We start from the raw sequence: 452,974 nt of genomic DNA, 5'->3' as shown, positions 1-452,974 counted from the left end.
TTTCCGCCGGACAACTTCCCGCTCTACTTCTACCGGTTCCCGAAGGCACCGGACCTGGTGATCAACCCGTCCGAGCTCGACCTGGACGCGATCCGGGACGCGTCGATCTACTGGTCGACGGTGACCGGGCTGTCGGCCGAGCCGAGCCGGACCGCGCACTTCACCGCGTGGGAGGCGCGCGAGCGGCGACCGCTGACGGTGCTCGACCTGGACTACCGGCCGATGTTCTGGGCGGATCCGAGCGAGGCGCACGAGCAGGTCAACCGCGCGCTGCAGCACTGCACGGTTGCTGTCGGCAACCGTGAGGAGTGTGAGGTCGCGGTCGGCGAGACCGACCCGGACAAGGCGGCGCAGGCGCTGCTCGACCGAGGCCTGGACCTGGCGGTGGTGAAGCAGGGCCCGAAGGGCACCCTCGCCCGAACTCGCGACGAGCGAGTCGAGGTGCCGCCCTTCCCGGTCGAGGTGGTCAACGGTCTGGGCGCGGGCGACGGCTTCGGCGGCGCCCTTTGCCACGGGTTGCTGGCCGGTTGGCCGCTGGAAAAGGTCATCCGCTTCGCGAACATCGCCGGCGCCATCGTCGCCTCCCGACTGGAGTGCTCGACCGCTATGCCTACCGAAGCCGAAGTACTGGCCTTGCTGGAGGAATCCGCATGAGCGTCGACGACGACCTCGGCAACGCCGGCCTCTACGCCGGCAAGCCGCCAAGCACCCGCAAGTCCGGCGATGGCGAACCGCGTGAAAGCAACGGCGACGAGTCGGGCGGAGCTGCTAGCGGCGAGTCGAGTGAGCTGGACCGCGGGGCAGCGAACCGAACTGGTGAAGGCGAGCTGCGTGGGGTCGCCGGTGGGGAGTTGCTTGGTGGTAGCGGTGGCGAGTTGCGTGAAGCTGGCGAGGGTGGATCGCGTGAACTGGGTGATGGGGTGGTGAGCGGCGTCAGCGACGGCGAGTTGCGAGCTGCTGCTGATGGCGACTCGCGTGGAAGCAGTGGTGGCGGGCTGCGCGGGGTCGCCGGTGACGAGTCGCGTGAAGCTGACGGGGGTGGATCGCGTGAGCTGGGTGATGGGGTGGTGAGCGGCGTCAGCGACGGCGAGTTGCGAGCTGCTGTTGATGGCGACTCGCGTGGAAGCAGTGGTGGCGAGCTGCTCGGTGCCACCGGTGGGGACTTGAGTGGTGGCGCCGGCGATGAGATGCGTGGGGTCGCCGGTGGGGAGTTGCTTGGTGGTCGCGGTGGCGGGCTGCGTGGAGCTGGAGTTGGCGATGGTGGTGCGGCGGGTGCTGGTGTGGTTTTGCGGGGTGGGGTGGAAGGGCAGTTGCGGGGTGAGGTGAATCCGACGGAGATTCGGGTGCGGTATCCGGAGCGGATCGCCGAGGCTTGGCAGCAGCGGCGGCGGCGGGAACTGGTGGGGGAGGACGGCCGGCTGTTGATTGTTGCGGCCGATCATCCGGCGCGAGGGGCGCTGGGGGTGCGGGACGATCCGATGGCGATGGCCAGCCGGCCGGCGTTGATCGATCGGCTCTGTACCGCGCTGCGGCGGCCGGGGGTCGACGGCGTCCTGGCGACGCCCGACATCCTCGAGGATCTGCTGCTGCTCGGGGCGCTCGAGGGCAAGGTCGTGATCGGGTCGATGAACCGCGGCGGACTGCAGGGCGCCTCCTTCGAACTGGACGACCGGTTCACCGCCTACGGTACGGCGGACGACATCGCCGGACGCAGGCTGGACGGCGGCAAGATGCTGACCAGGATCTGCCTCGACGACCCCGGCACGGTCGCCACCCTGGAGAGCAGCGCCAAGGCGGTCACCGAACTCGCCGAACGCAAACTGATGGCGATGGTCGAGCCGTTCTGGTCGGTCCGCCGCGACGGCCGGGTGACCAGCCTGCTGGATCCAGACTCGGTCATCAAGTCGATCCACATCGCCGCCGGTCTCGGTGCCACCAGCGCCTACACCTGGCTCAAACTTCCGGTGGTCGACGAGCTGGAAAGGGTAATGGAGGCAACTACCCTCCCGACCCTGCTCCTCGGCGGCGACCCGACCGTAGCCCCCGAGGAGACCTATGCCTCCTGGGGCAAGGCGCTGAGCCTTCCCTCGGTCCGCGGCCTGGTGGTCGGCCGAGCCCTGCTCTTCCCACCCGACGGTGACGTGGCCGCCGCCGTCGACCAGGCTTCGTCCCTGGTCCACGGAGGTGCGGCGTGACGTCACCTGAGTCTTGGACAGCACCAGTTGCAGCAGTCGCAATCGCCGACGGAGGTGTCGTATGACCGAGTGGTTCCGGCCGGCCGGAACGACCGCGCGCGATGGCTTCGACGTCGCCGTCAGTCCAGGCGAGAAGGACTGGGAGTACACCGGCCTGTACGTCGCCACCCTCCAGCCCGGGCAGTCGATCGAGATCGAGACCGGTGACTCCGAGTGGCTCGTCCTGCCGCTGTCCGGTTCCGCCGAAGTGATCGTCGACGGCGAGACCATCACTCTCGCCGGCCGCGCGAACGTGTTCGCCGGAGCAACCGACCTCGGCTACGTCCCGCGCGGCACCACGATGGCAGTCCGGAGCGCGAGCGGTGCCCGGATCGCCTTCCCGCATGCGAGGGCGTCCTCCGACTATCCGTTCCGGCGACTCGGAGCCGAGCAGGTCGAGACCGAGCTGCGTGGTGCGGGCGTCGCCTCCCGGCAGGTGCGCAACTTCGGTACGCCGGCAGTGCTCGAGGCCGACTCGATCATCGCCTGCGAGGTACTCACCCCGGCCGGGAACTGGTCGTCGTACCCGCCGCACAAGCACGACGAGCACAAGCCTGGCAAGGAAAGTGAACTCGAGGAGATCTACTATTTCGAGCTCCAGCTCTCCGACGCCGCCCCTGAGGTGGCCAGGGGCGGCGACCCGATCGGTTACCAGCGGGTCTACGGCACCGGGGACCGCCCCATCGACGTACTGGCTGAAGTGCGCAGTGGGGATCTGGTGCTGGTGCCACACGGTTGGCATGGTCCTGCGATGGCGCCTCCTGGATATGACATGTACTACCTGAACGTGATGGCCGGGCCCGGCGCCGAGCGGGAGTGGCTGATCAGCGACGACCCGCAGCACGGCTGGGTCCGCGAACTGTGGAAGACCGAGCAGCTCGACCCCCGCCTTCCTTTCGGGGACAGTTGATGCCGGCCGGGAACCGGATCGGAGCGGCGACGGTGCTCGCGAGTGAGACCGTTGCCCGACGGATGGTGGAAGTGACGACGACAGGTTTCGGAGGAGAGCTATGACAGTGCGTCTTACGGTCTCGCAGGCGCTGGTGCGATTCCTGAGCGTTCAGTACTCGGAGCGTGACGGGCAACGGCAGAAGCTGTTCGCGGGTTGCTTCGGCATCTTCGGGCACGGCAACGTCGCCGGTCTCGGCCAGGCGCTCCTGCAGTCCGAACTGGAGGACCCCGAGGCACTGCCCTACATCCTCGCCCGCAACGAGCAGGCGATGGTGCACAGCGCCTCCGCCTTCGCCCGGACGCGCGACCGCCTGCAGACCTACGCCTGCACCGCGAGCGTGGGCCCTGGCTCGACCAACATGATCACCGGCGCGGCCCTGGCCACGGTGAATCGCCTACCGGTCCTTCTCCTCCCGTCGGACGTGTTCAGCACCAGAGTGGCAACCCCGGTGTTGCAGGAACTCGAGAGCACGACTGCGGGTGACGTCTCGGTGAACGACGCCTTCCGCCCGGTCTCGAAGTACTTCGACCGGATCTGGCGCCCGGAGCAGTTGCCTTCGGCGCTGCTGCACGCGATGCGGGTGCTGACCGACCCGGTGGAGACCGGGGCAGTCACGATCGCCCTGCCGCAGGACGTGCAGGCCGAGGCCTTCGACTGGCCGGAGGAACTCTTCGCCGAGCGCACCTGGTACGTCGCCCGCCCGTTGCCCGAAGCATCCATTGTCGACAAAGCGGCACAACTCGTCCGGTCTTCGCGCCGGCCGCTGATCGTGGCCGGTGGCGGCGTCGCCTACTCGCGGGCTCAGGACGCGCTGCGCGAGTTCGCCGAGCAGACCGGGATCCCGGTGGCGGAAAGCCAAGCAGGCAAGGGATCGCTGCGCTACGACCATCCGCAGTCGGTCGGTGCCGTCGGGTCCACGGGCACGACGGCGGCGAACGCGCTGGCTCGTGAGGCCGACCTCGTGATCGGCGTCGGCACCCGCTTCGCCGACTTCACGACGGCGTCGCGAACGGCCTTCCAGAACCCGGACGTCCGGTTCGTCAACATCAACGTGGCGCGCTTCGACGGTGGCAAACATGCTGGTCTCCCTGTCGTTGCCGATGCCAGGGAAGCCCTTGTTTCCTTGGCGTCTGCGGTGGATGGCTGGTCTGTGGAGGACCATTACAGAGCGTTGACCGCCGAACTCGCAACTCAGTGGGACGAGGTTGTGGACAACACCTACAACCCGCCCGCGGAGGTGACCGGGAAACTCGCCGAAGGACTCCTCACCCAGGGCGAGGTCCTCGGTGCCGTCAACGAATTGTCGGCGGCGTCTGATGTGGTGGTGTGTGCGGCCGGTTCGATGCCGGGCGACCTGCACAAACTCTGGCGGACCCGCGACCCGAAGGGATACCACGTCGAATATGGCTTCTCCTGCATGGGATACGAGATCGCCGGCGGCCTGGGCGTGCGCCTCGGCGCACCCGAGCGTGACGTCTTCGTCCTGGTCGGCGACGGGTCGTATCTGATGATGTCGAGCGAGCTGGTCACCGCCGTCCAGGAGAACATCAAGATCATCGTCGTGCTGGTGCAGAACCACGGCTTCGCCTCGATCGGGGCTCTGTCGGAGTCGCTCGGCTCGCAGAGATTCGGTACGGCGTACCGGCGGCGTGGTGGTGACGGACGGCTCGACGGGGACTACCTGCCAATCGACCTGGCCGCCAACGTGCGCAGTCTCGGCGTCGAGGTGCTCGACGTGCACAGCCGGGCGGAGCTGGAGAAGGCGATCGGTACGGCGAAGTCCGCCGACGGCCCGATCGCGATCCACGTCAGGACCGATCCGCTGATCGGCGCGCCCGACAGCGACTCGTGGTGGGACGTTCCGGTCAGCCAGGTGTCCGGCCTCGACTCGACCCGCGCCGCCTCGGCGCAGTACGAGGAGTTCAAGCAGGCCCAGCGGCCGTATCTGGTCCCAGCCGAGGGAGAGCACCATGGGTAGGGTCAAGGTCGGCAGCGCGCCCGACTCCTGGGGCGTCTGGTTCGCGAACGACGAACAGCAGACGCCGTGGCAGCGGTTCCTCGACGAGGTCGCCGACGCGGGCTACACCCGGATCGAGCTGGGTCCGTACGGCTACCTTCCGACCGACCCGGTGCAACTGAAGGACGAACTCGACCAGCGGGGACTCGAGGTTAGTGCCGGCACCATCTTCGAACACCTGCACCGGCCCGACTCGTGGGACTCGACCTGGGCCGAGGTATCGGCCGCGGCCGAGCTGGCCGCGGCGGTGGGAGCCGGGCACCTGGTCGTGATCCCGTCGATGTGGCGCGGTGACAACGGTGAGGTGGTCGAGGCCCGGCTGGATCACGAGGGCCAGGCCCGGCACGGCCGGCAGGTGACCGAGCTCGGCCGGCGGATCGCCGCGGAGTACGGGCTGAAGACGCAGTTCCATCCGCACGCGGACGGGCATGTGGACAACCAGGAGACGGTCGAGCGGTTCCTCGCCGAGACCGACGGTGAGCACGTCAACCTCTGCCTGGACACCGGCCACATCAGCTACTGCGGTGGCGACAACCTCGAACTGATCCGCAAGTACCCGGAGCGGATCGGGTATGTGCATTTGAAACAGGTCGATCCGGTGGTGCTGGCGCAGGCCGAGGCCGACGGGATCAGCTTCGACGAGGCGGTCCGGCGAGGCGTGATGTGCGAGCCGCCGCTCGGCGTGCCCGAGCTGCCACCGGTGCTCGAGGCGCTGGCCGGCCTGGACGCGGAACTGTTCGCGATCGTCGAGCAGGACATGTATCCGTGCCCGCCCGACGTGCCGCTGCCGATCGCGGAGCGGACCCTGGCTTACTTGAGGACCCACGGGGGTGGTGTATCCGTAGGAGGACCAGCAGAGTAAAGCTCTCTGGTCACACCCGTACGCCGCGGCGTTACCGCGGAACGTCTGAAAGGCTGGTTGGTTTTCATGGTTCGGTGGCAGAAGAAGGCGGTGGCCACGGGGGCGGCGCTCGTGCTGGTCACGGCGCTGGGTGCCTGTAGTTCCTCCGGCGGCAAGCAGGAGGAGGAGAAGGCGGCCGGCGCAGCCGGCAACGTCGCGGACACGCCGAGGATGAAGGTTGCCTTCATCACCCACGCGGCGCCCGGTGACACGTTCTGGGACCTGGTCCGCAAGGGAGCCGAGGCGGCCGCGGCGAAGGACAACGTCGAGTTGCAGTACTCCGGCGCGCCGGAGGGTGCGGACCAGGCCAACCTGGTGCAGACCGCGATCGACCAGAAGGTCGACGGCATCGCCGTCACGCTGGCCAAGCCCGACGCGATGCAGGCGAACGTCAAGAAGGCGGCCGACGGTGGCATCCCGGTGGTCGCGCTGAACGGCGGGATCGAGTCCTGGAAGCAGGCCGGGGCGCTCGGGTACTTCGGGCAGGACGAGCGGATCGCCGGCCAGGCCGCGGGCGCGAAGCTGACCGAGGTCGGCGCGAAGAAGGCCGTCTGTGTCATCCAGGAGCAGGGCCACGTCGGCCTGGAGGCCCGCTGCCAGGGCGTCAAGGACAAGTTCCCGAACGTCGAGAAGCTCTACATCACCGGGACCGACATGCCCGGCAGCCAGACCACGATGACCTCGAAGCTCCAGCAGGACAAGAGCATCGACTACGTCGTCACGCTGGGCGCGCCGTTCGCGCTGGCCGCGGTCAAGTCGGTCAAGGACGCCGGTTCGGCGGCCAAGATCGGCACCTTCGACACCAACAAGGACCTGATCGGCTCGATCAAGTCCGGTGGCGTGCAGTGGGCCGTGGACCAGCAGCCGTACCTGCAGGGCTACCTCGCGGTCGACAGCCTGTGGCTCTACAAGACGAACGGCAACACGATCGGTGGTGGCCAGGCCACGCTGACCGGACCGGCGTTCATCGACAAGTCGAACGCCGAAGCGGTGGAGAAGTTCTCCGCCAACGGGTCTCGCTGAGGATCGTCATGGCATCCACGCTGACGGCGCCGTCGACTGTCGACGACCGCGTCTCGTCCCGTTCGCTGGGCGCCCGGCTGCTGAGCCGGCCCGAGGTGGGCTCGCTGGTCGGAGCGGTCGTCGTACTGGTCTTCTTCCTGATCACGGCACCGCCGTTCCGGGATCTGGCCACCACCGGCACGATCCTCTACCAAGCCGCGCTGATCGGCATGATGGCCGTCCCGGTCGCGCTGCTGATGGTCGGTGGCGAGTTCGACCTGTCGGCAGGCGTCGCGGTGACGACGGCAGGTCTGACCGGCGGCCTGTTCTCCTACCAGTTCAGTACCAACGTGTGGGTCGGTGTCCTGGTGGCACTGGTCGTCGCGGTGGCCGTCGGCGCCTTCAACGGCTGGCTGCTGATGCGCACGGGGCTGCCGAGCTTCCTGGTCACGCTCGGCACCTTCTTCATCCTGCAAGGCCTCAACCTGGGCGTCACCCGGGTGCTGTCCGGGACCGTCTCGTCGAACTCGATCAGCGACATGGACGGCTTCGAGTCGGCCAAGGCGGTGTTCGCCTCGGAGTTCAAACTGGGACCGATCAACGTCAAGATCCTGATCGTCTGGTGGATCGTGTTCGTCGCGATCGCCACCTGGGTGCTGCTGAAGACGAAGGTCGGCAACTGGGTCTTCGCCGTCGGCGGCGACGCGGCGGCCGCGCGGGCGGTCGGCGTACCGGTGAAGCGGGTGAAGATCGGCCTGTTCGTCACGGTCGGCTTCTTCGCCTGGTTCTCGGGGATGCACCTGCTCTTCAACCAGGCGGTGGTGCAGTCCGGTGAGGGCGTCGGCAAGGAGTTCATCTACATCATCGCCGCGGTGGTCGGCGGCTGTCTGCTGACCGGCGGCTACGGCTCCGTGGTGGGCTCGGCGATCGGTGCGCTGATCTTCGGGATGACCCAGCTCGGTGTCGTCTACGCCGGCTGGAACGCCGACTGGTTCAAGGCGTTCCTGGGCGTGATGTTGCTGTTGGCCACCATCGTCAACCTCGTCGTCAAGAAGCGGGCGGATCTGCGATGAGCATCACTGAGAAGTTCGCGGAAGAGGCGGGCAGCGGCCCGACCACGCCGGTCGTTCACCTCGAGGACGTCGGCAAGAGTTACGGCAACGTGCACGCGCTGCGTGGCGTCTCGCTGGCGGTCAGGCAGGGTGAGATCACCTGTGTGCTGGGCGACAACGGCGCGGGCAAGTCGACGCTGATCAAGATCATCGCCGGCCTGCACGCGCACACCGACGGGATCCTCTCGGTGAACGGCGAGCAACGCACGTTCAGCTCGCCGCGGGAGTCGCTGGACAGCGGGATCGCGACCGTCTACCAGGACCTCGCGCTCGCGCCGCTGATGTCGGTCTGGCGGAACTTCTTCCTCGGCAACGAGGTGACCAGATCGTTCGGCCGGCTCGACATCGCGGCGATGAAGAAGACCGCCCAGGAGGAGCTGACCAAGATGGGGATCTCGATCCCCAACCTGGAGCAGCCGGTCGGGATGCTGTCCGGCGGTCAGCGCCAGTGCATCGCGATCGCCCGGGCGATCTACTTCGGGGCCAAGGTGCTGATCCTGGACGAGCCGACCGCCGCGCTCGGCGTCAAGCAGTCCGGTGTGGTGCTGAAGTACATCGTGAAGGCGCGCGACGCCGGTCTCGGCGTCGTCTTCATCACCCACAACCCGCACCACGCCTACCTGGTCGGCAACCACTTCGTCGTCCTCAAGCTGGGCCGGGTGGCACTCGACACCCATCGTGCCGACATCACCCTGGAGCAGCTCACCAACGAGATGGCGGGCGGCTCCGAGCTTGAGGCGCTCAGCCACGAGCTCCGCGGGATCGACGCCGGGGCGGTGGGAGTGCGTCCGGGCGACGGGCCGGTCAAGATCGAGTCCCCTCTGGAGAACAGATGACCCAAGACCTGAGGATCGGCATCATCGGCGTCGGGATGATGGGCGCCGATCATGCCGAGCGGGTCGCCCGGCAGATCTCCGGCGCCCGGCTGGTCGCCGTGTCCGACCCGGACACGGCGAGAGCGGACGCGCTGGCCGCCGCCCTGAACGAGACCCAGGGCAGGCTGGCGACGGGAGCATCGGAGGTGGCCGCGAGAGCGGCCGGCTCCGGTGGCGCCGTGGGCGAGGGGGTCGGCGGAGTTGCGAGTGCGGCTGATGCTGGTGGAACGCCACAAGCGGGTGGCGTGCGGGTGATCGGGGACCCGTTGGCTTTGATCGGCGACGCCGAGGTGGACGCGGTGATCATCGCCTCGCCGGGATTCGCTCATGCGGAGCAGCTGATGGCTTGCCTCGAGCACGGCAAGCCGGTGCTCTGTGAGAAGCCGCTGACGATGGATGCCGAGTCGTCGTTGCGGGTGGTCGAGGCCGAGCACAAGACCGGCCGGTCGTTGATCCAGGTGGGCTTCATGCGCCGCTTCGACCCGGAGTACGCGCGGCTGAAGCAGTTGCTGGACTCCGGGGAGCTCGGCCGGACCCTGCTGCTGCACAACGTGCACCGGAACAAGACCGTCCCGGAGACGTTCCGCAGCGAGATGATCGTGCGCGACTCGCTGGTGCACGAGGTCGACGTGGCTCGCTGGCTGTTCGACGACGAGATCACCCGGATCACCGTGCACGCCCCGAGGCCGACCAGCCTGGTCGGCGAGGGGGTGCTCGATCCACAGCTGGCGCTGTTCGAGATGGCGAGCGGTGCGCTGGCCGATGTGGAGGTCTTCGTGAACTTCCAGGTCGGCTACGAGGTGCGCTGCGAAGCTGTCGGCGAGCTGGGCAGCGCGACGATCGGCCTCGGGGTCGACGTCCTGACGAAGAAGGCCGGACACTGGGGTGGTGCGGTGCCGGACGACTTCCGGGTCCGCTTCGGGGCGGCGTACGACCTCGAGGTCCAGCGCTGGGTCAACGCCGCGGCGCGAGGCGGGATCGACGGTCCGACGGCCTGGGACGGGTACGCCGCTGCCGCGGTCTGTGCGGCCGGCGTGCAGTCCCTGCAGGAAGGCCGCCCGGTGGAGGTGGAGATGGTGAGCCGCAGCGAGGTCTTCGGATGAAGCTCAGCCTCGACCCCTACATGTTCCGCGCCGTTCCGCTGCTGGAGCTGCCCGGTCTCGTCGCCGACCTCGGCTACGAGTGGCTGGAACTGTCGCCCCGCAGTGACTTCCTGCCGTTCTTCGTCCACCCGCGGGTGGACGACGCGGGGGTGGCTGCGTTCCGCAAGGCGCTGGCGGCAGCAGGGGTCGGGGTCTCGTCGGTGCTACCGCTCTACAAGTGGTCGGGCCCTGACGAGGACGAGCGGCAGGCAGCGGTCAGGTACTGGAAGCGCGCGATCCGGATCACCGCCCTGCTCGGCGTGGACGTGATGAACACCGAGTTCAACGGCCGCCCCGAGCAGGCGGCCCGGAGCGAGGCGCAGTTCTGGCGGTCGCTCGAAGAGTTGCTGCCGGTGTTCGAGAGCGAAGGCGTCCGGCTCGTGCTCGAACCGCATCCGGACGACTTCGAGGAGGACGGCAAGGCAGCCGTCGACCTGATCCGCGGGATCAACAGCCCTCTGGTCAGCTTCCTGTACTGCGCCCCGCACACCTTCCACCTGGGCAACGACGCCCCCGGCATCATCGAGTACGCCGGCGACCTGCTCACCAACGTGCACGTCGCCGACTCGTTCGACCACACCGGGTCGTCCGGGCTGCGCTACATCGTCAACCCGCCCGGCTCGACCGTCCGGGTGCACCAGCACCTCGACATCGGTCAGGGTGAGGTCGACTTCGACGAGCTGTTCGCGAGCCTGGCCGCGGCCGGTTTCGACGGCACCGTCACCGCCTGCGTCTTCGCCTGGGAGGAGCGCGCCCGGGAATCGAGCACGTTCATGCGAGCGAAGATCACCGATCTACTGACGAAGCAAGGGATGCAGCTGTGAGCATTGAGCGAATCACCCACCTGGTCGGCGGCGCCCCGTGGACGGGAGTCTCCGAACGCACCAGCAAGGTCTACAACCCGGCCACCGGCGAGGTGACCGGTGAGCTCGACCTGGCCTCGGCGGCGACCGTCGACGAGATCGTGAAGGTCGCCCACGACGCGTCCCGGGCCTGGGGCCGGATCTCGCTCACCAAGCGCGCGCAGGTGCTCTTCGGCTTCCGTGAACTGCTGAACGAGCGCAAGGAGGAGATCGCCGCGCTGATCACCGCCGAGCACGGCAAGGTGCTCTCGGACGCGCTCGGCGAGGTGACCCGCGGTCTCGAGGTGGTCGAGTTCGCCTGCGGCATCCCGCACCTGCTGAAGGGCGGCTTCAGCGAGAACGTCTCCACCAACGTCGACGTCTACTCGATCCGCCAGTCGCTCGGCGTGGTCGCGGTGATCTCGCCGTTCAACTTCCCGGCGATGGTGCCGCTGTGGTTCGTGCCGATCGCGATCGCCTGCGGCAACAGCGTGGTGATCAAGCCGTCGGAGAAGGACCCGTCCGCGGTGAACGCGGTCGCTGCTCTGTGGAAGGAGGCCGGCTTGCCCGACGGCGTGCTGAACGTCGTCCACGGTGACAAGGAGGCCGTCGACCGGCTGCTCGAGCACCCTGACATCAAGGCCGTCTCGTTCGTCGGCTCGACGCCGATCGCGCGCTACGTCTACGAGACCGGCACCAGGAACGGCAAGCGCGTGCAGGCTCTCGGCGGCGCCAAGAACCACATGGTCGTGCTGCCCGATGCCGACCTGGACCTGGCAGCCGACGCCGCCGTCAACGCCGGCTTCGGTTCCGCGGGAGAGCGCTGCATGGCGATCTCCGCGCTGGTCGCGGTCGAGCCCGTCGCGGACGCGCTGATCGCCAAGATCCGCGAGCGGATGGCGACGCTGACGACCGGTGACGGCACCCGCGGCTCCGACATGGGCCCGCTCGTCACCGGACCGCACCGCGACAAGGTCGTCGGGTACGTCGAGGCGGGGGTCGAGGCCGGCGCGGAGCTGGCCGTCGACGGCCGCGAAGGTCCCTTCGACGGCGGCGACGACGGCTTCTGGCTCGGCCCGACGCTGTTCGACAAGGTGACGCCGGAGATGTCGATCTACACCGACGAGATCTTCGGGCCGGTGCTCTCGGTGCTCCGCGTCCCGTCGTACGACGCGGCGCTGGAGCTGGTGAACTCCAACCCGTACGGCAACGGCACCGCCATCTTCACCAACGACGGCGGCGCCGCCCGCCGCTACCAGACCGAGGTCGAGGTCGGCATGGTCGGCGTCAACGTGCCGATCCCGGTCCCGATGGCCTACTACTCGTTCGGCGGCTGGAAGAACTCGCTGTTCGGTGACACCCACGCGCACGGCACCGAGGGCGTGCACTTCTTCACCCGCGGCAAGGTGATCACCTCCCGCTGGCTGGACCCGTCTCACGGCGGGCTCAACCTCGGCTTCCCTACCCACGACTGAGCCCACGCACGATTCAGCCGGTGCTTTCGAGTGGTGGCTACCCCAGTCGAGTCACCACCCGGAAACCAAAGCTATCCGCCGATCGACTACTCCCAGTGAGCTGAGATCGAGTCTGGACGGAGTTGCAACATCGACTGGGGTGGCGCCGCGGCCCTACTGAATTGTGGCGCCGCGCCCCTATTGGATCGTGGAGATCGGCCGTGGCTGGAGGCCGGCCGCGCGATAGCAGGCGTCGACGAGCTCCATCGTCGCGTGCGCGTCGTCGGCGTCGGTGAGAAGTGGTGCGCCGTCGCGGAGATGGGCGGCGAAGGCCTCCAGCTGGTACGCGTAGGAGGACTTGGTGCCCAGTCGCTCGACCCAGGTGTCCTCCTTGGTCTTCACCATCACGCGATCGTCCAGATGCGGCAGCACGAAGCTCGGCGCGAAGGCCTCGCCGCGCGTACCGGTGATCCGCAGGCTGAAGTCGACGTTCTCACCCGCCATGCTGGTCCGCACCGCACCGGTCGCGCCGTTGGGGAACACCAGGTCGGCGTTGAGCCACTCGTCCACACCAGGCAGACGCTTGCGCTCACCCGCCCGGGCGCTCGCCAGCGTCGGTGCGCCGCCGCCCCAGGGAGCCAGCACGCGTTGCGCGTGCAGCGCGTAGCAGCCGACATCCATCAAAGCGCCACCCGCCAGCGCCAGCGACCAGCGTGGATCGTCGTCGTCGGGCGGCGGCATCACCATCGTCGATTCGACGTGCTGCAGTTCGCCGAGCTCACCCTTCGTGAGCAGCTCCTGCAGCCGCCGGGTGACCGGGTGGAAGAGGTAGTGAAAACCCTCCATCAGTACGACGCCCCGCGCCCGCGCCGCGTCCCGCACCTCCGCGGCCTCGGTCGCGTTGCTGGCCGAGGGCTTCTCCGTCAGCACATGCTTGCCGGCGGCAATCGCTCGCAGGTTCCACGGCCCGTGCAGGCCGTTGGCGAGCGGGTTGTAGATCGCCTCGACCTCGGGGTCGTCGATCACGTCCTGGTAGCTCGCGAGCACCCGCTCCACACCGTGTTCGGCCGCGAACGCCTCCGCGCGACCCGCGTCCCGGGCCGCGACGGCGACCAGCCGGGCACCGGTCAGACGGGCCGGTTCGGCGATCGCCCTGCCCGCGATCCGGGCGGCACCGAGGATTCCGATGCGAAGCGGTTCCATACGCACTCCCTTGTTCAGATGTCATCCGTACGGCGGCGTACGGCGTGCTCGTCGAGGGCCTGCCGCAGCAGATCGTCGGGCCAGTCCTCGGCGAGGGCTTGGCGGACCAGGTCGGCCTGGGTCTGGGGAGCGAGCCCGCCGATCGGCTGGTCCCGGTCCAGGTTGGTCGGGAAAGCGTATCCTTCGGCGCTCGCGGCGATGACGTTGTCCAGATCGAAGGCGTCATCGTGCCGCAGAGTACGCAGTACGGGATAGAGGGTGACCGCCATCCGGACCCGGTCGACGCTTTCCATCGCCCGGCCGAACGCGGAGGAGATCTGCAACAGGTTCGCCATCCGGAGGATGTCGGGGGAGTGGTTGCTGCCGGCCGCGTGGAAGAGCGCCGGGTTGAAGAACACCGCGTCGCCCTTGCTCAGCGGTAGCTGCACGTGATGAGCGACGAAGTGCTCACCGAACTCGGGTCGCCGCCAGGCGAGGTAGCCGAGCCCGTACTTGTGCGAGTGCGGCAGGTAGAGCGTCGGACCGCTCTGCACCGGCATGTCACAGTGCGCGACCGCCCCCTGCAGCGTCAGCACGCTGGACAACTGGTGCACATGAGCAGGGTAGGCAGCCGCGACCTCGTCGGACTGGAATCCGAGGTGGTAGTCGCGATGTACCGTCTGACCTTCACCTCCTGGATTCACCACGTTCACCTGGGAGGTCACCTGGTACGCCGGACCGAGCCACGCCTTCGCGACCAGGGCGAGCAGATCGTTGGAGTAGTAGGCGGCGAACACCTCGGGCGCTCTGATCGCCAGCTTCTCCAGCGCGTTCCAGACCCGGTCGTTCGCCCCCGGCTTGGCGAAGTGGTCACCGGCCGCGGTGCCGGCCCGGTGCTGGTCGTCGATCATCGCCCGGAACTCGGCGGTCGCGGCGTCCACAGCTTCCTTGCTGAAGGCCCCTTTCAGGACGACGATGCCGGGACCGTCGCCGAGCGCCTTGGCGAACTCGGCCTGAACCTCCCGCGGATTCTCCTTGCGAATCCGCGGAGCGTCGTACAGCGGGACCTGCTGCTCGATCGTCTCCGCGAACGGGTAGTCGGCGGGATCGGTCTCGGTTCGCAGTACTGCGAGCAGGTCGTCCAGGCGGACGTCTTGGGGCTTGAGCCAGGTCATTGAGGTGCTCCTCTCAAGTACGGCAACTCGGCGGTGCGGTGGTGGAGCGGAGTACGAGGGTGGGGGCAATGGGCGGTGTGGGCCTGGTCGGAGCGTTCGTCAGCCGGGTGTGGGCGGTGGAGATGGTTTCGGCTGCCAGGGCCGCGGTGTTCTGCGCGACTGTGGTCAGGCTGATGTGCGAGAGACCTGCGATGGTGGTGTTGTCGTAGCCGACCACTGACAGATCGTGCGGGACCCGTAGTGAGGACTGGCGAATCGTGTCGAGGAAGCCGGTGGCCATGCGATCGTTGAACAGGGTGACCGCCGTGACAGGCGGAGCGTCGTTCAGGAAGGTCTTGGCCGCGTCGGCACCGTCCGCCTCGGTCCGGCCGCCCTCCTGAACCCGTGCGGGAAGGTCGGCGTGACGCATCGCCGTGCGATAGCCGGTACGCCGTTCCGCCGCGCCGGAGGCCCTGACTCCGTCGACGTGCAGGATCTGGCGATGTCCCAACGACAGCAGGTGTTCCACGGCCAGTCGCGAGCCGGCCGCGTCGTCGGTGCGCACCACGTCGACACCGGTCGCGCGGACCTTGCGGCCGACCACGATGACCGGCTGCGACTCGGCCAGCGTCGACAGTGCCGAGCCGGACAGTTGCGGGCCCAGCAGGATCAACGCCTCGCAGCGATAGTCGAGCAGCGACTGCACCGCACGGCACTCTTGCCGCGACGGGGCAACGGCACTGAGCGTCAGGTCGTAGCCGGCGGCCTCCGCAGCGGAGTACAGGGCTTCGACCAGGTCGCCGTGAAAAGGAGCCTGCACGTCGAACGTCACGCCCAGCAACCGGGTGCGGGAGCGTCCGAGCAGGCGGGCCCGGTGGTCGGGGCGATAGCCGAGTTCACTACCCGCAGCGAGCACCCGTGCGCGGGTCGCAGCACTCGCGCCGGGAGCGTCGCGGTACACGATCGACACCAGGGCACGCGATACCCCGGCCATCCGGGCGACGTCCTCCATCGTGGCCGGCCGATCTCGTCCTGACACTCAGCTACCTCCGGGTGGAACAGAAGTGATTACCTGACAGAAGGCTTGACGGGTCCATCGAACCAGTGTTCGCTAGCTCGTGACTAGAGCGCTCTAGTAATTGTTGCTACGAATAGTAGTTGCTCGTCACAACGGGGAATCAGACGTCCTGAGGGGATCGACGACATGCGCACCGATCATGGACTGCAAGTCATCCGCATCGCACTGGTCGGCGCCGGCCGGATCGGCACCATGCACGCGGGCAACATCGCGCGCCGGGTGCCGGCCGCCGAGCTGGCCGCCGTGGTGGACCCGCGGCTCGACGCCGCCGAGAGCCTCGCGGCCCGGTACGACGCCAGACCGTACGGCGACCTCGACGACGTGCTGAAGGATCCCGAGATCGACGCCGTGGCGATCACCTCGATCGCCAAGGTGCACAGCGAGCTGGTGGTTCGCGCCGCCGAGGCCGGCAAGGCGGTCTTCTGCGAGAAGCCGGCCTCCCTCGAGCTGGCCGAGATGGATCGCGCGATCGCGGCCGCCGAGCAGGCCGGGATCGTCTTCCAGGTCGGCTTCAACCGCCGGTTCTCGGCCGACTTCGCCGCCGCCCGGGCCGCGGTGGTCAACGGCGAGATCGGTACGCCGCAGCTGATGCGCTCGGTCACCCGCGACCCCGGCCGGCCCGGCGGCATGCCGCATGCGGCCGGCATCAAGCCGTGGACGATCTTCCGCGAGACGCTGATCCACGACTTCGACACGCTGCTGTGGCTCAACCCCGGCGCGGAGCCGGTCGAGGTCTACACGCGGGCCGACGCGCTGGTCGCCCCGCAGTACAAGCAGGACGGGCTGATCGACACGGCGGCGGTGATGCTGAGTTTCGACAACGGCGCGATCGCGACCGCCGAGGCGAACTTCTCCGCTCTCTACGGGTACGACGTGCGCGGCGAGGTGTTCGGCTCGAAGGGCATGGTGACGGCCGGCCGGCATGCGACCAGCCCGATGCTCCAGTACGGCGAGCAGGGGATCAGCCAGCACACGCTCAGGAGCGACGAGGAGATGTTCGCCGACGCCTACGTCGCCGAGGTCTCGCAGTTCGCCGACGCGATCCGGACCGGCTCGGCCCCGCCGGTCACCGGCACGGACGCCCGCAACGCGCTGCGGGTGGCCCTGGCAGCGATGAAGTCGCACGAGGAACGCCGGCCGGTGCAGTTGCGGGAGCTCGGATGAGGCTTGCCGTCTGCGCGGAGATGGTCTTCACCGACCTGCCGTTCGTCGAGCGGGTCGAACGGATCCACGAGCGCGGCTTCGACGTCGAGATCTGGGATCACAGCGGCAAGGACCTCGACGCGTTGATCGCGACCGGAGCGACGTTCTCCTCGATGACCGGCTATCTCAGCGGCTCGCTCACCCATGATCAGGACGAGTTGCTGAAGACGGCTGAACAGTCGATCGAGGTGGCGCGCAGGCTGGGCTGCCCGCGGCTCAACCTGCACGGCACCGAACTGGGACCGGGCGGGCTGCCGGTTCGTCCGCAGTACGGGGTGACCGGGGAGATGTGGCTGGCGGCAGCGAAGACGCTGGCGAGGCTGGCCGAACTGGGCGCCGCTCACGACGTGATGTTCGTGCTCGAGAACCTCAACACCGAGGTCGATCATCCGGGCGTCCCGTTCGCGCGGGCCGCCGACACGCTCGCGCTGGTCGAGGCGGTCGACCACCCGCACCTGCGGCTGATGCTGGACCTCTACCACGCCCAGATCGGCGAGGGGAACCTGATCGCGCTGCTCCGGAAAGCGGCTCCCTTCCTCGGCGAGATCCAGGTCGCCGACGTACCGGGGCGCTGCGAGCCGGGCACCGGTGAGATCAACTACCAAGCCGTCGCGACCGCGCTGCAGGAGCTCGAATACACCGGGACGGTAGGCCTGGAAGCCTTTGCCCACAGCGATAGCGAGCTTGCCCTCCGCCGGTTCGCCACGGTGTTCGGCGGTCCGTCCAGATTGGAAGAGATCTGATCAAATCCGCTCTCCGACTCGACGGTGCGCCCCGGACACCCCAAGATGTGCCCATGAGCACCGTCCAGGTCAGCGTAGATCGCACCAGCCGCACCCCGCTCCACGTTCAACTCGCGCAGCAGCTCGAGGCGGCGATCCAGGGCGGCGACCTCCCGGTCGGTTCCCGGCTCAGCAACGAGGTGGACCTGGCGGAGGCCTACGGCCTCAGCCGTCCCACTGTCCGCCAGGCGATCGCCCGGCTGGTCGACCAGGGCCTGCTGGTCCGCAAGCGCGGCGTGGGCACTCAGGTCGTCGGGAACTCGGGGCAGGTCCGCCGCAGCCTCGAGCTCACCAGCCTGTACGACGACCTGTCCGCGGCCCACCGCAAGCCCCAGACCGAAGTACTGCGCTTCGGTATCGCCCCCGCGAGCCCAGACGTCGCTGCAGCTCTCCAGTGCGAGCTGGGCGATCGCGTACTGCGCCTGGAGCGGCTCCGCCGTGCTGACGGCGAGCCGCTGGCCCTGATGCGCAACTGGTTGCCGCCGGAGGTGCTGGACACAGACCCGAACACTCTGGCCGAGCGTGGCCTCTACGAGCTGCTGCGGGCGGAGGGAGTTCGGCTGAAGGTGGCGCACCAGACCATCTCGGCCCAGCCCGCCACCACCGAACAAGCCCGGCTCCTGATGGAGGAGCCGGGCCATCCGTTGCTGGCCACCACCCGGATCACCTACGACGACCACGGGCGGGCGGTGGAGTTCGGCTCGCACCTGTTCCGTGCGTCCCGCTACGCCTTCGAACACACCCTCGTCCACCGCTGATCCACCCCTCAGAGGAACAGCGGCGGACGAGAGAGCCTGTTACTTCTTGCCGCCGGGGAACTTCCAGGCCTTGTTCCCGGCCATCGCCAGGAGCTGCTCGGCGGTGACGGCCGGCTTCGGGCGGGTGTGCCTGGATCCCTTCTGCTCAACGGCGTTGTAGCTCGTCAGCGTGATGAAGCGACCGTCCGGGTAGTGGATCTCCGCCGTGTTCGCCAGCACGCCGTCCTTCTTCTGCCGCGCGTCGCCGTACTCGGGGGAGTTCTTGCTCCAGCCGACCACGGCGCCGTCGGGCCGGACTTTGCAGAAGGTCGTGGCCCGCTCGTCAGTGCACTTCTTGGCAACCGGCACCTCGTACGACACGAAGGCCTCGACCCGGGACAGGCCCTTGCCGTCGTTCACCAGGTAGTAGGCGCCGTTGAAGTCGTCGGGCGCACCTCCCCAGGTCCCCGGCTGCGAGACCTGCAGGCTCTTCGGCAGTACCTGCTTGAGGGTCTGAAGCGTCTCCTGCACAGGTACTGGTGGCTTGCTGGTGCCGGGGCTCGTCGGCTCGGGCTTGACCGGGCCGGACGGCTCCGGCAACGGCTTGGGCAGGAAGCGCCACAGCTTGCTGTCCGCCATCGCCGTCAGCTCGGCAATGGTCAGGGCCGGCTTGGCGCGGGTCTTCTCGGTCTGCTTCTCCTGCACGGCGTTGAAGTTGTACAGGCTGACGGACTCGGTCCCGCGGCGGATGACGCCGACCGCGTTGGCGAGGACCCCGCCCGGGTTGTTGTCGGGCTGGTAGGTGGGCTCTTCCTTGCGGATCAGAACGCGGGATCCGTCCGGGCGGGGGAGACATGTGCCCGGCTCCGGGTCGAAGCAGTTGCCGTCGACACCGGGTGCGCTGACCGAGACCTGCAACCTGGACAGGCCCTTGCCGTCGTTGATCAGCACGGATGCGCCTTGCCCCCAGTCGTCGCCCCAGGTCTCCGGCTTGGTCACCTTGAAACGGGCGGGGACCAGCTCGATGAGCGTGTTCAGCGTCTCCTGCCTCGTGGGGGGCTTGGCCGCGACGCCGGAGGTCTTCCTGATCGTCTGCTTGTCCGTGGTACCGGCTGCCGGGGGCTGGGTGTCCTTGGCGAAGAGCTGGCTGCCGCTGACGATGATGCCGGCGGTGGCCAGTACCGCGGCCGCGCCGCTCACGCTGACCAGGGCGGTACGGCGGCGGCGCAGGGTCGCGCCGCGGGCCATCCCGCGTTCGACCAGGTCGGTGGACTCGGGCTCGAGGTTCTCGGTGGCCCGGCGCATCAGCTCGGGCAGGCTGTCGTTCAGGTTCTTCATCGGGGTTCCTTCTTCGGTCAGAGAGCGATCAGGTGGTCGGCGTCCGCGCCCAGGACGGCGCGGAGCCGTTCCAGGGCGCGCGACGTTCGGGTCCTGATCGCACCGGCGTTCTTGCCGAGATCGAGCGCGACCTGTTCGACGCTGCGATCTTCGAAGAACCGCAGCACCAGCACCGCACGGTCGAGGGGTGTCAGCTCGGCGAGCGCGTTCTGCAGGGAGACCCGCAAGGCCGGATCACCCGCCCGGTCGGCCCGCTCCGGCATCGACGCGACCGGCTGCTCGCTCCAGCTGCGCCTGCGCCGTTGGGAGATGAACGTCCTGGCCAGCACGGTCTGCGCGTAGGCCGGCGGGTTGTCGATCCGCTGCAGGCCCCGCCACGCGCGGAACATCTTCGCCAGCGTCTCCTGGACCAGGTCCTCGGCGTGGTGCTTGTCCCCGGTCAGCAACCATGCCGTCCGGTACAACTGCGGTGTCCGCGCTCGGGCGAACTCCTCGAAGTCGTCCGTCGTAGCTTTCATCGCGGCCCCTCCGTCGTGGTCTCACCCTGTACGACGCCCCACCTCGCCACCGGCGTTACACCTGAGTCTGGCCGCGGAGAAGGTCGTTCGGCGGGGTCCCGGACGGTTGCAACAAGGTGCAACTGGCTGGACCTGGTCGTGAGCAGCTGGATACGGTCGGTGAACCTCTGGCGTGTCAGGGTTATCCACAGGCAGCCGGGATCGGGTTGGCGCCGGTGGGCTCCGAGTTGAAAGGATGTTGCTCAGGGTGACCGCCAGGGTCGCCGGCCGAGAGCTCACGGGGAGACGATGACAGCCGACAGACTTGCCCCGCGCCGGTCCGGCTGGAGCGACGCGGTCGAGTTGATCGACGCCCAGGTCCGCGACCTGGTCCGGCGCGAGGGCATCGACCCGCTGCGCAATCCCGGCGCGGTGAACGCGATCGTCGCCACGGTCGTCAAGGAGTACGACGAGCGCAGCCTGACCGGGATCGTGCCGCCGATCGGCGACGTGGAGGCGGTCAGACGCGAGGTGCACGACCGGGTGGCGGGCTTCGGCCCCCTGCAGCGCTACCTGGACGACCCCGCGGTGGAGGAGATCTGGATCAACGAGCCGAGCCGGGTCTTCATCGCCCGCGACGGGCGCCACGAGCTGACCACCACGGTGCTGACCGAGGAGGAGGTCAGCGACCTGGTCGAGCGGATGCTGAAGACGACCGGCCGGCGGATCGACGTCTCCCAGCCCTTCACCGACGCGCGGCTGCCCGACGGCAGCCGGGTGCACATCGTGCTCGGCGGGATCACTCAGCGCTACGCCGCGATCAACATCCGCAAGTTCACCGTCCGTGCCACCCGGCTGGCCGACCTGGTCGGTCTCGGCTCGCTCACCCAGCACGCCGCGGCGGTCCTGGACGCGTCCGTCGCCTGCGGGCTCAACATCCTCGTCTCCGGCGGCACCCAGGCAGGCAAGACGACGATGCTGAACGCCTTGTCCGGCTCGATTCCCGGCAGCGAGCGGGTGATCAGCTGCGAGGAGGTCTTCGAGATCAAGCTGCCGATCCCCGACTGGGTCTCGATGCAGACCCGGCAGGCCGGTCTCGAAGGGACCGGTGAGGTCCGTCTGCGCGACCTGGTCAAGGAGTCGCTGCGGATGCGGCCCAGCCGGATCATCGTCGGCGAGGTCCGGGGCGAGGAGTGCCTCGACCTGCTGCTGGCTCTGAACAGCGGGCTGCCGGAGTTGAGCTAGTCACGCTACACGGTTCGGGGCGCTCGCGGCGGCGTGACGCGGGGGTCGCGGCGGGGCGGGGAAGCAGGGAGCAGGGGGGGTGACCCCTTTTCCTACCTCTCTCCAATGCGAGGGCGCAGAGTAAGAGGTAGGAAAAGGGGTCACCCCGCCTGCTCCCTGCTTCCCTTCGGAGCCGGTTCGGCGCCGATTCTGACCGCCCGCGACGCCGCGGCCACTCCCCGCGTTATTGCGTCATAGTGGGCCTAGCTCGGCGTGAGAGGACAGCGCGTCCACGATGCCGCCGTGGAGGGCCGCCAGCTCGTTGACCATGGCCGCCGGAACGTCGCGGTACCAACCATCCGCGCCGAGGTGGTCGGCCCATGGCCCAGCCGAGGTCGGCGGGCCTGACAACTGCGAGAGATCCACGCACAGGCCGTCGGTGCCGAGGACGCCGTTGGCGGTGAGGCGTTGGAGCCAGCCGTAGCCGTCCGCGCAGAACACCCAACCTTGCTGAAGTGCATTCATCGGCGGGTGATGGCGTGCGCAAGCTCGCGGACAGCGGGGCGGGCGCGCTCCCGCTCCGGAACCGCGGCGTGGACCCTCTGGGCTAGGCCGCGAATCACGGTGCTCGGTTCGGCGGTGAGGAGGTGGAGGGCCTCTTCGGCGCCGGTGTCGATGCTGTCGCGCTGGACCTTGCCCCATGCGCGATGCATCTTGACCTGCGCGTGCCAGCGCTTCGCGGCCTCCGGGAGGTGCCGGGCTTCGGCCTGAGCGGCCTCGGCCTGTTCGATCTCGCCTAGGGCGGTGTGCGCCCAGCTCGCCGCGATGGCGAGTCGCCACGAGGGCATAGAGAAGATCGACACGTCATCCTGCCCGCCGGCCGCGTCCAGGGCGGCGTACGCGCGGCCTAGCGCCTGCTTGGTCGCCTTCTTGTCCGCTCGGTGGGCGTGGACATGCGCCCTTGCGGCGTGTGCCTCAACGAGCGCCGGAGACGGCTTGGCGCGGGCTATGGCTAGCTCGGTGGCCTTCAGGACCTCGTCATCCGTCCCGCCCTCGTAGAAGATCCGGTAGGCGAGGCGGGCGCGGCTCCACGCTCGGAGGTCGGCGTCCCCGGTGTGGTCCGCGAGCGCCACCGCGGTCCCATACCAACGGCGCGCGGCTGCCGAGTCGCCGAGGCTCGCCACCGACGATCCGTAGACCATGGCGATACGGACGCCGTGGCGACCATGGGCCTCCGGGGCGGTAGAGACGACCATGAGGTCCCCGACGGCGCGCTGAGCCAGCCGCCGGAGCGGCTCGGTCATGAAACCTCGGCCGTAGTCCGCGACGATGCCGTCCCAGTCGCAATCTGGCTGAAGGCCGGCGGCGGTATCGAGCGAGCGGCGGACGCTCTCCGCGACAGCGGCAGGGGCGACGACGCCCACGCCGGACAGGGTTCCGAGTGCTCGAATGAGTGTGCGGCGGTACACGGTGTCGGCAGCTCCAATCCGGGCGAGTTCCACGAATAGGCCGGAGGCTTGGAGGGCCTCGTCTACGCAACGCGCGAACTCCGGTGTCGGCTGTCGTAGCCCGGTTTCGACGTGACCGACGAAGCTCGCTGAGTACGGGATGCGCCTTGCCAGCTTAGCCAGGCTGAGGCCGTGGGCCACCCTGACCGATCTCAGTGCGGCGCCGAAACTCGCGTCCATTCGCATGCGCTCCCCGGTTACCCCGCTGGTTCCGGCGGGGCGATTTTGTAGACGCCGTGTAGACGTGGCGACGTTGTTTCCCACGTTCCGTAGGTACCACGCTACTCGCTATGGCAGTCGAAGAGCGGGGAACCGGCGCGGAGGTAAAAACCGACGCGCGCGGGTGGCCGATCCTCCGGTCAGCGCAGGACGTCGCGCGGGAGACGGGACAGGCGTCGGCCGGTAGCGCGTGGGAGCGCCACGACGACATAAGGGCCGACCGGTGAGCGACGCGCGCGGGGGCGATGTTGACGTCAGTCGGGCGCCCTCGCTAGACGAACTCGCTAGTCGCATTGCGCCCGAGCTAGAGGACCTCGCTCGGGCGCGCGCGGGCGACCCCTGCGACGGGGTCAATCCGATGACACAGAGAGCGTGCATTCGGCAGTACCACCACGGCTATCACGAGGACGAGGTTGGCGCCCAATGGGTGGACGACGAGTGACCACGGTCGCGATGCCGAGGCATCGGGCGCCCGGCGTGCGGCGTGCCTTCCGCCGGGCCGGGCTCGCTGTCCGGCGTCTGTGGTTGCACGGCTACGAACGCGGCTGGGATGAGGCGATGGGCATGGCCGCCGACAACCTTGAAGCGGCTCTCCGCCAGGCCGACGGGCCGTACCTCGCCAAGGCCGACGTGAAGGCGCTCGCACTGCGACTCCGGCGCGAGGCCGAACACTGAGCGGCGGGATGCGTGTGTGAGGCCCCGAGACCGCGCGCGTCCCGCCTTCCAACACAGAGAGGCCCGGTCCCCGAGATGGGGGACCGGGCCTCTTCGCGGTCGGCTACGGCGCCGTGCGGCGGAAGACCGGGTACGCCTGAGGCTTGCCCTTGTTGTCCGACGCCGCCGTCCAGTTGGCGAGGAACCATCCCTCGGCCTCCACGGCGGCGATCATCTGCGACCAGTCCTCAACCTCGCTCGATATGCCGCCGTGTGTCGCCGGGCTGTTGAGCATCGCGGCGAAGATCGGTCGGCCCTCGTCGCGGGCCTTGGCGGCGGCCTGTCCTAGCGCGGTCGCCTTGGCGTCTTTCATCCATCCCATGGTTCGGTTCCCCCTCGTGTTGTGTGCTCGGCGAGGCTATCGGCCGTTGGGTGCTCGGCGTTACGGCTACCCGCCGGCCACGTTGGCGACGCGGACCGAGCCGTCGGGGAGCTGCTCCAGGCGGACGACGCCGGACGGGTAGCGGGCGGCGTGCTCGCGGGCGGCCTGCCATGCGGCGGGGTGAGGGGCGCGGATCTCGACGGGTGCGGCCTGACGTCGGGGCTTGCGCGTGGAAGTCATCCCGTCACCCTATGCGGATCGCGTTACTCGAACAGGTGTTCTATCGTGGAGGCATGGGTGGAAACAAGAGATACCCGCGGCCTCCGGCGCCGGACGCGACGCGGCGTCACTGTTGGGTCCTCGCCACGGCGACCGAGCGCGGGCCGTGGCCGGGCCTGATCTTGGAGTGGCGCCGGACCAACTCCGATGACTGGATGGCGCGTGTGGTCTACGTGCCGGACCCGAAGCGGACGCGGACGGTTGAGGATTGGTTCGCGTCGGGGTTGCTCCGCCCGCTCGATCCGCCGGCGCCGTCGCAGGCAACGCAGGCCGCCGCCCGGTACGAATCCGCGGGAGGCGTGTAAACGCACAACGCCCCGGACACCTCCAAGAGGAGGGCCGGGGCGAGGGTGTGTAAACGCAGGGGCTAGCCGAGGCGCTCGGCGACGTACGCTGCAACCTCCGCGTTGGTGCCGTTCGGGAGAACCATGCGGTGGTGCTCAACGAACGCCTCGGGCTTGTGCCATGCGTCGCCAGTGATGTGCTTCAGCTCGACGTCGCCCGCGGCGAAGCCGAAGCGGTCCGAGCCCTCGGGCCAGCGGATAGCAACGACGCGCTCGCCGGTGAGGCTCTTCGTCTTGTAGGCAATGAGCTGTTCGCCGCGCGCTCCGCACCATTCGCCGGTGGAGGTCTTGGTCTTGTGTGCGGTGTCGATGTGCATAGCTATCCCCTTGCAGGCTTGTGGAGTGAGAGGTTGGCCGGGCGGCCGATGGGCCGGACCTTCGAGAGGCCCGGCCGACTGCGGCCCGATCAGGCGGCGTCTACGGGGACGACGCGGGCGACGCGGCCCGCGCGGTTGAACGAGGCGAGGGCGGCGACGGCGGAGCGCTCGGTCTGACTCCAGCGAACGACGCCGTAGGAGGTCTGCGGTCCGGCGGCCAGCTTGGCGGCCTGCTTGCGGAGGCGGGCGGCGTCGGCGGTCAGGCTCTCGATGGTGTGGGCGGCGGAGGAAGGGACGTCCGCTTCCTTGGAGTTCGTGGCGAGGACGCCCTCGTCGGTGACGATGTGCGCTCCGGCGTACAGCTCGGCGTCGGTTGCGGTGTCGATCAGGGCGAACTTCAGGCGACGGCCACCGAAGGCCCACCGCTCGGCGCGGATCACAACGTGACCCTCGGCCAGCGCCCGGCTGTACTGCTCGGCCTCGGCTTCGCGGCGCTCCGCGAGGCGGGCCAGCTCGGCGGCCTCCATGTGGTTGTCGTCGGCAACTTCGATCGCGTGGGTGTAAACCTTCGAAACGCTGTTCCGCTTCGAGACGGTGCCGTCGGGGTGGGTGACTGTCGTGGTGGCCTTGCGCGTCGTCGTCATGTGTAAACAGTACCACTCGGAGGTTCAGAGTGGCAAATCGGCCGAGCCGCCCCGTGACGGCCCGGCCGACTGCCGGTCATTCGGAGGGGACCTCGGCCTCCATCTCGGTTCCACAGGGGCAGGTCGGGACGCCGACGGCCAACCACTTGGCGGTTGTGCGGAGCTGGTAGCCGTCCTCCGGGCAAGTCACCTTGAGCATCCGCGTCCCCTGCTTTTTCACGCCGGAGAGGGCGGGGGTGAGGGCGGCGTGCGGGTAGTCGCCGAGGAGGGTGGAGGTGGCGGCGAGGTTGGCGGCGAGGGTCTCGCCTGCCGTGGTGGCGGTCATCTTGCCGACGAGGCCGAGCGGCTTGGCGATCGCGGAGAACTCTTTGCCGTGGCCGCTGTCGCCGTTCGCGTGGTTGACGGCGTGAACCAACTCGTGAACCAACGTGGAGAGGACGGTCGGCGCGTCGCCGAGGATGGGGGAGACGAAGATTTGTCCGATGCCGTCCGCCGAGGCGGCGGGCTGCCAGCACTGCCCGATGACGGAGGTCTTGTTACCCCGGCCGCCGGGGAAGCCGACCGAGACGCGGACCGCGGGGAGCTGGTGGCCGTTGGCAACGAAGAGCGGGGCGACGGCGGCGATTGCGGCGGTGAGCCACTCTTCGCGGGTGTTGTGCTTGGCGGTCATGAGGCCCTCCGGGCGGTCCGAGGGCCGGTCGTTCCGGCCCAACGTGTAAACAATATCACTCGGAGGTTTCGAGTGGCAAACGAGAAAGCCAGTCGTCCTCGTCCTCGTCTAGGCAAGCGGCGTCCTCGCAGTAGCACTCGCCGCACTCCTCGCAGTGTGCGTCCAGGGCGAGGAGGCAGTCCGCGCAGAGATCGGACTCGCACGGCTCGCACCGACAGTTAGGCGCTCGGCCGTTCGACTCGCCCCACGAGGCGATGACCTCGGGGTGGTTGCGGAAGTACACGGCCCACTCAGGCGAGCGGGGGTTCGAGCGGCTCACGCGGCCACCTCGGCGGCCGGGCGGCGGTAGTCGCGGTTCTCCAGGACGGCGCCGGACTTCGACACGAGGTAGGCCACGTTGTCGGCGACGGCCCAGACGCAACCGGCGCCAAGGGCCGGACCCCACACCTCGGCGAGAACCTCGGCGCCGTCAATGCCGGTGATCTCCAGGCGGTCACCGGCGGCGCGCGGCTTCGGCTCGAAGGGCTTGCCGGCATTCGTGAGCTTCGGGCCGCGGAAGGGCTTGCAGTCGAAGGGGAGCGGGATGCCGTCGCGGAGGGTGGCGAGGGTGCGGGTGGCCATGGTGGTGGGTCCTCTCGGTTGGTGAAGGCGGCCGGGCGGCCGATGGGCGGCGCCTGCTAGAGGCGCCGCCGACTGTCGCCCGATCAGGCGGTGATGAAGCGCACGACGCGGCGCATGTCCTTTGCGGCTTCGCGCGTCGCGGCGGCCTCCATCGCGTAGGTCGCGTGCGCGTCGGCCAGGCGGTACCGGCCGTCTCCGCGGTGGTCGAAGACGCCGAACACGCCGGACTCCACGAGGAGAGCGCCGCCGCATTCCGCGCACTTCTGACGCTTCGGCTTGCCGTTGCCGCGAGTGCAACGGGGAGTCACGCCGTGGATGCAGCGGTGGCGGTTGGCGGTGCGGGTCATGGTGGCCTCCCGGGGCCTCGGGGCGGTGGTTCCGCCCGATGTGTAAACAGTACCACTCGGAACCTCCGAGTGGCAAAACGACGAAAGCCCCCGACTCCCAGGGGCGGCCGGGAGGCGGGGGCGGTTGGTCAGAAGGGCGAGACGGTGCGACTCATGCGGTGGAAGTTCCGGGTGAGGTAGCCGGGCTTCAGGTCGCCCGTTCGCAGGTGTACGAACGACGCGGTGCCGTGGGCGGTCTGGTCAGAGACGACGGTGTAGCTGTCTTGCGTACGGTTCCCGTAGACGCGCTCTCCGGCCTTGAAGGGGGCGGCGAGCCGGGTGGCCTCGGCGGCGAGCTTCTCGGCCTCGGCGACGTCGGCGGCCTGGACGAGGTCGGTCAGGGCTTCGATCACGCGGACCGTGCCCTCCCGGTCGAGCGGGCACGCGGTCGCGTCGATTTCGGCGATGGAGACGCCGTCGTTGTAGATAGTGCTGCCGGGCGTGATGGTGATGGTGTCGCCGTCCAGGGCGGTAAAGCGGGTGAGGGTCACGAGGTGGTCCCTTCTGTGTCGGTGGTCTCGCAGAGGAAGGCGGCCATGCGGAGGATCAGCTCGCCGCGGGCGGCCAGCGGTGCGACACCGTCCGCGTAGCCGCGGGAGTTGGCGGGCGGGGAGATCTCGTTGACGGTCTTTGTAGCGAGGGCGAGCGCCTCGGCGCGGTTCACGCGGGAACCGCCTTCGCCTTGGTCAGCGAGGACACGTGAATCTGCTCGGTGTACTGGTGGTTGCCGTACTCGGCCGACCGGTAGGTGACCGGGACACAGCCGGGCCGCCGCATATCGCCTGACACGAAGCCAGGGCGGCCGGCGGCCGACGGCCGGACGTAGCCGCCGTTGCGGTGGGTGCCGGGCTTGTCCCCAATCAGGACGATATCGCCCGCCTTGAAGGTCAGGGCGTGCGCGGCGTCGGCCTGCTTCTGCGCGGCGACCATGCGGAGGTTGCGTTGCTGCGCCTCCAGCTCGCGGGCCTTGCGGGCGGCCTCGCTCTGCGCGTCCTCGCGGCCGTCGTACGCCTCCACGGCGTCCGTGAGTGCTGTGATGATGCGGACGGCGTCCTCGCGGTCGAGGAAGGCTTCGTGTACTCGCAGGCCGCCGGTACCTGCGCCGAGGACGCCGACACAGTCCGCCGGAATGGCGTTCGTCCGGTAGGCGTCGGGCGACGCGGGGTTGACGTGGACGTTGACGCCGTCGCGGTCGAGCTTGGTTTGCGTGAGAGTCACTTCGTATTCCCCTTGCTGGTGGTCGGTTTGGTGGTCGTTCGCTTGCGAGGTGCGGTGGTCTTCTTTGCTGCGGGGGTGGGCGGAGTCGGTGGCGCGGGCGGGGGAATGGGGACGGTCCGTAGGGCGTCGGTGAGGTCGGCTTGTACGCGGATCTCGTGGCGCCATTCGGGTTGGTCGTTGCCGAGGGCAAGGGTGGCGTTGATCTGCGCCTGAGCGAGGGCGTCGGCGCGGAGCGGGTGGCCGACTCCGTAGGTCTGGGCCTCGGCGAGGAGGCGCGTGGCCTCCTCGCGGTACTCCTGCGGAGTCATGAGAGCTTGGCCTCCCGAGCCTGTTCGATGAACATTTGTAGCCACTCGGCTTGACGCTCGGCGGCCTCCAGGTCCAGGACGACGCCGTCCGGAGTGGTGGCGAAGTGGAAGCCTGCGGTGATGGGCGAGCCGTCGCAGTTGTCGCGGACGTAGTAGGCAACCTTCAGCTCGTCGCCGTCGCCGTCGGTGTGGTACATGAGGTCGTCGGGGTGGACGTCGTGGATGGGGCCGGCGGTCAGGGCTTCGAGATCCTCGGCACCCTCGCCGACGATCTCGGCGAACTTGCCCATCAGAGCGCCTGCAAGTAGGCGACCAGCTCGTCCCGCTCGGCGGGCGTGCGGAGGTAGACGTCAACGGGGTTGGCGCCACTCCCGTCGGAGGTGCGGATCGTCGCGAGGACGCGGGACGAGTGGCGGCCGAAATCGCCGCGCGTGACGGTCAACCTGTCGCCGTGGTTGTCGGTGATGTGGAGGCGCCGCGAGGTGTCCGGCCTCGCCACTGCGGCGGCGACGGTCGCGGTCGGGTCCGAGGTCGCGTTGACGTTGACGACGACGGCGTCCTGTACTGCCTCTCCGGCGATGATGAACTCCGCGAGCCGGACGACGTCCTCGGCGAGGGCGTGCTCGTGGCCGCCGAGCACGACGGACGCGGCGTAGAGAGCTTGTGCGCGGGCCTGATCGATCAGGACGGGCGCCTCGGGCTCGGGTGCCGGGGTCGGCTCCGCTACCGGAACGACCTCATAAGCCGAGTGGATAAAGCCGGTGCCTTCCGAACGGACGCCGTAGACGACGCTCTCGCGCCGGTTGACGGATGGATCGATGCTCTCGATGCGGCCGACGACGCCGCCGCCGTCGGTGCGCGCCCGGCTCTCGCCGACGGCCCGAGTGATGCGGACGCGGTCGTTGATGGCAGTCATGGGGAGGTGGTCTCCGTTCGTTGCTATTCGGTGGTCTGGCAGGGAGGTAGGTCAGCGGAGGCCGCTTTGCTCACCGGGGCGGATGCGGGTTTCGACAAACCCACCGGATCGGCAGGCCGGCCGCCCAAACGAGAACCGCCCCGCACTCGGGACAGTGAGTCCGTTGTGCGGGGCGGGGGAGGGAGACAGGGCGTGTAAACGTCACGGAGTCGGGGCCTCCGGTGTCTTCCAAGGGACGGCCGGATAGGTCGTCTCGTAGTAGCCGTCGAAGTCGCAGACCGAACAGACGTCGTCGTTTTCGTGGCGGCATTCGGGCGGCCGGCGCCAGGCGCGCAGGCCGTTGCCAACGACAACGAATCGCGGTGCGGCCACTAGCGCGCCCTCGCTCTCTTCAAGATGGCCGAGGTGTCGGCGTGGTGGTCGCAGTCGGGATCGGGCTTCGGCTCGGCGTCGGGCTGGTCAGGGCCGGGCACGAAGCAAGAGCAAGGGAGCGGGCGGCCGGGCTGTTGGAAGACCTCGGCCACCCATGACTTCGGGTACCACCGGACGGCGGCGGTCTCGTCGTCGCTGACGAAGGGATCGCCGGTGGCGGACCAGACGAGGACGACGCCGAACCACTCGCGGCCGGAGGTGGACGAGACGATCCGAACGCGGTCGCCGAGGCCGGGAGAGGACTCCCCGCGGATGCGACGGGCGCTCACGATGACCTCTTGCCCAGGGCAACCACCGGGCGAGGTTGTGCGGCGGCGCCGGGGAGGACGCCGGCGACCCAACGACTGACCGGAAGCTCCAGGACGAGGACGGGCGCCTTGTAGGGCGTCTCTTCGATCGTGTCGGCGACGTCATCGCAGGCGTTGCAGAAGGACGAGTCCGCCCACGTCCGGTGACGGCACGCCGCGCGGACGTGCGCGGCGGCGGCCTCTAGAGCCTCGTCCCAGCCGGTTCGGTGGTCGAGCGTCACGGCCGGGCCTCCAAGCTCTTGAGAGCGTCCAGGGCGTTGGTCAGCTCGCGGTAGGCGGCGGCGACGCGGGTGTGGGCGTGGTCCATCTCCTTCGCGTTCCGGCGCTCGGGCGTGCGGCTGGTGGCCGAGGTTCCGCCCGCTCCGCCCCAGGCGAAGAGCGCGCCCTCGGTCGCCGTGCCGACGTGGCGCCACGAGGAGAAGCCGCCACCCCCGCCGCCTCCGCCGTTCCCGTAGGCGACGGTGACGCCCGGCCGGGAAGCGGGGATACCGAGGGCCGCAAGGGCGGAGGCGCGCTCGGCCTCGGTCGGCACTAGCTCCAGGTTGTTCGCGCTGGTCGCCGCCGCCCGGCGGCCGGGCTCGCCTGCGATGGTGACGCGCCGGAAACCGACGCTCTGGTTGGGGGTGCCGCCGAAGCTCGGCGCCGGGCGGACGTCCATCACGCGGACGATCTCGCCCGCTTCGTACTGCGTGTGGCCGTCGTTGCGGGCGCGGACGTCCTCCAGGACGCGGGCCTCGCGGTTGATGTGCTCCGGGCCGGTGGGGATGGTAGTCACGCGGGGACTCCGTTCGGGAAGGCGTCGTCAAAGGCTTCGGTGGCGGCGCGGACGGTGGCCTCCAGGACGGGGCCGAGGCCCTCGCGGAGGGAGAAGGTTGCCCAGGACAACCGCTCCGAGCCGGTGCGGGTGGAGATCTCGCGGACCTCCACTCGGACGACGTGGTCCGAGTGCGGGTCCTGCTTGATCCGGTAGAAGTGGTGGGCGGGCAGCTCCGGCGCTCCGGCGGCGGTGAGCATGTCGTAGGCCGAGTGGCCGCGTCCGAGACGATCGCTCATCAGAAGCCCTCTTCGGTGTCGTTGAGGATGGTCAGGGCGGCGGCGGTGTCCTGCGCGTCGATCACGTCGCGGGACTCGAAGTCCAGCTCGTCGTAGGTGGGAGAGAAGTTCACGGTGGCGTTCCTTTGCTTGCGCTTTCGCATGTGCAGTTGGGGTGTTCGTCTTGCGTGCATAGGAGGTGGGTCAGCGGTGGCCGCTTTGCTCAGTAGCCGTTGATTTCTTCGGTCCAGGCGTCGCGCATGGTGGCGAGGGCGGCGGTCCGCTCGCGCTGGACCTTCTGCCGGGAGACCTGCGGGAGGGCGGGGAAGGTCGCGTTGAGGATCGGGACGAGGTCCACGTCCGGGATCTGCGAGCCGAGCTTGTGTTCGTGGCGCTCGCGGAGGGCCTCGGTGTCGTTGTCGTCAAAGCCGAAGCGGAGACGGAGGGCGGTCTCCTGCCGGGGCGTGACGAGGGACAGCAGGTAGGCGGCGTCGGGCTGGTTGCCGTCGGCAACGTCTGTGACGTCCAGGCCGTCAACGTCCTTTACGCCGGACATGACGCGGTGGACGGCGAGGAAGCCAGCCTTGGAGAGGCGGGTCGTGTCGTCGCGGTCGGCGCCTGCGGCTTCGTAGGCGGCCTTGACGTCGCCGTCGTGGTCGTTCACGAGGCGCCAATAGCGCTTGACGGGCGTTGCCGGGATGGCGACTACGTCCGAGATCTGGTCGGCGCGCTTCACGGCGCGGACGAGGATTGCGGAGATGGAGTGGTGGAGCGCGGACTCAGTCGTCAGGTCGAAGGCGCGGATGGCGAGGAAGAACGCCTCCGTGGCGACCATGAGGGCGTCGTCGGTGCCGTTGGCCTGCGAGGTCTGCCGGGCGGCGTTGCGGATGGCCGGGAGAAACGCGGTGTAGAGCTGGGTCAGGGCGGCCTCGGAGGCGACGGTCTGGCCGTAGACGGTGCGGGTGGTTCCGTCCTCGTCGGTGACGGTCTCGGTGGGGACGTTCTGCGCGTCGGTGATGAGGCGGAACTGGTCGGCCACTGAGAGGTTTAGAGTGGCGACAGCGGAGAAAGCGGACATGGCGAAGTGCCTCCGGGGGAGTTGGGGATTGGTGGCCGCGAGGGCCGGGAGGGGGTCGCGAGTGACCCGCTCTCACTCGAAACCTCCGAGTGGTCAGGAACCTAAGTCAGTCGGGTGCTTAAAGCAAATATCACTCAGAGGTCCCGAGTGGTGACGCAAAAAGCCGCCGCCTCCCGAGTGGGAGACGGCGGCGTGAAAACGGGGTCAGTTGCGAGAGGGTAGAACCGGCGGCGGACCGCCCGCCACGAGGGCCGCCGTGTAGGCGTCCGCATCTCGCATCATCGCGGCGTAGAGATCGCGTGCGCCGGCGGAGTCAGTGGCGGCTGGTGCGGTCGTGTCGGCGGTCATCTGGTGGTTTCCCCCTCGTGGCCTTCCCACCGCGTGAGGGCGGCGGAAAGGGCTTCGGTCTCTTGGTTGAGCAGACGCGAGGACTCCCGAAGGGTGGCCGCGCACGCCTTCACGGCGTCCGACAGGGCCATCCTGCGGGGGTCAATCACTGTGTCCAGAGTCGGGTTTGGGATGCCGTTAGGTGCGAGTTCACCTGTCCCACCCGGCGGCGGCGAGTACTGGGCTGCCGTCGCCGGTCCGAGGACCTTTTCGAGGTCACGGAGGCTACTGATGAGTTCGGAATATGAGTTACGGAGCGTGCTGGGCATGCGTTCTCCAGGGAGCTTAGATGGTGCGGGGGACAGTTTTTGATCACGGAGCGGAGTCAATGGAACGTTCGAAAGTGGGATAGATCACGTAACGCTTTTGGTTGAGCGTGCATCCATGTAGCGGGCGGCGGTCGGCCCGATCGTCAAGGGCTGACCGCCTGCAAGTTGCTGCAAAAGTCAGGCGGCGTGCGGGACGTTCCACATGTGCGGGTGGTCGCCGGGGGTGACGCAATGGCCACCCTCTGTCTTGCAGCCGTAGCCGTTGCCCCAGCTCTCGCCGTAGACGTCGGGGTCCGAGGTGATCTCGACTCCGTGGAAGGTGGAGTCCATGAGTCGGCCGATCTCGCGGACCAGCTCCTCGGCGTCGGCGGCGTCGGCCTGCGCAACTAGCTCGTCGTGGACCGGGAGCAAGATGTGATCGGACAGGCCGGCGTCGTCAATGTCCACGAGGGCCTTTGCGAGGAGGTCGCGGGCCGTGGACTGGACGACGTAGTTGGTTGCCGCGTACGCCCGGTCGCGGTCTAGCGGGAGGTGGCGGCCGAACGGCGTAACGACCTCGTGGCCGCCGTACTCGGCCGACCGCTGGAGGCGCCGCCCGTATGCCTTGATGCCGGGGAAGGTGGCGTCGTAGGCGTCGGCGGCGGCCTTCGCCTCGGCGTACGTGATGCCTGTTTGCTTCGCGAGGGTGGCGGCGCCGCCCCCGTAGACCTTGCCGAAGCCAACGGCCTTGAAGAGCTTTCGGGCGCGCTTCTTCTGAGCGTCCGTCATGGTCGACCACTTGGCGCCCATCACGAGACGGGCCGTGAAGAGGTGGAGGTCCTCGCCGGACGCGATAGCGGCGATGAGTGCGGGGTCGCCGGAGAGCGCGGCGAGCACGCGCATTTCAACTTGCGAGTAGTCGCACGCAACGATCAGCTTGCCGGGGTCGGCGATGATCGCCCGGCGGATCTTCCAGTCGCCCGAGGGGAGCTGCTGGAGCGGCGGGTTGCTGACGGACATTCGGGCCGTCCTCGCGGCCAGAGAGGAAACGTTCGGGTGGATGCGGTCGTCCTCGTCGCGGAGTTCTAGGAACGCCTGCGCGTAGGTCTTCCCCCACTTACCGGCGCGCTTCGATCGGATGACCGCGTCGGCGACGGGGTTCGGGTCGCGGGCGTCGATACGTGCCCAGTCGCGGTCAAGATCAGCCATCGGGAGGAGGACGTCCTTGCCGACCGAGGCGTTGCCGGTGGCGGTCTTGTCCTCCCAGGTCTCGCCCATCCCTTCGAGCGCGGCGATGACCTGCGCGGTGGAGTTGACGTTTTCGACGCCGTAGCGGGCCGCAATGTCCTTGTAGGTAAGGGCTTCGGCGGCGAGGTCGGCGACGAGGTTCTCTGTGTAAACGGTGTCAACGCGGAGACCGCGCTTGACCTGCGCCGTGGTGATGAGTTGTACGCGGTGCTCGAAGTGCGCGAGCTTGGAGAGGCCGTTGCCCTTGACGAGGGTTCCCAGCTCGGCCAGGAGACGGACGGCGTAGATGACGTCGAGTCCGGCGTACGTGACGTAGAGCGGGTGGTCAATGTCGATCAGTGCCCAGCCAGTTTCTTTGGTGGCCTTGTACTCCGAGCGGAAGACGGCGTAAAGGCCCTTCTGTGTGTCCTCGGCGTCGGGGTCTACGTAGATGGCCGAGAGCGGCTTCAGGGAAAGGCCGGTGCCGCCCTCGTGCTCCATCCGCGGGTCGCAGAGGTGAGCGAGGATCTTCGTGTCGAAGACGCGCGGGCCGAGGTCCTTCAGGTCGGCGAGGCCGCAACGGTCCAAGACCAGCAGGTCGAAGGGCGCGTTGTGCGCGACCCATCGGCGGTCGGGCCGGGCGAGGACTCGGCGGATGATGCCGGCGAACCGCTCGCGGTTGATCACCCATGCCTCGGTCGCGCTGCCGAACTGGACGAGGCGGCAACCGAACAGGCGGCCGAAGATGTGAAGGCCGGTGGTCTCGGTGTCTAGGCCGAGGACGCGGCCGACGTTGCGGAGTAGGAAGTCCTCAAAGCCGCGGAGGTCCTTCTCTGTCTCCGGGAAGTAGATGGTGGTCTCATCGCCGGAGACGCGGCGGGTGAAGGTCTTCACAGAAAGCCCCCTTTCAGAGGACGGCGGAGAGGATGGCGAGAGCGAGGCGCGGCGGGATGGCGTTGCCGACTTGCTGGTATTGCTTGGTTCGCGAGCCCTGCCACGGATAGGCGTCGGGGAAGGACTGAAGGACGGCGGCCTCTTGCACGGTCACGCGCATGCCGGACGCCTTGGCGTTGTCGGCCGGGCCTTCGCCCATGGCGTCGGGGAAGCGTGTCCAGCTCCGCGCCTTCTCGGTGACCACGAATGACGGCTCGTCGGCCTGCCGGAGGTCGCGAGCGCGGTAGTCAACTCCGTCCAGGGTGAGGACGTCTTCGGTGTCGGCGCGGCGGGGGAAGCCCACGAGGTCGGTCGGTAGCCACTCGATCCAGCGGCCCTCGTCCCGCTCGGCGGCGATCGCGGCACGTGCGCCGGACCCGCCGATCATCTGCGGGTCAGCGCCGCCCGAGGCGGTACCTGCGGCGACCGTGGGATAAGGCCGATGAGTCATTCCCCAGGAGAGGGCGTCCGACATGGACAGCCACTTCTCGACGCCCTCGTCCAGGCGCTCGGGCGCCCGGTTGTGGAAGCGTGAGTGAGTCGGCTCGGGGAGGTGCGCCTCGCCGTGTAAACGGGCTACAAGGATCGCGCGCTTGCGTGTCTGCGGTACGCCGTACTGCTCCGAGTGGAGGTTGCCGGTGGCAACCGAGTAGCCGAGTGAGGCGAGGACCTCGGCCACGGCCTCCCATACGGGAAGCACGGTCGGCACTTGCTCGAAGGCGAGCCACTCGAACGGGCGGCCGAGGCGGTGCGCCTCCAGCACCCACCGGAGCGGCTCTAGGACGAGGGTGGTTCGCTCGTCTTCGATCGCGGACGTATCGATCGGAAGACCAGCGGCCATCCGAACAACCAGCATGAGGACGGCGTCCAGCGCGGCGCGGCCTGAGCCCTTGCCCGCCATGGAGAACGTCTGGCACGGCGGCGAGGCGATGAGACCGCGGGCGTTGGGGAAGTCGGCCGGGCCGTACTCCCGGACGTCGCCCTCAATGGTGGGCAGCTCGGCGGCGCGGCGCGTGTCGCATGCGTCGTGGTCGATCTCAATTCCGATGGTCTTGCGCTTCAGGGACCGCGCGGCGACGTCCCAGCCGCCAGGCCCGGCGAAGAGGTCTAGGTCTTCGTACTCGGCGTATTCGGTGGCGTCCACGTGAGGTCCCTTCTGGGCATGCGAAAAGCCCCCGGCGCCGTCGCGATGACGGGCCGGGGGCCGGTGGGGTGGAGCGGGGCGGGGCCTAGAAGGTGAAGGTGTTCCGGATCTTCGCCGCGCGGTCGCGGTTGACGTGAGATGCGAGCTGCGCCTCGTCCGAGACCGTCTTCAGGCGGTCGGCCTCCGCGAAGGCGTCGTCCGCGATGGCCTCCAGCTCTGCGGCGGCGGCGTCCAGGTCGTCGGCCGCGTTGGCGAAGACGACGAGAGCGGCCTCGGTGGTGGCGGCGGCCGAGGCGGCCCGCTGCTCCATCGTCGGCGCGGGCTTGGTCTTGCGGGTGGTCAGTGCCATGTGCGGTGGTCTCCTACGGGTTGAAAGAGTCGAGCGACGGCGCGGACGTGTCGGTCTCATCAGGGAGGTGGGTCAGCGCCTCCCCGTTTGCTCGCTCGGAGTCGAGCGAATCTGTGGGGCGCCGGAGACGGAGGGCTTTGAAGCCGCGAACGCCCTTGCGCATGGTCTGCTCAACGCCGCGGTTGCCGATCTCCTGGTAGACGGTGACGTTGCGCCAAGGGCGCTCGTTGCCCTCGGCATCGGACCATTCCTTGTACGCGGCGTAGAGATCCTTGCGAGAGATCCACGCCTCCGGGTCGCGGACGATGACGCCGGGGAAGAACTCCAAGAGCTTGTCCGCCTCGGCCTGGTGGCTGTTGACGGTGTCGGTGACGGCCGACGGCTCTCCCAGGCCGGCGCGGTACCACTCGGCGGCGCCGCGGACGGCCCACGCGAGGATGCCCTCCCGCTCGGCGTGGAGCTTCTGGCCGAGGGCGGGGTCCTTACGGGCGCCCTTGAACTGCTGCTTCCACTCCACGATCTTGACCCGCCGCCAGATGCCGTCCGAGTTGTCGCGGACCTCCGGGATTGCGTTCGTGGAGAGCATCAGCAGGAACGACGGAAAGAACGTGAACGGCTCTTTGTAGAGGTGGCGGGCAGTCACCGGGTCGCCGCCGGTAAGCCGCTTGATCTTGGCCTCCGCCATGCGGGCGCCGGACTCGGCCTCGGAGGTGAGGACGAGGCGCGACCCGCGCAGGGCGGCGACGTCGGGGGACGAGGCGCCGCCGTCTCCGGCGTTGCCGTTGGTGAGGAAGGTCTCGATACCGACGTTGGCCGTGATGGGTGCGAAGACGTCGTACAGGGCCGAGGTGAAGACGCTCTTACCGTTGCCGCCTTGGCCGTGCAGCATGACGTAACACTGTTCGGTCGCGTAGCCGGTGGCGCCGTAGCCGACGAGGCGCCGGAGATAGCCCGGCATGTCCGCGTCATCGGGGAAGCACTGGTCCAGGAACGACAGCCACCGCGGCGCCTCGGCGCCGGGGACGAAGTCCACGTCCAGAGCCTTGGTCAGCAGGTCCGCCGGGTCGGCGGGCTTGAGCTGCCCGGTCTTCAGGTTGACAGTTCCGTTGCTACAGGCAAGTAGGTCCGGGTGGGCGTCCAGGTCTCCGGCGTCTACCGCGATTCCTGGCAGGGCCTTGACCTCGGACATGACGGCTTCGATGCCGCGTGACCTCTGCGAGTCGTGAGCCCAGCGGATAGCGGCCTTGCGGCGCTTGTCCTCGGGCGAGCCCTCCTCGGCACGCGGGAGCGCGAGCGCCTCGCTCATGAGGTCGAGAGCCGATTGCTGCGCGGCGGCCCGGACGGAGGACCGCTTGTCCACGGTCCACGCTGCGCCGTTCCACACGAGGAAGCCGAGGGCGGGCGTGTAGCGCAGTAGCCCTTTCATCCGCCGGGCAAGCCGGATCGCGTTGGCAAGCTCGGTCGCGGGGAGGTGGTCCTCCTCGGCCGCCGGGGTCGGCGCGGGGTTCGGGATATCGGGCGTTTCCGGTGGCGGCGGAGTCCACGCATTGGCCGAACTGACGGCCTCGGTGAGCGCCGGGTAGAACGTGGCCGGGTCGGCCTCGCGCCATGCGGAGAGGTCGCCGACGGCGGCGGGGACGTCCAGGACGACGGCGGACAGGCCGACGCTGGTCAGGCGCTCGCCGACGATCTCGTTGAAGGTCTTGCCGCCGGTGTCGTTGTCTCCGGCGATTACGAAGGTGCGGTCGGAGAAGCGGGCGACCAGCTCGGCGAGGATCTCGTCCGTGAGGCCCATGGCGGCGCCGCGGATGAGGAGGGTGTCGTACCCTGCGCCGACGGTGGTCAGGCCGTCGCCGGGGCCTTCGGTCACGAAGATTTCGGACCAGCCGAGGTCACCGGGGAACCATCCGAACCGCCCCCACGCGGCGCCGTCGGGGTTGGCCGGGCCGGACCACTTCGCGCGGCCGGCGTACTGCGGGTCGAGCGCGCGGGCCTGGAGGTAGTGGGCTACGCCGTCGAAGTCGTGGAAGGGGACGACGAGGCGCGAGGTGTCGCGGTAGAGCGCGAGGGACAGCGAGACGATGCCGGACGGGGTCGAGCCGTCGTCGTGGCCGAGGCCGAGGGAGGCGGCCAGTTCGCGGCCGATACCGAAGCGACGCTCGGCGTAGGCGAGCGACTCGGCGCTGTCCGGGAGCTGTGAGGCGGCCTTGTCCAGGTACATGCGGAGCGCGGCCTTGTGGGCGATGCCCACCGGCTCGGGGACGGCGCCCGCGCTCTTGACGTTGGTCAGGTCGCCCGGCTCGACGTTGAAGAGGTCGGCCATGGTGAGGCCGAGGTCCTTCACGACGGCGCCGGTACGGCAACCCACGCGGCATTTCAGAACGAGGGTCTTGCGGTCGGCGTTGTAGGCAACGCGAAGCGAGGGAGTCGTGTCGGGGTGAGACGGGCAGATGACGGCGTAACCGTTGGCCTCGTCGTCAACCTCGGAGAACCGGCCGAGGAACGATTCGAGAGTCAGGCGAGCGGCGGGGGCGGCCGGAGCGCCCGGCGGGGCGAAGTCGTCCATAGGTGGGGTCCTCCAAGGTGGCGTGTAAACAGGGCAACGCCCTCTCCCCGGTCGGAATGGGGGAGAGGGCGCGTTCGTTAGGTAGGTGGGTCAGCGGGTGGCCGTCTGCTCACCCGGTCGGCGTTCCACACGCGGCGCAGTACTCCTGACGCTCAACGTTGCCGTCGGGGTCGGAGCGGGTGACGGTGTGGAGGTCGCCTCGGCAAAGGGGCCGAGAGCAACGACCGGGGGCGGCCGGGCGAGGTTGCCTCACCGGAGCGGGGACACTTCGTCCAGGTCCGTCCAGGTGACGTGACCGACCTGGACCGTGTGGATGCGGCGGAACACCCCGCCGTCGTGTCGGGTGCCCTCTTCCACCTTGCGGGACTGGCCTCGGCCGGTACCGGCGGCGGCGCGAGCCGGGCCGATGGTTGCGTACGGCCCGTAGGTCCGCTCGTCGGCGTACGGCTGGAGACCGCGGTCCTCCTGGTGTTGGGTGCGGTACCAAGGCTTCATCTCGTACGCCGGGCGGCCGGGGTTGGCCTTGCGCCATGCTTCCTTGCGGGCCGCGTACTCCTCTTCGGTCTCGTCGTAGACCGTCTCGGACGTCATCCGCATGCCGGTCTCAACGACGCGGCCTCGGTACTCCGTGTCGCCGTGAATGTAGTTGCGTCCTCGCGAGCCCATCAGCGGTGAGCCTTGCGGGCCGTGCGCTGCGCCTTGCCGGTCTTGCGCCGGGCGGCCTTGTCCTTCGCGGAGATGGTGCGGGTGTGAATGTGCTTGCCGAGGCGGACCATGGCAAGGGAGTACTGAAGGCGCAGGCGACGGCCGGCGGTCATTATCTCGTCCAGCTCGACCACGGCGGCGCGGTCCACGCCGGGCAGCTCGATACGCGGGACGCGGAGGGACTGGTGAGCGAAGTTGGCAGAGGCGTTGGGGTTCACGGTGGGTGGTCTCCCTAGGTGGTCAGCGGTTGAGCGAGCGGTAGCGGTTGGCGTCCTCGGCGAGGTCGTGCAGGTACTTGACGAGGTCGCGGAAGGTACGGCCGGACATGACGACGTAGGCGTCCTCGGCGCTCTTGCCGCGTTGCTTCACGACGGCGGCGCCGAACAACTCCTCGGCGGCGGCGGCCTGCTTCTCGGCGTCGCGGACGTAGCTCGCGAAGTTGTGGCGGGCTTCGTCCTTTAGCTGCAAGGCGAACGGGGAGAGGTGGAGATCGCCGACGTCGATAAAGCCCTCTTGGTGCGGGTGGCGGACGAGGCGGCCGAAGGTCAGCGCGAGAAACTTGCGGAAGGCAAGCTCCCAGCGCTTCCCCTTGGCCGCGTTGGCGGAGGTCACGCGATGACCTCCCGAGGCGGCGGAGGCTCGGGCAGTTCTACGGCCGGAGGCTCATGCTCCGGGCCGTTCCGCTCCAGCACGGCGGGGTAGTACTCGTCAGGCGTGCCGCCCTTCACGGCGGCGAGCCACGTTGCGTCCGCCCAGCAACGTTCGCAGGCGGGCATCAGTGCTCGATCCGTTCGCGGGCTTCGGCGTACGCGGCGTTGAGAGCCTTCAGGGCCTCGGCATGCTGCCCGGCGGCGTAGTTGACCGAGACGACGGCCTCGGTCTCGCCACCGGTGAACGGCGTACCCGAGACAGCTACGGTCTTCAGCTCGACGTAGGGACTCACGCGGCTACCGCCTTCAGGTGTCGGCCGGCGAGCGCGGACTGACGGGCGGTGTGGGCGAGGATGATCTCCGTACACTTCCCGGACCTGCGCGAGCCGAGCCACGGAAGCAACGCCCGCATGATGGAGGCGGCGCGGTCGCCGGTGATCTGAGCAACCATCAGCGGCTTGTGATGCTCGAAGCGCGCGGCCTCCATGTGGGTGGAGGCGCCCATCAGGTCGGCGGCGCGGAGGATCACGTCAAGGTCGCTCATCTTGACGCGGATACGCGGGTTGCCGCGCGGGCTGTCGAAGCAACCCTCGCCGTCCAGCAGGCCGGACAGCCATGCCGCCTCCTCGCGCGTCATCGGGGCGGCCGGAGGGATGCTCACGCCGGGGCCTCCGTGGCGGAGATGATCGTTGGGAAGCTCGACAGGAAGCCGTTCCGGTAGCCGAACGAGACGACGACGTACCGGTGTCCTTCGTGCATGGCGCCGAAGAGATCCGCCGAGCGCCACCGGCCCTTGACCACAGAGTCGGAGATCTCGAAGGTTCCGCAGTCGGACGTGTAAACGCGCATGTCCGAACCGCTTCCCTTGGCGTGCCGGGTGCGGTCCTTACCGGTGACGGTGCAGGTCTGCGTTTCCTCGGCGTAGTAGTTCCGGCATGAGACCGCGCCGCCGAAGAGGATGCCCGCGGCAACCACCGCGGACACGGCGGCCTTGGTGATGGTGGAGGCGTTCACAGCGGGTTCTCGCATTCGGGGCAGGCGCCGAGCGGCGCGTGATAGGTGAGGTTGTGGACCGGGCAGACGGTTTCGTTGGGGGCGAGGTCGGTGTCCGGGTCGATCAGGGCGAAGGTGTCGGGGTTGATCACGGCGTCTGCTCCTGAATCGGGCCGTAGGCGGCGCGGACGTCGGCGAGGGATTCCCGAAGGCCGTCGAAGGTGTATTCGTCGGTGCCGGTGCGGAGCCACACGTCGCCGTCGGCGTCGCGGACGGCCTGCGGACGGGCGCCCTCGGGGTCGATGTGGTTGGCGGCGGCAACAATCGCGGCGGCGAAGGTGCGGGCCTGCTCCGGCGTGAAGTCGAGCGGGCCGCCGTCGTACGGCGCGTCGATCGCGAAGACCTGGACGACGTCGGCCGGAGGCTTGCTACCGGACGTGGCCTTGTCTACGCCGACGCTTCCCCAGTCGTTCCAGTAGTCCGTGACTCTGACGGTTTCGAAGGTGTTCACGCGCGCCTCGCAGAGGTGTAGCCGTCGCGGATCTGAGCGCGGGTGAGCTGGGCGCCGCGAGGAGAGAAGCGGTAGAGGGCCTTGCCGGCGTCGTTGCGGCCACAGAAGGTCCAGCGGTCGCCCTCGCCGTCGATCAGCGGGCCGGGGTCGGTCTTGCCCTCGGCAACCTTCGCGGCTGCCGTGAGGGCCTTGGCGAGCTTCCGAGCGTCGGCGGGCTTGAGATACGTGGTGATCTCGGTGGCGTCGCTCTCGATCACGTCGGCGCGTACCTGCTTGAAGGCGGTGGGCGCGATCACATAGCGGTCTTGGTGTTCTACGCGAATGGTTGTCTCAGTCATCGGGTGGTCTCCCTTGCAGAGAAGGCGAAACGCCCCGCTCGCCGGTGAGGGCGAGCGGGGCGTGTGGCTCGGAGGTTGCGAGTGGTGCGATCGGTCAGAACGGAGTCGGGCTCTTCTCCTGGAGGTAGGCGCGCGCGACGACCGCGTCCGCCTCGGTGGCCTCGTTGAAGGTCCACGGCGCCGACTGGGACGGCTTCGCGACGCCCTGGCCGACGCGGCCGAGCACCATCCCGCCGACCTGGCTCTTGACCTGCGACTGAAGGACCTTCGGGAAGATCAGCGTGTCGATGTACTCCGTTCCAGCCTTGGCGTCGGCGCCCTTGTCGTCCAGGACGATGACGTCCGCGCGGACGGCCGAGCCCTCGCCGTGAACGGTCTTCATGGCCGCGATGACCTCGTGGACCTTGACGATGACGAGGCTGCCGAGAAGGTTCTTCCACTCGATGCCGGCGGACGAGGACGGCTTACCAAAGTTGTCGCTCATGTGGTGGTGATCTCCTGTTGCATTGGCTTGTTGGCGGCCGGGCGGCCGGTTACGTAAGGGAGGTGGGTCAGCGAGGGCGCGTCTGCTCAGTCCCGCCGGACGAATCCGGGGGACTGAGCAGACGCGGGGTAAGGGCTAGGAAGCCGCCAGCTCGGCCGTGCGGGCCTTGGCGAGCGTGGTCAGGCCGGGCGTCCACTTCTCGGCGTTGGCCTGGTAGATCGACTCCAGGGCCTTGTACGACGGCGCCGCGTTGATCTGCTCGACCAGCGACGGGCCGAGGTCGGCGTGAACCTGGACGGAGGCGAAGGGGAAGGACAAGTCCTTCCGCTTGCGCCATGCGTGGACGCCGACCGCGAGGACGTACGCGGTGTCGAAACCCGCGGCGACGTCAACGAAGATCAGCCGGGCGGCGCCGGTGCCCGCCGGGAGGTGGACGATGACGCCCCACTTCTTCGACGGGTTGCCGACCAGCGGCGTACGCGCGCCTAGGGTGTGGTCGTAATCGACCGAGTTGGCGTAGGTGCCGAGTTGCATGGCGATTTTGCCGATGCCGAAGTCCACGTTGCCGGTCTTCAGGTCGCCGATCATCGTGTCTCCGGGCTGGACCTCGTCGCCGAGTCCCGCGCGAATGTTGCCGTCGGCATCGGGTCCGGGGTAGCACAGACGCTCGCCGTGCTCGCGCTCGTACTGGTCCAGGCCCTCGGCGGTGAACTGGACGATGCGGTCGTAAGAGCCGCCGACGCGCAAGTCATCGCGGACACAGAAGCCTTCGATTGCCAGGGTGGCGAAGTACTTCGTCACCCGCCTGTATGCCTCCAGGTCGGGCAGGTAGGCCGCGGGAACGGTGCCGACGTCCTCGCCCCGGTCGATCTTCTCGGAGAGCGTGTGGAGGGCCGTTCCGGTCGTTGCAGCGGCACCGGCACCGGCGGCCTCGCGGGCCGACTTGGCAATGTCGTTGAGGGTCCGCTTCGCGTACTGGTCCGTGGGGTCGGTGATGGCAGACGCGGCGAGCTGGAGGTCTGGCCGGTTGGCCATGCCGAGCGCGACCATGCGCTGAGACCAGAGGCTCAGGTGGTAGGTGTCCTCCAGGGCGCCGACGAAGGTCGTCACGCGCTGGTAGGCGACGGTCTCGCCGCCGTCCGGCGGGGTGATCAACGGGCGTCCCCAACGGTCGCGGGGAAGCTCAGTCTTGATGATCGAAAAGGGGTCGGTCATGAGGTGGTCGTGCTCCCTTGATCCTTGAGTGTGGTCAAGGGGGAGGTGGGTCAGCCGGGGCCGATCTGCTCATGACGCGGGCATGCGAAAGCCCCCGGTCTCCGAGGTGGAGGCCGGGGGCAACGAGTGGAGTCAGTGGCGGGGCGGACGCGGGGGGTCCGGCGGGGCGGGGAAGCAGGAAGCAGGCGGGGTGTACCTATTTCGTACCTCTCTCCAATGCGAGAGCGCAGAGTAAGAGGTAGGAAAAGGGGTCACCCCGCCTGCTCCCTGCTTCCCCGCGTCAGCCCGCGAGCGCCTTGCTCAGGGATGCCGCGTGCTTTTCGATGGCGGCGAGTGCGATACGGCAGACCTCGCGCTCCTGCTCCGTCATCTCGGCCAGCCCGTCGCCGGAGTCGGCCCGCTTGAGGAGAGAGTTGGCGTGAACGATGAGGACGGCCGGCGTCACCGACGGTGCGACTGTCGCCGCAAGAGCCGCCGCTGTCGTACGGCGCGCGTTCTGTCGGATCTTCGGGTCCTCCGCCTTGAATCCCGCCGCCTCCAGTTCGTCGGCGGAGATGCGGGCGCCGAGAGCCTGCCGGACGTGGTAGCCGAGCTTGCCGGGGAGCTTCGAGACCTGGTCCTGGGAGAGGTGGGCGCGCGTGTAAACGTCGCGGATCGCGTCGCGGTAGTCCTGCGAACGGCCGGCCCAGTCGGTCGAGCCGTCCTTTTGTTGGAAGCGGGAGCGCAGCTCGACCACGGCGGCGCCCGCCGAGCGGAGGAGGTCGATGTTGTTCTCACCCTCGGTGAAGTACTTCTCCAGCGCGGTAGCGGCGTCGGCCTTGACGCGCTCCAGGGATTTCTTGCCCACGGTGAGCCTCCGAGTGGTCGGTGAGTTACCGGCCGGTTCGGGCCGAAGCTCCAGTGTGCCCGGCTGAGGGGCCACTAGCAACCTCGGAGTGGCAGAACGCAAAACGGCCCGCCCCCTGGTATGGGGACGGGCCGTGAGGGCTACTGCCAGGTGTCGGAGCGGCCGATCAGCTCGGCGTCGCCGTTGTTGCGGAGGACGCGGACGCACTCATCGGCCTTCGCGTGGAGGGCCGAGATGCTCGAGTTATTGGAGTAGCCGAGGTTGACCGCGGCGTCGTCAAGGGCGGTCTCCGAGATGTGGAGGTCGCCGTCGTCAGGCAGGCCGGAGCGGGTGACGCGGACTGACCAGCCGTCGGCGTCGTGGACGGCCTCCAGCTCGTTGGGGAAGCGGACGTCCGTGATGACGGCCGGGCCGTCGTGGTTGCCGATGGCGTGCATTACGGGCCTGACCCAAATCCCTGGGTCCAGCTCGCGGGCCGTGACGCCGACGCGCTGGAGGGTGCGGCGGACCTCGGCGTCGTAGGGGGAATCCTTTACGCCCTCCCAGCCGTGGGCAGCGATGACCTCGGAGAGGCGGACGAACAAGTCCACGTCCTCGGAGTAGCGCCCACACTCCACGCCGACGATCGGGTCAATCGCGAGGGCGGCCTTGCGGAGGTTGTCCGCGAAGGCAAACCGCTTGAAGCCGTGCTCAGTCACGAGGCGCTCGGCGAAGGTGTCTTTGCCGGACCGCTTGCGGCCGGTGATTCCGATGAGATGGGTTGCCATGTGGCGTGCTCCTAGGGTGGTGGTCTCCCTTGGAGGTAGGTCAGCGAGTGGCCGTTTGCTCAGGCTTCGGGATAGCGGCGGTGGAAGGCTTCGACCTCGTGGAGGACGGCGCGGACCTTGGCCTCTAGCGTCGAGATCTCGCCGCGCATCTCCGCCTTCTCGCGCGCCCACTCGGCGCGGTCCTCGGCGTGACGGACGCGGTCCTCGGTGATGATGACGCGGAGGCGGCGGTTGTCCTCGGCCAGCTCGTCGCGGGCTTCGGCCACGACGCGGACGTTCGCCGACTCGCGAGCCTCGGGGGACTCTGCGAGTCGGCGTGCGCGCCGAGCCTTGACGGCGTCCCTGATGTAGACGAGGACGCCGCCGGAGAGCATCGCCACCGCGACGTTAGTAACGGCGGTGGTTGTGTCCATGGGGTCAGCTACCCGCCATGTGCTTGGCGTCGGGGAGCTTGGCGTTGGGGACCTTGTAGACCACGCCCGCGCCGGTGAGGAAGGCGCCGATGACGAGGCCGGCCTCCGCGTGGCTCAGGTGGCCGTCACCCATTACCTGCCAGGCGACCGGGGCCGCCATCAGGACGCCGGACAGGATCGCCTTGCGGTACGGGGCGAGGAACTTCAGAACGCTGTTCACGGTGGAGCCTTTCGGAGAGAAGAGACGGTTGCGTCAGGCAACGACGCGGTAGGTACTGCGCGGCATCAGGGCGGCGATCTTGGCCTGAGTACGCGGGCCGACGACGCCGTCCGGGGTGAGGCCGTGGCGGATCTGGAATCGGACGATGGCCGCGCGGTACTCGCTGCGGGCGCCAACCCAGTTGGCTTGACGGATCGCCCGCGCCCAGACGTCGGCGTTGCGCTGCGAGATGACGCCGGTTCGCAGAAGCCAAGCGTGGAAGTTCTGCGCCGAGTTGAGGGCGACAACCTGACCGCTGCGGAAGTGAGCGGCGCCGTTCGCGGCGTAGGCGACCGCGGCGAGGGAGACGCGGTAGGCACCGACGGGCAGCGGCGGCGCGGTCGCGGCCTCGTAGTTGAAGGTGGGGACGCCTTGGTTGCTCGTGTCAACCTTGTTCGACTTCAGGCCGTTTCGGCCGTTGTTCGCGGCGTAGACCTGACGCTCGGCCGACGGGGACATGTCGCGGTCACCCTTGGCGATGATGTGGAGGTGAGGGGTGAAGCCCTGTAGGACCGTCCGGTACCACACGATGAATCCGACCGCGCGAGCTGCGGCGGTCCACCGGTTGCGCTGCGCGGCGGTGAGGTTCCACGTCCGAAGGTCCAGGACGCCGCCGCCGTCGTGAGTGCCGGCGGAGGCCGAAGCGCCGTTCGCGCCGCGGTAGGACCCCTGGACGATGGTCGGGGTGACGCCGGACGCCTTGGCGGTCAGCTCAAGCATGAGCTTGGTCCGGCGATTGACGGTGACGGCCCGGCCGGACGAGTCCTTACCGAGGGAGACGCGGTCGTAGGCGTTGGTCATGAGGAGGTTTCTCCTTGTAGAGAAGGGGAAGTCAGGAACCGGTCGCGATGATGGAGTTGGGCGAGACGCGGATATAGTCGGAGGTCGTTCCGGCCGTGCGGGAGACGAGAATCTCCAGGCCGAGGACGGTCCCGAGGGAGCCGCCGGACAGGGCCTTACCGTCAAGCACCCAGTCGTAGTGGTTGAAGCTGTTGGTGGGAACGGACTTCACGCCCTGAGAGGTGCCGTTTACACGCAGGTCCACTGCGCCGGAACCGGAGGCCGGGCAACTCACGGCGACGCTGACGCGGTAGCGCGGGTGGAAGACGGGAACTTCCGCTGTCATGACCTGAAACAGGCCGGTGCCGTTGTGGCCGGGCATCGTCTCGGGGTTCGTGCTGTAGAAGACGCCGCCGGTGACGTTGGGGGCCGCGAGTCCGAAGCCGCTGTTGGCGTCGTTGGACATGATGATGTGGCCCTGCGGGTCACTCATCGCAACGAACTGCTTCAGTCCGGTTGTGCCGCCGTCGGGATCGTCCACGGTGAAGGCGACCGACCCGTCCGAGCGCCGGAGGATGAATCCCGACTGAGGCTTTCCGCCGGGGCCGGGGTTGAGATCCTCGCGGATGCCGAGCCTGCCGATTTCGTTGCCGTCGGCATCCTTCAGGACGATTGCGCCGCCCTGAATGGTGATGCCTCCGCCGCCGATGGTCGCGGCCTCCAGGCGGCGGGCAGCCCGCATCTCGCGGACCTCGCCGCGGAGGGCCTCCAGCTCGCGCATGATGGTTTCCATGTTGGGCGGGAGGCGGTCTGAGAACTTGGTCACGAGTCGGCGTCCTGCTCTTCTAGGAGGGGCGTAACGGTGGCGAGGCCGACGACGTCCAGCTCCCAGCCGATCGCGCGGGCGATGATGTTTACGCCGTTCGGATGCCGGGGTGACGTGGCGACGTCTAGTGCGACGTCGTGGCCGAGTGCCCAGTCCTTCCCGAGGATCGGGCCGGTGGAGGCGTTTGCGGTGACGGTGAAGATTTGGGCGCCGGTGGCCTTCCAGGACAGCTCTTCGAGCGCATGTGAGTAGAGCGTCGAAGGCTTGACGACGCCGGAACGAGTCGAGCGCTGTTCGAAGCGCGGCCAGCCGTTGTCCAGCAGGTCGTAGGCGATTGCCGGCGTTCCGGTCGGCCGGGTCTCGCCCTCGCCGTCGCCGAACATACTGATGTGGTTCGCGCCTCGGCGCGAGGTGAAGTCCTCGGTGAAGGTGTAACTGATCACCGACCCCGGCATGTCGAAGACGGCCGAGGGGATGGAGCTTGCGACGCCGATTCGCGCCGCGGTGGTGAAGGTCTTCTTGAAGGACGTCTTGGCGGCGTCCTTCCAGTCCACTCGGATGGTCCACTCCGGGCCGTCCTGGACGCGCATTAGCTCGGTGAGCTGGGAGTACGCGGTCTGGTCGGAGAGGCTGGAGTACGTACGATCGAACTTGAAGGGCGTCGTGGTACCGGCGTACTGGAGGCCGATGCCCTGGACGTGATCCGCGTCGTACGCGAGGTCTAGAGCGATCTGTGCGCCGTCGCGCTGTAGCTCGATGCGGTCGCTGACGTAGCGGCGGTCGAAGTACGCCTCCAGCGTTGCGAGGGAGAGCTCTACGGTCGCGGAGGACCCGCCGGAGCGGGTGAGCACCATGCCGGCCCACATGACGGCCTCGTCGTGGTCGCGGACGCAAACAAGCATCGTCCGGCCGGGGTCGGTCGCGGAGGACCAGTTAGGCGGGCAGTCGGGAAGGGCGATCGATCCGGAAACGGAGGTGTAGGTGCCGAGGATGCTTTGAAGGGGGCCGGAGGCAACGAAGGGCAGCTCCTCCACGATGACGCCGGAGACGAGATCCGCGCCGTACCACGTGTAGGCCGCGGGGGCCGACGCGGCCGGCGCAGTGGGCACCGGCCGCGCGGAGAAAGAGCTACGGGCGAGGGAGGACACGAGTAGCTCCGATCAGAAGCGCGTAGTAATGAGGATCTTTCCGACGGCGCCGTTGCCTCCGTTGAGGACTCCGGTGGTCGCGCCGAAGGCGCCGGAACCACCCGCGCCGGGGACCTTGCCGGGCGCTCCAGCCGCGGCGCTGCCGGGAGTCTGGGACCGGCCGCCGCCGAACGGGGCCGCGCCGCCGTAGCTCGCGAGGATGGCCTTGCCCGCCAGGACGCGGCCCTTACCGCCGTCGTCGCCCTGGACGTTGTAGTCGCCGCCCGAGCCGACGCCGCCGCTACCTCCGGTCGTCGCGCTGTCGCCCGCAGTCGATGCCATGGCAAGGCCGCCGGTGCCTCCGGTGGCACTCATGCCCTTGAAGGTGGTGGTGCCACCGGTCGGGCCGGTTGCGCCGCCGCCGGTCGTGCCCGCGCCGACGGTGAACGCCTCGTTGGCGTTGAGATCGGTTGCGGCGTAGGTCTTGCGGCTGTATCCGCCGCCGCCCCCTCCGCCGCCCTCGCCCTGACCCGTAGTGCCGCCGGCGCCGCCGCCAGCTCCGCCGCCGCCCCAGATTTCAACGGTGACGTCCTTGGCGTTGGCGGGCTTCGTCCAGGTGCCGGCGCCCGCGGTGGTCTGAGTGAAGGTCACCGGGGTTCCGCCGGACAGCGCGAGCCACCCGGAACCGTCGTGGTACTCCATGACGCCGGTTGAGGTGTTGTAGATCGTCTGGCCGAGGTGCGGCGAGGTCGGCCGTGTGCCGGTCGGCAGGATGCCGCCGGAGGCCACGGTGTACTTCGTGTTGAGGACGACCGACGGCGAGCCGGTCGTTGCCTTCGGCACCGTGATAGTGCCGAGGAGGAGAGACTTGCTCGGTACGGCCGGGGTGGACGGGGTGGCGGACGGAGTACCGATCAGGTACTCAACCTTCGCCTCGCGGGTCGCGTCGCCGTTCTCAGCGTCGTACACGCGGAGGACCACAATGTCCTTGCGGCCAAAGGTTCCGTCCGCGGCGTTGAGCGGCCCGGACTCGGCGGCGGTCACCGGAACGATGTAGTGGCCGAGGGCGCCGGCGAGGATGCCGGAGACCGAGGCGATGCCGGTAGCGACGTTCCAGTTGCTTCCTGCGATCGTGACGGCGAGCGGGTTGCCACCCGGCCGGACACCTTCGCGGGCGCCGAGGACGGCGCCGTCAAAGGTCGCGTACATGGAGTCGATGACGCGAAGCTCAGTTGCGTCGTAGGCGGGGAGTCCGCCGGACGAGGCGAGCCACGCGGGGGTTCCGACGGTCATAGTGAGGTCCTCACTTCCACGCATCCCGCCAGACGATCTGGGCGGACGCGGTGGCGGAGTAGGTGGGTGAGTTGAAGGCGATCTCGGTTACGCCGGGCTGGAGGGTGAACCAAGCGCCGGAGATGTAGCCGCGTCGAGAAGCGGTGCCGTTGAGATAGGCGGTGTGGGTGGCGAAATCCAGGTCCACGTATTCGCCCTCTTCGATCGTCAGATTGATGAGGAGGGTTTCTCCGGTGGCGACGTTCGTTAGGCGGGCGTCGGTGACGGGGCCGTAGACGATGACGCGAGGCGGAGAAGGGAGGTTGCCGTTGTTCTCGCCGGTTGCAGTGCCCGAGATGGTGACGGAGTCAACCGACAGGGGAACGGTGAAGGGAGCCGTGAGGCCGCCGGTCGAGCTGGGAAGGTTGGTCGAGGCAACCTTCTCGATCGCGCCATACTTCAGCGGGTCCGGGGCGACGAGGCCGATGGAGTAGAGCGCCTCGTAGGGACTGACGATGGAGACGTCCGGGGTTCCCTCTTGCCGGACGAACATCAGACGGTCGTCGGCGTTGACGCCGTAGACGGTGAGAGGTTCGGGGACGTCGAGCGGGATGGCGGCGGCGAGCTGGTCGATAACGTCGCCGACGTTCGGGAGGGTCGTGATGACGGACCCCCGAAGGGTGAGGCCCTTGGGCGCGTAGTGCGCCCGGTTCCGCCAACCGCCGTTTCGGGCGGTTCGCGGAGTGACCTCACCCGTCGAGGCGAGAGAGTGCCAACCGTCGATTCCGTAGAGAATCCACAGCGAGCCCTTGTCGTCGTCCTGTCCGAAGTTGACCCCGCCGAGCGAAGCTCGGTAGGTGCTGAGCACGAATCACACTCCGGCGTTAGCGAGCTTGCGGCCGACGATCCGGGCAGTAGCCTCGGGGTCGGTCGTGCCCTGGACGAAAATGTCTACGTCGTTGCCCGCGGCACCGAAGCCGACAGGGCGGGGGACGTTGCCGCTGTTGGAAGCGGACTTGATGGGCAGGGAGGAAACGCCGCGGACGGCGGCCTTGGCCATGCCGGCCGAGGACTGACCGACGGCCTTCTCCATACCGGCAATGCCGTTGGCGAAGCCCTGCCCGAAGTACCGGCCGAGGTCGTCGGCCACTCGCGAGGGTGAGTTGATATCGAGGATTCCGATGATGGCGTTCTTTGCGGCCGAGGCCAGCTCGCGCGCCTTGTCGGCGGCCTTGCCGACCATGTCCCCGATACCGTTGATGAATCCCTGCGCGAAGTTCAGGCCCGCGCTCTTCAGCGATGACCCGAGGTTGCCCAGCTTGGCGGCGACGTTGCCGGGGAGATCGCGGAAGTAGGACAGCAGAGCGGCGGCCTTCTCGGATGCTCCGGCGGTGAGGCCAGAGACCAAGTCGCGGCCCTTGTTCCCGAGGTAGGAACCGAGAGCGCCGAGCTTGCCCGCGATGACGCCGGGGAGCTTCGTCCAAAACGAGTACAGGTTGACGGCGTAGGCCACGATGCCGTTCAAGAGGCCCGAGACGAAGTCGCGTCCCTTGCTGACAAGGAATGTCGCCGCCGTGGACAGCGCGGCGAAGATCTTGCCGGGCAGGTCCGCGAAGAACTTCGTCACGGCCTTGTAGGCGTTGACGATGGCCGCGAGGACCTTGCCAGCGGCGGCCTTGATCGTGTCGAAGTTCTTCACGACCGCGAGGACGGCGAGGCCGATCGGTCCGGTGATGATTGCCAGAAGCAACGGCCAGTTTGCCTTCACCCAGTTGAAGACGGCCGAGGCTGTCTTCTGGATCGCACCCCACGCGGCGGACCAAAGGTCCTGAAACCAAGTGGTCTTGGTCGCGATGAGCACGACGCCCGCGACGAGCGCGGCAATCCCGAGGACGATCAGGCCAATCGGGTTGAGCATCATCACGAGGTTTAGGGCGGCCTGCGCGATGGCGTAGGCCCTCGTTGCCTTGGCCAGGGTGACGAGGTTCTTCACCATGTCAGCGAGCGCGAGGGCGGTCGTGACGGTCTTGAACGCCACGTAGGCCGTCGCGAGGACGCCCATGGTGATGGCCAGCGCCTTGGCAGTGGTCTCGTGCTCGCCGAGGAACTTGACGACCGAGGCGACCACGCCGACCGCCGTAGCGATCGCGGGGACGAGGTTGCCGATGATTACCGTAGCAATCGCGAGCGCGGCCGGAGCGGCGTCCTTCAGCTTGGCTGAGAGGTCGGAGAGCGCGGGACCAAACTCGGTCTTGAACTCGCCCGCGGCCTTGGTGAGGGCCGGGAGGACCTGACCGCCGAGAACCTCTACAAAGCCCTGCTTCAGGTTGCGTGTAAACGCGGTGATCTGCGCGGTGGGCGTCGAGCCGAGGGCCTTGTTGGCGCGCTCGGTGGCGCCGGCGACTTCGCCGAGGCCCTTGGCCGCCGTCCTCGGATCCATTGCGAAGAGCGCGTCGCCGAGGTCCTCGGCCTGAGTGCCGAAGAGACCGACGGCGGCAGCCGACTGCGCGGCCGGGTCCTTGACGGCCTTCAGCTTGTCGAAGACGAGGGAGAGGGCCTCGGCAGCCTTCGGGCCACCTTGCGCAAACGTGGCAGTCATGGCCTTGCCGTCCAGGCCGATCGCCTTGAACGAGTCAGCCGACAGCTTCGAGCCGTCCACGGCGCGAATAGAGAATTCCTTGAAGGCGTCCGCGGCAATGTCGCTGTCGCGGGCGCCGCCCTGGATCGCCTGATTCATGAGGCCGAGGGCGCGCGGCCCGTCCAGACCGAGCTTGCGAAACTGAGTGGAGTACTCGTTGAAGGTGTCGAGCAGGTCTTCTGACTTGTTGATGCCGAGCTGCTGACCGCGGGTCAGAAGGTCGAACGCCTCGGTGGCGTCCTTCGCGATGCCGGTCTTGATCATCTGGGCTACGGCCCTGGTCGCGCTGACGGCGTCCTCACCAGAGACCTTCGCGTAGGTCTCAACCTGCGCGACGACTCCGGCGATCGCTTCCTTGGAGTCCTTCGTTGCGACCAAGCCACTTTGGAAGGCCGCCTTGATCGTGTCGCCGATCTGCGCGACGGACTCGCCGTAGTTCTGCTTGTAGGCAAGCCCCGCCGCCTCTCCGAACTTGCCGGAGTCGGCAGCCGAGAGGCCGAGTGACGCCTGTAGGCCGGCGCCGACGTCGGCGCTGCCCATTGCAGACAGCAGGCCGCCGACGATCGCGGCGCCCGCGACGGCTGCGCCGCCCTTAGCAAACGCGCCGAGCTTGGCGAGCGCGCCCTTGGAGAAGGTCTCCCCGTACTCCTGCCCGCCAGCCTCGCCCTGGGCCTTGAGGCCGGGGGAGGTTTCCTTTGCGAGGTTCTTCGTGAAGTCCTTCGCGGTGGGGATGATGCCGAGGGTTGCGTAACCGACGTTGCTCACTTCTGCTGCCCTCCTAGGCGTCGCTTCTGTTCGAGAAGGCGCTCGCGGTGGGCGCGCACTACGGCCGGAGTAGCCGCGTTCTTCTTCGGGAGTGCGGGGTGCGGCTGACCCGCCCACACGGCGTAGAGGTCAGCGATGAGTACGGCCTCGTTCGTCCAGCCCGCGTAAGGTCCGGCTTCGATCAGGGACACCGCGGATTCGCGGGGGAGATGCCGAACGAGCACGGAGAGGCGCCGGAGGTCGAGCTTCCCTCGCCACAAGTCGAGTAGATCGACTTGGTAGTAGCGGAGAAGGTCGGCCTCCAGGGCGTCGCCGTGCTCGCGGATGAGGGCGAAGAGGCCGGTCAGTTTCCCGAGATGCCAACGGCCGCCGCGATGGCGGCGAGCATCTCGCCGAGGCCGGGGCCGCCCGGCTTCGTGGCCTTGAAGTCGGCCCACTGCTTCGGCGCGAGGATCTCGCGGCAAGCGGTGACGACCTTGCCGTCTTCGAACGCCTCCAGGGCGTCGAGCGACCACTTGTCGGCCGGGTCGATCGTGTACTCCGTGCCGTTGTGCTCAAAGGTCACGGTGCCCGCCTTCGCGGCGGTCCGGCGGGGAGTCGTCTTGCGTGCGGTCATGAGGCGCGGGTCTCCTGTGATTGGGGTGTGTGGCACGGCGCGCGGGTCAGAGAAGGCGTTGCCGAGGGCAACGGACGAGGACCCCGGACCCGCGCGGTACGGGGTCCTCGTCGGTTGGATCAGGGGGCGGTGACGTCGTCCGCGGGGTTACCGGAAAGCTCGGTGTAGAGCTCTCCGTTGGACTCCGGGTAGATGTTCACCGTGAGGTCGTAGACGGTCAGCTCGGCCTCGGAGTCGGTGATATCGGCGACCTCGCCAATGTCGCTCCGCTTGACCACCCGGCGCCGGACCTTGAAGCCCTCGCGGGTCTCGAAGCCGATCGCCCATTCCTTCGACGTCGGAACGACGATGGTGGACTTGACGACGCCGTTCGCGTCGGCCACGGCGCGAGTCGAGCCGGGGTTGACGAGGCCGAAGGTGACGGCGTTGTCCTCCAGGGCTACGAAACGGATCGTCCGCTTGTGCTTGCTCTTGGTGGACTTGACCAGAAGGCCGCCCCACGCGAAGTGCTCCGTGGTCTCTTCGTCGCGGGACTCGGTCATACCCTCGTCACCGTTGAGCAGGCCGACGGCCTTCCAGCCGGCATCCCAGGGGGTCGCGACGTTGGTCGGCCACACCGGCGTACCGCCGGACAGGTCGTGAATGTAAACGTCAGCGTTCGTCCAGAGCGCGGCGTTGGTTGCATCTCCACTCATGGTGGGTTTCTCCTAGGAGGTAAGGGGGATCGGGCGAAGGTGCATCGCCGCGGTGAAGTAGGCGAGCGGCGTCCCGCTGTCCGGGTCGGTCGTCGGCAGAGGGCCGACGCCTTCGCGGAATCCGCGGGTGTTCGCGTCGCCGAGGTAGGACAGAAGGACCGCCTTGCAGACCTCGGCGAGGTCCTCGGTGGCGATCTCGGTGTCCGCCCAGACCTGGACTCGGAGAGCTGCGGTCGCGGTGACGGGGTAGAAGCCGGTCCGGTTGTCGATGGAGAGCCGGACGTAGGGCAGGCCCTGCTTGTCGGCCGGGCGGTCGTCCGGGTCGATCGTGCCGACCTGGACGGTGTCCGGGAGCGCCTCGCGAAGGATGCCCGCGGCAACGATGCGGGGGTTAGGGAAGCGGACGGAGAGGCGCGTCATACGGTGCCGCCCGTTGACCGGGAAATGACGCCGTACTTGGCTTCCATGCCGAGGGCGCCGGCGTGCGCGAGCCGGACGGCCGAGGCGGCCCGGTCGGTCACGTAGTCCTCAACCTCCACGTCGTCGGCCATCTCGTGACTGACTACGTCGGGGTTAGATCGGACAGCGGAGGCGATGCGCTCGGCCTCGGCGTGGACGAGAGCGGCGACCTCTTGGCTCTTGAGCATCGCCGCGATTCCCTTGTGGTCAAGGGTGATCTTCGACTTGGCCACGGTCAGTCCTCCACTCGTGCTAGCCGAACTTGGTAGAGCTTCAGGGCCGATGGGCTGGAGATGGCTTGTACTTCGCCGCCGTAGGTCTCGTCTCCGATCCGGAACCGGTCGCCCTGGAGGACGTCCGCGGTCTTCGGTAGGAGGAGGAGAGCGCCGGGCACGACTTCGAAGCCCTTGGTGGGTAGCTCGGTCGGGTCGGTGAAGTTGGTGCCGTAGTTGCCGTAGGCATCTACCGCGGTCGAGCGGAGCACGACGATGGAGTGGGGGAAGTTCACTGATACCCACCCCACGGCGGATAGATCAGGCCGGTATCGCCCTCTTGGGGCGTGTACGCGGAAGGCGTGTAAACACTGCCTGTGCCGGTCCACGCGTCGGGGGGTCCGCTGTCGGCGACGGCCTGACGAACGAGCTTGACCTCGTCTTCGGTGAGCCAGATTGAAGCCTGACCGGGGGCGTAGGCGTAGGCGTACGCGCCCTGTCCGAGGGCTTCGTTGTTGACGCCGTCGGGGTTGCGGTAGTCGCGGATGGCCGCGCGAGTGGTGACCATGGCGACGTCCTCGGGGGCGGTGACTGCGCCGGAGGTGTCGAGCCAGAGCGTCCGGCCGATTGACCGGACGAAGGCGGAGGCGTCCGCGAGGGAAGCCTCCGCCCTTGCGAGGTCGGCACCGGTGAGAGTGCCGACCTCCAGTCCTAGGCGGACCTCCATGGAAGCGACCGTTGCGAGTGCGGGGAGTGCCACGGTTGCCCTCCTAGGGCTTGTGGAGAAGGGGATCAGGCCGCGGCGGTGCCGGTGTCGATGCGGTACGCGGAGGGAACCTCCACGATCGTCGCCTCCGCGCCGGAGCGGTCGATCTTGCGAGCGGGCAGGTACGAGACGCCGGTGAAGGTCTGCACGAGGGAGGTGTGCTGACCGATGCTGGAGTCGTAGTCCTGAATGTGCTGGAGCGAGAATCCGTTCGCAGACAGCGAAGCCGCGAAGACGATGCCGTCGGCCGGGGCCTCGGGCGAACGGACGGCGAGGGTGAACGCATCGCGGTGGTAGAAGACAATGTCCTCTTCGCCGATACGGTTCGTCTCGAAGGCGTCGAAGCCGCCGACGTTCTTCGAGGTCGGGACGGCCGGGTTGGTCGCGTTGGCGCCGAGGTCCGAGAAGACCTTCGCGTCCACCATGTCCTTCCACACCTTCGTTCCGACGGCGGCGCGAAGGCCGGTCATCGGCATACCGTTGTCCCGCAGGGCCTTGCGGATTGCGGAGAACGTGAGGGTGGGGTTGGTCGGGCTGTACGCGCCGAGGGTGAGGCTGTTGGTCTCCGGCAGCGCGAGGAACTCCGTTGCAACGCTGTCTTCGATCTCTTCGACCATCGAAGCGACCTGCGGGGCGAGGACCTGCTCGCCGAAGTTCTCCAGGTCGAAGGTCCGCTCGCGCTGGTTGAGGGCAACCTTCTGGTAGGGGTTGCTGTCCAGCTCGATTGCGAAGGTCGTCTCGTTCAGCGCGCTCACGACGAACGCGGAGAGCTGACCGGTCGTGGCCGAGTTGGTGAGGTCGCGCTTCTTCGCCTTCAGGACGGCCGGAACGCGCACGTTCACGGTCGTACCGTGGCCGCCGCCGTAGTTGTCCTCGTAGTCGCGGTTGATGGACGCGGCCAGCACGAGGTCAGCGGTCAGCAGGGCGCTGCCCAGCTTCACTACCTCGGCGGCGGTGTAGAGGCTGTTAGCCATGGTGTGTGTCTCCTAGGAGGGTGGTGGGGTGTCAGCGCCGACGGATGCGGGCAGCGATGCCGTCAATGTCGGGTGAGTTGGGGGATTCGCCGCCGGAACCGGGCGTGAGAACGGCCTTCGGCTTGGTGCCGGGTGCGGCGGGCTTCTCCGCGGGCTTCTTGCCGGCGAAGTCGGCGAGGGCCTTGGCCTGAGCGATGAGGGTCTCTTCGTCATCGCCGGTCAGCAGGGCGGCCGGTACTTCGTGCTCGGCGGCGATGGTGTCGCGGAGCTTGGTCTTGGTGTGCTCGGCAAGGTCGGCTTCGGCCTTCTCGGCGCGAGCTACGGCCTTCTGCAGGTCGGACATTTCGGCCGTCTGCCGGTCGTTCTCGGCCTTCTCGAAGGCGGCGAGCTTCTCGCGGGCCTTGTCCAAGTCGGCCTTCTGCGCGTCAATCTTGCGCTTGGCGCGGGCCGCGTCGTACTCGCCTTCGAACTCGGTCTCGGCGGGCTTGGTGCCCTCGGCAACTTCCGCGGGCTTCTCGCCCTCGGTGCCGGGGGTTCCTTCAGGGCCTGTGGAGCTGGTGGCCTCGGCCATGGGTGTCTCCTCCTGGGAAACGTCAAGGGGCGCTCGGACCTGCCGAGCGCGGATGAGGTGTTGCCGTGGTTAGCGGCGTTGCGCGTCGAGCGCGCGGCGGAAGGCGTTCGCCTTGTCCGCGGTAGGCACGCCCTTCGTGGAGTCGGCCCAGAGGGCCGCGTACTCCTCGCCGGGGCCGGGGACGGTGTCGTCCTCGGAGTAGATGGCGACGATGGAGCATCCGCACCCATCGTGGAACTTGGCGCCGACCGGGCGACCGTCCTTCTTTCGGCTCTTGGCCTGCTTGGCGCCGGCCGCCGAGGCGGTCTTGTAGTCGGCGCCGCGGGACGCGAGCATCGCGCAGAACGAACAGGGGGAACCGTCGGTCACACGCGCGTATCCGAGAGCGAGCCTGTCGCTCTGAGCGGTGTTGAAGATGGTTCCGCGTCCGGCGTTGGCGGCGTGGCGGAAGACGGAGCGCGAGGTGATTCCCTCGGCGAAGGTGAGGGCAAACTTCATATCGTTGCCCTTGGCAAGCTGCTGCCTGATCGACACCGGGCCGGAGAACAACAGGGACGATGCGGTCTGAGCGAGGGTCAGCGGATCGGGGGCGACAATGGTGGGTTCCTGACCCTCCACGCCCGACGCGAGCCGGTGAGCTTCGTAGTACGCGCCTGCCAGGACGGAGGCGTCAGAGCGGGCGCCGCCAAGGATCGGGTGCATGGCGGCGACGAGGGCCGGGAAGCTGTTGTCCAGGTCCGACGGGTTGAGCAACGCCCGAAAGGCGATCACTGCGAGCGCGGCTGCGCGGGCGGCGATCGTGCCCTGACCGATCCGGTAGGCGTCGGTCAGGGCGGCGGCCTCGGCTAGAGTTGCCATCACGCGGCCTGAGCAGGCTCAGGAGGCGAGTCGGGCGGCGTGATGGTGGATTGCGTCTGCCGGTCGATTGCGGCGGCTAGAGCGGCCGTTCCGTCCTGCGCGGCGGCCTTCATGCGGTGCCACTCGGCAAGCTCGGTGTCAGTGACACCGGGAACGCGCGACCACGCGCCTTCAGCCGGCACGCCCAGCAAGGTCACCATCTTGCCGAGAGCGTCCACGGTCTGAGCCATGGAGCGGGCCTCGGAGTCACGCCAGCGGACGCGGGCGTCAACGGACGGAACCTCTTCCCCGGCGGCGATCGCGGCGAGGGCGAGGACTTGCTCCCAGCTCTCGCCGAAGAGGACTTCGTACTCCTCCGCCTTGCGTTGTGTGGTCGCCTCGGCGGCGGCCATTGCATCGGCGGAGAGGTTGATCAGGTCGCCGACCAGCACGTGAGGCGAGGTCTGCGCGATGGCCGCGAGAGTGCGGACGGTCATCTCGTAGGTGTTGATGTGGCCAGAGACCTCGGTCTGAGCGAAGTCTCCGAACTTGGCCTCGGGGTTGTCGGTCACCCACAGCCTGTCAATCGCGGCTTGGAAGGGCTCTACGGGCTTGCCGTCTTCCCCGGTGGGGATGACGAGGCCGGTAGCCCAACGCTGACGGAAGCTCGCGTATTGCAGGGCGATCATGAGGGCGAAGACGGCCTCGTTGATGCGGTCCTGAATCGGCAGTAGCGGGGCGATGATGCCGACGTTCTCGCCGTCCAGCCGGTCGCGGAAGCGGACTAGCGGAACCGCGGGCATGCCGTGAGCCTCTTGGTCAACGATGACCGGCGAGGACGACTGCGGGTGAAGGATCGTGTAAACGTAGGTCTCGTCGTACAGCTCGAAGATGACGGAGCCGTCAACGTCCTTTCCCTTGCGGATAAGGGCGCGCTGCGGGTACTCGTCGTCGTCGTCCTCGTACTCGGCCCATACGCGGGTCGGGTGCAAGGGCTTGATCAGCGGGGAGGCGCTGTCACTCGGCAGAACCAGCACGTAGCTGACGCCGTACTCCAGGGCGCCGCGGTGGGCGATGCTCTGCCGGGCGTCGAGCTTGTTGGCCTGCCAGTGCTTCCACGCCGAGTCGTTGTCCTTCTGCTTCGCGGCGCGGTAGCCCTCCACGAAGAGGACCTTGGCGAAGGTGTCCGAGATCAGCGGTAGCCAGTTGGTGATACTCCGCTTGGCCATCTCGCGGTACTCGGCCTTCGCACCGCGCGGCATGTACGGGAGGTCGTGGTGACCTTTCAAGTACCGCCGCGTCTTGCCGAGGTGTCCCCGGCCGGGCTCGTTGGCGTTCCGAAGGTCCGAAATCATGCTCTCGGCAACCTTTGCCGGGCGGTCGAGAGTTGCCACGTTGTCGTTCCTTTCTAGAAGCCGTAGAGGGTGCCGGTTCGCTTGCGTCGCTTACCGAGGACGCCTTCGCCGAGGACGCGGGTACGCGCCATGCGGGCGAGGAGGAGGGCGGCGAGCGCGTCCACCTTTTGGGGGGACTCGCGGGATTCCTTGCCGAACGAAACGCCGAAGCGGTTCTCGCGCCGGCGGGCGTTGAGGACGTGGCGGCGCAGGGCGGCCGATCCGTCGCGTTCGCCGTCCAGCTCGTGAGGGCCGAACGGGATCTCTTCGTCAGTGATGGCGCGGTGAAGGGCCTCGGTCGCGCGGACGGTCTCGGCCTGGTGGCCGCGCATGTCCCACGCGACGGCGTGACGGGTTGTGGCCTTGAGTAGCAGGTTTTCGCCGTACTCATCGCGCCATGCGTCAACGTCCGTCTCCCAGTAGGCGACGTCGGAGAAGAACGCGACGACGTCCAGGTGAGCGAAGGCGTGATCCACCTTGTCGCGGACAACCGACTTGTCGATTGTCCAGCCGACCGCGGCCGGGCCGTCGGGCTTCTCCCACAAGCCGAGTAGGAACGGGGCGCCGTCGGAGACGCGGACCGCCACGAGGGCGGAGGCGTCATCGGTGAGGCCACCGTCGAAGCCGAGGCAGACCGGTTGGTCCGGGCCGAGCGGCACTAGGTCTAGGCGGGCGTTCGCATCCCAGAGGGACGGAGCGATCCAAGAGTTGGCCGCGGCGACAATCTGATTCAGGTAGAACCGCCGCGCGTCCTCGGGGGACGTGTCGGGGTCGTAGATCTCCTCAATCAGGCGGTCGAAATCGACCCATGTAGCGTCACCGTAGGTGGCGCGGAGCGCGGCGAGGAGGTGGCCTTCGTCGGCCATCTGCTTCGCAGACAGCGAAGGCGCCTCGCGGCTGTCGTACAGGATGCCCTTCGACTTCGAACGGCCTTCTGTGACAGCGATGTGGGCGCGGTAGGAGAACTCGGCGACCGATTCCTGATCGGGCTCGTGCGCGTTGGTCGTCTCGATTGCGCGGGCGGCGCCGTCGCGGGACTTGGCGAGGTTCCGCCGGATCACGCGGGCGAGCTTGTGGCCGCCGTTGCTCTTCGTCCAGTGGTGGGTTTCGTCCATCACGGCGAAGCTCGGGCGGGCGCCTTCCTGCGATGAGGAGGACGCGGTGATCGGGACGAGCTTTCCGCCGCCGGGCAACAGGATTCGCGTCATGCCGACGTCGAGGCCCTCGGTCTCCACGAGGTCGGAGTCCTCGCACATTGCGCGGATGGCGCCGAGGGTGTTCTCCGTCTGAGTCTCGGAGACGCCCGCGACGACTACCCACGGCATCGCGTGGCGCTTGCCGATGGGCTTGCCGTCGTCGGTGAAGTGGGAGAAGCGGACGGGGCCGACCAGCTCGGCGAGACAGAGGGCGCCGAGGAAGGGCGACTTACCCCAACCCTTGGAGCGGCGGAGGACGGCGCGGCGGTAGGTGAACCGGCCGGTGGCGTCCACGGCGTAGAACCACAGGACGAAGTTCCGTTGCTCGGCCGTGAGGCGGAACGGCTCGCCGGCGTCGTCGCCGTCGGGCTGGAGGAGGTGGGAGTGAATCCAGCGGATGACGCCGAAGCCGAGAGTCTTGACCGAGCCGTCCTTCGGGAAGGGCGTCATGGTCGTTTGCGCGGTGATGCTCGGCGCGGCTACTTCGCGGCTTGTGACGGCGTCATCAGCGAGGCTCAAAGCCCTTCGAGGAGGTCCTCGTCGGACTCCTCGCCGTCGTGGAGCGTGAGTACGGTGGCGCCTTCGCCGTCCTCGGAGAGGATCGTCATGCGGGCGCGCATCCGGTCTGTGATCGTGGCGCCGAGGCGCTCTTCGTTGAGCCGGATCTCGGACATGGTCGCGGCCTTCGGGGACGCAAAGTGAGACTCGACCAGCGGGGCGAGCATGACGAGGCGCTGCCAGTCAGTCGCGGCGAAGAGCTGCGCCTGCGGGGACTTGCGCCACACGTCGTACCACCCGAGGACGTCGGCGTCCCACGCGCGGCCGGTGGCCTCTGCGAGGTCGGGGCCGCGGGTCTGGCCGTCGTCGGTGAGCTTGTGGGTCGCGGCGCTGAGGCCGGACGCATTGCGGTTAACGCTGTTGGGCTTCTTCTGGTGGAGCGTGCCTCGGGCCATCTGCGGCCTCCTGAGGTCGCTCGGGTGGCCGCCACCTGGACGGCCGAGAGGATTCGGGTTAATGCGGGTTTCCGGTGGCAGCGGAATCGGCCATTTACCGGAATGTGCGCGTGGCAAAGAGCCAGGGAGTCGAACCCTGCTGCCCGGTTTTGGAGACCAGACGGCGCCCGGCGCGCTCAATACGGGGGCGTTTACACGCCCAGTTGGGCCGCTACTGAGAGTGAAGGAAGTTTGCAGCGGGCGACCTGGCTGCCTGTACGTAGCGCGAGGCGCTATGACATACGGTGACGGGGCGACGGGGGAGGGGGGAGTCCCCCGCCACCCTCGGGCCGCGGAGAGTCACGAAGACGAACGCGGCTCGATCATTCCGGGATGAGGCTCGGTGTAGCGGCCTCGTCGGGCCTTCTCGGCGCGCGCTTCGCGTGCTTCGTTCGTCGTCTTCGCCTTGTGGCAAGGGACGCAGAGGGACTGAAGGTTGGTCATCGCGTGGTCGTCGTTCGGGATGACGTGGTCAACGTCCCTCGCGGGCGCGTTGCACTTCAGGCCGGCGGAGTCGCGGGCCTGACACAGGTACCGATCGCGGCGCAGTACGCGGAGGCGCAGGGTCTGCCAGTTACTAGGCAGACGAGAGCGCCTGTCGCTGGTGTGCCAACCACTCATGAGCCTTGCTCCTCGTGGTGGGCGGGGGAGTGTTCGATGCGAGGGGGCGGCCCTTGCCAGACAGGCAGGGCGGGGTGTTCGTGAGCTACCCGAGCAGGGGTCGAACCTGCAACCAGTGGAGCAACAATCCACGGCTCTGCCAGTTGAGCTATCGGGCATGGCGAGCGCCGCACGATGGCTACCCATCCGGATAGGCCCTGTCGTGAACCGCTCTGTGAAGCGCATAGGGCGCCCTCAACCTCGGGAGGGAGGGCAAGGCGGCGGACCACCTCGCTACCTGCCGACCTCAGACCGAGGGAAGACGCCCTATGCGGTTGGCTACCCGGACGACCGCCCTGCAAGGGCGACGCCGGGAAGTCATCCCCGCCGTGTCCGTGTAGCTAGCCAATGGGAGTAGGCATCGCGAGGAGGACACAGCGGGGGAAATAGGAGGGCGGTAGGTCCACCGGGCGCGAAGGCCCGGCCGTACCGCCTTTGTCCCCCGCCACGGACTCGAACCGCGGACCCCCCGATTAAGAGTCGGGTGCTCTAGGCCATCTGAGCTAGCGAGGGAGAGAGTGTTGCGAGGCGCGGGGGCCGGACTCGAACCGGCGCGTTCCCCATGATGAGTAGGAGGCTCTAACCAACTGAGCTACCCCGCGTGGAGGCGCGCGCCACCGGCCGCTAAGGGCTACACCGGTGGGCGCGCTCGTCGGCTTCGTGGGATTCGAACCCACACCTCCACCCTCCACGGATGGCGCTCTGCCGTTGAGCTATAAGCCGTCATGAGGTCTCTTCCGACGCATCCCTAGGGGCACACGCGCGCGCGAAGCGGCCTCAATATAGAGGTAGGTCAGCGAGGGCCGATCTGCTCAGAATCGCCTGTGTAAACGGTGTGGTCCGGGTCACACGGCCTCGGCGTAGACGCGGCCCTCGGGGGTGCGCCATGCGTCGCCGTAGTGCGCGGGCTGAAAGAGCAACGCGACGCGGGCGCCGAAGTCGATGGGTCCTTTGCCGACCTTCCTTCCCTTGGCAACGGACAGCGTGGCGATGTTGGCCGCGAGAAGCGCGTTGCGTAGGCCGACGTCGTTGGCGGCCTCCCAGTACTCGGCGAACGTGAAGCCTTTACCCACGAGCTTCACCACTCGCTCGGCCGGGCGGGACTTCAGCTCGGTCCGGCGAACCTTCAGGTTGGCGAGCTGAGCCGCGAGGGTGACGACGTCGGCGTCATCGTCGGCCATCTTGGCGGCGGTCGCCGAGATGGCCTGCTCCACGTCCGCGAGGGCGGCGATATCCGGCAGCTCCTCCACGCGCTCGAAGACCTCCAGGTGACCGACGGCGGACAGGAACCGGCCGGTGACGTACTCCTCCAGTTGGTCGGCCACGATGGCCACGCCGGGGCAGGGCTGACCGTTGTTTCGGGCCGAGCATCCGTAGGACGTCTGGCCTTGCCCGTTGTACTTCACGTACAGCGGCCGGCCGCATCCACCGCACTTGACGATGCCGGAGAGAAGGCGCGCACGGCGGCGGCGTTGGGTGCGCTCTGAGCCGGGCTTGTCGGCGTCCAGGCGCGCCCTCAGGCGGTGCCAGGTCTCCAAGTCCAGGACAGGCGGCCAAACCTCCACAGGGAGGCCGTCAGGGCCGCGGAGCAACTCCCCATCGTGGGTGACCCGGCCGACGATGGCGTCTGAGACGAGGATCTGCCGGAGGGCCGTAACGGTCCAGTGCTTCGCCCGGCGCGTGGGGACGCCGCGGGTGTTGAAGTCCGTGGTGATGCGGTAGACCGACTCTCCGCGGAGTACGCGGGACGCGGCCTCACGGACGATGGCGGACTCCGAGGGACTGAGCACGAGGACGCGGCCCGCGGAGTTGGGGTCCTTCGCGGATTCGTAGCCGTAGGCGAGGGTGCCGCCGGAGAACCGGCCGCCCTTCTTCAGGGCGGCGATGCTCGACCGAACGCGGGTCTGAATGTTCTCGCGCTCCATACGGGCGACCTCGGCGAGGACGGACGCGATGATCCGCCAAGCGGGTTGGGAGGATCGAAGGCCGTCGCGCTCGGCCACGAAGAGGCCAGTCTTGCTCTCGTCCAAGGCTTCGATCAGCGCGGCGAGGGCGGTCAGGCCCTGCCGGGACCAGCGGTCAAACTTCCACACGGCGAGGACGTGGCTTTGCCCGGTGCGGAGGCGCTCCAGGGCCTCTACGGCCTTGGCGCGGGTGTAGCCACCCGAGAGGCCGTCGTCAATCAGGACCTCGCCCACGGTCCAGCCCTCGCGCTCGCAGAGGAGACGGAGGTCGGCCTCTTGCCGGGCGATGGAGGTAGAAGCGTCGTCCGACTCGGACAGGCGGAGGTAGAGGTCGGCCACGGTCACGGGCGTGCCTTTCGATCGGTTGCCCTAGAGGTGGGTCGGCGGATGGCCGTCTGCTCACTTCAAGGGCAACTAGTCCGATTCCGGCTTCCCGGAACTGACCTAGTGGCGCTACGTGACTAGGTCAGTTCTGGCCTGCCCGGGATGTGCACCATCCATGCGAACTCGGCCCGCGAGGCGCTGACCAAGATGTGCACGCTGCCGCTGCTGGCGGGGGAGAACATCGGCTCGCGGTTCGTGCTGCCGACCGTCGCGGGCTCGGTCGACCTGGTCGTCCACCTCGGGATCGGCCACGACGGTCAGCGCCGGGTGCGGGAGATCCTCGCGGTCAGCGGCCGGATCGAGGGCGAGGCGATCGAGACCGAGCATCTGTTCAGCACCGTCGACGGCCAGTTGCGCCGAGCCGAAGGGCAGTTGCCGCACCCCGAGCGATTCAGCCTCCGGGGATACTCACCGGCTGGGCTGTTGACCGAGCTGCCGCGAGGAGTGGGCTGATGGGGCTGCTGCTCGGCCTCTTCTTCGGAATCGGCCTGCTGCTGATCATCTGGACCTTCGTCTCGCCGCGCGAGACCAGGACCGGTACCGATGGGCGCCTGACCACGCGAAGCCGCGACCTGCTCGCCGCGGCCGGCGTCGACGGGGTGACTCCGGCCGCCTTCATCGGCGCTTGTGCGATCACGGGTTTCATCGGGTTCGTCGTGATGTTCCTGGTGTCGGCCGCGTTGCCGATCGGGCTGGTCTTCGGGGTAATGGCGGGCAGCCTGCCGGTCGCGGTGCTGAAGAGCCGCGCGCGCAAGCGGCTGGCCGAGTTCCGCGAGCTGTGGCCTGACGTGGTCGACAACATCGCGTCCGCAGTACGGGCCGGGTTGTCGTTGTCGGAGGCGCTGGCCCAGGTCGGAGAGCGGGGTCCGTTGCCGCTGCGCGAGCCGTTCCGCCGGTTCGGAGCCGACTATGCCTCGACCGGCCGCTTCGCGGACTCACTTGACCGGCTCAAAGCCAGACTGGCCGACCCGGTTGGCGACCGGGTGATCGAGGCGCTGCGAATCGCCCGCGAAGTCGGCGGCGGCGACCTCGGCCGGCTGCTGCGCTCCCTCTCGAGCTTCCTCCGCGACGACGCTCGCACCAGATCCGAACTGGAGGCCCGCCAATCCTGGTCGGTCAACGGCGCCCGCGTTGCCGTAGCCGCCCCCTGGCTGGTGCTCGCGATGCTTTCGTTCCAGGGCGACGTGATCCAGCGCTACAACTCCCCGGTCGGCGCGCTGATCATCGGCATCGGCGCCGTCGTCTGCGTCATCGCCTACCGCCTCATGCTCCGCATCGGCCGTCTCCCCGAACCGGAACGGGTCCTGCGATGAGCCCGACGGTGCTGGGTGCCTTCCTCGGCGCGCTGCTCGGCGGCGGCCTGCTGCTGGTACTGCGTCGCCTGCCGTTCCTGCGCAAGCCGTCGGTCGACGACCGCATCGGTCCCTACCTCCGCGACATCGCCGGCTCCGACGTCTTCCTCGGCGTGGTCGACTCGGGCTCGCCGTTCTACGCGATCGTCCGGCTGTTCGGTCCTCTGCTCCGCTCCGGCGCAACCCGGCTGGAGCGCATCCTCGGCGGATCGATTTCCATCCGGCGCCGACTCGCCCGCGCCGGAATCGACCGTACCGTCGAAGAGTTCCGCATCGAGCAGGTGCTGTGGGGCGCGGCCGGTTTCGGCGCCGGCCTGCTGACCGCGCTGATCGCTCTCTCCCTGGGCTTGGGCAATCCGATCGGGTTGCTCGTCCTCTGCTGCTTCCTCGCCGTCCTCGGCGTACTGTCCCGCGACACCTATCTGAGCAGCCAAGTGAGCCGCCGCGAGCGCCGCCTGCTGGCCGAGTTGCCGACGGTCGCCGAGTTGCTCGCCCTGTCAGTAGCCGCAGGCGAAGGCCCCGCCGCCGCGCTCGATCGAGTCGCACGGTCCTGCCGCGGTGAACTGGCCGACGAGCTGCAACGGGTGCTGGCCGAGACCCGCGCAGGTGACCCGTTGGTGCGCGCGCTTGATGCACTGGCCGACCGCAGCGGCCTGGTCGCTCTGTCGCGATTCGCCGATGGTCTCGCCGTCGCGCTCGAGCGCGGGACGCCGCTGGCCGACGTACTGCGAGCTCAGGCGGGTGACATCCGGGAAGCGAGCCGTCGCGAGCTGATCGAGTCGGGCGCCCGCCGTGAGGTCGCCATGATGATTCCGGTGGTGTTTCTCGTGCTCCCGGTGACCATTGCCTTCGCCTTCTACCCAGGCGCCGTCGGGATCCGGCTGATCGCCGGATGAATTGAGGAGATGCCATGTCCCTGCTGATGACCAGACTGTTCGTAGCCCTGGTGACCAGGCCCAGACCAGCCACCAAGGAACGCGGCGACGTCCCCGGCTGGGTGCTGATCACCGTGATGACCGCCGGCCTGGTGGTAGCCATCTGGGCCCTGGCCGCCGAACAACTCGAAGCGATGCTCAAGAAGGCCTTGGACTCGGTCGCCAACAAGAAGTGATCCCGTCCACCCCGCGTTCGCCCACCTGGCGAGATCCCCGGGTGGCGCTGCGACCTGCCCTGTCGCGCCGGATCGGCGGTGAGCCGGTACTGCGCGCCGGCTCAGGTTGTGCGGCCGGTGGGAGCGGATCGCTGAAGCTCGATGGGAGCGCATCGCGGCACTCCGGCGAGGGCGGATCGCGGCAACTTGGTGGGGGCGGCGAGCGGCAACTTGGCGAGAGTGGATTGCAGCAACGGCTGCGTCGTTCGAGGTGTGCGGGTGAGCGGCACTGTCGTCGTCCTCGGCGCCTGCTTCGGTGGCGTGGGGATGAGCGTGGGTCCGCGGTGGTGGACTTCGTGATGGTGTCGATGCTGGTCGTGCCGGTGTTTCTCGGAGTGCTGCAGGTGGGGTTGTTTCTCTACGTGCGAAACACGATCACGGCGGCGGCCTCGGAGGGCGCCCACTACGCGGCGCTGCTGAACCGTGGGCCCGGGGATGGTGAGGCGCGTACGCGGGAGTTGGTGACCGGGGTGGTGCGCAACGAGTTGATCGACTCGGTTGAGGCGCAGGAAACCGATGTGGAGGGGCAACCCGGAGTACTGGTCGTGGTGAAGGCGCATATGCCGCCGCTGGGTCTGTGGGGTCCGGGAATCGACTTCACCGTAGAGGGTCACGCGGTCAAGGAGACGGGCGAATGATCAGCCGGCGGACGTACGGAGCGCTTAGTGTGGGGGCCGCGCGGTTGCGGGGGAAAGTGCAGCGGCGGGGGGAGCGGGGTAGTGCGGTGGTGGAGTTTTCGTGGTTGGCGTTGTTGCTGTTGGTGCCGCTGATCTACGTGATGCTCGGGGTGTTCGACGTGCAGCGGGCGTCGTACGGGGCGACCGCGGCTACCCGGGCGGCGGGGCGGGCGTTCATCATCGTGCCGGCTGGGTTGACGGAGGACGATGCGCGGTCGCGGGCGTTCGAGGCGGCGCGGCTGGCGATGAAGGACCAGGGGATGGAGTTGTCGTCGGATCAGTTGAAGATCAGTTGCAGTCCCGCGTGCCTGGAGCCGGGGTCGACGGTGACCGTCGAGCTGGACGCCGACGTGCCGTTGCCGCTCATCCCCGATGCGCTCGGTGGTGAGCGTCCGGCCATTCACATCAGTGCGTCGCACACCGAGCCGTACGGCGACTATCGGGAAGCCAAAGGCGACGGATGAGGGCTCGCCGGAGGAAGGCTCGGCCGAGGAGAGCTCGGGGGCGGGGTGAAGAAGGGCAGATGACGGTGCTCATCATCGGCTTCACCGCGGTGGTGTTGATGATGATCGTGGTGGTGACCGACATCTCGAAGGTGTTCCTGGTCCGGCGGGATCTCGATGCGACTGCCGATGGTGCGGTGCTGGCCGCGGCCAACGGGCTGGCGGCGATCTACACCCAGCCCAACACCAAGGAGAACGCGCAACTCGATCCTGACGAGGCGCGCCGGCTGACGGCGGAGTATCTGGACTCCGTTGACGCAAGCAACCGTTTCGGCGGGCTCGACTGGTCGGCCGACGTTGCGGGTACGACGGTGACGGTGACCTTGAGCTCCACGGTCGAGCTTCCGTTCGAGCCGCCCGGGTGGCAGGGAGCGGTCGACGTCGAGGCCGACGCGTCGGCGATCGTCCCGGTTCGCTGAGCGCGGGCTGCCGCCGTCGGGCGTCCAACCGAGCACGGCACGCGGCGTCGTCGTTCAGGTGGCACAGGGTGTTGCGGTCGCGGTTCGGAAGGCGTGGATTGCTGCTTGAGCCCGAGGGCATCGGGCACAGTGGGTGCCATGGACATCGATCTGACCGGGCGACGGGCATTGGTATCGGGTTCCAGCCAAGGGATCGGGCTGGCGATCGCAGTCGAGTTGGCGCGGTCGGGCGCTTCGGTGGTGGTGAACGGGCGTGGCCGGGAGAAGACCGAGCAAGCCGCGGGCGAGGTACGGCGGGAGGTTCCGGGCGCGGACGTGACCGCCGTGGCGGCCGATCTGGCCTCGGGTGACGGCGCTGAGGAGCTGTTCGCCGAGGTGGGCGACCTCGACATCCTGGTTAACAACCTCGGCATCTTCGGCGCGAAGCCGGTGCTGGAGATCGATGACGACGAGTGGCGACGGTACTTCGAGGTGAACGTGCTGTCGGCGGTTCGGCTGATCCGGCACTATCTGCCGGGGATGATGGAGCGTGGGTTCGGGCGGGTGATGAACATCGCGAGTGACTCGGCGGTGGTGACGCCGCTCGAGATGGTCCACTACGGCGTGACGAAGACCGCGCTGCTCGCGGTGACGCGGGGATTCGCGAAAGCGGCGGCCGGCACCGGTGTGACGGTGAACTCGGTGATGGCGGGCCCGACGCACACTCCCGGCGTGGAGGAGTTCGTCGGCGAACTGGTCGGGGACGATCTGCCCTGGGACGAGGCACAGCGTCAGTTCATGAAGGAGCACCGGCCGTACTCGCTGATCCAGCGCCTGATCGAGCCGCCGGAGATCGGCAACATGGTCGTCTACCTGAGCTCCGGCCTGGCCTCGGCCACCACCGGTGGCGCCATTCGCGTCGACGGGGGCTACATCGACTCGATTCTCCCGTAGCCCTCCAGGCTCCGTCGCGGCGCGTGGATCGGCTCCAGTAGCGGAGTGACTACAAGTGGTCTTCCGCGTACTGAAGCGCGGTCCGGGCCTCCGGACACCAGGCGGTGAGCAGGGCCGCGAGGACGCGGCTGGAGAGTTGGATTCCCGGGGTGCCACGGTGAGCAGGTACGCTCCTTGGTTGTGGCTGGACCTGATTTCGACGCTGACCTGAAGCAACTCGACGCGACCCTGACCTCGATCGAGAAAGTTCTCGATCTGGAGGGCATGCGCCGAGAGATTGCCGACCTCGGAGAGCAGGTCGCGGCACCCGACCTGTGGAACGACCAGGCGAACGCCCAGAAGGTGACCTCGAAGCTGTCGCGGCTGGAGGCCGACCTCGACCGGGTCACCACCCTGCGCGGCCGGATCGACGACCTGGACATCATGGTCGAGATGGGCCGCGAGGAGAACGACGCGGACACCCTGGCAGAGGCGGAGAAGGAGATCGGCTCGCTGGCCAAGGCGGTCCAGTCCCTCGAGGTCCGCACCCTGCTGTCCGGCGAGTACGACGTACGCGAGGCGCTCGTCACGATCCGCTCCGGCGCGGGGGGCGTCGACGCCGCCGACTTCGCCGAGATGCTGCAGCGGATGTACCTGCGCTGGGCCGAGCGGCACGGCTACGGCACGGAGGTCTACGACACGTCGTACGCCGAAGAGGCCGGGCTCAAGTCGACCACGTTCGGCATCAAGGCGCCGTACGCGTACGGCACGCTGAGCATCGAGACCGGTACCCACCGGCTGGTCCGGATCTCGCCGTTCGACAACCAGGGCCGCCGGCAGACCTCGTTCGCCGCCGTCGAGGTGGTCCCGGTGCTGGAGCAGACCGACGAGATCGAGATCCCGGACGAGGAACTGCGGATCGACGTCTACCGGTCGTCCGGTCCGGGTGGTCAGAGCGTCAACACCACCGACTCGGCGGTCCGGCTGACCCACATTCCGACCGGCACCGTGGTCTCCTGCCAGAACGAGAAGTCGCAGCTGCAGAACAAGGCCTCCGCGATGGTGATCCTGAAGGCCAAGCTGCTGGCACTGAAGAAGGCCGAGGAGCGGGCCGAGATCGACTCGCTGCGTGGCGACGTGCAGGGCTCGTGGGGCGACCAGATGCGCTCCTACGTCCTGCACCCGTACCAGATGGTCAAGGACCTCCGGACCCTGTACGAGTCCGGGAACACCAGTGGTGTCTTCGACGGCGAGATCGACGAGTTCATCGAGGCCGGCATCCGCTGGCGCCGGACCGGCCAGACCGCCGCCGAGCAGAACTGACGGTGTGCTGAGAGCCGATCTCAGAGCGGACTGCGGCAGCTGCTTCGGCCTGTGCTGCGTCGCCCTGACCTTCGCGAAGTCGGCCGACTTCGCGATCGACAAGGCCGCGGGCGAGCCCTGCCCGAACCTGGACGAAGGCTTCCGCTGCGGCATCCACCAGAAGCTCCGGACCAGCGGCTTCCAGGGCTGCACGGTCTACGACTGTTTCGGTGCCGGCCAGAAGATCTCCCGAGCGGCGGGCAAGAGTTGGCGGGAGCAGCCCGGCCGGCAGATGTTCGAGGCGCTGCCGATCATGCGGCAGCTGCACGAGCTGCTCTGGTACCTCGCCGAAGCGTTGGAGCTCGAGCAGACCAGCGCCATCCATCCGCAGTTGCGGGCGGCGAGCGACCGGATCGAGAAGCTGACCGGCCAGCCGGACATCACCTCCGTCGACCTGCCCGGCGAGCGAGCCAAGGTGAACGAGCTGCTGCTGCGAACCAGCGCATTGGTCCGCGGCAAGCAGAGCAGGAACAAGGAACGCCGCGGAGCTGACCTTTTCGGGGCCAAACTCCGCGGCGCGGACCTCAGTGCCGCGAATCTTCGGGGCGCTTACCTGATCGCCGCAGACCTCCGCGGCTCCGACCTGCGGCGAGCGGATCTGATCGGTGCCGACCTTCGTGACGCCCGGCTGGAAGGGGCCGACCTCACCGGCGCGCTCTTCCTGACCCAGTCGCAGGTCAACGCGGCCCGAGGTGACGCCAAGACCAAGCTCCCTTCGTCGGTCACGCGTCCTCCGCACTGGGCGGCCGGCTCCAAATAGTTGCCCTTGGCAAAGAGGCGGGTCAGCGGATCTCGGACCGCAGCAGCCGGTCGTTGGTGGTGTTGGAGGTGCTGATCCAGATGGTGTTGGCGCCGGGGACCTTGACGATCGAGCGGAGCCTTCCGTAGGTGTTGGTGAAGTAGGCCTGGGTCGCGCCGGCGCTGGTGCCGTTGAGCTCCACGCGCCACAGCCGCTGGCCACGCAGGGCCGCGACGTACGCGGTGTCGTTGACGATGGCCAGGCTGCTCGGCGAGGCTTCGGCCGTCGTCCAGGTGCGCTTCGGGTTGTCCATGCCAGGCGTGCTGCAGTTGCCCTGGCAGGTCGGCCAGCCGTAGTTGTGGCCGCTGATGATCAGGTTCAGCTCGTCCACCTGGGTGTCACCGAGCTCGGCCGACCACATCCGCCCGGCCGAGTCCCACGCGAGACCCTGCGGGTTGCGGTGGCCCTTGGAGAAGACCAGCGTGCCGAACGGGTTGCCCGGAGCGGCCGCGCCGCTGGTGGTGAAGCGGAGGATCTTGCCGTTGAGCGAGTTGTTGTTCTGCGAGGTGGAGGTGTCCTGGGCGTCACCGGTTCCGGCGTACAGGTAGCCGTCGGGGCCGAACTTGAGCTGGCCGCCGTTGTGGAAGGTGTTGCTGCGGATGCCCGAGACGATGACGGTCCGGTTCGACAGCGCGGTGCCGTTGAAGTTCATCCGGACGATCCGGTTCTGGGTCTGGCCGCCGTCGTTGGAGGTATGGAAGAAGTAGACGGCCTGGTCGCTGGTGCCGTTCCAGGTCGGTGACACCGCGACGCCCATCAGGCCGCCCTCACCGTTGGTGGTGACGCTGTTCGGGACCGTACCGACCGTGGTCCGGGTGCCGTTCAGGGTGACCCGGGAGACCCGGAAGCTGTTCCGCTCGGTCAGCAGGGCGGACTGTCCGTCGGGCAGGAAAGAAGTTGCCCAGGGCAACGCGAGGCCGGTGGTGACGTCCGTCGGGGTCTGCGGCGTACCGCGGACCGGGGCGGGCGCGGTGTCCACGTCCAGGGCGTCCAGGTTGGGCAGGCCGGCGGCGGTGGTGGAGGTGGCCCGGATCGTGTTGGTGCCGGCGGCGAGGTTCACCGTGATGACACGGTCCTGCCAGGTGGTCCAGGCACCGGTGCCGTTGAAGGCGAGTTCGTCGGAGACCAGGGCGCCGTTGACGGTGATGTCACCGGACCGGTTGGCCGTCGTACCGTTCGCGAACCGGAACGTGAGGGTGGCCTGACCGGCTGCCGAGGCGGGGACGCTCCACTGGACGTAGCTGCCGACCACGTTGTCGGCGTTGACGAAGCCGGTGCCGGTGAAGCCCGCGTGGTTGGACTCGACCAGGCCTTGGGAGATGGTGGCCGACTCTGCCTGGTAGCGGACCGGGGCCGCCGCGGCGGGGGAGGCCGTGGTCGCGGGAAGCAGACCCGCGATCAGGACGGCGGGCAGGAAGAACTTCGTGAGTCCCATGAGCTGGGGCCTTTCGGGTGGACGACGGAGGGGGCGGTGCGTCGTACACAGGGGAAACAGGTCCAGCATAGAGCAGGCCGGGCCGGCGCTGGGGCGGTAGCGCCGGCCCGGGGAACCGCTAGCTGGTCGGGAAGTCGTCCGGGGTGCGGATCCGGTCGCGGATCCAGACTCCGGCCGGCTTCAGGACCGACGTACCGGTGAAGTTGTTCCCGGCGCAGGTGCCTTCCTTGAAGACCGCGCCGGAGCGGAAGTCGTCGGAGAAGTTCCAGTTGGTCCAGCCGATCTTCTTGGCGGCCAGGAAGTCCAGGTACTTCTGCGAGTTGGTGAAGTCGTTGGTGCCGTCACCGCTGGCGGTCTGGGTGCCGAACTCGGTGATGAACAGCGGAATCTTGTCGGCGGCGCGGGACAGGGCGTTGAAGTACTCCGTCTTGTGCGACGCGGCGTAGAAGTGGAACGTGTACATGAAGTTGGTGGCGTTGATCGGGTTGTTGATCACGTCGGCCTCGGTCCGGCCGTCGGAGATGCCGAGCGAGCCCCAGCCGTGGGTGCCGACGAAGACGACGGCGTCGGAGTCCTTGGCCCGGATCACCGGGATCATCTGCTCGGCGTACGACTTGATCGCGGCCCAGGAGACGTTGTTCGGCTCGTTGGCGATGTCGTAGATGATGTTCTTCTTGTCCTTGTGCCGCTCGGCGATCTCGGTGAAGAACGTCTTCGCGTTGGCCAGGTTCGCGTTCGGGTCACCGGGAGTGAGCTGGTGCCAGTCGACCAGCGCGTACATCCCGCGCTTGGTGGCCTCCTCGATGTAGCCGTGCACCAGGTCGGTGAACTTGCGCGGGTTGGTCTCGTAGCCACCCTCCTGGATGTACATCGCGATCCGCAGGATGTCGGCGTTCCAGTCGGTGGCGAGCGCGTCCAGCGAAGCGGTCTTGACGCAGTTGGCGTACCACTGGATGCCGTGCGTGCTCATCCCGCGCAGCTGGATCGGCTTGTTGTACTGGTTGCACAGCTTGACGCCGCAGACCTTCAGTTGGCCGTTGATCGAGACCGGGGTGGCGCCGGGGCCGGGGCCCTGGACGGCGTCCACGGTCAGCGAGTCGGCGTTCGGGCCGCCGTTCGCGGTGACCGCGGTGGTCTTGATCTTGTTGGTGCCGGCCACGAGGGTCGCGGTGGTGGTGACGGTCTGGTACGCCGTCCACGCGCCGGTGCCCTGGAAGCCCAGGTCGTCGGCGGCGAGAGCGTTGTTCACGGTGACGTCGACCGGGCGGTTGACCGTCGTTCCGTTGGCGTAGCGGAAGGTCAGTGCGTACTGACCGGCGGCCGGGGCGGTCACGGTGTACTCCACCGAACTGCCGGCGACGTTGTCGAAGTTGACGAACCCGGAGCCGGTGAAGCCGGCGTGGTTCGACTCGACGAGTCCTTGGGAGATGGCGGCCGATTCGGACTCGTAGCGAACCGGGGCGGCGGTACTGGTACTGGCGCTGGTGGTGACCAGGGCGGTCGCGGCGAGCGCGACGCCCGGAACCAGGGCGAACCAACGGGGGCGGATCATGCGAAGCCTCCTACTGCGTCAGGGGCGGGACGAGAAGGGGTCCTATTAGGAAAGTTTCCTAATAGAGTTCCGGGGAATTTAGCCTCGATGCAGGACGCTGTCAATCGGTCGCCAAGGGTGACCGGGATAAGTCCCGTGGGGTGGAACGCGTTGCAGTCTCAAGCCGTGTCGCGGGAGGGCCAAGCGGCTTTGATGGCGCTGAGAGTGACCGCGATGGCAGGGCGACGGGAGCTGGCGGTGCGCCAGACGGCGTACAGGCGGCGGCTGGGGGCGGGGTGGAGCGGGATCGCGATCACGCCGTCGGGCAGCGGGCCGCGGCCGAGGCGGGGCAGCAGGCCGATTCCGATGCCTTGGGCAAGTAGTGCGAGATGGGTCTGGTACTCCGCGATCGAGTAGGCGACCTCTGGTTCGACCTCGGCCTTGCGCATCGTGCGGATCAGCCACTCGTAGCACAGCGACCCGGCCGGCTGGCAGATCCAGCGCTCGCCGACCAGGTCTTCGGCGCGCACGACCTCCTTGCCGGCCAGGCGGTGCGAGGCGGGCACCAGTACGTCGGCGGGATCGGTGCCGAGCTTCACCCGGGACAGCTCCTCAGGGATCGCCAGTGGGGTGTTGTGCCAGTCGTGCACGATGGCGATCTGGATCTCGCCGCGGGCGACGGCGACGACGGCGTCGAACGGGTCCGCTTCGGTCACGCTCACGTCGAGTGCGGGGTGGTCGGCCAGGAGTTGGGGAAGCATCGCGGGGATGAGGCCACGCGCCGCGGTCGGGAACGCGGCGATGGCCAGTGAGCCGATCGCCTGGCCACGTTGGTGTTCCAGGGTCACCTCGGCGTTCTCGACGAGTTCCAGGACCTGGGACGCAGTGGCCGCGAGCTGCTGGGCGGCATCGGTGAGCACGATGCCCCGGCCGCGCTTCTCGATCAGTACCGTCCGCGTCTCGCGCTCCAGCTTGGCGAGCTGCTGCGAGACGGCCGACGGGGTGTAGCCGAGGGCTTCCGCCGCGCCACCGACCGATCCGTACGTCGCGACGGCGTGCAGGGCGCGCAGGCGGCCAAGATCGATCATGTAGCACTCCTACAGTGTCAGCGGTAGTGATCCGTGCTGGTTCTTAACTGTATCCGCGCCCAGACTGAAGCCCATGAACCCTCGCCACGTCCTGCTCGCGCTTGCCGTCGTGACCGTCTGGGGCGTGAACTTCGTCGTCATCGAGGTCGGTCTGGAAGGCTTTCCGCCGTTGCTGTTCTCCGCGTTGCGCTTCTTCTTCGCCGCCGTACCGGCCTTGTTCATCCTGGGTGGGCCACGGGTGGCCTGGCGCTACGTGATCGGTGTCGGGCTGGCGCTCGGAGTGGCCAAGTTCGGCCTGCTGTTCGTCGGGATGGACCGCGGCGTGCCCGCCGGCCTGGCATCCCTGGTGCTGCAGTGCCAGGTGATCTTCACGCTGCTGTTCGCCATTCTGGTACTGCGTGAGCGGCCGCGGTGGACGCAGTTGCTCGGCATCGCGATCGCCTGCGCCGGGATGGGACTCATCATGGTCGACCGGGGACTCGCGGCGCCGGTGGGCGCGCTCGCACTGGTGATCGTGGCCGGTGCGAGCTGGGGTGTCTCCAACGTCATCACCCGGCATGCGAAGCCGCAGGACACCTTGCGCTTCATGGTGTGGGTGAGCGCTGTCGCAGTACTGCCGCTGCTGTCGCTGTCTCTACTTACCGAGGGCGTGACCAGGGACCTCGAAGCCCTGCGCGCCATCGACCTCACCGGAGCGGCTGCGATCGCCTTCCTCTCCCTGGTGGCGACTCTCTTCGGCTTCGGAATCTGGGGCTTCCTGCTCCGCCAGTACGACGCCAGCACGGTCGCCCCGTTCTCCCTGCTCGTGCCGGTCGTCGGAATGGCCGCAGCCTGGCTGCTCCGCGGCGAACACGTCGGCCTGCAACAGGGCATCGCAGCCACCCTGATCATCGGCGGCATGGCTTGCACCTTCATCCGCCGGCGCGCGGTGGCCGAGCGGGCCGGCGTACCGGAGGCTACTCGTACTGGTTCGCTGGTGGGGTGACGTTCTGTACGCCGGTCACGGTCAGCGCGGCGACGTCGCCGTCGGAGCGTTTGGTCGGCTCGGCCCATTCGCCGGTCACGGTGACCCACTGGTTCTTCGGTGGTGCGGCCTGGCCGCGGGCTTCGACCATGAACGCGGTGCCGTCGGCGACACAGCAGGTCAGGCCGATGCGGGAGACGTACCAGGTGCCGTTCTTGCCCGGCGTGACGAAGCCGGTGAGGCTGAAGTTCCGGCCCTTCATGCTCTCCTTCTCCCAGACCGCCCAGACGGCGTAGTCACGCACTGCCAGCGGTACCGGGGCTGTGCTGCCGGCGCTCGCGGAGAGGAAGGAGTTGCCCTTCGGTGCGAGCGGTTTGGAGGCCACGGGCGACTGGCGCTGGGCAGCGTCGGCACCGAGGGCGGGCGGGTCGACGACGAGCAGCGCGAAGATCGGGACGACGAGCAGCCAGGCGGCGCGGGGCAGCAGATGGCCGTGACCGTGGCCGTCGTCGGCGTGCTGGTGTTCTTCCCCGGCGGGCTTCTTGCGGGTGTCCGCCAGTACGTCGGCGACCGCTAGCACGATCAGGATGATGCCGGCCGCCAGCAGCATCCAGCGCATGCCGGGCTTCACATAGCGCAGATAGGTGTTGGAGGTGGCGAGCTGCACCACCGCGGCACCGACGAAGACGACGACAAGACCCGCGACATTGCGCCTCACAGCAGCCACCACCCGACGAGAAGACTGGACAGGATCGCGACCACGAAGGTGGCCGGTGCGAATCTGAGGGCGAACTTCGGCCCGAACGTACCGGCCTGCAGCGCGATCAGCTTCACGTCGACGACCGGACCGACCACCATGAACGCGAGCCGCGCGGTGAGCGAGAACTGCGTCAGGCTGGCCGCGACGAACGCGTCGGCCTCCGAGCAGATCGCCAGCAGGACGGCGAGCAGACCGAGCACCAGGACCGACAGCAGCAGGTTGCTGGCGACGTGGTCGAGCCACTCCCGCGGTACGACGACGTTGAGGGTGGCCGCCGCGGCGGCGCCGACGACCAGGAACCCACCGGCGTGCAGGAAGTCGTGCAGCATCGACGAGCGGAACACCTCGAGCTTGGCAGTGCCTTCGGCGTGACGGTTCTTCGGAATCTTCAGCCAGGAGCTGCCCTTGCCGGTCAGCAGCCACAGCCAGCCGAGGATCATCGAGACGCCGAGCGAGCAGATCAGCCGCGCGACCACCACCTTGGGCTGCCCGGGGAAGGCGACCGCGGTGGAGGCGAGCACGACCGGGTTGATCGCGGGTGCGGAGAGCAGGAACGCGATCGCCGCGGCCGGTGTGACGCCACGGTTCATCAGCGCTGCCGAGACCGGCACCGAGGCGCATTCGCAGCCCGGCAGGACGACACCGGACATGCTGGCGACCGGTACCGCGAGCGCCGGGTGCTTGGGCAGCGCCTTGGCGAAGAAGGTCGCGGGGATGAAGGCGGTGAGCGCGGCCGACAGCAGTACGCCGAGGACCAGGAAGGGCATCGCCTGAACGGTGACACCGACGAACATGGTGGCCCAGGTGCGGACGCCGTCGTCGGTGAACAAGCCGGCGAAGATCTTCCGGCCGAAGAGCGCGAGGGCGACCAGCACGACCAGCGTCACGGTGAACGCGATCGAGGAACTGGCGGGATCCTTCTCCTCGGGGTCCGGCGCCGGCGGGGCTGGGTCGGCGGAGGACGGTGGGGGAGGTCCGGCCGGCGCGACGGGATCTGCCGTCGTCGCGGCGGAATCCCGCTCTTCGGTGGCCTCGGGCGTGCTCATGGGCGGCATCCTGACACAGCGGAACGCATCTGGACGAGCACTCGCTGCGCTACTGAAATGAAAATCAGCGTCATTCCGCCGAATAGTCGTGACGCGCTCGCGCGACCGCTGCTCGACAGGCCGGATGCCCGGATGCGTGGCAGGGTGGGAGGTATGGATGCCGACGTCGTACAGGCCGTCAACAACCTCACCTCGCGCTGGGCCCGGGAGCTCCCGTCCGGCGGTAACACCGTCGTGTCCGGCCTCGGGCTCTGGCCACTGCTGGCGCTCCTGGCGACCGCGGCTGACGAGCCTGGACGCGGCGAGCTGGCGGAGGCGGCGGGGGTGGAGGCCGGTCTCGGAGCGGCCAAGGCGGTCGAGTTGATGGAGTCCGTGGACCGATCGGATGACCTGCACGCGGCGCTCGGGGTCTGGGTGCACGAGCAGTTGAAGCTGAGCGAGTCGTTCGACTCCGTCGTACCGGCTGCGTTGACCGGGACGCTCACGGGAGACCTGGCTGGTGACAAGGCGAAGCTCGACGCCTGGGCCGCGGAGCACACCGACAACCTGATTCGCGAGATGCCGCTGGAGGTGACGGCGGATCTGGCCGTGGTGCTGGCGTCGGCGTTGTCGCTGCGGACTACCTGGGAGCAGGAGTTCACGGAGCAGGTCAGGCAGCTTCACGAGGGGCCGTGGGCGGGTCGCGCGTGGCATTGGTTGGAGCGGACCGATCGTGATCTCGGCACCGTACGCCGGTGCGAGGGGCTCACGGTCGTGACCGTGCAGGGCGACGCCGACGTGGATGTGCTGCTGGGGATCGGGGCGGCTGATGCGCGGCAGGCCGACGTACTGACTGGATTGCTGGCTGCATCGAGTGCCGCTGAGGGCATGAGCGGCGCGGAACTGGTCGAGCTGGGCGAACCAGGTGACGACGTGGCGCCGGGGGTGCGAATCGGTCAGACGACCTCGCCGGCGCCTGATGTGAAGCTCTCACTGCCGTCGTTCAGTGTGGAGGTCGAGCACGATCTGCTGGAGCTTCGCGGAGTCTTCGGGCTGGCGGCGGTGACTTCGCCGCCGCCGCGCAGTGGCGGGCACTTCAGCGCGATCAGTCCTGATCCGCTGGTGGTCGGCCAGGCGAAGCAGACGGTGCTGGCGCGGTTCTTCGCGACCGGGTTCGAGGCGGCCGCCGTCACCGCGATGGGACTGATGCGGACCTCGATGCCGACCCAGCAGGCGCGGCGGCTCGAGGTGTCGCTGAACCGGCCGTTCGGGTTCGTCGCCGTTCACCGTTCGTCCCGGCTGCCCGTGGTGGCGGGGTGGATCGCCGAACCGACCGAGCCGGCTGTCTAGGGCGCGAACAGTCTGTTGAGCAGAGCCGAGGCCTCGTCGACCTTCTCGCGGTCTCCGGTCAGCAGGAGGTCGAAGAGCAGGCCGCGGGCGGCCGCCAGGCCCAGTCGCGCGTACGCCGGCGCCTGGTCGGCGGGGATGCCGGCCCGGATGCAGAGGTCGGTCAGCGGCGGGAGCCAGACGTTGATCAGGTCTGCCCTGAGGGCTTCGGTGTGCGGCTGACCCTGCATCGCGTGGGCGGACAGCTCGAAGAACAGCGGGCCGTAGATCAGCGCGGCCTCGGTCACTCTGCGCCAGAACTGCTCGGACTGCTCCGCCATCGACAGGTCTGCTTGGCTCAGCGTGGTGAGCAGGTCGCGCTGCTGGGCTTCAACCGTACGCACCACCTCGGCGAGCAGGCCTTCGCGAGAACCGAAGTGATAGATCAGCATCCGGTGGCTGGTCCTGAGGCTGGTCGCGATCGAGCGCAGGCTGGCGTCGCCGATGCCGTGCTTCGCGAAGTGGTCGACGGCGCCGGCGAGCAGGGTCTCGCGGCTCACGCCTCGCTGACCTTCTTCAGGCTCTCGCCTTCGAGCGCGATGTACTCCCGGGTGAGCTTCGCGAACAACCTGCCGAACAACCAGCCGAGCGGCCCCTGCTGGATGATCGTCGCCGTCGCGACGGTCCCCTCGGGAGTGCTGGTGACCCGGTGGCCGCCAGTGGTCCTGATGCCGGGCGCCCGCGAGACCCATTCGAAGTACTCGCCCTCGACCAGTTCGGTGACCTCCCAGACGGCGACCGGAAGCCTGGGCTGACGAACCCTCGTCCTCGCGCCGACGTGGAGGGGTCCCGCGTCGAGCCGCTCGACCTCGGTGACGGTCGGCGTCCACTCGGGCCAGCGGGCGACGTCGCTGAAGATCGCCCAGACGCGGTCGGTCGGAGCCTGGACGGTGACGGAGTGATCGAAGCGCATGTACCAAATGGTACACGGAGCTGGGTCGCAGACCAACGTCCCGGCCGACCGGCTTCCGGCCGCCGGTCGAGCGTAAGAAGCGGATCAGAACGCCGGTTGGTCAGTGCTGGCGGTCCGGCGGCCGGGTAGGGTCTGCCGCATGGCTGACCACAACGTCCCGGACAACGAGCAGGACCCGGGCGCGAGCACGCAGATGTTCCGCGCCTTCGTGAACGAGGCCCAGGCCGAGCCGACGGTGGAGCCGAAGGTCAACGGCCGCACCCTGGCGATCGCCGGCGCGGTCGTCGTGGTGCTCGCCATCGTCGCCGCGATCCTCGTCCTCTGAGCTGACCCGAGCCGGGTGGTAGCCGTCGACCTCGCCGTCGCACGGTTCCCGGCCGACCCCTGCTGACTTGCCCTGCCGCCGCTGATTCCCCAGGATCGTTGACTCCTGCGGTCGGCGGATGGAGCATGGGGTCTCGGCTAGGGAGGTCTGGGATGGCGGACGTAGTCAGGGCGGCGTTGGTGCAGGCGGCGTGGACCGGGGATCAGGAGTCCATGACGAAGGCGCACGAGGAGTATGCGCGCCAGGCGGCGGCCGCGGGGGCGAAGGTGATCTGCTTCCAGGAGCTGTTCTACGGGCCCTACTTCTGCCAGTTGCAGGATCCCAAGTTCTACGAGTACGCCGAGTCGGTGCCTGGGCCTACGACCGAGCGGTTTCAGGCGCTCGCCGCGGAGCTCGGCATGGTGATGGTGCTGCCGATGTACGAGCAGGAGCAGCCGGGGGTGCTGTACAACACCGCGGCCGTGATCGATGCTGACGGCAAGTACCTGGGGAAGTACCGGAAGAACCACATCCCGCAGGTGAACGGGTTCTGGGAGAAGTTCTACTTCCGCCCGGGCAACCTGGGGTACCCCGTGTTCGACACCGCGGTCGGGCGGATCGGGGTCTACATCTGCTACGACCGGCACTTCCCGGAGGGCTGGCGGGCGCTCGGGCTGGCCGGCGCCAAGATCGTGTTCAACCCGTCGGCCACCAGCCGCGGGTTGTCGTCGTACCTGTGGAAGCTGGAGCAGCCGGCCAGCGCGGTGGCCAACGAGTACTTCATCGGGGCGATCAACCGGGTCGGGGTCGAGTCCGAGTACGGCGACAACGACTTCTACGGTACGTCGTACTTCGTGGACCCCGAGGGAAAGTTCGTGGGGGAGGTCGGGCACGACCACGACCCCGAGCTGATCGTCAGGGACCTGGATCTCGGCCTGCTCGACACGGTGCGCGACAGGTGGCAGTTCTATCGGGACCGGCGGCCGGACGCGTACGGCGATCTGACCAAGCCGTAACCCGAAGGAGCGCCGAAGATGTCGTTGCTGGTCAAAGGTGGAACCGTCGTCGGGCCGACCGGGGCCCAGGTGGCCGACGTGCTGGTGGACGGGGAGAAGATCGTCGCCCTGTTCGATCCGGCGTACCGGCAACCGGTGCAGGCCGACGAGGTGATCGATGCCGCTGGCAAGTACGTGATCCCGGGCGGGATCGACGCGCACACGCACATGGAGCTGCCGTTCGGCGGTACCGCGGCCAGTGACACCTTCGACACCGGTACGAGGGCCGCGGCCTGGGGTGGCACGACCACCATCATCGACTTCGCCGTCCAGCGCACCGGCGAGGTGGTGCAGGAAGGGCTCGCCGCCTGGCATGCGAAGGCCGAGGGCAACTGCCACATCGACTACGCGTTCCACATGATTCTCGGTGGGGTCGACGGTGACGCGCTGAAGGCGATGGATCAGCTGGTCGACGCCGAGGGGATCTCCAGCTTCAAGCTGTTCATGGCGTACCCGGGGGTCTTCTACTCCGACGACGGGCAGATCCTCCGGGCGATGCAGACCGCGCGCGAGAACGGCGCGATGATCATGATGCACGCGGAGAACGGGATCGCCATCGACGTTCTCGTGCAGCAGGCGCTGGCGCGAGGCGAGACCGATCCGATCTACCACGGCATCACCCGGCCGGCCGCGCTGGAGACCGAGGCGACCAGCCGGGCGATCACCCTGGCCGAGGTCGCGCAGGACTGCCCGCTGTACATCGTGCACCTGTCCGCGAGCGGTGCGCTGGAAGCGGTCGCGGCGGCCCGCAACGACGGCCGCAACGTGTTCGCGGAGACCTGCCCGCAGTACCTGTACCTGACGTTGGAGGACCAGCTCGGCGCACCCGGTTTCGAGGGCGCGAAGTACGTCTGCTCGACGCCGCTGCGGAGCAAGCACGAGAACCACGCCAAGGATCTGTGGAAAGGTCTGCGGAGCAACGATCTCGCGGTCGTCTCCACCGACCACTGCCCGTTCTGCTTCAAGGACCAGAAGGAGCTCGGCGTCGGCGACTTCTCGAAGATCCCGAACGGTATCGGCGGCGTCGAGCACCGTGTCGACCTGCTGTACCAAGGGGTCGTCGACGGTCAGCTGAGTCTGGAGCGCTGGGTCGAGACGATCGCGACGACGCCGGCGCGGATGTTCGGGCTGTACCCGCGGAAGGGGATCGTCGCGCCCGGCTCGGACGCCGACCTCGTGATCTACGACCCGAACGGGACCACCCGGCTCGGGGTCGGGACGCACCACATGAACATGGACTACTCGGCCTACGAAGGGGTCGAGATCGCGGGCCGGGTCGGCACGGTGATCTCGCGCGGCGAGGTGATCGTGGCCGGTGGCAACTACCATGGCCGCAAGGGCCGTGGCCGGTACCTCAAGCGCGGCCTGTCGTCGTACCTGGTCTAGGGGGAGCTATGGACTTCGGAGTCGTGTTCCAGCTGGATCCGCCCGCGTCCGCGGTGGTGGAGCTCGCGCGCAGGGCGGAGGAGGCCGGGTTCGACTACGTCTGGACGTTCGACTCGCACCTGCTGTGGCAGGAGCCGTTCGTGGTGTACAGCCAGATCCTGGCCGCGACCGACCGCGTCGTCGTCGGGCCGATGGTGACCAACCCGGGCACCCGCGACTGGACCGTGATCGCGTCCCAGTTCGCCACCCTGAACGAGATGTTCGGCAACCGCACGGTCTGCGGGATCGGGCGCGGGGACTCGGCGCTGCGCACCCTCGGGTCCAAACCTGGAACGATCGGCGAGCTGAAGCAGTGCGTCGAGGTGGTGCGCGAACTCGCCGCCGGGCGCGTGGTCGAGTACCGCGGGCAGCAGCTCAAGTTCAACTGGGTGGAGGACGGCAAGCTCGAGGTCTGGGTGGCGGCGTACGGGCCCAAGGCTCTGCAGGCGACGGGTGAGGTCGGCGACGGCTACATCCTGCAGCTCGCCGATCCCGACATCGCCGCCTGGATGATCTCCGTCGTACGCCGGTCCGCCGAGGAGGCCGGTCGCGATCCGGAGCGGATCACCTTCTGCGTGGCGGCGCCCGCGTACGTCGGGGACGATCTCGCGCACCAACGCGACCAGACCCGGTGGTTCGGCGGGATGGTCGGCAACCACGTGGCGGACATCGTCGCGCGCTACGGCGCCGACGGTGGCGTGCCGAAGGCCTTGACCGACTACATCGCCGGGCGCCAGGGCTACGACTACGCTGAGCACGGACGGGCCGGAAACAGCCACACCGCGTTCGTGCCTGACGAGGTGGTCGACCGGTTCTGCATCCTCGGTCCGGTCGAGAACCACCTGGCCCGGCTGGAGGAACTCAGGGCGATCGGTGTCGACCAGTTCGCCCTGTACCTCCAGCACGACGCCAAGGAGGAGACATTGGGTGCCTACGGCAAGAGCATCATTCCTGTCGTCAACGGCTGACGGGTGACCCGGGCCGGCGTACGAACCGTCACGCCGGTCCGTACGGGAACAGAGTCTTCGGGTCGTACGCCGCGCGTACTTCGGCGAGGCGAGCGAAGGTCTCGGCCGGCCAGGCTGATTCGTAGGCACCCGGGACGGTCAGACCGCCGGCGTAGTTGATGGTGGTCTCGGGTGAGATCCACGGGCGGATCGGGGTCAGCACTGCGTCGGCCGCCGCGGGAAGGACGGTGGCGAAGAGGCTCGGGTCGGGAACGCCCGCCATGAAGTACGTGTAGACGCCGCCGCGGCCACCGACAGCACTGCCCTCCGGTACGTCGCGCTGGGTCGCGCCGCCGAGATGGCGGATCTCCATCGCGATGAACGGGACCTGCTGGTCAGGACCGGCGACCTCGAGGAAGGTCTGGACGAACTCGGCGTCGAGATCGGTGAGCAGACCACCGCGATCCCAGGACGGGCCCGGATCCCGAGGGTCGTTGTGGATCGTCGCGATCGCGGCTGCCGGCATCGGGGCGACCGCGTCGATGATGGTCGGCCCGACGTCGCGGATCGGCTGGAAGAGGCGCTCGCCCTCAGCCGGGTCACCGACGAAGGCGAACCGCACGGTCAGCACGGTCTTGCCTCGCAGCGGCTCCGGGATGAACTCCAGTGGGGGCAGCCGCAGCATGGCCACTGACGAGGTCGCTGTCTCGGGCAGCGTGTGGGTCCACTCGACCCAGGTGGACAGCGCTTCGGCGAAGTGCGGAGCGTCGAAGAACACCGATCCGCCGTACAGGGTGGAGAGCTCGACCAGTTCGAAGTCCATCGAGGTGATGATGCCGAAGCCGCCCTTGCCGCCGCGGAGGGCCCAGAACAGGTCCGGATTCTCGGTCGCGCTCGCAGTGACGACCTCGCCCGCGGCCGTGACGACGCGGAAGCCGCGGGCCCAGTCGGAGGAGAAGCCGTAGGTCCGGGCGAGCGGGCCCAGACCGCCTCCGAGCGTGTAGCCGATACAGCCGACGTTGTCCGAAGCGCCGGCCACCGGTGCCAGGCCGTGCTCGGCGGCGGCCGCGATCACGTCGGCCCAGCGGCAACCCGCGTTGATGTGCGCGATCCGCGTCTCGGGATCGACGGTGACGCCGGTGAGCCGGGACGTGGTGGCGAGGATGCCGTCGGTGACCGCGATCGCAGAGCCGTGGCCGCTGGCGAGCACGCGGACCGGCGTACCGGTGGCGGCCGCGATCCGGACGACGGCCGCCGCGTCTTCCTCGGAGGTGAGGCCGACAGCGACCTCGGGAGTGTGCTGGGTCGCGAGGTTCCAGGCGGCGACCTCCGCGGCGAAGTCGCCGTCGGCAGGACCGAGCACGGGGCCCGCGACGGACGCTCGGAGTTGGTCGATCAGGGTCATGAGTTCTCTTTCTGTGCAGGGGATTTCATTCGCTGATTCCGGAGCGCTCGACACCTTCGACGATCCAGCGCTGCAGGAAGACGAACATCACCACCAGCGGCAGGATCGCGATGGTGGCGGCGATGAACAGTTGCGGAAGATCGATGGTCTGCGCGGTGAGGAAGGTGGAGAGCGCGATCTGTACCGTCCACGCGGACTGGTCGGGAGCGATCACCAGCGGCCACAGGAACGCGTTCCAGGAGCCGATGAAGGTGATCGTGGCGATGGCGGCGATGAAGCCCTTGGAGTTCGGGACGACGATCCGCCAGAAGGTCCCCCAGTACGCCGTACCGTCGAGCGCCGCGGCCTCTTCCAGTTCCCGGGGGAAGTTGAGGAAGTACTGCCGGAACAGGAAGGTCGCGAAGGCCTGGAAGAGCCCTGGAATGATCAGGCCGCGCAACGTGCTGACCCAGCCGAGTGACGAGACCAGGACGAAACTGGGCACGAAGGTCACCGCCGCCGGGATCAGCAGGGTGGCGACGATGAAGTAGAACACCGCGTCGGCGTAGCGGAACGGGATCCGGGCCAAGCCGTAGCCGGCCAGCCCGGAGATGATCAGGACGCCGATGGTCTGCACGACGGCGATCACCAGTGAGTTGACCAGCGAGCGGAGCATCGGGACCGCCGGGTCGCTGAACAGGTCGGTGATGTTGCTCCACTGCAGCGACGTGGGGAACAGCTTCCAGGTCGGTGAGGTGATGTCCTGTTCGGTCGACAACCCGTTGCGCACCAGCAGGTAGAACGGCAGCAGGAAGAAGAGCGCGCCGATCCCCAGTACGACGTACCGGAGCACGCTGCCGGTCTTGTCGGCGCGGGATCGCTGGACCACTGCCATCTCAGTCCTCCTTCCGGCCGAGGCCGAGGAATCGTCCCTGGCCGAGGGCGACCAGCGCGATCAGCAGCGTGAGGATGACGGCGCCCGCGCTGCCGTGGCCGAAGTCCTGGCCCTGGCCGAGCGCCGCGTAGTACAGGTAGACCAGCGGTGGTCTCGCGTACGGCGGGTACTGCCCGGAGCTGGACAGCAGGTTGTAGAACTCGTCGAACGCCTGGAACGCGTTGATCAGAAGCAGCAGCAGTACGGCGGTCGAGGTCGCGCGCAGCTGTGGCAGCGAGATGAAGCGCAGCACCTTCCACCCCGTCGCGCCGTCGATCGCGGCCGCCTCGTAGAGCGACGGCGCGATCCGCTGCAGCCCGGCCAGGAACAGGATCATGTAGAAGCCTGCCTGCAGCCACATCCGCGCGGTCACGATCACCAGCCAGTACCACGGTGGCTGCGTCACCGAGAGCCAGGCGACCGGCTCGATCCCGAACCAGCCGAGCACCGTGTTCATCAGGCCGAAACGCACGCCGGAGAAGATCGAGAGTTTCCAGATCAGCGAGGCCACGACGTACGAGCAGGCCGTCGGCAGGAAGAAGACCGAGCGGAAGAAGGTCTTCGCGAAACGGGCCCGGTTGACCAGCAGGGCCAGGCCGAGGGACGCGACGAACGTGGTCGGCACGATGAACAGCGCGAAGACGACGAAGGTGAGCAGGCTGGAGCGGAACGAGGAGTCCCTCAGCATGTCCAGGTAGTTGCTCAGGCCAACGAAGTTCGTCGGCGTCACCGTGTTGTACGCGTCGAAGAAGCTCAGCCAGATCGACCACAGGATCGGGACGTAGACGAACACCACCAGCCCGAGCACGAACGGGCCGACGAAGATCAGGAACCAGAGGTTGCGGTCGTGGCGGCCGCGAAGCCTGGTGGAGATCGTCGACATCAGCCGGCGACGCGCTTGAGCTCTGCCTCCACGACCGCCTTGACCGCCTTGATCTCGGTGGCCGGATCGGAGCCGCTCTTGATGATCCGGTTGAGCGCGTCCGAGTACGCCGTACCGGACTTCGGCGTCCACAGCAACGGCGTCTGGGCGTGCCCGTTCTCGTTCACGAACCGTACCGCGTCGGCGGCCGGCCCCGACTTCAGCTTCTCCGCCTTCTCGGCCAGGCTCTTGCGGGCCGGGATGTGGAAGCCGTAGGACTGGGCCCAGTCGAGCTGCTTGTCGGTCTGGTCGACCCACAGCCACTTGACGAACTTCTTGGCCGCGTCGACGTTCTTCGACTTGGCACTGACCGCCGAGCCGTAGGCGCCGACGGTCACGCTCGGCGCGCCGGTCGAACTGTCCAGCTTGGGCCAGGGGAGGACCCCGAAGTCGTCGCCGAACGCCTTCTGGATCTGCGGGAACGTCCACAGGCCGGTGAACTGCATCGCGGTCAGCCCCTGGGTGAACGCGGACGGGTCGGACCAGTCGGTCGGGGCTCCGAGCAACAAAGCCTTCGAGGTGAACAACTCGCGCAGCTTGCGCAGCGACTCGACCGCGGCCGGGTCGTCGAAGCCGAAGGTGTTGTCCTCCTTGAGGTAGTCGACGCCGGCCGACCAGAGCGCCGGGCCGCCGAGGATGCCGACGCCTCCGTCGTTGCCGACGAACAGACCCTTCACCTTGTCGGTGGTCAGCTTCTTGGCCGCCGCGATCAACTCGTCCACGGTCGTCGGCGGCTGCACACCCGCGGCCGACAGCAGGCTCTTGCGGTAGACGAGCAGTTGCATGTCCGTCACCTGCGGAATCGCGTACAGCTTGCCCTGATAGGTGTTGCGGGCGATCAGCGACGGGGTGAAGTCGGACTTGGTGTCGCCGAGCAACTCGGTGAGATCGACGACCTGGCCGCCCTTGATCATGTCGATGCTCGGGCCGTTGCCGTACTCGAAGACGTCCGGTCCGCCGTCGGTGAGCAGCGCCGAGGCGGTCTTCTTGTCGTAGTCACCCGGCGACCACTGCACGGTCACGGTGGCGTCGGCGTACTCCTTGGCGTACTTCTCGACCGCCTGCTGCGTGCCGGGCTCGCCGTACTGGTGGTACCACTGCGACAACGCCGGTCTGCCACCCGAAGACCCCGAGCCGCCCTCGGGCGCCCGGCCGGTGTTGGACCCACAGCCCGTGACCGCCAGCGCCGCCAGCCCGCCGCCCACGGCCAGAAACCTCCGCCGGTTGAATCCGTTGCCAGCACCCGACATCTCGACGTACCTCCGCAGTCCCGGCGCGGTCCCACACACCGCGCACCGATCCCCCGACCCTACGACCGCCAAGCCCCGCCGTCGCGCCTTTTCTCGTCAGGCGTCGGAGAGTCGGGCGATGGTGGCGCCGGCCCGGCGGACGATCGGGACCGGGCCGGCTGGGAGGACGTCGCCGACGAAGGTGTAGTGGCGCAGGATGGCGGGGTCGACGTCGCCGGGGTGGCTGCGGCTGTGGTCGCGGACCCAGTCGATGATGTCGCCCCAGCCGGGGGCGGCGAGGGAGCCGCCGAAGTGCTGGACGGAGAGGCCGGCGCAGAGGTTGCCGAAGGCGAGGCGGTGGGCGAGGGGCCAGCCGCGGAGCGTGCCCAGGACCAGGGAGGCGAGGAAGACGTCGCCGGCGCCGGTGGGGTCGTAGGAGCGGACCGGCAGGGCGGGAATGTGTTCCTCTTCGCCGGTCAGTGAGTCGATCGCGAGTACGCCGCCCGAGCCGTTCGTCACCACGGCGAGCGGGACCCGGTCGGCCAGTTTGTGCAGCGCGGCCTTGGGGCTGTCGGTCCGTGTGTAGGCCATTGCCTCACCCGCGTTGGGGGTGAAGGCGTGGAAGCCGTCCAGTACGTCGAGGACCGCGGGGGACCAGACGTCGGTCGGATCCCAGCCCACGTCACCGAACAGCAGTGCGCCGGACTCGCGCGCCTCGGCCGTCCAGCTGGGGAGTTCCTCGGCGACCGGCACGATCGCGGAACGGGTCCGCAGACCCGGGCCGACCAGTTTGCTCGGGTCGCCGGGCGCCTCGTGCGCATGGGTGACCATCGCCCGGTCCCGGTCGATCGACATCGAGACCGTCACGGGGGAGTGCCAGTGGCCGATCCGGCGCGAGTGGGACAGGTCGACGCCCTCCTGGTCGGCGAGCGTGCGCCAGCAGAAGTCGGCGTACACGTCGTCGCCGAAGACGGCGGCCAGGCCGCTGTTCAGCCCGAGCCGGCTGGCGGCGATGGCGAAGTTGGCGACGCCGCCTGGGCAGGAGCCCATCCCCTCGGCGAAGATCTCGGTCCCGGTGGTGGGGGCGGTCTCGAGACCGGTCAGCACGATGTCGAGGAACACGGTCCCCTGCACGAACACGTCGTAGCAGTCCGGCTCGTCCATCAAGGTGACACTGCTCCTTCGGTCGGTGACACTGCGTCGTACCAGATTGTCGGTGGCAGCTGGTGTGCTGTCCTTCGTAGCATCATCGACCGGCCATCACCATGGATTTGGGAGGAACACGATGAGTTCCGCGGTGTCTTCGTGATCCCGACCTGGATCGGGGTGATCGGCGTGATCGCCACCGTGCTGAGCCCGTTCATCGCGCTCGGCGGTGTCGCGCTCGGGGCCTACCTGACCCGCAAGTCCGATCGCGAGCTGGACGTCTGGCGGCATCGCGAGGAGACCATGCGGATGGTCCGCTGGGCGGTCGAGCAGATCCTGGACGGCGACGAGGCCGGCACGGACGCCGGGGTGGTGACGCTGCGCTCACTGATGCGCTCGGAGCTGTTACAGGCCGAGGACTACGACCTGGTCGCCGCGCTGACGGCCGCCGTAGCCATCGACCGGGTCGGCTCCGCCGCGTACGCTGATATTGCCGAACAGGGCGCCGACGTGGTCGAGGGAGACAGTGCCGATGGGTGAGAAGAAGACCGTCAGGGTCTCCCGCCAGGCAGTGGAGCTGGCCCGCCTGCACGTGGAGGCCGCGCGCAAGGCCGGGCGTAAACCCGAGCCCGGACTGGCCCGCATCGCGACCGCCCGGCCCGAGCACGGTCCCGGAGCGCCGGCACCGGCCTGACCCGTACTGCGCGGCACTGTGCCGGCCGTACCGCGCCCTGCCCGTACCGCGTACGCCGGGTATCGGACGAGGCGGCACGCCTAGTCGGAGCAGCCTGCCGCAGCACCTACACTGATCGACGGCCGCAACCGGTGGCGTACGGTGCCCTTGTGGTGACCTGTGCGCTGCTCCCTGTTCCCGACCACGGCCGGAATCTCACGTGATCCGCTTCGAGAATGTTTCCAAGACGTACGAGGGTCAGTCCAAGGCTGCCCTCCTCAACGTCGACGTCGAGATCGAAAAAGGCGAGTTCGTCTTCCTGGTCGGCACCTCCGGTTCCGGCAAGTCGACGTTCCTGCGCCTCGTCCTGCGCGAGCACCGGACCACCAAGGGACACATCATGGTGGCCGGCAAGGACCTGAACCGGCTGGCCAGCTGGCGGATCCCGCAGATGCGCCGGCAGATCGGCACCGTCTTCCAGGACTTCCGGCTGCTGCCGAACAAGACGGTCTCCGAGAACGTCGCGTTCGCCCTGCAGGTGATCGGCAAGCCGCGCTCGCACATCCGCAAGACGGTGCCCGAGGTGCTCGAGCTGGTCGGTCTGGACGGCAAGGAGGACCGGCTGCCGGACGAGCTGTCCGGTGGTGAGCAGCAGCGGGTCGCGATCGCCCGCGCGTTCGTCAACCGGCCGATGATCCTGATCGCCGACGAGCCGACCGGAAACCTGGACCCCGGTACCTCGGTCGGCATCATGAAGCTGCTGGACCGGATCAACCGGACCGGGACGACCGTGGTGATGGCCACCCACGACGTCTCGATCGTCGACCAGATGCGCAAGCGCGTGATCGAGCTGGAGAACGGCCATGTCGTCCGCGACGAGTCGCGGGGCGTCTACGGCTACCAGCACTGACCGCCGCCTGACCGCTGCCTTTCATCCGGGCTGATACAGGGACTGACTGACTGATGCGCTTGAACTACATCCTCTCCGACCTGGGCATCGGCCTGCGCCGGAACCTCTCGATGACGATCGCCGTCGTCGTCACCATCTGGGTCTCGCTGTCGCTGTTCGGCAGCGCGCTGCTCGCCCGCGAGCAGGTCGACCTGATGAAGGGGAACTGGTACGACAAGATCCAGATCTCGATCTTCCTCTGCACCAAGGACTCCGGCGGCCGCGGCTGCGCGGGCACCGAGGTGACCACCGAGCAGAAGAACCGGATCAAGCAGGCGATCGAGACCAACCCCGACACCGCGCCCGAGGGTGTTTACGGGGAGTCCAAGAAGGAAGCGTTCGAGCAGTTCAAGAAGCTCTACAAGGACTCGCCGATCGTCAGCACGGTGACCGAGGACCAGATGCAGGAGTCCTTCCGGGTCAAGCTGAAGGATCCACAGCGCTACCAGAACCTGATCAGTGCCGTGTCGGGTCTGCCCGGCGTCGACACCGTGCAGGACCTCAGACAGTATCTGGATCCACTCTTCAACGCGCTGAACAAGCTGAGATGGGGTGCGCTACTGGCGGCCGGTCTGCTGCTGGTGGCGGCGCTGATGCAGATCTCCAACACGATCCGGCTGGCGGCGTACGCCCGGAGAAGGGAGATCGGGATCATGCGTCTGGTGGGCGCCTCGAACTTCTACATCCAGCTGCCGTTCCTGCTGGAGGCGATCCTGGCGGCCCTGATCGGGGCGGTCCTTGCCTGCGGCACCTTGTGGCTGGGGGTCTACTTCCTGGTCAAGAAGCAGGCCGAGGAGACGTTCCGGGTCTGGCAGTGGGTCGGCGCCACCGAAACCTTCCGGGCCACCCTGATCATGGTGGTGGTCGGACTGGTGCTGGCGGTCGTCCCGACATTCCTGACAACCCGGAAATACCTCAAAGTCTGACCTGGGTGACCTATCGTGCAGTAGCACGTCACTTTCACCCATAGCAAGGGGTCGACTGTGGTCCCGCACTTCCCCGGTGCGAACCCGCGCAAGCGGGGGAGCATCAAGCGAGACGACAGCATCGGCGCCGCCGCCGGACCGAGTGCACGCTCCGCCAGGCAACGCCTGCGCGGTTCGCCGCATCGGCAGACGGTCATCGCCGCTTGCTGCGTTGTCCTGTCCATGGCCGCCGGAGCACTGGCGGTGGTTGCGCCTGCCCAGGCGGACCCACCGGATCCGGCCGCGAAGAAGAAGCAGCTCGACTCGCAGATCACCGAGCAGAAGACCGAGCTGCAGCAGTCCTACGACCAGGTCGCCAAGTCCGTCGCCGCCTACACCCAGGCGGAGACGCGGTACAAGGCCGTCTCGGTCCGGTACGCCGTTGCGCAGGGCAAGCTCGCTGCCGCGAAGGCGGCCGATGCCGTTGCCGCCGGCAAGCTCAGGCGGGCCGAGAAGGCGCTGCGGGAGGCGGTCTCGGACGTCGCCGAGGGCGAGCGGGTGATCCTGAAGCAGAAGCAGCTGGCCGGCCGCGCCGCGCAGTCGGCGTACCAGCAGCAGAACAGTCTGGTCGGGCTCTCGATCGTGCTCAACGGCGCCTCCCCGGCCGATGTCGCCAACGGCATCCAGGTGCAGCGGAACGTGTTCGGGATCCAGAGCAACACGATCACCCGGCTGAACAACTCCCAGGCGCAGCTCGCGAACAAGCGGGTCAAGGTCGCCGCCGCGGAGAAGATCGTCTCGGCCCAGCGCGCCGAGGCTGCTCGCACGGTCAAGGAGGTCGCCGCGCTGACCCGGCAGGTCGCCGCCGACAAGGCTGAGGCGGCCACGTTGGCCGCGGCCAAGCAGACGACGCTGAAGGCCGCTGAGCGGGACAGGAACTCCGAGCAGGCGCAGTACAACGCGCTGCTGGCAGAGCGAGGCAGGGTCGAGCAGATCCTGATCGCCCGGGCCAAGGCCGAGAAGGCCGCGGCAGCAGCGGCGGCCGCCAAGCGCAAGGCCGCGCGGGAGAAGGCTGAGCGGGAGCGCGCCAAGAAGGAGAACCGGCCACCGCGGGACGTCCCGGACGACCCGCCGCCGAGCAACTCGTCCGGGCTGAGCTACCCGATCAAGACCTACATCACCTCACCGTTCGGGATGCGGTTCCACCCGGTCCTGCACTACTGGAAGCTGCACGACGGCACCGACTTCGGCGCCGGCTGCGGTACGCCGATCCGCGCGGCGGCCGGCGGGCGGGTGACCGACAAGTACTACAACGGTGGCTACGGCAACCGCCTGTTCGTGTCACACGGCGTGATCGACGGGTCGTCGGTCACGACGGTCTACAACCACCTGTCGAAGTACAACGTGAGCAGCGGTCAGCGGGTCCGCAAGGGCCAGGTGATCGGGTACGTCGGAACGACGGGCTACTCGACCGGCTGCCACCTGCACTTCATGGTGTACCAGGACGGCCGGGTGGTTAATCCGATGAAGTGGCTCTGACCTGTCTGGGATACTGGTCGGATGGTGAAACAGACCGGTCACAAACCGATCGCGCAGAATCGCAAGGCGCGACACGACTACCACATCGACGACGTGGTGGAGGCCGGACTCGTGCTGACCGGGACCGAGGTGAAGTCCCTGCGGCTGGGTCGGGCCTCGCTCGTCGACGCCTTCGCGTCCGTGCGGGGCAACGAGCTCTGGCTGCAGAACATGCACATCCCGGAGTACACGCACGGCACGTGGACCAATCACGAGCCCCGGCGGACCCGCAAGCTGCTGCTGCACAAGGACGAGATGCAGAAGCTGATCAAGGCCGTGGAGCAGCAGGGGGTGTCGCTGATCCCGCTGTCGCTGTACTTCAAGGACGGCTACGCCAAGGTCGAGCTGGCCACCGGACGCGGTAAGAAGGACTACGACAAGCGGCACGCGCTGGCTGAGCGCCAGGCTGACCGCGAGGCGCAGCGGGCGCTGAGCGACCGGCGGCGGTAGGCGGCGTACTGGGTGCTGCCTGGCTGGGGTCGGACGAGCAGGGGCTGAGGTCGCGGCGGGGGTCGGGTCAGGGGACGGTCCGGGGCTCACCCCATGGGGCGAGCGGGTTTCGGCGGGCACGCTGGGTGCATGTCCACTTCAGACCTGCTGGTGACGCCGGCCCAACGGGACCGTGCCGTCGAGATCATCCAAGAAATGTACGCCGACGGCCGCCTGGACCGCCTGGAGTTCGACACCAGGCTGGAACTGGCGCTGAAGGCCCGGACCCGCGCCGAGCTCAACGGCACCTTCGACGGCCTGGTCGCGCGCCCGGTCCCGACCTTCGCCCCGGCCGCCTTCACCCGGCCACTGCCGGCCCGGCAGTCCCAGGGACGCGGGATGGGCCTGGTCACGCACTGGCTCGGCGTCCCGACGTTCTTCGTCGGCCCGGCGCTGGTCGCGGCGGGCGCGGGCAAGCAGAACCCGGTCGTCCGCAAGCACGCGATCGAGGCGCTGAACTTCCAGCTGAGCGCCTTCGGCCTCTTCGGGCTGCTGGGAGTGATGGCCGCCGTGACCGACGGCTTCACCGGCTTCCTGTTCCCGCTGGTCGGCCTGGTCTGGTTCGTCCTGACCGGCATCGGCGGCCTGGCGGCGCTGGTCGGCTCGGAGTTCAGGTACCCGTTCACGCTGCGGCTGATCAAGTAGCGGGAATCAGAGGTGCGGGTGGCTGGTTGTACTTGGTAGTGTGAGAGACCTGCGGTCAGTCAGAGTGCTACCGGGCCGCGGGTGTTTGACAACTCAACAGGGGGTGAACGGTTTCGACTTTGGCTGTACGTTTCGAGGGAAGCGGGCCGAGGATCCAGGGTTATCTCGTAAACGATCTCTGGAAAACAATAACTGCCAATTCACCGCGCAGTAGCTTCGCTCTCGCCGCCTGACGGCCTGAGCTAAAAGAAGCGGTCAGCCCGGGGTTGCTTCCGACCCGGTTCCTGGCCTCAGCTAGGAAGCTTGCTTCGTCAACTCGGTCACGGGGTTGACGCGGGACATTCACAGTGACTGAGCTCGTCAGCAACCTTGTCTGTGGGAGTGCTGGAGCTGAGAAAAGCGACTAACAGACTGCGCCCGGAGAAGTCTCGAGTCGGCACTGAAGGACGCGGGTTCGATTCCCGCCACCTCCACCCCTGAAAAGTTGGACGAAGCCCCGGCCTGCTGGCCGGGGCTTCGTCATGTCCGGAGCAACCCTCGGGGAAAGCGGTGTCCGGAGGGTGACAACGCAGTCACTTGGCGTGTTGGTGCCAGCGGCATTTCCGCGTCTTGCCGGGGAAATTCGGTGGGCATAGTGTCCGTCCGCGCGCTCCACCCGGCGGGTGGACGAGGGGAGGATCGCAGGGCGTCAGGTGGGGAGCCGGAGCGTTCCAGGCGGAGTTGGTGCTGCCGTCTGCAGGCCTGGCGTTTGCGCGACCCGCCCAGCACCACTTCGCGAAGGGACCATACCGATGGTCTTGTTTCAGCGTCCCCGTAAGTCCGTCACCGTTCTCGCGATCGCCAGCCTCACGGTAGCCGCCGCTGCCGGGCTGGGAACCACGGCCTCCAGCGCCGGACCGAGTGCGGCACCACCGCCGCGGCCCACGCCGGCTGAGGCCAAGACGTTCGCGGCCCGGTCGGCGTCGTCGCTGGTCGACGCCCGTCCGGCTGCCCTCCATGCAGGCAAGGGCGACAGCTTCGTCGCCAAGCCCGTCATCTCCGAACCGTCCGGCTTGCAGTACGTGCCGTACGAGCGGACCTTCAAGGGCCTGCCGGTCATCGGCGGCGACTTCGTCGTCGTCACCGATGCGACCGGCGCAGTGAAGGCCACCTCGGTCGCGCAGACCGCGGCGATCCCCGAGCTGGCCATGAAGGCCGGCGTCACTGCCGCGGCCGCCAAGGCAGTCGCCACCAAACAGGTCAAGAACGTCACCTCCAGCACCCAGCCGACGCTCGCCGTGTACGCGCTCGGCAGCATCCCACGGCTGGCGTGGCAGTCCCGTGTCAGCGGCACGGACGGCAAGAAGCCGTCGAGCCTGTCCGTGTACGTCGATGCGTCCACCGGCAAGGTGCTCGGTACCCAGGAGCACGTGCTGGCCGGCAGCGGTACGGCGTACTTCAGCGGTCCCAGCCCTCTCACCCTGGCCACCACTCAGTCAGGTAGCACCTTCTCGATGAAAGACCCGGTCACCACCAACCTGTCCTGCCAGGACTCGGCGAACAACCAGACGTTCACCGGGCCGGACGACAACTGGGGCAACGGCAACGGGACCAGCCGGGAGACCGGCTGCGTCGACGCGCTCTTCGCGGCGCAGACCCAGAAGAAGATGCTGGCCGAGTGGCTCGGCCGCAACGGTATGGACGGCAACGGCGGCGCCTGGCCGATCCGGGTCGGCCTGAACGACCAGAACGCGTACTACGACGGCACCCAGGTGCAGATCGGCAAGAACACGGCCGGTGCCTGGATCAGCTCGCTCGATGTGGTGGGCCACGAGATGGGTCACGGCATCGACGACCGTACGCCGGGTGGCATCTCCAAGGCCGGCACGCAGGAGTTCGTCGCGGACACGCTCGGCACGGCCACGGAGTACTACAGCAACCAGGCGTCGGCGTACGACCCGCCGGACTTCCTGATCGGTGAAGAGGTGAACCTGGTCGGTAGCGGCCCGATCCGGAACATGTACAACCCGTCGGCGGTCGGCCACCCGAACTGCTACTCGAGCGCGATCCCCGGCATGGGTGTGCACGCGGCGGCCGGACCCGGTAACCACTGGTTCTACCTGCTGTCCCAGGGCAGCAACGGTTCGCCGGCGAGCCCGACCTGCAACAGTTCGACGGTGACCGGTATCGGCATCCAGAAGGCCATGAAGATCATGTACAACGCGATGCTGATGAAGACGAGCACCAGCTCGTACCTGAAGTACCGCACCTGGACCCTGACCGCGGCCAAGAACCTCTACCCGGGTAGCTGCGCCGAGTTCAACACCGTCAAGGCCGCGTGGGACGCGGTCAGCGTTCCGGCCCAAGCAGCTGACCCGACCTGTACGGCGGGCGGCAGCGTCACCGTCGGCAACCCGGGCAACAAGACCGGCGTCGTCGGTACGGCGATTGCCTCGTTCACGCTGAGCGCCTCGGGCGGCACCGCGCCGTACACCTGGTCGGCCTCGGGCCTGCCGGGCGGCGTCACGATCGGCGCCTCCACCGGCACCGTCTCCGGTACGCCGACCGCCGCGGGCACCTTCAACGTCACCGCTACGGCCACTGCGACCGCCGGCGGCTCGGGCAGCACGTCCTTCACCATCACCGTGACCGGTGGTGGCGGAGGTTGCTCGGGGCAACTGTTCGGCAACCCGGGCTTCGAGTCCGGTACGGCGACTCCCTGGACGGCCAGCTCCGGAGTCGTCACCAACCAGTCCGGCCAGGTACCCCGCACCGGCACCTGGAAGGCCTGGCTGGCCGGCTACGGCTCGACCCACACCGACAACCTGAGCCAGACCATCACCATCCCGGCCGGGTGCACCGCGACCCTGTCGTTCTGGCTGCACATCGACTCGGCCGAAACCACCGCCACGGTCCAGTACGACAAGCTGACGGTCAAGGCAGGCGCGACCACGCTGGCGACGTACTCGAACCTGAACAAGGCCGCCGGCTACCAGCTGCGGTCCCTCAACGTCTCGTCCCTCGCGGGCACGACGTCCACCATCACCTTCACCGGCACTGAGGACAGCTCGCTGCAGACCTCGTTCGTCATCGACGACACAGGGCTGAACCTGAGCTGAGTCTCTGACCAGGGCCTCCTGGCCACCAGTTCGGTGGCCAGGAGGCCTTGTCACGTTGGATCGAAGACCTATCCGGGGTCCGGGTCTCCGGCGAGGCCGCGCGCCAGGCCGGTTTGGTAGGCGATGGCGACGAGTTGCGCGCGGTCCCGTGCCTCCAGTTTCGTCATGGCACGCTGCACGTGGGCGCGGACGGTGAAAGGGCTGACGTACATCCGGTCGGCGATCTCGAGGTTCGACAGTCCCGTCGCTACGAGAGCGACCATCTCGCGTTCGCGGGGGGTGAGCGCGACTAGCCGCTCGACGTCGCGCGGCGCGGTGTCGACGGGGGTGGCGAGGAAACGGGTGACCAGCGATCGGGTGGCGGCCGGGGACAGGAGGGCGTCGCCGTCGGCGATCGTGCGGACCGCGTCGATCAGTCCGTCAGCGTCGATTCCCTTGCCGATGAATCCGCTCGCCCCCGCCCGCAGAGCTTGTGCGACGTACTCGTCGGTCTCGTAGGTGGTGAGGATCAGCACGCGGCTGGCGCGCAGGTCCGGGTCGGCGCAGATCTGCGAGGTGGCGGTGAGTCCGTCCATGCCGGGCATCTGGATGTCCATGACAACCACGTCCGGGTGCGTGCGGCGGGTCAGCTCCACGGCCTCTTCGCCATCGCCTGCCTCACCGACGACGGTGATGTCGTCGGTGCTGTCCAGCAGAGTACGGAAGGCATCCCGCAGCAAGGCCTGGTCGTCGGCGAGGACCACTCGCAGCGGGCGTTCGGCCTCTCGGTCGTCGTGCTGTCCGTGGTCGGCCACGTCTCGGGTCATCGGTCCTCCCGGTCAGGTGCGCCGCCGGTCGTTCGTGCTGTGGACTCGGTGACGGGCAGAGGTAGTTGGGCGGTGACGATGAAGCCCCCTTCGGGTCGAGGGCCCGCTGTGAGGGTGCCGCCGACGGCGGTGGTGCGTTCGCGCAACCCGATCAGACCGTAGCCGGGCGAGTGCTCCAGCGGCGGGTGAGAACTGGCGCCGTCGTCGATGATGTCGATGCCGACCCACTCATTGTCCCAAGTGAGGCGGACGTCGGCGCTACGAGCTTTCGCGTGCTTCGTCACGTTGGTGAGAGCCTCTTGGATGACGCGGTAGGCGGTGAGATCCACTGCCGGCGGCAGCGGTGTGGCAGTGCCGTCGTGGTGCACCGACACTTCCAGCCCCGCCAGGCGGAAGGACTCCAGGAGCGTCGGTACGAATGCGAGCCCGGGCGCCGGCTCACGTGGCGCAGACGAGTCGTCGTGCTGACGCAGGAGCCCGACGGTGGCTCGCAGTTCGCCGAGGGCGTGGCGCGTGGTCTCGACTACTTCGTCCAGGCTGGTACGGGCCTTGTCCGGCTTCGTGGTGAAGAGGCGCGCTGCCACGTTCGCCTGGGCGTTCGCCAGTGTGATCTGGTGGGCGACCAGATCGTGCAGTTCGCGCGCGATGCGAATTCGTTCCTCGGCGACCTTGCGGCGTGCTTCGCTGTCCCGGCTGATCTCGGCTCGCAGTGCCCGCTCCTCGACGTACGCCAGATGGGCCTGCCGGTGCTTCGCCAAACGCCCGAGCATGGCCGCCACGAGTGGCGCGGCAGCCACGGTCACCAACCTGCTCGTGTCCTTCAAGGAGAGGTCGTCCTCGAAGAACAGTGTCGAGACGACGAGCAGCGCCGACGACGTGAAGAGGGCCACGACGGCGGTACGCCGCTCGGTGCGCATCGCCAGCGTGTAGGCGCTGATGACCGCGGGGGCCATGGTGAGTGGAGTCGGCAGCAGTCCGAGCGGCGCGACGAGCATGCCGAACGCGGTCGTGGCCGCCAGGGTGGCGACCGGCGCCCGGTTGCGCGCGAGCGTCACCGCCGACGACGTTGCCGCCAGCAAGTAAGCCGCTGCGGACGGCGGTGCCAACGTGTCGTCGACCTGCAGCACGCTGCCCAGCAGGCACAGCACAAATGCCGCGGTGACGATGGCGCCGCCCTTGATGTTCAGCCACGGCAGCATCTCTTCAGGGTAGGGCATAGCAGCCCTCGGCCGAGGGCGTAGTGCGTAGTGCATCTGCACCAGCTGCGGCCGGCGCTGGTCCGATGGCACCAGCACGAGGTTGGTGTCGACGAACGATGTGTACGAAGCGTTTCGGCGACAGGGTTGGTGAGAACCGTCCGGCACGGGCCGGACAGCAATCGCAAGGACATCTCTGATGAACACAGGCGACGCCATGGATGCGGTCGGGCTGACGAACGTGCGCAAGGTCTACGGCAAACGGGACAACGAGGTGGTCGCCCTCGATGGTGTGACGACGCAGTTCCGGCGGGGCACCTTCACCGCGATCATGGGCCCGTCGGGGTCCGGCAAGAGCACTTTGATGCAGTGCGCGGCAGGACTCGATCAGCCGACGTCAGGGTCGGTCCTGCTGGAGGGGCAGGAGATCAGCGAGCTGGACGAGACCGAGCTGACGAAGCTGCGGCGCGACCGGATCGGGTTCGTCTTCCAGTCGTTCAACCTGCTGCCGGTGCTGACGGTCCGTCAGAACGTCACCCTGCCGCTCCGGCTCGCCGGGCGACCGCCGTCCCGGAGCAGGGTGTCGGCCGTGCTGGATCAGGTCGGTCTGGCTCAGCGCAGCCACCACCGTCCGTCGGAACTGTCCGGCGGTCAGCAGCAGCGGGTCGCGATCGCTCGAGCGCTGATCAGCGAACCCGCCGTCCTCTTCGCCGACGAACCGACCGGGGCGCTGGACACCAGAACGGCGCAGGACATCCTTTCTCTGCTGCGGCACTCGGCGCAGACGGCCCACCAGACGATCGTGATGGTGACTCACGACCCGGTCGCGGCGTCGTACGCCGATCGCGTCCTGTTCCTCGCCGATGGCCGGCTGGCGGGGGCACTCGACTCGCCGACCGCCGAGTCCGTCGCCGAGCGCATGACCCACCTGGGCGCCTTCGCCGACGAGCGGCCGCTGCCGCTGCCGCGCCTGGAAAAGACCCGGGGAGGGGAGCGTCGATGATGCAGCTCGCGCTCCGCACCCTGCGCTTCCGGGCGGGGATGTTCGCTGCCGCCTTCCTGGCCATGTTCTTCGCGGCGGCCATGATGATGGCCACTGGTGGCCTCGTCGAGACCGGGACCCGCTCGGCGGTGGCCCCGCGGGAGCTGGCGTCAGCAGACGTCGTCGTCGCCGGTGACCAGGAGTACCACGACTCCGGTGGCGATCCGGACGAACCACCCATCCTCCCCGAGCGCGTCCGCGTCGACGCCGGCCTGGAAGCCAGGCTCTCGGCGCTGGCGGGAGTGCGAGACACCACGAGCTACGTCTTCGAGGGCGAGGCGCCGACCGGGACGGTCGATGCGATCGGGGTAGTGGCCGCGCCGGGAACAGACGTGGACGAGCTGCGGAAGCGGATCGCCGCTGCACTGGACGACCGGACGGTGACCCTCGTCGGAGATCAACGGGGGCAGGCGGAGCTGCGCGAGGCCAAGTCGAGCGCGGTCACCGTGATGGCCCTTGCCGGGCTCTTCACCGCCTTCGCGCTCCTGGTCTCGATCTTCGGGGTGTCGTCCATGCTGGCCCTGTCGATCACCCAACGGCACCGGGACCTGGCCCTGCTACGGGCTATCGGCGCGACGTCTCGCCAGCTGCGCCGGCTCATCTTCCGCGAAACACTGATGCTCTCGCTGATCGCCACCGCACTGGCAGTCCTGCCCGGTCAGCTCCTCGGCCGGTTCATGTTCGATCTGCTGGTCGATCGCGGTATCGCCGCTGAGGGTGTCGTCTTCCACCAGGGGTGGGTTCCCACAGCGGCCGCCATAGCGGTAGCGGTCGTCGCCGCTCTGGCCGGAGCGTTGGCCGCGGGGCGGCGGGTATCTCGCATCAAGCCGACGCAAGCGCTGGCGGAGGTCTCCGTTGACGGCAGACTGATCGGTGGCGGACGCCTACTGCTCGCGCTCGTCGTGCTCGGCGGCGGCCTCGCACTGACCATCGTCACCATCGCCGTGATGAGCGGGCCGCTCACTCCCGCGACTGGCGCGCCGGCCGTGATTCTGCTCGCCATCGGAGCAGCCCTGCTGGCTCCGGTCCTGACCAAGATCACCACCTTCGTCTGGCAGTGGCCTGTCCGTGCGATCGGCGGGGTGACCGGCCAGCTCGCCGTCCTCAACGCCAGGGGCCGAAGCGGCCGCCTGGCAGCCGTGATGGGCCCGGTCATCCTGCTGACCGCGGTGTCGACCGGGTTGCTGTACTTGCAGACGACCAGTGACGAGGCGGACCGACGGACTTTCGCGGAGAACCTGGTGGCGGACGCCGTGCTGACCACCGAGGCGGGATTCGACCCAGGCGTGGTCGAACAGGTCAACAACCTGCCCGGTGTCGCCGGCGCCTCGGAGTACCTCGACAGCTTGGGGTTCATCGAGAATCCGAAAGACAGCTCGCCGTTGAACGAAGGGTGGAACCTGCAGGGCGTGTCGCCCGTAGGCGCTGAGGCCACCACACCCGTGAAGATCACGGCGGGCTCGTTCGCGGACCTGCGGGACGACACCATCGCGATCGACGAACAGCATGCCCGGAAGCTGGGCGTCGGCCTCGGCGACGCGATCACCCTCAGGATGGGAGACAACACGGCTCTCGACGTCCAGGTGGCGGCGTTGTTCTCCGCTCCCGACGGCTACGACACGCTGTTGCTGCCCGCGGACACCCTCGCTGCCCACACCACTGCGGGCGCCGCGACCCGAATGCTCGTCTCGTTCGACGAGGACACCGACCCGGCGCGGGTGAAGACCGAGCTGACCGACTGGGCTTCTGCCCGGGACGGCTTTGCTGTCAGCGACCGCGACGTTCTGCTCGGCGAGTTCGACGAGCAGAAGAGGACCGCGAACTTCGCGATCTACATCATGGTGGTGATGATCGCCGGGTACTCGGCCATCACGGTGATCAACACCCTGGCGTCGAGCATGACAGCCCGACGGCGGGAGTTCGGCCTGCAGCGGCTCGCGGGCTCCACCCGTCGCCAGGTGATGCAGATGGTGGGGCTGGAGGGCGTGATCGTGGCTCTCAGCGGCGTGGTCCTGGGCACTGCTGCGGCTGTAGCGATCTTGGTGCCCGTCAGTCTCAAGCGGCTCGACACTCTTCTCCCTGTCGGATCGCCGTGGATCTACGTGACGACGGTCGGCCTGACCATGTTGCTGACTTTGCTGGCGATGCTCTTGCCTGCATGGCGTGCGACGCGGGGCCGGCCGGCGGAAGCCGCGCTCGCCGTCGAGTAGCCGGTACCACGCTTCGGGCGGCCTGTCGGTGGGACGGGCCGCCCGGGCTCAGCGGGGTGGAAAGCAGTCCGCGCAGCCGCGTCTTACCTACTCCGCGCGGCGAATCTCTTGGATGCCCAGGTCTCGAACGTCGTGGTCGGGATGCCCAACGCCGCGGCTAGCGCCGGATGCGCGGGATTCTGATAGGTGTTCAACCGCTCCTGGTTGTCGATCAGTTCCGGCATCATGCCGCGCGTCTTCGCCTCGTCCGCCGCGACGACCTCCACTCGCGCGGGTGCTCCGGCCGCAGTCAGTATCGCCGCCAGTTCCGGCAGGGTACGGATGTCGCCGGCCAGGTCGAGCGCGATCCCGTTGAAGCGAACCGGGTCGGCGAACGCCGCGGCCGCCGCCGTACCGACGTCCTGGACAGCGATCAGAGGCAATCGGCTCTGTGCGCTGACGACCGTCACGATCGACTCGCCCGTCATCCCTTCGAACCAGATCGACGGCCGGACCAGGTTCTCCATGAAGAACGCCGGACGCAGTTCGGTCCAGGACTCGAAGCCACTCTCCGGGAGAAGCTGCCCGACCCGCGACTTGCTGCCCCAGTAGTGCGTGCTCCACTCTGCCGCGCGACCCATGGCCGCCTGCCGGACGTAGTCGCCGACACCCGCCACCGAGGAGTGCACGTACTGCGCGACGCCCGCCTCTCGCGCGGCCGCGACCAGGTTCTCGCCCTGGATCCACTCCGTGTCCGAGCTGAGGTCGGCGAGGTCCGGCGTCTGCACCGAGAAGACGGCTCGGGCGCCGCGCAATGCTGGTCCCAATGAGGCGGGGTCCGTCAGATCCGCCGTGACCAGCTCGGCCCCCGCGGCCGCGATCGCCTTTGCTGCTTCGCTTTCCGGGCGGCGTACCAACGCCCGCACCGGTACGCCGGCCGCCAGCAACCGTCGTGCCACCGCTCCGCCCTGCTGCCCGGTCGCGCCGGTCACCACCACTACGTCACTCATCAGCTCTCCTGTACCCGATTAAACGGGGGATGCCCCCAGTTATCTGTTGCTACGATATGGGGGACCACCCCAGATAGCAATCGGGAGACGTGATGGCGCCGGCCAGACCACTGCGCGCGGACGCCCGGCGCAGCCGCGAGCAGATCCTGGTGGCCGCCGAGGTCGCGTTCGCGCGGGACGGGATCGAGGCGTCCCTCGAAGCGATCGCCAAGGACGCCGGCGTCGGCTCCGCGACGCTGCACCGGCACTTCCGCTCCCGGCGCCAACTGGTCGAAGCGGTCTTCGCCGAGCGCACCGAAGCAGTCATCGCCGAAGCGACCGAACTCGCCACCACCAACCCGCCAGGACCGGCTCTCTTCTACTGGCTGCGATCGGTGCTCCGCGTCATCGTCGACAACCGCGGTCTGGCGGTGGCGCTGCTGCCGGTTCCCGACGGCGCCGCCACCGATTCCAGCTGCCACGCCAGGCTGACCGAAGCCGCCGACCGCCTGCTCGAGTCGGCCCGCGAAACCGGCGACATCCGTGCCGACATCACCACGTCCGACGTACTCTCCCTCGTCAACGCGATCGCCCTCCTGGCCGAGCAACCTGGGCCCGTCGACCTGGACGCCGAGCGCCTACTCGGCCTGACCATCACCGGCATCGGGCCAGCAGCCTGCGCCGACCACTCCAGCCTCGCGGGTGCGACGGAGGAGCAGTCGGCGGAGTGAGCGCGGGGGACTAGTTGAGGGTCATGCGGGGTTCGCCGTTGAGCAGGCCGGTTCCGGCGATCGCGCAGGTACCGCCTCGGTTCTGGGTGTAGCTCTGGCGGACGCAGGAGCGGACGGCGAGTTGGCCCCAGTAGTTGGGGTGGATGGATTCCTGGAGGAAGTAGTTCGAGCCGACGGTGGTGACGGTGCGGATCTGGTTGATCCACTCGGTCTTGTCGACGGCGGTGGGCTGGGTCCAGGAGGAGAGGCCGACTTCTTCGTACAGGCCGACGGTCTTCTCGCAGAGGCGGCGGCCGTTGAAGGTGGACTGGAGTTCGAGCAGGCGGGTGTTGGTGAGACCGGACTGGCCGATGGCGGCGCGAACCGTGCTGTTGATGGTCGGCAGTGCGGTCGCGTTGGCCCAGTCTGCGTCGCCGTTCCAGAAGCCGCAGCCGCCTACGCTCTGGCGGGTGAAGCCGCTTTGGCCGTAGCGGAAGCCGCTGGCAGCCGGGATGGGGGAGGGGTAGGTCTGTACGAGCAGCGTCCACGCGTTGTCGCCGTACCCAGCGTTGCGCATTGCCGTCCGGACGTTCTGGAAGGCGGTGGAGACTCGTCCGCGAACGGCGGTGACGTTGGCAGCGGTGAAGTTGGCGACCACGGACGAGTCGTCGCGGCAGTAGTCCGGGTTCCACGACGGTGACAGCAGGAAGTTGGTGACGCAGGACTGCACCACCGAGGCGAAGTTGAAGTCGTTGCCGCCGATCGAGACGACCACCTGCTTGACGTTGTGGGTGGTCGCGAACTGCTGCAGGAGCTTGGCCTGGCCGAGCTTGCCGGCGCCGTTGTCGTAGAAGTCCAGGCCGGGCTTGAAGTCGTCACCGGCGGAGGTGGCGGTGCGGGCGCCGGAACAGGCCAGATTGAGGCCGCCGACACCGCCACCGATGTAGGCCTCTGCCGACTTGCTGCGGTGGCACTTCGGGATCGTCTCCGCGGTCCCGGCCGCGTTGTCGTGGTAGGCGTGGGCGCCGAGCGCGTCGGCCGGCACCTCCGAGTTGTTGGAGCTGCCGGCCCAGCGACCCGCCTCACCGGAGATGTAGGAGTCGCCGACGGTCACCACGTACGGCGTACCGGAGCCGGGGCCGTCCGCCTGGGCGGCCGAGGTGGTGACGACGAGACTGCCGGCCGTCAGGGTGAGAGCGGTGATGGTCAGGGACAAACGACGCCAGTTGACTTTTGCCGAGCGCGGACCGGGCAACCGAGGGCCTCCTCGCCGAAGGGCGGTGACCGTAGGACCCCGTGGTGGTCACCGTGCAGCGAGAATGTACTCCCGGGTAACAGCCATTGATAGACCGAGAGTGCTGGCACGTTTGCGCCCTGTCACCATCCGGTCAGGCTTCAGGTGACTTCTGCTCGGGATAGCGAGGTGCCCACCAGTCCTGCCAGCGCTTGTCGATCGCCTCCCGATCGGCGTCGCTGACGCCGTAGAGGGTCAGCACGGCCATCGCGGCGCCAGTCGGTTTCTGGTCCGACGGTCCGACGTAGCTGAGCACCAGCAGCCCGTCGCCCCACTGGTCGACGGTCAGCCCGACCTGGTGCTCGGACCGGAACCACACCTGCCCGGTCAGCACCTCACCGACCACTTCGGCCTCGTACGCCGTACCGACCGCCGCGTCGAGCCCCAACTGCACAGCCGGCCCCGTACTGCGATCGCCCGCGCCTGCGTAGAACAGTGTCCGGCGCGCATCATCCGGGTGCCGCTCCAACGCGAAGCGCAGTTGCTGAACGAACGTGATCCAGCCCTCGGTGATGTCGTCGTAGTACGCGTCCCACTCGGGATCGTCACCGTGTGGCGCGCGAGTCAGGGTGACCTTCGACCCGCCTTCGTGCGGCTCGACCGTGAACTGGTCGTGACCCTGGATCACCAGCGTGTGCGTCTCGCTGTCCTCGGTGAACGCGGTGAAGAAGATCAGGTCGATCTCGGCGTCCAGCCCCTCGTACTCCCAGCCGTGCCAGTGCTGGATCTTCTCCTTGTTCCGCAGGGCGTCCCAGACCGCCTCGACCGGCGCGGCCACGGTCACCACGATCCGCGGCGTCTCCTCGCTCATGACTTCTCTCCTTCTGTGTCAGTGGATTCCGTACGACGCGGCGCGGGGTGCCCGCCGGCGATCACGCGATAGGGCCGGCCACCGGAGCTGTCGAACGCCTCGACCACCTGGCGAACGGCCTCGGTGAGCGCGTCGGTGAAGCGATGCACGTCGCCCGGCTGATCGAACCGCACCTCGGTCTCGAGCGTGAAGGTCAGCAGGCGCTTGCCATCGGCATCGGCCTTGTTCTGCATCCGGGCCACGTCGCGAACGGTGCCGGCGGCAACTTCCACCAGATGCTCGGCCGCGTACTGGTCACCGAGCGCGCTGAAGGCCCGCCCCATCACGGACGGGTCGACGACGAAGGAGCCGGAGGTCGCCCGCAGGATCCGCTCGACGCAGCCACGTCGCTGACGCTCCTCGACCAACTCGACCAGGCCGGCCTTCTCGAGCTCGCGCAGGTGGTAGTTGACCCGCTGCCGCGGCAGCTCCAGCGCGGCTGCCAGCTGAGTCCCGGAGGCAGGCTCCTGCAGCAGATCGAGCAACTGCCGCCGCAACGGAGACAGCGCCGCACGCACCTTCTCGGGCTCTTCCAGCAGCTTCATGACGTCCACTGTCGTATTGACAGTTTCATTTGTCAATACGCCTAGCACGGACCCACTTCTGCTGGTGCTATTTACTTAACGAAGTGAAGCTATTGACACCCGCTCGGATTGGGTAAATAGTTTCGTCCTGAAAACAATCAGAAAGCAGAGTGAATCAACAGTGTCGAACATCAAGGTGCTGCAGCTCCGCTCGGCGGGTGTCAGCCTCGTGCTGGATTGTTCCGGTCCGGCTCTCCCGTCCGTCCTGCACTGGGGCGCTGATCTCGGGCCGCTGGACGAGGCGGCTCTGGTTGGGCTCAGACGAGGTGCCGGCTCGGTCCAGGAGGGCAACGGGCTCGACGACAACCTGCCGGTCGCGATCGTGCCGGAGTACTCCGCCGGCTGGTTCGGCCTGCCGGGACTCAACGGGCATCGCGATGGTCAGGACTTCTCCGCGTCGTTCCAGCTCACCGAGGTGGCGCGGACCGGCAACACGGTGCAGGTCACCGCGGCCGACGCGCAAGCCGGCCTCGGGCTCGCCCTGGTGATCGAGCTGACCGACTCAGGTCTGGTCCGGGCCAAGGCGGAGCTGACGAACACGGGCGCTTCGGCGTACACGGTCGACGGGTTGGTGCTCGCGCTGCCGGTTCCGACCGAGGCGACCGAGCTGCTGGACCTGACCGGCCGGCACATCGGCGAGCGGCACCCGCAGCGGCACGCTTTCACGCAGGGCGCGCACCTCCGCGACAACCGTCGCGGCCGCACCGGCGCCGACGCCACTCTGCTGCTGGTCGCGGGCACCCGCGGTTTCGACTTCGGCACCGGCGAGGTCTGGGGCGTCCACACCGCCTGGAGCGGCAACCACCGTTCGTACGCCGAGCGCGGCATGAGCGGGTACGCCGTGATCGGCGGCGGCGAGCTGTTGCTGTCCGGCGAAGTACGTTTGCAGCCGTCAGGCTCCTACAGCACCCCGTGGATCTACGGGTCCTACGGTGTCGGTCTCGACCAGCTGTCGACGCGCTTCCACGAGTACCTGCGAGCGCGCGAGACGCACCCGAAGACGGACCGCCCGGTGGTGCTGAACACCTGGGAAGCCGTGTACTTCGACCTGGATCTCGACAAGCTGAAGGCGCTCGCCGACGCGGCCGCCGAGGTCGGCGCCGAGCGGTTCGTGCTCGACGACGGCTGGTTCCGCGGCCGCCGCGACGACCACGCGGGTCTGGGCGACTGGTACGTCGACGAGGGCATCTGGCCGAAGGGCCTGCATCCGCTGGTCGACCACGTCACCGGGCTGGGCCTGCAGTTCGGTCTCTGGGTCGAGCCGGAGATGGTCAACCCCGACTCCGATCTGGCCCGCGAGCACCCGAACTGGATTCTTGCCACCGGCAACCGGCTGCCCCCGACCGCGCGGCACCAGCACGGCCTCAACCTGGGCGTTCCGGCGGCGTACGACTACCTGCTGGAGCGCCTCGACTCGCTGCTCAGCGAGTACGACATCAGCTACCTCAAATGGGACCACAACCGTGACTTCGTTGACGGCGGCAACCAGCAGACCGGTACCGCGGGCATTCACGCGCAGACCCTGGCCGTCTACCGGCTGCTCGACGAGCTGAAGCGCCGCCACCCCGGCCTGGAGATCGAGTCCTGCTCGTCCGGTGGTGCCCGGGTCGACCTCGGCATCCTGGAGCGGACCGACCGGGTCTGGGGCAGCGACAGCAACGACGCGCTCGAGCGGCAGAAGATCCAGCGCTACACCCAGCTGCTGCTGCCGCCGGAGCTGATCGGCTGCCACGTCGGCCCGCCGAAGGCGCACACCACCGGCCGGACGCAGACCCTCGCCTTCCGCGCCACCACCGCCCTGTTCGGCCACTTCGGCATCGAATGGGACATCAGCGCGGCGTCCGCCGAGGAGCGCGAGGAGCTGGCAGGGTGGGTCGCGTTGCACAAGACGCTGCGGCCGCTGCTGCACACCGGACGGGTGGTTCGCGCCGATCGCGGCTCGGACGACTTCCTGCTGCACGGTGTGGTCGCTCAGGACGGTTCCCGCGCGGTGTACGCCGCGGTGCAGCTGGCTCAGTCGATCACCTCCGACACGGGCCGGGTCCGCCTGCCGGGTCTCACCAAGGACCGGGTCTACCGGATCAGCAAGGTCGCCGCGCCCGGCCCGGAGCCGCGCCACTCGGCGAAGTGGTGGGCCGACGGCGGCACGGTCGAGCTGAACGGCGCCGCGCTGGCGGCGGTCGGCGTCCAGGTACCGGCGCAGTGGCCCGAGACCGCGATCCTGCTGGACGTGCAAGCGATCGACTGAAGCCGTCTGCCGGACGGCACCGAAGGAGGAGATCGTCCCCGTGACCACGACGACGAGTACGCCGGACGGCGTACGACCGAAACGACGAAGGTACGGGGATCTGAAGGTCGCGATGATCTTCCTCGCCCCCGCGACGCTGGGTTTCGTGGTGTTCTACATCTGGCCCACGTTGCGGGGTGCCTACCTCAGCTTCACCGAGTACAGCCTGCTGTCCGCGCCCGAGTTCAACGGGCTGGACAACTACGACCGGATGCTGCACGACAGCTTCTTCTGGAACGCGCTGCTGGTCACCGTCGAGTACGTGGTGATCAACATCGGGCTGCAGACCGTGCTGGCGGTCGGCATCGCGATGCTGATGTACCGGCTGACCCAGTCGATCACGGTCCGGGCGGTGATCCTGGCGCCGTACCTGGTGGCGAACGTCGTGGTCGCGCTGGTCTGGTACTGGATGCTCGACTTCCAGATCGGCATCGTGAACCAGGGCCTGACCTGGATCGGGATCGACCCGGTGGCCTTCTTCGGCGACTCGCACTGGGCCATCCCGACCGTTGCCGGGATCAACGTCTGGCGGCACATGGGGTACACCGCGCTGCTCGTCTTCGCCGGCCTGCAGACGATCCCGAAGTACGTCTACGAAGCCGCCGAGGTGGACGGCGCGTCGGAGATGAAGACGTTCTGGCGGATCACGTTGCCGTTGCTGCGGCCGGTGATGGTGATGGTCCTGGTGGTCACCATGATCGGCTCGTTCCAGATCTTCGACACCGTCGCGGTGACCACGCAGGGCGGTCCGGTCAACGCGACCCGGGTGATCTACTACTACATCTACGAGCGCGCGTTCACCCGGTTCGACTTCGGCTACGCCTCCGCGATGGCGATGGTGCTGTTCGCCATCCTCGCGATCGTGTCGCTGCTGCAGTTGCGGCTGCTGCGAGCCAAGGAGAGTGACCTGTCATGAGGACCCGTGTGAATCCGGGCCGCGTGGTCGCCTGGGCCTGCCTGATCGTGTTGATGCTTCTCACCCTCTTCCCGTTCTACTGGATGATCCGTACGGCGCTGTCGAACAACACCCAGCTCGCCGGGCACCCCGGCTCGTTGCTCCCGGTCGAGACGACGCTCGGCGCCTTCAAGCGGGTGCTCGGCCTGTCCACCGTCGCCGAGGCGCAGGCGCAGGGCGGCTCCGGTGCCTCGGTCAACTTCTGGCTGTACCTGCGCAACTCGTTGGTGGTGGCAACCGTCACGACGGTCTGCCAGGTGTTTTTCAGCGCCATGGCGGCCTACGCGTTCGCCCGGCTGCGCTGGCCCGGCCGGGACAAGGTGTTCGCGCTGTTCCTGGCCGCGCTGATGGTGCCGCCGATCTTCACCACGCTGCCGAACTTCGTTCTGATCAAGAACCTCGGGCTGCTGAACAGCTTCGCCGGCATCATCCTGCCGAGCGCGTTCATGACCCCGTTCGCGATCTTCTTCCTGCGCCAGTTCTTCCTCGGCATCAGCCGGGAGCTGGAGGAGGCGGCGATGATCGACGGTGCCGGCCACCGGCGGATCTTCTTCGGGATGATCATCCCGATGAGCGCGGCGCCGATCACGACGCTCGCGATCCTGACCTACATCAACTCCTGGAACGACTACTTCTGGCCGTTGCTGGTCGGTCAGCAGGAGCAGGTCCGGGTACTCACGGTTGCCCTGGGCATCTTCCGATCGCAGACCCCGCAAGGCAGTCCGGACTGGGCCGGCCTGATGGCCGCGACGCTGATCGCCGCGCTGCCGATGATCCTGCTCTTCCTGGCGTTCGCCAGGCGGATCACCAACTCCATCGGTTTCTCCGGGATCAAGTGAGGTGGCTTCGATGAACCTGTCACGACGGACCTTGCTGAAGGCCGGACTCGCGGGCCTGGCCGCCTCGGCGGTGGCCGGCTGCAACAACGGCGCGGCCGACCGGCCCGACGGGGAGATCTCCTACTGGCTCTGGGACGCCGCCCAGCTGCCGATGTACCTGGAGTGCGCCAAGTTGTTCGAGCGGCAGCACCCGCAGTACTCGGTCAAGATCGAGCAGAACGGCTGGAACGACTACTGGAACAAGCTGGTCACCGGCTTCATCTCCGGTACGGCGCCCGACGTGTTCACGTCGCACTCGGCGAAGTACCCGCTGTTCGCGGCCAAGGACCAGGTGCTCGCGATCGACGACTACGTCGCCAAGGACAACGTCGATCTGGGCATCTACCAGCAGGGTCTGGCGGACCGCTGGGTCGGTGCCGACGGCAAGCGGTACGGATTGCCGAAGGACTTCGACACCGAGGTCTACTTCTACAACTCCGCGCTGACCGAAGCGGCCGGGATCAGCACCGAGCAGCTGAACTCGATGACCTGGAACCCCAACGACGGCGGCACGTTCGAGCAGATCGTCGCCCGGCTCACCGTGGACGGCAAGGGCCGTCGTGGTGATCAGCCCGGCTTCGACAAGGACGACATCAAGGTCTACGGCCTCGGCTTCGGCGACGCGGGTGGTGCGGACGGGCAGACCAGCTGGAGCTGGTACGCCGCGTCCAACGGCTGGAAGTACTCCGAGGGCGAACCGTGGGGCACCAAGTTCTTCTACGGCGATCCGAAGTTCACCGAGACGATCAGCTGGTGGCGTGGACTGATCACCAAGGGCTACATGCCGACGCTCGCGCAGGCGAAGTCGGGAATCGACATCACCGCCACCTTCGGCGCGGGCAAGTACGGGATCACCCCGAACGGCTCGTGGATGCTCGGCACCTACGGTCAGCTCAAGCAGGTGAAGACGAAGCTGGCGCGGCTGCCGCAGGGACCGAACGGCAAGCGGATGTCGATGATGAACGGACTGGCCGACAGCATCTGGGCGGGCACCAGCCGCAAGGAGGCGTCCTGGGCGTGGGTGAAGTTCCTCGGCTCGCAACAGGCTCAGGACGTCGTCGCCGAGGCCGGAGTCGTCTTCCCCGCGGTCAGTGCCAGCATGCCGGCGGCGACGGCTGCCTTCGCCAAGGCGGGCTGGGACATCGCGCCCTTCCTCGAACCGGTCACGGCGGGCGACGTCTTCCCGTATCCGGCCAATCCGAACGCGGCCGACGTCACCGCGGTGATGACGCCGGCGATGGAGTCGGTGCTCGGCTTCGAGTCCGATCCCAGCTCGCTGGTCCAGGCCAATGAGGACGTCAACCAGATCCTGTCCGCGAACTCCTAACCAGCGCTGCTGTAGCGGCGGCTGGCGAGTTGCCAGTGCAGGACGGTGAGCACGAAGCCGGCCGTCAGCAGCAGGAGACCTGTGGAGAGGGCAGCGGCGGTGCCGGTCAGTACTCCGACCGGGACCGCCGCGATCCGGCCGTCTCGTTCGGGCAACTGACCAATGGGAGCGCTCAGGCCGAGTTGGTTGCTCTTAGCAACAGCTGGCGGCCGCGGTGGCATCAGCGGACCAGAACGGTGATCCGCTGCGCCGAGTTGTTGGCGAAGCCGCCGCGGTTCCAGGGGGCCTCGACGGGCTGCACCCGGCCGCTGCGGTCGTGGGCGCGGACGGTCAGCACGTGCTCGCCCGGTACGGCGTCCCAGTCGAACGAGAATCCGCGCCAGGCCAGGTCATTGCTGTCGGCCTCCAGTTTGGCGTCGTGCCAGCTGACTCCGGCGTCGACGCTGACCTCGACCCGCTCGATCGGTGCCCAGCCGGACCAGGCCCGGCCCTGCAGGACGACCGGCCCGGCGTCCACGAACCGGTGCCGGCTCTGGAAGTCGGGGTGCCCGGGCGGGATCAGCAGGGCGCGCGGCTCGATCCGGGTGACCGCGACGCCGACCTCGTCGGCCTGGTGGCGGAGCCGGTACGCGACGGCGTTCTGGTAGCCGGTGAACTCGTGGTCGATCAGCTCGATCGAGCGCAGCCACTTCACGCTGGCCATCCCGTACCACCCCGGCACGATCAGCCGCAGCGGATAGCCGTGCTGCGGCGGGAGCGGAGCGCCGTTCATCTCCCAGGCCACGATCGCCCCGGAGTCGAGGGCGTCGGCGAGCGAGAGCCCACGCTGGAAGTCCTGCTCGACACCTCGCTCGAACCCGTGGTCCGCGCCGGTGAAGACCACGTCGATCGCGTCCTTGCCGATCCCGGCCGACCGGAGCAGCTCCGCCAGCGGTACGCCGGTCCACTCCGCGGTGCCGACCGCCTCCATCAACCACGGCTGACTGATCGGCCGCGGCTGCAGTGCGGCCCGGCCGTTGCCCGCGCACTCCAGGGTGACCCGGATCGTCCGCCGGGCCATCGCCCGCAGCTCGGTCAGCCCGAACGACAACGGTTGCTCGACGCAACCATCGACGGTCAGTCGCCAGGTCGCGGCGTTGGTCGCCGGGATGTCGTAGTGCACCAGCACGTAGTGCAGTCCGGGCGGCGTCAGCTCGTACCGCAGCGCCTCCAGCGGAATCCCGTGGTTGCGAGCCGCCAGCTGCAGCTCGTCCCCGGTGATTCCCTCGCCTGTGTCCGCCAACCTCGCCTTGACGCTGAACTGCTCAACCGACATGTGCCGACCCCTTTCCCCCCGAACCGCCAGCCTAAATCACCGGCCCGGACGAGTCACCAGAGGCGGCTGCCTGCCGAGCACGGCGAAGGACTGACTACGGACGGTACCGAACAGCCCGGGAGGCTCCGTGATGGATGGAGACCTCCCGGGCCGGCTCAGCTCGAGGCCGAGCACTTCGGGTCGAGCAGCTCAGGACGGACGGCTGGTTCAGGCCGGCAGGGTCCAGAGCTGGTTGGCGCTGGTGCCACAGGTCCAGATCTGCAGCCGGGTGCCGTCGGCCGAGCTCTGGCCGGTGGCATCCAGGCACTTGCCGGACGCCGGGTTGCGCAGGTTGCCGTTCGACTGCGGCTGCCACGACTGGGCGCCGGTGCCGTTGCAGTCGTAGAGCTGGACGAGCGAGCCGTTCGCCGTACCGGCGGCGTTGACGTCGAGGCACTTGCCCAACGCCCGCACGGTACCGTCGCTGCCGACCGTCCAGGTCTGCGCGGTGCTGCTGTTGCAGGTCCACAGCTGGACCGCGGTGCCGTTGGCGCTGTTGCCGCCGGCCACGTCGACGCACTTGCCGCCGATGCCCTTGATCGCTCCGGTCCTACCGGTCGGCGGGACGGTGGTGCCACCCGCCGCGTCGAAGATCGCGCTCACCAGCGAGGTGCTGCCGGTGGTGTCCTGGGACAGCTCCCAGTTCATGATGCCGCCCGCGTTGGCCACGGCCCACTGGGTCTTGCGCTTGATGGTCGGGATGCCGTTGTAGCACTGCTGACCGCCGCTGTTGATGCAGTCGACGTTCGCGTTGTTCGGGTTCATCGCGACGATCTGCGCGTAGGTCAGGTAGCCCGGACGGCTGTAGAACGGGACACCGAGGACGGTCTTGGCCTTCGGCAGACCGCGGTTCTTCCAGAAGTTCGCCGCCGCGATGGACCAGTCGTAGTTGGCGTGCGGGCTGCCGCCGTCGTACGCCATGATGTTCAGCCAGTCGACGTAGCCGAAGACGGCCGGCTGGACGCCGTTCGCGGTGCCACCCTCGGAGACCACCGCGGCGGTGAGCAGCTTGCCGTTGGCTCGCAGCGTGTTGCTCAGCTGCTGCATCAGCGCGGTGTAGTTGTTGCCGGAGGTGCCCGGGTCCGGGTACTCCCAGTCGATGTCGACGCCGTCCAGGTTGTACTGGTTGATCGCGCCCATCACGGCGTTCACGAAGGTGGTCCGGGAGCCGGCGTTGGCGGCGAGCGCCTCGAAGTTCGAGTCGTTGCCGTCGTTCCAGCCACCGATGGCCAGCGAGACCTTGACGCCGTTCTGGTGGCCGAGGCTGACCAGCTGGCTCAGCTTGCCCGGGTCCGGGATGCCCTGCAGGCTGCCGTTCGCGTTCGGCAGCGCGAAGGAGTAGTTGATGTGCGTCAGCTTGCTGTATTGGATCGAGTTGACGCTGCCGGACCACGACGGCATGTAGCCGACGCTCTTGAAGCCCGCGGGCAGCGCGGCGGCGGCATTGGCCGCCGCGGGGGCGGCTGCGGCGGTCGGGGCCGCGTCGGCGGGCGGCGCAGGCGCGAAGGTCGCGATCAGGCCGGTGGCGCCGGTGGCCAATGCGAGGGCCGCGACGGCCACTCGACTTCGGAGCTTCATCCTTGACGACTTCATGGGGGCGGTGTCCTTTCGGAGGGACCTTCGCACCGCACCCGTCCAGCTCGGGACGATCGACGAACCCCGACCGGTCGCAGGGGGCGGCGAACGGACGGTACGTCTTCTCGAACACCTTCCGGGGGCGGCTGTTGCGAAGGTGAATATAGAAGAGATCTGACCGAAGTCATGGCAAGTTTGCTGGGATGTCTCACCCGCGTCAAGACGTGGGCAGCGATAAGAATGCGCATTCTCAGCGCGGAGATCCGATGACTTCCGGTGAGTCAGATCTCCGGGGCCTCGGTTCGCGCGGTGCGGGTGATGGTGATCGAGGCGGCGACCACGCAGGCCATACCGGCGAACTGGACGGCCGCGAGGCGCTGACCGAGGACCAGATAGCCGGCCGTCGCGCCCACCGCGGGCTCGATGCTCATCAGGATCCCGAAGACCACCGGCTTCATCCGGCGCAGCGCCAGTGTCTCGAGCGAGTAGGGCAGGACCGACGAGAGAATCGCGATCGCCAGGCCGATCGCGAGTGAGTGCCAGTGGAGCAGTTCGCCGCCCGCGGTGACGAGTCCCAGGGGAGCGGTGATGAAGGTGCTGACCACCATCGCGAGTGCGAGACCGTCGAGCTGGGCGAAGCGGCGGCCGGTTTCCGCGCTGAGCAGGATGTAGCAGGCCCAGAGCAGACCGGCGAACGCGGCGAAGCCGACGCCGAGCCAGTCGACCTTCGACAACTCGTGACCGTTCACCAGGACGACGCCGAGGGCAGCGCCGGCCACGGCGATCAGGTCCCGCCGCTTGCGTGACAGTGCCGCGGCCAGGCCGAGCGGGCCGATGAACTCGATGGTGACCGCTACGCCGAGCGGCAGTCTCTCCAGAGAGAGGTAGAAGGAGAGGTTCATCAGGCCGAGCACGGTGCCGAAGGCAACTACCGCCAGGAGGTCGCCTTTGCTGCGGTTGCGCAGGTTGGGGCGGGCGACCAGCAACAGAATCGGGACCGCAAGAGCGAGTCGCAGCGCAACGGTGCCCGCGGCCCCCAGGTCCTCGATCAGCCGGGCGGCCAGAGCTCCACCGAACTGCACGGAAACCACGCCGCCCAGCACCATCGCCGTCGGCGGCATCCGCACTGTACGCACGAACTGAATGAGATCACGGCCTCAGCGGCGGAGTGAGTCCAGGCCTTGCCAGAGGAGTTGCTGGAGCGTGGTGGCGACCTTCTCGGCGGACGGGGTGCCGCCGTTACGGGTGCGCCAGACGGCCAGCCGTTCGGTGGCGCCGGAGACGGTCTGGGCCACGATCTGGATCTCTTCCTCATCCGCCGGGCGGCCGGCGGGCAGGTTGAGCCGGACCATGGTGGCGATCAGGGCGACGAACTCCGCCCGGACTTCGTCGGCTGCCTGTGCGGCCGGGCCGGCTGCCAGCATGCCTTCGTCGACCAGCACTGCCCAGGCACGGGGGTGATCGTCCAGGAAGGTGAACCAGGCAAGGAAACCGGCGTACATGGCCTGCTCGGGGTCGGCGGCGCCGAGGACCGCGTCGGACACCGCGTCCAGGAGTTGCGCGCGGAGCCGGGACAGGCAGGCGAGGAACAGGCCGTCCTTCGAGCCGTAGTACTGGTAGATCAGCGGTTTGGAGACGCCCACCTCTGCTGCGACGTCGTCCATCGAGGTGCCCTGGTAGCCCCGTTCGCCGAAGATCCGCTCGGCGGCGTCCAGGATCTCCAGTTCCCGTGCCGCGCGGTCCCGTCGGCGCTTCACCGGTACTGCGCCGTCCGTGGTCGAGGTCACTTGCACACTCTAACTGACCCGGAGTAACTTACTCGGAGTAAGTTCTCTCCCGATCCCTCCGGAGGCACCCATTGACTGCTCAGTCCGCGACCGCTCAGCGGCACCGGATCGTGGTGATCGGCACCGGGTTCGCCGGGATCGGGATGGCGGTCCGGCTGAAGCAGGCCGGCTACCACGACTTCGTCGTTCTGGAGCGGGCGGAGGACGTCGGCGGGACCTGGCGGGACAACACCTATCCGGGGTGCCGCTGTGACGTCCCGTCGCACCTGTACTCGTTCTCCTTCGCGCCCAACCCGGAGTGGTCGAGGACCTTCTCGCCGCAGCCGGAGATCGAGGCGTACCTGCAGAAGGTGACCGACGGCTTCCGGGTCCGGCCGCACATCCGGTTCGGGCACGCGGTCGAGTCGGCGCACTGGCAGGGCGATCACTGGCTCGTGCACACCAGTCAGGGTGATTTCACCGCCGAGGTGGTGCTGTCCGGGATGGGACCGCTGGCCGAGCCGGCGGTGCCGAAGCTGCCCGGGATCGAGTCGTTCGAGGGAGAGGTCTTCCACTCCGCGCAGTGGAACCATGATCTGGATCTGAGTGGCCGCAAGGTCGCCGTCATCGGCACCGGCGCGTCGGCGATCCAGTTCGTCCCGGCGATCCAGCCCGACGTCGAGGAGTTGCATCTCTTCCAGCGGACGCCGCCGTGGGTCATGCCGCGACCGGACCGCAGGATCAGTGCGGCGGAGCGACGGATCTACCGAGCGTTTCCCCTGGCGCAGAAGGCCGCGCGAGCCGGCGTCTACTGGACCCGTGAGTCGACCGTGCTCGCCTTCGCCAAGATTCCGGCCCTGATGAAACTCGGCCAGCGGGTCGCCGAGCGGCACCTGCAGGAGCAGGTCCGGGATCCTGAACTGCGCGCCAAGCTGACGCCGGACTTCACTCTCGGCTGCAAGCGGGTGCTGCTCTCCGCCGACTACTACCCGGCCCTTGCCCAGCCGAACGTCGAGGTCGTCACCGACTCGATCCACGAGGTCACCCCGACCGGGATCGTCACCGATGACGGGGTGAAGCACGAGGTCGACACGATCATCTACGGCACCGGCTTCCGGGTCACCGACCTGCCGGTGATGGACATGCTGCACGGTCGCGACGGCCGGACGCTGCGGGAGGCGTGGGCCGACGGGATGGAAGCGCACCTGGGCACGGCGGTCGCCGGCTTCCCCAACTTCTTCCTGCTGATCGGGCCGAACACCGGCCTCGGCCACAGCTCGATGGTGTTCATGATCGAGTCCCAGATCGCCTACATCCTGGACGCGCTCAAGACGATGGACGCGACCGGGGTACGAGAGGTGGAGGTCCGGCCGGAGGTGCAGCGCGAGTTCGTCGACCGGGTCCGGTCGTCGATGCGCAACACGATCTGGACCCGCGGCGGCTGCAGCAGTTGGTACCTGGACGCCAAGGGTCGCAACACCACGCTCTGGCCCTCGTTCACCTTCCGCTTCCGGCAGTTGACCAAACGCTTCGACGCCGCGCAGTACCGCACCCGTTGACGAACTCTCGCTACGTGACATCGAGCGTGTTACATTCGATCGGTCAGATAGCGAGCTGATCGGAGGGCGCCGTGGTCCTGCTGCTTCCGCTGCACGGCATCGGTGGCCGGGGCGACCTGCCGGTTCCGCTGTGGCTCGCGATCTACTCGGCCGCTGCCGCGGTGGCCGTCTCGTTCTTCGCGCTGGCCGCCTTCTGGTCGAAGCCGCGATTCGAGATCCCCGCCGGTACGCCGCTGCGCCGGCTGCGGCGGGTCACCGACGCCCGGCCGACACGGTGGTTGCTCAAGGCAACCGGGCTGCTCGCCCTCGCGCTGCTGCTGGGCGCCTCCTGGTTCGGCAGCAGTTCGCCAAGCCTCAATCCCGCCCCGACCTGGCTCTACGTCTGGATCTGGGTCGGCATCATTCCGCTCTCCCTGCTCTTCGGGCCGATCTGGCGGCTCGCCAATCCGCTCCGCACCCTCGCCGGCTGGGTGCCGCGTACGTCGCACCGGGCGTTGCCGGACGGGATCGCCTACTGGCCGGCGGTGGCGGGACTGTTCGGCTTCCTGTGGCTCGAGCTGGCCTACCCCGAAGGCTCGCGGCCGGTTGTCGTCGCGGTCTTCGTCACGGCGTACGCGCTGGTGAATGTTGCTGCAGGCATCATCTACGGACCGCGCTGGTTCGCGATCGGTGACAGCTTCGAGGTGTACGCCGAGGTGCTCACCAAGCTCAGCCCGCTCGGCCGTGACGACCAGCGCCGTCTCGTGCTCCGCAACCCGCTCGCGGGCCTGGCGACGGTCCCGCAGGAGCCGGGTGTGGTCGGTCTGCTCTGCCTGTTGCTCGGCTCGACGGCTTTCGACGGCATCAGCCGCTGGTCGTTCTGGACCGGCCTCACCGCTGAGTTGGATTCGGCCGCGCAGATCCTGGTCAGCACTCTCGGTCTGCTGGCCGCGGTTGCTGTTGTCACCGCCCTGTTCCTGATCGCCGCGCGGGCGACCGGATCAGCGAGGATCCGGCCGGGGGCGCTCGGCCGGGCTGGTCTGCCGGGAGCCTTCGTGCACTCGCTGGTACCGATCGCCATCGGGTACGCCGTCGCGCACTACTTCTCGTTCGCGATGTTCCAAGGCCAGGAAGGGTTGCTGCTGGCAACGGATCCGTTCGGCCGTGGCTGGGACCTGTTCGGCGTCGGGGCCGCTCGTGTCGACTACGGGTTCCTGGGCACCGGACTGATCGCGGCGGTCCAGCTCAGCGCGATCGTGCTCGGGCATGTAGTCGGGGTGGTGTCGGCGCACGATCGCGCCACGCAGCTGTTCAGACGGCGTCAGCTCCGGCGGGCGCAGTACCCGATGCTGGCGGCGATGATCGCCTTCACCGCCGGTGGGATCGCGCTGGTGACAGCCTCGTGACCGCCCAGTTGATCGCGCTGCACCTGGGCGGCGTCCCGGAGGTCGCGATGTTCCTCGGTCCGATCCTGCTGATCGTCGCCTTCGTCCGGATCGCCCGCCGCAACGACGAGGCCGCGGCCGACGACGAGGACGACTGGGACGCCGACCTCGGTGACCTGCCGACCACCGGCCGGCAGATCAGCGAATCTTCACCGGGGTCGCGGCACCGCTCTTGACGTTGCGGCCGTCGCTGACCTGGACGCGGTAGCTGAAGGTCTTGCCGCTCTGCACCGCGCTGTCGGTGAAGGTGGTGACGGTCGGCTTCACCCAGGAGTAGGAGCTGAGCTTCCAGCTCGCGAGCTTGGTGGTGCCGCGGAACAGGGTGTAGGTCAGGGCGATGTTGTCCGCGTCGACCACGGTCGGGAAGCTGATCGCGGCCATGCCGACCCGGGTGCTGGACGCCTTCGGCGCGGCCGGGAGGGCCGGCTGGGCGCCGCCCGGGGTGTTGGTGAAGCGGCCGAGGCCCTGCTGGATCGCGCCGTTGACCCGGAGGAAGTCGCCACCGACCCACAGGTCGTTGCCGCCCGACGCGAACGCCAGCGGGCCGACCTCCGTCGTACCGCCCGAGTCCGTGTTCGGGTGCCACGGGCCGAGGCGGCCGTTGATCGCGCTCTCGACCAGCAGGTGGTGGGTTCCGCTGCCGTCCTTGAAGCCGCCGTCCTTGCTGCAGTCGTGCGCGTGCGAACCCTTGTAGAGCCAGTTGCCGATGGCCTGGATCGCCTCGGTCGCGCCGAGGCACTTGTTCTGCCAGAGCAGCTTGCCGGTGGTCGAGTCGGCAGCCAGTACGCCGTCGTAGCAGCCGAGGCCGTCGCCCGCGTTGGCGACGAAGACCTTGCCGCCCAGGGTGTCGATGTCCCTGACCTGGCTGGTGCAGTCGAACGACGGCTGCGGGATCGCCGCGGCGGCGGGCATCGCGAGCGCGGTGCCGTCCGTGGTGTTCACCATCGCGAGTGCGTAGTGGTCGGTGTTCCCGAGCTCGCTGAAGGCGCCGCCGACGAAGACCCGGGTGCCCTGGTCGTTCAGGTCGATGGCGTACACCTCGGCGTCCGCGTTCGGGTTCCACGGCAGCAGGACACCGGTGGTCAGCGCGACGGCGGCCAGATAGTTGCGTTCCTTGTTGTCCACCCGGCCGAAGGAGCCGCCGAAGTAGACACTGTTGCCGGAGATGGCGACCGCCTTGACCCGGGTCGCGACCGAGGGGTCCCAGCCGGCCACCAGCTTGCCGGTGGCCACGCTGAACATGGCGAGGCGGTTGCGCTTGATCCCGTCGACCATGGTGAAGTCACCGCCGATCACGACCCACTTGCCGTCAGGGCTGGTCGCGATCGACCAGACGGCCCCGTTGAGCTTCGGCGCGAACCGCGTCGGCGCGCCGGTGGAGCGGTTGAAGGCGGCGACATAGCTGCGCGCCGCGTCACCCTGCCCGGCGGGCTTGCCCGGCTGGCGGATCCTGCTGAAGAGGCCGCCGGCGTACACGGTGTTGCCCGCCACCGCGAGCGCGTTGACGCTGGCATTGGTCTGCCAGGCCGGCTGTTTGACCGCGGACAGCGCCGAGCCGAAGCCCGGAGGCGTGGTCGAGGCTGAGGTCGAGGCCACCACTGGACGGCTCGATGGGATCAGCGCCGCGCCGGCCACGGCCGCGGCGGTGACGAGTACCAGTACTGCCTTCTTCATGACCGTCCCCCAGGACTGAGCCGCGCTCGTGACATTCTGCTACCGAACGATAACTGTCAGGTGCTGCAGAAGTTACGGCGGTTCGGGAAACCGGACGCGACGAAGGTCAGCCGGTGGAGGGGAGGGAGTCGGGGGCGAGGCCCAGTTCCTCGTAGGCGACTACCTCGATCTCGCGGCCCATGGCCTCGCGGAAGGCGGCGACCAGGGCCTGGCCGGCGAGCGGGATGATGTTCTCCAGGGTGCGCTGGATCTCGGGCCAGCCGTCGGCGGGGAGGCCGGCGTCGGCGAACTCGCGCCAGACGGTGCCGCGGAACAGCTCGACGTAGACCTTGGCGACCGCGTCGGCGTGGCTGAACAGCTTGGGCAGCATCTCGAAGATCGCCTCCAGCGGGACGCCGAGCTTGATCACCTCGAGGCCGGTGCGGAGCAGGTCGGGGTTCGGGATCCGCAGCCGGCCGTCGTCCTGGCGCTCGGCGATACCCAGCTCGACCAGTTTGGCGATCGTCTCGGCGTTGTGCGGGATGCCCGCGCGGTCGGCCAGCTGCTGCTCGGTGATGACCTCGGGCTCGGTCGGCGTCCAGGGGCTGACCAGCGTCTCGAACACGCCCAGGGCCAGTGCGCCGTCGGGCAGTTCGCTCATCATCCGCTCGACCGCCGCCAGCGTGTAGCCCTTGTCGAGCAGTTCGCGGACCAGGGTCAGACGCGCGACGTGGTCGGCGCCGTAGTACCCGGTGCGGCCGGCCAGCCGGGGTGGCGGGATCAGGCCGCGGCCGGCGTACGCGCGCACGTTCCGCACCGTCATGCCGACCTTCGCGGCCAGCTGGTCGACGGTGAACTCCGCTTCTGGGCCCGACTCGGCCGGTGTCTGTCCTCCCACCCTTGACAGTCTTCCAGACTGCACGTTACATATCTTATGTAACATCACCCGTGGCATATGGTGCGACCGAAGGAGTGCCGAATGACCGTCCCCTTGGCGGCCTCGACCGGAACCGCGACGTTCGGCCAGATCGCGATCGTCACCGGGCTGGTCGCACTGCTGTACCTCGCACTCGCCGTGCTGCTGTGGCGGGAACGGACCGGGCGGGTGACGCTGGTAGGGCGCCTCGCGGACACCATCGGGAGACTGGACGGAGTCCCCCGATGGGCCGCGTTGACGCCGTACCTGCATGCGGTCTCACTGCTGTCCTGCGCCTTCGGGGTCTGGTGGGACATCGCCGTGCACATCGACCAGGGTCGCGACACCGGCCCTTTCGGTACGCCGGCGCACTACCCGATCTTCTTCGGCATCCTCGGCGTGATCGTCTCCGGCGTGCTGCCGATCGCGCTGGCCCGCAAACCGCTGCCGGCCCGGACGATCAAGCTGACCAAGGGCTGGCGGATCCCGTGCAGCGCGGCACTGGTGACGGTCTGCGGCACCTTCGCGCTGGTCGGCTTCCCGCTCGACGACGTCTGGCACCGGCTGTTCGGTGAGGACGTCACGCTCTGGGGGCCGACCCACCTGCTGATGATCGGCGGCGTCGTCTTCTCGATCTTCGCCCGGCTGCTCGCCTCGGCGGAGGTCGAGCAACTGGTCGGCCTCAACCTGCGCCGGCGGGCCCAGGAGATCATCGCCGTCGGTGCGCTGCTGATCGCCTGGGACCTGTTCAGCACCGAGTTCAACTACGGCGTGCCGCAGTTCCCGCTGATCCTGCAGCCGATCCTGATCGTCTTCGGGTCGACGCTCGCCTTCACCCTGCTGCGCTCGCGCCGCGGTCCCGGTACGACGTTCGGCGCGCTCGCCGTCTACCTGGTGATTCGCGGCGGGATCGCCTGGGCGGTCGACCAGCCGCTCGGCGAGATCCTCGGCCACTTCCCGCTGCTGATCGTCGAGGCGGTCCTGGTCGAGCTGACAGCACTTGTCCTGGGCAACAAAAACCGCTTCCGGCTGGGCCTGGTCGCCGGCGCGCTGATCGGCACGGTCGGCGTACTCGCGGAGTACGGCTGGTCGCAGGTCTGGATGCCGATCCACTGGCCGGCCTCGATGCTGCCGTCGGCGCTGGGCTTCGGGTTGGTGACCGGTCTGGGCGCGGGCCTCGTCGGTGCCTGGCTTGCCACCCGGTACGCCGAGGTCGCGGGCGAGGTCCGCGACACCCCGCCGGTCCGCTTGACCCACCAGCTCGGCGCGATCGGGTTGACCGCGGTACTGGCCACGCTCTTCTTCTCCGTACCGCGGTCCGCCGACCCGGGCGTGACGGCGACCGTGTCGCTGGAGCCGGTGGCCACCGGGTCGCAGCCGACGGCGTACGTGACGGTCAAGCTGCAACCGGCCGACGCGGCCGAGGACGCGCGCTGGTTCGAGGCGCTGGCCTGGCAGGGTGGCGGGCAGCTGACCCATCCGATGGAGAAGGTTGCAGATGGCATCTATCGGTCGGCCGAGCCGCTGCCGATGTACGGCAGGTGGAAGTCGATGATCCGGCTGCACCAGGGCTCGCGGGATCTGGTCGCGATGTGGGTCTACGCACCGGAGGACGTGGCGATCGAGAAGCCGGCCGAGCAGGTCTCCAACGGCCAGACGGTCGACTTCGTCGGTGAGCAGCAGACGCTGCGGCGCGAGGAGCGGACCGACGTACCGCGGTGGATGTGGAACGGTGGCTATGCCCTGCTCGCGGTGGTCGGGTCGCTGGAGCTGGTCGGTATCGCCTGGCTGGTCGGCCGTGGCGCTCGCGGTGGCCGGCTGCGGGCCGCGCATCTCGAGCAGTCCGAGCGTGAAAGGGAGACGGCATGACCGGCCGGGCCGGGCTGCGGAAGCGGCGCGACTGGGACCTGCGAGGCAAGAAGGCGCTGATCACGGGAGCCGCCGGCGCTTTCGGTACGGCGGCTGCCGAGCAACTGCGGGCCCGGGGTGCCGACGTGGTCGGGCTCGATCTGCAGAAGGCAGATGACGTCATCGAATGCGACCTGAGCCAGGCCGACCAGATCCCCGGAGCTGTCGACGAGGCGATCGCGCGGCTCGGCGGGCTGGACCTGCTGATCAACAACGCAGGCATCGGCGTACCGGCACCGGCTGGGGAGGCGCCGGATGCCGTGGCTCGCAAGGTGATCGAGGTGAACCTCTTCGCCGGCTGGGGAGTCACGGCCGCGGCCCTCCCTGTACTGCGGGCCGCCCGCGGGCGGGTGATCTTCGTGTCCTCCGGGCTCGCGTACGTCACGCTGCCGCTGGCGGCGTCGTACCTGGTCTCCAAGCGCGCGATCGACACCTATGCCGACGCGTTGCGGATCGAGAACGGCCGGGCGATCGACGTGAGCGTGATCTACCCCGGCTACGTGCCCACACCGATCCACGACGCTTCGCTGGCCCGTGGCGTCGACCTGGGACTGTTGGTGCCGGCCGAAACGGTGGCGCAGGTTGTTGGGACGATCGTCGAGGTAGCCGGTGCCAAGCGGCCGCCGCGGAACCGGGCCTCCACCCGTTCGACCGGCGTGGCCGTCGCGGTCGCGCGGCACCTGCCGTCGGTGGCCGACAGGCTGGTCAGGTTGCGGACGAACCAGCAGCGCCGTCAGGGTGGTTTGGGCGAGTGGACGGACAGACTGGGGAAGTTATGACGATGCAGGCTGAACGATCCGGTGTGGTCACCCCGGACGGAGTGCGGCTCGAGGTCGAGACGACAGGTTCGCCCGACGCGCCGGTCACAGTGGTGCTCGCGCACGGCTGGACCTGCTCGACGCGCAGTTGGCATCACCAGTTGGCTGGCCTGCCGCGGGTACTGGGCGCCGATTCGGTGCGAGTGGTGGCGTACGACCATCGTGGGCATGGTCGTTCGGCGGCGGCGCCGGAAGGATCTACGCGGATCGAGCAACTGGCGGACGATCTGGCGTTCGTGCTCGACGAGGTGGTCGGAGAAGGGCCGGTGGTCTACGCCGGGCACTCCATGGGCGGGATGACGCTGATGGCGCTGGCCGACCAGCGGCCGGACCTGATCGGGTCGCGGATCAAGGCCGCGGCGCTGGTCGCGACGTCGTCGGGGCAGCTCACCTCGCGCGCCTTCGGTCTGCCGGCCCGGCTGGACGGGACCGCGGCGGTGCTCGCGCCGCGCGCGATCAACCTCGCAGGGCAGCGAATGGAGCGCCGAGCGGCTCGCTTGGCCGAGGAAGCGGCGCCGGTCGGCCGAGCGGCAGGACTGCGCGCGGCGGCCGCAGTACCGGCTGCTTGGGTACGGCGACCGGCCCTACGGCAGTTGGTGTTCGGCAAGAACGCGGATCCGGCCGAGGTGGACATCCTGATGGCGGATCTGCAGCGGTTGCCCGGACGGTCCTTCGGTGGCTTCTTCGAGGCGATCACGCGGCACGACCTGGCGCACGCGCTGGCGGTGCTGGACGGGATCCCGGTCGAGATCATGCACGGCACCCGGGATCGGCTGATCCCGCCGCGGCACGGCAACCGGATGGCGCAACTCGTACCGTCTGCCCGGCTGTGGATGTATCCGGGGGCCGGGCACATGCTGATGCAGGAGCGGCCGCGGGACGTGACGCAGCGGCTGGCCTCGCTGGTGCGCAAGGTCCGCGCCTGAGTTCAGCGGTGGTGCTGGTGCGGTGAACGCCATCACAACCCCCGCCTTCCGCCGGCCGCAGTGCCTAGGGTGGCCGGGTGCAGAACCTTTTGTCGGACCTGGTGGTAGTCGATCTGACCCGGGCGTTGTCGGGTCCTCACGCGGCGATGATGCTGGGGGATCTCGGCGCGCGGGTGATCAAGGTGGAGACGCCCGCGGGTGGTGACGACAGTCGCGGCTGGGGGCCGCCGTTCGTCGAGGGGGAGTCGACCTACTTCCTGTCGGCCAACCGGAACAAGGAGTCCGTGACCGCGGACCTCAAGTCCCCCGAGGGCAAGGACTTCCTGACCCGGCTGGTGCGCAAGGCCGACGTGCTGCTGGAGAACTTCCGGCCCGGGGTACTGGATCGGCTGGGCTTCTCGGCCGAGCAGTTGCACGAGCTCAACCCCCGGCTGGTGATCCTGTCGATCACCGGGTTCGGGCACGACGGTCCGGAAGGGCAGCGCGCCGGGTACGACCAGATCGCGCAGGGCGAGGGCGGGCTGATGAGCATCACGGGCGCGGTCGAGCCGACCAAGACCGGCGTACCGATCGCTGATCTGCTGGCCGGAATGTACGGCGCGTACGGCGTACTGGCCGCGTTGCACGAGCGCAGCATCACGGGACGCGGGCGAGTGGTCCGGACGAGTCTGCTCGCGTCGGTGGTCGGGGTGCACGCGTTCCACGGCACGAAGTGGACGGTGGCGGGAGAGTTGCCCGAGCGCGTGGGCAACCATCACGCACAGATCGCGCCGTACGGGATGTACCGGACGCAGGACGACATCGTGCAGGTCGCGGTCGGCAGCGAAGGTCAATGGCGGACGTTCGCACCGCTGGTCGGGCTGAATGCCGCTGACGAGCGGTTCGCCGGGAACGCCGACCGGGTGGCGCATCGAGACGAACTGACCGCGGCGATCGAGAGCGCCTTCAGCACGCAACCCGCCGACGAGTGGCTGCGCCGCCTCGCCGCGGCCGGCATCCCGTCCGGGAAGGTGCGTGATTTCCAGCAGGTGTACGAGTGGGAGCAGACGCGGTCGCAGGGCCTGCTGATCGACGTCGACCACCCGACCCTCGGCCGGATCCAGTTGCCCGGCCCGCCACTCCGCTTCGACGACCAGCCGTACGCCGGCGCGCGCGAGACGAACCTGCCGCCACCGCGGCTTGGTGAGCACGATGAGTCGGTGCGGGCTTGGCTGGAGGAGTAACTGCCCGCACCGCACTACTCATTCCTACAAAGGCAGCGAGGGCGGCGAAGGAGCCGCGTGGGCGGCTCGACCCCGTCCGCAGTGCACTTTACGAACAGAACCTCCGGGCCCTACCAGTGACGTGAGAGGATCACCCGCGTGACTGCCTTGCCGAGCGTTTCCTACTCCATCACCGTCCGCCTCGAGGTGCCCGCCGGTGGCTCCACGGTGAGCAAACTGACGACCGCGGTCGAGCAGGCCGGTGGCCTGGTCACCGCACTCGACGTGACCGCCTCCGGTCACGAGCGGCTGCGGATCGACGTGACCTGTGCCGCCGCCGACACCGAGCACGCCGGCCGGCTGGTCGAGGCGATGCGCGCCGTACCGGGCGTGGAGATCGGCCGGGTCTCCGACCGGACCTTCCTGATGCACCTCGGTGGCAAGATCTCGATGGAGGCCAAGCACCCGATCCGCAACCGTGACGACCTCTCGATGATCTACACCCCGGGAGTCGCGCGGGTCTGCCTGGCGATCGCCGCGAACCCCGAGGACGCCCGCCGGCTGACGATCAAGCGCAACACGGTCGCGGTCGTCACCGACGGCTCCGCGGTGCTGGGCCTGGGCAACATCGGCCCGGAGGCCGCGCTGCCGGTGATGGAGGGCAAGGCCGCGCTGTTCAAGCGTTTCGCCGGGATCGACGCCTGGCCGCTGTGCCTGGACACCCAGGACACCGAGGAGATCATCGCCGTGGTCAAGGCGATCGCGCCGGGCTTCGCCGGGATCAACCTGGAGGACATCTCCGCGCCGCGCTGCTTCGAGATCGAGGCCCGGCTGCGCGAGGAGCTCGACATTCCGGTCTTCCACGACGACCAGCACGGGACGGCGGTGGTCGTCCTGGCCGCGCTGTTCAACGCGCTGCGAGTGGTCAACAAGGACATCAGCCAGGTGCGCGTCGTGCTGTCGGGCGCGGGCGCGGCCGGTACGGCGATCCTCAAGCTGCTGATCGAGGCCGGGGTGAAGGACACCTGCGTCGCCGACATCGCCGGGGTCATCCACACCGAGCGCGAGGGGCTGTCCCCGGAGCTGCGCTGGATCGCGGAGAACACCAACGCCGCGCAGTACAGCGGGGACCTGAAGGGCGCGCTGGCCGGGGCCGACGTGTTCATCGGCGTCTCGGCGCCGAACATCCTGAACGGCGACGACATCGCCACCATGAACGACGACGCGATCGTCTTCGCGCTGGCCAACCCCGACCCCGAGGTCGACCCGGCGGCGGCGCACGAGCACGCGGCGGTCGTCGCCACCGGCCGCAGCGACTTCCCGAACCAGATCAACAACGTGCTGGTCTTCCCCGGCGTCTTCCGTGGTCTGCTCGACGCGCAGTCCTCGACGGTGTCGATCCAGACGGAGCTGGCGGCCGCGAAGGCACTGGCCGGCGTCGTCACCGACGACGAGCTGAACGCCGACTACATCGTGCCCAGCGTCTTCCACCCGGAGGTGCACACGCGGGTGGCGCACGCCGTTCGCGACGCCGCCGGTGGCAAGGCCCCGGCCGCGGAGATGTTCCCGGACGACTCACCAGGCGCGCTCGTTTGAGTCGTCTGCTCTGATGGACGAATCTTGACCGGGACCGACTCCCGTACAGCCTGGTTCTGGCGGGCCGCCTTCGTGGCGGCCTGCCTGATCCACCTGTACGGCGTGTACGCGCCGCAGCAGGCCGGGTCCGGCGTCCAGTTCCCGTACGCCGACAAGCTGGCGCACCTGCTCCTGTTCGGCTCCGTCGCGTATCTCGGCCTGCGCAGCGGCGTACCGGCGCGGTGGTTGCTGCCGATCGTCGCCGCGAACGCGGTGGTCAGCGAGGTCGTCCAGCACTACTGGCTGCCGTCCCGCAGCGGGGACGTCTTCGACACGCTCGCCGACCTGTGCGGGCTGACACTCGGCGCCTGGCTCGGGTTTCGCGCACTCCACGCGCAGCCCCGGACCCAAAAAGACGCTGGGCACGACATGATGGGGACATGACGGCCCGCACCTTGACCGGCTCACTGCTGGTGGCAACCCCGTTGCTCGACGAGCCGCCGTTCCGGCGGTCGGTGATCCTGCTGCTGGATCACGACGAGGACGGTGCGCTGGGGGTCGTCGTGAACCGCGCCGCCGACCTCGAGGTCGACCGGGTGCTGTCCGACTGGACCGACACCGTCAGCGAGCCCGGCGTGCTGTTCATGGGCGGCCCGGTGGGCACCGACAGCGCCCTCGCGGTCGCCGAGGTGATCGAGTCGGCCGACCCGCCGGGCTGGCGCGAGTGCTTCGGCCGGATCGGGCTGATCGATCTCGACGTACCGCCGGCGCTGCTGGAGGGCGCCATCCAGCGGATGCGCATCTTCGCCGGCTACGCGGGCTGGTCGAGCGGTCAGCTGGAAGGCGAGATCACCGAAGGCGCCTGGTACGTCGTACCGTCCGAGCCCGACGACGTGTTCAGCCTCCGGCCGGAGGGTCTGTGGCGCCGCGTGTTGCGGCGCCAGCACGACGAGCTGGCCTACCTGGCGACCTATCCGGACGACCCGACCCAGAACTAGGGCTACTCCTTGTCGTTGTCGTCGTCACCGGGGTTGAGCGACTCCCAGATCTCCTTGCACTCCGGGCAGACCGGGAACTTCTGCGGGTCGCGACTCGGCACCCACACCTTCCCGCACAACGCCACCACCGGGGTGCCCATCACCATCGCCTCGGTGAGCTTGTCCTTCGGCACGTAGTGCGAGAACCGCTCGTGATCGCCCTCGTCCAGCGACGGCATGGTCCGCTCGTCGATGACCGTCTCTGCGCCCGGGCTCAGCTGAGTACTCATAGCCACGAGTGTAGGTCGCCACCCCCTCGAACTCCCACCCCTTCTCCACAGCCACCCGACACGCCGCCGTCCGGATGCCGGAGAGATGCGGCGCGGGGCATATGCGCAGGTCGCGAAGGTGGCGGCGGGTCCCCGGAGGCGTACGGCGGGAGTGTCGAGGCCGCCGATCTGACCTTGCCGGGGATGTCGGGTAACGTTCCTGCACGGCCGACAGTCGACTTAACGGGGGAGTATGCCGTCCGTGGATTCGCACGTGCCAGCAGCACCAGCCGTGCTTCCTCCGGCCTATCCGGACCGCGCCGCGTGGGGAACTGCGAGCAAGCTGCGGGCCTGGCAGGCGGAAGCACTCCAGCTCTACTTCGAGAAGCAGCAGAAGGACTTCCTGGCGGTCGCGACGCCGGGCGCGGGCAAGACCACGTTCGCGCTGACCGTCGCCGCCGAGCTGCTGCACCGCCGGATGATCGAGCGGATCACGGTGGTGACCCCGACCGAGCACCTGAAGGTCCAGTGGGCCGACGCCGCCGACCGGGCCGGGATCGCGATCGACCCGACCTTCGCCGGTGGCAAGGGACGGACCAACAAGGACTTCCAGGGCGTCGCGGTCACCTATGCCGGCGTCGCGGTGAACCCACTGGCCTTCCGGGTCCGGACCGAGCGGTTCCGCACGCTGGTGATCCTCGACGAGGTGCACCACGGTGGCGACGCGCTGTCATGGGGTGAAGGTGTGCGGGAGGCGTTCGACCCCGCGACCCGCCGGCTCGCCCTGACCGGTACGCCGTTCCGCAGCGACGACAACCCGATCCCGTTCGTCACCTACGAGTACGGCAACGACGGCTCTCAGCGCAGCCGTGCCGACTACACCTACGGCTACGGTCACGCGCTGCGCGACCACGTCGTCCGGCCGGTCATCTTCATGTCGTACTCCGGTGAGATGCGCTGGCGCACCAAGGCCGGTGACGAGGTCGCGGCCCGGCTCGGCGAGCCGCTGACGAAGGACCTGACCGCTCAGGCGTTGCGGACCGCGCTCTCGCCGGAAGGCGAGTGGATGCCCGCTGTGCTGTCGGCCGCCGACAAGCGGCTGACCGAAGTACGGCGGCACATGCCCGACGCGGGTGGGCTGGTGATCTCGGGCGACCAGAACACGGCCCGGGCGTATGCGAAGGTGCTGCGCGAGCTGACCGGCGAGGCGCCGACCGTCGTGCTGTCCGACGAGAAGGCGGCGAGCAAGAAGATCCAGAAGTTCTCCGACGGGGAGCAGCGCTGGATGGTCGCGGTGCGGATGGTGAGCGAAGGCGTCGACGTACCGCGGCTGGCGGTCGGGGTCTACGCGACGCCGACCTCGACGCCGCTGTTCTTCGCCCAGGCCGTCGGGCGGTTCGTGCGGGCCCGCAAGCGGGGTGAGACGGCGTCGGTGTTCGTACCGTCGGTGACCCGGCTGCTCAGCTTCGCGGCCGAGATGGAGGTCGAGCGGGACCACGTGCTCGGCCGGAAGAACTCCGCCGAGGACGGCGATCTCTTCGCCCTCGAGGACGATCTGCTGAAGAAGGCGAACGAGGCCGAGGGCGCGAGCGACGACCTGGAGGCGAAGTTCGAGGCGCTCGGTTCGGACGCCAGCTTCGACCGGGTGGTCTTCGACGGTGGCGACTACGGCACCGGTGGCGACCTCGGCTCGGACGAGGAACTCGACTTCCTCGGTCTCCCGGGTCTGCTCGAGCCCGATCAGGTGCGCGAACTGCTCCGCAAGCGGCAGGCGAAGTCGCTGGCCCAGCAGAAGAAGTCTCAGCGCGACACCTCGGCCGACCGCGAGGACCCGACCCCGGTCGAGCTGGCGACGCACGAGCAGGTCGCTCTGCTGCGCCGCGAGCTCAACGGCCTGGTCGCCGCCTGGCACCACCGGACCGGGCAGCCGCACGGCGTCATCCACAACGATCTGCGCCGCAAACTCGGTGGCCCGGCGGCGGCGCACGCGTCTTCCAACCAACTCCGCGAGCGGATCGAACTGATCAGGGACTGGGCGACCCAACGCCGAGCCTGAGCACGGACGCCGTTGAGGGCCCGGCTAGGAGGGCGTGGTGAGGGACTGGGTGCCGACGACCTCCAGCAGCCGGATCGCCTGGTCGGACGGCGAACCGGGGTCGGCGGTGTAGAGGATGACGCGCTGGTCGCGGTCGGGGATGAGCAGCACCTCGCAGACGACGTCGATGCGGCCGACGGCCGGGTGCAGGATCGTCTGGCACATGCTCTGCTGGGTCGCGACCTCGTGAAGGGTCCAGATGCGGGCGAACTCCTCGCTGCCCTCGACCAGGTCCGTCACCAGCGCGGCGATCGACGAGTCGTCGGGGTAGCGGCCGGTGGCGGCTCGCAGGTCGGCCGCCGACTCGCGGGCGAACTGGGCGGTCTGGCGCTCTCCGAAGCGGTCCACCTGGCGTGAACCCGAAAGGAAGCGCAGGCGGAGCAGGTTTCGCTCGCGCGGCGGTACGGCGGAGAAGTCGGTGATCAGGGCCGCGGCCAGCGGGTTCCACGCCAGTACGTCGTACTTCGCGTCCAGCACCAGCCCAGGTACGTCGAGTCGCGCCAGCATCCGCAGTACGCCGGTGCGCACGTCCGCCGGCGGTCCCGGCTGAGGCGCAGGTTGCTCGCCGGCCAGCCGGAACAGGTGACCTCGCTCGTCCTCGGAGAGCCGCAGCGCTCGCGCCAAGCCGCTCAGTACCGGGCGGGACGGTCGCGGGCCACGTCCCTGTTCGAGGCGGGTGTAGTAGTCGGTCGACATCGTGGCCAGCCCGGCGACCTCCTCGCGCCGCAGGCCCGGCGTACGGCGTCGCAGGCCGGCCGGCAGCCCGACGTCGTCAGGGCGCAACCGCTCCCGCCGGATGCGGAGGAACTCCGCCAGCTGTGCCCTGTCCATGAGGCCAGCATCTCAAGCCGTGCGACGGCCAGCCAGGGACCGCCGATCCCAGGCTCGGCCCGCTCTGCCGCCGACCGTGAAACAAGCCAAAGCTCTGGCCATGAACAAAGTCGCATTCATCACAGGTGCCAACAAGGGAATCGGCAAGGAGATCGCCCGGCAACTCGGCGCGGCGGGCCAGCTGGTCCTGATCGGCGCGCGAGATCTGGCGCGCGGTGAAGCCGCCGCGAAGAAACTGGTTGCTGAGGGCATCGAAGCCCGGGCGGTCCAGCTCGAGGTGACCGACCCCGCTTCGATCCGGGCCGCCACGGCGCGGATCGCGGCCGAGCACGGCAAGCTCGACGTCCTGGTGAACAACGCCGCGATCATCCCCACCGGCGACGCGGGCGTGACCGAGGTCGCCGCGGCGACTCTGCGCGCGGCGTACGAGACCAACGTGATCGGCCTGGTCGAGGTCACCACCGCGCTGCTCCCGCTCCTGCGGAAGGCCGGCGCCGCCCGGATCGTCAACCTGTCCACCTCCCTCGCGTCGTTCACCCAGGTCGGTGACGTCGCCTCGCCGATGTCGACCGTCCGGACGCTCGGTTACAACTCGTCCAAGGCGGCCGTCAACATGGTCACGGTGATGCTGGCCAACGAGCTGCGCGGCACCGGGATCCTGGTCAACGCCGCCGACCCGGGTCACTGCGCGACCGACATGGGCGGCGAGGACGCGGACCGTACGCCGGCACAGGGCGCGGCCGTCGCCGTACGGCTGGCGACCCTTGGCCCAGACGGGCACACCGGCGAGGTCCACGCGGAGTCGGGGCGGCTGCCCTGGTGACATCAGCGACCACACTGATGACAGCTGACCGGCCCTGGTGTCGGGGCGGCCAAGTCGTGACATAAGTTCAGCCGTGTGGCCCGCTTGCTGACCGACATCCGCCCACTCCGGGAGTCGGCCGACTTCCGCCGGCTGTGGATCGGGTCGTCGGTCTCCCAGCTCGGCCAGCAGATGACCGCGGTGACCGTCTCGATCCAGGTCTACGCGATGACCCACTCGACCTTCTCGGTGGGGCTGGTCGGCCTCAGCTCGCTGGTCCCACTGATCGTCTTCGGCCTGTACGGCGGCGCGATGGCCGACGCCGTCGACCGCCGTACGCTCGCGCTCGTCTCGTCCGGCGGCCTGTGGTTGCTGTCGATGGTGCTGGTCGCCCAGTCCGTCCTGCACTGGAACCAGGTCTGGGTCCTGTACGCCGTCGTCGCGGCCCAGTCGGCCTGTTTCGCGGTCAACAATCCGGCGCGGTCCGCGATCATCCCGCGCCTCGTCCGGCCCGAGCTTCTGCCGGCCGCCAACACGCTCAGCCAGGCCGCCTTCAACCTGGGCTTCACGGCCGGGCCGCTGCTGGGCGCGGTGGTGATCGCCTGGCAGGGGTTCGGCGCGGCGTACCTGGTGGACGTCTTGACCTTCACCGCCGCGCTCTACGCGCTGTTCCGGTTGCCTCCGGTGCCGCCGACAGGTCTCGTACGCCGGGCCGGCCTGCGTTCGGTCCTGGAGGGTTTCAGCTTCCTCCGGGCCGCTCCGGCGTTGCTGGCGACCTTCGTCGCGGACATCCTCGCGATGGTGTTCGCGCAGCCGCGGGCGTTGTTTCCCGCCGTGGCCGGTTCGTTCTTCGCCGGGGGCGTGAAGACGGTCGGGTTGCTGCAGGCCGCGCCGGCGATCGGGGCGCTCGTGGGCGTGCTCTTCTCCGGCTGGGTGGGCCGGGTGCGGCGGCAGGGGGTGGCGATCGTGGTCGCGATCAGCGTCTACGCGGCCGCGGTCGGTTTGTTCGGGTTGTCGCGCACGATCTGGCTCGGCGTCGCGCTGCTGGCCTTGTCGGGGGCCGCGGACATGGTCAGTTCGGCGTACCGGAACACGGTCTTGCAGTCGGCCGCCCCGGACGCGATGCGCGGGCGGCTGCAGGGTGTCTTCATCGTGGTGGTGGCCGGTGGGCCGCGGCTCGGCGACTTCGTGGCCGGTACGACGGCTTCGATCAGTACTCCGACGATCGCGCTGCTCGGCGGAGCCAGCGTGTGCATCGTCGGGCTGCTGGTGCTGCTCGCGTGGAACAAGCCGTTTCGCCGCTACGACTCGGAGGTCCGGGCACTGCGATGAGCTGACCGAGGCTGCGCCTGCCTTGTGCCGGGGTCAGCCGCCGGTGGCGAGCTCTTTCAGCACCTTGCCCCAGGACGGCATCTCCGGGTCGATCCGGTTGATCTGCTGGTCGCCGACGGTGACCACCGGACGGTCGCCGAGCGGCTTCTTGAGCTTGATCGGGATCAGCTCGATCTGGTCGTCCGGCGGGCACGGCTCGGTGGTGTCGATCACGGCGGTGATCTTGGTTTCCTCTTCGGTCACCTTCAGGTCGATGGTGCAGTTGAAGCCGAGGCCGAACAGCAGGTTCGCCTCGTCGTGCTTCGGCGGGTTCTGGACCCAGTTCAGGTACTTCGGCCGGTTGCCCCTGATCAGCTGGTAGCTCGGCACCGGCTGCTGGGTCTTCTCGGTCGTCACGCCTTTGCCGCTGCTGATGAACGCGCCGAAGATCTTGTCGACGCACGGGTCGGCGTCCTTGTCCGGCGAGTCGGTGGCGCCCCAGGCCTTCGCGGCCAGGTAGCAGCCGTTCGCCTCCCGGTTGAGCGAGACGTTGAAGCCGACCAGCGCGAGCGCACCGATCACCAGCACACCGGCGAGCATCCGGCGGGACCGGAGTTGGCGGGGGCCGAGGGCAGCCGGCTCCTCGGTCTGGGCGCCGCCGGGAAGCTGCTTGAACAGGCCGAGGACGCTGCTCGTCCACTGCGGATTGACCAGCGTCGGGACGGCGTACAGCAGGATCAGACCGACGCAGATGGCGATCGCGGGGAGGAGCGCCCAGTAATTTCGCACGGCAGCAAGATACGGGGACATCGGGCCGCGGGCCGAAAAAGGTTACGCTTCGACTGTGCCCGCTGAGACGTCCCAGACTCTCGATCGGGGACTCACCGTCCTCGAGTTGCTCGCGGACGCCCCGGACGGCCTGTCGATCACCGAACTGGCCGCGTCGCTGAGCGTCAGCCGGACCGTCGTCTACCGACTGGTCAACACCCTCGAACTCCACCGGCTGGTCCGCCGCGACAGCGAAGGCCGGGCGCGACTCGGCCTCGCGGTGCTGCACTACTCCCGCCGCGTGCAGCCGACTCTGCGTGACGCCGCCCTCCCCGTACTGCGCTCGCTCGCCGAAGACACCGGCGCCACGGCGCACCTCACCGTGGCCGACGGTGACGAGGCGCTGGCCATCGCGGTGATCGAACCGAGCTGGACCGACTTCCACGTCTCGTACCGGATGGGCTCCCGGCATGCGCTCGACCAGGGCGCGGCCGGCAAAGCGATCTTGGCGGGACGCCGCAAGCCGGATCCTGCCGGCCGGCCTTTCGTCATCACGGCTGGTGAACTGCAGGCCGGTGCGCAGGGCGTGTCGTCCCCGGTCCTCGGCGTACCGGGGGTGGAGGCGTCGATCGGCGTAGTCGTGCTGGGCAAACTCGACCGAGACTTCGTCGGCCCCCGCGTAGCCCGCGCCGCGGTAGAGGTCGCCAAACGCCTCGCCTGACCCCACCCCGCCGGGACTTACCCCCGCCGCCGGATGGTTACCCCGTGTACGAACCTGGGGTGACCATCCAGAGTCGGGGGTAGGTCCCGGGGTCAGGGACGCGTGGCGGCATGGAGCAGGGGGAGGACGCGGTGGGGGACCTGTTCCGCGAGGGCGATCACCGTCGAGGCGCGCTGGATGCCGTGGACGATGACCACCTGGTCGATGACCCGTTGCAGGTCGGCGTTCGAGCGGGCGACTATCCGGCACCAGAGGTCTTCGGCGCCGGTGATGGTGTAGACCTCCAGGACCTCGGGGATCGCGGCCAGGGCGGCGGCCACGGTTTTGTGGCCTGAGCCTTGTTCGATCTGGAGCGTGGCGAAGGCGGTGACGGGGTAGCCGATCTCGGTGGTGTCGACGTCGGGACCCCAGCCGCGGACGACGCCGTCGCGGGTCAGGCGGTCCAGCCGGGCCTGGATGGTGCCTCTGGCGACGCCGAGGCGGCGGGAGGCTTCGAGTACGCCGACGCGGGGTTCGGCGGCGAACAGGTCGAGGATGCGGGCGTCCAGCGCGTCCACTCCGGCCATGGGTCCTCCAGGTGGTCAGGGTGACCAAATAGTCCAATAGAGGCCTGAGAATACTAGACAGAGTGTGCAGCGAAGTTTGGTTCTGTTGCGCAACCTGTCGAGGGGCGGCAAAGCTCGGGCAAGCCAGCTGAAACCGACCGGGAGGACCCCGATGACCAGCACCGACCTCACCCCCGCAGAGCTCGACGCCGATCTCGACCTCGACCAGTTGAAGCAGCTCGTCGGCCTGGTGCCGTACGACGAGAGCACCGATCCGTTCCCCGTCACGGCGATGGACGCGGTGGTGTTCGTGGTCGGCAACGCGAACCAGACCGCCAAGTACTACCAGCTCGCCTTCGGGATGGACCTGGTCGCGTACTCCGGACCGGAGCACGGCAACAAGGACCACAAGGCGTTCGTGCTGAAGGCCGGCTCGGCGCGGTTCGTCATCACCGGTGGCGTGACCCCGAGCAGCCCGCTGAACGAGCACCACCGCAAGCACGGTGACGGGGTCGCCGACATCGCCCTCGAGGTTCCGGACGTCGACAAGTGCATCGCGCACGCCCGCGCTCAGGGCGCCATCGTGCTCGAGGAACCGAACGACGTCAGTGACGAGCACGGCACGGTCCGCCGCGCCGCCATCGCGGCGTACGGGGACACCCGGCACACGTTGATCGACCGGAGCAAGTACGACGGCCCGTACCTGCCGGGCTTCGTCGAGGCGACGACCCAGGTGGTGCGGCCCGAGGGGCACCCGAAGCGGCTGTTCCAGGCCGTCGACCACGTGGTCGGCAACGTCGAGCTCGGCCTGATGGACGAGTGGGTCGGCTTCTACAACAAGGTGATGGGCTTCGTGAACATGGCGGAGTTCGTCGGCGACGACATCGCCACCGACTACTCCGCGCTGATGAGCAAGGTGGTGGCCAACGGCAACCACCGGGTCAAGTTCCCGCTGAACGAGCCGGCCATCGCGAAGAAGAAGTCGCAGATCGACGAGTTCCTGGAGTTCTACGACGGCGCCGGCGCCCAGCACATCGCGCTGGCCACCAACGACATCCTGCGCACCGTCGACATCATGCGCGCCAACGGCGTCGAGTTCCTGAACACGCCCGACTCGTACTACGAGGACCCGGAGCTGCGGGAGCGGATCGGCAACGTCCGGGCGCCGATCGAGGAGCTGCAGAAGCGCAAGATCCTGGTCGACCGCGACGAGGACGGCTACCTGCTGCAGATCTTCACCAAGCCGATCGGCGACCGGCCGACGGTGTTCTACGAGTTGATCGAGCGGCACGGTTCGCTCGGCTTCGGCAAGGGCAACTTCAAGGCGCTGTTCGAGGCGATCGAGCGCGAGCAGGAGCGCCGCGGCAACCTGTAGGTCACCGGGCCCGTTCGCGGCGCGAGCCGCGGCCCGATGCCGACCGCTCGGTATACCCATCGTGACACGCCCGCGACACACCGTCGTGGGCGTGTCGACACGTCCGATTACCGGATTGACTGTCAGGTCAGGTGAGGTTGGGCTACTGTGCCCAATGAGTGTGCGTCGGGGCGTACGCTCAGGAAGGGTTTTCCGATGAAGACACTGGGCATTCTGCTCAGCACCGCGGGTCTGGCCGGCGTAGGCGTGTTCGCCTTGGCCACATCAGCTCAGGCGGCACCTGCCGCGAGTTGCCGGGGTGCCACATCCATCAAGTCCGCGCCGATCCTGCGGGACGGCCGACCACCAACCTGGGGCAGCGTCCGGCTGGTCCGGGACAACTGTTCGCAGTACTGGGCCGAGATCACCATGAATCCGCGGCTGACCAGTAACCAGAAGGCCAACGCCTATCTGGTCCAGTACGGCGGCTCCAACGCCGGCCGCACGCTGTCGTGTGACAGCAGCGGGGGCAACGGCGCCGTGACGGCCGGGCAACGAACCTGCCGCACGCCGAAGGTGAAGTCCACCGACGGCAGCGTCACGTTCGCGGCGGTCGCCCGCGAGTTCCACAACTACGGCAGCGGCTACACCGAGATCTCGGAGAACGCGACCGCGCGGGATCGCTGAAGCTCTGCCGTGCAACACCAGAACCGCCTAAGCTCGAGATTATGAACGATCTAGTCGAGCGTCTCCGGCAGGTGCTGCCGCCGGAGGCGCTGATCACCGATCAGGACCGGATCCAGAGCTACCGCTACGACCGGGCGATGTTCTGCCCGGCCGGTGAGCCGGTCGCGGTGGTGCTTGCGCGGGAGACCGCTCATGTCCAGGCGGCGATGAAGCTCGCCAACGACGCGGGCGTTCCCGTCGTGCCCCAAGGTGCCCGCTCCGGGCTCTCCGGCGCGGCGAACGCGATCGACGGTTGCCTGGTCGTCTCACTGGAGAAGATGGACCGGATCCTCGCGATCGAGCCCGTCGACCGGTACGTCGTCACCCAGCCGGGCGTCTACAACGCGGTACTGTCGCGCGCGGTGGCCGAGCAGGGCCTGTTCTATCCGCCGGATCCGTCCAGCTGGGAGTTCTGCTCGATCGGCGGGAACCTGTCGACCAACTCGGGCGGCCTGTGCTGCGTGAAGTACGGCGTGACGACCGACTACGTGCTCGCGCTGGAGGTGGTGCTCGCCGACGGTCAGGTACTGCGAACCGGCCGGCGTACCGTCAAGGGCGTCGCCGGCTACGACCTGACCAAGCTGATCGTCGGCAGCGAAGGCACCTTGGGGATCATCACCGAGGCGACGCTCGCGCTGCGCCCGCAAGCGGCCCGGCCACGCACGATGGCGGCGCTGTTCGGCTCCGGTGTCGCGGCCGGTGAGGCGATCGTCGAGATCATCCGCAGCGGCGTTTCGCTGTCCCTGCTGGAGATCATGGACCGCACCACCATCAAGGCGGTCAACGACCATCTGCGGATGGACCTGCCGACCGAGGCTGCCGCGATGCTGATCGCCCAGTCGGACGCAGGTGGCGAGGCCGGTGCCGCCGACGTGGCGACCGTGGCGAAGCTCTGCCGGCAGTACGGCGCGATCGAGTGCATCGAGGCCGACGACCCGGCCGAGGGTGAACTCCTGCTGGAGGCCCGCCGGGCGGCGCTGGTCGCGCTCGAGCAGCTCGGCACGACGATGATCGACGACGTCTGCGTACCGCGCTCCCGGCTGGCCGACTTCATCGGCGCGATCGAGCGGCTCTCGGCCGACCTGGACATCACCATCGGCGTCCTCGGGCATGCCGGTGACGGCAACATGCACCCGACCGTCGTGTTCGACGCGGCCGATCCGGACCAGGCCGCGCGGGCCCAGGTGGCCTTCGGCAAGGTGATGGAGATCGGGCTGGAGCTCGGCGGCACCATCACCGGCGAGCACGGCGTCGGGGTGCTCAAGCGCGAGTGGCTGGCCGAGGAGATCGGTCCGGTCGGCCTCTCGGTGCACCGCGCGATCAAGGCCGCGCTGGACCCGAAGAACCTGCTGAATCCGGGCAAGGTGGTTTCGTGAGGGTTGTTTCATCTTCTGTGATCCAACCGCAACGGAACTGCCGGGGCCATTCGACCTCCGCGGCCGTCGAATGTGACGTGCCGGCCGCACTATGGAAGGCAGTTGTCTGAAAACGGGGGAAATCGTGAGGCGAGGCTGGAGGTCACCCATGCGAGCTAGGCAATTGCTGCCGGCCGCGCTGGCGCTGACTGCCTCCGTCGTGCTGTCCGCCTGCGGGAACGGCGGTGGCCTGCGGGTCGAGGGCGCCGAGCCGCCGGAGAGCTCACCCACTCCCACGGTCTCGACCAACCGCGGCTTCGGTACTCCGCCCACGCCGGGCCGGCCGGCCGTGGCTCCTCCGGCGGCGTTCACGCTGCCTCAGGTCCGCGACAGTCTGCAGGTCGACAAGCAACTGGACCCGTACTTCCGCAAGATCGTCGGCCGGTGCTCGGTGGTGGATCGCTGCCTGACCCAGGGCCCGGCCGTCGACGTGATGAAGACCGGCAGCTCGCAGCTGATCGTGCTGATCCACACGAACGAGAAGTTCGTGATCGGGGCCGTTCTGATGGCCGACTCGCCGACCGGGCCACGCCGGGTTTGGAGTTTGAAGGCCGAGCAGTTGAAGATCGTTCCCAGCCAGCAAGGCGATCTGGTGGCCGAGTCGCAGAAATTCACTCTGGACGACGCGCCTTGCTGTCCGTCCGGACGCCTGGTCGAGGTCTACCGTTGGGCCGGCGGGCAGATGACCAAGGTGAGCTCGAAGGACCCCAAGGGAGACTGAACTTCAGTGGTACCGGAAGAACCGGCAGCGCGCATCCTGATGGTCGAGGACGACGCGGTGATCCGTGAGGCGACCCAGTTGACCCTGGAACGTCATGGCTACGACGTCACAACGGCCGAGGACGGCCTCGAGGCGATCGAGATTTTCGAGAAGATCCATCCGGACGCGGTGATGCTCGACATCATGCTGCCGGGTCTGGACGGCATCTCCGTGTGCCGGCGGATCCGGGAGACCAGCACCGTTCCGATCGTGATGGTGTCCGCCCGCGGTGACGCGCTGGACGTCGTACTCGGGCTGGAGGCCGGCGCCGACGACTACGTCACCAAGCCGTTCGACACCCAGGTGCTGGTGGCCCGGCTGCGGGCCGTGCTGCGGCGGGCAGTGTCCGACCCGGAGCGGCCGGCCCCGGCGAGCGGGGCGACGGTCGAGTCGTTCGGCGACCTGGAGCTCGACCGGGAGGCGCTCGAGGTACGGCGGGCCGGTGCGACCGTCCAGCTCACCCCGACCGAGCTCAAGTTGCTGATCGAGTTCGCCAACAACCCCGGTGTGGTGCTGAGCAGGTCGACCCTGCTGCAACGCGTCTGGGACTACGAGTGGGGCGGCGACGGCCGGCTGGTCGACGTCCACCTGCAGCGGCTGCGGACCAAGATCGGGGCCGACCGGATCGAAACCGTGCGCGGATTCGGATACAAGCTGCGGGCCTAGGTGTCCACCTACCTGTACGCCGGAGCTGACGCACTGCCGCCGGACGGAGGACACCCGTGGGCCTTCGCAGCAAGCTAGGTCTGATCTTCGTCCTGGTTTCCTCGCTGGCGATCCTGGTGCTCTGCGTAGCGGTCTACACCCAGGCCCAGTCGGCCCGGCTGGACCGCACGCGGAGCTTCGCCGACGAACGGATCCAGGCCGCGGCGCAGAGCTACGAGCGGACCGAGATCCCGGTCTTCGGCGCCCGGCTGGACGACCCGGAGTTGCCACCGCAACTCCGGGCGGCCGTCCTGGACGGCAAGCGGGCCACGTTCAAGACCGCTTCGCCGGATGCCCGGATGTGGGCGGCCGTCAGCGTCAAGGACGGCCAGATCCTGTCGATCCAGCAGGAGTACGACGCCAACGACCCGTCGATGAACGCGTTGCGCCGGGCCCTGATCCTGGGCGGTATCGGCACCGTGGCCCTGGTTGCCCTGGGCAGCGTGATCGCGGCCGGCAGCCTGTCCCGCCGGATCGTCGCCGTCGCCGGTACGGCGCGCCGGATCGCTTCGGGAGATCTCGACGCCTCGGCCGCCGCCGCGGCGGGCAAGGGCAAGGACGAGGTCCAGGCGCTCGCCACGGCACTGGACACGATGGCCAGTTCGCTGCGCGGACAACTCGAGGCCGAGCGAAGATTCACCGCGGACGTCGCCCACGACCTCCGGACGCCGGTCACCGGCCTGCTGACGGCCGCCGAGTTGCTGCCACCGGGCCGGCCCAGCGAGCTGGTCCGCGACCGCGCCAAGGTACTGCGCCGGCTGGTCGAGGACCTGCTCGAGATCGCCCGGTTCGACTCGGGGGTGGAGCAGGTCGATCTGGAGCACGTCGGGATCGGTGCCTTCGTCGGATCGGCCGTCGGCCGCCTGCGGATGCAGCAGTCGCTCGCGCCGGACAGTGTGGTCGTGCACCGGATCGGCCGGGAGGAGACGATCTCCACCGACTCGCGCCGGATCGAGCGGATCCTGGCCAACCTGATCGTCAACGGACTGCGGCACGGCCGGCCGCCGATCGAGGTGACCGTGCAGGGCCGGACCATCGAGGTGGTCGACCACGGCACCGGCTATCCCGAGGAACTGATTGCCGAAGGCCCCCGTCGGTTCCGTTCGGGAATGGCGGAGCGCGGCGTCGGCCACGGACTCGGCCTGACCATCGCGGCCGGTCACGCGAAGGTGCTCGGCGCCGAGCTGACCTTCGGTACCGCCCCCGGCGGCGGTGCCTGCGCCCGGTTGGTGCTGCCCAACCGTCCTGACACGGAGCCGTAACACAACCTTTCGCGAAGACGCGGCGTCTCCAGTTACGTCGGGTTCACCAGAACCCCTACGTACGAGGGGAAACCACGAAATGCGCATTCGCTCTGAGGTTGTTCGCCGGTCCGCCGCTGTCGTCGCCGGGATCGCGCTGGCCGCGGCCGGGATCGGCGTCGCCGGTGCTCTGCAGGCCAACGCGACGCCGGACAGCACCCGGATCACCAACGCGGCGGCCGGTTCCGTCGCAGCCAAGCCGGCGATCACCATCAAGTCCGACCAGGCCACCGCCAAGGCTTGGGCCAAGGTTGCCTTCACCGGCAGGACAACCGGCATCGCCACCAACTCGGTCGTCCAGGTGCAGCGCCTGCAGAGCGGCAAGTGGGTCAACTTCCCGGCCACCACCAAGGTGACCGGCAAGGCGACGTACTCGGTCTGGGTGCAGAGCGGCCGGGTCGGCGTGAACAAGTTCCGGGTGGTCACCGCCAAGGCCACCAGCGCCGCCGTGTCGGTCAGCATCACCAAGTGAGGACAACGGAGAGCGGCGCCATGCTCGGGGGAGATGGCGCCGCTCTCCCTGCTGCACCAGGGCTATCGGGTCCCGTAGACGTTCAGCTCGGCGGCGGAGCCGAAGACGGCGCCGTTCAGCGAGCTGGTGCCGACGAACTTGAGATAGCGACCGGGTTTCGCGGTGAAGTCGACCCGCTGCGCGGCGATCGAGTTGGGGAAGGCGCCGGTCTTCACCGGCTCACCCCAGCTCTGCCCGTCCGCGCTGACGTACAACTCGTAGCCCTTGACCATCCCGTTCGTCCCACTCTGCCGCGGCAGGTAGCTGAACCCGTTCACCTGGTACGTCGTCCCGAGATCCAGCGTGACGTGATGCGGGTAGGTGGCCGGAGTCGGCACCTGTGACCAGGCGGAGTGCCACAGCGTGCTCGGGTTTCCATCGAGGGCTGCGATAGCCGCCCCGTCGGTGGCGACATCCTCGCTGCTGACGTCGGCCACCTTGATCCGCGACTGCGGCACGATGCCCGGCGGCAGCAGAGTCGCCTCGGCCGTCGTCGTCGCCCGACCACCAGTTGCCGTCAGCCCGTACTTGCCCTCGGGTGTCCCGGCAGGCGGCGTCACCGACCAACTCGTGCTGACGCTGGTACCGGCGGCCACCGCCGCGTGAGTTGCCGGAGTAGCCGCGGTGACCGTCCAGCCCGCCGGAGCGGTGAGTGCCAGCGTGATGTTGTTGACGGCAACCACATCGTTGTTGGTGAAGGTGCTGACGACTGTGTTCTCCTCACCGGACACCATGCCGTTCAGGCCGGCGCCCGCCAGGCTCAGCGAAGTACAGTCCGCGGTCTCGCTCGATGCACCGAGATCGGTCACGGCGAAGTTGTCGAGGACGAAGTCCGCCTGGTCACCGCCGGCCGACAACTTGCGCAGGCCGACCCAGTAGTCGCCACCACAGCCGGCCACGAATTCCTGGCTGAACTTCGCCTTGGTGCGCTGGGCACCGATCGGGGTCGCCTTCACCTCGACCGACTTGGGCCGATCCACGCCCTGGACCCAGGCGTACTGGCCCGCCACGCCGTTCTCGTAGTCGAAGCTGACCTGGTACTTGTGGCCGGGCGTGAACGGCACGGTCGCCGGTGTCGTGCGATAAACCAAGCCTTGGTTCTCCTCGTGTGACTTGAGGGACCAGTCACCCTCGAGTACGTCGTCGACGAGCTTCCCGTTCCAGCCGGCCTGCGTGTAGGGCGCGTGCTTCTTCGCCAGGACCGTCCGTGGATCGGTCGTGCCACCCGCATCGCCCTTCACGAACGGGCCCCAGCCCTGGTCGACGTTCTCGAAGTCGTCGACGAGCCCGGCGGCCGGACGCTTGGTCTCCACCACCCGGACATCGTCGACCCGGACCTTGGCGGCACCGCTGACGGCACCGATGGTCAGGTCGGCCGTCGTACCGGCGGCCTCGAAGACCACCTTGGCGCGCTGGTAGTACAGGCCTTGCTTGTCGTCCGAGGCGACCCGGTTCTGTGCGGTCGAGCGGTCCACGACCACCGCGGTGCCGTTGACGTCGAGCGTGGTCCTGCGGGACTTGCCCGGCTCGACCTCGATCCAGGCCGAGGCGCTGTAGGTGCGGCCGGGAGTGAGGCCACGAATCCGCTGCTCGAGCTTGCTCGCCCCGGCGCCGAGTTCGGCGACGTGCTGGCCGTTGGCGAGGGTGCCGATGGAGGCATTGCCGACCGGCTTCCAGGCGCGCAGATCGCCGGCGTTGAAGCCGGGGTCCTGCAGGTGGCTGCCCTCACCCCATTGCGGGTCCGCGAGCCGCGGCGCCTGCTCGGGGTACAGGACGTAGGGCTGGCCTGCGACCGAAGTCAGCGAAACGACGCCGTCGCGGACCGGTGCGGTACCGATCCGGACGCGGCCGGTGTCGGTCAGTTTGTAGACGGTGAAGCGGTCGGTGCGGAAGGCCGACGGGACCTGCCAGGTGGTCGTGCCACCAGCCGGATTGTAGTGGTAGAGCTTGGTGTTGCCGTCCCACGGCAGCAGGTACTTGTCGCCGTCGAGCACCTTCGCCGTCCCGACGCTCAGGCTGCGCTTGCCGTTGGCAACGGTGCCGCTGACGTCACCGGTGAAGTCGATCCGGCCGGCGTTCCAGTCGATGATCTTCTGCTGCTGCAGGAACTTGGTCGGCAGGTTGCGCTGCCAGATGTTGGCGTAGAAGGCGTTCCAGTCGGTCTCGCCGGTCCAGCCCTCGAACTCGACCAGGGAGGTCTGGCCGAGGATCGGGTCCGCGTTCCAGACGTCCTTCTCGTGGTTGCGGACGAACCGGATGATCCGGGAGTTCAGGCCCTTGTTGGTGGCGCCGCCGTAGTCCAGGTCGTTGGCCCAGTGCGACCACAGCGACGTGCGCTCGTGCCGGTCGGCCCACTCGGTGGAGATCTGCCAGCCCTGGTCGGCGAGCTGCCGGCTCAGACCGTCCGCCAGCCAGCCGGACTGGTAGTACACGTCGATGTAGAGCTGCTGCAGGTTCTGGTCGGTCTCGTTCCGTAGCTGCTGGAAGCGCTCGATGATGTTGCCCGAGGCAAGATCAGGACGCTGCTTGATGTAGTAGCTCTGGTTCAGCCAGTTCCAGCCCTTGCTGGTCTTGTCGACCAGGCTCTCGCTGAAGGCGTTGGCCTCCGGATAGGACTCGGTGGCGTTCACGTGGACGCCGAACGCGGCGTTGTAGTCCTTGCCCTTCTTGAGCAGGGTGTTCAGGTCGGTCAGCCCACCGGCCCGGAGGTTGTAGTTGCCGCCGTAGTCGGGGTGGGCCGAGTCGTGTCCCTCCGAGCCGTAGCCCTTCAGCACTGCCAGCTGCCCGAGACCGTCGGTCGCCAGCGAGATCCGCTTGACGTCGTCCAGGGTGCGCAGGAACGGATGCGTCGCCTGACTGGCGAAGTTGAAGGGGATGTGCGTGACGACCCGGTCCTTCACCTGGTCGCCACCCAGCGGCTCGGTCATGATCGAGCGGAACGCGATCGCGCCGTCCTGCCAGTCGACGGTCTGGTCGTTGTTCGCATCCGGGGTCACGACCACCTTGGCCCACGGCAACGGCTCCGGGTACGGCGAGGTGTCGGCGCGATAGGTCCACTGCCCGCTCCAGACGCCGACGCGGCTGGTGCCGTCGGCACCCTTGCGAGCCCGGTGCCAGAAACGGGCGCCGTCGTCCACGGACTGCCCGGACGGCTTGTCGTAGACCGAGTTCGACTCGATCCCAGCGGCCAAACCACTGGTGTTCACGAACGCGTACGCCGCTCCGGTGGCGGCCGGTTCGGCCGCGGTGGCGGAGGTGACCGCGGTGATCTTGTCCGCGGTCCGGGTCGAGTCGGGGTCGAGCGTGGTGAAGGCGGTGGTCGCGCCGGGGTCGGTGCTCGCCACGGAGACCAGGTCGTGGTCCGGGATGTCGATCGTCCCGACCCGAGCGGCCTCGGTGTCGCGGACCGCGTCGATGCTGAAGGTGGTCACCCGGCCGGTGACCGCGAGGCTGGCGTCCAGCTCCACGCCGGGCAGCGCGTCGAAGGCCAGCTTGTACTGCGCCTTGTGGCCGGTGACCGTCGGTGGTCCGGTCAGCCGGGCCGCGCGGACGACACCGTTGACGGTGATGGTCGAGATCGCGTCGGGCTGACCGCCGAGCGTCCGGCCGGACGCGTTGTCGGCGTACCGGATGACGCGCGGGAAGTCGGCGGCGACGGTGACGGTCAGTTCCGGTGAGCTGAGGGTCAGATCGGCTGCTGCGGCGTCGGCGGACAGGCCGGCGGTGGCCGCCGGGGGCGGGACGGCGACGAGCAAACCGGCAGCCAGGGTGGCTGCCGTGAGGGCTGGGAGGACGGGTCGAGGCACGGGACGACTCCTGACGGGCGGGTCACTGTGCCACGGATTCTGCGTACGTAACCGCCAAGAAGTCAATAGAAACGAACACTAATGAACAGATTTAGTGAACGATTAAGTAGATCCCGACGACCCCTTGACAGGCCGCCGGGGGAGAACCCTGCTCTGCTGCTCGGCCGACTCAGCGGGCCGGAAGGATCCGGCCGGTGACCGACCCGAGACCGATCGAGCTCCCGTCGGCAGCGGTCGCCGAGGCGGTGATGGTGACCTCGTCGCCGTCGAGCAGGAACGTCCGCTCCTCACCCTTCACCGAGATCGGCTCCCGCCCACCCCAGCTGAGCTCGAGGAACGAGCCGCGCTGGTCCTTCTCCGCTCCCGAGACGGTGCCGGAGGCGAACAGATCGCCGGTCCGCACCGACGCGCCGTTCACCGAGAGATGGGCCAGCATCTGCGCCGCCGACCAGTACATCTCCCGGTACGGCGGGCTGCTCACCAGCTCGCCGTTCCAGTACACCTCGAAGGTGATGTCGAGGTTCGTCAACCGCTCACTCGCCAAGTACGGCAGGACGGCGGGCTCTTGTGGGCTCAGGGCAACTTCTGCACCCTCGAGCGCCTCCAGCGACACCACCCAGGGTGAGATGGAGGTGGCGAAAGACTTGCCCAGGAACGGGCCGAGCGGCACGTACTCCCAGGCCTGGATATCGCGCGCCGACCAGTCGTTCAGCACCACTACGCCGTACACGTGATCCCTGAAACCCTCGACCGCGACCCGGCTGCCGAGTGAGGACGGAGTGCCCACCACGTAGCCGAGCTCCACCTCGATGTCGAGCCGCTGGGACGGCCCGTACGTCGGCTGGTCGTCGCCGGGCGCCTTGCGCTGACCGCTCGGGCGGACAATGTCGGTGCCACTGGCAACGACCGTGCCGGCCCGGCCGTGGTAGCCGACGGGGAGGTGCTTCCAGTTCGGCAGCAGCGGCTCGGCATCGGGGCGGAACAGCCTGCCGACGTTGGTCGCGTGGTTCTCCGAGGCGTAAAAATCGACGTAGTCGGCCACCTCGAACGGCAGTTGCAGCGTGACGGCCGACCGCGGGATCAGGTACGGCTCGACCGCGTCCCGGTTCGCCTCGTTGCGCACCAGGTCGAGCAGCCACTCGCGGGTCGCGTGCCAGGCCGGCCGGCCGAGCGCGAGGAACGCGTTCAGGGTCGGCTCGGCGAACACCTGCGCGCCGTCCAGCATCTGGGCGGAGGCAACCGGGGCCAGGTCGATCACCTGGTCACCGATCGCCGCACCGACCCTCGGCTCCTCGTCGCCGGTCCGGAAGATGCCGAGCGGCAGGTTCTCCGGCCCGAACGGGGAGTTCGTGGGGATGTCGATCCAGCTCACTGGTCCTCCAGCAGGTTCAGTGCGGTCAGGTCGTGACGGGGTTCGTCGATACTGCAGGAGCCGAACGACGTGAACCACTTCCGGGTGCCGGTGGCCTGCTCGCCGGACAGTTCGGCGGCCTTGGCGGCGAGGCTCTCGCCGTCTCTGTTCTCCAGCACCGCAGCGACTTCGTCCTGATCGGCGCCGTCGAGCGAGGCGCGGGTCGCGAGCAGCATGTTCAGGAAACCGTGATGCTCGAAGCCGGTGTCCTCGGCGGTGTGCCGGACGGCGTTGTGCAGGCCGGCCGTGCACTTGAAGGCCACCTCGCGATCCAGGCAGCCGGTGATGAAAGCCGCGATCTGGGTGGCCGTCGGGAAGAGCGTGGCATCCAGGCCGCCGGTGCGCAGTTTCGCGGCGTACCCGGCGTCGGCGACGACGTCCAGCGCTCGCTCCCAGCCGCCGTCCAGGCCGATCTCGACGAACGCGGTCTCCTCGTCCAGGCAGTCGTCGCAGGCGCGGACCACGCGCAGCGCGTTGCGGGACAGGTCGTCCTCGTCACGCAGGCGCACCTCGATCGCCTTCACGACGACATCGGCCGAGCGGTCGCCGTACCGGACGGCGGGCTCGATACCGCCGGCACCGCCGGTGATCACGACGGCGACCTCCAGCGGTGATCCGGTCCGGGCGGCTTCGGCGGCGACCTTCATCAGGTTGTCGTCAGTGCAGATCAGCGGACCGACCAGCTCGGCGTACGGCGCCTGCCGGTGCGCCCGGTGGGCGGCGACGGCTTCGGCCAGGGGCAGGTCGCCGGGCGGGAACATGGCCGCGTCGTCGACCAGGTGCCGGAACAGCGCAGGGATGGTTGACATGGCTCCGAGCCTATCGGATGCTTTCGGTAAGCGGACACATGTGTTCGGATACCGTACAGGTTGGAAGTTGGGGTCATGGCGTTCTACCGGCAGGCAGGGCAGGTTCCGCCGAAGCGGCACACGCAGTTCCGCAAACCGGACGGCGGGCTGTACTACGAGGAACTGATGGGCGAGGAGGGGTTCTCGTCGGACTCGTCGCTGCTGTACCACGCGGGCGTGCCGTCGGCGATCGTGGATTCGCAGATCTGGGAGCTGCCTGATCTGTCGACGACCGCGAACCACCCGCTGACGCCGCGACACCTGAAGCTGCACGATCTGTTCGCCTCGGGTGCGGGCAACAACGTGGTCGAGCAGCGCCGGCTGGTGCTCGGCAACGGCGATGTCCGGATCTCGTACGTGATCGCGGCCGAGGTCTCGCCGTACTACCGCAACGCGATCGGCGACGAGTGCGTCTACATCGAGCGCGGATCGGCGACGGTCGAGACGGTGTTCGGCGTACTGGAGGCGGCCGAGGGCGACTACGTGATCATCCCGCGCGCCACCACGCATCGCTGGCTGCCGGGGGCGGACGGCGTACAGGCCTACTGCATCGAGGCGAACAGTCACATCGCGCCGCCGAAGCGGTATCTGAGCCGGTTCGGGCAGTTCCTCGAACATGCGCCGTACTGCGAACGCGACCTGCACGCGCCGGCGTCGGTGTTCGTTGTGGAGGGCAATGACGTCGAGGTGCTGGTGAAGCACCGGGGCCAGGGCGCGAACGGGATCGTCGGCAGCCGGATGACCTATGCGACCCACCCCTTCGACGTGGTCGGCTGGGACGGTTGCCTCTACCCGTACACCTTCAACGTGAGCGACTTCGAGCCGATCACCGGGCGGATTCACCAGCCGCCACCGGTGCACCAGGTCTTCGAGGCGCACAACTTCGTGATCTGCAACTTCGTGCCCCGCAAGGTCGACTACCACCCGCTCTCGGTGCCGGTGCCGTACTACCACTCGAACGTCGACTCCGACGAGGTGATGTTCTACTGCGGCGGCGACTACGAGGCGCGCAAGGGATCGGGCATCGGACTCGGCTCGATCTCGCTGCACCCCGGCGGCTACGCCCACGGCCCGCAGCCCTCGGCGATCGAGGCGTCGCTGGGCGCGGAGTCGTTCGAGGAGCTCGCGGTGATGGTCGACACCTTCCGGCCGCTGGAGGTCGGTGAGGGTGGCGCGGCCGTTGACGACGGGGTGTACGCGTGGACTTGGGCGGGGCGGCGGTTGTAGTTCTTCCCCACGCGGCTGCTGCGACGCCGCTTGAAAGACAGCGGCGGTGGGGTGGGCTGTTGGGTTTTCCCACGCGGCTCCTTCGTCGCAGCTCCCGCCCGCCCCGGTGCGCGGCTCCTTCGTCGCCGCTTGAAATACGCGGTGGTGGAGGCAGTGCGCCGGGGCGAGTAGCGCGCTGCTGGTAATGCGCCGGGTGGCGTGGCGCCTGCTGGTAACGCGTCTCTTGCGTTGCTGCTTCGTAGCTCGCCCTTGGCTGAGCGGGCTGCTGGACTTCCACCACGCTTGGCCCGTACCGCAAGTCCGTTCCAGCCACTTGGCAGTCCACCTCCACCCACCCGCCCACCCGCCCCACAGACCACTCCAAGCGGCGACGCAGGAGCCGCGCGCCCGGGTGGGTGGGAGCTGCGACGGAGGAGCTGCGTGGGAAGCAAGTACGTGTCGCAGAGCAGCCGGACCTCTCGCCTGAGAGGGTTGGGGGATGAGCGATCAAGTTCCGGTGCAGACGTTTGTCGTCAGCATCGATCGGGATGCTGTGGTGCAGCGTCGGGCCGTGGTCAGCAAGGGGCAGCGGCGGGGGGCCTGGGGGACGTTGGCGATCGGGGCCCTGGGCATCGGGGTGGCGCTCTACGCGCTGGTCGCGTTCCAGGGGGCCGGGATGTGGCCGTTCTCGTTGTTGTTGATCGCGGCAATGGTTCCGCTGGTGGCGAGCACGGTGCTGGCGCTCAGGCTCGACCGGGAGCGGCAGCGCTGGTACGCCGCCAACGAGTTGCCGCCGGTGGGGATGCGGATGTCGCCGAAGGGGCTCGAGCTGGCGTGTGAGGGGGCGGCGTACCCGGTGATCCTGCCGTGGACCGCGGTTCAGGGCTTCAAACAAGTCAAGATTTTCGGCCAGTTCGTCCTCGAGCTGAAGTTGAAGCCGGGGATCGGCGCGACCACGGCCGGCGTACGGGGGCTGGATCAGCCCGCGGTGCGCTCCATCGTCAGGCCGAGCCCGCTGCTCAAACCGACCGGTCTCTATCTGGTCAAGTCGCTCGATCAGCCGGTTCACGTCATAGACCAAGCCTTGAAACACTTCTCCGGCGGAAAAGCCTCGATCGTCAGCTAGCAGGGCAGGGCGCGGAAGGTGTAGCCGCGGGCTCTGAGCTGGGGCAGGGCCCGGTTCAGGGCCGCTACAGTCTCGGTGCGGTTGCCGCCGCCGTCGTGCATCAGGACGACCGCGCCGGGGTAGGCGCCGTGGAGGATCGCGCGCTCGATCCGGGCCGCGCCCGGCTTCTCCCAGTCCTTGGTGTCGACGTCCCAGAGCACTTGGCGCTGGTGGTTCGCCGCTGCCACCTTCGCCACCGCCGCGTTGGTGTCGCGGTACGGCGGGCGGAAGCACTTCGACTTCACGCCGTTGAAGATCTCCTCGTGCATCCGCCGCGGGATCAGTCTGGTCAGCATCTGGTGGTCCCAGGTGTGGTTGCCGACGGTGTGACCCTGGGCGCGAGTCGCCCCGACCAGTTCCGGGTGCGCCGCTGCTTCCTTGCCCAGTACGAAGAAGGTCGCCTTCGCGCGGTGCCGGGCCAGCACGGCCAGCACCTTCGGCGTGAAGACCGGCTGTGGCCCATCGTCGAAGGTCAGATAGATCACCTTGCCGTCGTTGCCCAGCGTCCAGTCGTCGGTCGCCGGCGCGCCGGTCCGCTGGTTCTTCTGAACGGCCGCGATGGCCCGATGACCAGGCTTCGCCGATCCCGGCTTCGGCTTCGAGAACTTCGACTGGATCGGTTTGGCCGGGGTGCGTCCGGCCGGCCCGGCAGCGAGCTGGCGGTTGCCCGAAGGCGAGGGCCCGGAGGGGTTGGCCGCCTGGACGAGCGCGGCTCCGAACAAGAGGGCGGCAACGAGAAAAAGTTTGCCGGGCGGCAAGGTCATTGCGGCATCCTCTCCCGGTGACCGGGCCATCCCCGGCACCGGCCCCCGGCGTTTCGGACGTATCGTGCCTTCCTGGGGCAGGTCGCGCGGGCCCACAGGGGCTTCCGGCCGCCCTGCCAGTCAGCCAGAACCCGACGACGTGTGAGGCGTGAACAATGACGGACAGCGACCAGACGACGGCCGGCACGACGGCCGGCACGACGGCCGGTACGCCGGCCGGCCCGGCAGGTGGAGCGGAGAACCGTGGCATGGGCAGGCGCACGGTGATCGGCGGTGCCGCCGCCACGGCGCTGGCCGCGGCCGGCTTCCAGGCGGCCCCGGCGTACGCCGGTGGTCAGCACGGCGGCGGTCAGCACCGCAAGACGGTCCGGCTGAGCGTGATGGGCACCACCGACCTGCACGGCAACGTCTTCAACTGGGACTACTTCAAGAACGCCGAGTACGACGACTCCGCGCACAACGACATCGGCCTGGCCAAGATCTCCACCCTGGTCACCGCGGTCCGGCAGCGGATCGCCGCCGACCGGCGTGCCCCGAAACCGCTGATGCTGGACGCCGGCGACACCATCCAGGGCACCCCGCTGGCCTACTACTTCGCCAAGATCCAGCCCATCACCGGCGGCGACAGGACCGGCGGCGACAGGACCGGCGGCGACGGGACCGGCGGCCACCTGCACCCGATGGCCGCGGCGATGAACGCGATCGGGTACGACGCCGCCGCGCTCGGCAACCACGAGTTCAACTACGGTCTCGACATCCTGCGCAAGTTCCAGCGCCAGTTGCGCTTCCCGCTGCTCGGCGCCAACGCGCAGGACTGGAGCACCGGGCTGCCGGTCTTCCCGCCGTACGTGCTGAAGCGGGTGCACGTACCCGGCCAGGGCGTGATCACGGTCGGGATCCTCGGCCTGACCAACCCCGGCATCGCGATCTGGGACCGGGCCAACGTCGAGAACAAGATCAAGTTCGGCGGCATCGTCGAGCTCGCCAGGCACTGGGTGCCGCGGGTCCGCCGGGCCGGTGCCGACGTGGTGATCGTGTCGGCGCACTCCGGGATGGACCTGTCCTCGTCGTACGGCGACGCGCTGCCGGTGCCGGAGAACGCCTCCGTGCTGATGGCCGAGACGGTCCCCGGCATCGACGCCGTACTGGTCGGCCACGCGCACCTGGAGATCCCCGAGCGGATCGTCACCAACAAGACCACCGGTGAGCAGGTGCTGCTGACCGAGCCGCTGAAGTGGGGCATGCGGCTCTCGCTGATCGACCTGGACCTGCAGAAGGTCCGCGGCCGGTGGAAGGTCGTCGCCCGGCACAGCCAGGTGCTCAACGCCAACACGGTCGCCGCCGACCCGAAGGTGACCGAGTTGCTGCAGGCGGACCACGACAAGGTGGTCGGCTACGTCAACTCCAAGATCGGCACCAGCACCGAGGCGATGTCCGCCGCGACCGCGCCTTGGGAGGACACCGCCGCGCTCGACTTCGTGAACTTCGTCCAGGCGGACGCGGTCAGCAAGGCCCTCGCCGGTACGCCGCAAGCCGCGCTGCCGGTGCTCGCGATCGCGGCCCCGTTCAACCGCGCCGCGGCGATCCCGGCGGGTGACGTCTCGGTGCGCGACGTCGCCGGGCTCTACATCTTCGACAACACGCTGGTCGGTGTGACGATGACCGGCGCTCAGGTGAAGGAGTACCTGGAGTTCTCCGCGCAGTACTTCCGGCAGGTCAGCGGTCCCGGCCCGTTCACCCCGGACCAGGTCACCAACGCCCCGACCCCGACCGCGCCGAACGGTACGCCGGACTACAACTACGACATCCTGGGCGGCCTGACCGAGCCGATGGCTTACCAGATCGACATCGCCAAGCCGGCCGGCTCGCGAATCACCGACCTGCGGTACGGCGGCGCGCCGGTGACCGCCGACCAGCAGTTCGTTGTCGCGGTCAACAACTACCGCCAGTCGGGCGGCGGCAACTTCCCGCACGTCAAGACCGCTCCGGTCGTCTACAACCGCCAGGTCGAGATCCGCCAGTTGATGATCGACTACGTCACCGCCACCGGCGAGGTCGACCCGAACACCTTCCACACCACCGACTGGTCCCTGACCGCCAACGGCACCGCCGTGGTGGTCAGCTCCTGACTCAAGGCCGGTACAGGCTCCCCGTCACCTGATGGGGAGCCTGTACTACGTCAGCGGGTACCGGTGACGACCAGCATCTCGCAGGGACCCGCGAAGCCGTCCGGACCTTCGAACTGGGTCAACTGCTCGGTGATCTCCTGCCAGGCCGCGGCCTTGGCATCGTCGTCCAGGCGGGAGAGCATCTGGTGCAGGGCGCCGAAGGACTCGCGTTCGAAGCGGACACACTCCGCGGCGCTCGGCAGGCGGACCGCGGACGGGACGGTCGCCACTGTGATGTCACGGAAGCCCGCGGCCTCGAAGGCCTTCTCGGCGACGCCCGGGCCGCCGAGGCTGAAGGGTCCGGGCTGCCCCGGGAGAGGCGGCGGCAACTCGGCCCGGCGGCGGATGATGCCGACCGGGATCGAGAAGAAGCCGTTGCGGTCCGGCGTCGAGTAGACGACCGCGGAGAACTTCCCGCCCGGCCGCAACGCCCGGTGGATTCCGGTCAGGGCGGCCTGCTGGTCGGGGAAGTAGATCAGACCCACCCGGGAGATCGCCGCGTCGAACTCCCGGCCGGCCAGCACGGACAGGTTCTCGCCGTCGGCCTCCAGGGTTTCGACTGTTTCGATCCCGGCCTCGGTCGCGGCGCGGGCGGCGTACCGGAGGATCTCGGGAGAGATGTCGGTGGCCACCACGGTGCCGCGCGGCCCGGCCAGCCGCGCGGCGGCGAGCGTCTGTCCGCCGGCCCCCGCGGCGATGTCGAGAACGCGGTCGTCCTTGCCGATCCCTGCTGCCCGGAGCATCACCTCGGTCGCGTCGCCCAGCCAGTCGTCGATGGTGGGACCCCAGCGGTTCCACGCCTCCGCGGCGTCCTCCCACTGGGCGCGGGTGGTCTGCTTGAACGCGATCGGATCGAAGGTGGTGGTCATGAGTTCCCCCTTGGTGTGATGAGGGTTTCAGCGCACCACCGGCGCGGAGCGATTACCAGTACAAGTTCTGGACCGCTCTGGTACGAAAGCTGGACCGGGCGCAGAATGAACGGGTGCGAGACTACGGTCAGTACTGCCCCGTGGCGCTGGCCAGCGAGGTGCTCGCCGACCGGTGGACGCCGCTGATCGTGCGCGAACTGGTGCTCGGCAGCCGGCGCTTCAACGACATCGACCGCGGCTTGCCGGGGATCTCCCGGACGCTGCTGAAGCAACGCCTGCACCACCTGGAACGCAAGGGCGTGCTGGAGCGGGTGCCGGTCGCTCGCGGGCACGAGTACCGGCTCACCGCGGCCGGGCGGGACCTCGAGGGCGTCATCATGGCGATCGGCGAGTGGGCGGTGCGCTGGATGTTCTCCGAGCCGCAACCGCGCGAGGTCGACCCGATCACCCTGACGTGGTGGATGTCGCGGCGGATCGACCACGGTGAACTGCCGCCGCAACGGGTCACGGTCGAGTTCGACTACCGAGGTGACGACCCGACCCGGATCTGGCTGGTCCTCGACCGGGACGAGGCGTCGGTCTGCACCAGCCATCCCGGCTTCGACTGCGATGTCGTGGTCACCACCCGGCCGGTCGACCTGATGCGGGTGTTCTCCGGCATCGTCACCCTGGCTCAGGCGCGCGTCGACGGCTCCGTCGTACTGGCCGGACCGCCCCGGCTGCTGCGAATACTGCCCACCTGGTTCCTGTGGAGCCCGTTCGTGCCCGCGGTCCAGGAGCGGCTGAGCTGATCTACGCCGAACTCTTGACCTGAGAAGAGAGCAAGTGATTTAGTCACTTTGTGACTTACTCAACGGTGGGAGCGGCTCCGAGCCTGTCGGATCGGCTGACCGAGGCGATCCTCGGCATCATCCGGGAGGCCGACCTGGGCCCGGGCGACGCCATTCCGTCGGCTCGCGAGCTGGCCAAGCGCTTCGACATCACCACTCCGACCATCCGCGAGGCGCTTCGCAAGCTGGAGGCGACCGGCGCTGTCGAGTTCCGCCACGGCTCGGGCACGTACGTCGGGCCGACCATCAACAACGTGGTGCTGGCCAACCCGCATCGCCCGCCGATCACCAAGGAATCGGTTCTCCAGCTGATCGGTGCGCGGTTGCTGATCGAGCCGGCGGTGGCCGCGCAGGCTGCCGCCGTACGAGCTGGAGTGGCTGGGACGCGGTCGCTGGAGCGGTTGGAGGCTGCCGTGACCAATGCCCTCACGCCGCCTGGTGGCCCTGCGTTCGCGCTCAACTTCCATGTCGAGCTGGCCGCGGCGAGCGGCAATCCTGTGGTCGAGGAGCTGATCGGCTCGCTGCTGAAGGTGCGGTTGCGCGAGCAGCAGCAGATCCGGCAGCTCTACGACAACCGCAAGCGCGACTACGAGGAACACCGGGCCATCTTCGAGGCCGTCCAGGCCGGTGACGCCGCTGCCGCCGAGCAGCTGACGCGGGCGCACCTGGACCACATCCGGCTGGCCGTCGAGGCCGCAGAGTTCTTGGAGTTGCCGTGAGCAACAAACTGGCAGAGATGACGACCGACCAGGCGCGCGACGCCGTCCGGCTGGCGCCGCTGGTGATCATCCCCGTGGGCGCGCAGGAACAACACGGTGGCGGAATGGCGATGTCCACCGACACCGTCCGCGCCGAAGGACTCGCCGACCTGGTGGCCGGCCGGCTCGGCGGCCGCGCGGTGATCGCGCCACCGCTCAACTACGGCGTATCTCCGCACCACATGGCTTTCGCGGGCACCGTCACGTTGTCCCCGGCAACCTTCCAGTCCGTACTGCGGGACCTGGTCGCGAGCCTGCGGCAGCACGGATGGAGCCGGTTCCTGGTGATCACCGGCCACGGCGGCAACAACGCGGCCCTCAGCGTGCTCGCCCAGGAGTACCTCCTGCAACCCGATCTCACCTTCTCCTGGACACCGATCACACCGCTCGTCTCCGACGTGATCGCCGGCATGGAGGTCAGCCAGGTGCACGGTCACGCAGGCGAGGCCGAGACCGCCCAGATGCTCTATCTCGCGCCCGAGCTCGTGCACGCCGACCTGCTGGAGCCCGGCGCGCTGCTGCTCGACGAACTGTCTCCGAAAGCCCGGCTGTCCCGGCAGGCTCAAGGTCCACGCCTGTCCGTCGGGTTCGACGCGTACCACAAGCGTGGCGTCCTGGGTGATCCCCGACGAGCCACAGCCGAGGACGGCCGACTTCTGGTCGAGACCGCCGCAGACCGGATCGCCGCCTTCGCCGACGAGTTGCTCTCGGCCTGACCTCCGCCGGCCCGCGGCCGGCGCTTCGTCGTACCACTTCACTGTCACTGGACCGCCCAACGCGTTCCAGGCGCGAGCCTGCCCGCCCGCAGGCCGCCGGCCCAAGGAGGCACCCTGATGAACCTCGCACGCCCGAAAACCCTGGTGACCATCCTGGTCGCGGCCGGCCTGGTGACCGCCGCGACTGTGTTGCCAACAGCAACAGTCGCGCAAGCGTCCGCTCGTACGGCGGGCTGCGGCAAGCAGGCCGCTCCTACCGGCGACTACTCGCTGGTGAGTGGCGGCCTGACGCGGACCTACCGTCTGCATCTGCCGGAGAAGTACCAAGCAGGGAAGGCTTATCCGTTGGTCGTCGTGTACCACGGGCGAGGAAAGACCGGCGCTTTCACCGAGGCGTTCACAGACCTGTCGAAGCTGGACGCGATCGTTGCCTATCCCAACGGTGTGCTCGGCGAAGAGGACAAGCAGGCCTGGCAGGGCGCGCCGTACGCAGCCAAGGGGGTCGACGATGTGAAGTTCACCGCCGACCTGCTGGACCGGTTGCAGGCGGCGTACTGTGTCGACACTCGCGCGGTCCACGCGACCGGCAAGTCCAACGGCGCCGGGTTCACCGGGATTCTGGCCTGTGTGATGGCGGACCGGTTCGCCGCGATCGCTCCTGTTGCCGGCGCTTTCTATCAGCAGGGCAAGCGTTGCCGGCCGAGCCGCCCTGTCCCGGTCCTGGCCATCCACGGCACCGGCGACACGACGATCCCGTACGACGGTGACGGTCAGCGTGACCTGCCGAGTGTGCAGACCTGGGTCCGCGACTGGTCCGTGCGTGATCACTGCACCCCGGATCCGCGCGGCAAGCAACTCGGTGACGACGTGCTGGTCACCACCTACAAGGGATGCAGGGCGGACGTGGTACACGTCGCTGTGACCGATGGTGGGCACTCCTGGCCAGGGTCCGATGCTGCTTCCGGTCCCGGGTACGTGACGCAGACCTTCGAGGCGCACGAACTGATCGGTGACTTCTTCGCGGCTCACAAGTTGAGGAGCTGAGATGACCACAACGACCGAGCCGAAGAAGGACCTGCCCCGCCTGGTGCGCGGCATGGCGGTGATCGAGCGGGCCGGCAACGCGTTGCCGCATCCGTTCTGGCTGTTCTGGATCCTTTCCGCGATCCTCGCCGTGGCCAGCGCGATCCTGGCCGCGCTGGACGTGTCGGTGGTCTCGCCGAAGGACGGCAAGACCGTCGCGGTGCAGAACCTGCTGTCCGGCGAAGGTTTGCAGATGGCCGTCTCGACGGCGGTCTCGAACTTCGCCGAGTTCCCGCCGATGGCCACCATCGTGGTGGTGATCATGGGCGTCGCGCTGGCCGAGCGGACCGGCTTCCTGCAGTCGCTGATGAAGATCAGCGTCTCCCGGGTGCCGACCTCGATGGTGGTCTTCGCGGTCGCCTTCGCCGGAACCATGTCGCACGTCGCGTCGGCGGCGGCGTACATCATCCTGGTCCCGCTCGGTGGGCTCGCCTTCCGCGCGGTCGGCAAGTCGCCGATCCTCGGCATCGTGGTCGCCTACACCGCGATCGCGTCGGGGTACGACGCCAGCCCGATCCCGACGCCGAACGACGCGATCTTCGCCGGCATCACCGAGGCGGCGGCCAGGACGGTCGATCCCGACGCGTCGATCTCGCCGCTGTCGAACTGGTTCTTCAACATCGCCTCGTCGGTGCTGCTCGCGCTCGTCATCACGCTGGTCACCCGGCTGGTGCTGAGCAAGCGCGACGATCTCGACGCCGATCCGGATGCCCCCGGTGACGATCCGGATGCGCTGACGCTGTCTTCCCGGGAGCGGACCGGGCTGCGGCGTGCGGGGATCGTCTTCGTGCTCAGCGCGCTCGCGATCGTCGCCGTACTGATCCCGCCTGACTCACCGTTGCGGGGGGAGAACGGCAGCATCGTCGAGTCGCCCTTCCTGGACGGGATCGCGATGGTCGTCGCGGTGCTCTTCGGTCTGGTCGGGATCACCTACGGCGTCACGGTGGGGGTGATCAGGACCGGCGGCGACGTACCGAAGCTGATGGCCGAGGGGATCAAGCAGATGGCGCCGGTCCTGGTGCTGTTCTTCGCGATCGCGCAGTTCCTGGCGTACTTCAGCTGGAGCCGGATCGGCGACCTGCTGTCGGCCGAATCGGCCCGCTGGCTGGGCGATCTCGGGGCGCCGACGGTGGTGATCTTCCTCGGCATCCTGGTGCTGCTGACGCTGATCAACATCCTGGTCACCAGCGGCTCGGCGATGTGGTCGCTGACCGCGCCGATCCTGGTACCGATGATGCTGCTGCTCGACGTGCCGGCCGAGACCACCCAGGCGCTGTTCCGGATCGCCGACTCGGGCTCGACCGCGATCACGCCGATGAGCCCGTACTTCGTGATGGCGCTCGGCTTCCTGCAGCGGTATCGCAAGGACGCGGGGGTCGGCACGCTGGCGTCGTACACGGTGCCGCTGGCTGTTGCGATGACGATCGCGTGGACGCTGCTCTTCCTGGCTTGGTGGGCCCTGGGCATCCCCCTCGGCCCCGGCGCACCCGTCCGCTAACCCCAGACTCGCAGACCTCCCCCCGCGGCTGGAGAGTTACCCCCTGTACGAACCGGGGGTAACCATCCGGACGCTGGGGGAAGTCTCGGTGAACGGGGCGGGGCGGGGCGGGGCGGTCAGATGAGGGTGATGCCGGTGGTGCGGAGGTCGGTGAGGGTTTGGGTGGTGCTGGCTGGGGCTACTCCGGCGGTGAGGCTGGTCAGGACTGTTGTGGTGAAGCCTTCGCGGTGGGCGTCCAGGGCGGTGGCGCGGACGCAGTAGTCGGTGGCGATGCCGCACACGTCGACCGCGGTGATGTCCTTCTCGCGGAGCCAGTCGGCCAGGGACTTGCCGTTCTCGTGGCACTTGCCTTCGAAGCCGGAGTACGCCGCGGCGTACTCGCCTTTGTCGAAGATCGCGTCGAAGGGCTGCGGGTCCAGGTTGGGGTGGAAGCCGACGCCGTCGGTGCCGGCGACGCAGTGCACCGGCCAGGAGTTGACGAAGTCGGGGGTCTCGGAGAAGTGGTCGCCTGGATCGATGTGGTGGTCGCGGGTCGCGACGACGTACGCGTAGGTCTGGTCGGCCGGTTCGGCCTCCTGCCGGCGGTGCAGCAGTTCGCCGATCCGGAAGGCGACGTCGGCGCCGCCGCTGACCGCCAGGCTGCCGCCTTCGCAGAAATCGTTCTGTACGTCGACCACGATCAGCGCCCGGCTCATCACAACACTCCTTCGTGGGTGTCCTCGGACTCCCACGGTACTCGACACGCGGCCGCTGTCGCGGAGCTGGATAGGTCAGGCTAGCCTAAGCCGGAGCCTCTCTCCTTGGGTGCCTGACGGTGTGGTCTTCACCCTCGCGGTCCTCGCCACCGGCTGGATCAGGGTTATTATTTAGGTTAGCCTCACCTAACCGGATCGCGACGAGAGGACTGGCATGGTGGGGTTGGCTGCACAGGCTGGAGATCCGGTGTACGACGTCATCGGGGTCGGGTTCGGCCCGTCGAACCTCGCGCTGGCGATCGCGGCCGGTGAGCGTGGCGCGGCGTCGCCCCGGGCGCTGTTCCTGGAACGGCAGGCGAAGTTCGGCTGGCACCGGGGGATGCTGATCGAGGACGCGACGATGCAGGTGTCGTTCCTCAAGGACCTGGTGACGCTGCGGAACCCGGCCAGCGAGTTCAGCTTCCTGACCTACCTGCACGGCAACGGCCGGTTGATCGACTTCATCAACCACAAGACGCTGTTCCCGCTGCGGATCGAGTTCCACGACTACCTCGAGTGGGCCGCGAGCAAGGTCGCCGACGTGGTCCGCTACGACCGTGAGGTCCAGGCCGTCCGGCCGGTCCGCACCAACGGCGTGATCGACGCCTTCGAGGTCACCTCGGCCGGCCAGGGCGGTACGTCGGTCGACGTGACCCGCAACCTGGTGCTGGGCGTCGGCCTCAAGCCGTACCTGCCGGCCGGGGTCGACCGGTCCGACCGGGTCTGGCACAACCAGGAACTCCTGACCCGGGTCCGCGAGCTCGACGGCCGGACGCCGCGCCGGTTCGTGGTGGTCGGTGCGGGGCAGAGCGCGGCCGAGGTGACCGCCTACCTGCACGAGACCTTCCCGAAGTCGGAGGTCTGCGCGGTCTTCTCCCGGTTCGGCTACAGCCCGGCCGACGACAGCCCGTTCGCCAACCGGGTCTTCGATCCCGACGCGGTCGACGAGTTCTACTCCGCGCCCGAGGACGTCAAGCAGATGGTGCTCGACTACCACGGCAACACCAACTACTCGGTCGTCGACGGCGAACTGATCGAGGCGCTCTACAGCCGGCAGTACCGCGAGCGCGTGCTCGGCACCCAGCGGCTGCGTACCTTCAACGTCTCCCGCGTGGCCGACGTGGTCGAAACCGGCGAGGAGGCGACCGTCACGATCGAGTCGCTCAGCACCGGTCAGAAGACCGAACTGGCCGCCGACGTGGTGGTCTACTGCACCGGCTACCGGCCGGCCGACCCGGTGTTGCTGCTCGGCGAGATGGGCGAGCTGTGCCGGCGGGATCAGGAGGGCCGGGTCAAGGTCGGCCGCGACTACCGGGTGCAGACCACGAGCGAGCTGCAGGCGGGTATCTACCTGCAGGGCGGTGGTACGGAGCACACCCACGGCCTGGCGTCGTCGCTGCTGTCCAACACAGCCATCCGGGCGGGTGAGATCGTCGAGTCGATCGTGATCGCCAAGGCCACGCTGGAGACCGACGCCGACGTACCGACGGTGGTCCCGGACTTCGCTGATTCGCTCTGAGCTCAGTCGCGAGCACGGGCCTCAGCTCGCCAGCCGCTTCCTGAGCGCCGTGAGTTCGGCGGCGACGTCAGCAGCACGATCGCGGTCACGACCCCGGTACGCCGCGAGCTGCGCGGCGGCCTCGGTCGACTCTGCGCGCAGCCTGGTGATCCGGGTGACCGCGTCTGCCTGCTCGGCGGCACGCTTCTGGTGAGCGGTCCAGAAGCTGAAGCCGGCGAAGCCGACGACCGCCAGCCCGATCGCGATCCAGAGCGGATGCGTCAGCCCGAGCCCCACTGCCACCACCAGCCCGGCGACGGCCGTCGCCACCGCGCCGCGCACATCGCGGACGCCCAATGGCTGCACTGTCCCGGCAATCGCTGCCTCAGCGGCTGCCAGCGAAAGGCGGTCAGGGCCGTCCGGCAGCAACGTGACCGGCCGCCACTCGATCTCGGCGGTCACCTGGAGGGGGCTGGCCGCAGTCGCGGTCTGGGCGAGCATCTCGGCATCGGCCAGTACGCCGGGGTAGACCACCCGCAAGGCCGCCGCCGCGAGATGTGGCTCCTCGGTGTTGGCGAGATCCACTTCCAGCAGCTTGTCGATCGTCCCGGCCTGGTCGCCGAGTGTGCCGCCACCAGCGGCAGCGCCGTCGGTGAGCTGGACGCGCAGTTCGGCGACGCGGGCTAGCGCCGCTCGCTCCGGCTCACTTCCCTCGGAGATCAGCAGGCGCAGTACGGCGGAAGTGCTGTCCGGGTCGGGCTTATCGCCCGCTGCGTAGGCGAGTGCGGTGTCCGGTTCGAGCACGCTGGTGTCGCCGGTGATGAGCTCGACGGCCGCTCGCAGCCTGATCAGGTCGGCATGAGCCTTGGCCGGCGCGACCAGCTCCTTGAAGGCGGGACCGGTGACGGGCACCCGGTCGGCCCCCTCCTGGATCTTGACTGCCCATCGCCCGGCCCCGGCCGTGCTCGGCACCTGCAGCTTGCCGATGATCGCGTTCTGTCCCTCGATGCCGAAGCCGCCACGGGCAGCGGTGGTCCAGAGCGCGCGCTGCACGCGGGTGACCGTGCCGTCGGCGGACACCTGGCCGAACGCGGTCTCCAGCCACTGCGCCCGGACCTCGTTCCGCCGACCCAGCGCGGCGAGCCCGAGGCAGAGGAAGACCGACGTACGCAACTCGTCCCGCTTCAGGGCCTCGGTCAGCGCCGCCTCGTCCGGATCACCGGCGGCGAGACCCCGGATCGCCTCCACCGCAGGCCCCAGCCAGTACGCCGGTACGTCGCGTTCCGACGCCACGGGAGTCTCACCGGAAGCCAGCGCGGCGAGCACCTGCCCCGCGTGCCGGCGTACCTCGGCGGCGTTCGCGAAGCCGATCAGGTCGTACCGGATGTCCGAGAGCTCGACGAACGCGTTGAACGCCGTGGTGAGCCGCTCCAGCCGGGTCTCCATGCTGCCCTGGACCTGGGACAGCCGGAACCGCAGTGTCGAGGCCTCTGAGGCGGCCGCCGACATCTGCTCCCGCAGCTCTTCCAGCTCCCGGTTCTGACGACTCTCGGTGAAATAGTCGTTCATGGCCCTCTGCTCCCGTTGGATCGGCTCGTGCGCGGACCAGCATCGCGGGTGACCGGGGTCACGCGGAACTCAGGGGGCGGCAAGGGTGGCACCGGATGAGCCGGTGATGCGTCAGAACCTACGCTCGGGTCAACTACGTCAGAGGGGGAAACATGCGGAGCGAACTTTTCGCCGCGGCCAACCAGGAGCAGGAGTCGGCCCAGGCAGGGCTGCGGCTGCAGAACTCGAAGCTGCTCAAGGTGGAGCTGCGAGGTGAGGTCTTCGCCCGGCAGGGCTCGATGGTCGCCTACCAGGGCAATGTCCAGTTCGAGGCCCAGGGCGCCGGCGGGATCGGCAAGTTCCTGAAGCAGAAGCTCACCGGGGAAGGGATCCCGCTGATGAAGCTGCGCGGGCAGGGCGACGTGTTCCTGGCCGACCGGGCGTCCGACATCTACCTGATCGACCTCGACGGGCCGCACGACGGGCTGAGTATCAACGGTGCCAACGTGCTGGCCTTCGAGTCGACGCTGAACTGGGACATCAAGATGGTGCAGGGCACCGGGATGATGTCGAACGCGGGCCTGTTCAACTGCAACTTCTCCGGCCAGGGCCGGATCGCGATCACCTGCAAGGGCACGCCGGTCGTCCTGAACGTCGACCAGCCGACCTTCGCCGACCCGCAGGCCGCGGTGTGCTGGTCGACCAACCTGCAGACCGGCTACCAGCGGGCCGACCAGCTGGGTCTGGGCACCTTGCTCGGCCGCAGTACCGGGGAGAGCTTCACGATGAGCTTCGCCGGCCAGGGCTTCGTCGTCGTCCAGCCTTCGGAGGAACCGCCGGGCGGCGCCCTGGCCGGCACCGGATCCGGTCAGCAGTCCGGCCAGGAAGGCGGCGTGGCCGGAGTCATCGGCGGCCTCCTCGGCGGTCGCTGACACCTGGCACTCGGGTCGGGCCCAGCCGGTCGTAGTACAGGCCGGCTGGGCCCGTTCGTCTGGTTAACGAATGCCCGGGGCAACCATGTCGAGGACTGCCCAGTAGGCGTTGCCGAAGTCGTGGTCGGGTTGCAGCGTGGTCGGGTTGACGCTGGTGGAGGTCTCTACGCCGACCCAGCCCTGCAGCTTGCGGTCGTCGTCGATGATCTGCAGCAGCGACTGCACGTGGTTGTTGGCCCGGTAGCAGGGCTTGCCCTGCGCCAGGCACTCGCACCAGTAGGTGTAGGCGTTGTTGCGGGCCGGAGCGAGGTTGGCCAGGTAGCGGATCCGGTCCACGTTGGGCGAAGTGCCGCATCTGCAGCCGGTGTTCTTCTGCCGCAGGCCGACGCAGTCACTGCCCTCGCACTTCAGCCAGCTTCCGTACCCGGTGGCGACCCCGCTGCCCTCTCGTCTCACACCGCCGTTGTTCGCGGTGACGAAGGTCCCCGTGAACGGTGTCTGCCCGTACGACGACCGCAGGGTGGGGATGTCGACCTTGTTGCCCGCCGAGATCGGCGCGTTGCTGCCGTAGCCGATCCCGAAGGTCGCCGAGTAGTTGGAGAAGCCGGTCGGCACGGTGACCGGCCCGTAGTCACCGAAGTACCCGTCGCTGCTGATCCGCGCCAGCTTGCCGCCGTCGACCGGGTCGACCTTCCAGTTCTCGGTCAGTGCCGACGGCCGGGGGTTCCCGTTGCCGTCCGCGGTCCAGTCGATCACGAGGCGGCCACCGGCGGCGTACCGGTAGGTGCCGCGGAATCCGCCGGCCGGCGCCTGCTTGAACGACGCCAGCGTCTGGATCCCGCAGTTCGGCACGTCCCCACCGCAGTCACCGGTGACGCCGCTGTCCACCCGCATCGGCTCGTCCTTCAGGTTCCAGCTCCACCACCTGGTCTCGACGGTGCCGTCGGTGGCGAAGATGTACCAGCCGAGCCGGGTCCAGTTCGCGTAGTTGTTGGTCTGGGCGGTGTTCAGTCCACCGACCGACACCATCCAGTTGGCCTTGCCCCCAGGGAGCTCGGTGGTCCGCGCGTTCGCGGGCACCACCGAACCCGTACCTGCCATCAGTCCGATCACGACCCAGAGCATCAAACGTCTCATCGGTCCAGGATGAGTGACGGTGGGGTCACGATGAGTGATTTCAACCATACGGTCGATTGCCGTTTGTTTTCCGCCGGCCGCCGGCGCGGGCTTTCATGGGGGCCGCCGAAGTGAATCTGGGTGGTGATTACCTATTGACGCCCATTTACCTCAGTGGGCGGCTGCTTCAGGCGGGGAGTGCGCCTGCCGGCAGTGATTCGTTTGTTTTAAAAAATGCCTTGGGAACGGCCGGAAAAGCAATTCGGCGAATGTATTGGAATTAGTTGCCGCGGGTGCTCTAATGATCGCGTTGCGGTGTTGCCGCAACGCGATGGCAACCAAATTCCTGGAGGAAGTCATGGAGCAGGTAGAAACCCGCGAGCCGAGGAAGCTTCTCGTCCGCAAGCTGGAGAACCTCGAGACGACCCTGATCATCGACCCGATGGACCCGGGCTGCCGGGACGACACCTGCGGCTGATCGGTCAGGAACCAGGCCGGGGCGCGGTCACGACCGCGTCCCGGCTTTTCAGTGCGAGAGGCTCGGAGGGGAACCGATGCAGAAGCCACGGATCAAGGGCATCCACAAACCCGTCCGGCTGACGCCGACGCTGATCAACATCGGCGGCCGGCAGCTCGGCATCGGCGCCGAGATCGACGACGAGGACGGCGACCGCTGGCAGTTGCTCGGCCTGATGGACGGCACCCGCACCCGGGACGAGATCGTCACCGCGTTGCTCGCCGACCGGCCGCAGCTCCCGGCCGGCGAGGTGGCCGACACGATCCAGTCGCTGATCGACGCCGGGTACGTCGAGGATGCCGCCGCGCCGATCCCGGGCAACCTCAGCCCGGAGGAGATCGACCGGTACGACCGGGCGACGACGTACTACTCGTGGGTGGATCTGACCCCACGTCCCAGCCGGTACGACGTACAGTCCCGCCTGAAAGCCGGCAGTGTCGTGGTGCTCGGCCTCGGTGGCACCGGATCGGCAGTGGCCTCCTCGCTCGTGGCAGCCGGCGTCGGCACCGTGCACTGCGTCGACTTCGACACCGTCGAGGCAGGCAACCTCACCCGCCAGCTGCTCTACACCGAAGACGACCTGGGGAAGCCCAAGGTCCCGGTGGCCGTCGAGCGGCTCGGCAAGATGAACTCCCACGCCACTGTCACCGGGGAGGAGAAGCAGGTCTTCTCCACCGACGACGTGGCCGCCCTGATGCAGAACCGCGATCTGCTGGTGCTGTGCGCCGACCAGCCGCAGAAGCTGATCCGCCAGTGGACCAACGAGGCCGCGCTGCGCACCGGCACCCCCTGGATGCTCGCCCAGTACGCCGGTCCGATGGCGGTCGTCGGCCTGTTCGTCCCCGGCACCACCTGCTGTCAGGCCTGCCTGGCCAGCATGAACGACGTCGTGCGGGAGCGGTACGGCCAGGAGCCCGAGAGCCTGTTCCCCTTCGACGGCCACGCCGTGATCGCGCCGACGGCGAACCTCACCGGCCACCTCGCGGCGATGGACGCGGTCTACCACCTGGCCGGCATCCCGACCAGCACGTCCGGGCGGATGTTCCACCTGAGCCTGACCGACCTGACCTACCACTACGTCGTCACTCCGCGGACCGGGGAGAAGTGCGAGACCTGCGGCTGGGTGGGTCGATGACGATCGCTGCCCTCGACGCGACCAGCCGGCCGAGTGTCGGGCACCTCCTGGTCCGCAAGGAGGACGAGGACGAGTTCGTGCTGGGCAATCCGGAGACCGCCCGCTTCGTCGTCGTACCGGAGGCAGGTGCCCGGCTGATCGAGCTGCTCTCCGCCGGTCACACCGTCGCCGAGGTCGCCGACCTGATGGAGCAGGAACTCGGCGAACCCGTCGACGTCGTCGACTTCGTCGAGATGCTGGTCGAGGCCGGCCTCCTCGACGAGCGCGAGGCGGCCGGACAGACGCCGGCCGAGGGCGCCGAAGGAGCGGCCGAGCCGGGCCGGAAGGTCAAGTACTGGGCCGTTTCGAAGATCCCGCCGTGGGTGGTCAAACCCCTGTTCGGCAAGGCCGCCTGGACGTTCTACGTCGGCTGCCTGGTCGCCACCCTGGTGATGTTCGCCGCCGACCGCTCGCTGCTGCCCAGCTACGAGGACGCCTTCGTCCTGACCGACATCGTCCTCAGTCTGCTGATCACCAACGTCGTCGTGCTGGGCCTGGCCATCGTGCACGAGATCTGGCACGCCTTCGCGGGCGCGGCAGCCGGCGTCCGGTCGCAGCTGCGGCTCGAACGGCGCGGCATCTTCCTGGTGCTGGAGACCGATCTGACCGGTCTGTGGGCACTGCCGCCGGCCAAGCGCTACAGCCCCTTCCTCGCCGGGATGGCGTTCGACTCGTTCATCCTGTTCGCCGCCGTCGCGCCGCGGTTCGCCTACTCGCGGGGCTGGCTCGACCTCAATCCGAACGTGGTCCGCTTCCTCGCGATGCTGGTGCTCAGCCAGGTCGGCAAGCTGGCCTTCCAGACGATGGCCTACCTGCGGACCGACATGTACCTGGTGATGGCCACGGCGACCGGCTGCAAGAACCTGCACCAGGTCACCCGGCTCGGCCTCAAGCGCCGGATCCGCAAGCTCACCCCGCAGGAGCAGACGATCCTGCGCGACGCCGACGCCAAGGACCTCCAGGTGGCGCGCTGGTACCGGCTGCTCTACCTGGCCGGGATCGTCTGGATGGGCTGGTTCGCCCTGAACTTCCTGCTGCCCGCCGTCAAGGTGACGCTCGGCTGGGCCGGCGGCGTGGTGATCGGTGCGCCGATCTTCAGCCTCTACTGGTGGGAGGGCGTCCTGCTGGTGGTCCTGGCGTTGCTGAGCCTGACCGCGCCACTGTTCATCGTCCTGCGCAACCGTCTCCGCGCCCGCCGGGCAGCGGCGGCGTTCGCGCGGGTGGCGGCATGAAGACCGCGCGGCGCTGGGGCCGGCTGGTCAGCGTCCTCGTCACCAGCCTGAGCGTGCTGACCATGTCGGGGATGGCGGTCGGCGTGCTGCTCGGGTCCTTCGCGGACAAGGCGGCGCTGGCCTGCGACCAGGTCCCCGGCACACCGCAGCCGTTCGAGGGCAAACGCCATATCGCTTACAGCGGTGAGGAACACGAGCCGTACCGCTCGATGCCGCCGACCTCCGGGCCGCACTCACCCCGGGTGGTCCCGCCGGGGATCTACCGCAAACCGATCACCGAAGAGCTGCAGGTGCACGTGCTCGAACACGGCCACGTGATGCTGCAGTACGCCCCCGACGTACCGGCCGACGTGGTGAAGGAGATCGAGCGGCTCGGACGGCAGTATCCGCGGGACGTGGTGGTCGCGCCGTACCCGAAGCTCGGACGCGGGATCGCGCTCAGTGGCTGGCAGCGCTCGCAGCGGCTGGACACACTGGACGAGGCGGCCATCCTTGCCTTCGTCAAGGCGGTGCCCGGGCGGTACGACCACCAATGGCGCAACGGCGCGACCGACTGCCTGCCGCCGCATCCGCCGGCCGAGGGCGAGAACTGACGACACTCGGTAATCTCGTGTGAGCTGTCCGCGCATGGCAGGATCTGCGTCGACGACGAACCACGGGGGGTGGGGATGGGCCGCGAGGAGTTCTCTTTTCCCGGCCGGCAGGCCGTGCTGGACGCTTCTCTGCGGCTGCAGCTGGTCCGCGCCGCGCGCTGCGACGACTGGGCGGCCGGACGGCCGGCCCAGATCGAGGTGCAGTTGTTCGGCCAGGACGAGCTGGAGTTGCGGGACTGGCTGCACGACAGGTGCTCGGCCGCCGAGGAACTGGTGGCGGTCACCTCGACCCGCCACCAGACGGTGGAGTCGTTCGTCCCGAGTCACCGGCTGAACGTCGAGCTGGTCGAGGCCGGCCTGCGGATGACCAGCTTCTTCGATCCCAGTGGTGGCTCGTCGGCCGTCACCGACTTCATCGTCAGCGCCGAGGAGATGCCGTACTACGTCGCCTGCGGCCCGATCCAGATGAAGCTGATCGACGGCGAGCGGGTGCTGGTCGAGGGGCCGGTCACCGACGACGGGCAGCGCGGCCTGATGCTGATCGGTGGCGCCGAGGCGGTCAACGCGGCCCGGCAGTATCTGAAGGCGGTCCGGGGGACCGCGATCCGGGCGGCCGAGCTGCGCCACAGTGAGGTCGAGCTGACCGCCCGTCAGCACCTGATCGCCCACCAGCTGAGCGAGGGGTGCACCGACGACCAGATCGCGGAGCGGCTCACCCTGAGCGTCCGGACGGTCCGCTACGAGGTGTCCCGGCTGCTCGAGGTGCTGGAGGTCAGGACCAGGTTCGCGGCCGGCGTCCGGTACGCCCGGAGGAAGCCGTCGGCCGGGTGAGCCACGGCAAGCTGCACCGCAGGGCCCGCCCAGTACCCGGACTCGGTAAGCCCGCGCGGAGACTCCTGATCCCCGGGTGGTTCGGCGAACTGTACTCCCCGACTCAGCCGGTGAGGCGAGCCGCGCATTCGGCGGCAAGCGCCCGGCTGAGCGACTCGGCGGTGTCGCCGGGTGGTTCGGGGACGATGTGATGGACGGTGCCGTCGGCGCGGAGTGCGGTCGAGGTGATGTGCTGGGCCGCGGCCAGGGTGGCGGCCTGTGTGGTGTCGCCGTGCATGATCGCGCTCGCGCCTTCGGGCGGCAGAGGTGCGAGCCAGGCATGTTCGGCGGCGATCACAGTAGTTGCCGGAAGCAACGCCAAGGCGCCGCCTCCGGTGCCCTGGCCGAGCAGGATCGAGATGGTCGGCACCTGGAGGGTCGCGAGGGTGGCGATGCACTGGGCGATCTCGGCGCCGATACCGCCCTCCTCGGCGGCCGCGGAGAGTTCGGCGCCCGGGGTGTCGATCACGGTCACGAGTGGCAGACCGAGGTCTTCGGCCAGGTGCATGCCCCGACGCGCCTGGCGGAGGGCGGTCGGGCCCATCGGCTTGTCCTGCGAGCGATCCTGGCCGACCAGGACGCAAGGCTGTCCGTCCAGCCGGGTCAGCGCGACGAGCATGCTCGCGTCCGGTTCGGTCAGCCGGACTGTGCTGGTCGCGGCGTACCGCAGCAGCTCCCGTACGCCGGCGCGGTCGGGGCGGCGGGTCCGCAGTACAGAGTCCCAGCCGTCAGCAGGCCCGATCTCCCCGGTACGCCGCTCCAGCGTCGGCTCGTCCGGCGGATCGACCAGCACGGCCAGCGCCCGGTCGAGCAGGACGGGCAGGTCGGCGGCCTCGACCACACCGTCGACCACGCCGTACGCGGCGAGGTGCTCGGAGGTCTGCACACCGGATGGGAAAGGCTGGTCGTACAGGGCTTCGTAGACCTTCGGCCCGAGGAAGCCGACCAGCGCACCGGGCTCGGCGACCGTGATGTGCCCGAGCGAACCCCATGACGCGAAGACCCCGCCAGTGGTGGGATGCCGCAGATGCACCAGATACGGAAGGCCGGCCGCCTTGTGAGCCATCAGGGCGCGGGAGATCCGCACCATCTCGACGAAGGCGGGCGCGCCTTCCTGCATGCGTGTGCCGCCCGAGGCGGTCGACGCGAGGATGGGCAGCTGCTCGGCCGTCGCCCGGAGTACGGCGTCGGTGATCCGCGTGGCCGCGGCGCGACCGATCGAGCCGCCCAGGAAGGCGAATTCGCTGACCACCACCGCAACGGGCCGTCCGCGCATCAGACCTCGGCCGGTGACCACAGCCTCGTCGGTCCCGGCCCGCCGCTCCGCCGCCTCGAGCTGGGCCCGGTACGACGCGCCGCCCGCCGTGCTCCCGTCCCACGGCTTGCCGGTGGCCGGGTCGAGCTGGATCGGCTGGTCCCACGACTCGAACGAACCGGCGTCCAGGACGACCTCGATCAGCTCGCGGGCGCTCATCCCAACCACTCCCGGATCGCTGCTCCGTGCTGATCCAGCGTCGGGGGAGCGGAGTGCTCGCCCGGCGTCGTCTCCGCGGCACCCTGGAAGAACCGCAGCGGCGGTCCGGGCAGCCGGAGCGGCCCGAGGGTCTCGTGGTCGACGTCGATCAGCAGTCCCTGACTCGCGGTCTGGTCCCAGGCGTAGACCTCGTCCAGCCGGCGGACCTTTCCCGCCGGGATGCCGGCCGCGCTCAATCGCTCGAGCAGCGGCTCCGCGTCGTACGCCGAGAAGGCTGCCTGCACCACCTCGATCACCCGGTCCCGGGCGGCAACCCGCTCGGCGTTCGTCCCGAGGCCTTCCTCGTCGACGCCGAACGCCGTACAGAACCGTTGCCACAGGCCCTCGCTGCCGATCGCGATCTGCACCGCGCCGTTCGCGCACCGGAACAGTCCGTACGGCGCGATCGACGGATGGTGGTTGCCTTGGGCAACACCTACCTCGCCGGCCACCGTGTAACGCGTGCCCTGGAAGGCGTGGACTCCGACGACTGCTGCCAGCAGCGAGGTCCGCACCACGCTGCCGGTGCCCGTCCGATCGCGTTCGTGCAGCGCGGCGACCACGCCGTACGCGCCGTACATGCCGGCCAGCAGGTCGGCGATCGGCGTACCGACGCGTTGTGGGTCGTCCGGTCCGGATCCGGTCAGTGACATCAGGCCCGCCTCGCCCTGGGCGATCTGGTCGTAGCCGGCCCGTCCACCTTCCGGTCCGTCGTGGCCGAAGCCGGTGATCGACAGGACGACCAGCCGGGGATTCCGCTCGCGCAGCTCATCGATGCCGAGCCCGAGCCGGTCGAGGACGCCGGTGCGGAAGTTCTCCACCAGGACGTCGGCACGGTCCACCAGCCGGAGCAGCAGTTCGTGGTCGGCCGGAGCCTTCAGGTCGAGTGCGATCGACTCCTTGTTGCGGTTGGCCGACAGGAAGTACGTCGACTCGCCCTGCACGAACGGCGGTCCCCAGCCGCGGGTGTCGTCGCCGGAGCCGGGAGCCTCGACCTTGATCACCCGGGCGCCCAGGTCGCCGAGCATCATCGTCGCGTGCGGACCGGCCAGCGCGCGGGACAGGTCGACCACGAGGACTCCGTCGAGCGGCCCGCTCATCAGTGGCCCCAGCCGGGCAGCACGAGCGCGGCCCAGACCAGCAGTGGACCGACGACGACCACCACGGTGCTGTAGACCAGGATCTGCTGGTAGTAGACGGGTTCGGAGATGGTGTCCGGTTTGTTGGCCAGCATCAGTGCGCCATTGGTGGAGAACGGGCTGACGTCCACGATCGTGGACGCGACCGCCAGCGCGGCGACGAAGAAGCCGGCGCTGATCCCGCCGTTGGCGATCAGTGGCACCGCGATCGGGATGATCACCGGGAGCAGTGCGGTCGAGGACGCGAACGCCGACACCACTCCGCCGACGTAGCAAAGGATCAGCGCGCCGATCGCCGCGGCACCGAGCCCGGCCGCCCACTTCCCGACGAACTCCGGCGATCCGGCCTTGGTCAGGATCGCGGCGTAGGTGCTGACGCCGGCCACCAGCAGCACGGTCGGCCAGGCGATCTGCTTGACGGCGTCCTTGTGCTCCTTGGGCGCGAGGGTCGCCAGCAGGACCGCGGCGGTGATGGAGACGAAGCCGATGTTCTTGTCGAAGACCAGCGCGACCAGGGCGACGCCGACGAAGGCGACCAGCGTCAGGACCTGGTCGCGCCGTACGCCGAGGGCCTGGGTGCCGGTCGGCGCCGAGGCGCCCATCCCGCGCGCCGGGACGGTCGCGCCGCCGCGGTGCAGGTCGTCGGCCAGCGTGTCCGGTTCGTTCGGGTCGGCCCGCAGTGCGATCAGTTTGCGTCCGCCGAGCAGCACGAACAGGATCGCCGCCATCACCAGGTTGACGGCGAGGCTGGCCAGGAAGACGGTCAGCTCGCTGGAGGGCAGGTTGTTCTGCTCCATCACCGAGTTGGTGATCGTGCCGTAGATGCTGATCGGCGAGAAGCCACCGCCCTGGGCGCCGTGCACGACGAACATGCCCATCATCAGCGGGTTGATCTTGTACCGGCCGGCGAAGCCCAGCGCGATCGGCCCGATGATCGCGCAGGCGGCCGGGCTGGCCGCGCCGATCGCGGTCAGCAGCGCGGTGACGGCGAACATCACCCACGGGATCAGCGCGACCCGGCCGCGGACCGCCTTCACCGCGCTACTGACTATCAGGTCGACGGTGCCGTTGTTCTTCGCTATCGCGAACAGGTACGTGACGCCGATCAGGGTCAGGACCAGGTCGCCGCTGACCCCGGCGAGGATCTCCCGCTCGCTCAGTTTCAGCGAGTACATCCCGACGAGCCACGCCGCGACGTACGCGAGCGCGCCCATGTTGATCGGTAGCAGCGTGCCCATCACGAACAGCGCGACAAGGGCGAGGATCGCTACCCACTCTGGTCCCATGGTGAGTTTCCTAACTCCGGGGGCGGAAGGACGGCGTGCGCCGCGTGGCTCACTGGCCTAGCCAATAGCTCAATGACCCACTTGTCAATAAGCTCTCCCGTATGGCAGACGACCGCTTCCCCCGTCCGGTACTGCGCACGCGGCTCTACGAACAGGTCGCCGAGCAGATCACCGGCTGGATCGCGGAGAACGGTCTGGGGGCGGGCGACCGGCTGCCGCCCGAGCGTGAACTGGCCGTCCGGCTGGGGGTCAGCCGGGCCACGCTGAGCCAGGCGCTGGTGGCCCTGGAGGTGATCGGCGTCGTCGTGGTCCGGCACGGTGACGGGACCGTGCTGACCGACCGCGCCGGCGCCGGCGCGGTGATCGACGCGATCCGCGCGCACGCGGATCGGCTGCCCGAGATCATCGAGGCGCGGGACGCGCTGGAGTCGAAACTCGCGGCGCTGGCCGCGGTCCGGCGTACGGATGCCGACCTTGCCGCGATCCGGGCCGCGCTGGAGGAGATGGAGCGGGACATCGCCGCCGGCGGCCGCGGCGTCGAAGGGGACGAGTTGTTCCACGGCGCGGTCACGCGGGCGGCGCGGTCGGAGCTGCTGGCACAGATGATGGCGGCGCTGGAAGACCTGATCAAGGAGACCCGGCTCGAGTCGCTGTCGCAGCCCGGCCGGCCCCGCGAGTCCCTCGCCGGACACCGGCGCGTCGCCGACGCCATCGTGGCCGCCGATCCTCGCGCCGCGGCGCAGGCGATGCACGAACACGTCATGCTGGTCAGCGACGTGGCGCTGCTCCGCGAGACCGGCGCGGCGCCGGGTGGTGAGCGAGGCGATGCGGTGTCAGGACGTGTACCTGGTGATCCATCGCGCGAGCAGTCGTGACGGGACTCGAGCAGCTTGCGATCGTCGCCGCCGGGCTCGGGGCCGGCCTGCTGACCTCGACCGTGGGGGTCGCTTCGTTGCTGAGCTTCCCGGTGCTGATCGCGCTGGGGATTCCGCCGGTGGTGGCCAACGCGTCGAACACCGTCGGGCTGATCCCGGCCGGGCTCGGCGGGTCGCTGGGGTATCGGCGGGAACTGCGCGAGCAGCCGAAGGTGACCTGGTTCGTGGTGATCACCTGTGCCGTCGGCTCGGTCGGCGGCGCCGTACTCCTGCTGGCGTTGCCGTCGAGCGTGTTCGAGTCGATCGTGCCGTGGCTGATCCTCTTCACCTGCCTGCTGGTCGGTGCGCAGCCGTGGATTTCCCGCTGGCTGCGATCCCGCAAACCCGACGACCACGGCCCGCGTACTGCGCTGTCGCCCGCGACCACCGTCTTCGCCGCGCTCACCGGGGTCTACGGCGGCTACTTCGGTGCCGGCTCCGGGGTGATGATGATGGCGGTCCTGAGCCTCGGCCTCGACCTGGAGCTCCGGATCGTCAACGCCCTGAAAACCCTGGCCATCCTGGCGGCGAACCTCGTCGCCGGCCTGATCTTCGTCTTCGCTGCCGACCTCGACTACGCCGCCGTCGGGTTGCTCGCGGCGGGCTCAGTCGTCGGCGGCTACGCCGGCAGCCACATCGGCCGGTTGCTGCCACCCACCCTGCTGCGCGTCCTGATCGTGCTGGCCGGCATCACCGCCGCCGTCACGATGCTCTGACCCGGGACGGCGTCAGAAGACCAGCCGGCCCAGACCGCTGAGCGCGATCAGGCCGAGGACGCCACCGTTGATCCACTTGTGATCGGCGAGCACGGCGACGAACTCGCGGATGGTGGCGCTCGGCCAGAAGTAGGCGGCCGTCGGGGCACCGAGGACCTGACCGTTGACCTTCGCCTTGCGGGCGGTGAAGGCGGCGCGCAGAGCGTGGTAGTTGTTCGTGACGATCAGGCAGCGGTACTTCGGATTCAGCCCGGCCATCAGCCGGCCACTGAAGGTGAGGTTCTGGAAGGTCGACCTGGACTCGTCCTCGAGCAGGATCTGGTCGGCCGGTACGCCGCGCTCGACCAGGTAGACCGCCATCGCGTGCGACTCGGGGACGTCCTCGCCCGGACCCTGGCCACCGGAGGTGATCAGCAGCGGGGTCCGGCCCTTCGAATGCTCCTTCTGCCAGGCGGTTCTGGCCCGGTCGAGGCGGCTCGCCAGCAGCGGCGGTACGCGGGACCCACGGAGGCCGGAGCCGAGCACGACGATGAAGTCGACCTTGCGGAGCAGCCGGACCCGGGCGTAGACGAACGAGTACGCCAGAAAGCAGACGAACAGGAACGAGACGTAGGTGAGCATCCCGATCAGCGTCGCCCGGATCGTCTCCAGCGCCGGCGACGAGAGCTGCTGGACGATCACGTTGAACCCGACGAACGCGATGATGCCGGTACCGGCCAGCAGGGACAGCAGGTTGGCCGGCCGGTGGCCCTCGCGCTTCCACATCGTCACGCCGTTGGCGGTCAGGAAGATCGCCAGCACGAAGATGGTCAGCGGGATCGCGACCAGTACCGCGAACACCACGAAGTTGGCCGCGGGCTCGTAGACCGAGTCGATCAGGAACACCGTGCCGATACCGGCGAACATCAGCGCCAGCACCAGGAAGACGCCGTTGCGCAGCACCCGCCGGTCCCGGATCCAGGTGATCAGGAAGAGCAGGAACCAGAACCCGGAGATTCCGAACGGAATGACCAGACCGCTGTCGATCACTTCGGGTAGCTCCAAGGTCGCCGAGGGCACGGAGTCGTCATCAAATCATGCCCTCGGCAAGCAAGGGGGGATCCGCGCCCCTGGGTCGTCAGGCCAGCTTGGTGAGCGAGGAGATTGTTGCCTTGTGCAAGTGGGAGATCACGTTCAGGGTCCTGGAGTCGCCGCGGTACAGGTGCGCACCGGACTCGAACAGCAGGTACGCCCGGCCACCGAACTCGGTGATGCCCTCGGACATGCTCGGCGCCCGGAAGCAGCTCAGCCTGGCCTTGTCCAGATCGGGCTGGCCGCGGCGGACGACGTACAGGTTGCTGCGCTTGTCGCGGCCGTACGACGTGCTGAAGACGAAGTGCGTGCCGGTGACCAGCAGGCCCTGGGTCTTGGTGGGGATCTCCCAGGCCTTCTTCACCGTGGTCAGCGAGCCGTTGCTGTTGATCTTGTACTGGTACATCTTGTCGCGGCCCTTGTCGTTGAACTTGCCCGACCAGACGTAGCCGCCGTAGCTGGTCAGGAAGGACGCGCCGTAGACCTTGCGCTCGGCACCGACCGGCTTGATGTACGGCGTACCGGCGGCCTTCATCGCGGTCTTGAGCGTGGACAGCTTGTACTTACGGATGCCGTTGGTGCTGCCCTGGACGAAGGCCCAGCCGTTGCTGGTGGTGATTCCGCCGCCGTGGGTGGCGTCGATCGCGACGACGCCGGCCGTCTTGTTGGTGGCCGGGTCGATGCCGATGATCTGCGACCGCGCGCCCTTGCGGTAGGAGACGACGAGCAACAGGTTCTTCTTGCCGTCCCAGTTGAACCAGGTGCCGAGACCCTGCGGCGTGTGCGTGCCGAGGCTCGCCACGGCGGCGCTCTTGCCGAAGCGGGCGTCGTAAACCTTCGACGCGGAAGGCCCGTCGTAGAAGGGCTTTCCGCCGGTCGCGGTGCTGCAAGTGATCGCCCTCGCCGCGACCTGCGCTGCCTGGGCGGCGGGTGCGGCGGTGCTCTGGGTGGCGGCCTGCGAACTGTCGGACCCGTTGACCGCGACGATCGCGGCGGCTCCGCCGGCCAGTACCGCGGCCAGTCCCAGTGCGGTGGTCTTGGTGAGACGCAAGATGTGTTCCTCTCGAAAGGGCTTGCGGCCGACCTTAACTACTTCTGGAGGTCAGTCAGGAAGCGATTCAGCGCGGTGGGCTCGAGGTCCGGGCTGTAGGCGGCGTAGTTCGGCTGGTTCCAGCCCGGTTCGCCACCGAAGGCCAGATAGCTGGCGCCGGCCTGCTGGACCAGCAGCTCACCGGCGCAGATGTCCCAGGCGTTGTTCGAGAAGCCGACCGTCGCGTCGACCCAGCCGGCCGCGACGTGGGCGAGGCTGAGAGCGGAGCTGCCCGGCCGGCGCAGCGTTCCGTACGCCGACACCAGTTCCCCGAAGGAAGCCAGGCCTTCGGCTCCGTCGGCCGCGATGTCGCGGGCACTCGGATAGCTGGTCAGGATGGTCGCCTCGGCCTCCTCGCGGGGGCCGGACGAGCGCAGTGGACTGGCGTTGAGCCAGGCGCCGGTCAGGTCGGCGGTGAAGAGGTTGCCCGCCATCGGGTCGAGGATCGCGCCGGCCACGATCCGGCCGTCGAGGACGGCGCCGATCGAGGTACAGAAGAAGGACAGGCCGCGGGCGAAGTTCGCCGTGCCGTCGATCGGGTCGACGTACCAGGTGATCTCGCCCCGGCCTTGGTGCTCACCGTCCTCCTCGCCGACGATGGTGCTGCCGGGGAAACGCTCGGTGAGCAGCGCGGAGATGGTCTCCTCGGCCCGCCGGTCGTGCACCGTCACCGGGTCGTGCTTGTCGCGCTTGAACTCGACGTCCATCCCCGCGCGGAAGGCGGTCCGCAGATCGTCGGCGACGAGCCGGGCGGCCTCGGAGGCGGTGGCGGACAGGTCCTGGGAGAGCGCGAGCAGCTCGGCATCGGAGGGCATGCACTCAAAGTATCCGAGACGATATGCAAAGCTGCACGGGACCAACGAAGGGTGTGGGGCAGATGACGAAGAACTGGGCCGGCAACATCACCTTCTCGGCAGACGTCCGGACGCCCCGGACGGTGCCCGAGCTCCAGGAGCTGGTGCGGCTGTCGGAGAACGTCAGAGTGCTGGGCAGCGGGCATTCGTTCAACCGGATCGCGGACACGACCGGCACGCTGCTGTCGGTCGCGGGGCTGCCGAGGATCGCCTCGATCGACCTCTCCGACGACTCGGTCAGCATCTCGGCCGGCCTGCGGTACGGCGAAGTAACGGCCGCCCTGCAGGACGAGGGCCGGGCGTTGCACAACCTCGGTTCGCTGCCCCACATCTCCGTCGCGGGTGCGTGCGCGACCGGAACACACGGCTCCGGCGACACCAACCGGCCGCTGGCCGCCGCGGTCCGCGCGATCACCTTCGTCGCCGCGGACGGCGAGCTGGTCACGCTCGCCCGCGGCGACGCCGACTTCCCCGGCTCGGTCATCTCGCTCGGCGCCCTGGGGGTGACCGTCCTGCTCCAGCTCGACACGCAACCGTCGTACGAGCTCAGCCAGGTCGTGTACGACGGACTGCCGGTGGCGCGCCTCGGCACGGACTTCGAGGAGATCTTCGCCAGCGCCTACAGCGTCAGTGCCTTCACCGACTGGGTCGACCCGGACGTGATGGTCTGGCGCAAGATGCACGCCGGTACGCCGTACGAGCCGACCTGGCTGGGGGCCCGGCAGGCCGACGGCTCCCGGCACCCGATCAAGTCGATGCCCGCGGACTTCGCGACCCAGCAGCACGGGGTCGTCGGGGCCTGGAACGAACGGCTGCCGCACTTCAGGTTGGAGTTCACCCCGAGCAACGGCGAGGAGCTCCAGTCGGAGTACTTCGTCCCGCGCGCCGCGGCGCCGCAGGCCTTCGAGGAGCTCCAGCGGCTCGGCGAGCGGATGGCTCCGGTCATCCAGATCTCCGAGGTTCGCACGATCGCCGCCGACGAGCAGTGGCTGAGCCCGAGCCAGGGCCGCGACACGGTCGCTCTGCACTTCACCTGGATCCAGGACGAGGCAGCGGTCCGGCCTGTCGTCGCCGATCTCGAAGAGGCGTTGCTGCCGCTGGGTGCGCGGCCGCACTGGGGGAAGGTCTTCACCGCCGACGCGGCGACTCTGCGGGAATGCTATCCGATGGTGCCGGAGTTTGTTGCGCTGGCTGGGCGGTACGACCCTGCGGGTAAGTTTCGCAACGACTACCTCAATACTTACTTGCCTTCTTGAGTATTTGCCCCGCCCGTACTCGCGTTGCAGCTTGAGCGTCGTGCCCACCCGGGGTCGGTGAGAGGCCGAGTGGGCGTGGATGGTGCGGTTCGCTGTGGGCTGGCGTTGTAGCAATCGCCGCAGCCGCAGCCGCAGCCGCAGCAGCCGCAGCAGCCGGGGGTGTCAGCTGGTGTGGTCGTGATGCCTGGTGCGTGGTAAGCGGGGTTGTCGCCGATGCCTGGTGCGTGGTAAGCGGGGTTGTCGCCGATGCCTGGTGCGTGCGGAGCGGGTTGTCGCCGGCGCCGGCGTCCTGCGCTACCCGTCCGAGTGCCGACTGACGGCATCACCGCCTTCCCGCCTGACAGTGAAGTGTTGACGACTCTCAGGTCCTGACCTACCTTTTGTCGAAACGCTTCGACGAAGCGTTTCGATGAGGAGGGTGCCGTGGCGACGATGACTGATGTCGCCCAGCGTGCCGGGGTGTCGGTCAGCACCGTTTCCTATGTGCTGACCGGGACGCGGCCGATCTCGGAGGCGACCCGGGAGCGGGTGCTGACGGCGATGGCCGAGCTCGGGTACCAGCCCAACGCGATGGCGCGTGGACTGGCCAGCCGGCGTAGCAACATTCTTGGGTTGTTGCTGCCGTTGACCGGCCGGTCCCTCGGGGCGACCGAGACCGCGTTCGTCACCGGCGCCACCGAGGCGGCTCGGCAGGCTGGTTACCACTTGATGCTGTGCCCGGTCGGTGCCGACGACAGTGAGGAACTGCGGACGCTGGCGACCCAGCGGTTGCTCGACGGGTTCCTGGTGATGGAGGTACAGCTGGCCGATCGACGGGTCGAACTGCTGCGGGAGCTGGAGGCTCAGTTCGTGCTGATCGGCCGCACCGACGACCAGGACGGGCTGGCCTGTGTCGACATCGACTTCGATCAGACCGTCGACGACGCGGTCGCGCACCTGGTCGGGCTGGGGCACCGGACAGTTGCCTATGTCAACCATTCCGCGGCTAGCCTGGCCAGCGGGTACGGCCCGGCGCGCCGAACGGCGGCCGCCTTCGAGGCCGCGCTGCGGCGGCACGAGATCGACGGCGTGATGGTGCCGACGGAGGACACCGCCACCGGTGGCCGCCAAGCGATCCGGGAGGCGCGGGAGCGACGTCCGCAAGTGACCGGCGTGCTGGTGATGAACGAGAACGCCGCGCTCGGCATCCTGGCCGAACTGCGCGAAGCCGGCCTGGACGTGCCGTGGGACATCTCGGTGGTGTCGATGGTGACGTCGGAGGTGGTTGCCGACTTGGCCAGCCCGACTCTGACGGCGATGACGTCACCAGGCGCCGACCTGGCGGCAGCGGCCACCCGGGTCCTGCTGCGACGGCTGGCCGACGGCGACTGTACGACGTACGAGGAGTTGCTGCCGTGTGTGCTGGAGGTCCGGGGAACCAGTGCCAGACCACGAAAGCTGAAGTAGGAGGCGTCCGCCGCCGCGCTGCAACGCGACGACGGACCGAGGAACCACCGGACAGACACCCGTTCAAAGGAGTACACCCATGCGGTCTCCCCGCACCATGATCTCAATGGGGGCGGCGATGGTCTCGCTCGCCCTCGTCCTGGCCGGCTGCAGTGGCGGCGACGACGGTGCCGCCGGCGACGGTGGCCAGGGCGGAACGCTGAAGCTGTGGCACTACGAGAGCGCGAACGGCGCGATGGGCAAGGCCTGGGACCGGGCCATCGAGGTGTTCGAGAGCGAGCATCCCGGGGTGACCGTGCAGTTCGAGCGCAAGGCGTTCGAGCAGATCCAGCAGAACGCCTCGATGATCCTCGCCTCCGACCAGGCGCCCGACCTGATGGAGTACAACAAGGGCAACGCCACCGCCGGACTGCTCAGCTCCAAGGGCCTGCTGACCGACCTGAGTGACGAGGTCGCGAGCCGCGGCTGGGACAAGGCGCTCAGCCCGAGCCTGCAGACCACCGCCCGGTACGACGAGAAGGGCGTGATGGGGTCGGGCAACTGGTTCGGCGTCCCGAACTACGGCGAGTACGTGATGGTCTACTACAACAAGGCGCTCTTCCAGCAGTACGGCGTCGCCGTACCGAAGACGCTCGACGAGCTGACCGCCGCGATGGACACCTTCGTGGCGAAGAAGGTCACGCCGCTCGGGATGGCCGGCGCGGAGTACCCGGCCGGGCAGCTGTACTACCAGCTCGCGCTCTCCAAGGCCGACCGCTCGTTCGTCGACAACTACCAGCTCTACAAGGGCAGCGTCGACTTCCAGGCCGATCCGCTCAGGTACGGCGCCGAGACCTTCCGGCAGTGGGTCGGCAAGGGCTACGTCTCCAAGCAGTCGGCCAGCCTGAAGGCCGAGGACATGGGCACCGCGTTCATCGCGGGCCGGACGCCGATGATCGTCAGCGGCTCCTGGTGGCACGGCCGGTTCGCCAGCGAGATCAAGAAGTTCGAGTGGGGCACGTTCCTGTTCCCGGGCAACAAGCTGAACGCCGGATCGTCCGGCAACCTCTGGGTCGTCCCTGAGCAGTCGAAGAACAAGAAGCTGGCCTACGACTTCATCGACATCACCATGCGGCCGGAGATCCAGACCATCATGGCCAACAACGGCGGCGTACCGGTCAAGGCCGACCTGTCCCAGGTGACGGATCCGAGGAACAAGGAGCTGATCGCCAACTTCGCCGCGATCACCAAGGACGACGGCCTGGCCTTCTACCCGGACTGGCCGGTGCCGGGGTACTACGACGTGCTGGTGGCCGGCGGACAGTCGCTGATCAACGGCTCGAAGAACCCCGATCAGGTGCTCGTCGATCTCGGCAAGGCCTATCACCGGGGTGTCGAAGAAATCAAGAACGGATGACCCGCGGGAAGGCAGGCTACTGGTGGTACCTGCTGCCCGGAGCCGTCGCCTTCACCGCCGTCGTCGCCGTCCCGTTCGGCGCCAACCTGTACCTGTCGCTGACGAAGTGGTCCGGGATCGGCGACCCGCGCTGGATCGGCCTGGACAACTACAGCCGGCTGCTGCGCGACGAGGTCTTCTGGACGTCGTTCCGCAACACCGCGGCGATGGTGATCGCGATGGTGGTGGTGCCGACCCTGATCGGGCTGCTGCTGTCGGCCGCGTTGTTCGACGTGATCGGCCGGCGGTTCGGGCCGCGGACGGCCTCGTTCCTGCGGGCCACCTTCTACCTGCCGCAGGTGCTGCCGGTGGTCGTGGCCGGCATCCTGTGGGGCTGGCTGCTGCGGCCCGACGGCGCGGTCAACGCGGTCGGCCGGGCGATCGGCCTCGGCGAGCACGACTGGCTGGGTGATCCGAAGACGGCGCTGCCGATGGTGATGCTGGTGATGATCTGGGTCCAGATCGGCTATCCGGTGGTGATCTTCCTGGCCGCGCTGCAACGGGTCGACCCCGACCTGTACGAGGCGGCCGAGATCGACGGGGCCGGCTGGTTCGCCCGGTTCCGGGCGATCACGCTGCCGCAGATCCGGCCGGAGACGTTCGTCGTCACGCTGACCTGCACGATCGCCGCGCTGAAGGTGTTCGGCCCGATCTGGGCGCTCACCCGCGGTGGCCCCGACAACGCCACCACCGTGCCGTCGTACTTCGCCTACAACGCGTTCTTCAACAAGCTCCAGGTCGGGTACGGCGCCGCCGTGGCGACCGCGCTCACTCTGGTGATCGTTGCCGTGAGCATCGGCTTTCTGAAGGTTCAGAGGAGGGCCGAGGAGTGAGCCGCGCGGACCCCGATCGTTTCCGGCAGGGCAAGGCCCGCTGGGTGGTTCTGGTGCTGGTCGCCCTGACCGCGGCACTGGTCCTGGTGCCGTTCGCCGTCATGGTGATGAACGCCTTCAAGTCGCCTGCCGACTACTCCGGCAACGGGCCGTTGGCGTGGCCCGAGTCGTTCCAGCTCGACGGGCTGAAAACCTACTGGCGGCAGGTGCAGTTCGAGGGCAAGCTGCTCAACTCGGTCGTCATCGCGGGCTCCGTCGCGGTGCTGGGTGTCGTCCTGTCACTGCTGAACGCCTACGCGCTCGGCATCGGCCGGGTCCGCGGCCGGCTGTGGATCGTCGCGTTGTTCCTGCTGGCGAACATGATTCCGCAGGAGGCACTGGTCTATCCGCTCTACGCGATGGCGAAGTGGACCGGTCTGTACAACAGCCGGCTGAGCGTGATCATCATCTTCACCGTCATCCAGAGCGCGTTCGGGACGTACCTGCTCGCCTCCGTGCTCGGGACCTTCCCCAAGGCGCTGCTCGAAGCGGCCGCGCTGGACGGCGCCGGGCGCTGGACCACGCTGTGGCGGGTGGTCGTGCCGACCGTCCGGCCGACGCTGTCGGTGCTGCTGATCTTCTTCTTCATCTGGACCTGGAACGAGTTCTTCATCCCGCTGGTGATGCTGATCGACAACAGCACCCAGACCGTCCCGCTCGCCCTGGCGTCCCTGCAGGGCGACCGGCTGATGGACGCCACCACCACGAACGCCGGAGCGCTGATCAGTCTGCTCCCGACGGTCGTGTTCTTCCTGATCTTCCAGCGCACCCTGACCCGCGGCGTCACCGTCGGCGCGGTCAAGTAGAGAGGCAGTCGATGAAGTTCACAGACGGCTACTGGCAGCTTCGCCCCGGCCTGACCAGATTGCGTCCGGCGGCGGTCGAGAGCGTCGAGACCACCGAACGGACCCTGGTCGCGTACGCGCCGGCCAAACAGATCGTCGGGCGTGGGGACACCCTCAACCAGCCGCTGTTCACGATCACCGTGAGCTCACCGGCGCCCGGCGTGATCGGGGTCCGGATCGAGCACCACAGCGGCGGAGTACCACCGCGGCCGGCGTACCGGCTGACGACCGAGCAGGACCACCCGGTCAAGATCGAGGTGGACGACGAGGTGGCCCGGCTGACCAGTGGCGACCTCACCGCGGTCCTCGAGCTCGACGGCCCGTGGAACCTGCGCTTCGAGCGGGACGGCCGGGTGCTGACCGGTTCGTCGGCCCGCAGCATCGGACTCGTCACCGACGCCGACGGCAGGCACCACCTGCACGAGCAGTTGGCGCTCGGCGTCGGCGAGACCGTCTACGGCCTCGGCGAGCGGTTCGGTCCGCTGGTGAAAAACGGCCAGGTGATCGACATCTGGAACGCCGACGGCGGTACGTCCAGCGAGCAGGCCTACAAGAACGTCCCGTTCTACCTGACCAGCGCCGGGTACGGCGTCCTGGTGGACACGCCGGCGAAGGTCTCCTTCGAGGTGGGGTCGGAGGTGGTCTCGCGCAACCAGTTCAGCGTCGAGGGACAGGAGCTGAGCTACTACGTCATCAGCGGTCCCACCCCGAAGGACGTGCTGCGTCGCTACACCGCGCTGACCGGACGGCCCGCCCGGGTACCGGCCTGGTCGATGGGGCTCTGGCTGTCCACCTCCTTCACCACCGACTACACCGAGGAGACGACGAACAGCTTCGTCGCGGGGATGGCGTCGCGCGACCTGCCGCTCAGCGTCTTCCACTTCGACTGTTTCTGGATGCGCCAGTTCCACTGGTGCGACTTCCTCTGGGACCCGGCGGCGTTCCCCGATCCGGCCGGGATGCTGCGCCGGCTGAAGGAGCGGGGGCTGCGGATCAGCTTGTGGATCAACCCCTACATCGCCCAGCGGTCGTCGCTGTTCGAGGAGGGACGGCGGCTCGGCTTCCTGCTGAAGCGGCCCGACGGCTCGGTCTGGCAGTGGGACATGTGGCAGGCCGGGATGGCCATCGTCGACTTCACCAATCCGGCCGCGACCCAGTGGTTCCGGTCGAAGCTGCAGGGGCTGATCGACCTCGGGGTGGACTGTTTCAAGACCGACTTCGGCGAGCGGATCCCGACCGAGGACGTGGTCTGGTTCGACGGCTCCGATCCGGAGCGGATGCACAACTACTACCCGCACCTCTACAACGAGGCCGTGTTCGAACTGCTGGAGGAGAACCGGGGCAAGGGCGACGCCGTCCTGTTCGCGAGGTCGGCGACGGTCGGTGGGCAGCAGTTCCCGGTGCACTGGGGTGGTGACTGCGAGTCGACCTTCGAGGCGATGGCCGAGTCGCTGCGGGGCGGGCTCTCGCTGGCGTCGTCCGGCTTCGGCTACTGGAGTCACGACATCGGCGGCTTCGAGGGCACGCCCGACGCGGCGGTCTTCAAACGCTGGGTCCCGTTCGGACTGCTCTCGTCGCACTCGCGGCTGCACGGCTCAGGGTCCTACCGGGTGCCGTGGGCCTTCGACGAGGAAGCGGTCGAGGTACTGCGGCGCTTCACCAAGCTGAAGATGTCGCTGATGCCCTACCTGGCCACAGTCGCCGAACAAGCCCACACCGACGGTACGCCGATGATGCGGCCGATGATCCTGGAGTTCCCCACCGATCCCGGCGTCGCCTACCTCGAACGGCAGTACATGCTCGGCCCCGACCTGCTGGTCGCGCCGGTGATGAGCAAGGAGGGTGAGGTCCGGTTCTACCTGCCGGAGGGCACCTGGACCGACCTGCTGACCGGCGAGCAGTTGGCCGGCAGCCGCTGGGTCTCCCAGACCCACGGCTTCGAGAGCCTGCCGGTCCTGGTCCGCCAGGGTGCGGTGATCGCAGTCGGCGCCGTCGACGACCGCCCGGACTACGACTGGGCCGACGGGGTCGAACTGCGCTGGTTCGCGCCCACCGAAGGTCAGGTGGCGCGCGTCCGTCTCCCCGGGCCGAACGGGGAGACCGTCGCGGTCGTCGAGCTCACGCTGACCGACGGCGATGCAGGCGCCCGCGTGGTCGAGGGCGCCTGCGAGCGGTTCACCGTCAGCGTTCGAAAGTAAGACTCTCCAGCGCGATCGACGCGCCGGAGAAGACCGCATAGAGAGCGTGCACCCCGCGAGCAGCAGCGAGCGGGGTGCCGCTCTCCACCCATGTGTGCCGGTGACCGGTCGGCGGGACCTGCACGGTGCCGAGGAGAGGACCGTGCAGCGGATCGTCCAGGCGCAGTTGGATCGTGCCGCTCTCGAGCTGCTCAGAGGCCACCCGGGCGACACAGTGGGTGGCGCCGTTGTCCAGATCCACGTCCTCGAAAGCCAGCCAGGCGCCGGGCTCCAGCGCGCGGACTGCGTCCCCGTACTCGGGGGTGGTGTCGGTCATCGTCGTCGCGCAGTACTCGTCGAACGAGGTCGCGGCCAGGGGTGCGGCGAAGATCTCCCGCGGCGGGATCCACTCGCCGGCCACGTCGAACGATGCGGTCAGCCGGGTGTCCGTGCTGGACCTTCCGATCAGCAGGCTGTGCCGGGCGGTCTCCACGCAGCGCCGGTCGCGGGTGACGTCCCAGAACCCGAGATCGGCCGCCGCGATCCGTAGCTGGACCTCGACGCTCTCGCCGGCGGCCAGTGAGACCTGCTGGAAGTCGCGCAGTTGCCGCAGCGGCTGCTTGGCTCGCGAGCGTTGCTGATGCGTGTAGAGCTGAACGACCTCGCGGCCTGGCCGGGCGCCGGAGTTCGTGACGGTGAGGCTCACCAGGAGCTCACCGTCGGCCTGCACGGAGGTCGAGCTCAGCCGCAGACCGGAGTACGAGAAGGTGGTGTAGCTCAGGCCGTGGCCGAAGGGGTAGAGCGGCGTACCGCGGAAGTAGAGATAGGTCGAGTCGGTGGCGACGATGTCGTAGTCGAGCAGGTCCGGTAGATCGGCGGCCGACCGGTACCACGTCTGCGGCAGCCGGCCGGCCGGATCGGCGTCGCCGAACAGCACGTCCGCGAGCGCCCGGCCGTACTCCTGGCCGCCATGGGCCGACCAGAGCAGGGCGGGCAGATTCTGGTCGGCCCACTCGACCGCGAACGGATAGCTGCTCGACATCACCAGGACGGTCCGTGAGTTGGCGCCGTGCACCGCGCGGACCAGCCGGTCCTGCGCGGCCGGCAGTTCCAGTTCGGTCCGGTCCTCGGTCTCCCGGCCGTTCACCAACGGGTGGTTGCCCACGACAACGATTGCGACCTCCGCGGCGGCCGCCAGCGCGGTCGCCGCGGCCACGCCGTCGATGAGCGTGACGAGTTCGAACGCGGTGGCCGTCTCCGCGGTGGTGGCCGACGCGGTCACCGACCCGTCGGTGGCGACCGTGACGAAGCGGCCGGTGTTGCGATGCCGCAGTACGGAGGATGTCTCGCCGACGGCCAGCAGCTCGAAGGTCTCGTTGACCTCCCAGGTGCTCGGGCCGGGGTGGTCGGCCACGAGGGCGCCGGTGCCGGTCACCGTGACGTACGAACCGGTCTCGACCGAACGCAGGGTCCAGGCGCCGCCACCCCAGTCGAACAGGTCGAACGCTCCGGTGGCGCCGAGTCCGACCACCTTGTCCGCACCGGCGCCGAGGCAGCCGGCATCGGTCCGGAACTCGACCCGGTCCACGCCCTCGCAGTAGTCGACCGCGTCGGCGCCGAGTCGTTCGACCAAGCCGTCGCGAGCCGTGATCCGGTAGGGCAGGGTGCCTGAGTACCAGTCCTCGAGCAACGTGTCCGCGAGTGGTCCGACGACGGCGACTCGCTTGGTCGTTCCGGCACTCAGCGGCAGTACGTGGCATTCGTGCTTCAGCAGCACGATCGACTGCCGGGCTGCGTCCTGAGCCAACTGCCGATGTGCCGGGCAACCGACGATGTCGGCCGCGGGGGAGCGGTAGGGGTCCAGCTCGGCCGGATCGAACTCGCCCAGCCGGATCCGGATGGCCAGCGCGTGCCGCACGGCCTGATCGACATCGGCCGCGCTCAGTTTGCCTTGCTTCAGTGCTTCCGTCACGTGCCGGATCGTCGGGCCGCCGTCGCTGTCGTCCTGCGTGACGCTGTCCACGCCCGCCTTCAGCATCGCCGCGTACGCCGAGACCGTGTCGTCGAAGTAGCCCTGTACGCCGGCCAGGTTGCCCGGGGCACCGGCATCGCTGACCACCAGCAGGTCGTCCTCGGTCCAGGTCCGGACCACTTCGTTGATCAGCGGGCTGAGGTGGGCGGGCCGGCCGTTCACCAGGTTGTACGACGGCATCATCGCCACCGCCGCGCCGGCCTCGATCGGCGCGCGGAACGCGGGCAGCTCGTAGTCGTGCAGGACCCGCGGCGGCAGGTTGCTGGACGTCGTACAGCGGTCGGTCTCGTTGTTGTAGGCAAGGAAGTGCTTGAGCGTCGGCGCGGTCTTCAGGGTGCCCTCGACATCGCCGATCAGCCCGCGGCCGTAGGCGATCGCCAGCAGGCCGGTGAGCCACGGGTCCTCGGAGTAGCCCTCCTCGTTGCGTCCCCAGCGTGGATCGCGCAGCGGGTTCACGACCGGCGCCCACACGTTCAGGCCGACTCCGGCCGGATCGTCGTGGTGAAACCTGCGGACCTCGTCGCCGACGGCCGAGCCGACCGCGCGGACCAGTTCGGGATTCCAGCTGGTGGCCAGCCCGACGGCTTGCGGGAAGACCGTCGCCGGGCCCAGCCAGGAAACTCCGTGCAGGGCCTCGGTGCCGGTCCGGAACGAGGCGATGCCGAGGCGGGGGACGGCTGCCTGGTGCTGGTGGAGCAGCCCGAGCTTCTCGTCCGGGGTGAGCCGGTCGAGCAGGTCACCGAGCCGCTCCGGCAACTTCCTGGCCGGGTCGCGGAACGGCGGAAGGGGAGGGAGCGGCGGATTGCTCATCGGATCGAACTCCGGGTGCGGTTCGGCCGTCTGCCGACGGGGAGCGGAGTCGAAGCGCTTCGACAGTAGAGCGAACCGAGTCGGCGGAGAGTCGACTGGATATCGAAGCGCTTCGATCAGGATTGACACAGAGGGTCGCACCCTCCGCGCGGACGGTCAAGATGTCAGCGCTAACAGCCCGCCACCCGCAGCCCGCCGAGGCGGACCGCGGGCGGCCGGGTCAGGGCTTCCTGGCGGCGGGGAGGCGGCCGGAGTCGAGTTGGTCCAGGGATCGGGCGACGGCGCCGATCGAGGTCGCGTCGTGACCGAAGGTCGAGGCGACGACCTGGCAGCCGCCCGCCTCCGGCGCCAGTGTGCCGTCGATCAGCTCCTTCTCGACGGCCGGCAGCAGCCAGCGGCCGAGGGCGGCGTACGAGCCGCCGAGGACGATGAACTCCGGGTTGAGGACATTGGCCAGCACGCAGACACTCTGGCCGAGCAGCGTTCCGGCCTCGGTCAGAACCTCGACGGTCTCCGTCTCGCCGGCCTCGGCCCGCCTGACCAACTGCTCCATCCGGACCTGCGGATCGGTGTCCGGCAGATCGGCCGCATCGAGCCGAGCGAGCAGTGCGGGGATCCCGGCGACCGCCTCGAGGCAGCCCTGTCGCCCGCAGCCGCACAGCGGACCGTCCGGCCTGACGCGCAGGTGGCCGATCTCGCCGACGTACCCGAGGTTTCCCCGCAATGGCCGCCCATCGCAGATCACCCCAGCTCCCACTCCGGTCTCGCCGGACAACCGGACGAGGTTGGCGCTGCCCGCGTGCGGCCCGTACCGGTACTCCGCCAGCGCCCCGAGGTTCGAGTCGTTGTCGACCAGCACCGGGAAGGCGGGCCGTCCCAGGGTCTCGATCAGATCGCCGCGCAGGTCGACCTCGCGCCAGCCGAGGCCGGCCGCCAGGACGACGGCGCCGTCGCGATTGACCAGGCCCGGCACGCCGACGGTGAGGCCGAGGACATCTCGGCCGGACGCGTGCACCGCGGCGATCGCGCGCCGGGCCAGCGCCGCCAGCGCCGCGACGGCCTTCGCCGGACCGGCATCCGCGCCGGGGCCGGCCCGATGCCAGCGAAGCAGCTGGCCACCGGCGGAGTCGAACGCGATCGCGGTCAGCCCGCGGGCGCTGATCTCCATCCCGATCGCCGCGTACGCCGAGCCGTCGAGCACCAGCAGGGTGGCAGGGCGGCCGACGTGGTTCTGCGTCTGCTGGGTCTCGCGAGTCAGCCGCCGGTCGATCAGCTCGCCGACGATGCTCGTCACGGTCGCCTTGTTCAGGCCCGTCCCGGCGGCGATGGCCGCGCGCGAACAGGGTGCGTTGGCGCGCAGGAATCCGAGCACGGCGGCCAGGTTGGTGGCGCGGACGTCGGAGTGGTCCGCGGTGTGATTGGTCAAGGTCCGTCCCGTTCGGCTCGGCTGGGCGTCTTCGCCCTGGCTCAGTTCTACACCTTGTGGCGTGATCCGTCGTGAGCTAATTTGTTTGGCTACTAGCCCAACTAATCCTACTCCGGGACGGCATCCCGTTCCCAGCGTGAAAGGGAATTCATCGTGATCGGACCTGGAGGCGGCTCCACCAACCGCCGGACTTTCCTGTCCCTGCTCGGCGCCGGCGCGGCCGTGACCGCGGGTGGCGTGACGCTGTCGGGCTGCTCGTCCGGCGACTCCGGGAGCTCGGTGAACGGCCGGGCCGAGACCGAGGACAAGCTCGGCGGACTGCTGCCGAAGTACATCGCCTACGACGGGGTCAAGCCCGACCTGCCGGGGGAGAACGGCGGAGCGCCCGGGTTCACGAAGTACCCGGCGACGCTGCAGCGCGCCGTACCGGACAAGCCGGTCAAGAGCGGCAAGGAGGTGACGGCGATGACCCCGTTGTGGGCGCCGCTGCCGCCGGGACTGGGCAGCAACACCTACTTCGACGCGAACAACGAGCGGATCGGGGCGCCGGTCCGGTTCAACATCCTGAGCGGCAACGACTACGGCGACAAGCTCGGCCCGTTGCTGGCGTCGGGCAACGTGCCCGACCTGCTGTGCGTACCGGGCTGGAACATCTCCGGCCTGACCCGCTTCGGGCAGGCGGCGGACAAGCTGTTCGAGGACCTGACTCCCTACCTTGCCGGTGACAAGGTCGCGGCGTACCCGTTGCTGGCGAACCTGCCGACCAGGGCCTGGGCGTACGGCGTGTGGAACTCGCAACTGAAGGCGGTCCCGTTCCCCTCGACCGGATTCCCGTGGGCGCTGTTCTACCGCAAGGACATCTTCGACCAGGTCGGCGCCGCGCCGCCGAAGACGGCCGACGAACTGCTGGCCCTGGGCAAGCAACTGACCGATGCCCGGGCCAACCGCTGGGCCTTCGGCGGCATCACCGACGAGATCCAGCGCGCCTTCGGAGTGCCGTCGGGCTGGCGCAAGGACTCCAGCGGCAAGCTCGTGCACAAGGTCGAGACGCCGGAGTTCGAGGAGGCGATCGCCTTTGTCCGCAAGGTGTTCCAGAACGGCTACGTGCACCCGACCGTGGTCGGCAACAAGGCGACCGACGAGAAGCCGCTGTTCGAGGGTGGCCAGCTGGTGATCCGGCAGGACGGCCTCGGTGCCTGGCCCGAGTCGCTGCAGCGCCAGTCGTCGATCAACCCGAAGTTCGATATGCAGCCGATCGCGCCGTTCGCGCACGACGGCGGGACGCCGATCACCTGGGGCGGCGACCCGGCCGGCATCTTCACCTTCGTCAAGAAGGGGCTGGGCAAGGACCGGATCGCGGAACTGCTCGGCGTCCTCAACTACACGGCAGCGCCGTTCGGGACCGAGGAGAACCAGCTCTACAGCTACGGGGTCGAGGGCAAGCACTACACCCGGCAGAGCTCCGGCGCGCCCAAGCTGACCGCGCTGGGCCAGAAGGAGGTGGCCACCACCTACACGTTCCTCGGCGGCAGGCCGGAGGCGATCACCCAGAGCGAGTACCCGGGGTACGTCGAGGCGATGAACGCCTGGGGCAACAACGCCGCCAAGCTCCGCGAGCCGAACCTGTTCGAGGGCATCCGGGTCGAGCAGCCGTCCAAGATGGCCGCGCTGGCCCAGCCGTTCGACGACAAGCTGCAGGACATCTACCGCGGCCGGCGGCCGGTCAGCGAGCTCAAGGTGGCCGTGAAGGAGTGGCAGACCAACGGCGGCAACGAGGGCCGCGACTTCTACGCCAAGGTTCTCAGTGACAACGGTCGGTAGCTCGCTGCGCCCGAAGGCCTCGCGGGCCCGCGGCTCCGCGAAGGCGGGCGGAGCGAGCTGGCGGCACCGGCTGCGCCGGGACTGGCCGCTGCTGGCGATGGTGGCACCGGTGATCGTGCTGCTCGGCGTCTTCCACTACTTCCCGACGCTCGGCAACGTGATCGCCTTCCAGGACTACTCGCCGTACGCCGGGATCCGGGGCAGCGACTTCATCGGGTTCGCCAACTTCGAGCGGATGTTCTCCGAGCCGGCGTTCTGGTCGGCGCTGCTGAACACCTTGGCGATCACGGCCTTTCAGCTGGTGTTCTACTTCCCGGTGCCGATCTTCCTGGCCCTGCTGCTGAACAGCGTGCTGTCGGTCCGGCTGCGCACGCTGGTCCAAGGGGTGGTCTACCTGCCGCACTTCTTCTCCTGGGTGCTGGTCGTCTCGCTGTTCCAGCAGATGATCGGTGGCGCCGGGCTGCTCGCGCAGACCCTTCGGTCGAACGGCTACCAGGCGGTCGACCTGATGACGAAGCCCGACAGCTTCATCCTGCTGGTGACCGCGCAGTCGATCTGGAAGGACGCCGGCTGGGGCATGATCGTCTTCCTGGCCGCGCTGAGCACGATCAATCCGGCGCTGTACGAGGCGGCTGCCGCCGACGGCGCCAACCGCTGGCGCCGGCTCTGGCACATCACGCTGCCCGGGCTTCGGCCGGTGATCGTGCTGCTGCTCATCCTTCGTCTCGGTGACGCGCTGACAGTCGGCTTCGAGCAGTTCATCCTGCAACGCAGCGCGGTCGGCGGCGGTGCGGCCGAAGTGCTCGACACCTACGTCTACTACCAGGGTCTGCTCGTCGGCGACTTCGGCTACGGCGCCGCCGCCGGCCTGTTCAAGGGCGTGGTCGGGCTCGTCCTGGTCCTGCTGGCCAACCGATTCGCCCACCTGGTGGGCGAGCAGGGGGTGTATTCCCGATCATGACCACCCAACCCGTCACCTTGCCCCGCCGGCTCACCCGGCGCCGCTCGGAGGAGGAGACCGGCCGTCCGGTCTGGGAGGAGGAGCCCAGCTTCCTCGGCCGGCTGAGCAAACCGGTCGTCCTCGGCCTGGTGATCCTGCTCGTCACGTTCCCCCTGTACGTCGTCGTGGTGACCAGCCTGTCGAGCACCGAAGCGGTGACCCGGGCCGGCGGCCTGGTCGTCGTACCGCGGGAACTCACCGTCGCGGCCTACGTGCAACTGCTCTCCGGCGGCGTGGTCACCCGGGCGCTGCTGATCAGCGTCGTGATCACGGCGATCGGCACCTTCTTCAGCCTGGCGATCACCGTGCTCGCGGCGTACGGGCTGTCGCGGCCGGGGTCGCTGCTGCACCGGCCGCTGCTGTTCGTCGTGTTGCTGACCTTCCTGTTCGGGCCGGGCATCATCCCCAGCTACCTGGTGGTCAACTCGCTCGGCCTGATCAACAGCTACGGCTCGCTGATCCTGCCGACCGCGGTCTCGGCGTTCAACCTGATCGTGATGCGGTCCTTCTTCATGGGGATCCCCGGTGAGCTGATCGACAGCGCCCGGATCGACGGCGCCGGTGAGTTCGCGGTGCTGAGCCGGATCGTGATGCCGCTGTCCAAGGCGGTGGTCGCCGTGGTCGGCCTGTTCTACGCGGTCGGCTACTGGAACGCCTTCTTCAACGCGATGCTCTACCTGAACGACAACAACAAGTGGCCACTGCAGATGGTGCTCCGCACCTACATCGTGCAGGAGCAGGTGCTGCCGACCGGAGCGGGCGGCGTCACCTCGACCGGGATCGGCCTGGCGCCGGCCCCGAGCCTGGCGATCAAGATGGCGATCGTGGTGATCGCGATCGTGCCGGTACTGGTCATCTACCCGTTCATCCAGAAGCACTTCACCAAGGGCGTCATCATCGGCGCGGTCAAGGGCTGAAGCCCGTCAAGAAGGAGTGAGATGACGCTTGTCCGCAGGCATTTCCTGGGGCTGGGCGCGGGTGCGGCCGTGGCCGCCGCCGCGTTCCCGCAGCCGGCCACGGCCGGCCCGCACCACCCTTCCCGCCGGTACCGCTGGCGCAACGTCGAGATCGTCGGCGGCGGTTTCGTCACCGGCATCATCCATCACCCGGCCCGGCGAGGCCTGGTCTACGCCCGCACCGACATCGGCGGCGCGGCCCGGCTGGACCAACGCACCCAGCGCTGGGTCCAGTTGCTGGAATGGGTCGGCTTCGAGGACTGGAGCCTGACCGGGGTCGAGAGTCTCGCTCTCGACCCGCGGGACCCGTCCCGGCTCTACCTTGCCGTCGGCACCTATACGAACGACTGGTCGCCGATCAACGGCGCGATCCTGCGCTCGTCGGACCAGGGCCGCACCTTCCAGCGCACGGATCTGCCGTTCAAGCTCGGCGGTAACGAGCCGGGCCGGTCGATGGGCGAGCGGCTTGCGGTCGATCCGCACGACGGCCGCATCCTGTACTTCGGCACTCGCAACCAAGGGTTGTGGCGCAGTGCTGACCGCGGGAAGACCTGGGCGCGGGTGGAGAGTTTTCCGACCACCGGTGAGGCCGGGCTGGGGCTCGGATTCGTCTTCTTCGATCCGCGCGGTGGGCGGCGAGGGCGGCGTACCGGGACGATCTACGTCGGCACGACCGATCGGGCGAATCCCTTGTGGCGCAGTACGGACGGCGGCGCGAGCTGGTCGGCCGTTGCTGGTCAGCCGACCGGCCTGTTGCCGCACCACGGCGAGCTCGGACCCGACGGGTGTCTCTACCTGACCTACGGCGACCTGCCCGGGCCGTACGAGATGTACGACGGCGCGGTCCACAAGGTCGACACGGCGACCGGTGTCTGGACCGACATCACCCCGTTGCGGCCGAACACCGGCGGCGAGGCCGGCTTCGGCTATGCCGGGCTGGCGATCGACCCTCGCCGGCCCGGCACCCTGATGGTCGCGACGATGAGCCGTTGGGGTCCGGTGGACGACGTCTTCCGGTCGGTCGACGGGGGAGCGACCTGGCACTCGATCGGCGCGAAGATCGTCCTCGACACGTCAGGTGCTCCGTTCCTCGACTTCCACGGCACGGCCAAGCTGGGCTGGATGATCGGGGACATCTCGATCGACCCGTTCGACTCCGGCAAGGTCATGTACGTCACCGGCGCGACGATCTTCGGCACCGACGACGTGACGAACGCCGAGGCGGGCCGCAGTACGCACTGGTCGGTCCGGGCGCAGGGGCTGGAGGAGACGGCCGTGCTCGACCTGATCAGCCCGCCCTGGGGACCTCCGCTGATCAGCGCGCTCGGCGACATCGGGGTCTACCGGCACGCGCGGCTGGACGTCGTACCGCCGGACGGGCAGGCGGCCAACCCGGTCAGCGGGAGCTCGCCGAGTGTCGACTACGCGGCGAAGGCCGAGGGGTTCGTGGTCCGGGTCGCGTACGGCGGAAGCCTGGAACGTGGGGCCTACTCCACCGACGCGGGGATCAGCTGGCAGCCGTTCGCGGGGGAGCCGAGCGGTTCGGCGCAGCCTGGCAAGATCGTCGTCAGCACGGACGCCCGCACGATCGTGTGGGTGCCGGGCGACGTTGCCCCGCACTACTCGCGCGACCGTGGGGCGACCTGGACACCGATCAGTGGGCTGCCCAACCAGGTGGCGATGGTCGCCGACCGGGTCAGCCCGAGTCTGTTCTACGCCTTCGACGCTGCCACCGGTACGGCGTACCGGAGTCTTGACGGCGGTGTGACTTTCTTGCCGACGGCAACTGGCCTGCCGGCCGGCGGCGGCAAGCTCGAGACCGTGCTGAACCGGAGCGGGCACTGCTGGCTGGCCGCTGGCGCCGGTGGAATGTATCGCTCGGTCGACCAGGGCCTGACCTATCAGCGGCTCGCGACCATCGAGCAGGCGCTGACGGTGGGCTTCGGCAAGGCCGCGCCCGGGAGGACCGAGATGGCCGTCTACACCTCCGGCAAGGTCGACGGGGTGTGGGGGATCTTCCGGTCCGACGACAGCGGCGCCGGATGGATCCGGGTGAACGACGACCGGCACCAGTACGCGTCCACCAACGACGCGATCTCCGGGGACCCACGGGTGTTCGGACGGGTCTACGTCTCCACGAACGGCCTCGGAATCCCTTACGGGGAACCGGTATGACGAAGCTCTACTTCGGTGGTGACTACAACCCCGAGCAGTGGTCGCCGGAGGTCTGGAAGGAAGACGTCGCCCTGATGCGCCAGGCCGGCGTGAACCTGGTGACGGTCGGCGTCTTCGCCTGGTCCAGCCTCGAACCCGAGCCCGGGCGGTACGAGTTCGGCTGGCTCGACCAGGTGATGGACCTGCTGCACGAGGGGGGTGTGCAGGTCGACCTGGCGACTCCGACGGCATCGCCGCCACCGTGGTTCGGCCTGCGCCATCCCGACGCGCTGCCGGTGAACGCGAGCGGAGTACGGCTGACGCACGGGAGCCGGGACACGTACTGCGCCTGCGCACCGGCGTACCGGGAGGCGGCGGTGGGGATCGCCAAGGCGCTGGGTGAGCGGTACGCCGAGCACCCGGCGCTGGCGATGTGGCACGTCCACAACGAGTACGGCACGACCTGCCACTGCGACCACGCCGCGGCGGCGTTCCGGCGGTGGCTCCAGCATCGGTACGGCGAACTCGATCGCCTGAACGCCGCGTGGACCACGGCGTTCTGGAGTCAGGGGTACGCCGACTGGGAGGAGATCCAGCCGCCGCGTACGACGCAGTACCTGGTGAATCCGACGCAGGCGCTGGACTTCCGCCGGTTCTGGTCCGACGAACTGCTCGAGGCGTTCCGGGAGCAGAAGGCGGTTCTGCGCGGCCTCACCCCGAAGTTGCCGATCACGACCAACTTCGTCTTCGGCGGCTGGGTGCCGGTCGACCACTCCCGCTGGGGGAGCGAGGTCGACCTGGTCGCGATCGACCACTACCCCGGCAGTGCGGGCCGGGGCGCCGAGGAACAGACGGCTTTCGGCGCCGATCTGGCCCGATCATGGGCGGGTGGCAAGTCGTGGCTGCTGATGGAGCAGGCGGCCGGCTCGGTGAACGACGGCCATCGGCTGCACACCAAGGAGCCTGGCCGGATGGCGCGGCACAGTCTGTCCCATCTCGCTCGCGGATCGCGGGGAGCGCTGTTCTTCCAGTGGCGCGCTTCGCGGGGTGGAGCGGAGATGTTCCACTCCGCGATGGTGCCGCACGCCGGTCCGGACTCGCGGAGGTTCCGCGAGATCGCCGAGTTCGGTACGGCGCTGCCGCGGCTGGCCGAGCTGGACGGCAGCGAGGTGGAGGCCGAGGTCGCGATCCTGTGGGACGCCGAGGCCTGGTGGGTGATGCAGGCGACTCATCTGCCGTCGGAGGACCTCGATTACCTGACGGCGGTGCAGGCCGCTCACCGGCAGTTCTGGACCGCCGGGATCGGCGTTGATCTGGCCGGCCCTGGCGCCGACCTCTCGGCGTACCGGGTGGTGGTCGTGCCGAGTCTGTACCTCGTCTCGGATGCGGCTGCCGAGTCGATCGCCCGCTATGTCGAAGGCGGTGGACATCTGCTGGTCACGTATTTCAGCGGGATCGTGGATCAGGACGCGCAGGTGCGGCTCGGTGGCTATCCCGGAGCGTTCCGCGACGTGCTGGGGATCAGGGTCGAGGAGTTTCATCCGGTCGCGGAGGTCGAGCTGGCCTCCGGTGGTCGAGGTGGTCTGTGGAGCGAGCACGTCCACCTGGCTGGGGCCGAGGCAGTCGACCGGTACGCCGGTGGGGTGCTCGACGGCTCGCCTGCGATCACCAGGCACGAGTACGGCGAGGGCGTGGCCTGGTACGTGTCGACGCAGCTCGACGACGCGGGGTACGGAGAGTTGGTGGGGCAGGTGGTTCGCGGTGCGGGCGTCGCGCAGCCCGGCCTGCCCGCCGGAGTGGAAGTGGTCCGTCGAAAGGCCGAGCAGGTCACCTGGACCGTGCTGATCAACCACTCGGAGGAGGACGTGGCAATCCCCGTCACGGGCTTCGAGCTGCTGTCCGGTGTGGAGGTCGTGAGTCCGTTGAGGCTGGCGGCCGGTGCTCAGGCGGTGGTGCGGGCCTGAGTGCCCGGGGCTGCGCTGGTACTGGCGCGGGGCACCAGTTGCGCCGGTACCAGCGTCACGGCGGCCGGCTGGCTGCCTTCGAGCTTGGCGATCAGCATCTCGACCGCCTGCTGGCCGATCTCGTCGGCCGGCAGCGTGACGGAGGAAAGGTTGGGAACATGCCGCTCGGCCACGTCGTCGGCGCAGATCGCCAGCAGCGACATGTCCTCCGGCACCCGCCGGCCGAGCTTGCGCAGGACGTCCAGCAGCGGGCCGATGATCGGCTCGTTCTGGACCACCAGGCCGGTGATCCGGGGATGTTCGCGCAGCAGCTGCTCGACCGTGCCGAGGACCGCGTCGAAGGTCGGCTCGCAGGGCGTCTCGATGCCGGTCACGCCGTGCCGCTCGGCCGCTGCCCGGAAGCCTGCCAGGGTACGGGCGGCGAAGCCGGTCTGCCGCTCGTAGACGGCCGAAGGCGTTCCCAGCAAGGCGATCTCACGGTGGCCGAGCCCGGTCAGGTGATCGACACAGTGCTCGGCGGCGGCGAAGAAGTCGAGATCGATACAGGTCAGGCCCTCGGTGTCGGCGGGGATACCGATCAGCACCGACGGCATCGGCAGCTCCCGCAGCAACGGGACGCGCTCGTCGTGCAGCTCCACGTCCATCACCACCAGGGCGTCGACCAGCGCGCTCTGCGAGACCCGCTCGAGACCCGAACGGCCCTCGTCGGCGGTCAGCAGCAGGACGTCGTGGTCGTAGCGGCGGGCCGTCGTGACCACCGCCGTGGCGAACTGCATCAGCACCGGGACGTGCATGCCGGCCCGCAACGGGATCACCAGGGCGAGCACGTTGGACCGGTTCGAGGCGAGCGCGCGGGCGCTCGCGTTCGGCCGGTAGCCCAGGGCGCGGACGCTGTCCTGCACCCGGTCGCGGGTCTCGCTGGAGATCGACCGCTTGCCACTGAGGACGTACGACACGGTGCTGGCCGCGACGCCTGCGTGCCGGGCGACGTCGGCGATCGTGACGATGGCTGCCTCCAAAGTCCGGGCTTCGCGGATCGAAGCGCTTCGATTTCTCAGGCTCCAGGGTCGAGTGAATCGCTGCCCTTGTCAAGAGCGAAATGCTTGTTGATTGTTCGGATATGCCCTGGGATAGTTCTCGCAATCGCCGCTGTAAAAGCGATGAACGAATTCGTCGAATTCGATTCGAATTCGACGACCGGTATTGTTCGAATCATTTCCCCTGCCTTTCGGAAAGGGATGCACATGAGAATCGGAACCTTGCGGCCGGTGGTGGCGCTGGTGGCGCTGCTCGCCGCCACCGCGGCGTCGGTGCTGCCGGCCAGCGCGGCCACCTGGGAGTCCAGCGACAAGTGGGGAACGTGGTCGACCGGCGGCTACACCGTCCGCAACAACGTCTGGGGCGGTGGTGCCGGGGCGCAGTCGATCTGGGCCAACTCCGCCTCCAACTTCGGTGTCTGGGCGAACCACCCGAACACCGGCGGGGTGAAGTCCTACCCGCACTCGGCCAAGGCGATCGGCAAGCGGATCAGCGCGCTCGGCACGCTGACCAGCAGCTTCAACGTCTCCCGGCCGGGCAGCGGCGCGTACGCGACGGCGTACGACATCTGGGCCGACGGGCACGCCTACGAGATCATGTTGTGGATGAACAAGCAGGGCCCGGTCGGGGCGATCGGCAGCCGGCAGACGACCGCCACCGTGGGCGGCCACACCTGGGACGTCTACAAGGGCAGCAACGGGTCCAACGAGGTGTTCTCGTTCCTGCGGACCAGCAACACCAATGCCGGCACGGTGGACATCAAAGCGGTGATGAACTGGATCCGTAACCGGGGCTGGATCGGCGACGCGGTGATGAACGACGTGCAATTCGGTTTCGAGATCACCTCGTCCAGCGGTGGCCTGAATTTCAGCACCAACTCCTATTCGGTCACCTCTTCCTGATCGATTGGCCGGCTCGCTCCCCGGGGCGCTCAGATTGCGCTGCGGGGAGCGAACGGGTTGCGGGCCCGGATGTCGCCGATGTACTCGGTCGGGATGGCGGGCTCGCCGCGGCTCAGCTGGCTGGCGCTGCGGGGGAGTTCGTCGCGGACCTTGAGGTGGTGGGCCTGGGATTCGGCCGGGGTGGTGCGGCCGATGATCTTGCCGGCCTCGACCAGCGGCCGCAGCAGTTCGCGGTCGTCGCCGTCGTCCACGGGCCGCTCACCGACCCCGATCAGCTCCAGCTCGGCGACACCCGCGGCCGAGCGCCGGCGCAGCGCGTACTTGCGGCCGCCGATCGAGGTCTTGTCCGGGCTCTTCTTCGCCACCGGGATCATCGTGCCGGTGGCGTCCTCGCGAGCGACCAGCTTGTAGACGAAACCGCAGGTCGGGTAGCCGCTGCCGGTGACCAGCGAGGTGCCCACGCCGTACCCGTCCACCGAGGCCGGTGCCAGCGCCGCGATCTGGAACTCGTCCAGGTCGCTCGTCACGATCACCCGGGTCCTGGTCGCGCCGAGCGCGTCGAGCTGCTCGCGGACCTGGCCGGCCAGTGACGGCAGGTCGCCGGAGTCCAGCCGGACGGCTCCGAGCTCGGTACCGGTCACCTCGATCGCGGTCCTGACCGCTTCGGTCAGGTCGTAGGTGTCCACCAGCAGCGTCGTTCCCTTGCCGAGGGCATCGACCTGGGAGACGAAGGCGTCCCGCTCGCTGTCGTGCAGGAGCGTGAACGAGTGCGCCGCCGTACCGGCGCTCGGGATGCCGAACCGGCGGGCGGCCTCCAGGTTGGAGGTGGTGGCGAAGCCCGCGATGTACGCCGCCAGCGCGGACGCGACCGCAGCCTCCTCATGGGTGCGCCGCGACCCCATCTCGATACACGGCCGGCCACCGGCCCACCAGGTCATCCGCGAGGCGGCCGAGGCGACCGCGGAGTCGTGGTTGAGGATGGACAGGAAGACCGTCTCCAGCAGCACCGCCTCGGCGAAGCTCGACTCCACCACCAGCACCGGGGAGCCGGGGAAGAAGATCTCGCCGTCGGCGTACCCGGCGATGTCACCGGAGAAGCGGTAGTCCGCCAGCCAGTCGCGGGTAGCCTGGTCGACGATGCCGCGATCGGCCAGGAACGCGATCGTCTGTTCGTCGAACCGGAACCGCTCCAGCGCGTCCAGGAGCCGGTTGATGCCCGCGACCACGCCGAAGCGGCGTCCGTCGGGCAGCCGGCGGGCGAAGAGTTCGAAGACCGAACGGCGGTGCGCCGTACCGTCGGCCAGGCTGGCCTGCAGCATGGTCAGCTCGTAGTGGTCGGTCAGCAGCGCTGTCGAGGCGTTCACAAGGGGCAGCCTATTGCGCGCCCGGATCGGAACATGGAGAGAATGGCCCAGTGACCACCGCACCGAGTGAACTCGCGAGCCCCGACATCGACGAGGCGATCGAGTTGAGTCCACCCTGGGTGACCATCGTCTGGAACGATCCGGTCAACCTGATGGACTACGTCACGTTCGTCTTCCAGACCCATTTCGGCTACTCCAAGGCGAAGGCGGAGAAGCTGATGATGCAGGTGCACGAAGAGGGCAAGTCGGCCGTCTCGAACGGCAACCGCGAGGCGATGGAACGCGACGTCGAGGCGATGCACCAGTACGGCCTGTGGGCCACCTGCGAGAAGTCATGACCAGGTTCCGCAAGCGCAAGAAGACCGTGATCGTCAGCTTCGCCGACCACGAGGCCGACATCCTCGCGAACCTGCTCCGCAACCTGGTCGAGCTCCTGTACGACGGGATGCCACCGCGCGCCTCGACCTCGAGTGACCCGCTGGCCGCGCTGCTGGACAACGACGGGCCGACCTCGCCGCCGGAGGACGTCGTACTGCAGCGGCTGCTGCCGGACGCGTACCGGTCCGACGACCACGCGTCGTCGGAGTTCCGCCGGTTCACCGAGCGCGGCCTGCGCGACAGCAAGGCCGCCGACGCGAAGCTGGTGCTCGCCGCCCTGGAGAAGCCCTCCGGGGACGGCATCCCGCTGGAAGGCGACGACCAGCTCGCCTGGCTCCGCGCGCTGAACGACCTGCGGCTCGCGATCGGCACCCGGCTCGACATCAAGGAAGAGGACGACCACGCCGTCTGGGAGAAGCTCCCCGACGACGACCCCCGCCGCCTAACCTACGACCTCTACGACTGGCTCGGCTACCTGCAGTCAGCACTTCTTCACAACATCAAATAAAAGCAAGGGCGGTGGGGAAGGGGCTCGGCTACCTGCAGTCAGCCCTTCTTCACAACATCAAGTAGTCGCCCACCGCGGGCGGGCGGGCCCGCATACCATCGGCGAATGAGCTACCCGAAGGCTGGATCCGGCGGACTGACCCCGAGCCCGGTGTTCCCGGCGATCGAGGAGCGAGTGCTCGCGTACTGGGAGGCGGATCAGACGTTCCTGGCCTCCGTGGCGGACCGCGCGGCCGGTGTGGACGGGGAGAACGAGTTCGTCTTCTACGACGGGCCGCCGTTCGCGAACGGGCTGCCGCACTACGGGCACCTGCTGACCGGCTACGTGAAGGACGTCGTACCGCGGTACCAGACGATGCGGGGGCACCGGGTCGAGCGGCGGTTCGGGTGGGACACGCACGGGCTGCCGGCCGAGTTGGAGGCGCAGCGGGTGCTGGGGCTGAAGACCAAGGCCGAGATCCTCGAGCTGGGGATCGAGAAGTTCAACGAGGTGTGCCGGTCGTCGGTGCTCAAGTACACCGACGACTGGCAGGCCTACGTCACCCGGCAGGCGCGCTGGGTCGACTTCGGCAACGACTACAAGACGCTCAACCGCGATTACATGGAGTCGGTGATCTGGGCGTTCAAGACGTTGTACGACAAGGGTCTGGTGTACGAAGGCCTGCGGGTCCTGCCGTACTGCTGGAACGACGAGACGCCACTGTCGAACCACGAGCTGCGGATGGACGACGACGTCTACCAGCCGCGGCAGGACCCGTCGGTGACGGTGGCGGTCGTGCTGGAGACGGGCGAGCGGCTGCTGGCCTGGACGACGACGCCCTGGACGCTGCCGAGCAACCTGGCGATGGCCGTCGGCCCTGACCTCGACTACGTGGTGGTGAACGACGCCGAGGGGCGGCCGACGATCCTGGCCGAGGCGCGGCAGGCGGCGTACGGGTACGACGAGGTGATCCGGCGGCTCAAGGGTTCTGAGCTGATCGGGCTGCGGTACACGCCGCTGTTCGGGTTCTTCACCGACGCCGAGCGCTGGGGTACCGAGCAGGCGTTCCAGGTGATCGCGGCCGACCACGTGACCACGGAGAACGGCACCGGCGTGGTGCACCTGGCCCCGGCGTACGGCGAGGAGGACCAGCTCGCCTGCGACGCGGCCGGGATCCCGACCCTGCTGACGGTGGACGACGGGGCCCGCTTCACCACCGTCGTTCCGCCGTACGCCGGGCAGCACGTCTTCGACGCCAACCGGCCGATCATCCGCGATCTCCAAGCCGCGGGAGCGCTGGTTCGCGAGGACAGCTACGTGCACAGCTACCCGCATTGCTGGCGGTGCCGCAATCCGCTGATCTACAAGGCGGTTTCGAGCTGGTTCGTCGAGGTGACCCGGGTCCGCGACCGGATGGTCGAGCTGAACGAGCAGATCACCTGGGTGCCGGAGCACGTCAAGCACGGGCAGTTCGGCAAGTGGCTGGCGAACGCGCGGGACTGGTCGATCAGCCGGAACCGGTTCTGGGGTTCGCCGATCCCGGTCTGGCGCTCGGACGACCCGGCGTACCCGCGGATCGACGTGTACGGGTCGGTGGCGGAGCTGGAGCGGGACTTCGGCGTCGCCGTACCGGATCTGCACCGGCCGTTCATCGACGAGCTGACCCGGCCGAACCCGGACGACCCGACCGGGAGGTCGACGATGCGGCGGGTCTCCGACGTGCTCGACGTGTGGTTCGACTCGGGGTCGATGAGCTTCGCGCAGGTGCACTACCCGTTCGAGAACACCGACTGGTTCGAGCACCACTTCCCGGGCGACTTCATCGTCGAGTACCTCGGCCAGACCCGCGGCTGGTTCTACACCATGCACGTGCTCGCGACGGCGTTGTTCGACCGGCCGGCCTTCTCCTCGTGTCTGTCGCACGGCATCGTGCTGGGCAGCGACGGGCAGAAGATGAGCAAGTCGCTGCGGAACTACCCCGACGTCCGCGAGGTGTTCGACCGCGACGGCGCGGACGCGATGCGCTGGTTCCTGATGTCGTCGCCGATCCTTCGGGGTGGCAACCTGGTCGTCACCGAGCAGGGGATCCGCGACGGCGTACGGCAGGTGCTGATCCCGCTGTGGAACGCCTGGTACTTCTTCGGGCTCTACGCGAACGCCGCCTCGGCCACGGCCTCCTGGTCGGTCTCGTCCGAGGTGGAGCTCGACCGGTACCTGCTGGCGCGGCTGCGGATCTTCGTCGGTGAGGTCGAGGAGCGGCTCGATCGCTACGACCTCGCCTCGGCGTGCGAGTCGGTGGCCGGCTACCTGGACGTGCTGACGAACTGGTACATCCGGCGGTCGCGGGAGCGGTTCTGGGACGAGCAGGGCGAATCGTTCCAGGCTGCGCTGAACACTCTCTACACGGCGCTGGAGGTGGTCACCCGGACGGTGGCACCGCTGCTGCCGTTGACGGCCGAGGAGATCTGGCGCGGGCTGACCGGCGGGCGTTCGGTGCACCTGGCCGACTGGCCGTCGGTGCACGACCTGCCGTCGGACGACGACCTGGTGACCCGGATGGAGCGGATCCGCGAGATCTGCTCGGTCGCCTCGGCGATCCGGAAGGCGGAGGGGATCCGGGGCCGGCAGCCGCTCCGGACGCTGACGGTCGCCACGCCTGACGCCGAGGCGCTGCAGGGGTTGATCCCGATCCTGCGTGCCGAGGTCAACGTGCGCGACGTCGTACTGGCCGGGGTCGACGACGTGGATGCGCCGGTCTCGCAGAAGCTGACCGTCAACGCGCGAGCTGCCGGGCCGCGGCTGGGACGCGAGGTCCAGGCGGTCATCAAGGCGTCGAAGTCGGGCGACTGGTCGGTCTCGCCGTCCGGTGAGGTAGTTGCCGGCGGCATCACTCTGGTCGAGGGGGAGTACACGCTGGAAACCACCTTGATCGACGGGCACTCGGCGAGCGGGCTGCTGGCCGACGGCGGTTTCGTCGTACTCGACCTGGTCCTCACACCGGAGCTGGAGCGCGAAGGTATCGCCCGCGACGTGATCCGCGCGGTACAGCAAGCTCGCCGGGACGCGCGGCTGGACGTCACCGACCGCATCGACCTTCGCCTGACCGCGGATGCCACCACCCGGGCGGCGCTCGAAGCTCACCGCGACACCCTGCTGGCGGAAACGCTGGCTGCCACCTTGGCGCTCACCGACGGCGATGAGCTGCTCATCGCCGTCGAGAAGTCCGCATAGGGTGGGAGGCATGGAAAAGCGGACGCTGGGACGTACTGGGCGGGATGTCGGCGTGGTCGGGCTGGGGGCCTGGCAGCTGGGAGCCGACTGGGGTGAGGTCGACGAGAGCGACGCGCTGGCGGTGCTGAACTCGGCGATCGAGGGTGGCGTCACCTTCATCGACACCGCCGACGTGTACGGCGACGGCCGCAGCGAGCGGCTGGTCGGGCAGGTCCTGAAGGACCACCCGGAGCTGACCGTGGCGACCAAGATGGGCCGCCGGGTCGAGCAGCTCCCCGAGAACTACACCCTGGACGCCTTCCGCGCCTGGAACGACCGCTCCCGCGAGAACCTCGGCGTCGACACGATCGACCTGGTCCAGCTGCACTGCCCGCCGACCGCGGTCTACTCGACCGACGCCGTCTTCGACGCGCTCGACACCCTGGTCGGTGAGGGCCGGATCGCGGCGTACGGCGTGAGCGTGGAGACCTGCGACGAAGCACTCACCGCGATCGCCCGCCCGAACGTGGCCTCGGTCCAGATCATCCTCAACGCCCTCCGGCTCAAGCCGCTCGACCGGGTGCTGCCCGCCGCCGAGCGGGCCGGCGTCGGCATCATCGCCCGGGTCCCGCTCGCCAGCGGCCTGCTGTCGGGCAAGTACGACGAGAACACCACCTTCGGCGCGGACGACCACCGCAACTACAACCGCAAGGGCGAGGCCTTCGACGTCGGCGAGACGTTCTCCGGTGTCGACTTCGGAACCGGCCTGGAGGCGGTCAAGCGGCTGATCCCGCTCGTCCCGGACGGCGCGACGATGGCCCAGTTCGCGCTCCGCTGGATCCTCGACCAGCCCGGCGTCAGCGTGGTCATCCCCGGCGCCCGCAACCCCGAGCAGGTGGCCGGCAACATCGGCGCCGCCGCCCTGGCCCCGCTCAGCACCGGTGAGCTGAAGGTCGTCCAGACCGTGTACGACGAGCTGATCCGCCCGCAGGTCCACGACCGCTGGTAGCGGCACCCGGGCGGAAGTTAGGCCGCGACGACCGCGAGAACCGTACTGACGATCCCGGAAATGATGCCGACGATGGTGGTGATGGTGGCGAGAGCTTTGGTGCCGTTCACCCAGAGACCCTTGTTGAGTTCACGCCATCGCTTCGGCACCACCGCGAGCTTCAGTTTCTGCCACTTGTGTTGACGCAGCTTGCATCCCATCAGGATGCCCGAGGCGTTGTTGCGGCACGGTCCTTGCCGGCCATCGGCAGCGCACCAAACCGGGGTCTGGAACAAGAAGTAGCCGGTGACCACCAGCCAGCCGGCGACCAGCACCCCTGGCCCTAGGCGCCAGGTCCAGGCGGTGGTGATCAGCGCGAAGAACAGCAGCCATCCCCAGTACTTCCGTAATCCCCTCATGGTTACCGATTATGCACCGATGACTACTCTCCGAAACCATCCATCATGTGGACAGAGGGTTCTGGTGGAGGGGTCGGGTTTGCCGGGCCATTACCGTGGAGTCGTGCTCACCATCGACCAGGCCACGTACGACGCGATCGTGGCGCACGCGCGCCGTGATCATCCGGACGAGGCCTGCGGCGTGGTCGCCGGCCCGGCCGGGTCCGACCGGCCGGAGCGGTTCATCCCGATGCTGAACGCGGCGATGTCGCCGACGTTCTACGAGTTCGACTCGGGGGACCTGTTCCGTCTCTACCAGGAGATGGACGAGCGCGACGAGGAGCCGGTGGTGATCTACCACTCGCACACCGCGACCGAGGCGCACCCGTCCCGGACGGATATCAACCTGGCCTCCGAGCCCGGCGCGCACTACGTGCTGGTCTCCACCCGCGACGGCGCGGACTCGCCGTCGTACGACGGGCCGGTGGAGTTCCGGTCGTACCGGATCGTCGACGGCGTGGTCACCGAAGAAGAGGTCAAGGTCGTGGCGGACCACAGCAACCAAGGAGACAACTGACATGGCGATCGAGCTTCGCGTCCCGACCATCCTGCGCACCTACACCGGCGGCGAGAAGGCCGTGAACGGTGACGGCAGCACGCTGGCCGAGTTCATCGACAACGTGAACGGCACCCACCCGGGCCTGAAGGAGCGGATCGTGGAGGGGGAGCCGGAGGAACTGCGCCGGTTCGTCAACGTCTACGTGAACGACGAGGACGTCCGGTTCACCGGCGGCCTGCAGACCGGCGTCAAGGACGGCGACGTGGTCGTCGTACTGCCCGCGGTCGCCGGCGGCTGACCGTGCGTTTCGACAGCCTGCTCGACTCGATCGGCGGTACGCCGCTGGTCGGTCTGCCGAAGCTCTCACCCTCGGGCGACGTGCGGCTGTGGGCCAAGCTGGAGGACCACAACCCGACCGGTTCGATCAAGGACCGGGCGGCGCTGCGGATGCTGCTGGACGCCGAGAAGGACGGCCGGCTGCGGCCGGGCAACACGATCCTCGAGCCGACGTCCGGCAACACCGGCATCTCGCTGGCGATGGCCGCCAAGCTGCGCGGCTACCGGATGGTCTGCGTGATGCCGGAGAACACCTCCGCGGAGCGCCGGCAGATCCTGCGGATGTGGGGTGCGGAGATCATCTCCTCACCCGCCGCGGGCGGGTCGAACGAGGCGGTCCGGGTGGCCAAGCAGGTCGCGGAGGAGCACCCGGACTGGGTCATGCTCTACCAGTACGGCAACCCCTCGAACGCCGCCGCGCACTACGACGGCACCGCTCGGGAGATCCTCACCGACCTGCCGTCGGTGACGCACTTCGTCGCCGGCCTCGGGACCACCGGCACGCTGATGGGCGCCGGCCGGTTCTTCCGCGAGCACAAGCCCGAGGTGCGGATCGTGGCGGCGGAGCCGCGGTACGGCGAACTGGTCTACGGCCTGCGCAACCTGGACGAGGGGTTCGTGCCCGAGCTGTACGACCCGACCCTGATCGACGGCCGGTTCTCGGTCGGTCCGCGCGACGCGGTCCGCCGGGTCCGTGAGCTGCTCGACAACGAAGGCGTCTTCGCCGGGATCTCCACCGGCGCGATCCTGCACGCCGCGCTCGGCCAGGCGGCCAAGTGCGTCCGTGACGGCGAGCCGGCCGACATCGCCTTCGTAGTCGCCGACGGCGGCTGGAAGTACCTGTCCACCGGCGCCTACGAGGGCACGATCGACGAGGCGGAGGACCGCCTCGAGGGTCAGCTCTGGGCCTAGAACTCCTGGGCGAACTTGAAGTACCACAGCCCGTTCGCGGTGTAGCAGCTCTGCACGATGCCCGAACCCTCGAGTTCGGCCCGGTAGAAGTTGCACTGTGCCTGGCTGGAGAACGGGCCTTGCACGATGAACGGTCCACGCCCCGCGGTGGCGGGTGCCACCTGGAGGGCGATGCCGAGGGCGGCAGTGGTCAGCACGACGGCGGTGGTACGGCGGATGAAGTGGAGCGGCACTCGCATCGTCTTACTCCGATTCGGTGGGCGAAAGTCAGCCGACCGTAGGCGGGTTGCGCCCACGCTACAAGACCTCGCGGCCGCCCTGGTCGGTACCCGCGGAAGTTCAAGTATTTGCTTGCCGGTCAGGGGGATCCGTTACGTCTTGAAAAGCACCTTGCGTCCTAGTCGAGGGTGGACGCCACGGCCCTTGCAGCTGCTGCAGGGGCGTTGGGCGTAGCTGAAGAACGTGCCGTGATGCCGGCCCGCCCCCTTGCAGCGATTGCACTTGGCATTCGGGTGCAGGGACAGCGAGACGAGATACGCGGCGAAGACGGCGAGCGCGAGCAGCAGCAGCATGCCCGTGGGACCGAGCGTCGACGCGACGTCGGCGCTGGTACTGCTCGTGTTCGTCTCCACGGCCGGACCGGTGGCAGAGCCTGCCACCGCGGCGTTGCTGGGGTGCGGATTCGGTGCACCGGTGGTGCTGAGAACCACCGCTATCTGGGCCACCAGGTTCATGGCGTCGCGGGGGGCGGGAGAAAATGCATCCGCTAAGAGTGGCCTGCGTCACGTGACATTGCAATTCCTGAGAGTAAAGATGTGGATAACTCCGGCGTGTCGTTCTGCGGGGTGAGGTAAGCCTTACCGCCGGCTCTGCCCGGTACCGGTCCTGTCGGTGCCGCGAGCTAGGCTTCCCAGCGTGACAGACGCGCCGATCGGCATCTTCGACTCAGGGTTCGGCGGACTCACGGTGACCCGCTCGGTGCTCGACCAGCTGCCGCACGAGCCGATCCTGTACCTGGGCGACACGGCCCGCCAGCCGTACGGTCCGAAGCCGATCGCCGAGGTCCGCGAGTACGCGCTGGAGTGCCTGGACCACCTGGTCGAGGCCGGGGTCAAGATGCTCGTCATCGCCTGCAACTCGGCCAGCGCCGCGATGCTCAGGGACGCCCGCGAGCGGTACGACGTACCGGTGGTCGAGGTGATCCTCCCGGCGGCCCGCCGCGCCGTCGCGGCAACGCGCAGCCAGCGGGTCGGCGTGATCTGCACGCAGGCGACGGCCACCTCACTGGCCTACGAGGACGCGTTCGCCGCCGCGCCGCAGGTCCAGCTGCTCACCCAGGCCTGCCCGAGCTTCGTGGACTTCGTCGAGGCCGGGGTGACGTCCGGCCCGGAGTTGCTGGCCGCCGCCCACAAGTACCTCGATCCGCTGGTCGAGGCAGGCGTCGACACCTTGATCCTCGGTTGCACGCACTATCCGTTGCTGACCGGCGTGATCTCCTACGTGATGGGTGACAACGTCTCCCTCGTCAGCAGTGCGGAGGAGTGCGCGAAGGACGTCTACGGCGTGCTCACCAAGCGTGAGCTGTTGCGAGCCGACGAACTGCCGGCGCCGCGACACCGCTTCGTCACCACCGGTAGCCCGGAGGAGTTCGCCGCGATCGGCACCCGCTTCCTCGGCCCGGTGATCGCCGGGGTGGACCAGTTCGCCTGGGTTCGCTGACGATGCGGCCGGCCGACAGGGATTTGGTTGCCCTCGGCGACGCTCTGGTCGCTCTGCGAAGTCGGCAACCCGCCGGTAATCTTCAAATATGAAGCTCACTGTGCTCGGCTGCTCCGGGTCCGTCCCCGGTCCAGACTCGCCTGCCTCGAGCTATCTGGTCACCGCCGACGGATTCCATCTGATTCTCGACCTCGGCAGCGGCGCGCTGGGCGCGCTGCAACGCCACCTCTCCGTGCCGGAGATCGGCGCGATCGCCTTGTCCCACCTGCATCCCGACCACTGCATGGACCTGTGCGGCCTCTATGTCGCGGCGAAGTACTCGCCGTGTTCCCCCTTGCCCAAGATCCCCGTCTACGGCCCACCCGGCTCGGCCGAGCGGATGGCGCTGGCCTACGACCTGCCGATCGACCCCGGGATGGAAGAGGAGCTGGACTTCCACACCTGGAAGGACGAACAGCGGATCGGGCCGTTCACCGTGCGCACCACCGCGATGGTGCACCCGGTCCCGGCGTACGCGATCCGCGTTGAGTACGGCAACAAATCGCTCGTCTACTCCGGCGACACCGGCCCGAACGACGGGCTGATCGAGCTGGCCCGCGGCGCCGATCTGCTGCTCTGCGAGGCCGCGCTGCGTGACGACGACCCGAACAACCCACCCGATCTCCACCTGACCCCGGCCGACGCGGGCGAACACGCCAAGCGGGCCGGCGTGAAACGCCTCGTCATCACCCATGTCCCGCCCTGGTTCGACCGCGAGACCCAGGCGATAGGGGCCCGCCGCACCTACCCGGGCGAGGTCCTGGTCGCCACCCCGAACGCCACCTTCGACCTCTGATGCCCCTGATTCCCCTGTCCGACGGGATTCGCCTGCGCAGCTGGACCACCGGTACGCCGACCGCGGCGCCACCGGTGGTCCTTCTGCACGGCGGCCCCGGGCTGTGGGACTACCTGGAACCCGTCGCGTCGATGCTGGCCGATCAGACCGTCGTCCATCGCTTCGACCAGCGTGGTTGCGGCGGCTCGGACCCGTCGGCCACGCAGACGATGCAGCGCCTGCAGGACGACATCGAGGAGCTCCGGCAGCACTGGGGACACGAGCGGGTGGTTGTCCTCGGTCATTCCTTCGGGGCAAAGCTCGCGCTGACGTATGCGGCCGCCTGTCCGGACCATGTCGTCAAGGTCGGTCACTGCAGTGGGCTCGGCCTCGGCGACTGGCGCACGGCGTACTACGAGGAACGTGACCGGCGGGCGACTCCTGCTCAGGTGGAGCGGCTGACCGCCTTGCAGGCAAGCCGATCCCCGGCGGAGGAGACCGAGTTCCGGGCGCTGTCGTGGTTCACGGATCATGCTGATCGTGATCGTGCCTGGCAGTGGGCGCTGGAGGATGCGGCGGTCCCGCATCCGATCAACTTCGCGGCCAACCGCGCGCTGAGCGGCGAGGTCGATGCCTGGTCCGACGCCGAGTTCGCCGCTTTGGCGGCGAGCCTGACCATGCCGGTCTGGTTCGTCCACGGGACGGGTGACCCACGCCCCGCGAGCGCAGTACAGGAGCTTGCGAAGCAGGTGCCCGACCACCAGGTCCGCCTGATCGAAGGCGCCGGCCACTCGCCCTGGCGGGAGCGGCCGGACGCGTTTCGTCAGGTCCTGAAGGAGCTTCTCGCGGGCTAGCGGGACTGGCCGCGCTCGAAGTACTCGATCAGGGCTGGGTCGAGCGGCGGGATGTCGATCGGGGCGCCACCGGTGCGGAGCGAAGTGGTGGCCGCATAGCCGGCCGCGACGGCTGCCCGGGCGGCGATCGGCGAGGTGAGAGTGGCTCCGCCGTCCCGGACGAAAGCGACGAACTCCGCCACCAGGCGGGGATCGGCGCCACCGTGGCCGCCTTCCGCGTCGGGGATCTCGACGATCTGGTCGGCGTCCTCGCGGTAGCCGGAGCGCTTGCTGTTCCAGACCTTCACCACGTCGCCGGGGCCGTCGCCGAAGTTCTCCAGCCGGCCGGCGGTGCCGATCACGGTGTAGTTGCGCCAGTAGTCGGGCGTGTAGTGGCACTGCTGGTAGGTGAGGAAAACCCCGTTGTCCAGTTGGAGATTCGCCATCGAGAGGTCCTCGACGTCCATCACCGGTGCCATCCCGGTCTGGGACAGCGGCGGCCAGTTGTCCTCGGAGACGAAGTCGGCGAAGCGCTGCCCGGAACGGTCCTGGCGATCCTCGATCCCGCCGTACACGGTGAGCCCGCCGAGCGCGTTCGCCCGGGTGGTGTAGCCGCCGGCCAGCCAGTGCATCACGTCGATGTCGTGAGCACCCTTCTGCAGCAGCAGGCTGGTACTGCGGCGGCGGTCGGCGTGCCAGTCCTTGAAGTAGAAGTCACCGCCGTGCCCGACGAAGTGGCGGCACCAGATCGCCTTCACCTCGCCGATCGCGCCGGCCTCGATCAGCTCGCGCATCGTCAGCACGACCGGCATGTGACGCATGTTGTGCCCGACGTACAGGCGGATTCCGGTCTCGTACGCCGCCTGCAGCACCCGGTCGCAGCCCGGCGTGGTGATCGCCAGCGGCTTCTCGACGAAGACGGCGATCCCGGCCCGGAGGAAGTCGATCGCCGGATCCTCGTGCAGATCGTCCGGCGTGGTGATGAACACGCCGTCGAGCCGGAGGTCGAGCAGTTCGGTGTGGTCGGCGAAGGCCTGTGCCTCCGGGTACTCCGCGAGCGCCGCCTGCCGTTGCGCCTCGACGGGGTCGCAGACCGCGACGATCCGGGATCCTGCGCCGGGCGCGTGGGCATGCTGGGCGAGCCGGCTCCGGGCGCCGAGCCCCACCACACCGAATCGGAGGTCTTCTGTACTCATGCCAGCAACTCCTGCACATAGATGATTGCTAGAGCCTATGTCCGAACACTTCCGCCCTTCAACACCCCTCTGATCCCGAGGTGTCCACCGAGCCGTCATCTCGGGCACACGCAGACCTCGAACGGCTCCTGCACCATGACGGAGTGTGAGCCTCCACTACGTGGCACTGGGCGACTCGACGACCGTGGGTGTCGGGGACCCGATGAAAGGCAGTACGACCGACCTGGCCGGTGCCGGCGCTCGACCGGGGGAGGGATGGCGGGGCTGGGCCTCGCTGCTCGCCGACTCCCTGGGCAGCTCCCACCGGGTGACGTTCACCAACCTCGCGACCAGCGGCGCCACCGCACCGGTGGTGGCCGCCGAGCAGCTCCCGTCGACGGGCACCGGCCCGATCGACCTCGCCTCCCTGATCGTCGGCGTCAACGACACCATGCGCTCCGGCTTCGACGCCGCGCAGATCCGCGAGTGCCTCCTGTGCTGCGCCGAGCAGTTGACCGCCCGCGGCGCGTTGTTGCTGACCGTCCGCTTCCACGACCACGGCCACGTCTTCGGCCTCCCGTCCTGGCTCCGCGGTCCGCTCTGGCAGCGCATCGAGCAGGTCAACGCGGTGTACGACGAACTGTCCTCGCGGTACGGCGGAATCCGGATCGACCTGGCCGCCTGCCCCGAGGTCTACCGGCGCGAGTACTGGAGCGTCGACCGACTCCACCCCGGCGAACGCGGTCACCGCCACCTGGCCCGAGCCTTCGCCGACGCCCTCGCTCTGCAAGGCCTCCCCATCGCCACACCCCCGGCGCTCGACTGCGCCGTCCACACCCCATCGCAGTGGGCAGACGCCGTCTGGATGCTCCGCGAGGGAGTTCCCTGGCTGGCCCGCCGAGCCAACGACCTCACCCCATGGGCCGCCCGCCTGGCCCTTTCCCAGCTACGCCCACCCCCGGCGGGCGTCCGCATCACCAGCAGCTAGCAGCCCACCCACCGCAGAGCGCTTGCGCCGTCCCCGCCCCTCCGGGGCACCTGCCCCTCCCCTCCGGGGCACCTACCTCCCCGCCACCTTCGAGGCGCTGGCGCCGCCTTCACCGCCGCCGCGCGCAGCGCGGTGGCGGTTCCATCCGTCGATGCGGAGGTGCAGGGGCTTCGGGCATAGGGTTTCACCCATGGCTCGTATCGATGGACGCACTCCTGACCAGCTCCGCCCGGTGACCCTGACGCGCAAGTGGCTCGACCACGCCGAGGGGTCGGTGCTGGTGGAGTTCGGGAAGACCCGGGTGCTCTGCGCGGCCAGCGTCACCGAGGGCGTGCCGCGCTGGCGCAAGGGGTCCGGCCTGGGCTGGGTCAGCGCGGAGTACGCGATGCTCCCGCGCTCCACCAACACCCGCTCGGACCGCGAGTCGGTGAAGGGCCGGATCGGCGGCCGGACGCACGAGATCTCCCGCCTGATCGGTCGCTCCCTGCGGGCAGTGATCGACTACAAGGCGCTGGGGGAGAACACCATCCTGCTGGACTGCGACGTGCTCCAGGCCGACGGCGGCACCCGGACCGCCGCGATCACCGGCGCGTACGTCGCGCTGGCCGACGCGGTCTCCTACCTGCGCGACCGCAAGGCGCTGAAGGGCGAGCCGCTGACCGGCTCGGTCTCCGCCGTCTCGGTCGGCATCATCGACGGCGCCCCGATGCTCGACCTCTGCTACGAGGAGGACGTCCGGGCCGAGACCGACATGAACCTGGTGCTCACCGGCGACGGCAAGTTCATCGAGGTCCAGGGCACCGCCGAGGGCGCGCCGTTCGACCGCGACGAGCTGAACGGCCTGCTCGACCTCGGGATCGCCGGCTGTGCCGACCTGACGAAGCTGCAGCTGGAGGCCCTCGCGTGACCAAGGTGCTGCTGGCGTCGAACAACCAGAAGAAGCTCGAGGAACTGCGCCGCATCCTCAGCCCGATCGTGCCCGGCATCGAGGTGCTAGGGCTCGGCGACGTCCCGGCGTACGACGAGCCGGCCGAGACCGAGCCGACCTTCGAGGGCAACGCCCTGTTGAAGGCGCACGCCGCGCTGGCCGCGACCGGCCTGCCGTCGATCGCCGACGACAGCGGTATCTGCGTCGACGCGCTGAACGGGATGCCCGGCGTACTGTCGGCCCGCTGGTCGGGCCCGGCCAAGGACAACCACGCCAACAACGTGCTGCTCCTCGGCCAGCTGGAGGACGTGCCGGACGAGCGGCGGGGCGGCTCGTTCGTGGCCGCCGTCGCGTTCGTCCGCGAAGGAGCCGAGGACGTCGTCGTCCGCGGCGAGATGCCCGGCTCGGTGATCCGCGAACTGCGCGGTACCGGCGGGTTCGGGTACGACGTGCTCTTCCAGGCGGAGGGGTACGACCGCACCACGGCCGAGCTGTCGGTCGAGGAGAAGGACGCGATCAGCCACCGTGGCAAGGCGCTGCGCGAACTGGCTCCGATCGTGGCGAAAGCACTGGAGGCCTGACATGTTGTTCACGGGACCTGATCGAGACGGCGTCGCCGCGGGACGCATCACCGCGGCGTACCGGCGGTGGGCGGAGGCCCGCGTGGCCGAGGGCCGGATCTACCGGACCAACGCCGGCCGGATCGAGATCGACAGCGTCCGGGAGGTCAACCCGGAGCTGATCTCCGACTACGACGACGACATCTTCGCCGCGGACCGGCAGAACGCCCGTGACGTCCGCCGCCGCCTGCGGGGCAATGAGGACTGGCCGACCTTCCTGATCAAGTTCCACCTGGTCGAAGGCGCCGACCCCCGCGAGGAGCTGGCCGCCACGGCCGAGCTGACCCCCGAAGACCTGGCGGACCTCCGCGCCCGGCTGGCCAAACTCGACGAGCTGAGCCGGCACGGCGCCTGGACCACCGCGATCCTGCAGCAGATCCAGGCAAGCCCGGGCACCCGTGCCGGCGACCTGGCCGCCGACCTCGGCCGCGACCCGGCCGGCTTCAAACTCGACGTCCGCAAACTCAAGAACCTCGGCCTCACCTACAGCCTCGAAACCGGCTACGAACTCTCCCCCCGCGGCGCGGCCTACCTCAAGTCCCTCTGACCCGTCCTGAACGGGCCGTGACGGCGCGGGACGAGGTGCCTGGCAGTCCGTCGACCGCCAGGGACCTCGTCCTGAGGATCTACCGGCAGGTTCGCACGTTGTACGACGCGGTGCGGAGCGGCCCGTCCGCGTGGTCCCAGAACTGGTGGACACCCGAGGCGGTACGCCGGATCGGGAAGTAGGACCGCGAGCCCTCGTAGTAGCCGATGCGGTAACTGCCGTCCATACCGTTCTCGCGGATCCGGTCATCCGCCTTGGCCCAGGTCGCTCTTCCGGCCGACCCGTCGGGGGTCAGACCCCGGTCGCGCTGCCAGCGAACGGTGGCGGCGTGGGTGTCGTCGCCGAAGATTCCGTCCTTCTCGGTCCACGGCAGATAGCCGTCCGCCACCAGGATCTTCTGCCACAGGCAGGTGACGTCGGAATTGCGATGGGTGCGCACGTTGATGACGCCTTCGTCCTCCCAGTCTCCGGCCAGCAGGCCGGAGCCCCAGATGGTCGGGCGCCCGGAGTACGAGCCGTCCGCGGCGGCCGGAGCAGCGGCGGTGACAGTCAAACCGGCGGTGGCCACGGTGAACGCGATCGCGGCGGCAACGCGCCTGGATCGTTTCCTGATCTGCATCTTCATCCTTTTGACGATCGGGTCTGGAGGGAAACCGGCTGCACCGGCGTTCTCCAACAGACGGCGTGGCGTCGACGCTAGAGGTCGCCGCGTTCGCCGTGCTGCCCGTACTGCGCCCGTACCAGCGCGTGGAGCCGAGGCGCGACAGGTACGACCGGCCGCGGCCGGTCTCGTTCACCAGCCAGGTGGAGCTACTCGACGAGCTTGCCAATGGTGGAGACGTCCTGCATGAGGGCGGCGATCTCCTCGGGGATCGGCGGAATCTGCTCGTGCTCGATTCGGCCGGGACCGGACCAGACGAGGTTGACCTGCAGAGACTGGTCCGATGCCGGGTGGTCCGAGCGGTTGTGACAGCCTCGGGTCTCGCGGCGTTCGACCGCGGCCTCCAGGGTGGCCCGGGCAGCGAGGGTCGCGGCCTTGAGGTCGAAGGCGTGCGCGAGGCCCTGGAAGCCGGCGATGTCGGGGTGGACGCCGACGTCCTTCATCCGGCCTTCCAGGGTGTCGAGCTCCGCCAGGCCGGTGAGCAGCCCTTGTTCGTCGCGCACCACCCCGGCGTGCTCGGTCATGGTGTTGCGAAGCGCGCGTTGCAGGGCTCGGACGTTCTCGGGGCCGTCGGCGGCGAGCAGGTCGTCCACCTCCGCCCGGGCCTGCGCCAACGCGCCGGCCGAGCGTGGCTGGGCAGCGAGCTGTGCGGAGTACCGCGCCGCGGCCGTGCCGACGATCCGGCCGAAGACCAGCAGCTCGATCAGCGAGTTGCCACCGAGCCGGTTGGCCCCGTGCAGACCGCTGGCCGCTTCGCCGATCGCGTAGAGACCTTCGACATCGGTGCTGTGGTCCTCGGAGCGCACCCAGACCCCGCCCATCGAGTAGTGCGCGGTCGGCGCGATCTCGATCGGGGTCGTGGTGATGTCGAGCATCTGCAGCTCGAGCAGGGTCTGGTAGACGCGTGGAAGCCGCCGCATGATCGTCTCGCGGGGCAGGTGGGAGACGTCGAGCCAGACGCCGCCGTTGGGGGTGCCACGGCCTTCCTTGATCTCCGTGTACGCCGCGAGCGCGACCCGGTCCCGGGTCGACAGCTCCATCCGGTCCGGGTCGTAGGCCGCCATGAACCGCTCACCGAGCTCGTTGCGCAGGATGCCGCCCTCGCCGCGGGCGGCCTCCGAGACCAGTGTGCCGGCGGCGTTCTCGGGCTCGATCAGGCCGGACGGGTGGAACTGCACCAGTTCGGGATCGCGGAGCCGCCCGCCCGCCTCGACTGCCAGCCGGAACGAGTCTCCGGTGTTCTCGTCGCGTCGCGACGACGTCCGTCGCCAGATCCGATTGTGCCCTCCGGCGGCCAGGATGACCGCGTCGGCATGGATGACGTAGCGGGTCCCGTCGGTCAGGTCGAAGCCGTAGGCGCCGAAGACCACGTTGTCCCGCACCAGCAGCCTGGTGATGTAGACCGTGTCCAGGATCGGAACCTGCAGTTGCGCGGCGCGGTTCACCAGCGTGCGCTGGATCTCCAGCCCGGTGTAGTCGCCGGCGAAGGCGGTCCGGCGGAAGGTGTGCGCGCCGAAGAACCGTTGCGCGATCCGCCCGTCGGCGTCCCGGGCGAACGGCATGCCGTAGCGCTCCAGGTCCGCGATACCTCGCGCCGCCCCCTGAGTGACGATCTGCACGGTGTGCGGGTTGGCCAGCAGATAGCTCTCCCGCAACGTGTCGGCCGCATGCTGCTGCCAGATGTCATCGGGGTCGGTGGTGGCCAGCGCCGCGTTGATGCCGCCGGCGGCCAGCGAGGTGTGGGTGTCCAGCTTGGCGCGCTTGCCCACTGCGCAGACGTCCACGCCCTGCCCGGCCAGCTCGATGGCTGCGCGCAGACCGGACCCGCCGGTCCCGATGACGAGCACCCCGGTGGCGATCCGGCGTTCGAGCGACTGCATGACAAGGCTCCGATCGGCCGAAGGGTTCGGCCTCCACACAGAAGACCTCGCAGGGCCCGGTTCTGTGACAACAGGGGTGTGGAAGATCAGCCACAGCTGAGCCGGCCGGTCACAGATCGCCCCGGTGCCCTGTCTGTGCTGGTGAAGACCGACTAGCTCAGGAGCCCGAACCATGCAGGCAGCACCGATCTCGGCGCGCATGCGTCCGCGCGGACCCGACGAACAGCACCGCTCGGCCAGTCCGCTCGAACTGCTCTTCGACCTCACCTTCGTGGTCGCCGTCGCGGCCGCCGCGGCCGAACTCGCCCACAGCCTGGCGGACGGGCACTACGCCGCGACCGGGTTCTTGCAGGTGTTCTTCGCGATCTGGTGGGCGTGGATGAACTTCACCTGGTTCGCCACCGCCTACGACACCGACGACGTGGCCTATCGGCTGCTCACCATGGTGCAGATGGGCGGCGTGCTGGTCCTGGCAGCCGGCGTACCGGCCGCCGCGGCCGACGCCGACTTCCGGGTCGTCACGCTCGGGTACCTGCTGATGCGTGGCGGCCAGATCGTCCAGTGGCTGCGGGCGGCGGTCGAGGACCGCGAGGGACGCCGTACGGCACTGCGGAACGCAGCCGGGATCAGTGTGCTGCAGGCCGGCTGGCTGATCCGGCTGGCGACCGGTGAAACGACCACGCTCACCTTCGTGTGTCTGGCGGTGCTTGAACTGACTGTGCCGTGGTGGGCACAGCGCAAGGGCGACACCGGCTGGCATCCCCATCACGTTGCGGAGCGGTACGGGCTGTTCACCATCATCCTGCTGGGCGAGAGCGTGCTTGCCGTCAGCAACGCTGTTCGCGCCACTGAGGTCAGCCTCGCGATGGTGGTGGTCGCCGCGGGCGGTCTGCTGCTCCTGTTCTCGCTGTGGTGGCTGTACTTCGTCCAGCCGGCCGGCGCTGGGCTGGCGGCGAATCGCGACAAGTCGTTCGTCTGGGGCTACGGCCACTACGGCCTGTTCGCGACGCTGGCCGCGCTCGGCGCCGGACTGGAGGTTGCGGTCGAGCAGACCAGCCACTCACTGCCGATCTCGCCCACTGCCGCGGGCTTCGCGATCGCAGTCCCGGTCGCGCTGTTCGTCGGCCTGCTCTGGGTCGTGAACCGGACGATCGCCGCGTCGCTGCTCCGGCTGAGCACGAGTGTGGCGGCGATGATGCTGATCGGGCTGGCGCCACTGCTCGCCCCGTACGGCGGTGTGCCACTGGTCGTCGTACTGGTCGCCGTGGTGTGTGTACTGGTGGTGGCGGTGACCCTCGTGCAGCAGACGTCTCCCGGCCGTCGGTCCGACCGACCCGAAAGTGACGCGGGATGACAGCCGCCGCGATGGTGGCCGAGTTCGACGACGTCGCCGGCTGGACCGCCGATGCCGTCGAGCAACTGGGCGACGGGTACGCGATACCGGCCGCCTGCCGGGGTAGTGCGAGCCCGGCCGCCCTTGCCTGGCTGGCTGAAGCCTGCGAGCTCTCCGCCGGTACGACGCTGCTCGACGTCGGGGCGGGAGTCGGCGGCCCGGCGGCCTGGGCGGCACGGCGGTTCGGCGTACGGGCTGTACTGCTCGAGCCGATGCAGACGGCGTGCCGGGCTGCCACGCGGCTGTTCGGACTCCCGGTTCTCGCTGCCGACGGCGCCCGGATCCCGCTGCGAACGAACTCGATCGACACTGCCTGGTGCCTCGGAGTGCTGTGCACCGTGGAGGACAAAGCTGCCCTCCTCGGTGAAATCCATCGCGTTCTGCGTCCGGGCGCCCCGCTGGGACTTCTGGTCGTCGTCGCCAGTGGCCGACGCAGTCAGCCGCTGCCCGAGGGCAACCACTTCCCTGTCCAGTACGAGCTCGACCGTCTGCTGGACGGTGCCGGATTCTCGCTGGTCGAGCAGACGACGCGGCCCGATATCGCACCGCTGTCGTGGTCGCGACGGCTCGAGGAGGTGACCGCGGCTGTCGCTGCGCAGCACCGTGCCGACCCCGCGTACCGGTTGGCCGCCCGGCAGAGCGAGCGGCTGAGCCGGCTGTTCAGTTCCGGCCACCTCTCGATGCAGTTGATCCACGCCGCACGCCGTCCGTGACGCGGCCGAGGCAGGCGAGGCGCCGGCCCGCTGGTCGATGCACCACGCGAACGTCGACGAACTGTTCGCTCTGGTCGGGTCGTCGAACGCGCGCGCCGCGGCGACAGCCACACGTACCGGGATGGAATGGATCGGCCGGACGAACCGGTACCATCACCGGCCGCTGGAGCTGTATCGCCTGCGCCACGACGATCTGGCGTACTGCGAGACCTGCGAGACGGGTAGTGCCTAGCTCGGGCGGCACGGAGCGCCGCAGGCGAGGTCGGCCGTCAGCACCTCCTCGAGATCGGTGAGGTCGCCGCTCCGGGCCGCCTTGAGGAAGGCCTCGACGAACTGCCGGTGCGCGAGCGCGGCCACCGGCGTACTGGGGCCTGCGGTGAGGTGGCCGCGAGCACGGCAGACCAGTTGCCGGGTGTTGGCCGCGCGGAGGTGCAGCATCTCGGAGATTCGCCCGTACGGGTAGTCGAACGCCTCCCGCAGCACGTAGGCGGCGCGTTCCCTGGCAGGCAGCGATCCCAGCAGCACGAGAACAGCCCGCTCGACCTCGTCGCCGCGCTCCGCTTCGATCGCCGGATCGTCGTCGGGGCAGCCGAGGTGGTCCTGGAACCACTCGTCGACGGGCGTTTCGTGACGCCGCTGGGCCGAGTGGCCCGCGTTGATGGCGAGGCGGACGGTCACCGTCACCAGGAATGCCTGAGGGTTCGCGATGACACTGCGGTCGGTGCGCTGCCAGCGCGACCACACCTCCTGGACGACGTCTTCCGCGTCGCTCGAGCCGGCCAGGACGCGGCCCGCGATCCGCACCAAGCGGGGCCGGACGCTGAGGAAGATCGCGACGGCGGCGTCCAGGCCGGGTCGGTCGTCCTCGGGCGGCGGTGTCAGCGCCGTACTCTCTGCGGGCGCTGTCAACGATTCTTCAGCCACGGTCCCGACTCCTTTCGCTGCGATCGGGCCGGCACTTCCTGAGTGCCGCTGCTCTCACCACCGTCGCTTTCCGGGCCGGTCCACCGCGCCCTGGAGGGTCCGTGGTCACCACGTGGTCCCACCACGGACATCACGTGGCCCCGGGCAACCGTCGCGTAGGAGTACTCGGCAGGCGGCAAAGTGCGCCGGACCAGGAGCAGGTCCGGCGCACGGTCGGTGCTGGTCGTGCGATCGCTCAGCGCGCGGCCTTCGCTGCCCTCTCGACGACCCGGGTGACGGTGCCGGGGTGGGTCATCAGGCCCACATGCCCGGCGTCGTACGTCGTCGTGGTGGCGTTCGCCCGGTTCGCCATGGCGCGTTGCGCGCTCAGGGGGATGATCCGGTCCCCGCTGCCCAGCAGCGCCCAGGACGGGATCGTCCGCCAGGCCGGTGCAGAGGAGGGTTCGTTCAGGGCGCCCAGCGTGGCCGGCCGCTGGGTGGCGGCCACGAGTGCCTTGCCGTCGTTGCTCAGACCTGTCGCGAACGACGCGAAGACCGTTGACCGCTTGAGATACAGCTCGGTGTTCGGCGTCGGCGCGGCGGCCGGCACGAAGTCGAAGATCGTGGTCGGGTCGGCCGAGAGGGCGGAGTCCGGCCCGGCGAGCTGGGTGGCGCTCTCGCCGGCGTCCGGCAGGAAAGCGTTCACATAGACGAGGGCTTCGACTCCAGGGTGACCGGCGGCCGCGTTGGTGATCACCGCGCCGCCGTACGAGTGGCCCACCAGCACGATCGGGCCGGCGATGGTGTCCAGGTAGGCCCGGACGGAGGCCGCGTCGCCGGACAGCGATCGCAACGGGTTGGCGAGGGCGACGACCCGGTAGCCGTCGTCCTGGAGTCTGCTGATGACCGCGCTCCAGCTCGACGCGTCGGCCCAGGCTCCGTGCACGAGCACGATGGTCGGTTTGGCCGTCCGGGGGCCGGAAGCGGCGCTCTGCGTCGCACCCAGGTTGATCGCGAGCAGCGCGAGGACGGCGAGGATCGTGGCGATGAGCGGTGGGCGCGTCCGGTGGGTGGTGCTGATGAAGAGCCTCATGGTGCCGATGTCCTGTTCTGTGCGGTGGGCGGCGGAGTCGCACGACTCTTCGGGATGGACCGGGTGGCGTCCGGCTCTGTGACAGCGGCCCGGTTCCATTCAGATGCCTTGAGCAAGGAAATGTCCGTTGTCCCGCGTGGTCCGTAGTGAGAGCGCACGATCGCGATGACGGTGTCGGTGGTGCGGGCGAGGTGTGTGCGGCCGTCGGGCAGCAGCGCCGTGGGGCTGATGTAGCTGGCCGGTCCTACGTGCGTGGCGGGGTCCTGCGAGTGAGTGGTGACCCGGCCGGCCCGAACGGCCCGGTTCCAACGGGTCCAGCGGAACAACCGCCAGCGCTGGGGAAAGAGCAAGGCGCCGACCCGTTCGATCCAGTCACTGGCACTGGTGAGCTGGTGCAGATGCTCGGCCCTGGTCAGGTCGTTGGCGCCGTTGTGGAAACCACCGATCGAGATCAAGGACAGCGGCGCGTCGAGCTGACTGTGCAGTTCCTCGACCGCACCGGACGCGACCTGGGCGCCACCGCTGTAGCTGAGCAGGACGACGGGCATGCCGCTGCCGGGCTGGTAGCCGGCGAGTCGGAGCTGCGTCGCGATCTGGGAACCCACGGCTCGGTTGTAGAGCGGCCGGTACCGGTGGTCGGCGGCGACGAAGGTCTGCATCACGTTGTGCAGGAACAGCAGAAGTCCAACGTGGCTACGCAACCACGCCCACACCGGCCGATCGGCCAGCGGCGAGGCGAGTGGCGAGTACGGCTGGACCTGGCCCAGTATCCGTAGCTCGGGTGCGCCTTCGATCAGCGCCTTGACCAGCTGGCCACCGTCGCGGGTATCGCGCGCACGGCGCTTGCCGATGCCGTCCAGGTAGACCAGGTAGGCGTTCGGCGGCCGGTCCGGAGCAGCGCCCCGGGCGTACGGCACTCCGTCCGGCATGACGTCGTTCGGTCTTCGCCAGCCGACGCCGTAGACGAGTACCTCGTACCGGGCCAGCAGGCCTTCGGCGAGGAGCACGGGTCCCAGCAGGACGACCCAGAACAGAAAGTCGTTCATGCGCCCGGCTCCCTCGGCATCGGCACACTGATCGTCACGACCAGACGCCGTACCAGCTCGACGGCGAGGCCGAGGCCGACCCCGGCGACGAGTACGCAGGTGGCCGCGGAGGTCCAGCCGATCCCAACCGCGAGGGCACCTGCGAGCCCGGAGCCCACTCCGAGGAAGAGCACGAAGTGCAGCAGGGGACCGAGTAGCGGAAAGGCGAGGACAGCGGCGAACACCATCGGGACGGCCAGGCTCGGCGTCCACTCCAGTCCGGTCCCAGGCGGCGGCGTGGCCAGCACGAGTTCGGCGAGGGTCCAGGCGGTCAGCGGCCAGAGGGCGAATACCACCGCCTCGACGACGGCGCCTGCCAGAAGCAATCCGACAACGGACAACCGTGACAGGGCGGGCCCGCGGATGACCAGGGGAAGGATCCGCCCGGCGGCCTCCGACAACCCCGCGAGCAACAGAAGGGCACCGAGCAGAGGGCTCATCGCTCGGCCTTGCGGTGACGACCCGGCAGCAAGGGAGCGATGACGGGATTGGCGGCTCGCAGGTAGCGCTCGAGCTCGTCGGCAGCGCGGTGATACCCACCGGCCCGGTGCTGCTCCGTCCGTATCCTGGCCGCGGCTGCAGGGAACAGCGGATCCTCGAGGAGGCGGCGAGCCATGGTGCCGACAGCGTGCTCGGTGACATCGCGCGTCGGTATGGACAGGCCGGCGCCCAGTTCGGCGACCCGGCGGGCAACCAGCGGTTGGTCGGCGCCCTGCGGAATCACGAGCATCGGTACGCCGGCGTACAGGGCCTCGTTGACGCTGTTCATCCCGCCGTGGGTGATGAACAGCGCGGAGCGGGCGAGTACGGCCGGCTGTGGCACGAAGCGACGGGCGAGCACGTTGTGCGGCAACGCACCCAGCTCAGCCGGATCCGTTTGTCCGGTGGCGATGACCACGCTCCCGCCGAGTGGCGCGAGCGCGGTCGCGAACGTGCGCAGTAGCCGGGGATCGGCGCTGAACACGGTGCCGAGCGAGGCGTAGAGCACCGGGTCGCGCAGTTGGTCGACCGGAAAGGACCGATCGTCGGGACGAGCGCCGATGCTCGGGCCGACGAAGTGATACGACCGGCCGAGTTGCTCGGCGCCCGGCTGGAAGGCCGGGGAAGTGTAAACCAGGTTGAGTGGCTGGCTGATGTTCCCCAGATCGACCGCCGGCACCGCGGACGCGTCGTAGCCACGGCTGAGCTGACGGCGCAGGCGCAGGTACTTCCGGGCGATCCCGGGCCGGGCTGCCGCCGCGGCCAGCAGTCCCCAGGAGACGGCGGTGGGGCTCGGCACTCGGCGGTTGAACGCGAACGTGGTGAACGACGATGCCGCCGGTACGTCGAGTTCACGCGCGGCGACTGCTCCCCACGGGCAGGCAGCGTCGTGCACGACGAGGTCGGGACCGATGCGGTGCAGGTCGGCCAGTACCTCGGGCAGAACCTGCAAAGAGGTCTGCGCGAGACCTGCCAGCAGTGCGAGTGGCGTGGGCGGATCGGGCAGCGGCTGGTCGCCTCCGGCGTAGAGCCGGACGCTCGCTCCAGCTGCCTCGATCTCCGCCTGGAACGCGGGCGAGGTGTGGTAGCTGACCCGGTGGCCCCGCCGTACGAGCTCGGCCACCACGGGCAGGGTGGGATTGACCCGTCCGTGCATGGCGATGTTGAGAAAGGCGATCGTGCTCACTGTCCGAACCTCCGCTGGCTGAGGGAAGGTGTTGCCTCGGCCGGGCCGGTCGAGACCGCTGTCATCAGTTGGGACCGGGTGCGGGGCCGATCTGTGACACCTCCGCCGGGTTGTCACACAGCACCGCGCGCCGCTGTCCACTGAGAGTCCGCACACTAAAAGTCAACGCAAGTTGATTTTTGCTCCGGTGGGATCCTACGGTAGAAGTCAACAGTCATTGACAAATTTTCGAGGTGGCCATGACGCAGATTCCGACCCGGGACGGGGTGAGTGACCAGCCCCCGCGGGCCACCCAGGAAGGGCTCCGCCGGTTCGTCGAGCGATTCGCCGAGGACCATCCACCGCTGTCACTGGCTGCCGCGGACCTGACCGTCAACGACGCCGGAGAGGTGCGCCGCCGGTTCGGCGCGGTGTTCGGCTACCTGACCCGGGTCGAGTTCGAGGTCGAGCGGAACGTGCTGGAACTGCGCGCCCTGATGCCGGACGCCACCGAGACCGATCGATTCTTCTACCAGGAGGTCTGGTCGCCTCAAGAACTGCAGCACGGAGTGCTGCTCGATGCCGTGCAGCAGAACCTGGGACTGACGCCGGTACCGGCCGACCTGAGCAAGGTGAGCGCCAAGATCCGGCTGGCGGGGGTGCTTTCGCAGCTACCAGGCATGCTCGGTGTCATCCGGCTGCTCTACTACTTGACTGGCGCCGCCACCGAGCGGTCGGCCGTCATCGCGTACTCGCGTCTGGTCGACGGACTGCGCGCGATGGACGAGCGAGCGTTGGCCGAGACGGTCATCGCTCCGATCCGGCGTCAGGAGCCAGGCCACTTCGCCTTCTACCGTTTGTCGGCCCAGGCGCTGATGGTGGAGGAAGGACTCAAGGCCTGGCAGCTCCAGCTGGCCCGGATCCTGCGTCGCCGGTCGTTCCGGCTCGTAGGTGCGAACAGTCATCGGCAGCAGGCCGACTTCGGTGACGTCGCCCGCTCCATCGGCCTCGACCGGGACCTGATGGACGTCGCCCGCCAGGTCAGTCTGGTCGAGCGCGAGCTGCTGTGGGCTCAGCGGCGAGGTATGGAGATCCCTGACTACATCCTCGCGGCGCTGCGGGAAGCGATCGAACTGAGTGTTGCGCGTGAGGCCGGCCTGCCAGTGCTCAGTGCGTGACGGAGTCGAGAGTGCCGCAGAGGTAGCGCTGCACGGAAGGCGCCAAGTCCGCGACCAGGCCGTCGGGGTCGCGGTCGGCCACGTCGGGCAGGCGCAGAAGGTACCGCGTCAGAGCGACGCCCAGCAGGTGGCTGCTGATCAGCCCAGCCCGCCGTGCGGCCTCGGCGTCGGGGGCGACCGTCGCGACCATGGCGCGCAGTTGCTGTACATACACCTCTCTGAGGCGTGCCGCCGCGGTCTCGTGCGTCGCGGCGGATCTGAGCAGAATCGGCAGTGCTGTCTGCCTTCCCTCCCCTTCCCACAGCTCGAGGAAGTGCCGCAGCAGGATCTCGCCGCGACGGTCGGCGGCGACCGTGCGCAGGTCGGGCAGGTGCAGATCGAGGTCGACGACCGTCGCGAACAGCGTCTCCTTGTTCGTGAAGTACCGCAGCACCATGGCGGGGTCGATCCGCGCCTGGGTGGCGACGGCGCGAACGCTCACCCGGTCGTACGGGTGCAGGGCGAACTGCTCGCGGGCGGCCGCGAGGATCGCCGTCCGGGTGCGCTCGGACTTCTTCATCCAGTCACTCTAACAAGAGAAGTCAACAACAGTTGACTTCAGTCCTCGGCGTGGAGTTGGGACGCGCCGCTTCGCGTGACCGAACTCGTTGCGCATGGCACGGAACCGGCGGTGACGAGAAGCGGTTGCCACCCGGTACGGCGATCGGTTGGTGCTATCGCGAACCACCTGTCCAGGGCTAGCCTCTGACAGGGGTGATGCGAGCGATGGCAGCCGGCCGGTCGGAGCACGGACTCCTGGGGCGACGTGCCGAGTGCCGGGCGCTCGACCAGTTGGTGGCCGATGTAGCGGCCGGACGAAGCGCCGCCCTGGTACTGCGTGGAGAGACCGGGATCGGCAAGACCGCACTGCTGAGGTATCTCGCCGAACGCGCTGCCGGCTGCCGGGTCGTCAGGGTGACCGGCGTCGAGTCCGAGATGGAGCTCGCCTTCGCCGGCCTGCACCAGTTGTGTGCTCAGCTGCCGGGTGGCCTGACCGGACCACGGCACGCTGTGCTGGCCAGTGCCCTCGGCCCCGACGTCGGTCCGTCCCCCGATCGGTTCCGGGTCGGCATCGCGTTGCTCGATCTGCTCGCGGAGGCCGCCGAGGACCGGCCGCTGATCTGCCTGATCGACGACGCCGAGTGGCTCGACCAGGTCTCCACCCAGGCCCTCGCCTTCGTGGCGCGGCGGCTCGGGGCGGAACGGCTCGCTCTGGTGTTCGCAGCAGGCGAATCCGACGAGGCCCAAGACCTGGCGGGACTGCCCGTACTTCCCGTTGCAGGGCTCGGCTACGCCGACGCCCGGGCGATGCTGGACTCGGCGACGACCGGTGTGGTCGACGTCCACGTGCGCGAGCGGTTCCTGACCGAGGCGCGGGGGAATCCTCTCGCCCTGCTCGAACTGTCGCATGTCCTGTCCGGACAGTTGGCCGGCGGATTCGGGCTGTACGGCACCCGTCCGCTCCCGCAACAGCTCGAGGCAGAGTTCTTGCGCCGCTTCTGGCCGCTGCCGCCCGGCACCCGGCTGGTGGTGTTGCTGGCCGCAGCCGAACCGGTCGGCGATGCGGGCCTGTTGTGGCTGGCGGCCGAACGGCTCGGCATCGAGGCCGAGGCCGCCGTGCGCGCCGAGTCGGCGGGACTGATCGAGATCGGGGCCGGCGTCAGGTTCCGGCATCCGCTCCTGCGTTCCGCGATCTACCGCGCGTCGTCGGCCGAGGACCGGCGCCGGGTCCACGGTGCGCTCGCCGAGGTCACGGATGCGGATCGTGATCCCGATCGCCGGGCCTGGCATCGCGCGTACGCCGTAGTAGGACCGGACGAGGCGGTCGCCGCAGAGCTGGAGAACGCCGCCCAGCGAGCCCAGGCACGAGGTGGTGTCGCTGCGGCCGCGGCCTTCCTCGAGCGTGCGGTGGAACTGACTCCGAAGCCAGGACGGCGCGCCGAGCGGTCGCTGGCCGCTGCCGGCAGCAAGTTCGCGGCAGGCGAGTCCGATGCCGCGCACAACCTCCTTGCGGTTGCCGACCTCGGGCCGCTGGACCCGCTGCAGCGTGCGCACCTCGCACGTCTGCGGGCACGGCTCGTGTTCGCCCGGGAACGGAGCAGCGCCGCGGTTCCGTTGCTGCTCGCCGCGGCAGACCAGCTCAAGGCGCTCGGTGATCCGTCCACCCGGGAGACATACCTGGAAGCGCTCGGAGCGGCGATCTTCGCCGGTCGTCTCGAGGTGGTCGAGCAGGCCGCTGCCGCGGCTCGCGCGGCCGGACCGGCGCCCTCGCCGGCAGGGCCGATGGACCTCCTGCTGGATGGCGTGGCGATGCGGTTCACCGATGGCTACGAGGCCGCGATCCCGTTGCTGCGCGCGGCATTGCGCGCGTTCCGCGAAGATTCCGTCGAGGTGACCGACGGCGTCGTCCGATGGTTGTGGCTGGCGTGCCCGGTAGCCCCGGAGCCGGTTGCCTCGGAGCTGTGGGACGACGACGTCTGGCACGAGCTGGCCACCCGAGCCGTCGAGTTCGCTCGCGAAGTAGGGGCCCTGGGCATCCTCCCGGTGGCGCTGTCCTACCGCGCCGCCGTTCAGGTACACGCCGGTGAGTTCGCTGCCGCCTCGACGTCGATCAGCGAGTCGGACTCACTCGCTGCCGCGACCGGCAACGCGCCGCTGCGCTACGCCCGTCTGCTGCTGGCCGGCTGGCGCGGTGAGGAGACCGCGGGCCTGGCGGCGATCAGGGCCGGTCTGGAAGACGCTGCCGCCCGGGGCGAGGGGCGAGCGACGGCTCTGGCCAGCCACGTGAAGGCGGTGCTCTACAACGGCCTGTCACGCTACGACGAGGCGCTCGACGCCGCTACCAAAGCCTGCCGTCAGCAGGACCTGGGCTTCGTCGGATGGTCGCTCGCGGAGCTCGTCGAGGCTGCCGCCCGAGCCGGCGTTCACGGACCGGCGGCCGAGGCTCTGAAGCAGCTTGAACAACGGACTCTCCCAGCCGGTACCGATTGGGCGCTGGGCATCCTCGCTCGCTCGCGGGCACTGCTCACCGAAGGGCCGGCAGCCGAAGCCCTTTACCGGGAGGCGATCCAGCGACTCGGACGTACGCGGGTCGTCGTACACCTGGCTCGTGCCCATCTCGTGTACGGCGAGTGGCTGCGCCGCGAGCAGCGGCGCCAGGACGCCCGGCTGCAGCTTCGGCTCGCCTACGACCGGCTGAGCGAGATGGGTGCCCTGGCCTTCGCCGAGCGGGCTCGTCAGGAGCTGGCGGCCACCGGCGAGGCCTCGCGCAGACCGGCCTCCGACGGGCCGGTGCTCACCGCACAGGAAGCCCAGATCGCACAGCTGGCGGCGGCCGGACTCACCAACCAGGAGATCGGCGGCCGGTTGTTCCTCAGCCACCACACCGTGGAGTGGCATCTGCGGAAGGTCTTCAACAAGCTCGGAGTGAGCTCGCGCCGGCAGCTCGATCCCGCTCGGGTCGGGTCCCTGAGCCCGGTCGCGGTCGGCTGAACAGCCACGTCGTAACCGCGAGGACCCCGAACTGTTCTTCCCGACCGGAACGGCGGCGCCGGCCCCGCGGCAGATCGAGGAAGCCAAGACGGTCGCCCACAACGGACCTCCCCGAACTGAAGGCGACCGGGACATTGGGTGCTGGTTGCTCAGGCGGCGTGGTGTCGATGGAGGCATCCTCGATCTGCTGATGCTGCCCGACCAAGGAGAAGCGGGTGGTGCCGCTCTGGTTCCACTGGACCGGGGAACTGCTGGTTTTCGGAACGCAGCCGCACGCGCCGAAGGTGGAGGTGCTGCGGGAGCGATCCGAGGTGGCTGTGACCATCGACGACTCGTCGGCGTGGCCGTACCGCGCGTTACTGCTCCGCGGCCGGGTCATGGTCGAGATGCTCGACGACATCGCTCCGGAGTACGTCGAGGCCGCGCGAAAACACTTCGGTCCGGAGGGAGGCGAGGCCTGGACGGCAGGTTCGTGAGTGGCCATTACTCAAATCCGCTGTTTCGTAAGGGAAAAGAGTGAGCGGCCCTTGTCCGGCCCAGGTGGCTGCACCGAAGGTTCTCGGCAGACAGATCAGTGAGGCGGTGGACAGGTTGTGGTCCGCTCTCGAGATGAGGAGATCCCTTGAGGAGAACGAGTTTTCGGCGCGACGCACTCGCCGGTGGGCTGCTCGGTGCGATTGCGCTGGCCGGAGTCGGGGTCAGTGCCCCGGCTCAGGCTCAGGCCGCGGAGGTCGGCGTACAACGGGAGGTCGCGCCGCGGTCCACGGTCGGCGGAATCCAGCAGGAGATTGCGCGTCAGCTGGCCATGTCGCTCAACGACGGCAGTTGGCGGGCCCAGGTCCGTACCGCGGTCGTCGGTGGTGAGGGCGACCTGCAGGCGCTGGCGTCCCGGTCGACCGCGGCTGCAGCGCGTCAGTTGGCGGCTGATGTCAAGGAGGCCGACCGGCGACTGAGCGCGGCCAAGGGCCTCCCCGGTGACGCCGGATCGCTGCTCCGGCTACGCCTCGGCGCACCGGAGACGGCCCAGCGGCTGGACGGGGTGACGATGCCGTGGATTGCAGTTGCCTCCGGCAATGAGCGGGCAGGCACGGTGGTCGCCTTCGACCATCGCGGCCGGACGCACCGGCTGGACCCGATGGTGGCGCCACAGCATCCCGTTTACGTCGTCGATGTCGATGTCGCGAAGTCCCAGCAGCTGGGGCTGCGGGCGATCGAGCAGGAGCTGGCCGCCAAGGGACTGACCGCGCCGAAGAAGGCCCAGGCGGCAGGCGGTTTCTGGACCTCCAAGATCACCGCGGTCCGGGTCTCGGACGACGAGGAGCCGTGGGCCAAGGGGGACGCGGAGATGTTCACCCTCGTGACCGGGTTCGGCCTGGACGGCAAGCCGGTGGTGAACACGGTGACGATGCCCTATCTGGACACCGACGGGAAGATCTACCGGCCCAACCAGCTCCTGGTGAACTGGTCGACCTACAAGTACAACCTCGCCGACGCCGTGATGATGGAGGACGACGGCGACACCAACTACCGGGCGCTCGCGCAGGCACTCACCACCGCGTTGCTGACCATCACCGATCAGGGCGCCTACAAGCCGCTGGTGGACGCGGTCATCGCCGCGATCCCGGACAGCTGGTGGACCGACGACCCGGATTTCGTGGACGCCTGGTACACGCTGGCGAGGAACGACAACGGGGTGCGCTACGGGTCGAGGCGCAACGGCTGGATGGGTGTCACGCCGTACTACGTCCCCGCGTTCTGACCGGCATCACCTGACCGAATTGACCAGCAGGCACATCGGGCGGCCCCTCACCGCTCGGTGTGCCTGTGTTCGTTGTCCCCCCAAGAGGAAAGACTTCCATGACCGAAAGACCTGTCGCAGTCCGCAGATTCGCGCTGGCCCTGTCGCTGAGCGTGGCGCTGACCGTCTCCACAGGAATTGCGAGCAAGCTGCTGCCCAGCGACGCGGACACCAAATCCGGCGGCCCCGACCGGATCGCGCAGCCGGCCTCAGCTCCGGCCAGGTCGCCGGAGCTGCCTTCGGAGCCACCGCCGGCCGAATGCCCGCCGGCCGTCGCCATCAGGGCCAGGAGCGCGCGGGCCAGTTCGGCACAAGCCGGTCATCCTGGGCGGCACGCGATCGACGGCGACCTTGGAACACGCTGGGCCGGCACCGGCTCGCGAGCGAGCCTCACGCTGGATCTCGGGACCGTCCAACCACTCTGCGGCGCCGTGATCACCTGGTATCGCGGTCAGAGCCGGCACAACACCTTCATCGTGCTGGTCTCCACCGACAACCGGTCGTTCCGGCGAGCCATCGCGGGGCGCATCACGGCCGGCGGCCCGCAGACGTATGCCTTCAGCGAGGTCGCGACCGCGCGATACGTCCGGTTCGGTGTCACCCGGGCGCCGAACCAGCCCGGATCCGGTGTGGCCGAAGCCACCCTCGTCACTCTCAGCGCCCCGCCCACGCTGCCGCCCCCGATGCCCGTCCCGACCGGGACGCCGCCCCCCGCCCCGACCCCGCCGCCGAGCTCGACCCCGACCACGCCACGGCCGCCCAAGCCGAGTTCGCCTGGAACACCGTCGGCCGAGCTCAAGCCGGCTTCGTACTGGATCGCCGAGTACGACCGGGCCGCGCCCGGGAAAATAGCCGAGGGCAACAGGTTGACCAGCTCCGCGGACTCCTACGACCACTACAACGGCGCGTACTACGTCGATGCGGCAGCCGCGATCTTCGAGGCGAGCGGGCGCCGGGCCGATGCCGAGCGGTTCCTGCAACTGGCCGAGAACATGGTGAGATCCTCCAGCCGACGTCCTGACGGCTTCCGCGGCTGGATCTCGCAACGTCCGGACGTGAAGGGACAGGAGGTGCCGTTGTTCGAGAGCTATGCGTGGCGGTATGTCGCCCATGGGCTGGGAGTCGTCCGCGCCGGTCCGCTGTACTCCGACCCCGCGATCAGGGGCCGGTACGCCGCGCTGGCCTCGTTCCTGGACACGAACCTGTTCGACAAGTGGACCAGGCGAGGCACGAACGCCTATGTCTACCGGGTGAACACCCATATGGCCGCGCACTGGGCCTTCATCGCGATGGAGGTCGCGAGGCAGACCCCGGACCCGCAGCGGCGGGCCGAAGCGCTCGAGATCAAAGGCAACATCGACCACAACCTGCCCAATCGGGGCGGCCAGGGAATCAAGGACCAGCTGAAACTGGGCGTGGTGGACGCGGATTCCTACTTCTTCAACGACACCTTCGGTCAGCAGGCCCGTCCCGGCTCTGACGTCGCTCATGCGAACGGCGTGATCAGCTACGTCGCGGCCGCCGCCGAGGACCGCGAAGGCTGGACCGAGGCCGAGATGCGTCACTTCGGCCACCTGCTCACCGACGTCGTGCTGCCGAAGAAGGCGGTGTACGTCGACGGCAGTGGGGCGGGCAAGGGTACCGGCTGGATCGCGGACGGGTTCGTCAAGCTCGGCCGGTTCGACAGCCGGGTGCAGCAGGCACTGGAGAACCACTCGGTCAAGAGCCAACCGCAGTACCTGGCCCAGATGGCGGTGAACGCCAAGCTCCTCCGGGCCGGCTGACCTCTGCGCACCATGACGGGCGCCTGCCTCACAGGCGCCCGTCATTTCGTTGGTCAAGGCAAGAACACTCTTGCCGCCGACAACGGCCGGGACTGCACCCGGTACGCCGTCGACGAGTTCACGCTCCAGCGGTAGCCGGCGAACAGCCCGGTGCTCCGAGCGCCGTAGATCACCAGGTGTCCGTACCCGGCACCGGTCCCGTGTTGCACCTGCACCACGTTGCCGCTCGCGTCGCGGGTCGGCTGGAACCGGCTGTCGGGGTAGGCCTCGTAGTTCGCCAGATTGCCGCCGTTCGGATCGCCGTGCGGCGCGCTGGTGCAGTCGATGATCTCGAACAGGTACGGATCGGCCGGCTGACCGAGCGTGCTGTCGGCCGGGTGAGCGAATAGCCCCTTGGCTTCGCGGATCATCACCACGTGGCCGCTGTTCCCGGCGGCCGACGTGCCGTAGTCGATCGCGACCAGGTCACCGGGTTTCAGGTTGACCGGTCTGGTGACCTGCGTCAGGTGCTGGAACTGTGCCGCTCGGAGAAAACCTCGCTGGAACTCCTTCGCCGTCGGGGCCCACTTGCCGGAGCCGGCCGATTCGGTCGGGAAGAAGTTCTGCCGGAAGTACTCCGGCGTCGCCCACCCGTACGCCGTACCCGCTCCGTAGCCGCGGAGCAGCGTGCTGGTGACGAACGTGCCGCATTGCGCCAGCGCCCGGTACGACGCCGGCCGGCCCGGCGTACCCCAGGTCAGCACTGTCTGCCGGGAGTCGGCAGCGACCTTGTACTGGTTCCGGGACTGGTCGAGTGGGTCGGCCATCCGGAGATAGTCGACCAACTGCTCGGCCTCGATCAGATGGGGAAGGGATCGAGGGTACGGCGCCGCCGGGGGTGCGGCCGCTGCCGAGGCGGTCTCACGCGTGCTCGCGGTCAGCGCCACGGCAGCGCTTGCTGCGAGCAGACTTCGTCTTCTGAGAGTTGTCATGAGTCAGTTGCACTTCGCAGAGCCGGAATCGAGTTCTGCCCCGGCGGCGGTGACGAACTTCCACGAGTAGTTGTCGGAGGCAAGCTCCAGCCGCAGTACGCCGTGCTGCTGCGCGATGCGCACTTCACTGTTCTTCACCTTCGCCTTGAACGGGCGCAGGGCGCTGCCACCGGTGCCGACGACGAACTGCCGCGGACCTGCCGGGTTCGCGGCCCCGTCCGGGGTCTGCGGGGCGAACCGCTCGTAGTCGTGATCGTGCCCGTTCAGGATCAGCTCGGCGCGGGCGGCGTACAACGTGTCCCAGAACGGCTTCATGTTGGGGAAATTGCCGTGTTCGGAACCGGAGCTGAACTTGGGCCGGTGCCAATAGGCCAGCACGCACCGCTTGTTGCTGGCGGCCAGGTCGCTCTTCAGCCACTCGAGCTGGCTGCTGCCGGCCCGGCGCTGGTCCTCGGAGTTGAGCGAGACGATGTGCCAGTCGCCGAGGTCGAAGCTGTACCAACTGGTGCCGTTCGGCTTGGCGGCGCTGCCGAAGTACCGGAAGTAGCCGGCCGCGGCCGAGTCGTCGTACTCGTGATTGCCCGGGGTCGGCTTGACCTTGTCCTTCAGCGGTCCCCACGACGGGGCGAAGTAGTTGGTGAACTGCGAATAGGCACCGTTGGCCTGGTCGCCGAGGGTGAGGATGCTGTCGGGCGAGATCGCCTTGACCCGAGCGGCGGTCTTCGCCTGCGGGCAGGAGCTGCCGGTGCAGGAGTTCGCGATGTCCCCGACCGCTGCGACCACCTTGGTCTGGCCGGCCGGCGGTGGCTCGGTGCTGCCCGCCGTCAGCGCCCGTGCCTCCGAGATGCTGCCCCACAGGCCTTGGGCGCTCTGCCAGAACGAGATCCGGACATAGCGGGCGGAAACGGCTTCGGCGAACGGGTAGGACTCGTGGTCAGCGGTGCCGCCCGAGCTGCGTCCGGCCCACACCTTCGTGTAGGTCGTACCGTCGGTCGAGGTGTAGATCGTGTGGTCGTTCCAGCGCTGATCGCCCTTGTACCAGGCGATCTTCACGCCACACAGGGACTGTGCTGTCCCCAGGTCGAGGGTCAGGGCGGCACCCTCGCCGTACCCCGACCAACGGGTCGAGAGGCTGCCGTCGACGGCATGGGCGGCGGGGTTGATGTCCTCTGCGGTGCTGGCGACGGCGCGGGCGACGGAGGGAGCAGTGGTGCAGCCGGGGATCGAGGGCACGACGTCCGACGGCACTGCTGCCTGTGCCGCCGTCGCGATCAAACCCGTGGACGCGACGGCGGTAGCCGCCGCGATCCAGAGTGCTTTGCGCATAGGGGATCTCCTGTTCTGAGGGCCGTTGTGCAGGCTTGTTCAGAGCATGAGTTCGGACCGGCCCCTTCCGCGTGAGCAGTCCGTGCCCAATCCGGGATCGTTCAGCCGTGGGGAAGGCGCAGCCCGAGTGCGTTCGCCAATTCCAGGCGGCCACGGATCCGCAGCTTCTCGTACGCCCGGTGCAGGTGGTTGTCGACGGTGCGGACCGAGACCGTGAGCCGCTCGGCTACGACGGTGTTCTCCAATCCACTGGCCGCCAGCTCGCAGACCTCCCGCTCCCGCCAGGTCAATTGGCCCACGGCAGGCGGGAGCGCAGCCCACAAGGGCGGTTCGCCGGTCGTCGAGTCGAGAAGGCGCTGTACGGCTGCTTGGTGCCTGCTGCCCGTGCGCAGCTTCGTGACCACTGAGGCGGCCTCCCTGGCCATGCCGATGAACCCCCGCGCCTCGAACTCCGCCATCACCGACGCGAGCATCTCGGCGTCCTGCCGGGCAAGTCCCGACGCATGTGCCGCCAGTAACGGGAACAGCTCGCCGTCGCATCCTGCGCTCGCGACCGCCAACTGGTCGGCGGTTCCGGTGGACGGCTTCAGCCGGGCGAGGTAGTACAGACACTCGACCGCGTTGGTACGCCGCCCGGTGGCCAGGTAGCGGTCGACCAGCGCCGGAATCTGCGCGGCCGCCGTGGCCACCTTGCCGCTGCAGGCCAGTTTGCGGACCTTCGCCATCGCGAGGTGGTCCTGCAGGCCGGCCCCGGCCGGCATCCGGAGTACGGCTTCGGCCAGGCCTGCCTCTGCCTTGCCGAAGTCTCCGATCGCTGCGGCTGCGGCCGCGTACTCCGCGAAGATGTATGCCTGGATGGGGAACGGCAGCCGGTCGTCGGCGAGTGCGCGCGCTTCGCCGAGTCTGGTCATCGCCTGCTGCCGGTCGCCGGCCCAGGCGGCGGTGACGCCCAGCTCGAGACACACGGTAGCGACGTCGGAGCGGTCACCGCGTTCGATGGCCGCGAGGTAGTAGTCCTCACCAACGACCTGAGCGGTCTTCAGATCGCCGGACAGCATCAGGGCGTGCAGATGACATGCGGCCATCGCGCCGTGCATGGTCGGCCACAAACCCGGCATCCTGACCTGGCCGCGCTGGAACCCGTCGGCCACCCGCTGTGGATACCCGGCGAAGGTCAACGCGTAGGCGCGCAGGGTCCCCTCGACGCCGGTGAGCACCGGGCACGGCGGAGACACCCCGGTGAGCAGGTCGGTGTCCAGTTCCGGGTCGGGGCCGAAGACCGCGAGAGCCAGCCGAGCGATCCGCAGCTCGGGGGAGGACGAGCCGTCAGGGTGTTCTCGGGCCGCAAGCAGTGCGCGTGCGTCCTCGGGACGGCGCAGGCCCCAGAAGAGGTTGAGTACGCGCAGCGCCGCCCGCCAGTCACCCAGACCGGGATCCGCGCCGGCGCCGGCCTGGTCGGCTCGCAGCAGTGCGGCCTCGACCTCCTCCACCTTGTTCTGCGCGACCAGCGCCTGGCAGAGCACGGTCAGTGGCTCGTTCGGCGCTGCCGCCCGGGCCAGGTGTTCGGCCAGGATCGGGTCCGACCGGTCCAGCGCCTCCATTCCGGCGCGCTCCAGGTCGTCCCGGGTGACCTGCAGACCCGACCGAAGTCTCCAGGTGGTGACCCGCAACCTCTGCTCCGAATCGTTCTCCTGTCCGGCCGCGTCTGCGAGATCCCGGAGCAGCCGGCGAGACCTGAGCGCTCCACTTGCGGCCCGTGCGACCTCGCCGTACAGGGGGTGCCCGAGGCGGACCGTGCCGCGTTCGTCGACGGTGACGAGCAGCCGGTTCCGGAGCGAGTCGATGGTCGACCGGTCCACCAGCCGGGTCAGCAGCGAAACGCTGACCACCTCGCCGTGTGCGACGTACCCGAGGGCGCAGCGTTCGGCCGGCTCCAGTACTCCGATCACGTCGCCGACCAGGTCACGGAGCGCGGCAGGCGCGGTCGGGCCATCCCGCCAGGTCCAGATCCCGGTGGTGTCATCCAGTACGCCGGACTGCAGCCCTAGCTCGACCAGATGGCGCACGAACAGCGGATTGCCGTTGCTGAGCCGCCACAACTGGTCCGCGCTCATCCCGTCCAGCCGGCCTCCCAGCACACTCGCGGCCAAGTCGGCGGTCATGGACCGGGTCAGGGCGGTGACCTGTTGGACCCGCAGTCCGCGGCGGCGAGTGACCCGCTCGGTGAGTGCGGCGGGCGCTGTCTCCGCGCGGGTGGTGAGCAGGATCCTGGTCCGCGGTACGGAGGCCAGCAACGCCAGCAGCTCGGTGGAGGCCTGGTCGATGTGGTCGACGTCGTCGATACAGATCAGCGTGGGACGCAGGGCCGCCTGAGCGGTCAGATGTTCGCGCAAGGCTGCGAAACCACCGCCGGGTCCGGACGGCAGCGAATCGGGCAGGAAGTCGGCGATGGCCGCGAGTGGCAGGGCAACGTTCCCGGGCAGGCCGACCGCGTGCAGTCTGGCCATTCCGGCGGCCTCACAGTCCTTGGCCACAGCACGCAGCAGGGAGGTCTTTCCGATCCCCGCCTCGCCGACCAGCAGGACGGCCGGTGCGTCGGCCGGTCGGAGGATCGACCGGATCTCGGCCAGCTCGCCGTCCCGGCCGACAAGGCGGCCGGAACCGCTGCGCGAGACGGCTTCGAGGTCCAGCATCAGGTCTCCCAGGTAGGCAGCGGCCCACTGCACGGACCGCCCGGTTCGCCAGCGTGCCACGCGGACGGATGCTTGTCATGAGCAACCGTTACTCATCGGCGGCCGGTTCGGTCCCGGACGGGTCCGGAACGGGCGGGCCGGGGGTGGCGCGACTTACCATGCCAAGAACCGGTCGAGAGGGGGCCAGCGGGTGGAGGCGAGTGAGGCGCTCAATCGGCGGCTGACGGCGCGGTGGCCGCTGGTCGGCCGGACGGACCAGCGACAGCTGGCGGGTGAGCTGCTGCGGAGTACCGCTGGTGGCGTACTGATGACAGGCGGGGCCGGGGTCGGGAAATCCGCTCTGGCCGAGACCGTCCTGGAGGACTGCGCCGCCGCAGGGTGGCACGTGGTCAGGACCCAGGCGCGGGAGGAACAGCGTCACGTGCCGTACTCCGTGATCGCGCAACTGCTCGTGCACCGGCCGCCGCAGCGTCAACCCGCCGGCGTGATCGGGGCGGTGATCCGGCAACTACGCGCCGCCGCGGGCGGACGGGCGATCGTGATCGGTATCGATGACGTGCACCAGTTGGACGACGCCTCGGTCGGGCTGGTTCAGCATCTGACCGCAACGGTCGGGGCGAAGGTGCTGCTGACGGCGCGGTCCGAGGCAGGTGAGGCGGAGCCGGTGAAGGCCTTCCAACGACGTGGGCTGGTGCACCGGCTGGAACTGCCCAGCCTGGACCGGACCGAGTTCACCGGGCTGCTCACCGAGGTGCTGGGCGGGGTGATGGACGGGGTGAGTGCCGAGCAGCTCTGGCACCTGACCCAGGGGAACCCGCTGCACCTTCGTCATCTGCTGCAGAACAGTGCACGGTCCGGTGCGCTGCAGCGCGAGGACGAGCTGTGGCGCTGGTCGTCGTCACCGGACGACCAGCCGCTGCTGAGGCAGGCGGTGCAGCAGGCATTCGCCGAGCTGCCGGACGACCAGGCGTTCGCCATGACCGTGGTGGCGCTCGCCGAGCCGCTGGTCCTCGACCTGGCCGAGCAGGTGGCCGACCTGAACGCTCTCGAAGCCCTTGAAGAGCGTCGCCTGATCAGCGTCCAGCCCGCGGGAGCGACGCTGACCGCCAGCACCGCTCACCCCCTGTACGGCGAACTGGCGCGGGCGGCCGTTTCGATCGAAGAGCGGGCCCAGGTGCTCGGCCGGCTCGCCAAGGAGGCCAGCGGCCGTCGAGTCAACGGCGTCGACTTCGCGGACGGCCTGCTGATCGCGCAATGGCGGCTGGCAGCGGGAGAGGACCTGACGACGGAGGAGATCCTCGATGCTGCCCGGCTTGCCCTGGCTCGTAGCGACGCCGCGGTCGCCGAGGACCTGGTGCGAAAGCTGTGGCCGCGTCACGGGGTCGCCGAGCTGATCAGGGCACTGGTTGCCCAGGGCAAAGCCGCGGCGGCCGAGGAGCTGCTGGCCGGGCTGACCGACGATGCGCTCAGCCGGGAGCTGGCGCCTCTTCGCGCGCTGAACCTGCTCTGGGGACTGGGGGAGCCGGCCGCCGCGCAGGCTGTGGTCGACACCAGTGCTGACCTGTCGGAGCAGGCAGTCGCTCAGCTGGGCATCCTGCTGTTCAGCAAGGCCGAGGACGGCCACCGGCCCGACCAGCGGGAACTGGCCGAACTGCTGCGGATGGCGCCCGAGAACCTGACCTCCGACCCCGTCATCGCCTGCTGCGCCCTGGTGCTGCGGGCCTACCTGCTGACCTTCACGGGCCGACCGGTGCAGCTGGTCGAGGAGGTTGCCGATGGCAAGATCAGTCCGCCGGACGGCTGGGCCACGATCCGGGGCGCGACCGAGATCTGCCACGTGCACGCGCTCGGGCTGGCGGGCCGGCTGACCGACGCGCGGTCGACTGCGCGTCGGTACTACGACGAGGCGATCCGTCGCGGCGACTCGGCCCAGATCGGCGTTCTGGCGTTCGAGGCGGCCGTGGTGGAGATGTGGGCCGGCAACCACCGGGAGGCTTGGCCCCACCTGGTCGAGTCTCGCGGGCATCTCGGTGCCCGGACGCCGTTCCCGATGCAGGCGTACCTGGCAAGCGAGCAGGCCGCCTGCCTGGCCGCGACCGGCCGGGTCGAGGAGGGGCGTTCGGTGCTGCTCGAGGCTCGGGAGATGTTCCCGGCCGACTCCGGGCTGCGGGACCACCTGGCGTGGGGTGAGGTCAGAGTGGCGGCGTACGCGGGTGCCGAGAACCTGGCTGAGCTGCTCCAGCGATTGACCACCCGGCAGATCGCGGACCACCGCTTCTCCAACGCCGTCGAGACCGCCTACCTGTGGGCGCGGATCCTGCCGGACCGGGCAGCGGCCGTACGGGTTCGCGAGCTGGCGGTCCGCTGTGACAGCGACCTGTTCCGGATCTATGCGGCACACGCGGCCGCGCTGGCAGGGCAGGATCCGAATCAGTTGCTCGAGGTCGCGACCACGCTGGAGTCTCTCGGATACCACGGGTTGGCACTCGAAGCGGCCGCTGCCGGTCACGAGCTCGCAGCCGCCGCCGACCAGCGCCGACTGGCGACCGAGCTGGCCCATCGAGCTGCCCGGCTCGCCGAGCGCTGCCGCGGCTCGAGTACGCCGTGGCTGCGCCCGTTCGCCCAGCCCGGGCGGTTGAGCGCACGCGAACTGGAGATCTGCCGGCACGCGGCCGCGGGGCTGGACAACGGCGCGATCGCGGCCGCCCTCGGGCTCAGCACGCGGACCGTCTCGAACCATCTGCAGCGGTCCTACGACAAGCTCGGCGTCCAGGGCCGGCGCGACCTGGCCGCGGCCCTGTCCGATCCGGAGCTTCCGGCCTAGCGCCGGTCCACTGGGCATCGTTTGCTCATGCGGCGCAGTGGGCGGCTCTGCACAGTGAAGTGATCGATTGTTCGCGATCACGAGAGGAACCCGCCCATGTCCAGAGCGCTCACCCTGAGGCGCGGCATCGTCCTCGGCACGCTGGCAAGTTTGTTGCTCGGTGCAGCTGCGGTGTCCGGATCGCTCAGTCTGCGATCCAGTTCGGCGTCCGGTACAGCCCCCGCCGCTACTGCCGAGTGCGGCGGCACCAAGGTCAGGCCGCCGCGTGCTGTCGCCAGTACCCAGGAGGCGATCAACCCGGCGGCCCACGCGATCGACAACCTGCTCAGCACCCGCTGGTCGGGGCTGGGCAGCGGAGCGCACCTGACGCTCGACCTGGGCCGGAGTCACCAGGTCTGTCAGGCCGGCATCGCCTGGCATCGCGGTAACGCACGCTGGAACGACTTCAGCATCTCGCTGTCCGCCGACGGCGTCAGCTACCGCAAGGCCTGGGAGGGCCGCAGTTCGGGCCGGACCGCTGACATCGAGTTCACCGCACTGACCAGCCCGGGCGCGGCCCGGTACGTCCGGATCACCTTCCAGCAGAACCCTGAGAACGCCTGGGCGAGCATCAGTGAGGCGCTCGTGATGGTCGGCGGGACGGATCCGCAGCCGGTCCCCGACGTCAAGCCGGTGAAGTACTGGATCGACCGCTATGACAACGCGGCCGCGGGCGAGGATGCGAAGTACCAGTCGCTGACCAGATCTGCCGACTCGTGGAGCCACTACGACGGTGCCTACGGCATCGAAGCCGCGGTGGCCGCCTTCGCCGCGACCGGCCGCACCGCCGATCTCAACCGGTTCCTGAACTACTCGGAGAACATGGTCAAGTCGTCGAGCATCCGCAGTGACGGCAAGCGCGGCTGGATCTCCCAGCGGTCCGACGTGCGCGGACAGGAGGTGCCCCTGTTCGAGAGCTACGCCTGGCGGTACGTCGCGCACGGGCTGGACGTGGTCAAGAACAGCTCCGCCTACGCCACCCCGGCCACCCGCAAACGGTACGACGGCCTGCTGGCCTTCCTCGAGGTCAACATCTTCGACAAGTGGGTCGGCCGGAACGTGAACTCCTACGTGTACCGCGTGAACACCCATATGGCCGCACACTGGGGTTTCATCGCGATGGAGGTGTCTCGCCTGACCAGCAGCACCGCCCGGCGGGACAAGGCGATCAAGATCCGCGACGACGTCAACGACCACATGCCCAACAACAAGGGCCTCGGCATCCGTGACCAGCTCCGGCTCGGCGTGGTGGATTCCGACTCGTACTTCTTCAACCACAACTTCGGCAGCACCGCCCGGCCCGGTTCCGATGTTGCCCATGGCAACGGCGTGGTCAGCTACCTGGCGGAGGCCGCGACCCTCGGTGGACAGGGCTGGAGCCGCGCGGAGATGAACGGCTTCAACCACTTGCTCACCGACTTGGTGATTCCGCGCGGCTCGGAGTACGTCGACGGCACCGGTGCGGGCAACGGCTGGCTGGCCGACGGCTTCGTCAAGCTGGGCCGATTCGATGTCGGGGTGCAGAAGGCGCTGGAGACCCACAAGGTTCAGGGGCAGCAGCTGTACATGGCTCAGATGGCCTACAACGCCAAGGTTCTGCTGGGTGCAGGGCAACCACTCGCCAAGACGGCTCCGGCGGCCGCGGCCGCTCCGCGCCTGGACGGCAACGATCCGGTCGACGGCGTGGCGATGCTCTACCCGACCAAGGCGAACGGGCAGGTCTGGCATCTGTCCGGTACCCCGGCTCAGGACGGCCAGTTGGACGGACCCGCGCTCAGCCGGAACGCCGACGGCACCTTCAAGGTCCGGAACGCCGCGACCCGGCTGAGCGTCTCGACCAGCACGTTCGTCCAGCGCCGCGACGAACCGAACCTGGAGTGGCGACAGCCGGCCCTGCGGCAGCGGGGTTTCATGAACGACGTCAACGACTGGCGCGACGTGGAGATCAGCGGCTACGTCCGCTACAACGCGGGAACCGACACCACCGACGCCTTCACCTGGTACGCCCGCGGTTCCCGGCATACCGGGGCGGGAGCGGCACCAGCGGCCTGCTGGGGTACGGCGTACAAGGGGAACCTGCGGTTCAGTGACGGCGCGGTGCGGTTCGAGAAGGAGATCTTCCACGACGGCGGCGCGGGCTACGTGGCGGACAAGTACGCCAACGGCGGCGCAACCCTCAAGCAGCGGCTGATCGGCTTCAAGACGGTGATGTACAACATTCCGGGCGGGGTCCGGATGGAGATGTACCTGGATCGCGCCAACACCAACACCTGGACGAAGGTGGCCGGCCGCGACGACACCGGTAGCTGGAAGGTGCCGAACGCCAATCGGTGCCAGGGCAGCCAGACCGAGGTGATCAACTGGGGCGGTCCGAAGGCCGTCTTCCGATGGGACGCCGCCACCGACGTCGACGTCACCAAGCTCAGCGTGCGGGAGATCGCCCCGGGTGGCGGTCAGCCGCCGGCGTGCGGGACGGCGGCGCCGGCTGCCTCGGCGGCGGCATCGACCTCGGAAGCGGTGAACCCGCCGGCCCAGGCGATCGACGGTGATCTGCTCACTCGATGGTCGGGCCAGGGCTCCGGCGCTTCGCTGGTTCTCGACCTGGGCGCGGTGCAGGCCTTGTGCGGGACGAAGGTCGCGTGGCACAAGGGAAGTACCCGGTGGAACGACTACACCGTCTACACCTCCACCGACGGTACGACGTACACGAAGGCGTGGGAAGGTCGGAGCAGCGGGACCACGAACGCACTGGAGACGCGACTGTTCCAGGCACCGCGAACCGGCCGGTTCGTGAAGATCTCGTTCTGGGGCAATCCGGAGAACGACTGGGCCAGCATCACCGAGGCGGTCGTCCTGCGGAGCTGACCCGCTCCGGAGCCGGGCCCAGTACGTCGCGCAACTGGTCCCGGCCCCGGACTCCCAGCTTCTTGTACGCGCGGTGCAAGTGGTTCGCGATCGTCTTGCGGGTCAGGCCGAGCCGCTCGGCGATCAGGTCGTTGTCGACTCCCCGGGCGGCCAGCTCGCAGACCTCGCGTTCGCGGGCCGACAGCGGTACCGACGGGCTGTCGTCGTACACCAGCCAGGGCGTCCGCGGCTCGTCGCACAGCTGCCGGAGCCGAGCCGCGTGCACCCGGAATCGGGTCGCGTCTCGCTCCTCGCCGGCAGCCGCTGCCAAGCGAGCGGCCTGGACGGCCGCCTCCAGCGCCATCCCGTAGTACCCCTGACCCTCGAACGCGATCGCCACGGCGAACACCTCGCCGTACCGGTTCGTTGCTGCGGCGTCCGCATGATCGGCCATCAGCCGGAAGAGGTCGCTGTCACAGTGCTGCACGCAGGACCGCAACGCCGTTGCCACTGGCAACGTAGGGCGCAGCCGGGTCGCGTAGTAGAAGGCCTCGACGGCGTTCGTGTACCGGCCGGCCGACTGATAACGCATGGCCAGCGCCTCGGCCCGGGCGGCCGACCGCTCGACGTCGCCCGTCTGGGCGTCCAGCCTGATCGCGGTGAACTCCAGATGCGGTTGCAGTGCCAGCCCCGCGGGTAAGAGTTCGGACAGCTCTTCGAGCACGGTTCGCGCCTCGGCGGGCCGGCCGAGCGACGCCAGGCAGCCGGCCAGCTCGGTGCCGATGTAGAGCAGGATCGGGAACGGCACATGGTCGTCCACCAACGCCTTCGCCTCCCGGAAGTGCGGCAAGGCACGGCCCAGCCGCCCGGACCAGGCTTCACACGTGCCCCGTTCGAACGCCAGCAGAGCGGCTTCGGTCGGTCCATCGCCATCGGCCGGGACACTGTCCCGGCCGGCGACGAGCTCGGACGCCTCGTGCAGGCGTCCCGCCATCACCAGTCCCTGGATCCGGCAGGCCGCGAGCGCGGCGCTCATCGATGCCCAACTGCGCGGAGCGCTGAAGCGGCCGTCCGCGATGGCATCGGCCACCAGCTTCGGCCGGCCCTGGAACAACGCAAGGTAGGCACGCAGCGGGTCAGCCGCTCCGGCGATGACGGCGTCCTGGATCACCAACGGCGGGTGTGGCGCGTCGAGGTCGTGCCAGGACGCGTCCCGGCTACCGAAGGCGCGTACTGCGGTTGCTGCCAACTGCAGCGCCGCCGCGTCCGCTCCATCCGTACTTCGTGCGTACGCGATAACCTCTGCAGCTTCCTGGGGCCGGCGCAGGTTCCAGAACAGGTTGAGTGCGCGCAGCGCGGCCGTTTCCTGGGACGGGTCGCCGATGATCGGGTTGCTCAGCAACCCCTCTGCTTCGACGGCCTTGTCCTGGGCGACCAGAGCACGAGCGAGGACAAGGCGAACAGCTGGATCCGAAGGCAGGTGCCGGGCGAGCTGTTCGGCGACTGGAGCTTCGCAGCGATCGAGCGCCTCGGTGGCCGCGCTGACGATCTCGGCGGGTGCGAGCCGGTCACCTGCAGCCAGTCGCCAGCGAACCGTCTGCAGGTGGGTGGCCGAGGCGCTGCCGGCGGTGGCCAGAACCAGACTGCGATAGATGGACGACCGGTCAGCCGGCCGGGTCGCGGCGCGCACGACCTCGCCGTACAGGGGGTGGTTGGCGGAGGCGGTCAGCCGGCCACGGAACCGCTCGATCTGGATCAGGCGTTCCTGTTCGAGGAATTCCAGGTCCGCGAGATCGGCGACCACCTCGAGAGTGTCGAGTGCCACCGGCTCGGCGTGGGCGACGTAGGCGAGGGCGAGGTGTTGCGCCGGGGTCAGCGAAGCCAGCCTGCGGGTGACCAGGTCGCCCACCTTGCTCTGTCCCGCCAGCGCCGGTCCACGCCACCGCCAGATGCCGTCGGACAGGTCGAGGTTGGTACCGGTCTCGACCAGCTGCCGAAGGAACAGCGGATTGCCTCGGGTCAACCGCCACAACCGATCGACCGACAACGCGTCCACGGGACCGGCCAGTACCGCGCTGAGCAACTCGGCCACCGCGGATCGGTCGAGCCCGTCGAGGCGTCTCGCCTCCACCAGCCGCTGACGATAGAAGCCGACGACGACAGGAGACGTGACTGCCTCGCTGCGGCAGGTGGCCAGGATGCGGGGCCGGGTGGTGGCGCAGAGGCGATGAGCGAGCGCCGCGGCCGTGGGGCCGAGTTGGTCCAGATCGTCGATGACCAGGACAGTGTCCCGGCCGGCGGTGCCGGGCAGTGCCTGTGCCAGTTCGACGACGTTCATCCCTTCGGCGCGGCACCGCCGGGCGAGTGAACCGAGCAGTCTGGTCTTACCGACGCCCGCCTCACCGACCAGCAGGACACCGGGCTCGTCGGCACGTTCGAGCCGGCAGCTGATCTGCAGGTGGTCGTTCGAGCGGCCGACCAGCGGCCAGCCGTGCCCATCGGCTGGCAGCCGTACCGCGTACGACGTCGTCATCTCGTCTCCGTCCGGCCGATCGGGACCGCTGAGGCGGCCAGCCTGGCCCTGGTGCGAACGCTTGACATGAGTGATGGATGCTCAATTCCCGGCTGGACAGGTCACGGTTGTGGTAACACCGCCCGCGGCTGTCGGCCTCGCCTCTGGCGAGGCCTTGCCAGCCGATCGGCCGACGATGATGCTGTCAGCCGGGACGATGTTGTTGCCTAAGGCATCAGGTGGTCGGAATGGACAGAGCGGAACCGGTTGCGCGGCCGGTCGAACCCGGCCGGTGGCCGCTGATCGGCCGGGCGGCCGAACTCGAGCGCGTGCATCGAGCAGTGAGCGGCCCAGAGCCGACCGCAGTACTGATCAGTGGTGAAGCAGGGATCGGTAAGTCCCGGCTGGCCGCCGAAGTGTGCGGCACGGCAACGGCCGGCGGCCGGTACGTCGTGGTCGGCCGGGCGAATCGCGCCACCCAGCACCTCGCGGGGATCGGGATCTCGCGGTTGACAGATCCGCCATCGATCGCGCATGCGACTGTGAGTGTTCGGTCGATCGCGGACCGGCTGCGGGACCGCGCGGAGGCCCGTCCGATCGTCGTGGTGATAGACGAGGTCGATCACCTGGACGACACCTCGGCCCGGATCCTGCGTCAGTTGTCCGGCCTGGTGGACCTGCGGCTCGTGCTCCTCAGCCAGCAGGCAACGCTGGCTGATGGGCCGCTGGCCGGCCTGGTCGACGAGGTCCGACTCGACTCGATCCGGTTGCCCGGCCTGGCGCGGACGGCCGTGCGCGACCTGCTGACCTCGGTGCTGGGGCAGTCGATCGACGAGCTCAGCGCACGGCGGATCTGGAGCGCGACGGCCGGATCCCCTTTCCTGATAGGGCGACTGGTCAGCTTCGGCCTGGAACAGCACCGACTGGTCGAGCGCCGTGGAATGTGGCAGTGGCAAGGAGAAGTCATTGCTGACAGCATCTTTCTCGGGGACCTGTTCGCCGGTGAGCTCAACCGGCTCGACCCGGCGGAGTCGCAGGTGCTCGCTTGGCTGGCGCTGACCGACGAGCTGCCGGTGGAGGTACTGGAGAAACTCGCCGGTCCACTGGTTCTTGCCGGCCTGGCCAAGCGTGGTCTGACAGCTGTCGTCGAGGATCGAGTGCGGGCGACGCGGCCGCTCCAGCAAGCCGCACTTCAGGCGGGCCTGGGGGCGCTGCGGAGGCGCCGGTTGTTCCGGGAGTTGATCGCGGCGTCGGCGGCTGTCGGCGTACCGGCGCGGCTTGGTCTGCAGTACGGCTGGTGGGAGCACGAGGCAGATCTGCCGACCGAGCCAGAACGGGCCGCGCGGCTGGCGGCGGCCGCGCTGGGCGAGGGCCTGCCGGGGCTCGCTGAGCGGCTTGCGAGCCATCGCAGCGACGAGACGACTGTGGTCAGGGCACAGGCGCAGATCGCGCTCGGCACGCCGACCGCGGCGGAGCAAACGCTGGCCACGATGAGAGGCCCGGATCTGACGGCTGACTCGGTCGGGCTGCGAGCCCTCAACCTCGCCTGGGGCCTGGGCCGGATCGCCGATGCGACGGCCGTGCTCCGGCGGGGGAGAGCTGCCTTCGAGCCCGGCCAAGCAGCAGCCCTTGCCGTTGCCCAGGCCGGCGTCGACCTCTGTTCGGTCGGCAGTGGCGTCTTCGTACCTCCGCAGGCTCGCGGTGATGTCCAGCCGTTGTTCGACGCGGCGGCCGATCTCATCGCCGTACAGGGCGATCTGTCGCTGGCCCGGCCACTGCGGGTCCGGGAGCGACTGGCACGGAAGGATCTGCGTGCGCGAGCGCCCTGGCCGGCGGTTCGCGGTGCGCTGCAGGCCTTCGAGGTCCGCGCTCTGATCCAGACGGGTGACTTGATCGCGGCAGAGGCCCTGAGTGACCAGTACTACGCTGACGCGCTGTCCGCCGACGACCAGGCCGGCGTCACGGTACTCGGCCATGCCGTTGCCGCCTGTGCGAGCTGGGCCGGTGATCACGAGCGGGCCTGGCCGGTATTGCGGGAGGCCCGAGCGCTGTTGGACGACGCTGTGCCGTTTCCGCTGCGGGTGGAAATTCGCAGCGACTACGCGGCAGCGGCTGCCGCGGTCGGACGACTGGACCTGGCGGTGGCGGAGCTCGACGAGCTGCAGCGGCTGGAGGTGGCGGGCGCGTTGTGCGACCGGATCGACTTCGCCCGCATCCGGATGCTTTGTCACTCGGGCCGTCGCGCGTACGCCGCCGACCTGGCAGACCAGCTGGCCGATCGCTGCCTCACTGCCTGCCGGTGGGCTTCAGCGATCGAAGCGGGCTACTACCAGGTGAGGCTCAACCCGAGTCTGCACGGCGCACGCAGACTGCTGCGGGCGGTTGGCGAGACCGACAGCGATCTGTTCAGGATGTTCGCCGACCATGCAACGGCTCTGGTCGGCCGGAACGGCCGGACGCTGCTGCGGCTGGCTGACGAGTTCGGAGATCGCGGATATCTCGGTCTGGCGCTCGTGATGGGCGAGTCGGCGCTGCAGGCACCGGCCACCTACACGGTACGGACAGCGAGGAAGCGGGAAGTCGCTGAGTCGAGGGCGCGGTGGGGCGGCGGTACGCAGTACTCGGCGATCGGGGGTCCGGCGACGGGAGGTGGTCCGCTGACCAGCCGTGAACGAGAGGCCTGTGAGCTGGCGGCCTCCGGGCTGCGAAACGAGGCGATCGCGACCAGTCTGGGAATCTCGGTGCGGACGGTCACGAACCTCCTAGCCAGGGCCTACCAGAAGCTCGGCGTCTCCAGCCGCCGGCAGCTCCAGACCGCGATGTCGCTGTCCGCGATGCCCGACGGCCGTTGATCGGCAATTGGGCATCTGCTGCTCATGCGCCGGTACCCGGTCCGCAGCATCCTCCAGGGGTCAGAGTCCCCTGCAGAGAGGAGAAGACCATGCCGCGTCGCACGGACTGACCTACGGCAAGGCATGGGAGGGACGAAGCAGCGGCACCACGGCGGCCGCCGAGTCGCAGAAGTTCACGGTCAGGGACGCCCGGCACGTGAAGATCCCGTTCTGGGGCAACCCGACCAACGACTGGGCCAGCATCACCGAGGCCGCGGTGGTGAGCAAGCCGTACGGTTGCGCGCTCACCGGTGCGGTCAAGGCGATCGACGCTTCGACCGCGGAGCCGGTCAACCCACCGGCGAACGCGGTGGACGGCAATCTGGCCACCCGCTGGTCGGGGCAGGGCTACGGCGCCTCCCTCGTTCTCGACCTGGGGACGCCGCAGTTGCTCTGCGGGACCAAGCTGGCGTGGCACCAGGGCAACACCCGCTGGAACGATTTCACGGTCTACACCTCGGTCGACGGTACGTCGTACCTGAAGGCGTGGGAGGGGCGCAGCAGCGGCACCACGACCGCGCCTGAGATCCAGGCCTTCCCCGGAGCGCCCCGCAGCGGCCGCTTCGTGAAGATCACCTTCTGGACCAACCCGGTCGACAACTGGGGCAGCATCGCCGAAGCAGCGGTCCGAGTCTCCACCTGATCCATCTGTCCCACCCTGGCCGCCGGCCCCCGACCCGTCCCGGGGTCAGGGGCCGGCGGTTCGCTTGATGCTGCTCAGTGGAAGGGGCTGCCAGGAAGTCAGGAGGAGGTGACGACGGTGACCGTCGTGGATCCGGGACCGTTCGGCTGGACGTGAGTGGCGGCACCGGCGCCGTAGACTCTCGGCTGCCCGTCGGGTCCGACGGCGAGCACGGTCCCTTCGTCGATTGCCCAGCCCTCGAGTCCGGTCCGGAGTACGGCATGAACGAGGCGGTACAGGGTGCCCCATTGAGCGGCATGGACATCGACCAGGAACGGGACCAGGCCAAGGCCCGGTAGCAGGGTGAGCGACCCAAGGTCCTCGGCCAGGTCGGAGTCGCAGACGTCGAGGGTCCGGCCGTCGTACTCGGTCTGCCAGCCGCCGACGAGGGCCTGGTCCGAGGCGATGGCGGCCCCCGCCGAGAACCCGGCGTACACCAGTCCCGCCGTCCGAGCGGCATCGAGCCACTCGGCGCCGGCGCCGACGAGTACATCGCGATAGCCGGGCGTCAGCCCGCCCGCGACATAGATGCCCGCGGCATCGATCAGGTCGGTGGCCTGAGGCGGCCTGCCCTCCGACACCGGTACCACGGTCACGGCGGTGGCGCCGGCCTCCTCGAGGACGGTCTCCCACCGCGCGGTGTCGAGGTCATCGTCATCAAGGACGAAGACCACGATCGGGCCACCGGCACAGGCCTCGACGAACGGTACGTGCGCGGCCCGGGCGGCTCGTCCGCCGCCGATCAGAAAGATCTCCATGGCGGCAAGATAGCCGCACCATAGTGGCACTACCGCCGTGGTGGGTGATCAGACCTTTCCGTGAAGAAGCACAACCGTGCAGCGAAGTATCCGGAGTGGCCGGTGCCGGATTGCTTGATGCGTTCGTGTTGCAGCTATGCACGGTTCGTGTGCCAGAGGCGGGACTTGAACCCGCACGCCCGAGGGCACCGGCACCTAAAGCCGGCGTGTCTGCCGTTCCACCACTCTGGCTGGGAGAGAACGGTGTCCCCCCAGGAAGCACATCCTAGAGGGACACCGATCTGTCAGCGGCTCTGCAGGGCCTCGATGAAGACGTCGCGCAGGTCCGCGGGGTTCTTTGCCACGTAGGCCTTGCCGCCGGTGGCCGCGGCGAGCTGATTGAGCTCGTTGACGTCGGCGTCCGGGCCCATGCCCAGGGCGATGATCCGGACCGGCTGGGCCGGGTTCTTCAAACCTTCGAGCTTCTGCAGCGTCTGCGGCAGGCTCGGGCCGTTCGGGTCGTCGTTCTTACCGTCCGTGAAGAGCAGGATGGTGTTCACGGCGAGCGGGTCGTAGCTGCTGCGGACCGCCTGAACCGCGGCGATCGCGGTGGCGTACAGACCGGTACCGCCGCCCTTGATCGGCTGCTGCTTCAGCAGCGTGGTGGTGATCTTCTGCCGCTGGGCGGGGTTCAGCCGGCCGATCGGGACCAGGTCGCGGAAGTCGGCGCCCAAGGGGCCGATGTTCGTCGAGAAGGTCCACAGGCCGAGTTGCGCGTTGTCCGGGAAGAGCGCGAGCCCGCCCACCGCCGCCTCGAGGGTGATCTGCCAGCGGGTCTTCTTGCCGACCGTCTCGGCCATCGAACCCGACACGTCGATCACTGCCAGCGAGTGGGCCGACAGCGACAGCCGGGTCCAGTCCAGCAGCGTCTTCTCGATCACTGCCGCCGAGGGTGCGGCCAGCCGCACGATCGTGCCGGAGCCCCGCCCACTGCCCAGTTCGCTCACCAGCGGGTCGCGGAACCCCGCTTCGTCGCGGGAGGTGGACAACTCGCGGGACATCAGCTCCGCCGCCAGCGCCTTGCCGGCGTCGGAGTAGGTCTGGTCGTTCGTCTGGGCGGTCACCACGACGGGGTAGTCGAGCAGTACGGTGCCGGTCTTCGGCACGACCGACTTCAGCTCCGAGTCGGGGTGCTCTTCCTGGTACGTGACGAAGCTCTGCTCGGACACCGGTACGACGATCTTGCTGTTCGCCTGCCCGGCGCGACTCATCAGGCCGCCCGGGTCGGTGTAGGGCTTGGCCATCGATCCCAGCCGCTGGGCGGTCGGGACGATCACGCTGCCGATGTCCTTGTCGCTGGCCGAGGTCGCTCGCCGCTCCGCCTGCAGCGCCAGCAGGGCCAGTGCGCCGGGCGACTGGCCCAGCGGGTCGAGCAGCGCGGGCTGAGCCTTCGAGAACACCCCTAGCCACGACGACGTGTCGGCGAAGTTGGCCGACAGGCCGGCCAGCACCAGCGGTGAGGTCGCGATCGAGGGGACCGCGATGGTCGGCACCTTCTGGCCGTCATCGGCTTGGGACACCCACAGCGACGAGTCCGGGATCCACAGATCCGGCCGGCTCTCGGTGCTGTTCGCGACGTCCCTGGCCACCTTGGCCGAAGGGGCCGAGGTGATGGTGAAGTTCAGGCAGGCCGAGCTGTCGTCCTTCTTGGCGGCCAGCGACTTGGCCGCGGTCTCCAGCAGCGGCTGGATCTCGGGCGAGGTACTGAGCCGGACCTGCGTCGGGTTGTCACACGACTTGCCGCCGAGAAAACCGTCGGCACCCGATTCCGATCCGAAGGAGCGGACCACAAAGACGGCGCCCAAGGACAGCACCAGTAGGCCAACGACGGTCAGATACAGCGGACGCCGGTTGGTGTTGTTACTTTTCGTCACCGCAGAGGAGTGTTTTCCCATCGCGGCAGGTCCCTCCCTCCCAGAGGCAGACTGCGCGCGCAGATTACCCGGTTTGCACTGGTCAGGGCGAAGAGCGACGCCGATGGTCACGCCCTGGACGGAGGGCCGCAACGGAACTGCGGTGGTTCCGGCAGTACTACTCGTCCCTCAACGGGACGAAAATATGACGGAACGTGGTGTTTCCGCTGCTGACAGGTGAGAAGTTGGTGTGATCCAAATCACAGTGACTTCGGTGCTCAAACGACCGTTCCATGCGCCGGAGGCATGAAACGGTTGCGGGTTTACCTTCGGGACTTGTCCTGACAATCAGGTGAGGCCGAGATCGCGGCGGAGCTTGGCGACATGGCCGGTGGCCTTCACGTTGTACTGCGCGACCGCGATCCTGCCGTCACCGTCGACCACGAAGGTCGACCGGATCACCCCGGTCACCTTCTTGCCGTACATCGTCTTCTCACCGAAGGCGCCGTACGCCGTCAGGACCTCCTTGTCCGGGTCGCTGAGCAGCGGGAACGTCACGCCGTCGCGCTCGCGGAACTTCGCCAGCTTGGCCGGCTGGTCGGGCGAGATGCCGAGCACGGCGTAGCCCTGGGCCTGCAGCGAGTCGAGCGAGTCGCGGAAGTCGCAGGCCTGCTTGGTGCAGCCCGCCGTCATCGCGGCCGGGTAGAAGTACACGATCACGTTGCGGCCGCGCAGCGACTCCAGCGAGACGTCGTTGCCGTCGGCGTCGGGCAGGGTGAACTCGGGCGCGGCATCGCCGACGGACAGACGTTCGGACATTCTTGGGCCCCCCACGCAACGGATCCGGTGATTGTCCGACATTCTGCCGTACGCCGCCGGCAGACATTCAAGTGGCTCCTGGGGCTGCTGGGACATCGGCCGGCAGTTGACCGCGTCGAGCGGCGCGGATGGGGCACAGTGGTCTCATGCGGGCGATGACGGTGGTGCCGGGCATGGCGGACTCTGCGTCGATCGGCGAGGTGCCGGAGCCGCCGGCGTCCGACGGCTCGGTTCTGGTCGAGGGACTGCTCGCGGGCATCTGCGGCACCGACGTCGAGCTGTGCAGCGGTCTGTTCGGCACCGGCCGGCCGGGCGTCGACAAGCTCGTGATCGGCCATGAGTCGCTCGGTCGCGTCCTGGAGGCGCCGGCGGGCTCAGGCTTCGCCACTGGCGATCTGGTAGCCGGCATAGTCCGGCGTCCGGACCCGGAGCCGTGCCCCGCCTGCGCTCGCGGCGAGTGGGACTTCTGCCGCAACGGTCTCTATACGGAACGCGGCATCAAGGCCATGGACGGGTACGGCGCCGAGCGCTGGCGAGTCGACCCGTACTACGCCGTACCGGTGCCTGCGCAGCTCGGGCACCTCGGAGTGCTGGTCGAGCCGGCCAGCATCCTTACCAAGGCCTGGGACCAGATCGACCAGGTAGGAGCGCGCTCCTGGTACGGCCCGGAGCACGTGCTGGTGACCGGAGCCGGCCCGATCGGGTTGCTGGCCGCGCTGATCGCCCAGCAGCGCGGCCATACCGTCCACGTGCTCGACCTCGCCACCGACGGGCCGAAGCCGCAGTTGGTGCGCGACCTCGGCGCGGAGTACCTGAACGATCTCTCCGACCTGGCCGTGGCTCCTGACGTCGTGATCGAGGCGACCGGCGCGGGCCGGGTGGTCTACGAGTGCGCCAAGCTGCTGCCACCGGCCGGAGTGATGTGCTTGACCGGGATTTCACCGGGCCCGGCGTCCATCGATATCCAGCTCGACGCGCTGACGCGGCAACTAGTCGTGCGGAACGCGGTACTGGTCGGGTCGGTGAACGCGGCCAAGCGGCACTATCCGCAGGCAGTGGAGGTGCTGCTGGCCGCCGACCCGGCGTGGCTGGAGCGGCTGATCACGCGCTCGGTGCCACTGTCGGACTGGCCCGCCGCGCTGATCAAGCAGCGTGGCGACATCAAGGTGGTCGTGGATCTCCAGGCCTGACCTGCAAAGATGTGATCAAACACTGTGAAGGGAGCCCTGGTGTCGGACACGCAGGCTCGGACCACCGAGCAGATCGAGGCGGACATCGCCGCCACCCGTGCGCGACTGGCCTCGACCGTCGACGAGCTGGTCGACCGGGCCCACCCGAAGAACGTCGCCAAGCGGCAGGTCGAACAGGCCAAGGCTCAGGTCTTCGACGAGCGCGGCGACCTGCGCACCCAGAAGCTGGTGGCCGTCGGCGCCGCGGCGGTCGGGGTGATCGGGATGCTGATCATGATCCGCAAGCTGGTGGGCCGCCGGTGACCGCTCGCAAGAAGCTGTCCGACGACAAGCTGCCGATCCGGATGCTGCACGACCGGGTCCTGGTCTCGATCGAGACCGAAGGCGAGCGCAAGTCGTCGGCCGGCATCCTGATCCCCGCGACCGCGCAGCTGGGCCGCCGGCTGGCCTGGGCGAAGGTGGTCGCGATCGGCGCCAACGTGCGCACGGTCGAGGTGGGGGACCGGGTGCTGTTCGACCCGGAGGACCGGGCCGAGGTCGAGGTACGCGGCGACGACTACGTGCTGCTGCGCGAGCGTGACCTGCATGCCGTCGCGTCCGGCCGCCTCGCGGACGGCCAGACCGGCCTCTACCTGTAGTTCTGTCCCGTCCCCTTCCGGCCGGCCCGCCGGAAGGGGACGGTGGAACTCAGAAGCTGTTCGGGCCGAAGCGGAAGATCGCCACCACCGCGGCCAGCACCAGGACGACGGCGTTGATCCCGATCACCTGGAACTCCTTGCGCCGCGCGTGGACGACGATCGCGCCGGCCATCGTGAGCGCCAGCCCGGTCGCGGCGAGCGGGACCAGGATCGGCGCGATGTCGAGGACGGCGGGCAGGATCAGCCCGAGCGCGCCGAGCACCTCCACCGCGCCGATCAGCTTGAGGGTGCCGGCCGAGAAGTCCCTGCTCCACGCCATGTTCTCGTTCTGGCCGAGCTTCTCCTTGGACTGGGCCAGCTTGTTCGCGCCCGCGGCGAGGAAGAAGGCGGCCAGGACGCCGGCCAGGATCCACAGGAAGACATTCATCAGTGACGTTCCGCTCTCGAGGTACCGCTGGGAGTTAGTTGATGTATCAACACAACGGTAACCCTCTTGACTTGAAGCGTCAACCAAGTCGGCTAGGGTGGAGTCATGACCGGGGACGATGAGGTGCGCTGGCTCGAGCCTGATGAGCTGGCTGCCTGGATGTCGCTGGCCGCGCTGCTGTTCAAGCTGCCCGGGGTGCTCGACTACCAGCTGCAGCGCGACTCGGGACTGACCCATTTCGAGTATCTGGTGATGGCCGGGCTGTCCGAGTCGCCCGACCGGTCCCGGCGGATGAGTGACCTGGCCGGCTTCTCCAACGGCTCGCTGTCGCGGTTGTCGCACGTGGTGAAGCGGCTCGAGCGGCGCGGTTTCGTCGTACGGCGTGCCGACGCGGAGGACGGCCGGATCACCGTCGCCGAGCTGACCGAGGCCGGCTGGGAGCAGGTCGTCGCGGCGGCGCCAGGGCATGTCGCGGCCGTCCGGCAGTTCGTGATCGATGCGCTCGACGCCGAGCAGCTGGGGCAGCTCAAGGCGATCGGGGACCAGATCCATCGGCAGGTGGATCCGGGCCGTCCCTGCTGATCGGCTTGCCGGTGGGCGAACGGTCGTGCTTTTATGGACGACGTGAGCAAAGGTGAGGAGACGCGCGCCGCGGTGCTGGACGAGGCGGCTCGCCAGGTCAGCCTGGTCGGGCTCGGCGGCCTCACCATCGGGCTGCTCGCCGAGAGGACCGGGCTGTCGAAGAGTGGGTTGTTCGGGCACTTCCGGTCCAAGGAGCAGTTGCAGGTCGCGGTGATCGACCGGGCGAGCGAACTGTTCGCCGAGCGGGTGATCCGGCCCGCGCTGAAGACTCCGCGGGGCGAGCCGCGACTGCGGGCGTTGTTCGACCGCAAGCTGCGCTGGGACAACGGGGACCTGGCTTTGCCCGGGGGCTGCTTCTTCGCCAGTATCTCGGCCGAACTGGACGACGCTCCGCCCGGCCCGGTGCGTGATCGCCTGGTGCGGATCGAGCGCGACTACGCCGACACGCTGGCCACCGTCTTCCGGACCGGAATCAGCGAAGGGCAGTTCCGCGCCGACGCCGATCCGGAGCAGTACGCCTTCGACATCCGCGGTGTGCTGATGTCCTACCACCTGGCCGGCCGGTTGCTGGCCGACCCCCAGGCCGAGAATCGGGCCCGCGCCGCCTTCGAGGCGCTGCTCCGGGCGGCCAGGATCTGAGTTTCCCCTGTGAGGAGCAGTGATGGCGGCAAAGAAAAGCACGAACGATCGCATTATTAATAGGACCCGGGTCTTGTTCCGGCTGAGTGAGTGGGTGGCGCCGGCCGTCGGGGCGCGCATGCTGGATTCGATCTGGTTCCGGTTGCCGGAGGTGGCGGAGAAGGCGAAGCGACTGCGGGTGGAGCTGCCCCAAGCGACCGAGCTCGAGCTGCCCTTCGAGGACGGGCTGATCAGTGGCCGCTGCTGGGGCGGTGACGCTGCCGGGCCAACGGTGTACCTCGTCCACGGGTGGGGTGGCTGGGGGCTGCAACTCGCCGCGTTCGTTCCGCCGCTGCTCGACGCGGGCTTCCGGGTGATCGCCTTCGATGCGCCGAGTCACGGTGACTCCGCGCCGGGGCGGGAGGGACCGAAGCGGTCGTCGTTGCCGGAGCTTGCCGATGCTTTCCAGGCTGTGGTGGCGGCCTACGGACCGGCGTACGGGGTGATCGCGCACTCGCTGGGAGCCGCCGCGGTGATGCTCGCACTGCGGGACGGGCTCAGCGCACGCAAGATCGTGTTCCTCGCGACCGCGACCGACTTCCGCGACGGGCTGGCGCAGTACCGGCAGCATCTCGGCTTCGGGCCGCGGGTCCAGAAGGGGTTCCTGCGGTTGTTCACCCGTAAGTTCGGGCCGATGGAGGGCTACGCGGCGGTGCCGATGATCGACGCCCTGGCGGAGGAGCGCGAACTCCCGGCGCTGCTTGCCGTCCACGACCGCTCGGACCGCGAGACGTCCGCCGAGGGCAGCGCGAACGTGGTCGCGGTCTGGCCGGGCGCCCGGCTCCACCTCACCGACGGTCTGGGCCACAACCGCATCCTGCGAGACCCGATGGTCGTCGGGACTGCGATCACCCACTTATCCACAGAGCGGGCGGCCGCCGAGCAGTCGCCCGCGGTCCAGGAGACAATGCGGGGGTGACCTTCGCACCCACCTCCAGTCGTCTGCCGGACTTTCCCTGGGACAAGCTCGCCCCCTTCAAGCAGAAGGCGGCCGCGCATCCCGACGGGATCGTCGACCTGTCGATCGGCAGCCCGGTCGACCCGGTGCCCGAGCTGGTGAAGAAGGCACTCGCGGCCGCGGCCGACGCACCGGCGTACCCGACGACCCTCGGTACGACGTCCGCGCGGCAGGCCGCCGTCGACTGGCTGGCCCGCCGGCTGGACGTTGCCGGGGTGGATCCGCAGGCCGGGATCCTCCCCGTGATCGGCACCAAGGAGCTGATCATGCTGCTGCCGACGCTGCTCGGCATCGGAGCCGGCGACACCGTGCTGATCCCCGACCTGGCCTACCCGACGTACGAGGCGGGCGCCGCGCTGGCCCGGGCGACGAGCATCCCGGTCGCCGACCCCACGCAGTACGACGGTCCCGTGCGGGTCGCCTACCTCAACTCCCCGCGCAACCCGTCCGGCCAGATCACCTCGGCCGACGAGCTGCGCGCGGCGGTCGAGTGGGCCCGGGCGAACGACGTTCTGCTGGTGAGCGACGAGTGCTACCTGGAGTTCGGCTGGGACGAGACGCCGTTCTCCGTGCTCCACCCGGAGATCCGCGGCGGCAGCTTCGACAACCTGCTGGCCGTGCACTCGCTGTCCAAGCGGTCCAACCTCGCGGGCTACCGCGCCGGGTTCGTCGCGGGCGACGAGGCGGTCGTCGCCGAACTGCTCGCGGTCCGCAAGCACGCCGGTCTGATGGTGCCGTCCCCGATCCAGGCAGCGATGGCTGCCGCCTTCGCCGACGACGCCCACGTCGACGAGCAACGCACCCGCTACCTCCGGCGCCGATCCGTACTGCGCGAGGCGCTGACCGCCGCCGGCTGGGAGATCACCCTGTCGAACGGCGGCCTCTACCTGTGGGCCTCGCACCCGTCCTACGACGCCTACGAATCCGTGGCGGCGCTGGCGGATCACGGCATCCTCGTCGCTCCCGGTGCCTTCTACGGCACGGCGGGTGAGCGGCACGTCCGCGTCGCCCTGACCGGCACCGACGAGCGGATCGACGCGGCCGTCAAAAGATTGCAGTAATTGCCGAACTTTTCAGGTCCGGTGTGACGTCTTCCTGGGTAGAAGCCTCTTAGTAGGTGAGAGGGGAGCTGGGGTGGCTCTCCCGAAGTGGGGAGGACTGACCCGTGAAGCCTCGTGCTCTGGGTTCGGCTGCCGTGGTGGCAGCCCTGTGTCTCGGACTGGTTCCGACGATCGCGACCGCGGCCGGGGAAGATCCGGCGACGCCGACTGCCTCGCCGGCCAGTACGCCGGCGCCGCAGCCAGCCGAGCCTCCGGCCACGCCGGCCGTCACGCCTCCGGCCGCACCGGCTTCAACCCCGGCTGCGACCCCGGCTCCGGCGCAGACGCCGGCGATCACGGCGGACCTGCTGCCGATCACGCTCAACCAGCCGGTGCCGACCTGGGAGGACCGCCCGATCACGTTCACCGGCCGCCTCGAGACCGGCCTGGTGAACTCCTACCTGACCTTGTGGCAGAAGCTGGGCACCGGCTGGGTCCTGCGCGGCTCCACCCGCACGATCGCCAACGGTGCCTACAAGTTCCTCTACACCTCGCCGGATCCCGGCGCCGCGACCTTCCGCGTCGTGATCGGGGTCAAGTTCCCGAGCGCGGTCGGCAACACCCCGGACCGGGCCGTCAGCGTCCTCGACCGCAAGCTGGTGATGAACCGGCCGGCCGCGTCGTACATCGTGCTGACCAACGTCCGGATGACCGGCAAGCTCACCCCGCCGGAGCCCGGCAAGAAACTGGTCGGCCTGCAGGACCGGTTCGGCGGCAAGTGGCGGACGCTGACCAGTGCGTGGATCGCGCCGAACGGGACGTTCGCCGTACCGGTGCCGGACAATCTGCCCGCCACCAAGACCGTCCGGGTCGTCACGCTCGGCGGCGCCTCCACCGCGGTCGAGGCCTCGGCGTACGGCGTGGTCACGATCAAGGCGCTGCTGAACGCCAAGGTCTCCAACATCTCGGCGGCCTCGATCAACAAGACCTACCGGGCCGGCTGCCCGGTGAAACCGTCACAGCTGCGCTACCTCACTTTGAACTACTGGGGTTTCGACGGTCTGGTGCATCGCGGTGAGCTGGTCGTCCGGGACGCCGCGGTGGCGAAGATGATCGCCGTCTGGACCGCGAGCTTCAACGCGAAGTTCCCGATCCGGCGGATGCAGCGCGTGGATGTCTTCGGTGGCAGTGACCTCAAGGCGATGGCGGCCGACAACACCTCGGTCTTCAACTGCCGCCAGGTCACCGGCAACCCGTACGCGCTGTCCCCGCACTCCTACGGCTTCGCGATCGACATCAACACCGTGGAGAATCCGTACCTCGCGGCGAACGGTGTCTGGTACCCGTCGAACGGCCTGGCCTACCGCAACCGGAGTGTCGCCCGGAAGGGCATGCTGTTCAGCAGCAGCGCGCCGACCCGCGCACTGGTGAACGCAGGGTTCTTCTGGGGCGCCGGCTGGCGTCAGCCCGACTACCAGCACTTCCAGCCGAAGTGAGAGCCGTACTGGCGGCCGTTGCCGCTGCTGTCCTGCTCTGTGGTTGCAGCTCGGAGCCGGCCGCCAACTCCGCCGCGACCCCATCGCCGAGTGGCGGCACTGTGCCCATCCCCACCAACACCCTGAACACAGTCCCGCCGACCGACGCTGCTCAGCCTCCAGAGCTGCCGGAGCAGGCCACGGCGCCGCCACCGGCAGCAGCCGGCCCTGTCTCGTCCAAGAACCTCCCGGCTCCCGCCAAGCTCGGCACGGGCTGGAAGACCTACGCGGACCCCGGCGGTGCCGAGGCCGGCTTCCTCGGCAATGAGACCTGGACCCGCAGCCGTGAGCCCCACCAAGCCGCCTTCGAAGCTCTGCCGGTCGGCTGTGGCAAGCCGCTGCCGACCGATTCGCTGCCAGTGCCGAAGCATGCTTTGCAGGGCTCGTATCGCACAGGCGCCGGCCAACCGGCCACAGTCCTCGTACTGCGCTTCACGGATGCAGGCCAAGCCGCCGGGTACTACGGCGGCTACCAGACCCGCATGACTGCCTGCGGCACCAAGGGCAGTCTTCAGGTGAAGCAGCTGTGGTCCACGCCTGACGCGGTCGCTTCGATTCGGGCCTATGAAGGCGCGGAGGCTTTTGTGGAGCTTTCCACCGTCAAGGGCTCTACCGTGGCCTTGTTGGCTCAGGCGTCCGCCACGCCGGACGCTCAGGCGGCTTGGGCGCGGAGCGTCGTACCGGCACTGCGGGCTGTGATCGATTCGCCGTAAAGATGTACTACCTTTCAGTATTGATCGGCTCTAAACTCCGGACATGGGTGACTTCGACAGGTACGAGCGGCTGACGGCCGAGCTGGAACCGCCGTACGCGGTGATCGACCTGGCCGCGTTCCGCCGCAACGCCGACGACCTGGTCCGGCGCGCCGCCGGTACGCCGATCCGGGTGGCCTCCAAGTCGGTCCGTTGCCGCGCGCTGATCAGAGCCGCACTCGACCTGCCCGGATTTCACGGCGTGATGAGCTATTCGCTGCCGGAGGCAATCTGGCTGGCGCGCAACGGCGTCGACGACATCCTGATGGGCTATCCGACCGTGCACCGGGCGGCGCTGAAGGAGCTGGCCGGCGACGGCGAGCTCGCGTCCCGGATCACGCTGATGATCGACGACTTCGAGCAGCTCGCCTTCGTCAAGGCCGCCACCGGCGGCGGTGAGCGGATCCAGGTCTGCCTGGACATCGACGCGTCGCTGCGGATCCTCGGTCAGCATCTCGGCGTCCGCCGGTCACCGCTGCGGACGCCGGAGCAGGTGATGGATCTGGCCCGCCGGGTGGTCGCCGACGACGCCTTCGAGCTGGTCGGCGTGATGTTCTACGAGGCGCAGATCGCCGGCCTGCCCGACACCTCGCCCGCGGTCCGGCTGGTCAAGAAGCTGTCGGCCGACGAACTGTCCGAGCGGCGCGGCCTGGTCGTCGACGCGGTCAAGCAGGTCGCGCCGCTGCGACTGGTGAACTCTGGTGGCACTGGCAGTATCGAGGTCAGCAGTGCCGACCCGGCGGTGACCGAAGTCACCGCGGGCTCCGGGCTCTACGGCCCGACTCTCTTCGACAAGTACGACGTCTTCCAGCCGGAGCCGGCGGTCGCCTACGCGCTCGGCGTCGTCCGTCGTCCGACGCCGCGGATCGCGACGCTGTTCGGTGGCGGGTACGTCGCCTCCGGACCGGCCAAGAAGTCCCGGCTGCCGTTGCCGAGCTGGCCGTTCGGGCTCAAGTTGCTCGGCACCGAAGGCGCGGGTGAGGTTCAGACGCCTGTCTCGGGTGAGGCCGCACGCGGGCTCAAGATCGGTGACCGGGTCTGGATGCGCTATGCGAAGGCAGGCGAGATGCTGGAGCGGTTCGACGTGCTGCACGGCATCGACGGCAACGAGCTGACCGAGCTCGTCAGCTACCGGGGTGAGGGGAAGAACTTCGGATGAGCACCTGGCGCAACTGGGCCGGTACCGAGTCGGCGACCGGCGTGGAGATCCTCCGGCCGTCCTCGGTCGACGAGGTCGCGACGGCGGTGAAGACGGCGGCCGAGCAGGGTAAGCAGCTGAAGGCGGTCGGCTCCGGCCACTCGTTCACCGGCTGCTCGGTGCCCGAGCAGGTGATGGTCCGGCTCGACGGGCTGTCCTCGATCACCAACGCCGACCAGGCCTCCGGCCGGGTGACGCTGGGCGCGGGCACCGGTCTGGCCAAGCTGAACGCCGGCCTGGCGTCGTTCGACCTGGCGATGGCGAACCTCGGCGACATCGACAAGCAGACCATTTCCGGCGCGATCTCCACCGGGACGCACGGCACCGGCGCGAAACTGGGCGGGATCGCCACCCAGGTCGTCGGGCTCGAGCTGGTGACCGCCGACGGCTCGGTGCTGAACTGCTCGGCCGAGGAGAACCCGGACGTCTTCGCCGCCGCCCGGGTCTCGGTCGGCGCGCTCGGCGTGATCACCGCGCTGACCCTGCAGACCGTGCCGGCCTTCCTGCTCCGGGCCCAGGAGATGCCGCTGCCGCTGGGCGACGTACTGGACGGCTTCGATGAATTTGCCGACGGCAACGATCATTTCGAGTTCTACTGGTTCCCGCACACCGAGGTCGCGCTGACCAAGCGGAACAACCGGGTCGCGCCCGGGGTGGGGGCGTCTCCGGTCGGCAAGCTGCGCGGCTGGGTGGACGACGAGTTGCTGTCCAACCGGGTGTTCGAGCTGACCAACCGGCTGTCGGTACGCCGTCCCGCGCTGGTGCCGCGGATCAACCAGTTGGCGACGCGGGCGCTGTCGGCGCGCGAGTACGTCGACTCGTCGTACAAGGTGTTCTGTTCGGAGCGGAACGTGGTGTTCCGCGAGTCGGAGTACGCCGTACCGCGGGAGCATGTGGTCGAGGTCGTGCGTGAACTGCAGGCGTGGATCGACCGGTCGGGGGAGCGGCTGCCGTTCCCGATCGAGGTTCGGGTGGCGGCCGCCGACGACGTCTGGCTGTCGACGGCGTACGGGCGAGACACCGGGTACATCGCGATCCACCAGTACCACCGGCTCGCGCACGGCAAGTACTTCGACGCGTTCGAGCAGATCGTCGGGGCCTTCGGCGGCCGGCCGCACTGGGGGAAGCTGCATTCCCTGGGCGCCGCCGACCTCCGGGCCAGGTATCCCCGGTTCGACGACTTCCTGGCCGTCCGTGACCGGCTGGATCCGCGTCGTGCGTTCGCGAATCCCTATACCCGGCAGGTGTTCGGGGCCTGAAGTTTTTCGTAGCCTTCTCCCATGACCGCACCGGAGCCGTTGGAAGCGTTGCCCGAAGACTGGACCAAGGCACTGGCGGTCGTCGCGCACCCCGACGACCTGGAGTTCGGCGCGGCCGCGGCGATCGCCCGCTGGACCGGTCAGGGCAAGGAGATCGTCTACGTCCTGCTGACCTCCGGCGAGGCCGGGATCGACGGGATCGCGCCGGCCGAGAGCGGGCCGCTGCGTGAGGCCGAGCAGATCGAGTCGGCGCGGATCGTCGGCGTCTCCGCGGTCGAGTTCCTCGGTCAGCCCGACGGCACGATCGAGTACGGCGTCGCGCTGCGCCGGCTGATCGCGGGCCTCATCCGGCGGCACCAGCCGGAGATCGTGATCACCAACAACTTCCGCGACACCTGGGACGGTGACGTGCTGCTCAACCAGGCCGACCACATCAACACCGGCAGGGCGACGCTCGATGCCGTGCGCGACGCGGCGAACCGGTGGATCTTCCCCGACGACGGCGAGCGCTGGGCCGGCGTACGGCAGGTGTGGGCGGCCGGCTCGCCCGACAGCAGGCATGCCGTCGACACGACCGAGACGTTCGAGGTCGGCGTCGAGTCCCTGAAAGCACATAAGGCCTATATCGACGGGCTGAACTGGCCGGACTTCGACGCCGGGGAGTTCCTCGAAGGTTTGGGGCGCGCCGCCGGCACCCGCCTCGGGGCGACCTACGCGGCGCCGTTCGAGGTGTTCACTCCCTGAGTCGCTGATCCCCGTACGCCGAGCTCGCCCGGCGGCGTATCGGCGTACGGGGGTGTGAACCGGCCGTCCCGCTGACAAGTACCGCGGGGGGAGGCTGGCGCGCTCTGATCGAGCGAGAGTGTCGTCCTTCCTCAGTGGTCGGGAAGATCGAGCGACGCGTTCAAGCGCGGCGGAGTGGGCAGCGGATTGCGGGGTTCACGGTCACCGCTGAAACCGGGACCGGGCGGGTTGCCGGGGCCGGACCAGGAGCGGACCAGGGTGCGCCCCTTACGGGTGAGCCGGTGCAGGTCGAGCCGGAGAACCTGGGTGGCCGGGATGCCGAGCTGAGCGAGGGTGCGGTTGGCCATCAGCGCCGCCTCGTCCTGCTTCCGCGGACTGAGCTTGTGCTGCAGGACGAGCGCGACCTTCCCATCGGGAAGGTCCTCGACGCGCCGCAGGTGCATGCCCTTGTCGAGCCGGCCCGACCGCAGGGCCGAGGAATAGTAGGCGGAGGTGGACTGACGCCGATCGACGTCGGCGCGGACGATCACTTCATAGCGGGCCATGCCCCGATCATCCGTCGACGACGGTCCCTTTTCCAGCGTTGTCCATGGCTGGTGCCGAACTCGGGGGTGCAGGCTGACCGGTCAGAGCGCCAGGGCGCGATTGGCGTCGGCCAGTACCGCGGGGGAGGCGAGTGACTGCCAGCGCGGAATCTGCTCCTGCAGGAAGGCGTGCAGCTTCGGCTTGAGATCCGGCGCGTGATCCAGAACGTCGAGCTCGTTGACGATGGTGAGGTCGACGAACTCCCGCAGCTCCTCGGTCGGCAACTCCTCCGACGTACCGGTGAAGCGATCAGTGATCGTGGTGTGCTCGGCCAGGTCACGCCAGCTGGTCTCGCGTTCGCACGCGCCGTACCGGTAGACCAGCAACTCCGCCTCCGGCCCGATCACGGCCTCCAGCACAGAGCGCTCGTGCTGCCAGTCGAACAGATGCGTCGGGAACCCATCCGTCCCGTACGCCGCATGCGCCAGCCCGGCCAGCACCAGTGTCTCCGACGCCCCGAGCGACCTGAGCCGCTTGGCGACCCGATGCAGGTGCACGTACAACGTGCCTCCCGCATGGTCCAGCTCATCGGCACCACGGACGAGCAACAACGATCCCAGGTCTTGGAAAGCGCTCATCTGACCTCTTCTGTTCGGAGCGGTCAGGGCCCAACCGGACCGGCCCAGGCAATCAAGGTACGACGCAATTCCCCGCTTCGCCCAGCACTCCGGCGTGCCGAAATCGGTCACATGCCGTCCAGCCGCGCTTCACCTGTTCGCCACCACGAAGCTCACTGCCGCCGGAACGTATCGGAGCCTGATCTTGTTGCAGGGTGCGGCGACGGGAGGTGGCCTGCTGTTACAGTCGCGTCACCCGCTGATACGGCATGCTTGCGACATGCATCCGCCTCATCGGCTCGGGACCTCGGCCGCAGCCGCGCTGTCCCAGATGTGGCCGGATGGCGGTGGCCCCGATCACGTCGAACTGGACGCTCTGTTTCGCTCGGTCGGCATCGATCCGTCGACCATCACCGGCTCGAGGGCGGGCCGCATCGTCGCCGCACTCTCAGTTGCTCCGGACCCGGTAGCTGTCCGGATCATCGAGCAACTTCTTGCGCGCCTTCGGGACGAGCGAGCCTTCGACGCGGAAGGCTACTTCAACCGTCAACGGGTCAGTCGTCTTCAGGAGGCGCTCCGCCGCGCCGGCGTTCTGCTCGACGACCGTGGGTGCGCCCAGTGGAGTTCCTCGCCGGCGACCGCTGCCCCGACTCAGCAACCGCTCGACCGGGGCCAGGTTGCCGCTCAGCAGAACCCTCCGCACCCGGGATGGCTACCACCGCTGCTGGCCATCGCGATCCCGGTCGCCACCACCTTGCCCGCGATCGTGCAGGCAACGGCCGCGATCTGGGCCCAAGTCGTAGCCAGCGCGCTTCTGTTGGTGATGGCCGGCGTCGTTGGCCTGACCTGGTTTCACTGGTACCGCCACCCCAAGACCCGCATCCCGTCCTGCCTGGCGGCCGTCGGGATCTACTTGCTGGTCATCGCCGTGCTGATCGTCGGCAACCTCTCGGCGAGAAGCGCGGACGGCGCCGGTGGAGGCAAACCGGGCACCACCCCATCTGATACACAATGGCCGCCCTCGAAGCCGGGCACTGTGAAAACCCTCAAGGTCGGTGACCTGGGTCAGTTGCTCGGTGCCTGGCACATCGCCTGGGACGTGAACGGCAGATTCGAGGCAATCGATCACGACACCGTGGATCTGTGGCTGTTGTACCCCGGACGCCAGACCTGCAGCATCCGTCTCGATCTGAACCAGTGGGTCGTGCTCAGCGACACGACCGATCCCACCACTCCACTCTGGTACAAGGTGACACTGACGGAGTGGGACATCAAAGCAGGCGAGGCGACCTTCCTGACCGAGACAGGAAGAGGGCTCCGTCCGCGCGAACGCTGCTGACGTTCACCGGCTGAGGCCTCGCAAGTTAGCACTTCTTCGTCGGGCAGAAGTCGTCGAGTAGGTCGGTCGGTGCGCCGGATCGGTGGGGCCGCGGATCGACCACGGGCCACCGATCCGGCGCCACCTCACCACCTTCCCCGGACCACCGCACCGGACGCCTCGGGTGCGGTACTTCGGGGAAACCACCCATCGATCACCAAAGGGAAGTTGCCGATCGTCGGGCGTGCTTGGGATTCGTGCAGGACAACCGCACGATCACACTTCACAACTGCAGAACCACACTCCACAACTGCAGAACCACACTTCCCCGCCGCATCACCGGAGGGCCAACCGCTTCGTTTCACGAAGCAGGCTACGAAGGGGCTGAACCGCGTCGATCTGCAAGTCGGACTCGGGGGCTCCAGCGAGAGCGAGAGCGAGCGCGAAGGCGCAGGCGTGAAGCAACTGCCAGTACCCAGCGCACCCCCCGGGGGCGAGCCCGGGGGTGCGCGGGGTGGTGCTGCCGGGGATGAGCCGGCAGCAGGCTGGTGGGACTAGTCGTCGAGCTCGGCGAGGGCCTTGCGGGCTGCTTCGAGCTCGGCCTCGAGGGCGGCGACCTTCGCGGCTTGCTGCTCGCGGGCGGCGTCGATGACCTCGTCGATCGGGCCGGAGAGGTCCTCGTGCAGCTCTTTGGCGGCGCGGGAGACAGCGGCCGCGGCGACCAGGAGGTTCTTCGCGATGTAGCTGTTGCCTTGCTTGAGCTCGGCTTTCCACTCGCCGTCGGCGGTGCCGGTGACGGTCAGGGTGAGCTCGAGCGTCTTGGTCTTCTTCGGCGCGGCCTTCTTGGCGGGAGCCTTCTTCGGCTTCTCGGCCACCGGGGCGGCGTCAGCGGAAGCGTCGTCGGAGGCGTCGGCAGCCGGGCCGTCGACCGGCGCGTCGGTCACCGGCGCGGAGGTGTTTGCCGCCTCGGCGGTGTCCGTGCCGGTCCGGAGCGCGGCCGGAGAGTCGATCGCCGCTTCGGGAGTGTCGGCGGCGTCGGTCTGAGCTTCTGCTGCAAAAGTGTCTACAGTCATCGTTGCGGCGATCTCCCTGGGTGACGTGTCCCCGCCGGAGCGGGCTGGCGCTGAGAGCCTATTGGAACATACGTTCGACCCCCAGCGCCAATCGCGCCGCAGCTCAGCAGATCGGAGCCGTCACGCAGAGTGCTCCTTGCGATCTCCCGACCAGTCGAGGTGGAAGGAACCCTCGCGGTCCGTCCGCTGGTACGTGTGCGCCCCGAACAAGTCCCGCAGTCCCTGGATCAACGAAGCCGGCAGCCGCTCCGCCCGCAGCCCGTCGTAGTACGACAGCGCGGCAGAGAACCCAGGAGCCGGTACGCCGGCCGTGGCCGCCGTCGCGACCACGCGACGCCAGGCGTCCTGGCCGTTCACGACGGCCTCCTTGAAGTAGTCGTCGACCAGCAGCGACGGCAGCGCGGCGTCACGGTCGTACGCCTCCTTGATGCGATCCAGGAAGCGCGCCCGGATGATGCATCCGCCGCGCCAGATCGTCGCCATCGCGCCCAGGTCGATGTTCCACCCGTACTGGTCGCTGGCGGCCCGGATCGCGTCGAAGCCCTGCGCGTAGGCGACCAGCTTCGACGAGTAGAGCGCGTGCCGCACGTCCTCGATGAACGCGTCCCGGTCGACCGAGACCTTCCCCTCGGAGGGCCCGGCCAGTACGCCGGCCGCAGCCTTCCGCCGCACCGAGTCGCCCGACAGGGACCGCGCGAACACGGCCTCGGCCATCCCGCTCACCGGGATGCCCAGGTCGAGCGCGACCTGCACGGTCCAGCGGCCGGTGCCCTTCTGCTCCGCCTGGTCGAGCACGATGTCCACGAACGGCCCGCCGGTCGACTCGTCGACCTGGCTCAGCACCTCCGCGGTGATCTCGATCAGGAACGACTCCAGGTCGCCGGTGTTCCACTCCCGGAACACCTCGGCGATCTCCGGCGCGCTCAGCCCCAGCACGCTGCGCAGCAGGTCGTAGGCCTCGGCGATCAGCTGCATGTCGGCGTACTCGATGCCGTTGTGCAGCATCTTCACGAAGTGACCGGCGCCGTCCGGACCGACGTGCACGCAGCACGGCTCGCCGTTCACGTGCGCGGAGATCTTGGTCAGGATCGGGCCGAGCGACTCGTACGACTCCGCCGAACCGCCCGGCATGATGCTCGGACCGTTCAGCGCGCCCTCCTCGCCGCCCGAGACGCCGGCGCCGACGAAGTGCAGGCCCTTGGCCTTCAGCGCGTCCTCGCGGCGGCGGGTGTCGGCGAAGTGCGCGTTGCCGGCGTCGATGACGATGTCGCCCTCGTCCAGCAGCGGGACCAGTTCGTCGATCACGGCGTCGGTCGGCTCACCGGCCTTGACCATCACGATGATCTTGCGCGGCTGCTCCAGCGCGGCGACCAGCTCGGCCAGCTCGGTGGCCGGGGTGAACTCGCCCTCGTGGCCGAACTCCTTGATCAGCGCGTCGGTGCGGCCCTGGGACCGGTTGTGGACGGCGACCCGGAAACCGTTGCGAGCGAGGTTGCGGGCCAGGTTGCGGCCCATCACCGCGAGTCCGGTGACGGCGATCTGGGCTGGAGCAGAACTCATGAATTTCTCCTGCGGGTGAGTGCTCGAAGTCTGAGTACGGGACCAGTCTGCGGCCAGCGGCCCCCGGACCGCTCATCGGGTGACCAACTGCTGGAACGCGTTTGCCATTCCCGCCGATCCGCCTTGGTGCCGTAGGGTCCGAAGCCGTGACCCTTCTTGCTCTGGACCCTCGTACGACGGCCTTGGTGCTGATCGACCTGATGCCGAGGATCATCGCGCTGGACACAGCACCGCTGGCCGGCCCCGCGGTGCTGGAGCGATGTGTCGCGCTGGCGGGGAGCACCAGAACAGCCGGTGGGCTGGTCGTCAACGTCCGGGTCGAGCGCCCAGGCGTCGACGTCCAGCCCGAGGGCAGCGGCCTGGCTCCGGAGCTCGGCCCGCGGCCGGGCGATGTGGAGATCGTCAAGCAGACGGTCGGCGCGTTCCATCGCACCGGTCTCGACGACGTACTGCGAACTCGCGGGATCAGGACCGTCGCCCTGGCCGGCATCGCCACCAACTTCGGCGTCGAGTCCACCGGCCGGGTCGCCGACGAACACGGCTACGACACGCTCTACCTCACCGACGCCATGACCGGCCTCGACGGCGCCGCCCACGACTTCGCGGTCTCCTACATCTTCCCGAAGTTCGGCACGGTCTGTACCGCGGCGGAGTACGCCGCCGCCCTCACCCCTGCCTAGCGCTGCCCTTCGCCCAGGCGACCAGTTCCCCGTTCCCGGCGACGGTTTCGCCGGATGGCCCGGTCAGCATGTCCTCCAGCCCCGCTCGTAATCCATGCCGCTTCGAGCGAGCCCACTCGAGCACCGGCCAGGCCCACTCGTTCTCTCCGTGCACCACCAGCTCGAAGCCACCCGGAAGCACCTCGAGCACGGCCGAAGCCGCGGCCACACCGTCGGCGCCCGGCGAGATCCCGGGCAGTGCCTCCACCAGCACCCGCACGACCGGGCCACTCCAGGTCAGGAACTTCCGCGCCGCGTCCGGAGTGAAGAGCCCCGCCTCGATCCCGATCCCACGCTCGATCAGCAACCCGGCGACCTGCTCGGCACCTTCCTCGTGCCAGTTGACGCTCGCGAAATCCGGTCCGGCCGACCACCCGCTGAGAAGCGCGAGCCGCTGGTCCAGCTCCGGCTCGATCTCCTCTCGGGTCGCCACACCGAGTGCCAACTCAGGACACCGCGCCCGTACTGCGCTGACGGCCGGCTCCACGTCGGACCAGCGCAGGCTCTCCCGCCCATCCGCCCCGCGCGGGTGAAAGTGCACCGCAACCGCGCCGGCCAGGGCAGCATCGTACGCCGACTGCGCCAGCTCTGCCGGAGTGATCGGTACGCCGGGGTGGTCGGCGCGCGAGCGATCGCCGTTCAGGCAGGCCTTCAGGACGGCGACCTCACCGGCCGGCTCCGGCCCGGACGATGCGGTGGTAGGTGCGGGAGCCGGAGCGGAGGGTGAGTGGGGCCGAGAGTGGAACGGGTCGGTCATGGCTGAACACTTTCTGGTTGTCGATCGAGACGGCGCCCTGGCGGATCAGGCGGCGGAGCTCGGAGTTGCTGAGCTCCGGGCGGGCCGCCTGGAGCAACTCCAGAATCGTCGGTCGTTCGGCCTGCACTGTCACCTCCGGCACGTCGGCGGGCACCTTGCGCCGGCTGAACTGCTCCAGGAACGCCGCTCGCTCGTCCTTGGCGACGTTCGCTCCGTGGTACCGCGTCACGACGGCGGCCGCCAGCGTCAGTTTCGCGTCGCGAGCCGCCGGACCGCCCTGAGCGGCCGCGTCGCCGAGTCCCGTTACAACGTCCGGCGGCAGCTCCGTGTAGACGTGCGCGTAGGTCCGGACCAGCGTGTCGGGCAGGCTCATCAACTTGCCGAACTTGTCCTTGGGCGTGGCGGTCAGCGCGATGTAGTTGTTCAGCGACTTGGACTGCTTGGGTCCGCCGTCGATCCCGGGGGTGATCGTGGTGACGACGACCGCCTGCGCCGGGGCTCCGAGCCGTTGCTGGAAGTGCCGCCCGAGCTGCTCGTTGAAGAGCTGGTCGGAGCCGACGATGGTCAGATCGCTGCCGAGCGCGAAGCTGTCGTATCCCTGCAGCACCGGGTAGATCAGTTCGTGCAGGGCGATCTCGCGTCCGGCGGCGACCCGTTCGCGGAACATGTCCCGGGCCATCAGCTGGGCGTGCGTGACCTGACTGAACAACTCCAGCAGGGTGGCCACCTCCATCGAGCCGAACCACTCGGAGTTCCGGCGTACCTCGAAGACCTCGGGGTCGGTCCGCAGGACCAGCGACACCTGGTCGAGGAACGAGGCGGCGTTCCGGTCGATCTCGGCCGGCGTCAGCACCGGGCGGGTCTCCGAGCGGCCGGTCGGGTCGCCGATCCGGGTGGTCAGATCGCCCAGCAGGAAGACCACCTGGTGTCCGAGATCCTGCAGTTGCCGCATCATCCACAGGTTGACCGCGTGGCCCAGATGCAGATCGGGCGCGGTGCAGTCGACGCCGTACTTGATCCGCAGTCTGCGTCCCGACGCGAGCCGCTCGATCAGATCGGACTCGCCGACGACGGTGTCGGTGGTCCGTCGCAGCCGTTCGAGCACAGCCGGTACTTCGGTCATGGGGGTTCCTCTCGGCGAGAACGCCGGAGGCACCCCTGATCAGCACCTCCGGCAACGGAAAGAGGCAGGAACCGTGACGGTTCCTGCCTCGGAGGCTCTGGGGTGAAGCGAACTACAGCGGCAGGCCGGCTCGTCCCAGAGCCGGTCGATACTGCGCGAGTCGCTTGATCACCCGTTCAGGCTAACAGTCGGCAGGCCGGGCGGGAACCGGGTTGTTAGGCTCGACGGGTGCAGACGGAGATGGTGGTTCTGGTCGACGAGGACGGTCGCGCGATCGGCACCGAGGACAAGGCGACGGTGCATCACACGGCGACGCCGCTGCATCTCGCGTTCTCCAGTTACGTCTTCGACCGGCACGGGCGGGTGCTGCTGACCCAGCGGGCTTTCAGCAAGCGCACCTGGCCGGGCGTCTGGACCAACAGTTGTTGCGGGCACCCGCTGCCGGGGGAGTCGCTCGAGTCCGCCGTACGCCGACGGCTGGCCGACGAGCTCGGTCTGGTGGCCGACACGGTCGAGCTGATGCTGCCGGCGTTCCGCTATCGCGCGGAGATGCCCAGCGGCGTGGTCGAGAACGAGTTGTGTCCGGTGTTCCGCGTCGGTTGCAGCGGGGAGCCGGAGCCCGACCCCGCCGAGGTCGCGGCGTACGAGTGGGTGGAGTGGAGCGACCTCGCGTCCCGGCCGGAGTTGTCGCCGTGGTGCGTCCTGCAGTTGGCTGAACTCAGCGAGCTCGGCAACCACGCGCTGGACTGGCCGGTGGCGGATCCCGGCCGCCTGCCGGAGGCAGCACGTCTCGGCACTGCTGCCGGTTCGTGAAAAATGCCGCGCCGATTTCTGTCGGCTGCGGCAAGCTGAACGCATGACCATGACCATCCGGACGGCGATCACCGACGCGGACTACGAGGCCTGGCGCGCCGTACGGATCGCCGTACTGCCCTACGAGCGCTGCCCGAGTGTCGCCGAGATGCGCGAGTTCGAGCGTCCGGACCGGCTGATGCTGCTGGCGGAGCTCGACGGTGAGGTCGTCGGCAGCGGCCTGGCGGTTCGTTCGGACGACGGCAAACGGGCGTCGCTGGCGCCGCGGGTTCGCCCCGAGGCGCGCCGCAGAGGGGTCGGGACGGCCTTGCTGTTCGCGCTCGCCGACCATGCTGTTGCCCATGGCTACGACCTGGCGGGTGCCGGGGTCGACGACGAGGAATCAGGGTTGTTCGCCGAGCGGTTCGGCTTCGTGGAAACGAACCGGCAGGTCGAGCAGGTACGCCGGATCAGTGCCGAGCCGGCGCCGGCACCTTCGGCGGAGTACGAGATCGTCTCGGTCGCCGACCGTCCGGAGCTCTGGGAGGCCGCGTACCACCAGGTCGCGCTGCCGACCCTGCCCGACCTGGACGTGCCGAGTCCGCTCAAGGTGACGGCTGAGGAGTGGGCCACGGGATGGATCAACGATCCGGCGGCGATGTTCGTCGCGGTGGCCGGCGACCAGGTGATCGGCGTTGCCGGGCTCCTGCTCGACACCGACCAGCCGGAGCGCGCCGAGGTCGCCTACACCGCCGTACGCCGGGATTGGCGCGGCAAGTCGGTCGCCGCCACGCTCAAACGCACCAGTATGGCGTGGGCGGCCGACCACGGCATCACCGAGATCTACACCTGGACCCAGCGCGGCAACGAGGCGATGCGCCGCCTCAACGAGCACCTCGGCTTCACCTACGGCATGACCAGCGTCAGCTTGCAGGCGCCGCTGCCGCTGACCGGAGGGCCCGCAGAAGGGTAGACCCGGGGACGGCGACGGACCGGCCGGCTTCGGCCGCGCGGATCAGCTCGATCAGCTGGGCGTTCACCGGAGCGGTCCGGCCGAGGGATTCGGCCAGCCGGACGACCTCGCCGTTGAGGTAGTCGATCTCGGTCCGGCGACCGGCCCGCAGGTCTTCCCACATCGAGCTCCGCGCCAGCGGATCGATGGCGAGCATCCTGGCCGCGAGGCGCTTGAAGAGGAAGTCCGGCAGGCGCAGTACCGCGGGCAGGCGGTGCGCCGGCAGAGCGGTCAGCTGGGCCGGGGTGATGCCGGCGGCTTGCAGGAGCTCGAGTGTCTCGGCCTGCGCGGCGGCCAGGCAACGGCGGTAGTCGCGCTGAGCCAGCTCGTCCCGCAACGGCAGGTCGGAGAGCGCGTTGACCGCGTTGTTCAAGTTGAGCAGCAGCTTCGCCCACTGCACCGGCAGGATCTCGTCGTGCTGCGTGAGAGGCAGACCGGCGGCGGTGAAAGCAGCCTCGTAGGGCCGCAACGAGGGATGCCGCTGGACGTCGAGCGCGCCTTCCGTCCCTTGGTGGAAGGCGCCCGCGCCCCGGTTGAGCACGTTGAACGGAACCATGCCGGTCAGCACGGTGTGGGCCGGCAACCGCTCCTGCAGCACCTCGCCGTTGCGGATGCCGTTCTGGAAGCTGACCACCGTGGCGCCGGGCTTCAGCACCGACGCCAGTTCGCCGGCGGCCGCCGCAGTACCGGCGGACTTGACCGTGACGAGCACGAGATCAGCCTCACCGGCCGCTGCGGGCGTGGTCGCGTAGCGAATCTCCTCAGCCGGTACGACGAGGTCTGCGCCGCGGTAGTCGGTCAGCCGCAACCCGTGCTCCGCCAGCTCCCCGGCGAGCCGCGGCCGGCCGACGAAGACGACGTCCGCGCCGGCCGCGGCCAGCCGCCCACCGACATAGCAGCCGATCCCACCCGCGCCGTACACCGCGATCGTCACAACAGCCTCCCGAGCCAGCTTGGAGGCAACTATGTCAGGCAGTGGGACCGGCTGGTGACCAAGGCATGACCGGGGTCACGTGTGAGCAGGCCTTCGGCGAGCCACACTGAGGAGGTGGCACACAGCTTGTTGTTGGTCGACGACGAACCGCGGATCCGGCGGGTCCTGCGGCTTGCCCTGGAGGACGAGGGCTATCAGATCTCCGAGGCGGCGAACGGGCAGGACGCCCTGACCGCGCTCCGGCGGGAGCCTCCCGACATCGTCCTGCTCGACATCATGCTGCCCGACCGGGACGGGTTCGCCGTCTGCCGGGAGATCCGCCGCACCAGCGACGTCCCGGTGATCATGGTGACCGCGCGGACCGGCAGTCACGACGTCGTCACCGGGCTCGAGGCCGGCGCCGACGACTACGTCACGAAACCACTGGTGGCCAAGGAACTGTCGGCCCGCATCCGGGCGTTGCTGCGCCGGGTCGAGCCGAACGGTACGCCGGTGCTGGAGCAGTTCGTGGTCGGCGAACTGGCGATCGACGTCCCGGCGGCCGAGGTGGTGCGCGACGGCGCGGTGTTGCCGCTGACCCGGACCGAGTTCAAGCTGCTGGTCGAACTGGCCTACCTGCAGGGCAAGGTGTGCAGCCGCGAGCACCTGCTCTCCAAGGTCTGGGGCTACGGGTACTTCGGGGACAGCCGGATCGTCGACGTGCACATCCGCCGGCTGCGGCTGAAGATCGAGCGCGACCCGGCCAATCCGCAGTACCTCGTCACCGCCCGGGGTCTCGGCTATCGACTGGTGAGCTGACCTTGCGGCGAAGGTTCGGTCTGCGCGACCGGGTGATGCTGGCCTACGGGCTGCTCGCGCTGCTGCTGTCCGGCGTACTGGCCGTGGTCACCTGGACCGTGGTCTCCAACTACCTCACCGACCAGCGGACCGCGTCGGCGATCGTGGAGACCTCCGACAACGCGGCGACCCTGCACTACGGGCTCTACGGCCTGACCCCGGCCTGTACGCCGATCCGCCGCGCCGACATCGAGTGCTCGACCTCCGTCGCGGTGGCGCCGGCGAAGGTGGCCGATCTGGTCAGCGCGCTGCCGACCAACGACTCCGCCTCGATGCTGCTGCGCTACAACGGGCGGTGGTACACCGGCACCTCCGTGGTGGACCCGGCCAGCGTGCCGGACGACATGATGCGCACCGCGCGCAGTGGGATCGAGGTGCATCGGCGGCTCGAGATCGCGGGGGAGCCGGTGCTCGCGGTCGGGGTGGCGATGGGCAGCCCGGGGGAGGTGTTCTTCGAGCTGCACCCGATGAGCCGGCTCGACAACGCGCTGCGAACGCTGAAGTTCACGCTGGTCCTGGCGGCGATCGTGACGGCGTTGCTGGGGCTGGCCGTGGGCCGCCTGGCGAGCACCGTGGCGTTGCGGCCGCTGGCGGAGCTGACCCAGGTCGCGGCGGCGGTCGCGCGGGGCCGGCTGGACGCGCGGCTGGAGGCGGAGAACGATCCGGACCTCGGCGGACTGGCGCGATCGTTCAACCAGACCGCGGGAGCGCTGGAGAAACGGGTGGCCGCCGACGCGCGGTTCGCGGGTGACATCAGTCATGAGCTGCGCACCCCGCTGATGACGATGATGAACTCGATGCAGCTGATCCAGAACCATCGCGCCGAGCTGCCCGGGAGTGTGCGGGAGCCGGTGGAACTGCTCGGCGACGATCTCGAACGGTTCCGCCGGCTGGTGATCGACCTGCTGGAGATCTCCCGCGACGACGGCGGTGACCAGGGCACCCGGGAGACGGTCCGGATCGCCGACCTGGTCCGTGCCGCGGCCGATGCGACGGCCGGCCGGGAGATCACCGAGGTGGACCCGGCCGCCGCCGAGCTCACGATGGAGGCCGACAAGCGCCGGCTCGAACGGGTGATCGCCAACCTGGTCGACAACGCCGAGCAGCACGCCGGTGGGTGCAAGGGCGTGTCGGTCAAGGCGGGCGGCCCGGGCGTGATCATCTACGTCGACGACTCGGGTCCGGGGATCCCCGAGGCCGACCGGGAGCGCATCTTCGAACGCTTCGGCCGCGGCGACGCACAGCCCGACAGCCGCACCGACGCGCAACGCGGCGGGATCGGGCTGGGCCTGGCCATCGTCGCCCGCCACGTCGAGTGGCACCACGGCAGCATCCAGGTCAAAACCCGCCCCGAAGGCGGCGCCCGGTTCGTCATCGAGCTCCCCGCCACCGCTCCCGAGCAGTAAATCGGGTGACGGCCGTGGCGGCCGGATCTACCCTGAAGCCATGGCTACTCGCCTCTGTGTCTAGCTGCGGACCCCGCTTCCGTACCTGAAGTGCGTCCAGCAGACATCACAGAGAGTAGTTGTCATGATCACCGTCCGCGGTGTAGACCTTCGCGTCGGCGCGCAGTTGCTGCTGTCCGACCTCACGTTCCACATCAGCCCCGGCGACCGGATCGGACTGGTCGGCCGCAACGGCGCCGGCAAGACCACCCTGATGAAGACACTGGCCGGCGAAGACCGTCCGGCGAGCGGCACGATCGCGTCCACCGGCTCCGTCGGCTACCTGCCGCAGGATCCGCGCGCGGCCGATCCCGGCGTCACCGTCACGGCCCGCATTCTGTCCGCCCGCGGCCTCGACCTCGCAGTACGACGGCTGCGGAAGGCCGAGGCCGAGATGAGCAGCGCCACCGGTGAGGCTCAGGAGCGCGCGATGGCCGCCTATGCCCGCGCCGAGACACAGTTTCAGGCCGGTGGAGGCTACGCGGCCGAAGCCGAGGCAGCTCGTCTCGCCGCCGGTGTCGGCCTGCCCGCTCGCGCTCTCGACCAGCCGGTCGGCCACCTGTCGGGCGGTCAGCGGCGCCGGGTCGAGCTCGCGCGCATCCTCTTCGCCGAGCACGACACCCTGCTGCTGGACGAGCCGACCAACCACCTCGACGCCGATTCGGTCGGCTGGCTGCGCTCGTTCCTGCTCGGCTACCCCGGCGGCCTGGTGGTGATCAGCCATGACCGCGACCTGCTCGCGGCCACGGTCAACCGCGTCTTCCACCTGGACCCGCTGCGGACCACGATCGACGTCCACAACACGGGCTGGCGCAAGTACCTCGAACAGCTTGAACTCGACGACCGCCGCCGGGCCCGGGAACGCCACATCGCCGAGCGCAAAGCCGCCGTGCTCAACGCCCAAGCCGACAAGATGCGGGCCGGTGCCTCGACCGCGATGGCGGCCAAGAACATGGCGCGACGAGCCGGCAAGCTGCTCAGCGACCTAGAGCCGGTACGCCGGACCGCCCGCGTCGCCAAGATCCGCCTGCCCGACCCGGCTCCGTCCGGCCGCACCCCGCTGACTGCCACCGGCTTGACCAAGTCGTACGGCGGGCTACAGGTGCTCAACGGGGTCGACCTGGCCGTGGATCGTGGCAGCAGACTGGTCATCCTGGGCCTCAACGGCGCGGGCAAGACCACACTGCTCCGCATCCTCGCCGGTCGCGAACAGCCGGACGCCGGTCAGGTCGTCCCCGGCCACGGCCTGCGCCTCGGCTACTTCGCCCAGGAGCACGACACCCTGGACCTGGCCGGGACGGTTCGGCAGAACCTGGCGTCGGTCGCCCCCGGTCTGACCGACGGCGAGGTCCGCAACGTGCTCGGTTCGTTCCTCTTCTCCGGAGACGACGTGGACAAGCCCGCCGCGGTGCTCTCCGGTGGCGAGAAGACCAGGCTGGCGCTGGCCGGCCTGGTGCACTCGGGTGCGAACGTGCTGCTGCTCGACGAACCGACCAACAACCTCGACCCGGCTTCCCGGGACGAAGTACTCGGTGCGGTGGGCAACTATCCGGGAGCGATCATCATGGTCACCCACGACGAGGGCGCGATCGAGGCGCTCCGCCCGGACCGGGTGCTGATCCTGCCGGACGCCACCGAGGATCTCTGGACCGACGACTACCTGGAGCTGGTCTCGCTCGCCTGATCCGGCGAGGGCGACAGTCAGCTGAGCGCCCTCACCGCCAGCGCGGTGAGGGCATCGGCGTAGGCCCGGTCCAGCGGCTGGGTCTGCAGCAGCCACCGGTGGTAGACCGGGCCGTTGAACATCTCCGTCGCGAGTTCCAGGTCGAGCCCTTCACGCACCTGCCCGGCGCGCTGGGCGGATTCCAGCCGCCGCTTGGTCGCCTCGAGGTGCGGCCTGAGCATCCGCGTCATCACCGCGTCGCTGAGGGCCGGATCGCTCTGCATGTCGATCATCACCGCGCGCAGCGTCGCCGATCGGGCCGGGTCGGCGAACTCCTCGATCGTTGCCCGCAGCACCAGCCTCAGATCGGCCGCGAAGTCGCCGGTGTCCGGCCACTCCGCCGCGGGCTCCTCGGCCACCAAGGCGTCCAGGACGACGGCGCCCTTCGAGGGCCACCAGCGGTAGATCGTCTGCTTGCCGACGCCGGCCCGGGTCGCGATGCCTTCGATCGTGGTCCGGGTGTAGCCGAGCTCGGCGACGGCGGCGCCCGCGGCCTCGAGGATCGCGGTCCGGGCTCGGTCACTGCGGCGACTGCTGTCTGGACTTCTCACAAACGAGACGATACGGTTCGTCTCGTTGAGAAGCAAGCGAGTGAGGGGCAGACGATGACGCGACGACTGTGGTTCGTGACCGGCGCAGGGCGGGGGCTCGGGCGTGCTTTCGCCGAAGCGGCGCTGGAGCAGGGTGATCGTGTGGTGGCGACGATCCGTCGCGAGGGGGTTCTGGACGACCTGACCGAGAAGTACGGCGATCGCCTGGTCCCGTGGCGTCTCGACGTCACTGATCGAGCTGACGTCTTCCGGGTGATCGACGAGGTGGCCGCGACGGTCGGCGTACCGGATGTGGTGGTGAACAACGCGGGCTACGGCCTGGTCGGCGCGATCGAGGAGCTGTCCGAGCAGGAGGTCCGGGCGCAGTTCGAGGTCAACCTGTACGGCGCACTGTGGGTTTCCCAAGCGGTGCTGCCTCACCTGCGCCAGCGCGGTTCGGGAAAGATCGTGCAGGTGTCGACGGTCGGCGCGGTCGGGCATCTGCCGCTCTTCGGCGCCTACAACGCCAGCAAGTGGGCGCTCGAAGGGTTCAGTTCGGCGCTCGCCGCGGAGGTGGCGCCACTGGGGATCGGGGTGCACCTGCTGCAGTTGGGAGGGTTCGCCACCGACTGGTTCGGGTCGAGCATGGCCTACGCCACCGCGCTCCCGGCGTACGACGAGACTCGTGGTGGCATCTTCGGGATGCCCGGCTACCCGACGCCTGAAGACGTGCAAGCGGCCGGCCCGTCGACCGACGAGTCGCCGCGGGTCGCGGCGGAGGCGTTGCTGGCGTTGCTCGACGAGCCCGAAGCGCCGCTGCGCAAGGTGATCGGCACGGGTGCGCACGAGATGGTCCGGATGGCCCTGGAGTGGCGGCGTGACGACTATCGGCATGATCCCGAGTTCGTCTGGCCGGCGCCGGCCTGAAGACCGTGCTGCGAGGATGACGGGGTGACTTCTCCTCTGACGATCCGGCACGGTGGGCTCGACGACGTACCGGCTGTGCTGGCGTTGCTCGACCGGGCGACCGAGTGGCTGGTCGCCCGGGGCCGGACCGATCAATGGGGGACCGAGCCGCATTCCACCAATCCGCGGCGGGTCGAGCAGATCAGGGAGTTCGCGACCGGCGGCGGGTTGTGGGTCGGCGAGACCGGTGGGCGGCTGGTGGGCGCGCTCGCCGTCGGCGACGCCATGTCCTACATCCCGCCCGCGACCGAGCCGGAGTTGTACGTCCGCCTGCTGGTGACCGATCGCGCTTCCAAGGGCAGCGGGATCGGCACCGACCTGCTGGACCACGCCCGCGCGTTGGCCCGCGGGCTGGGTGTCGGGCTGCTCCGGGTGGACTGCTTCGGCGGTGGAGACGGCGAGCTGATCCGGTACTACGAGAAGCAGGGCTTCACGCGCGGCGAGCCTTTCGGCGTACCGATCAGTGATTCGGTCTGGCCGGGTCAGGTCCTGTTCCAGCGGCTGTGACCTCGACCGGCCGGTGCACCGCGCCGTGCGCGTCACTGCAGTGAGCTGCCTCGACATCGCTTGACGCATGGTCGACCTGAAGCGTCGAGTGGGTCAGGTGATGCCGCTCCGCCAGCAGTGTCTCGATCTCACTGCGGATCTGGTGGCAGTCGAGTCCTTCGCTGACCAGGATGTGCGCCGACGCGGCCGGTTCACCCGAGGTGATCTCCCAGACGTGCAGGTCGTGCACCTCGACGACGCCCGGTACCGCGCACAGTTCCGCGCCGACGGCGGCCGGATCGAGCCCGGCGGGGGCCGCCTCCATGAAGATCCGGCCCGAGTCGCGGACCAGGCCGATCCCTGCCTTCAGCATCAGCGCGGCGACGATCAGCGCGGCGATCGAGTCGGCGCGGGTGAAGCCGGTGAGCAGGACGACCAGGCCGGCCAGCGCGGTCGCGATGAAGGCGAACAGGTCGTTGAGAATGTGCTGGAAGGCGCCCTCGATGTTCAGGCTGGAACGGTTCGCCTTGCTGATCAGCCAGGTGGCGATCAGGTTGACCACGATGCCGACGACGCCGGTGACCAGCACCAGCAGGCCCTCGACCTCGGGCGGGTGGATCATCCGGTTGATCGACTCGTAGACGAAGAACGCCGCCAGCAGCAGCAGGGTGATGCCGTTGGCCTGGGCGGAGAGGATCTCGACCCGCTTCAGTCCGTACGTGAAGCCGCCGGCCGGCGGACGGGCCGACAGCCGGATCGCGATCAGCGCCAGCGCGATCGCGGCGGCGTCGGTGAGCATGTGCGCCGCATCGGTGATCAGGGCCAGCGATCCGGCCGCGAACCCGACCACCACCTCGGCGGCCATGAAGGCCAGGATCAGCACCAGCGCGCCGCTGAGCAGCTTCTTGTCCGAGTCGGCGCTGACCCCGTGGCCGTGCCCATGCCCATGCCCGTTCGCCTTACTGGGCGCCGGCCCGGTCACGGCCGCGTGCGCCGCGACGACACCATCCCCGACGGACGGGCCCGGCGCAGTGCCGTGATCGGCGCTCACTGGTTCCGCTCCGGGTGGATGGCGTCGGTGTGCTCGGTGTGGGCGACGGCAAGGTCGACGAGCATCCGGACGTGCGCGTCGTCGAGCCGGTAGTAGGCCATCCGGCCGTCACGGCGGACCGAGACCACCCGGTGGGCCCGCAGCAACCTGAGCGCGTGCGAGGTCGAGGACTCCGTCATCCCGGCCACCGCCGCAAGATCGCAGACGCACAGCTCGCCGTCCAGCAGCGCGACCAGCAGCTTCAGCCGGCGCGGATCGCCGAGCAGACCGAACACGTCGGCCGTGTCGACGACGTCCTCCTCGGAAGGCATCCTGGCATGGACGGCCGCCACCCGCTCGGGATCGACCAGCTTGATGTTGCAACTGTCGATCACGGCCGGAGAGTGCACATCTGCAGAACTCTTCATATGTGCACTGTAGGCCATTTCCGTCCCGGCTGCTCACCGGACGGTTACTGCAACGTTCGAGGCCGGGCGGTGGAGGAGCGCGGAACGAGCCGCGGGCGCTGGGTCGGGTGGGACGGGTGCTCGATCCCGTTCATCACGTCGAACAGGGCCGCGGTGACCTCGGCGCCGAAGGCGTGGATGTCGTGACTCATCGCGGACAGCGCGGGGCGGGTGAGCTGGCAGAGCTGGGAGTCGTCCCAGGCCAGCAGGGAGAGGTCCTCCGGTACCGAGAGCCCGAACTCGTCGGCCACGCCCAGGGCCGCCACGGCCATGATGTCGTTGTCGAACATGATCGCGGTGGGGCGGTCGGCGGCAAGCAGCAGGTTGCGGCAGGCCCGGCTGCCGGAGTCGGGGGAGAAGTCGGCCTCCTCGGTGCGGCCTTCGAGTCCCAGTTCGCTGATCGCCCGGTCGAAGGCCGCCGCCCGGATCATCGAGTGGCCGAGGTCGGGCGGTCCGCCGACGCGGCCGATCCGGCGGTGTCCCAAGGCGGCCAGGTACCGGACGGCCTCGTCGATCGCCGCCTCGTCGTCGGTCCAGACAGCGGTGAAGGGGCCGGCCAGCGTGGGCATGCCGACGACGACCGCGGGGAGCCCGATCTGTGCCAGGGCAGGGATCCGAGGGTCGTCCACCTTCAAGTCGACCAGGATGCTGCCGTTGACCCGGCCGCCCTGCCACCACTGCTGATGGACCTCGATCTCCTGCTCGGCGTCGGTGATCCGCAGCAGCAGCGAGCACGAGTGCCGGCTGAGCACGCTCTCCACGCCGGAGATGAACTCCATGTAGAACGGCTCGAGCCCGAGCAGGCGAGCCGGCCGGGCGATCACCAGGCCGACCGTGTGCAGTGATCGGCCCGACAGGGTGGCCGCGGCGAGGTTCGGCCGCCAGCCCAGGTCCTTGGCGGCGGTGAGGATCCGCTCGCGGGTGGCCGCGGAGACGCCGGGGCGATCGTGCAGCGCCAGCGTGACCGCGGAGTTGGAGACGCCTGCCCGTGCCGCCACGTCCCTGATCGTGGCCCGCCGTTGCCGGCCTTCGGTGCCCGAACCCGCCACGGCGGTGCCCACCTCACTCGTCGAGTACTGCGCTCTGTGCCGCCGCAAATCTATCAAGGCCCGGCGGTTCTGCTTTAACGATCTATAAAACTCGACCAAGCCTGTCGTTCAATACGCCCAGAAACTTTACTAAAACGTTCTATGGACAGCGGTCGAAGTGGCGTCTAGGTTGAGCAGCCATCAGCTCGTCGACGAGGAGAGACGGACATGCGAAAGACACGCTTGCTGGCTGCGGGGATCGCCCTGGTGATGGCCCCCGTGATGGCACTGACCGCTTGTGGCGGCGGGAGCGACAGCGGGACCGAGGATGCCGGGGTGGTGGAGGTCCCGGCCGATCCGGCCGCGGTGACCGGATCGATCACGGTGCTGACCAATCGCACCGACCAAGTGCAGGACGGGACCACGAAGGCGTACGCGGCGGAGTTCGGCAAGCTGTATCCGCAGGTGAAGGTCGAGTTCCAGGGCATCACCGACTACGAGGGCGACGTCAAGATCCGGATGAACAGCGAGGACTACGGCGACGTGCTGGCGATTCCGGGGTCGGTCCCGACCGGCGAGTACCCGACCTTCTTCGCCGCGCTGGGAACGACGGACGAGCTGGCGAAGAAGTTCGACTTCACCGAGCGCGGTGCCGTCGACGGCAAGGTCTACGGCCTGGCCAACATCGGGGTGGCGAACGGCTTCGTCTACAACAAGGCGGTCTGGAAACAGGCCGGGATCACCGAGTGGCCCAGGACGCCGGCGGAGTTCCTGGAGGCGCTGAAGGCGATCAAGGCCAGGACCGGCGCGACGGCGTACTACACCAACTACAAGGACGCCTGGCCGTTGACCAACTGGGGCAACGCGGTCGGTTCCCCGAGCTGCGACGGGAGTGCCGGCGACAAGCTGGCGAGCACCAAGGAGCCGTGGGCGCCGGGGCAGGACCTCAACGTCGCGGACACGCTGCTGTACGACATCGTGCGTGGCGGGCTGTCCGAACCGGACCCGAACACCACCAACTGGGAGAACTCCAAGAACCTGATCGGCACCGGCAAGGTTGCCACCATGTGGCTCGGCTCGTGGGCCGTGGTCCAGATGCAGGAGGCGGCGAAGAAGGCCGGCAGGAGCCCGGACGACATCGGCTTCATGCCGTTCCCGGCCCAGGTCGACGGCAAGTGGTGCACCGCGGTACGGCCCGACTACCAGTACGCCGTCAACGTGCACAGCAAGAACAAGCCGGCCGCCCGCGCCTGGATCGACTGGTTCATCACCAGGTCCGGTGACGCGCAGAAAGCCAAGTCGTTGTCCGCGGTCAAGGGTGCGCCGCTGCCCGCGACCCTGCAGCCGTTCCAGGACGCGGGCGTGCGGTTCGTCAACATGACGTTCGCCGACAACGCGAAGGTGGCCGACATCGATCAGGCCTCCGAGGTCGGCCTCAGCGCACCGGAGTACCGCCAGCGGATCGTCGACGTGGCCCGCGGCGCCGCCAAGGGCGATCTGGCCGGCATCTTCGGTGATCTCAACCAGAAGTGGTCCGAAGCACAGAGCACCATCGGCTGATGCGGGCGACCCGTAGCGCCGGCCGAGCGCCGGCCCGCCGGCGCTGGTACACGCCCTGGCTGTACCTGCTCGCGCCGATGGCGTTGCTGGTGGTGTTCACCTACGTCCCGGTGGTGAGCATGATCTCCTACAGCTTCACCAGCTGGAACGGTCTCAGCCCGGCCAAGCAGTACGTCGGCCTGGACAACTACGTCGACCTGTTCACCCGGCCGCAGCTGTTCCAGGTGTTCGCGGTCAGCCTGTTCTACCTGGCCGGCGCGGTCGTCCAGATCGCCGTGGCGCTGTACTTCGCGACGATCCTGAGTTTCAGCACCCGGTTCCGGAACCTGTTCAAGGGGATCCTGTTCTTCCCCTACCTGATCAACGGCGTCGCGATCGGGTTCGTGTTCCTGTACTTCTTCCAGCCGGGCGGCACGCTGGACACCGTGCTGCAGCCACTCGGGATCACGCCGCGGAGCTGGCTCGGTGATCCGGCGCTGGTGAACCCTTCGCTGGCGGGAGTGTCGGTCTGGCGGTTCATGGGCCTCAACCTGGTGCTGTTCCTCGGCGCGATCCAGTCGATCCCGCCGCACCTGTACGAGGCGGCGGCGCTGGACGGGGCGAGCCGGTGGCAGCAGTTCCGGCACATCATCGCGCCGGGGATCAAGCCGATCCTCAGCCTGAGCGCGATCCTGGCGGTCTCCGGCGCGCTGGCGGTGTTCGAGATCCCGTTCATCATGACCGGCGGCTCGAACAACAGCGAGACGTTCGTGATCCAGACCATCAAGCTCGCCTTCAACTTCAACAAGGTCGGGCTGGCCTCCGCGGCCGCGGTGGTACTGCTGGCGATCGTGCTGCTGGTGACGATGATCCAGCGCTGGCTGGTTCCCGACGAGAGGGTCGAGATGTCATGACCCGGCTGCTCAAGTACGGATCGTTGCTGCTGGCAAGCGCTGTGGTGGTGGTACCGCTGCTGGCGATCTTCCTGACCTCCTTGCGCACCGAGCAGGAGATGGCGGCCAACAGCAGTCCGCTGGCGCTGCCGGAGAACTGGTTCAACCTGGACAACTACCTGACCGCCTTCACCCAGGGCCACATGCTGCGAGCGTTGTGGAACACGTCGTTCATCCTGTTCTTCGCGCTGATCGGCACGGTGTTCATCGGATCCATGACGGCGTACGCCGTGGACCGGCACCGGTTCCGCGGCAAGAAGATCGTGATGGCGCTGTTCCTGATCGCGGCGCTGGTGCCGGGCGTGACGACCCAGGTCGCCACCTACCAGGTCGTCGACGGGCTGGGCGTGATGGGCAGCCGGTGGGCGCCGATCCTGCTCTACATGGGCACCGACATCGTGTCGATCTACATCTTCCTGCAGTTCATCCGGTCGATCCCGATCGCGCTGGACGAGGCCGCAAGGATCGACGGCGCGGGATCGCTGACCATCTACTGGCGGGTCATCCTGCCGTTGCTGCGGCCCGCGATCGCGACCGTGGTGATCGTGAAGGGAGTCGCCATCTACAACGACTTCTACATCCCGTTCCTCTACATGCCCTCGGAGGGACTAGGCACGGTCTCGACGTCCCTGTTCCGGTTCAAGGGGCCGTTCGGAGCGCACTGGGAGGTGATCTCGGCGGGTGCTGCCCTGGTGATTGTGCCGACACTCGTCGTCTTCCTGGCGCTGCAACGCTTCATCTACAACGGATTCGCGGCGGGAGCCACCAAGTGAAGAAACAGATCACACCACTGGACTCGGAGTGGACCGTCTGGCTGGCCGGCGGTTCGGTCCCCGCCGAGGCCGCCCGGCTCCGGGACCTGATCGTGCCCGCGCAGGTTCCCGGCTGCTGTCACCAGGACCTGCTGGCTGCCGGACACATCCCCGACCCGTACGTCGATCGCAATGAACTGGAGGTCGCCTGGATCGGCCGGGCCGACTGGCGCTACGACACCACCGTGCCCGCGATCCCGGTCGAGTGCGAGCGGATCGACCTGGTCTTCGAAGGACTCGACACGGTCGCCACCGTAACCCTGGACGGAGCCGAGATCGGCAGCACCCGGAACATGCACCGGACGTACCGCTTCGACGTCACCAGGCGGGTGGCGACCGGCTCCCATCTGTCGGTGCTGTTCACCTCGGCCTACACGGAGGCCGAGGCGGTCAAGGCCGAGTTGGGCGAGCGGCCGAACGCCTACCCCGAACCCTTCAACTACCTCCGGAAGATGGCCTGCAGCTTCGGCTGGGACTGGGGCCCGACCTTGGTGACGGCAGGGATCTGGCGTCCGGTCCGGCTGGAAGGCTGGAGTACTGCGCGGCTGGCCGCCGTCCGGCCGCTGGTCACCGTTGTCGACGGCATCGGACGGGTCCAGGTGCACCTCGACGTCGAGAGAACCGTGGCGGGACAGAGCAAGGAACTGCAGGCCACCCTCCAGGTGGGAGGAGAGATCTTGGAGGTGCAGCTACCGGCGGGCGCCCAGACGGCGGTAGTGGAGTTGGAGATGCCGGACGTGGCGTTGTGGTGGCCACGCGGCTACGGCGAGCAGAACCTGTACGAGTGCAAGGTGACTCTTACGGATGCTGATGCCGAGCTGGACACCTGGCAGCGGCGGATCGGCTTTCGTAGCCTGAAGCTGGACCGGTCGGCCGACCAGCACGGCACCGCGTTCGGGTTCGAGCTCAACGGGGTGGCGACGTTCGCGCGGGGCGTCAACTGGATCCCCGACGACGTACTGCCGGCCAGGGTCGGTGCCGAGCGCTACCGTCACCGACTGACCCAGGCCGCGGAGGCGGGGGTCAATCTGGTCCGGGTGTGGGGCGGCGGCATCTACGAGGACGACGCCTTCTACGACCTGTGCGACGAGCTCGGCCTGATGGTCTGGCAGGACTTCCTGTTCGCCTGCGCGGCGTACCCGGAGGAGGAGCCGCTGGCCGGTGAGGTGGAGGCCGAGGCGCGCGACAACGTCGTACGGCTGATGTCCCATCCGAGTCTGGTGCTGTGGAACGGCAACAACGAGAACCTCTGGGGGTTTCGTGACTGGGACTGGGAGGAACCACTGGCCGGCCGGACGTGGGGCGAGGGCTACTACGTCGACCTGTTGCCGCGCGTCGTCGCCGAACTCGACCCCACTCGCCCGTACTGCGCCGGCAGCCCTTGGTCCGGCTCCTGGGACCACCATCCCAACGACCCGGCGCACGGCCCGTCCCATTTCTGGGAGGTGTGGAACCGCCGCGACTACACCGACTACCTCAACGACGTCCCGCGGTTCGCGGCCGAGTTCGGCTGGCAGGCTCCGGCCGCCTACACGACGCTGCGGGCAGCGCTGCCCGGCCAGGAACTCTCCGCCGACTCGCCCGGCATGCGTCACCACCAACGCGCCGAGGACGGTCTCGGCAAGCTCGACCGGGGCCTGGCACACCACTTCCGGCCTCCCGAGAACTTCGATCGCTGGCACTACCTGACCCAGGTCAACCAGGCCCGCGCGATCGCGACTGCCGTCGGGCACTGGCGATCCCACTGGCCGGTCTGCGCAGGCACCGTCCTGTGGCAGCTCAACGACTGCTGGCCGGTCACGTCCTGGTCGGCGATCGACGGCGCCGGCCGCCCCAAACCCCTGTACTACGAGCTTCGCCGCCTGTACGCCGATCGACTGCTCACCCTCCAGGTCCGCGACGGAGTCCGCTGTGTTGCCGTGGACAACCAATCGGGCCAGGAGTGGACCGGCGTCACCTCGGTACGCCGGATGCTGGCCGACGGCGGCGTCCTGGCCGAAGACGTGCTGCCGTTCGCGGTACCGGCGTACTCCGTGGCTCTGTTGCCGCTGTCCGACGAGGTGAGCAGCTTCAAGGACACCGGACGGGAGCTCCTCGTGGCCGACGCCGGCGACCTGCGCGACGTCGTACTCGGCTCGGAGGACCGCGAGTTCTGCTATCCACCGGCCGACCTGCTGCTCGCCGTCGAGCCCGCGCCCGGCGGTCTCGTCGTGACGATCACGGCGCGGACCTTCGTGCGGGATCTCCTCGTCCAGGCCGACCGGCTCGCGCCGGAGGCCCAGGCCGACCGGGGGCTCGTCACCCTTCTGCCCGGCGAGAGCTGTGCGGTCGGTATCACCGGCCTCGATCCGGCCGGCCTCGATCCAGCGCTGCTCCGTGCAGCGGTGTTCTGTATCAACCCCTAGGAGGAAAAGGTGTACTTCCGCCCCAAAGTCGTCGCCGCCCTGGCCGTACTGGCCCTGGTGCCGCTCGGCACACCCCAGGCGCAGGCGTTTCCGGCCACTCCCAAACAGACCGTCCTCAACTACCTGAAGTCGATCACCGGTCAGGGCATCGTGTCCGGCCAGCACAACAAGGAACCGGCCGCCCAGCCGGCGCAGTACACCCAGCAGGTCAAGGACGTCACCGGCCTGTACCCCGGGCTGTGGGGCGGGGACATGATGTTCCGCGCGGACGACGTCGACAACCGGCAGCGCGTGATCGACCAGGCCAGGACCGAGTGGAACAACGGATCCCTGGTAGCACTGACCTGGCACGCCTGCTCCCCGACGGTGGCGCGCACCTGTGAGTTCGAGGGTGGCGTGAAGCGGCAGATCACGCCCGATCAGTTCCGTGAGATCGTCACCGGCGGCACCACCTTGAACAACGTCTGGCGGAGCCGGATGGCGGAGGTCGTTCCCTACCTGCGCCAGCTCAAGGACGCCAGGATCCCAGTGCTGTGGCGGCCGTTCCACGAGATGAACGAGAGCTGGAACTGGTGGGGCAACCAGCCGGGCGCCAACGGTGGCGCGAAGATCTACCAGCAGATGAAGGACTACTTCGACAGCCAGGGTCTGGACAACCTGATCTGGGTCTGGAACGTGCAGGACAACCCGGCCGGTGGCTGGGCGAACTACTACCCGGGTGCAGGCTACGTCGACGTCGTCTCGCTGGACGTCTGGTACAAGGGACTGCCCAGCGCGAGCGACTACCAGCAGTTGCAGAACATCGCCGGTACCAAGCCGATCGCGCTCGCCGAGCTGGGCAAGGTACCCACCGCCTCGCTGCTCGGCAGCCAGCCACGCTGGTCCTACTTCATGCTCTGGTCGGAGCAGTTGCGCGGCAGCAACACCGACGCGGAGATCCGTACGGCGTACGCCCTGCCCCGGGTCCTGAACCAGGGTGAGGTCGTCCTGCCCGGCGGATCGAACCCGCCGCAGTCCCGGACCGGGCAGATCACCGGAGTCGGCGGCAAGTGCGTCGACGTCGCGGGGGCGAGCACGGCCAACGGCACCGCGGTCCAGTTGTGGGACTGCAACGGCGGTACCGCGCAGCGCTGGACCGTCGGGACCGACAACACGATCCGTGCCCTGGGCAAGTGTCTCGATGTGACCAGCGGCGGAACCGCCAACGGCACCAGGATCCAGCTCTGGGACTGCAACGGCAGCGGGGCCCAGCAGTGGCAGCGGACCGGCTCCCAGCTGCGTAATCCGCAGTCCGGCCGCAACCTCGACGCCCCTGGTGGAAACACTGCCAACGGCACCCGGCTGCAGATCTGGGACGCCAACGCCAACCCCTGGCAGCAGTGGACGTTGCCGAGCTGAGCAACTGACTCAGCTCGACCTGCACGAGTGGGGTGCCATCGCCGACTTGACGCCCGGCGATGGCACCCGGCCCGATCAGCCGGCCAGTGCCTTGAGCGACAGCGCGAGACGGTCGGTCATCCAGTCGAGGTCGTCGGTGGTGATCACCAGCGGCGGTGACAGCCGGATGGTCGAGCCGTGCGTGTCCTTCGCCAGTACGCCGTGCTGCGCGAGTTGCTCGCACAACGCGCGGCCCGATCCGAGCGCGGGGTCGAGGTCGAGTCCGGCCCACAGGCCGTGCACTCGCAGTCCGGCGAGGCCATGCGCCTGCAGCGGCTCCAGCCGGTCGCGTAGTTCCTGCTCCATCGCCAATGCGTGCGCCTGCAGTTCACCCGGTTCGAGCAGCTTGACCACGGCCCGACCGATCGCCACCGCGAGCGGGTTGCCGCCGAACGTGCTGCCGTGCGTGCCCGGGGTGATGACATCCATCACCGCGCGGTCGGCGACGACAGCCGACAGCGGCATGATTCCGCCGCCGAGCGCCTTGCCGAGCACGTACACATCCGGTACGACGCCTGCCCGCGCGCTGGCGAAGGTGGCGCCGGCCCGGCCCAGCCCGGACTGGATCTCGTCGGCCATCATCAGCACCTGGTTCCTGCTGCAGAGCTCGCGCACCGCGGCCAGGTAGCCGGCCGGCGGTACGACGACACCTGCCTCGCCCTGGACCGGCTCGACCAGGACGGCGACGGTGGTCTCGTCGATCGCGGCCTCCAGCGCGGCGGCGTCGCCGTACGGGACGGAACGGAAGCCGGGGGTGTAGGGGCCGTAGTTGTCGTGCGCCTCGGCGTCACCGGAGAAGCTGATGATGCTGATGGTCCGGCCGTGGAAGTTGCCGTCAGCAACGATGATGGTGGCCTGGCCGTCCGGGACGCCCTTGACCAGGTAGCCCCAGCGGCGAGCCAGCTTGAGTGCCGTCTCGACCGCTTCGGCGCCGGAGTTCATCGGCAGCACGGCGTCCTTGCCCGACAGTGCGGCGAGCTCGGCACAGAACGGGCCGAGCTGGTCGTGGTGGAAGGCGCGGCTGGTGAGCGTGACGCGGCCGAGCTGCTCGGTCGCGGCGGCGATCAGTGCCGGGTGCCGGTGGCCGAAGTTGAGCGCGGAGTAGCCGGCCAGGCAGTCCAGGTAGCGCCGGCCCGAGGTGTCGGTGACCCAGACGCCTTCCGCGGTCGCCACCGTGACCGGCAGCGGGTGGTAGTTGTGCGCGCCATAGGTCTCTTCCAGCACGATCGGATCGGTCACGGATACGCCTTTCGGTCACGAAGCTCGGTCCGGCCGAGCTTAGAGGGCCGCCGCGCGGCTGCGGTGGCCGAGGTGCAGATTGTCCGACATTCGGGCAATCAGACTGGCTGAGGGAGGCGAGGCCAGGCCCCGGGCTCGACCTCGCGTGGGTCGCCGACTTGCCAGGAAGGCTGATCCGAACGGCGCCGAACTCTTGTCGGACGCAGCGGAGTGTGCAGCAATGTGACTGGGAGTAGTGGATCTGTGGCCGGGGGGCGAGTGGGCGATGGTGGGGGATACGGCGGCAACCGAAACGGCGGTGACCGACGAGGCGACCAGCGACGCGCTGGGAGCCGGCGTAGTGGTGGCCGAGGCCGCGCCGACGGAAGCGGGCGGCCCGGCGCCTGCCGACTTTCGCTGGGTGGGGGCGATGCTGGCCGCGCTGATGGCGGTCGGGCTGGCGATGAACGAGGTCAGCTTGCTGGCGGCGGGGTTCCTGGCCGAGGGCGGCTCGTCGTGGTCCTTCAGCGGAATGAGCGGACCGCTCGCCGCTCAGGAGTACGGCGGCTGGCACGCGAAGCTGACCGGCGAGCAACTCGCCGACTGGCTGCCGCTGCTCACGATCTTCCTGATCCTCGACTTCGTCTTCATCGCGCTCTACGTCCCGGCCCTGCGGCGGTTCGTCCCGACGACGCCGGTCCTGCTGCTGGCAGGGCTCGACGTGGTCGAAAATCTCGGCACCCACCTGCTCGGCCGGCAGCGGTGTGGCGGCGGTGACTGTGTGGCCCACTCCCAGGTGATCGGCCTCACGGTGGTCACCATGCTGAAGTGGGTGGCGTTCGCCTCCGTCCTCGTGCTCCTGTTCAGCTACCACTGGCCGACGATCAAGGCCGCCGTACCGCGAATCCGTCGCGCTCTGTGGATCCAGCGCTTCAGCATGCTCGCCTTCCTGCCGCTGGCGCTGCTGACGGTTGTGCCGGGCACCGATGTGCTCGACCAACTGCCGGACGTGCAACGGCGATGGCTCGACGACGGCACCGGCATCTGGCACGCGATCGCCGCCGCGCTTCTGTACTACGCCGTGCTGCTGCCCGTGGTCTTCCTGCTGGGCAGGATCCGGAGCGACTGGGCTGTGCGCCGAGTGCGTGGCGACAGCTACGGCTGGCCGTTCTACGCCAGCGACGGCGAGCCACGCCGCCAGAACCTCAAGCTCTGGCTGGTCGGCCCGGTCCTGATGCCGCTGGTCGCTTTGCTGATCGCCGTCTCCGGTCAGGGGGAGGTCTTCAAACGGCGGCTGTTCGTCTTCTGCCTGATCCCCTTGCTGGTCCTCGGCCTGTCGCGGCTCCTACGCGGCAAGCCGGACGTGCAGCCGAAGGAGCTGCGCAAGGTCGGGCCGTGGTTCCCGCGAGACGTGATGATCGCCGGCGACATGCTTGCAGTGACCGCGGTCTCCCTGGGTGGTCTGGGCATGGTTCGGGCGTTCACCGGTCTCGCCGCCGGTGACGCGGTCGGGCTGTTCGACTCGTCGTACGTCGTGCATCCGACCATCGCAGTGCTGATCGGTGTCGCCCTCGGGGTCGGCGTGTGGCTCGCTTCCTGGCCGGTGCTGACGGCGATCCAGCGGTGGGGGCGGCCGGAAGCCACCGGGCTGCTCGGCTGGTACGGCCACCTCGCCAGTCCTGGCGTCAACCGCGACGGGCAGACCACGGTGGTCACGCCGCCTCGGAGCAAAGTGCGGGCCGGGTTCGTCCTCGGCGCGAGTGCCGGGATCCTGCTGCTGGGGTCCTTCCCGCGGCGGATCGCCGAAGTGCTCGGCGTACTGGGAGCGACGATGCTCGCGTTGACCACCTTGGTGGTGCTGGCCGGAGTCGTGGTGGCCTATGCCCAGGAGCGTCAGCCGCCGGAGATCTTCCAGACCAGCCGGCTGCGGCTGCGCGCGACGCCCGTTATCGGGTTGCTGCTGCTCGCGATGCTGCTGACGAGCTTGATCGGTGACAAGACCGAGGTCCATCCGTTGACGGCCGGCCCCGCGCCCGCGCTGCCCGATCGGCCGCAACTGCGAGAGGCGTTCGATGCCTGGGAAGCTCAGGCGACGCGGTGCACTGTCCCGTTGGACGGTGGACTCAGCCTGCGGCCGATGATCATGGTCGCCGCGGAGGGCGGCGGTATCCGGGCGACGTACTGGACTACTTCCGCCCTGCAGAGGATCAGTACTGCGGGCAACGGGTGTGCGAAGCACTCGGTGCTGTTCTCGGGTGGTGCCAGTGGCGGAGCTTTCGGCCTGACCCTGGCCCGCTTCACCGATGAGCCGCTCGCGGCCGTCAAGGCGATCGCGGGACACGAGGCGCTCGGCGCGGCGACGATCTCGACGCTGTCGAGCGATCTGCTGGCCAGCGTCGCCGGGCTGCGGTTCGACGCGGCAGCGGAGTACCGGACGCCTGCGCGACAGCCGCTCGATCGGGCCGGGCTGATGGAGACGGCTTGGGAGCGTCAGGTGCCCGCCCTACGTACGTTGTTCCTGCCGGCGGATGGCAAGGCCGAGAACGCGATGACCGGGCAACTGATTCTGACCACGACAGCGGTGCGCGACGGGTGCCGCGCGCTGGTGAGCCAAGTCGATCTGAGCGAAGGAGCCCGCGCGGCGGACGGCTCGCCGGTGTGTGGCGCCGGAGTCGCGGGAGCGCACAACTACGACCTCTTCGGTGCCTTCGGATGCTCGGGCAACGTGCCGGCATTGACCGCGGGTTTGCTGGCCAGTCGCTTCCCGTATGTGACGCCGTCAGGTGTGGTCGACCGCTGTGGTGACTTGAAGGCGGCGCAATTGGTCGACGGAGGCTACACCGACAACACCGGGGTCGGCACGATCGTGGACCTCGCGCCGCTCTGGGGGCCTGCTGTCCGCGAGCACAACGACAAGGTCCTTGCCGCAGGCACCGGTGAGGTGTTGGTGCCGTTGGTCGTCTACATCGAGAACGGCACCGGCAAGGACTACAGCGTGGGCAACGACGATCCGGTCGACGGCATCGGCAACACCTTCACGCCCGGGACGAACCTGCCTGCTGTTCCCGAGTTGTTGGTGCCGCCGCTGACAAAGCTGGTCAGCGCCAAGGAGGACGGCACCAACGACCGGGCCCTGCTCCGGGAGGCTCGGGCGGCCGCGGTCGGCCAGCTGTGCTCGACCTCCACAGCCTGCGCCGAACTTCGCGGCAAGCTACCCAACCCCGTCTACGTCATCAGTCAGAGCACCCAGCCGTCGCTGTCCGCACCGCTCGGCTGGACGCTGTCCCGCTCGAGCCAGCACGACCTCGACAACGATCTGCTGCTGCAGGCCGACAAGCAGTGCGCGCCGGATTGCCGTGGCTACGGGACCCTGCACGACCTGCTTGCCGCCCTTGGTCAAGGGACCTAGCTGAACATCGGAGCCAGGTCGGGCCAGCGCTCGGCCTTGCAGTAGACGGGCACCAGGTCGAGGGGCACGTCGCGAGTGACCAGACCGTTGGCGACCGGCTGCCCCGTCCACGCGTCGACCCAGTCACCTGCCGGGAGGTACGTCGTCCAGGTACTGGCGGCAGGTTCGAGGACCGGGTTGATCAACAGGTCGTTGCCGAGCAGGTACTGATGGGGGTGGTTCCAGATCTCCTCGTCGGCCGGGTGGTCGAAGAAGAGCGGCCGCATGAGGGGCCGGTCGGTGGAGATCGTCAGGGCGGCCTGCTCGGTCAGGTAGGGGACCAGGCGCTCGCGCAGTTCGGCGTACCGGCGGAAGAGGGGGACGACCCGTTCGTCTCCGGTGGTCTCGGCGACGTGCCAGGGAGTCCGGTCGCGCAGCGGAAGCTGGTGATGGTTGAACTCCGAGTGGTACTGCATGATCGGCATGAAGACCGAGGCCGCGGCCGCGCGAAGGTAGAGCTCGGCGTCCGGGACCGGCCCGGAGAAGCCGGCCAGATCCCAGCCCCAGTAGACGATCCCGCAGGACGCGGCGGTCAGACCGGCCGTCACCGACGCGCGAAACGCCTCCCAGGTGGAGTCCTCGTCACCGGCCCAGAAGATGCCGTGCGCCTGCGAACCGGTGAAGCCGGCCCGCGAGAAGGTGACCGGTGCCTTGCCCACGCTGCGAAGCAGATCGCCGAAGGCCCGCGCGTAGTGGACGGGGAAGAGGTTGTTGCCCTCGGCCCCTCGCTTGCCGTCGGCGTACTGGAGGTCGTGGCCCCAGGCGTGCTCGCCGCCGTCGGTCTTGAAGCCGTCCACGTCGAGCTCGTCGACCAGATACCGCCGCTTCTCGGTCCACCAGTCCCGGGTGCGCTGGGTGGACAGGTCGGGCATCAGCGCCTGCGGGAACCACCAGCCGCGATTGTGGTACGCCGTACCGTCGGCCTCCAGTACCGCGTGGCCGTCGCGGACCATCGCCTCGGCATCGGCCGCGACCTGCCCGGTGGCGAACTCCGTCTTCTGCAGCGGGATCTGCCACAGGATCACCTTGATGCCGCGTGCGTGGAGCTCGTCGATCATCGCCTTCGGATCCGGCCAGGCGCCGTCGGCTCTGTACTCGAAGTCGTCGGCCGCATGAGCGCTGCCGCCGGCGGTCACCTCGTACCGGGCGTCCCGCCAGATCGTGATGCCCTCCTCGTCGCTCCAGGCCTCGATCACGATCGCGCCGACCGGGATGGCGAGATCGCGATGCGCGTCCATCCGCGCCATCACCAGCTCCTGCGTGTTCCACTCGTTGCCCGAAGCCCATAACCGGAAGACCCACGACGGCAGCTCCTCCGCCCGGCCGGCCTCGTCCAGGAACTGCTTCAGTACGTCGTTCGCCGAGCCTTCGTAGATGCCGAGGTCGACCACCGCTTCGTCGCCGAGAGCCACCTCCACGACCAGCCGGTCGCCCTCCGACGAGTACCACGTCCGCCGCGAGGTCCTGACGTGGAAGCCCCAGCCGGCGCCACCGGTCACGTGCGCGAACGGCATCGGCAGGTAGGTCCGGCCGTGCGCGCCCTGCGACTTGTACTGCTCGAACACCACGGCGTCGAGCTTCTTCCCGCGTTGGTCCAGGGCGTCGTACCGCTCGCCGAACCCGACCAGCTTCTCGCCCTCGGCCAGCGGCAGCACGAACCGCGCCCGGTGCACACCGGCGGCCGAAACCAACCATTCGACCTCCCGGACGCGCTCGCCGCCACCCCGGACCTCACCGTGGCCGGCGACCCAAGCGGCAGGGGCGACCTCGAACCAGTCCGTCGACTCCACCGCGTCGAGTTCAGCGGTGCCCGCGTCGCCGCGGTACGAGTGGAAGCGGTACTTCACCGGCTCGGTGAGCGGCGGGGTCACCACCGACCAACCGCCGTCACCGCCCAGCGCGGTCGCCTGTGCCTCCGCGAGGTGGCCCTCGCCTCCTGCCAACGCCGCGGCATCGGCGGCATTCGTCTCGGCAGGGGACAGGACCAGTTCGGTCGAACCCCACTCGCAGACGACGCGGGTCACGTCCGGTGAGACGACGACACCTAACCGCACCTGCTGGCCGGTCAGCGGCTGGACCGGGATGCGCTGGTCGGGAGAGGTCGCATACGGGTGTTCGATGCCGTACGGCCGGTGGGTGAGCATCAAGCGTCCTTGGTGATGAGGCCGAGTTCGTCGGCGAGGATCAGGTACATGCCGTGGGACCACAGCAGTGGGCTGGCGACCGTGCCCCAACGGGCGATCCACTCCTTACGGGCACCGGGGTGAAGCAGGTGGTGGGGCACCTGCTCGGGAAGATCCCCGTGCTCGTCCACCTGGTCGGCGATCCACCGCAGGCTCCGTAGCGCGCCGGCCGTGTCACCGGCTGCCGCCAGGTTCCAGCCCAGCAGAGCCGACAGCAGGATCCACTGGCCGCCTCCGTAGAACACGTCGGCCGTGAAGCGGTGCACCCCGCCGTCGTGGTCCAGATCCTTGGCGACCGCCGCCCGGGTCATCGCCGCCAGCGAGTCGCCGGGATCGACCAACCCGAACGGCACGATACAAGCAGGCAACGAGCCGTCCACCGCCGAGCTGCCGAGCCACTTGACCAGGTGCCCGTCCACGATGCCTTCCGCTGTCACCAGCGAGCGGATGCTGGCGGCAACCTTCAGCGCCGCCGCCGACCAAGGTGCCGACCGCAGCGCCTCACAGGTGCCGACGGCAACCAGCCCGCCGTGGATCGCGCCGAGCGTCGACACGTGCCGATGCTCGACGTGCTCCTCCCACCAGTCGTAACAGGGCCGGTCCCAGAACGCGACCAGGTAGTCGACCGCGACGTCGATCCCCTCCCGCCACTGCGACAGGTCGAGCCCGTGCCGTGCGGCGTGCGTGACCACTGCCCACAGCCACATCCCGTAGCCGTCGGTCTGGAAGTCCCACCACGGATCCGACCCGTTCTCGCCGTCGAAGGTGAACCGCGTCGGCAGCATCGCCTCGTTCGACGGCACCTCACCCCGGGCCAGCGCCGCCCGCAACTCGTCCACCTGCCCGCGCCGGCGACGCAGTACGCCGTCGACCCAGTCGTGGTACCGCCCGGCCGAGGCGACGTCGCCGTACCGCGAGATGCCTTCGGCGGTGAACGATCCGTCGCGCAGCCACGCGTACCCCTGGTACGCCGAGAAGGTCGGCGAGGCGGGATAGGCACCACCGGTGTGCTGGTGCTCGGTGATCACGGCGTGGCTGTGCTCGGCCAGCGCGCGCAGCCGGGTGAGTTCCTGCAGGTCCAGGGCGGAGCTCATCTCGTCCTTCACTTCTTCAGCAGGGCGTTGACCTTGGTCTGGGCATCGGCGAGCGCCTTCTCGACCGGCTTGCGGCCGGCGGCAGCGGCGGTCAGCTCAGCGGTGACCAGGTCCTGCATCTCCTGCTGACGCTCGATCACCGGCGGCAGCACGGTCTCCTCCAGCGCGGTGAAGACGGCCTTGCGGTTGGCGGGCTTCTGCTGGTCCAGGTACGGCGCGAGCTTGGCTTCGTCACCGACCGGCGGCAGCTCCCAGGAACTGGCGAGCCGGGTCTTGGTGGTCTCGTCGGACGAAGCCAGGAAGGTGATCCACTTCTGCGCGGCCTCGGCGTTCTTGGTGGCGGCCGAGACGACCAGACCGTTCACGAACATCGCCGACGCCTTCTTGGTGTTGCCCGGCTCGACCACGACGTCCCAGTCGAACGGCGCGTCGGCCATCGCGCTGAACATCCAGATCCCGGTGTGCCACATCGCGAGCTTGCCGGACTTGAACAGCTTCGAGTCGAAGTCGGGCGTCCCGGCGCCGTCGGCCTCGGTCGGCATCGACTTGCCGACCTTCTCGACCAGGAACTTCGCTGCCTCGACGCCCTGCGGGGAGTTGAAGGTGGCCTCGGACCGGTCCGCGTTCAGGAACTCGCCGCCGTTCTGCGCGAGCACCTTGTAGAACTCGTTGTACGAGACCGGCTGGAAGTCGCCCCAAACCTTCGCACCCTTGTCGGTCAGCTTGGCCGCGGCGGCCTGCTCGTCCTTCCAGGTCCACGCGTCGGTCGGCTCGGCCACGCCGGCCTTCTTGAACAGCGCCTTGTTGTAGAACAGCACGACGTTGGAGAACGACTCCGGTACGCCGTACTGCTTGCCGCCGTCGTTGAAGGCCTCGACCAGCGACTTCTTGTAGACGCCGGTGTCGACGTCCTTCAGCTCGGCCAGCGAGCCGTTCTTCGCGTACGTCACGAAGTTCTCGTAGTTCAGCTCGAACGCGTCGGCCGCGGTGCCACCGGCCACCGAGGTCTGCAGCTTGGTGAAGTAGTCCGCGTAGGGCACGGTCTCCACCTGGACGGTGATGTTCGGGTTGGCGGTCTGGAAGGCGTTGACGATCGCCGTCAAGTCCTTCTCGTGACCGTCGTTGGAGGAGAAGTTCATGTAGCGCACGACGGACTTGCCCTCCGGCGCGGCGGCTTCCTTGGTGGCCGAACCCTGCCCGCAGGCGGTCAGCGTGAGGGCGAGCGCGGCGGTCAGTCCGAGGCCCACGGTCTTGAGATGGCGCATGGCGGTCTTCCTTCTCTCTTACTTGATGCCGGTGTGGGCGACACCGGCGATGATGTGGCGCTGCGCGAGCAGGTACACGAGGGCGATCGGCACGATCGAGACGACGGAGCCCGCCATCACGACGTCCCACTGGGTGGTGAACTGGCCCTGCAGGGTGGACAGGCCGAGCGGGAGCGTCATGAACTCCGGCGACCTGATCACCACCAGCGGCCAGAGGAAGCTGTTCCAGCTGCCCATGAAGGCGAAGACGGCGACGGTGGCGAGCGCCGGCCGGATCAGGGGCAACACGATGGTGGTGAAGATGCGGAGGTGGCCGGCGCCGTCGATGGTGGCGGCCTCGTCCAGCTCCAGCGGTACGGCGGTGACGGCCTGGCGGAGCAGGAACACTCCGAACGCCGACGCGATCGTCGGCGCCAGCAGGGCGAAGTACGTGTCCTGCAGGTTCAACATCTTCATCTCGATGAACAGCGGCACGACCAGCACCTGCAGCGGCACCATCAAGGTGGCCAGGTAGAAGCCGAAGACGACGTTCTTGAGCGGGAAGTGCAGCCGCGCGAACCCGTACGCCGCCATCGAGCCGGTGACCAGCTGGAGCAGCGTGGAGGCGATCGCGATACCGAGCGAGTTGAGGATGATCCGCCACATCGGGATCGCGTCGAGCAGCGTCCGGTAGGCGTCCAGGGTGGGGTTGTCGACGACGAGTTTCGGGCCGTCGGCCAGCGAGCCCTCCGGGGTGATCGAGGTGATCACGGTCCAGAGGAACGGGAACAGCATGATCGCGGCGCCGGCCAGCACGGCGGCGTACAGGGCGAGGCGAGCGGGCAGGGACCTGGTGTCACGCATAGTGCACCCACCGGCGCTGGCCGCGGATCTGGAAGACGGTGATCAGCAGGATGACGGCGAACAGGATCCAGGACAGCGCGGACGCCTCACCGGCGCGGCCGTAGCGGAAGGTCAGGTCGTAGATCTGGCCGACGACCACCTGGCTGGAGCCCTGCGGGCCGCCGCCGGTCATCACGTAGACCTGGTCGAAGACCTGGAAACCGTTGATCAGCGAGATCACCACCACGAAGAAGGTCGACGGGGACAGCAGCGGGAGGGTGACGCGCCAGAACCGTTGCCAGGCGCTGGAGCCGTCCACCTTGGCGGCCTCGTAGATGTCGGACGGGATGGACTGCAGCCCGGCCAGCAGGATCACCATCACGAAGCCGAGGTCCTTCCAGGCCGAGGACAGGATCACCGCGGGCAGGGCCCACTGTGGATCGGTCCACCAGCCCGGTTCCGGCAGGCCGACGGCGCCGAGTACCTGGTTGACCAGGCCGTTGCTGGGGTTGAGCAGCCACTTCCAGACCAGCGCGACGACCACCCAGCTGGTGACGACGGGCAGGAAGTAGGTGGCTCGCAGGAACGCGCGGCCCTTGAGCTTCTGGTTCAGCGCGAGCGCCAGGCCGAGGCCACCGGCGTACACGATCGGGAGGTAGCCGGCCACGTAGATCAGCGTGTGCAGGAAGACCCGGCGGGTGGTCTCGTCGGTGAGCAGGTTCTGGTAGTTGCGCAGCCCGACCCACTCCATCGGGGAGATCAGGTTCCACTTGTGCAGGCTGACCCAGAGCGAGGAGACCATCGGCACCACCGTGAAGACGAACAGCGGGATCGCGCTCGGCAGCAGGAAGAACAGCACCCAGCCGAGGTTCTTGCGCTTCATCTGGTTTCCAGCCGGGCCCGGACGAGGCGGCTCTGTTCGCCGCCGTTGCCGGCCGAATCGAAGGGGGAGGAGAGCACCAGCGATGCGGCGCCGCGGGCCCACTGGTCCTCCGTCCACGGCTCCACCACCACCGGTACCGCGCTGCGCGCCGGGAGCAACGACCGCCGGAACGACGGCTCGAACCCGGTCTGCCAGAACTCCCATCCGTCCACTCCCTCACCCATCAGTACGACGACCTCGGGGTCGACCGTGTGGATCACCCCGGCGAGCGCGCGACCGAGCATGCCGCCGGCTTCCTCGAAGACCTGTCGCGCGGCGACGTCACCAGTGGTTGCTGCACGCAACAAAGTGGCGAGGGTGCCGCGGGGGCCGATCACCTTGCCGGCCCGAGCGGTCCGGGCGATCCCGGCGGCGCCGATGTGGGCCTCCAGGCAACCGGTCGAGCCGCAGGTGCAGGGCGGCTGTTCGGTCCCGGGCGACCAGACCGGGATGTGCCCGATCTCGCCGGCACCACCGTTGGCGCCGCGGTAGATGCCGCCGTCGACGACGATGCCGCAGCCGATCCCGCGCCCGATCGTGACGACCAGGTACGACGAGTGGTCGCGGCCGATCCCGTAGAGCCGCTCGGCAGCGGCCAGGGTGTTGACGTCGTTGTCGACCAGGACCGGCGTACCGATCGCGCCGCGCAGTACCGGACCGACGGGAGCAGCCCGCCACCCGAGGGTCGGAGCGTCGACGATTCCCGAGGCCTGCGAATCGACAGCTCCCGGTACGCCGACGCCGACGCCGAGCAGCCGGTCGTCGAGCTCCGCCACCTGCTTGGCCAGAATCTGACCCAGCCGCCCGATCGCGTCATCGGCCCCCGGGTCGTACTCCAGCTCGACGGACGACCTGACCGTCCCGTCCAGCTCCACCGTCACCACGGCCACGTGATCGGCGGTCACCTTGGCTCCCAGTGCCACGCCCGCATCGCGGACCAGCCCGAGCAACCGCGCCGGCCGCCCGCCCTTCGACGGCACCGACTCCAGCTCCTCGACCAGCCCGCGGGCGATCAGGTCCTTGGTCACCTGGGTCACCGTCGCCGGACTCAACCCCAGCCCCCTGGCGATCTCGGTCCGCGAGGTGGGCCCTTGCGTGCCGAGCAACCCGACGATGCCCGAAGGCACCAGATCGCCCCGAGGCACCGGACCCTGACCACTCACCACGTGAACTCCCGACTTACTTCGCCACTAAATTTAGTGAGAAACTAAGCCTGCTGCCAGGAGCTGTCAAGAGGCTGCGAACACGACGACAGGCAGTGGTCGCCCGGCTGCCCAAAGTGGTGCGCAAGCTGAGCGGGAGTCCGGCGGTCAGTGGGGGACTACTGCCTGTCGCTGGGTCCGAACTGTTGACCTGGGGTGGGGTGCGGGGTTAGCTTCCGGGGACTTCCTTCGGTGACCTTAGTAAGGCGGTGGGGTGGGTGCAGCCGGTTCGGGTGGGTAGCAAGGAGCTGATCCGCGAGATCAACTCGTCGTTGGTGCTGGGGGAGCTGCGCGGTGGGCTGGTGTCGCGAACGGAGCTGGCCAAGCGGACCGGGCTGAGTCTGCCGACGGTGTCCGAGATCGTCGGGGAGCTGATCGGCTCCGGGGTGATCGAGGAGCGGGAGACGGCGTCGTCCGGCGGGGGCCGGCGGCCGGTGTTGCTGGGGTTGAAGCCGGATGCCGGCTACGTGATCGGGATCAAGCTGACCGAGACCCGGGTGATCGCCGTGCTCACCGATCTCAACGCGCGGATCGTCGAGCGGGCCACGGCGGTGGTCGGGCAGGACGACGTCGCCACCGCCGTACGGACGGTTGCTGCCGTGGTGAAGAAGCTGAAAGCCGGTTCGAGCCCCGTGTACGGCGTGGGGGTCGGGCTGGCCGGGGTGATCGACCGCGCCAACGGTGTGGTCCGGCACGGGACCTACTCCGACTGGCACGACATCGACCTGGCCGCGTTGCTCGAGAAGCGCACCGGCCTGCCCGTGGTGGTCGACAACGACGTGAACACCCTGGTCGCCAACGAACAGTGGTTCGGGGCCGGGCGGGGTGTCTCCGACGTGGCCGTCGTCAGTATCGGGCGCGGTATCGGCCTCGGCATGGTGCTCGACGGACGCCTGTACCGCGGTGCCGGTGGTGGCGCCGGTGAGTTCGGGCACACCAAGGTCGTTGCTGATGGCCCGTTGTGTGACTGCGGCGGGAGAGGCTGTCTGGAAGCGCTGATCGGGGAGCCCGCCATCCTCGCCGCCACCGGCGCCGGCACCATCGAGGAGGCCGCCGGGCGTGCTCGCGCGGGCGACGCGGCGGTGCAGGACGTGTTCGCTCAAGTCGGCCGGACCCTCGGGACGGCCGTCGGCAATCTGGTCAACCTGCTGAACCCGAAGCTGATCGTCCTCGCCGGTGAGGGCACCCGGGCCGCCGACCTGTTCCGGCCCTGCTTCGACGAGGCGCTGCGGCAAGCCGTCTTCGACGGTCTGCAGCGCGAGCTCGAGGTCGTCGTCGACGACTGGGACGACGAGGCCTGGGCGCAGGGCGCCGCGGGCCTGTTCCTGGGCGAGCTCTTCCAGCCCAACCTCCGCCCGGACGAGGCAGACCGCCCGTCGCTGACCAAGCGTTCCGCCTGAACCCCGCGGTCCGCCCTCACACCTCTCTATTCCTTCTCCTGAGTGAGGTCCGCCCTCACCCTCCCCTTCTCCTCCTTCCTTGAGTGAGGCCCGCCCTCACCCCCTCCTTTCTTTCCTTCCCTTAAGTGAGGCCGTAGATGAGGTATGCCCTGACTCCGCCGCGAAGGCGGTGGGTCGCTGCGCTCCTGGTGCTCGCAGCGGTCGTCTTCCAGTTCACCCCTGCCCCCGCGTACGCCGGCACGCTGACCGGTGTCTTCCACGCCCCCCACGGCGCCGACGAGCTCTACAACACCACCCCGACCGAGCGCTCGCCGCGCGATCCGATGGCCGGTCAGGCCGTCGAGGTGAAGGCGAGCACCTGGCCGGTCTCACCGGGCCAGACGGTCTGGATCACCTGGACGAAGAACGGCGTCAACCAGACCCCGGTCGGTGCCGCCTTCGACTACAACAGCGGCAACAACACCTACTGGAAGGTCCCGCTGGGCACCTTCGCCCGCGGTGACAAGATCAGCTACACGGTCAACGCCGACGTGGACGGCGCGAACCAGAAGACCACCGGCCCGTTCGCGTTCGCGGTGACCTCGTTCTCCGGCACGGGCAACGTCTCGGGCTTCGTCAACAACGGCACCAGCGTGGACGTCACCACCGGCGACACCGCGGGCAGCTTCACCCCGAAGGTCCGGTTCGCGTTCCCCGGCAACGACCGGTTCCACGTCCAGGTCGCGCCGACCGGCAGCGGGCTGAACATCACCGGCTCGTCGTCGTACACGGTGACCGACAGCGTCTCGACGCTGCAGGTCGCCACCACCAAGGTGGTGCTGAAGATCCAGAAGTCGCCGTACCGGGTCGCGGTCTACAAGGGCGACGGCACGACGCTCATCGCCCGGCAGTACGACCCGGCGGCCTTCCGCAACACCGGCTGGGCGAGCGACGGCAGCACGACGGTGACCAAGGTCGAGGACCACTGGCTCTCCCCGGCGGGCGAACGCTTCGAAGGACTCGGCGAGCGGTACGACGCCCTGAACCAGCGCGGCAAGGACGTCCACAACTACGTCTACAACCAGTACCAGGACCAGGGCCCGACCGCTCGGACCTACCTGAGCGTCCCGTTCTTCACCAACTCGGCCGGCTACGGCATCTACGTGCCCAGCACCCGGTACTCCGTGTTCAACCTCGGCACGCATCTCAGCGACATGGCCGGTTTCACCGTCGACACCAGCGGCGCGCTGAACTCGACGGTGGACTACTACTTCTTCACCGGCACCCGGGCCGAGATGCTGGACCAGTACACCGCCACCACCGCCCGCCCGAAGCTGCCGCCGAAGTGGTCCTTCGGACTGTGGATGTCGGCGAACGAGTGGAACACCCAGGCCGAGGTGAACGCCGAACTGGCCAACGTCACCTCGAACAACATCCCGCACAGCGCGATGGTGCTGGAGCAGTGGGCTGACGAGGCCACCTTCTACCTGTGGCACGGCGCGACGTACACGCCGAAGCCGGGCAGTCAAGCGCTGGCCTACAGCGACCTGACCTTCCCCGCGGGCAGCGCCTGGACCAATCCGAAGGCGATGGTCACGGCCGCGCACAACCAGAACATCAAGATGGTCCTGTGGCAGATTCCCGTGCTGAAACAGGACTTCGACAGCAATCCACCGACAGCACCACAGCAGCACGTCAACGACCGGGACTACGCGGTGGCGCAGGGCTACGTCCTCGGTGACGGTGCCGGTGGGCCCTACCGGGTGCCGTCCGGTCAGTGGTTCGGCAACAGCACGGTGCCGGACTTCACCAAGACCGCCGCGACCAACTGGTGGATGAGCAAGCGTTCCTACCTGTTCGACGACGTCGGCATCGACGGGCTGAAGACCGACGGCAGCGAGGCTGTCTTCGGCCGCAACGTGACCAGTGGCTCCGGCCGCAAGGGGGACGAGCTGCACAACGCCTACCCGAACGAGTACACCCGCGCCTACAACGACTTCGTCACCACGAAGAAGGGTGCCCAGGGCACCTTGTTCAGCCGGGGCGGTACGTCGGGCGCGCAGGCCAACTCGATCTTCTGGGCCGGCGACCAGGCTTCGACCTTCGACGCCTTCCAGCAGGCCGTTCGTGCCGGGCAGAGCGCCGGCCAGTCCGGGATTCCGTTCTGGTCCTGGGACCTGGCCGGTTTCACCGGGACGTTCCCGAGCAGCGAGCTCTACCTTCGGTCGACCGCGCAGGCGACCTTCTCGCCGATCATGCAGTACCACTCGGAGAAGTCGAACCCCGGTGTGTCGGAGGCACGGACGCCATGGAACGTGCAGGCGCGTTCAGGTGACACGACGGTGATCCCGAAGTTCCGCAAGTTCGCCAACACCCGGATGAACCTGATCCCGTATCTCTACACGGAGGCCAAGAACGCTTCCACCACGGGCCTTCCGATGATGCAGGCGATGAGCGTCGCGTACCCCAACGACGCGACGGCGGCGGCGCAGGAGCAGCAGTACATGTTCGGCCGGCAGTTGCTGGTGGCACCGATCACCAGCCAGGGCGCGACCAGCAAGAACGTCTACCTGCCGGCCGGGGAGTGGTACGACTTCTGGAACGGCGGCCGCGCGCAGGGCGCCGGTACTAAGGTCTACAACGCCGACACCGGCTCGATCCCCGTCTTCGCCAAGGCAGGCGCGATCGTGCCGCTCAACCTGAACGCCAACTACGAGCTCGGCGGCAACATCGGCAACAGCGTCGACAACTACACGAACCTCGCCTTCCGCGTGTACCCGGCCGGGACGACCAGCTACGGGTACTTCGAGGACTCGGCGAACCAGACCCGGACCGTCACGTCGACGGAGAACTTCGCCGCTCACCAGGTCACCGTGAGCGTTCCGCCGCTCGCCACCAAGAGCACGCTCCAGGTGGCGTCCAGCAAGCCGGCCTCGGTGACCAAGGACGGCTCGACGATGACCGCGCACGCGACTCTCGCCGCACTGCAAGGTGCCACCGAGGGCTGGTACTGGGATCCGGTCCAGCAGCTCACGCTGGTCAAGACGGCGTCCAGCGCGGCGGCGCGCAGCGTCGTACTGAACGGTGTCGACAAGGCTGCCTACGAGGCCGAGTTCGGCAGCAACACCGGGACGACGACCAACACCGATCACCCCGGCTTCACCGGGACCGGGTTCGTCGACGGTTTCGAAACCGCGGGCGACGCGGTTTCGGTCGATGCCAACGCCACTGTCACCGGGAGCCACGTGATCAAGCTCCGGTACTCCAACGGCGCCGCGACTACGGCGACCCGGACCGTGCAGGTGGATGGGGTCAGCGTCGGCTCGGTCAACCTGCCGAGTACCGGGAACTGGGACACCTGGGGGACTGCCACGCTCACGACCAATCTGACCGCGGGTAAACGCGTGGTCAAGGTTGTCTACGGGAGTGGCGGGGTCAACCTCGACAACATCGGGGTGGTGCGGCCATGAGGCGCTTGGCGGGCATGTTGCTGCTGCTGCCGATGCTGGTGGCGTTGCCTGCAGCAACTGCTGAGGCTGCGGTCCAGCGGGTGCAGTTCGCTGCTGGGGGCAACTACCTGGTGGTGGAGTTCCTCGACAACGATCTGGTGCACTTCGAGCTGGGCGCCGGCTCGGGACCTGGAACCGGATCACCGCTGTTCACCACCACGCAGATCGCCAAGACCAACTATCCCGGTCCGACCAGCCTCAACCAGGCCGGCGGCGTACTGACGACACCGGGGATCAAGGTCGACGTCAACACGACCACGCTGTGCGCGACGGTCTACGACACCACCCGTACGCCGCAGCTGCTGCTCAACACCACTTGTCCGCGCAACCTCGGCCAGGCGTGGAAGGGGCTGAGCTTCACCAAGTCCTCGATGCAGAACGCCTACGGGCTCGGTGAGCAGTTCTTCATGGGCGGCAGCGCCGACGGCGACTGGGTCGGCCGGCAGCGCACCGGCGGTACGTACGGCAACGCGATGCTCTACGACACGGACAACGGACCGGTCGGCAACGCGCAGATCCCGGTGCTGTTCGCGGTCGGCGCCAACACCACCAACTACGGGATGTTCGTCGACCAGGTCTACAAGCAGCAATGGGACCTGACCGGTGATCCGTGGACGATGGACACCTTCGGCGACCAGCTCCGGTGGTACGTGATGAGCGGGCCCGACCTGCCCGACCTGCGCAAGGACTATCTGGAGCTGACCGGCCGGCCGCCGGTCCCGCCGAAGAAGGCGTTCGGGCTGTGGATGTCGGAGTACGGCTACGACAACTGGAACGAGATCGACACCACGCTGGCCGGGCTGCGCGCGAACAAGTTCCCCACCGACGGCGTGATGCTCGACGTGAACTGGTTCGGCGGCGTGACGGCCGGCTCGGACAACACCCGGATGGGCACGCTGGAGTGGGACCCGGTGAACTTCCCCAGCCCGGCGACCAAGCTGGCGGCGTACAAGAACACCAACGGCGTCGGCGTGATGACGATCGAGGAGTCGTACGTCGGCAAGAACCTGCCGGAGCACTCGTCGATGGCGTCGGCGGGCCACCTGATCAGGGCGGGCTGCTCGAGCTGCAGCCCGGCGTACCTGACCGGGAACGACTGGTGGGGGCGCGGCGGCATGATCGACTGGACCCAGCCGGCTGCCAGTACGCAGTGGCACAACGGCCAGCGTCAGCCGCTGGTCAACGACGGCGTGATGGGTCACTGGCTCGACCTCGGTGAGCCGGAGATGTACGACGCCAACGACTGGACCGCCGGACTCCTGCCCGGCAAGCACGCTCACTCGGACTACCACAACCTCTACAACCTGGAGTGGGCCCGCGGCATCGCGAAGGGGTACACCGACAACGCGGTCCAGCAGCGGCCGTTCATGCTCGCCAGGTCGGCGGCCGGTGGCATCCAGCGCACCGGTGCGGCGATGTGGTCGGGTGACATCGGCTCCAAGCTGACGGCGCTCGCGGCGCAGCAGAACGTCCAGCTGCACATGTCGATGTCGGGGATCGACTACTTCGGCTCCGACATCGGTGGGTTCCGCCGGGAGATGCTGAACACCGACCTGAACGAGCTCTACACCCAGTGGTTCGCGAACTCGTCGTGGTTCGACGTACCGATCCGGCCGCACACGGAGAACCTGTGCAACTGCGCGGAGACCTCGCCCGACTCGATCGGCGACGTGCCGAGCAACCTGGCCAACCTGCGGCAGCGGTACGAGCTCACGCCGTACTACTACTCGCTGGCGCACCGCGCCCACACCACCGGCGAACCGCTGATCCCGCCGCTGGTCTACCAGTACCAGAACGACCCGAACGTGCGGGAGGTCGGGCACGAGAAGCTGATCGGCAAGGACCTGCTGGTCGGCGTCGCGGCCGGGGCCAACCAGCGCAAGCGGGACGTCTATCTGCCGGCCGGTACCTGGTTCGACTACTACACCAACACCAAGACGGTCAGCACCGGCCAGACCCTGACCGACGTACCGCTGTGGCGCAACGGCAAGTTCCAGCTGCCGGCCTACGCGCGGGCCGGGGCGATCATCCCGAAGATGACCGTCGACGACCAGACCATGAACGTGATGGGCAAGCGTGCCGACGGTACGACGCGGAACGAGCTGGTCACCCGGGTCTACTCCGACACCACGGCCTCGTCGTTCACGCTGGCCGAGGACGACGGGTCGACGGTCGGCTACCAGACCGGCGCCAAGCGGACCACCGACCTGAGCCAGTCCCGGTCGGGGAGCACCGCGACGGTCGGTATCGCCGCGTCGTCCGGCACCTACACCGGAGCGCCCTCGGCCCGGCAGAACGTGGTCGAGCTGGTCGCTGACACGCAGGCCTCGGGCGTCACGCTCAACGGGTCGGCGCTGACGCAGTACGCGAACAAGGCGGCCTTCGACGCGGCGGCCAGCGGCTGGTACAACGCCGGCGGCAACCTGGTCGTCGCCAAGTCGGCCTCGCTGGCGACCGGTACGGCGAAGTCGTTCGTCTTCACGCTCGGCCAGACGGTCGTGTCGAAGACGTTCAGCTGCTCCGGCGGGACCACGACGGCCGGGCAGTCGGTGTACGTCGTCGGCAGCGCGCCGCAGCTCGGTGCGTGGTCGGTGGCGAGCGCGGTGAAGCTGGCGCCGACGAGCTACCCGACATGGACGGGGACGATCAGTAACCTGCCCCCGGGCACGACCGTTGAATGGAAGTGCATCAAACGCCAGGAAGCGAACTATCCGGCGGCCGCCGACCAGTGGGGCCCCAACCCGAACCTCTCGTTCACGACCCCCGCGACGGGCAGTGGAGGGACCACCTCGGGCGGCTTCTGAGCCGGCCGCGGCTCCACTCGACGACCTCTCAGCCGGTGGCACTGTAATGCCAGTGTCACCGGCTGTCGCGCGCTCTGCGATCATCATCACGTGCAGGTATGTCCTGAGTAAGGACTGTGTGAAGAATCGCTGCTGACGGCTTTCTGGACGTGGTTCGCCGGTCCCGGGACCGTAGGTTCGGAGAGGTGTCGGTCGAAGTCAGGAGTGAGCGAAGTGCAACGGGGCAGTCGGGTCGTGCCGTCGGCGCGTCCGCTGGAGTTGGCGTCGGCATGACGGCGCTCAACAAGATTCTCATCATCGCCGGAGTGGCCCTGCTACTCGGCGGACTGGCGCTCGGCTTCCATTCGGTCTCCGCCACCGGCGCCAACTGCGGCTCGGTCTTCCAGCCGGCCGGCGGCATCACGCCGATGGCCTGCGACGGCCGCCTGAACAGCTCAGGCACCCTGGTCACGCTGGTACTGGTCGCCGGCGGCCTCTGCCTGGCCGCCGCACTGACCGTAAAGGTAGTCCGAGACCGCGTTAACGCCTGACCACCCGCGACGCCCGCCGCCTGCCTGGCAAGCCTTACTGTTCTGGTCGTGCCCAGGCCCGCGGTGAAGCTTCTGTTGCTGGATGAAGACGACTGTCTGCTGCTGATTCACGCCGAGGATCCGCGAACGCGAACCAGGTGCTGGTATCCCGTAGGCGGCGGCATCGAGGCCGGGGAGACCCCGCAGCAGGCCGCGGCCCGGGAGACCTACGAAGAGACCGGTCTGGCCGACCTGCCTGGAGGCCGTCTCGTCTGGGAGCGCGAGCACACCTACCAGTACGACGGCCGCGTCGTCGAGGTCCACGAGAAGTGGCTGGTCTGCCGGGTCGGGCACTTCCGTCCCGCGCCGGCCAGGCTGTCGGAGTACGAGGCCCGCAGTGTCCTGGGGTTCCGGTGGTGGCGCGCGAACGACCTGATCGAGACGACCGACACGATCTTCCCGCCGCGACTCGGCCACTTGCTGAAGGGTCTGCTCACTGACGGCACACCCGGCGACGTCCTCGATATCAGCGACTAAGCGCGCCTCCGGCTGGATCTTCCTCTTGTCGTTCTCCGCGCGGTGCAATATATTGCATATCGAACATGGCATTCGCCGTGTTGGATACCGCAGCCGCTCCGGGCTCCCGGTGCGGGAGGAGAGGAACGGTTATGAGCACCGATCAGGGGATCAAGAACGTCGTACTCGTGCATGGGGCGTTTGCTGACGGGTCGGGGTGGCGGGGTGTGTACGACAACCTGACGGCCCGTGGGTACCGGGTGACGATCGTGCAGAACCCGTTGACCTCGTTGGAGGACGACGTTGCCGCGACGAATCGGGTGCTGAGCCGGCAGGACGGTCCGGCGATCCTCGTGGGGCACTCGTGGGGCGGCACGGTCATCACCGAGGCCGGTGTCCACGAGAACGTGGCCGGCCTGGTCTACGTCTCCGCTCTGGCGCCGGACGCGGGGCAGACCACGGGGCAGCAGTACGAGGGGTTCGCGGCGACGCCGGAGTTCGTCATCGATGTGGTCGAGGACGGGTTCGGGTTCCTCAACCACGAGAAGTTCAAGGCCGGGTTCGCGCACGACGCCAGCGACGCGGACGCCGCCTTCCTGCGGGACACACAGATCCCGATCAGCATGTCGGTCTTCGACACCCCGGTGAAGAACGCCGCCTGGCGGGACAAGCCGACCTGGGCCGTCATCGCCACCGAGGACAAGTCGTTCGACCAGGCCATGCTGCAGCACATGGCGACGCGGGCCGGCGCGAAGATCACCAACGTGTCCGCCAGCCACGCCTTGTTCATCACGCAGGCCGGTGTCGTCGCGGACGTCATCGACGAGGCCGCGAAGGGCGCTTCGAGCGCAGAACGCTGAGGTTGCCGGGCGCAAGTTGCCGGCGACCACCAGCTGCTCCGACATCGCGAAAGATGCCCCAGGGCCGGCCCGCTCAGCGTGCGGGCCGGCCCAGCTTCCCGGAGGGATCACATGTCGATCACCCCGTTCCAGGTGACGCTCTGGATCGAACTCCTGGCCGCCGGACTCGGCGGTCTGCAAGGCGCGCTCTTCGCCGCGGGCGTCCGGTCGCGCCGCATCGACGTACTCGGCGTCATCGTGATCGGGCTGGCCGTCTCGCTCGGGGGCAGCCTGCTGCGCGACGTCGTACTCAACCAGCCACCGGTAGTTGTCTGGAGCAACTGGTACTTGATCGTCGCCGGCGCCTCGGCCATCCTCGGCATGGTGCTGCAGCCCTTGCTGGCCAGGGCGGACGGGCTGATCACCGTGCTCGACGCCGTCGTGATGGGACTCTTCGGCGCGATCGGAGCCACCAAGGCGCTCTCTCTCGGAGTAGGCGTGGCGGGGGCGCTGGTGGTCGGCGTCATCGGAGCCATCGGCGGCGGAATGCTCCGTGACGTCATGCTCAGCCTGCCGTTCTCCTTCCTCCACGTCAGCACCCTGTACGCCGTCGCGGCCGGCGCCGGAACCGGAGTCTTGATCCTCCTCGCCGAGTTCGGCACTCCCATCCCGATCGCAGGCATCGCCTGCGTGGCGGTGACCACGCTCGTCCGCCTGGCCGCCGTCCACTTCCACTGGACCTTCCCCGAGCAGTTCGTCGTACGCCCACGACGCCCGTAGCCGGAAGGCAAACGGTTGGTGCTCGGGTGGTTGGCCGGGGGAGAGTGTTGCTGTGAGCATCGAAGAGTTCCGGGTGGAAATCCCGCAGGCCGAGCTGGATGATCTGCATGCGCGCCTGGAGCTGACCCGCTGGCCTGATGAGCTGGCTGGGGTCGGGTGGGAGTACGGCGTACCGCGGGACTATCTGCGAGAGCTGGCGCGCTACTGGCGTCACGAGTTCGACTGGCGCAAGGCCGAGGCAAGGCTCAATGAGTGGGAGCAGTTCACCACCACGATCGACGGTGCGCGGGTGCATTTCGCGCACCTGCGATCGCCCGAGCCGGCAGCGACTCCGCTGCTCATCACGCACGGCTGGCCAGGATCCATCGTCGAGTTCCAGCGCATCGCCGGGCCGCTAACCGACCCGCGTGCGTACGGCGGGGATCCGGCGGACGCGTTTCACCTGGTCCTTCCCAGCATCCCCGGTTTCACCCTCTCGGGGCCGACGCGCAGGACCGGGTGGGAAGGCAAGCGGGTCGCGCGGGCGTTTGCCGAGCTCATGCAGCGGCTCGGCTACGACCGGTACGGCGTACAGGGTGGTGACTGGGGTGCCTGGATCTCACGGGAGCTCGGCCGGATCCACCCGGAGCGGGTGACCGGCGTACACCTCAATCTGATCCCGGGGTCCGGCGCGACCACTGAGCCGACCGAAGAGGAGCTCGCGCCGCTGGAGCCCGCGGAGCGTGAACGCACGTGGGCTTCGTGGCGGCGGTTCCAGACGTGGAGCAAGGACCGACAGGGGTACGCCGACCTGCAGAGCACCCGGCCGCAGACCCTTGCCTACGCGTTGACGGATTCGCCGGTCGGTCAGCTGGCCTGGATCGCGGAGAAGTTCGAGGAGTGGTCGGACGGCCCGATCGGCCGCGATCACCTGCTGACCAACGTGTCGCTCTACTGGTTCACCAAGACGGCGGGTTCGGCCGGCCGGATCTACTACGAGCGCGCCCACGCCCCGTACTACGGGCAGCCGATCGAACCGTCGCGTACGCCGACCGCACTCGCCGACTTCGCCCAGGAGAACTTCGTCCCGCTGCGGCATCTGGCGGAGGCGGCCAACAACATCGTTCGCTGGACGTCCTACCCGCGAGGCGGTCACTTCGCCGCCCTGGAGCAGCCCGAGCTACTGGTCGCCGATATCCAGGCGTTCTTTCGCGACCTTCGGCAGGCCTGACTTCTCCCACCGGTAGGACCGCCTGGTCGCGGTCCAGGCGGTCCTACGGGCGGAGTACGAGTTTGCCGGTGGTCCGGCGGGCGAGCAGATCTTCGTGCGCCGCGCGGGCGTTGATCAGCGAGTACTCCGTGGCCAGCGGCTGAAGCTTGCCGGTGGCAACCAGGGCGAAGAGTTCGGCGAGCGGCTCGTGGTAGTTGCCGGGCAGCTCCAGGGCGGGGCGGAGCCAGAAGCCGGCGACCGTGAGGTTGTGGTCGGCCAGCAAAGCCGGGTCGAGCAGCGGGCGACGTCCTTCGCGCGCGGCGTTTCCGTAGGTGACGAGCCGGCCGAATCCGGCCAGCGCGCCGAGGGCCGCGTTGAAGGTCCCGCCGCCGGTCGACTCCAGTACGACGTCCACGGGGCGATCGTGGTTTGCGGCAACTACCCTCGCTGCGTACCCGTGCGGGTCGCTGTCGATGGCGACGTCCGCGCCGAGCGAGAGGGCGAGCTTGCGCTTCTCTTCGGTCGACGCGACGGCGATCACCCGGCCCGCCCCGAAGTGCCGGGCGAGTTGCACGGCCAAGGAGCCGACGCCACCGGCGGCAGCGTTCACCACGACAGATTCACCGCGTGAGAGGCGAGCGCTGTTGCGCAGCAGGTGCCACGCGGTGAGTCCTTGCACCAGCAGCGCGAGGGCCTCGCCGTCACCGACCCGGTCAGGGACGGCGACCGCGTCGGCGGCCGCGACCACCGCGAGTTCGGCGTACCCGCCGCCTTGGAAGGTGGGGGCCAGGACACGACGACCGTCCGCGGTCCGGCCGACCACCTCGGAGCCGGGCACGAAGGGCAGTTCGGTGGTGGCAACGGAGGAACCGTCGGTGTGGTGGGTGTCGGCATAGTTCACGCCTGCGGCGTCGACCTCGATCAGCAACTGGTCCGGGGCCGGAGCCGGCGCCGCGACTTCGGTCGGGACGAGGACCTCGGGCCCGCCGTACCGGCTGACCTGGATGGCGCGCATGGGGTGTTTCCGTTCTCTGGTGGGGTTCCACCGTAGGGCCGGAAATCGCTCCCGTCGCAAAGTTGCAGCTTGTTGCAAAAGGTCTTGCTCAGCTCGCCGGGGTGATGGTCAGCTTCTTGTGGTCGACGAGCCAGCCGAGGGCGTCGAGGGCGGCGCCGAGCGCGGAGTACGCGGGACGGAAGCCGAGCAGGCGAGCGGCCTTCTCCATCGAGCAGTGCGGGCTGTGGCTGATGTGGTCGAAGGTGATCTCGGCATCCCGGGCGGAAACGGTCCGGCGCCACTCCTCCCAGGGCAGGTAGGCAAGCCGCGGCTGCCGGCCGAACCAGCGGGACACCGCTTCGGCGTAGCCGCGCAGGGTCATCGCGCCGGCGGCGACCGCGTGGAAGCTCTCGCCGATCGCGACCGACCGATTGGCCATCGCTGCCAGGAAGACGCCGGCGACGTCGGCCGCGTGCACGTGCTGCACCGTCTCCAGCCCGAGATCGGGCAGCGTGAGCTCGTTGCCGTTGGCAAGGGTTTCGAAGACGCCGAGATCCAGGTGGCCGGCCGGGTTGACCGGTGCCCAGCCCGGTCCGCTGATGTGCCCGGGGTGGATCACGGTGGCGGGCAAGCCGTCGCGGCCTAGCAGATACCGCGCGATCGCCGCCTTGGCGATCCCGTAGTCCCCGAACGGCTCGGTCACCGCCTCTTCCGGCGTCGGCACCAGAGCGCTGGGGCCGTGCACCCAGATCGTCCCGCAGTGCAGCAGCTGCCGAACCTGGCCGCGCAGTGCCTCGCCGAGTTGCCGGGCGCTCGGCTCGGTGAAGCAGATGAGGTCGATCACCACCTCGGCGTCGAGCGCGCGGACCCGGTCCCCGAAGGTGCCGGCGGCGTCCTCGGCCTCCCGGTCGACGGTGAGCTGCTCGACTCGCTGCCAGGCCGCGCTTGCCCGGTACGGCGTACGCTCGCCGCGGCTGAGCACGACGACCTGGTGACCGGCCTGTACCAGCTCCGGAACCAGATAGCTGCCGATGTGTCCGGTGCCCCCGATGACGACTGTCCGCATGGCTCCACCCTAGGCGGCGGTGCTGCTGGAGCGGCGAACTATCGTGGCGGTATGAGTTTCACCGGTTTCCCGGCGGCTGCGCTGGACTTCTACGACGATCTCGAGCTGGACAACAGCAAGACCTTCTGGACCGCGAACAAGCACGTGTACGAGGAGTCGGTGAAGGCGCCGATGGTCGCGTTGCTGGCCGAGCTGGAGCCGGAGTTCGGGGCGGCGAAGATCTTCCGGCCGTACCGTGACGTCCGGTTCGCGAAGGACAAGACGCCGTACAAGACGGCCCAGGGCGCGTTCGTCGACCTCGGGCCCTCGACCGGGTACTACGTGCAGGTGTCGGCGCCCGGCGTACGGGTCGGCGCGGGGTTCTACGAGGCGTCGAGCGAACGGCTGGGCCGGATCAGGACGGCGATCGACGAGGACCGCCGCGGCAAGCAACTGGAGAAGCTGTTGCTCGCTCTGCAGGCGGAGGGCTGGGAGCTCGGGGGCGAGAAGCTGAAGACCAGCCCGCGGGGGTACGACGCCGATCACCCGCGGATCGACCTGCTTCGGCACAAGTCGATGAGCGTGAACAAGTCCTACGGCTTCGAGCCGATCATCCACACCGCCGACCTGGTCGACCAGATCCGGCGGGACTGGCGAGCCGCCGCTCCGCTGCTCGACTGGATCGCCACCAACGCCTGACGGCTGGAGCGGTTCAGCGGTCGTAGTCGTGCAGGATCGCTGCCAGCCGGTCGCGGGTCTTGCTGGGTGGCGGTGCCGCGACGCAGAGCGCTTCCATGGTCGCGGTGTACTGGTCCAGGTCCTCGAGCTTGTCCAGGTAGAGGGCGCTGGTCAGGTGCTCGATGTAGACGATGTCCGGCAGGTCCTGCTCGGGGAAACGCAGGATGCTGTACGCGCCGCCGGTGGCCGCGTGGCCGCCGGAGTCGAAAGGCATCACCTGCAGCGTGACGTTGGGCAGGTGGGACGCCTCGATCAGGTACTCGAGCTGGATCCGCATCGCCTTCAGGCCGCCGATCGGGCGACGGAGTACCGACTCGTCGACCACTGCCCACAGGCGCACCGGGCTCGGGCGCTGCAGGATCTCCTGGCGGTTGACCCGCAGGGTGACGCGGCGCTCGACCTCCTCGGGCGGGATCAGGCCGCGGCCGAGCTGGACGACGGCGCGCACGTACTCCTGGGTCTGCAGCAGACCAGGGACGAACTGCAGCTCGTAGGTACGGATCAGCTGGGCCGCGGACTCCAGGCCCAGGTAGGAGTGGAACCAGCTGGGAAGTACGTCGCCGAAGCGGTGCCACCAGCCGGGGTTGTTCGCGTCGCGGGCCAGGGCGAGCAGCCGCTCGCGCTCCTCGCCGTCGTCGATGCCGTAGAGGGAGAGCAGGTCACGGACGTCGCGCTCCTTGAAGCCGACCCGGCCGAGCTCCATCCGGCTGACCTTCGACTCCGACGAGCGGATCTCCCAGCCGGCGTCGGACCGGGTGATCCCGGCCGCCTCGCGCATCCTGCGCAGGTGCGCGCCGAGAATGATCCGCAGTGCGGTCGGCCCGCCCGAAGCGCCCGACTCCGTCACACCCACCTCCGACGCCCCAGCACGAGATCCCACACGGCGGCCTGTCCCACCCCGATGAATCATCTCATGACCGGACGGTGATCTGTCGAAGTTCTTACATAAGAGTCGGGGTCCCCGCCGCGAACCGGCATCGATGCCAGCCGGCGTCACGGTAAGTCACCTTTTCGGCAACCGCTGAGAGAGGCCGGCGATCGCGCGCAGCTCCGGCAACCCCGGCCCGAGATGCTCGGCCGGCCCGTTCAGGGCTCGATCGAGCGCTTCCGGGGCCCTGACCGAGCCTTCAGTTGGTCACAACTCGAAAACGTGCGGATGCACGTGCATCGGGCGCTTGCATTCGTTCTGTGCGACCGCCATGATTGGTTCATGCACAGAAGGTGAGCTGAATCTCGCAAAACGTGACATCGCGTGATTCAGCAGGCCGGTCCTACAGACCCGTCGGCGGTGCGCCGGCATGACTGGTTGGGGAACCCGAGTCGATGAGCGACGACGACACAGAAGCTGTCAGGTTTGCCGCCCGCCCCTCCGGCGAGCGCGCGCCCGGTGAGCTCACTGAGCGGGAGATCCAGGATCTGGTGGCGCGCTGCCCCGAGCAGCAGCGCTGGGCCTTCGAAGGCTGGCTCCGCGGCGAGCGCCTGCTGGACGGCGACCCGATCGTGAGCCTGGGATGAAGAACACCGAACGAGCGGGAGGCTGGAAAATGGTGCGGATCTGGTTGGGCGACCACCTGATCGCCGAGTACGTCGCGGAGCCCGACCGGGCCTCGCGGTACCAGCGGGTGATGACGCCCAAGTTCACCGGTCTGCGAATCACCGTGGACGGCGCGGCCACCGCCGGTGCCTCCGAGCTGCCGAGCGAGCAGCTCTGGCCGCTCACTGTTCAGTAGGTCAAGAACCAGTCGCTCCCCCTGTTCCGCAGGAGAACTCCGCGGTCCAGCGAAGAAAGGCCGGCCTCCTAGCGGAAGGCCGGCCTTCGTCGTTTCCGGCCGGAGCGGCTCGGCCGCCCCAAAGAAAGAGGCCCCCACACCACTCGCCTGGTGAAGGGGCCTCTTGCTGTTGGGGCTCGGTCAGACGAGATATCCGAACTCGCCGTCCTCGACGCCGCCGAGAAACGCTTCCATCTCGGCCTTGGTGAAGACCAGTGCCGGACCGTCCGCGTGACGCGAGTTCCGCATCGCCACGCCGCCGCCGGGAAGCTTCGCCACCTCGACGCAGTTGCCGTTCGGGCCGCTGCGCTGGCTCTTCTTCCAGATCAGCTCGCTGTTCGCGTCGCCAGGCATGCCGTTGTAGATAGCAGTCATCAGCTGCACCTTCCGTACGTCTTTGGCATATGCACGTGCATTTGGGCTTGCATTTGCATCGTACACGTTGGGAGGCCTCGTGTCCGGCCCAATACGCTGCGTGGTTCCGGGGCCGCCGTGGGAGGGCTCGATCTCGCCGTCGGTGACCGGTTTCGCCGTCCCCGGAAGCCGTCGATCGCGGTTCGTGGGGTGAACGGAGGACGTGCCGTCGGCCGTTCGGCGTAACCCGGCAAGGGCTTGCTCAGTTGAAAGCTCGGACAGGGTTTCCGGGCAGTGTTAAATCGCCGCACGGAACGCTCGCGCGCACGCCGGACCAGGCTGCGGGTGGTATGCAGATGCACTACGATCACGGCATCGATTCCCTACGACACAAAGGCTGCGCCGATGGCGACTCCCGACGGCCCGGAGGCTTCTCCGGGGTTGGACACCTCCCAACCGACCATCGCTCGCGTCTATGACGCACTGCTCGGCGGCAAGGACAACTTCGCCGCCGACCGCGAGGGCGCGGCGACGTACCTGAAGTACGTTCCGGACGCCGGCCGGTGCGCGATCGACAACCGCGACGCGCTGGTCAAGGGCGTGCAGTACCTGGTTCGTACGGCGGGGATCGACCAGTTCCTCGACATCGGCAGCGGCCTGCCGACACAGAAGAACACTCACCAGGCGGCGCAGGAGATCAACCCCGCCGCCAAGGTCGCGTACGTCGACAAGGACCCGATCGTGCTGGCCCACGGCCGCGCGCTGCTGGCGACCAACGACAGCACCATCGTCGTCACCGCCGACCTGCGGCAGCCCGAGGAGATCCTCAAGAACGAGGAGATCCTGGCGCTCATCGACTTCAGCCGCCCGGTCGCGCTGCTGATCGTCGGCATCCACATGCACTTCCACGACGACGAGCAGCCGGACGAGTGGGTCCGCACGATCATGGATCAGCTGGCCCCGGGCAGCTACCTGTTCATCACCGACTTCGTCGACACCGGTGAGCCGCTGCAGAAGGCGATCGAGCAGGCCGGTCTGGAGAGCCTGGGCAACGGCTGGATCCGGACCCCGGAGCGGATCACCGAGCACTTCCTCGGTCTGCCGCTGGTGCCGCCGGGCCTGGACTTCCTGGCCCGCTGGTTCCCCGGAGACCCCGACGCCGACATCCCGGAGGTCGAGGACCTGCAGCCCTACCAGCGCATCCTGATGGCAGGAATCGCCAAGAAGGGCTGACCCGCACCGGTCAGCAGTGGACAGCTGAGAGGCGCGTACTCCGTCGAGGAGTGCGCGCCTCTCGCGTTTCCGGCGGAGCGAACCGCGGCACCGCCGGCCGAAAGGTTGCCAACTCACCGCTTCCGTGAGTGACTCCGGGTGCTGGGTACCGGCACAATGAGGAATGTTCAACCCCCGAAGTACGGAGTACTGACGTTTCTGCGTTCCGGATGATCAGGACGGTGTCTGCCGACGCGGTGGCCATCGTGCGGTTCTACCCGCCGATGGTGATCTGCTTCGCGGCGGCACTGGCCGGTACCGCGCTCGTCTTCGACATCTTCTACCTGGTCGCGAGCCCTGGGCTCACACTGGCGATGGTCTACACCGTGCCCGTGCTGGCCGGGTTGATCGCCGGGCTGGTGGCCGCGGCCGACGACGTCGAGCTGGAGCGGCGGGTCCTGGTCTGGACGATCCTCGCGACAGTTGCCGCCGGCATCACGAACGTCGTGGTGGTGGCGATGATCGCGGCGATGCGCCGGACCGGACCGTCCGACTGGAAGTCCGGCTGGCATTCGGTCCTGTTCGCCGGTTGCTCGGTGATCGCCGTCGCGGTGATGGTGGTGGTGTTCGGCGGGCTGATCCGCACGCTCGGCCTCGAACTCAAGACCGTGCTGCCGAAGAAGAAGGTCGCACCGCCGCCGGCCGCTCCCGCGAAAGCCAGGCCGGCGAAGGCGAAGTCCGCGGTGAGCAAGGAGGCCGCGGCCCGGGCGAAGCCGGCCGAGGAGCCGGGCGACCTGCTGGGCGGATCGGTCGACACGATGTTCGACGACAGCGACGAGCGGACGGTCGAGGAGGTACCAGGTGAGGCGGGGCGCCGGGTCGAGCCGGTTCCCGCACTGACCCCGCCGTCCTATCTGCCTCCGCTTCCGACGGCGATCGATCTCGACGAAGCGCGGCCGGTGATGCCCTCCGAAGGGAGCGGGCACGCGGATCGGCGGACGCCACGCTCTCGCCGGATCCCGGCGGTTCCACCGTCTCGGCGGCCCGGTCGCCGCGGTAACCGTTGAGCAGGACCCAAACTGCGCGGAGAAGTAGCCTGCCAAGGTGACTTGGGACATGGTGGTGGTGGGTGCCGGGCCGGGCGGCGCGGCGGCAGCGTTGGGAGCGCTGGCTGCTGAGCCAGGGCTGTCGGTGTTGCTGCTCGATCGCCAGGAGTTCCCGCGGGACAAGGTGTGTGGGGACGGGATCGCGCCGGAGGTCTTCGATCTGCTGGCCGGAGCCGGGGTCGACGGCGTGGTCGACGACCGTACGCCGGTACGCCGGCTTTCGTTGCGCCGGGGAAGGCTCGGCGTCGAGCGGTTGATGGCCCGGCCTGCCTACGTGGTGCCGCGGTTGGTGTTCGACGCGCGGCTGGTCGAGGCGGCCCAAGCGGCAGGCGCCGTACTGCGGAAGCAGCGGGTGGCTCGCGTCGAAGTACAGGGTTCGTCGGTGATGGTCGACGACGAGGAAGCCCGGATGGTGGTGGGGGCCGACGGGGCGCATTCGCTGGTGCGGAAGACGCTGGGCGTTGCGAGTGGGCCGGTGGCGCTGGCGTTGCGGGGATATGCGCCCACGCCCGCGGACAGGGCCGAGCGGCAGGTCATCGTGTTCGGGACGGCGCGGCAACCGTCGTACGCGTGGTCGTTCGATCGGGGCGACGGCTGGTCGAACATCGGGTACGGCGAACAGTTGCGCGACGGTCAGGAGCATCCGACCCGTGCCGGGCTGCTGCGGAGTCTCGAGGAATTGTTGCCGGGAGCAAGTGCTGACGCGACGGACTGGCGAGGGCACCAGTTGCCGTTGTCGAGCTGGGCGTGGCGGCCGCAGGCCGGCCGGGTGATGCTCGTGGGCGATGCCGCCGGGCTGATCAACCCGATGACGGGGGAGGGCATCTACTACGCGATCGCGACGGGGATGCTCGCCGGAAAGGCGGCGGCCGAGGCGATCGGGCGTGGTTCCGGCGATGCGGGCACGGCGTACCGGCGGGGTGTCGAGGGGTTGCTGGGGAAGCATCTCCGGCACACCGCGTTGCTCGCGCGGCTCACTCGCTCCGGGAGGGTGCTGGATGCGGGCATCAGGGCCTCGGCGGCCGACCAGCGGGTCTTCGACAATCTGGTCGAGATCGGTCTGGCCGACGGCGTACTGCGGGCCGCGTCGCTTCGGCAGACCGTTCGACGGTTCATCCGGTGAGTGCGTGGCGCTGGGCCTCGGTGAGTCGGGTGACCGTCACGACGTAGGTGTCGGGGGCGACTGTCCTGACGGTGAGTGGATCGGTGAACAGTTCGTAGCTCTTGGCGGTGCTTAAGGCGGTCGTGGTTCGGTCTGCGGGCCAGTCGAGGGCGGTGGCGAGTTGGGCCGAGGTGAGCGGGCGTGCCGCGTGGACCAGCGCCGCGAGGATCACCGCGACGTCCTGGGCCACCTCGGGATCGGGACCTTCGCCTGACATGTCGTCGCTGAGCTGCTGGAAGAACCGACTCATCCGCTCCAGGCGCCGGCCGGCCGGAGTGGCCGGGTCGAACAGCTCGGCGCCCTTGCGGGCAGTCCCGGCCCAGTTCGCGTTGGCGCGGGCGCTCGTGCGCCAGGCCTGGATCCAGATGTCCTCGGCGATCAGGTAGTGCTCGTGGCGCTGCGCGGGAGCCGGCTCGCGGCGTACCAGTTCGAGGCTCTCCAGATAGTTGACGGCCTTGGAGATCGAGGCAGGGCTCACGGCCAGCTCGCGGACGAGTTCGGCGGCGGTGAGACTGGCGGCGTCGGCGGTGTAGAGACAGGAGAGCACCCGCGATGCCATCCGCGGCAGGCCGGTTTCGACCATCGTCTCGGCGAAGTGCTCGGCGTACTGCCGGACCGCTGCCCGGTCTCGACCGTAGGCGTCGATCGCCGGGCCTGACTCTGCAGCCGGGGAGTCACGGCGTCGGCGAGCCCGGGAGCCGGTCGCGAGCTGGGCGTGCTCGGCGCGATAGCCGGTGCGACCGCCGTTGCGGGTGACCTCCCGGCTGATCGTGGACGTGGGCCGGTCCAGTTCGCGCGCGATCTCGGCATAGCCGTGTCCCGCGGCCAGCCGGTCGGCGATCAGCAGACGGTCCTGCCTGGTCAGCCGGCCGCCTGGCATCGGAGCCTCCAAGGACTTGCGTTTGCGGTCAATGTCATTGCAACAATAGCGCCAGATCTGCGAAATAGTGGAGAAAATCGGCTGGAAGAGCGTTGCCGATTCCTGAAACGCAACTTAGCTTCCGGATATGACGAAGACTGGGGAAGTCGCCCTGGAGGTCGACGGACTGCGGATGCGGTACGGCGCGACCGATGTCCTGCGGGACGTGTCGCTGCGGGCGCGACGGGGCGAAGTGCTGGCGTTGCTCGGCCCGAACGGCGCGGGCAAGACGACCACGATCGAGATCCTGGAGGGCTTCCGGCTGCGCTCCGCGGGCCGGGTGGAGGTGCTTGGGGTCGACCCGGCCGAGGGTGGCGAGCAGTGGCGCGCGCGGCTGGGCGTTGTCCTGCAATCGTGGCGTGACCACGGCAAGTGGCGGGTCCGGGAACTGCTGACCCACCTCGGCGAGTACTACGCGACGTACGCCACCGCCGCGCTCCGCCGACCGTGGCCGGCCGGCGAGTTGATCGAGGCGGTCGGGCTGACGGCGCAGGCGAACCAGAAGATCAAGACCCTGTCCGGTGGTCAGCGCCGGCGGCTCGACGTCGCGATCGGCCTCGTCGGGAGACCGGAGTTGCTGTTCCTGGACGAACCGACCGTCGGCTTCGACCCGGCGGCGCGGTACGAGTTCCACCAGCTGGTACGCCGTCTCGCGGCCGACGAGGGGATGACGGTGTTGCTGACCACCCACGATCTCGGCGAGGCGGGCCGGCTCGCCGATCGGATCGTCGTACTGAACGCCGGCCGAATCGTTGCCTCCGGCACCGAAGCTGAACTGACCCGGCAGATCGCGGGCCCCGACGAGGTCCGCTGGAGCGTCGACGGCCGGCGGTTCACCGAGTCCACCGAGGAGTCGACGGCCTTCGTTCGCGGTCTCTTCACGCAGTACGGCGAAGCGCTGGCCGAGCTGGAGGTCCGCCGGGCCACCCTGGAGGACACCTATCTGACGCTGGTCCGCCAGAGCGAGGTGGCGCGATGAACCCGCGCCTGGCGGCGGTCCGGATCGGCTGGCGGCGCGGCCTGGTCGAGTTGCGCCAGTCGTTCACGAACCCCGGAGAGCTGGTCAGCCACTTCCTCTGGCCGGTGCTGATGCTGGTCGCGCTGTATTTCCTGCGGGACAGGTCGTTCGGGACGACCGGCTTCGGGCTGGGCGCGCTCGCCCTGCCGAGCATGCTCGGGATGAACGCGGCAATGGGCATGGTCAGCATGAGTCAGCAGCTCACCGCGGATCGTGAGGACGGCACCTTGTTGCGGGCCAAGGCGACGCCGAACGGAATGATCGGCTACCTGACCGGCAAGGTCGTCTCGGTCGCGGGTGGGTTGCTCGCCGATCTGGTGATCCTGCTGGTTCCGGGCCTGCTGCTCATCGGCGGCCTGGCGGTCGATCGGCCGGGTGCGTGGCTGACCCTGCTCTGGGTGTTGCTGCTCGGGCTGCTGGCGACGCTGCCGATCGGCGCGATCCTCGGGTCGGTGTTCACCAGCGCGCGATCCCAGGGACTGCTCCAGTTGCCGATCCTCGCGCTGATTGCGATCTCGGGGATCTTCTACCCGGTCACCGCGCTGCCGGGATGGCTCGAGTGGCTCGCGCAGGTGACCCCGATCTACTGGCTCGGCCTCGGGATGCGGTCCGCGTTGCTACCGGGCGATGCGGTGGCTGTCGAGGTGGGGGAGTCGTGGCGGCACCTCGAGACGGTCGGGGTGCTGGGGGCGTGGGGTGTGCTGGGGTTGCTGGTGGCTCCCGTCGTACTGCGGAGGATGGCGCGCCGTGAGTCGGGCTCGAGCGTGGCCGGCCGTCGGGAGAAGGCGCTGCAACGGCTGGGGTGAGCCCACGTGGTGATACCGGTCAGTGCACCGGCGGCAATCCGAAGAGAGGGAAGTGCTCGGCGCCGATGAACGAGGTGACGGCAGCGATCTTTCCCTCGCGAAAGGTGAGGACGTTGATCGACCAGGCGGTGTGCTCGCTGTCGGGGCTCATGCCCAGGTAGCAGGCGACGGCGGGCTGGCCGTTGGCCGTGGTGACGAGGCTGTGCCAGCTCGGGCATCTGGTCAGCGGGATCTCGGTCGCGAAGTCCATCACCGCAGTGATGCCGGAGTACCAGTGACCCAGTGGCGGCATCGACCAGGTGACGTCCTCGGTGAGCAACGCGACCAGGCGGTCGGCGTCACCCTGCTCCAGGGCGGTCGAGTAGTCCGCGACGAGCTGCTGGATGCGGTCGTTGCCCAGCTCGCGGACGGTCTGTTGCTGGCTGACGGCGGGCACCTTGTCGGCCACGATCCGGCGGGCGCGCTGGAGCGCGCTGTTCACCGAGGCGGTCGAGGTGTCCATCATCGTGGCGATCTCGGCGGTGCTGAAGCCGAGTACTTCGAAGAGCAGCAGCGCGGCGCGCTGGTTGCCGGGAAGATGTTGCAGGGCGGCGACGAAGGCGAGCTCGACCGCTTCGCGCTGCTCGTAGCGGGCGACGGGGGCGCCGCCGAGATCGCTCACGGAGTACGGGCCGAGCCAGGCGATCTCGGTGAGCGGCGGGTCGTCCAGTACCGCGCGCTCACTCGACGGGCCGAGGTCCATCGGGAGCGCGCGCCGGCCGCGGCTCTCGACCAGGTCGAGGCAGGTGCGGGTGGCGACGGTGTAGAGCCAGGAGCGGAGCGTACTGCGTCCCTCGAACCGGGCGATGGCCTTCCAGGCGCGCAGGAGAGCGTCCTGCAGAGCATCGTCGGCGTCGTGCGACGAGCCCAGCATCCGGTAGCAGTGGGCATGGAGTTCGCGACGCAGCGGCGCGACCAGCCGGGTGAAGGCGGCGTCGTCGCCCTGCCGGGCTCGGGTGAGGTCGGCCGCCGGGTCGAGAGAAGTTTCGCTCACACCGATGAGTGTGCCTCATCGCGGGAGTCCTACCGGTAGAACTGAACTCCAAGGAGGCGGCACGATGAACGAGATCATGGGCTGGGTGGAGGCCGAGCGGTTGTCCTTCGCGGACCTGCTGGACGACCTGCGCGACGACGAGTGGACGGTGGACTCGCTCTGCGCCGGATGGACGGTGCAGGACGTGGCGGCGCATCTGACGCTGTCGACCCGGCTGACGCTGGGGATGGCGATCTGGGGCGCGATCAAGGCGCGCGGCAGCTTCGACCGGATGGAGGCCGACCTGGCCCGTAAGCGCGCGACCCGGTTCGGCCGCGCCGAGCTGATCGAGCAGATCCGCTCCACTGCCGGATCGGAGCGGCACGCCCCGGGCTCCAGCCCGATCGACTGCCTGCTCGACGCGCTCGTCCACGGTCAGGACATCGCCCGCCCACTCGGCCGCCCGCGCCCGATGCCGGTCGAGCCGACCATCGCGGCGCTCGAACACGTCCGGACCAGCGCCTTCTACGGCGCCCGCAAACGCCTCCGCGGCGTGAAGCTGGTGGCGACCGACGTCGACTGGTCAGGCGGCGAAGGCCCCGACGAACTCCACGCCCCGCTCGCGGACCTGATCCTGCTCGCCTCCGGCCGCCCGGCCGGCCTGACCAACGCCACCGGCCCGGGCCGCGCGCGGATCGCCCTCTGAGCTTGATCGAGCATCGACCGGTTGAAGTCGGCCGGTCGCCCCGGAGATCGGGCCGGTCAGGACTTGAAGAGGGCCGAGTAGGCGTTGAGGGCCAGTTGGCCGCCGAGGTGGGCGTAGAGGACGGTGGAGTCGCGGGGGATCTCGGTACTGCGGACCAGGTCGATCAGGCCCGCCATCGACTTGCCTTCGTAGACCGGGTCGAGGATGACGCCTTCGAGGGAGCCGGTGAGGCGGATGGCGTCCAGGGTGGAGCGGACCGGGATGCCGTAGTAGTCGCCGGCCCAGCCCTCCAGGACGGTGATCTCGTCGTCGCGCAGGTCGCGGCCGAGGCCGATCAGGCCGGCGGTGTTGCGGGCGATCTTCTCGACCTGGGCGCGGGTCTCGCCGAGCTTGGCGGAGGCGTCGATGCCGATCACCCGGCGGGGCCGGTCCTGGCCGGCGAAGCCCGCGATCATGCCGGCGTGGGTAGAGCCGGTCACCGAGCAGACCACGATGGTGTCGAAGAAGACGCCCAGCGCCTCCTCCTGAGCCTGTACCTCGTCTGCCCAGTTCGCGAAACCGAGGCCGCCGAGCGGGTGGTCGGAGGCGCCGGCGGGGATCGCGTACGGTACGCCGCCCTCGCGCCGGATCTCCGTCAGCGCGTTCTCCCAGCTCTCCTTGAAGCCGATGCCGAAACCGGCGTCGACCAGCTCGACCTCGGCGCCCATGATGCGCGAGAGCAGGATGTTGCCGACCCGGTCGTTCACCGCGTCCGGCCAGTCGACCCAGCTCTCCTGCACCAGCCGGGCGCGCAGTCCGAGTGAGGCGGCGACGGCCGCCACCTGCCGGGTGTGGTTGGACTGGACGCCCCCGATCGTGACCAGGTGCGTCGCGCCCTGAGCGAGCGCGTCGGGGACGAGGTACTCGAGTTTGCGGGTCTTGTTGCCGCCGAAGGCGAGACCGGAGTTGCAGTCCTCCCGCTTGGCCCAGATCGCGGCTCCGCCCAGGTGCTCGGACAGCCGCCTGAGCGGGTGAACAGGGCTCGGCCCGAAGGTGAGGGGATGACGCGGGAAGTCGCTCAGGCTCATGGGTGGCTCCTGATCTGGAAGTCCGGAATGCAATATATTGCACGGTGAACTTCAGAGTATGTCAACTTTCGGCCGGCCGGCAGGCGGCGCGGTCACCCGCGGCCGGTACAAGCCGACCAGCAGACCGACGATCACCAACGCCACTCCAGCGAGCTCGCCGGACGCCGGCAGACCGAAGCCGAGCACCAGGGAGGTGGTGATCGTGCCGACCGGGATGATCCCCGCGAACAGCCCGGCCCGATCGGCCCCGAGCATCGGCAGCGCGCGGTACCAGAGCAGGAAGGCGACGCCACTCACCAGTACGGCGAGATAGGCCAAGCCGCCCAACTCGGCCAGGCTGGGAGTTCGCAGAAAGCCGGACCCGTCGGTCAGCAGTCCAAGGCCGAGCAGCATCGGCACCGAGGTGGCCGCGGTGTAGGCCGACACTCGCACCGGGCCGAGCCGGACCAGCAGCGGCAGGGCCAGCAAGGAGAAGCAGGCCTCGCAGGCGAGCGCGCCCACGGAGTACAGGATGCCCTGCGGATCCGACGTTCCGAACCCGGACACCAGAACCGTGCCGGCCACCACGATCGACGCGGCGAGAATGATTCGCCCAGAGGGCCGGGTACGCCGCATCAACGGTCCCGCGAGCGCGAGGACGATCGGCACCGTGCCGACGATCGTCCCGACGACGGCCGGGTTCGCGTGCCGCGTGCCCTCGATCACGAACAGGTTGAACAGCACCAGTCCGGTCGCGGCGAGCGCGACCAGCAGCAGGGTCTCGCGGCCGGTGGGCCGGATCAGCGGGATGCGCCGCGCCGCGGCGACGGCGAACAGCAGGGCCGCCGAGACCACGTAGCGCGCTGCCTGCCCGCCGTAGAAGGGATAGTCGTTCACGAGACCGGAGACGGCCGCGAGGCTGCCGACCAGGAACATCGCGCCGCCCGCACGGCTGTACGCAGGCCAGGAATGGTTGCTCATAGCCTCAACGTACGGACGCTCTGGCCCGCCGTGGAGGTCCATAACCAGGCTGTCTCAGTGGTCCATAAAACTGCCTCTTGCTGCCGGCCGGGACCGCCGCCATAGTCGCACAGTGTCTGCGCAGCTCGAGCCGAACCTCGTCGCCGGTGACCCGCGCAGCAACCGCTCGCTGGTGGTCGGCGCGCTCGCCGTCACCCAGACCGTCGGCTACGGAGTTCTGTACTACGTCTTCGGCGTGTTCCTCGGCCCGATGAGCTCGGACCTGCGAATCTCCACGGCCACCTCGGCCGGCGCGCTCACCTTCGCGATCCTGGTCAGCTGCGTGATGTCGGTCCCGGTCGGCCGCTGGCTCGACCGGCGAGGTGCGCAGCTGCTGATGACAACAGGCTCGCTGCTCGGTAGCGTCGCGGTCCTTGGCTGGTCGCAGGTGCAGAACGTCGTCCAGTTGTACGCCGTGTTCGGGCTGATCGGAGTCGCGTCGGCGATGGTCCTCTACGGTCCGGCCATCGCGGTCCTGGTCGCGGTACTGGAACCGAAACGGCGGGCCACCGCGCTGCTGGTCGTGACCATGGTCGCCGGGCTGGCGAGCACGATCTTCATCCCGCTGGCGGGTCAGTTGATCCGCGCGCACGGCTGGCGGCATGCGCTCCTGATCCTCGGGCTGCTCCACAACCTGGTGACGGTTCCGCTGCACGGCCTCGCACTCCGCCACACCCGGCCGGCGCCGGCGAGGTCGGGGGACGACCGGGTGCAGCGCGGTCGTGCGATCCGGGCCGCCTTTCGCGACGGCGGTTTCTGGCTGATCACGGTCGGATTCGTCCTGCACAGCGGTGCGATCGCCATCGTCTCGGTCCATCTGGTGCTGTTCCTGGTGGACCTCGGCTACCAGCCGGCCGTCGCGGCCGGCCTGACCGGACTGCTCGGCGTGTACTCCGTCACCGGCCGGATCGTCACCTCTGTGCTGCAACGGTGGCTCGACATGTCGACGATCGCCGCCCGGACCTTCCTGATCCAGTGTTTCGCGATCGGCGTGCTGCCGCTGCTCGGCCGGCATCCGCTCGGCGCGGCCGTCTGCATCCTGCTGTTCGGCCTCGGTTTCGGCGTCTCGACCCTGGCTACGCCCGCCATCCTGCTCGAACGGTACGGCGCGGCCGGCTACGGCACGATCTCGGGAGCACTCGCCACTCCGGTGCTGGCGGCCAGAGCAATCGGCCCGCTCGGCGCCGCGCTGCTGGCCGGTACCGCGGGCTACCGGTTCACGATGATCCCGGTGGCGCTGGCGTGCGTGGTCGCCGGCCTCTGCCTGACCTTCAGCCGCTATATTCCCAAGCCGGCCTGAGTCGGCGGGCCGATTCTCGGAAGGCGGGTCGCTACCCGATCGGCGGGCGCGGACTGCGAACATGGACGGTATGGGAACTACGGAGTACGACGTCATCGTGCTGGGTGCCGGCGCGGTCGGAGAGAACGTTGCGGACCGGGCGATCCAGGGCGGTCTGACAGCGGTGATCGTGGAGAGCGAACTCGTCGGCGGCGAGTGCTCCTACTGGGCCTGTATGCCGTCGAAGGCGCTGCTGCGCTCCGCCCAGGTACTGCGCGCCGCGCGGCACGTCCGCGGTGCGGCGCAGGCGGTGACCGGTGAGGTGGACGTCCAGGCGGTGCTCGACCGGCGCGACGACTTCACCAGCCACTGGAAGGACGACGGGCAGGTCGCGTGGCTGAACAGTGCCGGGATCTCGCTGGTCCGCGGCCACGGCCGGATCACCGGGGAGAAGACGGTGACCGTCGGGGACACGGTGCTCACCGCCCGGCACGCCGTCGTCGTGTCGACCGGATCCGACGCGCTGGTGCCCGGCATCCCGGGGCTGCGCGACGCCGATCCGTGGACCAGCCGCGACGCGACCAGCGTGAAGGTGGTGCCGCACAGCCTGGCGATCATCGGGGGTGGGGTGGTCGCCGTCGAGATGGCGACGGCGTACGCCGGCTTCGGTACGACGGTGACCGTGATCGCGCGCAGCAAGTTGCTCGAGGCAATGGAACCGTTCGCGGGCGAGATGGTGACCGAGGGGCTGCGCGGACTGGGCGCCACCGTGCTGCTGGACACCGAGACCAAGAGCGTGCAGCGAGTGGACGGCGAGGTCGTGCTGGAGCTCGGTGACGGCTCGACCGTCAGGGCGCAGGAGGTGCTGGTGGCCACCGGCCGGACTCCGCGCACCGGCGACATCGGGCTGGAGACCATCGGTTTGAAGCCGGGCAGCTGGCTGGACGTGGACGACACGTTGCAGGTCCGGGGCTTCGACTGGCTGTACGCCGCCGGCGACGCCAACCACCGCGCGCTGCTGACTCATCAAGGCAAGTACCAGGCTCGTGCCGCCGGCGACGTGATCGCCGCCCGCGCGAACGGCAAGCCGGTCTCCGACGCGCAGTGGGGCACCCATGTCGCGACGGCCGACAAGCAGGCCGTGCCGCAGGTGACCTTCAGCGAACCCGAGGTGGCCTCGATCGGCCTCACCGCCGCCGGGGCGCAGGCCGCGGGGTACCAGACCCGGGTCGTCGACTACGAGATCGGCAACGTCGCCGGGGCGAGTGTGTTCGCCGACGGCTACAAGGGCACCGCCCGGATGGTGGTCGACGAGCAGCGCAAGGTGATTCTCGGCGTCACCTTCGTCGGTCCGGACGTCGCGGATCTGTTGCATGCGGCAACCATCGCGATGGTCGGCGAGGTGCCGATCGACCGGCTGTGGCACGCCGTACCGGCGTACCCGACGGTCAACGAGATCTGGTTGCGGCTGCTGGAGACCTACGGGCGACCGTAGACCGGACGAGAACTGCACAGACCAGCCCGGCCGCGGCAAAGCGCGGCCGGGCTGGTCGTCTGTTCGGCAGCTTCGCCCTGGACTGCGGAGCCCGAGGCAAGTGGGCCATTGACGATGGGTTATCTGTTAGGTAACTTTCCTAACAATTCTCATCACCCGCCCCTGGGAGTTCAGCCCATGAAGAAACGCACGAAGATTTCCGCAGTGTTGTTACCGGTATTACTGGTGGTCGGCCTCGGTGCCGCGCAGGCCACCGCCGGAACGACGGCAGATTCCCTGCTGTCGCGGCAGAAGCCGGTGCTCACCTCCAGCAACGAGGACGGTGTCCTGACCGGCGAGAAGGCTGTCGACGGCAGTACTTCGACCCGCTGGGGCAGCCTGGAAGGCGTCGATCCGCAGTGGATCAGCGTCGATCTCGGTCAGCCGGCCGCGATCAACCGGGTGAAACTGCTCTGGGAGGCCGCCTACGGCAAGGCCTACCGGATCGAGGTCTCCAACGACGGGACCAACTTCACCACCGTGAAGTCGGTGACCAGCGGCAACGGTGGCACCGACGACCTGACCGGTCTCGGCGCCCGTGGCCGGTACGTCCGCCTGGTCGGGACCCAGCGAGCCACCAGCTACGGCTACTCGCTGTACGAACTGGAGGTCTACGGCACCGTCGACTCCAGCGGTGACACCCAGGCGCCGAGCGTGCCGTCCGGCCTCGCGGCCAGCGGCATCACGGCCACCTCGGCGAACCTGTCGTGGACCGCTTCGACCGACAACGTCGGCGTGAGCGGGTACGACGTACTGCGCAACGGCACCGTGGTGGGGTCGAGTGCCACCACGCAGTTCAACGACACCGGCCTGACCGCCGACACGTCGTACCAGTACACGGTGCGGGCCAAGGACCTGGCCGGCAACGTCTCGGGTGCGAGTACCGCGATCACGGTCAAGACCAGTGTGGGCGGAGGCACCGGGAGCTTCGTCCTGGCCGCCGCCGGCGACATCGCCGACCAGTGCACCGCGTCCAGCTCCAGCTGCATCCACCCGAAGACCGCCAACGTGGTCGACTTCATCAAGCCGGCCAACGTGATCACGATGGGAGACAACCAGTACGACGACGCCCACCTGTCGGACTTCCGGAACTACTACGACAAGAGCTGGGGCCGGTTCAAGTCCATCACCAAGCCGATCCCCGGCAACCACGAGACCTACAGCTCGCCGGCGTTCGCCGGGTACGAGCAGTACTTCGGCAGTGCGATCGCGAAGCCGCAGGGCAAGCGGTACTACAGCTGGGACAAGGGGAACTGGCACTTCGTCGCCATCGACTCCAACGACTTCAGCGGTGAGAACGGTCTGGCCGAGCCGGCGCAGCTGACCTGGCTGAAGGCCGACCTGGCGGCGAACACCAAGGGCTGCATCGCGGTCTACTACCACCACCCGCGGTTCAGCTCCGGTGACCACGGCGACAACGAAGCCGTCGTCCCGCTGTGGGAGACCGTGGTCAACGCCAAGGCCGATCTGGTCCTGAACGGCCACGACCACCACTACGAACGCTTCCTGCCGCAGGACAAGAACGGCAACGTCAACTCCAACGGTCCGGTCCAGATCATCGGTGGTACCGGTGGCAAGACGCTCTATCCGGTCACCTCGGGCCACCCGTCGACCGCCAAGCTCCTCGAGACCTTCGGGGTGCTGAAGCTGTCGATGACCGACAACACCTTCCAGAGCACGCTGCTGGGTCTCAACAACCAGGTGCTCGACGCCAGCCCGACCTACACCTGCCACTGACAGGCACAGCTCATGTATCTCGCCGAGACTCGCGGTAGTACCTCGACCAAGGTCGATCGTAAGTGGCGCCGGGTGCCTGCCAACGTGGTAGCACTTGGGGTGGTCAGTCTGGTCACCGACATCTCCTCGGAGATGGTGACGGCGATTCTGCCGCTCTATCTGGTGATCGGGCTCGGCCTCAACCCCCTGCAGTTCGGTCTGCTGGACGGGCTGTACGCCGGAGCGACCGCGGTACTGCGACTTGTCGGCGGGCACGTGGCCGATCGCTGGCGGCGGCTCAAAGCCGTCGCCGGCATCGGCTACGGGTTGTCAGCGGTCAGCAAGCTGGGACTGCTGGCGGCCGGCTCCTCGGTCGCCGCGATCGGGGGAGTCCTGGCGCTGGACCGGGCGGGCAAAGGGATCCGTACGGCGCCCCGCGACGCGCTCATCTCGCTGAGTACCAAGCCCGAGAACCTGGGAAGGGCGTTCGGTATCCATCGAGCGATGGACACCGTCGGGGCCCTGCTGGGCCCGCTGGTGGCAGCAGCGGTGCTGTGGGCGAGCTTCGGCGATTTCGATGCTGTCTTCGTCGGCAGTTTCTGCATCGCCGGGTGCGGCGTACTGCTCTTGGTGTTGCTGGTGAAGGATCGGCCCCGAACCGGTCCTGCCGTGGCCGTCCCGCTCCGGGGCATGCTCAGCCTGCTGGGGATCAAATCCTTTCGCCGGTGCTGCGGCTGGGCGGCGATGCTCGGCCTCGTGACGATCACCGACTCCTTCGTCTACCTCGCCTTGCAGCGTCGGTGGGATGTCAGTACGGCGTTGTTCCCACTGTTGCCGATCGGCACGGCCGGAACCTTCCTGCTGCTGGCCGTTCCGTTCGGCCGGCTGGCCGACAAGATCGGTCGCTGGAAGCTCTTCCTGGCCGGGCATGCGGCGCTGGTTCTCGCGCTCGTTCTGCTTTGTGGTCCGGTGACGAGTCCCTGGCTGGCCGTTGCCGCACTGGCCCTGCACGGTGCCTTCTACGCCGCGACCGACGGCGTACTGCCGGCCGCGGCCGGTCCTCTACTCCCTGAACATCTGCGGGCGAGTGGGCTCGCGTTGCTCCAGACAGGTCAAGCGCTGGCCCGGATGGTGTCGGCCGTGCTCGTGGGCCTGGTGTGGACACTGTGGGACCTGCGTCCTGCCCTGCTGCTGACGACTGCCGCGCTGCTGGTGGTCGTGATCGCCGCCGCCGTCGTGCGGCCATGGAAGGAAGCATGATGAAGAAGTTCCTGGTGGGTGCGCTCGGCATGACGCTGCTGATCGGCGCAGGCGTCCTGTACGTCGTCCAGGCCCGCACCGGCGGTCCAGCGGTCAATGCCAGGCCGGTGGTGGCCGGCCGGCTGACGCTTGCCTCTGGCAACTTGTATGTCTCGAACCTTGCCGAGGGCCCCGATCAGGGCAAGCTCGCCGCGGCGTCGGTCTCCGATCCGGAGGGACCCCGGCAGGTCGGCGGCCTCGACTGCGACCGGTTCGCCACGGCCCGCGGTACGAGCATCTGTTTGCGGGTCAAGCCCGGCTCCTTGCCGCCGTTGACCGAGATGCTGGTGCTCGGGCCGGACCTCGAGATCAAGCACCAGCAGACCCTGCCCGGTACGCCGAGCCGCGCCCGCGTCTCGCCCGACGGCACCATCGTCAACTGGACGTTGTTCGTCACCGGCGACTCCTACGCGGCGACCGGGTTCTCCACCCGGACGGGACTCTACGACCTGAAGCAGCGCCGTCTGCTCAAGAGCATCGAGGAACTCCCCGTCTTCGTGGACGGGCGCCGCTACTTCGCCTCGGACATCAACTACTGGGGCATCACCTTCGCTGCCGATGGCAACCGTTTCTACGTCACCCTGGGCAGCAAGGGGAAGACGTACCTGATCGAGGGGGACCGACGCCGCTTCCGGGGCGAGGCGATCGCGGAGAACGTCGAATGCCCGTCGCTGTCGCCGGACGGCAAGCGGATCGCGTACAAGCAGAAGAAGTCCGACGGCAGCTGGCAGCTCGCAGTACTGGACCTCGCCACGAAGCGCGTCACGCACCCCGCCGAAGACCGCGCGGTCGACGACCAGCCCCTGTGGCGCGGCAACGACACCCTGCTCTACGCCCTCCGCCGAGGCACCTCCTCCGACGTCTGGTCGACACCGATCACCCCCACCGGCACCCCCCGCCTACTGGTCCCGGACGCCGCCTCACCAGCCCTGAGGTGACCTGACCCCCGACCCTCTACCGCCCGCTTTCAGGTCTGGGGAACCTATTCGGGGTGCCATCGTGTCTAGAGGGTGAAGGTAGGTGGGCATGAGTGAGGACGACTTCAGTGACTATGTGGCCGCGCGCTGGGCGGGGCTGGTGCGGTCGGCTGTGCTGCTGGGGTGTGGGCAGGCTGAGGCCGAGGATCTGGTGCAGAGCGCGCTGGAGCGGTGCCTGCTGAAGTGGGAGCGGGTGCGGGTGGCCGAGGACCGGCATGCCTATGTGCATCGGATCCTGATCAACCTCTTCCTCTCGTCGCGACGGAGGCGGTGGACGGGTGAGAAGCCGGCGGCTGTGCTGCCCGATCGACCAGGGATCGACCAGACGGCAGGCGTCGACGACTACGACGCGGTGATGCGGGCGCTCGATCGGTTGACCGAAGAGCAGCGCACGGCCGTCGTACTGCGGTACTACGCGCATCTGAGCGAGGAGCAGATGGCATCCGTGCTCGGAGTCGCCTCCGGCACCGTGAAGAGCCGGCTGGCAAGGGCGCTGAAAACGCTGGCCAGGGATCCGAATCTGGCAGAACTGCGAGGCATCTGATGAACGAATCCGAGCTGACCGACCTGCTCGAGCGAGCGGGCGAGCAGACCCCGGTCGGGCCGCCACCGCTCGAGGCGCTGCACGCGGGTGCGCGGCGGCGCCGGCGTCGTCGTACGGCGGCGGTCTCTTCGGCAGCTGCGGCAGCCGTTCTGATCGCAGCCGGCGGGACAGCGCTGCTCGTTGCCCCCGGCACCAACCCGAAGATCCCCGCGGCATCTACACCTCCGTCCGCGCTTCCGGCGGAGATGCGGCTGGTCGGCCTCGGCCACGTGGGCGTGACGGTCCCGAAGGAATGGGGGACGGGGCAGGTGAGGTGCATGACGCCGCAGCAGGACACCGTCCTCGTCGGCCCTCGCCCCGCCCACTTCTGCGCGACCAGCCGGCCGGCCGGCGTCGAGAGCGTCGAGCTGGGGGCGGGCGATCCTGGGCCGCACTACCGCTTCGGCTTCCGGCCCGACGTGAGGTTCGAGCTCGACGGCGTCCGGGCCGAGCGCCAGCGGACGTCCTGCGCCGCCGGCGGGTTCGGCGGAGGTGACGTGTGCTCGGGGATGGTGTACTTCCCGACGTTGAAGATCTGGTTCCGGGCGGAGTCGTCCACGAACGCGGGTGAGGTGGACCGCATCCTCGAGCGGATCAGAGTGGTTCCCGACCGGGTCGGCGTCCCGGAGCACGAGCAGCTCTTGCCGAACGGGAGCGATGTGACCGGCCAGCGCTATGCCGACCTGATCACCAGCCTCGGTCTGCGTCCGGTGATCATCACCGCCAAGTCCCCGAACTACCCGGCGGGCGAGCTTCTCCGGGTCTCGCCTGTTCCCGGCACGATGGTCACACCGGGCACGAAGATCACGCTGACCGTGACGGCCAGGCGCTGACTGCGGGAAAGGCAGAAGCCCAGGTCGGTGACCTGGGCTTCTGGTGGTGCTGTGGTGGTGCTCAGTTCATGCGGTGAGAGTTACTCGCCGACGAGCTGCGGGCCGCCGCTACCGGTGTAGAGGAAGTGGGTGTTCGCGTCCTGCGGTGCTGCGAAGCTACCGATGGTGTTGATGACGGTCTTCGAGCCGTTCGCCTTGCTCATGGCGAACACGGCGGCGGTGTTGGTGGTGTTGTTGAAGCCGGTGAGTAGCGTGCTGCTCGCGCCGCAGCGCTGCGCGATGATCTGGTCGTAGGCCGCGAAGCCGGTCGTACGGACCGCCTTCAAGGTGCCCTTCATCGGCGACACGGTGGGAATGCGGATCGTCCAGAGAGCGCCCTGCTTGGTGGTCGCCAGCAGGGTGTCGTACGTCGCCGTCGAAGCGATCGCGGTGATCGCCTTGAAGGACTTGTACCCCGGAGCGCTGCCGTAGCTGGCGACTGGGCCGGTCGGGCCCTTGACGCTGTAGCGGTACAGCGAGCCGTTGGCGTGCAGGCCGTACAGGTTCAGGTGGCCGGCGCCGGTCAACTCGTTGTAGTAGTTGGCGCTCGCGAGGGCGGAGAAGCCGGTCCAGCCCGTGCCGAGCTTCCTCGAGCTGGCGACCGGGATGTCCGAGCCGTTCTTGTACGTCTCGGCGGCGGCGTACAGGTTGCCGCTCTGCAATACGAAGCCGGCCAGGTAGTTGACGGTGGAGGACGGCTCGTAGTAGTACCAGCTCGAGCTGGCGCGGATACCGAAGAGCTTGTACTGCTGGAACGGCTTCGCGGTCACCGGCTTGGTCGCGGTGATGTCGTAGCCACCGTTCAGACCGGCGGCGGTGACACCACCGACCTGAACGCCACAGGCGGCGGCAGCGGCCTGGGCCTTGGTCATCGGAATCTGCTTCAGCGCCTTGGCGATGTCGCGGTGGGGCGGCTGGGGCTTGCCCTGCACGGCCGCGGTGGCCTGGCCGGTCATCGCGGCCCCGGTGACCAGGCTCAGCCCGGCCACTGCGAGAGCAAGTTGACGAATTCGCATCTGCTGATCTCCCTAAGTACTCGATGCCCCCCGAGGGCCTGTCGCACCGACGATTGTGCGGCCACCCTATCGAGCAGGAGGTCCATACCAGAAAAGCTTTTGCACGTTGTGGCAACGACGGCGTGTCGAGCGGTCACTCGCAGAGGGCGCGGACCGCTTCGAGTTCTGTCTCGACGACGACCAACTGCTGAACGATGGCCTCCTCGGGGGTGTCCGGCGGGAAGAGCAGCGTGAACTGGAACTCGCTGCCGGTGCCGTTCGGGAGGACCCGGGTGAAGGCGCCGGGGCTGGGGGCGTCCGCGGGGCCGAGGTCGACGGTGCCCTGGTCGCGGGAGGTCTCGAAGCGGATCCGGGCTTCTCCCTGAGCGTTCTCGACTACCCAGTGGTTGCCGTCGGGGCGGACGGTACGGGCGAAGCCGGGCGCCCAGTCGGGCAGGGTCACGGGGTTGGAGACGAGGTCGAAGACGGTCTCGGGCGGGGCTGCGATCGTGATGGACCGGGTGTGGGCGATCAGATAATTAGTATGCATCTGCACATCATATGCATCTGCGTATCATTGTCCAGCGCCTATCATCCGAGACATGCAGCGCGAAGACCTGGGATCGCTGTTCGGGCGGATCGCCCGGCGGCTGATGCTCGCCGAGGAACCCTTGCTGCGCCGGTACGGCCTCTCGATGTGGGGGTACGGCGTACTGGCGCACCTGGCGAAGCAGCCGGCCGCCAACCAGCTCGCGCTGGCGACCGCGATCGGCTACGACAAGTCGCGGCTGATCACGCTGCTCGACGAACTTGCGCGGGACGGCCTGGTGATTCGCGAGCAGGACCCGGCCGACCGGCGCAACCGGCAGGTCCGGCTGACCCCGGCGGGGGAGAGCCGGCTGGCCGAAGTGCGGGCCGCGGTCCACGCGATGGAGGACGAGTTGCTCGCCGAACTCTCCCCGGCGGACCGACGGTCGCTGATCAGGATGCTGACCGACCTCGCCGACGGCTGAAGACCACGGAGACGTCAGCGGGTGATTTCGGCGACCAGCTTGTCGGCGTCGTCCTTCGTGAACTCGGACCTGGTGATCTGGACCTTGCCACCGGTGATCGGCTCCATCACCACCGGAGCGCTGACGACCTTGCCGCGGACGACGATCGCGATCTGGTTCAGCGGCGGCCTCTTCGCCGCAAGGTCCGCGGTCAGCCTGGTGAAGGCCGCCTCGCCCTCGGAGTCCAGTGTCAGGTTGACCATCCAGCTAGGGCCGCCGCCCTCGTTCTGGCCGGCTCGTACCTCGGTGACGCGAGCACCGTCCAGCTCGACGGGACCCAAGGTGTAGAGGGTCTTGTCCTCGTCGCAAGCATCGTTGGCCGACACGGGGGCCGTCGTGCCGCATCCGTTCGGCTCCGCTTTGAGCACCGGGCGGAACTGCACCGACTCCGGCGACGACGCCCGCCCCGCCGACTTGCCTTCCGTGGAACCGCCGTCGCCAGCTCCGGAATCGTCCCTGCCGAGCAAGACCACCACACCCACCACGACCGTCGCGATCAGCACCAGTCCAAGCACGATGACCAGCACCAGTGGTCCTGAGCTGCGCTTCGGTGGCCCGTACTGCGGAGTGCCCCCGTACTGCGGAGGGCCCCCGTAGGGTGATTGCGGCTGCGACATACTGCCAAATGCTACGGGTGTCCGAGGCGCCTCGCGCTGGTTCCCGCCCGTCGGAGTCAGCAGGTCCGGCGGACGTAGGCCCGGTTGTCCGGGGTGGTGACGTCGAGGTCGCGACGGACGATGCTGAGGCGGGTGCCGAAGGTCCGGCACGCCTTGCGGAGACCCTCGGCGGTGTACTCGATCACCAGAACATTGTTGCCGAAGGCATCGGCGTACGTGGCACACTCGTCGTACTGTCCGCATTCCTCGGAGACGGCGAAGTCCAGGCCGACCGTCGCGCGGTCGCCGACGAGTTCGGCGGTGTTCTTCTGGCCGATGGCGAGCCGGCGAGAGTGCGCATGCTTGGCCAGCAGTGACAGATACTGTTTGGCCTGGTCGGCGGTCAGCAGGTTCTTCGAACGGGTGTAGCTGTCGTAGTTGTCCGGTTCGATCGCCTGGTAGCCGTTATCGGCGCAGCCGTCGATCCAGGTGTTGACCTTGGCGGCGATCCGCTCGCGCTTGCCGGCGGTGCGAAGGTCGAGGAGCGGTTCGTCCCAGTCCTCGTCGATCACGAGGTTGCCCGCGTTGTCGCGCAACAGCAGGTCCTGGTCCCACTGGCCGTCCTCGTCGGGCTGGGTCTGAAAGGCATTGACGTAACAGATGTTGTAGAGACCCTTGACTGCCGGAGCGGTGCGATCGCGGATCACGATCCTGACCCCGGCGGCAGGCGGATACGGACCGCCCAGTTGGTAGTCGAAGCCGGCATGCAGCGGCGGCAGTTCGAGTTCGGCCGGCGCGACTGCCGGGACCGGCGTCGGCGGAGTAGCAGGATTGTCACCTCCTGCCGAGCGATCAGCGCAGGCGATCAGCGATGCGCTGACGGCCAGTCCGACGAGCAGGTGGCGAACGCGGAGAGTCACTCGCACAGGCCACCACGACCGTTTGGTTCCGGAACCGCGACTCGCCGCAGGAGGGATGTGCTCGACGCCTCACAACATTAGAGTCCCGACGAAGCAAACGCTTTCCAGGACAGTTTTCAGGAGGAACCGTGAGGCGTTCCATCAGTGCGGCGGTCGTCATCGCCCTGGCGGCCGGGAGTGTGATCGCGGCGGCCGGACTGCCCGCGACCGCGAGCCGGCCCGACCGTGGGGCGGCCGTCACCGGCACCTACTCCAGCGGTCCCACCCAGGCCTGGCAACCGCTGCCGACCAGTTACCTCGGCCGCGACCAGGGCGGTGCCACCGACGCCACGGTCGTGATCGATCCCAGCATCCTGCGGCAGAAGTACAGCGGCGTCGGCTTCTCGCTGGACGAGACCAGCGTCTCCAACCTCTGGAAGCTGACCCCGGCCGAGCGGGACCGGGCGATCCGGCTGCTGGTCGATCCGAAGACCGGCGCCGGGCTGGACCGCTTCCGGTTGACCATCGGCAGCCCGGACCTGATCGAGCACCTGCCGTTCTGGTCGTACGACGAACTGCCCGCCGGCGTCACCGAGGACTTCGGGCTGAAGTACTTCTCGATCAAGCGTGACCTCGACGCGCACATCGTCGACACCGTCAAGCTGATCCAGCGCTACAACCCGAAGGCCACCTTCTTCGCCTCCGCCTGGAGCGCCCCGGCCTGGATGAAGACCAACAACCGGTTCACCGGCGAGGTCGCGCTGCGCCCCGGCAGTACGTCGTACTACCAGGTCGGCAAGCTCCGCGACGACTGCATCGACGTCTTCGCCCGGTACTACGTGAAGTTCCTGCAGGCCTACGCCAGGCACGGCGTGCACGTCGACGCGCTGACCCTGCTGAACGAGCCCGGCATCGACGTGGTCTACCCGGCGATGGACATCAGCATCGAGCAGCAGCAGAAGCTGGCGGTCGCGATCAAGCGGGAGGTCAAGCGCGCGGGCCTGGACACCGAGCTCTACGTGCACGACTTCAACTTCTGGGACTGGCGCGACCCGAACAGCACCGAGACGAAGAACTACCACCGGATCCTCAACGATCCCAGCACCCGCCGGGCCACCGACGCGATCGCGTTCCACCCGTACTGGGGTGATCCGGCCGTCATGCGGGACGCCTACGAGCAGACCGGCAAGCCGGTGCACATGACCGAGACCAGCGATCTGTCGCCGGCCACGATCCTGAACTACTTCCGGCTGGACGCGTCGTCGTACGTGATGTGGGCGCAGGCCACCGACCAGGACGGCGGGACGCTGCACTGGACGCCTTCGCGGGACAACGACGTCGACTGGGCCGAGGTCGGCCGCACCAGCAAGTGGCCGAACCGGCTGGTCAAGGTCGACACCACCAGCAAGACCTTCACCGTGCGCGACGAGCTCTACGCGATGGGGCAGTTCGCCAAGTACCTCGGTCCGGAGCACACCCGGGTGGAGTCGAGTGCGACCGCGAACGGCGTCAGCAACGTGATCTACCGGGACCGTCGCGACAACTTCGTCGCGATCGTCGGCAACTCCAACCCGGCACCGGCCAGCGTGCGGGTCGTGCTCGGCGGGAAGTCCTTCACGGCGACCGTGCCCGCGAACTCCTATGCGACCTATCGCTGGCACGGCGAGGCCCCGTCGCCGCACCGCAACCACGCGCCGGTGCTCGGCGCAGTACCGGAGATCGTCGCCGACCAGTACGCCACCACACAGCTGCAGCTGAAGGCGACCGACCGGGATCGTGACCGGCTCTCGTACTACGCCAAGGACCTGCCGGCCGGCGTGAGTGTCGACGGGCGGACCGGCCTGGTGACGTTGCATCCGACAGTCGCGGGCAAACAGGACTTCAAGGTCCGGGTCACCGACGGCGCCGCGCACGACGAGGTGACCGTGAAGGTGACGGTGACTCCGCGCGGTACGCCGATCGGCGAGCGCGTCGAGGCCGAGTCGTACGTCGCCCAGTTCGGCTGGACCGACGGTGGCGCCAACTTCGTCGAGAGCAACCCCTCGGCGAGCGGCGGCAAGAACATCGGCTGGACCGCGGCCGGCAACTGGCTGCAGTACCGGGTGGATGTCGCGGCGGCCGGCACCTACAACGTCGAGTTCCGGGTCGCCAACGGCACCGGTGCGGTGGCTACCGACGCGATCTCGCTGCGGGACGCTTCGGGCGCCGTACTGGCCAAGGTGTCGGTGCCACTCACCGGCGGCTGGGCGACGTACGAGTCGGTGAACGCGCAGGTGACTCTGCCGGCGGGCGATCAGCTGGTCACGGTCTTCTGCGAAGCCGGCGGCTTCAACCTCGACTACCTCCGCCTCACCGTCTAGCGAACTCCGGAAAGGGGCCGGCCGGCCAGCGGCTTCAGGGGCGCTGTCCCCCGTGCGAGCTACCGCAAGTGTCCACCGGGAGGTGACGACCCGGAGGTCGCTGAATTCATAACCTTCGAGGTGTCCGCGGCGCTCGGTTCGCGGGTCGTCTCGGAGGAGTGAACATGCGATTGCTGAAGCAGCTCGGGACCGCTGGGCTGGTCGCCCTGGCCGGTACGTTCGTCGTCGGTCTGGTGGACTGGAACCCGCCGCTCACGCTGGTGGTCGGCCTCGCGACCGCGGTGCTGTCGCTGCTGACCTATGCCTGGGTGGTGCGCCGGACCGAGCGCCGTACGCCGGTGGAGGTGGCCCTGCAAGGCGCCGCCGGCGGGATCGGCAGAGGGATCCTGATCGGGTTGGCGATGTTCGCGGCGGTGATCGCCACCATCGCCTTCCAGGGCGGCTACGAGGTGATCGGCTGGGGTTCGGCGACGGGTGCGCTGGCGCTGTTCGGGTTCATGGCCGCGGCGTCGGTGACCGAGGAGGTGATCTTCCGGGGCATCCTGTTCCGGATCATCGAGGGGCGGGTCGGCACCTGGGGAGCGCTGGCGCTGACCAGTGCGCTGTTCGGTGCGATGCACCTGTTCAATCCGCACGCCACGGTGTGGAGTTCGCTGGCGATCGGGATCCAGGCCGGCGCGATGCTGGCCGCGGCGTACGCCGCCACCCGCACGCTGTGGGTCCCGATCGGCGTGCACTTCGGCTGGAACTTCGCCGGGGCCGGCATCTTCGGTACCGCGGTCTCGGGCCAGAGCGCTCCCGACGGGCTGCTGGACGGCGCGATGTCCGGCCCGGCCGCGATCAGCGGCGGCGAGTTCGGGCCGGAGGCCAGCCTGTACTCCGTGGCGGCCGGTGTCGCGCTGACGATCGTGTTCCTGTGGCTGGCGCACCGCCGCGGCCGCCTGGTGGCACCCCGGAAGCGGGCCGCTGCGGCCGCTACGCTCGTGCCGTGATCGAACTCGGGCGGGTCCCGGACCTGTGGCGCCGACTCGATGTCACGGTCCGGGACCTTCCACTGGCTCTCCTGCTCGCGCTCGCTCCGCTGATGCCGGCGCTCAGCAGCAAAGGCACTCAGGTCGGCGACCTACCTACTCGCCCGATGGACGCGCTCGCGCTCGGCGTCGTCGTCCTCCAGAGCCTCCCGCTGGTACTGCGGCGGCGGTTGCCGCTGGTCTGCCTGACGCTGGTGTCGATCGGTTTCGCCATCGACCAGTTGCGCGGCTACCACACGGTCTCCGGCACGGCCCTGCCGATCGCGCTGTTCACTGCCGGGTCCTACCTGGAGCGCTACCGGCGTACGACGGTAGTGCTGGTCTCCGCTGCCTACGTTCCGCTCGCGTTCGGTCTCGACCGGAGCGGATCGGGCGAGGGAGTCGCCGGATTCGTGACCTTCTACCTGGTACTCGCCTTCGCGTGGGGAATCGGAGCGTGGATGCGGCTCACCAGGCAAGCCGAGGTCGAGCGCCGCCGCCAGATCGCCGAGACGACGCTGATCACCGAACGCACCAGGGTGGCCCGCGAACTCCACGACGTGGTGACCCACCATGTGACGGCGATGGTGGTGCAGGCCGAGGCAGCGCGCTACCTGACCGCTGCCCCCGACCGGCTCGAACAGACTCTGACGGCGATCACCGACACCGGACGCTCGGCGATCAGCGACCTCAGGCAACTGCTCGACCTGCTCAATCCCGAGCACGGCGCCGAGCCGCGCATCCCGTCGGCCGGTGACCTGAAAGTCCTGGTGGAGCAGACGCGACGGGCCGGGCAGCCGGTCGAGTTCACCGAGGAGGGCGAAGCGGCCGCGACGGCCGGCAGCGCCGAGGTGACGGCGTACCGGGTGGTGCAGGAGGCGTTGACGAACGCGCTCAAACACGCTCGTGGCAGCAGGACCACCGTTGACGTGCGGTACGGCGAAAGGGAGATCACTGTGGAGATCGGCACCGAAGGGCCGGGGGCGCGGACCGTGTCACCGGGTGGGAGCGGCCGAGGGCTGGTCGGGCTGCGCGAGCGGGTCGGTCTGCTCGGTGGAGAGTTCAGCGCGGAACGGCGGGACGGTGGCGGTTTCGTCGTACGGGCGAGGATTCCCGCCGGTGGCACGTCGTGAGGACCCTTGCCGGGAGGGTGGCATGACGGCGCCGGTACGGGTGCTGGTCTGTGACGACCAGGCCCTGATCAGGACCGGCTTCGCCACCATCATCGACGCGCAGCCGGATCTCGAGGTGGTGGGGGAGTGTGGCGACGGCCGCGCCGCGGTGGAGCTGGCGGGCCGGTTGCAGCCCGACGTGGTCGTGATGGACGTCCGGATGCCGGTCCTCGACGGCATCGAGGCGACGCGGCTGCTGGCCGGTGCCGGTGTCGCGCGGCCGGCCAAGGTCTTGGTGGTGACGACCTTCAACCTGGACGAGTACGTGTACGAGGCCTTGCGCGCCGGCGCCAGCGGATTCCTGCTCAAGGACGCACCCGCGGCGCAGCTCCTCAACGGCATTCGGACGGTCGCCGGCGGTGCCGCCCTGCTGGCCCCGGAGGTGACCCGCCAACTCGTCGGCCGGTACGCCGCCCGCATCCGGCCCGTCGAGGACCCCTCCGCCGACATCACGCTGACCCCACGCGAACTCGAGGTCCTCCACCTGATCGCGGACGGTCTGTCCAACAGCGAGATCGCCACGGCCCTGGTGATCAGCCAGGAGACGGTCAAGACCTACGTCTCCCGCATCCTCACCAAACTCGGCCTCCGCGACCGCGTGCAGGCCGTCGTCTACGCCTACCGCCACGGATTGGTCACCTGAGCAGACGAGCGCGGGCCACCCTCTAGACTGGCGTCAGACGAGCTTGTGAACTGAGTCTCAAGCGTTAGGTTCGCGGGAAGCAATCCTCTAGTGTGGTTAGGTAAGCCTTACCTATATACATTGGGGAGACCTGTGAGGGACCTCCGAGTTGCCGTCGTCGGCGCCGGGCCCGCCGGTATCTACGCGGCCGATATTCTGACCAAGGAACACGACGGCGCCCACGTCGACCTGATCGAGCGGCTGCCTGCTCCGTTCGGCCTGGTGCGGTACGGCGTCGCGCCGGACCACCCGCGGATCAAGGAGATCATCAAGGCGCTGCACCGCGTCGTCGGCCGGGACCGGATCCGGTTCCTCGGCAACGTCGAGTTCGGTGTCGATCTCAAGCTCGAGGACCTGCGGCGGCACTACGACGCGGTGATCTTCGCGACCGGCGCGATCACCGACCGCGAGCTGGCCGTCCCGGGCGTCGACCTGCCCGGCAGCCACGGCGCCGCGGACTTCGTCAGCTGGTACGCCGGCCACCCCGACGTACCGCGGGAGTGGCCGCTGGAGGCTCGTCACGTCGCGGTGATCGGCGCCGGCAACGTCGCGCTGGACGTGGCCCGGATGCTGGCCAAGCCGGCCGACGAGCAGCTCACCACCGAGATCGCGGATAACGTCTACCAGGGGCTGAAGGCGAATCAGGCCACGGATGTGCACGTCTTCGCGCGCCGCGGCCCGGCGCAGATCAAGTTCACCCCGATGGAGCTGCGCGAGCTGTCGCACTCGCCGTCGGTGGACGTGATCGTGCACCCCGAGGGTTTCGAGATCGACGAGGCGAGCCAGCAGGCGATCAACTCCAGCAAGGGCACCCGGCTGATGGTCGACACCCTGCTGAAGTACCTCGAGGCCGAGCCGACGGGCGCGGCGCACCGGATCCACATCCACCTGTGCCATGCGCCGGTCGAGATTCTGGGCACCGACCGGGTCGAGGCGCTGCGTACCGAGCGCACCGAGCTGCAGGGTGACGGCACCGTCAAGGGCACCGGCGAGTACGTCGACACACCGGTGCAGGCGGTCTACCGCGCGGTCGGGTACCTCTCCTCGCATCTGCCCGGTCTGCCGTTCGACCACCAGGCGGGCGTGATGACGAACGATCGCGGCCGGGTGCTGGACATGGACGACGTGCCGCTGACCGGGACCTACGTCACGGGCTGGATCAAGCGGGGGCCGATCGGCCTGATCGGGCACACCAAGTCGGACGCGGCCGAGACGATCGCCTGCCTGCTCGAGGACCTCGACGGCCTGCCGCGGCCCGAGGTGTCCGACCCGGACGCGATTCTCCGGCACCTGGCCGACCGCGGCGCGACCGTGGTCGACGCCGAAGGCTGGACCCGGCTGGACGCTCACGAGATCGCGCTCGGCCAGGACCAGGGCCGCGAGCGGGTCAAGGTCGTCCCGCGGGACGACATGATCCGGGCAGCCGTCCAGGCTGACCTGACCTGACCTGACCTGCAACGGCAGCTCTCGGCATCGGCGAACCCGCTGACGCCGAGAGCTTTCGTCGTTCAGGCCGCGGTGATGGTGACCGGTACGGCGCTGCTCAGGGTGTGGCCGACCGGCGACGATGCCTGCACGCGCTGGTGCAACGCGGCGAGCTGCTCCGGGGCGGCGGCCGACTTCAGCCGCACCGTCGCGGTGATCGAGTCGAAGCCGGCATGCCCCTCGGCCAGGCCGAGGAAGACCTTCAGGTCGAGGTCGCCCTTCAGGTCGATGGTCAGCTCGTCGATCGCGATCCCGGCGACGCTGGCGTTGGCCGCGTAGCCGACTGCCAGGCAGTTGCCCAGCGCACCGAGCAGTTGCTCGACCGGGTTGGGTGCCTGGTCACCGCCGCCGAGGCCGGCCGGTTCGTCGGACGGCACCGGCGGGAAGCTCCGCACCCGCGACTCGGAGGCGAACCCGCCCTTCCAGCTGACGTGCGCCGCCCAGGTCGTGCCGGCCTTGGCGGGGTCCGCCTGGATCGCCTCGGCCAGCGCTCCGACGGCGGCGAGGTTCACGTCGTTGAGCTGGGCCTGCGCTTCGGCAGTAGTCATCTATTCCACCTGACTTACTAGACAATTGGACGGTTCCACTGTCCCGGATCGGCGACCGCTGCGGAGGCCGTATCGCCTGCCGAGACAATCCGTTGCCAGTAGCAGACATTGTCCGTTTCCGGACGGCTGTCCGTGGCTATGGTGAGCGCGCTGCTGCGGCTGAGAGCTGACGGACGAGGGGAGCTGTATTCGGGTCGCCGGCGAGATGCCGCAGCAGCCTCGAACCGGGAGGAGGCGGCGGTGGGTTCCGCGCAGCGTGTGTCCGTGGTCCGTCCGATGACCCGCAGCCATCTGGCCGGTGTGGTCGACCTGATCACTGCGGACGGGCTGCCGGGCCTGCCGCCCTGCCATCCGGGTGAGCTGCTCAGAGCCACCGGGCTGAGCGGTACGCCGTCGTGCCCCGGCCCCACGGCGCCACGATCCTTCGTGGCGATCGGGGACCGCGTGCTCGGTGCCGCCGAGATCGCTCGCGACAGCACGGGTGACGTCGGCTCGATCAGGTGGCTGCACGCGCGCGAGGAACCGGCTGTGGTCGGCGAGTTGCTGGACCATGCGATCGCCCGCTTGACCGGTTGCGAGGTCATCGAGGCCTTCACCTCCGGAGGAGTCGGGCCGGTGGCCGCGGGGTTGCCGACGGTTCGCCGTACGACGGAAGAAGCGTTGCTGGCCAGGGGGTTTGCCGCGATCCCGGCCGGGCGGTACCTCTTCCGGTCGCTGCCCTCGGCGCCCATGGCGCTGCCGGATCCGCCGCGGATCGAGGTGACGGCCAATGCCCGTCGTCATCGGCTCACCATCCCCCGGCTGGCCGCGGCGACGGTGTCGGTGCTCACTCCCGGGCACGGGATGGTGCACTGGATCGAGGTGCATCCCGACCATCGCGGGCAGGGTCTTGGCGCCCAGCTGCTGAACGCCTGCCTGCGGCATCTGCACCGCCTGGGGGTGCGTCAGGTGATCGGCTTCCTCGACGATCACAACCTCACGGCCGACGACGGCCACGGCCGCGTGGGCGCCCACATGATCTGCACCCGAGCAGGCTTCGTGACCGGCGCCCAGCTCGCGACGTACAGCAAACTGGCCGGAGCCGGCGGAGGTTAGTGTCAGCGGATGGGGTTCCTGTTAGAGCCGGTCGGGTTGTCGGAGACGGACAGCCGGGTGTTCCTGGCGATCGCCGACGCGCCGAGGATCACACCGGGCGAACTGGCCGACCAGCTGGACATCTCGCCGTCCGGAGTACGCCGTGCGCTGGCGAACCTGGTGGCGGCCGGACTGGTGACGAAGCTGGTCGCGCGACCGCCGCGGTACGTTCCCGCTCCGCCCGATGTCGCCGTGGATGCGCTGGTCGCTCGCAGGCAGGAGCAACTCGAACGGCTGCGGGCCGACGCGCGTGAGCTGGCATCGCGGGTGCGGCAGGCGCCAGGGCGGAGTTCCGTCGATCTGCTGGAGGTCATCGAGGGCAGTGAGGCGATCCAGCAACAGCTGGCCCAGTTGCAGCTGGGGGCTCGCGAAGAGGTGCTGATGGTCGACTCCCCGCCGTACATCCACGGGCGTCCGGTGCCGAACCTCGAAGAGATGCAGGCGCTCGGGCGCGGAGTGTCGTACCGCTGTGTCTACGACGGACCGGCGCTCGAACTGCCCGGACACTTCGAGCAACTGGTCGGCTATGTGCGGGCCGGGGAGCAGGCCAGGACCCTGCCGGTGACCGCGATGAAGATGCAGATCATCGACCGCCGGGTCGCGATCCTGCCGCTGTCGCTGGACCCCGCCGAGAACGGCATGCGGCTGCTGGTGCACGCGTCGCCGCTGCTCGAGGCGCTGGTGATCTGCTTCGAGTCGATGTGGCAGCAGGCGACGCCGGTGGCGGTGCTGACGGACGGCGTACTGGATGCCGTTGGCAACGAATCGGGTCCGGGGCAGCGCCGTGCCGCCCGGGGCCGGGGCGGGCCGTCCGAGCAGGACCGGCAGTTGCTGTCGCTGATGTCGTCCGGCATGAAGGACAGCGCCATCGCCCGCACGCTCGGCGTGACCCAGCGGACCGTCGGCCGCCGGGTCGCGGAGCTGATGGCCGAGCTCGGCGCCGCCACCCGCTTCCAGGCGGGCATCCAGGCCGGCCGCCGGGGATGGCTGTAGAACCTGGGGAATGTTGTGTCCTGAGGGGGTACGCGCGCCTCGCGCGGTCTCGGCCCGACACCTTCCACCATGCCCGCAGCCCAGCGAAGTGGCACGCTGGAGCTGTGAATGCCAAGGGCGAGTTCAACCGCGACAGCGACTACATCTCCACCCGGATCACCGCCGACGGCCGGGACGGCTTCCCGGTCGAGCCGGGCCGGTACCGGCTGGTGGTCGCGCGTGCCTGCCCGTGGGCGAACCGGGCGATCATCGTCCGCAGCCTGCTCGGGTTGCAGGACGTACTGTCGATCGGGTACTGCGGTCCCACCCACGACGAGCGCAGCTGGACCTTCGACCTCGACCCGGGCGGCGTCGACCCGGTGCTGAAGATCCCGCGCCTGCAGGACGCGTACTTCAAGCGTGATCCCGACTATGCCAAGGGCATCACGGTGCCCGCGATCGTCGACGTGACCACCGGTGCCGTGGTGACCAACGACTTCGCCCAGCTGACGCTCGACCTGTCGACCGAGTGGACGGCCTACCACCGCGAGGGTGCTCCGCAGCTGTACCCCGAACCGCTCCGGGCCGAGATCGACGAAGTTGCCCAGCGCATCTACACCGAGGTCAACAACGGGGTCTACCGCTGTGGGTTCGCCGGCTCGCAGGACGCCTACGACGCGGCGTACGACCGGCTGTTCGTGGCCCTCGACTGGCTGTCGGAAAGACTGACGGACCGGCGGTACCTGGTGGGCGACAGCATCACCGAGGCCGATGTCCGGCTCTTCACCACGCTGGCCCGCTTCGACGCCGTCTATCACGGGCACTTCAAGTGCAACCGGGACAAGCTCACCGAACTGCCGGTTCTGTGGGCCTATGCCCGCGACCTCTTCCAGACCCCGGGGTTCGGCGACACGATCGACTTCGACCAGATCAAGACGCATTACTACGTGGTTCACACCGGCATCAACCCCACCCAGATCGTGCCCAAGGGTCCGGACCTCTCCGGTTGGCACACTCCGCACGGACGCGAGGCCCTCAGCAGCCGGGCGAGTTGACAGCGGGCGCCGTGCGGCGTGCAATATTCCGCATGCCGGTGCCCAAAGAACGTGGAGTCGTTTCCCGCTCGCTGCTGCGGGAGGACGCCTACCGGGCGATCCGCGACGCCATCGTCAAAGGCGAGTTCGCGCCGGGTGAGCGCCTCAACGACGCCGACCTCTCGGACTGGCTCGGCGTCAGCCGTACGCCGGTCCGGGAGGCGCTCGCCCGCCTCGAGCAGGCCGGCCTGGTGCAGACCAAGCCGGGGCGCTACACGATGGTCAGCCCGCTCGACGCCCGCGCGCTGCGGGAGGCGCAGGCGGTCACGGCGGCGATGCACGAGCTCGCCGTCCGCGAAGCGGTTCCGCAACTGATCCAGTCCGACCTGGCCGAGATGCGGGCCGCGAACGAACGCTTCGGCGCCGCGCTGAGCAAAGGGCGGATCGACGCCGCGCTGCAGGCCGACGACGACTTCCACGCCGTACCGGTCCGGGTCAGTGCCAATGCGGCCGTCGCCGCCGTCCTCGAGCAGTACACGCCCGTACTGCGCCGCCTTGAACGCCTTCGTTTCGGCTCCCTGAACGGCCGCGAGTCGGTGGCCCAGCACGAACAGATCGTCGCCCACTGCGAAGCAGCCGATGCCGAGGCCGCCGCCGAGGCAACCCGGGCCAACTGGCACACGCTCGTCCCGCTGCTCGCCACGCTCTGACCCGGCAGGTGGAAGGAACGCCTCGAACAGGGCATGATTACACCCAGGACCGCTCCAGGGACGTGGGCGCCCGCTGAGGCGTCTGCGAGCAGGAGTTCGATGTGGTGAGGTTCAGTCCCGGGGAGCCGTTCGCGGCGGATGCCTTCGCGCGGCTCGCGCTCGAGCTGCACGACGCGGGCGGGATGGAAGAGACGGTCGAGGCAGTGGTGCAGTTCGCGCTGCAGGCCGAGAGTTGTGCGTACGCGGGGGTCGCGCTGCGCGGCCGGGGCGGACGGATCGAGATCGCCGCAGTGACCGACCCGGTGGTCGACGCGATCTACCGGGCACAGATCGAGGCTCAGGACGGGCCGATGGTGGAGGCGATCGGCGGCCGTACCGTCTACGTCTGCGATATCACGGCGACCGACCAATGGCCGTGGTGGCGGGCGATCGCCCTGGAGCGAGGCGTCGGCAGCGTGCTGCATGTGCCGATGCTCGCCGCCGGCCAGCCGGTCGGCGTGCTGTCGCTGTACAGCTTGGAGCCGCGCGCGTTCAGCGCCGACGACGAGGCGATCGCGCACATCCTGGCCCGGCACGCGTCCGTCGCGGTCGCCACCGCCCGGCGCGACGCGACGATGGTCCAGGCCGTCGACGCCCGCAAGCTGGTCGGTCAGGCGATGGGAATCCTGATGGAGCGGTTCGATCTGGACGCCGATCAGGCGTTCGCCGTACTGCGGCGCTACTCCCAGGCCCACAACCGCAAGCTGCGCGACGTCGCGCAGGAGCTGATCGGCACTCGCCGGCTGCCCGGGAATTTGCCGCAACGGCAGTAGCCGGGCGAGCCGGCGGTCCGGTTCGCACAAGTTCTGATAACTCGCGATCCGCGGGGTACCGGGGGCGCTCCATCGCCTCTGGGAAGGAAGCAGCTCGATGCTTCGTCGACTCGTTTTTCGTCCGCTGTCGGTCATCGCGGCCGTCGGTTTGATCGCCTGTGGAACCGTGGCCGGTGCCTCCGCGACGCCGACCGCGCTGAACGCCCAGGATCGGGCCTATCTGCAAGGGGCACACCAGTCCAACCTGGCGGAGATCGCCACCGGCAAGCTGGCCCAGTCGAAGGGTTCCAGTGAAGCGGTGAAGGAGCTCGGTGCCTTGCTGGTAAGAGATCACACCAAGCTGGACGCCGCCGTGCGCCAAGTGGCCGCGGCCAAGAAGGTTTCGTTGCCCGCGGCACCGAACGCTGAGCAGCGCGCGCTGCAGGCGAAGCTGGCGGCCGCGCCGGCTGGTGAGTTCGACGCGTTGTTCGTGGCGGGCCAGATCGCCGGCCACGCCAAGACCTTGCAGCTCGGCAAGAAGGAACTTCAGGCCGGTCAGGACGCGGCGGTGAAGAAGAACGCCGCCGCGGCGGCACCGGTGGTGGCGGAGCACCACCACAAGTTCATGGCTCAGGCCGAGGCCATGGGGATGCCGGGGGCTGTGGATGCCGGCCGGACCGGAGCGGACGCCGTACCCGCGCGCTCGCAGGGCTCGGGTGCCGACGGTCTGCTCGTGGGTGCCGGAGCGGCCGCGGCGGTGGCCGGCCTGGTTCTGCTGCGTCGCCGGCGCGCTTTGGTATGACAGTTCACGAGCGACCAGGTATCCGGCGTACGGCCGGGTACCTGGTCGTCGTGGCAGGTCTGCTGTTGATGGCGGCAGGCCTGACAGGTGCCGTCACTGACGATGCCCGCCCTGTTGAGGGTGCTGCCAGGATCGGCACCGCCGCTCCGGTCCGGGTGTTCGCGGAGCCGGTGATTCCTGCGACTCCGCTTCCCGCGCCGCCGACCAGGGCGACACCGAAGCGGCCAGAAAGGGTTCCCGGCTTGCCGACCGCGGTTTCGGTGCCGGGGCAGGTCAAGGCGCCGGTGGTCGCTGTCGGCGTACGGGGTGATCGATCGTTGATGCTTCCTCCCGTCGGGCAGGTCGGGTGGTGGACCGGCGGCAGTGTTCCTGGGCAGGTGGGTACGACGGTGCTGGCCGCGCATCTGGACGACGATCAAGGGCGCGTCGGAGTGTTCGCCGGGATCGGTCAGCTGCCGGCGAGCAGCCGGATCGTGATCGAGACGATCGCCGGCACGGCCTCCTATCGGGTCTCCTCGGTGCAGACCTATCGCAAGACCAGCCTGCCGAAGTCGTTGTTCAGCCGGGTCGGACCGGCTCGGCTGGTGATGATCACCTGTGGCGGCTCCTACGTACCGGGCCGTGGCTACAGCGACAACATCGTCGTGACCGCTGTTCCCGCGTGAGTCAGAGCCGGGCCCGGCTGGTCACCCCGACGGCGATCTGGTGCTGACCGGCACCGTACGCTGCCTTCAGCAGTAGGGATCTGAGCGGGAAGTCGTGACCGGCGAGCTTGGCGCAGATCAGCGTGTCCGAGGCGAGGAACAGTGCCCCACCGACGCCCGCGCGACCGCCGTACCAAAGTGAGGTGACCGCGGTTGCCGTCAGCATGGCCGCATAGGCGGTGACGGGCGCGCGGTACAGACCGAGTCCGGGCCAGAACGTAACCATGGCCGCCAGCCCGAGCAGACAGTACGCCGTCGGCGCGACCCAGGACCGGTGCCGCGTTCCGCGGGAGAACAAGGCGATGTAGCAAGCGTGAGCTGCCGAGAACGCGGCCATCGCCGGCAAGATCTGGTCGATCTCCATCAACAGGTCGCCGACGGCCGAGGCGAGCAGCGCGGCGACGAGCAGCGGCGAACCCTGTTGCTCGTACACCCAGGAGGCCAGCGAAGGCATCAACGCCGCCTTGGACAGCAACTGGAGTGCTTTCAGGTCGAAGACGACCGCCACCAGGTGGATCGTCGCGGCGGCCCAGTAGCTGTTCAACTGCCGACGGGCCGTGCGCAGTGGAGTAAGTCTCATGGCGCGCGGTACCCCGCCGCGCCTGCTGTAACCCGATCCCCGGTTGCCGACCGCAACGAGTTGCCAGGGCGGCGGGATGAAGAAACGGTCGTTGGGTACCGGATCGGCATGAATCCAAGTGATGAGTTGGCACCGGACCCGCGGCCGAACCGCCGGCCGGAGAGTCATGCTCGGCGCTGGGGCGCCGTCTACGTACTGGCCGTCCTGTTCCTCGGGTCTTGGATCGGCCAGTTCTTCACCCAGCTGAGCGAGTTCCGCGGCGATCAGGAGGAGCACGGACAGGCGTTCCTGTGGGCTGACTACCTGAGCAACTTCTTCGCCAGCACCTTCGAGAACTGGCAGAGCGAGTGGCTCCAACTGGTCTTCCAGGCGATTCTGCTGCTCGGTGCGAAGCACATCATCTTCCGCGTCGATGCCGAGGACATGGAACGGCTGGAGGCGAAGGTCGACAAGCTCACCGCCCAGCTCGACCGGGAGCACCACTGATTCGCTGAACGGCCCGCTACCGGTTCGCCGGTGCGGTGCCGCGGATGATGACCACGTCCTCCTCGTCGAGGTCGGCGGGGATGTTGCCCGCGGCCTGCTGCGCGCGCATCAGCGGCCCGAGCGGGCCCCGCTTGCTGGTCCGTACCTCGACGTCGACCAGGCCGGCCCGACGGAGGCGCTGCAAAGTGGCCTCGGTGCCGATGAGAGACGAGTGGACGAGCAGCAGTGCCCCGCCGGGGCGCAGGTGTGCTGGTGCTTCGTCGCAGAGTTGGTCGAGGACGATCCGGCCGTCGTGGCCCGCCTCCCACGCGCGGCTCGCGCCCCGACGAGGTACGTCGGGCCTCGGCGATGGGACATAAGGCGGGTTGCTCACGATCAGGTCGAAGCCGCCCCCGGTCTGGGATGCGAGGTTCTTCCGGCGTTCTTCGGCGAGCGGCGCGAATGTCCTGCCACGCAACGTCCGTACCTGCAGACCGGCCCGGTACGCGTTGAGCCGAACGGTGAGCAGCGCTCGACGGGAGACATCGATCGCTGTCGTCGCCGCGCCGCAGCTTGCGGCGGTGAGAGCCAGGACGCCGCTGCCGGTACACACGTCCAGCGCGCGTGAACCCGGGCCGATAGGTTCGGAACGGATGGCCTCGGCCAGCATCCAGGAGTCGGAGATAGGAGCGAAGACGCCGGGAAGAGTCAGCAGCTTCATGCGGCGAACACCTCCGCCAGCCAGGGAACTATCCGTTGCGGTCCGAGTGCTCGTAAATGCTCCACCGGTGGCTTCTCCACCATTCCCCGTACGTCGTCCAGGCCGCCTGCCGCGTACGGTTCGGCGAGGTCGATGAGGTCGTGCAGGCGGCGGCGGGTCGGTCGCGATTCGCCGGTGCGCAGGTCGAGAAGGTTGCCGCTGACACCATCCCGGAGAGCGGACCACCGGTTCTCCTCGATCCGCCAGGTGGGTGCCGGCGGGTGCAGCTCGGCCAGCTGGTGCAACTCGGCCAGAGCTGCGCCGAGCGCGTGCACGAACCGGGCGATCGCGCTGGTCTGGGCCACTGTCGACTGAACGTCGAGGACCCGCAGTTCGAGGGTGCCGTAGGCGAGATGGGGCCGCAGCTCCCACCACCATTCCGAGGTATCGGCCATCGCGCCGCCCCTGACCAGCCAGGCGAGGTCTGCGGCGTACTGGTCCCAGGACGCGATGGCCGGTGGCACACCTTGGCGAGGTAGCTCGCCGGCGATCAGGGGACGTACCGAGCAGAGGCCGGTGTCCCGCCCGGCGGCGAAGGGCGCTGCCGCTGCCAGCGCCGCCAGTTCCGGGAGCAACTCACGCAAGGCGTGATAGACGCCCAGGGTGCGGTCGGCATCGCCGAAAGCCAGATGGATCTGCACGGAGGAGACCAGTTGCCGGTGGATGATCCCGCGGTAGCGAGCTTCCAGACCGGCGGATCGCTCGGAAGCCCGCAGCGCGGCAGGCCCGTTCAGCAGCGGATGGACGGGCGCCGCGATGACCGAGCGATCGGCGTCGCAACCGGCGGCGACGAGCTGCCGGCACGAGCGGAGTTCTTCGATCGCCGACCTCGCATCCTTGTGGACGGTGGTGGCGATCTCGAGCTGGGAGGCCGGCAGTTCCGGCTTCATCCGGGGATCGTCGACGGCAGCCACGACAGCGGCGGCGTCGGCGGGCAGCCAGTCCTGCCGGTTCACCAGCAGAAGCTCCTCTTCGAACCCGATGGTTCCGGCCACGGTGCCGGAGAAGATCGCCCTGAGGCGCTCCCCGTCCAGGACGGAGCTGACCCTGGTCGTCGACCCGGCTGCGGCGATCGCGTCGGTCATGGGAGCCCTTCGTCAGTACCGGCCCACACTGCGGCCGTCTCGGGCTCCCTGCCGAACCCGGTCCGTCAGTACCCGATCGGTTTCAGGTCTAATCAAGGGGTACCGGCGGTTCATGCCTACAGCGATAGTGACCGGATCGGACAGTGGAATCGGCAAGGCGACCGCGGTCGCCCTGGCCCAGAACGGCTTCGACGTCGGGGTGACGTGGCACAGCGACTCCGACGGCGCGGAGCAGACAGCGGAAGAGGTTCGGTCGCACGGCCGGACAGCGGAAGTTCGGCAGCTGGATCTCACCGACCTGCCGGCGGCCGCGGACGTCATCGACGACCTGGCGGAGTCCCTGGGTGGAATCGACGTCCTGCTGGCCAACAGCGGCACCGGTACCAGTGAGCTGGCCGTCGATCTCGACTTCGAGCAGTGGCGCAAGGTGTTGTCGGTAGACCTCGACGGAGCCTTCCTGTGTTTTCAGCGAGCGGCCCGCCGGATGATCCAGCAGGGGCGCGGCGGCCGGCTGATCGCGGTGACCAGTGTGCACGAGCACCAGCCGCGGGTCGGCGCCGCGCCGTACGACGCGGCAAAGGGCGGCTTGGGCCTGCTGATCAAGACGTTGGCACTGGAACTGGGCGAGCACGGGATCACGGCGAACGCGGTGGCGCCGGGCGAGATCGCGACACCGATGACCGGCCAAGAGGACGAGGACCCGCGCGACACGAAGCGTCCCGGCGTTCCACTGGGACGACCGGGTGATGCTCGCGAGATCGCTGCTGTGATTGCCTTCCTGGCCTCGCCGGGCGCCTCCTATGTGACCGGCGCCAGCATCGCCGCGGACGGCGGCATGCTCAACATGGGCCCGATGGCCGGCAGCCACCTGACCTCGGACGACTGGCGCCGGCCCTGACGGGCTTGCTGCTGACGGCGATGCTGCTGGTCAGTCGGGCGGCTCGATCGGAGCACCCTGGTCGCCACTGGTGACATCCTGATCCTCGGGCGGCCGACGGTTGTCCTCGTCCACCGGCCCGGGGGAGCGTTGCCCGTCGTCGTGCTCGATCTGGTCGGCGTTCAGCAGGCTCTCGTCGGGTTCGCCGCCTTCCAGCGCGTCGTTGAGGTCGGTGTCGGTCACGGTCTGGTGCTTGTCGAGGCCGGGCCGGTCGAAACTCATGGTTCGCCTCCAGGGATCGGGATTTCGGGTCCGGTTCCCTGGCGCGAAACTTCCTGCTGACCGGCGGCTTGCTGGGTACCGGGGCGGAAACCGACCCGATGGAGGCACACCGTGAAGGCACTCACCTGGCAGGGAAAGCGGAAGGTCGAGTACGGCGAGGTCCCGGATCCGGAGATCCAGGAGCCGACGGACGCGATCATCCGGGTCACCTCGGCCGGCATCTGCGGATCGGACCTGCACCTGTACGAGGTGATGGCGCCGTACCTGGACGCCGGTGACGTGCTCGGGCACGAGTCGATCGGCATCGTCGAGGAGGTCGGCTCGCAGGTCCCGAATCTGTCGGTCGGCGACCGGGTGGTGGTGCCGTTCCAGATCGCCTGCGGCCACTGTTTCATGTGTGAGCGAGACCTGCAGACGCAGTGCGAGACGACGCAGGTCCGTGAGCAGGGAATGGGCGCGGCCTTGTTCGGCTACACCAAGTTGTACGGCCAGGTGCCTGGTGGGCAAGCGGAGTACCTACGGGTGCCGCAGGCGCAGTACGGGCCGATCAAGGTTTCCAAAGGGCCGTCGGACGACCGGTTCGTCTACCTGTCGGACGTGCTGCCGACGGCCTGGCAGGCGGTCGAGTACGCGGGGGTGCCCAACGGCGGCACGCTGGTCGTGCTCGGCCTCGGGCCGATCGGTGACATGGCCACCCGGATCGCGGTGCACCGCGGCTACCGGGTGATCGGGGTCGACCTGGTCGCGGAGCGGCTGGAACGTTCGCGGCTGCACGGCGTCGAGACCCTGGAGTACTCCGACGACGTGGCGGAGGCGATCAGGAACCTGACCGACGGTCGTGGCCCGGACTCGGTCATCGACGCGGTCGGGATGGAGGCGCACGGTTCACCGAAGGCCAAGGCCGGCCAGCAACTGGCCGGATTGCTGCCCGACGCGCTGGCCCAGAAGTTCATGGACACGGCCGGGGTGGACCGGCTGGCCGCGCTTTACCTGGCGATCGACGTCGTTCGCCGCGGCGGCACGATCTCGCTGTCCGGCGTGTACGGCGGGATGGCCGACCCGCTGCCGATGCTGACCATGTTCGACAAGCAGCTCCAGTTCCGGATGGGGCAGGCGAACGTACACCGCTGGGCCGACCGGATCCTGCCGTTGCTCGGCGACGAGGATCCGTTGCGCGTCGACGACTTCGCCACTCATCACCTGGCGTTGTCCGACGGCCCAGCGGCGTACGAGATGTTCCAGCAGAAGCAGGACGGTGCCGTGAAGATCCTGCTCAGGCCCTGACCTACGTCAGGCGGCGACGGTGTTGATGTCCAGCTGGGCGCGGAGCCGTTCGAGGGTGGCCTTCAGCAGGCGTGAGACCTGCATCTGGCTACAGCCGATGGCCTCCCCGATCTGGCTCTGCGACTTCGTCTCCACGAATCGCAGGTGCAGGATGCGCCGCGACCGGTCGTCGAGCCGTTCGAGGAGCGGTGCCAGCTGGTCGAGTGTTTCCAGGTGTTCGACTTCCCGGTCGGGCGGTGCCGGTAGTGCGTCGGCCAGGGTGAGGCCGTCGTCGGTGGCGGAGGGGCGGTCGAGTGACAAGACGTTGAAACAGCCTTTCGCGGCACGGGCTTCGTCGATCTCCTCGACGGTGGCGCCGAGGTACTCGGCGATCTCCTCGGTGGTGGGCTGCCGGTTGAGCTGCTGTTCCAGTACCGGCACCTTGGTGGTGATGGCCCCCTGCAGCTCCTGGAGCCGACGGGGGATCCGGACCGTCCAGGTGGAGTCGCGGAAATATCTCTTGATCTCGCCGCGGATGGTGGGGACGGCGTAGGCGATGAAAGGGGTGCCGGAGTCGAGCTGGTAGCCGCTGGCCGCTTTGACCAGTGCCAGGCAGGCGACCTGTTCGAGGTCGTCGGCTTCGGCGCCGCGGTTGCGGTAGCGGCGGGCGATGCCGCGGGCGATCTCGATGTTCAGCTCCACGACGTCTTCGAGCAGGCGTTGCCGCTCGGCTGGATCGGTGGCTGCTGCCCGTTGGTTCAGCAGCACTTGGGTGGCTGCTTCGCGTTCAGCGCGTTGCTGAGGGGTGTTGCAGTGGGTGGGGGGTAGTTCGGTGCTGCTCAAGCTCGTGATCATGATTGACCTCGCGACAGTCGTCACGGGCGTGGCCACGGGCTGGACCACGGTCAGAGGCAATGCCGACTCGTTACCCACCTCGGCGCGATTGATGCACAGCTTTTTCGACGATCTTGTGCACGGTCCTGAGTTCGGTCAGGAACCTTCGTCCGAAGGGTCGGCCTGGATGACGCAGAACTCGTTGCCATCGGGATCGCGGAGGACGACGAACTCGTGCTCGGCCGGGTAGTCCCAGTTGTCGGCCACGGTCGCTCCGAGTCCGGTCAGCCGCTCGATGTGGCGGTCGCGATCCTGGGTGTAGAGGTCGATATGGACCGGAGTGGGGCCGGCCGGGATCTCCTCGGCGCGCTGGACCAGCACGGCCGGCCCGGTGCCGTCGGGGTCGGTGAGCTTGGCGAACTGGTCCTTCGAGCCGATCTGGCCGGGGCCGGAGTAGCCGAGAGCCGCGCACCAGAAGGCCGCGGTTCTGTCCATGTCGGTCGAGTTGACGACGACGGTTGCGAGTCGCAGGTCGCCGATCTCGGCGGGTTTGGTGGTCACTGCGGTTCCCTTTCGGTCAGGTGCGGTCCAGAGGCTTGGTGGCGGGGCCGTCCAGGACTGCGCCGTCGGGCGAGAAGCGGGAGCCGTGGCAGTTACAGTCCCAGGTGGTGTCCGCGTTGTTCCAGTTCAGCACGCAGCCGACGTGCGTGCAGATCGGTTTGACCGTGTGCAGAGCGCCGGCTTCGTCGCGGTAGGCCCCGACGGTGTCGCCGTCGATCTCGAAGAGACCGCCCTGGCCGACCTCCAGGTGATCCAGGCCGCCGTGCACGGCGCGGCCGAGATGTCCGGTGGCGAAGTCCTTGCCGACTTTCAGATTGTCCTTGAGCAGCTTGGCGACGGCGTGCGCGTCGCCGATCCGGCCGGCGTGGTAGAGCCCGGCGGCCGGATTGTCACGGCCGGTGATCAGGTCGCGAATGATGCCTGCGGCAACGGTCCCGTTGCTGAGCCCCCACTTGTGCATGCCGGTGGCGACGAAGGTCGACCGGCTGCCCGGCGAGCGGCCGACGTACGGGATCAGGTCGGGGGTGCTGTAGTCGTGCGCCGACCACCGGTACTCCGGTCGGCAGCTGAAGTTCCAGGTCGAGCCGACCCAGTCGGTCAGGCTCTGGTAGATCGCTTCGGTGTCCTCGACGGATCCGGTCTCGTGACCGCCGCCGACCACGATCAGCCCGTTCGGGCCGCCACCGGGCCAGGGGCGGGTGGAGCGGACGGGCGAGCCGGTCGAGATGGCCATCCCGACGGGTGCCTCGACCGGCAACCGGACGGCGATTCCGTGCGACTGCTGCGGACGCGTCCTGGCGAAGTACCCGCCGGTCAGTCCGAACGGGAGCAGGGTGGCGACGACGGCATGGGTGGCCCGGACCTTCGGACCGCCCTGCGTCGTGGCCTGCACTCCGTCGTCTTCCTCGTCCAGTTCCACGACCCTCGTCTGCTCGTAGATCCGGCCGCCGGCAGCGGTGAAGGCAGCGGCGAGCCCGGCGAGGTACTTCACCGGATGCAGCTGAACCTGCCCGTCGAATCGCACCGCCTCGACCGCCGGTACGCCGACCTCGCTGCCGTCGGTCAGCTCGGCCGGCAGACCGAGAGAGATCGCCGCCTCCGCCTCACCCTTCAAGGAGCCCGGCTCGCTGGAGTAGACGTAAGCGGGTGTCCGGAGGAACTCGCAGTCGATCCCGTACTGCTGGACGAGGCCGGCCACCTGGTCCACCGCGGCCTGGTTCGCCTCGGCGTACAACCTGGCTTTGTCCTTGCCGTGGCGGTCGACGAGATCCGCGTAGATCGCGCCGTGCTGCGACGTGACCTTGGCCGTGGTGTTCCCGCTGGTCCTGGCTCCGAGCCGGCGCGCTTCGAGCAGTACGACGTCCGCTCCGGTCTGCGCGAGCAGCAGAGCCGTGGTCAGCCCGACCCAACCGCCGCCGACCACCACTATCTCCGCATGCTCGTCGGCCCGCAGTTCGTCGTACGACGGAATCTCGGCGGTCGCGCTCCAGACAGAAACCATGTCGGGCCGGTACCCGCGGGAAAACCGGCCGGTCAGTTCCACCAGATCGCTCGGTCGGCCAGGCCGGGAGCGAGAGATTGGCGGAGGCTGCTGGGTGCGGTGACGTGGGCAGGATTGCCGGCAGCGATGTACTTCAGGCCCGGGCGGGTGGCGAGCTGGTCGAGCCAGTAGTTGAATTCCAGCGGACCACGGCCGTTGCGGTGGGAACTGCAGCGGATGCGGGGGATCGCCATCGGGTCGAAGTCACGGTGGTACGGCGAAAGGCTCGGGTTGGCACCGACGAGCAGCACCGCAAGATTCCGGTACGCCGTACTGCCGCGTCCTCCGCGGGCCAGCACGGAGGAGTCGCGTGGATGGACGCCGAGGGGGAGCGCCAGCGTGCCGCACGGACTCGCGGGGGTCGCCCCACGCACCATGGCCGCCAGCTTACCGATCTCGGCTTCGGCTTCAGCCCGCGACAGGGTGTGCAGGTTCGGGTGACTCCAGGTGTGGTTGCCGATCTCGCATCCCAGCGCGGTCAGGCGGACCAGGGCCTGCGGCACGGCAGCCCCGCTCAGCCCGAACGGGTTCCTGTTGACGTAGAACGTCGCTACGGCAGGGAAGTCGGGATGGCGCGCGTGGAACCCACGCAGGATGCCCAGAGCGCAGTCGCTCTCGACCCGGCCCGCCGAGTCGAACGCGACCTGGCTCGGAGTGCTGTCGTCGAAGGTGAGGACGACGGGGGTCTTGCCGGCCGGGACGGCGGTCAGGTCTCGCCGGGCCAGGTCGATCGCGCGGACCGGATGGTAGTTCTCGCGGTACAGTCGTTCGAGTTCCTGCCGGAAGAAGTCCGGAGTCTGGTCGTACGCCCCGGCCGACGAGGTGACGAGCCGGTGGTGCATGAGGACCGGGAGCTGGCCCAGCTCGTTGGCCTGCAGCTTGGCGGGTGGCGGCGCTGGTGGGGGCGAGGTGGCGGGTTTCGGCGTACGGCGTGGGGTCGTCGTCGCCGGAGAGCTGCCCGGGGCGTGCACCACCGGACTGGTGTCCGCGGCGATGTCGGTGCATCCGGCAACTACCGTCGAGGCCGCGGTCAGCGCGAGGAAACGCCGCCTGGTCAGGTCGGTCACTCGTAGATCACCAGGTCGGGCCGGGGCCGTACGGCGAGCACCTGGGCCGGCGTCATCAACGGGCCGTGCCGGGTGTCCTCGGAGTAGAACAGCTTGAAGCCGCTGCGGATGCCCTTCGGCAGTCCCTTCGTGAGCCCGTTGTAGGTGGCGATCTTCTGTTCCCGGGTGCCGATCCCGTCGACAGACTTCACCGTCGCGACGCCGGGATGGGTGCGCAGTGCCGCCTCGTCGCGAACGATGGGCTTGGAGAGCTGGTGGAAGACGAAGAGCTTCTCCGGAAGCTTGTGCTCGGTGACGAGGCCCGACAGGTAGGCGCCGATCGCGTTCAGTTCGGCGCCGGAGGTCCGGCCGAAGACCTGGCCCGGGACCTGGCCGGGACCGACCTCCCACTCGGGATCGACCGCCAGCCCGACGTCGGGCTGCTTCAGCCACGGTTCGAGGCGGCGGATCTCGGCCAGCGGTTTCGCCTGCCCGGGCTGGACGTCGAGCATCAGCAGCGCCTTGTGCCTGCGCGCGACCGCGAGGTACTTGTCGATCTGGGCGGGATCGATCCGCGACCGGTACTTGCCGTCGCGACCGGGCGCTGCCTGGGCGGTGACGACGATCAGCTCCATCACCGGCAGCACCGTGCGCCCATCGCGGTACGACGCTCCAAGGCGCTCCAGCCGGCGGACCCGCACGTCCAGGTCGCGGTCGAGCGGGCCCAGCGCCGGTGATCCGGGTGCGCCGACGAAGGCGACCAGTTGATGCGCGGGGAAGAGCTGCCGCCCACCTCGGGGCAGTTCCGCCGCCTTCGGTTGCGGTTGCGGTTTCGGCGTCGGCGTCGGTGAAAGTGGCGGCGTCGAAGGTGTGCTCGGCGCGGCGAGCTGCTCGGTCGCCGGCAGAGAAGCCGGCACGTCGCTGCAGCTCGCCAGCGCGGAAGTGAGGAGCAGGACGACGGCGAAGAGGCCGCGTTTCGGCATACAGGACCTTGCTTTCCGAGAAAGTGATCTCCAAGGCAACGTCTCTGTACCCAGATGAGAGCTCAGTGTAGTAGCTCAGGATCACGATAAGATGACATTGAGTGATGGAAATGTGGCTTCACCAGCAGTGGCGGCGGCGAGCGGCCTTGGCATAATCAGTGCCATGGATCGGCTGAACCACACCGCACCCACCGCGTCCGTGCTCCCGGTCGAGCCGGCTGTGGCCGCCACGCGGTTCGCCGAGCTCGCGGTGGAGCTGCACGACTCCGGTGGCGTCGAGGAGACGGTCGAGGCGGTGGTGGAGTTCGCGCTCCAGGCACTGGACTGCTCGTACGCCGGGATCGCGCTGGCCGTTCGCGGGCGCCGGTTCGAGGTGCCGGCCGTGACCGATCCGGTGGTGGCGGCGATCTACGAGTCACAAGTTGCCGGAGGCAAGGGTCCGCTGGTGGAGTGCATGGCGGGCCACGTCACCGTGCGGGTCCGTGACACCGCCGTCGAGGAGCGCTGGCCGGAGTGGGCGGAACGGGTGCTCGGCCTCGGCGTACGCAGCGTCCTGGACGTTCCGCTCACCACCGCGGCCGGCGCGCTCGGCGTACTGGGCCTCTACAGCACCGAGGTCGATGCCTTCGGGGCCGACGACGAGGCGATCGCGCACATCCTGGCCAGGCATGCGTCGATCGCGGTGGCCACCGCGCGGCACGAGGCGTCGATGGCCGCGGCCGTGGACGCCCGGAAGCTGGTGGGACAGGCGATGGGCATCCTGATGGAGCGTTTCGACGTCGACGGTGACCGCGCGTTCGCGATCCTGAAGCGATACTCCCAGGACACCAACACGAAGTTGCGTGACGTCGCCCAGCAGTTGATCGAGACTCGTCAACTGCCCCGCTGAACCAGGTGGGACAGCGGCGGTGGCGCGGCGGGGCAGACCCGGCCCGCGCTACTGGCTGCACTGCCCGAGCGCCGCGCCACCGAAGTACTGCCGACCCTGTTCCCACCGCTAAACCTGCCGTCCGCGATGAGTTTCGGGTTCGCCGGGAAGATCACCCGAAGTAGCAGCGCATATTCCACCGCGTGATGGGTACGTGCGGGTTTCCTCGATCGCGGTCTAGAAGTAGGCCGCGCCGTGACGATGCGTCGCGAGGTCGAAAATCATGGTTCTTCTGATCGAGTCAGTGCCGATGCAGTGCAATACCGCCGAGGACCGCGCGGTGCGCGAAGCGGCGACCAAGAAGTTGTTCGAGCGCCGCGAGCGCAGTACCGACGAGACCGAACGGCAGGAACTGCTGGAGGAGATCGTCGAGCTCAACATCGAGATCGCCCGCGGGATCGCGCAGCGGTTCCGCAACCGGGGACCGGATCCGGAGGACCTGGAGCAGGTGGCGTACCTGGGGCTGGTCAAGGCGGCTCGTGGCTATCAGCTGAGCGCGCACACCCCGTTCATCGGGTACGCCGTACCGACGATCCGCGGCGAGGTGAAGCGGTACTTCCGCGACAGCGCCTGGACGGTACGGATCCCGCGCCGGCTGCAGGAACTGCAGGGGATGATCGGGTCGAAGCTGCCGCTGCTGGTCCAGGAGCTCGGGCACGAGCCGAGCTCGGCCGAGATCGCCGAGCGGCTGGGGCTGGAGATCGAGGAGGTGGAGCAGGCGCTCGCCGCCCACGGTTGTTTCACCACCCTGTCCCTCGACCGGCCGGAGACGGAGACCGGTCTCGCGCTGGCGGAAGTGGTTCCGGACGAGGAGGACGCGTCGCTGCACCAGTTGGAGGCGGTCGACATGCTGCGCCCGGTGCTGGCGGAGCTGTGCGAGCGGGATCGGCGGATCCTGCACCTGCGGTTCGTCGAGGGCTGGTCGCAGGCCGACATCGGCGCGGACATCGGGGTCAGCCAGATGCAGGTGTCCCGGCTGCTGAAGCAGATCCTGAGCGGTCTGCGTGCGAGTCTGCCCGCGGTCGCCTAGCCCGACCCGGCTCAAGGCCGGCGATGCAGCCGTTGCCCACCCGCCTGCGACTTCTGCGGGGAATGCCGCAGACTGAGGATTCCGGCGACGTCGATGAGCGCGAAGGCGGCGACGAGTGCCAGCCCGAGGCTGAGCAGGATCGGCAGCTCGCGCGACGACATCAGCAGGGCGCCGAGGATCGAGACGACGACCGCCGTCGACGACAGCAGCAGCCGGAGCCTCAGCGGATGGGAACGGTTGGTCGGCATCGCGTCTCCCCTCAAGACGGTGGTGCCGGCCGTCGGGCGAGCGACGACCGGCGCGAAAGCCCTGTACCCAGGGCGAATCGGAGGCCGTCGGCCGGGTGGTTGTGATCGGAACGACGACCGATCGGGCTGGCACGATCGGCGGATTCGTGTCAGCCTGGTCGGACGGCATGTTAAGCAGTCAGCGGCCGCTCTGTGGTGCTTGGCAGGAGTTGACGATGACTGTTGGTGGCGTGGACACGTACTACGACTACGACGAGAAGCAGTGGAAGAGCCGAAGACTGGGCGGTGGCCCGATCCAGCGTGAACCGGTGGTTCCCACGCTGAACTCCCGGGCTCACGACGAACCGGACCAGGTCGCCTCGCACGGACGGACCGTTCGGCCACGGAAGAACGACCGGGCGTCGGCGTAGCCCGTCGGCAGACAATTGCGTGCAGCCGGCAGCTGACCAGGTCGCGGGGTCCTGATCAACGCTGCTCAGGCTGTCGTCGCCAGAAGCCGATTCTGACGCCGGTGTGGTCGAAGGTGGCCGGCATCCGTCCGGCCAGCTTGGCTCTGGTGGCCGGATCGACCTCGAGTTCGAAGCCGCCGACCAGGTGGCTGACGGCGACGCTGGTGACCAGTAGAACGAGATTGCGGCCCGGGCAGACGGCCGGACCCGCGCTGAAGGGGATCAGTGGCCACTCGCCCTCGGAGCGGCCGTCGAGCCAGATCTCCGGCTCGAACGAGTTCGCGAACTCCAGTGCGTGGTTGTCGCGGTGGAAGACCGAGCTGACGATCGCGAACTGGGTTCCGGCGGGCGCCGTCCCCGCGTCCCAGGCGGTCGGCTCGATCCCTTCGCGCAGTACGACCAGGGTGGTCGGCCAGAGCCGGACGCATTCCTGAACCGCGGCACCCGCGTGGGCAAGCAGCGGGGACGTCATCGGATGCTGGGCTTCGGCGATCACCGGTTCGGCGTACTCCGGACGCGCGGCGAGCAGCCCGAGCAGCCGCCACAAGGCGATCCCGGCCGCGTCGAAGGCGAACAGCCAGTGCGGTACCTGGCCGACCGGATCCACCGAGGCGTCGGCGGCCCCGTCGAGTGTTGCGACCAGGCTGCCTGGCTCGGCGTCGGCGACGTACTGCGTCAGCCGGCGGTGCAACTCTTCCTGGGCGGACTTGTTCCGTGGGTGGAACCCGGCCCAGTTGGCATCCGAGCGCAGGGAGTCGAGCAGAGCGATCAGTTCGGTGTCGTCCGCGACCTGGTTTCCGAGCACGATCCGGCGGACGATCCGGAACCACACCTCGCGGAAGTCGGTCCAGCCGAGCGTCGCCTCCAGTCCGTCCAGCTCCTGCTTGATCACGTCGACCATTGCGTGGGCCTGGTGATGCACGGGCTGATCGGTGTCGAGGACCCGCTCGTTGAGTCGCCGTCGCGCGTCGCGTAGTGGCGGCTCGGTGATGAGTACTCCGTGCGGCTGGAAGTGGCTCAGGGCGCCGGTCTTCTCCGTCGTCGCGGCGGAGAACGGAGCCGGCGTCTCGTCGAGCAGCCGGCGCACGTGGCCGGGGCTGAGGACGAGCGCCATGGTACGACCGGGGAGGCGGAGCAGCAGCGGACCCTCGCCGTATCGCTCGCGGAGCCGATCGACCTGGCGGAGGGCCCGGTCGTCGGCGGCCATCCGCTCGGCCAGACGGGTGAACGTCGGCCGTCGCAGGATCGCGCCCTGGACGACCAACGGCAGCAGGACATCGCGGACCGCGCGTCCGGAGTCGGAGAGCGAGGCGATCGGCAGAGTGGCTGACATAACCTTCCGGTGCCCGGCCAGGCACGCAGGAAACCGGTTCTTGCGAACCGGCGGTGCCGTGGCCAGGGGCAACGATCTGCGGTGCCGGGGAGGAACGGCAGCGAAAGTTGTGCAGGAATGTACCGGTGCCCGGCCGGGAGGCATGATGGAGGCGGCCGGCCGGAGCGGGGCGAACCAGCGCCACGTTCGGCTGGCCCCGGAAGGTTGCCCGATGAACGATCAGCGCAGGGCCAGTGATCCCGCGACCAACCGGATCGATCTCGAGGCGACCCACACGATCGCGATGGCCCAGGGCGTACTAGCCGAGCGGTACCGGCTCAATCTCGACCAGGCGCTCGCGTTGCTGGACCAGCACGCCCTGCGATCGGGGTTGCCGATCGTGGAGGCAGCTCGACGGCTTCTCGCGGACGGAAGTCTGCCGTAGAGCCGCCGGAGGTGCAGAATGGGCTGCATTGGCCCGACGCCCGGTCCGGCCCTGCTGAGGGATCGGAGTCGATGGTGGAGCAGCGACTGATAACAGTCATGGATACGGTCGCGGAGACTCTGACCTATCCGATCGATCTGGACGAAGCGCTGGAGCAGATCACCCGCGCCGCTGCCGACACCGTCCCCGGAATCGATGCCGCCAGCATCTCGCTGACGGCCAGGAACGGCCAGATCGAAACCCTCGCGCCGACCGACCCGGTCGCTGTCGCGCTCGACGAGATCCAGTACGCGCTGCGCCAGGGCCCATGCCTGGAAGCGGCGCTGCGGGAGCCCTGGGTGCAGGCCGACGATCTGGCCAACGACCACCGCTGGCCGGTCTACGGCGCACGAGCAGCCAACGAGTTCGGGGTCCACGCTCAGTTGGCGTTCCAGTTCAGCTCGGAGACCTATGCCCGGGGCGCCCTGAACCTGTACGCGAACGAGCCGTACGGGATCGGCCAGGAGACGCACCTGATCGGGGCGATGTTCGCCCGGCTGGCCGCCGTCGCACTCGGCTGGTCACGCCACGACGAGACGCTCAGCCGCGCTCTGCACAGTCGCGAGCAGATCGGTCAGGCCGTCGGCATCATCATGGAACGCTACCGGCTCGATCCCGACCGGGCCTTCGCCTTCCTGGTCCGCACCTCGCAGGCGGCCAACACCAAGCTCCACCACGTCGCCGCCGCACTGATCAAACAGACCATCGACCACGCCGAGTAGGCCGCTTCCTCGAAAAAACCACCACCCGTGAATACAAGGCGCCGTCCGGGGTACCGACGGCGTCTTGCCGGTTCTCGTGGAGTGGAGTGGGGTCTTGAACAGACGCGTTTCGACGATGGTCCTGTGCGTGGCACTCGCCAGTGGGGTCACGTCGTGTGCGGGGGTCGCCGCCAAGGACGGTGAAGCGGCCGGCCCGGGCGGGAAGACTCCGTCGGGCAACCTGATGGTGATGGGTTTCGGCGGCGAGGACGAGGTCGCGCAGTCGCGGATCGCCGCCTTCAAGTCGGCGCACCCGGGCGTCACCGTCAAGAACAACAAGGGCGAGTTCGACGCTCAGCAGTTCCTCACCGCGGTCTCCAGCGGCAACCCGCCGGACGTGGCCTACATCGACCGCAAGCTGGTCGGCACCTACGCCGCCAAAGGCGCGGTCGTGCCGCTGGACGACTGCATCAAGGATCACGCGATCGACACCGGTCAGTACCGCGAAGCGGCGATGAACGCGCTGCGGCTGAAGGACAAGACCTACGGCATCCCCGAGTTCTACCAGGTCGTCGTCAACCTGATCGACGGCAAGGCACTGCGTTCCGCCGGTCTGACGGCCGAGGCGATCCGGACCAGTGACTGGGACCAGCTCGAGCAGACCACTGCCAAGCTGTACCGCGCCAAGGGCGGCCGCCCGGACCGGATCGGGTTCGATCCGAAGCTGCCGGACCTGTTCCCGTTGTGGGCGCTCGCCAACGGCGCCGAACTGGTGAAGCCGGGCGGCGAGCCGAACCTCAACGACGCGAAGGCGGTGGAGGCGCTGGCCTACTCGGTCAAGCTGGTCGACCAGCAGGGTGGCTGGTCGCAGTTCAAGACCTTCCGCGACACCTTCGACATCTTCGGCGCCAAGAACCAGTTCGTCCGCGATCAGCTCGGCGCGATGCCGATGGAGAACTGGTACGTGAACGTCCTGCTCGACTCCCGCAAGAACGGCCTGCAACTGGTGTCGACGCCGTTCACCGACCGGGAGGGCCGGCAGACCAGCACGGTGGGCGGGTCGGCCTGGGTGATTCCGAAGGGCGCCAAGAACCCGGACGCGGCCTGTGAGTGGGCCAAGACGATGACCAGCGCGGACACCTGGAACAAGGCAGCCGAGGCGCGGATGCGGACGGTACAGACCAAGGGCACCTTCTTCACCGGGCTGTTCACGGCCAACAAGATCGCGGACGAGCAGATCAAGGCGAAGTACCTGAAGCCGACCGGCGACGCCGGCTTCGACCAGGCGATCGAGAACTACTACGGAAGCCTGGATGCCGGTAAGGCCCTGAACGCGTCGGCAGCAGGTGCCGAGATCGACGCGGCCTGGAAGAGCGCGGTGACCAAGGTGCTGGCGAAGCAGGCGACACCGCAGGCTGCTCTCGACCAGGCCCAGAAGGAAGCGAAGGCGGCCTTCGACAAAGCCGAGCAGGGCTGACGTGCACTCTGCGCTGGCGCGGGGGGAGAGCCGAGCCGCCTGGTTCTTCATCTCCCCCTGGCTGATCGGCTTCCTGATCTTCACCGCGGGCCCGATGCTCGCGAGCCTGGTGCTCTCGTTCTCCGACTACCAGCTGATCCAGGCCCCGAACCTGGTCGGTACGGCGAACTACCAGGAACTGTTCCAGGACCCGAAGATCGCGAAGGCACTGCTCAACACCTTCGTCTATGCGCTGATCTTCGTGCCGACCGGTTCGGTGGTGGCCCTCGGCCTGGCGTTGATGCTCTACCGCGTCGGCCGGGGAGCGGGCTTCTTCCGGACCGCCTTCTACCTGCCGGTGATGACCCCGGCGGTGGCGGCCAGCGCGATGTTCCTGCTGCTGCTCAACGGTCAGCGTGGCCTGGTCAACCAGGTGCTCGGCTGGGTCGGCATCCAGGGACCGAACTGGACCACCGACCCCGCCTGGCTCAAACCGTCGATCGCGATGGTGAGTCTGTGGAGTGTCGGGGGCAGCGTGGTGATCTACCTGGCCGCGCTGAAGAACGTGCCGCGGCAGCTCTACGAAGCGGCCGAGCTCGACGGTGCCGGCCCGGTGGCCCGGTTCGTCCGGATCACCTTGCCGATGATCTCCGGCGCTTTGTTCTTCACCATCATCACGCACACGATCGCGGCGCTGCAGATGTTCGACCAGGCGTACACGATGTTCTACGGGCCGCAGCAGAAGGAGACCGCGTCGGAGGAGTCGCTGGTCTACCTGGTCTACCTGTTCCAGAACGCGTTCCAGTACTTCCGGATGGGCTACGCGTCGGCGATGGCCTGGGTGCTGTTCCTGATCATCCTGACGATCACCCTGATCCAGCTCCGGCTGGGAAAACGGTACGTGTACTACGAAAGTGAGCGCGACTGATGGCGGCGGCTCGCGGGGCCGGGCGACGGATCCTTCGCCTGCCGTTCTATCTCGGCCTGACGCTGGCCACCTTCGCCTTCTGTTACCCGCTGGTGTGGCTGGTCAGCGCGTCGCTGAAGCCGAAGGACCAGGTGTTCGACAACCGGCTGATCCCGGAGGTGTTCAGCCCGCAGAACTACGTCGAGGTCTGGAAGGCGGCGCCGGTCGTCAACTGGCTGGTCAACTCGCTCACGGTCGGCTTCATGGCGGCCGCCACGGTCACCCTGTCCAGCGCGGCGGTGGCGTTCGGCTTCGCCTACTTCCGGTTCCGGTTCCGGGGACCGTTGTTCGGCCTGGTGCTGGCGACGATGATGCTGCCGGGCGCGGTCACCATGATCCCGGTCTATCTGATCTGGAACCAGCTCGGGATGATCGACACCCAGGTACCGCTGTGGGCGCAGAACCTGTTCGGTTCGGCGTTCTACATCTTCCTGCTCCGGCAGTTCTTCCTGGGCATCCCGCGCGAACTGTTCGAGGCCGCTCGCGTGGACGGCTGCGGGTACTTCGGGCTGTTCCGCCGGATCGCGCTGCCGTTGTGCCGGCCCGCTCTGGTGATCGTGTTCGTCTTCGAGTTCCAGGCCAGCTGGTCGGACCTGATGAAACCGCTGATCTACCTGCAGACGCCGGAGTACTTCACCATGCCGCGCGGTCTGAAACAGCTGGTCGACGCCTTCGCGCTGTCGGGGGAGTACCACTGGGAGATCGCGCTGGCGGCAGCGGTGATCGCCACTGTGCCGATGATCGTCCTGTTCGCCTTCGGGCAGCGCTACATCCTGGACGGCGTCGCCACCACGGCACAGAAGGGCTGACCGGTCACCCCCGCCGCATGGCGTGCCGGATCGTCTGCTGCGCGGTGTCGGTCAGGGTGGCGCCGTCGCCCGAGGCCCGCTCGACCAGCAGCCGGTACGCCGCGGCGGGGTCGAGGCCGGTGGTCTGGGCGAGGACGCCCTTGGCCTGTTCGATCACGATCCGGCCCGCGAGGGCGGCGCGGATCCGGTCGTTCAGCTGGCTGGGGGTCAGGGCGGTGGACTGGACGATGACGATGGTGGCGATGTCGGCGAAGGCCTGGGTCAGCTGACGGGCTTCGTCGTCGATGGTCGCGGGGGCGGTGTGGAACGCGTTCAGCGCACCGATCAACCGGCCGTGCCAGCGCAACGGGACGGCGTGGACCGCATGGAACCCCGCAGCCACGATGGCCGGGCCGACCAGTTCCCACCGGCCGGTGAGGTCGGCGTCCGTCAGTGCGGAGATCGGTTCACCGTCGCGGGCGGCATCGACACACGGTCCGTCATCCTGCTGCAACTGGTACAGCTCGAGCTCGGTGGCCAGGTGCGAGGAAGCACTCAGCAGCTCCAGCCGGCCGCCGTCGTCGTGGACCAGGAGCCCGACGGCGCCGGCTCCGGTGAACTTCGCGCAGTCGTCGAGCAGCGTGGCCAGGGTATGAGCGACGTCGTCCTGCTGGACCATCGCCGCGGCCGCGGCGACGAAGGCCTGGGATGCGCTGGCGGCGGTCATGAGGTCTCGCTTTCGGCATCGTCGGAGAAGTGCAGGCGCCGGCTGGTGATCCGCTCGGCCACCTCGCTCAGGGTGAGGTTGTGGGTGAAGGCGTGGGCTCGCAGCAGTGCCATCGCATCGTCCGGGCCGACCCGTAGCTGAGCCACCACCATGCCGGTCGCCTGGTGGATCTGGGAGCGGGCGGCCCAGGGACCGATCAGCAGCTCGGACTCGTCGGGTGGGTCCTTGATCACCGCGGCCGCGATCGCGTTCACCAGGAACTGCGCCTGATCGAGGTCTGGCAGGTCGGCATCGCCCTGATGGACGGTCAGGACGCCGATCACCCCGTCCTCGCGGGGCCGCATCGGGACGGCGTACAGGACGGAGGCGCCCGGAATCTGGCGGGCCGCGTCGGCGAACATCGGCCAGGAGTTCTGCTCGGAGCGGAGGTCGGCGACCACGATCTGCCCGGTCCGGTACGCCGTCGGGCCGGGGCCCTCGCCGAGCACGTCCTGCAGGTCCTCCAGCCGGGCGGCGACGTCGTCGGTCGTGCACAGCGTGATCCGGTCAGGCAGGGTGTAGCTCAGCGTGAGGGCGGCTCCGTCACCGCCCAGGATGCCCAGGTAGGCCAGGCACAGCCGGGTCTCCAACGGGACGTCGGTGGCCTTGTCGGCGATCAGCCGTGCCATCCGGACCAGCAAGGTGGTCTTGTCCACCTCGTCCATCGCGACCATCCCGTCTGGAGTTCGTGAGCGCCGGTGAACGCTGCGTGGTCCCATCCACCGTCGCACAAGATCTTCGGCCCGTCCAAGCCGCCCCTCCGGGTGCATCGGGGTGGGTACCGGGACGTGTGCGAATTCGACGCAGCCATCCGGACCGGCCGGGTTTCGCCCGCCGGCGTCGCGGCCGTGGCTTCAGCTATCTCGACACCGACGGCGCGAAGATCGAGGACATCGACGTCCTGGAACGGATCCGGACGCTGGCCATCCCGCCCGCCTGGACCGACGTCTGGATCTGCCCCTATCCGAACGGCCACATCCAGGCGATCGGCACCGACCAGGCCGGCCGGCGGCAGTACCTGTACCACGACGACTGGCGGACGGCCCAGGACGCCGACAAGCACGACCGGGTCCGGCAACTGGCCCGCAAGCTGCCGGCCTTCCGGGAGGCGGTGGACGCCGATCTGTGCTCCAGCGGTCTCGATCGCCGCCGGGTGCTGGCGGTCGCGCTGCGAATGCTCGACTACGGCGTCTTCCGGACCGGCAACACGACCTACGCCGAGGAGTACGGCAGCCGCGGCGCCGCGACCCTGCTGCGCGACGACGTCCGGGTCAGCAAGGGCAAGCTGGTCTTCGACTTCGTGGCCAAGGGTGGTCAGCAGCGGAAGATCGAACTCGAGGACGACCGGCTGGTGGCCGCGGTGCGCTCGCTGAAGCGCGGCAAGCACGGGAGCGACCGGCTGCTGGTCTACCGCGACGGCAACGGCTACCACGAGATCGACGCCGCGATGGTGAACGAGCGGTTCCACGAACTGGTCGGCGACGACTACACGGTCAAGGACCTGCGCACCTGGACCGCCACCGTGCACGCGGCGGTGGAGCTGGCCGAGGCGGACCCGCCGACCACGAAGAAGGCGCTCGACGCGGCGGTGAAGGAGATGCTCGAGGAGGTGTCGTCCCATCTGGGCAACACCCCGGCGGTGGCGCGCGCGTCGTACGTGGATCCGCGGGTGGTCGAGCAGTACAAGCACGGCCGCACCATCGCCGACACGGTCGCCGAGGTCGGTTCCGATCTCGACGACGAGGAGACGCGCGTCGTGCTGGAACGGTCGGTCAACCAGGTTCTCGACCAGGACGCCCGCAAGTAGCAGCGGCAGGGAAGTCGTACCGCCGGCGGCTTGAGACGGGCAGAAGGGGGTACACGATGGGAATGGATGAAGACGGACTGGACGAGGTTGCCCGGCAGTTGGCGAAGTCGCTGACTCCCGGAGACCTGGACCATACGCTGAGTCGCATCACGACGGCCGCCGTCGAGGTGCTGCCCGAGGTCGTCTATGCCAGCATCACGGTCAAACACAGTGATGGTTCGCTGGAGACGGTCGCCCCGACCGACGACGTCCTGTGGGGTGTGGACGCCGCGCAGTACGACCTGCAAGAGGGGCCGTGCTACGAGGCCGCCGTGGACACGGCACACGTGGTGGCGTCCGATCTCGCCACCGACGCAAGATTCCCCCGGTACGCCGCGACCGCGGTGGCGGTGGGGATCCGTGCGCAGGCCGGCATCCGGCTCTTCGACGCGCCGAAGTCGCAGGGCGCGCTGAACCTCTACTCCACCCGGATCGGGGCGTTCGGGGATCTCGGCTCGCTCGGGGTGCTGTTCCGGCACCAGTCGGCGATGGCGATCGCCTACGCACAGGAGATCCACAACCTGCAGGAGGCGCTGCGCACCCGGCGGACGATCGGTCAGGCGATCGGCATCGTGATGGAGCGCTACAGCCTGACCGACCAGCGCGCTTTCGCCTTCCTGACCAGGCTGTCCCAGCACGGCAACGTGAAACTCAACCGGCTGGCCGAGCAACTCGTCACCGATACCGACTCCAAGGCCGGCGGCTGAGTTCTCAGTCCGGCAGCTGGGCCGTGGCAGGGAACTGCCGGAGCAGCTGCTCGAGGTGCCGCAGGACTTCCTCGCGGCAGGCGGTCGGCCGGCCCAGACAGATGCCGTGCACGAGGCCCTCGGCAACCTCCCAGCTCGCGGCGCCACAATCGGTGGCCCACTGCTCGAGCTGCTCGATCGCCGCCTCTGGCGGGACGCCGTACCAGTCCATCAAGATGCCAACGGCTTGCTGCAGCACTGCTGATTCCATCGTCCGACTGTCCTCGCGTGATGCCCGGCGAACCGGCACCGCACGGCTGAGGGGCTGAGTGCGCAACCCCGCCGCGGTGGCTCATCAGAGCGCCTCCCTGTACCCCTCCCTGCCGCTGGCCATGCGCGGCCCGAATGTCCGGTCAACGGCGTTTCGAGGCGATCTGCCGGGGAACCGCGTCCCCATCTGGCAGTAAGAGGTGAAGGGAGCAGGGTGCGATGACAACAGCACGAGAGCTGATGACGGCCGGCGCGGAGTGTGTCGGCGAGAACGAGACGCTGGCGGACGCGGCCCGCAAGATGCGGGACCTGGACGTCGGCGCCCTGCCGATCTGCGGTGAGGACAACCGGCTGAAGGGCGTGCTGACCGACCGCGACATCGTGGTGCGCTGCGTCGCGGACGGTGGTGATCCGTCCACCGCTCTGGCCGGCCAGTTCGGGCAGGGCAAACCGGTCACGATCGGTGCCGACGACAGCATCGAGGAAGCGCTGGCCACGATGACCGAGCACCAGTTGCGGCGGCTGCCGGTGATCGACGGCCACGACCTGGTCGGCATGCTCGCGCAGGCCGACATCGCCCGCGCGATGCCCGAGCAGGCCACCGGTGACACGGTCCAGGACATTTCCCGGCCCTGACCGTCCGATAGCAGCCATGACGTGAGTGTGGGTGCCCCGGTGGTGGGTACTGCGGGCCACCCACCCGTTAAGGAGACGACTGATGTTCCGTCACACCAAGCGACTGCAGTTCGAAGCCAAGCCGGAGAAGCCGGACGCCCTGTACGCGCGGAAACTGCAGGAGTTGATCGGCGGCGCGTACGGCGAGATGACCGTGACCATGCAGTACCTGTTCCAGGGCTGGAACTGCCGGGTCGAGGGGAAGTACAAGGATCTGATCATGGACACCGCGACCGAGGAGATCGGTCACGTGGAGATGCTGGCCACGATGGTGGCGCGGCTGCTGGAGGGGGCGCCGTCGACGGTGACCGCGGAAGCGGTGAAGGATCCGGTGATGGCGGCGGTGCTGGGCGGGATGGATCCGCAGCAGGCGATCGTGGCCGGTGGTGGCGCGCTGGCGGCCAACAGCCAGGGCGTGCCGTGGAACGGCAACTATATCGTTGCTAGCGGCAACTTACTGGCGGACTTCCGGGCGAACGCGGCGGCCGAGGCGCAGGGCCGGTTGCAGACCGCGCGGTTGTACAACATGACCGACGATCCCGGGGTGAAGGCGATGCTGCAGTTCAACCTGGCCCGGGACACCGTGCATCAGAAGCAGTGGCTGAAGGCGATCGAGGAACTGGAGGCCGACGGGCTGGGCGGCCCGATCGCTCCGGAGGCCCTGCTCGACGAGGAGAACCAGGACCACAACCACACCATCTGGCGGCTCTCGGACGGCACGGACGGGCCCAAGGGTGGCTGGACCAAGGGCGACGGTGCGCTGGAGTACCTCACCGATCCCGAGCCGCTCGGCGGTCCGGGCAGCGCCCCCGCGCCGGACCCGGCCTTGTACGGCACCTACGCGCCCCTCGCGGACCTGAAGGGCACGATGAAGACCAAGGCTCAGGCTGCCGTCAAGAACGCCACCAACCAGTAGGTCCGATCAGTTCGGTGCCGTCACCGGCTCCAGCAGTTCGTTGGTGGCAACGGCATCGAGGGACAGGGTGCGGTATCCGAATTCGTCGAAGAGCACGACCATCCGGTCGTCTTCCGCTCGCAGTACCGAGCCTTCGCCGAAGTCGTGATGCCGCACCCTCTCGTTCAGCCCGTACTGCGAACTGCGGGTGGTCGCCGGCTCGGGCAGGCCGGCAGCGCAGGTGTCGCAGTTGCCGCACGGTTCGGCCAGGTCGTCCCCGAAGTAGGACAGCAGGAACTGGCGCCGGCAGCCGCGCGTCTCGGCGTACTCCCTCATCATGTCGAGGCGCGACTGGGTGACCCGGCAAGCGACCTCGGCGACCGCGACGGCGTCTGCCGCCGCGGTCGCCGATTCGCCGACGGGGCGCAGGCGGTTGCGTCGGTCGAACCGGACGGCCTGGGCCTGTTCCAGCAAGGCGCAGCAACGGCCGACAAGGGTTCGTGACAGTTCGAGCCGATCGGCGAGACGGCTTCGCAGTACGGGCTTCTCGGCGGTCCGGACGGCCGCCAGTACGTCGGCCACCGTGCTCTCGTCCGGCGGCGTCGGCGCCAGGAATCGGCGGAGACCCAGATCGCCGGGACCGTGCACCAGGATGGCCTTGGCCGGTTGACCGTCACGTCCGGCCCGGCCGATCTCCTGGTAGTAGGAATCGAGCGAGTCGGCCAGCGAGGCGTGCACGACGAACCTGATGTCGGGTTTGTCGATCCCCATCCCGAAGGCGGTGGTGGCGACGACGACCTCCAGTTCGCCGGCCAGGAAGGCCTCGTGGGTGGCCGATCGCTCGGTCTTCTTCAGGCCCGCGTGGTACGGCGCCGCGTTGCGACCACGCTCGGTCAGCGCGGCGGCGTACTCCTCGGTCTCCCGGCGGGTGGCGGTGTAGACGATTCCTGCGCCGGGTTCGCCGGCCGCCTGCTCGAGGACGAGTTCGCGGCGGCGCTCGGCGTCCGCGGAGGAGAGAACCTCGAGGGACAGGTTCGGCCGGTCGAAGCCGGCCACGACCTGCAGGGGGTCGCGCAACCGCAACGTGGCGGCGATCTCCTCGCGAACCGGTCGCGACGCGGTCGCGGTGAGGGCCAGCACGGGCGGCCGGCCGAGCGCTTCGGCAGCGTCGCCGAGGCGGAGGTAGTCGGGCCGGAAGTCGTGTCCCCAGGAGGCCACGCAGTGCGCCTCGTCGACGACGAACAACGCGGGCTTGGTCTCGGCCAGCCGGTCGAGGACGTCGGTCTTCGCCAGTTGTTCGGGCGCCAGGAACAGGTAGCGCAGCTCGCCGGTGGCCAGCGCTTCGTAGATCTCCGCCCGCTCGGTCGCGCCGATCGTGCTGTTCAGTTCACGGGCGGTCAGGGAACCGTCGCCGGCGTCGAGCAGGCCGACGACCTGATCGTGCTGGAGGGAGATCAGCGGGCTAACGATCACGGCCGGTCCGTCCAGCAGCAGGGCCGGAACCTGGAAGATCGCGGACTTCCCCGCGCCGGTCGGCATCACCACCAAGGCATCCCGGCCGGCCATCACCGCCGACATGGCTTCCAGTTGTGGGGGCCGAAGCTCTGCCCAGCCGAAGCGTTCCCGAGCGATGGTTTTCAGCAGTTCCCGCACTCCTGCTTCCTTTCGCGCGCTCATCAGGTGTGGCGGCGCCGGCTGACCGGCCCACGACGAAGCAGATCGGCCAGTTGCCGGGCCACCGTGCGCGGACGGAGTACCGGAGTCCTGCCGGACGCGGCGGTGCGAAGGCCGTCGATGATCTCGCGGAGCACCTCGGGCCCGTCGTGGCGCGGTTGCCAGCCGAGCTCGCGCTCGGCCCGGGTCGTGTCGAGCAGTGGCACCGAGTAGGCCAGGTCGAGCCAACCGGGATCGACCGGCTGCAAGCGCGCGTGCCAGGCCGCAGCCGCCGCGGCCCGTACGACGGGAGCCGGGACGTGCACGTGATGGGCACGCAGGGCTGCTGCTATGTCGTCGGCAGTAATCGGTTTCGGGGTGGCGAGGTTGTACGCGCCGCCGGCTCCACGCTCGAGTGCGCGCGCGATGGCGTCGGCCACGTCGTCCGCATGCACGACCGGTACGGCCAGGGCGTGGTCCAGCGGAACCAGCATCACCAGGTCCAGGGCTCTCGCCGGCACGATCGCGGGCAAGGCATAGCGAAGGAGCGCGCTGCCCGCGGAGCGCTGGCCGATGATTCCGGGCCGCATCCGGGTGACGATCGGTGAGTCGCCGGACCGTTCCTCCAACTCGTCCAGGAGCCGCTCGGCCGCTGCTTTGTGCTGGCTGTAGGGAGAGCTGGGTATACCAGTGGCCGGCCATGACTCGTCGACCGGGGCGTTGGCGGTCTTCTTGGCATAGGTGCCGATCGACGACAGGTGCACCAGGTGCGGTACGCCGGCCGCGGTGACGGCCTCGATCACGTGCCGGGTCCCGTCGACCCCGACCCGTTCCAGGTAGCCGAGGTCGTGGGAGGGCTGGAACGCCCACGCCGCGTGCACGACCGCGTCGGCACCCTCGAAGATCTCGCGGAGGACGGAGACGGCGTCCGGGCGGGTCAGATCGGCGGTGTGCCAGGCAGCGCCTCCGGTGCTGGGACGGCGCCGCGACACCCCGACCACCGAGTGCTCGTCGCCGAGTCGGCGGATGAGCGCCGTACCGACGTTTCCGGTTGCTCCTGTGATGACGATTCGCATGCTTCGCAGTACCCACATCGGGGCACTGCGACCCTATGGGATCGCAGCCGCTGTTACCTGTCGAAGCGTTCTTCGCAGTGCTGGCCAAGCTCAGGCACAGCCGTGCAGTGCACCCCGGTGGAACAGCTTTCGCCGCGCGGCTCACCATCACCGACCCGGCTGCACTATTGCCGGTCGGGACTCACGAAGTCGTGGCCAGGTTGACCAAAGGAGCCGGTACGCCGGGAACGCTGCCGGACGTGCTCGGGATAGCGCTCCGGGTTCAGGCACCTGAGTCGCCGGACTACTGGGACTTCTTGTTCTCCAGTTCGGGCCACGGGCGCTGGACACGGTGGCTGCCTGTTCCCGCTCTCCGCTGGGGAGCTGCCCGTTACACAACGCTTGCTCCCTATGAGACCGGGAATTCTCCGACCTGGTTGATGCTCACCCCCACGGATGGCGCGGACGCACCGGCCACGGCGGACCTGCCCGGAGAACCGGGGGAGTGGGTCTTCGACCTGAGTGCTACCGGACGGCGGACGGCCTGGCACCGGGTCGGCCGGCTCTACCTGTCGACCGATCCGATCGCCACCGATGGACTCGTCTACGACCCGATCCTCAATCATCCCGCCGGAGCCGTGCCCGGCCCGGCGTGGCTGAGGAAGGTGCGAGAAGCGGCGTACCGCGGGAGTCGCGCAGGTCGTGGCAGCGCGAAACCCTGACGCTTCAACCCTGACGCCCCGGCCGGCTGGATGCCGACCGAGGCGTCAGGAGCCTGGTGAGGCGCGAGCTCAGATGTCGAGCGGGCGCAGTACGAGGAGCACGCCGTGCGCGATCTGGCGATTGCCGCGGTTGATGTCCAGCGCCCAGGGGTTCAGCCACGGGTCGGCGTCCGTACGATCCGCGTCGATCAGCCGAACCAGCCGGTAGCGCTTGCTCAGCACGTCGACGGTCAGGCTGCCGCCGGGCAGCGCGGTGGTCAGCTTGGCGCCGTCGGACTTGAGTGCGGTCTTGCTGTCGATCGTCGCGCCGGGCACGACGTGGTAGAGCAGGACGGCCTCGATCGTGTCCACGCCGAGCAGCTTGGCCAGGGCCGTGAACAGCTCCTGCTCGGAGCGGTACCAGTGGCCGGTCAGGTCGGCGGCCAGCGAGCGGAAGGCGCGATCGCTGGGCAGGAAGGCGGTCAGGGCAGCCTTGCCGTCGGCAAGGACCGCGACCGGGCTGTTCGGCTTGGCGGCGAGCACCGCTCCGACGGCCTGGGTGAGGACGTCGTAGTCGTTCCAGTTCCGGTCGAACTTGTCGCCGTCCGCGGCCAGGACCGTGGCCAGGCTGCGGGTGCCGAGCTTGCCGGTCGCGTTGGCAGGTACGGCGGCACCGAGGGTGGCTGCGACCGTCAGGGTCAGGGCTGCGGCTGCTGTGGCAAGCCGGCGGGTACCAGTGCGCATGGGACTTCCTTCCATTGCTGCGATGCGGCCGCTGAGGCCACTTACACAGGTAGTTCCGTCCCGTGGCCGCTGCCGGATGCACCTTCGCCCGAAGTATTTTCCCCGGACTTTCGATGCGGTAGGTCAGGGTGCGGCGGACGACCGGGCGCGTTCCTGGCGGACCAGGTCGTCGAGATCGGCGAGGCGGTTCCGGGAGGCGAGCGCCCGGGCGATCCGCTGGTTTCCCTGCAGACGTTCGGCATTGCGGTCGAGGAACCACCAGTAGCCGGCGGTGAACGGGCACGCGTCGTCGCCGACCCGCTTCTTGGGATCGAAGCGGCAGTCGCCGCAGAAGTCGCTCATCTTGTCGATGTAGGCGCCACCGGCGGCGTACGGCTTGGTGGCCAGCAGGCCGCCGTCGGCGTGCTGGGACATGCCGACGACGTTGGCGACCATCACCCAGTCGTAACCGTCGACGAAGGACCGATGGAACCAGTCGGTGAGCTGATCGGGGCGCCAACCGCGTTGCAGCGCGTAGTTTCCGAGCACCATCAGCCGGGGGATGTGATGGACCCAGCCGTGCTCGCGGACGCCTCTCAGCACCTCCGACAGACAGCGGGCCTGGACTTCGCCGTCGCGATCGAGGTCGGTGAACCACTGCGGCACCGGCTCCTCCGCGTGCAGGGCGTTGCGATGCCGGTAGTCGGCTCCGAAGTGCCAGTACAGGTGCCAGATGTAGTCGCGCCACCCGATGATCTGCCGGATGAACCCTTCGGCCGACTGCAGCGGTACGTCGCCCGCGCGGTACGCCTGCTCGGCACGCTCGGCCACCTCCAGCGGGTCGAGCAGGCCCAGGTTCAGCGGGGCGGACAACAGCGAGTGGGACATCCAGTCGTCGCCGCTCAGCATCGCGTCCTCGTGCGGCCCGAAGCTGGGCAGCCGGTGCTCCACGAAATCGTCCAGCGCCCGCACCGCCTCGCCACGAGTGACGGCGAACCGGCGAGGACCGTCCACGCCGGCGAACGACGCCGTACCGTCGCGCTCCCACCGGTCCAGGTCGGCCCGGACCTCGTCGTCGATCTCGTCCTCGGTCGGCCACCAGGGCTCGCTCGCGCCGAGCGTGGGCTGCTTGGGCGGCGGCAGGCGGTTGTCGGCGTCGAAGTTCCACCGGCCACCGGCGGGATTGCGGCCGTCCATCAGCAGCTCGAGGCGGCTGCGCGCTTCGCGGTAGAAGTCCTCCATCAGCAGGCGCTTCGAGCCTCGCCGCCCGGCCCACTCCTCGAACTCGTCCCGGCTGCTGGTGAATCCCCGAGCAGGCAGCACTTGCACGTCGGGCAGACCACGCACCAGCCGGTCGGCCGCGTACGTCGTCGGCTGACAGACCGACAATGGTTCGGAAGGCAGCGCATCGCGGTACGTCGCTGCCTTGCGGTAGTCGATCTGGTCGCCGAGCTCCGCGGCGCGGTGCCGCATCGCCGACAGCACCAGGTGCGCCTTCTGGCGGTGGAACCGGCGCCGCGCGAAGACCCGGCTGGACTCGATCATCAGCACCGGCTGGTCCGCCGCGTCGAGAAAGTGCGGGCCGAGCTGATCCCCGAAGATCCAGCGGCGGGTCACGAACTCAGGCTCCGATCGTCGTCCTTGTGCTCGCTGCTCTCGAGCTCGGGAGCGGACGGTTTCTGCACGGTGTCCGCGAAGTAGAACCGCGACAGCCTGGTGCGGACGGCTTCCCGGAGCCGGTGAGGTGCCGGGATGCCGCGGGCGTCGGTGTCGACCCTGGTGTCGACGGCTTGCTGCCGGTCGTGCGCGGTCAGCGTGTACGCCTGGTAGGTGGAGATCGGCTCGTGCTTCTCGTAGTACCGGCCGTCGGGGGAGCGGACGATGATGCCCGACTCGCGGCCGTGCAGGACGCGCTCGAGGTCCGCGCGCTGCAGGGAGATCGCGATCCGCCGGGTGATCCAGAAGGCGATCAGCGGCCCGAGGAAGATCAGTACCCGGCAGACCCAGGTGATCGCGTTGATCGAGAGATCGAAGTGCGTCGCGATCAGGTCGTTGCCGCTGTTCAGCCACAGGATCCCGTAGAAGACGATGATCGCGACGCCGATCCCGGTCCGGGTCGGCTGGTTGCGGGGCCGGTCCAGCAGGTGGTGCTCGCGCTTGTCGCCGGTGACGAACTGTTCGAGGAACGGGTAGAGCGCGACGAACCCGATGAACAGCGGTGGCATCAGCAAGGCCGGTACGACGACGTTCCAGCTCAGCGTGACGCCCCAGAACTCCGACTCGACCCCTGGCATCAACCGGACCGCTCCGTCGAGCCAGGCCATGTACCAGTCGGGCTGGGAGCCGGCCGTCACCTCGGCCGGGTTGTAGGGGCCGTACAGCCAGACCGGGTTGATCTGCAGGAGTGCGCCCATCATCGCGAGCACACCGAACACGACGAAGAAGAAGCCACCGGCCTTGGCCGCGTAGACGGGCAGCAACGGATAGCCGACGACGTTCTTCTCGGTCCGGCCGGGCCCGGGGAACTGGGTGTGCTTGTGGTAGACGACCAGGAACAGGTGGGCGGCGATCAACGCGAGCAGGATGCCCGGGATCAGCAGTACGTGGACGGTGTAGAACCGGGAGACGAACTCGTCTCCGGGGAACTCGCCGCCGAAGATGAAGAACGACAGGTAGGTGCCGACCACCGGTGACGCCAGCACCAGTCCTTCGGTGATCCGCAGTCCGGTGCCGGACAGCAGGTCGTCGGGCAGGCCGTAGCCGATGAAACCCTCCACGATGCCGAGGAACAGCATCACGATGCCGATCAGCCAGTTCAGCTCGCGCGGTTTGCGGAACGCGCCGGTGAAGAAGATCCGCAGCAGGTGCACGCTCATCGCCGCGACGAACAGGACCGCCGCCCAGTGGTGGATCTGCCGCATCAGCAGACCGCCCCGGATGTCGAAGGAGATCCGCAACGTCGACTCGTAGGCCTCGGACATGTGCAGGCCCTTGAGCAGGCTGTAGGAGCCCTGGTACTCCACCTCGGCCATCGACGGCCGGAACCACAGGGTCAGGAACACCCCGGTGAGGATCAGGATGACGAAGCTGTAGAGCGCGATCTCGCCGAGCATGAAGGACCAGTGGTCGGGGAAGACCTTGCGCAGGTTCTTCTTGCCGATCTTGGCGATCCCGAGCCGGTCGTCGACCCAGCGGGCCGCGCTGGGCAGTTCCTGTTGAGCCATCCGCCACCTCGATCATCGAGACACCGACCGGTCCTGCTGACCGGGTCGTCAGCCGATGAAACTTATGCACAATTCATGCACTTCACGCCGTATCTGTAAAGAATCAGGCGGGCTTGCATAAGTTTGAGGCTCGGTCAGGCGGGGAGGGCGAGTGCGATCGCCGCGCTCTGGAGATCGGTCAGCGGGGCGGCCGACGGTGGCCAGCCGGGACCGGCCGGCAGGGTCGCGACACCCGTGGCCGCCACCAGGTTGCGGAGCCGGAGCTGCCCCGGCCGGCGAACGCTGGCCCACAGCACGACGGCGTACGGCGTACCGCGGGCGATCGCCTGCAGAACGGCCGGCTCGGTCATGTCCGGATCGAGCAGCACCACCGGTTGACCTCGCTCCAGCAGCACCGCTCTGAGGATCGTCATCGGCATCGTGTGCCGGTCCTGCGGGCAGTGCACCAGAAAGGTCGGCGCCGGCCCGTCCGCGCGCAGCCGCCGACTCTGCAGATAGCGCTCGACCGCGCCCTCCACGGCACGGGCCAGGATCAGTTCGAGATCGGTGCAGTCCTGCTGCTGCTCGTAGCGCGAGCCCAGCATCCTGAACGCGGGCGCGATCACTTCGGTCCACGCGCGGGCCGCGCCGTACGCCGTCAGGCAGTCGTCCAGCAGATCGGCCAGCTCGCCCAGCGCCAGCGACTCGGCGACGTCGAGAAGTCGCTGCCCGGCCAGGCTCTGCCCGTCGGCCAGGTCCTCCACGGACTCCGGCCGGGTGCTCAGCCGGGCCGCGTCCGCGGCGGAGATGCCGGCCGCGATCAACCGCTGCATCCGGCGGAACCGGTCGACGTCGGCCACCGTGTACCGCCGATGCTGACCGGCCGTCCGGCTCGACGGGGACAGCCCGTACCTGGCTTCCCAGCTGCGCAGGGTCATGGCCGGAATCCCGAGCAGCGCCGAGACCCGCCCCACCGGCAGAACCGCGGCCGCCGGGGCATCGTCGATCAGTGCACCGTCGGACGCCATGGGCCAACCATGGCACGGCTTGCGCCGATCAGCGGCAAGTGAACAACTTCGCCGTCCGGCCGAAGCCTCTGCCGCGGCGCGACGATCCGGTGACCGGGCCCGAGGCCGGGCGGTCACGCGCGCTGGGTTGTTCAACGCGCGTGACCTGGCAGCCCGGCTGTCCGCGCGGATTCGTGGCCACGTGGGCAGCCGGTTCCCCATCGCGCCGCAAGCCAACCACCGCAAGCGGTGAAGCGGAGCTCAGCTCGTCCGCGGAATCACAGTCACGGCCGCGACGGCGTTGTTGACGATCATGGCCGTCATGGTGCGCGTCACTGCCTCGGCGGCCGCTCCGGCACCCCAGTTGCCCTGCTCGAGCTCCTTGGCGCGGGCGATCACCGCGGAGTTCCAGGGAATCTCGCTGTGGAACTGGGGAAGCGTGCCACTGCCCGAGATCAGCGCTGCCAGCGCGGCCACCCGGGCGGTGGGATCCACGCCGTCCACCAGTGCTTCCCGTACTGCGGCCAGCAGCTCGGCCCGCCGCCCGTTCGAGCCCTCCGACAGTGCTTTCGTGGTGAACACGAACAGCGTCTTGCGCTCACGCTGCTCGATGTCACCCCGGTCGACCAGCCGCTGCAGGAGTGGTTCCCGCAACGCCGGGCCGACCGCCGCCAGGACGGTCTGGACCCGGCGAGGCTTCTCGGCGATGTAGTCCCACGCCGACCTCAGGGTGGGGTCGATGGGGACGTGGTCCTTGACCGTCTCCAGCTTGCCGCCCGACGGGGAAAACGTCACGCTCTCCTGCAGGGCGAGATCCGCGAGCACCGCTCCGCCGAGGGTGTAGAACAACGTGTTCTCACCCGCGATCGTGCCGGAGCGCGGCTGGAAGAGCAACAGCAGCAGATCCTCGGCCAGGGTCGGCTCGTCCTGATAGGTCATCGTCTTCCTCGAAGGTCGGTGGGGTGGTGCTCAACGGCAGCTGGACTGACGATCGGTGGCCGGCCACCGTACCGCGTAGTTGCCTACAGCAAGCTACTGCGACCGCGTGCCGGTGCGTTGCGTTCCGTCACCGCGGTTCGGCGTCCGCCGAGCAGTGGTAGTCGTGCGCCGGCCGTTCACCGGTCAGCAGGAACGTCGTCACCGCGTGCTTCGCGCACTGGTTCTTGCTCATCGGGTAGACGCCGTGACCGCCCTGGTCGGCGGTGACCATCGTGGCCCGCGCACCGAGTGCCTTCCGCATGTTCAGGGCGCCGGCCAGCGGGGTGGCCGGGTCGCGCAGGTTCTGCACCATCAGCACGTTCGCCGGACCACGGTCGGTGATGCGGACCGCGGGCTCGGTCGGCTCCGGCCAGAACGCGCAGGGCGTGATGTTGGCGCCCGCCGCGCCGAACAGCGGGTACCGGATCCGGTCCACCGCGACGTTGCGCTGGTAGCTCTTGACCGACTTCGGCCAGGCCGCGTCGTTGCAGATCATGTAATAGCGGGCCGAGATCAGGTTCTCGATGTTGTCCACCGAACCAGGCAGCGGCTTCGGCGACTGGTTCGCGTCCAGCGAGCGCCAGAGGTCGGCCAGGATCGGCAGCTGGGCCGAACCGTAGAGAAAGCCGAAGTTGATCAGCCGGAAGGCAGCGCCGTCGAACGGTCCCTCGGGTGTCTGAACCGGCTTGCGGTCCAGCCGGCCGGCGAGTTCGAAGTACTTCGCCCGCACCTGGGACGCAGTGCGGCCCAGGCCGTACTCCCGGTGGTTGGCCGCGACGTACTTCGCGAAGTCGGGGAACCGGTCCTCCACACCCCGCGACCAGAGCCGGTCGCTGGCGTAGTCCCAGCCGCCCGCGCCGAGGTTGCTGTCGAGCACGATCCGGTCGCTGCGCTGCGGGAACAAGGTGGTGTAGACAGCGCCGAGGTGGGTGCCCCAGGAGGCGCCCGCGAACGAGATCTTCTCCTCTCCCAGCGCGATCCGGATCCGGTCCATGTCCCGGGCGGTGTTCGCCGGGCTCACGTGCGGAAGCATCCAGGCGGTCTTCGAGGTCGCGCACTGCTGGGCGATCTGCCGCGCCTCGCCGGCTCGCTTGGTCACGTCGGCGGCGTTGAGCGCGTACGGCGGAATGTTGCCCGAAGCTTGTTGCGCCGTCGTGAGGTCACACGTCACCGGCGTACTGCGGCCCATGCCCCGGGGATCCATCCCGATCACGTCGTAACTGTCGCGGACACTCTGCGGCAGCCCCAGCGTGACGAGCATGGCCGGGTAGCTCTGGCCGGGAGCCGGGCCACCGGGGTTCGTCAGCAGCACTCCCCGCCGCTGCTCCGGCTTCTTGCTCGCCAGCCGCGACACCGCGATCTCGATCGTCCGGCCCTCGGGGGCCCGGTAGTCCAGCGGCACCTTCAGCGTGCCGCACTGCATCTCGGCCGGCATCGGCACCGTGGAGATGCCGGCCGGACACTTCTCCCACTTGATCCCGCTCGATGCCGGCGCAGGCGCGGCCGCTGAACCGGCCTGCGACACCCCAGGCACCAGAGCGGTACCTATCGACACGGCGACGACGGTCAAAGGAACTGTTAGACGCTTCATACTTCCCTCCGGACGGTGCTGTTGACCTCACCCACCCTTCGCGAATCACCCGCCCGGTACATCGACCGCCCGCTCATCCCACGTCAACCGAAAGTACCGACCGGGTCGTCCATCGGTTGACGCCGCGGCTCACTCACCGGCTCGAGCCCCTTGGTTGCCGCCGGCCTCCTTCGCGGCCGCTTCGGCGGTCTCGGCCCGGCGGCGAACGCCGGTCATCTGGTTGGTGTGCTTGAAGAACAGGCCGGCGTCGAAAGTCTGGGCCGGCCTGATCGACAGCCTGCCCATCAGCTCCGTGGCGATCAGATGGATCGTCGTGTCGTACAGCGCGTTCAGGGCCGAGTCCGGCACGTTGAGGAGGACTCCGGCGCTGTTGTCCTTGAACTGCTCGAAGATCCGGTCCTGTACGCCGCCCGCCCATTCCTGCCAGATACCGTCCATGGTGCTGATCCGCTGATCGCCACTGACCGTGCCGAGTTCCTCCTCGGCCCGCGCCAGCCGCTCCTGCTGGAACGTGTCGGCCACCTCGACGACACTGCGTTTCAGCAGGTCCCAGGCCTTGCTGAGGACCTTCGTCGCCGCTCCCGCGCCGACCTGGTCGAGCCCGATACCGGTGGCCAGGATGCTCGCGCGGATCGGCACCTCGGAGTAGTTCAGGATCTCCTTGACCTGCTGGACGTACTTCGTCGCCAGCATCGCGGCCACCGCGGTCCGGTTGCCGTCGAGCTGACCGCACACCTCGGCGTAGACCTTCTCCTTGTCCTGCTGCATCTCCTTGACGCGCGCCTTGGCCTGCCGGTGATAGGAGGCCGTGATCGCGGCGTTGGTCAGGAAGTCGACACCGGTGCGGGCGATCCCCAGGGAGATGTCGGCCGCGACACCGGCGGTTCCGCTGGCGTAGCCGGCGCCCTCACCGGCGGCCGAAGCCACCGCTTCGGCGTTGCTGTAGATCCTGTTCATCGTCTCGAGGTCGCTCTCGAGCTTCTGGTGTTCCTTGTCCGGGGACAACTTCGCCAGCGCCTTGTAGATCTCGAAGTGGAAGGCCTTGGAGCACAGGTCGCCGATCTGCTCCAGCTCGACCTGGCGGCGTTGCTGCCGGTAGGTGGTCTGCTCCTTGGCCACCAGGTACTTCGTGGCGACCCGCTGGTCGGGAAGCGCGTCGGGATCCTTGCCGTCGGAGTAGGTGATGATCAGGTCCGCGACCACGGCCAGCGCCTGGCTCTCGGTCTCGAACTGCTGGAGGATCCGGCCCGCCTGCATCTCCGCCTCGTAGAGCGCCTTCTTGCCGGTCTCCGTGTAGCGCATCACTTCGAGCGTCCGGCAGTCCCTGATCATGGCGACAAGTTCGTCGACCTGCCGTACCTCGATCCGGCCCTCGACCAGCTGGGCGTCGATCGCTTGCCGCATCGACCGGAAGCTCAGTTCCGGATCTCCCTGCCGCAGCAGTGCCGCGGCCTTGCCGCCGGCCGCCACCTCGAGTTGCTTGAGGTCCGCGCCGGCTTTGGCGCTCTGGATGCTCTGGACGGCCAGGTGCGTGAAGGCTCGGCGGAGTGTCTTGTCGTAGCGCAGATCGAGGTCGGCGAGGCTGGAGAGGAAGCCGCCTTCGTGCTTCTTGAGCCGGGCCACCGCCTGGCCCTTGCGTTCTTCCTTCGAGGCCTTCTTGCCCTCGGCGCCGGTGTCGGTGTCGGTCTGGGTCATCGGGATCTGTCTCCTTCGGCCGGGTCAGGCGGGTTGGCTCGAGGACAGTGCTGCTTCGACGATCTCGGCGAGATCGTCGTCGGTGAAGTCCGCGATCAGCTCCTGCAGCACCTCGTCGGCCTCGAGGTCGGCGGTCAGCGTTGTCATTGCCTCCGTCAGTCCCTGCTCGGCGTCCGGCAGGAGCAGCAACGGGAGTACTCCGTCGAACCAGCCGGCCAGCTCGGAGGGCGGAAGTTCGCTCCAGTCCGGTCGCCGGCGATCGAGGTCCTCGGTCAGCCAGTGGTGCCAGTCGCCGCGGAGCTCGGTCAGCTCGTCGAGTTGGGACCGCTGTTCGGGGCTCAGCCAGGAGACGTCACGCGGAGCCGTGGGGCTCAGCAAACTGGGGAGGGCGGAGTCGAACCAGGTGATGAGTTGGCCGTGGCCGGAATGAGCCCAACCGGGCCACCATTCGTCCATCTGGGCGGGAAGCCAGGCCTGCCAGTTGCCTCTGGTGGAGGTGAGGGTGTCGAGGTGGTGCTGCTGTTCGGGGGTCAGCCAGCTGAGGTCGCGCGGGTCGGCGGGGTGCGGGGTCAGCAGGCTGGGGAGGGCGGAGTCGAACCAGGTGGTGAGTTGGCCGTGGTCGGAGTGGGTCCAGTCGGGCCACCATTCGTCCATCTGGGCGGGAAGCCAGTTGCCCCAGTCGCCTCGGACGGGCGTGAGGGTGTCGAGCTGGGTTCGCTGCTCGGCGGTCAGCCAGCCGAGGTCGAGCGGGTTGGCTGCTGTTGCGGTCGCAGGGGGAGCGGCAACTTGTCGAGGTACCAGCCCGTCCATGGCGCCGGCGAACCAGGCGGCCAACTCGCCGGGAGTGGATCTCGACCAGTCCGGCCACCACTGGTCGAGCTGGATCGGCAGCCAGTCGCGCCAGTCGCCGTGGGTGGCGGCCAGGGTGTCCAGACGACCCCGCTGTTCGCTGTCGATCCAGCCGAGAGCGATCGACCGGACGCGTTCGTCCAGCCAGTCCCTACGGCGTTCGTCGTCCTCTTGCTGCCAGTTGGGCCAGGAGTGGTCCAGGTACCTGCCGAGGTGCTCGGGCCAGTTTCCCTGCCAGGCGGACGAGCTGCTGTCCGCGAGATACCTTTCCTGCTCTTCGCCGACCCAGCGAAATCCCTCCGCTTCGGTCACGGGCTGCTCCCTTCGATCGAGGTCCACGCCGCCGCGGCGGCACGCCTCACTATCTGCAGTACAGGACCGCGGGCGGGGAAGAAGCCGGACCAGCGATCGTGCACCCGCCGCTGCCCGATCAGGCGGCCGGCCCGGACCGTCGTCCTGGCCGGACGGAGCCGCCGGTCAGAATAGGCCGCGCAGCTCTCGCCGGGAGCCGATGCCGAGCCGGGCGAAGATGTTGCGCAGGTGGTACTCGACGGTCTTGGGGCTGACGAAGAGCTCGGCCGCGATCTCCCGGTTGGTGAGGTCACGCAGCACCAGTTCGGTCACCTCGCGTTCGCGTGCCGTCAGCTCGGGCAGCCGCCGCGGTACGGGTTCGGCGGTCAGCATCGCCAGATCGGTGGCCAGCCGCCGGCGGTAGGGCAGGGCCGACAGGGCGCCGAGACACTGATCCGCGGCGGTGAGCCAGCGCGCCGCGCCGATGCGGTCGCCGATGCCGAGCAACCGCCGGCCGTGCTCGTGGAAGAGCAACCCGTCGGCCAGCCGTGGCCGCGGTGCGAGCAGCGTGCGGAGCTGCTCCTCCGCCAGGTCGATCGCCAGCTGTTTGTTGCCCTCGGCATCGGCCTGGCGTGCGGCCAGCCGGGCGATCGTACTGCCCAGCATCGTGCTGTCCTGAGCACGCTCCCGCAGCGCTGTCAGTTCACCGGCCGCCTCCGCGAGTTCTCCGCTGTCCTGCAAGGAGTGGATCAGCAACGGTCCCCAGAAGGTGCTCCACCACTCGTGCAGCCCGCTCGGCGGACCACCTCGGGAACGCAGCCCGGGCACGACACTCAGCGCACGCAGGACGCCGCGGCTGTCGCCACGGGCCTCGCACAGCAGGCCGGCCGCGATGGCGGCGTACCGGAGATCCTGCGGACCGCCGAACCGCCGGGCGGCGGTCTGGGCAGACCGGACCAGGCCGTCCGCCGTGCTCCAGTCGCCGCGGGCCGACGGAACCAGCGAAGCGGCCAGGTGGCTGATCACCTGGTTCATCGCCGGCTGGTCCTCGTCCACCAGCAGTGAGGCCCGGCGCATCGTCAGCGCGCTGCTGTCCCAGTCACCCAACTGGTACTGCGCCGCGGCCAGATAGCAGTGCGGCTGGACCCCGGACAGCATCGGGACACCGGCTTCCTGACGTCGGACCACCTCGGTGAGATCGCCTTCGGCCTCCTCGATCAGCCCGGTCAGTGTCCGGATGGCACCGCGGCAGGCCAGCGCCTCGAGATCGTGGGTCGACACGTCGGACGGATGATCGGAGAGATGACGAAGTTCGTCGAGGCCGGCCGGAAGCCCGTCGCGCCGGCTGCGGGCGACAGCGCGCAGACAAGCCACGTAGTCACGCTGCTGCACCGGTACGCCGGGGGTGGTCAGCGCGACGTCGGCGTACCTCATGGCGCTGTCGGCGTCGCCGCGCCAGACGCTGATACCGGTCAGCCCGGCGGCCGCCGTACCGCGCACCCAGCCTTCCGAGGCGATCGCCGTGCTGACCTCGAAGGCTTCCCGGAGATGATCTTCGGCAGCGCTTCGCTCGCCGGTGACGTAGAGCTCGCACAGACCGAGAGCCAGGCTGCGCAGCGCCGACGGCGCGCAGCGGGTCGCGCGGGCATACAGCGTCCTGGCGCGGCCCCGGCCGGGGCTGAACATGATGTGGATCATCGAGGTCAGCAGCAGCTTCTCGCTCAACGGACCCCAGGGCGCGAGCTCGGCAGCCCAGCCCAGGAACGTCGCGGCGGCGTCATGGTTGCCTTGGGCCCCTTCTTCGCCGGCTGCCTGCTCCAGCTGCCGGGCCAGCTTCGCGTCGGTCGAACTGACCGCCGCCACCCGGTGCCGCCAGGCCTGCAGATGCTCGACCGTGGTGGCGGCCCGCTGGTGCAGCGAGCCGCGCCGGACGGGGCTCAGCGCCGAGTAGATCGCCTCGCGCTGCAGTTCGTGGGTGATGGAGACCGGGCAGGACGGTTCCTCGGGGAACCAGATCGCCAGGCCGGCCTCGATCGCGGGCCCGAGTGCTTCAGCCGCCGTTTCGACCGCAGCCACCTCGGCGGCCTGCGCAAGCGAGGGTCTGCCGCCGAGGACGGCCAGCGCCTCGAGCAGCGCCTGGGACGGCGGCGGAAGGTTCTCGAACCGGCGCCGTACTCCGGTCGCCACCGACGGCGGAACCGTCCGGCCCCAGTCGATCCCGGGCGATTGCTGGGACCCGACCTCGCGCAGGATCGTGCGTAGCAGCAGAGGATGACCGCGGGTGAACGAGTGGAACCGCCGGACCGTCGCGGTCGGTAGCTGGTGGCCGGACAGCTGCCGGGCGAGATCGGCCACGTCGACCAGGTCCAGACCGCCGAGTTCGAGCTGAAGCTCCGCCGGAGTCGCATGGAGCAGACGATCGACGGCCGGGTCGTCGGGCTGCTCCCCGGAGCGGGCCAGAAGCACGACCAGCACTTCCTCCGACCAGATTCGCCGGAGCAGGAATCGCAGCGCCTGCAGGGACGAGTGGTCCGCCCATTGGAGATCGTCGACGACGAGGGCGACCGGCGTCAGTTCGCCGACGAGCTCCAGGAGCTGGGTTCCGATCGCGAGCGGGTTGGCGCCCGGCAGTCTGGCGGCGCCGAGGGCCGGTGTCCGGGACCTTGTCTCGGCCGGTACCCGGGACAGCAACTGGTCGACGATGCCCAGCTCCAGCGGGCGTTCGGAGAGGTCGCCGATCGCCGACAGCACGGTGAAGCCCTCGAGGTCGGCCAGGAACCGGCTGATCAGGGCCGACTTGCCGATTCCCGGCGCACCCCGGATCACCGCGGTCCGGTGCTGCCCGGAGCGGACCTTGTGGGCGAGGTCGGTCAGCCGGCGGAGTTCTTCGGTCCGGCCGACGAAGTCACGGTCCGCCGCCCGCGCGGCGGTTCCTCGGGTCATGGGCGCCTCAACTCCCTGGATCGGCGAAGAGGGGGGTTCGCCGGTCACGGCCTGGCATCGCAGGTCAGCCCCATAACTGATGCCCGAGGCCCAGAGTTACGGCCGAGGGCGAGTGTCGCCCAGATGTTATCCATCCGTGATCAATGATCAGAACCGGAGGCGCTGGTCCGCCGACCGGACCATCTTGACGACATCGTTGTTAGCGTTAACAGTTGTGCCTCGACAGCGACTTCCAGCTCGGAGGAGCCCCTTGATGAGTCCCCAGCCCGCGGCCCGTGCGATCGTCGACCTGGATCTGGAAGGTCCGGTGATCAGCCGGCAGTTGTACGGCCATTTCGCCGAGCATCTGGGACGCTGCATCTACGACGGGTTCTACGTCGGCGAGGACTCGGAGATTCCGAACGAGGGCGGCATCCGGCTCGACGTGGTGGAGGCGCTGCGCCGGCTGAACATCCCGAACCTGCGGTGGCCGGGTGGGTGTTTCGCCGACGAGTACCACTGGCGGGACGGGATCGGCCCGCGGGGGTCGCGGCCTTCGATGGTCAACAGTCACTGGGGCAAGGTGGTGGAGAACAACCACTTCGGCACCCACGACTTCCTGGCTCTGTGCGAACTGCTGGGCGCCGACCCGTACGTGAACGGCAACGTCGGCAGCGGCACGGTGCGGGAGATGAGCGACTGGATCGAGTATCTGACCGGCAGCAAAGACTCCCCGATGGGCCGGTTGCGGACGGAGAACGGCCGGGAGGAGCCGTGGCGGGTGCCGTTCTGGGGGATCGGCAACGAGGCCTGGGGGTGTGGTGGCAACCTGCGGGCCGAGGCGTACGCGGATCTGGCGCGGCAGTTCGCGACGTACTGCCGTGATCACGGCGACAACCGGCTGTACCGGATCGCGGCGGGGGCCAACAACGACGACTACGCCTGGACCGAGACGCTGATGAAGGCGATCAGCAGTCTGGGGTCCACAAGCGAACCTCGCGGCTACTACCAGGGCATCTCGGTCCACTACTACACCACCTCGGGCCATTGGGACCGCAAAGGCAGCGCCACGGAGTTCGACACCGAGCAGTACTACCGGACGATGATCGCGGCGCGTCGGATCGACCAGCTGCTGGCCGGCCACTCGGCGGTGATGGACTGCTACGACCCGGGGAAGAAGGTCGGGCTGGTGCTCGACGAGTGGGGCACCTGGTGGGATGTTGCCCCGGGCACCAATCCGGGCTTCCTCCACCAGCAGAACACCCTCCGGGACGCGCTGGTGGCCAGCGTGCACTTCGACGTCTTCCATCGCCGCGCCGATCGGCTGGTGATGGCGAACATCGCCCAGACCGTCAACGTCCTGCAGGCGATGCTGCTGACCGACGAGGACCGGCTGGTGCTCACCCCGACGTACCACGTGTTCGAGATGAACAAGGGCCACCAGGACGCGGCCTCCCTGGCGGTGCACCTGCGGACGTCGGGCACCAGCGTCCAGGTCGGTGAGGAAGAGCTGGACACGCTCTCGATGTCGGCAAGCGTCAAGGACGGCACCGTACTGTTCTCCGTCACCAACCTCGACGCGGACCGCCCGGTCGCCCTCACCCTCGACCTGCGCGGCGGCCGGCTGGCCGGCCCGGCCGCACGGATCCTGACCGCCGACGCGCCGCAGCGCCACAACACGGTGACCGGCACGGCGGTCGAGGCCAAGCCGTTCGATGCGCTCACCCAGACCCCCGGCGGTCTCGAACTCGAACTGCCACCGCACTCGTTCGTCACCATCAGCGGACGACTGGTGGAGTAGGGCTGCTGGCTTCACCACGCCGTCGTACGACGACAGTTGAACGTTCGGGCCGCGGAGGAGTTCAATGACGCCATGACCGATCTCGCGGCGAAGGCCAGTGAACTCCTCCGGCTCCACCACACCGGCAGCACTCTGGTGCTGCCGACCGTCTGGGACGCGTGGTCGGCGCGAGCAGTCGTCGCCGCCGGCTTCCCGGCGCTGAGCATCGGCAGTCATCCGCTGGCCGACTCCCGCGGCCAGGCGGACAACGAAGGAATGACTCTCGACGACGCGCTCGACGGCATCCGGCGGATCACCGCCGCGGTCGACGTACCGGTGACCGCGGACGTGGAATCCGGCTACGACACTCCGGCGGCCGAGCTGGTGGAGCGGGTGCTGGAGGCGGGTGCCGTCGGCATCAATATCGAGGACACCGTGCACAGCGAGGGCCGGTTGCGCGAGGTCGAGGAGCACGCCGACTACATCGGCGCCCTGCGCGCCGCGGCCGACCAGGCCGACATCGAGCTGGTCATCAACGCCCGCACCGACGCCTTCGTCGGCAAGGTCAAGACGTTCGACGACCCGCTCGCCGAGGCGGTACGCCGCTCCCAGGCCTGCGAAGCCGCCGGCGCCCGCTGCGTCTACCCGGTCAACATCCCCGACGCGGAGAGCCTCGGCATCCTTCTCGCGGAGCTGTCCGGGCCGCTCAACGTCACCGCCCACCCGATCAACGGCGCCTACTCGGGATCTTTCGAGGAGCTGAAGGCGGCCGGAGTCCACCGGATCACCTTCGGCCCGCTCCTGCAGATGGCGCTGGCCGAGAACCTCACCGCCCTGGTCGACCCCTGGCGCTGACGACCGGCTGTCGTTCTATCGTTGGGCCGCATGAGCCACCAGCAGCCGCCTTCGCCGTACCAGCAGCAGCCGCCGCAGTACCCGATGGGGATGCTGCACCTGACCATCCAAGGCAGCGTCATGACCAGCAACATGATTCCGCCGACGGTGCGTCTGAACGGCTACCCGGTGTCGGTGAAGCACGGCCGCAACGACATCCCGGTCTATGCCGGACCGCTGCACGTCGACATCCACTCCCAGTGGATGCGCACGTTCGGCAAGGCCTCGATCGACTTCACCGTGGTGCCGAACCAGGTCGTGCCGGTGTTTTACGCGGCGCCGTACCACCAGTTCGCCTCCGCCGGCAGCATCGGCCACACCAAGGTGAAGCGCAACGGCCTCGGCGTACTCCTCGCCCTGGTCGGGCTGATCGTCGTCCTGAGCCTGCTCGTCATTCTCGTCGCCGCGCTCGGCAGCTAGCCGGAACAATTAGATGGGTCGCACATCCAGGCGATGGTGACCCATGACGTATCTACCGTGCCCTGCACGGCGGCACCGACCCGCGGTGGCGCCTGGCGAAGGGTGGGGTTTTCCATGGACCTGAACCGGAGGCGGTTGCTCGCGCTCGGTGCCGGAGCGGCGGTGGCGGCCGGTGTCACTGGGTCGGCGACGGCCGCGGAAGCGACGGGCGGCGGCGTACCGTCGGACGCTGCGCTGGCGCGCACACTGGGGTTGCGGAGCAAGTACGCGAAGGGTCAGCACTACGTGATCGGCGGCCGGGGTGAGCCGCTGGTACTCCTGCCGGGCTGGCCGCAGACCTGGTGGTCGTTCCACAAGATCCTGCCGGCGCTGGCGAAGCGCTACACGGTGATCGCCGTCGACCTGCGAGGAATGGGCGGATCGGCCAAGCCGGCGGGCGGTTACGACAAGAAGACGATGGCCGCTGACGTCCACACGCTGATCCGGCACCTCGGCTACGACTCGGTCCACATCGCCGGCCATGACATCGGCGCGATGGTCGCGCACAGCTTCGCGGTCAACCACCGCGCCGCGACCCGCAAGGTCGTCCTGATGGACGTCGGCCATCCCGACCCGTCCCTCTACGACATCCCGCTGCTGGTACGCCCCGGCCACGGCTTCAGCCTGTGGTGGTTCGCCTTCAACCAGGTCCAGAGTCTGCCCGAGAAGCTGATCACCGGCCGGTCGCGGTACATCGTCGACTACTTCATGGACGCCTTCCCGCCGGACCCGTCCACCATCGGCGAACTGTCCCGGCGCGTCTACGCCCACGCGTACGCCGGTCCGGAGGCGATCCGCGCGGGCAACGCGTGGTACCAGGCGTTCCACCAGGACGTGCTCGACTTCGCCGGCTACGGCAAGATCACCGCACCGTTCCTCGGCCTGACCTCGGAGTACAGCTTCGAGTCCAACCAGGCCGCCTGGGCGGGGCAGGGCACCGACGTACGGGTTCACAAGGTTCCGGGCACCGGCCACTTCCTCGCCGAAGAGAATCCTCAGGCGGTCATCAGCGAGCTGACCAGTTTCCTCGGTTAGGCCCGGCCGCTCGAACCCGCCGGGGTCAGCCGAAGTCGGCGGGGACGATGTGAAGCTTCTCGGCGATGCGGGCGAGGGCCTTCCGGTCGGTCGGGTTGAGCGCGTCGAGGACGGTACGGCGTACTGAGCGCAGGTGCGTGGGCGCGGCCAGTTCGACCAGGTCGAAGCCGGCGTCGGTGAGCTCGGCGAGGGTGTAGCGGCCGTCGGCCGGGTCGGGGTTCCGGACGATCCAGCCGCGCTGTTCGCAGCGTTTGACGACGTTGGACAGACGGGAGAGCGACCCGCTGGCGAGGAAGGCGAGCTCACCCATCCGCAGTCTGCGGTCGGGGGCTTCGGAGAGATGGCTGAGGACGACGTACTCGAACAGGGTGAGGCCGTGCTCCTGCCGCAGCGGTGACTCGAGCTTGCTGGGCAGGAGCAGGACCAGGGAGATCAGCCCGGTCCACGCGGCCTTCTCCTGCTCGTCGAGCCACCGCAGTTCGTCGTCCTCGTGCTCGCTCATCCGCTCTCCCGCGCTGCTCGTCGCTCCGTCCCGCCGATGGTGAATTCTGCCATCACTTTGAGCTTGAAGTGATCCCGGGCTACTATGACTTCAAGCGTGAAGTCAGTATCTGGCGAAGCGCACTCCGAACAGAGATGAGGCATCACTCATGAGCACTGTCACCTTCGGCGTCGCCACGGGCTTCGGCGAGAAGCTGCACGAGGCCCTCGGCTACAGCGGAGCCGTCCGGGTCGACGACCGGGTCGAGATCTCCGGCCAGGCAGGCGTCAACGACGACCTGGTGGTTCCGGATGCGCTGAAGGACGAGATCGTCCTGGCCTTCGACAACGTGGAGCGCACGCTCGCGACGGTCGGCGCGACCTGGCAGGACGTCATCCACGTCAACTCGTACCACAAGGTCGCACCGGGCGACGACGTCATCGGCGACGACCACAACCTGGTGATGGCCGAGCAGTTCCGTCGTCGCCTCGGCGGCCGCGCGCCGATCTGGACGGAGACCGGCGTTACTGTCCTCGGCCTGGCGGCCATGCGGATCGAGATCCGCGTGACCGCCATCGTGGGCTCCGGAGACTGAATCGTGCGGTAGTCCTGGTGTCAGGCCGGCGGTGCCGGGCAGTGCTTGTCGTGCACCGGCCGGCGGCCGGTGACCAGGAAGTCGGTCACCGCGTTGTTGCCGCACTTGCTCGGGGTGAAGAGGTAGGCGCCGTGGCCGCCCTGGTCGATCGTCACCAGGCGTGCGCGATCACCGAACGCCCTGCGCAGCTGCAGGGCCGGCGGCATCGGAGTCGCCGGATCACGGAGGTTCTGGATCATCAGCACGTTGGCCGGGCCCCGGTCGGAGATCCTCACCTGCGGCTCGATCGGGTCCGGCCAGAACGCGCACGGCCGGATGTTGGCCGCGAAGGCGCCGTACAGCGGGTAACGGATGCGGTCGATCGCCACGTTGGCCTGGTAGGCGTGCACTGAGGTCGGCCAGCGGGAGTCGCCGCACACCACCGCGTAGTGCCCGGCCTGGAAGTTGTCGCCGGTCGGCGCCGCGGCACGGCCGGCTGCCGCCGCTGCGGCCGGCGCGGTCTTGCCGGTGTCGAGGGCGGTCTCGAGCTCGCGCCAGAGTTCGGCTAGCTCGAGCATCAGCGGGTCCGAGCGGAGGAACGTTGCGGTGACGACGCGGAACAGCGTGGCGTCGTACCCCAGGACGGGTGTCTTCTCGAGGCGCTTGACGAGCTCGAAGTACTTCGCGGTCACCGCGGCCGGCGTACGGCCGAGGCCGTACTTCGCGGGGTCGGACGACACCAGCTTCGCGAAGTCGGGGAACCGGAGCTGGACGCCCAAAGCCTGCATGCGCAGCGCGTCGCTGTCATAGCCGTCCGGGCCCAGGTTGCTGTCGAGGACGATGCGGTCGCTGCGGCTCGGGAACATCGTCGTGTAGACGGCGCCCAGGTAGGTGCCGTAGGACGCGCCGTAGTACGAGATCTTGGGTTGACCGAGTGCTTCGCGGAGCCGGTCCATGTCACGCGCGGTGTTCTTCGTCGTCATGTACCGCAGCAGGGAGCCGGTCGCCGACGCCGCGCACTGGTCGGCGACGGTCTTCGCAAACACGGCGGACTTCTTGACGTCGGCCAGGGTGGACGGTGCGGGCGGGTTCGAGGCGATCCCCTGCTGTGTGGGCGTCAGGTCGCAGGTCAGCGGCGTACTGTGGCCGATGCCGCGAGGGTCGAACCCGATCAGGTCGTAGCTGTCCAGCACCTGCTGCGGCAGTCCGCCCTTCACCAAGGTGTCGGCGAAGTTCAGCCCGCCCAGACCTGGGCCACCCTGGTTGAGCAGCAGAACGCCGCGGCGCTGCTCCGGCTTGGCGCTCGCCAGGCGGGAGAACGCGATGGAGATCTTCCGTCCCTCCGGACGGCGGTAGTCGAGCGGGACGTCGAGCGTCGCGCACTGCAGGCCTGGGCCGGTGGTGCCGGCCGGGCACGGTCCCCAGTGCACGGCCGGCCGCGAGGACTGCGCCGAAACGGAGGCTGCCGAAACTCCTCCGCCCGTCGCTATCACCGCTACGGCAGCAATTGCCGCAGGCAACGTTTTTCGGATCACAGAGTTTTCTCCTTGGATCGTCTCCCGCACGTCGTACCAGTCTGTCGTCGTTGCGCGAGGCAAACCAGTGACGTGGTGTCACGGATCGAGTGCCGCTGCACGCTTCGAGCTAGGCAGTGGGGTCGACGTCGTACCGCTCGCGGGCTTGCTCGATCTCGGGCAGGTGGTCGTCACTCCAGCGCAGGATCAGGTCGATCGGTGCGCGCAGTGTCTTGCCCAGCGGCGTGATCCGGTACTCGACCGCGACGGGCCGGACGTCCATCACCTGACGCTCGACGATGCCGTTGCGCTCGAGCCGCCGGAGCGTCGCGGTCAGCGACTTCTGCGAGGCGGGGACCAGCCGCCGCAACTGGTTGAACCGGCGGGGCTGCTCGCACAGCTCCTCGAGGACCAGAACGGACCACTTGTCGAGGATCTGCCCGAGCACCTCCCGGTGCGCCGCTGACACTTCGAGCCGGTGCGAGGTTTCGTCCACGAAACCTAGGTTAGTTGAAGTGCCCTTCGGATACCAGGTATCACTGAGATACCTAACCGAAGGAGCGCGCGTCATGACCGTGAAATTGATCAGCCCGCAAGGAATGCTGCAGCCTGCCCCCTACCACCACGTCGCCGTGGCGCAGGGCACGACCCACGTCCACGTCGCCGGGCAGGTAGGCCGCCGGGGCGACGAAGCATCGGCGTACGGCGACTTGTCCGCGCAGGTCGCCGAGGCTCTGCGCAGTACCGCTCTCGGACTCGCCGGGGCAGGGGCGACCTTCCAAGACGTTGTCCGCCTCACGTTGTATGTCACGCAGTGGAGCCCGGAGAAGATCGAACCGTTGATGGCAGGCGTGCAGTCGGTGGCCGAGGAACTGGGCCTCCCGATGCCGATGCCCCCGGCTTCCCTGATCGGCGTCGAGACGCTCTTCGAGCCCGGCGTACTGGTCGAAGTGGAAGCGACCGCGATCCTGCCCTGATCGCGAGGAGGCTTTCGATCAAGGCGACCGCGCACCATCGATGCCCGAGGGCGACGGCCGCGGCCACCAGTACGGCCGTCGCCCCGGCAGAAAAGCGCCGTACGGCTGCGCGGTGAGCGGGCTTCGGGCAGTGTTCATGTCGGTGCGGTTCACTGTCGGCTCCGCCCTTGTCACTGTGAGGAGTCAGTCGTGGATCGTCGGAGTTTTCTTCGTGCGGCAGTGATCGGTTCGTCCGCCTCGGTCGCTTTCGGGTTCAGCGTGGCGCCGCAGGCACTGGCGTTTCCTGCCCAGACCGGCCCCAGCCCGTACGGCGGTCTGCAGGCCGCCGATGCGAACGGCATCCTGCTGCCGCAGGGTTTCACCAGCCGGGTGCTGGCCAGGTCGACCCGAGTAGTGAGCGGTACGAGCTACACCTGGCACAGCGCGCCCGACGGCGGTGCCTGCTTCGCCGACGGCACCGGCTGGATCTACGTGTCCAACGCCGAGCTGAGCAGCGGGAGCGGCGGTGCGAGCGCTCTGCGGTTCAACAGCAGCGGCACGGTCACCAGCGCGTACCGCATCCTCTCCGGCACCACCCGCAACTGCTCCGGCGGCGCGACCCCGTGGGGCACCTGGTTGTCCGGCGAGGAGACCGACCTCGGCTACATCTGGGAGACCGACCCGTACGGCACCAATGCAGCGGTACGTCGCCCGGCGCTGGGCCGTTTCTCCCACGAGGCCGCCGCGGTCGACCCCGACCGGCGGGTCATCTACCTCACCGAGGACGTCTCCGACGGCGGCTTCTACCGGTTCGTCCCGACCACCTGGGGCGACCTGTCCGCCGGCACCTTGCAGGTACTTCGCGAGTCCGGCGGCGCGTTGTCCTGGGTCAGGGTTCCCGACCCCGACGGCAGCCCGACAGCCACCCGTCGTCAGGTGTCCGGCATGAAGACCTTCAACGGTGGCGAAGGCTGCTACTACCGCAACGGCACCTGCTTCTTCACCACCAAGGGCGACAACCGCGTCTGGGCCTACAACGCGGTCAACAACACCATCGCGATCGCGTACGACGACAACCTGACCAGCAACGCGCCGCTGACCGGCGTGGACAACATCACCGGCACCGCTGTCGGTGACCTGTACGTCGCCGAGGACGGCGGCAACATGGAGATCTGCATCATCACGCCGGCCGACGTGGTGGCCCCCTTCCTCCGGGTGAGCGGCCAGTCCGGCTCCGAGCTCTGCGGCGTCGCCTTCAACCCGGCCGGCAACCGCCTGTACTTCTCCTCGCAGCGCGGTACGACCGGCTCGAGCAGCGGCGGCATCACCTACGAGGTCACCGGCCCCTTCCGTACCGTCCGCTGATCTCACATCGACGCCGCTCAGGGTGGCTCTGCCCCTGGGCGGCGTCGGTACGGTGCTGCGCTCATGAGGTTGCATAAGTTTGGCCGAACCTATGCATCAATATCCGGGCCTTTGGGTATCAAATCCTCGTTTGAACCTGACCGTGGTCCAGCCCGTGGCCACGCCCGTGACAAGTGTCGCGAAGGTCAAAATCATGGCTACAGCTCCAACCGCTACCGCACTGGCCCCAACTCACTGCTCCACTCCACAGCAGCGCGCAGAACGCGAAGCAGCCACCCAGGCGCTGTTGCAGGAGCGAGCAACAACCACCGATCCTGGCGAGAAACAACGGCTGCTCGAGCACATCGTGGAACTGAACATCGAGATCGCCCGCGGCATCGCTCGCCGCTACCGCGACCGCGGCGCCGAAGCCGAGGACATCGAGCAGGTCGCGTGCCTCGCGCTGGTCAAGGCGACCACCGGTTACCGGCTGGATTCCGGTACTCCGTTCATCGGGTACGTCGTTCCCACGATCCGCGGCGAGATCAAGAAGTACTTCCGTGATCTCGCCTGGACGGTGCGGATCCCGCGCCGCCTGCAGGAACTCCAGGGCGCCATCACCACCAAGGTGCCGGTGCTGGAGCAGGAACTGAACCGGCAGCCCACCACCGCCGAGATCGCCGCCTACCTCGGCGCCGAGGCCAGCGAGATCGAAGAGGCCCGAGCCGCCAAAGGCTGCTTCCACGTGCTGTCGCTGGACCGCCCGTCCACCAGCGACGACGGCCCCGACCTGGCCGGTTCGATCCCGGCGAACCCCGACCAGGACCTGGAACAGTTCGAAACCCTGGACCAACTGGCTCCGCTGCTGGAAGAACTCGACGACCGCTCCCGGCGCATCCTCCATCTCCGGTTCGTCGAGGCCAAGTCGCAGAGCCAGATCGGGGACGACATCGGCCTCAGCCAGATGCAGGTCTCGCGAATCCTCAAAGCGATTCTCAACCGTCTCCGCGCCCGACTGGGCGTCACCACCTACGCCGCGGCCTGATGCCGGATTCGTTGCGGCACCACGACGCACCCGCGCGGCCGTTCACCCGAACGACCGATACTCCTCAACAGAAAGCCGGACCCTGATGCCCAGCGTTTCCCGTACCTTCACCGTTGAGACCGAGCCTGCGATCGTGGTGCCGTATCTGGCCGACTTCGGCAACGCCGAGCAGTGGGACCCCGGCACCGAGCAGTGCACCCGCAACGATGCTGGTCCGGTCGAGGTTGGCTCGACGTGGCACAACACTTCCAAGATCGCGGGCGTCACCACCGAGCTGACCTACACCCTCGAAGAGCTCGCCGACCACCGGATCGTGCTGGTCGGCCGCAACGACACCGCCACGTCCACCGAGACCATCGAGGTCACCCCCAACGGCGCCGGCTCGCGGATCAGCTACACCAACCAGATCGACTTCCACGGCGCGGCCAAACTCGCGGCTCCGGCGGCCAAAGTCGTGTTCGAGAAGGTCGCCCACGACACCGAGAAGCAAATGACCGACGTACTCAACGCGCTCGCGCAGTAGGAGGAAGAAAGGTCTTGTCGCTGCTGTTCTGAACGACAAGACCTTTCGGGTGCTCCACCAGTGAGCGGGGCTCCGGAGGTTGATTCGGTGCCCACCATGCAGCGGATGGGTGCTCCGGGCTCAGTCGAGCAATGTCTCGAGCCTGGCTCGGAGGTCGCTTTCCACTCCGCCGACCTCCACCACTTTGTCGCGGCTGGTTGCTCCCCGCACCAACCTCACAGCCGAGCGGCGTACGCCGAACGCAGCCGTGATCGCCTCCAAGACAGCTTTCGTCGCCTGGCCTTCCACCGCACGGGCTGCAACTGCGACCACCAGAGCCTCGCCTGACGGACCGTCGTACCGGCCGCCTACGCTTGTTCGCGAAGCACCCGGCCTGACCCGAAGCAGCATTCTCATGGCCGAATTCTCGCCCGATCAGACAGCCGGAATGACGGCCGCGCCGGATTGGGAAGCCGTGCGGTGTCTGTCGTCGGTGCCCACCGCCTGCCGGAGGAGTTTGAGCGCGGCCTCGGACGAAGAGCCGGCGGGCGTTGTCATCGCGATCAGGCTCTGCTCCGGCGACCGGACGATCCCGAGCGTCTGCTGCGTAACGGTGACCTTGCCGACCAGCGGATGCTGCAGGTCGTAGGAGGCGGCGTCGCACGGAGCGACTCGATGGTCGGCCCACAGCGCGACGAACTCCGGGCTCTTCATCGAGAGCTCTCCGATCAGCGCGGCCAACTCGGGATCCTCGGGGTGAAGCCCGACGGCGATCCTCAGATTTCCCACCACGGCTCGCGCCTTTCGGTTCCAGTCCGTGTAGAGCTCACGGCAGTGCTCGTCGAGGAAGATCATCCGGCTCGTGTTCGGGCGCTGAGCCGGATCGTCAGGTAGTGCTGGATCGATGTGTCCGGCAAGCAACGCATGGCCCAGCTCGTTCCAGGCCAACACGTCAGTACGCCGTCCCAGAACCAGCGCAGGTGTTCCGTCCAGAGCCCGCAGCAGATCGAGCGTCTCGGTCGTGACCTGCTCAGGCTTGCGGCGACGGGCTTTCGGAGTACGGCGGGACGCCTTCGCCAGCCGTTCGAGGTGCTCTTGTTCGGCGGGGTCGAGCCTGAGCGCGCGGGCGATCGCCTCCAGTACGTCGGGCGACGCACTGCGCGATTGACCCTGCTCGAGCCGCGCGTAGTACGACACGCCAACTCCTGCCAGCTGGGCCAACTCTTCTCGCCGCAGGCCTGGCACACGCCGCCGTGGCCCGAAATCGCGCAGCCCGACGTCCTCTGGACGCAGTCGCGCGCGTCGTGCTCGCAGGAAGTCACCGAGCGGTCCAGAAGCGTCCATTTCTCCAGTATTCGTGGTCGTTCAACCTGCAGCCACACCCTGCCAGGGGTACGACGCAGGAGGTGTGGTCGCCCAACCGTCGCCGCAGCAGACTCGGCAGCGCACCACCACGGCGTCACGCTCGCCGCCGTGCCGAGCAAGCCCCGAGGACGGACGATGGATCAGATCACGTTGGGCGATGTCACCGTCACCCGCATCAAGGAGTACTACGGCTCGGTCGCGATGAGCCCCGCCGCCTTCTTCCCCGAGAGCCCCAGAGGTGCCTGGAGCAAACACGAGGACTGGCTCGCACCGGATTTCGTGGATCCGGCGACGCAGGAGTGTGTCTCGGCCATCCAAACCTGGCTTCTGCGCAGTGAGGGCCGCACGATCCTGGTCGATACCGGCGTCGGCAACCACAAGGACCGGCCGTACGCACCGGTGTGGAGCCGGCTCGACACGGACTTCCTGGACAACCTCGCGGCGGCCGGCGTACAGCCGGAAGACGTCGACCTGGTGATCAACACCCATCTTCATGTCGACCACGTCGGCTGGAACACCCGCCTCGAAGGCCGCACCTGGATGCCGACCTTCCCGAACGCCACCTACCTGATGCCGCGACGGGACTTCGACTTCTGGAACCCGGTGAACGAGCACAAGCCGGTGCTGGGTCGTGGCAACCAGAATGTGTTCGAGGACAGCGTTGCTCCGATCCAGGAGGCCGGACTCGCTCACCTGTGGGACGACACGTACCGCATCGACGCGAACCTGCGGCTCGACCTCGCGCCCGGCCATACGCCAGGCTCGTCCGTGGTGACTCTCGAGTCCGGGACCGACCGGGCCCTCTTCGTCGGCGATCTGGTGCACACCGCGCTGCAACTCGTCGAACCGGACACCAACAGTTGCTTCTGCGAGGACCCGGTCGAGTCCCGCGTCACCCGGCATCGCCTCCTCGGACGCGCCGCGGACGACAACGCACTCGTCTTTCCAGCCCATCTGGGCGGCCAAGGCGCTGCCGAGATCGTGCGCGACGGCTCGAAGTTCGCCATCAAGAACTGGGCCGGGTTCAGCCGCATTTCCTGACCTTGTTCCAGCCTCCGACCTCCTGAAAGGACAGGCCTCGTGCCTCATCAAGGCAGTACCGTCGTCCAGACGTCCTCGGGCGCCGTACGCGGCAGACACGATGAGTACGGCGAGCTGTACCGCGCCATCCCTTATGCCGCCCCACCCATCGGCGCCGCGCGATTCTTCCCTCCTGCACCCCCTGCCGGCTGGAGCGGTGTGCGCGACGCCATCAACTCCTCCTCGACGGCGCCGCAACCGCCCAGGAACTTCGGCAACTTGGACATGACGCCGTACTTCGGGCCTGGCTGGGTCGCGGGCGACGAGTACCTCACCGTCGACGTCCGTACCCCGTCGTCGAGCGGAGCCGCACTGCCGGTGATGGTCTTTGTGCATGGCGGGGGATTCGTCACTGGCTCGTCGCGAGCTGCCCTGTACGACGGCCGCGCGTTCGCTCGCGACGGGATCGTCCTGGTGACGCTGAACTACCGTCTCGGCGTCTCCGGCTTTCTCGACCTCGAGGGCGCACCCGCGAACCGTGGACTGCTCGACGTGATCGCCGCCCTCGCCTGGGTCCGCGACAACATCGAGGTCTTCGGAGGCGATCCGGCCAACGTGACCGTGTTCGGCCAGTCCGCCGGTGCCACTCTCGTCGGCAGCCTGCTCGCGACTCGGGAGGCCAAGGGCCTGTTCCGTCGGGCGATCGTGCAAAGTGGAAGTGGCACCGGCGCCTTCACACCGCAACAGGCGCAGCGGGTGACCAGAGCGGCCGCGGAGGCGTTGGGCGTGGCGCCCACGGTGGAAGCGTTCGCGAAGATCCCGGACGAGCGTTTCCTCGACATCTTGCCCAAGCTCTCGGGGTTGGACCTGCGCACCCGTACCGCCGGCGATCCGTTGGTAGGCCTCAGCCCTTTCAGTCTGGTGCTGTCCGAGCAACCCGCGGACTCGCTGGCGAACGGACCTGGCTCCGAGGTCGATCTACTGATCGGCACCAACACTGAAGAGGGCAATCTTTACCTTGTCCCGCAAGGCAACTTCGACACCTCGACGGACGCCGACGTACTCGCGGTTGCCAGCGGGCTCCATGACGACCCGCAAAGCGTGGTCGATGCCTTCGCTGCCGAGCGGCCAGGGGCGACGCCGGGGGAACTTCGCTCGGCTCTCCTCGGCGAGGCGCTGTTCGGCCGGGGTACCGCGCGGATGGTCGAGGCTCATAGCCGGATTTCCGGAGGCCGCACTCACGTCTACCGGTTCGGCTACCGATCGACCGCGCTCGACGGGAAGCTCGGAGCAGCTCACACCGTCGAGCTTCCGTTCGTCTTCGACCTCGCCGACGAGCCATGGCTCCACGGCTCCACCGGCCTGCTGGGTCCTTCCGAACCACCCGCCGGCCTCGCCGCCCGGATGCACGACTCATGGGTCCGGTTCGCTCGAACCGGAAACCCCGGCTGGGCTGCCTACGGAAATGGTGACGAGACCGTCGAGACGTTCGGCTGAACGGCACCCGCGCAGTTGCACAATCCTGTCGAACCAGGCTCCAGGCCTACGCGACCCAACGCGCCTCGAACGGGACCGCTGACAGGCCGTTCATCGCCCTGGAACAGCGCGGTTCACCGTGATCCGGTGGAGCAGCCGGTGATGAACCAGGTGGTCATGGTGTGCCCTTTCGGGGATTTCAACGCGGCCCGAGGCCTCAGGCGAGGTGACTTTCGGCGAGGAAGCGGGCAATGTGGTGTGCGATCTGGGCGTTGTTCAGGTCGGAGTGGAGGAAATGGGTGTTGCCGGTGATGCCGACCTCCGGCAGGACGATGAGCGTGGCGTCGCCGCCGTGCCGATTGATGGCGTCGACCCAGAGCCTGGCCATCGCGAGCCGGACTCTCCAGTTGTCCCGCCCGGCGATGTCGGTCGGTCGGGTGGGGATGTTGTCGCCGTAGTAGACCGCGATGGGGACCTGCGTCAGCCGCTGGAATTCCGCGAGCGGTATGGCCTCGCCGCTCAGGGTTCCTGCGGAGCTGGGCATCGGGGCGGGTACCTCGCCCTCGGGGAACACGAATCCGCTGCCGGGCTCGAGCGCGATGACGGCTTTGATCCGGCGGTTCTTGATGGTCGTGCGCCAGCCGAATCCGCCGGAGTGGGAGTGGGTGACGAGGATGCCGTTGCCGATGCGGTCGAACAGCGCTGAGGTGCCGTCGATCAGTAGTTGCCCGTCGATGGGACCGGTATCGGGAACCATGGAGCGGAAGAACTGCTCGAGGGATCGCGGGTCGTCGGGGAACTGCACTCCGCGATACAGGTCGGGCCACAGACCGAAGCGGAACTGGTTGTAGAACCACTGCTCTTCGGTGGTGGTGTCGACCGTTACGGCCTGCGTGGTTCTGCCGGCGGCGCCGCGGCGCGGCTGGTCCAGGGTGTACACGGGGAAGCGGTGGCGCAGGAAGATGGTCTGGAAGCCTTCGCGTCCATCCGGGGTCATTCCCCACGAGGTCCCGGACTGCTTGAAGCCGTGCCATAGGACCAGTGGGAGCGTCCGAGCGCGCGCGGGCACCTGGTAGAAGACCCGCGCATGGTCGCCGTGCAGGGTCTGTCCGGCGGGATTGGTGGGGTTGCGAGGGTCGAAGGTGCCGGGCGTCGTGATCACGGTTCCTCCGATCGCGAAGCCGCCTTGCTCCCTGATGATCAGCGGGCCGGCGGCCCCTGCTGTCTGCTCGGTTGTAGTTGCTGCAGCGGGTGCTTGCGTGCCGATGCCCACCCCGACCGCCGGAACGGCCGCCGCGATCCCCTTGAGAATGTTCCTTCGCTTCACAGTCAACTCCTGGCTTGTTCACGGATGAGGGCTAGGGCGGAGTTCCAGCCTTCGGAGGTTCCGCTGGCGCCGGCGAGACGGTCGACGTTTGCCTGGTCGATCGGTTTGCCCACGACTGCTTGGGGGACGGCCGCGGCGAAGTCGCGTTGGAGACCGAGGGACGTGGGGTTTGTGGCGTAGGTGGTGATGGACACAGAACGGATGGCGTCGCCAACGAGGGCGAGGCGTACGCCGATGCGGGAGGGCTGACCGCCGTACCATCCGTCAACGGAGTAGGTTCCGTCGCGGTATGTCCGCGGGGTTGGGTCCGGTCTGGGCGTCGGGGCGCTGGTGCTGGGAGCGCTCCGTGCCGGAGGTGGGCTGCCGGCGGTCGAGCAGGCGGTGACGGCCAAGGACGCCGTCAGACCGACGGCCGCGATGGACCGCCGGAGCGGTGCGCTGGTCATCTGGTCGCCCCTTTCTGGTGGTCGATCAGGTGGAGATAGGGCTCGTCGGCGAAGAGGTCACCGCGCCATCGGGGTGAGGCCTCCACGACGTGGTCGGCTCGTACGCGGACGAAGGTGTAGTCGAAGGACTCCGCGAGCGCGCCGGGATCGACGAAGAAGAGCGCTGTGGCGAGCCCGTCGGCTTCAGCGGCGGTGGGCGCCACGACCCAGGTCGCCACGATGTCCCGGGTCGGTACGCCGGTGCGTGCGTCCAGCACGTGGTGCAATCCACGCCAGGCACGCCGGGTGACCGCTGACGCGCACAGTGCCTGGTTGTGAACTTCGGCCGTGCCGATCACGTTGCCAGGGACCGTGGGATGTTCCAGACCCACTCGCGTCGTCTCGGCGCCGCGGTGTCGCAGGTCGCCACCGGCGTCGACGATGTGCGTTCCGACTCCGAGCGTTGTGAGCAGGCGGCTGACCTGATCGACGAGGTAGCCCTTGCCGACGGCGCCGACGTCGATAAGAACGGGCTTCCGAGTCGACACGATCCGGCCTTCGCGGCGTACGTCGCGGCTCCACACGCCCATCTCGGCGCCCTCGCCGATGCGTGGGGTGAGGCTGTACGCGGCGTCGTACCCGAGCCGTTCGAGCTGCCGCCCGACGAGCGGATCGACGGCTCCGTCCGTGAGCCGGTGCAGCTGGTCGTAGAGGTCGAAAATTCCGGCTGCATCGGAGGGAAACTCGAACCGCCCACCGGCCTCCGTAGACACGGTGGTCACCAATGAGCCGGCCCGGAACCGCGAGTACGTGGCATCGAAACGATCGACGAGCGCCTGAACCTCGTCCTTGGCCGGCGCGGAAAGCGGTGTGGCGGTGTCGATGCGCCAAGGCACGCCGATCGCGTCGAACCTCCAGGCGATGTCGGTCCGGGTCGCCACAGTTCAGCCGATCCTGCGGCTGCCGAGGGCGCTGACCATGGCGGGGTCTCGGTGGTCGAAGAACAGGCTCTCGCCGGTGTCGAGGGTGGCGATCTGCTTCAGTTCGTCGTCGGTGAGGGCGAAGTCGAAGACGTCGAGGTTCTGCGCCATCCGGTCCGGGCGGACCGACTTCGGGATCACGACGACGCCGCGCTGCACCAGCCAGCGAAGTACGACCTGGGCCACCGACTTGCCGTGCGCCTCACCGATCGCCGTGAGGACGGGGTCGGTGAACAGGTCGTTGCGGCCCTCGGCGAACGGCCCCCACGACTCGATCTGAACGCCGCGCTCAGCCATCAGTTCTTGATCAGCGACGCGCTGGTGAAACGGATGGGTCTCGATCTGGTTCACCGCCGGGGCGATCTCGTTGTGCTCGATGAGGTCGACCAACCGGTCAGGGTGGAAGTTCGAGACCCCGATCGCCCGGGCCCGGCCTTCGGCGTTCAACCTCTGCATGGCTCGCCATTCGCTGTAGTAGTCGCCGAGCGGCTGGTGGATCAGGTACAGGTCGAGGTGATCCAGGCCGAGCCGGGACAGCGAGGCGTCAAAGGCGCGCAGGGTGTCGTCCTCGACGCTGCCAGTCGGAGCGTGCTGGATCCACAGCTTCGTGGTGACGAACAGTTCGTCACGCGGCAGGCCGCTGGCGGCGATCGCGGCACCGACCGCCTCCTCGTTGCCGTACGACGCGGCAGTGTCGAGGTGGCGGTAACCCGCCTCGAGCGCGGCTTCGACGGCGGCCTGGGTTTCGTTATCGGGGATCTGGAACACCCCGAAGCCGATGATCGGCATCGTGACGCCGTTGTTCAGCTCGACGGTCTGCATGAGATGTCTACCTTTCATTGGTTCGGAAGTGTTGTGGGCTGCGAAGCGCCAGGCTGAGCGCGGCGGTGACGCCGAGGACAACCCGGCGGCGATCAGGAGCATCGCGGCGCGCAGCGTGGCGAGCTCGGTGGCGATCCAGCGAGGCCGTGGTCACCGGCGCGGCTGCCTGGGAGGTCATGTATCCAGCGAACACCCGGTCGTGTCACAGCTGGGAGTCCTCGCTGTAACAGGTACCAGCAGACCCTCCCAGCGTGTTCAGCCCTGACCGTACGGTGGAAGTCGTGAGCATCAAGGACGACGTACGGGAGTTCCTCACCAGCCGGCGCGCCAAGGTGACGCCGGAGCAGGCCGGGCTGCCCACCTTCGGCGACAAGCGCCGCGTCACCGGGTTGCGCCGCGAAGAAGTCGCCCTGCTTGCCGGGGTCAGCGCCGACTACTACACGCGCCTGGAGCGTGGCAACCTCTCTGGTGTCTCCGAACAAGTCCTCGAGGCCCTCGCGCGGGCCCTGCGTCTCGATGACGCGGAGCGAGCTCATCTGTTCGACCTCGCCCGCGCCTCAACCGGCCCGGTGCGCGGCTCACGCCGTACCGCTGTGTCGAGGGTCCGCCCCGGCGTACTGCGCATTCTCGAGTCGCTCAGCACACCGGCCTATGTCCGCAACGCCCGCACCGACATCCTCGCCGCGAACGACCCAGCCTTCGCTCTCTACGACGGAATCCTCGACCGCGAGCGGCTGCCGTTCAACGTCGCCAGGTTCCTGTTCCTGGACCAGCGGGCGCCAGAGTTCTTCCTTGACTGGGAGACCGTCGCCGACGACTCGGTCGCCGCGCTGCGTGCCGAGGCTGGTCGCAACCCGCACGACAGGTCGCTCACCGACCTGGTCGGCGAGCTGGCGACCAGGTCCGACGCATTCCGCACCCGCTGGGCCCGCCACAACGTCAGATATCACCGCACGGCATCCAAACGCCTACACAACTCCCTCGTAGGAGACCTCGAAGTAACCGGCGAGGCCCTGGAGTTGGCAGGCGACGGGCTGGTCATCATCACCTACACCGCCGAACCCGACAGCCCCGCCGCCGAAGCACTCCGCTTCCTGTCCGGCTGGGCCACCACTCAGCACACTCCTGTCCGAGACCAACGCAAGACCTGAAGCCACAGCGGACGGATGATGTCTGCGGTGATGGGGCCTCCGCCGTGCAGCTGAGACAAGCCAGTAATCCGGCCGCGGCCCGGAAGGTATGGCGAAAGGCTCTTGCCTAGGGCAACACTGGCAAGGTGGCACGCTGGCGACCGACCTTCTCTGGCCGGTCGGATTGGAACTGGCCCGGGCTGGGGAACGGCTGCCCGGGCCACACGGCATGCCAGGCGGTTCGAGGTTCGAGCTGAAGTGGGACGGGTTCCGGGTCCGCGCTGTCTGTTTGGGCGGCGAGGTGCGGTTGTGGTCGCGCAACGGCAAGGACTTCACCGCGAGGTTTCCCTACGTCCAGGCAGCGCTCGCCGACCAAGTCGGCACCGATTGTGTGCTGGATGGCGAGCTGGTGGTGTGGACGGGGGAGCGGATGGACTTCGACGCACTGCAGCAGCGGATGGTGAACACCGCCGCGACGGTGGGCCGTCGCCTGGCGCCGGCACAACCGGCTTCCCTGGTCGTCTTCGACCTCCTCGCCGTCGACAGCGTCGCCGTGAGACCGATGCGCTGGACCGCTCGCCGCAAGCGGCTCGAAGCACTCGGCGCAACGTAACGGCGGCCGCTGCAACTGTCCCCGGTGACCGGCGACGTTGCCGAGGCACACGAGTGGCTGGAAGCCTTCAGCTCCTCCGGCGTCGAGGGCCTGGTGGTCAAAGGCGCAACCACCCGGTACCAGCCTGGCCGCCGGGACTGGGTGAAGTGGAAGACCCGTGACACCGTCGAGGCGATCGTCGGTGCGGTGACTGAGGTACTGCAGCGTCCCGAGATACTGGTCGTCGGGCGGTACCGCGGCAAGGATTTCGAGGTCGTCGGCCGGACAGTGAAGGTGACCGCGGCCCAGTCGGCGGCGATCGGGAAGCTACTTGAACCGGCCGGTGCGCGGCATCCGTGGCCGGACCAGATTGCCACCCACTGGGGTCGGGGCAGCAAGACCCCCAACGTGAAAGTCCGCCCGGCCGTGGTGGTCGAGGTCGCCGCCGGCGCCGCTTTGCAGGCAGGTCATCACCGCCACCCGCAGCGCCTGATCCGGCATCGCAGCGACCTCGAACCGGCCGACGTCGAGACATTGCCGGGCTAGCTGATCAGGTCACGGTAACTCCCGACCCCGGAGCGCGGAGTTGCTGGTCATCTCTTCGATCCGGGGGGCTGCGCGGGGTCGACCCAGCTCATTACCTCGCACCGCCACACTCTCTCCAGCAACGCAGAGTCGCGCGAATCGGCACCTGAAGAACTCCGGGAGCGGGCTCGCGAGAGGTTTTGCTTCGTCGGAACGTCGGGACCGTCGATGGGCCCGAGCGCCTCGCCGATGCGGACCTGAGCTACCACGCGCTGCACGCGGCGTTGTCCGCCGCGTGCTGGACGCTGTCGTGGGGTAGGTCTTGAGGCGGTTCTTGGGCCCGTACCTGACCACCGCCGACGCCGATCAGGCAAGCTGTTCCGCCGGGAGTCACTGGCTTTCCGTCAGCAGACTCAGGTGTACGGGTTGTGCCGGACAATGCAGGTCTCACACTTCACCTTGCCGAGCGCTGCCGTGTAGACGCACACCTTCAGGCTCAACGATTCGATCTCCCGGGCAGGCTCGCGCCCGCCCGCTGAACTTGCCGCGACAGTACGAGTTGGCGCCGACGTGTCTCTGCCCGTACCGCACCCGTACCCCGAGATCGCGCGCCGCGACTCCAAGCTCGGCTGTAGCACCAACTGGTGCTCGGAAGAGTTCGGTGAACTGCAGCAGCTAGTGGTCGTCTTGGTCGCGGGTGAAGGCCGACTCGTCGAACCACAGGCCGGGATCGGTACGGCGTGCCAGTTCGTCCAGGGCGGCGCCGGAGCCGCGGAACATCTGCGGGTCCACCGGGATCGCGCAGCCGTTGGTGCCAAGGACCACGGTAGGGCCGTCGGTGCGCATCACCCCGGCCACCTCGTCCCAGCGGATCTCGTGGACGCCGTCCTCATCGCGTACTGCGAGTCCCTGTTCGGTCTGCACCAGCACGAGTGAGCGAGCGTCCTTGAAGAAGGTCCTCGCTGTCAGGGACGGCTTGTAGACCTTCCCCGCAGGCAGTTCGGGAACCACTCGGCAGTGCGCCTCGGGATGAAACCCATGTGCCTTCCAGGCGTCCAGTGCTTCATGCTCGGCGTACCCGATAGCCGAAGGCAAGGCAGCCCGCAGTACTGCGGCGATGTCCGCCGGGCGGACCTGCTTGGCCAGTACTACGTCAATGGGTGCAAGCGGCGGCTCACCCATCAACTGGCGCATCGTGACGCCGAAGGCCGAGGCGAGCTCTCTGTCGGTGGTGGCGAGGCTCTCCTCAAGACGTGCCACGGCCAGGGTCAACTCTTCCTCGCTGGGCCCATGGGCAGCTAGATCGGTCAGTGCCTCTGCCACTGCCCGCGCTACTGCTTCCTCAGTGCCTTCGCGAGCTTCGGCGAAGATGATGAAGTCCCTGCCCACGGCCTGGCTGTCGACGACGTAGCTGTGCCCAGCGACGTGGCGGCACTGCTCCTCGATCCTGTTCTCCAGCACGTTCATCGCCAGCATCGGCACGCGTGCGGCATCATCCGACGGCAAAGTGAGCAGTACTGCGCCTCCTGGGATGCCATAGCCCACCGCGGACGGTCCATCCAGCAACCGTCCGACCGGGTACTCCCTGCTGGGCGCAGGCCCTTGCGGCAGCCTCAGCTCCAGCCCGTCCGGCAGCGGTCCACTCACTTGCAGGACCGCGTTGCCCGGCACGAACCACTTTCGCGCGAAGGAGGCGACGTGCTCTGCCGTCAATCCGTCGTACCCGGCGCCTTCCAACCAGGTCAGTCCTGGACCGGCAGCGCCGTACCGGGCGAACAGCAGGAACGCGGCCATCGGATGCGCGGCCCAGCCGTCCTCCGCAGCCAGTACCCCGGCCTCCACCGCGAGCCGATCCACCGGGGGATCGGCCAGCGCGGCGCAGAGCCGGTTCAAGAACTCGCCGACCCGCGCTGGCGAGCCCGAAGCCGCGAAACTGGTCGTCGTCAGATCAACCTCGGCCTCGATCTGGATCGGCAACTGCCGCACCGTACTCATCACCAGATGCTCGACGGCGTGCGCGACCCCGACGGTGCGCAGCGTCTCGTCCCTGGCCCCGACAGCGAACGTCAGGGTGACGTCGGTGTGCTCCTGGACATCCCGGTGCCGCAGCAGCCGCACGCCATCAACATGTTCGGTCCTGATCACCGGCGAACTGTACTGCCGGCGAGAACCAGCACAGCGAAACCGACGTGGTGCACGCCCTTGCCACGGTCTCCGCGCAACCGCGACAGGGGGAGTCGACCACGATCACGGCTACGTACCGCTCGTCGGCGGACGGCCGGGCGTGCACCACGCCATCGGTTCTGTTGGCCAGAAACTCAGCCCTGACCGATGGCCACCTGGTAGATGGCGTTCACCAGCGAGGTGCTGCCGGTGGTGTCCTGGGCCAGCTGCCAGTACATGACGCCGCCGGCGTTGGCCATCGCCCACTTGGTCTTCTTCCTGATCGTGGGAATGCCGTTGTAGCACTCCCACGTGCCGCTGACGCTCACACAGTCCTCCCAGGCGTACGCCGGGTTCAGCGCGATCAGCTGTGCATAGCTCTTCTCGCTCGGGCGGCTGTAGAACGGCACTCCGAGGACGGTCTTGCCGGCCGGCAGGCCGCGCGCCTTCCACATGTTCGCCGCGTCGATCGACCACTGGTAGTTGGCGTGCGGGGTGCCGGAGTCGTACGCCATGATGTTGAGGAAGTCGACGTAGCCGAAGACAGCAGGCTGGACGCCGTTCGCGGTGGTGGCGCGCGCGGTCACCGCGGCCGTGAGCAGTTTGCCCTTCGGGCGGAGCGCGCCGCTCAGTTGCTGCATCAGCTTGGTGAAGTTGGTGGCCGAGGCGCCCGGATCGGGATACTCCCAGTCCATGTCGATCCCGTCGAGGCCGTACTGGTTGATCAGACCGACCAAGGCGTTGACGAACGTCGTCCGGCTGGTGCTGTTGGCGGCGAGGGTCTCGAAGGCGGTGTCGTCGCCGTTGTTCCAGCCGCCGACGGCCAGCAGTACCTTGACGCCCTGGTTGTGGCCGGTGCTGACCAGGGAGGACAGCTTCGGTGAGTTCGGCACGGCCTGCAGAGTGCCGTTGGAGTTCGGCCTGACGAACGCGTAGTTGACGTGAGTGAGCTTGCCGAACTGGATACTGCTGACGCTTCCGGCGCCGGACGTCAGGTAGCCGACACTGCGGAAACCGTTCGGCAGGACGGCGGAGGCGGCGGCGCCGGCGGGCGGAGCCGGCGCCACGGTGGCGACCAGTGCGGTGGTGACGGTGGCGAGCGCGAGAGCTGCGCAAGCCCAGCGGGTCGAGATCTTCATGACGCTCCTATCTGGGGGCGGACAGAGCATTCCCCGCACCAGCGGGGACGTTTCAGGGGCCGACGGCGCTCACGATCGCGTCGAGGATCCGCATCGGCCGCACCAGGTCGTCGTAGGAGATGGGTGGGCGGCGGGTCTCGGCCATTTCAAGGAAGGCGCGCAGCCCAGGTTCGACGTACGACGGGCCGAGGGTGAGCTTGCGGGCGGCGATGCCGTGGCGGCCGACGACCATGCCGTGGAAGGGCACCTGGCCGCCCTCGCCCGGGACGACGAGGTTGACCACGATCCGGGCGGCGCCGACGGTCGCGGTGGCGGTGATCGTGTCGGCGATGCGCTCCACCTGGATGGCGCCGACCTCGCCGGGCATCAGGCGGAGAGCCACATCGACCGAGTGGATTCCGTAGAAGTAGATTCCGCCGTACTCGCTGCCGGGATCGGCGGGGCCGGTCGTGGTGACGACCTGAGTCGTGCCGAGGGTGGCGGCGTCCCGAGCGAGCGCGTCGGTGTCGGGGACCCAGCGAACCGCTGACGAGGACGTGAGCGGCGCCTCGTACTCACGGGCCGCAGCGACGATGGCCCGGGCGTCGGCTTCGCTGCAGGCCAAGGGCTTGTCGACGAAGACGGGCAGACCCGCGGTCAGGAACGGTACGGCGTGCTCGCGGTGCAGGCCGCCGTGCCGGTCGGTGATGATGACGGCGTCGACCAGACCGAGCAGGTCGGTGGGCTCGTCGACCAGTCGCTCGAGCCCACCGATGGTTTTCAGCTTCTCGTTGCGCTCACTCCGGCCACCGCTGAGGGCGACCACCCGGGTGTCGCCGGCCTGACGCTCGACGTTGAGGTAGTCGATGATGTGATCGACATGGGAGTTCTCCGTGCCGATGATTCCGATGCGCACGTCAGTTTCTCCCGGTGAGTCGGACCGGCTGTCCGGTCCGGGCGGATTCGTAGACCCCGAGCACCACTTCGAGCGCACGGCGGGCGTCCCTGGTACCGATGGCCGACGGCAACATAGTGCGAGTCAAGCGTGCAACCGGTTGCACGTCAAGGGTGTGAATCGGCCTCGATCGGTGGTCATCAGTATTAGCAGTGCCCGCTGTCCGACCGCGTGAGCTGTTGCCTGGCGGCAGGAACTAACGCCGTTTGCGCGGCACGGATGCGGTGCTGGCGCGGACCACCAGCGACGTGTCCAGCAGCAGCCGGTCGTCCGAGCTCCTGGCGTCGTTCTCGAGGCGGCCGGCCAGCAGGTCGATGGCGGCGGTGCCCGCTTCGGCCGATCGGGACGAGACAGTGGTGAGCGGGGGGTAGGTCTGGGCCCCGAGCACGTCGTCGCAGCCGATCACGCTGAAGTCGCGCGGTACGACGAGGTCGCGCTCGGCCAGCCCGGTGAGGATGCCGTGCGCGAGCAGATCGTCGAACGCGATCACCGCGGTCGCGCCGGTGGCCAGCAGGTCCGGCACGGCCTGGCGGCCCAGCTCGTACGACGAGAGGCGGCCGGGCAGCATCGTCACGGTCAGGCCCCTGCGCTCGCCGACGCGTTTCACCGTCCGGCGGCGCTGGCTGTTGGACCAGGACCGATTCGGCCCGCCGAGATAGGCGATCTGACGGTGCCCGAGCTCCGCGAGGTGCTCGACGGCCTGCGTGACACCGGCGGTGGTGTCGATCAGCACCCGCGCGATGCGGGCGACGTCGCGGTTGACCAGCACCACCGGGTGCCGCTCGGCGTGGGCCCGGACAGCGCTCTCGGTCATCCGGCTGGAGGCGATGACGAAGCCGTCGACCTGCTTGGCGAGTCGGGTCAGCAGCAGGTCCTCGCGGGCCGGATCCTCGTTGGTGTGCGCCAGGAAAACGGCGTACCCGGCCTGATCGGCGCGTTGCTCGATCGCCCGGATCATCGGCGGGAAGAACGGGTTCGCGATATCGGGCACCACCACGGCGAGATTGCCCGAACGGCCCGTCGAGAGCGCCTTGGCCATCGGATTGACCGCGTAGCCGAGGCGCTGCGCGATGGCGAGAACCCGCTCGACGGTCTCGGGCTTGAGGCGGTGTGGCTGGCTGAAGGCGCGCGAGACCGTCGCTCGGGAGACTCCGGCCTCGGCGGCGACCGTACTGATGGTCGGCTTGCCGGCACCTGGCGCGCGCGTGGGCATGTCCGCAGCCTAGCCCTCGGCGGCTCGTCCGGGCGGACCGAGCGAAAGGGGAACGATATTCCTTCGATTGACGTGCAACCGGTTGCACATGAGGATGGATCCTATGAGAACCACCGTCACCGGCAGGGACCCGAGCCGCGGCGAGACGATCGCGGTCACGATCGTCGACGGCCGGATCGCCCGCATCACGCCCGTCGACTCCGCGGACTCCGCCGACCTCGCCAACTCCGTCGGCTCCCACTCCGCCGACCCCGGTTCCGCCGACCCCGGCTCCGCCGGACCAGGCTCGGCTCTGCTGATCCCCGGTCTCGTCGACCTGCAGGTCAACGGCTTCGGCGGCCACGATGCCAACGCCGACGACGTGAGCCCGGCGACGATCCGCGCGCTGACACACGCCTTGCGCGCGACCGGCGTCACGACGTACGTGCCAACGCTGGTCACCGGCGCTCACGAGCGGATCGCGCACGCGCTCGCGCAGATCGCCGACGCGCGCCGGCGCGACCCCGAGCTGCGGCACGCCATCCCGTACGTCCACCTCGAGGGCCCGCACATCTCCGCCGAGGAAGGGCCGCGCGGCGTCCACGACCCGGAGCACATCCGTCCGCCCTCGCGCGCGGAGTTCGAGGCGTGGCAGGAGGCGTCCGGCGGTCTGATCGGAATGGTGACGCTCTCGCCGCACTACCCGGACGCTCCGGCGTACACGTCCTGGCTGGTCGAGCGCGGCGTGCACGTGGCGGTCGGGCACACCCACGCGACGCCGGACCAGCTCACCGCGGTCGTCGACGCGGGCGCGCGGCTGTGCACTCACCTGGGCAACGGGGCGCATGCGGTCCTGCCCCGGCATCCCAACTACCTGTGGACACAGCTGGCCGATCACCGGCTGACTGCCGGATTCATTGCCGACGGCCACCATCTGCCGGACGACACGCTGACCGCGATGATCCGGGCGAAGGGACTGGACCGCGCGCTGCTGGTGTCCGACGCCGTCTCGCTGGCGGGCATGCCGCCCGGCCGGTACGACGCTCCGGTCGGTGGCACCGTCGATCTCACCGCGGAGGGACGCCTGTCGCGATCCGGTACGCCGTACCTGGCGGGCGCCGCTCGAGGGCTCGCCGACGGTGTTGCCCAGGCCGCGCGCTCGGCTGGTCTGAGCTTGGGAGATGCGGTGCGTCTTGCGACGGAGGTGCCCGGCCGGTTCGTCGGCGGGCGGGGGAGAATGCAGGTCGGCGCCACGGCGGACCTGGTCCGCTGCGAGTGGGCCCCCGGCGACGCGAGTCTGACGATCGAGTCCGTCTACGTCGCGGGGCGATGCGTCAGCCAACGAGGAGGAGCGCATTGACGACGGTCGGACAGTGGCAATCGGTGGTACTGGAACTCGCTCGCCATGAGGTGGCCGACCTCGACCTTCCCGGTCCGGCGCAGGCGATCGAGTCGCTGCGCTGGCTGGGGGTGCCCGAACTCGACCTCGACCCGATCGTCGCGACGATGCCTGACCGACGTCGTACGCCGGAACGCTGGCAAGCCCTGCAGGCCGTCTGCCGGGTGCTCACCGACGACCTCGGCACGTTGAATCCACCGGTCGACTGGCCCAGCGCACCCGCCGCGCTGGGGGAGGCCGGACGGTACTTCTACGTGCACGCCTACCTCGCCGTACTGCCCCTCGTACGGGACTGGCATGCCGCCCACGGCATCTCCGACGAGATCTCGCAGGCGACCTTGGCCGACCTCGGCGCGAAGATGGAGCTACACCGCCAGTCGTACGGCGTCGGCGGTCTGACCAAGCAGAACTGGTTCGTCCGGCACCTTCGCGGCAGCCTGTTCCGCCTCGGCAGACTGCAGTTCGACCGGACAGTGGTCCGCGAGCCCGAGGTCGAAGGAGCGACCGGGCCGGTGGCCGGCGAGCCCGCGCTCGAAGTGCATATCTCCGTCGACGGCCCGATGAACCACCAGGCCTGCTCGGAATCGTTCGCCGCGGCGGTGCCGTTCTTCGCGAAGCACTTCCCCGACGAGACCTACCGCTGGGCGACCTGCGCCTCCTGGCTCCTCGACGACCAGTTGGCCGAGTACCTGCCGGCGGAGTCGAACATCATCAGGTTCCAGCGCCGCTTCACGCTGTGGCCGCGCGCCATCGAGGCCGACCGGGACGTGCTCGAGTTCGTCTTCCAGTTCCCGGTCGGCACCGTCGACCCAGCCAACCTGCCCGCCGTACCGCAGGACAGCACCCTGCAACGAGCCATCACCAGCCACCTCGCAGCCGGCCGCCACTGGCAACTGCGACTCGGCTGGATCCCCCTCTGAGCAGATCAGGCAGCCCGGTCGCCTCGCCTTCGGCGACGTGCTGATCGTGCATGCCGAGGACCTCAACAACCTGCCGGTCATCACGGTTACTGCGGTGCGACGTCGGTGCAGTAGACCTTCTTGCCCGGCAGCCGGCCGGTAGTCAGGAACGCTACCGTCGCTTTGTCCACGCATGAGGAGCCCTGGTCGTACACGTAGTGCCCGCCGTTTTCCGCGCCGACGAAAGCCGCTCGCTTGCCGAGGACTTCGTACAGCCCGAGACCGTCCTCCCACGGGGTGGCGTTGTCTCTGCGGTTCTGCAGGATCAGTATGTTGCGCGGTCCCTGGTCGGTAACGCGGACGGGCTTTTCGATCGGCTTCGGCCAGAACGCGCACGGCCAGATGTTGGCGGGCATCCCTGCGGTAAGCGGCCAGGCCCGGCGGTCCTCGGCGGTGCGGCGGGCGTACTCGTGGACGTCGTTGGACCACGGCGCGTCACCACAGGTCAGCGCCAGGAACATGGTGGCCTGGTTGTCGGCCGGCACGCCCGGGGTCGGCGGCGGTGCGGCGAATACCTGCTGGAGTACTTGGCCGTCCGCCTCGGTGAGCGTGCCGTCGGCCAGCGCGACCGCAGCCTTCCAGAACTGCGCCAGCACAGGGAGGGCCTCGTTCTGCAGCAGGAGGCTGTAAGTGACGGTGCGCAGTATCGAACCCGTCAGGATGAGCGAGGTGCCGGGGACGGGCGCGGGGGCGCGGTCGAGGCGATCGGCGAGTACGAGGTACTTCTGCGTCACCTCGTCGACGGTGCCACCCAGTCCGAGCGTGGCGTGCTGCGCCGCGGCGACCTTTGCCGCGTCGGGGAAGCGTTCCGACATGGCCTTGCCCCAGTTGTCCTTCGCGTTGGCCCAGACCTTCGTGGGGTCGACGTTGCCCTCGAGGACCACCCGGTCGGCGCGCTTCGGGAACAGCGACGCGTAGACGGTGCCGAGATAGGTGCCGTAGGACTGACCCCAGAAGGAGATCTTCTTCTCGCCGAGCGCCGTACGGATGCGGTCCAGGTCGCGGGCCGTGTTGGCGGTGGTGAAGTGACGGAGCTTCTGGCCGGCGTTCGTCAGACACCGTTCCGCGGTGGTGCGGGCGTGCTTGACGTTCGCGGTGATCGAGCCGTCCGCGGCCGGGTACGGGAAGAGGCCGGCGAGTGACGGGTCGTCGAGGCCGCAGCTCTGCGGGGTGCTGTGCTCGACTCCACGCGGGTCAAAGCCGATCAGGTCGTAGGCCGCCAACACCGACGGCGGCAGGGTCGGCGCCATGGCAACCGGTGCGTCCAGGCCGGGCAACGCCGGGCCGCCCGGGTTCAGCAGCAGGACACCGCGGCGAGCGCTGGACTTTGCTGCCGGCAACTTCGAGACAGCTACCTCGATCTGCTCGCCACCGGGGTTCCGGTAGTCGAGCGGAACCTTCACCGTTCCGCAGATGAGCCGGGGGTCCTCAGTCGACATCGGGCACGGGCCCCAGACTATGCGCGGCGCGGCGACTGCAGGCGGTGCGGCCGCGATCATCGCCTGGTCTGCCGCGGCGGCGTTACCGCCCACCACCGCGGCGACAGTGAGCGCCACCGAGATCGCCAACCCGGTGAACCTGCGGGGGATACCGGCTCCCACTGACCGTTGCATTGTCTTCATCGCTCGTGCCTCCAGCTTCGGCGTTGCGACGCGCTGATGCCGTCGCCAGCACAACGTAAGTGGAGACCGCGGCGGCACGAATCCCCTTGGAGAGGACACTTTCCGTAGTCCTCACGGGGGACACCGGGGACGCGTGGCCGTCGTAATCGCGGTAGCGGGCCTGCCCTGCGGTCAGCGGGTCAGCGTGAAGCTGCCGGCGGCTCGGTGATCGACCCGTACATCGGCGTACCCCATTGCCCGCGATGGACGACGAGGTCGATGTTGCGCCGTCGTTCGGCGAGTGTCGGGTTCTGCGGTGCGGCGTCGGCGGCGCGGTAGCCGATCGCGATCGCGCCGATCGGGTGATAGTCGTCGGGGATCCCGAACTCGTCGCGGAACCGCTGCAGGTGCGCGGGAATCTCCGAATCCGGCCGGTCGTCGCGCGCCTTGGGCATGATCCAGAAGAAGAACGCGCCGAGCCCCTCGTCGACCGCGGACAGCAGCATGAGCAGCGTCGCCATACCGGTGTCCACATACCAGTACGGCGCCGGCCACTTCGCCTCGGCGCGGTCCTCCCAGCCCTTGTCAGCCTCGGCGTACCGCGCCAGGTAGCTTGCCTTCTGAGCCATCGGTACGACGACCAGCGGCGCGTTCTGCATCGCGGGGGTGTGCGCGGTTTGGTTCGGTACGAACGGCCAGAACCGCGCCCGGTCCGCCGCGTCCTGCAGCACCAGGAATCCCCAGCCCTGCGCGAAACCCGCTGACGGCGCCCGCAGCGCGCTGGCCACGATCCGATCCACTACCTCCGCTGGCAACTCCCGATCGGCAAACTGCCGAACCATCCGACGACGACGAAGCACCTCGGTGAATTCCACCGCGTCACTCTACGAGGCCTGGCGCCGGATCGACGTTGTTCCCCAGATCAGCGCGGTGGCCATCGACTGTGCGGATCCGTTGTCGCTCGGGCAGTTCTGGCAACAGTTGCTCGGCGGAGATCTGCGGTTCAGCGCCGACGGTGACGCGAAGCTCCACGGTCCGGCCGTTCGGATCGACTTCGTCCGCGTGCCCGATCCCCTTCCGGTCTTCAAGAACCGCCTGCACCTGGACTTGGAGGTTCCGGCTGCCGGCCGCCAGGAGGCCGTTGATCGCGCCGTTTCCCTCGGAGCGACTCCTGCCGGCGACGTCTACGACGGCGACCAGTGGCAGGTGCTCCGAGACCCTGAGAACAACGAGTTCTGCATCGTCTGGGCCGAGGTCTCTTGAGCTATGGGTGTTGCTGCCGCCGGGAGCTGGGCGGCTGGTCGTCGTCGGTTGTATTGAGCAGGAGAAGGCCACGCGATGCCGAACTGGGAGCTGGCACTTTCACGACAGGTGGTCGCGGCTTGGACAGATCGCGGAGACGGCTACCGCTGCGGCTGTAGAAGGCGCGCCGGGTTCGGTCGCCGAACAGCGACCACCCGAGACGAATGACAGGGTGAGCCCCGGGGTGAAGTTGCCAGACGGTGTCGATGTTGAAGTCGATCTGGCCGGTGCTGTGATCCTTGACGACGGTGTAGTCGACGCGGCCTCGCTCGAAATGACCGCGCAGTGTCTCGTAGGCCCAGCCGGCCACGGTGTGCTCGTCGTCGGAGAAGCTGTGAACAGCGGTGATTCTCACGGGCATGAGGAACTTGAACGGCAGGAAGCGGCCTTCGAGCAGCATGTTGCGGCCTTGGAGCGGCTCGCGCGGGTTGTAGAAGGCGCGAATGATGTTGGGTGGAGTGAATGCGTAGTCCCGAACAACAGCCTCCGCGCGTGCGAACAGGTCATCGGCCTGAGGCGGCCCGGGACGCTCGTGTCCGACAGGATGGCGATGACTTTCGCGCACCCAGGTCTCGTCGATGTCGGTCGGCCGGTAGTTGAGCGGACGGTCCGGCAATGACTCGAGCAAGGCGATCACATCGGCTCGACCTGCCAATCGCATCAGGTACACCCGCCCATGGTCCGGCCGGATGTTGAGGGTTCGGTCGTCAGACGGTCGCGGCGCAGGACGGGGCTCGGTCCGTCGGCTTCGTCCGCTAGTCCACGCAGCTGTTCTGCTGCCGCGTCGAGGCTGCTGAATGCCGGACTCCAGGACAGCTGTTCCCTGGCGCGCGCCGTGTCGACTACAGGTGAACGAGTCGCTACGTCGAACCAGCCCGGCGACATCCGCAGCAAGCGTAGACGCCACAGTGCCGAGACCACGGAGCGCATCAAACCGGGCGGTACGTCGAGCTGCCGGGCGCCGACGAGTCCAGCAAGGGCCTGGGCGTCCAGGACCTCCGCAGCCAGGTTGAAAGCTCCGGTGGCTCGCGTCTGCAGTATTCGCACGAGCGCGTCGCCCAGGTCATCGGCATGGACGAACTGAACAGCCAGCCCATCGGGCAGCGGTAGTACGGGCAGTCGCTGGGCGACGGCCAGGCGTATGAGCGCGGTCGGTATCAGCGGATCGAAGAACAGAGCACGGAAGCTGCTCGACGCGGCGCGCTGTGCAACCAAAGTCGGGCGTACCACTGTGACCGCTGTGTCGGTGTGTTCTTCGGCGAAGCGGCGTATCAGCTCCTCGACATCGGATTTGTCCCGGCCGTACGCCGATCCTGGGATGCCGGGGGTAGCTGCCGCCTCCGAGACCGGCTCGGCATCGCTCTGCCGGGCGCCGTAGGCGGCGATGGAGGAAGTGTGGACGACGTGAGGAACCCGGTTCGCGGCCGCTGCTGCCAGCACCGCCGCAGTGCCCTCCACGTTCACTCGGCGCATCGTCGACCAGTCGGGAACCGGGCCGAAAGCCCACGCGAGATGAACCACCGCGTCCGCTCCGGAGCACAGCGCGGTCAGTTGCGATTCCGCGTCAGGAGCGCTGACATCCAGCGGGTACCAACTGGCCAGGTCGAACGGAGCCTCCGCGGGCGGTGGCCGTCGGCAGACACCGATCACCTCGTGATCGGTGCTGTCTCGTGCCAAGGCGCGCAGCAACCCTGAGCCGACATTCCCAGACGCGCCGGTGACGACGATTCGCATTTCGTTCCTCCACACGATGCTCGACAACTCCCCGGCTCGTCCGGTTCCCGCGCGGGACGCGAACATGCAAGGCCGAGCCGGTGCGCCGGCGCCGTACTGCGCCAAGTCGTTGCCCGGCGCGCGGAGGGGTGGACCCCACGGGTAACAAGATCGTCTTCGTCCAGGAAGTCCAGCAGACCTGACTTGGAGAAGAACCGTAGATGATCACCTGTGTTGTGGACTACGTGATCGATCCCGCGAAGATCGAGGCGTTCGAGGAGTTCGGCCGGCGATGGGTCGAGCTGGTGAACCGCCATGGCGGCACCCATCACGGCTATTACCTGCCGAGCGAGGGCGCCAGCGATCGGGCGATCGCGCTGTTCAGCTTCCCGAGCCTCGCGGCGTACGAGCAGTACCGGGAGCTTTTCGGGGTCGATCCGGATTTCGTTGCCGCGGACAAGATCAGGAACGACAGCGGCTGCGTACTCCGCTACGACCGAACCTTCATGCGCCCCCTCACCGACTGAGGGCCCAGATCTCCGCCGGCTGAGCTCGTCCGCGTGCTGACGCTCAGGATGCGCTCGAAGGAGCATCGTGGAGGAAGCGGTCGCTGGCGGTTCGGAGGAGCTGTTGCGCGGTGCGGTCGTAGGAGATGGGCGGGGTGGCCGTCTGGGTGTGCCGGACGAAGTAACGGCCCGTCACGCCGTCCAGGCTGGGGTCTGTGGCGAGGCGGAGCGCCGCGGCGGCTCCTTGCGCGGGAGTGAGCATGGTGCGCCGGATCAGGCTGCGGAACGGCCGGAGGGCCGGCGGGACGAGATCGTCGATGATGCCGGTGGCAACGATCCCCGGATGGACCGCGTTGACTGTCACTCCGTCCGATGCCCACTCGCGGGCGAGCTGGTAGCCGGCCATGACGGTCAGCAGTTTCGCCCGAGCGTAAGCCTGGAAGGGGACGAAACCATCGGACGGGTTGAGTCGGGTGAGGTGGTGCAGGTCGTCGACCCGGAGTACGGGTGGTCGTGCCGGGCCGGGGAACTTGATCTGCCGGGCGTCGCGGAGGGTGTCGGAGACGACGTTGACCACTCGTGCCCGGCCTTGGCGCAACTGGCCGGCGAGCAGCGTCATCATCGCGTACGCCGGCGGCGAGACATCCGCCCGTACGACGTATCGGCTTCCTCAGCTGGTCCGGACGCCTTCCGGTCCCAGGACGTTGAGCAGGGCCAGCGCTTCGGCGTCGCGGGACCCGAGGGGTGCGCTGTAGAGCACGAGGTGCTGATCGCGGTCGGTGAGCGCGAGCGAGTCGCAGTCGACAGTGATCTCCCCGACGCTCGGGTGGTGGAACGTCTTCGTGAGCAACGACGGGGCGTGGACGTCGTGCCGCTCCCAGAGCCGGGCGAAGTCGGCGCTGCCGGTGCGGAGTTCGGCGACGAGGTCGATCACCGTGGGGTCAGCGGGGTACCGGGCGAGGGTCGACCGCAGCTCCATCACGACGTGGTGCCGGAACTCCGCAGCGTCGGAGATCCCGAACAGCGGCGCGTCACCCGGCTCCAGAAAGGCGCGACGGGCGAGATTGCGGTCCTGCGGCGTGAGCTCGGCGAAGTCGGTCATCAGCGCGGCCGCGAGGTCGTTCCAGGCCAGCACCTCGAACGCCGCGGAGATGACGAAACCGGCCGTCTGTGGCAGCCGCTCGAGCAGCGTGAGGATGCTCGGACGGACCTCGCGCCGATGCAGGCCGGTTCGGGTCGGGGCGGTGCCCGCGAGGACGTGCAGGTGCTGCGACTCGGCGTCGGTCAGTCGCAGCGCGCCGGCGATTCCGGCGAGGACCTCGCCCGAAGGTCGCGGTGCTCTTCCCTGTTCGAGCCGGACGTAGTACTCCGTGGAGATGTGCGCCAGGACCGCGACCTCCTCCCGGCGCAGACCTGGTGTCCGGCGTCGTGGCCCCGAGGGCAGGCCGACGTCCTGCGGTCTAAGTCGCTCACGACGGCTCCGGAGGAACGCGCCGAGTTCTTGCTTGTCCATGCCTCCAGTATGTGCACCGTACGCCGACCGACCCTGGTACAACCTGTGCCTGGCTCCGGGCTCGATGACGATCCGACACTGACGGCATGACCAACCAAACCGACAGTGCACCGATCGGCCTGCTCACCGGCAAGGTCGTCTTCATCACCGGCGCCAGCCGCGGAATCGGCGCGGCAGCGGCCCGGCTCTTCGCGTACGAGGGAGCCGCCGTCGTGCTCGCCGCCCGCAGTACCGGCGTCCTGCAGGAGCTCGTCACCGAGATCCGCGCCGACGGCGGTGTCGCCGACACCGTCACGATGGACCTGGCCGACCGGACGAGTATCCGGGCGGCGGTCGACCTCGTCGAGCAGCGGCATGGACGGCTCGACGGCGCGTTCAACAACGGCGCGGCGATCCAGCAGCCCGGTCCGCTCGACAGCACCAGCGACGAGGACCTCGACGTGCAGTTCGCCGTGAACTTCCAGGCGCACTGGACCGCGATGACGGCCGAGGCCGCGCTCATGCGTCGCGGCGGCGGTGGCGCGATCGTGAACACCTCGAGTATCGGCAGCCGCCGGGCGAACCCCGCGCTACCGGCGTACGGCGCCATGAAGCGCGCGTTGAACAGCATCACCGAGACTGCCGCCGTGACCTGGGCGCGGGACGGCATCCGGGTCAATGGCATCACGCCCGGCGGCACCGCCACGGAGATGATCGACACCTGGGAGGCCGCGACTCCCGGCATCGTGGAGCGGATCACGACCACGGTTCCGCTCGGCCGGATGGCCGCGCCACGTGAAGTGGCCGAGGCAGCCGCGTGGCTACTCAGCGACAGGGCCTCGTTCGTCACCGGCGCGATCCTGCCGGTCGACGGCGGCGCCGGCGCCTGAGAGCCGGCTGGGTCAGGCGGAACCGAAGAAGGAGAAGAAAGGACCGGTATCCGCGACAACGGATACCGGTCCTTTCTCGGCGTGACTGGGATCGGCTGTGAATCAGCGGGGTGCTGCGTCGGCCGTGCAGTGGTAGTCGCGCGCCGGCCGGTCGCCGGTGGTGAGGAACTTCGTCACCGCGTGGTTCGCGCAGCGGTTCTTGCCGGCCGGGTAGACGCCATGGCCGCTCTGGTCGGCGGTCACCATCGTGACCCGGCGGCCGAGCGCGTTGCGCATCGCCTGCGCACCGGCCAGCGGCGTCGCGGGATCACGGAGGTTCTGCACCATCAGGACGTTGGACGGACCGCGGTCGGTGATGCGGATCGGTCGTTCGGCCGGGTCCGGCCAGTACGCGCAGGGGGTGATGTTGGCTCCGGCGGCACCGAAGAGCGGGTACCGGATCCGGTCGATGGCGACGCTGCGCTGATACGTCTTGACCGAGGTCGGCCACCGCGAGTCGTTGCAGACCATGTAGTAGCGACCGGAGATGAGGTTTTCGGCAGCTGTCGCGGCTCCGCCTCCGGGCAGCGAGGGCGGCGGCTGGTTCGCGTCGACCGCCTGCCAGATGCCGGCCAGCAGGGTCAGCTGGGTCGGACCGTAGAGCAGACCGAAGTTGAGCAGCCGGAACGACGCGTGGTCGAACGGACCGTCCGGCGTCTGGATCGGCTTCTTCTCCAACTGCCTGGCGAGCTCGAAGTACTTCGCTCGCACCTGTGCCGGTGTCCTGCCGAGTCCGTACTCGCGGTGGTTGGCCGCGACAAACTTCGCGAAGGCCGGGAAGGTGTCCTCGACACCCTGTGACCAGAGCCGGTTGCTCGGGTAGTCCCAGCCGCCCGGGCCGGTGTTGCTGTCGAGCACGATCCGGTCGCTGCGGTGCGGGAACAGCGTGGTGTACACCGCGCCCAGGTGGGTTCCCCATGACGCGCCGGCGTACGACAGCTTGGACTCACCCAGCGCGACGCGGATCCGGTCCATGTCGCGGGCCGCATTGGCTGTGCTGACGTGCGGCAGCATCCAGGACGTCTTCGATGTGGCGCACTGCTTGGCCATCTGCTTGCTCTCGGCCGCCCGCTTGCTCACGTCCGCGGCGTTCAGCGCGTACGGCGGGATGTTGCCGGACAACTGTTGTTCCGGAGTGAGGTCACACGTCACCGGCGTACTGCGGCCGATGCCGCGCGGGTCGAATCCGATTACGTCGTAACTGTCCAGGACGTTCTGTGGAAGACCGGTCGCGACAAGCAGGGCTGGGTAGCCCTCGCCGGCGGACGGTCCGCCGGGGTTGGTCAGCAGGATGCCGCGCCGCTGCTCCGGCTTCTTGCTGGCCAGCCGGGAGACCGCGATGTCGATCGTCCGGCCGTCGGGAGCCCGGTAATCCAGGGGAACCTTCAGCTTGCCGCATTGCATTGCTTCGGGAATCGGTACCGCAGCGATCTCTGCCGGGCACTTTTCCCACCTGACACCGCCCGGCGGCTGGGCCTGGGTCGCGGCTGAGCCGCTCGACGTCATGCCTGGAACCAGCACGGCCGCCAGTGAGGCAACCGCGACGGTCAACAGTACTGCGGTGCGTTTCATGCTTCCTCCGAAGCTGTTGGGGAAGGAGAGGTCATCGGCGGGGCTCCCATTGGAAGTACTTCAGGGCGAGCGCGCCGGATACGGCGACCCAGGCCAGGGTCGGCGCGATCAGGATCAGGGCGTCGGTCGCGGCCACTCCGTCGTCCCAGGCCCGGGTCAGGAGTTCGGTGGCCGCGCCGCCGGGGAGAAGTCGTTTGAGGGCGGTGAGTTCTTCGTAGCCGGTGATGGCGACCCAGTTGACGACGGCGATCACGCCCAGGCTGATCGGAAGCGTGGTGATCTGGGCGTGTTCGGGTGAGCGGGTCACGCCTGCGGTTGCCAGGCCGAGGCCGATCATCATGGCGACCACCAAGAGGGCGCCGATGGCCACCAGAGCGAGATCGGCGGGCCGGCCGGTGACGGCGGACAGGACGACGAGGACCAGGACCGTCTGGAGAGTGGCCAGCGCGGTGGCCGGCAGAATCAGGCCGACCAGGATCCCCGCGTCGCTCGCGGTGGTCGACCGCAGCCGCTTGAGGAACAGATTCTGCCGGCGGGCTGCCAGCGATGTCACGGCGCTGGCGTAGAGGCCGAAGGCGGCGATGGTGAACACGACCAGGGCGGCGATGAAACCCTGGCCGACGGAGGCGAAGATCTCGCGGCGCCAGATGAAGAACACACTGGCGGCCACCGGCATGAAGAAGCTGGTGATCAGCACCGATCGGTTGCGGAAGGTCTGAGCGAGTTCGCTCCACGCGATGTCGAACATGGTCGATCCCTGTCTGAGAGAAGAGTGGTCAACGGTCGATCGACCGGAAGATGTCGTCGAGCCGGGTCGGTCCGGCGTCGAGTTCGGCCAGCGGCACGGACGCGCCGTGGGCCCAGTTGAGCAACGCGCGAAGGTCCTGCTCCAGCGCGAAGGTCTCGATCCGGAAGCCGTCGTTGTCGGTGCGGGTCGTGGTCAGCGGTGGCAGCGGAGCGTGGTCGGGCAGCCGGAAGTTGATCACGGCCGGCAGCGTGCTGGTCAGCTCCAGCACGGTTCCCTCGCGGTAGAAGGTGCCCTTGTGCATCAGGCCGATCCGGTCGGCGCGTTGCTGCGCTTCCTCGAGATAGTGCGTGGTCAGTACGACGGTCGCGCCGTCGTCACGCAGGCGGTCGACGGCGTCCCAGAGGTCGTCGCGGGACTGGATGTCCAGCCCGGTGGTCGGTTCGTCGAGGAAGACGAGTTCCGGAGCGCCGTACACGGCCGTGGCGAAGTCCAGTCTCCGCTTCTCGCCGCCGGACAGCTGGGAGACCCGAGTCGTTGCCTTGTGCATCAGATCGGCGATCGTCAGCACCCGCTCGACGTTGTCGGCGCGCCGGGACAGCCGTCCGATCAGCCGCACGGTCTCGCGCACCGTGAGATCGGGGGAGAAGCCGCTCTCCTGCAGCATGATGCCCATCCTGGGGCGCGTCTCGGTGCGGTTCCGCGGGCTGGTGCCGAAGACCCGCACCGACCCCGACGTCGGCACGCGGTGTCCTTCGATCACCTCCAGCGTGGACGTCTTGCCGGCCCCGTTGGTGCCGAGCAGGGCATACAGTTCGCCCTTGCGGACGTGGAAGGAGAGATCCTTGACGGCATGGAAGTCGCCGTACGCGAGATTGAGTGCTTCGACTTCGATGACTGCGGTGGAGGCCATGCGTCCATCTCAGTCGATGCTGCAGTTGCTCCACAGTGCCGCCGCGTCACCACCCATGATGACTTCCGTCAGTGGCCGGAGGTGACACCACGTCATACCTACAGCCAGTCGTTCTCCCGTGCGTAGCGGGCCGCCTCGTGCCGGCTCGTGCCCTGCGTCTTGCGCATCGCGTTGGACAGGTAGTTGCGAACGGTGCCTTCGGCAAGGAACAGCCGGGTCGCGATGTCGGCGACGGAGTACCCGTCGCTGGTCAGCCGCAGGGCGTCCAGTTCGCGCTCGGTCAGTGGGTTGTCGTCGACGACGGCACGAGCTGAGACCTCCGGATCGATCCATCGCTTTCCTTCGTGCAGGAGGGCGATCACGGCGGCGATGTGGGACGGTTCGGCGGACTTGGTGACGAAGCCCTGGATGCCGAGCTTCAGGGCACGGCGGAGTATTCCCGGCTTGGCGTGCCGGGTCAGCATCAGTACCGCCTGTTTCGGCATGGTCCGCCGGATCGCGGCGACGGCGGCCAGGCCGTCGGTGCCCGGCATCTCCAGATCGATCACGAGTACGTCGGGACGCTCGCGCAGCGTTACCTGCACTGCTTCCGCGCCGTCGGTGGCCTCGGCGAGCACCTGCAGGTCGCCCTCCATCGGCAACAGCTTCGCCAGCGCCTTGCGCAGCAGCGCTTCGTCGTCGGCCAGCACGATCGTGATCATCGCGGCAACCCTCTTTCCTCGCCGGCGAAGACGACTGCCGTGCGGAACCGCTCGCCGTGCTGCTCGGCCAGCAGCGTGCCACCGCCGTCCTCGACCCGTTCACGTAGCCCGGCGAGGCCCCGAAGCTCGGGCACCCGATCGCCGTCGGCGCCGTCGTTGTCGATCACCAGTCCGGCCGTTCCCAGTGCGATCCGGACTTCCCGGGCCTGTGCGTGACGCAGGATGTTGGTGGTCGTCTCCCGCAGCACCTGGCTCAGGGGATCGCTCCAGCCCGGATCGGGTTCGCCGTCGCGCTCGATCGTGACCCGCGCACCGGCCGCTTCGAGCAGGTTCTTCGCGTTCTCCAGCTCGGCCTGGAGATTGAGCCGCCGCTGACCGTAGGCCAGTGCCTTGGTCTGGCCGATCGTGTCGACGACCAGCGCCTGGATCTCCTGGAGCTCCTGCTCGGCCTGTGCCGCGTCCGACCGCAGGATCCGCTGCGCCAGGGCGACCTTCAGCTTGACCACGTGCAGGGTGTGGCCCTGGATGTCGTGGAGATCGCCGGCGAACCGGACCCGCTCGCGCATCACCGCCAGCTCGGCCTCCCGCTCCCGCGACTCCTCCAGGTCCCGTACGACGTCGTAGAACCTCCGGTTGGGGAACCTCAGCCCGACCACGACGGCGGTGATCGCGGCCGGAACGATGACGAATCCGATCAGGTCACTGCGAAACTCCTCCGGGGCGAGCCACAACTTGGCCGAGCCCACCACGGCGACGAAGCTCACCAGCCCGACGGCGGCCGGGAGCTGGTGCCGCTTCAGTTCCGGCACGACGAGCGGACCGACGATGAGCAGCCCGATGAACGACCCGCCGCTGTTCGCGACCGCCGCACCGAACAGCCAGACGACGCCCGCGACCAGCAGGCACGGCACGGCGACCGTCATCAGTCTGCGATCCGCCCAGCGCACGAACCCCACCACACCCGCGACCACACCTGCGCTCAGAACTGCCGCGTGCCACCAGTTCTGAGCTTCCGCCGCGATGTGCACCACGCCCCCGGCCGCTACCAGCGGCAGAAGCTTGTACAGATTCAGCCGCCGCAGGGTCGCCTTCGATCCCTTCGCCACCTGCTCAGACGTCAAGGTGCCCGCACTTTCCACACTGTTCCGGACTGGTCTCTGGACGTCAGTATGTCGTCGTTGCGCGGGGCGAACCAGTGACGTGGTGTCACCTCGGCGGCCCGGACGTTCAGTCGGTCGTGTTGAACCAGAGGCGCAATCTCGGGGTCCGCCGGATCACCAACCGGTCCAGCAGCAGCGCCAGCACCAACGTGATCCCGAACATCGGCAGGAACAGTGCCAGCGCGATCACGATGACGGCGAGTGCCGGTGTGGCTTTCAGGGGCAGCCGCCCCCGCGGCGCACCGACGGCTCCGGCCGCCTTCGGACGGCGGCGCCACCACATCAGTGGTCCCGAGACGCACATGAAGATCACGCCTAGACAGAACACCGTGGTGAGGACCATGTTGGTGATGCCCAGCCGGCGGCCCTCGTGCAGCGCGATGCCCTGGGCGACCGTCTTGGCCAGCAGAGGATAGTCCTGGTAGCCGTAGGTCGAGACCACTTGAGCGCCGAACTGGTCGACGTGCAGGGTCCGCTCCTTGGCCGGGTCCTGGAACGCGTACCCGATCACGGAGTACACCCCCTCCTCGCCGGCCGGGAGTGCGATCGTCATCGGCCGCGCCAGACCCTTCTGGCTGCCGACCGCTACCGCGGTGTCGAGAGTGGCCACCGAGCGGCGGTCCTGGTTCGGATCCGACTTCGGCACCTTCGTCTCTCCCAGACCCCACGGCACCGTGTGACTGTGCGGCAAGGACTCGTCCAGGGTCGAAGTCGGGTTCGACAGTGCTCCAGGGTCTTCGCCCCACATCGAACTGCCCTGACTCGCTGCGAACTGCTGGACCTTCGCGCCCCAGAGGCCGGTCCACGGCAGACCCGACACGATCAGGAACAGCAACCCGACTCCCAGCACCGATCCGGTCAGCGCGTGCCGCGATCGAAGTGCGGCGCCGGCCGCTTTCGCCGTACGACGTCGCGCCCGGGCGACCCGGCCGCGGACGAAGAGGTAGTAGCCGGTGATGGCCATCACCAGGGCCCAGCAGGCTCCGATCTCGATCACCGCGTCACCCCAGCGGCCGGCCATCAACTCGCCGTGCAGCAGGATCGACGCACCCGACAACGTCGAGTCCGGATCCAGCGATCCGAGCACCTTGCCCTGGTACGGATCCACGAACACGTCCCGCGTGGCGCCGTCCGCGGTCTGGATCGAGAAGACGGTCGACCGATCCGGACCGGATGGCTCGGTCATCGACACGACGGTCGCGTCCGGAAACGCGCTCTTCACTTCGCCCAGTTGAGCGTCGTACTGCTGCGCCCGGAGTCCGGGCGGCTGCTGCACCTTCATCAGATCGGCGTTCAGGGCCGGTTCGAGCTGGAACCGGAAAAGGTAGATCAGGCCGGTGACCGCCAGGACCAGCACCACCGGGATGACCAGGAAGCTCGCATAGAAATGCCATCGCCAGAACGCACGGAACAGCCCGGCTCCTCTGGAGCCGGCTTTTCGTTCGTCCGGCGCAACCTTCGTTGCCACATCGTCACTACGTTGCATTCGTTTCTCCGGGAGTCCTCGATCCGGCGGGCGGTCCGGCCGGATCCGTTGCGCATCACGGCATGCCGGTCAGGCATGGCCGAACCCGGCGCGGCACAGAGGCTCAGCGTCGGGTGGGTCGAACTGTCAGACGACAGCGACCCAGGGAGGAGGACCCCGGGAGATGATCGCGTGGACAAGACGCGCTTGCTGCAGGGTCTGGGCCCGGAACGCCCGGCCCAGCTTGATTCGGGGCAGCCACAGCGCCGCTGACGGCCGGCTCGCCAGTGCGAACGAGGTGTAGACCCGCTGGGCGGCACACCGGATGGCGCCGAAGACCGCACGTTCGCCGTACGCCAGCCAGAGACCGCTCAGCGACGCGACCACCAGGTGGGCTGAGAACATCTGCAGCATCTCGCCGAGTGCGAGCCCGTGGTGGTGCCCACTCGAACTCGCCAGGTGCGCGTGTACGGAGTTCACCGGGCTGACCATTTCAGTGAAGGTGAAACCTTGGTGCAGAACGGCCTGTGCCGCGACGGTGACGGCGGTGATCGAGGCGATGTCGCGCTCGTAGCCGGCCAGCCACCAGCCGCAGGCCCAGACAGACCCGAATGCGCCGGCGACGGCCCACCAGGGCAGCGGCGTACCGGACATCAGTACGTGACCGAGGGTAGTGAGCGACACGCAGACTACTGCGAACAGCGTCGCCCGCGCCGCGCGATACCACCCGTGTTCAGCCATGACCTGAACATGGTGACACCCAGCACCCGTAGTGCGTAATGCCTTGACCAAAACCCGCCCCAGTACCAGTGGCAGACCGGTCGAGTCGGTCGCGGCGGGAGATGATGCGCGGGTGATGCATCTTCGGCTCATCGTTCCCTGTGACGCAACGCCTGGGAGACCGAGGAAGCGGCGCCCGGCGCCCCGGACGACGCGGTGGTGGACCAGGGGTATGCCGAGGCGCGGGGTTCTTGGGCGTTCTACGCGTTCCTGACCTTGGCAACCATGATCGCGGCGGTCGCCGTCGTCACGGATTCCGCGATCCTGGTGGTAGGTGCCATGGTGGTGGGACCCGAGTTCGGCGTCGTCGTCGCTGTTGCCCTGGGCATCGCCTTGCGCAAGGGCGGTGGGCTGGATCGACGTGAACGACGTGACTGCGGCACGGCCGCTCACCGGCTTCATCTGGCGTCCTGACAAGTGGTCGGCAGTCGTGGCCGTGCTGGCTGGATGCGCCGGCGTACTGTCACAGACCGCAGGTCGCTCCAATGCGCTGGTGGGTGTGTTCATCTCGGTCACCACCGTTTCTGCCGTAGGTGACCTGGCGCTTTCGCTGGCGGTGTGGGCACCGCAGCAGATCGGCGGCTCAGCTGCTCAGTTGGGTATCAACCTCGCGGGGATGACCTGCGCGGGAGTCGCGACGCTGATCCTGCAACGAGTCCTCTGGACCTGGCTGACGAAGCGCGGAACAGGACCCGGCCAGCTTCCGAACGTACCCATCAGCCAGAACGCGTGAGAGGTGCGTACGAGATGGGCCGATCGACGGGGGAGAGCTGTGAGAGAGCGGTACTTGCGGAGTTGTGATGTCTAGCTTGTGGACATGAGCGCCTCGCTGGATGATCCCGTTCCGTTGTTCGTGCCTACGCGGACCGCCGGGGCCGTGGACGTGGCCTGCTTGCAGGTCGGGCGACGGCCGGACGGTGTCCGGGTGGGCATTGCGTTCAGCCGGCTCGAACTGTTGCGTGAAGCGACTGGACCGCGACAGGACTGGGTGCGGATGCACGAGGACGAGCTGCGCGAGCAACTCGCGCAGCTCGGCGTCGGCGTGATCCAGTGCGATCCGGTGCTGGTCGGGCCCGATGTTTTCGCGCCTGCCGCCTTGCTGGATCACTTCGCCTGAGACGTCACCCCACGTGGATGCCTGGTCTTCTGGCCGGGTCCGGCTCGTGCTGGCGGATGATCTCGCGGACCACCGGCGCGGTGTCGCCACGGCCGAGGATGAGATAGCGCAGCAGATGGCTGAGCGGATTGCCCTCGGACCATTCGAAGTGGCAGTGCGGGCGTACGCCGGTGGTGTCGCGCAGGGTCAGCAGGATCGCGGCGATCGCGTTCGGAGCGGCCGGGCTCTTGGCTCGGAGCACCCGGAAGCCGTCGACCTCGATGCCTTCGACGCGCAGCACGTCGCTGAAGGTGGACGGGTCGACCACGTCGATCTCCAGGAACATCACGTCGGCGTGCCCGGGGACCGGATCCATCGCGCGAACCTCGGCCTCCTTGGCGGTGTACTCCGCGGCGTCGCCGGCCTGTCGCCGGTTGGCGATCAGGTTGAGGGCGCCGTCGTTGCGGATCGAGTCGGTGACGAACTGGCGGGCGGTGTCGTCGAACTCGATCCGGTCCGCCCGCAGTTCGGTCGTCCGGGAGATCCTCGAGATCAGCGAGACGGTGATGATGCCGGCGATGAACAACCCGGAGATGGCGATGCCGTCGGGCTTCTCGATGATGTTCTCGACCAGGGCGTAGAGCAGGATCAAGGTCAGAACGGTGAAAGCGACGGAGGCCTTTCGTTGCCGCCGTCGCGCCGCGGAGATGGCGACCGCTACCGCGCCGGAGACCATCATGACCAGGATCCCGGTCGCGTAGGCACCTGCCTGGGCATCGACGTCGGCGCCGAAAGCGATGGTGATCGCGATGCTGATCGCGGTGTAGACGAGCACCACCGGCCGGACCGCGCGGCCCCACTCGGGCGCCATCCCGTACGAGGGAAGGTACCGGGGCACGATGTTGATCAGCCCGGCCATCGCCGACGCGCCCGCGAACCACAAGATGAGAACACTGCTCAGGTCGTAGACGGTGCCGAAGGCTTCGCCGAGCTTCTCGTGCGCGAGGTAGGCCATGGCGCGGCCGTTCGCTTCACCGCCGGGCTGGAACTCCTCGGCGGGGATCAGCACGGTCGTGATGAAGCTGGTGGCCAGCAGGTAGACGCTCATGATCACCGCGGCCGCGGTGAGCAGCTTCTTGGTGTTGCGGATCCGGTCGGCCAGCCGTTGCTCGGCGTTCTTGCCGTCCGCGGCGACCAGCGGCATCATGCTGACGCCGGTCTCGAAGCCGGACATCCCCAGTACCAGCAACGGGAACGCGATGACGGCCGGTCCGATCACCCCGCCGAATCCCTGCCGGCCGTCGGTCAACGCGTTGACCCAGCTGTCGAAGGCGCCGGGAACCGTGACCACGTCGTACAGGCCGACGGCCACGATCATGGCGTTGAGCACGAGGAAGATCCCGACCAGCGGGATCGCGACGCCGACAGCTTCGCTGAAGCCCAGCAGGAAGACACCGCCGAGGATCAGCAGCAGTACGACGGTGACGGCGACCTCCTGTCCGTGCAGGAAGTCCGGGGTGTAGGGGTTCTCGACGAGGTGGACGGTCGCGTCCGCCGAGGACAAGGTGATGGTGATGATCCAGGACGTCGCCACGAATCCGAGCAGCACCAGGACGAACAACTTGCCTCGCCAGAACGGCAGCAGGTTCTCCAGCATCGCGATCGAGCCCTGGCCGTGCGGGCTTTCCTTGGCCACTCGCCGGTACATCGGCAACATCCCCAGCAACGTCAGGGCGACGATGAGCAGGGTCGCCAACGGTGACAGGGCGCCGGCGGCGAGAGCGGCGATGCCGGGCAGGTAGGACAGGGTCGAGAAGTAGTCGACACCGGTCAGGCACATCACTTTCCACCAAGCCTGCGGCGGTGCGTGTCCTTCACCCGTCTCCGGACCGACCGGCTGCACCCGGTGCTGCAGAAGCCAGCCCGTCAGCCCCCGGTCACCGGCCGATTCGTCCTGCGGCCCCTTGACGGTGGCAGGTACGACGTACTCGTCTGGAGAGATCACGCGAGCCAGGATGCATGACCATCGGGCCTTCGCCCAATCGGTGTTAGAAGCCTGTGAGAGGGCCCCGAATCCCCAGGTGAGGCGCCTAAAATACGCCGATTTTCTTCGGATTGTTGCTCTGGACCACGGCGGTGGTCGCCACCATCACGCGCATCATCTCAGTCATCCGATTCCGCATCATCCTCGGTGGCCTTCTCATCGGGACCACCGACGGGCCAACTGAACTCGGGACAGTCTCCCCGAAAGATCATGGCAGGTGCTTGCCACAAGTGAGCAGTGCTGAACGACCGCCAGCAGGCGTACACCTTCACCGTCCAGTCGTAGAACGGGCCGTCTGAAGGCATTGAACCGCTGCCCTCACAACCCGGAGGCCCCCGAATGAAACGCAACAGCCGGCTACTTGCCGGCTTCGCCCTGCTCACCGCAATTGCCATCCCGGCCGGTGCGATCGTCGCCTTGCCGTCCAGTGCCGACACACTCGCGACCCGTGCGCCCTCGGTGCCGGCTGGGAGCCCGGTACCGGCTCTGACCCGGGCGGCGTACCCGCTGAAGTCGGTCGAACCGGCGAGTCCGCTGCGCGACCTGCGGCCGCTGACCAGAATGATCGGCGGCGCTACCGTGGTCGGCGCGGGCGAGGCGACCCACAACTCGCATGAGTTCGTCGCGCTGAAGCACAAGATGTTCCGCGAGCTCGTAGCAGAGAAGGGCTTCACCACCTTCGCGCTCGAAGCCAGTTGGAGTACCGGCCTCGCTCTGGATCGCTACGTCACCACCGGCGTGGGCGAGCCCCGCGAGATCATGCGGCGCGAGTTTCAGGCGTCGTACCGGCTCTGGAACATCCAGGAGTATCTCGACCTGATCGAGTGGATGCGCCAGTACAACAAGCACCACCCCCGAAAGCTGCACTTCATCGGTGACGACCTCGGCTACGTCGGCCCGGAGGTGATTGACCGGGTCACCGGTCACGTCGCCCGGACCCGGCCCCAGTTGCTGCCGGAAATCACCCGCCTGTACGCCGGGATCCGGTCGACGGCCGAGGTGGCGCCGTGGACCAGCGCGTACCTCGCCAGGTCGCTGGCCGAGCGGGTCGCTCTGGAAGTCGCAGCCAGGCAAGCCCTCGCCAAGGTCAAGGCACTGCCTGCCAGCCCGGCCCGCCACTGGGCGGTCCAGAACGCCCGGGCGGTCTGGCAGGTGACGAAGTTCTTCAGCCACGACGTCACGGATGTCACCGAACTGGCGAAGGCCTACGAGTTCCGCGACCGGACGATGGCGGACAACGTCACCTGGTGGAACCGGACGACCGGTGGCAAGGTGCTGGTGTCCGCGCACAACGGTCACATCGCCTACGAGTCGTCGATGCCGGAAACCTACCCGGTGACTCAGGGCGAGTTCCTGCGTAGGCAGCTCGGCAAGCGCTACGTCGCCGTCGGGCTGAGCTTCGACCGAGGCTCCTTCAACGCGGCCGACATCGAGGACCCGAACGGGACGGTCCGCAAGTTCACGATCGGCCCCGCTCCGGCCGGCAACAACGAGCACACGGTCGGCAAAGTGCCGTACCGGAATTTCGTGGTGGATCTGCGCAGGTTGCCTGCGTCGGCCACTTCCTGGCTGGCCGAGAAGCGCCCCACCCGCGATATCGGAACCGGCTACCCCTACCCCGACTCGTTGGTTGCCCTCGGCAAGTCCTACGACATCCTGATCCACCTCGACCAGGTAACCGCCGCTGACCTGCTCACCACCTGATTCCGAGCCTTCTCCTGCGGCTCATCACTACGAAGAAGATTTCGACAGGCAGAGGAGCCACTCTTGACAGCGATCGTTCCCGCGGCCGGCTACGCCACTTCGAGCAACTGCACCTTCACCGGTGCGCAGGGCCATGAGCTATCCGCTCGGCTCGAGCGTCCCGAGGGGCCGATCCTGGGAACAGCGCTGTTCGCCCACTGCTTCACGTGCGGCAAGGACCTGCGGGTCGAGCGTCAACTGACCCGGGCGCTCACCCGTCAGGGCTTCGGGGTGTTGTCGTTCGACTTCACCGGCCTCGGACGGAGCGGCGGTGACTTCGCCGACTCCTCCTTCTCGGCCGACGTCGCCGACCTGCAAGCCGCGGCCGGCTACCTGGGCACGATCATCGCGCCGCCTGTTCTCCTGGTCGGCCATTCGCTGGGAGGCTGCGCGGTACTGAGCGCCGCTCCGCGGCTGCCCAGCGTGCGCGCCATCGCGACGATCGGCGCACCGGCTGATCCCGAACACGTCCGGCGCCTGCTGGACGGAGACCTGGACGCCGTACGCCGCGAAGGCTCCGGAACCGTCACCATCGCCGGGCGGAGGTTCACGGTCGGCCGATCGTTCTTGGAGGATCTGCAGCACAGCAGCCCCCGAAAAGCGCTCGCGGACTTCCGAGGCGCCACTCTCTTCCTGCACGCGCCGCGGGACGCCATAGTGGGCATCGACAACGCCGACGAGCTCTACCACGCGGCCAGTCATCCCAAGAGCTTCGTGTCGCTCGACGACGCCGACCATCTGCTCACGGACGAGTCCGACGCGATCTATGTGGCTTCCGTTATCGCCGCGTGGGCGGGCAGGTACATCGGCCGGGATGTGGAAGAGGAGGCGCAGCCGACCGGCTACCACGTCGAGGAAGTCACCGCACGGAACCACGGTGGATACTTCACGACACTGGATACCCGAGGCTCCCGGTACGCGGCTGATCAGGCACTGGCCAAAGGCGGTACGGAGCGTGGCCCAACGCCGTACGACTTCCTTGCTATGGCCCTTGCCGCATGTACCTCGATGACCCTGCGTGTCACAGCGGACCGCAAGGGGTGGTCGCTGGACACCATCGAGGTGACGGTCAACCATCGCCGGGTCCATGCCGACGACTGCCAGGCGCCGAGCGGCACCTGCCGCGTCGATCACTTCGAGCAGGAGATCCGGCTCCCGGAGTCACTGACCGGCGACCAACGAGCCACGCTTCTCAGCGCCGCCCGCCGCTGTCCCGTGCACAACACCTTGAAGAGTCAGGCCGAGATCACAACTCAGCTCACAACCTGACATGAGACGACGCGGCCGAATCGAGGACTCCAGTGACGAACGACCTGCCCCAGATCGCTGTATCCGAACCAGAACTCGCCGAGCTTCGCACGCGGCTGACGAGAACCCGGTGGCCGGACCCGTGGCCGACCAGCGCCTGGGAGGCAGGCACCGACACTGAAGAGCTGCAGCGCCTTGTTGCCTACTGGTCGACGTCGTACGACTGGCGCACCCACGAAGCGATGATCAACAACCTTCCGTCAAAGATCGCTCTCCTCGACGGCGCTCCGGTGCACTACCTGCGTTTCGACGGAGAAAACCCCGACGCGCTCCCGATCGTGCTGACGCATGGGTGGCCGAGTTCGTTTCTCGAACTCGTCCCCTTGGCTCGCCGACTGGCCACGCCGTCGGCCCACGGAGGCAAGGCGTCAGACGCCTTCACCGTCATCGTTCCGTCGCTGCCCGGATTCGCTTTCTCTTCCCAGCGAGCATCGCTGTCGGAACCGCAGCAGACCCATGAACTCTGGCACCGGCTGATGTCCGGCGAACTCGGTTTCGGCCGCTACGCGGCGCACGGAGGCGATCTGGGCGCCGGAATCACCTCCCGCTTGGCCGAAGCCCACCCTGAGGCTCTGGTGGGTATCCATCTGCTCGCCGTCGGCGACCCGGTCGGCTATGACGCCGACAGCGTCACTCCGCAGGAGCAGGCGTACCTCGAATCGGTCGCCGCTTGGTCCAGCGCAGAGGGCGGCTACCAGCACCAGCAGAGCACACGCCCACTCACCTTGGGGTACGGGCTGACCGACTCACCGGCCGGCCTGCTTGGCTGGCTCGTCGAGAAGTACCGCGGCTGGAGCGACTGCGGAGCCGATCTGTCATCCCGGTTCAGTGACGACTTCATCCTGACGCAGGCGTCCCTCTACTGGTTCACCAACACGATCTCGACCTCGTTCCGGCCGTACTACGAGCATCGGCAGGGCCTGACGCGGCGGGTGAAGCGAGTCACGGTCCCCACCGCGCTGGCCGTGTTTCCCGCCGACCTGACGCAGCCGCCCCGGAGCTGGGCCGAGCGGACGTACAACGTCACGAGGTACACCGTCATGCCAAGAGGCGGCCACTTCGCGGCTCACGAGGAGCCGGAACTCCTGGCGCACGATCTCACCGAGTTCTTCCGTGAGCACCGCTGATCTTCGCCGGTTGCGGGGCGGAACGCTTCCCGCACAACCGGCGAAGGCCGCGGTCGGAAGGCTTGCCACGGACGGTGTTCCCGCACTGTTGCGAGCTACCGACCTGGTGGGCCGGCTGGATACCGGCCGGCCTGTTCAGATGCAGATCACGATCTTTCCTCGGGTGCGCCCTCGCTCGGCGTGCGCGTGGGCGTCGGCGATCCGCTCCAGGGAGTAGGCCTGTTCGATACGGGGTGTGTAGCGGCCTTGCCGGCCCAGTTCCGCGGCCGCGGACAGAACAGTGGAATCGTTCTCCGCGTTGACCACGTGCGTGCCCAGGCGCTGTCCGCTCGCATGGTCGGCGACCGTCGCGACGCGCGTCGGGTCATCTGTGATCGCGACGAGGTCGTCCAGCGATCCGGAAGCCGCGGTGTCGAGCGCCACGTCGACTCCGCGCGGGGCGAGAGCGAACAGACGCTGCGCCAGGCCGGGGCCGTAGGTGGTGGGAACGGCGCCAAGTGCGGTGAGGAACTCGTGGTTGCGTTCACTGGCCGTCCCGATCACAGTGGCACCTCGCGCTACCGCGATCTCGACCGCCGCGCTGCCCACGCCACCGGCGGCGCCCTCGACGAGAAGGGTGCGCCCCGCGAGGGAGCCGAGCGCGTTCAGGCCGCGCATCGCGGTCACAGACGCGAGACCAGCGGCCGCGGCCTGCTCGTCGTTCCAGATGTCGGGGGAGTGGGCCCAGGCCGAGAGGACGACCAGCTCCGCGGTTGCGCCGATGACACCGCCCAGCCCGAAGACGCGGTCGCCGATACTCACGCCGTGCACTCCGTCACCGATGTCGTCGACCACCCCGGCGGCGTCGCGCCCGGGAATGGCGGGTAGCTCCAGGGGAATCAGCTGCTGCAGGTCGCCGGCGCGCAGTTTCCAGTCGATGGGATTGACGCTGGCCGCCGCGACGCGGATACGGATCTCACCAACTCCGGGCTGCGGATCGGGGGCCTGCTCGATCACCAGGCTCTCTGCTCCGCCGTACTTGTGGAACCGGGCTGCGCGCATAGTGGTCTACCTTGCTCCTCGGGGACCTTGCAGGTTTGTGCCGGCGTACGCCGCTGCCTTACCAGGAGCGCCCGACAGGTTTGTGTAGCCGCACGCGGTTGATGTCGTCCCAGAGCCTCGTAAGGATCGGCTCCGACCGACACACGAACTGCCGGAAACATCGACTCATGCGCCGCCGTCGACTCCCGGAGGTTGGTTCGCTGCCGGCGGCTGATCCGGGACGGGCTGATCGAGGTCGTCCGGTGAGCGACCACAGACACACCGACGAGAGGAAATCCGATGTCGACGATCGACGTGACGGACGCGAACGTGGACGAGGTAACGGGTCGCGACGGGATCGTGATTCTCGACTTCTGGGCTGAATGGTGTCCCGCGTGCAAGTTGTTCGCACCGATCTACGAGGCTGCTTCGGACGCCAACCCGGACATCGTGTTCGGCAAGGTGGACGTCGAAGCGGCGACCAAGGTGGCTGACTCGTTCGGTATCCGGGCGCTACCCACCCTGGCGGTCTTCCGCGACCAGGTCGGGGTGTACCTCCAGGCCGGCGCTCTGCCGAAACCCGACCTCGAGGACCTTCTCGAGAAGATCAGGGAGCTCGACATGGACCAGGTTCGCTCCGACGTAGCCAAGAATCGCGTGGGGCATGCCCATCATCACTGATCCCAACAGCCGTAGTTCGTGATCAGGCGAGTGTTTGCATTGGTGATACGAGATTGATGAAGGGGAGAAGTCATGAGCGCGTACCTGGTGATCGAAGCAACCCCGGCGGACGCCGAACGGTTCGGCGAGTACGAGCGACAGAGTCTCCCGCTGGTGATCAAGTACGGCGGCGAGCCACTGGCCCGCGACACCGACCCGCTCCCGATCGAGCGCGACGATCGGCCCGCGATCGGCGTCATCATCAGGTTCCCGGACAAGCAGGCCGTCCAGGCGTACTTCGACTCGCCGGAATACGCCCCGCTGCGTGCGTTCCGCCAGTCCTTCACGCAGGCTCGCGCCTTGGTCATCGAGGGCTGAGCAAGCCTTCAGGTGACCGGTCATCACCCGCGGGCTCGTCGCGAACGCGCGACGTGGAGCCCTGCGAGGTTGAGGGCGAGCCCCCACAACGTGAGCAC

General features: G+C 68.6%; 443 protein-coding genes, 6 tRNA genes, 1 other RNA gene and 1 pseudogene (2 of these 451 cut by a window edge). 228 read left to right on the top strand and 223 right to left on the bottom strand.

Going from position 1 to position 452,974, the window contains the following annotated elements:
• From iolC to OX958_RS28180, 11 genes are all read left to right on the top strand, one after another.
• On the top strand, nt 1–654 hold the 3' portion of the coding sequence (gene iolC, locus OX958_RS28230) for a 5-dehydro-2-deoxygluconokinase (protein WP_270132861.1). The gene continues 288 nt to the left of window position 1, outside the view; 654 of the gene's 942 nt are visible here — the last part of the coding sequence; its start codon lies off the left edge, out of view; its stop codon occupies nt 652–654.
• A 668-nt stretch (nt 655–1,322) separates the two neighbouring features.
• The gene (locus OX958_RS28225; RefSeq protein WP_270139162.1) at nt 1,323–2,195 is read left to right on the top strand and encodes a Cgl0159 family (beta/alpha)8-fold protein; all 873 of its coding nucleotides are present in this window, start codon (nt 1,323–1,325) and stop codon (nt 2,193–2,195) included.
• A 61-nt stretch (nt 2,196–2,256) separates the two neighbouring features.
• Nucleotides 2,257–3,144 (top strand): 5-deoxy-glucuronate isomerase, encoded by an 888-nt coding sequence (gene iolB / locus OX958_RS28220; protein WP_270132859.1) that lies wholly within the window; start codon nt 2,257–2,259, stop codon nt 3,142–3,144.
• A gap of 100 nt (nt 3,145–3,244) precedes the next feature.
• Nucleotides 3,245–5,164: a 3D-(3,5/4)-trihydroxycyclohexane-1,2-dione acylhydrolase (decyclizing) gene (iolD, locus tag OX958_RS28215; protein ID WP_270132858.1), complete on the top strand. Its 1,920-nt coding sequence runs from the start codon at nt 3,245–3,247 to the stop codon at nt 5,162–5,164.
• Nucleotides 5,157–6,065: a TIM barrel protein gene (locus OX958_RS28210; RefSeq protein WP_270132856.1), complete on the top strand. Its 909-nt coding sequence runs from the start codon at nt 5,157–5,159 to the stop codon at nt 6,063–6,065. The genes iolD and OX958_RS28210 overlap by 8 nt, the downstream gene beginning before the upstream one ends.
• A gap of 66 nt (nt 6,066–6,131) precedes the next feature.
• On the top strand, nt 6,132–7,127 hold the full coding sequence (locus tag OX958_RS28205; protein ID WP_270132855.1) for a sugar ABC transporter substrate-binding protein: 996 nt from the start codon (nt 6,132–6,134) through the stop codon (nt 7,125–7,127).
• Between the two features lie 8 nt (nt 7,128–7,135).
• Entirely contained in the window at nt 7,136–8,179 is a 1,044-nt protein-coding gene (locus tag OX958_RS28200) for an ABC transporter permease (protein WP_270132854.1), read from the top strand.
• The gene (locus tag OX958_RS28195; protein WP_270132852.1) at nt 8,176–9,054 is read left to right on the top strand and encodes an ATP-binding cassette domain-containing protein; all 879 of its coding nucleotides are present in this window, start codon (nt 8,176–8,178) and stop codon (nt 9,052–9,054) included. The genes OX958_RS28200 and OX958_RS28195 overlap by 4 nt, the downstream gene beginning before the upstream one ends.
• Nucleotides 9,051–10,196, top strand: coding sequence for a Gfo/Idh/MocA family protein (locus OX958_RS28190; RefSeq protein ID WP_270132850.1), 1,146 nt, complete (start codon nt 9,051–9,053; stop codon nt 10,194–10,196). Before OX958_RS28195 ends, OX958_RS28190 begins: the two co-directional genes overlap by 4 nt.
• On the top strand, nt 10,193–11,059 hold the full coding sequence (locus OX958_RS28185) for a sugar phosphate isomerase/epimerase family protein (RefSeq protein WP_270132848.1): 867 nt from the start codon (nt 10,193–10,195) through the stop codon (nt 11,057–11,059). Before OX958_RS28190 ends, OX958_RS28185 begins: the two co-directional genes overlap by 4 nt.
• Nucleotides 11,056–12,552: a CoA-acylating methylmalonate-semialdehyde dehydrogenase gene (locus tag OX958_RS28180; RefSeq protein ID WP_270132846.1), complete on the top strand. Its 1,497-nt coding sequence runs from the start codon at nt 11,056–11,058 to the stop codon at nt 12,550–12,552. The genes OX958_RS28185 and OX958_RS28180 overlap by 4 nt, the downstream gene beginning before the upstream one ends.
• 177 nt (nt 12,553–12,729) lie before the next feature.
• On the opposite strand, the gene OX958_RS28175 is transcribed toward OX958_RS28180, so the two are convergent.
• The 3 genes from OX958_RS28175 to OX958_RS28165 are packed head-to-tail and all read right to left on the bottom strand — an operon-like array spanning nt 12,730 to nt 15,906.
• On the bottom strand, nt 12,730–13,734 hold the full coding sequence (locus tag OX958_RS28175) for a Gfo/Idh/MocA family protein (protein ID WP_270132843.1): 1,005 nt from the start codon (nt 13,732–13,734) through the stop codon (nt 12,730–12,732).
• A gap of 14 nt (nt 13,735–13,748) precedes the next feature.
• Nucleotides 13,749–14,888 (bottom strand): phytanoyl-CoA dioxygenase family protein, encoded by a 1,140-nt coding sequence (locus tag OX958_RS28170; protein WP_270132841.1) that lies wholly within the window; start codon nt 14,886–14,888, stop codon nt 13,749–13,751.
• A gap of 13 nt (nt 14,889–14,901) precedes the next feature.
• On the bottom strand, nt 14,902–15,906 hold the full coding sequence (locus tag OX958_RS28165; RefSeq protein ID WP_270132840.1) for a LacI family DNA-binding transcriptional regulator: 1,005 nt from the start codon (nt 15,904–15,906) through the stop codon (nt 14,902–14,904).
• Between the two features lie 165 nt (nt 15,907–16,071).
• Between OX958_RS28165 and OX958_RS28160 the strand changes: the two genes are divergently transcribed.
• Genes OX958_RS28160 through OX958_RS28150 form a run of 3 tightly spaced genes read left to right on the top strand, consistent with a single transcriptional unit; the run spans nt 16,072 to nt 18,688 of the window.
• Nucleotides 16,072–17,109, top strand: coding sequence for a Gfo/Idh/MocA family oxidoreductase (locus OX958_RS28160; RefSeq protein WP_270132839.1), 1,038 nt, complete (start codon nt 16,072–16,074; stop codon nt 17,107–17,109).
• On the top strand, nt 17,106–17,891 hold the full coding sequence (locus tag OX958_RS28155; protein ID WP_270132838.1) for a TIM barrel protein: 786 nt from the start codon (nt 17,106–17,108) through the stop codon (nt 17,889–17,891). Before OX958_RS28160 ends, OX958_RS28155 begins: the two co-directional genes overlap by 4 nt.
• A 53-nt stretch (nt 17,892–17,944) precedes the next feature.
• The gene (locus OX958_RS28150; RefSeq protein WP_270132836.1) at nt 17,945–18,688 is read left to right on the top strand and encodes a GntR family transcriptional regulator; all 744 of its coding nucleotides are present in this window, start codon (nt 17,945–17,947) and stop codon (nt 18,686–18,688) included.
• A 39-nt stretch (nt 18,689–18,727) separates the two neighbouring features.
• Here OX958_RS28150 and OX958_RS28145 read toward each other — a convergent pair whose 3' ends face one another.
• On the bottom strand, nt 18,728–20,005 hold the full coding sequence (locus OX958_RS28145; RefSeq protein ID WP_270132834.1) for an anti-sigma factor family protein: 1,278 nt from the start codon (nt 20,003–20,005) through the stop codon (nt 18,728–18,730).
• Nucleotides 20,006–20,022: 17 nt separating this feature from the next.
• Complete coding sequence (locus OX958_RS28140; protein WP_270132832.1) at nt 20,023–20,523, bottom strand: SigE family RNA polymerase sigma factor; 501 nt, start codon at nt 20,521–20,523, stop codon at nt 20,023–20,025.
• Between the two features lie 288 nt (nt 20,524–20,811).
• On the opposite strand from OX958_RS28140, the gene OX958_RS28135 reads away from it, so the two are divergent.
• The gene (locus OX958_RS28135) at nt 20,812–21,747 is read left to right on the top strand and encodes a CpaF family protein (protein WP_270132830.1); all 936 of its coding nucleotides are present in this window, start codon (nt 20,812–20,814) and stop codon (nt 21,745–21,747) included.
• 231 nt (nt 21,748–21,978) lie between these two features.
• Here the strand turns inward: OX958_RS28135 and OX958_RS28130 are convergent, their stop codons facing one another.
• Complete coding sequence (locus OX958_RS28130) at nt 21,979–22,251, bottom strand: hypothetical protein (RefSeq protein WP_270132829.1); 273 nt, start codon at nt 22,249–22,251, stop codon at nt 21,979–21,981.
• Nucleotides 22,248–23,414, bottom strand: a complete 1,167-nt coding sequence (locus tag OX958_RS28125; protein WP_270132828.1) for a helix-turn-helix domain-containing protein — start codon at nt 23,412–23,414, stop codon at nt 22,248–22,250. Before OX958_RS28125 ends, OX958_RS28130 begins: the two co-directional genes overlap by 4 nt.
• Nucleotides 23,415–23,876: 462 nt before the next feature.
• Here OX958_RS28125 and OX958_RS28120 point away from each other — a divergent pair, with 462 nt between their 5' ends.
• Nucleotides 23,877–24,128 (top strand): hypothetical protein, encoded by a 252-nt coding sequence (locus OX958_RS28120; protein ID WP_270132827.1) that lies wholly within the window; start codon nt 23,877–23,879, stop codon nt 24,126–24,128.
• A 103-nt stretch (nt 24,129–24,231) separates the two neighbouring features.
• Here the strand turns inward: OX958_RS28120 and OX958_RS28115 are convergent, their stop codons facing one another.
• The 64 genes from OX958_RS28115 to OX958_RS27810 all read right to left on the bottom strand — a co-directional run bounded on the left by OX958_RS28115 (nt 24,232) and on the right by OX958_RS27810 (nt 66,167).
• Complete coding sequence (locus OX958_RS28115) at nt 24,232–24,480, bottom strand: hypothetical protein (RefSeq protein ID WP_270132826.1); 249 nt, start codon at nt 24,478–24,480, stop codon at nt 24,232–24,234.
• 75 nt (nt 24,481–24,555) lie between these two features.
• Nucleotides 24,556–24,729 (bottom strand): hypothetical protein, encoded by a 174-nt coding sequence (locus OX958_RS28110; protein ID WP_270132825.1) that lies wholly within the window; start codon nt 24,727–24,729, stop codon nt 24,556–24,558.
• Between the two features lie 406 nt (nt 24,730–25,135).
• A complete protein-coding gene (locus OX958_RS28105; RefSeq protein WP_270132824.1) occupies nt 25,136–25,429 on the bottom strand; it encodes a hypothetical protein in 294 nt (97 codons plus the stop codon).
• An 89-nt stretch (nt 25,430–25,518) separates the two neighbouring features.
• A complete protein-coding gene (locus tag OX958_RS28100) occupies nt 25,519–26,073 on the bottom strand; it encodes a hypothetical protein (protein WP_270132822.1) in 555 nt (184 codons plus the stop codon).
• Nucleotides 26,074–26,149: 76 nt separating this feature from the next.
• Complete coding sequence (locus OX958_RS28095) at nt 26,150–26,743, bottom strand: SprT-like domain-containing protein (RefSeq protein WP_270132819.1); 594 nt, start codon at nt 26,741–26,743, stop codon at nt 26,150–26,152.
• Between the two features lie 315 nt (nt 26,744–27,058).
• The gene (locus tag OX958_RS28090) at nt 27,059–27,364 is read right to left on the bottom strand and encodes a hypothetical protein (protein WP_270132818.1); all 306 of its coding nucleotides are present in this window, start codon (nt 27,362–27,364) and stop codon (nt 27,059–27,061) included.
• Between the two features lie 83 nt (nt 27,365–27,447).
• Nucleotides 27,448–27,711 (bottom strand): hypothetical protein, encoded by a 264-nt coding sequence (locus OX958_RS28085; RefSeq protein ID WP_270132816.1) that lies wholly within the window; start codon nt 27,709–27,711, stop codon nt 27,448–27,450.
• Between the two features lie 128 nt (nt 27,712–27,839).
• Nucleotides 27,840–28,241, bottom strand: coding sequence for a hypothetical protein (locus OX958_RS28080; protein WP_270132815.1), 402 nt, complete (start codon nt 28,239–28,241; stop codon nt 27,840–27,842).
• The gene (locus OX958_RS28075) at nt 28,238–28,414 is read right to left on the bottom strand and encodes a hypothetical protein (protein WP_270132813.1); all 177 of its coding nucleotides are present in this window, start codon (nt 28,412–28,414) and stop codon (nt 28,238–28,240) included. The genes OX958_RS28080 and OX958_RS28075 overlap by 4 nt, the downstream gene beginning before the upstream one ends.
• Complete coding sequence (locus OX958_RS28070) at nt 28,411–28,968, bottom strand: hypothetical protein (RefSeq protein ID WP_270132812.1); 558 nt, start codon at nt 28,966–28,968, stop codon at nt 28,411–28,413. Before OX958_RS28070 ends, OX958_RS28075 begins: the two co-directional genes overlap by 4 nt.
• On the bottom strand, nt 28,965–29,276 hold the full coding sequence (locus tag OX958_RS28065) for a hypothetical protein (protein ID WP_270132811.1): 312 nt from the start codon (nt 29,274–29,276) through the stop codon (nt 28,965–28,967). The genes OX958_RS28070 and OX958_RS28065 overlap by 4 nt, the downstream gene beginning before the upstream one ends.
• Nucleotides 29,273–29,566 carry a hypothetical protein gene (locus OX958_RS28060; protein ID WP_270132809.1) on the bottom strand — a complete coding sequence of 98 codons (294 nt, stop codon included), beginning with the start codon at nt 29,564–29,566 and terminating at the stop codon, nt 29,273–29,275. The genes OX958_RS28065 and OX958_RS28060 overlap by 4 nt, the downstream gene beginning before the upstream one ends.
• The gene (locus tag OX958_RS28055; protein ID WP_270132807.1) at nt 29,566–30,192 is read right to left on the bottom strand and encodes a hypothetical protein; all 627 of its coding nucleotides are present in this window, start codon (nt 30,190–30,192) and stop codon (nt 29,566–29,568) included. The genes OX958_RS28060 and OX958_RS28055 overlap by 1 nt, the downstream gene beginning before the upstream one ends.
• Before the next feature lie 371 nt (nt 30,193–30,563).
• On the bottom strand, nt 30,564–30,893 hold the full coding sequence (locus OX958_RS28050; protein WP_270132805.1) for a hypothetical protein: 330 nt from the start codon (nt 30,891–30,893) through the stop codon (nt 30,564–30,566).
• On the bottom strand, nt 30,890–31,153 hold the full coding sequence (locus OX958_RS28045; protein WP_270132804.1) for a hypothetical protein: 264 nt from the start codon (nt 31,151–31,153) through the stop codon (nt 30,890–30,892). The genes OX958_RS28050 and OX958_RS28045 overlap by 4 nt, the downstream gene beginning before the upstream one ends.
• Nucleotides 31,150–31,707: a hypothetical protein gene (locus tag OX958_RS28040; protein WP_270132803.1), complete on the bottom strand. Its 558-nt coding sequence runs from the start codon at nt 31,705–31,707 to the stop codon at nt 31,150–31,152. Before OX958_RS28040 ends, OX958_RS28045 begins: the two co-directional genes overlap by 4 nt.
• Nucleotides 31,704–31,985 carry a hypothetical protein gene (locus tag OX958_RS28035; protein WP_270132802.1) on the bottom strand — a complete coding sequence of 94 codons (282 nt, stop codon included), beginning with the start codon at nt 31,983–31,985 and terminating at the stop codon, nt 31,704–31,706. The genes OX958_RS28040 and OX958_RS28035 overlap by 4 nt, the downstream gene beginning before the upstream one ends.
• Nucleotides 31,986–32,187: 202 nt before the next feature.
• The gene (locus tag OX958_RS28030) at nt 32,188–33,003 is read right to left on the bottom strand and encodes a hypothetical protein (RefSeq protein WP_270132801.1); all 816 of its coding nucleotides are present in this window, start codon (nt 33,001–33,003) and stop codon (nt 32,188–32,190) included.
• Nucleotides 33,004–33,386: 383 nt separating this feature from the next.
• Complete coding sequence (locus OX958_RS35410) at nt 33,387–33,698, bottom strand: DUF7169 domain-containing protein (RefSeq protein ID WP_442913225.1); 312 nt, start codon at nt 33,696–33,698, stop codon at nt 33,387–33,389.
• A gap of 177 nt (nt 33,699–33,875) precedes the next feature.
• Nucleotides 33,876–35,798 carry a DNA polymerase gene (locus OX958_RS28025; RefSeq protein ID WP_270132800.1) on the bottom strand — a complete coding sequence of 641 codons (1,923 nt, stop codon included), beginning with the start codon at nt 35,796–35,798 and terminating at the stop codon, nt 33,876–33,878.
• A gap of 13 nt (nt 35,799–35,811) precedes the next feature.
• Nucleotides 35,812–36,981 (bottom strand): DNA cytosine methyltransferase, encoded by a 1,170-nt coding sequence (locus tag OX958_RS28020; protein WP_270132798.1) that lies wholly within the window; start codon nt 36,979–36,981, stop codon nt 35,812–35,814.
• Nucleotides 36,982–37,066: 85 nt separating this feature from the next.
• A complete protein-coding gene (locus OX958_RS28015; protein WP_270132796.1) occupies nt 37,067–37,330 on the bottom strand; it encodes a hypothetical protein in 264 nt (87 codons plus the stop codon).
• A 13-nt stretch (nt 37,331–37,343) separates the two neighbouring features.
• Nucleotides 37,344–39,896: a phage/plasmid primase, P4 family gene (locus OX958_RS28010; protein ID WP_270132793.1), complete on the bottom strand. Its 2,553-nt coding sequence runs from the start codon at nt 39,894–39,896 to the stop codon at nt 37,344–37,346.
• A 249-nt stretch (nt 39,897–40,145) separates the two neighbouring features.
• Nucleotides 40,146–40,493: a hypothetical protein gene (locus OX958_RS28005; RefSeq protein ID WP_270132792.1), complete on the bottom strand. Its 348-nt coding sequence runs from the start codon at nt 40,491–40,493 to the stop codon at nt 40,146–40,148.
• Between the two features lie 68 nt (nt 40,494–40,561).
• Nucleotides 40,562–40,819, bottom strand: coding sequence for a hypothetical protein (locus OX958_RS28000; RefSeq protein ID WP_270132791.1), 258 nt, complete (start codon nt 40,817–40,819; stop codon nt 40,562–40,564).
• Between the two features lie 22 nt (nt 40,820–40,841).
• Nucleotides 40,842–41,213, bottom strand: coding sequence for a hypothetical protein (locus OX958_RS27995; protein ID WP_270132790.1), 372 nt, complete (start codon nt 41,211–41,213; stop codon nt 40,842–40,844).
• Nucleotides 41,214–41,376: 163 nt separating this feature from the next.
• Entirely contained in the window at nt 41,377–41,544 is a 168-nt protein-coding gene (locus tag OX958_RS27990; RefSeq protein WP_270132789.1) for a hypothetical protein, read from the bottom strand.
• Entirely contained in the window at nt 41,541–41,912 is a 372-nt protein-coding gene (locus tag OX958_RS27985; protein ID WP_270132787.1) for an LAGLIDADG family homing endonuclease, read from the bottom strand. Before OX958_RS27985 ends, OX958_RS27990 begins: the two co-directional genes overlap by 4 nt.
• Nucleotides 41,909–42,265, bottom strand: a complete 357-nt coding sequence (locus OX958_RS27980) for a hypothetical protein (RefSeq protein WP_270132786.1) — start codon at nt 42,263–42,265, stop codon at nt 41,909–41,911. Before OX958_RS27980 ends, OX958_RS27985 begins: the two co-directional genes overlap by 4 nt.
• Nucleotides 42,262–42,396, bottom strand: a complete 135-nt coding sequence (locus OX958_RS27975) for a hypothetical protein (protein ID WP_270132783.1) — start codon at nt 42,394–42,396, stop codon at nt 42,262–42,264. The genes OX958_RS27980 and OX958_RS27975 overlap by 4 nt, the downstream gene beginning before the upstream one ends.
• The gene (locus tag OX958_RS27970) at nt 42,393–42,755 is read right to left on the bottom strand and encodes a hypothetical protein (RefSeq protein WP_270132782.1); all 363 of its coding nucleotides are present in this window, start codon (nt 42,753–42,755) and stop codon (nt 42,393–42,395) included. The genes OX958_RS27975 and OX958_RS27970 overlap by 4 nt, the downstream gene beginning before the upstream one ends.
• The gene (locus OX958_RS27965; protein ID WP_270132781.1) at nt 42,752–43,093 is read right to left on the bottom strand and encodes a hypothetical protein; all 342 of its coding nucleotides are present in this window, start codon (nt 43,091–43,093) and stop codon (nt 42,752–42,754) included. Before OX958_RS27965 ends, OX958_RS27970 begins: the two co-directional genes overlap by 4 nt.
• A 94-nt stretch (nt 43,094–43,187) precedes the next feature.
• Nucleotides 43,188–43,577 (bottom strand): hypothetical protein, encoded by a 390-nt coding sequence (locus OX958_RS27960; RefSeq protein WP_270132780.1) that lies wholly within the window; start codon nt 43,575–43,577, stop codon nt 43,188–43,190.
• Between the two features lie 135 nt (nt 43,578–43,712).
• Nucleotides 43,713–44,792 (bottom strand): hypothetical protein, encoded by a 1,080-nt coding sequence (locus OX958_RS27955; protein ID WP_270132779.1) that lies wholly within the window; start codon nt 44,790–44,792, stop codon nt 43,713–43,715.
• Between the two features lie 280 nt (nt 44,793–45,072).
• Nucleotides 45,073–45,639, bottom strand: coding sequence for a hypothetical protein (locus tag OX958_RS27950; RefSeq protein WP_270132778.1), 567 nt, complete (start codon nt 45,637–45,639; stop codon nt 45,073–45,075).
• A 140-nt stretch (nt 45,640–45,779) separates the two neighbouring features.
• Entirely contained in the window at nt 45,780–46,406 is a 627-nt protein-coding gene (locus tag OX958_RS27945; RefSeq protein ID WP_270132776.1) for a hypothetical protein, read from the bottom strand.
• Between the two features lie 59 nt (nt 46,407–46,465).
• Entirely contained in the window at nt 46,466–46,819 is a 354-nt protein-coding gene (locus OX958_RS27940; protein ID WP_270132774.1) for a hypothetical protein, read from the bottom strand.
• Nucleotides 46,820–46,823: 4 nt separating this feature from the next.
• The gene (locus OX958_RS27935) at nt 46,824–47,039 is read right to left on the bottom strand and encodes a hypothetical protein (protein WP_270132773.1); all 216 of its coding nucleotides are present in this window, start codon (nt 47,037–47,039) and stop codon (nt 46,824–46,826) included.
• 33 nt (nt 47,040–47,072) lie between these two features.
• A complete protein-coding gene (locus tag OX958_RS27930; RefSeq protein ID WP_270132771.1) occupies nt 47,073–47,879 on the bottom strand; it encodes a peptidoglycan-binding domain-containing protein in 807 nt (268 codons plus the stop codon).
• 31 nt (nt 47,880–47,910) lie between these two features.
• Nucleotides 47,911–48,684: a hypothetical protein gene (locus OX958_RS27925; protein ID WP_270132769.1), complete on the bottom strand. Its 774-nt coding sequence runs from the start codon at nt 48,682–48,684 to the stop codon at nt 47,911–47,913.
• Nucleotides 48,681–49,832, bottom strand: coding sequence for a hypothetical protein (locus tag OX958_RS27920; protein WP_270132768.1), 1,152 nt, complete (start codon nt 49,830–49,832; stop codon nt 48,681–48,683). Before OX958_RS27920 ends, OX958_RS27925 begins: the two co-directional genes overlap by 4 nt.
• A 12-nt stretch (nt 49,833–49,844) precedes the next feature.
• The gene (locus OX958_RS27915) at nt 49,845–51,104 is read right to left on the bottom strand and encodes a glycine-rich domain-containing protein (RefSeq protein ID WP_270132766.1); all 1,260 of its coding nucleotides are present in this window, start codon (nt 51,102–51,104) and stop codon (nt 49,845–49,847) included.
• 10 nt (nt 51,105–51,114) lie between these two features.
• A complete protein-coding gene (locus OX958_RS27910; protein ID WP_270132765.1) occupies nt 51,115–51,951 on the bottom strand; it encodes a phage distal tail protein in 837 nt (278 codons plus the stop codon).
• 3 nt (nt 51,952–51,954) lie between these two features.
• Entirely contained in the window at nt 51,955–54,486 is a 2,532-nt protein-coding gene (locus tag OX958_RS27905; RefSeq protein ID WP_270132764.1) for a phage tail tape measure protein, read from the bottom strand.
• Nucleotides 54,483–54,677, bottom strand: a complete 195-nt coding sequence (locus tag OX958_RS27900; protein WP_270132762.1) for a hypothetical protein — start codon at nt 54,675–54,677, stop codon at nt 54,483–54,485. Before OX958_RS27900 ends, OX958_RS27905 begins: the two co-directional genes overlap by 4 nt.
• Before the next feature lie 152 nt (nt 54,678–54,829).
• Entirely contained in the window at nt 54,830–55,102 is a 273-nt protein-coding gene (locus tag OX958_RS27895) for a hypothetical protein (RefSeq protein ID WP_270132761.1), read from the bottom strand.
• Between the two features lie 119 nt (nt 55,103–55,221).
• Nucleotides 55,222–55,797 (bottom strand): phage tail tube protein, encoded by a 576-nt coding sequence (locus OX958_RS27890; RefSeq protein WP_270132759.1) that lies wholly within the window; start codon nt 55,795–55,797, stop codon nt 55,222–55,224.
• Nucleotides 55,798–55,809: 12 nt separating this feature from the next.
• Complete coding sequence (locus tag OX958_RS27885; RefSeq protein WP_270132758.1) at nt 55,810–56,217, bottom strand: hypothetical protein; 408 nt, start codon at nt 56,215–56,217, stop codon at nt 55,810–55,812.
• Nucleotides 56,214–56,489: a hypothetical protein gene (locus tag OX958_RS27880; RefSeq protein ID WP_270132757.1), complete on the bottom strand. Its 276-nt coding sequence runs from the start codon at nt 56,487–56,489 to the stop codon at nt 56,214–56,216. Before OX958_RS27880 ends, OX958_RS27885 begins: the two co-directional genes overlap by 4 nt.
• Nucleotides 56,490–56,491: 2 nt before the next feature.
• Complete coding sequence (locus OX958_RS27875; protein WP_270132755.1) at nt 56,492–56,764, bottom strand: hypothetical protein; 273 nt, start codon at nt 56,762–56,764, stop codon at nt 56,492–56,494.
• On the bottom strand, nt 56,761–57,228 hold the full coding sequence (locus OX958_RS27870; protein ID WP_270132753.1) for a hypothetical protein: 468 nt from the start codon (nt 57,226–57,228) through the stop codon (nt 56,761–56,763). The genes OX958_RS27875 and OX958_RS27870 overlap by 4 nt, the downstream gene beginning before the upstream one ends.
• A gap of 32 nt (nt 57,229–57,260) precedes the next feature.
• The gene (locus tag OX958_RS27865) at nt 57,261–58,208 is read right to left on the bottom strand and encodes a P22 phage major capsid protein family protein (protein ID WP_270132750.1); all 948 of its coding nucleotides are present in this window, start codon (nt 58,206–58,208) and stop codon (nt 57,261–57,263) included.
• A gap of 31 nt (nt 58,209–58,239) precedes the next feature.
• A complete protein-coding gene (locus OX958_RS27860) occupies nt 58,240–58,779 on the bottom strand; it encodes a hypothetical protein (RefSeq protein WP_270132748.1) in 540 nt (179 codons plus the stop codon).
• Between the two features lie 69 nt (nt 58,780–58,848).
• Nucleotides 58,849–59,637 (bottom strand): VG15 protein, encoded by a 789-nt coding sequence (locus OX958_RS27855; RefSeq protein ID WP_270132746.1) that lies wholly within the window; start codon nt 59,635–59,637, stop codon nt 58,849–58,851.
• Nucleotides 59,637–61,010, bottom strand: a complete 1,374-nt coding sequence (locus tag OX958_RS27850; protein ID WP_270132744.1) for a phage portal protein — start codon at nt 61,008–61,010, stop codon at nt 59,637–59,639. Before OX958_RS27850 ends, OX958_RS27855 begins: the two co-directional genes overlap by 1 nt.
• Before the next feature lie 14 nt (nt 61,011–61,024).
• A complete protein-coding gene (locus tag OX958_RS27845) occupies nt 61,025–62,725 on the bottom strand; it encodes a hypothetical protein (protein WP_270132742.1) in 1,701 nt (566 codons plus the stop codon).
• The gene (locus OX958_RS27840) at nt 62,722–63,159 is read right to left on the bottom strand and encodes a phage terminase small subunit (protein WP_270132740.1); all 438 of its coding nucleotides are present in this window, start codon (nt 63,157–63,159) and stop codon (nt 62,722–62,724) included. Before OX958_RS27840 ends, OX958_RS27845 begins: the two co-directional genes overlap by 4 nt.
• Nucleotides 63,160–63,270: 111 nt before the next feature.
• A tRNA-Trp gene (locus tag OX958_RS27835) sits at nt 63,271–63,376 on the bottom strand.
• A 122-nt stretch (nt 63,377–63,498) separates the two neighbouring features.
• The gene (locus OX958_RS35405; protein WP_442913298.1) at nt 63,499–63,642 is read right to left on the bottom strand and encodes a hypothetical protein; all 144 of its coding nucleotides are present in this window, start codon (nt 63,640–63,642) and stop codon (nt 63,499–63,501) included.
• Nucleotides 63,643–63,904: 262 nt separating this feature from the next.
• Nucleotides 63,905–63,977: transfer RNA gene (locus tag OX958_RS27830), tRNA-Asn, on the bottom strand.
• Between the two features lie 319 nt (nt 63,978–64,296).
• Nucleotides 64,297–64,371: transfer RNA gene (locus tag OX958_RS27825), tRNA-Lys, on the bottom strand.
• Nucleotides 64,372–64,386: 15 nt separating this feature from the next.
• Nucleotides 64,387–64,460 (bottom strand) — tRNA-Ile (locus OX958_RS27820).
• 50 nt (nt 64,461–64,510) lie between these two features.
• Nucleotides 64,511–64,581, bottom strand: a tRNA-Pro gene (locus OX958_RS27815).
• Between the two features lie 122 nt (nt 64,582–64,703).
• The gene (locus tag OX958_RS27810) at nt 64,704–66,167 is read right to left on the bottom strand and encodes a recombinase family protein (protein ID WP_270132738.1); all 1,464 of its coding nucleotides are present in this window, start codon (nt 66,165–66,167) and stop codon (nt 64,704–64,706) included.
• 141 nt (nt 66,168–66,308) lie between these two features.
• Between OX958_RS27810 and OX958_RS27805 the strand changes: the two genes are divergently transcribed.
• From OX958_RS27805 to OX958_RS27760, 10 genes are all read left to right on the top strand, one after another.
• Nucleotides 66,309–66,659 (top strand): hypothetical protein, encoded by a 351-nt coding sequence (locus OX958_RS27805; protein WP_270132736.1) that lies wholly within the window; start codon nt 66,309–66,311, stop codon nt 66,657–66,659.
• Nucleotides 66,659–67,519 (top strand): type II secretion system F family protein, encoded by an 861-nt coding sequence (locus OX958_RS27800; protein ID WP_270132735.1) that lies wholly within the window; start codon nt 66,659–66,661, stop codon nt 67,517–67,519. The genes OX958_RS27805 and OX958_RS27800 overlap by 1 nt, the downstream gene beginning before the upstream one ends.
• On the top strand, nt 67,516–68,454 hold the full coding sequence (locus tag OX958_RS27795) for a type II secretion system F family protein (RefSeq protein WP_270132733.1): 939 nt from the start codon (nt 67,516–67,518) through the stop codon (nt 68,452–68,454). Before OX958_RS27800 ends, OX958_RS27795 begins: the two co-directional genes overlap by 4 nt.
• Nucleotides 68,455–68,468: 14 nt before the next feature.
• Nucleotides 68,469–68,669: a hypothetical protein gene (locus OX958_RS27790; RefSeq protein WP_270132731.1), complete on the top strand. Its 201-nt coding sequence runs from the start codon at nt 68,469–68,471 to the stop codon at nt 68,667–68,669.
• A gap of 323 nt (nt 68,670–68,992) precedes the next feature.
• The gene (locus tag OX958_RS27785) at nt 68,993–69,346 is read left to right on the top strand and encodes a TadE family protein (protein WP_270132729.1); all 354 of its coding nucleotides are present in this window, start codon (nt 68,993–68,995) and stop codon (nt 69,344–69,346) included.
• Nucleotides 69,347–69,432: 86 nt separating this feature from the next.
• A complete protein-coding gene (locus OX958_RS27780) occupies nt 69,433–69,849 on the top strand; it encodes a hypothetical protein (RefSeq protein ID WP_270132727.1) in 417 nt (138 codons plus the stop codon).
• A gap of 59 nt (nt 69,850–69,908) precedes the next feature.
• Complete coding sequence (locus tag OX958_RS27775; RefSeq protein ID WP_270132726.1) at nt 69,909–70,307, top strand: Tad domain-containing protein; 399 nt, start codon at nt 69,909–69,911, stop codon at nt 70,305–70,307.
• Nucleotides 70,308–70,445: 138 nt separating this feature from the next.
• Nucleotides 70,446–71,240: an SDR family NAD(P)-dependent oxidoreductase gene (locus OX958_RS27770; protein ID WP_270132723.1), complete on the top strand. Its 795-nt coding sequence runs from the start codon at nt 70,446–70,448 to the stop codon at nt 71,238–71,240.
• A 180-nt stretch (nt 71,241–71,420) separates the two neighbouring features.
• Nucleotides 71,421–72,542: a peptide chain release factor 2 gene (gene prfB / locus OX958_RS27765; protein WP_270132721.1), complete on the top strand. Its 1,122-nt coding sequence runs from the start codon at nt 71,421–71,423 to the stop codon at nt 72,540–72,542.
• A gap of 4 nt (nt 72,543–72,546) precedes the next feature.
• The gene (locus OX958_RS27760) at nt 72,547–73,341 is read left to right on the top strand and encodes a pentapeptide repeat-containing protein (protein WP_270132719.1); all 795 of its coding nucleotides are present in this window, start codon (nt 72,547–72,549) and stop codon (nt 73,339–73,341) included.
• 22 nt (nt 73,342–73,363) lie between these two features.
• Here OX958_RS27760 and OX958_RS27755 read toward each other — a convergent pair whose 3' ends face one another.
• From OX958_RS27755 to OX958_RS27745, 3 genes are all read right to left on the bottom strand, one after another.
• Nucleotides 73,364–74,815, bottom strand: coding sequence for a PQQ-dependent sugar dehydrogenase (locus OX958_RS27755; RefSeq protein WP_270132716.1), 1,452 nt, complete (start codon nt 74,813–74,815; stop codon nt 73,364–73,366).
• A 118-nt stretch (nt 74,816–74,933) separates the two neighbouring features.
• Nucleotides 74,934–76,367: a cellulase family glycosylhydrolase gene (locus tag OX958_RS27750; RefSeq protein ID WP_270132714.1), complete on the bottom strand. Its 1,434-nt coding sequence runs from the start codon at nt 76,365–76,367 to the stop codon at nt 74,934–74,936.
• Nucleotides 76,368–76,525: 158 nt separating this feature from the next.
• Nucleotides 76,526–77,434, bottom strand: coding sequence for a LysR family transcriptional regulator (locus OX958_RS27745; RefSeq protein ID WP_270132712.1), 909 nt, complete (start codon nt 77,432–77,434; stop codon nt 76,526–76,528).
• A gap of 73 nt (nt 77,435–77,507) precedes the next feature.
• Here OX958_RS27745 and OX958_RS27740 point away from each other — a divergent pair, with 73 nt between their 5' ends.
• Nucleotides 77,508–78,419 carry an EamA family transporter gene (locus OX958_RS27740; protein WP_270132711.1) on the top strand — a complete coding sequence of 304 codons (912 nt, stop codon included), beginning with the start codon at nt 77,508–77,510 and terminating at the stop codon, nt 78,417–78,419.
• Here the strand turns inward: OX958_RS27740 and OX958_RS27735 are convergent.
• Together OX958_RS27735 and OX958_RS27730 are read right to left on the bottom strand one after the other, a co-directional pair.
• Complete coding sequence (locus OX958_RS27735; RefSeq protein WP_270132708.1) at nt 78,391–79,116, bottom strand: TIGR03943 family putative permease subunit; 726 nt, start codon at nt 79,114–79,116, stop codon at nt 78,391–78,393. The genes OX958_RS27740 and OX958_RS27735 overlap by 29 nt on opposite strands.
• The gene (locus tag OX958_RS27730) at nt 79,113–80,204 is read right to left on the bottom strand and encodes a permease (RefSeq protein ID WP_270132706.1); all 1,092 of its coding nucleotides are present in this window, start codon (nt 80,202–80,204) and stop codon (nt 79,113–79,115) included. The genes OX958_RS27735 and OX958_RS27730 overlap by 4 nt, the downstream gene beginning before the upstream one ends.
• Before the next feature lie 153 nt (nt 80,205–80,357).
• Between OX958_RS27730 and OX958_RS27725 the strand changes: the two genes are divergently transcribed.
• Nucleotides 80,358–81,533, top strand: a complete 1,176-nt coding sequence (locus OX958_RS27725; RefSeq protein WP_270132704.1) for a serpin family protein — start codon at nt 80,358–80,360, stop codon at nt 81,531–81,533.
• Here OX958_RS27725 and OX958_RS27720 read toward each other — a convergent pair.
• Nucleotides 81,530–82,069 carry a TetR/AcrR family transcriptional regulator gene (locus OX958_RS27720; RefSeq protein WP_270132703.1) on the bottom strand — a complete coding sequence of 180 codons (540 nt, stop codon included), beginning with the start codon at nt 82,067–82,069 and terminating at the stop codon, nt 81,530–81,532. The genes OX958_RS27725 and OX958_RS27720 overlap by 4 nt on opposite strands.
• A complete protein-coding gene (locus OX958_RS27715) occupies nt 82,066–82,482 on the bottom strand; it encodes an SRPBCC family protein (RefSeq protein ID WP_270132702.1) in 417 nt (138 codons plus the stop codon). Before OX958_RS27715 ends, OX958_RS27720 begins: the two co-directional genes overlap by 4 nt.
• 139 nt (nt 82,483–82,621) lie before the next feature.
• Between OX958_RS27715 and OX958_RS27710 the strand changes: the two genes are divergently transcribed.
• The 4 genes from OX958_RS27710 to OX958_RS27695 all read left to right on the top strand — a co-directional run bounded on the left by OX958_RS27710 (nt 82,622) and on the right by OX958_RS27695 (nt 86,234).
• Nucleotides 82,622–82,807, top strand: coding sequence for a hypothetical protein (locus OX958_RS27710; RefSeq protein WP_270132701.1), 186 nt, complete (start codon nt 82,622–82,624; stop codon nt 82,805–82,807).
• Between the two features lie 152 nt (nt 82,808–82,959).
• Entirely contained in the window at nt 82,960–83,802 is an 843-nt protein-coding gene (locus tag OX958_RS27705; RefSeq protein ID WP_270132699.1) for a nitrilase-related carbon-nitrogen hydrolase, read from the top strand.
• Nucleotides 83,803–83,820: 18 nt separating this feature from the next.
• The gene (hydA, locus tag OX958_RS27700; RefSeq protein ID WP_270132697.1) at nt 83,821–85,227 is read left to right on the top strand and encodes a dihydropyrimidinase; all 1,407 of its coding nucleotides are present in this window, start codon (nt 83,821–83,823) and stop codon (nt 85,225–85,227) included.
• An 8-nt stretch (nt 85,228–85,235) separates the two neighbouring features.
• Complete coding sequence (locus OX958_RS27695) at nt 85,236–86,234, top strand: TIGR03842 family LLM class F420-dependent oxidoreductase (RefSeq protein WP_270132694.1); 999 nt, start codon at nt 85,236–85,238, stop codon at nt 86,232–86,234.
• Between the two features lie 28 nt (nt 86,235–86,262).
• Here OX958_RS27695 and OX958_RS27690 read toward each other — a convergent pair whose 3' ends face one another.
• The 5 genes from OX958_RS27690 to OX958_RS27670 all read right to left on the bottom strand — a co-directional run bounded on the left by OX958_RS27690 (nt 86,263) and on the right by OX958_RS27670 (nt 91,846).
• The gene (locus OX958_RS27690) at nt 86,263–87,618 is read right to left on the bottom strand and encodes an FAD-binding oxidoreductase (RefSeq protein ID WP_270132691.1); all 1,356 of its coding nucleotides are present in this window, start codon (nt 87,616–87,618) and stop codon (nt 86,263–86,265) included.
• A gap of 25 nt (nt 87,619–87,643) precedes the next feature.
• Nucleotides 87,644–88,492: a carbohydrate ABC transporter permease gene (locus OX958_RS27685; RefSeq protein ID WP_270132688.1), complete on the bottom strand. Its 849-nt coding sequence runs from the start codon at nt 88,490–88,492 to the stop codon at nt 87,644–87,646.
• 1 nt (nt 88,493) lies between these two features.
• A complete protein-coding gene (locus tag OX958_RS27680) occupies nt 88,494–89,414 on the bottom strand; it encodes a carbohydrate ABC transporter permease (RefSeq protein ID WP_270132686.1) in 921 nt (306 codons plus the stop codon).
• The gene (locus tag OX958_RS27675; protein WP_270132685.1) at nt 89,414–90,703 is read right to left on the bottom strand and encodes an ABC transporter substrate-binding protein; all 1,290 of its coding nucleotides are present in this window, start codon (nt 90,701–90,703) and stop codon (nt 89,414–89,416) included. The genes OX958_RS27680 and OX958_RS27675 overlap by 1 nt, the downstream gene beginning before the upstream one ends.
• 96 nt (nt 90,704–90,799) lie before the next feature.
• Nucleotides 90,800–91,846, bottom strand: a complete 1,047-nt coding sequence (locus OX958_RS27670; protein WP_270132683.1) for a carbohydrate kinase family protein — start codon at nt 91,844–91,846, stop codon at nt 90,800–90,802.
• A 141-nt stretch (nt 91,847–91,987) separates the two neighbouring features.
• Between OX958_RS27670 and OX958_RS27665 the strand changes: the two genes are divergently transcribed.
• The 9 genes from OX958_RS27665 (at nt 91,988) to OX958_RS27625 (ending at nt 100,165) form a co-directional block, all read left to right on the top strand.
• Nucleotides 91,988–92,368 carry a hypothetical protein gene (locus tag OX958_RS27665; RefSeq protein WP_270132681.1) on the top strand — a complete coding sequence of 127 codons (381 nt, stop codon included), beginning with the start codon at nt 91,988–91,990 and terminating at the stop codon, nt 92,366–92,368.
• Nucleotides 92,361–92,522 carry a hypothetical protein gene (locus tag OX958_RS27660; protein ID WP_270132679.1) on the top strand — a complete coding sequence of 54 codons (162 nt, stop codon included), beginning with the start codon at nt 92,361–92,363 and terminating at the stop codon, nt 92,520–92,522. Before OX958_RS27665 ends, OX958_RS27660 begins: the two co-directional genes overlap by 8 nt.
• Nucleotides 92,523–92,721: 199 nt before the next feature.
• Nucleotides 92,722–93,411 carry a cell division ATP-binding protein FtsE gene (gene ftsE, locus OX958_RS27655; protein ID WP_270132678.1) on the top strand — a complete coding sequence of 230 codons (690 nt, stop codon included), beginning with the start codon at nt 92,722–92,724 and terminating at the stop codon, nt 93,409–93,411.
• 53 nt (nt 93,412–93,464) lie between these two features.
• Nucleotides 93,465–94,376, top strand: a complete 912-nt coding sequence (gene ftsX / locus OX958_RS27650) for a permease-like cell division protein FtsX (protein WP_270132677.1) — start codon at nt 93,465–93,467, stop codon at nt 94,374–94,376.
• 57 nt (nt 94,377–94,433) lie between these two features.
• Nucleotides 94,434–95,894, top strand: a complete 1,461-nt coding sequence (locus tag OX958_RS27645; RefSeq protein WP_270132675.1) for a M23 family metallopeptidase — start codon at nt 94,434–94,436, stop codon at nt 95,892–95,894.
• A gap of 21 nt (nt 95,895–95,915) precedes the next feature.
• Nucleotides 95,916–96,383 (top strand): SsrA-binding protein SmpB, encoded by a 468-nt coding sequence (gene smpB / locus OX958_RS27640; protein WP_270132674.1) that lies wholly within the window; start codon nt 95,916–95,918, stop codon nt 96,381–96,383.
• A gap of 129 nt (nt 96,384–96,512) precedes the next feature.
• Nucleotides 96,513–97,067, top strand: a complete 555-nt coding sequence (locus tag OX958_RS27635; RefSeq protein WP_270132672.1) for a DUF1707 and DUF4870 domain-containing protein — start codon at nt 96,513–96,515, stop codon at nt 97,065–97,067.
• Nucleotides 97,068–97,166: 99 nt separating this feature from the next.
• Nucleotides 97,167–97,543, top strand: a transfer-messenger RNA (tmRNA) gene (ssrA, locus tag OX958_RS27630).
• Nucleotides 97,544–97,858: 315 nt separating this feature from the next.
• The gene (locus OX958_RS27625; protein WP_270132670.1) at nt 97,859–100,165 is read left to right on the top strand and encodes a M4 family metallopeptidase; all 2,307 of its coding nucleotides are present in this window, start codon (nt 97,859–97,861) and stop codon (nt 100,163–100,165) included.
• 68 nt (nt 100,166–100,233) lie between these two features.
• On the opposite strand, the gene OX958_RS27620 is transcribed toward OX958_RS27625, so the two are convergent.
• Nucleotides 100,234–100,971: a response regulator transcription factor gene (locus OX958_RS27620; RefSeq protein ID WP_270132669.1), complete on the bottom strand. Its 738-nt coding sequence runs from the start codon at nt 100,969–100,971 to the stop codon at nt 100,234–100,236.
• On the bottom strand, nt 100,968–102,170 hold the full coding sequence (locus OX958_RS27615) for a sensor histidine kinase (RefSeq protein WP_270132666.1): 1,203 nt from the start codon (nt 102,168–102,170) through the stop codon (nt 100,968–100,970). The genes OX958_RS27620 and OX958_RS27615 overlap by 4 nt, the downstream gene beginning before the upstream one ends.
• Before the next feature lie 196 nt (nt 102,171–102,366).
• Between OX958_RS27615 and OX958_RS27610 the strand changes: the two genes are divergently transcribed.
• Both OX958_RS27610 and OX958_RS27605 read left to right on the top strand, forming a co-directional pair.
• Nucleotides 102,367–103,170, top strand: a complete 804-nt coding sequence (locus tag OX958_RS27610) for an ABC transporter ATP-binding protein (protein ID WP_270132663.1) — start codon at nt 102,367–102,369, stop codon at nt 103,168–103,170.
• Nucleotides 103,167–105,419: an ABC transporter permease gene (locus OX958_RS27605; protein ID WP_270132662.1), complete on the top strand. Its 2,253-nt coding sequence runs from the start codon at nt 103,167–103,169 to the stop codon at nt 105,417–105,419. Before OX958_RS27610 ends, OX958_RS27605 begins: the two co-directional genes overlap by 4 nt.
• Nucleotides 105,420–105,502: 83 nt before the next feature.
• Here OX958_RS27605 and OX958_RS27600 read toward each other — a convergent pair whose 3' ends face one another.
• The gene (locus OX958_RS27600) at nt 105,503–106,408 is read right to left on the bottom strand and encodes an SDR family oxidoreductase (RefSeq protein WP_270132661.1); all 906 of its coding nucleotides are present in this window, start codon (nt 106,406–106,408) and stop codon (nt 105,503–105,505) included.
• Between the two features lie 92 nt (nt 106,409–106,500).
• Here OX958_RS27600 and OX958_RS27595 point away from each other — a divergent pair, with 92 nt between their 5' ends.
• The gene (locus tag OX958_RS27595) at nt 106,501–107,118 is read left to right on the top strand and encodes a TetR/AcrR family transcriptional regulator (protein ID WP_270132660.1); all 618 of its coding nucleotides are present in this window, start codon (nt 106,501–106,503) and stop codon (nt 107,116–107,118) included.
• Between the two features lie 10 nt (nt 107,119–107,128).
• Here the strand turns inward: OX958_RS27595 and OX958_RS27590 are convergent, their stop codons facing one another.
• The 3 genes from OX958_RS27590 to OX958_RS27580 form a co-directional block, all read right to left on the bottom strand.
• The gene (locus OX958_RS27590; RefSeq protein ID WP_270132658.1) at nt 107,129–108,313 is read right to left on the bottom strand and encodes a hypothetical protein; all 1,185 of its coding nucleotides are present in this window, start codon (nt 108,311–108,313) and stop codon (nt 107,129–107,131) included.
• A gap of 172 nt (nt 108,314–108,485) precedes the next feature.
• A complete protein-coding gene (locus tag OX958_RS27585) occupies nt 108,486–109,202 on the bottom strand; it encodes an SRPBCC family protein (protein ID WP_270132656.1) in 717 nt (238 codons plus the stop codon).
• Nucleotides 109,199–109,786, bottom strand: a complete 588-nt coding sequence (locus tag OX958_RS27580) for a winged helix-turn-helix domain-containing protein (protein WP_270132654.1) — start codon at nt 109,784–109,786, stop codon at nt 109,199–109,201. The genes OX958_RS27585 and OX958_RS27580 overlap by 4 nt, the downstream gene beginning before the upstream one ends.
• A 160-nt stretch (nt 109,787–109,946) precedes the next feature.
• Here OX958_RS27580 and OX958_RS27575 point away from each other — a divergent pair, with 160 nt between their 5' ends.
• The 4 genes from OX958_RS27575 to OX958_RS27560 are packed head-to-tail and all read left to right on the top strand — an operon-like array spanning nt 109,947 to nt 115,272.
• Nucleotides 109,947–112,073: an alpha-galactosidase gene (locus OX958_RS27575; protein ID WP_270132652.1), complete on the top strand. Its 2,127-nt coding sequence runs from the start codon at nt 109,947–109,949 to the stop codon at nt 112,071–112,073.
• A 40-nt stretch (nt 112,074–112,113) separates the two neighbouring features.
• Entirely contained in the window at nt 112,114–113,028 is a 915-nt protein-coding gene (locus OX958_RS27570) for a carbohydrate ABC transporter permease (RefSeq protein WP_270132650.1), read from the top strand.
• Nucleotides 113,025–113,906 (top strand): carbohydrate ABC transporter permease, encoded by an 882-nt coding sequence (locus tag OX958_RS27565; RefSeq protein ID WP_270132648.1) that lies wholly within the window; start codon nt 113,025–113,027, stop codon nt 113,904–113,906. Before OX958_RS27570 ends, OX958_RS27565 begins: the two co-directional genes overlap by 4 nt.
• Nucleotides 113,907–113,916: 10 nt before the next feature.
• Nucleotides 113,917–115,272 (top strand): ABC transporter substrate-binding protein, encoded by a 1,356-nt coding sequence (locus OX958_RS27560; RefSeq protein WP_270132646.1) that lies wholly within the window; start codon nt 113,917–113,919, stop codon nt 115,270–115,272.
• Here the strand turns inward: OX958_RS27560 and OX958_RS27555 are convergent.
• The 5 genes from OX958_RS27555 to OX958_RS27535 all read right to left on the bottom strand — a co-directional run bounded on the left by OX958_RS27555 (nt 115,269) and on the right by OX958_RS27535 (nt 119,988).
• Nucleotides 115,269–115,427, bottom strand: coding sequence for a hypothetical protein (locus OX958_RS27555; RefSeq protein ID WP_270132645.1), 159 nt, complete (start codon nt 115,425–115,427; stop codon nt 115,269–115,271). The two genes, OX958_RS27560 and OX958_RS27555, sit on opposite strands and share 4 nt — an antisense overlap.
• A gap of 65 nt (nt 115,428–115,492) precedes the next feature.
• On the bottom strand, nt 115,493–116,587 hold the full coding sequence (locus tag OX958_RS27550; RefSeq protein WP_270132643.1) for a sulfite oxidase: 1,095 nt from the start codon (nt 116,585–116,587) through the stop codon (nt 115,493–115,495).
• A gap of 207 nt (nt 116,588–116,794) precedes the next feature.
• A complete protein-coding gene (locus OX958_RS27545; protein ID WP_270132642.1) occupies nt 116,795–118,204 on the bottom strand; it encodes a glycosyl hydrolase family 18 protein in 1,410 nt (469 codons plus the stop codon).
• 278 nt (nt 118,205–118,482) lie between these two features.
• Entirely contained in the window at nt 118,483–119,337 is an 855-nt protein-coding gene (locus OX958_RS27540) for an EamA family transporter (protein WP_270132640.1), read from the bottom strand.
• 21 nt (nt 119,338–119,358) lie between these two features.
• Nucleotides 119,359–119,988: a TetR/AcrR family transcriptional regulator gene (locus OX958_RS27535; protein ID WP_270132637.1), complete on the bottom strand. Its 630-nt coding sequence runs from the start codon at nt 119,986–119,988 to the stop codon at nt 119,359–119,361.
• Between the two features lie 71 nt (nt 119,989–120,059).
• Here OX958_RS27535 and OX958_RS27530 point away from each other — a divergent pair, with 71 nt between their 5' ends.
• The 3 genes from OX958_RS27530 (at nt 120,060) to OX958_RS27520 (ending at nt 123,126) form a co-directional block, all read left to right on the top strand.
• Nucleotides 120,060–121,526, top strand: a complete 1,467-nt coding sequence (locus OX958_RS27530; protein ID WP_270132635.1) for a flavin-containing monooxygenase — start codon at nt 120,060–120,062, stop codon at nt 121,524–121,526.
• A gap of 71 nt (nt 121,527–121,597) precedes the next feature.
• Nucleotides 121,598–122,911 (top strand): hypothetical protein, encoded by a 1,314-nt coding sequence (locus tag OX958_RS27525; RefSeq protein WP_270132634.1) that lies wholly within the window; start codon nt 121,598–121,600, stop codon nt 122,909–122,911.
• Nucleotides 122,908–123,126: a hypothetical protein gene (locus OX958_RS27520; protein WP_270132632.1), complete on the top strand. Its 219-nt coding sequence runs from the start codon at nt 122,908–122,910 to the stop codon at nt 123,124–123,126. The genes OX958_RS27525 and OX958_RS27520 overlap by 4 nt, the downstream gene beginning before the upstream one ends.
• On the opposite strand, the gene OX958_RS27515 is transcribed toward OX958_RS27520, so the two are convergent.
• Nucleotides 123,089–124,624: a fibronectin type III domain-containing protein gene (locus OX958_RS27515; protein WP_270132631.1), complete on the bottom strand. Its 1,536-nt coding sequence runs from the start codon at nt 124,622–124,624 to the stop codon at nt 123,089–123,091. The genes OX958_RS27520 and OX958_RS27515 overlap by 38 nt on opposite strands.
• 106 nt (nt 124,625–124,730) lie before the next feature.
• Nucleotides 124,731–125,501 (bottom strand): MerR family transcriptional regulator, encoded by a 771-nt coding sequence (locus tag OX958_RS27510; RefSeq protein ID WP_270132629.1) that lies wholly within the window; start codon nt 125,499–125,501, stop codon nt 124,731–124,733.
• Nucleotides 125,502–125,582: 81 nt separating this feature from the next.
• Here OX958_RS27510 and OX958_RS27505 point away from each other — a divergent pair, with 81 nt between their 5' ends.
• The 7 genes from OX958_RS27505 (at nt 125,583) to OX958_RS27475 (ending at nt 132,946) form a co-directional block, all read left to right on the top strand.
• Nucleotides 125,583–127,388, top strand: coding sequence for a hypothetical protein (locus OX958_RS27505; protein WP_270132628.1), 1,806 nt, complete (start codon nt 125,583–125,585; stop codon nt 127,386–127,388).
• On the top strand, nt 127,385–128,206 hold the full coding sequence (locus OX958_RS27500; RefSeq protein WP_270132627.1) for an SDR family NAD(P)-dependent oxidoreductase: 822 nt from the start codon (nt 127,385–127,387) through the stop codon (nt 128,204–128,206). Before OX958_RS27505 ends, OX958_RS27500 begins: the two co-directional genes overlap by 4 nt.
• A 2-nt stretch (nt 128,207–128,208) precedes the next feature.
• Nucleotides 128,209–129,171, top strand: a complete 963-nt coding sequence (locus OX958_RS27495; RefSeq protein WP_270132626.1) for an alpha/beta fold hydrolase — start codon at nt 128,209–128,211, stop codon at nt 129,169–129,171.
• Nucleotides 129,172–129,248: 77 nt separating this feature from the next.
• Nucleotides 129,249–130,394, top strand: a complete 1,146-nt coding sequence (locus OX958_RS27490) for a CaiB/BaiF CoA transferase family protein (protein WP_270132625.1) — start codon at nt 129,249–129,251, stop codon at nt 130,392–130,394.
• A 138-nt stretch (nt 130,395–130,532) separates the two neighbouring features.
• Complete coding sequence (locus tag OX958_RS27485) at nt 130,533–131,969, top strand: NAD-dependent malic enzyme (protein WP_270132624.1); 1,437 nt, start codon at nt 130,533–130,535, stop codon at nt 131,967–131,969.
• A gap of 24 nt (nt 131,970–131,993) precedes the next feature.
• Nucleotides 131,994–132,392 carry a VanZ family protein gene (locus OX958_RS27480; RefSeq protein WP_270132622.1) on the top strand — a complete coding sequence of 133 codons (399 nt, stop codon included), beginning with the start codon at nt 131,994–131,996 and terminating at the stop codon, nt 132,390–132,392.
• Nucleotides 132,389–132,946 carry a YqgE/AlgH family protein gene (locus OX958_RS27475; protein ID WP_270132621.1) on the top strand — a complete coding sequence of 186 codons (558 nt, stop codon included), beginning with the start codon at nt 132,389–132,391 and terminating at the stop codon, nt 132,944–132,946. The genes OX958_RS27480 and OX958_RS27475 overlap by 4 nt, the downstream gene beginning before the upstream one ends.
• A 2-nt stretch (nt 132,947–132,948) precedes the next feature.
• On the opposite strand, the gene OX958_RS27470 is transcribed toward OX958_RS27475, so the two are convergent.
• The gene (locus OX958_RS27470) at nt 132,949–133,215 is read right to left on the bottom strand and encodes a DUF3039 domain-containing protein (protein WP_270132618.1); all 267 of its coding nucleotides are present in this window, start codon (nt 133,213–133,215) and stop codon (nt 132,949–132,951) included.
• A 232-nt stretch (nt 133,216–133,447) separates the two neighbouring features.
• On the opposite strand from OX958_RS27470, the gene OX958_RS27465 reads away from it, so the two are divergent.
• Nucleotides 133,448–135,250, top strand: coding sequence for a DEAD/DEAH box helicase (locus OX958_RS27465; RefSeq protein WP_270132617.1), 1,803 nt, complete (start codon nt 133,448–133,450; stop codon nt 135,248–135,250).
• Nucleotides 135,251–135,274: 24 nt separating this feature from the next.
• Here the strand turns inward: OX958_RS27465 and OX958_RS27460 are convergent, their stop codons facing one another.
• Nucleotides 135,275–136,120 (bottom strand): helix-turn-helix transcriptional regulator, encoded by an 846-nt coding sequence (locus tag OX958_RS27460; RefSeq protein WP_270132616.1) that lies wholly within the window; start codon nt 136,118–136,120, stop codon nt 135,275–135,277.
• 100 nt (nt 136,121–136,220) lie between these two features.
• Here OX958_RS27460 and OX958_RS27455 point away from each other — a divergent pair, with 100 nt between their 5' ends.
• The gene (locus tag OX958_RS27455; protein WP_270132614.1) at nt 136,221–136,943 is read left to right on the top strand and encodes an SDR family NAD(P)-dependent oxidoreductase; all 723 of its coding nucleotides are present in this window, start codon (nt 136,221–136,223) and stop codon (nt 136,941–136,943) included.
• Between the two features lie 75 nt (nt 136,944–137,018).
• A complete protein-coding gene (locus OX958_RS27450) occupies nt 137,019–138,254 on the top strand; it encodes an MFS transporter (protein ID WP_270132613.1) in 1,236 nt (411 codons plus the stop codon).
• A 33-nt stretch (nt 138,255–138,287) separates the two neighbouring features.
• On the opposite strand, the gene OX958_RS27445 is transcribed toward OX958_RS27450, so the two are convergent.
• A complete protein-coding gene (locus OX958_RS27445; protein WP_270132612.1) occupies nt 138,288–139,022 on the bottom strand; it encodes a hypothetical protein in 735 nt (244 codons plus the stop codon).
• Between the two features lie 55 nt (nt 139,023–139,077).
• Here OX958_RS27445 and OX958_RS27440 point away from each other — a divergent pair, with 55 nt between their 5' ends.
• On the top strand, nt 139,078–139,722 hold the full coding sequence (locus OX958_RS27440; RefSeq protein WP_020387098.1) for an IclR family transcriptional regulator: 645 nt from the start codon (nt 139,078–139,080) through the stop codon (nt 139,720–139,722).
• A gap of 92 nt (nt 139,723–139,814) precedes the next feature.
• Here OX958_RS27440 and OX958_RS27435 read toward each other — a convergent pair whose 3' ends face one another.
• Nucleotides 139,815–140,288, bottom strand: a complete 474-nt coding sequence (locus OX958_RS27435) for an Lrp/AsnC family transcriptional regulator (protein WP_270132611.1) — start codon at nt 140,286–140,288, stop codon at nt 139,815–139,817.
• A gap of 151 nt (nt 140,289–140,439) precedes the next feature.
• On the opposite strand from OX958_RS27435, the gene hppD reads away from it, so the two are divergent.
• The 7 genes from hppD to OX958_RS27400 all read left to right on the top strand — a co-directional run bounded on the left by hppD (nt 140,440) and on the right by OX958_RS27400 (nt 147,000).
• Nucleotides 140,440–141,642, top strand: coding sequence for a 4-hydroxyphenylpyruvate dioxygenase (gene hppD / locus OX958_RS27430; RefSeq protein WP_270132610.1), 1,203 nt, complete (start codon nt 140,440–140,442; stop codon nt 141,640–141,642).
• A gap of 195 nt (nt 141,643–141,837) precedes the next feature.
• The gene (locus OX958_RS27425; RefSeq protein ID WP_270132609.1) at nt 141,838–142,308 is read left to right on the top strand and encodes a hypothetical protein; all 471 of its coding nucleotides are present in this window, start codon (nt 141,838–141,840) and stop codon (nt 142,306–142,308) included.
• 41 nt (nt 142,309–142,349) lie between these two features.
• Nucleotides 142,350–143,723 carry an FAD-binding oxidoreductase gene (locus tag OX958_RS27420; RefSeq protein WP_270132608.1) on the top strand — a complete coding sequence of 458 codons (1,374 nt, stop codon included), beginning with the start codon at nt 142,350–142,352 and terminating at the stop codon, nt 143,721–143,723.
• A gap of 148 nt (nt 143,724–143,871) precedes the next feature.
• Nucleotides 143,872–144,483 carry a hypothetical protein gene (locus OX958_RS27415; RefSeq protein WP_270132607.1) on the top strand — a complete coding sequence of 204 codons (612 nt, stop codon included), beginning with the start codon at nt 143,872–143,874 and terminating at the stop codon, nt 144,481–144,483.
• 6 nt (nt 144,484–144,489) lie between these two features.
• A complete protein-coding gene (gene cseB, locus OX958_RS27410) occupies nt 144,490–145,188 on the top strand; it encodes a two-component system response regulator CseB (RefSeq protein ID WP_270132606.1) in 699 nt (232 codons plus the stop codon).
• Nucleotides 145,189–145,244: 56 nt separating this feature from the next.
• Nucleotides 145,245–146,489 carry a HAMP domain-containing sensor histidine kinase gene (locus tag OX958_RS27405; RefSeq protein ID WP_270132605.1) on the top strand — a complete coding sequence of 415 codons (1,245 nt, stop codon included), beginning with the start codon at nt 145,245–145,247 and terminating at the stop codon, nt 146,487–146,489.
• A gap of 79 nt (nt 146,490–146,568) precedes the next feature.
• Nucleotides 146,569–147,000, top strand: coding sequence for a hypothetical protein (locus OX958_RS27400; RefSeq protein WP_270132602.1), 432 nt, complete (start codon nt 146,569–146,571; stop codon nt 146,998–147,000).
• Nucleotides 147,001–147,062: 62 nt separating this feature from the next.
• On the opposite strand, the gene OX958_RS27395 is transcribed toward OX958_RS27400, so the two are convergent.
• The 3 genes from OX958_RS27395 to OX958_RS27385 form a co-directional block, all read right to left on the bottom strand.
• The gene (locus OX958_RS27395) at nt 147,063–150,845 is read right to left on the bottom strand and encodes an endo-alpha-N-acetylgalactosaminidase family protein (RefSeq protein ID WP_270132600.1); all 3,783 of its coding nucleotides are present in this window, start codon (nt 150,843–150,845) and stop codon (nt 147,063–147,065) included.
• A 169-nt stretch (nt 150,846–151,014) separates the two neighbouring features.
• Nucleotides 151,015–152,217: a fumarylacetoacetase gene (gene fahA / locus OX958_RS27390; RefSeq protein ID WP_270132598.1), complete on the bottom strand. Its 1,203-nt coding sequence runs from the start codon at nt 152,215–152,217 to the stop codon at nt 151,015–151,017.
• Nucleotides 152,214–153,065, bottom strand: coding sequence for a hypothetical protein (locus OX958_RS27385; RefSeq protein WP_270132597.1), 852 nt, complete (start codon nt 153,063–153,065; stop codon nt 152,214–152,216). The genes fahA and OX958_RS27385 overlap by 4 nt, the downstream gene beginning before the upstream one ends.
• Before the next feature lie 75 nt (nt 153,066–153,140).
• On the opposite strand from OX958_RS27385, the gene OX958_RS27380 reads away from it, so the two are divergent.
• Both OX958_RS27380 and OX958_RS27375 read left to right on the top strand, forming a co-directional pair.
• Nucleotides 153,141–154,331, top strand: coding sequence for a homogentisate 1,2-dioxygenase (locus tag OX958_RS27380; RefSeq protein ID WP_270132596.1), 1,191 nt, complete (start codon nt 153,141–153,143; stop codon nt 154,329–154,331).
• Nucleotides 154,332–154,809: 478 nt separating this feature from the next.
• Nucleotides 154,810–155,436 (top strand): hypothetical protein, encoded by a 627-nt coding sequence (locus OX958_RS27375; RefSeq protein ID WP_270132595.1) that lies wholly within the window; start codon nt 154,810–154,812, stop codon nt 155,434–155,436.
• On the opposite strand, the gene OX958_RS27370 is transcribed toward OX958_RS27375, so the two are convergent.
• Nucleotides 155,433–156,239: a polysaccharide deacetylase family protein gene (locus tag OX958_RS27370; RefSeq protein ID WP_270132593.1), complete on the bottom strand. Its 807-nt coding sequence runs from the start codon at nt 156,237–156,239 to the stop codon at nt 155,433–155,435. The two genes, OX958_RS27375 and OX958_RS27370, sit on opposite strands and share 4 nt — an antisense overlap.
• Nucleotides 156,240–156,394: 155 nt before the next feature.
• On the opposite strand from OX958_RS27370, the gene OX958_RS27365 reads away from it, so the two are divergent.
• Nucleotides 156,395–158,368: a bifunctional metallophosphatase/5'-nucleotidase gene (locus tag OX958_RS27365; protein ID WP_270132591.1), complete on the top strand. Its 1,974-nt coding sequence runs from the start codon at nt 156,395–156,397 to the stop codon at nt 158,366–158,368.
• 50 nt (nt 158,369–158,418) lie between these two features.
• Here OX958_RS27365 and OX958_RS27360 read toward each other — a convergent pair whose 3' ends face one another.
• Nucleotides 158,419–159,276 carry a class I SAM-dependent methyltransferase gene (locus tag OX958_RS27360; protein ID WP_270132588.1) on the bottom strand — a complete coding sequence of 286 codons (858 nt, stop codon included), beginning with the start codon at nt 159,274–159,276 and terminating at the stop codon, nt 158,419–158,421.
• 113 nt (nt 159,277–159,389) lie between these two features.
• Here OX958_RS27360 and OX958_RS27355 point away from each other — a divergent pair, with 113 nt between their 5' ends.
• The 5 genes from OX958_RS27355 (at nt 159,390) to OX958_RS27335 (ending at nt 164,161) form a co-directional block, all read left to right on the top strand.
• The gene (locus tag OX958_RS27355; RefSeq protein ID WP_270132586.1) at nt 159,390–160,067 is read left to right on the top strand and encodes a winged helix-turn-helix transcriptional regulator; all 678 of its coding nucleotides are present in this window, start codon (nt 159,390–159,392) and stop codon (nt 160,065–160,067) included.
• A gap of 50 nt (nt 160,068–160,117) precedes the next feature.
• Nucleotides 160,118–160,825: a FadR/GntR family transcriptional regulator gene (locus OX958_RS27350; protein ID WP_270132585.1), complete on the top strand. Its 708-nt coding sequence runs from the start codon at nt 160,118–160,120 to the stop codon at nt 160,823–160,825.
• 17 nt (nt 160,826–160,842) lie between these two features.
• On the top strand, nt 160,843–161,580 hold the full coding sequence (locus OX958_RS27345; RefSeq protein WP_270132582.1) for a creatininase family protein: 738 nt from the start codon (nt 160,843–160,845) through the stop codon (nt 161,578–161,580).
• A gap of 117 nt (nt 161,581–161,697) precedes the next feature.
• Nucleotides 161,698–162,624 (top strand): alpha/beta hydrolase family esterase, encoded by a 927-nt coding sequence (locus tag OX958_RS27340; RefSeq protein ID WP_270132581.1) that lies wholly within the window; start codon nt 161,698–161,700, stop codon nt 162,622–162,624.
• 1 nt (nt 162,625) lies between these two features.
• Complete coding sequence (locus tag OX958_RS27335) at nt 162,626–164,161, top strand: AbgT family transporter (protein WP_270132579.1); 1,536 nt, start codon at nt 162,626–162,628, stop codon at nt 164,159–164,161.
• A gap of 116 nt (nt 164,162–164,277) precedes the next feature.
• Here the strand turns inward: OX958_RS27335 and OX958_RS27330 are convergent, their stop codons facing one another.
• Nucleotides 164,278–164,856 (bottom strand): nicotinamidase, encoded by a 579-nt coding sequence (locus OX958_RS27330; protein ID WP_270132577.1) that lies wholly within the window; start codon nt 164,854–164,856, stop codon nt 164,278–164,280.
• 247 nt (nt 164,857–165,103) lie between these two features.
• On the opposite strand from OX958_RS27330, the gene OX958_RS27325 reads away from it, so the two are divergent.
• On the top strand, nt 165,104–166,414 hold the full coding sequence (locus OX958_RS27325; protein ID WP_270132575.1) for a lysine N(6)-hydroxylase/L-ornithine N(5)-oxygenase family protein: 1,311 nt from the start codon (nt 165,104–165,106) through the stop codon (nt 166,412–166,414).
• Between the two features lie 21 nt (nt 166,415–166,435).
• Here the strand turns inward: OX958_RS27325 and OX958_RS27320 are convergent, their stop codons facing one another.
• Nucleotides 166,436–167,962 carry a hypothetical protein gene (locus OX958_RS27320; RefSeq protein WP_270132573.1) on the bottom strand — a complete coding sequence of 509 codons (1,527 nt, stop codon included), beginning with the start codon at nt 167,960–167,962 and terminating at the stop codon, nt 166,436–166,438.
• 152 nt (nt 167,963–168,114) lie between these two features.
• Between OX958_RS27320 and OX958_RS27315 the strand changes: the two genes are divergently transcribed.
• A complete protein-coding gene (locus tag OX958_RS27315; RefSeq protein ID WP_270132571.1) occupies nt 168,115–168,873 on the top strand; it encodes an AIM24 family protein in 759 nt (252 codons plus the stop codon).
• Nucleotides 168,874–168,936: 63 nt separating this feature from the next.
• Here the strand turns inward: OX958_RS27315 and OX958_RS27310 are convergent, their stop codons facing one another.
• Nucleotides 168,937–170,010: a hypothetical protein gene (locus tag OX958_RS27310; protein ID WP_270132570.1), complete on the bottom strand. Its 1,074-nt coding sequence runs from the start codon at nt 170,008–170,010 to the stop codon at nt 168,937–168,939.
• Nucleotides 170,011–170,543: 533 nt separating this feature from the next.
• On the opposite strand from OX958_RS27310, the gene OX958_RS27305 reads away from it, so the two are divergent.
• From OX958_RS27305 to OX958_RS27290, 4 genes are all read left to right on the top strand, one after another.
• Nucleotides 170,544–171,641 (top strand): HesA/MoeB/ThiF family protein, encoded by a 1,098-nt coding sequence (locus tag OX958_RS27305; protein ID WP_270132569.1) that lies wholly within the window; start codon nt 170,544–170,546, stop codon nt 171,639–171,641.
• On the top strand, nt 171,638–172,912 hold the full coding sequence (locus OX958_RS27300; protein WP_270132568.1) for a PqqD family protein: 1,275 nt from the start codon (nt 171,638–171,640) through the stop codon (nt 172,910–172,912). The genes OX958_RS27305 and OX958_RS27300 overlap by 4 nt, the downstream gene beginning before the upstream one ends.
• Nucleotides 172,909–173,505 (top strand): DUF3105 domain-containing protein, encoded by a 597-nt coding sequence (locus tag OX958_RS27295; RefSeq protein ID WP_270132566.1) that lies wholly within the window; start codon nt 172,909–172,911, stop codon nt 173,503–173,505. Before OX958_RS27300 ends, OX958_RS27295 begins: the two co-directional genes overlap by 4 nt.
• Nucleotides 173,506–173,580: 75 nt before the next feature.
• Nucleotides 173,581–174,336 carry a helix-turn-helix domain-containing protein gene (locus tag OX958_RS27290; RefSeq protein ID WP_270132564.1) on the top strand — a complete coding sequence of 252 codons (756 nt, stop codon included), beginning with the start codon at nt 173,581–173,583 and terminating at the stop codon, nt 174,334–174,336.
• A gap of 103 nt (nt 174,337–174,439) precedes the next feature.
• Here OX958_RS27290 and OX958_RS27285 read toward each other — a convergent pair whose 3' ends face one another.
• The 3 genes from OX958_RS27285 to OX958_RS27275 are packed head-to-tail and all read right to left on the bottom strand — an operon-like array spanning nt 174,440 to nt 178,313.
• Nucleotides 174,440–175,849 carry a carboxyl transferase domain-containing protein gene (locus OX958_RS27285; protein WP_270132563.1) on the bottom strand — a complete coding sequence of 470 codons (1,410 nt, stop codon included), beginning with the start codon at nt 175,847–175,849 and terminating at the stop codon, nt 174,440–174,442.
• Complete coding sequence (locus OX958_RS27280; protein ID WP_270132562.1) at nt 175,846–176,988, bottom strand: CaiB/BaiF CoA transferase family protein; 1,143 nt, start codon at nt 176,986–176,988, stop codon at nt 175,846–175,848. The genes OX958_RS27285 and OX958_RS27280 overlap by 4 nt, the downstream gene beginning before the upstream one ends.
• Complete coding sequence (locus OX958_RS27275) at nt 176,988–178,313, bottom strand: SLC13 family permease (RefSeq protein WP_270132560.1); 1,326 nt, start codon at nt 178,311–178,313, stop codon at nt 176,988–176,990. The genes OX958_RS27280 and OX958_RS27275 overlap by 1 nt, the downstream gene beginning before the upstream one ends.
• Nucleotides 178,314–178,414: 101 nt before the next feature.
• Here OX958_RS27275 and OX958_RS27270 point away from each other — a divergent pair, with 101 nt between their 5' ends.
• Together OX958_RS27270 and OX958_RS27265 are read left to right on the top strand one after the other, a co-directional pair.
• Entirely contained in the window at nt 178,415–179,188 is a 774-nt protein-coding gene (locus OX958_RS27270) for a FadR/GntR family transcriptional regulator (protein WP_270132558.1), read from the top strand.
• A complete protein-coding gene (locus OX958_RS27265) occupies nt 179,185–179,943 on the top strand; it encodes a sulfite exporter TauE/SafE family protein (protein WP_270132556.1) in 759 nt (252 codons plus the stop codon). The genes OX958_RS27270 and OX958_RS27265 overlap by 4 nt, the downstream gene beginning before the upstream one ends.
• A gap of 12 nt (nt 179,944–179,955) precedes the next feature.
• Here the strand turns inward: OX958_RS27265 and OX958_RS27260 are convergent, their stop codons facing one another.
• The 3 genes from OX958_RS27260 to OX958_RS27250 all read right to left on the bottom strand — a co-directional run bounded on the left by OX958_RS27260 (nt 179,956) and on the right by OX958_RS27250 (nt 182,919).
• Nucleotides 179,956–180,987 (bottom strand): YdcF family protein, encoded by a 1,032-nt coding sequence (locus OX958_RS27260; protein ID WP_270132554.1) that lies wholly within the window; start codon nt 180,985–180,987, stop codon nt 179,956–179,958.
• 73 nt (nt 180,988–181,060) lie between these two features.
• Nucleotides 181,061–182,065 carry a hypothetical protein gene (locus tag OX958_RS27255; RefSeq protein WP_270132552.1) on the bottom strand — a complete coding sequence of 335 codons (1,005 nt, stop codon included), beginning with the start codon at nt 182,063–182,065 and terminating at the stop codon, nt 181,061–181,063.
• Between the two features lie 38 nt (nt 182,066–182,103).
• The gene (locus OX958_RS27250) at nt 182,104–182,919 is read right to left on the bottom strand and encodes an inositol monophosphatase family protein (RefSeq protein ID WP_270132550.1); all 816 of its coding nucleotides are present in this window, start codon (nt 182,917–182,919) and stop codon (nt 182,104–182,106) included.
• Between the two features lie 62 nt (nt 182,920–182,981).
• Between OX958_RS27250 and OX958_RS27245 the strand changes: the two genes are divergently transcribed.
• From OX958_RS27245 to yicI, 6 genes are all read left to right on the top strand, one after another.
• The gene (locus OX958_RS27245) at nt 182,982–184,214 is read left to right on the top strand and encodes a D-arabinono-1,4-lactone oxidase (RefSeq protein ID WP_270132548.1); all 1,233 of its coding nucleotides are present in this window, start codon (nt 182,982–182,984) and stop codon (nt 184,212–184,214) included.
• A 432-nt stretch (nt 184,215–184,646) separates the two neighbouring features.
• On the top strand, nt 184,647–185,660 hold the full coding sequence (locus tag OX958_RS27240) for a LacI family DNA-binding transcriptional regulator (RefSeq protein ID WP_270139160.1): 1,014 nt from the start codon (nt 184,647–184,649) through the stop codon (nt 185,658–185,660).
• Nucleotides 185,661–185,739: 79 nt separating this feature from the next.
• Entirely contained in the window at nt 185,740–187,056 is a 1,317-nt protein-coding gene (locus OX958_RS27235; protein ID WP_270132547.1) for an ABC transporter substrate-binding protein, read from the top strand.
• Nucleotides 187,053–187,928 carry a carbohydrate ABC transporter permease gene (locus tag OX958_RS27230; RefSeq protein ID WP_270132546.1) on the top strand — a complete coding sequence of 292 codons (876 nt, stop codon included), beginning with the start codon at nt 187,053–187,055 and terminating at the stop codon, nt 187,926–187,928. Before OX958_RS27235 ends, OX958_RS27230 begins: the two co-directional genes overlap by 4 nt.
• Nucleotides 187,925–188,773: a carbohydrate ABC transporter permease gene (locus tag OX958_RS27225; protein ID WP_270132544.1), complete on the top strand. Its 849-nt coding sequence runs from the start codon at nt 187,925–187,927 to the stop codon at nt 188,771–188,773. The genes OX958_RS27230 and OX958_RS27225 overlap by 4 nt, the downstream gene beginning before the upstream one ends.
• Before the next feature lie 11 nt (nt 188,774–188,784).
• Complete coding sequence (yicI, locus tag OX958_RS27220) at nt 188,785–191,010, top strand: alpha-xylosidase (protein ID WP_270132543.1); 2,226 nt, start codon at nt 188,785–188,787, stop codon at nt 191,008–191,010.
• On the opposite strand, the gene OX958_RS27215 is transcribed toward yicI, so the two are convergent.
• Both OX958_RS27215 and OX958_RS27210 read right to left on the bottom strand, forming a co-directional pair.
• Complete coding sequence (locus OX958_RS27215) at nt 190,994–193,831, bottom strand: glycoside hydrolase family 3 protein (protein ID WP_270132541.1); 2,838 nt, start codon at nt 193,829–193,831, stop codon at nt 190,994–190,996. The two genes, yicI and OX958_RS27215, sit on opposite strands and share 17 nt — an antisense overlap.
• A 220-nt stretch (nt 193,832–194,051) precedes the next feature.
• Nucleotides 194,052–195,257 (bottom strand): ROK family protein, encoded by a 1,206-nt coding sequence (locus tag OX958_RS27210; protein WP_270132540.1) that lies wholly within the window; start codon nt 195,255–195,257, stop codon nt 194,052–194,054.
• Between the two features lie 153 nt (nt 195,258–195,410).
• Between OX958_RS27210 and OX958_RS27205 the strand changes: the two genes are divergently transcribed.
• Genes OX958_RS27205 through OX958_RS27185 form a run of 5 tightly spaced genes read left to right on the top strand, consistent with a single transcriptional unit; the run spans nt 195,411 to nt 203,152 of the window.
• Entirely contained in the window at nt 195,411–197,078 is a 1,668-nt protein-coding gene (locus OX958_RS27205; RefSeq protein ID WP_270132539.1) for an extracellular solute-binding protein, read from the top strand.
• Complete coding sequence (locus OX958_RS27200; protein WP_270132538.1) at nt 197,062–198,039, top strand: ABC transporter permease; 978 nt, start codon at nt 197,062–197,064, stop codon at nt 198,037–198,039. Before OX958_RS27205 ends, OX958_RS27200 begins: the two co-directional genes overlap by 17 nt.
• Nucleotides 198,036–198,995 carry a carbohydrate ABC transporter permease gene (locus OX958_RS27195; RefSeq protein WP_270132537.1) on the top strand — a complete coding sequence of 320 codons (960 nt, stop codon included), beginning with the start codon at nt 198,036–198,038 and terminating at the stop codon, nt 198,993–198,995. Before OX958_RS27200 ends, OX958_RS27195 begins: the two co-directional genes overlap by 4 nt.
• A gap of 21 nt (nt 198,996–199,016) precedes the next feature.
• Complete coding sequence (locus OX958_RS27190) at nt 199,017–201,209, top strand: sialidase family protein (protein ID WP_270132536.1); 2,193 nt, start codon at nt 199,017–199,019, stop codon at nt 201,207–201,209.
• A complete protein-coding gene (locus OX958_RS27185) occupies nt 201,206–203,152 on the top strand; it encodes a beta-galactosidase (RefSeq protein ID WP_270132535.1) in 1,947 nt (648 codons plus the stop codon). Before OX958_RS27190 ends, OX958_RS27185 begins: the two co-directional genes overlap by 4 nt.
• Here the strand turns inward: OX958_RS27185 and OX958_RS27180 are convergent.
• On the bottom strand, nt 203,131–204,171 hold the full coding sequence (locus OX958_RS27180) for a LacI family DNA-binding transcriptional regulator (protein ID WP_270132533.1): 1,041 nt from the start codon (nt 204,169–204,171) through the stop codon (nt 203,131–203,133). The genes OX958_RS27185 and OX958_RS27180 overlap by 22 nt on opposite strands.
• A gap of 225 nt (nt 204,172–204,396) precedes the next feature.
• Here OX958_RS27180 and OX958_RS27175 point away from each other — a divergent pair, with 225 nt between their 5' ends.
• Nucleotides 204,397–205,092, top strand: coding sequence for a glycoside hydrolase family 12 protein (locus OX958_RS27175; protein WP_270132532.1), 696 nt, complete (start codon nt 204,397–204,399; stop codon nt 205,090–205,092).
• A 29-nt stretch (nt 205,093–205,121) separates the two neighbouring features.
• Here OX958_RS27175 and OX958_RS27170 read toward each other — a convergent pair whose 3' ends face one another.
• Nucleotides 205,122–206,411 carry a nicotinate phosphoribosyltransferase gene (locus OX958_RS27170; RefSeq protein WP_270139158.1) on the bottom strand — a complete coding sequence of 430 codons (1,290 nt, stop codon included), beginning with the start codon at nt 206,409–206,411 and terminating at the stop codon, nt 205,122–205,124.
• 95 nt (nt 206,412–206,506) lie between these two features.
• On the opposite strand from OX958_RS27170, the gene clpS reads away from it, so the two are divergent.
• The 4 genes from clpS to OX958_RS27150 all read left to right on the top strand — a co-directional run bounded on the left by clpS (nt 206,507) and on the right by OX958_RS27150 (nt 211,540).
• Nucleotides 206,507–206,794 (top strand): ATP-dependent Clp protease adapter ClpS, encoded by a 288-nt coding sequence (clpS, locus tag OX958_RS27165; RefSeq protein WP_270132530.1) that lies wholly within the window; start codon nt 206,507–206,509, stop codon nt 206,792–206,794.
• On the top strand, nt 206,791–207,342 hold the full coding sequence (locus OX958_RS27160) for a DUF2017 domain-containing protein (protein ID WP_270132528.1): 552 nt from the start codon (nt 206,791–206,793) through the stop codon (nt 207,340–207,342). The genes clpS and OX958_RS27160 overlap by 4 nt, the downstream gene beginning before the upstream one ends.
• 105 nt (nt 207,343–207,447) lie before the next feature.
• Nucleotides 207,448–210,552: an isoleucine--tRNA ligase gene (gene ileS, locus OX958_RS27155; RefSeq protein WP_270132527.1), complete on the top strand. Its 3,105-nt coding sequence runs from the start codon at nt 207,448–207,450 to the stop codon at nt 210,550–210,552.
• 10 nt (nt 210,553–210,562) lie between these two features.
• Entirely contained in the window at nt 210,563–211,540 is a 978-nt protein-coding gene (locus tag OX958_RS27150; RefSeq protein WP_270132525.1) for an aldo/keto reductase, read from the top strand.
• A gap of 17 nt (nt 211,541–211,557) precedes the next feature.
• Here the strand turns inward: OX958_RS27150 and OX958_RS27145 are convergent, their stop codons facing one another.
• Nucleotides 211,558–211,938 (bottom strand): hypothetical protein, encoded by a 381-nt coding sequence (locus OX958_RS27145; RefSeq protein WP_270132523.1) that lies wholly within the window; start codon nt 211,936–211,938, stop codon nt 211,558–211,560.
• A 103-nt stretch (nt 211,939–212,041) separates the two neighbouring features.
• Between OX958_RS27145 and OX958_RS27140 the strand changes: the two genes are divergently transcribed.
• The 3 genes from OX958_RS27140 to OX958_RS27130 are packed head-to-tail and all read left to right on the top strand — an operon-like array spanning nt 212,042 to nt 213,724.
• Nucleotides 212,042–212,494 carry a M67 family metallopeptidase gene (locus tag OX958_RS27140; protein WP_270132522.1) on the top strand — a complete coding sequence of 151 codons (453 nt, stop codon included), beginning with the start codon at nt 212,042–212,044 and terminating at the stop codon, nt 212,492–212,494.
• A gap of 1 nt (nt 212,495) precedes the next feature.
• Nucleotides 212,496–212,774, top strand: coding sequence for a MoaD/ThiS family protein (locus OX958_RS27135; RefSeq protein ID WP_270132520.1), 279 nt, complete (start codon nt 212,496–212,498; stop codon nt 212,772–212,774).
• A 2-nt stretch (nt 212,775–212,776) separates the two neighbouring features.
• Entirely contained in the window at nt 212,777–213,724 is a 948-nt protein-coding gene (locus OX958_RS27130; RefSeq protein ID WP_270132518.1) for a PLP-dependent cysteine synthase family protein, read from the top strand.
• Here OX958_RS27130 and OX958_RS27125 read toward each other — a convergent pair.
• Together OX958_RS27125 and OX958_RS27120 are read right to left on the bottom strand one after the other, a co-directional pair.
• The gene (locus tag OX958_RS27125; protein WP_270132516.1) at nt 213,721–213,963 is read right to left on the bottom strand and encodes a hypothetical protein; all 243 of its coding nucleotides are present in this window, start codon (nt 213,961–213,963) and stop codon (nt 213,721–213,723) included. The two genes, OX958_RS27130 and OX958_RS27125, sit on opposite strands and share 4 nt — an antisense overlap.
• Before the next feature lie 132 nt (nt 213,964–214,095).
• Nucleotides 214,096–214,458, bottom strand: coding sequence for a hypothetical protein (locus tag OX958_RS27120; RefSeq protein WP_270132515.1), 363 nt, complete (start codon nt 214,456–214,458; stop codon nt 214,096–214,098).
• Nucleotides 214,459–214,639: 181 nt separating this feature from the next.
• On the opposite strand from OX958_RS27120, the gene murI reads away from it, so the two are divergent.
• The 3 genes from murI (at nt 214,640) to OX958_RS27105 (ending at nt 217,111) form a co-directional block, all read left to right on the top strand.
• A complete protein-coding gene (gene murI / locus OX958_RS27115) occupies nt 214,640–215,443 on the top strand; it encodes a glutamate racemase (protein WP_270132514.1) in 804 nt (267 codons plus the stop codon).
• 88 nt (nt 215,444–215,531) lie between these two features.
• Entirely contained in the window at nt 215,532–216,278 is a 747-nt protein-coding gene (locus OX958_RS27110) for an MBL fold metallo-hydrolase (protein ID WP_270132513.1), read from the top strand.
• Nucleotides 216,278–217,111: an alpha/beta fold hydrolase gene (locus tag OX958_RS27105; protein WP_270132512.1), complete on the top strand. Its 834-nt coding sequence runs from the start codon at nt 216,278–216,280 to the stop codon at nt 217,109–217,111. Before OX958_RS27110 ends, OX958_RS27105 begins: the two co-directional genes overlap by 1 nt.
• Here OX958_RS27105 and OX958_RS27100 read toward each other — a convergent pair.
• Nucleotides 217,108–218,286, bottom strand: coding sequence for a Gfo/Idh/MocA family protein (locus OX958_RS27100; RefSeq protein WP_270132511.1), 1,179 nt, complete (start codon nt 218,284–218,286; stop codon nt 217,108–217,110). The genes OX958_RS27105 and OX958_RS27100 overlap by 4 nt on opposite strands.
• Nucleotides 218,287–218,431: 145 nt before the next feature.
• Between OX958_RS27100 and OX958_RS27095 the strand changes: the two genes are divergently transcribed.
• From OX958_RS27095 to OX958_RS27080, 4 genes are all read left to right on the top strand, one after another.
• A complete protein-coding gene (locus OX958_RS27095) occupies nt 218,432–219,253 on the top strand; it encodes an SGNH/GDSL hydrolase family protein (RefSeq protein WP_270132509.1) in 822 nt (273 codons plus the stop codon).
• A 190-nt stretch (nt 219,254–219,443) separates the two neighbouring features.
• Nucleotides 219,444–220,160, top strand: coding sequence for a ribonuclease PH (gene rph / locus OX958_RS27090; protein WP_270132508.1), 717 nt, complete (start codon nt 219,444–219,446; stop codon nt 220,158–220,160).
• Nucleotides 220,157–220,762: an RdgB/HAM1 family non-canonical purine NTP pyrophosphatase gene (gene rdgB, locus OX958_RS27085; protein WP_270132506.1), complete on the top strand. Its 606-nt coding sequence runs from the start codon at nt 220,157–220,159 to the stop codon at nt 220,760–220,762. The genes rph and rdgB overlap by 4 nt, the downstream gene beginning before the upstream one ends.
• 1 nt (nt 220,763) lies before the next feature.
• On the top strand, nt 220,764–221,348 hold the full coding sequence (locus OX958_RS27080; RefSeq protein ID WP_270132504.1) for a hypothetical protein: 585 nt from the start codon (nt 220,764–220,766) through the stop codon (nt 221,346–221,348).
• A gap of 79 nt (nt 221,349–221,427) precedes the next feature.
• On the opposite strand, the gene OX958_RS27075 is transcribed toward OX958_RS27080, so the two are convergent.
• Nucleotides 221,428–221,967 carry a peptidoglycan-binding domain-containing protein gene (locus tag OX958_RS27075; protein ID WP_270132502.1) on the bottom strand — a complete coding sequence of 180 codons (540 nt, stop codon included), beginning with the start codon at nt 221,965–221,967 and terminating at the stop codon, nt 221,428–221,430.
• 191 nt (nt 221,968–222,158) lie between these two features.
• Nucleotides 222,159–223,889, bottom strand: coding sequence for an FAD-dependent oxidoreductase (locus tag OX958_RS27070; protein WP_270132498.1), 1,731 nt, complete (start codon nt 223,887–223,889; stop codon nt 222,159–222,161).
• A 172-nt stretch (nt 223,890–224,061) separates the two neighbouring features.
• Between OX958_RS27070 and OX958_RS27065 the strand changes: the two genes are divergently transcribed.
• Both OX958_RS27065 and OX958_RS27060 read left to right on the top strand, forming a co-directional pair.
• Nucleotides 224,062–225,243 carry a low temperature requirement protein A gene (locus OX958_RS27065; protein WP_270132495.1) on the top strand — a complete coding sequence of 394 codons (1,182 nt, stop codon included), beginning with the start codon at nt 224,062–224,064 and terminating at the stop codon, nt 225,241–225,243.
• Entirely contained in the window at nt 225,240–225,995 is a 756-nt protein-coding gene (locus tag OX958_RS27060; RefSeq protein ID WP_270132492.1) for a class I SAM-dependent methyltransferase, read from the top strand. Before OX958_RS27065 ends, OX958_RS27060 begins: the two co-directional genes overlap by 4 nt.
• A 228-nt stretch (nt 225,996–226,223) precedes the next feature.
• Here the strand turns inward: OX958_RS27060 and OX958_RS27055 are convergent, their stop codons facing one another.
• From OX958_RS27055 to OX958_RS27035, 5 genes are all read right to left on the bottom strand, one after another.
• Nucleotides 226,224–226,919 (bottom strand): sigma-70 family RNA polymerase sigma factor, encoded by a 696-nt coding sequence (locus OX958_RS27055; RefSeq protein ID WP_270132490.1) that lies wholly within the window; start codon nt 226,917–226,919, stop codon nt 226,224–226,226.
• A 235-nt stretch (nt 226,920–227,154) separates the two neighbouring features.
• Nucleotides 227,155–227,991 (bottom strand): alpha/beta fold hydrolase, encoded by an 837-nt coding sequence (locus OX958_RS27050; protein ID WP_270132489.1) that lies wholly within the window; start codon nt 227,989–227,991, stop codon nt 227,155–227,157.
• Entirely contained in the window at nt 227,988–229,037 is a 1,050-nt protein-coding gene (locus tag OX958_RS27045; RefSeq protein ID WP_270132487.1) for a hypothetical protein, read from the bottom strand. Before OX958_RS27045 ends, OX958_RS27050 begins: the two co-directional genes overlap by 4 nt.
• Nucleotides 229,034–229,516, bottom strand: a complete 483-nt coding sequence (locus tag OX958_RS27040; protein WP_270132485.1) for a hypothetical protein — start codon at nt 229,514–229,516, stop codon at nt 229,034–229,036. Before OX958_RS27040 ends, OX958_RS27045 begins: the two co-directional genes overlap by 4 nt.
• Nucleotides 229,513–230,742 carry a macrolide family glycosyltransferase gene (locus OX958_RS27035; protein ID WP_270132483.1) on the bottom strand — a complete coding sequence of 410 codons (1,230 nt, stop codon included), beginning with the start codon at nt 230,740–230,742 and terminating at the stop codon, nt 229,513–229,515. The genes OX958_RS27040 and OX958_RS27035 overlap by 4 nt, the downstream gene beginning before the upstream one ends.
• A 239-nt stretch (nt 230,743–230,981) precedes the next feature.
• On the opposite strand from OX958_RS27035, the gene OX958_RS27030 reads away from it, so the two are divergent.
• Nucleotides 230,982–231,899, top strand: a complete 918-nt coding sequence (locus OX958_RS27030) for a GTP-binding protein LepA (RefSeq protein WP_270132482.1) — start codon at nt 230,982–230,984, stop codon at nt 231,897–231,899.
• Here OX958_RS27030 and OX958_RS27025 read toward each other — a convergent pair.
• Nucleotides 231,889–232,458 carry a TetR/AcrR family transcriptional regulator gene (locus OX958_RS27025; protein WP_270132481.1) on the bottom strand — a complete coding sequence of 190 codons (570 nt, stop codon included), beginning with the start codon at nt 232,456–232,458 and terminating at the stop codon, nt 231,889–231,891. The genes OX958_RS27030 and OX958_RS27025 overlap by 11 nt on opposite strands.
• A 197-nt stretch (nt 232,459–232,655) precedes the next feature.
• Here OX958_RS27025 and OX958_RS27020 point away from each other — a divergent pair, with 197 nt between their 5' ends.
• From OX958_RS27020 to OX958_RS27005, 4 genes are all read left to right on the top strand, one after another.
• Nucleotides 232,656–235,430 (top strand): helix-turn-helix transcriptional regulator, encoded by a 2,775-nt coding sequence (locus tag OX958_RS27020; RefSeq protein WP_270132480.1) that lies wholly within the window; start codon nt 232,656–232,658, stop codon nt 235,428–235,430.
• A 215-nt stretch (nt 235,431–235,645) separates the two neighbouring features.
• Nucleotides 235,646–235,906, top strand: a complete 261-nt coding sequence (locus OX958_RS27015) for a hypothetical protein (protein WP_270132479.1) — start codon at nt 235,646–235,648, stop codon at nt 235,904–235,906.
• 146 nt (nt 235,907–236,052) lie between these two features.
• Nucleotides 236,053–237,189 carry a DUF3103 family protein gene (locus OX958_RS27010; RefSeq protein WP_270132476.1) on the top strand — a complete coding sequence of 379 codons (1,137 nt, stop codon included), beginning with the start codon at nt 236,053–236,055 and terminating at the stop codon, nt 237,187–237,189.
• A gap of 98 nt (nt 237,190–237,287) precedes the next feature.
• Entirely contained in the window at nt 237,288–239,012 is a 1,725-nt protein-coding gene (locus tag OX958_RS27005) for a discoidin domain-containing protein (protein WP_270132474.1), read from the top strand.
• 53 nt (nt 239,013–239,065) lie between these two features.
• On the opposite strand, the gene OX958_RS27000 is transcribed toward OX958_RS27005, so the two are convergent.
• The 3 genes from OX958_RS27000 to OX958_RS26990 form a co-directional block, all read right to left on the bottom strand.
• Nucleotides 239,066–239,983 carry a hypothetical protein gene (locus tag OX958_RS27000; RefSeq protein ID WP_270132473.1) on the bottom strand — a complete coding sequence of 306 codons (918 nt, stop codon included), beginning with the start codon at nt 239,981–239,983 and terminating at the stop codon, nt 239,066–239,068.
• Between the two features lie 3 nt (nt 239,984–239,986).
• Nucleotides 239,987–241,309, bottom strand: a complete 1,323-nt coding sequence (locus tag OX958_RS26995) for a discoidin domain-containing protein (RefSeq protein WP_270132472.1) — start codon at nt 241,307–241,309, stop codon at nt 239,987–239,989.
• Between the two features lie 101 nt (nt 241,310–241,410).
• Entirely contained in the window at nt 241,411–244,062 is a 2,652-nt protein-coding gene (locus OX958_RS26990; RefSeq protein ID WP_270132470.1) for a helix-turn-helix transcriptional regulator, read from the bottom strand.
• Nucleotides 244,063–244,192: 130 nt separating this feature from the next.
• On the opposite strand from OX958_RS26990, the gene OX958_RS26985 reads away from it, so the two are divergent.
• Both OX958_RS26985 and OX958_RS26980 read left to right on the top strand, forming a co-directional pair.
• Nucleotides 244,193–246,826, top strand: a complete 2,634-nt coding sequence (locus tag OX958_RS26985) for a LuxR C-terminal-related transcriptional regulator (RefSeq protein ID WP_270132468.1) — start codon at nt 244,193–244,195, stop codon at nt 246,824–246,826.
• Nucleotides 246,827–246,922: 96 nt separating this feature from the next.
• Entirely contained in the window at nt 246,923–249,730 is a 2,808-nt protein-coding gene (locus OX958_RS26980) for a discoidin domain-containing protein (protein WP_270132467.1), read from the top strand.
• Here the strand turns inward: OX958_RS26980 and OX958_RS26975 are convergent.
• Entirely contained in the window at nt 249,702–252,242 is a 2,541-nt protein-coding gene (locus tag OX958_RS26975) for a LuxR family transcriptional regulator (protein ID WP_270132464.1), read from the bottom strand. The two genes, OX958_RS26980 and OX958_RS26975, sit on opposite strands and share 29 nt — an antisense overlap.
• A gap of 227 nt (nt 252,243–252,469) precedes the next feature.
• On the opposite strand from OX958_RS26975, the gene OX958_RS26970 reads away from it, so the two are divergent.
• Nucleotides 252,470–255,073 carry a helix-turn-helix transcriptional regulator gene (locus OX958_RS26970; protein WP_270132463.1) on the top strand — a complete coding sequence of 868 codons (2,604 nt, stop codon included), beginning with the start codon at nt 252,470–252,472 and terminating at the stop codon, nt 255,071–255,073.
• A gap of 196 nt (nt 255,074–255,269) precedes the next feature.
• Nucleotides 255,270–255,755, top strand: a complete 486-nt coding sequence (locus tag OX958_RS26965) for a discoidin domain-containing protein (protein ID WP_270132462.1) — start codon at nt 255,270–255,272, stop codon at nt 255,753–255,755.
• Between the two features lie 98 nt (nt 255,756–255,853).
• On the opposite strand, the gene OX958_RS26960 is transcribed toward OX958_RS26965, so the two are convergent.
• The 4 genes from OX958_RS26960 to bcp form a co-directional block, all read right to left on the bottom strand.
• The gene (locus tag OX958_RS26960; protein WP_270132459.1) at nt 255,854–256,552 is read right to left on the bottom strand and encodes a Type 1 glutamine amidotransferase-like domain-containing protein; all 699 of its coding nucleotides are present in this window, start codon (nt 256,550–256,552) and stop codon (nt 255,854–255,856) included.
• A gap of 150 nt (nt 256,553–256,702) precedes the next feature.
• Nucleotides 256,703–256,783 (bottom strand) — tRNA-Leu (locus tag OX958_RS26955).
• A gap of 53 nt (nt 256,784–256,836) precedes the next feature.
• A complete protein-coding gene (locus tag OX958_RS26950) occupies nt 256,837–258,465 on the bottom strand; it encodes a VWA domain-containing protein (RefSeq protein WP_270132458.1) in 1,629 nt (542 codons plus the stop codon).
• 327 nt (nt 258,466–258,792) lie between these two features.
• Entirely contained in the window at nt 258,793–259,263 is a 471-nt protein-coding gene (gene bcp / locus OX958_RS26945; RefSeq protein WP_270132457.1) for a thioredoxin-dependent thiol peroxidase, read from the bottom strand.
• 146 nt (nt 259,264–259,409) lie between these two features.
• On the opposite strand from bcp, the gene OX958_RS26940 reads away from it, so the two are divergent.
• From OX958_RS26940 to OX958_RS26930, 3 genes are read left to right on the top strand one after another with little or no spacing between them, the layout of a single operon-like run.
• Nucleotides 259,410–260,453 (top strand): glucose 1-dehydrogenase, encoded by a 1,044-nt coding sequence (locus tag OX958_RS26940; protein WP_270132455.1) that lies wholly within the window; start codon nt 259,410–259,412, stop codon nt 260,451–260,453.
• Nucleotides 260,454–260,492: 39 nt separating this feature from the next.
• Complete coding sequence (locus OX958_RS26935; RefSeq protein WP_270132454.1) at nt 260,493–260,756, top strand: DUF3618 domain-containing protein; 264 nt, start codon at nt 260,493–260,495, stop codon at nt 260,754–260,756.
• Nucleotides 260,753–261,091, top strand: coding sequence for a GroES family chaperonin (locus OX958_RS26930; protein ID WP_270132452.1), 339 nt, complete (start codon nt 260,753–260,755; stop codon nt 261,089–261,091). The genes OX958_RS26935 and OX958_RS26930 overlap by 4 nt, the downstream gene beginning before the upstream one ends.
• Nucleotides 261,092–261,140: 49 nt before the next feature.
• On the opposite strand, the gene OX958_RS26925 is transcribed toward OX958_RS26930, so the two are convergent.
• A complete protein-coding gene (locus tag OX958_RS26925; protein ID WP_270132451.1) occupies nt 261,141–261,518 on the bottom strand; it encodes a DoxX family protein in 378 nt (125 codons plus the stop codon).
• A gap of 105 nt (nt 261,519–261,623) precedes the next feature.
• On the opposite strand from OX958_RS26925, the gene OX958_RS26920 reads away from it, so the two are divergent.
• The 9 genes from OX958_RS26920 (at nt 261,624) to OX958_RS26880 (ending at nt 270,264) form a co-directional block, all read left to right on the top strand.
• Entirely contained in the window at nt 261,624–262,100 is a 477-nt protein-coding gene (locus tag OX958_RS26920; protein WP_270132450.1) for a MarR family winged helix-turn-helix transcriptional regulator, read from the top strand.
• Between the two features lie 42 nt (nt 262,101–262,142).
• On the top strand, nt 262,143–262,739 hold the full coding sequence (locus OX958_RS26915; RefSeq protein WP_270132448.1) for a TetR/AcrR family transcriptional regulator: 597 nt from the start codon (nt 262,143–262,145) through the stop codon (nt 262,737–262,739).
• Between the two features lie 118 nt (nt 262,740–262,857).
• On the top strand, nt 262,858–263,697 hold the full coding sequence (locus tag OX958_RS26910; RefSeq protein ID WP_270132446.1) for an alpha/beta fold hydrolase: 840 nt from the start codon (nt 262,858–262,860) through the stop codon (nt 263,695–263,697).
• Nucleotides 263,694–264,797: a succinyldiaminopimelate transaminase gene (dapC, locus tag OX958_RS26905; RefSeq protein WP_270132445.1), complete on the top strand. Its 1,104-nt coding sequence runs from the start codon at nt 263,694–263,696 to the stop codon at nt 264,795–264,797. Before OX958_RS26910 ends, dapC begins: the two co-directional genes overlap by 4 nt.
• A gap of 104 nt (nt 264,798–264,901) precedes the next feature.
• Nucleotides 264,902–266,272 (top strand): M15 family metallopeptidase, encoded by a 1,371-nt coding sequence (locus tag OX958_RS26900; RefSeq protein ID WP_270132443.1) that lies wholly within the window; start codon nt 264,902–264,904, stop codon nt 266,270–266,272.
• Complete coding sequence (locus OX958_RS26895) at nt 266,269–267,024, top strand: hypothetical protein (protein WP_270132442.1); 756 nt, start codon at nt 266,269–266,271, stop codon at nt 267,022–267,024. The genes OX958_RS26900 and OX958_RS26895 overlap by 4 nt, the downstream gene beginning before the upstream one ends.
• 43 nt (nt 267,025–267,067) lie before the next feature.
• Nucleotides 267,068–268,222, top strand: a complete 1,155-nt coding sequence (locus OX958_RS26890) for an amino acid deaminase/aldolase (protein WP_270132440.1) — start codon at nt 267,068–267,070, stop codon at nt 268,220–268,222.
• Nucleotides 268,219–269,520 carry a D-arabinono-1,4-lactone oxidase gene (locus OX958_RS26885; RefSeq protein ID WP_270132438.1) on the top strand — a complete coding sequence of 434 codons (1,302 nt, stop codon included), beginning with the start codon at nt 268,219–268,221 and terminating at the stop codon, nt 269,518–269,520. Before OX958_RS26890 ends, OX958_RS26885 begins: the two co-directional genes overlap by 4 nt.
• A 21-nt stretch (nt 269,521–269,541) precedes the next feature.
• Nucleotides 269,542–270,264: a PIG-L deacetylase family protein gene (locus tag OX958_RS26880; protein WP_270132436.1), complete on the top strand. Its 723-nt coding sequence runs from the start codon at nt 269,542–269,544 to the stop codon at nt 270,262–270,264.
• A gap of 131 nt (nt 270,265–270,395) precedes the next feature.
• Here the strand turns inward: OX958_RS26880 and OX958_RS26875 are convergent, their stop codons facing one another.
• On the bottom strand, nt 270,396–270,809 hold the full coding sequence (locus OX958_RS26875; RefSeq protein WP_270132433.1) for a hypothetical protein: 414 nt from the start codon (nt 270,807–270,809) through the stop codon (nt 270,396–270,398).
• A gap of 81 nt (nt 270,810–270,890) precedes the next feature.
• Nucleotides 270,891–271,427 carry a DUF6817 domain-containing protein gene (locus OX958_RS26870; protein WP_270132432.1) on the bottom strand — a complete coding sequence of 179 codons (537 nt, stop codon included), beginning with the start codon at nt 271,425–271,427 and terminating at the stop codon, nt 270,891–270,893.
• Between the two features lie 94 nt (nt 271,428–271,521).
• Here OX958_RS26870 and OX958_RS26865 point away from each other — a divergent pair, with 94 nt between their 5' ends.
• Complete coding sequence (locus tag OX958_RS26865; protein ID WP_270132430.1) at nt 271,522–272,745, top strand: hypothetical protein; 1,224 nt, start codon at nt 271,522–271,524, stop codon at nt 272,743–272,745.
• A 533-nt stretch (nt 272,746–273,278) separates the two neighbouring features.
• Here the strand turns inward: OX958_RS26865 and OX958_RS26860 are convergent.
• On the bottom strand, nt 273,279–273,797 hold the full coding sequence (locus OX958_RS26860; protein ID WP_270132427.1) for a DUF6319 family protein: 519 nt from the start codon (nt 273,795–273,797) through the stop codon (nt 273,279–273,281).
• Nucleotides 273,798–273,917: 120 nt separating this feature from the next.
• Nucleotides 273,918–275,357, bottom strand: a complete 1,440-nt coding sequence (gndA, locus tag OX958_RS26855; protein ID WP_270132425.1) for an NADP-dependent phosphogluconate dehydrogenase — start codon at nt 275,355–275,357, stop codon at nt 273,918–273,920.
• Nucleotides 275,358–275,503: 146 nt separating this feature from the next.
• On the opposite strand from gndA, the gene OX958_RS26850 reads away from it, so the two are divergent.
• On the top strand, nt 275,504–276,037 hold the full coding sequence (locus OX958_RS26850) for an isochorismatase family protein (RefSeq protein WP_270132424.1): 534 nt from the start codon (nt 275,504–275,506) through the stop codon (nt 276,035–276,037).
• Here the strand turns inward: OX958_RS26850 and OX958_RS26845 are convergent.
• Together OX958_RS26845 and tyrS are read right to left on the bottom strand one after the other, a co-directional pair.
• Entirely contained in the window at nt 276,024–276,833 is an 810-nt protein-coding gene (locus tag OX958_RS26845; protein ID WP_270132421.1) for a 3-keto-5-aminohexanoate cleavage protein, read from the bottom strand. The two genes, OX958_RS26850 and OX958_RS26845, sit on opposite strands and share 14 nt — an antisense overlap.
• Nucleotides 276,742–277,956, bottom strand: coding sequence for a tyrosine--tRNA ligase (gene tyrS, locus OX958_RS26840; RefSeq protein ID WP_270132419.1), 1,215 nt, complete (start codon nt 277,954–277,956; stop codon nt 276,742–276,744). The genes OX958_RS26845 and tyrS overlap by 92 nt, the downstream gene beginning before the upstream one ends.
• A gap of 240 nt (nt 277,957–278,196) precedes the next feature.
• On the opposite strand from tyrS, the gene idi reads away from it, so the two are divergent.
• Both idi and OX958_RS26830 read left to right on the top strand, forming a co-directional pair.
• Complete coding sequence (gene idi, locus OX958_RS26835) at nt 278,197–278,769, top strand: isopentenyl-diphosphate Delta-isomerase (protein ID WP_442913297.1); 573 nt, start codon at nt 278,197–278,199, stop codon at nt 278,767–278,769.
• Nucleotides 278,770–278,812: 43 nt separating this feature from the next.
• On the top strand, nt 278,813–279,721 hold the full coding sequence (locus OX958_RS26830) for a GNAT family N-acetyltransferase (protein ID WP_270132414.1): 909 nt from the start codon (nt 278,813–278,815) through the stop codon (nt 279,719–279,721).
• On the opposite strand, the gene OX958_RS26825 is transcribed toward OX958_RS26830, so the two are convergent.
• Entirely contained in the window at nt 279,672–280,694 is a 1,023-nt protein-coding gene (locus OX958_RS26825; RefSeq protein ID WP_270132411.1) for a 2-dehydropantoate 2-reductase, read from the bottom strand. The genes OX958_RS26830 and OX958_RS26825 overlap by 50 nt on opposite strands.
• A 114-nt stretch (nt 280,695–280,808) precedes the next feature.
• Between OX958_RS26825 and OX958_RS26820 the strand changes: the two genes are divergently transcribed.
• The 3 genes from OX958_RS26820 (at nt 280,809) to OX958_RS26810 (ending at nt 284,660) form a co-directional block, all read left to right on the top strand.
• Nucleotides 280,809–281,492, top strand: coding sequence for a response regulator transcription factor (locus OX958_RS26820; RefSeq protein WP_270132410.1), 684 nt, complete (start codon nt 280,809–280,811; stop codon nt 281,490–281,492).
• A 2-nt stretch (nt 281,493–281,494) separates the two neighbouring features.
• Nucleotides 281,495–282,937: a sensor histidine kinase gene (locus OX958_RS26815; RefSeq protein WP_270132409.1), complete on the top strand. Its 1,443-nt coding sequence runs from the start codon at nt 281,495–281,497 to the stop codon at nt 282,935–282,937.
• A gap of 124 nt (nt 282,938–283,061) precedes the next feature.
• The gene (locus OX958_RS26810) at nt 283,062–284,660 is read left to right on the top strand and encodes an ABC-F family ATP-binding cassette domain-containing protein (RefSeq protein ID WP_270132407.1); all 1,599 of its coding nucleotides are present in this window, start codon (nt 283,062–283,064) and stop codon (nt 284,658–284,660) included.
• A 17-nt stretch (nt 284,661–284,677) separates the two neighbouring features.
• Here the strand turns inward: OX958_RS26810 and OX958_RS26805 are convergent, their stop codons facing one another.
• Nucleotides 284,678–285,250: a TetR/AcrR family transcriptional regulator gene (locus OX958_RS26805; protein WP_270132406.1), complete on the bottom strand. Its 573-nt coding sequence runs from the start codon at nt 285,248–285,250 to the stop codon at nt 284,678–284,680.
• Between the two features lie 54 nt (nt 285,251–285,304).
• Between OX958_RS26805 and OX958_RS26800 the strand changes: the two genes are divergently transcribed.
• Together OX958_RS26800 and OX958_RS26795 are read left to right on the top strand one after the other, a co-directional pair.
• On the top strand, nt 285,305–286,156 hold the full coding sequence (locus OX958_RS26800) for an SDR family NAD(P)-dependent oxidoreductase (protein WP_270132404.1): 852 nt from the start codon (nt 285,305–285,307) through the stop codon (nt 286,154–286,156).
• Nucleotides 286,157–286,180: 24 nt separating this feature from the next.
• Nucleotides 286,181–286,702: a GNAT family N-acetyltransferase gene (locus OX958_RS26795; RefSeq protein ID WP_270132402.1), complete on the top strand. Its 522-nt coding sequence runs from the start codon at nt 286,181–286,183 to the stop codon at nt 286,700–286,702.
• Here OX958_RS26795 and OX958_RS26790 read toward each other — a convergent pair.
• From OX958_RS26790 to OX958_RS26780, 3 genes are read right to left on the bottom strand one after another with little or no spacing between them, the layout of a single operon-like run.
• Nucleotides 286,656–287,732: a cation diffusion facilitator family transporter gene (locus OX958_RS26790; protein ID WP_270132401.1), complete on the bottom strand. Its 1,077-nt coding sequence runs from the start codon at nt 287,730–287,732 to the stop codon at nt 286,656–286,658. The genes OX958_RS26795 and OX958_RS26790 overlap by 47 nt on opposite strands.
• Nucleotides 287,729–288,139: an ArsR/SmtB family transcription factor gene (locus tag OX958_RS26785; RefSeq protein WP_270132400.1), complete on the bottom strand. Its 411-nt coding sequence runs from the start codon at nt 288,137–288,139 to the stop codon at nt 287,729–287,731. The genes OX958_RS26790 and OX958_RS26785 overlap by 4 nt, the downstream gene beginning before the upstream one ends.
• 44 nt (nt 288,140–288,183) lie before the next feature.
• Nucleotides 288,184–289,176, bottom strand: a complete 993-nt coding sequence (locus OX958_RS26780; RefSeq protein ID WP_270132399.1) for a LacI family DNA-binding transcriptional regulator — start codon at nt 289,174–289,176, stop codon at nt 288,184–288,186.
• Between the two features lie 258 nt (nt 289,177–289,434).
• Here OX958_RS26780 and OX958_RS26775 point away from each other — a divergent pair, with 258 nt between their 5' ends.
• Genes OX958_RS26775 through OX958_RS26755 form a run of 5 tightly spaced genes read left to right on the top strand, consistent with a single transcriptional unit; the run spans nt 289,435 to nt 296,313 of the window.
• Nucleotides 289,435–290,766, top strand: a complete 1,332-nt coding sequence (locus OX958_RS26775) for an ABC transporter substrate-binding protein (protein WP_270132397.1) — start codon at nt 289,435–289,437, stop codon at nt 290,764–290,766.
• Nucleotides 290,766–291,659 (top strand): carbohydrate ABC transporter permease, encoded by an 894-nt coding sequence (locus tag OX958_RS26770; RefSeq protein ID WP_270132396.1) that lies wholly within the window; start codon nt 290,766–290,768, stop codon nt 291,657–291,659. Before OX958_RS26775 ends, OX958_RS26770 begins: the two co-directional genes overlap by 1 nt.
• Nucleotides 291,656–292,471, top strand: coding sequence for a carbohydrate ABC transporter permease (locus OX958_RS26765; protein ID WP_270132395.1), 816 nt, complete (start codon nt 291,656–291,658; stop codon nt 292,469–292,471). Before OX958_RS26770 ends, OX958_RS26765 begins: the two co-directional genes overlap by 4 nt.
• The gene (locus OX958_RS26760; RefSeq protein ID WP_270132394.1) at nt 292,468–294,915 is read left to right on the top strand and encodes a glycoside hydrolase family 2 protein; all 2,448 of its coding nucleotides are present in this window, start codon (nt 292,468–292,470) and stop codon (nt 294,913–294,915) included. The genes OX958_RS26765 and OX958_RS26760 overlap by 4 nt, the downstream gene beginning before the upstream one ends.
• 9 nt (nt 294,916–294,924) lie before the next feature.
• On the top strand, nt 294,925–296,313 hold the full coding sequence (locus OX958_RS26755; protein WP_270132393.1) for a glycosyl hydrolase: 1,389 nt from the start codon (nt 294,925–294,927) through the stop codon (nt 296,311–296,313).
• 75 nt (nt 296,314–296,388) lie between these two features.
• Here OX958_RS26755 and rocD read toward each other — a convergent pair whose 3' ends face one another.
• Nucleotides 296,389–297,591, bottom strand: a complete 1,203-nt coding sequence (gene rocD, locus OX958_RS26750) for an ornithine--oxo-acid transaminase (RefSeq protein WP_270132392.1) — start codon at nt 297,589–297,591, stop codon at nt 296,389–296,391.
• Nucleotides 297,592–297,856: 265 nt separating this feature from the next.
• Here rocD and OX958_RS26745 point away from each other — a divergent pair, with 265 nt between their 5' ends.
• Nucleotides 297,857–300,979, top strand: a complete 3,123-nt coding sequence (locus OX958_RS26745) for a hypothetical protein (protein ID WP_270132390.1) — start codon at nt 297,857–297,859, stop codon at nt 300,977–300,979.
• Here OX958_RS26745 and OX958_RS26740 read toward each other — a convergent pair.
• From OX958_RS26740 to OX958_RS26715, 6 genes are read right to left on the bottom strand one after another with little or no spacing between them, the layout of a single operon-like run.
• Nucleotides 300,976–303,162, bottom strand: a complete 2,187-nt coding sequence (locus OX958_RS26740; RefSeq protein WP_270132389.1) for a glycoside hydrolase family 31 protein — start codon at nt 303,160–303,162, stop codon at nt 300,976–300,978. The genes OX958_RS26745 and OX958_RS26740 overlap by 4 nt on opposite strands.
• Nucleotides 303,162–304,295 carry a glycoside hydrolase family 15 protein gene (locus tag OX958_RS26735; RefSeq protein WP_270132388.1) on the bottom strand — a complete coding sequence of 378 codons (1,134 nt, stop codon included), beginning with the start codon at nt 304,293–304,295 and terminating at the stop codon, nt 303,162–303,164. Before OX958_RS26735 ends, OX958_RS26740 begins: the two co-directional genes overlap by 1 nt.
• 8 nt (nt 304,296–304,303) lie before the next feature.
• Nucleotides 304,304–305,560 (bottom strand): ABC transporter substrate-binding protein, encoded by a 1,257-nt coding sequence (locus OX958_RS26730; RefSeq protein ID WP_270132386.1) that lies wholly within the window; start codon nt 305,558–305,560, stop codon nt 304,304–304,306.
• A gap of 18 nt (nt 305,561–305,578) precedes the next feature.
• The gene (locus tag OX958_RS26725) at nt 305,579–306,403 is read right to left on the bottom strand and encodes a carbohydrate ABC transporter permease (protein ID WP_270132385.1); all 825 of its coding nucleotides are present in this window, start codon (nt 306,401–306,403) and stop codon (nt 305,579–305,581) included.
• On the bottom strand, nt 306,396–307,265 hold the full coding sequence (locus tag OX958_RS26720; protein ID WP_270132382.1) for a carbohydrate ABC transporter permease: 870 nt from the start codon (nt 307,263–307,265) through the stop codon (nt 306,396–306,398). The genes OX958_RS26725 and OX958_RS26720 overlap by 8 nt, the downstream gene beginning before the upstream one ends.
• Nucleotides 307,262–308,467 carry an ROK family transcriptional regulator gene (locus tag OX958_RS26715; RefSeq protein ID WP_270132381.1) on the bottom strand — a complete coding sequence of 402 codons (1,206 nt, stop codon included), beginning with the start codon at nt 308,465–308,467 and terminating at the stop codon, nt 307,262–307,264. Before OX958_RS26715 ends, OX958_RS26720 begins: the two co-directional genes overlap by 4 nt.
• A 272-nt stretch (nt 308,468–308,739) precedes the next feature.
• Between OX958_RS26715 and OX958_RS26710 the strand changes: the two genes are divergently transcribed.
• The 8 genes from OX958_RS26710 (at nt 308,740) to OX958_RS26675 (ending at nt 320,052) form a co-directional block, all read left to right on the top strand.
• Nucleotides 308,740–309,906 (top strand): ROK family transcriptional regulator, encoded by a 1,167-nt coding sequence (locus tag OX958_RS26710; RefSeq protein ID WP_270132380.1) that lies wholly within the window; start codon nt 308,740–308,742, stop codon nt 309,904–309,906.
• 137 nt (nt 309,907–310,043) lie between these two features.
• Complete coding sequence (locus OX958_RS26705; RefSeq protein WP_270132379.1) at nt 310,044–313,355, top strand: TIM-barrel domain-containing protein; 3,312 nt, start codon at nt 310,044–310,046, stop codon at nt 313,353–313,355.
• Nucleotides 313,352–316,198, top strand: a complete 2,847-nt coding sequence (locus tag OX958_RS26700) for a TIM-barrel domain-containing protein (protein ID WP_270132377.1) — start codon at nt 313,352–313,354, stop codon at nt 316,196–316,198. The genes OX958_RS26705 and OX958_RS26700 overlap by 4 nt, the downstream gene beginning before the upstream one ends.
• A gap of 269 nt (nt 316,199–316,467) precedes the next feature.
• Complete coding sequence (locus tag OX958_RS26695) at nt 316,468–316,728, top strand: hypothetical protein (protein ID WP_270132376.1); 261 nt, start codon at nt 316,468–316,470, stop codon at nt 316,726–316,728.
• Between the two features lie 48 nt (nt 316,729–316,776).
• Nucleotides 316,777–317,244 (top strand): NUDIX hydrolase, encoded by a 468-nt coding sequence (locus tag OX958_RS26690; RefSeq protein ID WP_270132375.1) that lies wholly within the window; start codon nt 316,777–316,779, stop codon nt 317,242–317,244.
• 131 nt (nt 317,245–317,375) lie between these two features.
• The gene (locus OX958_RS26685; RefSeq protein ID WP_270132373.1) at nt 317,376–318,083 is read left to right on the top strand and encodes an alpha/beta fold hydrolase; all 708 of its coding nucleotides are present in this window, start codon (nt 317,376–317,378) and stop codon (nt 318,081–318,083) included.
• Between the two features lie 111 nt (nt 318,084–318,194).
• Nucleotides 318,195–318,842 (top strand): trimeric intracellular cation channel family protein, encoded by a 648-nt coding sequence (locus OX958_RS26680; RefSeq protein ID WP_270132372.1) that lies wholly within the window; start codon nt 318,195–318,197, stop codon nt 318,840–318,842.
• A gap of 52 nt (nt 318,843–318,894) precedes the next feature.
• Nucleotides 318,895–320,052: an epoxide hydrolase family protein gene (locus OX958_RS26675; protein ID WP_270132371.1), complete on the top strand. Its 1,158-nt coding sequence runs from the start codon at nt 318,895–318,897 to the stop codon at nt 320,050–320,052.
• A 43-nt stretch (nt 320,053–320,095) separates the two neighbouring features.
• On the opposite strand, the gene OX958_RS26670 is transcribed toward OX958_RS26675, so the two are convergent.
• Complete coding sequence (locus OX958_RS26670; RefSeq protein WP_270132370.1) at nt 320,096–321,046, bottom strand: quinone oxidoreductase family protein; 951 nt, start codon at nt 321,044–321,046, stop codon at nt 320,096–320,098.
• A gap of 88 nt (nt 321,047–321,134) precedes the next feature.
• Nucleotides 321,135–322,091, bottom strand: a complete 957-nt coding sequence (locus tag OX958_RS26665; protein WP_270132368.1) for an NAD-dependent epimerase/dehydratase family protein — start codon at nt 322,089–322,091, stop codon at nt 321,135–321,137.
• 51 nt (nt 322,092–322,142) lie between these two features.
• On the opposite strand from OX958_RS26665, the gene OX958_RS26660 reads away from it, so the two are divergent.
• Complete coding sequence (locus OX958_RS26660) at nt 322,143–322,769, top strand: DUF2461 domain-containing protein (protein WP_270132367.1); 627 nt, start codon at nt 322,143–322,145, stop codon at nt 322,767–322,769.
• Between the two features lie 13 nt (nt 322,770–322,782).
• Here the strand turns inward: OX958_RS26660 and OX958_RS26655 are convergent, their stop codons facing one another.
• Nucleotides 322,783–323,655, bottom strand: a complete 873-nt coding sequence (locus tag OX958_RS26655; RefSeq protein WP_270132366.1) for a helix-turn-helix domain-containing protein — start codon at nt 323,653–323,655, stop codon at nt 322,783–322,785.
• Between the two features lie 476 nt (nt 323,656–324,131).
• On the opposite strand from OX958_RS26655, the gene OX958_RS26650 reads away from it, so the two are divergent.
• Together OX958_RS26650 and OX958_RS26645 are read left to right on the top strand one after the other, a co-directional pair.
• Nucleotides 324,132–324,323: a hypothetical protein gene (locus OX958_RS26650; RefSeq protein WP_270132365.1), complete on the top strand. Its 192-nt coding sequence runs from the start codon at nt 324,132–324,134 to the stop codon at nt 324,321–324,323.
• Nucleotides 324,320–324,538, top strand: coding sequence for a hypothetical protein (locus OX958_RS26645; RefSeq protein WP_270132363.1), 219 nt, complete (start codon nt 324,320–324,322; stop codon nt 324,536–324,538). The genes OX958_RS26650 and OX958_RS26645 overlap by 4 nt, the downstream gene beginning before the upstream one ends.
• A 180-nt stretch (nt 324,539–324,718) precedes the next feature.
• Here OX958_RS26645 and OX958_RS26640 read toward each other — a convergent pair whose 3' ends face one another.
• Nucleotides 324,719–324,952 (bottom strand): DUF397 domain-containing protein, encoded by a 234-nt coding sequence (locus tag OX958_RS26640; RefSeq protein ID WP_270132362.1) that lies wholly within the window; start codon nt 324,950–324,952, stop codon nt 324,719–324,721.
• A gap of 384 nt (nt 324,953–325,336) precedes the next feature.
• On the opposite strand from OX958_RS26640, the gene OX958_RS26635 reads away from it, so the two are divergent.
• From OX958_RS26635 to OX958_RS26625, 3 genes are all read left to right on the top strand, one after another.
• On the top strand, nt 325,337–326,164 hold the full coding sequence (locus OX958_RS26635) for an SAM-dependent methyltransferase (protein ID WP_270132361.1): 828 nt from the start codon (nt 325,337–325,339) through the stop codon (nt 326,162–326,164).
• Nucleotides 326,165–326,385: 221 nt separating this feature from the next.
• Entirely contained in the window at nt 326,386–327,210 is an 825-nt protein-coding gene (locus OX958_RS26630; protein ID WP_270132359.1) for a hypothetical protein, read from the top strand.
• Between the two features lie 37 nt (nt 327,211–327,247).
• Nucleotides 327,248–328,372 (top strand): NAD(P)/FAD-dependent oxidoreductase, encoded by a 1,125-nt coding sequence (locus OX958_RS26625; RefSeq protein WP_270132358.1) that lies wholly within the window; start codon nt 327,248–327,250, stop codon nt 328,370–328,372.
• Here the strand turns inward: OX958_RS26625 and OX958_RS26620 are convergent.
• Nucleotides 328,362–329,291 carry a GbsR/MarR family transcriptional regulator gene (locus tag OX958_RS26620; RefSeq protein WP_270132356.1) on the bottom strand — a complete coding sequence of 310 codons (930 nt, stop codon included), beginning with the start codon at nt 329,289–329,291 and terminating at the stop codon, nt 328,362–328,364. The two genes, OX958_RS26625 and OX958_RS26620, sit on opposite strands and share 11 nt — an antisense overlap.
• Before the next feature lie 127 nt (nt 329,292–329,418).
• On the opposite strand from OX958_RS26620, the gene OX958_RS26615 reads away from it, so the two are divergent.
• Nucleotides 329,419–330,309, top strand: a complete 891-nt coding sequence (locus OX958_RS26615) for an ABC transporter ATP-binding protein (protein WP_270132354.1) — start codon at nt 329,419–329,421, stop codon at nt 330,307–330,309.
• Nucleotides 330,306–331,154, top strand: a complete 849-nt coding sequence (locus OX958_RS26610) for an ABC transporter permease (protein WP_270132353.1) — start codon at nt 330,306–330,308, stop codon at nt 331,152–331,154. Before OX958_RS26615 ends, OX958_RS26610 begins: the two co-directional genes overlap by 4 nt.
• Nucleotides 331,155–331,173: 19 nt before the next feature.
• On the opposite strand, the gene OX958_RS26605 is transcribed toward OX958_RS26610, so the two are convergent.
• Nucleotides 331,174–332,187, bottom strand: coding sequence for a sigma-70 family RNA polymerase sigma factor (locus OX958_RS26605; protein WP_270132351.1), 1,014 nt, complete (start codon nt 332,185–332,187; stop codon nt 331,174–331,176).
• Between the two features lie 64 nt (nt 332,188–332,251).
• Between OX958_RS26605 and OX958_RS26600 the strand changes: the two genes are divergently transcribed.
• On the top strand, nt 332,252–332,872 hold the full coding sequence (locus OX958_RS26600) for a maleylpyruvate isomerase family mycothiol-dependent enzyme (RefSeq protein WP_270132350.1): 621 nt from the start codon (nt 332,252–332,254) through the stop codon (nt 332,870–332,872).
• Nucleotides 332,873–332,928: 56 nt separating this feature from the next.
• Here OX958_RS26600 and OX958_RS26595 read toward each other — a convergent pair whose 3' ends face one another.
• Together OX958_RS26595 and OX958_RS26590 are read right to left on the bottom strand one after the other, a co-directional pair.
• Nucleotides 332,929–333,939: a 1-aminocyclopropane-1-carboxylate deaminase gene (locus OX958_RS26595; RefSeq protein WP_270132348.1), complete on the bottom strand. Its 1,011-nt coding sequence runs from the start codon at nt 333,937–333,939 to the stop codon at nt 332,929–332,931.
• Between the two features lie 51 nt (nt 333,940–333,990).
• Nucleotides 333,991–334,899, bottom strand: coding sequence for a DMT family transporter (locus OX958_RS26590; RefSeq protein ID WP_270132346.1), 909 nt, complete (start codon nt 334,897–334,899; stop codon nt 333,991–333,993).
• A 112-nt stretch (nt 334,900–335,011) separates the two neighbouring features.
• Here OX958_RS26590 and OX958_RS26585 point away from each other — a divergent pair, with 112 nt between their 5' ends.
• The 7 genes from OX958_RS26585 (at nt 335,012) to OX958_RS26555 (ending at nt 343,159) form a co-directional block, all read left to right on the top strand.
• On the top strand, nt 335,012–336,238 hold the full coding sequence (locus tag OX958_RS26585; protein ID WP_270132345.1) for an MFS transporter: 1,227 nt from the start codon (nt 335,012–335,014) through the stop codon (nt 336,236–336,238).
• Between the two features lie 70 nt (nt 336,239–336,308).
• On the top strand, nt 336,309–337,712 hold the full coding sequence (locus OX958_RS26580) for a dihydrolipoyl dehydrogenase family protein (protein WP_270132343.1): 1,404 nt from the start codon (nt 336,309–336,311) through the stop codon (nt 337,710–337,712).
• Nucleotides 337,713–337,889: 177 nt separating this feature from the next.
• Nucleotides 337,890–339,488, top strand: a complete 1,599-nt coding sequence (locus OX958_RS26575; protein WP_270132341.1) for a discoidin domain-containing protein — start codon at nt 337,890–337,892, stop codon at nt 339,486–339,488.
• 12 nt (nt 339,489–339,500) lie between these two features.
• The gene (locus OX958_RS26570) at nt 339,501–340,727 is read left to right on the top strand and encodes an MFS transporter (protein WP_270132340.1); all 1,227 of its coding nucleotides are present in this window, start codon (nt 339,501–339,503) and stop codon (nt 340,725–340,727) included.
• Nucleotides 340,724–341,704 (top strand): hypothetical protein, encoded by a 981-nt coding sequence (locus OX958_RS26565; RefSeq protein WP_270132338.1) that lies wholly within the window; start codon nt 340,724–340,726, stop codon nt 341,702–341,704. Before OX958_RS26570 ends, OX958_RS26565 begins: the two co-directional genes overlap by 4 nt.
• Before the next feature lie 88 nt (nt 341,705–341,792).
• Nucleotides 341,793–342,287 (top strand): SigE family RNA polymerase sigma factor, encoded by a 495-nt coding sequence (locus OX958_RS26560; protein ID WP_270132336.1) that lies wholly within the window; start codon nt 341,793–341,795, stop codon nt 342,285–342,287.
• Complete coding sequence (locus OX958_RS26555; RefSeq protein ID WP_270132335.1) at nt 342,287–343,159, top strand: PASTA domain-containing protein; 873 nt, start codon at nt 342,287–342,289, stop codon at nt 343,157–343,159. The genes OX958_RS26560 and OX958_RS26555 overlap by 1 nt, the downstream gene beginning before the upstream one ends.
• Before the next feature lie 80 nt (nt 343,160–343,239).
• On the opposite strand, the gene OX958_RS26550 is transcribed toward OX958_RS26555, so the two are convergent.
• Nucleotides 343,240–344,214: a hypothetical protein gene (locus OX958_RS26550; protein ID WP_270132334.1), complete on the bottom strand. Its 975-nt coding sequence runs from the start codon at nt 344,212–344,214 to the stop codon at nt 343,240–343,242.
• Nucleotides 344,215–344,347: 133 nt separating this feature from the next.
• Complete coding sequence (locus tag OX958_RS26545) at nt 344,348–344,743, bottom strand: SRPBCC family protein (RefSeq protein ID WP_270132333.1); 396 nt, start codon at nt 344,741–344,743, stop codon at nt 344,348–344,350.
• Nucleotides 344,744–344,795: 52 nt separating this feature from the next.
• Between OX958_RS26545 and OX958_RS26540 the strand changes: the two genes are divergently transcribed.
• The gene (locus OX958_RS26540; protein WP_270132331.1) at nt 344,796–345,206 is read left to right on the top strand and encodes a MarR family winged helix-turn-helix transcriptional regulator; all 411 of its coding nucleotides are present in this window, start codon (nt 344,796–344,798) and stop codon (nt 345,204–345,206) included.
• Nucleotides 345,207–345,220: 14 nt separating this feature from the next.
• On the opposite strand, the gene OX958_RS26535 is transcribed toward OX958_RS26540, so the two are convergent.
• Together OX958_RS26535 and OX958_RS26530 are read right to left on the bottom strand one after the other, a co-directional pair.
• Nucleotides 345,221–345,772, bottom strand: a complete 552-nt coding sequence (locus OX958_RS26535) for a SecDF P1 head subdomain-containing protein (protein WP_270132329.1) — start codon at nt 345,770–345,772, stop codon at nt 345,221–345,223.
• 146 nt (nt 345,773–345,918) lie between these two features.
• A complete protein-coding gene (locus OX958_RS26530; protein WP_270132328.1) occupies nt 345,919–346,761 on the bottom strand; it encodes an endo alpha-1,4 polygalactosaminidase in 843 nt (280 codons plus the stop codon).
• A 128-nt stretch (nt 346,762–346,889) separates the two neighbouring features.
• On the opposite strand from OX958_RS26530, the gene OX958_RS26525 reads away from it, so the two are divergent.
• The 5 genes from OX958_RS26525 to OX958_RS26505 all read left to right on the top strand — a co-directional run bounded on the left by OX958_RS26525 (nt 346,890) and on the right by OX958_RS26505 (nt 353,410).
• A complete protein-coding gene (locus tag OX958_RS26525; RefSeq protein ID WP_270132326.1) occupies nt 346,890–349,100 on the top strand; it encodes a carbohydrate-binding protein in 2,211 nt (736 codons plus the stop codon).
• 164 nt (nt 349,101–349,264) lie between these two features.
• Entirely contained in the window at nt 349,265–350,092 is an 828-nt protein-coding gene (locus tag OX958_RS26520; RefSeq protein ID WP_270132325.1) for a CPBP family intramembrane glutamic endopeptidase, read from the top strand.
• Nucleotides 350,089–351,243, top strand: coding sequence for a sensor histidine kinase (locus OX958_RS26515; RefSeq protein ID WP_270132324.1), 1,155 nt, complete (start codon nt 350,089–350,091; stop codon nt 351,241–351,243). The genes OX958_RS26520 and OX958_RS26515 overlap by 4 nt, the downstream gene beginning before the upstream one ends.
• Nucleotides 351,244–351,265: 22 nt before the next feature.
• Nucleotides 351,266–351,925: a response regulator gene (locus tag OX958_RS26510; RefSeq protein WP_270132323.1), complete on the top strand. Its 660-nt coding sequence runs from the start codon at nt 351,266–351,268 to the stop codon at nt 351,923–351,925.
• A 132-nt stretch (nt 351,926–352,057) separates the two neighbouring features.
• Nucleotides 352,058–353,410, top strand: a complete 1,353-nt coding sequence (locus tag OX958_RS26505; protein ID WP_270132321.1) for an FAD-dependent oxidoreductase — start codon at nt 352,058–352,060, stop codon at nt 353,408–353,410.
• Between the two features lie 62 nt (nt 353,411–353,472).
• Here OX958_RS26505 and OX958_RS26500 read toward each other — a convergent pair whose 3' ends face one another.
• Nucleotides 353,473–353,997, bottom strand: coding sequence for an OsmC family protein (locus tag OX958_RS26500; protein ID WP_270132320.1), 525 nt, complete (start codon nt 353,995–353,997; stop codon nt 353,473–353,475).
• Between the two features lie 276 nt (nt 353,998–354,273).
• Here OX958_RS26500 and OX958_RS26495 point away from each other — a divergent pair, with 276 nt between their 5' ends.
• The 7 genes from OX958_RS26495 (at nt 354,274) to OX958_RS26465 (ending at nt 360,105) form a co-directional block, all read left to right on the top strand.
• On the top strand, nt 354,274–355,092 hold the full coding sequence (locus OX958_RS26495; protein WP_270132318.1) for a GNAT family N-acetyltransferase: 819 nt from the start codon (nt 354,274–354,276) through the stop codon (nt 355,090–355,092).
• Between the two features lie 9 nt (nt 355,093–355,101).
• Nucleotides 355,102–356,124, top strand: a complete 1,023-nt coding sequence (locus tag OX958_RS26490) for a helix-turn-helix transcriptional regulator (protein WP_270132317.1) — start codon at nt 355,102–355,104, stop codon at nt 356,122–356,124.
• Between the two features lie 104 nt (nt 356,125–356,228).
• The gene (locus OX958_RS26485) at nt 356,229–357,158 is read left to right on the top strand and encodes a glutathione S-transferase family protein (RefSeq protein WP_270132316.1); all 930 of its coding nucleotides are present in this window, start codon (nt 356,229–356,231) and stop codon (nt 357,156–357,158) included.
• 32 nt (nt 357,159–357,190) lie between these two features.
• The gene (locus OX958_RS26480; RefSeq protein WP_270132314.1) at nt 357,191–357,847 is read left to right on the top strand and encodes a GntR family transcriptional regulator; all 657 of its coding nucleotides are present in this window, start codon (nt 357,191–357,193) and stop codon (nt 357,845–357,847) included.
• A 101-nt stretch (nt 357,848–357,948) separates the two neighbouring features.
• A complete protein-coding gene (locus OX958_RS26475) occupies nt 357,949–358,659 on the top strand; it encodes a GAF and ANTAR domain-containing protein (protein WP_442913224.1) in 711 nt (236 codons plus the stop codon).
• Between the two features lie 97 nt (nt 358,660–358,756).
• Complete coding sequence (locus OX958_RS26470; RefSeq protein WP_270132312.1) at nt 358,757–359,440, top strand: DUF4142 domain-containing protein; 684 nt, start codon at nt 358,757–358,759, stop codon at nt 359,438–359,440.
• The gene (locus OX958_RS26465; RefSeq protein WP_270132311.1) at nt 359,437–360,105 is read left to right on the top strand and encodes a class F sortase; all 669 of its coding nucleotides are present in this window, start codon (nt 359,437–359,439) and stop codon (nt 360,103–360,105) included. Before OX958_RS26470 ends, OX958_RS26465 begins: the two co-directional genes overlap by 4 nt.
• A gap of 1 nt (nt 360,106) precedes the next feature.
• On the opposite strand, the gene OX958_RS26460 is transcribed toward OX958_RS26465, so the two are convergent.
• Nucleotides 360,107–360,724, bottom strand: a complete 618-nt coding sequence (locus tag OX958_RS26460; RefSeq protein WP_270132309.1) for a lysoplasmalogenase family protein — start codon at nt 360,722–360,724, stop codon at nt 360,107–360,109.
• A gap of 108 nt (nt 360,725–360,832) precedes the next feature.
• Here OX958_RS26460 and OX958_RS26455 point away from each other — a divergent pair, with 108 nt between their 5' ends.
• Nucleotides 360,833–361,210, top strand: coding sequence for a DUF6766 family protein (locus tag OX958_RS26455; protein ID WP_270132307.1), 378 nt, complete (start codon nt 360,833–360,835; stop codon nt 361,208–361,210).
• 16 nt (nt 361,211–361,226) lie between these two features.
• On the opposite strand, the gene OX958_RS26450 is transcribed toward OX958_RS26455, so the two are convergent.
• Together OX958_RS26450 and OX958_RS26445 are read right to left on the bottom strand one after the other, a co-directional pair.
• Nucleotides 361,227–361,910, bottom strand: coding sequence for a methyltransferase (locus OX958_RS26450; RefSeq protein ID WP_270132304.1), 684 nt, complete (start codon nt 361,908–361,910; stop codon nt 361,227–361,229).
• A complete protein-coding gene (locus tag OX958_RS26445) occupies nt 361,907–363,034 on the bottom strand; it encodes a carboxylate-amine ligase (protein ID WP_270132302.1) in 1,128 nt (375 codons plus the stop codon). The genes OX958_RS26450 and OX958_RS26445 overlap by 4 nt, the downstream gene beginning before the upstream one ends.
• 112 nt (nt 363,035–363,146) lie before the next feature.
• On the opposite strand from OX958_RS26445, the gene OX958_RS26440 reads away from it, so the two are divergent.
• Nucleotides 363,147–363,932, top strand: coding sequence for an SDR family oxidoreductase (locus tag OX958_RS26440; protein WP_270132300.1), 786 nt, complete (start codon nt 363,147–363,149; stop codon nt 363,930–363,932).
• Nucleotides 363,933–363,962: 30 nt separating this feature from the next.
• Here the strand turns inward: OX958_RS26440 and OX958_RS26435 are convergent, their stop codons facing one another.
• Nucleotides 363,963–364,193, bottom strand: coding sequence for a hypothetical protein (locus OX958_RS26435; RefSeq protein WP_270132297.1), 231 nt, complete (start codon nt 364,191–364,193; stop codon nt 363,963–363,965).
• A 111-nt stretch (nt 364,194–364,304) separates the two neighbouring features.
• Between OX958_RS26435 and OX958_RS26430 the strand changes: the two genes are divergently transcribed.
• The gene (locus tag OX958_RS26430) at nt 364,305–365,477 is read left to right on the top strand and encodes a zinc-dependent alcohol dehydrogenase (RefSeq protein ID WP_270132295.1); all 1,173 of its coding nucleotides are present in this window, start codon (nt 364,305–364,307) and stop codon (nt 365,475–365,477) included.
• A 6-nt stretch (nt 365,478–365,483) separates the two neighbouring features.
• On the opposite strand, the gene OX958_RS26425 is transcribed toward OX958_RS26430, so the two are convergent.
• From OX958_RS26425 to OX958_RS26405, 5 genes are all read right to left on the bottom strand, one after another.
• Nucleotides 365,484–366,311 (bottom strand): SigB/SigF/SigG family RNA polymerase sigma factor, encoded by an 828-nt coding sequence (locus OX958_RS26425; RefSeq protein ID WP_270132293.1) that lies wholly within the window; start codon nt 366,309–366,311, stop codon nt 365,484–365,486.
• Between the two features lie 135 nt (nt 366,312–366,446).
• Nucleotides 366,447–366,851 carry a VOC family protein gene (locus OX958_RS26420; protein ID WP_270132291.1) on the bottom strand — a complete coding sequence of 135 codons (405 nt, stop codon included), beginning with the start codon at nt 366,849–366,851 and terminating at the stop codon, nt 366,447–366,449.
• A 16-nt stretch (nt 366,852–366,867) separates the two neighbouring features.
• Nucleotides 366,868–368,352 (bottom strand): FAD-dependent oxidoreductase, encoded by a 1,485-nt coding sequence (locus OX958_RS26415; protein ID WP_270132289.1) that lies wholly within the window; start codon nt 368,350–368,352, stop codon nt 366,868–366,870.
• A gap of 32 nt (nt 368,353–368,384) precedes the next feature.
• A complete protein-coding gene (locus tag OX958_RS26410; protein ID WP_270132288.1) occupies nt 368,385–369,458 on the bottom strand; it encodes a polysaccharide deacetylase family protein in 1,074 nt (357 codons plus the stop codon).
• Nucleotides 369,455–370,420, bottom strand: coding sequence for a hypothetical protein (locus OX958_RS26405; RefSeq protein WP_270132286.1), 966 nt, complete (start codon nt 370,418–370,420; stop codon nt 369,455–369,457). The genes OX958_RS26410 and OX958_RS26405 overlap by 4 nt, the downstream gene beginning before the upstream one ends.
• A gap of 163 nt (nt 370,421–370,583) precedes the next feature.
• Between OX958_RS26405 and OX958_RS26400 the strand changes: the two genes are divergently transcribed.
• Both OX958_RS26400 and OX958_RS26395 read left to right on the top strand, forming a co-directional pair.
• Nucleotides 370,584–371,309 carry an ANTAR domain-containing protein gene (locus tag OX958_RS26400; protein ID WP_270132283.1) on the top strand — a complete coding sequence of 242 codons (726 nt, stop codon included), beginning with the start codon at nt 370,584–370,586 and terminating at the stop codon, nt 371,307–371,309.
• Between the two features lie 262 nt (nt 371,310–371,571).
• On the top strand, nt 371,572–372,378 hold the full coding sequence (locus tag OX958_RS26395) for a sigma-70 family RNA polymerase sigma factor (RefSeq protein WP_270132280.1): 807 nt from the start codon (nt 371,572–371,574) through the stop codon (nt 372,376–372,378).
• 11 nt (nt 372,379–372,389) lie between these two features.
• On the opposite strand, the gene OX958_RS26390 is transcribed toward OX958_RS26395, so the two are convergent.
• Nucleotides 372,390–372,626: a hypothetical protein gene (locus OX958_RS26390; RefSeq protein WP_270132278.1), complete on the bottom strand. Its 237-nt coding sequence runs from the start codon at nt 372,624–372,626 to the stop codon at nt 372,390–372,392.
• Nucleotides 372,627–372,841: 215 nt separating this feature from the next.
• On the opposite strand from OX958_RS26390, the gene OX958_RS26385 reads away from it, so the two are divergent.
• On the top strand, nt 372,842–373,036 hold the full coding sequence (locus OX958_RS26385; RefSeq protein WP_270132276.1) for a hypothetical protein: 195 nt from the start codon (nt 372,842–372,844) through the stop codon (nt 373,034–373,036).
• Nucleotides 373,037–373,091: 55 nt separating this feature from the next.
• Here the strand turns inward: OX958_RS26385 and OX958_RS26380 are convergent, their stop codons facing one another.
• Nucleotides 373,092–374,408 carry a cytochrome P450 gene (locus OX958_RS26380; RefSeq protein ID WP_270132275.1) on the bottom strand — a complete coding sequence of 439 codons (1,317 nt, stop codon included), beginning with the start codon at nt 374,406–374,408 and terminating at the stop codon, nt 373,092–373,094.
• 211 nt (nt 374,409–374,619) lie between these two features.
• On the opposite strand from OX958_RS26380, the gene OX958_RS26375 reads away from it, so the two are divergent.
• The 5 genes from OX958_RS26375 to OX958_RS26355 all read left to right on the top strand — a co-directional run bounded on the left by OX958_RS26375 (nt 374,620) and on the right by OX958_RS26355 (nt 378,804).
• Nucleotides 374,620–374,832 (top strand): ANTAR domain-containing protein, encoded by a 213-nt coding sequence (locus tag OX958_RS26375; protein WP_270132274.1) that lies wholly within the window; start codon nt 374,620–374,622, stop codon nt 374,830–374,832.
• A gap of 98 nt (nt 374,833–374,930) precedes the next feature.
• The gene (locus OX958_RS26370; protein WP_270132271.1) at nt 374,931–375,593 is read left to right on the top strand and encodes a GAF and ANTAR domain-containing protein; all 663 of its coding nucleotides are present in this window, start codon (nt 374,931–374,933) and stop codon (nt 375,591–375,593) included.
• A 94-nt stretch (nt 375,594–375,687) separates the two neighbouring features.
• Complete coding sequence (locus OX958_RS26365; RefSeq protein ID WP_270132270.1) at nt 375,688–377,049, top strand: ABC transporter substrate-binding protein; 1,362 nt, start codon at nt 375,688–375,690, stop codon at nt 377,047–377,049.
• Nucleotide 377,050: 1 nt separating this feature from the next.
• Nucleotides 377,051–377,956 (top strand): carbohydrate ABC transporter permease, encoded by a 906-nt coding sequence (locus OX958_RS26360; protein WP_270132269.1) that lies wholly within the window; start codon nt 377,051–377,053, stop codon nt 377,954–377,956.
• A complete protein-coding gene (locus OX958_RS26355; protein ID WP_270132268.1) occupies nt 377,956–378,804 on the top strand; it encodes a carbohydrate ABC transporter permease in 849 nt (282 codons plus the stop codon). The genes OX958_RS26360 and OX958_RS26355 overlap by 1 nt, the downstream gene beginning before the upstream one ends.
• A 4-nt stretch (nt 378,805–378,808) precedes the next feature.
• Here the strand turns inward: OX958_RS26355 and OX958_RS26350 are convergent, their stop codons facing one another.
• On the bottom strand, nt 378,809–379,510 hold the full coding sequence (locus OX958_RS26350) for a GAF and ANTAR domain-containing protein (RefSeq protein WP_270132266.1): 702 nt from the start codon (nt 379,508–379,510) through the stop codon (nt 378,809–378,811).
• Nucleotides 379,507–380,214, bottom strand: coding sequence for an ANTAR domain-containing protein (locus tag OX958_RS26345; protein WP_270132265.1), 708 nt, complete (start codon nt 380,212–380,214; stop codon nt 379,507–379,509). Before OX958_RS26345 ends, OX958_RS26350 begins: the two co-directional genes overlap by 4 nt.
• Nucleotides 380,215–380,339: 125 nt before the next feature.
• On the opposite strand from OX958_RS26345, the gene OX958_RS26340 reads away from it, so the two are divergent.
• Nucleotides 380,340–381,356, top strand: coding sequence for a DNA topoisomerase IB (locus OX958_RS26340; RefSeq protein ID WP_270132263.1), 1,017 nt, complete (start codon nt 380,340–380,342; stop codon nt 381,354–381,356).
• 56 nt (nt 381,357–381,412) lie between these two features.
• Nucleotides 381,413–382,102, top strand: coding sequence for a GAF and ANTAR domain-containing protein (locus OX958_RS26335; RefSeq protein ID WP_270132260.1), 690 nt, complete (start codon nt 381,413–381,415; stop codon nt 382,100–382,102).
• A gap of 4 nt (nt 382,103–382,106) precedes the next feature.
• Here the strand turns inward: OX958_RS26335 and OX958_RS26330 are convergent, their stop codons facing one another.
• Nucleotides 382,107–382,352 carry an ANTAR domain-containing protein gene (locus OX958_RS26330; RefSeq protein WP_270132258.1) on the bottom strand — a complete coding sequence of 82 codons (246 nt, stop codon included), beginning with the start codon at nt 382,350–382,352 and terminating at the stop codon, nt 382,107–382,109.
• A gap of 218 nt (nt 382,353–382,570) precedes the next feature.
• Here OX958_RS26330 and OX958_RS26325 point away from each other — a divergent pair, with 218 nt between their 5' ends.
• Nucleotides 382,571–382,987: a CBS domain-containing protein gene (locus tag OX958_RS26325; protein ID WP_270132256.1), complete on the top strand. Its 417-nt coding sequence runs from the start codon at nt 382,571–382,573 to the stop codon at nt 382,985–382,987.
• A gap of 82 nt (nt 382,988–383,069) precedes the next feature.
• Entirely contained in the window at nt 383,070–383,942 is an 873-nt protein-coding gene (locus OX958_RS26320) for a manganese catalase family protein (protein ID WP_270132253.1), read from the top strand.
• Between the two features lie 6 nt (nt 383,943–383,948).
• On the opposite strand, the gene OX958_RS26315 is transcribed toward OX958_RS26320, so the two are convergent.
• Entirely contained in the window at nt 383,949–385,574 is a 1,626-nt protein-coding gene (locus tag OX958_RS26315) for a RecQ family ATP-dependent DNA helicase (protein WP_270132251.1), read from the bottom strand.
• 23 nt (nt 385,575–385,597) lie between these two features.
• A complete protein-coding gene (locus OX958_RS26310) occupies nt 385,598–386,650 on the bottom strand; it encodes an NAD-dependent epimerase/dehydratase family protein (RefSeq protein WP_270132249.1) in 1,053 nt (350 codons plus the stop codon).
• Between the two features lie 419 nt (nt 386,651–387,069).
• Here OX958_RS26310 and OX958_RS26305 point away from each other — a divergent pair, with 419 nt between their 5' ends.
• Nucleotides 387,070–387,351, top strand: coding sequence for a hypothetical protein (locus tag OX958_RS26305; protein ID WP_270132248.1), 282 nt, complete (start codon nt 387,070–387,072; stop codon nt 387,349–387,351).
• Nucleotides 387,352–387,420: 69 nt separating this feature from the next.
• Here OX958_RS26305 and OX958_RS26300 read toward each other — a convergent pair whose 3' ends face one another.
• From OX958_RS26300 to OX958_RS26260, 9 genes are all read right to left on the bottom strand, one after another.
• Complete coding sequence (locus OX958_RS26300; RefSeq protein ID WP_270132246.1) at nt 387,421–388,074, bottom strand: fasciclin domain-containing protein; 654 nt, start codon at nt 388,072–388,074, stop codon at nt 387,421–387,423.
• A gap of 123 nt (nt 388,075–388,197) precedes the next feature.
• Complete coding sequence (locus OX958_RS26295; protein ID WP_270132245.1) at nt 388,198–389,670, bottom strand: cryptochrome/photolyase family protein; 1,473 nt, start codon at nt 389,668–389,670, stop codon at nt 388,198–388,200.
• Nucleotides 389,667–391,277: a cytochrome bc1 complex cytochrome b subunit gene (qcrB, locus tag OX958_RS26290; RefSeq protein ID WP_270132244.1), complete on the bottom strand. Its 1,611-nt coding sequence runs from the start codon at nt 391,275–391,277 to the stop codon at nt 389,667–389,669. Before qcrB ends, OX958_RS26295 begins: the two co-directional genes overlap by 4 nt.
• A 134-nt stretch (nt 391,278–391,411) precedes the next feature.
• Nucleotides 391,412–392,284 carry a MerR family transcriptional regulator gene (locus tag OX958_RS26285; protein WP_270132243.1) on the bottom strand — a complete coding sequence of 291 codons (873 nt, stop codon included), beginning with the start codon at nt 392,282–392,284 and terminating at the stop codon, nt 391,412–391,414.
• A 240-nt stretch (nt 392,285–392,524) separates the two neighbouring features.
• Nucleotides 392,525–393,202 (bottom strand): GOLPH3/VPS74 family protein, encoded by a 678-nt coding sequence (locus tag OX958_RS26280; protein ID WP_270132242.1) that lies wholly within the window; start codon nt 393,200–393,202, stop codon nt 392,525–392,527.
• A gap of 127 nt (nt 393,203–393,329) precedes the next feature.
• The gene (locus OX958_RS26275) at nt 393,330–394,796 is read right to left on the bottom strand and encodes an alpha/beta hydrolase (RefSeq protein WP_270132239.1); all 1,467 of its coding nucleotides are present in this window, start codon (nt 394,794–394,796) and stop codon (nt 393,330–393,332) included.
• Nucleotides 394,797–394,961: 165 nt separating this feature from the next.
• Nucleotides 394,962–396,527 carry a hypothetical protein gene (locus OX958_RS26270; RefSeq protein ID WP_270132238.1) on the bottom strand — a complete coding sequence of 522 codons (1,566 nt, stop codon included), beginning with the start codon at nt 396,525–396,527 and terminating at the stop codon, nt 394,962–394,964.
• A gap of 24 nt (nt 396,528–396,551) precedes the next feature.
• Nucleotides 396,552–397,688 (bottom strand): hypothetical protein, encoded by a 1,137-nt coding sequence (locus tag OX958_RS26265; RefSeq protein WP_270132236.1) that lies wholly within the window; start codon nt 397,686–397,688, stop codon nt 396,552–396,554.
• Nucleotides 397,689–397,853: 165 nt separating this feature from the next.
• Nucleotides 397,854–400,610 carry a helix-turn-helix transcriptional regulator gene (locus tag OX958_RS26260; protein WP_270132234.1) on the bottom strand — a complete coding sequence of 919 codons (2,757 nt, stop codon included), beginning with the start codon at nt 400,608–400,610 and terminating at the stop codon, nt 397,854–397,856.
• Between the two features lie 253 nt (nt 400,611–400,863).
• Between OX958_RS26260 and OX958_RS26255 the strand changes: the two genes are divergently transcribed.
• The 4 genes from OX958_RS26255 to OX958_RS26240 all read left to right on the top strand — a co-directional run bounded on the left by OX958_RS26255 (nt 400,864) and on the right by OX958_RS26240 (nt 404,757).
• Nucleotides 400,864–402,390, top strand: coding sequence for an alpha-N-arabinofuranosidase (locus tag OX958_RS26255; RefSeq protein ID WP_270132232.1), 1,527 nt, complete (start codon nt 400,864–400,866; stop codon nt 402,388–402,390).
• Nucleotides 402,391–402,462: 72 nt separating this feature from the next.
• Complete coding sequence (locus OX958_RS26250) at nt 402,463–403,224, top strand: isocitrate lyase/PEP mutase family protein (RefSeq protein ID WP_270132231.1); 762 nt, start codon at nt 402,463–402,465, stop codon at nt 403,222–403,224.
• A gap of 30 nt (nt 403,225–403,254) precedes the next feature.
• Nucleotides 403,255–403,683 carry a hypothetical protein gene (locus OX958_RS26245; RefSeq protein WP_270132229.1) on the top strand — a complete coding sequence of 143 codons (429 nt, stop codon included), beginning with the start codon at nt 403,255–403,257 and terminating at the stop codon, nt 403,681–403,683.
• A 114-nt stretch (nt 403,684–403,797) separates the two neighbouring features.
• A complete protein-coding gene (locus tag OX958_RS26240; RefSeq protein ID WP_270132226.1) occupies nt 403,798–404,757 on the top strand; it encodes an alpha/beta fold hydrolase in 960 nt (319 codons plus the stop codon).
• Nucleotides 404,758–404,782: 25 nt separating this feature from the next.
• On the opposite strand, the gene OX958_RS26235 is transcribed toward OX958_RS26240, so the two are convergent.
• The gene (locus OX958_RS26235) at nt 404,783–405,259 is read right to left on the bottom strand and encodes a MarR family winged helix-turn-helix transcriptional regulator (RefSeq protein ID WP_270132225.1); all 477 of its coding nucleotides are present in this window, start codon (nt 405,257–405,259) and stop codon (nt 404,783–404,785) included.
• A 148-nt stretch (nt 405,260–405,407) separates the two neighbouring features.
• On the opposite strand from OX958_RS26235, the gene OX958_RS26230 reads away from it, so the two are divergent.
• A complete protein-coding gene (locus OX958_RS26230) occupies nt 405,408–405,833 on the top strand; it encodes a Rid family hydrolase (RefSeq protein WP_270132222.1) in 426 nt (141 codons plus the stop codon).
• A 20-nt stretch (nt 405,834–405,853) separates the two neighbouring features.
• Here OX958_RS26230 and OX958_RS26225 read toward each other — a convergent pair whose 3' ends face one another.
• Both OX958_RS26225 and OX958_RS26220 read right to left on the bottom strand, forming a co-directional pair.
• Nucleotides 405,854–407,347: an alpha/beta hydrolase gene (locus tag OX958_RS26225; RefSeq protein WP_270132219.1), complete on the bottom strand. Its 1,494-nt coding sequence runs from the start codon at nt 407,345–407,347 to the stop codon at nt 405,854–405,856.
• A gap of 109 nt (nt 407,348–407,456) precedes the next feature.
• Nucleotides 407,457–407,822 (bottom strand): winged helix-turn-helix transcriptional regulator, encoded by a 366-nt coding sequence (locus OX958_RS26220; RefSeq protein WP_270132217.1) that lies wholly within the window; start codon nt 407,820–407,822, stop codon nt 407,457–407,459.
• 73 nt (nt 407,823–407,895) lie between these two features.
• On the opposite strand from OX958_RS26220, the gene OX958_RS26215 reads away from it, so the two are divergent.
• The 4 genes from OX958_RS26215 (at nt 407,896) to OX958_RS26200 (ending at nt 411,194) form a co-directional block, all read left to right on the top strand.
• Complete coding sequence (locus tag OX958_RS26215; protein ID WP_270132215.1) at nt 407,896–408,303, top strand: RidA family protein; 408 nt, start codon at nt 407,896–407,898, stop codon at nt 408,301–408,303.
• Between the two features lie 189 nt (nt 408,304–408,492).
• Nucleotides 408,493–409,647 carry an alkaline phosphatase PhoX gene (locus tag OX958_RS26210; protein ID WP_270132214.1) on the top strand — a complete coding sequence of 385 codons (1,155 nt, stop codon included), beginning with the start codon at nt 408,493–408,495 and terminating at the stop codon, nt 409,645–409,647.
• Nucleotides 409,648–409,840: 193 nt separating this feature from the next.
• Complete coding sequence (locus tag OX958_RS26205) at nt 409,841–410,671, top strand: sigma-70 family RNA polymerase sigma factor (protein WP_270132211.1); 831 nt, start codon at nt 409,841–409,843, stop codon at nt 410,669–410,671.
• A gap of 85 nt (nt 410,672–410,756) precedes the next feature.
• Nucleotides 410,757–411,194: an SRPBCC family protein gene (locus tag OX958_RS26200; RefSeq protein ID WP_270132210.1), complete on the top strand. Its 438-nt coding sequence runs from the start codon at nt 410,757–410,759 to the stop codon at nt 411,192–411,194.
• A gap of 120 nt (nt 411,195–411,314) precedes the next feature.
• Here the strand turns inward: OX958_RS26200 and OX958_RS35400 are convergent, their stop codons facing one another.
• Nucleotides 411,315–411,584, bottom strand: a complete 270-nt coding sequence (locus OX958_RS35400) for a DUF167 domain-containing protein (protein WP_442913296.1) — start codon at nt 411,582–411,584, stop codon at nt 411,315–411,317.
• A 24-nt stretch (nt 411,585–411,608) separates the two neighbouring features.
• A complete protein-coding gene (locus OX958_RS26195) occupies nt 411,609–412,517 on the bottom strand; it encodes a helix-turn-helix domain-containing protein (protein ID WP_270132208.1) in 909 nt (302 codons plus the stop codon).
• A 156-nt stretch (nt 412,518–412,673) separates the two neighbouring features.
• On the opposite strand from OX958_RS26195, the gene OX958_RS26190 reads away from it, so the two are divergent.
• Nucleotides 412,674–413,579: an MBL fold metallo-hydrolase gene (locus OX958_RS26190; protein ID WP_270132206.1), complete on the top strand. Its 906-nt coding sequence runs from the start codon at nt 412,674–412,676 to the stop codon at nt 413,577–413,579.
• Between the two features lie 39 nt (nt 413,580–413,618).
• Nucleotides 413,619–415,055, top strand: a complete 1,437-nt coding sequence (locus OX958_RS26185) for a carboxylesterase/lipase family protein (RefSeq protein ID WP_270132204.1) — start codon at nt 413,619–413,621, stop codon at nt 415,053–415,055.
• Nucleotides 415,056–415,251: 196 nt separating this feature from the next.
• Here OX958_RS26185 and OX958_RS26180 read toward each other — a convergent pair whose 3' ends face one another.
• From OX958_RS26180 to OX958_RS26170, 3 genes are all read right to left on the bottom strand, one after another.
• Nucleotides 415,252–416,196, bottom strand: a complete 945-nt coding sequence (locus OX958_RS26180; RefSeq protein WP_270132202.1) for an alpha/beta hydrolase — start codon at nt 416,194–416,196, stop codon at nt 415,252–415,254.
• A 607-nt stretch (nt 416,197–416,803) separates the two neighbouring features.
• On the bottom strand, nt 416,804–417,727 hold the full coding sequence (locus tag OX958_RS26175; RefSeq protein WP_270132200.1) for an FAD:protein FMN transferase: 924 nt from the start codon (nt 417,725–417,727) through the stop codon (nt 416,804–416,806).
• Between the two features lie 3 nt (nt 417,728–417,730).
• Nucleotides 417,731–418,588 (bottom strand): aldo/keto reductase, encoded by an 858-nt coding sequence (locus OX958_RS26170; protein WP_270132198.1) that lies wholly within the window; start codon nt 418,586–418,588, stop codon nt 417,731–417,733.
• A 281-nt stretch (nt 418,589–418,869) separates the two neighbouring features.
• Between OX958_RS26170 and OX958_RS26165 the strand changes: the two genes are divergently transcribed.
• Both OX958_RS26165 and OX958_RS26160 read left to right on the top strand, forming a co-directional pair.
• Nucleotides 418,870–419,739, top strand: coding sequence for a helix-turn-helix transcriptional regulator (locus OX958_RS26165; RefSeq protein WP_270132197.1), 870 nt, complete (start codon nt 418,870–418,872; stop codon nt 419,737–419,739).
• 88 nt (nt 419,740–419,827) lie between these two features.
• Nucleotides 419,828–420,856 (top strand): annotated as a pseudogene (locus OX958_RS26160) (ATP-dependent DNA ligase).
• Nucleotides 420,857–421,510: 654 nt separating this feature from the next.
• Here OX958_RS26160 and OX958_RS26155 read toward each other — a convergent pair.
• The 4 genes from OX958_RS26155 to OX958_RS26140 all read right to left on the bottom strand — a co-directional run bounded on the left by OX958_RS26155 (nt 421,511) and on the right by OX958_RS26140 (nt 426,284).
• Nucleotides 421,511–422,980, bottom strand: a complete 1,470-nt coding sequence (locus OX958_RS26155) for a hypothetical protein (RefSeq protein ID WP_270132196.1) — start codon at nt 422,978–422,980, stop codon at nt 421,511–421,513.
• Nucleotides 422,981–423,153: 173 nt separating this feature from the next.
• Entirely contained in the window at nt 423,154–424,137 is a 984-nt protein-coding gene (locus tag OX958_RS26150) for a glycosyl hydrolase family 18 protein (RefSeq protein WP_270132194.1), read from the bottom strand.
• 52 nt (nt 424,138–424,189) lie between these two features.
• Nucleotides 424,190–425,032, bottom strand: a complete 843-nt coding sequence (locus tag OX958_RS26145; RefSeq protein ID WP_270132193.1) for a Gfo/Idh/MocA family oxidoreductase — start codon at nt 425,030–425,032, stop codon at nt 424,190–424,192.
• Between the two features lie 235 nt (nt 425,033–425,267).
• Nucleotides 425,268–426,284 carry a LacI family DNA-binding transcriptional regulator gene (locus OX958_RS26140; protein ID WP_270132192.1) on the bottom strand — a complete coding sequence of 339 codons (1,017 nt, stop codon included), beginning with the start codon at nt 426,282–426,284 and terminating at the stop codon, nt 425,268–425,270.
• A 103-nt stretch (nt 426,285–426,387) separates the two neighbouring features.
• Between OX958_RS26140 and OX958_RS26135 the strand changes: the two genes are divergently transcribed.
• Together OX958_RS26135 and OX958_RS26130 are read left to right on the top strand one after the other, a co-directional pair.
• Complete coding sequence (locus tag OX958_RS26135) at nt 426,388–427,623, top strand: N-acetylglucosamine-6-phosphate deacetylase (RefSeq protein WP_270132191.1); 1,236 nt, start codon at nt 426,388–426,390, stop codon at nt 427,621–427,623.
• Nucleotides 427,620–428,582: an acyltransferase domain-containing protein gene (locus OX958_RS26130; RefSeq protein ID WP_270132190.1), complete on the top strand. Its 963-nt coding sequence runs from the start codon at nt 427,620–427,622 to the stop codon at nt 428,580–428,582. Before OX958_RS26135 ends, OX958_RS26130 begins: the two co-directional genes overlap by 4 nt.
• An 86-nt stretch (nt 428,583–428,668) precedes the next feature.
• On the opposite strand, the gene OX958_RS26125 is transcribed toward OX958_RS26130, so the two are convergent.
• Together OX958_RS26125 and OX958_RS26120 are read right to left on the bottom strand one after the other, a co-directional pair.
• Nucleotides 428,669–430,243, bottom strand: a complete 1,575-nt coding sequence (locus OX958_RS26125; protein WP_270132188.1) for an alpha/beta hydrolase — start codon at nt 430,241–430,243, stop codon at nt 428,669–428,671.
• Nucleotides 430,244–430,422: 179 nt separating this feature from the next.
• Nucleotides 430,423–431,064: a nitroreductase family protein gene (locus tag OX958_RS26120; RefSeq protein WP_333486522.1), complete on the bottom strand. Its 642-nt coding sequence runs from the start codon at nt 431,062–431,064 to the stop codon at nt 430,423–430,425.
• 22 nt (nt 431,065–431,086) lie between these two features.
• Here OX958_RS26120 and OX958_RS26115 point away from each other — a divergent pair, with 22 nt between their 5' ends.
• Nucleotides 431,087–431,485 carry a VOC family protein gene (locus OX958_RS26115; RefSeq protein WP_270132185.1) on the top strand — a complete coding sequence of 133 codons (399 nt, stop codon included), beginning with the start codon at nt 431,087–431,089 and terminating at the stop codon, nt 431,483–431,485.
• Between the two features lies 1 nt (nt 431,486).
• Here the strand turns inward: OX958_RS26115 and OX958_RS26110 are convergent, their stop codons facing one another.
• Together OX958_RS26110 and OX958_RS26105 are read right to left on the bottom strand one after the other, a co-directional pair.
• Complete coding sequence (locus tag OX958_RS26110) at nt 431,487–432,185, bottom strand: DUF1990 family protein (protein ID WP_270139156.1); 699 nt, start codon at nt 432,183–432,185, stop codon at nt 431,487–431,489.
• On the bottom strand, nt 432,185–433,258 hold the full coding sequence (locus OX958_RS26105) for an NAD-dependent epimerase/dehydratase family protein (protein ID WP_270132184.1): 1,074 nt from the start codon (nt 433,256–433,258) through the stop codon (nt 432,185–432,187). Before OX958_RS26105 ends, OX958_RS26110 begins: the two co-directional genes overlap by 1 nt.
• Before the next feature lie 200 nt (nt 433,259–433,458).
• On the opposite strand from OX958_RS26105, the gene OX958_RS26100 reads away from it, so the two are divergent.
• Nucleotides 433,459–433,764: an NIPSNAP family protein gene (locus OX958_RS26100; protein WP_270132182.1), complete on the top strand. Its 306-nt coding sequence runs from the start codon at nt 433,459–433,461 to the stop codon at nt 433,762–433,764.
• 43 nt (nt 433,765–433,807) lie between these two features.
• On the opposite strand, the gene OX958_RS26095 is transcribed toward OX958_RS26100, so the two are convergent.
• Both OX958_RS26095 and OX958_RS26090 read right to left on the bottom strand, forming a co-directional pair.
• Nucleotides 433,808–434,365: an SDR family oxidoreductase gene (locus OX958_RS26095; RefSeq protein WP_270132180.1), complete on the bottom strand. Its 558-nt coding sequence runs from the start codon at nt 434,363–434,365 to the stop codon at nt 433,808–433,810.
• A gap of 48 nt (nt 434,366–434,413) precedes the next feature.
• Complete coding sequence (locus OX958_RS26090) at nt 434,414–435,256, bottom strand: helix-turn-helix transcriptional regulator (RefSeq protein WP_270132178.1); 843 nt, start codon at nt 435,254–435,256, stop codon at nt 434,414–434,416.
• 86 nt (nt 435,257–435,342) lie between these two features.
• On the opposite strand from OX958_RS26090, the gene OX958_RS26085 reads away from it, so the two are divergent.
• Nucleotides 435,343–436,125, top strand: coding sequence for an SDR family NAD(P)-dependent oxidoreductase (locus OX958_RS26085; RefSeq protein ID WP_270132176.1), 783 nt, complete (start codon nt 435,343–435,345; stop codon nt 436,123–436,125).
• 102 nt (nt 436,126–436,227) lie between these two features.
• Here the strand turns inward: OX958_RS26085 and OX958_RS26080 are convergent, their stop codons facing one another.
• The 7 genes from OX958_RS26080 to OX958_RS26050 all read right to left on the bottom strand — a co-directional run bounded on the left by OX958_RS26080 (nt 436,228) and on the right by OX958_RS26050 (nt 443,461).
• Nucleotides 436,228–437,736, bottom strand: a complete 1,509-nt coding sequence (locus tag OX958_RS26080) for an alpha/beta hydrolase (RefSeq protein WP_270132173.1) — start codon at nt 437,734–437,736, stop codon at nt 436,228–436,230.
• Between the two features lie 31 nt (nt 437,737–437,767).
• The gene (locus OX958_RS26075; RefSeq protein ID WP_270132170.1) at nt 437,768–438,484 is read right to left on the bottom strand and encodes an ABC transporter permease; all 717 of its coding nucleotides are present in this window, start codon (nt 438,482–438,484) and stop codon (nt 437,768–437,770) included.
• Nucleotides 438,485–438,512: 28 nt separating this feature from the next.
• Nucleotides 438,513–439,394 (bottom strand): ABC transporter ATP-binding protein, encoded by an 882-nt coding sequence (locus tag OX958_RS26070; protein ID WP_270132168.1) that lies wholly within the window; start codon nt 439,392–439,394, stop codon nt 438,513–438,515.
• Between the two features lie 98 nt (nt 439,395–439,492).
• The gene (locus OX958_RS26065; RefSeq protein WP_270132166.1) at nt 439,493–440,095 is read right to left on the bottom strand and encodes a response regulator transcription factor; all 603 of its coding nucleotides are present in this window, start codon (nt 440,093–440,095) and stop codon (nt 439,493–439,495) included.
• Nucleotides 440,092–441,216: a sensor histidine kinase gene (locus OX958_RS26060; protein WP_270132163.1), complete on the bottom strand. Its 1,125-nt coding sequence runs from the start codon at nt 441,214–441,216 to the stop codon at nt 440,092–440,094. Before OX958_RS26060 ends, OX958_RS26065 begins: the two co-directional genes overlap by 4 nt.
• 106 nt (nt 441,217–441,322) lie before the next feature.
• Nucleotides 441,323–442,741 carry a PepSY-associated TM helix domain-containing protein gene (locus tag OX958_RS26055; RefSeq protein WP_270132162.1) on the bottom strand — a complete coding sequence of 473 codons (1,419 nt, stop codon included), beginning with the start codon at nt 442,739–442,741 and terminating at the stop codon, nt 441,323–441,325.
• A gap of 126 nt (nt 442,742–442,867) precedes the next feature.
• A complete protein-coding gene (locus tag OX958_RS26050) occupies nt 442,868–443,461 on the bottom strand; it encodes a hypothetical protein (RefSeq protein WP_270132160.1) in 594 nt (197 codons plus the stop codon).
• Nucleotides 443,462–443,659: 198 nt separating this feature from the next.
• Between OX958_RS26050 and OX958_RS26045 the strand changes: the two genes are divergently transcribed.
• The 3 genes from OX958_RS26045 (at nt 443,660) to OX958_RS26035 (ending at nt 444,617) form a co-directional block, all read left to right on the top strand.
• Nucleotides 443,660–443,914: a hypothetical protein gene (locus tag OX958_RS26045; RefSeq protein WP_270132158.1), complete on the top strand. Its 255-nt coding sequence runs from the start codon at nt 443,660–443,662 to the stop codon at nt 443,912–443,914.
• On the top strand, nt 443,847–444,233 hold the full coding sequence (locus OX958_RS26040; protein ID WP_270132156.1) for a DUF389 domain-containing protein: 387 nt from the start codon (nt 443,847–443,849) through the stop codon (nt 444,231–444,233). Before OX958_RS26045 ends, OX958_RS26040 begins: the two co-directional genes overlap by 68 nt.
• Before the next feature lie 84 nt (nt 444,234–444,317).
• On the top strand, nt 444,318–444,617 hold the full coding sequence (locus OX958_RS26035; protein WP_270132153.1) for an SAV_915 family protein: 300 nt from the start codon (nt 444,318–444,320) through the stop codon (nt 444,615–444,617).
• A 4-nt stretch (nt 444,618–444,621) separates the two neighbouring features.
• On the opposite strand, the gene OX958_RS26030 is transcribed toward OX958_RS26035, so the two are convergent.
• Nucleotides 444,622–446,601: an amino acid transporter gene (locus tag OX958_RS26030; protein WP_270132151.1), complete on the bottom strand. Its 1,980-nt coding sequence runs from the start codon at nt 446,599–446,601 to the stop codon at nt 444,622–444,624.
• 378 nt (nt 446,602–446,979) lie between these two features.
• On the opposite strand from OX958_RS26030, the gene OX958_RS26025 reads away from it, so the two are divergent.
• The 3 genes from OX958_RS26025 to OX958_RS26015 all read left to right on the top strand — a co-directional run bounded on the left by OX958_RS26025 (nt 446,980) and on the right by OX958_RS26015 (nt 450,818).
• Nucleotides 446,980–448,344 carry an erythromycin esterase family protein gene (locus tag OX958_RS26025; RefSeq protein ID WP_270132149.1) on the top strand — a complete coding sequence of 455 codons (1,365 nt, stop codon included), beginning with the start codon at nt 446,980–446,982 and terminating at the stop codon, nt 448,342–448,344.
• A gap of 63 nt (nt 448,345–448,407) precedes the next feature.
• The gene (locus OX958_RS26020; RefSeq protein ID WP_270132147.1) at nt 448,408–449,652 is read left to right on the top strand and encodes a bifunctional alpha/beta hydrolase/OsmC family protein; all 1,245 of its coding nucleotides are present in this window, start codon (nt 448,408–448,410) and stop codon (nt 449,650–449,652) included.
• A gap of 32 nt (nt 449,653–449,684) precedes the next feature.
• A complete protein-coding gene (locus OX958_RS26015; RefSeq protein WP_270132144.1) occupies nt 449,685–450,818 on the top strand; it encodes an epoxide hydrolase family protein in 1,134 nt (377 codons plus the stop codon).
• A gap of 135 nt (nt 450,819–450,953) precedes the next feature.
• Here OX958_RS26015 and OX958_RS26010 read toward each other — a convergent pair whose 3' ends face one another.
• Entirely contained in the window at nt 450,954–451,859 is a 906-nt protein-coding gene (locus OX958_RS26010; protein WP_442913223.1) for an NADP-dependent oxidoreductase, read from the bottom strand.
• Between the two features lie 279 nt (nt 451,860–452,138).
• Between OX958_RS26010 and OX958_RS26005 the strand changes: the two genes are divergently transcribed.
• Complete coding sequence (locus OX958_RS26005) at nt 452,139–452,519, top strand: thioredoxin family protein (protein ID WP_270132140.1); 381 nt, start codon at nt 452,139–452,141, stop codon at nt 452,517–452,519.
• 72 nt (nt 452,520–452,591) lie between these two features.
• Nucleotides 452,592–452,876 (top strand): DUF1330 domain-containing protein, encoded by a 285-nt coding sequence (locus OX958_RS26000; protein ID WP_270132137.1) that lies wholly within the window; start codon nt 452,592–452,594, stop codon nt 452,874–452,876.
• A gap of 23 nt (nt 452,877–452,899) precedes the next feature.
• Here the strand turns inward: OX958_RS26000 and OX958_RS25995 are convergent, their stop codons facing one another.
• Nucleotides 452,900–452,974, bottom strand: the 3' end of a protein-coding gene (locus tag OX958_RS25995) for a hypothetical protein (protein WP_270132135.1). It continues 429 nt past the right edge of the window; the window shows 75 of its 504 coding nt (coding positions 430–504); its start codon lies beyond the right edge, outside the window; it ends in the stop codon at nt 452,900–452,902.

The organism is Kribbella sp. CA-293567 (assembly GCF_027627575.1).
Taxonomy (GTDB): domain Bacteria; phylum Actinomycetota; class Actinomycetes; order Propionibacteriales; family Kribbellaceae; genus Kribbella.
This window is presented reverse-complemented; position numbering and strand designations above follow the sequence as displayed.

Bases quoted from the DNA above. Each gene is read 5' to 3' on its own strand.
- iolB (WP_270132859.1), top strand. From the start codon at position 2,257: ATGACCGAGTGGTTCCGGCCGGCCGGAACGACCGCGCGCGATGGCTTC.
- iolD (WP_270132858.1), top strand. From the start codon at position 3,245: ATGACAGTGCGTCTTACGGTCTCGCAGGCGCTGGTGCGATTCCTGAGC.
- OX958_RS28210 (WP_270132856.1), top strand. From the start codon at position 5,157: ATGGGTAGGGTCAAGGTCGGCAGCGCGCCCGACTCCTGGGGCGTCTGG.
- OX958_RS28205 (WP_270132855.1), top strand. From the start codon at position 6,132: ATGGTTCGGTGGCAGAAGAAGGCGGTGGCCACGGGGGCGGCGCTCGTG.
- OX958_RS28200 (WP_270132854.1), top strand. From the start codon at position 7,136: ATGGCATCCACGCTGACGGCGCCGTCGACTGTCGACGACCGCGTCTCG.
- OX958_RS28195 (WP_270132852.1), top strand. From the start codon at position 8,176: ATGAGCATCACTGAGAAGTTCGCGGAAGAGGCGGGCAGCGGCCCGACC.
- OX958_RS28190 (WP_270132850.1), top strand. From the start codon at position 9,051: ATGACCCAAGACCTGAGGATCGGCATCATCGGCGTCGGGATGATGGGC.
- OX958_RS28185 (WP_270132848.1), top strand. From the start codon at position 10,193: ATGAAGCTCAGCCTCGACCCCTACATGTTCCGCGCCGTTCCGCTGCTG.
- OX958_RS28175 (WP_270132843.1), bottom strand. From the start codon at position 13,734: ATGGAACCGCTTCGCATCGGAATCCTCGGTGCCGCCCGGATCGCGGGC.
- OX958_RS28170 (WP_270132841.1), bottom strand. From the start codon at position 14,888: ATGACCTGGCTCAAGCCCCAAGACGTCCGCCTGGACGACCTGCTCGCA.
- OX958_RS28160 (WP_270132839.1), top strand. From the start codon at position 16,072: ATGCGCACCGATCATGGACTGCAAGTCATCCGCATCGCACTGGTCGGC.
- OX958_RS28155 (WP_270132838.1), top strand. From the start codon at position 17,106: ATGAGGCTTGCCGTCTGCGCGGAGATGGTCTTCACCGACCTGCCGTTC.
- OX958_RS28150 (WP_270132836.1), top strand. From the start codon at position 17,945: ATGAGCACCGTCCAGGTCAGCGTAGATCGCACCAGCCGCACCCCGCTC.
- OX958_RS28145 (WP_270132834.1), bottom strand. From the start codon at position 20,005: ATGAAGAACCTGAACGACAGCCTGCCCGAGCTGATGCGCCGGGCCACC.
- OX958_RS28140 (WP_270132832.1), bottom strand. From the start codon at position 20,523: ATGAAAGCTACGACGGACGACTTCGAGGAGTTCGCCCGAGCGCGGACA.
- OX958_RS28135 (WP_270132830.1), top strand. From the start codon at position 20,812: ATGACAGCCGACAGACTTGCCCCGCGCCGGTCCGGCTGGAGCGACGCG.
- OX958_RS28130 (WP_270132829.1), bottom strand. From the start codon at position 22,251: ATGAATGCACTTCAGCAAGGTTGGGTGTTCTGCGCGGACGGCTACGGC.
- OX958_RS28125 (WP_270132828.1), bottom strand. From the start codon at position 23,414: ATGGACGCGAGTTTCGGCGCCGCACTGAGATCGGTCAGGGTGGCCCAC.
- OX958_RS28120 (WP_270132827.1), top strand. From the start codon at position 23,877: ATGGGTGGACGACGAGTGACCACGGTCGCGATGCCGAGGCATCGGGCG.
- OX958_RS28115 (WP_270132826.1), bottom strand. From the start codon at position 24,480: ATGAAAGACGCCAAGGCGACCGCGCTAGGACAGGCCGCCGCCAAGGCC.
- OX958_RS28110 (WP_270132825.1), bottom strand. From the start codon at position 24,729: ATGACTTCCACGCGCAAGCCCCGACGTCAGGCCGCACCCGTCGAGATC.
- OX958_RS28105 (WP_270132824.1), bottom strand. From the start codon at position 25,429: ATGCACATCGACACCGCACACAAGACCAAGACCTCCACCGGCGAATGG.
- OX958_RS28100 (WP_270132822.1), bottom strand. From the start codon at position 26,073: ATGACGACGACGCGCAAGGCCACCACGACAGTCACCCACCCCGACGGC.
- OX958_RS28095 (WP_270132819.1), bottom strand. From the start codon at position 26,743: ATGACCGCCAAGCACAACACCCGCGAAGAGTGGCTCACCGCCGCAATC.
- OX958_RS28090 (WP_270132818.1), bottom strand. From the start codon at position 27,364: ATGGCCACCCGCACCCTCGCCACCCTCCGCGACGGCATCCCGCTCCCC.
- OX958_RS28085 (WP_270132816.1), bottom strand. From the start codon at position 27,711: ATGACCCGCACCGCCAACCGCCACCGCTGCATCCACGGCGTGACTCCC.
- OX958_RS28065 (WP_270132811.1), bottom strand. From the start codon at position 29,276: ATGACTCCGCAGGAGTACCGCGAGGAGGCCACGCGCCTCCTCGCCGAG.
- OX958_RS28060 (WP_270132809.1), bottom strand. From the start codon at position 29,566: ATGGGCAAGTTCGCCGAGATCGTCGGCGAGGGTGCCGAGGATCTCGAA.
- OX958_RS28055 (WP_270132807.1), bottom strand. From the start codon at position 30,192: ATGACTGCCATCAACGACCGCGTCCGCATCACTCGGGCCGTCGGCGAG.
- OX958_RS28035 (WP_270132802.1), bottom strand. From the start codon at position 31,985: ATGAGCGATCGTCTCGGACGCGGCCACTCGGCCTACGACATGCTCACC.
- OX958_RS35410 (WP_442913225.1), bottom strand. From the start codon at position 33,698: ATGCCCAGCACGCTCCGTAACTCATATTCCGAACTCATCAGTAGCCTC.
- OX958_RS28015 (WP_270132796.1), bottom strand. From the start codon at position 37,330: ATGGCACTGACCACCCGCAAGACCAAGCCCGCGCCGACGATGGAGCAG.
- OX958_RS28010 (WP_270132793.1), bottom strand. From the start codon at position 39,896: ATGGACGACTTCGCCCCGCCGGGCGCTCCGGCCGCCCCCGCCGCTCGC.
- OX958_RS28005 (WP_270132792.1), bottom strand. From the start codon at position 40,493: ATGCGGATGACGTCCGAGACGGTCTACGACGAGACCGAAGAGGAGTAC.
- OX958_RS27965 (WP_270132781.1), bottom strand. From the start codon at position 43,093: ATGACTGAGACAACCATTCGCGTAGAACACCAAGACCGCTATGTGATC.
- OX958_RS27960 (WP_270132780.1), bottom strand. From the start codon at position 43,577: ATGAGCGACAACTTTGGTAAGCCGTCCTCGTCCGCCGGCATCGAGTGG.
- OX958_RS27955 (WP_270132779.1), bottom strand. From the start codon at position 44,792: ATGACCGACCCCTTTTCGATCATCAAGACTGAGCTTCCCCGCGACCGT.
- OX958_RS27945 (WP_270132776.1), bottom strand. From the start codon at position 46,406: ATGGCAACCCATCTCATCGGAATCACCGGCCGCAAGCGGTCCGGCAAA.
- OX958_RS27940 (WP_270132774.1), bottom strand. From the start codon at position 46,819: ATGGACACAACCACCGCCGTTACTAACGTCGCGGTGGCGATGCTCTCC.
- OX958_RS27930 (WP_270132771.1), bottom strand. From the start codon at position 47,879: ATGACCAACGCCTACGACCGCGTCTCCCTCGGTAAGGACTCGTCCGGC.
- OX958_RS27915 (WP_270132766.1), bottom strand. From the start codon at position 51,104: ATGACCGTCGGAACCCCCGCGTGGCTCGCCTCGTCCGGCGGACTCCCC.
- OX958_RS27895 (WP_270132761.1), bottom strand. From the start codon at position 55,102: ATGACCGCACGCAAGACGACTCCCCGCCGGACCGCCGCGAAGGCGGGC.
- OX958_RS27890 (WP_270132759.1), bottom strand. From the start codon at position 55,797: ATGAGTGGAGATGCAACCAACGCCGCGCTCTGGACGAACGCTGACGTT.
- OX958_RS27885 (WP_270132758.1), bottom strand. From the start codon at position 56,217: ATGACGCGCCTCTCCGTCCGCTTCCCTAACCCCCGCATCGTTGCCGCG.
- OX958_RS27865 (WP_270132750.1), bottom strand. From the start codon at position 58,208: ATGGCTAACAGCCTCTACACCGCCGCCGAGGTAGTGAAGCTGGGCAGC.
- OX958_RS27860 (WP_270132748.1), bottom strand. From the start codon at position 58,779: ATGGCCGAGGCCACCAGCTCCACAGGCCCTGAAGGAACCCCCGGCACC.
- OX958_RS27855 (WP_270132746.1), bottom strand. From the start codon at position 59,637: ATGGCAACTCTAGCCGAGGCCGCCGCCCTGACCGACGCCTACCGGATC.
- OX958_RS27840 (WP_270132740.1), bottom strand. From the start codon at position 63,159: ATGGCCCGAGGCACGCTCCACCAGAAGAAGCCCAACAGCGTTAACCGC.
- OX958_RS35405 (WP_442913298.1), bottom strand. From the start codon at position 63,642: ATGACCAACCTTCAGTCCCTCTGCGTCCCTTGCCACAAGGCGAAGACG.
- OX958_RS27805 (WP_270132736.1), top strand. From the start codon at position 66,309: ATGTGCACCATCCATGCGAACTCGGCCCGCGAGGCGCTGACCAAGATG.
- OX958_RS27800 (WP_270132735.1), top strand. From the start codon at position 66,659: ATGGGGCTGCTGCTCGGCCTCTTCTTCGGAATCGGCCTGCTGCTGATC.
- OX958_RS27795 (WP_270132733.1), top strand. From the start codon at position 67,516: ATGAGCCCGACGGTGCTGGGTGCCTTCCTCGGCGCGCTGCTCGGCGGC.
- OX958_RS27790 (WP_270132731.1), top strand. From the start codon at position 68,469: ATGTCCCTGCTGATGACCAGACTGTTCGTAGCCCTGGTGACCAGGCCC.
- OX958_RS27775 (WP_270132726.1), top strand. From the start codon at position 69,909: ATGACGGTGCTCATCATCGGCTTCACCGCGGTGGTGTTGATGATGATC.
- OX958_RS27770 (WP_270132723.1), top strand. From the start codon at position 70,446: ATGGACATCGATCTGACCGGGCGACGGGCATTGGTATCGGGTTCCAGC.
- OX958_RS27755 (WP_270132716.1), bottom strand. From the start codon at position 74,815: ATGGGACTCACGAAGTTCTTCCTGCCCGCCGTCCTGATCGCGGGTCTG.
- OX958_RS27750 (WP_270132714.1), bottom strand. From the start codon at position 76,367: ATGATCCGCCCCCGTTGGTTCGCCCTGGTTCCGGGCGTCGCGCTCGCC.
- OX958_RS27745 (WP_270132712.1), bottom strand. From the start codon at position 77,434: ATGATCGATCTTGGCCGCCTGCGCGCCCTGCACGCCGTCGCGACGTAC.
- OX958_RS27740 (WP_270132711.1), top strand. From the start codon at position 77,508: ATGAACCCTCGCCACGTCCTGCTCGCGCTTGCCGTCGTGACCGTCTGG.
- OX958_RS27730 (WP_270132706.1), bottom strand. From the start codon at position 80,204: ATGAGCACGCCCGAGGCCACCGAAGAGCGGGATTCCGCCGCGACGACG.
- OX958_RS27725 (WP_270132704.1), top strand. From the start codon at position 80,358: ATGGATGCCGACGTCGTACAGGCCGTCAACAACCTCACCTCGCGCTGG.
- OX958_RS27715 (WP_270132702.1), bottom strand. From the start codon at position 82,482: ATGCGCTTCGATCACTCCGTCACCGTCCAGGCTCCGACCGACCGCGTC.
- OX958_RS27710 (WP_270132701.1), top strand. From the start codon at position 82,622: ATGGCTGACCACAACGTCCCGGACAACGAGCAGGACCCGGGCGCGAGC.
- OX958_RS27705 (WP_270132699.1), top strand. From the start codon at position 82,960: ATGGCGGACGTAGTCAGGGCGGCGTTGGTGCAGGCGGCGTGGACCGGG.
- hydA (WP_270132697.1), top strand. From the start codon at position 83,821: ATGTCGTTGCTGGTCAAAGGTGGAACCGTCGTCGGGCCGACCGGGGCC.
- OX958_RS27695 (WP_270132694.1), top strand. From the start codon at position 85,236: ATGGACTTCGGAGTCGTGTTCCAGCTGGATCCGCCCGCGTCCGCGGTG.
- OX958_RS27690 (WP_270132691.1), bottom strand. From the start codon at position 87,618: ATGACCCTGATCGACCAACTCCGAGCGTCCGTCGCGGGCCCCGTGCTC.
- OX958_RS27685 (WP_270132688.1), bottom strand. From the start codon at position 88,492: ATGGCAGTGGTCCAGCGATCCCGCGCCGACAAGACCGGCAGCGTGCTC.
- OX958_RS27680 (WP_270132686.1), bottom strand. From the start codon at position 89,414: ATGTCGACGATCTCCACCAGGCTTCGCGGCCGCCACGACCGCAACCTC.
- OX958_RS27675 (WP_270132685.1), bottom strand. From the start codon at position 90,703: ATGTCGGGTGCTGGCAACGGATTCAACCGGCGGAGGTTTCTGGCCGTG.
- OX958_RS27670 (WP_270132683.1), bottom strand. From the start codon at position 91,846: ATGGACGAGCCGGACTGCTACGACGTGTTCGTGCAGGGGACCGTGTTC.
- OX958_RS27660 (WP_270132679.1), top strand. From the start codon at position 92,361: ATGGGTGAGAAGAAGACCGTCAGGGTCTCCCGCCAGGCAGTGGAGCTG.
- ftsX (WP_270132677.1), top strand. From the start codon at position 93,465: ATGCGCTTGAACTACATCCTCTCCGACCTGGGCATCGGCCTGCGCCGG.
- smpB (WP_270132674.1), top strand. From the start codon at position 95,916: ATGGTGAAACAGACCGGTCACAAACCGATCGCGCAGAATCGCAAGGCG.
- OX958_RS27635 (WP_270132672.1), top strand. From the start codon at position 96,513: ATGTCCACTTCAGACCTGCTGGTGACGCCGGCCCAACGGGACCGTGCC.
- OX958_RS27625 (WP_270132670.1), top strand. From the start codon at position 97,859: ATGGTCTTGTTTCAGCGTCCCCGTAAGTCCGTCACCGTTCTCGCGATC.
- OX958_RS27620 (WP_270132669.1), bottom strand. From the start codon at position 100,971: ATGACCCGAGACGTGGCCGACCACGGACAGCACGACGACCGAGAGGCC.
- OX958_RS27615 (WP_270132666.1), bottom strand. From the start codon at position 102,170: ATGCTGCCGTGGCTGAACATCAAGGGCGGCGCCATCGTCACCGCGGCA.
- OX958_RS27610 (WP_270132663.1), top strand. From the start codon at position 102,367: ATGAACACAGGCGACGCCATGGATGCGGTCGGGCTGACGAACGTGCGC.
- OX958_RS27605 (WP_270132662.1), top strand. From the start codon at position 103,167: ATGATGCAGCTCGCGCTCCGCACCCTGCGCTTCCGGGCGGGGATGTTC.
- OX958_RS27600 (WP_270132661.1), bottom strand. From the start codon at position 106,408: ATGAGTGACGTAGTGGTGGTGACCGGCGCGACCGGGCAGCAGGGCGGA.
- OX958_RS27595 (WP_270132660.1), top strand. From the start codon at position 106,501: ATGGCGCCGGCCAGACCACTGCGCGCGGACGCCCGGCGCAGCCGCGAG.
- OX958_RS27585 (WP_270132656.1), bottom strand. From the start codon at position 109,202: ATGAGCGAGGAGACGCCGCGGATCGTGGTGACCGTGGCCGCGCCGGTC.
- OX958_RS27580 (WP_270132654.1), bottom strand. From the start codon at position 109,786: ATGAAGCTGCTGGAAGAGCCCGAGAAGGTGCGTGCGGCGCTGTCTCCG.
- OX958_RS27565 (WP_270132648.1), top strand. From the start codon at position 113,025: ATGAGGACCCGTGTGAATCCGGGCCGCGTGGTCGCCTGGGCCTGCCTG.
- OX958_RS27560 (WP_270132646.1), top strand. From the start codon at position 113,917: ATGAACCTGTCACGACGGACCTTGCTGAAGGCCGGACTCGCGGGCCTG.
- OX958_RS27550 (WP_270132643.1), bottom strand. From the start codon at position 116,587: ATGTCGGTTGAGCAGTTCAGCGTCAAGGCGAGGTTGGCGGACACAGGC.
- OX958_RS27545 (WP_270132642.1), bottom strand. From the start codon at position 118,204: ATGAAGCTCCGAAGTCGAGTGGCCGTCGCGGCCCTCGCATTGGCCACC.
- OX958_RS27515 (WP_270132631.1), bottom strand. From the start codon at position 124,624: ATGAAGAAGGCAGTACTGGTACTCGTCACCGCCGCGGCCGTGGCCGGC.
- OX958_RS27505 (WP_270132628.1), top strand. From the start codon at position 125,583: ATGACCGTCCCCTTGGCGGCCTCGACCGGAACCGCGACGTTCGGCCAG.
- OX958_RS27500 (WP_270132627.1), top strand. From the start codon at position 127,385: ATGACCGGCCGGGCCGGGCTGCGGAAGCGGCGCGACTGGGACCTGCGA.
- OX958_RS27495 (WP_270132626.1), top strand. From the start codon at position 128,209: ATGCAGGCTGAACGATCCGGTGTGGTCACCCCGGACGGAGTGCGGCTC.
- OX958_RS27475 (WP_270132621.1), top strand. From the start codon at position 132,389: ATGACGGCCCGCACCTTGACCGGCTCACTGCTGGTGGCAACCCCGTTG.
- OX958_RS27470 (WP_270132618.1), bottom strand. From the start codon at position 133,215: ATGAGTACTCAGCTGAGCCCGGGCGCAGAGACGGTCATCGACGAGCGG.
- OX958_RS27465 (WP_270132617.1), top strand. From the start codon at position 133,448: ATGCCGTCCGTGGATTCGCACGTGCCAGCAGCACCAGCCGTGCTTCCT.
- OX958_RS27460 (WP_270132616.1), bottom strand. From the start codon at position 136,120: ATGGACAGGGCACAGCTGGCGGAGTTCCTCCGCATCCGGCGGGAGCGG.
- OX958_RS27455 (WP_270132614.1), top strand. From the start codon at position 136,221: ATGAACAAAGTCGCATTCATCACAGGTGCCAACAAGGGAATCGGCAAG.
- OX958_RS27435 (WP_270132611.1), bottom strand. From the start codon at position 140,288: ATGGCCGGAGTGGACGCGCTGGACGCCCGCATCCTCGACCTGTTCGCC.
- hppD (WP_270132610.1), top strand. From the start codon at position 140,440: ATGACCAGCACCGACCTCACCCCCGCAGAGCTCGACGCCGATCTCGAC.
- OX958_RS27425 (WP_270132609.1), top strand. From the start codon at position 141,838: ATGAAGACACTGGGCATTCTGCTCAGCACCGCGGGTCTGGCCGGCGTA.
- OX958_RS27420 (WP_270132608.1), top strand. From the start codon at position 142,350: ATGAACGATCTAGTCGAGCGTCTCCGGCAGGTGCTGCCGCCGGAGGCG.
- OX958_RS27415 (WP_270132607.1), top strand. From the start codon at position 143,872: ATGCGAGCTAGGCAATTGCTGCCGGCCGCGCTGGCGCTGACTGCCTCC.
- OX958_RS27400 (WP_270132602.1), top strand. From the start codon at position 146,569: ATGCGCATTCGCTCTGAGGTTGTTCGCCGGTCCGCCGCTGTCGTCGCC.
- OX958_RS27385 (WP_270132597.1), bottom strand. From the start codon at position 153,065: ATGTCAACCATCCCTGCGCTGTTCCGGCACCTGGTCGACGACGCGGCC.
- OX958_RS27380 (WP_270132596.1), top strand. From the start codon at position 153,141: ATGGCGTTCTACCGGCAGGCAGGGCAGGTTCCGCCGAAGCGGCACACG.
- OX958_RS27375 (WP_270132595.1), top strand. From the start codon at position 154,810: ATGAGCGATCAAGTTCCGGTGCAGACGTTTGTCGTCAGCATCGATCGG.
- OX958_RS27370 (WP_270132593.1), bottom strand. From the start codon at position 156,239: ATGACCTTGCCGCCCGGCAAACTTTTTCTCGTTGCCGCCCTCTTGTTC.
- OX958_RS27365 (WP_270132591.1), top strand. From the start codon at position 156,395: ATGACGGACAGCGACCAGACGACGGCCGGCACGACGGCCGGCACGACG.
- OX958_RS27360 (WP_270132588.1), bottom strand. From the start codon at position 159,276: ATGACCACCACCTTCGATCCGATCGCGTTCAAGCAGACCACCCGCGCC.
- OX958_RS27345 (WP_270132582.1), top strand. From the start codon at position 160,843: ATGACGACCGACCAGGCGCGCGACGCCGTCCGGCTGGCGCCGCTGGTG.
- OX958_RS27340 (WP_270132581.1), top strand. From the start codon at position 161,698: ATGAACCTCGCACGCCCGAAAACCCTGGTGACCATCCTGGTCGCGGCC.
- OX958_RS27335 (WP_270132579.1), top strand. From the start codon at position 162,626: ATGACCACAACGACCGAGCCGAAGAAGGACCTGCCCCGCCTGGTGCGC.
- OX958_RS27330 (WP_270132577.1), bottom strand. From the start codon at position 164,856: ATGAGCCGGGCGCTGATCGTGGTCGACGTACAGAACGATTTCTGCGAA.
- OX958_RS27320 (WP_270132573.1), bottom strand. From the start codon at position 167,962: ATGAACGACTATTTCACCGAGAGTCGTCAGAACCGGGAGCTGGAAGAG.
- OX958_RS27315 (WP_270132571.1), top strand. From the start codon at position 168,115: ATGCGGAGCGAACTTTTCGCCGCGGCCAACCAGGAGCAGGAGTCGGCC.
- OX958_RS27310 (WP_270132570.1), bottom strand. From the start codon at position 170,010: ATGAGACGTTTGATGCTCTGGGTCGTGATCGGACTGATGGCAGGTACG.
- OX958_RS27305 (WP_270132569.1), top strand. From the start codon at position 170,544: ATGCAGAAGCCACGGATCAAGGGCATCCACAAACCCGTCCGGCTGACG.
- OX958_RS27300 (WP_270132568.1), top strand. From the start codon at position 171,638: ATGACGATCGCTGCCCTCGACGCGACCAGCCGGCCGAGTGTCGGGCAC.
- OX958_RS27295 (WP_270132566.1), top strand. From the start codon at position 172,909: ATGAAGACCGCGCGGCGCTGGGGCCGGCTGGTCAGCGTCCTCGTCACC.
- OX958_RS27290 (WP_270132564.1), top strand. From the start codon at position 173,581: ATGGGCCGCGAGGAGTTCTCTTTTCCCGGCCGGCAGGCCGTGCTGGAC.
- OX958_RS27285 (WP_270132563.1), bottom strand. From the start codon at position 175,849: ATGAGCGCCCGCGAGCTGATCGAGGTCGTCCTGGACGCCGGTTCGTTC.
- OX958_RS27280 (WP_270132562.1), bottom strand. From the start codon at position 176,988: ATGAGCGGGCCGCTCGACGGAGTCCTCGTGGTCGACCTGTCCCGCGCG.
- OX958_RS27275 (WP_270132560.1), bottom strand. From the start codon at position 178,313: ATGGGACCAGAGTGGGTAGCGATCCTCGCCCTTGTCGCGCTGTTCGTG.
- OX958_RS27270 (WP_270132558.1), top strand. From the start codon at position 178,415: ATGGCAGACGACCGCTTCCCCCGTCCGGTACTGCGCACGCGGCTCTAC.
- OX958_RS27250 (WP_270132550.1), bottom strand. From the start codon at position 182,919: ATGCCCTCCGATGCCGAGCTGCTCGCGCTCTCCCAGGACCTGTCCGCC.
- OX958_RS27245 (WP_270132548.1), top strand. From the start codon at position 182,982: ATGACGAAGAACTGGGCCGGCAACATCACCTTCTCGGCAGACGTCCGG.
- OX958_RS27240 (WP_270139160.1), top strand. From the start codon at position 184,647: ATGACTGATGTCGCCCAGCGTGCCGGGGTGTCGGTCAGCACCGTTTCC.
- OX958_RS27235 (WP_270132547.1), top strand. From the start codon at position 185,740: ATGCGGTCTCCCCGCACCATGATCTCAATGGGGGCGGCGATGGTCTCG.
- OX958_RS27230 (WP_270132546.1), top strand. From the start codon at position 187,053: ATGACCCGCGGGAAGGCAGGCTACTGGTGGTACCTGCTGCCCGGAGCC.
- yicI (WP_270132543.1), top strand. From the start codon at position 188,785: ATGAAGTTCACAGACGGCTACTGGCAGCTTCGCCCCGGCCTGACCAGA.
- OX958_RS27215 (WP_270132541.1), bottom strand. From the start codon at position 193,831: ATGAGCAATCCGCCGCTCCCTCCCCTTCCGCCGTTCCGCGACCCGGCC.
- OX958_RS27195 (WP_270132537.1), top strand. From the start codon at position 198,036: ATGACCACCCAACCCGTCACCTTGCCCCGCCGGCTCACCCGGCGCCGC.
- OX958_RS27190 (WP_270132536.1), top strand. From the start codon at position 199,017: ATGACGCTTGTCCGCAGGCATTTCCTGGGGCTGGGCGCGGGTGCGGCC.
- OX958_RS27185 (WP_270132535.1), top strand. From the start codon at position 201,206: ATGACGAAGCTCTACTTCGGTGGTGACTACAACCCCGAGCAGTGGTCG.
- OX958_RS27175 (WP_270132532.1), top strand. From the start codon at position 204,397: ATGAGAATCGGAACCTTGCGGCCGGTGGTGGCGCTGGTGGCGCTGCTC.
- OX958_RS27170 (WP_270139158.1), bottom strand. From the start codon at position 206,411: ATGCTGCAGGCCAGCCTGGCCGACGGTACGGCGCACCGCCGTTCGGTC.
- OX958_RS27160 (WP_270132528.1), top strand. From the start codon at position 206,791: ATGACCAGGTTCCGCAAGCGCAAGAAGACCGTGATCGTCAGCTTCGCC.
- ileS (WP_270132527.1), top strand. From the start codon at position 207,448: ATGAGCTACCCGAAGGCTGGATCCGGCGGACTGACCCCGAGCCCGGTG.
- OX958_RS27150 (WP_270132525.1), top strand. From the start codon at position 210,563: ATGGAAAAGCGGACGCTGGGACGTACTGGGCGGGATGTCGGCGTGGTC.
- OX958_RS27145 (WP_270132523.1), bottom strand. From the start codon at position 211,938: ATGAGGGGATTACGGAAGTACTGGGGATGGCTGCTGTTCTTCGCGCTG.
- OX958_RS27135 (WP_270132520.1), top strand. From the start codon at position 212,496: ATGGCGATCGAGCTTCGCGTCCCGACCATCCTGCGCACCTACACCGGC.
- OX958_RS27125 (WP_270132516.1), bottom strand. From the start codon at position 213,963: ATGCGAGTGCCGCTCCACTTCATCCGCCGTACCACCGCCGTCGTGCTG.
- OX958_RS27120 (WP_270132515.1), bottom strand. From the start codon at position 214,458: ATGAACCTGGTGGCCCAGATAGCGGTGGTTCTCAGCACCACCGGTGCA.
- OX958_RS27110 (WP_270132513.1), top strand. From the start codon at position 215,532: ATGAAGCTCACTGTGCTCGGCTGCTCCGGGTCCGTCCCCGGTCCAGAC.
- OX958_RS27105 (WP_270132512.1), top strand. From the start codon at position 216,278: ATGCCCCTGATTCCCCTGTCCGACGGGATTCGCCTGCGCAGCTGGACC.
- OX958_RS27100 (WP_270132511.1), bottom strand. From the start codon at position 218,286: ATGAGTACAGAAGACCTCCGATTCGGTGTGGTGGGGCTCGGCGCCCGG.
- rph (WP_270132508.1), top strand. From the start codon at position 219,444: ATGGCTCGTATCGATGGACGCACTCCTGACCAGCTCCGCCCGGTGACC.
- OX958_RS27080 (WP_270132504.1), top strand. From the start codon at position 220,764: ATGTTGTTCACGGGACCTGATCGAGACGGCGTCGCCGCGGGACGCATC.
- OX958_RS27075 (WP_270132502.1), bottom strand. From the start codon at position 221,967: ATGCAGATCAGGAAACGATCCAGGCGCGTTGCCGCCGCGATCGCGTTC.
- OX958_RS27070 (WP_270132498.1), bottom strand. From the start codon at position 223,889: ATGCAGTCGCTCGAACGCCGGATCGCCACCGGGGTGCTCGTCATCGGG.
- OX958_RS27065 (WP_270132495.1), top strand. From the start codon at position 224,062: ATGCAGGCAGCACCGATCTCGGCGCGCATGCGTCCGCGCGGACCCGAC.
- OX958_RS27060 (WP_270132492.1), top strand. From the start codon at position 225,240: ATGACAGCCGCCGCGATGGTGGCCGAGTTCGACGACGTCGCCGGCTGG.
- OX958_RS27050 (WP_270132489.1), bottom strand. From the start codon at position 227,991: ATGAGGCTCTTCATCAGCACCACCCACCGGACGCGCCCACCGCTCATC.
- OX958_RS27045 (WP_270132487.1), bottom strand. From the start codon at position 229,037: ATGAACGACTTTCTGTTCTGGGTCGTCCTGCTGGGACCCGTGCTCCTC.
- OX958_RS27040 (WP_270132485.1), bottom strand. From the start codon at position 229,516: ATGAGCCCTCTGCTCGGTGCCCTTCTGTTGCTCGCGGGGTTGTCGGAG.
- OX958_RS27030 (WP_270132482.1), top strand. From the start codon at position 230,982: ATGACGCAGATTCCGACCCGGGACGGGGTGAGTGACCAGCCCCCGCGG.
- OX958_RS27025 (WP_270132481.1), bottom strand. From the start codon at position 232,458: ATGAAGAAGTCCGAGCGCACCCGGACGGCGATCCTCGCGGCCGCCCGC.
- OX958_RS27020 (WP_270132480.1), top strand. From the start codon at position 232,656: ATGCGAGCGATGGCAGCCGGCCGGTCGGAGCACGGACTCCTGGGGCGA.
- OX958_RS27005 (WP_270132474.1), top strand. From the start codon at position 237,288: ATGACCGAAAGACCTGTCGCAGTCCGCAGATTCGCGCTGGCCCTGTCG.
- OX958_RS27000 (WP_270132473.1), bottom strand. From the start codon at position 239,983: ATGACAACTCTCAGAAGACGAAGTCTGCTCGCAGCAAGCGCTGCCGTG.
- OX958_RS26995 (WP_270132472.1), bottom strand. From the start codon at position 241,309: ATGCGCAAAGCACTCTGGATCGCGGCGGCTACCGCCGTCGCGTCCACG.
- OX958_RS26980 (WP_270132467.1), top strand. From the start codon at position 246,923: ATGTCCAGAGCGCTCACCCTGAGGCGCGGCATCGTCCTCGGCACGCTG.
- OX958_RS26975 (WP_270132464.1), bottom strand. From the start codon at position 252,242: ATGACGACGTCGTACGCGGTACGGCTGCCAGCCGATGGGCACGGCTGG.
- OX958_RS26970 (WP_270132463.1), top strand. From the start codon at position 252,470: ATGGACAGAGCGGAACCGGTTGCGCGGCCGGTCGAACCCGGCCGGTGG.
- OX958_RS26960 (WP_270132459.1), bottom strand. From the start codon at position 256,552: ATGGAGATCTTTCTGATCGGCGGCGGACGAGCCGCCCGGGCCGCGCAC.
- bcp (WP_270132457.1), bottom strand. From the start codon at position 259,263: ATGTCCGAACGTCTGTCCGTCGGCGATGCCGCGCCCGAGTTCACCCTG.
- OX958_RS26940 (WP_270132455.1), top strand. From the start codon at position 259,410: ATGCGGGCGATGACGGTGGTGCCGGGCATGGCGGACTCTGCGTCGATC.
- OX958_RS26925 (WP_270132451.1), bottom strand. From the start codon at position 261,518: ATGAATGTCTTCCTGTGGATCCTGGCCGGCGTCCTGGCCGCCTTCTTC.
- OX958_RS26920 (WP_270132450.1), top strand. From the start codon at position 261,624: ATGACCGGGGACGATGAGGTGCGCTGGCTCGAGCCTGATGAGCTGGCT.
- OX958_RS26910 (WP_270132446.1), top strand. From the start codon at position 262,858: ATGCTGGATTCGATCTGGTTCCGGTTGCCGGAGGTGGCGGAGAAGGCG.
- OX958_RS26890 (WP_270132440.1), top strand. From the start codon at position 267,068: ATGGGTGACTTCGACAGGTACGAGCGGCTGACGGCCGAGCTGGAACCG.
- OX958_RS26885 (WP_270132438.1), top strand. From the start codon at position 268,219: ATGAGCACCTGGCGCAACTGGGCCGGTACCGAGTCGGCGACCGGCGTG.
- OX958_RS26880 (WP_270132436.1), top strand. From the start codon at position 269,542: ATGACCGCACCGGAGCCGTTGGAAGCGTTGCCCGAAGACTGGACCAAG.
- OX958_RS26875 (WP_270132433.1), bottom strand. From the start codon at position 270,809: ATGGCCCGCTATGAAGTGATCGTCCGCGCCGACGTCGATCGGCGTCAG.
- OX958_RS26870 (WP_270132432.1), bottom strand. From the start codon at position 271,427: ATGAGCGCTTTCCAAGACCTGGGATCGTTGTTGCTCGTCCGTGGTGCC.
- OX958_RS26860 (WP_270132427.1), bottom strand. From the start codon at position 273,797: ATGACTGTAGACACTTTTGCAGCAGAAGCTCAGACCGACGCCGCCGAC.
- gndA (WP_270132425.1), bottom strand. From the start codon at position 275,357: ATGAGTTCTGCTCCAGCCCAGATCGCCGTCACCGGACTCGCGGTGATG.
- OX958_RS26845 (WP_270132421.1), bottom strand. From the start codon at position 276,833: ATGACCGACCCGTTCCACTCTCGGCCCCACTCACCCTCCGCTCCGGCT.
- tyrS (WP_270132419.1), bottom strand. From the start codon at position 277,956: ATGACCGAAGTACCGGCTGTGCTCGAACGGCTGCGACGGACCACCGAC.
- idi (WP_442913297.1), top strand. From the start codon at position 278,197: ATGGTGGTTCTGGTCGACGAGGACGGTCGCGCGATCGGCACCGAGGAC.
- OX958_RS26830 (WP_270132414.1), top strand. From the start codon at position 278,813: ATGACCATGACCATCCGGACGGCGATCACCGACGCGGACTACGAGGCC.
- OX958_RS26810 (WP_270132407.1), top strand. From the start codon at position 283,062: ATGATCACCGTCCGCGGTGTAGACCTTCGCGTCGGCGCGCAGTTGCTG.
- OX958_RS26800 (WP_270132404.1), top strand. From the start codon at position 285,305: ATGACGCGACGACTGTGGTTCGTGACCGGCGCAGGGCGGGGGCTCGGG.
- OX958_RS26785 (WP_270132400.1), bottom strand. From the start codon at position 288,139: ATGAAGAGTTCTGCAGATGTGCACTCTCCGGCCGTGATCGACAGTTGC.
- OX958_RS26775 (WP_270132397.1), top strand. From the start codon at position 289,435: ATGCGAAAGACACGCTTGCTGGCTGCGGGGATCGCCCTGGTGATGGCC.
- OX958_RS26770 (WP_270132396.1), top strand. From the start codon at position 290,766: ATGCGGGCGACCCGTAGCGCCGGCCGAGCGCCGGCCCGCCGGCGCTGG.
- OX958_RS26765 (WP_270132395.1), top strand. From the start codon at position 291,656: ATGACCCGGCTGCTCAAGTACGGATCGTTGCTGCTGGCAAGCGCTGTG.
- OX958_RS26745 (WP_270132390.1), top strand. From the start codon at position 297,857: ATGGTGGGGGATACGGCGGCAACCGAAACGGCGGTGACCGACGAGGCG.
- OX958_RS26740 (WP_270132389.1), bottom strand. From the start codon at position 303,162: ATGCTCACCCACCGGCCGTACGGCATCGAACACCCGTATGCGACCTCT.
- OX958_RS26735 (WP_270132388.1), bottom strand. From the start codon at position 304,295: ATGAGCTCCGCCCTGGACCTGCAGGAACTCACCCGGCTGCGCGCGCTG.
- OX958_RS26730 (WP_270132386.1), bottom strand. From the start codon at position 305,560: ATGCGCCATCTCAAGACCGTGGGCCTCGGACTGACCGCCGCGCTCGCC.
- OX958_RS26725 (WP_270132385.1), bottom strand. From the start codon at position 306,403: ATGCGTGACACCAGGTCCCTGCCCGCTCGCCTCGCCCTGTACGCCGCC.
- OX958_RS26720 (WP_270132382.1), bottom strand. From the start codon at position 307,265: ATGAAGCGCAAGAACCTCGGCTGGGTGCTGTTCTTCCTGCTGCCGAGC.
- OX958_RS26705 (WP_270132379.1), top strand. From the start codon at position 310,044: ATGAGGTATGCCCTGACTCCGCCGCGAAGGCGGTGGGTCGCTGCGCTC.
- OX958_RS26700 (WP_270132377.1), top strand. From the start codon at position 313,352: ATGAGGCGCTTGGCGGGCATGTTGCTGCTGCTGCCGATGCTGGTGGCG.
- OX958_RS26695 (WP_270132376.1), top strand. From the start codon at position 316,468: ATGACGGCGCTCAACAAGATTCTCATCATCGCCGGAGTGGCCCTGCTA.
- OX958_RS26685 (WP_270132373.1), top strand. From the start codon at position 317,376: ATGAGCACCGATCAGGGGATCAAGAACGTCGTACTCGTGCATGGGGCG.
- OX958_RS26680 (WP_270132372.1), top strand. From the start codon at position 318,195: ATGTCGATCACCCCGTTCCAGGTGACGCTCTGGATCGAACTCCTGGCC.
- OX958_RS26670 (WP_270132370.1), bottom strand. From the start codon at position 321,046: ATGCGCGCCATCCAGGTCAGCCGGTACGGCGGGCCCGAGGTCCTCGTC.
- OX958_RS26665 (WP_270132368.1), bottom strand. From the start codon at position 322,091: ATGCGGACAGTCGTCATCGGGGGCACCGGACACATCGGCAGCTATCTG.
- OX958_RS26660 (WP_270132367.1), top strand. From the start codon at position 322,143: ATGAGTTTCACCGGTTTCCCGGCGGCTGCGCTGGACTTCTACGACGAT.
- OX958_RS26650 (WP_270132365.1), top strand. From the start codon at position 324,132: ATGAGCGACGACGACACAGAAGCTGTCAGGTTTGCCGCCCGCCCCTCC.
- OX958_RS26645 (WP_270132363.1), top strand. From the start codon at position 324,320: ATGAAGAACACCGAACGAGCGGGAGGCTGGAAAATGGTGCGGATCTGG.
- OX958_RS26640 (WP_270132362.1), bottom strand. From the start codon at position 324,952: ATGACTGCTATCTACAACGGCATGCCTGGCGACGCGAACAGCGAGCTG.
- OX958_RS26635 (WP_270132361.1), top strand. From the start codon at position 325,337: ATGGCGACTCCCGACGGCCCGGAGGCTTCTCCGGGGTTGGACACCTCC.
- OX958_RS26620 (WP_270132356.1), bottom strand. From the start codon at position 329,291: ATGCCAGGCGGCCGGCTGACCAGGCAGGACCGTCTGCTGATCGCCGAC.
- OX958_RS26615 (WP_270132354.1), top strand. From the start codon at position 329,419: ATGACGAAGACTGGGGAAGTCGCCCTGGAGGTCGACGGACTGCGGATG.
- OX958_RS26610 (WP_270132353.1), top strand. From the start codon at position 330,306: ATGAACCCGCGCCTGGCGGCGGTCCGGATCGGCTGGCGGCGCGGCCTG.
- OX958_RS26600 (WP_270132350.1), top strand. From the start codon at position 332,252: ATGAACGAGATCATGGGCTGGGTGGAGGCCGAGCGGTTGTCCTTCGCG.
- OX958_RS26595 (WP_270132348.1), bottom strand. From the start codon at position 333,939: ATGAGCCTGAGCGACTTCCCGCGTCATCCCCTCACCTTCGGGCCGAGC.
- OX958_RS26590 (WP_270132346.1), bottom strand. From the start codon at position 334,899: ATGAGCAACCATTCCTGGCCTGCGTACAGCCGTGCGGGCGGCGCGATG.
- OX958_RS26580 (WP_270132343.1), top strand. From the start codon at position 336,309: ATGGGAACTACGGAGTACGACGTCATCGTGCTGGGTGCCGGCGCGGTC.
- OX958_RS26575 (WP_270132341.1), top strand. From the start codon at position 337,890: ATGAAGAAACGCACGAAGATTTCCGCAGTGTTGTTACCGGTATTACTG.
- OX958_RS26570 (WP_270132340.1), top strand. From the start codon at position 339,501: ATGTATCTCGCCGAGACTCGCGGTAGTACCTCGACCAAGGTCGATCGT.
- OX958_RS26565 (WP_270132338.1), top strand. From the start codon at position 340,724: ATGATGAAGAAGTTCCTGGTGGGTGCGCTCGGCATGACGCTGCTGATC.
- OX958_RS26560 (WP_270132336.1), top strand. From the start codon at position 341,793: ATGAGTGAGGACGACTTCAGTGACTATGTGGCCGCGCGCTGGGCGGGG.
- OX958_RS26555 (WP_270132335.1), top strand. From the start codon at position 342,287: ATGAACGAATCCGAGCTGACCGACCTGCTCGAGCGAGCGGGCGAGCAG.
- OX958_RS26550 (WP_270132334.1), bottom strand. From the start codon at position 344,214: ATGCGAATTCGTCAACTTGCTCTCGCAGTGGCCGGGCTGAGCCTGGTC.
- OX958_RS26545 (WP_270132333.1), bottom strand. From the start codon at position 344,743: ATGCATACTAATTATCTGATCGCCCACACCCGGTCCATCACGATCGCA.
- OX958_RS26540 (WP_270132331.1), top strand. From the start codon at position 344,796: ATGCAGCGCGAAGACCTGGGATCGCTGTTCGGGCGGATCGCCCGGCGG.
- OX958_RS26520 (WP_270132325.1), top strand. From the start codon at position 349,265: ATGCGATTGCTGAAGCAGCTCGGGACCGCTGGGCTGGTCGCCCTGGCC.
- OX958_RS26510 (WP_270132323.1), top strand. From the start codon at position 351,266: ATGACGGCGCCGGTACGGGTGCTGGTCTGTGACGACCAGGCCCTGATC.
- OX958_RS26500 (WP_270132320.1), bottom strand. From the start codon at position 353,997: ATGACTACTGCCGAAGCGCAGGCCCAGCTCAACGACGTGAACCTCGCC.
- OX958_RS26495 (WP_270132318.1), top strand. From the start codon at position 354,274: ATGACCCGCAGCCATCTGGCCGGTGTGGTCGACCTGATCACTGCGGAC.
- OX958_RS26490 (WP_270132317.1), top strand. From the start codon at position 355,102: ATGGGGTTCCTGTTAGAGCCGGTCGGGTTGTCGGAGACGGACAGCCGG.
- OX958_RS26480 (WP_270132314.1), top strand. From the start codon at position 357,191: ATGCCGGTGCCCAAAGAACGTGGAGTCGTTTCCCGCTCGCTGCTGCGG.
- OX958_RS26470 (WP_270132312.1), top strand. From the start codon at position 358,757: ATGCTTCGTCGACTCGTTTTTCGTCCGCTGTCGGTCATCGCGGCCGTC.
- OX958_RS26465 (WP_270132311.1), top strand. From the start codon at position 359,437: ATGACAGTTCACGAGCGACCAGGTATCCGGCGTACGGCCGGGTACCTG.
- OX958_RS26460 (WP_270132309.1), bottom strand. From the start codon at position 360,724: ATGAGACTTACTCCACTGCGCACGGCCCGTCGGCAGTTGAACAGCTAC.
- OX958_RS26455 (WP_270132307.1), top strand. From the start codon at position 360,833: ATGAATCCAAGTGATGAGTTGGCACCGGACCCGCGGCCGAACCGCCGG.
- OX958_RS26450 (WP_270132304.1), bottom strand. From the start codon at position 361,910: ATGAAGCTGCTGACTCTTCCCGGCGTCTTCGCTCCTATCTCCGACTCC.
- OX958_RS26445 (WP_270132302.1), bottom strand. From the start codon at position 363,034: ATGACCGACGCGATCGCCGCAGCCGGGTCGACGACCAGGGTCAGCTCC.
- OX958_RS26440 (WP_270132300.1), top strand. From the start codon at position 363,147: ATGCCTACAGCGATAGTGACCGGATCGGACAGTGGAATCGGCAAGGCG.
- OX958_RS26435 (WP_270132297.1), bottom strand. From the start codon at position 364,193: ATGAGTTTCGACCGGCCCGGCCTCGACAAGCACCAGACCGTGACCGAC.
- OX958_RS26425 (WP_270132293.1), bottom strand. From the start codon at position 366,311: ATGATCACGAGCTTGAGCAGCACCGAACTACCCCCCACCCACTGCAAC.
- OX958_RS26415 (WP_270132289.1), bottom strand. From the start codon at position 368,352: ATGGTTTCTGTCTGGAGCGCGACCGCCGAGATTCCGTCGTACGACGAA.
- OX958_RS26405 (WP_270132286.1), bottom strand. From the start codon at position 370,420: ATGCCGAAACGCGGCCTCTTCGCCGTCGTCCTGCTCCTCACTTCCGCG.
- OX958_RS26400 (WP_270132283.1), top strand. From the start codon at position 370,584: ATGGATCGGCTGAACCACACCGCACCCACCGCGTCCGTGCTCCCGGTC.
- OX958_RS26395 (WP_270132280.1), top strand. From the start codon at position 371,572: ATGGTTCTTCTGATCGAGTCAGTGCCGATGCAGTGCAATACCGCCGAG.
- OX958_RS26390 (WP_270132278.1), bottom strand. From the start codon at position 372,626: ATGCCGACCAACCGTTCCCATCCGCTGAGGCTCCGGCTGCTGCTGTCG.
- OX958_RS26385 (WP_270132276.1), top strand. From the start codon at position 372,842: ATGACTGTTGGTGGCGTGGACACGTACTACGACTACGACGAGAAGCAG.
- OX958_RS26380 (WP_270132275.1), bottom strand. From the start codon at position 374,408: ATGTCAGCCACTCTGCCGATCGCCTCGCTCTCCGACTCCGGACGCGCG.
- OX958_RS26375 (WP_270132274.1), top strand. From the start codon at position 374,620: ATGAACGATCAGCGCAGGGCCAGTGATCCCGCGACCAACCGGATCGAT.
- OX958_RS26370 (WP_270132271.1), top strand. From the start codon at position 374,931: ATGGATACGGTCGCGGAGACTCTGACCTATCCGATCGATCTGGACGAA.
- OX958_RS26355 (WP_270132268.1), top strand. From the start codon at position 377,956: ATGGCGGCGGCTCGCGGGGCCGGGCGACGGATCCTTCGCCTGCCGTTC.
- OX958_RS26350 (WP_270132266.1), bottom strand. From the start codon at position 379,510: ATGACCGCCGCCAGCGCATCCCAGGCCTTCGTCGCCGCGGCCGCGGCG.
- OX958_RS26345 (WP_270132265.1), bottom strand. From the start codon at position 380,214: ATGGACGAGGTGGACAAGACCACCTTGCTGGTCCGGATGGCACGGCTG.
- OX958_RS26335 (WP_270132260.1), top strand. From the start codon at position 381,413: ATGGGAATGGATGAAGACGGACTGGACGAGGTTGCCCGGCAGTTGGCG.
- OX958_RS26330 (WP_270132258.1), bottom strand. From the start codon at position 382,352: ATGGAATCAGCAGTGCTGCAGCAAGCCGTTGGCATCTTGATGGACTGG.
- OX958_RS26325 (WP_270132256.1), top strand. From the start codon at position 382,571: ATGACAACAGCACGAGAGCTGATGACGGCCGGCGCGGAGTGTGTCGGC.
- OX958_RS26320 (WP_270132253.1), top strand. From the start codon at position 383,070: ATGTTCCGTCACACCAAGCGACTGCAGTTCGAAGCCAAGCCGGAGAAG.
- OX958_RS26310 (WP_270132249.1), bottom strand. From the start codon at position 386,650: ATGCGAATCGTCATCACAGGAGCAACCGGAAACGTCGGTACGGCGCTC.
- OX958_RS26305 (WP_270132248.1), top strand. From the start codon at position 387,070: ATGCTCACCCCCACGGATGGCGCGGACGCACCGGCCACGGCGGACCTG.
- OX958_RS26300 (WP_270132246.1), bottom strand. From the start codon at position 388,074: ATGCGCACTGGTACCCGCCGGCTTGCCACAGCAGCCGCAGCCCTGACC.
- qcrB (WP_270132244.1), bottom strand. From the start codon at position 391,277: ATGGCTCAACAGGAACTGCCCAGCGCGGCCCGCTGGGTCGACGACCGG.
- OX958_RS26285 (WP_270132243.1), bottom strand. From the start codon at position 392,284: ATGGCGTCCGACGGTGCACTGATCGACGATGCCCCGGCGGCCGCGGTT.
- OX958_RS26280 (WP_270132242.1), bottom strand. From the start codon at position 393,202: ATGACCTATCAGGACGAGCCGACCCTGGCCGAGGATCTGCTGCTGTTG.
- OX958_RS26270 (WP_270132238.1), bottom strand. From the start codon at position 396,527: ATGACCCAGACCGACACCGACACCGGCGCCGAGGGCAAGAAGGCCTCG.
- OX958_RS26260 (WP_270132234.1), bottom strand. From the start codon at position 400,610: ATGACCCGAGGAACCGCCGCGCGGGCGGCGGACCGTGACTTCGTCGGC.
- OX958_RS26255 (WP_270132232.1), top strand. From the start codon at position 400,864: ATGAGTCCCCAGCCCGCGGCCCGTGCGATCGTCGACCTGGATCTGGAA.
- OX958_RS26250 (WP_270132231.1), top strand. From the start codon at position 402,463: ATGACCGATCTCGCGGCGAAGGCCAGTGAACTCCTCCGGCTCCACCAC.
- OX958_RS26245 (WP_270132229.1), top strand. From the start codon at position 403,255: ATGAGCCACCAGCAGCCGCCTTCGCCGTACCAGCAGCAGCCGCCGCAG.
- OX958_RS26240 (WP_270132226.1), top strand. From the start codon at position 403,798: ATGGACCTGAACCGGAGGCGGTTGCTCGCGCTCGGTGCCGGAGCGGCG.
- OX958_RS26235 (WP_270132225.1), bottom strand. From the start codon at position 405,259: ATGAGCGAGCACGAGGACGACGAACTGCGGTGGCTCGACGAGCAGGAG.
- OX958_RS26230 (WP_270132222.1), top strand. From the start codon at position 405,408: ATGAGCACTGTCACCTTCGGCGTCGCCACGGGCTTCGGCGAGAAGCTG.
- OX958_RS26215 (WP_270132215.1), top strand. From the start codon at position 407,896: ATGACCGTGAAATTGATCAGCCCGCAAGGAATGCTGCAGCCTGCCCCC.
- OX958_RS26205 (WP_270132211.1), top strand. From the start codon at position 409,841: ATGGCTACAGCTCCAACCGCTACCGCACTGGCCCCAACTCACTGCTCC.
- OX958_RS26200 (WP_270132210.1), top strand. From the start codon at position 410,757: ATGCCCAGCGTTTCCCGTACCTTCACCGTTGAGACCGAGCCTGCGATC.
- OX958_RS35400 (WP_442913296.1), bottom strand. From the start codon at position 411,584: ATGCTGCTTCGGGTCAGGCCGGGTGCTTCGCGAACAAGCGTAGGCGGC.
- OX958_RS26195 (WP_270132208.1), bottom strand. From the start codon at position 412,517: ATGGACGCTTCTGGACCGCTCGGTGACTTCCTGCGAGCACGACGCGCG.
- OX958_RS26190 (WP_270132206.1), top strand. From the start codon at position 412,674: ATGGATCAGATCACGTTGGGCGATGTCACCGTCACCCGCATCAAGGAG.
- OX958_RS26170 (WP_270132198.1), bottom strand. From the start codon at position 418,588: ATGCAGACCGTCGAGCTGAACAACGGCGTCACGATGCCGATCATCGGC.
- OX958_RS26150 (WP_270132194.1), bottom strand. From the start codon at position 424,137: ATGAAGATCTCGACCCGCTGGGCTTGCGCAGCTCTCGCGCTCGCCACC.
- OX958_RS26140 (WP_270132192.1), bottom strand. From the start codon at position 426,284: ATGCCCACGCGCGCGCCAGGTGCCGGCAAGCCGACCATCAGTACGGTC.
- OX958_RS26135 (WP_270132191.1), top strand. From the start codon at position 426,388: ATGAGAACCACCGTCACCGGCAGGGACCCGAGCCGCGGCGAGACGATC.
- OX958_RS26125 (WP_270132188.1), bottom strand. From the start codon at position 430,243: ATGAAGACAATGCAACGGTCAGTGGGAGCCGGTATCCCCCGCAGGTTC.
- OX958_RS26120 (WP_333486522.1), bottom strand. From the start codon at position 431,064: ATGGTTCGGCAGTTTGCCGATCGGGAGTTGCCAGCGGAGGTAGTGGAT.
- OX958_RS26110 (WP_270139156.1), bottom strand. From the start codon at position 432,185: ATGCGATTGGCAGGTCGAGCCGATGTGATCGCCTTGCTCGAGTCATTG.
- OX958_RS26105 (WP_270132184.1), bottom strand. From the start codon at position 433,258: ATGCGAATCGTCGTCACCGGCGCGTCTGGGAATGTCGGCTCAGGGTTG.
- OX958_RS26100 (WP_270132182.1), top strand. From the start codon at position 433,459: ATGATCACCTGTGTTGTGGACTACGTGATCGATCCCGCGAAGATCGAG.
- OX958_RS26095 (WP_270132180.1), bottom strand. From the start codon at position 434,365: ATGATGACGCTGCTCGCCGGCCAGTTGCGCCAAGGCCGGGCACGAGTG.
- OX958_RS26090 (WP_270132178.1), bottom strand. From the start codon at position 435,256: ATGGACAAGCAAGAACTCGGCGCGTTCCTCCGGAGCCGTCGTGAGCGA.
- OX958_RS26085 (WP_270132176.1), top strand. From the start codon at position 435,343: ATGACCAACCAAACCGACAGTGCACCGATCGGCCTGCTCACCGGCAAG.
- OX958_RS26080 (WP_270132173.1), bottom strand. From the start codon at position 437,736: ATGAAACGCACCGCAGTACTGTTGACCGTCGCGGTTGCCTCACTGGCG.
- OX958_RS26075 (WP_270132170.1), bottom strand. From the start codon at position 438,484: ATGTTCGACATCGCGTGGAGCGAACTCGCTCAGACCTTCCGCAACCGA.
- OX958_RS26070 (WP_270132168.1), bottom strand. From the start codon at position 439,394: ATGGCCTCCACCGCAGTCATCGAAGTCGAAGCACTCAATCTCGCGTAC.
- OX958_RS26065 (WP_270132166.1), bottom strand. From the start codon at position 440,095: ATGATCACGATCGTGCTGGCCGACGACGAAGCGCTGCTGCGCAAGGCG.
- OX958_RS26055 (WP_270132162.1), bottom strand. From the start codon at position 442,741: ATGCAACGTAGTGACGATGTGGCAACGAAGGTTGCGCCGGACGAACGA.
- OX958_RS26050 (WP_270132160.1), bottom strand. From the start codon at position 443,461: ATGGCTGAACACGGGTGGTATCGCGCGGCGCGGGCGACGCTGTTCGCA.
- OX958_RS26035 (WP_270132153.1), top strand. From the start codon at position 444,318: ATGAGCGCCTCGCTGGATGATCCCGTTCCGTTGTTCGTGCCTACGCGG.
- OX958_RS26025 (WP_270132149.1), top strand. From the start codon at position 446,980: ATGAAACGCAACAGCCGGCTACTTGCCGGCTTCGCCCTGCTCACCGCA.
- OX958_RS26010 (WP_442913223.1), bottom strand. From the start codon at position 451,859: ATGCGCGCAGCCCGGTTCCACAAGTACGGCGGAGCAGAGAGCCTGGTG.
- OX958_RS26005 (WP_270132140.1), top strand. From the start codon at position 452,139: ATGTCGACGATCGACGTGACGGACGCGAACGTGGACGAGGTAACGGGT.
- OX958_RS26000 (WP_270132137.1), top strand. From the start codon at position 452,592: ATGAGCGCGTACCTGGTGATCGAAGCAACCCCGGCGGACGCCGAACGG.